Origin of the sequence: Methylobacterium terricola, assembly GCF_006151805.1 — a bacterium.
GTDB classification, from domain to species: domain Bacteria; phylum Pseudomonadota; class Alphaproteobacteria; order Rhizobiales; family Beijerinckiaceae; genus Methylobacterium; species Methylobacterium terricola.
On sequence record NZ_VDDA01000005.1, the window covers coordinates 1 to 459884 of the forward strand.

Genomic DNA, 459884 nt, shown 5'->3' on the forward strand with positions numbered 1-459884 from the left:
GGCGAGGCGGGTGCGGCGGCAGAAGCGGGGCGATCGCAGACCAGAGGTCGTCGGGAAGAAGCGGGCGAGCCATACCACCCCAACGCCCAACAGACCCGATCGTGCCGTTCTGTTAGGCGCTCTTAGTCGGCGCCCTCTCACATGCCGCATCCGACACGCGAGAGGGAATATCGCAAGGCCTACTCACTTACCCTTGAGGGCATCCTTCACGCTTCCCACGGCGTTCTGGACCTTGCCCTTTACCTGGTCAGCAATGCCCTCGTTCTTGAGCTTCTCGTCACCTGTCAGGTTGCCCGCGCCTTCTTTGACCTTGCCGCCCAAATTCGTGGCTGAGCCCTCAACGCGGTCCTTATCGACTGCCATGTTACGCTCCTGCTTGTGTCTGCTCCCCGTGCGGGGCTCATGAGGCAAACGAGGAGGCGGCCGGAAGCGTTCCGGTGGGCATACGCGCTCCCGTTCGGGACTCACTACCGCCTCGTTTGCGGCGCCTCTCAGCCGCCAAACCCGGCCGCCTGCTCGATGCGGCCTAAAGCCATCTCAGCGAGGCAGCATCGTGCGTTTCATCCGCATCTTCGGGGCGCTTCTCTCTATCGTCCTCGTTCTCACGGTCGGCGCCTTGATCAGCCTGTTGGCGGCTCCTCTCCGCGCTGTCCGGGCCCTCCGGCGGGCTTGAGGCGACCCGGCGCACTACCTCACGTCGATCCTCGGGAACTTCGCCATGGCGTCCGCCAGCGCCTTGATGCTCACCTCGCCGTAGCCCTCGCCCTCGGTCCGCGGAGCGGGAATAAGGCGGGCCGGGGTACGGGGGAAACTCTGATCCGCCCGCACGAGGGTGAGGCCTCAAGTGGGTGCCCCCCTAGCCAAAAAGCGAGTGTTGCGTGAGCCCCCTACCCTCTCACTCTCCCACGTCGGTTCGCACGGTCTGCCCCCTGCGCTTGGCCTCGCGAAGGAAGTCGATCACGACTTGAGGCAGAGGCCTAACGTCCCCTGAAGCCTGTCTTTCAAGGGCACTCACTTCCTCTCGGCGGATGGCAGCAGCCTCTAAGCTGATGCCGAAGCGGCGGCTAATTTCATCGACGGTATCCTCGCTTTTGACAAGGTAGCTTGGCGCCAGGAGCATGGGAGCGAGCCGCCGTGCTTCACTCTCCTCTCTCTTAACTTCATTCGCAAACCGCTCTGCTGCGGTCTTAACGAGAGACCTGTTCCTGATCCCCTCGTGGCCCAGTAAGAAATGGGCAATCTCGTGAGAGGTGGTCATTCTGGCGCGAGGCTCTCCGCGCTGCATCGCGCGAAATACGCTCTCTCTAAGTCGGATGACCCGCTTGCTTGAGTCCCACTGAGCCTCGGCATCAGGCAAAATCTCGTCGGGCTCCCGGGCGTACTGGAAGCCTGGATAGGCGGCTTTGAGTTTCTGGATGACCGTCATCATGTCGATCCGGTCTTGATTCTCCAAGCCGAGCTTCACGCGGGTCTCTCGGGCGAGCCGCTCAAGCTCTTCGTTGGTGCGAAACCGCGCCATCTAGGGCCTCCATAAGCCGCCATACGCTATATCTTGTGTTTATGGATGGCAATGGCGGTCAGCCGCAAACCCGCGGTGGCAGCGCTGCAATGGGCAGAGATTGCAGTGGATAACCCCGGATCCAGCGTAGAGCCCGCTGGAGAGAGATTGCTCCTACTGGCGCTGTGTGCTGGCGGTTCAGCTTGACGGTCCTACGGCCAGGTCCTACAAAGCTCCTACCTCCGGCGCCTTCAGCGCATTGATTTTGTTGCAGAATTAGCGTCGGCCGCCGTTTCCCGTAGGGCGCGCCAGGGGCTTTTTGTTTTTCAACATCAGTGAGATGGTAAATCGGCAAAACCGATTTAGCCCCCTGGTTTAGACCCTTCGAATCAACGGGCTGGCCGGGGGATCTAACATGGCCGTTTCTACAACCTGAGCGTGTTAGATCATTAAATTCTATCGCTGATTGCTCATACTGCAAGTATTCTCATACACTTTGCCCGGCTGCGACCCTCTTGGCGCGTGGGGTTGGCGCGGCAATCCTCCGCCGTTGCGCCCGCTCATGGGCGCGCATCGGAGCTCGCAAGCTAATGTAGCCGCTACGGCCGCCGGGTTGTCGCTGAGCAGAAGCGTACCACCGCCGCCCGCGATGCCGCCGAGATCGCCACCCACGAGGTCTGCGAGGCCGACGATCGTTCGGCTGTCACTAAGCCGGGGCCGCGGCGGCATGGTGCAGGGGGAATTTTTCTTCGATGGTTTCAGCCCGGTCCGAGCCGGACTACGCGTGGGCGAACACCCGGAGTCCGTTCATCGGTTGGCCGGGAGCGGTATCCGGTGCACGAACCCTGTGGGTCGTGACCCGCGCTACCCGTCAGCCTCTGACGCGGCCGACCAACTCGGGTCGCAAAGGTGAGTACCTGAAGGAGTTCAACGTCGAGGCGATCTCCACCGCGCTCAGGCGACCTGTTCAAGTGATCAAGGAGAATGCCGCCACCTTTCGGGCCCGTGCGGAAGTGATGGCCGCGCGAACTGCCAACGAGGCGCGCTGAAGGCCGCGCGGGATCTGACCTGGGAAGCTTGTTACCCCGGTGTCCGATGCAGCTGGGCAGGCCGCACCTCATGTCCGTTCGAAATAGGGCAATTCCAGCTTGCAATTCCACCGAAAGCGCCGCTGGCCCCTCTCCAGCGTCACGCTGCGACAAGCACCTCCTAGGCATTTCTCCGGCTGATACCTCCTATTGGCCAGATCTATGGATTTTCCTGGAAATATATCGGTAAATTCTTCGTTTTTGAGGAAAAATACTTGATCAATTGTTTCGAAAACAGAGTATATAATATCAAGACGAAGCCGAACTATGCATTGATTCTGCAATATAGCAAGTACTTACGTATCGAGAATCTTCCATCTGGCAGAGAGAATCTATAAAATTACTTTGCAAGAGGGCTTGACGGCAGCGGCCGACGTCGCAATCGTCCAACTTCGCGCCCGGTGGGGCGCCTGGAGACGTGACATGTCGTAAGGCCGAACGCGCATACGAAAAGGGCCACGGAGAGAGAACCACCTCTCAGCCGCAGCCCGATCCGTAGGCGAATCCAATAGGAGATGGATCCGTTCGAGGTCCCCATTCTCCTGACAGGGATGCCGAAAGTCAACCGGATCCGTGTGATCCCGGCTAGTTCGGCTGCGCGCTCGACCTCCGCATACAGGAGGCACAGATGACATTCGAAAAGTTCAATTACCGCCCGCAGGTCGCGAAGCCCCTCCAGGGGGTGAGCGATCCCTGGGGGCGATGACTTGGCTGTACGCCATCACGCTCTGGATCTTCTCGTACTTCCAGCATCTGACCGTGCCGTTCATCTCAGCACGCGAACTGAACTCTGAGGACCCGAAGCGCATCGGCCTCAACCACCTCGATGGTGGTTACGTCGGCTATAACCTTGCGTCCGAGGTCCGTGAGTACCGGCGGCGCGACGAGAAGGTCGAGCAACTGCGCCAGCAAATCCCCGACACCCCGGAGGACCGGGAGATCGTGCAGGCTATACGCCTAGCCGAGGCCGACCCGTCACCGGTGCCTAAGGATCTGTCTGGCACCGTCGACAAGCTCAAGAAGCCCTGCAAATCGCCCCTGCCGCCGCTATCGCTTCACGGTCAGGGCTGGGTGATCACGGATGCAACCGGCGAGCAGCACACCGGCCGGCGACGGATCGGCCTGACCACCCACGAGCAAGAGGCGGGGCGGCTGTGATCGACCTCCGTTCCATCGCCCGCGCCCTCGGCGGCGAATTCCGCAACGGGCAGGTCCATGCTCCCGGGCCGGGCCACTCCGCCACGGACCGGTCATTGTCGGTCCGCCTCAGCGACGACGGCACCGACATCGTGTTGCATTCGTTCGCAGGCGACGACCCCATCGCCTGCAAAGACTACGTCCGCGTGCGTGCCGGCCTGCCGCGGTGGGAGCCGCAGGCTGGTAGTGGTCCCAAGTCGCCCGCGGCCATGTCGCGTCGCGCCCGCCAAGCCGCGTCCTTGCACTCCCGTCAGACCAGAGAGGAGGCGCCGGAGACGGACAGCGCAACCGAACCCCGTGCGCTGGGTGAGGAGCCGCAAGACCTCATTGCGGCGCGAGCTGCCGACGAAGCCTCGGCGGAGATCGTGCTGCCGGTCCCGGAAGACGCGCCCGAGCCGAGCTTCCGGCATTCCAGCCTTGGCCTGCCGTCTCGAACCTGGACCTACCCTGACGCGGCGGGCCGGGTGCTTGGCTACGTCGCCCGCTTCGACCCGCCCGGCGAGCGCAAGCAGTTCGCCCCGCTCACGCTCTGGTGCGAGAACGGGGTTCAACGTTGGCGATGGAAGACTTGGCCCAGGCCCCGCCCGCTCTACGGCCTCGACTTTCTCGCGGCCCGCCCGACCGCCTCTGTAATCATCACTGAGGGCGAGAAGGCGGCCGACGAGGCCCGCCGCATCTTCCCCAACTCCGTTGTGGTCGCCAGCCCCGGCGGAGCGGAAGCGGCGGGCGCAGCCGACTGGCGGCCGCTCAAGGGCCGGCAGGTGATGATCTGGCCCGATGCCGACGACCCTGGGCACCGCTACGCCACGCAGGTCAAAGCTGAGCTGGCCGCGATCGGGGCGAGCACCGTCACACTCGTGAACGCCATGAGTGTCGCCGCGACCGCGCCCTCCGGCGAGATCCGCGAGGTGCCGAAGGGCTGGGATGCAGCGGATGCCCTCGCAGAGGGCTACCTGCCGGAGGCGATCGCAGCCCTTGTCCTCGCCAATGTCGAGCGCGCGGAGCCGCCCCCAGCCTACACCTCCTTCCACCCCTACACCATGAACTCGGACGGTCTCATCGCCGAGGAAGAGAAAGGGCCCAGCAAGGCGCGCTCCATTGAGGAGGTCTGGTGCTCGGACCCCTTTGAGGTGATCGGCCTTGCGCGAGATCCCCACGGTATAGGCTGGTCGAAGTGGCTGCGCTGGAACGACCGGGATGGGCGCCGCCACGTGTACATGGTGGCCGACGCCGCGCTCCACGGCGACGTCGGCGCGGTGGCGGCCGAACTCGCCAACCGCGGGCTGACCGTCTCCCGCAACGCGCGCGCGCATCTGTGCAACTACCTCAACCAGGTGCGGGTGAATGCCCGGGTGACGACGGTGAACCGCACCGGCTGGCACGTCGTCGGCGAGCGCCAAGTGTTCGTGCTGCCGGATCAGGTCGTGGGTCAACCCGACAACGAGACGGTGCTGTTGGTGGGTGCTGCAGCGGCCCCTTATTCCTCGCGCGGCACCCTGGACGATTGGCGTGAGGGTATCGGCCGGCTCTCCGTCGGGCACAGCCGCATCGTGCTCGCCATCGCTACCGCGCTCGCTGGCCCGCTAGTCCACCTCGTCGGCGGTGAAGGCGGCGGCCTCAACTTTTACGGCCAATCGAGTAAGGGGAAGACCACGACGCTGCGGGCGGCGGCAAGCGTGTGGGGGCGCGGCTCGGCCGATCCTGGTTTCGTCCGTTCGTGGCGGGCGACAGCCAATGCGCAGGAGGCGACGGCAGCGATCGTCACCGACACGCTGCTGTGCCTCGACGAGATCGGCGTAGCAGAGGGCCGCGACGCAGCTGCAGCGGTCTATCAGCTCGCCTCCGGCATCGGGAAAGGTAGGGCGGCGCGCGACGGCTCCATCCGCAACCCGACCACGTGGCGTGTGCTGACGCTCTCCACAGGCGAGATCCCGATGGCCGCCAAGATCGCGGAGGACCGGCAGCGTAAGGCCTATGCAGGACAATCGGTCCGCCTCCTGGATATTCCTGCCGATGCGGGCTGCGGGTTCGGTGTCTTCGATCACGCTGGCGAAGAAGGTGACCCCGCCCGCTTGGCCGATGCGATCAAGAGCGCGGCGGTCGCCTCGTTCGGCACCGCCGGCCCGGCCTTCGTGCGCGGGCTCGTGGAGCACGGGTTGGAGGAGATCACCCGCAATGTGATCCGAATCATGGGCGGATTTGTAGAGCAGCACGTCCCCGCCGACGCGGACGGGCAAGTGCGACGGGCTGCGTCCCGGCTCGGGATCGTCGCTGCGGCCGGCGAGGTGGCCATCATGTTCGGCATTGTCCCCTGGCAGCGGGGCGAGGCAGTCAGGGCTGCCGCGCGGGCGCTGGCCGACTGGATCGCGACCCGTGGTGGCTCCGAGCCGGCTGAGATCCGGGAGGCCATCGGGCAGGTACGGCGCTTCTTCGAGGCGCATGGCGAGAGCCGCTTCGAGCCTATGGAGGACTCCGACGCCAAGCCGGTCCACAACCGCACGGGCTGGCGGCGTGGCACAGGCTCCGATCGGGAGTGGCTGGTGCTACCCGAACTCTGGAAGGCCGAGGTCTGCGCCGGCCTCGACGCGGTGGCAACCGCCCGCATTCTGGCCGAGCGGGGCATGCTGAGGCGCGACCCGCAAGGCAAGCTGCAGCGCTCGGAGCGCACACCCTACAAGTCCGGTCAGCGGGTCTACGTGGTCACCGCGGACCTGTTCGAGGGAGGCGACGATGGCCGCTGACCTCCTGACCATGCTGGACGAAATCAGCACTTCCCTCTCACGGACGAAAAAAGGTGTGGCAGGTGTGGCAGGCGATGCCACCCCGGCCGCCAACACGTCGCCACACCTTTCGTTGGAGCGAAAAACCCTTCTAGATCAATGTGCCACACTTGCCACACCTTGCCACACCGGAAAATCGGCAGGTGGAGATAAGCGCCACACCTCGGAGGGGGTGGCGGAAGGTGTTGGCAGGGTGTTGCAGCGTGTGGCAGCCAGTCCGATCGAGGCTGCCGATTGGCTGGCAGCGTTCGATGAGCGCGCCGCAATCCTGGAGTTCGACGGCAGGCACGACCGCGCCGAGGCGGAGCGTTTAGCGCTGGCGGAAACGGTCGCAATGCACGGTCCGCAGCCGAAAGCACTTTAAGCGGGGCTTTGAGGTCTTGCGCACTGGCGTAGGCCCAGGGCAGCAACTCGTCGAGGCGGCGGTTGGGATGGCCCTCAGCAATGCGGGTGAGCACGTCGCTCAGGTAGGTACACGGTGTAGTGGTCGCCTGCGGAGCACACGCTCCTTTTCGCCATCGCTGAATGGCTCATGGATGCGGTGACCGTCTCGGAGGAGTTCGAGCCCGGGCGCAACGAAGCCCAACACTGGAACTCCCTGGCCCGCTTCCGGCAGCTGCTCGATCCCGGCGTCCGTGTCGCGAATTCAACGCCGGCCGCCCGCGTCTCGATGACCGATTTCCTGGCCGGGCTCGAAGTCCGGATCGCGGACCGCTTCGCCCTTTCCCCAAAAACGGCGACGATTTTGACGTCGTCCAGTTCTCCGGCTCGCTCTCGCCAAGGCGGGGTATGAGGAGGCGGCCGGCGTGCCGGAAGAGGCGAGCGAGCTTGCAGGTTCCCTCCTGCGCGGTTTTCAGGACCGGGTGCGCGCGCGGGGCGCGCTATCAGCCTACCCGCTCGAGCCCGGCAACTTCCTCGTCGTCGATCCCGCCGCTGCTCCGGCTCTGTCCGTGATGTCCCGGATGCAGCACGCCCCCGCCCAGGAGCAACAGGTTTTTCTGCGCAACCCGCGGCCGCACATCACGGCGGCGGTCGAGGCCGCCTTGCGTAGCGAGGGCCGGCTCGACGGTCTCGATCAGATCGGCGAGGAGGAGGCGATCGAAACGGCCGGCCTCCCGCTGCTCGTTGAGACGCAGGAATACGCCGACTGGGTGACGGGCATCGGCTTCTTCCGCAAGCCCGACCTGCAGATCGGCTCAGGCAGCGGCACGACCTGGCTGCCGGAAGCCTTCGCGGCGCAGCTCGTCCGCGCCCTCGAGGCCCTGGCGCCAGCAGAAGTCGATGCGCTGCATCACCGCGTCTCCGGCGCGATGGCGGCCGGCGAGGCGACCATGCCGTTCGCTGACCTCGACCTCCCAGCGCGTCCCGAGGCCCTCGCCCTCATCAAGCACTATCGCGGGAGCGACGCTGCGCCCGAGGATAGCAATGAGACCGCGCGCCGCGAGCTGTCCGACCCCCTCGTCCTTGAGACGCTCATCAATTTCGCCGAGCTCAAATGGGTGGCGCAGGTCAAGCCGCGCCTCGCGACGGGGTCCGACACGCTGCCGTCGATCGTGCGCACGCCGCTCAAGGACCACCAGCGCGAGAGCTTCGCCTGGCAGGTCGACGCCTGGAAGGTCGGCCTGCCGGGCATCTTCAACGCGGATGAGCAAGGGCTCGGCAAGACCCTGCAGACGATCGCCTTCCTGGCCTGGCTGAAGCTGCACGCAGCCGATCCGCGGGCGGCTCACCGTGGGCCGGAGCTCGTCGTCGCGCCGACCTCGCTCCTCGAGAACTGGGAGCAAGGGGTCGCGCGACATGCCGCGGAGCCGGGTCTCGGGCATCTCATCCGCCTCTACGGCTCCGGCACCGGTGCGCGAAAGCGGACCGATACGTCCGGGCGCGATATCGAGACCGGAGAGAGCAAGCTCGATCTCGCCTTCCTGCGCGAAGCCCTCGAAGAGGGAAGAGCCCACCGATACTGGATTTTCACGACCTACACGACGCTGGTCAATTACCAGCACAGCCTTCGGCAGATCCCGTTCAGCGCGATCGTCTTCGACGAGATTCAGGCGCTCAAGAACCCTGCGAGCTTGCGCGCCGCCGCGGCCCGGTCAGTCAGGGCAGATTTCCGCATCGTGTTGATGGGCACGCCGATCGAGAACGCCTCGGTCGACCCGTGGGCGATCATGGATCAGCTCGCGCCGGGATCACTCGACACCCTGCCGGAGTTCCGCGCCCGATACGGCACACCCGAAGTGACCAACACGGCAATGCTTCATCAACGGGTCTTCGCGTCCGTCGCATCTCTGCCGGCGCTGGCGCTGCGACGGGTGAAGGACGTCGTCGCGCGGGACCTGCCGGAAAAAATGCGGCGCTTGCATCGTCGGCCAGCCAAACCAGCACCTCGTCGAAATGGTCGCTGTACATGGTGCGGCTGACCCACTCGTCCGTGACCGCCAGCAGCACGGTCGTGCGGATTGAGGGCGAAGTCACACGAGCATCGGTTCGAAGCCCATGAGTTCGCGGTCGCGCGGGCTCGGCAGCCCCGCCTTCCAAGCTTTGAAGTCGTCCATCTTCTTCAGGTCACGCATCGGGACGATCTGCGTCATCATCTCCTCACGGTCGTGGTGGATGAACACGAACGGGTGCTTCTCGAACTGCTGAAGGCTGATGGCGAAGCGGTCGGCCTCGTCGTTGAGGCGGGTGACCTTGTCGAAATCACCCTCCGCACCGTCGAGCGCATACAGGGTCTCGACCAACTCGCAGGACAGGGTAAACCCCATGTCCTGCATCGCCTCGACGAAGTGATTACCCAGCATCAGCCCGCGGGTGTGCTCGGCGATCCGCTTGGCCCGCTTCAGCGATATAGCCTCGGTCGGGAGCACGACGACGTTCCTGCCCATCTGGACGACAACCGCACCCGGCGCAGTCTTGAGGCTTCTGAAGGCGGCCATTATAGTACCACCTCGTGCTGCTCGACCTTCGCCGTCTTGCCGAGTTCGTCGCTGAGCAGTTCCTCGATCTTGTCGGCGCTCATCTCGCTGTTATAATTGTCGTCGAACTCCTCGTAGCCCTCGAACTCATCCACGACCCACTCGCGCAGAACATCGGTCGCACCGTCCAGCGTAGCGTGGACTGAATTCCGGATCGTCCCGCAGCCTTCGTGGTCCTCGACGATCACAACGAAGATCTTGCGAGCCGGCTCGATCGAGGCGTGCAAACGGTACTGCCCAACGGTAGACATGTTATCATTGATTGACATCGTGATTCCTAAATCTAATTCAGAGCGCCCCGGCAAAAGCACCGGCTGGCGATGAACAACCCATACGAGGTTCGAGCCGATCCGTCTAATTAATTTTGACGCTCAACCGGCGTGCATGGTTTGATGCACTTGCCCCCGCAATGGGGACCAGCCCTTCTCGGGCTTGGATTTATTTGGAGAAGCACTTTGATTCGTAATAGCCTCACCCAGCAGGTACAGCCTGCCGGGGCCAACACCTTTGACCGGCGCCAGCAGGCAGTTGACGAACTGATTCGGTTCCTCAACCAAACCTTGATTCAGGGACCGGAGATTCCAGACGCGAACTTCATCGCCAAGGATCTCGACGGACAGGACGACCAGAAGGTGCGCGCCTGGGTCAAGCAGAACACCACCCGTCTCGGCTGGACCGTCAAGGATTACGAGAAGGCCCTGCGCTACGAACGCATCCGCAAGGATCTCGGCGCCGTGCCCCACAACGCCACCGAACTCGTCGAGGCCCTCGTCCAGCGCGACAAGATGAGCGTGCTCTACAACGGCCTCATCCTCAACGACAAGGTGCCGATGCTGGATCGCGAAGGCGTCAGCGACGGCCTGACCATGGAACTGCTGGAGGAAGAAGCGTTCTTCCAGAACCCGAAGGACGAGAACGTCGAAGAGTTCTGCCGCAACCTCCGCCTGATTGCCGACACCCACAAGCTACCGGCGCCGAGCGAACGCATCACCGACGCGGTGAACCAGTGGATCACCATCAGCCAGCGCCATCGCCTGCAAGACCTGTTCTTCATGATTCGCGGCCCAATCCTGACCAAGGACAAGGCACGCGCCGAAGCCCTGTGGCTCGACATCGCCCACAAGCTCTTCGTGACGACCCCGGAGTGCCCGGACAAGTTCATCGTCGCGGTGCTGAAGAAGTTCATGCAGCAGGTCAAGCGCAAGATCCGCGGCTTGCCCGTCAAGGACCACCTCATGCCAGTGATCGTCGGCACCCAGGGCAAAGGTAAGACCACCTTCGTCCAGGCCATGCTCGCCATGATCGAGGAGCTGGTGCTCGGCGTGGACTTCAAGATGATCGAGGACGAACGCAATATCGACATCTGGAAGAGCTACATCCTCTTTATCGACGAGATGGGCTACGCCTCAAAGGCCAACGTGGACACGGTCAAGAACGCCATCACTGCCAAGACCCTAACTCGCCGACCCATGCGCACCAACACCCAGGTGACGGTGAAGCAGAATGCCACGTTCATCGGGTGCTCAAACAAGAAGCTCGCGCAATTGATCAAGGACCCGACCGGTATCCGCCGCTTCGTGTCCCTGCTGTTCTCGAACGACCCTGATTGGACGTTCATGAACCAGATCGACTGGCCGCTGCTGTGGGCGTCCGTGGACCACGAAGGTGACGATCCGATCGCACCGTTCAAGGGCCTGCTCGCGACCGCTCAGGAGGATCAGCGCGAACGCGGCCGCGTCGAGCACTGGCTGGAGGAGTTCAAGCCCGAGACCAGCGACACATTCAAGCGCTGCCTCCACAACGGCCGCATCCAGGCCAGCCCCCTGTACGAATCGTTCGTCGAGTTCGAGGAGACGTACTACCGCGGACACATGAAGACCAACATCACCGAGTGGGGTCTGGAGATGCGCCGGCTGGAAGAGAGCGGCCGGAACGAGCGATTCTCGTGGATCGGCAAGGTCGGTGGGCGCGTGCTGTACGCCTTCAAAGGGTAATAATTGAGGGGAGGTGTCATACAGCTATCCTGGCTTGTTCTTGGCATTTCTCCTCTGTATTTGTCCTTTGATATTATAGTAATGATAGTAGGATAGATATTATTTCAGTCCTGAGAAATACCTCAGATTAAAATAATATAACAATGCAGAATGATGGCCTTGCTGTCAAAGCTGTCATTCCGTGATGTCATTCCTGTGTTATTTATTCTCCCCTCAAGAGTTACACCATGAACCAAATCAACACGTGCGACCTCGCCCGCGACACCCGTAACCGCGAATCCCGGCGCAAGCCCGTCGCACTACGGATTCGCGAGATCGAGATGCACAAGTCTCGCTTCCCGCTGCTGCTCGATCGCTACCCGGCCGACGAGATTCCCGTCACCCTCGAAGGACCGCATGGAGTGGAATGCGGCGGCTTGCCAGATGGATGCCGAGCGGCCGCATTGCGCCATTTCCCGACGCTCGGCACTAGCAGGCTGAATGGCTGCTCCTCTCCCACAAGCTGCCACTGCATCAAATGGTCAATTTTGTAAATTATAATATTTTATTTTTGCGATCCTCGCAAAACCATTTTCTTTGTGACAGGCAATAATTTTAGTTATATGATTGAGTAAGTTCATCACTAAAGTGAATATAAAATGAATAATTTGGAGTTAATTTGCTCGAATTACAATCAATAAAAAATCCTATATTGATCTAGATGGGAGATTGTATGCAATTATATGTAGTAAATAATTTTATATACAACTTCAATGAGGCTCAACAACGGTAATGTTGCCCAATTTGATTGCTTTATCAGCAGCGAGATACTAAGCAGGGCCATATAGCCGACGGTGGCGCAGCACATCCACAAGATGAGAAATGTTCCACTCAGTCAACTGTGTCTCGCCTCGGTAGATTTGGTCTGGGTTCTCAAGCCGGGCTCTTGAAGCTGTGAACCTGTCGGCGACCTCCCGGCCACTTTTGCGTTGTCCTCTGCCGCCGTGTGGAAGACGTGATGATGGAAGGCGACAAAAACCACAACGATCTCCACCGAGTCACGGAGGACGTCGGTCTCCCGGCGCCACCTGGTCCCGACCGCGTGCCACCGCCGCATCTGCCGCCCGAGCCGGACCAGAGTGATACCGGCAACGATTGTCCCGAGTCCGAGACTTCACCCGGAGCCGAGGCGTGACAGGCCGTCCGATTGCAGGGGCCCTTGCCGTGGGCGATAGCCGCGGCATGCAGGCTCGACAACCAGTTCCGCTTTCACTTGGATCGTGTGCAACTCCAGATCGTTTGCCGCCAAGCGACGCTGACCATGCTGCCAGCCCCGTAGTTGCCGGGGCCGCTTCGGCGTGAGCGAGACGTTCTCGTTTCTTCCGTCGGGCGGCGTCACGGGCGCCGAGATCCGCGCGCGCGACTGGTCCGATACCTCGCTCGGTCCGCCCAAAGCGTGGTCGCCGGCCCTGAGGAGCGCGCTCGGGCTGATGCTCGCCTGCCCCACGGCGATGTTCCTCGCCTGGGGCCCTGACCTGCTCTGCTTCTACAACGACGCCTACCGCCCGATCCTCGGCTACCGCCTGGACACGGCCCTGGGCAGGCCCTTCCGGGAGGTCTGGGCCAGTATTTGGGACGAGATCGGGCCCCTCGTCGACGCGACGCTCGCCGGCGAGAGCATGACTCTCACCGACATGCCGCTCGATCTCTCGCGCAATGGCACACCCGAACGCAGCTGGTGGTCCTTCAGCTACTCGCCGGCCGTCGATGAGGCCGGCAAGGTCGCCGGTCTGCTCTGCGTCACCGCCGAGACGACCTCCCGCGTCCTTGGCGAGGCAGCGCTCCGCGATAGCGAGGATCACTACCGGCACACGGTCGAGCTGAACCCGCAGGTACCCTGGACCTGCGACCCGCATGGCAACATCACGTCGTTCTCGAACCGCTGGCTGACGCTGACTGGCCAGGGGCCCGGCGAACCGTACGGGGCCGGCTGGATCAAGGTGCTGCACCCCGAGGACGTCCCGTCCACGTTGACGACCTTCACGGCCTGCCTCGTCTCAGGCGACCTCGTCGACGTCGATTACCGCTTCCAGATGGCCGGCACGGGCGAGTATCGCTGGATGCGCGCCCGCGCCCAGCCGCGTCGGGACGGTGCGGGAGCCATCATCGCCTGGTACGGCGTCGTGGAGGACATCCACGACCGCAAGCTCGCCGAGCGCAACCTGCGCGAGCTCAACGCGCACCTGGAGTGTCGCGTCGAGGAGGCGCTTGCCCAGCGCAAGCTCTGGGCCGACGTCTTCGAGATCACGGACGCCCTCGTCTGCGTCCTCGACCCCGACTTCCGGCTGCTTGCCCTCAATCGCGCCTACGCCGACGAGTTCGAGGCCATCTACGGGGTCCGTCCCCATGTCGGCGACGACCTGATCGGCCTCATGGCGCACGTGCCCGAGCAGCAGGACCAGGCGCGGACCGTGTGGGCCCGGGCGCTATCGGGCGAGGCGTTCACGCTGGTCGAGGAGTTCGGCGAGCCCGACCGTAGACGGCCCTACTACGAACTGGCCTTTACCCCGCTGCGCGACGCGGACGGGCGCCGGATCGGCGCCTTCCAGTACGCGACCGACGTGACCCAGCGGCTGCGCGACCTGGAGCAACTCGCCAAGGCTGAAGAGGGCCTGCGTCAGGCCCAGAAGATGGAGGCGGTCGGGCAGCTGACCGGGGGCGTTGCCCACGACTTCAACAACCTACTGACCATCATCCGCTCGTCGGTCGACCTGCTGCGCAAGCCCGACCTGCCTGAGGAGCGCCGCCGCCGCTACATGGACGCGGTGTCCGACACGGTGGATAGGGCCTCCAAGCTGACGGGCCAGCTCCTCGCCTTCGCCCGGCGCCAATCGTTGATGCCCGAGACGTTCGACGTCGGCGCGCGGATCGCGGCGGCCGTAGACATGCTGGCCTCGGTCGCAGGCGCCCGCATCCGAGTCGTCGTCGAGATGCCGGCGAGGGCTACCTGCCACGTCTTTGCAGACCCGGGCCAGTTCGAGACGGCGCTCGTCAACATGGCGGTCAACGCAAGAGATGCGATGGAGGACGAAGGCACGCTCACCCTGAGGCTCGAATGCCGAAGAGACATGCCGGACATCCGGGGACATGCCAGTTCGAGCGGACCATTAGTGGCGGTCTCGGTCGTCGACCAGGGCTCGGGCATCAGCCCGGCAGACCTCCCGCACATCTTCGAGCCGTTCTTCACCACCAAGGGCGTGGGAAGGGTTCGGGGCTGGGACTGAGCCAAGTGATCGGCTTCGCCAAGCAGTCGGGCGGAGACGTCGACGTCGCGAGCGAACCCGGTCGGGGGACGACCTTCACCCTTTATCTGCCCCAGGTCGAGGCGCTCGCGACGGAAGCCCCGGAAGGGCTGAAGCCGGTGCTCGACGCCCAGGCGCTGCGCGTCCTCGTCGTCGAGGACAACCTCGACGTCGGGCGGTTCTGCACACAGATCCTGGAGGAGCTCGGGTACGCCACCGTCTGGGCCAAGAACGGCGAAGAGGCCCTCGCCGAGGTCGAGCGGGATCCCGATCGGTTCGACGCGATGTTCTCGGACGTGGTGATGCCTGGCATGGGCGGGGTCGCGCTGGCCCGACGCCTCCGGGCGCTCGTGCCTGACCTGCCGGTTATCCTCACGTCCGGCTACAGCGACGTGCTGGCCCGCGAGGGCACGCACGGCTTCGACCTCGTGCGCAAGCCCTACTCGGCCGCCCAGGTCGCCGAGGCGTTCCAGGCCATCCCGGGGCGGCGGAAGGGTGAGGCACCGGAGACCGAGAACCGGGAGACGAAGAGCCCAGAGGCCAAGAGCTAGCCGTCCTGACCGGTTGGACGGTGGCCGAGGCTGAACAGCGGATGGGCGGCACGTCCGGATCTCGGATCGGCGCTGTCCCTCCGGTCGCTCGACCACCGATCCGGACGATCAGGACGTTTGCGCCTCTGGCCGCTCAGGCTTGCGTGGCGCAAGCCTGAGCACGAGCGCCCCGGTCGCCATGCAGAGCAGCGAGCCCGCCAGCACACCGATCTTGGTTTCGGCTTCCAGCGTGGGGTTCGCCGCGAAGGCCAAGAGACCGATGAACAGGCTCATCGTGAAGCCGACACCGCACAGCAGCGCGACGCCGTAGACCTGCAGCCAGGTCGCGTGCGCAGGCCGCTGCGCCCAGCCCACCCGGACCACCGCCAGCACGAACCCGAACACGCCGAGCTGCTTGCCGACGAAGAGACCCAGCGCGACACCGAGCGTCACCGGGTCGAGAAGCATGGCCGGCTCGAACCGGGCCAGTGACACGCCCGCATTCGCGAACCCGAAGATCGGCAGGATCAGGAACGCCGACCAGGGATGGATCGCGTGCTCCAGGATGTGCAGCGGCGAGGTCGGATCGTCCGGCTTGCCGACGCTCAGGCGCAAGGGGATCGTCAGGGCGAGCAGCACGCCGGCGATCGTCGCGTGGACGCCGGATCTCAGGACCAGCACCCATAATACTGCGCCGAGCAGCAGGTATGGCCAAAGCCGCGCCACGCCGGCCTTGTTCAGCCCGTAGAGCACGGCGAGCGTCAGCGCCGCGCCGCCGAGCATCGGGAGTGACAGGTCAGCGGTGTAGAACACCGCGATGATGACGACGGCACCGAGGTCGTCGATGATCGCGAGCGCGGTCAGGAAGACCTTGAGCGAGATCGGCACGCGTGAGCCGAGCAGCGCCAGGACGCCGAGCGCGAAGGCGATGTCGGTCGCCGCCGGGATCGCCCAGCCGCGCAGGGTTTCCGGGGAGTGCCGGTTGACGGTCGCGTAGACCAGGGCCGGCACCAGCATGCCGCCGAGCGCCGCCACGCCGGGCAGGATGCGGTCCGGCCAGGTGCGCAGGCGCCCGTCCAACATCTCGCGCTTGATCTCGAGCCCGACGAGCAGGAAGAACGCCGCCATCAGGGCGTCGTTGATCCAGTGCAGCAGGCTCAACGGCCCGAGCTTGGCCTTCAGGGCCGCGAAATAAACCTCCGCGTAAGCCGAATTGGCGACGACGAGCGCCAGGGCGGCGCTCGCCATCAGCACCAGGCCGCCGCTGGCCTCGTTTCGCAGCATGCTGCGCAGGGCAGAGAGCGGGCGTCGGATCGGCATGGGTGCCGGAAACGTCATGGTGTCACCGTGCGGGGAGGCGGGAGAGGCTGAGGGGAATCGGGCGGTCGTCGCGGATGCCGCGCTAGCGATCGGGGAGAGGGAACGGGTCGTGACGACCGGGCCGAACTCCGCGTCTTCGCCGTGCCGCCGATCGCGCCGACGAGGCCGTCGAGCCGCGCCGGGCGAACGCTCCGAGGGTGGAGGCGACTATCGCCGCCGGGACCATGGCGGACGGGCGCGTCCGCCGAGGCGCGGCGACCGGCTGCCTGGAGCGGCGATATCCGATCGGGCCAAGGAGCCGAGCACAGGACCAGGTAAGGCATGGGGCCACGGGTCATCGCCGCTGGCGGCCCGACCAGCAGTCGCGATCCTGCAAGCCCCAGGACGGGGCCGCACACCTTGGCGCCCGTATCCCATCGATGGGTGGGACGCGCAACCGGGTGCGTCGGGCACGAATGCGGTATGGGACCGTCCCAGCCGACTCGACCGGACCCATGCTCCCCTTCAAAGCCACCCTACAGGCCCTCTACGAGGGCGACACCGACCAGGCGCACCGCTTCCGCTACGCGCTGCTCGCCTTCGACATCGCGACGATCGCCTTCGTCATCGTCACCTCGTTCCTGCCGCTCTCCCCCTGGATCGTCGCGTGCGACGTGGTGCTCGGCCTCGGCGTCCTGGCCGACTTCCTCGGCCGCCTGGCGATCAGCCGCGCACCCGCCCGCGAGTTCCTGCGCCTGAGCACCTGGACGGACGTGGTCGCCATCGCCTCGTTCCTGGCGCCGATGGTCATGCAGGGCGTCGGATTCCTGCGCATCCTGCGCACGCTCCGCCTGCTGCGTACCTACCAGCTGCTCGACCGGCTGCGCCAGGACAGCGCGTTCTTCCAGCGCAACGAGGAGGCGATCCTCGCCGCCACCAACCTGGTGGTGTTCGTGTTCGTGATGACCGGCGTGGTCTATATCTCGCAGCACGGCACCAACCCGGCAATCGGCAGTCCAGTTGATGCGCTGTATTTCACCGTCACGTCGCTGACGACCACGGGCTACGGCGACATCACTCTGCCGGGGACGTCCGGACGATTGATCTCGGTGTTCGTCATGATCTGCGGCGTGACGCTGTTCTTCCGGCTCGCCCAGGTGGTGTTCCGGCCCTACAAGGTGCGCTTCTCCTGCCCGACCTGCGGGCTGCAGCGGCACGAGCCGGACGCGGTGCACTGCAAGGCCTGCGGCACCACGCTGAACATCCCCGACGAAGGGGCCGATTAGATTGTCGGCGATGACGGACGACGAGCCGTCATGGTGCTGGTTGGAGGAGCGGACGGGCCGCTTCTCCACCGGGCCTAGAAAGCTTCACGATCGCGTTGCAATCGTGAAGCTCTCTAGATCATTGTTTTTGCCGCATTTTCTTCGACGAACCGGTACCCACTTCGTCGGAAAATGCTCTAGCCCTCGCGAGTGGAGCGCTCGACCGTCCGGGGGCGGACGCTGTCAGGCCGCCGGGCCGATCGGGATTAGACCCCGCCCGATCTCGATGGGACCGGGAGGCTGCGGCGCCGGCGGGTCGCCCTCCGGCGGCTGGGGGTCCGGCGGCGGGTCGCCGATGGGCGGCAACGGGTCGTCACCGGGACGCGGCGTGTCGGACATTGTGGGTCTCTCCCGTGCATTTCCGTATGGGAACCGGCGACCAACGCGCAGGCCGTCCGAAGGTCACGGCGCGGAACGACGCGGGCGGCGTCATCCTGGGACGGCGGCCGACCGCGCCCGCAGCGCCCGGCGAAGGATGCGCGAGAGGTCCGCCACCGAGTATGGCTTCGGCAGGAGCGCGAAGCCGTCCGTACCGTCGGCGGCCAGCACGTGGCTGTAGCCGGACGTCAGCACGACCGGCAGGGCGGGACGGCGGCGCCGGATCTCCCGCGCGAGGTCGATCCCGTTCATGCCGGGCATCACCACGTCCGAGAATACGACCTCGAACGGCTCGCCGCCCGCCTCGAGGGCCGCCAGGGCTTGCATCGCATCGGCGACGCGGACGGTCTCGTATCCCAGCTTCGCCAGGGCCTGCGTCGCGAAGGCGCCGACCTCGCGGTTGTCCTCGACCACCAGGACACGAGTTCCGTGACCGTCGGCCAGCATCTCGGGCTCCGCGGCGACGGTCCGCTCCGCTTCCTCGCCCTTGGCATGCGGCAGGTAGAGGGTGAAGGTGGTCCCGGTCCCGACCACGCTCTCCACCGCGACGTCGCCGCCCGACTGCTTGACGAAGCCGTAGACCTGGCTAAGGCCGAGACCTGTCCCCTGCCCCACGCCCTTCGTCGTAAAGAAGGGTTCGAAGATGCGGTCGAGCACATCCGCCGGGATGCCCGAGCCGGTATCCGTGATCGAGACCGCGACGAAGTCGCCGTCCACGGGCTGGTGGGAGCGGAGAGCCGGGATCTTCGCGACGCGGCGCACCCTGACGGAGAGCAGCCCCTCGCCCTTCATGGCGTCCCGGGCGTTCACCGCCAGGTTGACCACCGCCGTGTCGAACTGGCTGGGATCGGCGTCGACGTGGAAGTCGAGCGGGCTTTCTTCACCGTCCGTGCCCGCCTCCAGGGTGGTCTCGACGCGGATGCGCGCACCGGTGAGCGTTCCGACCATGTCGGCGATGGCTCCGACCGCGTGGCCGGCATCGAAGACGACCGGTCGCAGGGCCTGACGGCGCGCGAATGCAAGGAGCTGGCCGGTGAGCTTGGCAGCCCGGTCCACCGTCCCGGCGATGGCGTCGACGTACCGGCTGCGCCGCTCCTCAGCCAGGTCCGGCCGCTTCAGCAGGTCGGTCGATGACTTGATGACAGTCAGCAGGTTGTTGAAGTCGTGGGCGACGCCGCCGGTCAACTGCCCGACCGCCTCCATCTTCTGGGACTGGCGTAACCGCTCCTCCAAGGCCTTGCGCTCGGTCACGTCCCTGCCGGCCGCGTGAAAGCGGTCTCCCTGCGGGATGGCGTTCCACGAGATCCAGCGGTCGCCGCCCTCCGCGGTCCGCAGGCGGAGGTCGAGGTCCGAGACGCTCCTGCCGGTCCTGAGCGTCTCGAAGGCGCGGAGGGCGGCCTCACGGTCCTCGGGATGCACGAGGGTGTCGAAGCGGGCCCCGACCAGGCCGCCGGTCGCCCAGCCCAGGACGTCAAGCCAGGCCGGGTTGACGGCTTGGTAGGCCCCGTCGAAGCCGCAGACGACGAGCAGGTCGCGGCTGGTGCGCCAGACGAGGTCCCGCTCGACCATCCTCTCGGAGACCTGCGCTTCCCGTCTTCGCTCCACCTCCTGCCGGTCGGAGGCGTCCTCGAACAGCACTGCGACGCGGTTCTGCACCGGGTCTCCGATCCGCACCGCGTGCACGTCGAAGACGCGGTTCAGCCAGGCCGCATGGCCGCGGAAGCGCACCGCTCGGCCGGTACGGGCGACTTCGCCGTAGGCGTCGAACCAGTGCTGCTCGTGTCCAGGCACGAGGTCGCGCATCCAGCGGCCCTCCGCGCCCGCGAGGCCCGATTGGTGCTCGAAGGCGGCGTTGACCTCCACGAACCGGAAATCCTCCGCGCGCCCGTCGGCGCTAAAGCGCATCTCGACGATGCAGAAGCCGGCCTCGACCTCCTCCAGCAGGCTGCGGAAGGAGGCGCCGGCCCCGCCCGCCGGTGCCTCCCGGGCCCGGAAGCGGCTGATGTCGAGCTGGCTGCCGAAGAAGTACAGCAGCTCGCCGTGCGGCCCGAAGACCGGGCTCACGTAGAGCTCGTTGATGAAGGTCGTGCCGTCGCGGCGGTAGTTCAGGAGCTCGACGACCACGTCCCGGCGCGCCGCGATGGCGTCGCGGACCTTGGCGACGCTGGCCGGGTCCGTGTCCGGTCCCTGGAGGAAGCGGCAGTTGCGCCCGACGAGGTCCGCGGCCGCGTAGCCCGAGAGTTCAAGGAAGGCGCGATTGGCGAAGATGATGGGGTTGTCGGGCAGGTTCGGGTCGGTGACGATCATCGCCATCCGGGTCTTCTCGGCGGCGGTGAACAGCAGGTCGGGGTTGGCCACGTCGGATGTGACCGCCGCCGGCCATTCCCGTCCCAGCCGGAGGCGCGCATTCTCCCGTTCCAGCTCGCGCTCGCGCCTCCGGAGCCGCTCGATCTCGGCCTGCAGTTCCGACGTTCCCATGGACTTCATCATGATTGGGGCGCGCGGCCCTGGGCCGGGTGCCCAGGCTCCTCGACGCAAAGGAAGGCAGGACCGAAAAGGCCCGTTGCACGGACTTCCGCTACGGTGTCGTCTGCCCCCTATCCGTCGACGCCCGATCGGCGGCGGATCTTCCGCAGCGGGCCGTCCTCGCAAAGCCAACATAAGTTATGCCGTGCGATAACGACCGGGCAAGGCCATCGTTGCGCCCCTCCCTCATGCGACCGACTGGAAATTGGCGAGCGGCGCCTCGATGACGCAGATCGCACCTTCACGCGGATAGTCGAGGGAGAGACGGGCACCGACCTGCGCCGTCAGCCCGCGCTCGATCAGGCGCGACCCGAACCCCTTTCGCGACGGCGCGACGACCGGCGGTCCCCCGCTCTCCGTCCACGCCAGGCGAAGGGCGGGCCCGGCCTCCGCCTCGACGAGCGACGCCGTCAGCGAGACGCGCCCTCCCGGAATCGACAGGGCCCCGTACTTGACCGCGTTGGTGGTGAGCTCGTGCAGTGTCAGCGCCAGGGACAGAGCGGCCTTCCCGCCGATATCGACCTCCGGCCCGTGGAACGAGACCCGGTCGCCGCTCGCCTCCTGGACGCCGACGCCCTCCCGCACGACCGCGGAGAGCGGCGCGCTCTCGGCAGCACCGCCCAGAAGCATGTCGTGCGCCTTGCCGAGCGCAACGAGGCGGCTGCCTAGCACCTCGCGGGCCGCGTCGATATCCGTGGCCCCGCGCAGGGTCGATGCCGCGATGGCCTGAACCATCGCCAGCAGGTTCTTCATCCGGTGGGACAGCTCGTGGTTGAGGAGTTCCTGATGCGCCTCGGCCTTCCGCCGGGCGTCGACGTCGGCGACCGCGACGACGCCCCCCGACAGCCCGCCATTCGCATCGCGCATCGGCACGCCGACGATCTCGACCCAGACCCGGGTGCCGTCGCCGCGCTGGTAATGACATTCGAGCGCGGCGTGCTCCGCGCCGTCGCGGATGATCCGGCTGAGTGGGTATTCGTGCGGTGCGACCCGCCGCCCATCCTCGTGGAAGGCGACCCACTCGCCGTAGCTGTCGGTATCCGGCGAGGGCAGGACCGGATGGCGGAAGATCTCTTCCAGCCGGCGGTTGCCGCCGATGATGCGTCCAGACGGGGCCTCGGCGAACAGGATGCCGACCGGCACAGTGTCGAGCACCGCCCGCAGCGATGCCTCGCTGGCCTGGAGCGCCTGCTGCCCGCGCTTGCGTTCGGTCAGATCGAGCATCGCGCCGATCATGCGGACCGCCCGCCCTTCGGCGTCGCGGATGACGGAACCGCGGTCCAGCACCTCGGCATAGGAGCCGTCCGCGCGCAGGAACCGGTACTCATCGCTCCAGGCGGTGCCTCTCCCATCGATGACGGCGCGGATCCTCTGCGTCACGCGCGCCCGGTCATCTGGGTGGATATGGGCGATCAACCAATCGCCGGTCGGCTCCACCCGGTCCGGCGCGTGCCAGTAGGCGTCCTGAAGCGCCTCATTCCACAGCACGTGGTCGGTGGCCAAGTCCCAATCCCAGATCGCATCCTTGGTGGCGCGCGCCGCCAGGCGGTACCGCTGCCGGCTGGCCTCCAGGCGCTGGCCGGCCTCGTGCCGTTCGGTGCGGTCGCGCAGGATCTTGAGGAAGCCGATCATCCGGCCGTCTTCCTCGCGCAGCACCATCATCTCGCCCGAGGCGAAGAAGCGCGTGCCGTCCTGGCGCAGGTGCCAGCGTTCGTCGTTGCCGCTGCCGGTCCGTAGTGCCTCTTCCATCTCCCGGGCCGGAATGCCGGCCTCCCGGTCCTCCGGGGTGAAGAACAGGTCGGCGGGTCCGCCGCGGACCTCGTCCGGGGTCCATCCGAGGATGCGGGTCGCGCCCTCGTTCCACTCCGTGATGCGCCCCTCGCGGTCCATCACCACGATGGCGTGGTCGATGGCGCTGTCGAACACCGCGGAGTAGCGCCGCTCCTCGCGCTTGACCGCGCGCAGGGCCGTCTCCTCGCCCGCCTCGGCGAGGCCGGCCGCCACGGTGCCGGCGAGGATCTCCGCGACGCGCAGGTCCTCCTCGGAGAACGCTCCGGGCCGGCTCGCCTGAAGCTTGAGGACGCCGATCGGGATGCCGCCGCGGCGCACCGGTACCATCACGCAGGAGCGCAGCCGCAGCGACTCGATGATGCCCAGCTTGGCGCGGGCGTCGCGCCGGGCGTCCGGGACGAGCAACGGGCGGTCGGCGCGCAGGCAGGCGCCCGCCAGGCTGCCGTCGAGGGGCAGACGCCGTCCGAGATGGGCGGCGAGGCCATCCGTCACCGAGCGGTAGACCAGCGAATCGCCATCGAGAATCTCGACCGCGCCGGCCTCGGCCGCCGGGACGGCACGCATGGCCCCGGCCAGCGCCGCCCGCAGGCTCGCGTCGAGGTCGCCACCGGCCGCAGCAACCTCCTCCAGCGTGCGGGCGACGACCTCGCGCTGGCGGTCGGCCCGGTTGCGCTCTGCCAGCGCCCGCCGCAGCAGCAACTGGTCCATGACCTGGCGGGCCAAGGTCCGCAGGTCGTCGGCCTGTGCAATTGTCAGTCCGCCGGGCCTGGGAGCGTGATCGATCACGCACAGGCTGCCGAGGGCATGGCCCTCGGGCGTGCGCAGCGGGGCGCCGGCGTAGAAGCGCAGGTGCGGCGCGCCGGTCACCAGTGGGTTGTCGCGGGTGCGGGGATCGCGTGTCAGGTCGGGGATCTGGAGGATGTCGGTCTCGGCGAGCACGAACTTGCAGACCGAGCGGTCGAGGTCGGTCTCGCAGGGCGGGAAGCCGGCGCGGGCCTTGAACCACTGCCGCTCCCGGTCGACTAGGCTGACCAGCGCCACCGGCGCGGCGCAGAGCCGGCGGGCGAGATGCACGATGTCGTCGAAGCCGCGCTCGGGCAGCGTGTCGAGGAGGCCGGAGGCGGCGAGCGCGTCGAGGCGGGCCTCGTTCTCGACAGCCGACGGGCGGGACAGGCCGAGGGTCACGGGGCGAGATCCCGCAGCGCGACGGCGGCGGAGGGGGCTTTCAGCTGGTCCGGCTCGGCGGCATCGACGGCGACCATCCGGCCGCCCGGCGCGTAGACCGCGCCGAGCACCTCGGCGAAGTGGCGGCGCACGGCAGCGTGGCATTCGCACGAGGCCGCCTCGGCCCGCCTGCGGTCCGGCAGCGTCAGGCGCCGGTGACCGATCTCGATCAGGCCGTCGCGCTGCATGCGCCCGAGCACCTCGGTGAGGTAGGCGCGGCGCACGCCGAGCATGTCGGCCAGGAGCTCGTGGGTCACCGGCAGGTCGGGCGTCCCGAGGCGGTCCTGGAGGGTCAGGAGCCAGCGCAGGCAGCGCCGCTCGATGGTGTGGGACGCGTTGCAGGCCACCGACTGCAGGACCTGGGCGAGCAGGCAGTCGGCATAGCGCACGAAGAGGTCGCGGACGGTCTTCGAGGCATGCTTGGCCTCGGCCAGGCGGTCGGCGTCGATGCGGATGATCGGTCCGGCGACCTGCACCACGGCTTGGCCGAAGGCCGGCAGGTAACCCTGGCTGACCACGCCGCCGATCGCCCCCTCGCGGCCGACCGTGGCGGTCTCGACCGACTTGCCGTCCCGCAGCGGCACCACCAGCGTGACGACGCAGCCCTGGGCCGGGAACGTGACGTGGCTGACGTCGTCGCCGGCCCGGAACAGGACGTCGCCGCGCCCGACTTCGCGCCGCTCGGCATGGGGGGCCAGCAGGGCACGGTCGGCGCCGTCGAGGGCTTCGAGCAGCAGGTTGCCGTCGATGGAGCGGAGGGAGGAGGCGTTCACAAGGACCGTAGGGGCGTCGGCGATCGCGTTGTCCAATAGCGGACTTCCCGGCGCAAAGATGTCCGATGTCTGACAAGTGCGGGCGATGAGCGTCCCGGAGCATCACTTTTTTGGAGCCGGGAGGCGGTGCGGAAGGCGCGTTGTACCGTCGACTGCTGCGTTTTCTCGTCGAAACGCCGCGGCAGCCTCTCACTCGGCAACCGGCGCCGGCCGGTCTCGCTTGCGCTCCGGAACAACGACGGCAGCCTTCCGTTGCGCCCCTTTCCGGTGAAGGAGCCCCGCGTGTTTCCTGCCTGGCTCGACGCACTCTCCCTCGCTGCCCTGTTGCTCGGGGCGGCCTGCGCGCTGCTCGTCTCCGTCGACGCAATCCGCCACCCGCAGCACATGACGGTCATGAACGTGGTCTGGCCGGTCACGGCGTTGTTCGGCACCGTGGCGGTCGTCTGGGCCTACTTCCGGTACGGCCGGATGGCGGCGCATCACGCGGCGCAGGCGCGGCACGGCACGCCGCCGAACAAGTCCGAGACGCCGTTCCCGGTGATGGTCGGCAAGGGCGCGCTCCATTGCGGCAGCGGCTGCATGCTGGGCGACGTCGCCGCCGAGTGGCTGGCCTTCCTGGTGCCGGCGGTGGCGGTGTGGTTCGGCTGGCAGTCGCTGTTCTCCGAGAAAATGGTCGCGGTCTGGATCCTCGACTTCCTGTTCGCCTTCGGGCTCGGCATCGTGTTCCAGTACTTCGCCATCGTGCCGATGCGCGGTCTCTCGCCGGGCAAGGGCCTGATCGCGGCGCTGAAGGCCGATACCGCCTCGCTGGTCGCCTGGCAGGTCGGCATGTACGGCTTCATGGCCTTCGCGCAGTTCATTCTCTTCGGGCACCTGCTCGGGCACCGCGCCCCGGTGAACACGGCCGAGTTCTGGTTCGCCATGCAGGGCGCCATGATCGCCGGCTTCCTCACGAGCTATCCGGTGAACTGGTGGCTGGTGCGGTCGGGCATCAAGGAGCGGATGTAGGCCGGCGTCTCGCGCGGCGGTGGTCCCGCTGCGCTCCTCCCCCTGTGATTAAAGGATGTGGCGTGCTCTCGATCTTCGACCTCGCGGCGTTGCTCCTGACCTTGTCGGCCCTGTTCGGCTGGCTCAACCGGCGCCTCGTCCGGATGCCGCACGCGATCGGCCTCCTCGTCCTCGGCCTCGTCGCCTCGCTGCTTCTCGTCCTCGTCGACGTCGCCTTCCCGGCCCAGCACCTCTACGAGGACCTCACCCGCGCGCTGCTGCAGATCGACTTCACCGGCGTGGTGATGAACGGCATGCTGGCCTTCCTGCTGTTTGCCGGGGCCATGAACCTCGACCTCGGCGCATTGCGGGACCGGGCCTGGCCGGTGGCGACCCTGGCCTTCGTCGGGACGATGATCTCCACCGGCATCGTCGGCCTGCTGTTCTGGGGCGCGGCGCAGGCCCTGGGCCATCCGATCCCGCTCGCCTGGGCCCTCGTCTTCGGGGCGCTGATCAGCCCGACCGATCCGGTGGCGGTGATCAGCACGCTCAAGAACGTGAAGGTTCCGCAATCGCTCGAGATCGAGATGCAGGGCGAGGCCCTGTTCAACGACGGCATCGGTATCGTGCTGTTCACGATCCTGCTCGGCTTCGCGGCCGGCACGGGTCATGCCGTGCACGGTGTCGGCGGGCTCGCGAAGCTCCTGCTGCAGGAGGCGGGCGGCGGCCTCCTGCTCGGCACGATCACCGGCTATGTTGCCTATCGGGCGATGCGTGCCATCGACGACTTCCCGGTCGAGGTGCTGATCACCCTGGCGCTCGTCGCCGGCACCTACGCCCTGGCGCAGAAGCTCGGTGCCAGCGGTCCGCTCGCGGTGGTGGCGGCGGGCCTCCTCATCGGCGAGCGGGCCCCGCGCTACGCCATGAGCGACCGCACCCAGGGCTACGTCTCGGCGCTGTGGACGCTGATCGACGAGGTGCTCAACTCCGTGCTGTTCTTGCTGATCGGCCTTGAGGTGCTGGTGCTGCGCTTCCAGGCGAGCGGCCTGGTGCTGGCCGCCTGCGCGGTCCCCATCGTGCTCGTGTCGCGCCTGATCGCGGTGGCGACCCCGATCCTGCTGTTTCGCCGGGTGCAGGCATTGTCGATCCGCAACGTGCCGTTCCTGACCTGGGCCGGGGTGCGCGGAGGCATCTCGGTGGCGCTGGCCCTGTCGCTGCCGGACGACCCGGCGAAGTCCGCCATCCTGGCGGCGACCTACGCGGTCGTGCTGTTCACGATCATCGTCCAGGGCTCGACGCTCGGCCTCGTCGCCCGCCGCACGCTGAAGCGCACCGTCGACGAGACGGCAGGATGACCTTGGGAGACGGTCCGCAAGGGAACCTTGGGTGGGCGGCCGGGTTGCCGCCCGCCTTGTTCGATCAAATGATGGGTTGATGTTCGCAGAAGCACTCGGTCGCCTGGACGAGCTCGCACGGTCCGCCGTCGCGATCCTGCCGGGTCTTCTCATCGCGGTCGCGATCTTCGGCCTGGGACTGCTCGTCGCGCGCGGCGTCCGCGGCGGCGTGCGCCGCGCCGCGCAGATGCGCCACGCACCGGCCGGGTCGGCCGCCGTGCTCGGTCGCATCGCCGGCGGGACCACCGTGATGGTCGCCTTCCTGGTCGCAGCCTCGGTAGCGTTCCCCTCGGTGTCGGCGGCAGACCTGTTCAACCTGCTCGGCATCGGCGGCGTCGCCATCGGCTTCGCGTTCCGCGACGTGCTCCAGAACCTGCTCGCCGGCATCCTCATCCTGCTCACGCGCCCCTTCGTGATCGGGGACCAGATCCGGGCCGGCAGCCACGAGGGCACGGTCGAGGACGTCTGGGTGCGCGCCACGGTGCTGCGCACCTACGACAACCAGCGCATCCTGATCCCCAACGCGACCCTCTTCACCGACAAGATCACCGTCATCACCGCCCATGAGCACCGCCGCCTGCAATTCCCGCTCACGATCGGCAACGGCGACGACATCCGCGAGGCCCGCCGGGTGATCACCACCGCCCTGCGGGAGACCGGGGGCGTGCTGGCCGACCCGCCGCCCGAGGCGCTAGTCACGGGGCTCGGCGCCGCCGGGGTCGACATGGTCGGACGGTTCTGGATCAACCCGCCGCGCCGGCGCGACGCCGTCGACGCCCTCGACCACGCCATCAGCAACGTCAAGGAGGCGCTCACCGCGGCCGGCATCGATCTGCCTTATCCGACCTCGCAGGTGCTGTTCCACAACCAGACTGAATCGGTGGACGGTGACAGGACCCGCCAGCGCGAGGGCTGGCCGGCCGGCGCGCACCCGCCGCCATCGCGCCGTCAGGCCGAGCGGGAACACACCGCCGAATCGTCCTCCCGCCCATCATCCGAGGAAGCGTGATGCGCGCCCGTCTCTCCGCTTGGCTCGAGCGTCTCGGCGACCAGTTCTGGCTGCGCCCGGCCCTGCTCATCCTGCTCGGGCTCGGGCTCGGGCAAACCGTGGTCTGGTGCGACGAGATCTGGGAGACCGGCGCGGAGGGGAGTGGTCTCGCCTGGAGCTATGCCGGCGGTGCGGAGGGCGCCCGCTCGCTCCTCAGCGCCATCGCCTCCTCGACGATCGGCGTCGCCGGAACGGTGTTCTCCATCACCATCGCGGCGCTCTCGCTGGCCTCGAACCAGATGGGACCGCGGCTGCTGCGCAACTTCGTGCGCGACAGCCGCAACCAGTACGCCCTCGGCATCTTCCTCGGCACGCATGCCTACGCGCTGATCGTCCTGCGCACCGTCCGCACCGTGCAGGAAACTGCGTTCGTGCCGCATCTCGCGGTCTCGGGTGCGATCCTGCTGGCGCTCGTCAGCCTCGGCACCCTGGTCTGGTTCGTCCACCACGTCGCGACCAGCATCAACGTGGAGACCGTCATCGACGCCGTTCACGGCGATCTCTGCCGTGCGATCGACAGCCAGACGCTTGCCAAGCCGGATATCGGGGCGCCGGCGCATTCGCCGGAGGGCCCGATCCTCCGCTGCGAGACCGGCGGCTACCTGCAGGCCATCGACCTCGACGGCCTCGCAGACTGGGCGCACGCGCAGGGCGTGCGCCTCCACCTGTGGGTCCGGCCCGGCGACTACGTACCGATGGCGCTGCCGGTGGCGCAGCTCTCGGCCGGCCGCGACGGCGCGCAGGAGGCCTTGCGCGCCAACCTCACCTTCGGCCGCCAGCCGGCCGCCTTGCAGAATCTGGAATACGCCATCCATCAGCTCAGCGAGATCGCCGTCCGGGCCCTCTCGCCCGGCATCAACGATCCGTTCACTGCGGCCAGCGTGCTGGCTCATTTCGGCGACGCGCTCTGCCGCATCGCCCCCCGCCACCTGATGAGCGGCGCCGTCGCGCGGGACGGCACCGTCGTGGCGACCCGTCCGGTCACGGATTACAATGGCCTGTGCGACGCGATGTTCCACGTCATCCGCCAGAACGCGGCGGATTCACCTTACGTCCTAATCAGGCTCGTCGAGGTGCTGACGGACGTCGCCCGGGTGGAACGCCGGATCGACCGGCTCGCAGAGTTGCAACGCCACGCCGATCTGGTGATGGCCTCGTGCGGCGACGGCCTGGATCCGTCGGGGCGGGAGGATCTGGCCGCGCGGCATCGGCGATTCCTGGACGTCGTCGCGGAGGGTGGTGCGCCCTGACCGCGACGGCGTCGCGGCCCCGGGCTCTTCCGGCCGGGGAAAGTCTTCGAGGGAGCACGGGATCCTGCCGCGTTCCACGATGCGGGGCAGCGCCTGCCGCTGTGACAGGCAAGTGGCTGACTTGAACCAGATCGTGAATTGATGTTCATCAGGTTCACTGAATGCCCTTCGAGGATAGTCCTGCGCCGAGCCTTGAGAGCAATCAGCCGTTTTCGATGGAACGTCACTCCACGTCATGTGTTGGTCGGTGACACACCTCGCGATCCTGGGAGGGAAATCGTGACGTACCCTAAACTGAACCTCGGCGCGGCGATGACCTGTGCCGGCCTGTTTGGCGCCGCCCTGTTGGCTGTACCGGCTTCGGCCGCGCCGCTGACGACCGCTCCGTCGTTCGGCACCGGTCTCGGCAGCAGCGTCGCGGACGGCCCGATGCTCACGACGCCCGCGCGCTACATGCAGGGCCGCAACATGGGCAACGGCAAGCATCCGTCCCGGCCGAAGGGCCAGAAACGCCGGGGGATGACCTCAGGCGGTCCGCGCTACTGAGCGGCCACCAAACCCACCGACATCCGCCTCGAACCTCGGAGATTGCCGATCATGCGTCGCATCCTGCTCGCCGCCGCCCTGACCGCCTGCGCCGTCCCGGCTCTGGCCCAGACCACCTCCACCTCGCCGGCCCCTACGACGGCCCCGAAGATGGACGCTCCGGTGTCGGGCGCCATGAAGACCGACGACAAGGGTATGACCACGGTCAACACGTCGACCATGGCGGTCCGCTTCATCACCAGCAAGCCGACCGACATGGTTACCTCGCGTCTCAAGGGTGTTAACGTCTACAACAACAAGAATGAGAACCTCGGCGAGATCGAGGATTTCGTGATCACCGACGGTAAGACGGTGAACGGTGTCATCATCAGCGTCGGTGGCTTCCTCGGTATGGGCGAGCGTTATATCGCCGTCGATCCGTCGAACCTCGTCATCCACAAGGACGGCAACACCGTCAAGGCGATGCTCAATACGAGCAAGGATGACTTGAGCAAGGCCCCGACTTTCGACTACAGCAAGACCAAGAGCTGACGTATTGTCGCGTCGCCGGGGGAGCTGCATGACCCCGGCGACGTCTACCATGACCCTCTTCGGGCTTGCCGCAAAATTGGCTGTGCTGTATGTTGATCCGCACAATCCAACCCGATTGCCAGCAAGGCTGAACTCGAATCTCGTTAGAAGGAAACATCACGGGTGCACAAAAGCTTTTTGGTCGTCTGACTTCCCGCTGGAGAGCACGATCTCGGCAGGCGACTCCATGGCGCAAGCCACGAGACGCGAGGCAATCAGCGCGTTCTCCGTCTCAGCCTGTCAAGGGTCGCGACCACCTCGATCGGCAGGGTCGGCTTCGCCAGCCAGGGGGCCTCCTGCAACTCGGGGCACAGGGAGCTGTCCCGCCGCCACGCAGAGTGGACTACGAACGGTACGTCGCGTCGGCGTAGCTCACGTGCCAGCTCGCTGCACAGACCATCCTTGAGGCGCACATCGACGACGGCGAGGTCGGGCGCGCGCAACCGCACCCGAGCAAGGGCCGCCACCAGGGTATCTACGGGTCCTGCAGCGCGATATCCTGCCCGCACGAGCGCGTCACTTAGGTCGAGCCCGACAAGGGCATCGTCCTCGACGATCAGGACGATGGCGGACGTCTGGGTGGTTCTCACCTGCGCACTCCTGATGGGGCGGGGTGCCTCCTCGCTCTTGCTCGGCTAAAGGGCGGCAAGTGTGTAAACCTTTGCTAAATTAGATGTAAATAAGCTATCTGGCTTGGTGTTAAATCGAACAATCACCGTTACATGCCTCGCTGGGGCGTACAAGATTACAACAAATGATAAATTACAAGCATAACAAATGACACACGGGGCAATTTGTCTCTCTTATCATTTAATATATACAGAGAAAGCTTGATTTTCGAGCTTCACAGCATTTATATGATTTGTGTCGTCTGCTCATATCCAGGGCGCAGACGCTTGAGAGACGGAATGCGCTCTTGCCCCAAACAAGGGGAGCGCGGTGGCGCATCTCCAGCAAGCCACAATCCGCAACCGCCTGCTCAGGGCACTCTCGCCTGGCGATTTCGCACTGCTTCAACCGCATCTGCAACGGATGACGACTCAGATCCGGGAGGAGCTGATTGCGGCTAACATGCCGGTCAAAGAACTCTACTTCCCGGAGGTCGGCATCGTCTCCGTTACGACTGCAACCGTATCGGGGGAGATCGAAGTCGGATTGATCGGACGCGAAGGCCTGGTCGGCGCCGCTCCCGTGCTGCTGCGTACCGACCAGACACCGCAGCGATCGTTCGTACAGATAGCCGGCGAGATGCTGAGCATCGGGGCGACGGAGTTGCGTGAGGCAGTGCGGGAAAGTCCGTCCTTGCATGATGTACTGCTGCGCTACATTCATACCCAGATGGTGCAAGGATCGTTGACGATCTACGCGCATGCCGCATTGAATCTGGAGGGCCGTCTTTCCCGTTGGCTGTTGATGTGCCACGACCGAGTGGATGGCGATGAACTGCTTCTGACGCACGAGTTCCTGTCGATGATGCTGGGCGTGCAGCGGGCTGGCATCTCGCTGGCGTTGCAGAACTTGGAGGGCGCCGGCCGCATCAAAAGCAGGCGTAAGCGCATCCAGATCATCGATCGATGCAAGCTGGAGCAGCTGGCGGATGGCAGCTACGGCGTTGCGGAAGCCGAATATGCGCGCCTGATCGGTGAAGCCTGACAGTGGCACGGTACTTCTTCACTCTGAGGCACCGACCCGGTCTCGACGGTGTCGCCGAGGACCTGGAGGGCGACGAAATCGCCAACGAGGCCGCGGCGCGGAGCACGCCCTGAGAGCCGCACGAGACCTGATGGCCCGCACGCGACTGGATGGCGTACGAGACTGGCTTGAGTGCTCGTTCAAGGTCGCGGATGAGCACGGCCGGATCGTCATGGCGGGGCGGTTCGCCGACACGGTGGCAAGGTGCACCGCGCGACGAGGAAGGATGACGGTCGCATCAGCGATTGGACGGCGGGCCGGGGCGTTCCCTCCGGTTGGAGACCCGACCCGCCGGCCCCGCTGAAGGGGGTCGGGACAGCGAGACGATCCTGCCTAGCAGAGAAGACCGTTCGCGCCGCAGACATAGGATAGGATCGGCGATGATCGCTGTGACGTCAGCCGGATCTCGTCCCTGCATACCGGTGAACGATCCAAGTGCGCGGAGATTGTCTCCCAAGGAGGCCCTATGACCGAGACGACGCACCGCGACCATACTCCCCCCGACGACAATTCACGGGAGCAAGAGCAGAGAAAGGCCGACCAGCGTCAGGGCGGGCCGCCGGCCCGGCCGCACATGACCGTCACCGGCAAACCGGATCCGAGCCCTCATGACGTCGAGAAGCGACGGCCATGATGGATCTGCTGGATGGGATTTAGCGGCTGCGTTCAGCCTCGAACGCGATCATCCGCATGACCCTCAGAGCGGAAGCGTCGGTGTTTTTTCCCCCTCCGAGAGACACCCAAGCGGCTGACCACATGCTGTGTCAGCTTTAATTCCTGATCGGGCGACGATAATGCTTATAAAAAGTGGTTTGTTTGCTCTGATTGGCTTCAAAATTATCGATTGAAAGCTGTATAATTCAGCATATTAACACACATCAAATAAGGCAAATTTCATCACTGGGCGCTGGAACGGGACCTTTCTGCTGTCGTTGGCCGGAACGTGCAGGGAACAGCACCATGAACGTGAGCAAAGCCAATACGCGGGACGTGTGCCTGGCACTGACCAAGCAGACGGGTCAGGACGTCGCCGCGATCCTAGCGGAAGCCGAGGTGATGAAAGGCTGGTCGGGATCGAGTCGCTCGGCGAGTTCGTGGTGATGCGGGGCGTTGACGGTACAGGCGCAGCGTTCTCGGAGGTCTCGCGGCCCGGCGGTGAGCATTCGCAGACCGGCGACTCGCGCAGCTGACACGCGGGAGAGGCCTCCGCGACGGGTGACGGAATACTGCACGGCGCGCGACGCCGTACCACGGCGCAGGTCGGCGGCCGACATAGTCGGTTTTCCCACAAGGCCGACGATCACTCGGCGACCGACCCGAAGTCCGGCCGCATCCTCACGCGACGGGGAAACAGGTCCCGCTCGGCGCGGCACGCGCCCGAGCAGCAGATAGGGGAACGTTGATGCCCAGCGAAGAGGACACCGTTCATTACGAGGGCCCGTCAGGCGGTTGGGGTTCCGTGCGGGGCATCTCCCGGATCTTCGGCAAGGAATGGGCGACCCCGCTCGCCACCGAGACGCTGTTCCGGCAGAACAAGCCCAAGGGCTTCATGTGCGTGTCCTGCTCTTGGGCGAAGCCGGCGAACTATCACCCGTTCGAGTTCTGCGAGAACGGCGCCAAAGCGACCTTGTGGGAGCTGACGACCCGGCGCTGCACGCCGGACTTCTTTGCCAAGCACACGGTCACGGAATTGCGGGACTGGACGGACTACGACCTCGAGCAGCAGGGCCGCCTGACCCACCCGATGCGTTACGACCGCGCCAGCGACCGCTATGTCCCGTGCGACTGGGATGAGGCATTCCGGGAGATCGGGTCGGAGCTGAGGCTCCTCGACCCAAAATCGGTCGTATTCTACTCGTCGGGACGTGCGAGCTTGGAAACGTCCTACCTCTACGCACTGTTCGCCCGGCTCTACGGCTGCAACAACCTGCCCGATAGTTCAAACATGTGCCACGAGACCACCTCGGTGGCGCTCAAGAAGGTGATCGGGGCGGGCGTCGGCACGGTCGTGTTCGACGATCTCCAGAACTGCGACGCCATGTTCTTCTTCGGCCAGAACACGGGGTCCAATAGCCCGCGCTTCCTGCACCCGCTTCAGGAAGCAGCCAAGCGCGGCGTCCAGATCGTGACGTTCAACCCCGTGCGCGAGCGCGGACTGGAATTCTTCACCAACCCCCAGAGCCCGGTCGAGATGCTGACGGGCAAGGAGACCCGGATCAGCACGCAATACCATCAGGTCCGGCCCGGCGGAGACATCGCGGTGCTGATGGGGATGTGCAAGCACGTCTTCACCGCCGATGACGACGCGCGTGAGCAGGGCCGGCGCGTGCTCGACATCGACTTTATCGAGCAGCACACGAGCGGGCTCGAAGCCTTCGAGGCGAAGGTCCGGGCGACGTCCTGGGAGGAGATCGAGCGCGAGTCGGGCCTGAGCCGGCAGGACATCGAGGCCGCCGCCCAGGTCTACGTCGAGGCGGATCGCGTCATCGGCATCTACGGGATGGGTCTGACCCAGCACATGCACGGGTTCGAGAACGTCGCGCTGTTCGTGAACTTGCTGCTCCTGAAGGGCAATATCGGTCGTGACGGCACCGGAATCTCGCCGGTGCGCGGACATTCCAACGTCCAGGGGCAGCGCACGGTCGGCATCACGGAGAAGCCCGAGCTGGTGCCGCTCGATCGCTACGCGGAACAGTTCGGCTTCGCGCCGCCGCGCGACACGGGCATGAACACGGTCGAGGCCTGCGAGGGCATCCTGTCCGGCAAGGTCAGGAGCTTCTTCGGCCTCGGCGGCAATTTCGTGCGCGCCATTCCCGACCGCGACCGCATGGAGAAGGCCTGGACGACGATGCGCCTCACCGTCCAGGTCGCCACGAAGCTCAACCGCTCCCACCTCGTGAACGGGGAGATCGCCTACCTGCTGCCCTGCCGCGGCCGCACCGAGGAGGACGTGCAGGCGAGCGGGCCGCAAGCCGTGAGCATGGAAGACACGTTCAGCTGCATCTACGGCTCGCTGGGCCGCCGCACGCCCGCCAGCGAGCACCTCAAGTCCGAGGTCGACATCGTGGCGGGCTTCGCCAAGGCGACGCTGGCCCCGAACCCGAAGGTCCGATGGGACGATTGGGTCGGCGACTATGGGCTGATCCGCGACCAGATCGCCGAGACCTATCCCGAGCAGTTCCACGGCTTCAACGAGAGGATGTGGACCCCGGGCGGGTTCTACCGGGGCAACTCGGCCCGCGAGCGGATCTGGAAGACGGAGAGCGGAAAGGCCGAGTTCACGACACCCGAGACGCTGTCGGCGACCGGATGGCCGGACGCACCCGGCCGGTACCGCCTGATCACGATGCGCTCGAACGACCAGTTCAACACCACGATCTACGGCTACAGCGACCGCATGCGCGGCATCGAGGGCACGCGCGACGTTCTCCTCATCAACCCGCAGGAGATGCAGCGGGCGAACCTGCAGGAGGGCCAGGTCGTCTCGCTCGTCGGCGATGCGGAGGACGGGGTCGAGCGCGCGGTGTTCGGCCTGAAGGTGGTGCCGTTCGCGCTGCCCGATGGCTGCCTCGGCGCCTACTATCCCGAGATGAATCCGCTGATGCCGCTCTCGCACCACGATGGGCCGTCGAAGACGCCAGCCGCCAAGTCGGTGCCGGTGCGGATCCGGGCATCGGACGAGCGTGGGGATGTCACGGAGAGGCTCGAGCCGCCGGGACACGCGACGCATCCGGTGTGACGGGCGCCCCCGTCAGCAGGTGGGGGACGCACACCGTCGAGCCGACGGAGACGACGAGAGGTCACCGACCGGCCACCGATCGCCGATCCCCCTCCCCGCCAGGGTGCGGGTGCCCGTCGCGGCCGATGACCGTGACCGGTCCGGATCGGCCCTGAAACGAAGACCATCGACTGACGGGAGACGGACTATGAAGCTCGGAGGCAATCGCGCCCTGATCACGGGGGCGGATTCGGGCATCGGCCAGGCGATCGCGGTGGCGTTCGCGGAGGCTGGCGCCGACGTCGCGATCGTCTACCACACCGATGCCGACGGGGCGGCCGAGACCAGGCGGCGGGTCGAGGCCGCGGGACGGCGCGCCCACGTGATGCAGGGCGATGTCGGCGATCCGGCATCGGTCGAGGCGTTCTTCGCGCAAGCCCTCGATCGTCTCGGGCCCCTCGACCTCCTCGTCAACAATGCCGGCATCGGCTCGGGCGGCGCGGAGGTCGCGGAGCTGAAGGACGAGGACCTGGAGCGGGTGCTGCGCGTCAACCTGATGGGACCGGTCTTCTGCTGCCGCGCCTTCGTGCGGCTGCGCCGCCAGCATGGCGGGCGCGGACGGATCGTCACGATCTCGTCGGTGGCGCAACACCTGCCGACGCCTTCGAGCGCCCCCTACGGCATGGCCAAGGCCGGTCTCGGCTCGCTCACCCGCAGCCTGTCGCGCGAGCTCGCGGAGGACAAGATCAACGTCAACAACATCGCGCCGGGGCTGATCCAGACTCCGATGACGCAAGGCCGCCTCGACGACCCGGACAAGCGTCGGCAGTCGATGGAGCGCATCCCCTGGCACCGGGCCGGCCAGCCGGAGGAGATCGCGCGGCTGGCGCTGTTCCTCGCCTCGGAGGCCGGCGACTACGTCACCGGGCAGACCTGGACCATCGACGGGGGTCTCAGCATGCAGTGGGGCGGCGCCTGATGCACACGACCATGCAAACCATCCTGCGCATCAACGGGCGCGAGGCACGCCTCGACCACGATCCCCGGATCACCCTGCTCGATGCCCTGCGCGAGCGGCTCGGGCTCACCGGCACCAAGAAGGGCTGCGACCAGGGCCAGTGCGGCGCCTGCACGGTGCTGATCGACGGGCGGCGCGTCCTGTCCTGCTTCAGCCTCGTCGCGGCGGTCGAGGGCGAGGTGACGACCATCGAGGGTCTCTCCGGCGAGGACGGGCCGCTGCACCCGATGCAGCAGGCCTTCCTCGACCGTGATGCCTACCAGTGCGGCTACTGCACTCCCGGTCAGATCATGAGCGCCATCGCCTGCGTGACCGAGGGCCATGCCGGCAGCCCCGACGAGATCCGGGAATACATGAGCGGCAACCTGTGCCGCTGTGCTGCCTACCCGAAGATCGTCGAGGCGGTGCAGCAAGCGGCGCCGCATATGAGAGGGGAGACGGCCTGATGCGCCCCTTCGCCTATGCCCGCGCCGGAGACACACCGACGGCACTGAGCCTGTCGGGAAGCAAGGCCGCCTACTTCGCCGGCGGCACCACGCTCCTCGACCTGATGAAGCTCGACGTGCTGCGCCCAGAGCGCCTCGTCGACATCAACGCGCTCAAGGCCGAGCACGGCAGCATCGCGGCGGATGGATCCGGCCTCGTGCTCGGCGGCCTCGCCCGGATGAGCGAGGCCGCCGAGCATCCGGCGATCGCCCGCCACTACCCGGCGATCCGCGACGCCCTGGTCCAGGCGGCGAGCGCGCAGCTGCGCAACATGGCGAGTCTCGCCGGAAACCTGCTCCAGCGCACCCGCTGCCTCTACTTCCGCGACCGCAGCTGGCACGCCTGCAACAAGCGGAACCCGGGCAGCGGCTGCGCCGCCATTCACGGCGTCAACCGCCGCCTCGCGGTGCTGGGGGTGAGCGAGCACTGCATCGCGCATTATCCGGGCGACCTCGCCGTGGCGTTGGTGGCGCTCGATGCGAGCCTCGACCTCGTCGCCCCGGACGGCAGCACCCGCACCCTGCCGCTGGAAGCCCTGCACCGCCCCTGGGGCGACACGCCTCACATCGAGACCAATCTCGCACCGGGCGAACTGATCACGGCGATCCGGGTGCCGGCCGCGCCCTGGTTCCGCCGTTCGCTCTACCGCAAGGTGCGCGACCGGGAATCCTACGACTTCGCCCTCGCTTCGGCCGCGGTCGCCCTCGACCTGGCGCCGGACGGGACCGTGCGCGAGGCGCGGGTCGGCCTCGGCGGGCTCGCCGCCCGGCCGTGGCGGGCGCGCGAGGCGGAGGACGCCTTGCGCGGGCAACGCCTCGACGAGGGGAGCGCGGCCGCCGCCGCGCAGGCCGCCTTCGCGGGCGCCGTCACCCACGGCGAGAACGCCTTCAAGCCCGAGCTCGGCCGCCGCACCCTGGTGCGCGCCCTCCTCGACGCCGCCGCGATGGAGACGTAACGATGCCGACCCTGATCGGGCAGCCGACCCCGCGCATCGACGGCCGCGCCAAGGTGACGGGCCGTGCGTCCTACGCCTCCGACGAACCGGTCGCGAACCCGGCCCACGCCTTCCTTCTCACCAGCTTCATCGCCCGCGGGCGGATCACGGGGTTCGACTTCGCTGAGGCGAAGGCCGTGCCGGGCGTCCTCGACATCCTGACCCACGAAAGCGTGGGGAGCGAGGCCAAGCCCCCGAAGCAGGCGAGCGGCGGGCCGACCACCACCACGATGGAGGACGACCAAGTCTGGCACGACGGCCAGATCATCGGCATCGTGCTCGCCGACACCTACGAGGCCGCCCGCGAGGCCGGCTTCCGGGTGCGGGTGCATTACGCCGCCGAGACGCCGGCGGCGAGCTTCGACGCGGCCGGGGCCGAGCGCGAGCGGCGCGACGACGGCGAGCACCAGGATTACGCGATCGGCGATGCCGAGGGCGCACTAGGAGCGGCCGAGGTGACGCTGCAGGCCGCCTACGCCACGCCGACCCAGCACCACAACCCGATCGAGCTGTTCACCACCACCTGCGCCTGGGAGAACGGCAACCTGACCATCTGGGAGCCGAGCCAGTTCGTCTACGGGTTGCGCGCCAACGTGGCCGGCCAGCTCGGCATCCCACCGGAGCGGGTGCGGGTGATCTCGAAATTCGTTGGCGGCGCCTTCGGCTCGAAGGGCGGGGCCACCGCCCGCACCGCCTGGATCGCGGTGGCGGCCCGCCGCCTCGGCCGGCCGGTCAAGCTGGTGGCGACCCGCGACCAGGGCTTCACCATTGCCACCTACCGGGCCGAGACGCGCCACCGCATCCGGCTCGGCGCCACGCGCGACGGGCGCCTGACCGCCCTCGTGCACGAGGGCACCGAGGTGACCTCGCGCCCGAGCCGCTACAACGTCTCGGGCAACGAAACGACGGCGCGGCTCTACGCCTGCCCGAACATCCTGACCCGGGTCGACATCGTGCATGCCGACCGCAACACCCCGGGCTTCATGCGGGCGCCGCCGGAGACGCCCTACATGTTCGCGCTGGAAAGCGCGGTCGACGAGCTCGCCGAGAAGCTCAGGCTAGACCCGATCGAGCTGAGGCGCCGCAACGACGCGAAGACCGACCCGGTGAGCGGCTTGCCCTTCGCGGGCCGGCGGCTGATGGCCTGCTTCGACGAGGGCGCGGCCCGCTTCGGCTGGGCCGATCGCAACCCGCGGGCCGGGTCGATGCGGGACGGCGAGTGGCTGGTCGGCCTCGGCTGCGCCAGCGCGGTCTACGAGACCAACATCGCCGCCTGCGCTGCCCGGGTGAGTTTACGCCCGAACGGCACCGCCCGGGTGGAGGTAGCCGGGCACGATATCGGCACCGGCGCCTACACGGTGGTGGCGATCACCGCCGCCGACCGGCTCGGCCTCGACGCCTCGGTGATCGACGTCGCCATGGGCGACACGACCCTGCCGGCGGCGCCACTGGCGGCGGGATCGAGCCACACCGCGAGCCTCGCCAACGCGGTGGCAGCGGCCTGCGAAATGGTTCGTGACCGACTCGCCCGCGCCGCGACGACCCGGAATGCCGGCCCGCTCGCCGGGCGCGACCCTGGCACCTTGCGCCTCGTCGATAGCTGCCTCACCGCCCCGGACGGCGTGGCCGAGCCCCTGAGCGACGCCGTCTCGCGGCTCTCGCCCGGTGTGGTCGAGGCCTTTGCCGAGAACATCCCGGACGGCGCGCCGCCGGATGCGATGGGCAAGCTGCATGCCGGCACCAACCCGATCCTGCGCGGCTACAAGCGGTCGGACGTGGCGGCCTACGCCTTCGGCGCGCAGTTCGTGGAAGTGCGGGTGCATGCCCGCACCCGCGAGATTCGGGTGTCGCGGATGCTCGGCGCCTTCGCGGCGGGAAACATCGTCAATCCAATCGCGGCCCACAGCCAGTACATGGGTGGGATGATCTGGGGCCTGTCGGCGGCCCTGCTGGAGAAGACCGAGCTCGACGACAGTGCTGCGCGCTACGTCAACGACAACCTCTCCGAGTACCACATCCCGGTCTGTGCCGACGTGCGCGATGTCGAGGTGATGATGCTGCCGGACGATGACGACCGCGCCAATCCCCTCGGCATCAAGGGCCTCGGCGAGATCGGCATCGTCGGCATGAACGCGGCCATCGCCAACGCGGTCCACCACGCCACGGGGCGGCGCATCCGGGAGCTGCCGATCCGGATCGAGGACCTGCTCTGACAGTCGCGGGGAGCTCATCCTCATCCGTTCGGGTCGACGCTCCCGCGTTCCCAAGGTCCAGCACGCTTCGCAACCCTTCTCCTCTCAGCGGCGGATGACGATCTGCGCCATGGACGACCTCAAGGCTGAAGCCGATCAACTGCTGCTGGAGCCTCGACCGCTCAAGGTGCTGCTTGTCGCAGGCTCGGCCCGGCGGCTCGACGGCTGCCCCGGCCTCGACGGAAAGGCACGGGCACTGATGCACCGCATGCTCGGACGCCTGCCGGCGGGCTGGCAGGTCGATCACGTCGACATCGGCAACGAGCACGGCAAGCCCAAGATCCAGGGCTGCAACGGCTGCGTCGGGTCGTCGATGGCGCTCTGCGTCTGGCCCTGCAACTGCTACGGACCGGACAGCGACCACCAGCCCGACCTGATGTGGAACGAGAAGCTCTATCAGCGCCTCGCCCGCGCGGATGCCTGGGCCATCATCGGCCCGGTCTGGTGGTACGGCCCGACCACCAACCTGAAGGCGATGTTCGACCGCCTGGTCTGCATGAGCGGCGGCAACCCCCGACCGGACCTGATCGACAAGAAGAGTACCCTGAAGGCTCAAGCTCTTGAGCGCTCCCCGCTCTGGCGCGAGCTTACGAAGAATCACCTGGAGGGTCGCACCGCCGCATTCTTCTGCTACGGCAACGAGGGCGGCAACGAACTCGACGCCGATCGCCGCCCGCGCCTCCTGCAGCATAAGGCGTGGTTCGACCCGGATTGCGAACCCTATGGCGGCGACGAGCGCAAGGCCTACCAGGGCCTGGTCTGGCAGTGTCGCTACAGCGGGATCGAGGTACCGGACGCGTTGTGGCGCCACGCAGCCATCGGGCTCGGGCGCCCCTATGCGGACGACCAAGCCGACGACATGGTGCGGGACAGCGACGCCGTGGCCTGCTTCGACGCGTGGGTCGATGCCTTCGTCAGCCATGTCACGACCAAAGGCCCGATACCCGGCACCACGGAGGCCGAACGTGGGGCACAGTCGACGACCGGATAAGCGAGACAATTCAGAGATTCGGATCACGGCCTCGCACGCGCTGACTCTCAACCTGCTCCCACCTCTGCCGACTGCCGGCATTCGTGCGGCATGTATCGGCGAACATGAAAAGCCCGAGGGCGTTAGAGCCTCGACCAACATCGGATTCGCCCGACGATGCTCCGCAGCACCCTCGCCTGGCTCGGCACGCTCGCCCTCTACCTCCTGCTCGCCGGTGCCGCCGGCACCCACGAGGTCGCGACCGGGATCGTCGTGGCGGGCCTGACGACAGCGTGGGCCGGGCGGATCCGCACCGAGGCGAAGCGGCACTTTCGCTTCTCGCGCACCCACCTCGCCCCCTGGAGCCGGGCGCTCGCGGGCTTAGGGTCCGCGACCCTGCGCACCGGTGCCGCGCTGGCGCGGGCGGTCCTGGTCGGCAGCCATCCGGGCCACGCCCATCGCCGGCCGTTCCGTCGCGGGCCGGAGGACGAGCCGGCCGAGCGGGCCCGGCGGGCCGGGGCCGTGCTCCTCGCCTCGCTCGCGCCCGACAGCTTCGTGCTGCGCGCCGATCCCGGCCGCGACGAGGCGCTGATCCACGCGCTCGGCGAGTCGCCCCCGCCGGCCGATCCGCGGTGGCTGGCATGACCGGGCCCTGGCTCGCCGCCGCGCTCGCGCTGCTGCCGCCCTTTGGGCTCGCGGTCGCGGCAGCGGCCCGCGGCAGCCTCGCCTCCCGCCTCGTGGCGGTGCAGCTCGCCACCTCGGTCGCGGTGCTGCTCCTCGTCGTGATGAGCTTCGCCCTCGACCAGCCGGCCGTGATCGACCTCGGGCTTGTCCTCGCGGTGCTGACCCTGCCCGGCACCCTGCTCTTCGCGATGTTCCAGGAGCGCTGGCTGTGAGCGTCCCCGTCGGGCTCTGCCTCGCCCTCGCGGTGCTCGCTGCCTGGATCGCCGCCCTGGCGTTCTGGCGGCTCACGACTCCCCTGGAGCGGCTGCACACCGTGACCTTCGTCAACGTCGCCGGGGGTGCAGCACTTGTCCTCGCCGCCTGGCTGACCGACGGGCTCTCGCCGCGGGCGTTGAAATGCACCGCGATCTGGCTGGCGACCCTGCTCGTCGGCGCGCTCCTCTCACACGTCACCGGCCACGCGCTGCACATCCGCGACGGGGAGCGGCGATGAGCGGCCTCGTCGCCGGCCTCCTGATCCTCGCCGCTGGCTCGGGCTTGCTCGTGGTGATCACCCGCGACCCCAGGCGGCAGGTCTACGCGCTCGCCGGCAACGGCCTCGTCCTCGGGCTGCTGTTCCTGGCCTTGGAGGCTCCCGACGTTGCCCTGTCGGAGATCGCCGTCGGCACGGCGGTGACGCCGTTCCTGTTCCTCGTCGCGCTCGCCGCCATTGCCACGGACCGGGTCGGGCGATGAGCGTGCGGATCCGCCTCGTCGTTCTCGCCCTCGCGTTCCTGGCGCTGGCGCCGGCCGTGGCCCACGTCGCCCTCGCCCTGCCGGGCTTCGGCGCGCCGATCTCGCCCTACGGGCAGGCGGTGAACGCCCTGTTGCCGGACCTGCGCCACGTCACCAACATGGTGGCGGCAGTCAATTTCGATGTGCGCGGCATCGACACGCTGGGCGAGGAGTGCATGCTGCTCTGCGCCGTGACCGGTGCGACGGTGCTCCTGCGCGGCGCCCGCGGCGAGAGCGGGGCCGAGCGGGCGGGCCACGTGCCCGGGCGTCCGGTGATCCCGCGCGCCGACGCGACGGTGCTCGCCTGCCGGATCGCCGCGACGCTCACCCTGCTGCTGGGTCTCTCCATCGCGCTCCACGGCATGACGACGCCGGGCGGCGGCTTCCAGGGCGGGGTCATCGTCGCCTCGAGCCTGCTGCTCCTCTATCTCGGCGAGGGCTACGCGGTGTGGCGGACTCTGGTGCGCGGGCCGGTGCTCGCCCTGCTCGAGGGCGGAGGCGCGCTGCTCTACGTCCTGGCAGCGGCAGTCCCGCTCGTCATCGGCCGGCCGGCCCTGGAGAACATCCTGCCCCTCGGCACCCTCAAGGACCTCTATTCCGGCGGGCTGATGATCGTGGTCAACGCCGCGGTCGCCCTGTCGGTGACCGGCAGCTTCGGGCTCCTGCTCCTCGAATTCATGGAGGAGACCCGCGCGCCCGACCGCGATTCCGTGCCCGACGAGGAAGGCCGATGAGCGCATTGCCCTGGTTCGTGGCCGCTTGGCTGTTCGGGGTCGGGCTCTACGGGCTGGCCACCTCGCGCCACGCCGTACACCTCGTCGGGTGCCTCACCGTGTGTCAGTCGGCGACCTACGTGCTGCTCCTTGGCCTCGGCTTCGTGGACGGCGCAGGACCGCCGATCTTCTACGACCATCCGCCCGGCACGCCGGCGGTCGACCCGATCGTGCAGGCCCTGGTGCTGACCGACATCGTGGTCGGCGCCGCGGTGTCGGCGCTGCTGCTCGCCATCGCCGTCCAGGTGCAGAAGCGCCGCCACACCCTCGATCCGCAGGCCCTGCGGCCCCTTCGCCCACCCGATTCCGCGCCCGAGCGGTCGTCCCGGTGAATCCCGACGCCGTCCTTCCTGTCGCGGTGCTGCTGCCTCTCGGCGTGGCGACGTTGATGCTCGGCCTCGCCCACTGGCTGCCGCCGCGCCTGCCGAAGGTACTAGCGATCCTGACCGCGCTCGCCGTCTGCGGTTTGTGCGCCTGGCTCGCCCGCCAAAGCCTCGACGGACCGGTACGACACTGGTTCGGCGGCTGGACGCCCGACGCCGCGCAGCGGCCGGACGTGGTCCTCGGCATCGGCTTCCAGGCCGATCCGGCGAGCGCTGCCCTCGCGGCCTTCTGCGGCCTGCTGTTTGCCGCCACCTTCGTCTTCGCCTGGGGCTACTTCGACGCCGAGCACGCGCATTTCCAGGTGCTGATGCTGCTCTTCCTCGCGGCGATGGTCGGCTTCTGCCTCACCCGCGACCTGTTCAACCTGTTCGTCTGGTTCGAGCTGATGAGCGTCGCGGCCTTCGCGCTCACCGCCTACCCGCTCGGCCGCAGCGCGCTCGAGGGCGCCTTCAACTTCACGGTCACCAATGCGCTCGCGAGCTTCCTGATGCTCGCGGGAACCGGGCTGCTCTACGCCCGCACCGGCACCCTCGACTTCGCCGCCATGGGCTGGATCGTCGCCGGGATCGGTGGCGACCCGGTCGTGACCGGCGGCTTCGTGCTGGTGGCCGGCGCCCTTCTCACCAAGGCGGCGATCCTGCCGTTCCACCTCTGGCTCGCCGACGCCCACGCCGTCGCACCGAGCCCGGTCTCGGTGATCTTCTCCGGCGCGATGGTCAGCCTCGGCCTGTTCGGCCTCGCCAAGCTGGTGGCGCAGGTCTTTGCCGGCGATCCTACCGTCATGGGGCTGGTGCACGGGCTGATGCTGTGGCTCGGTCTGGCCACCGCGCTCGTCGCCGGCCTCATGGCCTTCGCCCAGCGCCACCTCAAGCGGCTGCTCGCCTTCTCGACCATCGCGCATCTCGGCATCATGCTGACGGCGCTCGCCGCCGATACGGGCACGACGAGGGCGGGCCTGCTCCTCTACGTGGTCGGGCACGGCCTGGTGAAGGGCGCGCTGTTCATGGTGGCGGGCACGCTCCTCGCCCTGCGGCAATCGGCCGACGAGATCGTGCTCTACGGCCGGGGCCGGGGCCTGTGGCCGCCGGCCCTGGCGATGGGGCTCGGCGGCCTCCTCCTCGGCGGGCTGCCGCTCGGCCTGATGCACGGCGCGACCGGGCTGATGGAGCACGGGGCCGGCCCGCTCGTCACCGCAGGCACGACGCTGGCCACCGCGCTCACCGGCGGCGCGGTGCTGCGCGCCGCCGCGCGAATCTTCCTGCGCGCCAGCGGCGTGCCGGGGCCGGAACTCCTCGCTCCGACCGAGCGCGAGCGCGAGAAGCCCGACCGCCCGCTCTGGCTGATGGCCCTGCCGGCGCTCACCCTCGTCGCGCTGGCGCTCACGCCCTACGACGCCGTGGCCCCGTTCCTCGGCGCCGCGGCGGCACGCCTCGCCGATCCGGCAGCGCTTCCTCTGGTGCTGTCGCCGGCCGAACTCGGCAACCTTGCGCCGATCGGACTGACGCTCGGCGTCCTGGCCCTCGCCCTCATGCGCCGCCGTGCGGTGTCACGGGCGATGCGGCGGCTTACCGGGGTGGAACGGGCCGGCTTCGGGGGGCTGCAGGCCCTGCATAGCGGGCTGGTGGGCGATTACGTGACTTGGATGGCCGTGGGTCTGGCGCTGTTCGCGGTGGTCTGCGCGCTGACTTGAGTGCCTCGCGAGCCGCCCTTCGGGCCGTCACCGTCGCGGCGATCTGCGACAGACCAACGATCGAGCCGCAGGACGCGAACTCGGCCTCGCCGAAAGCTCAGGCTGCCGGCGCATGCCCGGCTTGCGGTTTCTGAAGGCCCATGCGCCCGGAGAACCGCGGCTCTCAGGTGGAGACGTGACTTCGAGGCCACGGCCGCGATCCCTCGCTCCGGGCAACGGAACCATAATACCTATACAGAGTATATTGCCAAGGATGCGGGGCGACCGCCGTCCGGAGATCGGGGAGCGAGACTGCAAGCGGAATGGCGCAGATCTTTCGTCCGGGCGCCGACACTCTGGCGCGCGCGGTCCTCGCAGGCATCGCCGTCGTTCCGGTCCTCGCGGTCGGGATGGCCACCACCCTGTGGCGCTCTCCCTACGCCACCGCCCAGGACGTGACCCGCGAGCAGCCGGTGCCGTTCAGCCACGAGCACCATGTCGGCGGGCTCGGGATCGACTGCCGCTATTGCCACACCTCGGTCGAGAAGGCCGCCTTCGCGGGCATTCCCCCGACGGAGACCTGCATGAGCTGCCACTCGCAGATCTGGACCAACGCGCCGATGCTGGCTCCCGTCCGCACCAGTCTCGCTGAGGGTCGGCCGCTGGTCTGGCGGCGTGTCCATGTCCTGCCGGACTACGTCTACTTCAATCACGCGGTCCACGTCGCCAAGGGTGTCGGCTGCGGGACCTGCCACGGCGCGATTCAGACCATGAAACTGGTGCGGCAGGTCGCGCCCCTCACCATGGGCTGGTGCCTCGACTGCCACCGCAATCCCGGACCGAACCTTCGTCCGCGCGAGGCGGTGTTCGACATGACTTGGACGCCGCCCGCGGGTCAGGCGGAGCAGGGCACCCGCCTTGCCGCCACCTATCACGTGAAGTCGCCGGCGCGGCTCAGCGAGTGCTCGATATGCCACCGCTAACCGGCCTTCCCCGCCGCGAGGCCCTGCAGCTGCTGGGCGCCGGCATCGCGCTCGCGGCGGGAGGATGCTCCCGGCCAGACGAAGAGATCCTGCCTTACGTGCGCCAGCCCGAGCAGCTCTTGCCCGGGGTGCCGGCGCGCTATGCCACGGCGCTTCCCCTCTCCGGCTTCGCCCGGGGCGTCCACACCATCGCGGTCGACGGCCGGCCGATCAAGATCGAGGGCAACCCGCTCCACCCCGGCAGCCGCGGCGCCACCGACGTCTTCCTCGAAGCCGCGATCCTCGATCTCTACGACCCCGACCGCTCCCGCGCACCGAGCGAGCGCGTCGCCGGCATCGCCTCCTGGGAGGCGTTCGGCAAGGCCTATGCCCGGCCGCTCTCCGAGGCGCGGGCGCGACGGGGGGCGGGCTTCCGGCTGCTGACCGGTCGGATCACCTCGCCGACGCTGCTGCGCCAGATCGTGGGCCTGCGGGAGGCGATGCCGGAGGCGGCCTGGCACGTCCACGAACCGCTCGACGAGGCTAATGCCCGGGCCGGCGCCGCGCTGGCCTTCGGGCGTCCGGTGCGGGCCCTGCCGCGGCTCGACCGGGCCGAGATCGTGGTCTGCCTGGAGGCCGATCCCCTCGGGCCGGGACCGGACCAGATCCGCCTCTCCTCCGCCCTGATGGAGCGCCGGCGCGACCCGGCCCGGTTCGGCCGCCTGTACGTGGCGGAGGGCCTGCCGACGCTCACCGGCATCAAGGCCGACGAGCGCCGCGCCCTGGCGCCGCCGGCGGTCGCCGCCCTCCTCGTCCATCTCGCCAACGGGTTCGGCGCCGGCCTGCCCGAGCCGGGCCTGGGGGATGACGAGCGCCGTTTCGCGGAAAACATCCTGGCCGATCTGCGCAGGCATCCCGGCCGCGCCGTGGTGCTCGTCGGCGAGGCGCTGGAGCCCGCCTTCCACGCCCTCGCCCACTGGCTCAACGCCCGGCTCGCAGCGCCGATCGGCTGGATCGCGCCGCCGGACGCGCTGCCGGACCATCCGCCGGGCGACCTCGCGGGGCTCTGCAAGGACATCGCCGCGGCCAAGGTCTCCTGCCTCGCCATCCTCGGCACGAACCCGGTCCAGACCGCGCCGGCCGGTCTCGGGTTTCCGGAACTGCTGCGGCGGGTCCCGTTCAGCGTCCAGGTCGGCACCCATGCCGACGAGACCGCGGGCGCGGCCCACTGGCACCTGCCGCTCGCCCACGACCTCGAATCCTGGTCCGACCTACGGGCCACCGACGGCACGGCGAGCCTGGTCCAGCCCCTGCTGCGCCCGCTTTACGGCGGCCGCTCGGTGCACGAGATCCTGAACTTGCTCACCGGCGCCGAGGCCCGGCGCGGCTACGACATCGTGCGCGAGACCTGGCAAGGCTCCTGGGAGCGGCACCGCCGCCCGGACGACCGCGAGTTCGAGGGCTGGTGGCGCCGCTGCCTGCACGACGGGACGATACCGGGCAGCGCCGCCGCACCGGCTCCGGTCCCCGCGCCCGCCCTGCCGGTCCTGCCGCCGGCGCCCGCTCCTCCCGCCCGGGCTCCTGGCGACCTCACCCTCCTGCTCACCCCCGACCCGGCCCTGTGGGACGGACGCTCGGCCAACAACGCCTGGCTGCAGGAATGCCCGCACCCGGTGACGAAACAGGTCTGGGGCAACGCTCTCCTCCTCTCGCACCGCGAGGCCGCGCGGCGCGGCGTCGAGGACGGCCAGGGCGTCAGCCTCACCGTCCGCGGCGTCTCGGTGGTCGCGCCGGTGGCGGTCGTGTCGGGGGTCGCCGACGGCGTGGCGGGGTTGAGCCTCGGCCATGGCCGGGCGCGCGCCGGGCAGATCGGCAACGGTATCGGGGTCGACGGCTATCGGCTCATCGGGTCGGGCACGGGGCGACTGGTCCGCGACGTGAGCCTCACGCCCCTCGACGAACGGCACGCGATCCTGCGCACGCAGAACTACACCCAGATCGAGGGCGAAGCCGAAAAGCTCTTCCCGCGCATCAACCTCGCGGCCCTGGCCTCCTCGGCGCCCAAGGGAAACGGTTCGGGAAACGGGTCGGATCAACCCACGCTGCTGGCCCCCTGGACCGGCGACGCCGACGGCCATGCCTGGGGCATGGTGATCGACACCATGGCGTGCATCGGCTGCAACGCCTGCGTGATCGCCTGCCAGTCCGAGAACAACGTGCCGGTGGTTGGTCCCGAGGAGATCGCCCGCGGCCGGATGATGCACTGGCTGCGCGTCGACATCTACGATTCCGGCAAGTCCGAACCAGGGAAGCCGGAGCGGATCGAGGCCGGGTTCCAGCCGGTGCCGTGCATGCATTGCGAGCATGCGCCGTGCGAGCCGGTCTGCCCGGTGGCGGCCTCGGTCCATGACGGCGAGGGGCTGAACCTCCAGGTCTACAACCGCTGCGTCGGCACCCGCTTCTGCGAGGCGAACTGCCCCTACAAGGTGCGCCGGTTCAACTTCTTCGGCTACGCCGACGGGCAGGAATACGCGAATCTCGGCGCCGCGCCGGTGCGGGCGCAGCGCAACCCCAACGTCACGGTGCGGGCCCGCGGCGTGATGGAGAAGTGCACCTATTGCGTCCAGCGCATCGCGACCGAGCGCCAGGCGGCCGAGCGCGACGGGCGCCCGATGGGCGAGGTCGCCACCGCCTGCCAATCGGCTTGCCCGACGAAGGCGATCCGCTTCGGCGACCTCGCGGCGAAGGACAGTTCGGTGGCGGCGCAGCGCTCGGATCCGCGCCACTACGCGCTCATGGAGGAGCTGAACACCCGGCCGCGCACCACCTACCTCACCGACCTGCGCAACCCCGCCCGGGAGGACCGGACGTGAGTAGCCAGCCCCACCCGTTGATCGATGCCGAGCGCCTCAGCTACGGGGCGATCTCGGAAGCGGTCGCCGACCCGATCCAGCGGACCGGCTTCGGCCGCGCCTGGGTAATCGCGCTTCTCTGCACCCTGCCCTTCGTCGTCCTGACGCTCGGCGCGATCGGGGCGGTGCTGACCGTCGGGATCGGGCTGTCGGGGGTGAACACCACCGTGGTCTGGGGCTTCTCGATCGCGAACTACGTCTGGTGGATCGGTATCGGCAATGCCGGCACGCTGATCTCCTCGATGCTGCTGCTCACGCGCCAGCGCTGGCGCGCCTCGATCAACCGCTTCGCCGAGGCGATGACCCTGTTCGCCGCCGCCATCGCGGGGCTGTTCCCGATCATCCATCTCGGCCGGCCGCTCTACGCCTACTGGCTCGCGCCCTACCCGAACACCATGGATCTCTGGCCGCAATGGCGCTCGGCCCTGGTCTGGGACTTCTGGGCGATCCTGAGCTACCTGCTGTTCTCGGCCCTGTTCTGGTACACCGGCCTGCTGCCGGACCTCGCCACCATGCGCGACCGCGCGCGGACGCGGGCCGGCCGGGTGATCTACGGCGCGCTGGCGCTCGGCTGGCGCAACTCCGCCCGGCACTGGCGCGCCTACGAGACCTTCCACCTCACCATGGCGGCGCTCGCGGTGCCCCTCGTCTGCTCGGTCCACTCGATCGTCGGGCTCGACTTCGCCGCGAGCCTGATGCCCGGCTGGCAGGAGAGCATCTTCCCGCCCTACTTCGTCGTTGGCGCGATGTTCTCGGGGTTCGCCATGGTGGTGGTGCTGGCGATCGTGATCCGCTGGGGCCTGAACCTCCAGGCGATGATCACGCCGGCGCATTTCGACGCCATGGCGAAGGTGATGCTGTTCGCCAGCATCGTCATGGCGTTCTCCTACGCCACCGAGTGGTTCACCGCCTGGTATGGCGGCGAGCACGCCGACCGCACGGTCGTCGGGTATTTCTTCACCGGCGCTTACGCGCCGCTCTACGGCCTGCTGCTGTTCTGCAACTGTCTGGCGCCCCAGGCGCTGTGGTGGCGCCGGGTGCGGCGGAACCTGTGGTGGCTCGCCGGGATCTCGGTGCTGATCAATGTCGGCATGTGGCTCGAGCGGATCCTGATCGTCTGGAACACGCTCTCGCACGGCCACGCGATCACGCTCTGGCGGACCTACCACACCAGCCTCTACGACCTCGCGATTCTCGTCGGACCGCTCGGGCTGTTCGCCTTCCTGTTCCTGGTGCTGGCGCGCCTTCTGCCGATCGTCTCGATGCACGAGGTGCGGCAGCTGGCGCGGGACGAGGGGGCGGCGCAGCCATGACCACGCCCCTGCTGGCCGAGTTCGACACCCCCGACGCCCTCGTCACCGCGTTGCGCCGCGCCCGGGCGGACGGCCACCGCGCCGTCGACGCCTTCACGCCCTTCCCCCTCGAAGAGCTCGCGGACGCCTTCGTCCCTGCCCCGCGCTGGATCCGGCCCGCCATGGCGCTCGCCGGGTTTGGCGCGGCCGCCACGATGTACGCCCTGCAATGGTGGAGCGCCGTCCACGACTACCCGCTCAATTCCGGAGGCCGGCCGCTGCACAGCTGGCAGGTCTTCGTGCTGGTGCCGTTCGAGGTCGGGGTGCTGGCCGCTGCCATCGCGGGCTTTACGGCCTTCCTCGTCACCTGCGGGCTGCCGCGGCTGCACCACCCGCTCTTCGTGATGCCGCAATTCGAGCGGGCGAGCCAGGACCGCTTCCTGCTCCTCGTGGCGCCGAAGGGCGACCCGGAACCCCTGCGCCGGCTCCTCGAGGAGGCCGGGGCCGGACTGGTGGCGGAGACGCATCCGTGACCGGCCGGCTCCTGCCCTCCGTCCTGCTTCCGTCGCTCCTGCTGCTCGGCGCCTGCGACGACCTTTCGATGGCGCGGCAGAAGCGCTACGACGTCTACCGCCGCGCCGACCTCTGGGTCGACGGGGCCGAGGCCCGTACCCCCCCGGACGGGACGGTGCAGCAGGGCGCGCTCGCCGATGAGGCGGCGCTGACCGATCCGCCCCCGGTGGACGCCGCGCTGCTGCAGCGCGGGCGCGAGCGCTACGAGGCGATCTGCACCCCCTGTCACGGACTGACCGGCCACGGCGACGGCATGATCGTCGCCCGCGGCTTTCCAAAGCCTCCCTCCTACCACGAGGAGCGGCTGCGGGCGGCGCCCGCCCGCTACCTCGTCGACGTCATCACCAACGGCTACGGCGTCATGTATCGTTACGCCAACCGCGTCGAGCCGCGGGACCGCTGGGCGATCGCCGCCTATATCCGCGCCCTCCAACTCTCGCAGGGCGCCCGCGTCGCCGAGGTGCCGGGGCTGGCGGAGAAAATTCCGGCAGGGGCGAACCTGGAGGGGCGCCCGTGACCGAGGCCCTCGCCCGCGGCTGGCTCCTTGCCTGGATCGCCTTCGGCGCCGCCCCCGCCGGCAGCCTGGTGCTGCTCCTCGTCCACCGCATCACCGGCGGGCGCTGGGGCGAGGCGCTGGCGCCGGTCCTGCGGCCGGTTGCGGCGCTCCTGCCGCTCGTCGCCCTCGGCTTTCTCGGCGTCGCGCTGGCGCTGCCGGCGCTCTATCCCTGGGCGGCGGATCCGGGCACGGTGAAGCCGGACGTCGCCGCCCTTTATCTCAACCCGCTTCTGTTCGTGGCTCGCGGCGCGGTCGCGCTTCTCGGCTGGTCGGTACTGGCCTGGCTGGTGCTGGCCGAGCGCTGCACCCGGCTCGTCGCCGGCCTAGGCCTCGCCTTCTACGGCCTGACCATCAGCCTCGTTCCGGTGGACTGGATCCTGTCGCTGGAGCCCCGCTTCACCTCCTCGGCGTTCGGCGCCGGGTTCGCCCTCAACCAGATCCTGGCCGCCTTGAGCCTCGCCGCCGTGGCGAGCCCACGCGGGCTCGACGAGAGAACCGCGCCCGACCTCGCCAACCTGCTGCTCGCGATCCTGCTCGGCGTGCTCTACGTCGGCCTGATGTCCTACGTGGTCGCCTGGTACGGCGACCTGCCACCGAAGGCGGCCTATTACCTGCGGCGCGCGGCGGAGCCCTACCCGGGGCTGATCGCGGCCTCGGTCGCGGCCGGCGGCCTCCTCCCGTTCCTGCTCCTGCTCCTTGAGGCGGTGCGGCGCAGCCCCGGGGCCCTGCGGCTCGTCGGACTTCTCGTCCTCGTCGGGCTGGTCTTGCGCGGCTGCTGGCTCGTGCTGCCGGCCTGGGGACCGGGGGCGGGCGGGGCGGCACTCGCCGCCGGGCTGTGGCTCGCCGGGCTCGTCGTCGTCGCGCGCCTGGCCTTGCGCCTCGCCGGCCGGCTCGGAGGGAGGCTCCGGCATGCCTGACACCGCCGAACCGGTGCGCGACGACGCGGTCGGCCATGCCGAGGGGCCGCCGGAGGCGCCCGACATCCGCCTGAAACCGGTGCTGCTCGCGGGCGTGTTCATCGTGGTCTTCGTCGCTGTGACCCTCGCAGGCATGCGTCTCTACCGCGACATGGTGATCACCAGCCCCAACACCGAGGAGCCCCGCACCTTCGCCGGCCCCGCCCTGCAGCGCGACCCGCAAGGAGACCTCGCCCGCCTCCTCGCCGACCAGCGCCGGCGCCTCGACACCTATGGGTGGGTCGACCAAACCCGCGGCATCGCCCGCATGCCGGCGGCGGAGGCGATGCGGCGCGTCGGCGAGCGCGGGTCGGACGCCTACGCCGCCCCGCTCCAGCCGGAGCGCGTCCCGCCTCTGGGCAGCCGCGGCGGCGCCGCGAGCCCGCTGCCGCCGCCCGGCACCGTCGCGGCCTCGCCGAAAGAGGTGCGCTGATGGTCGGCCGCCTCATGCCCGAAACCGCCTCCCTCCAGGCGCTACTGACTGACCGGATCTTCATCGGGCTCACGATCGCTTCGGCGGTGATTCTCGCCCTGGTGATCGGCCTCATCCTGGTCTTCTCGATCCGCTTCCGCCGCGGCTCGAAGGCGAACCGCCATCCGCTGCCCGAGATCGTCTCGCGCGAGTTCGAGATCGGCTGGACCGCCGCGACGATCTTCCTGTTCGTGTTCGTCTTCTGGTGGGCGGCCTCGGCAGAGATCGGAGCCTACTCGGTGCCGCCGGACGCCATCGAGATCCACGTCGTCGCCAAGCAGTGGATGTGGAAGACGCAGGCCTCGAACGGCGCCCGCGAGATCAACGAGCTGCACGTGCCGGTGAACAAACCGGTCAAGCTGATCATGACCTCGCAGGACGTGATCCACTCGTTCTTCGTCCCGGCCTTCCGGTTGAAGCGCGACGTGCTGCCCGACCAGCAGACCGAGGCCTGGTTCCAGGCGACCAAGACCGGCACCTTCCACCTGCTCTGCACCGAGTATTGCGGCACCGACCACGCCCGGATGCTCGGCCGCGTCATCGTGATGGAGCCCGAAGCCTATGCAAGCTGGCTGTCGGCGCAGCCCGAGGGCGACGACCTCGCCCACCAGGGCGAGCGCCTGTTCTCCGAGCGCGGCTGCGCCGGCTGCCACGCCCCGGGCTCGGCGGTGCACGCGCCGAACCTCGCGGGGATCTGGGAGCGCCCGGTCCACCTCGAGGGCGGCCACTTCGCCACCGCCGACGCCGCCTACATCCGCGATTCGATCCTTCAGCCGAAGCGCGATGTGGTGGCGGGCTACGCCCCCGTGATGCCGAGCTATGCCGGCCTCCTCGACGACGGCGAGATCCAGGCGATCACCGCCTATATCCGCGCGCTCGGCTCCGAGCCGGTTTCGGTGCGGGAGCCCGGGACGCCGCAGGTCCGCTCCAACGTGCCGGGCGGAGTGCGCGAGCGCAGCCCCGCGATGGTACCGGGCGCGCCGGTGCTGGACGAGAATGAAGCCGGAGGCTCCCGATGAGCACCACCGCTAGCCCCACCGGCCTCGCCGACCCGGACGAACTCGACCTGCGGCTGCCGGTGAGCTACCTCGCCGACGGGCACAGCGTCCGCTCCTGGCTCCTCACCACCGACCACAAGCGGATCGCGATCCTCTACGCGGTCACCATCACGCTGTTCTTCTTCATCGGCGGGGCGGCGGCCACGCTGGTGCGGCTCGAACTCGCGACGCCCGAGGCCGACCTGCTGCGGGCCGACACCTACAACAAGCTGTTCACGCTGCACGGCGTGGTGATGGTGTGGTTCTTCCTGATTCCCAGCATCCCCAACACGCTCGGCAACTTTCTGGTGCCGCTGATGATCGGGGCCCGGGACGTGGCGTTCCCGAAGCTGAACCTGATCAGCTGGTACCTCAACGTCGGCGGTGGTTCGCTCGCCGTCGCGGCTCTGCTGCTCGGCGGGGTCGATACCGGATGGACCTTCTACGTCCCCTATTCCACGGTCTTCTCCAACACCTGGGTCTCGCTCACCGTGCTCGGGGTGTTCACCACCGGCTTCTCGTCGATCGCGACGGGGGTGAACTTCATCGCGACGATCCATCTCCTGCGGGCACCCGGCATGACCTGGTTCCGGCTGCCGCTGTTCGTCTGGGCGATGTACACGACGAGCCTGATGTTCGTGCTGGCGACACCCGTGCTCGCCGTGACGCTGCTGCTGGTCTTCGCCGAGCGCACCTTCGGCCTGCCGATCTTCGATCCGGCCCGCGGCGGTGACCCGATCCTGTTCCAGCACCTGTTCTGGTTCTACTCGCACCCGGCGGTCTACATCATGGTGCTGCCGGCGATGGGCGTGGTCTCCGAGCTGATCACCTGCTTCGCGCGTCGAAAAGTGTTCGGCTACAGCTTCATGGTCTACGCCCTGGTGGCGATCGCGGTGATCGGCTTCTTCACCTGGGGCCACCACATGTTCACCTCCGGGATGTCGCCCTACGCGGCCCTGGTGTTCTCGTTCCTGTCCTTCGTCGTGGCGGTGCCGTCGGCCATCAAGGTGTTCAACTGGACCGGCACGCTCTATCGCGGCCAGGTCGGGTTCGAGTCGCCGATGCTTTACGCGCTCGGCTTCGTCGGATTGTTTACACTCGGCGGCCTCACCGGCCTGTTCCTCGCCTCGATCCCGGTCGACGTCCACGTTCAGGACACCTACTTCGTCGTCGCGCATTTCCACTACATCATGGTCGGCGCCTCGGTCTCGGCCTATTTCGGCGGCCTGCACTTCTGGTGGCCGAAGATCACCGGACGGACCTATCCCGAGACCTGGGCTCGGTTCGCCGCGATCCTGATGTTCTTCGGCTTCAACCTGACGTTCTTCCCGCAATTCATCGCCGGCTACCTTGGGATGCCGCGGCGCTACCACGCCTATCCGCCGGAGTTCCAGATCTGGAACGTGCTCTCGTCCGCCGGCGCCGCGGTGCTGGCGGTGGCCTACCTGATGCCGCTCGGTTATCTCACATGGTCGCTGCTGTTCGGCGAGCGGGCGACGAACAACCCGTGGGACGCGAGCGGGCTCGAATGGCGCACCACCTCGCCGCCGCCGCGGCAGAACTTCTTCGGCTCGCCCCGGATCCAGGGCGGGCCGTACAACTACCATCCGGAAGGGGTCGCCCCGGTTCACGACCAGCCGCGGCTTCCCTCGCGGGGGTCACTGACATGAGCCGCGCCGACGTCGAGGCCTGCCTGCGCGAGGGACACCCCGATATCGAGGCTCGCATGCGCGAACCCTGGAGCGACCTCGAGACCGACCATGCGACCGCCTTCGCGCGCCAGCGCGACGGCGCCGCCTTCGGGATCTGGGTCTTCCTGGCGAGCGAGGTGCTGTTCTTCGGCGCCCTGTTCCTGACCTACACTGCCGCGCGCCTGGCGAACCAGGAGGCCTTCGCGGCCGCCGGGCGCGAAACCAACATCGTCTTCGGCACCCTCAACACCGCGATCCTGCTCACCAGCAGCCTGACCATGGCGGTGGCCTCGCAAGCCGCCGACAAGGGGCTGTTTCGCCGCTTGACGCTCTGGTGCCTCGCGGCCACCGCAGTCTTCGGTCTCGCATTCCTGGTGGTCAAAGGCTTCGAATATCGCGAGGATATCGAGAAGCACCTGGTGCCGGGTGCGCATTTCGCCCTGAGCCAGGCGCCGGCCCAGATTTTCTTCGGCTTCTACTGGCTCGTCACGGTGGTACACGCGATCCACCTCAGCATCGGCATCGCCCTGGTGACACGCCTCGCGGTCATGGGCTGGCGCGACGTCGACTTCCTTAAAGAAAATCCGCAGGTCGAGGTCACGGCGCTGTACTGGCACCTCGTGGATGTGGTCTGGATCTTCCTCTACCCGATGCTCTACCTGCCGGGACGGTCCGGATGAGCGAAGAGGCCGAGTCCAAGAGCACCGAGACCCCCGGCGCCCTGTGGCGCCGCAACCTGTGGGTCTGGGCCGCCCTGATGCTCCTTCTCGCTCTGAGCACCTGGGCCGCCTACTGGCCGTACGGACGCATCGACACCGCCGTGGGGTTCGGGATCGCCGGGGCCAAGACGGCGCTCGTCGCTCTGGTGTTCATGCAGCTCAAGCACGCCAGCGGCCTCGTCCGCGTCGTTGCCGCCTGCGGCCTGTTCTGGGCCGCGATCCTGTTCGCCTTGACGCTCGCCGACGTACTGAGCCGGATGGCAAACCGGTGAGAGGCGCGGGTGGCAACGTCTCCGTGAGGTAGAATTCGCAGGTGCATCCTCGCGCCCTGTCCCTGCTCGGTCGGCGCCGAGGTCCCCGGCGCCCTGTAGCTCGCCGCCGGAATGTCCTCGGCGTGCCACGCGGGCACGAGGCTGATCCCCGCGTACCGCCCATGTAGGCCGGAAACACGCGACACGAGCCGGAAGCATCCTGACCAGGAACATCCCTGGAGTATGCTAGTTAGCCCAGCGTCTAAGGCAATGCCCAGAGGACACCGTCCCAGGAGGCACGCTGAAGAGCCGGTCGCCGCAATCACCGTAGGGCCCGTATCGGGTTTGCGATGCCGCACGGCTCCCAAGGAGCAGCCATGGCCGACACCGTTGCCGATTTCTTCTGGAAGCGTCTCGCCGAGTGGGGGGTGAAGACGATCTTCGGCTACCCGGGCGACGGAATCAACGGCCTGCTCGGCGCGCTCCAGCGCAACGACCTGCCGTTCGAGTTCATCCAGGTCCGCCACGAGGAGATGGCGGCGTTCATGGCGACCGCCTACGCCAAGTTCACCGGCGAGGTCGGCGTCTGCCTCGCGACCTCGGGCCCCGGGGCGACGCACCTTCTCACCGGCATGTACGACGCCTATTCCGACCACGTGCCGCTGCTCGCCATCGCCGGCCAGCAGGCCCGCAACGTCAACGGCGCCCACTACCAGCAGGAGCTCGACCTCACGAGCGTTTACAAGGACGTCGCGGCCTACGTGCAGCAGGCGGCCTCCCCGGCCTCGGTGCGCCACATCGTTGATCGCGCCATGCGCATCGCCAAGGCCGAGCGCAAGGTCGCGGCGATCATCCTGCCGAACGACCTCCAGGACGTCCCCTACGAGGCGCCGGTGCGCAAGCACGGCAATACCTTCTCCGGCGTCGGCTGGACCGCCCCGAGGGTCGTGCCGTTCGAGGCCGACCTGAAGCGCGCCGCCGACGTGCTGAACGCCGGCGAGAAGGTCGCGATCTTGGTCGGCGCCGGCGCGCTCCACGCCACCGACGAGGTGATCGCGGTGGCGAACCGCCTCCAGGCCGGCGTCGCCAAGGCGCTGCTCGGCAAGGCGGCGCTTCCCGACGACCTGCCCTTCGTCACCGGCACGATCGGGCTGCTCGGCTCTAAGCCCTCCTCCGACATGATGGCGGAGTGCGACACGCTCCTGATGATCGGCTCCGGTTTCCCCTGGGCCGAGTTCCTGCCGCAGGAGGGCCAGGCCCGCGGCGTGCAGATCGACCTCGCGCCCGAGATGCTGTCCCTGCGCTACCCGATGGAGGTGCCGCTCCAGGGTGAATCCGCCGAGACCCTGCGCGCGTTGCTGCCGCTCCTGGAGCAGAAGAAGGAGAGCGGCACTTGGCGCGAGGGCGTCGAGAAGGGCGTCGCCTCCTGGTGGAAGGAGGCTGAGGACCGCGCGATGGCCAAGGCCAACCCGGTCAACCCGCAGCGGGTGACCTGGGAGCTATCGCCGCGGATGCCCGACCGGGTGATCGTCACCTCGGATTCCGGCTCCTGCGCCAACTGGTACGCCCGCGACCTGAAAATGCGCCGCGGCCAGATGTGCTCGCTCTCGGGCGGCCTTGCCTCGATGGGCGCGGCGGTACCCTACGCCATCGCCGCCAAGGTGGCGCATTCGGACCGACCGGTGATCGCGCTGGTGGGGGATGGCGCCATGCAGATGAACAACATGGCCGAGCTGATCACCGTCTCGAAGTACATGCACCGTTGGTCGAACAAGACCTGGATCTGCTGCGTCTTCAACAACGAGGACCTGAACCAGGTGACTTGGGAGCAGCGGGTGATGGAGGGCAACCCGAAATTCGAGGCGAGCCAAACGATCCCGAACGTCCCCTACCACAAGTTTGCCGAGCTGATCGGCTTGCGCGGCATCTACGTCGACGATCCCGCTAGGTTGGGTGCGGCCTGGGACGAAGCGCTGGCGAGCCCGATGCCGGTGGTGCTGGAGGTCAAGACCGATCCGGAGGTGCCGCCGTTGCCGCCGTTCTTCACCTTCGAGCAGGTGAAGAACTACATGTCGATCCTCGGCAAGGGCGACCCCAAGGAGCGCCACCTCCTGGTTGACACCGCCCGCCAGGTGCTGAGCTCAGTCCTGCCCGGCGACAAGAGCTGAGATCCGGCGCGACGACAATGCGGGACGATCCGGGCGTTGCAGGCACGGGCATACACCGTTCCCACCGACGGGCCTAAGTCTGACGGGACCCGCCCATGCCTGAGACAGGACAACGATCGTCGTCACCCATATCGAGACCGAGGGCGAAACCGGCCTCGGCTACAGCTATGCAGATGCCAACGTCGCTCGTCTGAACAGAGACGATGCTGGCGCCTCGCGACAACGGCAAGGCGATCAATCGGCTTGCACTCAAATTCATGCGCTAGGATCGTTGCCGGCGTCGGGTGGAAATTCCCAAATTGCTTCAAGCTGTCGAGGCAATGGCTGCTATCAAATCACTCCTTCACAACTGCACCAGGCCTCAATTAGAAAAATGATGTGATGCTTGCAGCTCCTAAGTCCGCTGCTTCCTACTCAGCGGACATTCAGACCGTCAAGCTGGAAAATCTGCTAAGGGTCATATCCGGCTGGCTCATGAAGCACCCTCCTGGCAGAGCTGCCCCACTGAGGCGAGGCTGCCGTGCTGGGCTCAGGGTGCCCCACGACCAGCGGGGCAGCGCGAGAGCATGCGGGGCAGCAGAACGCCCCTCGAACGCGCTGTACGATGCTTCTGGCGCATCAGCGATGGGTGCCCTCCCCCAAGCGGGGCGCGGGAGCGAACCGGCCCCTGGGATGTTGCCTGTTGAGGGCACCCTCGACAGCTCCCTGCGCCCGCACTTTATCTGAGCTGAAAGCCCCCTACCCTGCTGATCGGACAGAGCTTTTTTCAAGCTGCGCTAGGAGCGCGCTAAATAGCTGTTTGGAGCGCGCAACGCAGCTGATCGCCGTGCTGCGCTGGCAACGAGACGCGCCGATCAGTTCCGTTTAACGGAACACACCCGTTTGCGATTGTGACATCATGCTCATTGAATAGGGGAAATGCAAGCGAAATTATTGTGATATGATAATTTTTGTAGCATAATATAATATAATTTGTTTATTTAAAATCATTAAGTACAGTATCTTGATCCCAATCGCAATGTGCAGGCATCGCCGAACGGTTGGCACGCACAAGATGATCGATGAATGCTCTGATTTTTCGTGGTGTGTAGCTCGATCTTTGGAATACCGCGTAGATTTGATGGTCAAAGATTGTTGGAGTGACATCAATGTCAGGAAGGATGCGCTGAAGTCGATCCGCAGAAAGATGGCCAGCAACGGTCCAGATTGGCAGCAAGACTATTCCCAGGCCTGCTAGAGCGAGATGGACCAGTAGATTAGTGTTGTTGATCTGTACTGTGCCGCGGACCCGCACCTCTTGAGTTTGGTCGTTATCTTTGAAGCGCCAGATCGCATGACCGTCTTCGAAACGACCATCAAGCGGCCAGCTAAGGCAATTGTGTGATCTGAGATCTTCTGGGCATCGAATGGGAGGACGGGCGCTGAGGTAGGCAGGCGAGGCGAAGAGGATCCGTGGGGCTCCTGATGCGATCTTGCGGACTGCAAGTTGCGGCTCGTCGAGGTTGCCGAGGCGAATGGCGACGTCGATATTGTTCTCGACTAGGTCACGCGATTCTTCGGTAAGCCACAAGTTTACCCTCACATCGGGATAAGCACTGAGAAAGCTCGGCAGTACAGGGATGACAAAGTGCTCCGCGACTGAGACGCGAGAGTGAACGTGGATCACGCCGTGAGGAGATGCCTGATGCTGGGAGACGCGGTCGGTGAGTTCGTCGAGTTGAGATAGGATGGCCGAGCCGCGCTCCCGGTAGAGCTGGCCTATCTCCGTCAACGCGAGCCTGCGGCTTGTTCGATTGATCAACCGAACCCCGAGTTCCTGCTCAAGGGCATTGATCTGACGTGACACCGAGGCAGGGGAAAGGCCGCAGGAGCGGGCAGCGGCGGAGAGACTGTCCGAATCCGCGACGCGCATGAACAGCCGCATCATATGTAGCGTTTCCATCCCCAACCTCGTCACCCCACGTGCCGATGTTAGCTCACCGTCGCTGTTCGTGAATATGGTCACGGAGACGGATCAGCGGCGCAGCCTGGGCAGCGCGGTTTGAAAACGCTTGGCATCGTTGCAGATTGCGTAAAGATCCTGCGCGAATGAAGGGCTATCATCGTCGCGCAACACGCATATCGTGCGCATGGCGATCCTGGTTCACGGGACGCCATTGGGGGCAGCCAAGCGCTGCCTCAGGGTGGAAACGAAGGCCTCCTCCGCGCGAGCCGAAGCGCTTCGCGGCAGACGAGGCCGTGCGGGAGGCTAACCGATGGCCGCGGAGCCGGATCGTCTTGCGCGCCTCAAGGAAGAGTTCATCTCCTCCCGCGGCCATTGGAGCAGCCTCTGGGGTGAGATGCTTCAGCTCGATGCCGATTTCTTCGAGAGCTACTTGCGTCTCGCTGCTATTCCCTGGCGCATCGGCACCTTAAGCTCGAAGACAAAAGAATTAATTTGCATCGCCGCCAACGCATCGACGACGCACCTCTACAGTCCGTCGATCCGGATCCATATGCGAAACGCTCTCAAATGCGGCGCGACGCAGGACGAGATTATGGAGGTCATGGAACTAGCCGCGGTGCTGGGCATCCACAGCGCGACGTCCGGCGTCCCGATCCTCATCGAGGAACTCGAGGCGGCCGGGCGCGGCGGGGAACTCGCTTCCCTCGAACTCGGTCCGCGGGAACATGAGCTCAAGGAGCGGTTCACAGCCAATCGCGGCTATTGGAGCGACGTGTGGAATCACGTGCTCCGCCTGTCCCCCGACTTCTTCGAGGCATACCTAGAATTTTCCTCCGTCCCATGGCGTTCGGGATGCCTCGAACCCAAGACCAAAGAACTCATATACATTGCGATTGATGTCTCGACAACCCACCTATACGATCCAGGGACACGCATCCACATCCGCAATGCGCTCGGCTACGGTGCGACGGCGAAGGAAATTATGGAGGTCTTCGAGCTTGTCAGCGTTCTTGGCATCCACACCCTGACCGAGGGCGTACCTATCCTCGTCGAGGAGGTCGCGAACGTTCGGGATGGCCAATAGCCGTCGAAGGGTAGTCAGTTCACCCGTCTGACAAGCGAAACGACACCGGTCATCAGCGCTGCGCGCAGTAGGGAGACTGGATCTCGGATCGATACGATTAATAAAGAACCGGCATATCCGGGAAATAATTGAGCGCTTCTTCGAAAGCGCCACAGGGAGGAAATCCATGTTGCAGCATTTCAGAACGGTCGCCGTTGCCTGCACGACATTCACCGGGGCACTAGTCGCAGGTCCGGTCGTGGCGCAGGATAACGGCCCGGTTAAAATTGGCTTCACGGGCGCTTTGACTGGTCCATACAACGAGTATGGCGAGGGATTGCGGCGCGGGATCATCCTCGCAGTGGAGGAATGGAACAAGCGCGGCGGCGTGAATGGCCGCAAGGTCGAGTTTCCCGAACCCCTCGACGACCAGCTGGTACCTGATCGTGCGGTGCAGAACACGCGGCGGATCCTCGACGACAAGAGCGTCCAGCTGATCGTCAGCCCGTCCGGCAGTGGACCGACGCTCGCCGTCGTTGACATGGTGATGGCTGACGGCCGGCCGTTCTGCAACGCGCAGGCCCAGGCACCCACCATTGTCTATCCGAACGGTCGCGACAAGCCGCCGCGCAAGAACATCTTCTCTGTCTCGATCTCAAACACCGTCGAGGCGGAGAAGCTCGGTCAGGTACTTGGTGGTAAGTTCAAGTCGATCGGCATCCTGCACGAAAGCACTGGCTATGGCGTAAGCGGCGCCGATCTCGTGAAGAAACAGATCGCCGCCGGTGGAACAGCCAAGATTGCTACCGAGTCCTACAATCAACGCGCGCAAGATATGACGGCGCAGCTCGTCCGGCTGCAGCGGTCAGGTATCGACGCGCTCCTAGTGATCGGCCTCGGCGCGGATTTTGCGGTCATCCGCAAGAACATGGTGCGGTTGAAGATCGAGGTGCCGCTCTATGGCTCGGCCGGCGCCATGACGGTTCCCTTCATTGAAGGTGCGGGCGACCTCGCGGTCGGCACCTACGGCGTCAATGCCTTGGCCCTCGGTGAACGCCCGATGGCGCCCCTCGCCAAGAGCTTCGTCGATCTCTACCGCGCGAAGTACGGCATGGACCGCTGGTACGGCGCAGATCCGGAGAATCCGCAGATCTCGCTGGCGACCTCGGTGGGGTCGGGCTTCGACTGCGCGAACGTGCTGCTCGACGGGGTCCGTCGCGCGGGCTCGACTGAGCCGGAGCGCGTGCTCAAGGCCCTCGCGGAAACCAAGGGCCTCGAAGGTGTTTCCGTGAAGTCTATCTCGTTCGACCCTAGCGATCACACCGCGCTCAAGCCGTCCGATCTCGGGGTCTACAGGCTCGCGAAGTCGGGGGAGAAGATTGTTTTTCAGCTCTCCGCAGACTGACGGACGAGGAGCGACCGGTCGCACTCCACCGCGACCGCGATCCCGCCTTCCCCATCGGTGCAGGTGTTCTCAGACTGATCGCGTGACGCATGGATTTTCTTTTCTCGCTCCTGATCGCTGGCGTGAGCGTCGGCTCAGCCTATGCGCTCGTCGCCATCGGCTTGAACATGACGTTCTGGACGACCCGCACGCTCAATTTCGGACAGGGCTCGCTGATGATGCTCTGCGCGATGCTTACGGCATTCTTCGCCTCGCAAGGCGTCTGGCTCGCGCTCGCGGCTGTCTCCGGCTTGGCGGTTGTCGGCCTACTCGGCATCTTCATCGAGCGTTTCGCCGTGAGGCCCGCCTTAAAGACCGAGGGCAGCATGGGCTGGATGGTCGCTACCCTCGGCTTCGGCACCCTCCTGCAGGGCATCGCTGCCAAATATTTCGGCTCACAGGCCGTGGCCTTTCCGGAGGTCGTGTTCAGCGCATCCGACACGGTGACGATCTTCGGGCAGCCCGCCGCCCTTCAATATCTCGTCATCTTCGTGCTCGCGGTCGGCCTCGTCGCGCTGCTGGAACTGTTCCTGGGCAAGACCATCTGGGGCCAGGTCATTCGGGCCGTCTCGTTCGACCAGGAGCTCGGCCGGGTTCAGGGAATGCCGGTCGGAGCGATCATCCTGCTCTCCTTTGTAGCCTCAAGCGTGCTCGCCGGTGTCGCCGGCATGCTGATCGCCCAGATCGGCGGTACCGTCGATCCGGCCTTCGGCTTTGATCTGGTTCTGCTCGGCTTCGTGTCGGCGGTACTCGGCGGCATGGGCAGTTCGGTCGGCGCGCTCGTAGGCGGCATCGTCGTCGGGGTGCTGAGCAAGCTCGTCGGCGGATACATCTCCACTGCAGCCGAGCACGGCATCGCGTTTGCGCTTTTGATGGTGATGCTCGCTGTCCGGCCGCAGGGCCTGTTCGCCCGCCCGGAGGCTGTGAAGGTATGAGACGCGTCCGCTCCCATCTGTCGCGCCTCGTGCGCCACCCACTCGCCCAGGCAGCCCTGGTGCTGGTCCTCGCCGCGATCTCTCCGCTCCTGAGCGATGGGTCGGTCCAGATCCTCTGCTTCGTCCTCGTCGGCATCATCTTCGCGCAAAGCATCAACATCCTGACCGGCATCGCCGGACAGATTTCGCTCGGTCACGCCGGCTTCTTCGGTATAGGCGCCTACGGGGCGGGCATCCTGGCCAAGTCGTACGGCCTCGAATTCTATCTTACTATTCCGATCGCCAGTGCCCTGTCGGCTGCAGCCGCCTACCTCCTTTCGTTCCCGGCTGGCCGCGTGCGTGAAGTCTATCTCGCAATGATGACGCTCGGCTTCGGCATGATCTTCTTCGAGGTCGTGCGGGAGTGGAACGACCTCACCGGCGGCACGATGGGCCTTCCGGGCGTGCCGTCCGCGAGCTTGCGGACATTGACGGCGCTCGGCCGGCCGGTCGGCGTCGCGACCTATTTCGTGATCCTCCTCCTCGCGACGACGTTGTTCCTCATCATCATGAACAACATCACGCGCAGCCGGATCGGCCGCGCCCTGTTCGCGATCCACCACAGCGAGATCGCGGCCGGTAGCCTCGGCATCTCCCGCAGTGGCGCAAGGCAGCTCGCCTACACCCTCAGCGGCGCTGCAGCGGGTCTGGCGGGCGGGTTCTACGCGCACCTCGTCGGCTATCTGGGTCCTGATAGCTTCAACCTGCACCGTTCCATCGAAGTTCTGGTCGTGGCGATTGTCGGCGGCCTCGGCTCGATCCCCGGGCAGATCATCAGCGCGACGATCTTCACGTTCCTTCCGGAAAAGCTGCAGGTCTTCGCCGAGTACCAGTTCATCGTGTACGGCCTCATCCTCACCTTCTCGCTTCTCGTGATGCCGCGCGGCATCGCCGGGCTGCTGCTCGATCCGCCGCGCTTCATCCGGTCGGCCCCTCGGACGAGGGCCGGCCGGGGCGACGGACCGCCCGTCCCGCTGCGGCCCGTGGCGGCACGGGCGCCGGGTGGAGTGGTGCTGTCAGCAGACGGTGTGACGATGCGGTTCGGCGGCCTCACCGCACTCGACGACGTCTCCCTCGCCCTCGCCCCGGGCAGGATCACGGCCCTTGTCGGCCCGAACGGGTCCGGCAAATCGACATTCGTCAATGTCGTAAGCGGGCTCTACCGGCCATCCGTCGGCCGCGTGACCTTCGAGGGCCGCGACATCACCGGGAAGCCCGACTTCGAGATCGCCCGTGCTGGCCTGATACGAACGTTTCAGGATCCGCGCCTCGTACCCAACTTCACGGTGCGCGAGAACCTGATGCTCGGGGCCCATCGGCTCATGCGCGGCTCCGGCCTCGCCGCTGCTCTCGCCCTCCCCTCGGCGACCGATGAGGAGGCCAACGTCCTCAAGCGGGTCGAGGCCGTTCTTCGCCTGATTGATCTTGAGGCGGTCGCCGACCAACCTCTCGAATCCCTGCCCTACGGCTACCGCCGGCTCACGGATGTCGGGCGTGTGCTCCTCGCGGAGCCTACAGCGATTCTTCTCGATGAGCCCGCGGCCGGGCTCGCCGAGCCCGAAATGGAGCGCCTCTCCAAACTGATCCGCGACATGCGCGGCATGGGGATCAGCGTCCTCCTGATCGATCACCACATGGATTTCCTCTCGGATCTCGTCGACGATGTGATCGTGCTGGATAGCGGGCGCGTGATCTATCACGGCTCCATGGCGGGGATGCGCCAGGACAAGACCGTCGTTGCCGCTTATTTGGGTGCCGAGGAGACGGTCGATGCTTGAGGTCCGCGACGTCAGCGTCGCCTATGGCGCGATCGAGGTTCTGCGCAATGTCAGCCTGTGCGCTGAGCCGGGGACTACGACGGCGGTGCTGGGTGCCAACGGCGCGGGCAAGTCATCGCTGCTGCGGGCCATCTCGGGCGTCGCGCCCGTGCGATCCGGTTCCATCCTGTTCGACGGGCAGGACGTTACGCAAATCCCGGCGCATCGGCGGGCGCGTCTCGGCCTTGCGCATGCGATGGAGGGCCGCCGCCTCTTCAAGCCGCTATCGGTGCAGAACAACCTGCGCCTGTCCTGGCAGTTCGGGGCCAGGGCGGTCCCATGGCCGACCGCATTGCGGGACGTCTACGACCGTTTCCCCATCCTCGCCGAGAAGGCACATGTGCCCTCTGGGCTCCTCAGCGGCGGGCAGCAGCAGATGGTCATCATCTCCTGCGCGACGATCAGGTCGCCGCGGTACCTGCTCCTCGACGAACCGTCGTTGGGGCTCGCACCGATCATCGTGTCCCAAATCTACGAGTTCATCACGGATTTCGCCCAGCGGTCCGGCATCGCCATCGTGCTGGCCGAACAGATGGCCACCCTGGCCCTGAAGGTCTCGGATCGCGGCTATGTTCTCAGGCGAGGACGCGTCGTACAGCATGGCGACAGCTGCACTCTCCTAGCCGATAGCGCCGCTTCGCTGACAGCAAGTTACCTCTAGGTCTCTCGTCATCAATACCTGTTAGCTGTCACCGGTTTGCGGGAACAGCTTTGGACGATTGTACCATCTTTGCGTTCTGCGCACACACGGTTGTCGCATCGCATTGATGACTGAACACCGGGAAGCAGCCTATCAACCGTGCAATGGCAGCATCGTAGCTACAAACATCTCGAGTACCATAAAAAATAGGAGTAGATCGTCATGAGATCCGACCTCTCATCGCTTGACGCTGCCCTCCCAACCACCGTTGAGGGAACCGCGGCCACGAAGGACGTCCCAGTATCTGGCGGAGCGCCTGAAACGACGGAGCAGGCCCGTCGGCGAGCCGAGACATGGCTGCACGGGTTCGAGGATGCTCTCCGCTCCGGCGACGCCACCCGCATCAGCCGTTTGTTTCACGCCGAGTGCCACTGGCGCGACGTGCTCGCCTTCACGTGGCATTTCTCGTCCGCGCAGGGCCGAGACGCGATCGCCAAAGCTCTCGTGGCGGAGCAGGACCGTGTCGATGCCCGCGCCTTCCACGTGCCGAACGCTCGCCTGCAACCGCGCACCGTGACGCGGCTCGGCGTTGACAGCGTGGAAGCGATCTTCGCGTTCGAGACAACGTTCGGCACCGGCGCCGGCCTCCTGCGTCTCTCGACATCACGCGACGACGGTGAGACGCGGGCCTGGCTCCTCTCGACGACGCTCGAAAGTCTGCGCGGACATGAGGAACGCGTCGGCGCCAACCGTCCGAGCGGGGCGGCTTACTCGCGCAACTTCGGCGGCGACAACTGGGCCGACATGCGTCGACGGGCGATAGCCTACGAAGACCGAAATCCGACGGTTTTAGTGATCGGAGGGGCGCAGGCCGGGCTCTCGATCGCCGCGCGGCTCAACCAGCTAGGCGTCGACACCCTGGTGGTGGAGCGTTGGAATCGAATTGGGGATAGCTGGAGGCGACGCTACCACTCTTTGGCACTCCATAACTCGACCCATATCAATCATTTGCCGTACATGGACTTCCCGCCGACCTGGCCGCTCTACATCCCCAAGGACATGCTGGCGAACTGGTTCGAGTTCTACGCGGATGCCATGGAGATCAATTGCTGGGTGGGCACAGAGTTCGTCGGGGGTAGCTGGGACGAAGATGAGGGCCGTTGGACTGCGCGGCTAAGGCGGGCGGACGGGAGCGAGCGCGTCGTCCGGCCTCGCCATCTGGTTTTTGCCAACGGCGTCAGCTCGTTCCCTATGGTTCCCAACCTGCCGGGCTTGGGTGAGTTTGCCGGGGAGATCATGCACGCCGAGGAATTCAATACGGGCGCGGCCTGGACCGGAAAGCGCGCACTCGTGCTTGGGACTGGTAGTAGTGGAAATGACATTGCGCTCGATCTACACAGCAACGGCGTGAGGACCGCCTTGATACAGCGAGGCTCTACCACGGTGGTTTCGATTGATCCGAGCGCCCGTCTCAACGAGTCGGTTTGGGACGAGGGCGGCGCTCTGGACGACAGTGACCTGATTGTTGCCTCCGCGCCGCCAGCTCTCGTTATCGCTGGCTACAAGGCAGTGACGAAGCGCATGGCCAAGCTCGACGAAAACTTGATCGCCGGTCTTAAGGCGATCGGATTCAAGCACGATTTCGGTGATGACGAAACCGGGCACCAGATGAAATATTTCCGGCGCGGCGGCGGCTACAACCTAGATGCCGGAAGTTCCGCCCTATTGATCAAAGGCGAACTCGGCTTGCTGCAATATGATCGCATCGAGCGCTTTGTCGCCAAGGGAGTGCGATTGAAGGACGGAACTACGGTTTCAGCCGACCTCATTGTTCTAGCTACCGGCTACTACCCCCAGGAAGAGCTGGTTCGTCGCACGTTAGGTGAAGAGATGGCTCAGCGCATAGGACCAGTGTGGGGTATCGATAAGGATGGCGAACTGGGCAACATGTACAAGCGCACGCCACAGCCGGGCGTTTGGTTCATTGCCGGCGGTTTGCCTCAGTGCCGCATCAACTCCAAGTACCTTGCGCTTCAGATCAAAGCGATGGAGATTGGAATTTTGCAGCCATTGGGAACAAACGATCACCGAGCCTGATTCAGATTTTCTAATGTTCTATCGGTGGCGGAGCCGCATGCGGGTCGACATGCAAGCCAGGTTTCCGATTTAGACGGCGCATGCATGGCAAAAGTCGTATGATGCCATTGAGGGCACGATTATCTAAGTAGGCATGAGATCCTTCGATTGGAGCAATCAAAAGGTCCAGAATACGGCCATGAACCTCTCGGCTTACGAGGCCTTGCCGGCAGTGCTGGTACACATGGACCGAAACTGTCGTGCTGGGCTTAGAATAACCCAGGACTGACGGGATCGCGCGGGGGCGTCCCGAGCAGCAGGACGCCTTTCGAATGCGCTGTACGACGCTCCCAGTGTGTCCGGGCTGACTGCCCTCCCCTACACAGGAGCACAGGTCCAAGGCTGGCGCCCGGAAAGCTGCGCGCAGTGAGAAGAGCATCATCTCCTCGTCTCGCTGCGCGCTCACCACTCAAAGCAGCAGTGAAGCCTCGAAGGCTCCGCTGCTGGCGCCCGCGAAGATCAGTGCAGCAGCTGAATGTTACCCTGGCTGGCCTGGCTCCTCAAAAACAGCGACGGCTGCATGAACTTTCACGGGCTTCACGACCGTTGAGCAGGCAGCCAACGTCAAGGCAACGACATTTTTCCGTTAAACGGAAGTGCCTCAGCTTGTTACTGGCAATGCTATTCAGTTTTAAATGCCGGCTATGCGTCAGGAGCGTGGATTGCAGGGCGCGTCCGGAAGGTCCGAGTGGGGTCGTGAGCAGCGGTTCAGTCGCCGCGAGCCTGATCCCGGCTGACGGCGCGATACTGACGCCTGCGGCCCGCCACCCGAGCAGCTACGCTTCAACGTCAGCGCCCTTCCTAAGATCAAGCTGAGTGGTTTTTAGCCCCAAGGGCATTAGCGCTCATGCCGGGGTGCGCCTGGATGATGGCTCGCATGAGCGGGTTGAACTCGTTGGCCTTCACACTCAGCATAACCCGCCCTCGGGCTAGGGAGGCGTCAGAACGGGGATTCCCGAGGCGCCGGCCATCCTGGGCCAGAACCGGTCAAACACTGACCAGCGATCAGTGACTTGCTACGGCATTAGTTCATTTGGACAGGATGTAAGGTTGCCCGGGAACTGCGCCTCTTCGCGGTTACTGACCGCGATGGGCAACAACCAGTGATCTTCGTCGATCCGTGTTTCACGATCGACGTGACCGTCACGTGTTCGATCGTTCAAAATTCTTACAAAATCAGGGAAATCGTTGGGTGATACAAACATTGTGACCCGGAACATATTCATCTGAGCGATCTTCTTCCAAGTAGATCAGCAACGTACATGTGCTGCACGATGGCTGCGTCGATCTCATGGACCTCAGCAGCAAGTTCCGGAAGAAGCCTGGCAACTTCGGCGAGACGTTCACGCACCCTCGCCACGACGCTCGGCTTCACCCTGGCATTCGCCCCGCCTCGACGATGGTAGTCACGAAGTAAATCCTCACTCATTCCGCACCAGCGAGTCGAGAAATATTTTTGAGAATCAACGATACCTAAAGCACTGATGCTTTCAAAGGTCGAAAATAACTGAAATCCGTACATGAGCATATTTAGTCCCAGCGGGAAATTTGGTGGGATAAATACATGTAGCATTGCGTTACATGCGTCTGGTCCAAGCGCGGACACAACGTCGGAGGAGCCATGAGAGCCAGCGAAATTATCAGCAGATACATTGATTCACAAAAAATTACTGTGAAATTCCGCCGTGAACTTGAGAACGATATCGCAAGAAATGGCCCGCAAGGAAGCCCTGAGTTGATACAAACGATGTATGGCGATGAGAAAGGGGACCTGGAACTTGCCCAACTTCGGGCTGATCTCATGAAAACCCAGGCAGAAGCCGATGAGGCCGCTGCGTCGGCGGTTCGGGATAGGGCTGCGGCTCAGCGGACGATTGGTTCATTAGGTCGCTAGCCGGTTCGGTAGCGCGCGTTAGGACCACCACGTTTCGTCACATAAAACTGTTGCAGGTGAAAGGCTGCGACCGACGCGGCTGTGCCGATCCAGGGCATCGAACAGGTAGCCGATGGGGATGAACGCCGCCGCTACCTACCTCGCATGCCGTCACCCTGCAGATGGCGTCATTGATACGCGCGATGCCGAGCCCATGCCCCGATCACTCCTGGTCTCCCTCACCCGCATGGATCACTGCCCGCAGCCTATGGGGTCTGACCGTAACCTTGGGAAATCGCGAGGATGACTAGAATATCACCGATCTCTCGCAGGGCCGCTGTGGTGACCAGCATCAGGATGATCCCAAGATCCTCACATCTGCAGCGCCGCCCTGGCGCCGCGTATCAGTGCAGCCGGTCTTACGTTGCCGGATTATTCTTGCAGTTCAACCCTGACAAAGCTTTTGAGGAGGAACTGTCTTGGGTTAGATTGGATTAAGTGTGCTAACAGGCAACATTAAGCCCTCACTGGAAGGCTGACGCAAAAACCAGGATACGCGCTGCGCTCACAAGTATGGCTAACCCGCTGCCACGAAACGAGGTCCGTGAGGCTGAGAGAAATGCTTTATCCCCAGCCAAACGGATATTCGGGGCCGCAACCTCTCGCGGCGGCGAGGACCAAGGCCTTGAGGCTCTTGCGGGGACGAGCACTACGGGAATCGGGTAGCCGCCAGTCACGTAGGCCCGGCAAGGGCGCGCGGCCGCTGGCGCGTCGCCGAATCCACCGGCAATCATGCATTGTTCGGTTGAAGTTTTCAGCCAGCTGTGGCATCTGATAGCCAAGCTTGCAGGCAGAGTTGTTATCGCGCCATCGCGATATAAGAGAACGATGCCGGGAGGTGATTGCTTCCTATGGCGTCTTAATGCATAAAAATGATCAGACGGTATGAGCGATCGTATCGCATAGGAGTGCCTGCAAGCCCTTTTCCCGCAAGAGCCTTTCAATGTCGATCGTTAATAAACTTAAGGGCGCGAAGACGCTCGATGAACTTGCCGACCTGCTTGGGTTCACGCCAAGTGGATTTTCTTACATTCTTTACCGACTTCCCAACGCTATCAAATACAAGTCTTTCTCGATCCCGAAACGTGGCGGTGGGGCGCGAACCATTGAGGCGCCCGACGATCGCTTAAAGCTTTTGCAGCGGCGTCTGGCAAACGTCTTGTACTTATATCTCGACGAGATCGAGAAATCGGGCAAGGAGCATACTCCTGTCGCACATGGGTTCGCGCGGTCGCTGTCGATCATCACGAATGCCGCGTGCCACAAGCGCCGACGCTACGTGCTCAACTTAGATCTCGCCGAATTCTTCCCGGCCATCAATTTCGGGCGGGTCCGGGGCGTGTTTCTAAAAGACAAGCGCTTTGAATTCGCGCCCAAGATTGCAACCCTTATCGCACAAATCGCCTGTCACAACCACGCCCTACCCCAAGGAAGCCCGTGCTCGCCGGTCATCTCTAACATCGTGGCGCGCCTGCTAGACGTCCGCCTGGTCCGGCTCGCCAAGCAGCACAAGTGCACCTACAGCCGATATGCCGACGACATCACCTTCTCGACGAACCAGAAGGAATTCCCGGTCGACTTGGCGCTACCGGATCCGTCCGGCAAGGGGCCATGGGTCGTGGGTCCTGCACTCACCGCTGAGATCACGGGGACAGGCTTCGTGATCAACGCGAGCAAGACCCGAATGCAGATCCGAGGATCACGACAGCTCGCGACTGGGCTCCTCGTGAACGAGAAGGTCAATGTCTGTCCCGAATATTATCGGACAGTCCGGTCGATGTGCGCCCGCTTGTTCTCGACAGGCGAGTATTTCGCCATGGTGCCCGCAATGATGGCGGGCGGCAAAGTTGGAGATCCCGATGTAAGGACCTCATTCAAAACGTTCCCGCTTATCGAGGGACGGCTGGGTTTCATCTACCTGGTACGTGATGGGCTTGATCGACGTGACGGCGTCGAGAAAAAGAAATCTCCCACGGCAACCCGTGTCTTGTATCACCATCTGCTGTTTTATAAACATTTCGTCGCGGGAGCGCGCCCACTAGTTATAACAGAAGGCAAAACCGATCGCGTTTATCTTAGAGCGGCCATCGAAAAGCTAACCTCCTTTCATCCGAGGCTGGGGAAGATTGAATCTGGTGCGTTCTCTTCATCTATACGTTTCATGAACTTCTCTCGTATCGTCCATGACGTGCTTCAACTCGGCGGCGGAACTGGAGATCTTAAGTTTTTCATGCTCCACTATGCAGACACTTTGCGTAAGTTCAAGCATGCGCCTCTTAAGGCGCCCATCATTGTGCTTATCGACAACGATCTAGGAACGAAGGATATTTTTGGGGTAATGCGGGAAAAAACAGTCCACAAGACGATATCAACACAGACAACTGCCCCGTTTTACCGAGTGCATGCCAACCTGTACCTCGTAAAAACCCCCGAGACTGGGAAAGATAAGGGGATGACATGCATTGAAGATCTATTTGAGCCGTGCGTTCTTGCGACGAAAATTGATGGCCTTGTCTTCGATCCTGACAAAAAGCACAAGGAGCCCGGGAAGTACGGGAAAGCCGTTTTTGCAGAGAAGGTCGTCCGGCCGAACAAGAGTGCGATCGTGTTTGATGGGTTCGATCCGCTTTTGCAGCGAATCTGTGATGTTATCGATGATTATGCCACTCACCCTGGCCATATATGATATGCGCCCTGAATGAATATGGCGTTGCTGTAAGCCGGTGCTGAGTGGAGACTTGACCTCGTTTGCTATTACTACGGCTACTTAACGACACTCCCCGGCAGCGGACCTTGCGAAGGGTCGGCTTAAAGCCACCACCTTCCGGACAGCCGTGATGTCACGGCGGGCCGCCATCACCGTTCAGGTCCGCGCCTCGAAGCCGCGGCGGCCGGCACCGCTGACCGCTTCCCAGCGCGCCTACGCTCAGCGATGATTACGCCCGAGGAAGGCGGTATAGATGCGCGACGAGCTAAAACGTATTGCGGAAGCCATTGAGGGGCGACAGCTCCCTGGTTCGTTCGCGGAACTCTTCGAGGGGAACTGGGACGAGGCCGAGCGGCGGTTTACCAGTCAGGAGACGTACGTTCTCGACTACAAAGAGGAAGTACCCGACCGGTTTTCGGACGGCTACGGCGCCGGCATCGTGCGGTTAGCACTGGCATTCCACAACTCCTACGGAGGATTAGTCGTATTCGGGGTGAAAGATCGCGCGCTGACGATTGTCGGAGCGCGGCGGCCCCTCGACGTCGAAGCCCTCAATCGGGTTCTGAGCGACTTCACGGGCATCGGGATCGAGTGCGTGATGCGCCGCTACACAGTCGCGCAACCCGACGGCGTCGCGCTCGACATCGTCGCCCTGCTTGTCCCGCGGCGCGGCCTCGCCCGGCCGGCGCGCCTCTCACGGCCGCTCGGCCCTTATCCGGCCGGCATGACGTGGGTGCGCGACCGACACGAAGTGCTAGAGGCGGGGTCCCGACACTTGCATGTCCTCTACTCGGACCGGCGGCTGTTACCCTCCGAGGATGATGACGGCGAGGCGACTTTCCCCATCCATCGGTCCTTCCCGCCGTCCCCCGCGACGGTACGCGACTTCATAGGTCGCAGGAAGCTGACGGAGGCCCTGTTCGACTGGCTACTCTTCGACGACCAGCCCAGGATGTACCTTCACGGTCCAGGCGGGTCTGGCAAGAGCACACTGGCATTCGAGATCGCGCGGCTGCTGGCCGATAACGGCCATGCAATGACGTTGCCAGGGGGCGAGCGACTCGACTACGTGGTCTATCTGTCAGGCAAGGAGACGGAATTCAACTCCGCAACGGGCCGGCAGCAGGACTTTGCGTTACGGCAGTTCGGGTCGGCCCGTGAGCTAATGGTACAGCTCCTCCACCATGCGGGCTTTGCCGCTCAGGACGAGGTTGCGGGAGCCGACGAACGCACGCTTGAGACCCGCCTGTCGGAACTGTTTGACAGCTACAACGGCCTTGTCGTGATCGACGACATCGACGCCCTCAGCCGCAGGAAGGTCGACACGGCCGAGGAGGCGCTCTTCCTGCGGGCGGTTCGGGCAAGGCGATGGACCCGGATCTTATACACGCTCCGCTACCCGCCCGCTAATGCCATCCGTTCGTCGCTGCCGGTGCCAGGCCTTGACTCCGACACGGAGGTGCCGGAGTTCCTCGAAGCGTGCTGCCGGCAGTTCGAGGTGCCCGAGCCCGCGGCCGATCAGGTGCCGGCAATCATCAGGGCGACTGACTGCCTTCCCCTGTTGATCGAGACGGTGATCGGGCTGCGTCGCTTCACAGGCAACTACCCGGAGGCAATTAGGATCTTTTCCGACCGCGGCGGCGACGAGGCCCGCCGGTACCTCTACCAGCGAGAATACGACCAGCTCGATCCTGCGGGACGTTCGAAACCCGTCTTGGCTGCACTTCTCCTTCTCGGCGAGCCCGTGACCTTTGCCACCATCGCTGGCCTCCTCTCGCACCTGACGAAGCCGCAAGTGGCCGATGCACTGAGCGAGACCGGCAGCGTGTTCCTGTCAACCTTCCAGGACGAGGACGGCGAGACGCTCTACCAGTTGGTGCCGCCGAGCGTGCCCTTCGTCCGGCTGGTCTCGGAGCGCCAACCATACTTCAACCGGCTCATCAACACGGTCGAGCACTTTAGGGCTACAGGCGTTCGTACAACGCCGCGGGAGGCCACCTTGATCGTCACCATGGAGCGCGCCCTGCGCGACCGCGCTTTTGGGCAGGTCGCGGAGATTCATGCCAGCATGTCGGCGCACGATCCCGCCCTTGGAAATCCGAAGATTAGGGCTCTCCTCGCACAAGCTTATGGCGAACTCGGCCCAGCCCATAGGACGTCGGCGCGGGAGTGGTTCCGTGCCGCGGAAGCCATGGGCTACCGCGACCCGTTCATGATGCGGAGGTGGTATCACCTAGAGATCGTCGCCGGCGATGATCCTTCTGAGGCCGAGCGGCTTTGCCGGGCCGTACTGGCCGATGAGAAGTTCGCGGCCCGGCACAGAAGCGAGTTCCTCAGCAAGCTGGGACGCAGCCTCGTGCAGCAGGCAAACGGTCTGGGAGCAGTCAACCAGGATCGGGCCAACGTCCTCGTCCGGCAGGCCTGCGTCGCCTACCTTGAAGCGCTCTGGGTGGGTAGGAACCTGTGCGGCTTCGACCTACGCGAGACCTTGCACTGGCTCGAACGCACCCTGGAACGGATGCTGCGGCTCTCCGCCGAGGACGCCGAGCAATTCTTCAACCTCCTGGAGGAGGTGGCCGCAGCTGGCCACGACCCTCACCCGGACGGAACCGACGTCCTCGTCGAATACCTCCTGAAGGTCCCGCTGCGTTCTGACCGGGCCTGGTTCACCAAGCTCATTGGCCTATGCACCCGGACGGCGGGCCGCGTCGCCCGCGTTGCCCGGCCCGCCGACGATCACCCGGGCCTTATGCGGCTGATCACCACACTCGAAGACCTCCGCGCGAACCTGGAAGCGAGGAGGCCTCCACGCGAAAGGCCGCTAGCAGCCGCGTCCCGCGGCTCCTGACACGTGACGGCGCGAGCGCGGCACGGGCGCGCGAGGACCGACGGCGGGAGAGTTGAGCCCGGCAGCCACTCCAACTGCTGCTTGCCCCAACTCAGGCCCGCGCCGATCTCACGGTGCTGATCGCGGCGGGCGAGGCGACAAGTCTGGGGCTTTTTTAATGGCCGGGTGAACCGAGCAGCGCTGCGATCGAGCGACGCCGTGATCTCCTTGAAGGATTATTCTTGAACACGTTCGATATTACCTACAGAATACGTCTCACCAGAATCAGTAACCGATCGAAACAGATCATCAGTCAAGATAATATGTTGCATATCCTCACTGAGGAGGCCGTGGTGTAGCTTCACGCGTAGATCCTGCAGCCTCTGGGCGACCTCAGCAGCTGCGGCCATGGCAGCATCCCTGGTCGGCATCTCCTTAGGGAATCGCTCCTGGGCGATCCTGCGGGCCACAGGGGCGTCTTGAGCGGTCCGCGTTCTCCGCGGCGTCCGAGTTTCACCGACTCGCTGACGAGGAGTGGGCAATGACGCACTGATTCAGTAGCCTCGTGATTCCTGACGACTACCACGCCTTCCACGCTCGCACCCGATGGAGCTTGCTGACGGGGCGGACTGGTGAAACGGGCCGCAGCTGGGCATGGGCGCCCGTGGGCGATCCGGTCAACGGCCGGCAACGTGGTAATCCCTCCGTCCGGCTAGATCGCTATTGCCGCAAGATGCCTCAAGGGGCGTGATTCATATGAATCAGTTTCATGTGATTCTTTATGTTTGAGGCCATCGCAGAATCAGTTAAATTGATGGATTAATTCCGTGTCGTTCCTGAAATTGACGTCGCAGCTTAAAAATATTTTGACGAAAATGTTGTAATCCCGTAGATCGATGTTCGCTGCCGGACGGATTGGTGCCGGTGGCGATTCATTTCATTTAGGGATTTCTGATGAAGGATGCGATTAATGACGCCGCTCGGTTGGCCGTGGCAGCGAATGATGCCGTGACCGAGACCGATCTGATCCACATCGTGCACGTCAAGGCGTGGCCGTTCGAGCGACTGGTGCGGTTCGGCCAGAGCATCGTGCGGTTCGGCGAGGCGTACCCGGACGTCGGCTTCGAATGGTGCGAGGCCGACTACGCCGAGGTCGACCGCGACACCGAGGACGAGGACGAGGATGATGCGGACGAGGTCGAGGATGAGGACGAGGACGCGCTGGTCGTCGATAACGTAACGGTTTTCCCATTCGATCCGGATTGGGCGACGTTCTTGTTCAGCTTCAAGGATCAGGCAGGCTACGACGCTTGGTCGGTGTGGCGCGGGGGCGCCCGGTGACGACCGTCTGGATTTGCCAGCTGGAAAGCAAGCACTCGTGGTTCGGCTGGACCACGGCCCACGCCACCCGCGAGTCGGCCCGGCAGTTGCTGCGCCGGGAGCAGATCAACGACCTTGTGGTGGAGAAGTATTCCCGCGACGAGATGAAGGCGTTGGACGACGAGACCCTCTACGAGCTTTGGGAAACTGAGACAGACCGGATGGCGTACTGCGAGGAAAAAGAGATTCTTGGCTCTTAAGTTGGTCTCGCGCTCTATACCAAAATGATTTGTTGGCGGCTTTGGCCGTCAACATAGGTAATTTAGTCCAATTCTCCGCCGGGCTGTTTGGTGCCGTAGGCGATTGATTTATTTTTTGGAATTGCAATGTCGCTGATGATTGTAGCGGTGGCCTGCCTTGGTGCGGCCATCATGAACGCCATGCACTACGTCCACATCTACCGTCTTCGCCGCTGCGTGCTTGTGCTCTTCGAACGCCAGGATCGCGTGGCCGGTGCGCTCGTTAAACTGAACGAGCGTTTGAGCGAGGTCGAAGCCGTGCTCCTCGATGCGATCGACGAGGCAGGCCGGGAGGGCGCGATGACCGAGCCGACCAACGATGCGGTCGGGGCTGCGATCGATGCTCTCAGCGCCCTCGTGGACCTCAAGAGCGCGCACCTTAAGCAACTCGGCGCCGTGCGGGCTCACGCGGATGCGGGCGGCTTCAAGCCGTCCAACGTCGATCGCGACGACTAGGATGGCTGTGATGACATCGCTCGAGATCGCGGACGTGCGGGACCGTGGCTGTAAGGTCGACGACATCTACTTGCGCACGATGGAGAATGCAACCGGGATAGGGGGGCTTGGTTCACCGGGCAAGGCTTAAGGTGGGCTGAGATCAGAATCGGCCGCGCATGGTGGGTGGTCTTCGACACGCCGGCACAGGCCGTCGCGTTCAAGATGTGCTGGCTGTGATGAAGCAAGGTGCGGCCGTAAAGACCTAGATTGCCAACTGGCAGAACAGGGCAGTTTTTTTGCGCAGGTCAATCGTCAGTTTGACCCCGACGCCGTGCAGATACACCTCGCCGTCGGGGTCCAACACAACGCCGTAGCGGATCGGGATTTCCTGCTCCGTGATGCTCTTACAAGAGATAGAATTATGTCCCATTATAAAATTTATTTGTCGAATTTCGATATCGAGGATCGTGCTTTCGAATATAGTTTTCGAGCGGCTGACCTCTGCAGCTTGTTGGCTGTCTCCAGCCAATGCGCATGCGACCTGAACGCTGCGATCGAGAAGATCGAATTCGAAGAGCTTGCCATCATCGCAATGCTCAAGCCATTCGAACAGCTCATCGACGAGTTGCAGCTTGGCGACTGCGATTACGATTCCGGAGACGGCGACTGCCTGGAGGTGACCTTCTCGTTCGAGGATTCGAGCCATGCCGCCATGTTCGGTGCCGCTGTCCGCTCGTGCGGGTTGGGCTAAGATTCGGTCCTAGAGACGGAGGGGGTGCTCCGAAGAACGTGTCACCGCCGGGGTCGAGGCGTCCACCGCCTCTGCATAACGGGATGGACGGACGCAGCTCGGCGTTGTCGCATGGCCGAGTATCGCTTTCCCCTGAGAGAATCGATGAGTCGACTGTCCCGGCGCCGCATCCGCCCTCGTCGCGGCCGCGGCGATCGGGCTCGGTCTCCTCATGTTGCTTCACCAACAGAAGGGGCTTGTCATCGGACGCACCGTGATCGACACGACTCCTGCGAAGATGTATCGTCCCAAGGGGAGCGAACCGGCGCCTGTCGTCGTCGTGGCGCATGGCTTCGCGGGCTCGCAGCCACTCATGGCCGCCTTCGCCATCACCTTCGACCGTAACGGCCTCGTCGCGGTCACTCTCGACTTCCTCGGGCGCGGACGCAACCCGCGGCCGCTCCCGGGCGACGCCACGCGCGAGGGCGGGACGCCTAGGGCGCTGGTCGATGAAAGGCGCGCCGGTGCGCAGAGTCCAAAGCATGCCATTGAGGATCCGACCGTGATCCCCACAGGCCGGCCAATACCCGGCTTTTACGGCAGCAGCTGCGGAGGATTTACTCCCACTGCGAGTCCGGCAGTTTAAAGTACCGCATCCGGACAAATTGGGTGCTTTCCCCGCTCTTGTGAACCCCTCGCAAAAATTCTTGAATCAAATTCGACATGACGTCGACACTTCGTCAGTCTTTTCAGGCGAGCGACGCATCGCCGGCGTCACCGTAGGCGCTCCAGCCGCCGTCGACACTCAGAACTGCGCCCGTCACGTACGAAGCCGACGGTGAGCATAGGAACCACGCCGCCTCGGCGATCTCAGCCGGATCGGCGAGGCGGCCGAGCGGAATCCGCCGTTCCAGCCGCCCGCGGTCGATGCGGCCCGCCTCGAACAGCTTGGCGACCAGCGCGGTGCCGACATAGCCCGGCGCGATGGCGTTGACGCGGATGCCCGCCCCGGCCCATTCGCAGGCCATGCTCTTCGTCATCGCGACGATGCCTGCCTTGGCCGCTCCGTAGGCGTTGCGTCGAGGCAGGCCGGTCAGTCCGGCGATGGAGCTCACGTTCAGGATGGCACCACCCTGCCCTGCCATCGCACGGGCCGCCTCCCGCGACGCCACGAAGGTTCCGTCGAGGTGGACGCGCAGGATCCTGTCGAAGGTCGCGAGGTCCTGCTCCAGGGTCGGCTTGTGGCTGTCGCCGATCCCCGCGTTGTTGACGAGGATGTCGAGCCGGCCCAGCCGCGCGACGGTCTCCTCGACCATCGCGATCGCCGAGGCCTCGTCGGCGACGTCGGCCCGCACTGCCAGGTGACGGTCTCCGAGTTCCGCGGCCCGCGCGGCGGTGCGGTCGTGGTCGAGATCGGCCAGGGCGACGCAGCAGCCGGCCGCGGCGAAGCGCCGGGCCATCGCCCAGCCGATGCCGTCCGCGGCTCCGGTGACGAGGGCGACCTGTGTCTGCATGGTCGGGATCATGAGGCGCTCCCGTGCAGGTTCCCGCCGGAGGACGAACCGGCCTCGAAGCCCGGGCGCGGGATCAGGTTCATCAGCACGCGGTTGAACCCGCCATCGACCGTGATCTCGTCGCCGGTGACGTAGGCGGCTCGGTCGCTGGCGAGGTAGAGGACCGCATCCGCGATGTCCTCAGGCGCGCCGATGCGGCCGAGGGGCACAACGGCGCTGCGGCGCTCGCGCACGCTCGGGGCGTCGTAGAAGGACCGGCTCAGCGGCGTCACCACGAGGCCGGGGCTGACCACGTTGCTGCGGATGCCGGCCGGTCCCCACTCAGTGGCGAGCTGGCACGACAGCATTACGATGCCGGCCTTGCTGACGCTGTAGGCGCCGCTGAAGCCCTGGGGGTGGCGTCCGGAGATCGACGCGACGTGGACGATCGCGCCGCCGCCCCGCTCCCGCATCAGTCCCCCGAAGACCTGCGCGGCCAGGAAGTAGCCGGTGAGGTTGACCGCCAGGAGCGCGTTCCACTCCGCGAGGGCGAGGGTCTCGAGGGGCCCGGGCCGCATCAGCGCGGCGTTGTTGACCAGCGCCGCGCAGGGCCCGAGCGCGCGGGCCCGCGCGGCGGCGGCCTCGAGGCTGCCCGGGTCGGTCACGTCGCAGGCCAGTGCCAGCACCTCGGCGCCGCATCGCTCGGCCTCGGCGGCGATTCCCACCATCGCCTCCGCCTCGCGGTCGAGGAGGACGAGGCGGGCGCCGGCCCGGGCGAAGCCGAGGGCAATCGCCTGCCCGAGCCCGCCGCCGGCGCCGGTGACCACGCAGACCCGGCCCCGCAGGTTCAGCCAGTCGGAATCCCTGTCGCTCATGATGAAATGCTCCGGGGGAGGATCGGTGCAGGGCCGTCAGCGCCCGGCGAGGGACGGCAGGACCGCCCTCCGGATCAGACGGTTCTCCTGGGCGGTGATCAGATGCGCGGAGGCCTGGAGATAGGCAGGCCAGTCCGGATCTCGGTCCCGGGCGGCGTGGCGGGCCTCGAACTGGCCCATGTCGTCGAAGCCCCAGAGGTGGATGACCTGGTTGAGGGGGCCGACCGCGCTCGTGAACATCCCGAGCGGTGCGCCAAGATATTTCAGCTGAACCGGCATCGCGAGCCGGTCGAAGACGTCGAGGAACTCGGCCATACCGCGCAGGCGGATGGTGTAGTTGCGCAGGTCGACGATCGCCGCGTCGAGAGTCATGAGAATGTCCTCGCGGGTCTTGGAGCCAGGATCAGGAGCGGACCAGCGGGCAGGCGCCATCCGCTTCGGGCCGGAAGGCGTCCTCGGCCGGCATCGTCGAGACGAGCTTGTAGACGTCGCCTGGGCCCCGGCTCTCCTCCGGCCGCTTCACCTCGAACAGGTAGGCCGGATGAATCTTGCGCCCGTCCGCCCGGATGCGGCCTGCCCCGAAGGCGTCGTCGTCGGTCGGCATCCGCTTCATCAGCTCGACCACCGCGCGCCCGTCGGCCTTGGCCTGCGCGACGCCGAGTTCCTTGACCGCCTTGAGGTAGTGGAGCACCCCCGCATAGTCGCCGGCCTGGCTCATGTTGGGTAGGATGTTGGTGGGAAGCCGCGGCTTGACGCGCTTCGTGAAGCTCTTGGTGCGCTCGTTGAGGTCCCAGTAGAAGGTCTCGGTGAGCGAAAGGCCCTTGGCTACCGGCAGCCCCATGCCGAGTACGTCGGTGACGTAGCCAACCATCGCGGCGAGCCGCACGCCGCTCCCCTCGATGCCGAATTCCTGCGCCTGCTTGAGGCAGGCGATCAACTCGCTGCCGGAATTGGCGAAGGCGATGACATTGGCGCCGCTGCTCTGGGCCTGGAGCAGGTAGGAGGAGAAGTCCGCGGTGCTGCCGAGGGGATAGCGCACCGCGCCGAGCACCTTGCCGCCGGCGGCCTTGACGAAGCGGGACGCGTCGGCCTCGGCCGCGTGGCCGAAGGCGTAGTCGGCGGTGATGAAGAACCACTTGTCGCCGCCGACCCGCACCAGGGAGGTCGCTGTCGAGTGGGCGAGGCACCAGGAATCCCACGACCAGTGCACCCAGTTCGGGCTGCAGCTCTTGCCGGTCAGGTCCGAGCTGCCGGCGGTGGTGATCAGCGCCGCCTTCTTCTTCTCCTCGATGATGCCGCGCGAGCCGAGCGCGATCGAGCTGTTGCCGACGTTCTCGATCAGGTCAACGCCGCCGCGATCGAACCACTGCCGGATGATGGTCAACCCGACATCCGGCTTGTTCTGGTGGTCGGCGGTGAGGATCTCGATCTTAATGTCGGGATTCTGCGCCGTGAACTCGTCGGCGGCCTGCTGTACGCAGGCGACCGTGGTCGGCCCCGAGACGTCGCGGTAGACCCCTGACATGTCGGTGATGACGCCTATGCGGATGGTGCTCGCGGCTTGGGCCCGGCTCAGGGACGCGGGCATCATGGCGAGCCCGGCAAGGCCGGCGCGCAAGACGGTGCGGCGGTCGAAGGTCATGGCGTTTCCTCCGTGATGGATCATCTGGTGGTGCGCGGGCGGCTCTGTCAGGCCGCTTCGTCCGCGAGGTGGCGTCCGGTGATGAAGCCGAAGGTCATGATCGGCCCGAGCGTGATCCCAGCCCCCGGATAGGCGCCGCCCATGATGCTCGCCCGGTCGTTGCCGACGGCGTAGAGGCCGGGAACCGGATGGGCGTCGGGGCGCAGCACGCGCCCGACCGTGTCGGTGCGCAGGCCGTCGAAAGTGCCGAGATCGCCCATGACCAGCTTGAGGGCGTAGAACGGCCCCTTCGCGACCGGCGCGACGTTAGGGTTGGGCCGGTGCTCGGCATCGCCGAGGAAGCGGTTGAAGGCGGTCGAGCCGCGCCCGAAGGCGGGATCCTCGCCGTGCGCGGCATCGCGGTTGTAGGTCTCCACCGTCGCGACCAGCCCGTCCGGGTCGATGCCGGCCGCCCGGGCGAGGTCGGGCAGCGTCCGCCCGGTGACGAGGTAGCCGTTGCGGATTGAGAGGCCGATCGGGACCGGGGCCGGCTTGGCGTAGCCGAGGCCGTACTTGCGGATCGTCGGATGGTCGCAGATCAGCCAGGCGGCGGTCTCGCCCTCCCCCTCGCCGTCGCGGATCATCGCGGCGCCGGTGTCGTGGTAGGAGTTCGCCTCGTTGGCGAAGCGCCGGCCATGCCGGTTCACCGCTATGATGCCGGGCTTATAGCGGTCGACGAGGTGGGGGAAGACCCCCGTGCGCCCCCCTCCGAGGGGCACGCGCGACACCGGCATCCACGCCGCCGCATGAGCCATCCGGATCTCGAACGCGCCGCCGGCCCCCTCGCCGAGGCGGATGCCGTCGCCGGTATTGCCGGACGGCGTCGGCGACAGGTGCTCGGCGCCGCGCTTGACGTGAGGATAGGCCTTGGCGATCCGCGCCCGGTCGTGCGGGAAGCCGCCGCAAGCCAGCACCACGGCGCACCGGGCCGCGATGCGGCGTTCGCCCTCCCTATCGCGCACCACCGCTCCGGTCACCCGCCCGTCGCTGACGCTCAGGCTCTCGGCCGCGGTGCCGGTCCGGATCGGGATGCCAAGGTCGAAGGCGGTCTTGGCAAGCCGCGCCGCCAATGCGTTGCCGCTGGTGATCTGGACGCCGCGGCGGTGGATCGCAAGGTCCTTGAGGTGCCGGGCGAGGCGGCGCGCCACGTAGACCGCCGAGGTCAGCGAGCGGGTCGCCCGGAAGAAATGCTTCAGGTCCTCGTTCGAGGAGTTGAACATCATCCCGATGAAGGTGATCGTCTCGAGCGGCGGGCGCAGCCGGGCGATCTCGCGCCCGAGCTTGCGCGCATCGAACGCCGCCGCCGTAACCGAGCGTCCGGCCTGGGCGCCGCCCGGCGCGTCCGGGTGGTAGTCGGGATAGCCCGAGAGCACGAACTTGACCTCGGTTTCGCGCTCGAAGAAGTCGATCATGCGCGGGCCCTCGTCGAGGAACGCCTCGACCACCGCCTCATCGTAGGCGTTGCCGGCCTCGTGGCGCAGGTAGGTCCGGACGGCCTCCCGCGTGTCGGCCAGCCCGGCGCGCACCGCGTGCGGATTGCCGGGCACCCAGAGCACGCCGCCCGAGAAGGCGGTGGTGCCGCCGAAGAAAGGCTCCTTCTCGATCACCAGCACGTCGAGGCCGCGCTTCCGCGCTGTGATCGCGGTCGCAAGCCCGCCGGCACCGGAGCCGACGACGAGCACGTCGCAAGCGAGATCGCTGGCTGCCTGGGGCGCCATGGCTTCCTCCTCTCTTGGGTATGGCGGAGCCGGTATGCGCGGGACCGTCCGGACACGTCGGCATTGGGCGCGTCGCGCCCTCGATTCTCCGCCTGTTGCCTCCCGCCTCTCGCAAGCTCTGACGTCTCGCGAGGACTATGCGCAGAGGCTACCGCACGGCCCGCACGGCACAATGGACAGATGCCGCGTTCGATTGCACTTTTCCCGCAGAGGATCGGATGTGGCCGGGAGGGAGCGGATGGTACGGACCAAGCGGGAATCCGGACAGGCCGCGCCGGTCGAGCGCTATCTCCTCTACGGGGAGCCGGTCCAGAGCGTCGAGGCGCGCTTCCTGCACGTCGAGCCGATCCGCCTGCGCAGCGGCCGGCACCACTGGACCATCGCGCCCCACGCCCATGCGGACTTGCACCAAATCCTGCTCGTCACGCAGGGCGGCGGCGTGATGCGCGCCGAGGCCGAGCACTTCCCGATCACACCGCCGGCCCTGCTGGTCGTTCCCTCGGGCGTAATTCACGCCTTCGACTTCGTGGCCGGGACCGACGGATGGGTCGTCACCGTGGCGGATTCAATGGCGGCCGACGTCTCCCGGGGCGAGGCGGCCATCGACCGCCTCCTGCGTCGGGCAGCCTGCATCGGCGGCCTCGAGGCCGGGGCGGTGACCGGGCTCTCTGGCGCCTTTACCGAGCTGTCGCGGGAATTCCTGTGGTCGGCGCCGGCCCGGATGCTCTCCATCGAGGCCGGGCTGATCCGGATCCTCGTGGCGGCGGTCCGCATGGTGGATGCGCAGGGCCGCGAGGACGCGCCGAGATCGGCCGAGGCCGCGCTGATCGCCCGCTTCCAGCACCTAGTCGAGCAGGAGTTTCGCACGGTCCAGACCGTGTCCGACTACGCGAAGAGGCTCGCCGTGACCGAGGACCGGCTGCTCGCCGCCTGCCAGCGCCGATTCGGCCAGCCGCCCAAGGTGCTGATCCAGCGCCGCGTCCTGGTCGAGGCGCAGCGCTGGCTGATCTACACCACGCTGCCGCTGGCCGAGATCAGCCACGCCCTCGGCTTCCGGGATCCGGCGTATTTCTCGCGGGTGTTCAAGAAGAAGATCAGCGAGACGCCCCAGGCGTTCCGTGCATCGCGGGCGACGGTGCGGGCATCATAGGCCATCTGCGGACGGTTACGAGGGCCGGTTCGGCGCAAACGATGCGGCCCCTGTCCGGGATCTCCCGCTGCGACCGCGTCAGGCGTCCGGGAAGGGCGTGGGAACGCGGAATCGTCCGCCCGCCGGGGAGCGGCGGAACGCTGAAGCCGCCTAATCGCCCGACCGGCGCGGGGCGCGGAAGTTCGGCTCGCGCTTCTCGCGAAACGCGGTACCACCCTCGCGCGACTCGTCGGTGTCGTAGTAGATGCTCAGCGCCTGCATCCACATTGAAGCGATGCCGCGGATGCTCTCGGTGTCCGCGTTGAAGGAGCGCTTGGCGGTGGCGAGCGCGGTCGAGCTGCGCTCCATCAGTTCGGCGCACCAGCGGGCGACCTCGGCGTCAAGCTTCTCGTGCGGCACACCAGTAACGCCACATCGGAGCAGCGAGCTGCCTCACCAGCGGGGACGCTGGAAGCCGAGTGATCAGAACCCGATCATGTCGATCCATGGCTTAAGCTTTGGCACTGGCACCTTCCCGTAGCGGTCGTGCGCTGTCACCTCGTTGTGACCGACGATCCAGAACAACTTCTGGTCCGGCACATCCTTGTAGCGCAGGCGGCTGATCGCGCGATGGCGCAGGGAGTGCACTACCAGCCGCTCGTCCCCAATCTTGAGGTCGTCCCGAAGGCGTCGCATCAGACGCTTGCCGACATTGATCGGACCAGTCTCGGGATCGGTGCCCGGAAACAGGCTGCCAATGATCTTGACTGGAAGGTGGGGCAGTAGCGCGGACGGCAGAGGAATCTCACGGCGAGAGGTGGTGCTCTTCTCGCCGATCGTGATGCAGCGCAGACCCTCGATAGTCTTCTCCTCAACAATCTGCCACGCCTCAGAGCGCCTCATTCCTGTCGTTGCTAAGATCAACCAAAGTAACCGCTCGTCGGGTTTGAACAGGTCAGTAAACAGGTGCTCGCGCACCAGCGCCATTTGCTCTTCGGTGAAATCTTCTCGCCTAATCGAATCAGCGGCGACCTTCTTCGGCATGATATTGCTGAAGGGATTCAGGGTGATTTCGTCGCGCTTGATGGCGAGGTTACACATCGCTCGCAGGTGACCAACCTTCTTAGCGATGGTGGGCAGCTTCAGACCCTCTTCGCGGTAGTAGTCCACCAGCTTGATCCCGTCCGAGCGCTTGCATTCGGGCAGAGGCTTGTGGTCGGTCAGGGCGCAGAACTGCGCGAAGGCGCCGCGGGCCTCGCGCTCAAGGTGGTGATTAATGCCGTTATCTTTGACCCACCGATCGAGGAAGGCGAGGCCGGGGTTTTCCTTCAGCTTGGACGACGCCTTCCCGTGGTGCCTCTGCTCCAGCGACGTCGCCTCTTTTAAGTCAAGGTGCCGCATCTCGGTGATCTGTTCAGGGGTGGCGTTGTTACCCATCTTCCAGTGACGAAAGCTTTGCGGCCTTGGGTAAGGGTTCGTAAGGGTCAATTCGATCTTCTCGTCCTTCACGATAAAGAGCATGTCGGCGGTTGCCACGACTGTTCGGCCAGCCACGAAGTCGTGTACCCGCCCTGGCTCGAAGACACGCTCAATCAAGCCAGTATCAGCGAACCCCCACGAGACGCGCCGCGATAGGAGCAGCTTCTTATGCTCTGTGATCAGTGGGGCCGCCTTGATCTCGGCCTCAGACCGGTCCGTCGTGCCAAGCGACTTCTTTATCGGCGGCCTCTTCAGTGCAGCCGGAAATTGTAGTCGGATGTACCAGACGTCGCTCCCGGGCTTGCGGAACAGGTAGTCGCCACGGCGTCCAACCATCGGATTCAGCCCCCTAATTGTGGCTCCCAATTTAGCCCCAAATTTAGTCCCTGGCCAGAGGCTTGTTAAATAAAGAACTTTTGCCCCGAGAATGGTTGCGGCGTCCCCTCCCGTAGGGCGCGCCATTGGCCTCTAAGGCCTTGATGCGGCTGAAATCCTCCTACAATCAGTGCTTTGCGAGCCGGCTGTCCGACAAACCGGTGCTACAAACCCGTGGCACGGATGACCTGCCGCGTTCAGAGCCGCCATGGCAGCCCCTACTTCCGGCGCATCGTCCCGAAGGCGCTGCGGCCCTTCATGTCGGCCCCGTGGACGGGCAAGTCGGCTTGGACAAAAAGTTTCGGCACGAAGGAGCAAGGCGAAGCCAAGCAGCACTTCGCCCGCCACCTGTCCGACTGTGAGGCGCACGTTGCGCTGGCTGAGAGAGCCATGCGCGGCAAGCCCATCAACGCGCCACGAAGCTCGCCTGCGCACCCCTCTGACGCCAAGATTGAGGCCGAGGTCTTGGCCGGTCTCCTCGCCGCGGACGAGCTGGAGCGGTCGGAGCTGGACCCGCGGCAGCATTCAGACCGCCGAGGAGCGGGCGCAGTAGCCCGACCTCGTGAAGCTGAAGCCCCGTGGGATGGACGAGGACGACCACTATGTGCTCGGCGGGGAGCTTGAGGTCCCCAGCACACTGCCTACTGGGAGGCGCTCGGGCGGGCCCCGAGATCGTGGATGGCGAGTGCCGGGCTTTCCTTCGCAAACACGGGCTGCTCCATCGATCCCGTTTCCGACGCCTACCACGCGCCACGCTGAGGCAGCCGGGCGGCTGGACGCGGTGCCAGGCTTCAAGACCCTTTTGGCGCGGGCATGAAGCTCATCATCAACGAGCGGGGCGAGGAAGATCGGCAGGAGTTTGGCAACCAGGATCTCAAGTCCATCTTCGGCACGAGGGTCTTCCTGAGTGGCGAGCGGCCGAAAGGCGGTGGAGCGGATTTTTAGCTTTTCGATCGACTTCCCCCGAGACCCGGGGTCGATCCCCGCGTGGGCGGGGGAGCCGCCGATCATGGCCGGTGAAACCAAGCTCATCCGGGTCGATCCCCGCGTGGGCGGGGGAGCCCCGACCGCCGTGCAGGCGGACGGCGCCATGTGGGGTCGATCCCCACGTGGGCGGGGGAGCCGCTGCCACGTAAGTAGCTGTTATTATTCACGATGTCAAAAAACGCCATCAGCGGCGGACGAGAAGCGCGCCGTCGAGGTCCGCGAGAGTTCGCGGAGGAAGACCGAGCGTGCGCAGGCCAAGGCGCCCGGGAGCGGCGTCATCCTTCCACAGGATCACGATCGAGCCACCCGGCATTTCGGCCCACCATTCCGTCAGCACCGTCCAGACCCGTTCGCGCACGCCACGAGAGAGTTCGGCAGCGACAAAGACGCCCGGGGCTGCCTCTGGCATCACCGATGATAGGAATCCACGGAAGCGGTCAGCGACGTCCCGTGTCACCACCACTGTCATCGGCATGGGGCGTACGACTTCGAGAGGGATGAGCACGGCTCGGATGGGCCCGCCACGTGCCCCGTCGCTTCTCCCATTACTTCGCCTCCTCCTCGAACAGGGTCTTGATGCGATCGATCATGGCCGGAATGACGCCATCGCGGCGCAGCCGCTCGGCGACCGTTCGGCGCGCCAGATGCTCGATCGGGTCGGTGAGGCGCTTCTCGTGCGCCTTCGCGGCCTTGAAGGCGCAGGGGACGGTGATCGTATCCCGGAAGAGGTCCGCGACGTCGAGCACGAAGCTCTGGCCCGAATCCTCGTGGATGAATCCGAGCTGCGGGATCGTCGCGGTCGCTGCGACGGCGATCGCGGCCGCCCCTTCCACTGCCGAGGCGGCATGGTTGAGCGCCTGGTTCGGGATGTCGGCCGCGTTCGGGTTCTGACGGTCGTAACGGCGGCCCTGCCAGCGGATGCCATGGCGCTCCGCGGCCTGACGGTAGATCTCCTTCACGCGCGCGCCCTCGATGCCGCGCAGCACCGCGATGTCGCGATGCGGCAGGACCTCGCCGAGCCGCAGGGCGTACATTCGGCGCGCCACCTTCATGCGATGGCCTGTGGCATCCGCCCAGGCCATCGCCTGCCGGCGTGCCAGCGCGGAGGTATCGGGCAGGAGCGGCTGGGCCGTGTAGAAGCGCACGCCGCCCTCCCCGATCGCGGCAAGGCCCGTATTGTGGCGCGCCAGGATACGCAGGGCATCGTGGCTCACCGTCGAGCCCGGCCCGAGCAGGACCATGGACAGTGCCTGATGCGGGATGCGGTAGTCGACGGCCTCGACCGTTTCGCTGCCGGCCGCGACGAAGCGCAGGCAGCCGTCCTCCACCGTGAGGGCGCCGCGGTCGAGCCAGACGAGACCGTGCCGGTCGGCGTGCGGCTGGCGTGCAGTCTCGAGCCCGAGGCGTCCCTTCAGCATGGTGCTACCCTGGCGGCTTGAGCAAAAGCATTCCGAACCCGAAGGCGCGGTGACGACCGATGCCGCGCGCGAGCAGGGCCGCGAAGGCTTCGGGGTCTCGGATGGCGAGCACCCCGGTCACGGTCGCATCCGGGTGGCCGGCGGCGCCCTTCATCGTCGCGCTCGGGGGAGGGATCTGCGTCAGGTGCCGGTCCCGGTCGCGGCGCAAGCTGCGGGTGAGGCGGAAGGTGTCGAGGCTCGCCCCCTCCAGCTCGGCGCCGCCGGCCGAGAAGTGGCGCGCCAGCCAGTCCCGGTAGACCTCGCTGCGACCGAACGGGGCCGGCTGTCCCTCGTAAGGGTCCAGGGCTGCCAGGTAGGCGTCCTGCTCACGCGTCCGGGTGCGGTCGCCGTCGCGGTCGCGGCGGACCGTCGGGCGGATGCGGGTGCGGAAGCCCAACCGCATCCCGGCCGGAAACCGGTCCGGCATGATCTTGGCCGCCAGCCCGCCGAGGCCCAGCACCTCGGCGACCTCCGGCTCCGCGAAGGCGGCGGCGTGCGCGCGCAGGTTCGCAACGTCCCCGGTGATGTAGCCGAGGAGCTGCGGGCCTGAGTCGGTCCCCGGCCGCTCGCGCCGGCGCGGGGGATCGACCAGCACGAAGGGTTTCGGGGCGTGCGCGCCGAAGGCGGCCGCGAGGATCGCGTGGAGCGCGTACCCGAGATCGTCCGGTCCGTGGGCCGCGACCAGCTTGCGGCGCTCGGCCCAGCGCAGGAGCGGACCCAGGGCGGGTCGCATCTGGAGGAGAGTCAGAGTCATGCTGCTGCCCCCGGTCGCGGCACGGCCCGCGCGATGGCCCGCACGCGCACGAGCCGGTGACCGCCATGAACGCCCGAGCGCCAGTTGCGCGCGTCGGTCACCGGGCGGACGTGATCGCCCGGCGCAGCCGGCTCGGATGCGGGCAGCATGATGCGCAGGGTCGGGTCGCTGTCCTCCGCCGGCGGCAGGAGGCCGAGCGCCGCCAGCAGGCTTTCCGCGTCGACGATGCGGCGCTCGGCCCGCTCGTCGAGGAGCGGCCGCGACGGCAGGCAGGGCTTGCGGCCGAGGAAGAGCGGTCTTTCAGGCTGGAGCAGCGCGGTCACGAGATCGTCGAGGGTCGGCGTCGCCTCGGAGGGGGTCAGCCGCAGGGCGACGGCGCAGGAGACGTCGCAATCGTAGTCGCGGCGGCGCAGATGCGGCCCGGCATAGCTGCCCGCCCCGCCGGCCCGGCCCTCCGGCCGCCCGCGGGTCGTCCAGCCGCGGTCGTCCTTGTCGAGCTGCACGGTCTGGAAGTCGGTGATGCGAGCGCCGGCGCGGTCGAGCCGGGCGGCGAAGACGAGGCGGTCCTGCAGGGCCTGGAGCCGCTCCGCTTCGCCGCGGCGGTAGCCGAGCGCGTTGGCGAGAAGCCCCGTCAGCAGCGAGGCGCCGGGAAAGTCCGCGAGCACGCCGCGGGCATCGACCACCTCGCCGCCGAAGGCGAGGAGCGGCGCTTCGAGGCGCAGGAGGAGGAAGCGCGGCATCACTCCCCCTTCCCCGCGCGCACTTGCCCCGCGGCCCAGGCGGCGAGGCCGTCGAGGGTCGTTTGCTCGCCGAAGCCCGGCGCCTCGACTTGCGGAGCGGGCGCCTCGACCACCGAGAGGTGCGCGCGCTCCTCCTTTGTCCCGTAGGCGCCGTCGAACCGGGCGAGGCAGCCGGCCATGGCGGCCACGGCCTCCGCCGCCAGGTCGCCGTCGCGCCGCAGCGGCACGGCCTTGCGGAAAGCGCCGGCCAACGTGCGCGGCTGGTGCGATCCGGCCTCGACCAGCATCAGGTCGGCGTAGGCGTAAGGGGCGGTCGAGCCCTTCTTGGCGCCGGGGGAGACGGTGGCGATCAGGTGGACGAGGTGCTCGACGACCTTGGCGGCGAGGTCGGCGTCACCCGCGAGATTGGAGACCAGCAGCGGCACGTCGACCACCACGTAGCCGTAATAGAGGCCGGAGGTGAGTTCGGTGTCGAAGATGCCGCCGGAGCCGACCTCGCCGGCCGCGACCCGCAGGTCGTCGACGACCGTGAAGTAGTCGCTCTCGCTCTCCTGGGCGTGGACCGTGAAGGCGTGCGCGACGTGGATCGCCGCGTCGGTGTTGGCGTCGGGATCGGAGGTGACCATCCGGCCGAACAGGGCGGCCTCCAGGCCGGCGGCGAGTTTTCCGGCGCTCGCCAGCATGGCGGCGAGGTTCGCCTTGCCGGTGCCCTTGGCGAGCCGCGCGTCGATCTCGGCCTCGGCCGACTTGGCGTCCTTGGCGGCAGCCGCCTCGGCCCCGATCCGGGCCAGGTAGTCGATCTCGGGCCGGCCGAGGAGGAGGGCCTGCCGGTCGGGGATCTTGGCGCTGTTCTTGCCGTAGAGGTGCTTCACCAGGGCGGCGCCGACCGCCTCGACGACCTCGGGCGCACCGGACATCTCGGGCAGGATGCATCGCTCGACGATCTCGCGCGAACGGACGCCCATCGGCGCGCCGATCCCCTTGAGCGCCCAGGCATCCTCGGCGAGGCGCCAATGCCGCTTCAGGCTCTGCGACGACACCCGCGTGCGCACCGCGCCGCCATAGGGCAGCCGCTTGGCAAGGCCGGCATCGTCCCGGTTCAGCAGCACGGCCGGGTAGGAGGCGAGGCTGTGGATCTGCAGGAAGCGGGTCACGCGGTCTCTCCGGGGGACGAGGATGAGGGGGCAGTGTCGGATTCGGCGGTGGCCTCGGCCCGGTAGTAGCCGCGGGCGATGCGGTGGCGGACGGACTGGGCCCACTCGTCCTCGGGATAGCGGGCCGAGGCGACGAGGTCGGCGACGGCGAGCACCGGCAGCCGCTTGCCCGCGGAGACGAGGAACCGGACGGTGCGGGGCAGCGCGACCCGCAGGTCGTCGGCGGTCGCGTCGAGCAGGATCGAGAAGCGGCGCTCGCTCAACCCGGCCTCGAACAGGGCGCGGCCGAGCTGGCGTTGTGCGTGGCGCGACCGCTCGGCCCAGAACCGCCCCCGCGCCTCGGCGTCCGTCTCGGGCGGCTCGTCCTCGCGGCGTGGGAAGGACAGGTGGTCGGGCGCGGCGAGCGCGAGCGCGTGGATGACGAGCGCCCAGGCCGGAAAGCCGGCCTCCCCCACCTCCGTCTCGAAAGTGTGCCGGGCCAGCAGCCGATGCAGGGTCGGCTCGGCGAGCGCCCCGCTCGGATCGAGCCGCCGCAGCTCGGCCAGAGGGCCGGCGCCGAAGCGGTCCTCGTGCGTCAGCGGGGCGGCAATCCGGGCGGCGATCTCGGCGATGCGGCGGGGCGGCGGGTCTCCTCCGGCGGGATCAGGCTGCGTCGTCACGCTTCGGCTCCGGGAAGAATTGCGGCAGGTCGGTCTTCGGGTTGCGCGCGCCAGCCCAGAATACCGCTTCGGCCCGGACCAGCGCACGCCAGCGCCGCCCCACCGCCTTCGACAGGCCGGCATCGGCTTCCTTGAGGAGGTGCCGGGCGACCTCGCGCACGAGGCGCTGCACCCAGGCCTTGCGGACGGCCTCGGGATCGGCCTCCGGCTCGAACTCGGCCCAGAGATCCTCGAAAAACGAGACGTCCACCGCGCGGTCGAACCGCGTAAGGAGGTCCCGCGCGCGGGCATTCGCGCCCTTGTCCTGGTAATCGACCGTCTCGGGCCCGTTCTGGAACAGGGCGAGCAAGGCCGGCTTCAGGACGCGGTTCTGGATCTCGGCGGCGAGGGTCACCCGCTCGGTCGCGGCGTGCCCGATGGCGTCGGCGGCGCGGTTGCGCATCGCCCGGTAGACGGTGCGGCTGATCGGGATGTCCCGCTCGTGCAGGCCCTCGGTCTTGCCCTGTCCCCGGGTCAGCGCCCGCGCCCGGATGACGAGGCCCTCCTCGGCGTCGGTGGGCACCATCTCGGCGAGGAAGGGCAGCACGTGTCCGTCCCGCCCGAAGAGCAGCCGCACCATGCGCCGGTAATGGAAGCCCCCGGCATCGACGGTGAGGATCTTGATCCCGTCCTTGTCGGAGACCATCGGCGCCCAGGGGTCGCCGGGGGCGCCGCCCGGGATCGGGACGATGCGCGGCACCTTCGAGCCCCCGGCCCGCGCGGCGATCCGGCCGCCCTCGTCCACGAGCCGGACCCGCCGGCAGATCTCGATGTAGAGCGGGTCGAGTTCAGATGGTTGCAGCGAGGTCGCGCCGTCCCACGGGTGCAGCCAGACGAGCCCGAGGCCGCCTTCGGCCGCGTAGACGGGTGGGACGTCGTCGGTCCTGCGGCGCGCGACCAGGGCCTCGACGTCGCGCCGGACTGGCGAGACCGGGCCGGTCGTTGGCACGACACTGAAGGCCGGCCGGTTGGCAAAGCCCCCATTCATCCGGGAAATCCCGTAATTGCCCGCGCCGAGGAAGCCTTCGGTGGTCTGCAAGGCCACGAGGGCGAACAACCAGTCGTCCGGCTCCACCGCCATCATCACCTCGCTCTTGAGGTCGTGGTTCTTCGAGGTGACCAGCATGTCGAGCGCGTCCGGCGTCGGGACGGCATTCTTCAGGTTCGTCAGCCCGCCTGGAATCGGCGGTTGCAGCAACGCCGGCTTGTCCGGTGGAGCGACGAGGCACCAGGGTTCGTCGTTCGGGAAGTCGGGGGTGAGCCCGCGCAGCAGGCCACACCACGTTTCCTCGTCCTCCGGCATCGCCTCGCGTCCGGCGCGGATAAGCGCGAGGGCGCCGAGTTGCACCAGGAAGGCGTGCCAGGCGTGGCGTTGGTGCGGACGAAGGGCTGGGAAGGCGGAGATGTCGTTTTGGGCGAGGCTTGTGAGAACGCCTGGTAGCGTCTTTGTTTCGCTGCCATATACAGAAGTCACCCGAATCATTTTTTTAGAAATCGCATTGACGCTTAACATCGCAAGCCCGGCCGGATATAATGTGATGTATGAGATCTTTATATTTCATTTTTACATGATGTCAAACCCCATAAATGTGGAGATTTGTGTTGACTTCATTACCTTTGATGCCAAAATCCAGCTAATCCGCATTGGAGGCAATTTAAGTTAGTCTATGAAGGTGTGAGCCTTGCGGCAGAGTGGGAGGCTTTGTCGGCTCCGTCCTCCTACACCGTATGCGTCAGCCGCTCGCTCGATCATACAAGATAACTAGCTTGCGTGATTTAGCGACAGTAAATAATGCTTGACCGTAAAGCGCGTAATGGGTATCGCTATCAGGCGTAGGACGGCAACACATGCTGAGCCCGTTTCAGAATCCTTTCGCTCCAACCCGACAAGAGCGGCGCGCCCTTCGACGTGGCGTTGTAATTTTAAAGCGGTTCCTTCAAACGCGCCACCAAATCCGGTGTAACTTGCCATTCCCGAACGTGCGCCGGATTGGCCCCGGTTTGGACACTCCGCGACCAGAGCACTGGCATTACAAGACTTTCGTTGATACATAGCACGTCTCCGCCTTGTCGGAGATGGCCCCTAGCTCGCGTGTTGTAGCGAGAGTTAGATTCCCCCGCCCACGCGGGGATCACGCGTTCCGCCTCAGTCCGAACCGGTCATACGTAAACACGCTCGGACCGAGGCGGAACGTGAAGCCGTTTCCCTGACCTAGAGTTTCTAAAAGATCTGGTTGAGCGTCAACAGGGATCTTCTCGGCCACGTGGTGCGGCAGCTTCAGCGACGGCACCGGCTGGCCGAACGGGCTTATCGGGAGCGGCTGCCCCTCCGCCCCGAACGCGACGTGCCGATCGGCGGCGCCGAGGCGCGTGGCGATGGTCTCGTCGGACTCGATTCGGAAATCCGTGAAGGGATGGTCGAATTGCAAGCGTGCGTTCTCGGCGGCGGTGAGATCGGCGAAGTGGCGGCCGGTGCGCCGGTTGAAATGCGGCCGCCAGGCCGGGTCTTCGGCGATCAGCTCCGCTTCGATGGCTGCCAGGGCGTCGGGATGGGTCGCGGCCTCGACGAGGCGGCGGTTCATCGCAGGAATTGTCCAGATCGGCTCGGCCTCGACGAGGCGCCGGGTCAGTTCGAGGATGCGCAGGTCCGTGTAGATGCCGCCGGTCCGGCCGGACCCGAGCCCGTAGGCGTGCAGGCCGGGCCGGTAAAGCTCCCGCGCCGCCGGAACGAGCACGATCGCCCGCGGTACGGCGTAGCCCTCCGGGCGGGACCGGTCGGCATGGCGATGGAGGCGGCCGATTCGCTGCAGCAGCACGTCTATCGGGCAGAGATCGGTGACGAGCAGGTCGGCATCGAGGTCGAGGGATTGCTCCAGGGTCTGCGTGCCAATGACGATGCGGCCCCCGTCCGGGCGCTCGCGCCCGATCGCGGCCTCGACAGCCGCGTCGAGGAGGCGCCGGTCGGGTTCGGCGAAGCGGGAATGGTGCAGCGTCGCGATGGACCGCCCGTCGGCGTGCGGCGCCCGGAACAGCAGCGCGCCGTCCGGTGCCGTCGCCTGCCCCTCCAGGGCCGCTTGCGTGAGGAGCGCCTGGCCGACCGTATTGCGGATGATCAGGACCTTGGCGCCGGCGCAGGCCGCCGCGAGGCTCAGCGCCGCGATCGCCGCGGGATCGTCCAGGATCGTGCGAGCCTCCAGGTGGACGGTCTTTCCCGCGCCGATCGAGCCGAGCGGCTGGCGGTGCTCGACGCCGTCCTCGCACCAGCTCAAGGCCGGGTAGTCCACCGCATCGGCCTCCGCTCGGTCCGGGACCGTCGCGGCCCCGAGCAGGCGCGCGCGGGCGCCCGCACCGAGCGTCGCCGACAGGAGCAGTGCGTGGCCGCCCGCCCCGACATGGAAGCGCAGCAGATTCGCGAGCAGGCGCTCCATGTAGGCGTCGGAGGCGTGGACCTCGTCGACCACCAGGAGCTTGTTCAGGAGCGAGACGGCGCGCAGATGCGCGTGTTTCACCCGCACCGCGCCGAGCAGCGCCTGGTCGATCGTGCCGACGGCGATCGAAGCCGCAAGGTATCGTTTCGGATGCTCGGCGGCCCAACGGACCGCACGATCGCCGTCGTCGCTCCATTGCACGTCGAAATCGGGCAGGCGGGCACCCTCCGCCTCGTCGACGCGCATCTGGCCCGGGACCGCCCGGACGACGGCCGGCCGCTGGTGCGGCGGAAAGACGTTGTCCCGGAATCGCTTGACCCGTTCGAAGATCTGCGTGGCCGCGACGCGGGTCGGCAGCGCGAAGTAGAGGCCGTCGATGGCGCCTTGGCGAAAGAGCTCGCTGAAGCGCCACAGGGCAGCCTCGGTCTTGCCAGAGCCGGTCTCAGCCTCGAGCACCAGCAGCCGCGCGCGATGCCGCGCCGTCTCGGCCTGGATCGGCCTCGCCACGAAAGGCGGCCGGCCAGGTTGCGCGAAAGCCTGCGCGAAGCTGGCTCCGACCCGGCACGCGGCGGCGCGCGCGGGCCGCGCATCGAGGCCGGTCGCGGAGAGGACGACGCTCGAACGGGCTTGCGCGAACGCCATCCGGTCCTCGGGCCGGCCCTCGTCGAAGGGAAAGAAGTCGGGTGACGGGTTCGAGCCGAGCCAGTCGGCCAGCATCAGGAGTCCCGCGAAGGCGTGCTGGAAGGCTGCTTGGTCGGGCAGCGGGCTCGCGTCGGCGAGGGCGTTCCCGAACCAGGCGTCGAGCGCCGCCCGCATCGGCGCGAGCTTGGCCACGGGGTCGTCGGGCCCGTCCCGCCACTGCGCCGAGGCATCCCTGACATCGGCTTGACGTTCCCCGCCGCCGAGGGCCCAGGGGCGCCCATCGTGAGCGAACACCGCGTGGAACAGGCCCGGATTGTCGCCTGGAAGCCATGCTGCAACCCGGTCGAGCCCGAGCCTCATGCAGAGGCGGTCGCACACGGCCTCCGCGCCGCGGCGAATGGAGAACACCCAGGCGAGTTCATCGATATGGCCGACCCGCAGCGCGTCGGCGTCCGATCGGGCCTGGAAGCCGCGATTGGCCTTGCCGATGTCATGAAGGAAGGCGAGTGCCGAGAGCTTGGCTGAGATCGCCGCAGCGTCTGCTTCGTCTACCCGACCGAGCCGCTGCAGGCGGGTACCGATCAGCGGCAGATCCAGCAGTGCTGCCAGTGCTGCGCTCACATCGGCTGAATGCCCGACCAGGGAATGCCATCGTCCCGCGGCATCGCGTTTCGCCCAAAGAACGTCCTGCGAAAAGACGCTCATGCTTCGCCCTTCAAGGTCCATGTGCAATGATGAGGCTATGGGCCTATGATTTTAACAATCGCCTGTCTTCATCGGAAATCTGCGATTGCTGATCACCGCGGCCGTCCTGTGCGTTTGAAAGGGCATTCTACGAGAATTTCCCAGGACGGCGCAACTTCGCTCCAGCCCAAGCGGGTTGTTCTTGTTCAGGCGTTGCAAATCGTTGCGAGCCACCCCCTGATGAGAGCAGAGAAAGCCTGCCACTGCCGGGAGGACCGATATAGGTGCCGTCATCAAAGCCGCTCGCCGGCGATCCAGAATTCATGGCAAATTGATTGTCGAGGGTGCAGGATATTTTTCACGGTAAGATTGTTTTAAATTATATTTTTTAGATACAAAATAAATCATATCTCGCATTTCAGGCAAGATTTATTGGATAATGTGGTATATTATCAGGTATTGATGCCGTCACTATGGCCTGTTGTCGCTTGAGCGTATTGCGGCGGTGAGGGTTTCCCCGCTCTGACGGAGGAGATGCGATGCTGACGGACGCGCAATGGGCCGAGTTGGAGCCGCTGGTCGAAGCCTGCCGGCCGAAAGGCAAGACCCCGCCTCAGGGGCTGCGCCGGACCAACTCGGCCATCCTCTGATGGCATCGGAACGGGGCCGCCTGGCGCGCCATCCCGGCCGGGCTTGGACCCTGGTGGCACACCGCCCAGATCTTCAACCGTTGGGCGCGCGCCGGCGTCTGGGAGCACCTCCTCGACCTCGCGCAGGCCTGCGGCGTCGCCCTCGGCATGGTGTTTCTCAACGGCACGAACATCCGGGCTCACCAGAAGGCGGCCACGCCGTGACCAAAAGCGGGGCGGAGCCGAGCGAGACGATCGTGAAGCTCCTGGCCGCTCGCATGGCGGCTCAGGCACCAAGGCTTGCGTGATCGCCGACGGGCGAGGCCGCCCCGTCGGCTTCCGCCTCGCGCTCGGTCAGGCGCACGAACTGGCGCACGCCCTCCCGCTGCTCGATCATCGTCCGGGCACGCCCGAACGGGTCGTGGCCGATCGCGGCTGTTCCAGCCATGGCTTCCGCGAGGCGATCTGGACTGCCGGAGCACGGCCGGTAATCCCGACCAAGAGCAACGCGACTCCCGTCGCCTGTCCAGCCTGGATCGACGACAAATGCAACATCGTCGAACGCCTGTGGGCACGCCTGAAGGAACGGCGCGCCATCGACACGCGCTACGAAAAGACCGCTGTCAGCTTCAAGGGCGTCCTCTGCCTCCCCTCCACACTGCTGTGGATCAATTGACAACAGACCCGAGTACCCCGCTCATTGAGAGGTCCGCTTCGAACGAAATGGGACCTCGCCGGGGCGGCTACGACATCACCCTCCGATGGCGTCCGCGAGTCGCAGGGCCATCCAAGACCTACGTCGGCAGGAGGCCCGAGGCGCGGTAGGTCGCGATCAGGGCATCGAACTGCGAGATGTCCGAGCGGCTCCTCGCGTAGAGCTGGGCACCGGACACCGCCGCGAAGATGGCCCGGCCCTGCGCCTCGCCGTCCTCGGGCTTCGCCGCCCTAGCCATGACCAGCACCTTGGCGAGCCAGGCGACGTTGACGTCGGCGAAGCCCTGCGCCTCCCGCTGCACGGCCTCAGGCAGGTCGGCGTATTCCGCCGACATGAAGCTGCACAGGCACAGCCTGTTCCCGTCCTCGAGCGAGCGGCGGAAGGTGCCCGGGTAGAGCCGCAGGCATTCCAGCGGGTCGCCGGTGTCGGCCAGCATCGCGTCGAGTTCGACCGCGATGTCCTCCCAGTAGCGTCGTGCCACGGCCGCGCCGAGATCCGCCTTGCTGGCGAAGTGGTGATAGATGCTCGCCGCCTTGATGCCGACCTCGGCGGCGAGGTCGCGGTAGCTCAAGCCCCCGTAGCCGTGAGCCTGCGCGGTCTTCCTGGCAGCGGCCAGGATCGCCTCCTTCGCGTTCGAACTCACTCCCGCCTCCCCGTCGGCGCAAAAGCCTAACGATCGTTAGTTAGGTATTGACAGCCAAAAAATCCATCCCTAACTTTTGCCTGCCTAACGACAGGTAGGTTAATCGCCATGACCCGGGATATCGTCTTCTCGGACGCCACCGCCCTCGCCGCGCTGGTCCGAACCAGGCAGCTCTCGCCCGTCGAGGTCGTGCGGGTCCACCTCGACCGCATCGAGGCCGTCGACCCGAAGGTCAACGCGATCGTCACCGTCGCGGAGGGGGCGTTGGCCGCTGCAAAGCAGGCCGAGGCCGCGGTGATGGCAGGCGGGGAGCTCGGGCCGCTGCATGGCGTGCCCTTCACGGTGAAGGACTCCATCGACACCGCAGGCGTCATGACCCAGCGCGGCTCGCCGATCTTCAAGGGCCGTGTCCCGGATGCCGACGCGACCAGCGTCGCCCGGCTGAAGAAGGCCGGCGGCATCCTGCTCGCCAAGACCAACCTTCCCGAGTTCTCCTACTGGATCGAGAGCGACAACCTGCTCTCCGGCCGCTCGAACAACCCGTGGGACCTCGACCGCACGCCCGGCGGTTCGAGCGGCGGCGAGTCGGCGGCCATCGCGGCCGGCATGTCGCCGCTGGGGCTCGGCACCGACCTTGCCATCTCGGTGCGCGGCCCGGCCGCCCAGACCGGCATCGTCTCGCTCAAGGCGACCCACGGGCGCGTGCCGATGACCGGCATCTGGCCGCGCGCACCGCGCCGCTTCTGGCACGTCGGCCCGATGGCGCGCTCGATCCGCGACCTCGCGCTCGCCTTCTCGCAACTCGCCGGTCCGGACGGCGAGGACTCCTTCGCGACCAGCACCGTCCCGTTCGACGCTGGCGTCACGACGGATCGCAAGCTGCGCGTCGGCTGGATGGTCGGTCCGGGCTTCGGGCCCATCGACGCGCAGGTCGCGGCGACCGTCCGGTCCGCGGCCGAGGCCCTCAAGGGCGAGGGCCATCACGTGGAGGAGGTGCGCATCCCGGCGCTGGAGCGCGACTTCGCCCTCGACGTGTTCAACAAGCTCCACGTCATGGAGATGAAGCCGGCCTTCCGCCAGGCGACCGCCGGGCACGAGGACCAGATGTACAAGATGGCGAGGACGATGCTGTCGTTGCCCGATACCGCGATGCAAGATTACCTGGCGGCCGAGCAGGCGGCGGAGCGGCTGCGGGACGGCTACGCGACCTACTTCCGGGACTACGACGTTCTCCTGACCCCCGTGCTGCCGGTCCCGGCGCACAAGCACGGCATCACGGAACTCGTCGTCAACGGCGAGACCGTCGACCTGACCTACCTCCAGGGCGCGACCGTGCCGCTCAACGTGACCGGCCTGCCCGGGCTGTCGATGCGCTTCGGGACGAGCCGCGAGGGGCTGCCGATCAACGTGCAGCTGGTGGGAAGCTGGCAGGCGGAGACCACGCTCCTGAACGCCGCGAGGGTGCTGGAACGCGTGAGCCCGGTTCGCGACCGGCATCCGAGCCTCTGAGACCCTCGCGCCTTGGCATCGACACGGCGATGCCAAGGCGTCCGGCGCATCGGCGCCGGCGCCCGTTCGGGCTTGCCTTGCGCCGTCGAACGGATCCGTTCGACGGCGCGGCGGTATGAGACGGGGGTGACCCGTCGGGGAGCGCGCCGCGGTCCCCGGCCAAGGGCAGGTCCGGGAGGAAGCCTGACCGACAAGGTTCAGGAGATGTCCCAAATGACTGGCATCCCAGCGTTTGGCCGCGGCCTGCCCCAAGACCGACCTGTCCATGCGCATCGAAGGCAGCATCGAGCCGGAATTGATGCTGGACCTTGCTGCCCGCAACGGCAGGACGCTCCGTTGGGACACGCCGGAAGCCCGGCGGGGCGCCTGCCGTTTCGAGAACCTCCACCCGTTCCTCGACTTGGTACTTCGAGGGCTGCAAGGTCGTGGCGACGGAGAGAGACGTCCACGACGTGACCCGCGCCTACCTGCGAGGACGGCGTCGTCCGCGCCGAGAAGGTCATCGGTCCGCAGAGCTTCACCGAGCGTGGGCCTCCGATCGAGGCGCCGATGTCGGGCGTGCTCCCCGCCCTGGCGGAGGCGCGCCGCGCGCACGGCATGAGCGTCGGCCTGATGATCAGCGTCCATCGCCACCGGACCGAGCCGGATGCCGTCGCCGTGCCGGACCAGGTCATGCCGTGGACGGACGACATTGTCGGTATCGGCATCGGCGGCGCCGAAGTCGGCAATCCGCCCTCCAGGTTCGCCCGCTTCCTCCAGGCCGCCCGCGAGCGCGGCGTTCGCACCACCGTCCATGCCGGCGAGGAAGGCCCGGCCGCGCGGTCGCCGCCGCGACGGGCCCCGGCTCGCCCCGCCGCGCGACGGTATGGTGACCTTAACCCTTCGGTCGGCATAGACTGCTCTGCCGGAGGTGATCCCGATGCTGCTGTTCGTGTTCGTGGCGATTGCCGGTGGTCTCGCGACAGGGGCCGTCATGGCGCCGTTCGGGCCGCTGACCGCCGCCCTCGCCGTCCCGCTGGGGGGCAGCCTCTGCGCGGCTCTGGCGGCTCTGGTCGTCTTGCGGCTGCGCGGGCCGGACTTCGTGTCCGACGCCGACCGGGACGCGCAGACCGACGCCCTGGTGGCCGGCCTGCGCGGCATCGCCGATCACGCGCGCCGCCGGGACGCCGCGCCGCCGGAGCGCGGGTCGGCCGGGCGGCACGTCGCCTGACCGGCCGGGGCGCGGCTGCGACGCACCGGAACGCGGTCTTTAGCTCGTCGGCCGGCGGATCCGGGCTCACCCGCCTGACGGCTTGACGAACTTCGCCTTGCCGCGGAGCGACCACGGCCCCTGCACCCCGTGCTCGGCGCAGAACGCGTCCACGGCACGGCCCACGCCGGGGAACTTGCCGCCGAGGCGGTCGTAATCGTCGGCGATGAACAGGCCGCCGGGGCGCAGGACCGGCCACCACGCCCGGAGATCGGCCGCCACCGAGGCCTCCTCGTGGCCGGCATCGAGATGGATCACGTCGGCGGAGACGCCGCGCAGGCGCATCAGCTCGGCGGCGTTCACCGAATCGAGCGGCAGCGGCACCACCCGGTCGGCCACGCCCTCGCGCAGCATGTTGGCCAGGAAGGTGCGGTAGAGGCTCGGAAAGCCGTTCTCGGTCCGGAGTTCGGAAAACAGCGCCGGGTCGGCCCAGTGGTCGACGGCGCCGAGCCAGGTATCGACCGCGATCACCGTGCCGGGTACCCCGTGCTCGGCCATCATTTTCGCGAGGTAGAGCGTGCTCGCGCCCTTCCAGGTGCCGATCTCGACCACCACGCCGGGGCGCCATTCGCGCACCGCTTCCTCCAGGTAGGGATGCACGCTGCGCCAGCCCTGGAGGTCGAGGGGGCGCAGATCCCCCGGCGGGTCCGCGAAGGGATCGCGGCCGTGCCACAGCGCGTCGAGGATGGTCTGGCGGGTCATGCGGAGGCTCGGGCGATCGGGGAGGGATGGAGGGCGGCGGCGCGAACCTCGGCGTAGAGGGCTTCGCAGCCGTCGAGCCAGCGCGCGCGGGTGAACAGGCGCCGCACGCGCTCGCGCGGGATCGTTCGCGGGATGGCGAGCGCCGCCGGGATCGCCGCCGCGAGGGCGCCCTCGTCCTCGGGCGGCACCAGGCGGCCGGCCTCGCCGACGACCTCCTCGGCCGCGCCCCGGGCGAAGCCCGCGACGGGGAGGCCGCAGGCCATCGCCTCGATCGCCGAAAGGCCGAACGGCTCGTCCCAGCACGGGGTGAGCAGGAACACCGAGGCGCGGGCCAGCTCGGCGGCGAGCGCCGGCCCGGGCAGGTGTCCGCCGTAGCGGATCCCTCCTCCGAGGAACGGGACGATGCGGTCCTCCCAGTAATCCGGCTCCTCGACCGGGCCGAACAGGGTCAGGGGCAGGCCGGCCCGGCGCGCCGCCGCGATGGCGAGGTGCGCCCCCTTCACCGCCGTCAGGCGCCCGCTCCAGACGGCGCTGCCGTCGCCGGTCCCGGCGAAGGGCCAGGCGTCGGGATCGATGCCGTTATGCAGGACATCCGCCTCCGGCGGCGCTCCGTCCGGCCACCAGGCCGCGAGATGCGCCGCCGAGGTCGCGGTGATGCGGTGCGTCGGGCCTGGGCTGTCGTGCACGAACCAGCGCAGCGCGTCGTAGGGCGGCGCGTGGAGCGAGGTGACGGTCGGCACCGCTCGCGTGCGCCGCCGCTCCAGCGGCAACCGGCTCAGGGAGTTGTTGTGCAGGACGTCGAAGCCGCCGGCCGCGATCCGGTCGAGGGCGGCGCTGTAGGCGGCGTCGACATGGGCCCGCAACCCGGCATCGCCCCGGTGCTCCAGGCCGGGGAAGCTCTTCTCATGGTGAACCGGGCTCACCGCGTCGAGGGTGAAGCGCGGGTCGCTGTCGCCGGAGGCGAACAGCACGACCTCGTGGCCGCGCGCCGTCAGCCCCTCGGCGAGGTGCCAGCAATAGGCCTCCAGCCCGCCCGCGAAGGGCGGCGCGATCGGGTGGCGCAGATGGGCGAGGAGTGCGATCCTCACGCGGGGACCGGCTCTTGAACCGTCTCTCGAACCTCCTCTTGCGCCTGCTCCCGCGCCTCGATGGCGCGGATGACCGACGCCGAGTTGTTGTAGGGCTGGTGGCCCTGCTGGCCGGTGAGCGCGAGGTCGCCGGCATCCGGGCGGCGCAGGATGCGGATCGGCCGGTCCGGCGTGTCGTCGATCAGCCCCATCACCCGGAAGGCGTGGAGCCAGTGGCCCATGGTGCGGTAGCCCCATTTGGCCTCGAACAATTCGGCGTTGCGCACCACGCTGTCGAGGTGGTGGACCGGCGGCATGTGGTGGGGGTGGTACTGGTGATAGGCGAGCCCGCCCTTCATCCAGGCGATCGGCAGCCCGCGCTGGTCGAGCAGCTTGCCGAAATCGGTGTCCTCGCCGCCATAGCCGGTATAGCGCTCGTCGAAGCCGCCGGTGGCCAGGAAGGTGGCGCGCCGGATCGCGAAGTTGAGCGACCAGAAGCAGCGATAGTCGTGGCAGATCTCGAGGCCGGAGGCCGGGGGGCCGCGGCGGTCGGAATGCTTCTCGGCCACCGAGGCCAGGTCGTCGTAGGTCCAGTCGCCGAGGGTGGCGCGCTCAGGCAGGTGCAGCACCTCGCCCATCAGCAGGCCGTCGAGGGTGGCGAGCCCTGCTGCGTAATCGGCGACGAGGTCGGGCGCCGGGATGCAATCGACGTCGAGGAACACGACGTCGTCGCCGGTGGCGAGCGCGACGCCGCGGTTGCGCGCGGCGGCGAGCGGCAGGGCCTCGCCCGGCACCCGGATCTGGCGCACCGGGAAGGAGGCCTGCGGCAGGTCGTAGAGGCCGTCCTGCATCACCGCGACGATGAACTCGGCCGGTTTCTGGGTCTGGCGTTCCAGGCCGCGCAGGACGTTGGCGAGGTGCGCGGGCCGGCCCTTGGCCAGGGTCACGACGGAAACGGTGGACATGCGGGCTCTCGGCTCCGGCAAGGTGGACGATACGTGGGAACGGCGAGTTCAGCTGGCCGCGACGACGCGCAGCGGCGCGGCGGCGCCCTGCCACAGCTCGTCGGTCAGCCCTTCGAGCCAGCCGGCGGCGCGGGACGCCGCGTCCGGCGCGTAGAGGTCGCGGAGGGTTCGGCCGTCGAGGGCGCGGGCGCGGGCGAGGAGGTCGCGCCAGCCCTGGAGGTCGCCGGGCCAGATCGGGGCCTGGACGGCGGCGCCGAGGCGCACCAGGGCCTCGGCCTTGCGCGTCTGCTCGCCGAAATAGCGCCATTCCGGCATCACGATCAGCCGGCCGCCGACCCGGGCGACCTCGTGTACCGTGTTGTCCCCGGCCGAGGCGACCACGATGTCGGCCGCCGCCAGGTACTCGGTGACCGAGGGCACCCAGCCGAGCTCGCGCAGGTTGGCGAAATCCGTCTCGTGGCCCTCGCGGTGGGTCGGCCCGAGGGTGAGCCACAGGGCGTCCGGGGCGGCGCGGGCCGCGACGGTGAGCGGCGCGTAGGGCGTGCCGCTGCCCCCGCCGCCGGTCACCGCCACGACGATCTCGCGGTCGGGATCGAGGCCGAGCGTGGCGCGTGCCTCGGCGCGGTCCGGCACCCGGTCGACGCTGGTGCACAGGCCGCCGCTGTAGAAGGTCTTGGCGCGCAAGTGCGCCGGGTAGTCGTCCTGCTCGAGGCGGGCGTCGAACGGCGCCAGCATCCCGACGCTGGCCTCGTAGGACCCGACATGGCCGATATCCTGGCGGTCGCCATGCATGCGGATCTGCACCGCCGGCACGCTGGCGATGCGGGACAGGAGCGCGATCTCGGCCGAGACGTCGACGACGAACAGGCCGATGTCGCGCTCGTCGAGATGGTCGAGGATCCGGCGCATCGTCCGGCGCATCTCGGGCAGGCCGAGGGGCACGCAATGCATCACCTGCGGCGTCGGCTCGGCGTAGAGCCGCGGGGTCGGCACCGTGGCGCCGATCATGTTCGGCAGCGCCACGATCTCGATGTCGCGGGAGAAGCCGTCGAACAGGTGCGGGCCGGCGGTCAGGACCGAGACCGGGCGGTCGCGGGCGAATTCCGCCGCCACCGCCATCGTGCGGTGGGCGTGGCCGCGGCCCTGGTGGTGGACGAAGAACGCGATCGGCTTCTTCATGGTCTCTCGGTCGTCAGGAGAAGGGGGGATCAGGAGAACAGCGCGTCGGGCCGCAAGGAGGCGGCGATCTCAAGATCGGTCGGGGGGCGCAGCAGGCGGATGCTCGCCGCCTCCTCGTCCCAGGCGATCAGGCCGGCGTCGCGGAACTGGCCGAGCCAGTAGGTCATGCACCAGCGCCCGTGCCGGGCCCGGAAGCGCGCCGCGTTGGCGAGGATCGGCGCGAAATGCTGCAGCGGCGGCACGTGGACCGGGTGGTGCTGGTGATAGGCGCGGGCGCCCGCGACCCAGAAGGTCGGCAGGCCGCTCGCCGCCAGACGGGCGGCGAGGTCGGTCTCCTCGCCGCCATAGCCGGCGTAAGCCTCGTCCATGCCCCCGACCGCGCGCCAGGCCCGCGCCGGCAGCGCGAAGGACAGGCCCCAGAGCTGCCCGGAATCGGGCTCGGGGCGGATCCCGGACTCCGGCACCGGGGGCCGGGCCGGATGGGCGCGGCCGAGCCGGTCGAGATCCGCCGCATCATGCGCGCCCGGCGGCAGGTACAGGACCTCGCCGAGGAACAGGCCGTCGGTCTCGGCGGCGGCCCGCGCGTAGGCCGCGACGAGGCCGGCACCCGGGATGCAGTCGACGTCGAGGAACACCAGGGTCGCACCGGCCGCCGCCGCCGCCGCCCGGTTGCGGGCGGCGGCGAGCGGCATCGGCTCGCCCGGGACGTGCAGGTGGCGGACCGGGCAGCCGGGATCGGGCAGGTCGGGCGCCGGCTCCGGCTGCATCCAGGCGATGACCATTTCGCGCGGGTGCACGGTCTGGCGGCTCAAGCCCCGCATCAGGTTGCGCAGCCGGTCGGCCCGGCCCCGCACCAGGGTGAGCACGCTCACCTCGGCAGCGTCAGCCGACATGCGCGAAGGCCCGGCGGAAATGCCCCACGCCCTCGATGATGCCGCGGGCATGCGAGGCGCGGGCGACGTAGGAATGCTGGAGCGCGGCATGGCCGGCGAGGTCGTCGGAATAGTTCGCCACGATGATCGACTGGGTGCGGGCGCGCAGCATCTCGATGTCGTTGCCCGAATCCCCGGCGACGAACACCGCCCGCTCCGGCAGGCCGTAGAGCGTCCGGACGTGGTCGACGGCACTGCCCTTCGAGGCGCGCTCCGGCAGCACGTCGAGGTAGCGGCCGTGGCTGTGGATCACGCTGGCCCGCAGCCCCGCCCGCGCCAGCCGGGCCCGGACCAGGGACGCCGCCGCGGCATCGCCGAAATAGCTGAGCTTGAATGCCCGCTGCTCCAGCGGCCCCTGGTGGCTCAGCCCGTCGAGGCCGTCGAGCGCGGCGCGCAGGGCCTCCCGCTCCCAGCCGGACGCGACCCCCTCGCGCCAGCTGACATCGGCGGTGTAGGTCGTGCCGTTGGGATCGAGGTGGTAGATCTCCGAGCCGACCGAGGTGATCATCACCTGCGGCCGCGGGCTGTCCTGCTGCTCCAGCACCGCCATGGCGCTGTGGAACGAGCGTCCGGTCGCCACCCCGAAGGCCAGGGCGGCCTGCCGGCTGCGCCAGCGGCGGAAGATGCCAAGCGCCGAGTCGCAGCCGACCAGCGTGTTGTCGATGTCGCAGATCAGGAGCTGGCGCGGCGCCCGCAACGGCGGCACCGGCGCCCGGAGCGACCGCAGCAGGGCGTGGTAGCGCGCGGCGTGCCGGTCCCAGTCGTAGGCTGCCGCCGCCCGGGCCCCGCCGGCGACGCACCGGGCGTAGAGGGCGGGGTCGTCGAGGATGCGCAAGGCGGCCTGCGCGATGGCGTCGGGCCGGCGCGGATCGACCAGGATGCCGTTGCCGCAGGTCTCGACGATGTCGTTCGGGCCGCCGCTGTCGGTCGCGACCAGCGGCAGGCCGGCGGCGGAGGCCTCCAGCAAGGTCAGGCCGAAGGGCTCGTTGAGGGCCGGGTTGACGAACAGGCCGCCCCGCGCCCGGGCATGGGCGTAGAGCGCCGGCACGTCCTCGGGCCGGTGGGTCTTCGGGTAGGCGACCCGGCCGTAGAGGTCGTAGCGGTCGATCAGCATCAGGAGGTCGCGCAGCGTGTCGGCCATCTCGCCGTCGAGCGTGTCGATGTCCTCGCGGGTCCCGGCGACGAGGACGAGGTTCGCCCGCGCCTGGAGCGCCGGGCTCTCGCCATAGGCCCGTACCAGGGCGGCGAGGTTCTTGCGCGCCACTGGACGGGCGAGCGCCAGCAGCGCCGGCTTGCCGGGATCGCGCAGGAAGCGGGCGATCGTGGCATCGACCCGCGGGTCGGGGCGGCTGTCGGCGAAGCGGGCGAGGTCGCTGCCCGGGGGCAGGACGCGGATCCGGCCGGGATCGTAGGTGGCGTAGCCCGCATACTGCACCTCCGCCTCGTCGCGCGACGAGGCGATGACGAGGCTCGCGCGGGACAGCGCCTCCTCCTCGGTGGCGATCCGGCGGGCGAGGTCGGGGCGGGGCGCGGCGCCCTCCCCCAGCATCGCCGCCTTGACCCGGCCCAGCGAATGGGCGGTGAACACGAACGGGATGCCGAGACGGCTCTCGACGAGCGCCGCCACCGCGGCGGCATCGGCGTAATGGGCGTGGATCAGGTCGGGGGTCCGGCCCTGCGCGGCGATCCAGGCGATCAGGCTCTCGGCGAAGCTCGCGACCTCGGCGTGCATCTCCTCCTTGGTGCGATAGCCCGGGGATGCGCTCGCCAATCGCACGAGCGCGACCTTGTCGCCGACGCGCTCTTCGGGCACGGCGTAATCGGGACCGGGCGGGCCCTCGAACCGGCGCGTCGCCACCACGATCCGGTCGATGCCGGGATCCTGGGCCGAGGCAGCGACGAGGTCGAGCAGGTAGCGGATATGGCCGCCGGTATCGACGGTGAGCCCGTACACGACGTCCCGGCCGCGCAGGCAACCCTGCAGGGCGACATGAAGAACGAACATCAAACCGCTACCGCAGCGGATGAGCCCGAAGCACAGGACGATCCGAGTGAGGTATACTGCGTGATCCGCGTCGCCCAAGTCGCCCCGAACATCTTTCCCATTCCTCCGGAGCATCACGGCGGCACGGAGCGGGTCATTCACGACCTCAGCACGGCGCTGCGAAGCTTGGGGGTGGAGGTAACGCTGTTCGCCCCTTCGGACAGTGCGACAGACTTACCCCGTATCGGTACCCATCCGAGCCTCGCGGCCCTGGAGCGTCGCTACGGCAGCGTCGCGCCCGGCGTCCCGGCCGCCCTCGACGCCCTGCAGCTCGAGGCTCTGCGCCGGCGCCTCGGCGACTTCGACATCGTCCATTGCCACGGCGAGTTCGCGCATGCCGCCCTGTTGGGCGAGCGCCGGCGCCACAGCCTGACGACGATCCACTGGCGGGTCGACGAGCTCGACCGGGCGCTGTTCTTCGAGGGGTTTCCGGACTTGCCGGTGGCGGCGATCTCGGCGGCGCAAGCCGCCGGCATCCCGGCCGCGAACCGGGCCGGCGTGGTGCATCACGGCCTCGCGCGTGACCGTTACGCGGTCTCGCTCGCGCCCGGCGCGCACCTCGCCTTCGTCGGGCGGATGACCGACCAGAAGCGGCCCGACACCGCGGTCCGGGTGGCGCGTGCCGCCGGCCGGCCGATCCGCCTCGGCGGCACGATCGACGTCGGCAATCCGCGCTATTTCGACCGCGAGGTCCGCCCGCTGCTCGGGGACGACGCGGTCTATCTCGGGCCCGTCGGCGATGCCGGGAAGGGCGCGCTCCTGCGCGACGCGACCGCCCTGCTGTTCCCGATCGACTGGCCGGAGCCGTTCGGCCTCGTGATGATCGAGGCGATGGCCTGCGGCACGCCGGTGATCGCCTGGAACCGCGGCTCGGTGCCGGAGATCGTCGAGGACGGGGTGACGGGCTTCGTCGTCGCCTCCGAGGACGAGGCCGTGGCGGCGCTCGCGCGGATCGGCGAGATCGACCGGGCGGGGGTGCGCCGCCGCTTCGAGGAGCGCTTCACCGCCGAGCGGATGGCGCGGGACTACCTCGCCCTCTACCAGACCCTGCTCGCCCGCTGATGCGCACCGCCCTCCTCGCCTGGGATTATCCGCCGGCCCCGAGCGGCCTCTCGACCGCGGCCCGGGAGATCGCCGAGAGCTTAGGCGAAGCCGGCGCCGACGTGACGGTGTTCACCCTCGACCGGACCGGCACGGCGCGGGTCGGCGGCGTGACCGTGACGGGGCTCGCCCTGCCGCCGGCCGGCGGCCTGGCGCGGTTGCGCCGCTGGGGCTCGATCGGTCATCTCGCGGCGCCGCTGGCCTTCCGGCGCGCCGTCCTCGCGGCCCATGCCCGGAAGCCCTTCGACGTGATCGAGGCGACGAACTGGTACGCCCCGGCGGTGCTGCTCGCCGAGCGCCGGGACCTGCCGCTGGTCACCCGCTCCTCGACCCCGGCCGCCTTCACCCGCGGATCCGCGCCGAACCTCCGCGACCGCCTCGACGGTGGCACCGCCGACGCCCTCGAACGGCGCCAAGCCCGAGGCAGTGCCGGCCTCATCGCCAACACCGCTTCGCACGGGGCTGTGATCGCGCAGGCCTACCGCCTGTCGGGCCGGCAGCCCGAGGCGGTGATCGGGCTCAGCCTGCCGCCGGAGATCGCGGCGGGGGCCCGGGGCGCAGCCTATCCAGAGGAGGACGCGCCCGTCCGCCTGCTCTTCGTCGGAAGGGCGGAGGCGCGCAAGGGCTTCGACGCGCTGATGGCCGCCACCGCGATCCTCGGCCGGGAGCAGGAGGCGGGCGCCCTGCCGCCGTTCCGGCTCGCCCTCGTCGGGGTGCCGCCCGAGGACCTGCCGCCGGACCTGCCCGCACCGGCCCGCGCCCGCCTCGATCCCCGCGGCCGGGTCGATGCCGCGGCGCTCGCCGAGGCCTACGCGGAGGCCCACGCGGTCCTGGCGCCCTCGCGCTACGAGAGTTTCGGCCTCGTCTACCAGGAGGCCCTGGCCTATGGCCGCCCGGTGGTGGCCTGCGCCGAGGATGCCAGCGCCCGCGCCTTCGTCGGCGCCCCCGGGGCCGGCCCGCTCGCGGCCGCCGCTACCGGCCCCGCCCTGGCCGACGCCCTGCGCCCGCTCCTGCGCGACCCCGCCCTGCGCCTCGCCTACCGCGCCCGGGCGCTCGCGGCGGCGGGGCGCTTCGGCCGGGAGAGTTTGGGGCGGGAGACGCTGGATCTGTACGGGCGGGCGGTGGCGCGCGGGGGGTGAGCCGTGGGGCGCGTTAGCCCGCGGCTCGCGGGCTGACGGCGCCCCATCACCCTCCCCCTTTCCCGGATCTCCTTCCACTTTGTTTCAGTCGTCCGGGAAAGAGGAGCGTGAACACAACTGACAGCTCTCACTCCTCGTAAGGCCGCAGCAGCGCCTCCTCCTCCTCGATCCGCCCCCGCCCCGGATCGAGCGCCTCGTAGGTCCGCGAGCGCGACCGGACATGGGCGCCGCTCAAACGGTGCTCGATCGCCCCGGTGAGGGCGATGAGGCTGCGGGGCCAGCCGCCGTCGAGGACGGGCCGCTCGTGGACGCGGCCGGCATAGCGGATCGAGGTCCGGTTCAGCCGGTACTGCACGTCCGGGTAGACGTCCGACAGGATCCCATCGACCCTGTTGCGCCGGGGCAGCCCGATCGAGACGACCTCCCCGTCCTGGGCAAGCGCCGCGAGCGCCGGCACCATCCGGCCGGTGGCGGGGGCGAGGGTCTCGTCGGCGTCGAGCTGGAGCATCCAGGCATGGCGCGCGAGGGCCTGGAGGGCGTTGCGCTGGGCGGCGAAGTCGCCCGCCAGGGGACGGGCCGCCACCCGCACCGCCCCGTCGGCGAAGCCGGCGACCGGCACCGCGCGGGGCGAAGACGCCGCGCCGTCGACGAGCACGACGACGTCGTCGGTCCAGGCCGCGTGGGGCGCGAGGCCGGCCAGCACGCCATCGAGATCGGCCGGGCGGCCAATCAGCCCGAGGGAGACGGGGCGCCCCCCGGCCCCCGCGAGGTCGTACAGGACGGCCTGCGCGGCGCGCGGCGCGTGCGGCGCCAGCAGGGCGGCGCGATCCTCCGCGCCGAGCGGGCGCAGTCCGCGGCCGAGCCGGGTCGCGGCGCTGCGCAGGGTGTAGATGTCGAGGCCGTAGGGGGCGTCCGGATCGGGCCGGAAGCTCGCCCCGGCGAGGCGCCCGGCGAGGTCGCGCCAGGAGCGGTCCGGATCCGCGTCCCGCTCGGTCAGTACGCCGCAGGACGCGCAGGCGATCGGAAAGCCGCGCGTGCGCCCGTCCGGATAGGTCAGGCGGCGCGCGCTCGGCGCGTGCATCGCGGCGGCGCACAGGAAGCAGCGGCGGGTGCGTCCGCGCTCGGAGGTCATCGGCGTGGGTTCCGGTCCGTCGGGGCTGGTCGGGCCGGCAGGCATGCCATACCTCCCTGCCCTCTCCCGACAGACCACTGCCTCACGTGCCCGACGACGTCGATCCCTTGCCGACCGATCCCTTCCCCGCCGATCCCTTCCCCGCCGATTCCTTGCCGGCCGATCTTTTGTCGGCAGCCTGGCCGAGCCTGTGCCCGTCCGCCACGGTCGCGCTCGTCGGCAACGCGCCGGGGACCGGCGGCGGGCCGGCGATCGACGCAGCCGAGGCGGTGGTGCGGTTCAACAACGCGCCGGGCTTCGGCGGCCGGGCCGGCGGGCGGGTCACGCATCTCGTCCTCGTCAATCGGGGTGGGCAGATGCGCGAGTGGCTGGCGGACCCGGGCTTCCTCGACCGCCCGGTCGTCCGGCAGGCGCAGGCCTTCGTGCTGCCCTTCCCGATGCTGCCAGAGGAGCACAACCGCCCCGAGCCGATCTGCTTCACCCGCGAGGCGCTGGCCATGCTGCGCCCCCTCGGCCGGCCGGTCCATATCCTGCCCGAGTCTCTGCACGGCGAGGCTTGGCGCCGCCTCGCGGCGCTTGGGAGCGCGCGGCCGAACCCGAGCACCGGCTTCCTGACGATGCTCGCACTGCGTGTCGGGCGCCCCGCCGGCGCCCCCCCGGTCGAGGCCCACGGCTTCGGCTTCGACGGCTGGCCCGGCCACCCCTGGGCGGCCGAGCGCGCCTGGTTCGCCGCCGAGGCAGCGGCCGGGCGCCTGCGCCTGCACCCCCCGACCGAGGGATGACTCCTCCCCCATGGCGACACTGATCACCGTCCTCAAGAGCGGCGGGCGCTACGATGCGACCTGGGTCGCGCGCCTGACCGCCGGCCTGCGCCGCCACGCGCCGGCCTTCCGGCGGATCCTTTGCCTCACCGACCTCGACCTTCGCGTCGCGGGCGTCGAGGCGGTGGCGCTGCGGCACGACTGGCCGGCCTGGTGGGCGAAGATGGAGGCGTTCCGCCCCGGTCTCACCGAGGGGCCGACGCTGCTCTGCGACCTCGACACCGTCCTGACCGGGCCGGCGGACGCCCTGGCCGAGCCCGGCCTTGCCGCGATGGAGGACTACTTTCACAAGGATCGCGTCTCCAGCGCCCTGCTGCGCTGGCAGGGCGACGCGCTCGCCGACCTGTACCAGGCCTTCGCTGCCGAGCCGGACCGCTGGATGGCGCCGGGATCCTGCGGCCCGGTCCCGAACGCGGTCCACGGCGACCAGGTCGTCATCGACCACCTGCTCCGCCGCCGCGGCACGCCGCCGGACTTCCTGCAGCGGCGCTATCCGGGCCTGCTCGATTTCTACGATCCGCGCCGCGACATGCATGGCCCGGTCGTGGTCTTCATCGGCGAGGCGAAGCCGGATACGGCGAAAGGCGCCGTCCACGCCGCCTGGACCGGCGGCTGACGGGGAGCGGCCAAACCCCGCCACCTGCCTTCCTCACCGGGCGGCGAGGTGCCGGACTTCCTCGCGGAGGGCGTGAACCAGGCTCGGCAGGTTGGTGCGGCCGCCGAAGAACCAGCCCGCCCGGTCGGTCCCGTGCCAGCCGATATCCGGCGTCGCGAGCCAGCGCCGGGCCATCGCGTGCAGCATGCCGCTCACGGCGTCGAGGTCGAAGGTCTCGAAGCTCGTGATGTTGTCGTGCAGCTCCCCGATGTCCTTGTTGTCGTAGGTGTTGGTCAGGACCAGCGCGCCGGCATTCGCCATCTCGAGCGGCGGATAGCTCGGATGGGGCGACAGCATGAGCGAGACGCCGAGCGCGGCCCGCGAGGCGAGGTGGCCGTATTCCTCCAGCGAGAGGCGCCCCTGGACCTCGATCCGATCCGTGCAGCGCAGGAGCCCCGGATCGAAATCCTCGCCGATCGCGACGAAGCGCCAGTCGCTCCAGAATCCGGGATCGGCGTCGATCGCCGTCCTGACGAGCATGTCGAGGAAGTGCAGGCAGTTCCGCTCGGCATGGGGCCGGGCGTAGAGCATGACGATCCTCTCCTTCTCCGTCCCCCGCGCGATGTGCCGGTCGATGCCGGCGCTGATGCCGGGATTGAGGACGTGGCCGTTGCGGATGGCGTAGCGCTCGTGGAAGAACTCGGCCAGGATGCCGGTGTTGAAGACCGGGATCATCGCGTCGGGATCGCGGTAGGTGCGCTCGGCGAGGGCGTACTTCGTCGACCAGGGATAGAAGCCGCACTCGAAGTCCTGCACGAGATACAGGAACTTTGCCGGCTTGCGGGAGAACAGGGCCTCCTGCTGCGCCCGGATGCTCATCGCGCCGCTCGCGGTCCACCACGCCGTCGCGAACAGGATGTCGGTCTCGCGGAAGAAGACCGGATGGGTGTAGCGCCGCGACGCGTCCACGACGGTGTTGCGCCCGGCGATGTCGGCCTCGAGGGCCGAGGCGACCTCGAACGACGGCGGCGGGACGAAGTGGCCACCGATGCTGACATCCGTGACGATGATCCGCGCGTCGAAATCCGGGCCGAGCGCGGCCACCAGCTCGGTGAAGACCTGGAGCGCCGTCGCGATGCCGGCATAGCCCTTGTTCCGGTCGATCAGCGGAATCAGGAGGTTGAGCCGCGGCCTCGATACCGGGCTCGGACGCACCAGGTACTCGGTGCATTCCGGGTAATAGGCGCGGGTGAGGCCGAGATCGCGGTCGGTCGGCAGGAACCGGTTCCCCGGGATCCGTCCCTCGACCTGCGGCCGGGCGGGATCCGGCTCGAGGCCGGCATCCTGCACCACCCAGTCGAGGCCGGCCATCTCGACGAACGAGAAGAAGCTGCGCTCGATCGCGTGAGCGAGCGTGCCGTCGACCTGGCCGAGCTCCGGGTCGAAGTGGCAGGTATCCAGGCCGAGGTCGAGGAGCTTGGCCATCGCCTTCGGCTTGAACCAGAACATCGACCCGCTCGGGAAGTCGAGCGTCGCGTCGGCGGCCAGCGTCTCGCCGCACAAGGCCAGCAGCGTCCTGGCGGTCTCGAAATTCCCGCCCCACTGGATCAGCGGCTTGATCGGCCCGAAATGCTCCGGCGCGACGGCGCCGACATGCGGTTCGGCCAGGGCGTGGACGATCGCCCGGACGAGATCGGGCGACCCGAGATTCGCCTCGAACAGGTAGTCGCGCCACCGGTCGAAGCCGCCGTCGTAATGCTTCGACTTCTTGGTGTGGATGTGGAGCGCGTAGTCGCAGTCCCGCAGGATGTCGCGGTAGGCGACGACCAGGGGGGCGATGTCGCGCCCCCGGTTGGGGACGACGCGGATGACGAAGGGATGGGACGACGCCTTCGTGAAGGTCTCGTTGATCAGCGCCGCATCGCGGAACGTCGTGGTCGAGATGTAGATCGTGCAGTTATACGGTATGTTGTTCGTGTGACTGACGACGTAGTCGCTCAAGTCGCTGTAGTAGATGTGGGCGAAGACGCCGATCTTGAGGGCGTTGTCGTGCCGGTCGGCGGTGCCGCGCCACCGGGCGAGGTTCACGATCGTCCGCGTCGACGGCAGGGGCTTCGCCGTGGTGTCGATCCGCCCGGGCCGGCGCGGTAGGGCCGTCGTGTCGGCGAAACGCTCGAGATAATCGACCAGCGGGTTGCGATCCCGACGGTCGGGATACTGCTCCCAGTAGAAATCGGGTTCGAACAGTGGATGCGGCTGCCGCCCCTCCCGCGCCCCGGACCGCATGTAGTGGTAGAACGGGTCGACGATCGCAGTCCGGATATTGCGGTTCGCCTCGAGATAGAATTTTCCGCTGAAGAGCGGATGCGGATCGATCGGCCCTGTCTTCGACAGGACGATGAACTGGACGAGCGGCGGAAGATCCTTCACCGCGTCGAACATCCGGTGCCGGCGCGCTGCGGCGGCGAAGAAGCCGAGGTCGAAGGCGGCGCAGGGGCTCACCTCCGACCCCTTGGTCAGGTAATGCTCGAGCGGGCTCAGCCCCTCGCACGTGGTGGCGCGGCGATAGCGATCCGAATCGAAGTACGGGTGCGGATCCCGGGTGAGATGGCCGCCGTAGATGTAGTCCACGAGGCAGTTCTCGGACCGTCCCAGGCGGTAGGTCTCCCGGTACCAGGCTGTGTCGAACAGCGGGTTGGGCCGGCACCCGGCCTCGTGGCCCTCGGTCAGGAAATGGTAGAACGGATCGATGTGATCCGCGTCCTTCAGATATTCGTCGCGGTACCACCGGCCCCAGAACAGCGGGTGCGGGTTGTGCCCGCGGCGCCAGCCCGTCTCGATGTAGTGCGTGAGCGGATGGATCGCGGTCTCCGCCCCGATGTAGCTCCACTGGTACCACTTGGCATTGAACAGAGGGTGCGGATCCAGGACGTCCTGCGCCCCGTGCAGCAGACAATGATCGAACAGGTCGATGTCGTGCGTGTCGGCGAGCTTGGCGATCGTCGCGTACCAGCCCGCATCGAAATACGGCGTCGGGCTCGATCCCCTGTGCCGCCCGATCTCGTTGTAATGGCTGAGGATCCGATCGTTGCCGAGCGAGAGGTTGTTCTGCTTCGCGTACCAGTGAAAGTCGAAATGCGCCATCTTGGCGGTCATCTGGCGATCGAAGAGCGTCATGGCGGGCTCCGCGTGATGTCGTGGGGCTGATGCCGCTGCGGCGGCGCAGCGGACGAACCGGTTCTGGCGGTCTCGGGCGGTCGAGGCGTCGCGGGCCCCGGCCGGTCGTCGGCACCCGCGACGGAGGATCCGCAGCGGGCCGTGCGGCTTGCGATCGATCGCGTTCGTGTTACGCAGGCCCGTTCAAGCGCCGAGCATGGCCTCGTCGCATTCCGCGGCGGTCAGGCCGGACAGATCCTTGAACAACGCCGCCTGGCGCAGCGCGACGGGATCGTGCGGCGCCGGCGCGTCGGCGGGGTCGGGCTCGTCGGCGCGGGTGGCGTTGCGGGCAAAGCTCGCCATGACCTGGGCGACGCCCGCTTCGCTGACCGAGCGCAGGTCGTCGAGCACGTAGCCGCCCCGGCTATGGATGCCGGTGATGATCTCGTAGGACGGGAAGTAGCCGATCGTCCCGGGGTTGCGGCGCGCCAGCATCTCCGCCGCCACCCGCAGCACCGCCTTGGAATAGGTGTTGGAGGCGAGCACGTGACGGTTCTCGGCCGTCGCCGCGAGCGCGACGGGGGACACGGTGAGGATCAGCCGGGCGGACGGGTTGATCGCGGTGATCAGCGCCAGGAACGCCTCGACGTCGGCCACGATCTCGTCGACCTCCAAATTGACGAACAGGTGCTGGGCAGGATCGAACGCCCCGGCGGCGACGCCCGGGCAGAGCGGATAGGCGGCCCCGTCGGTCGCCGACATCCAGGCCTCGGTGAGCCCGAGGGTGAAGACGAGGTAGTCGAGCCCGTCCAGCAGGGTGCGGACGCAGGCGAGATGCCGCCTCCGGTCGGTTTCCAGCTCCTCGACCGACAGGAATCCGCCGGGCTGAACCGTCGGCCGGAACGGGTCGTACCAGTGGCCGTCGGGGCCGGTCCAGGCGCGGTCGGCCGGCTCGAACAGGCCGAGCGCCCGCTGGACGAGCTGGAGCATCTGCCGCGAGGTGTAGACGTTGCCGTAGCGGGCCGAGAATTGCTCGTAGGCGAAAGGCCCTGCGACGTTGGCGACGAACGGGTGGGCGGTCTCGGTGACGTAGTGGGAGAAGCCTCGCCCCCGCAGCGCCCGCCCGACATGCTGGGCAAAGCAGCTTCCCGCCGTCGCGACCCGGTCCCGGCGGCTCAGGCGGAACGGGAAACCGATGCCCGGGTCGACGGCCTCGGTCGCCGGAGCGGCCACGGCGTGGCGCCATTTGGTGTAGGGCGGCGCCTGCTCGTAGGGGTGCTTCATCGGACGAGCCTCTCGATCTGGTCGGCGACGAGCGCGTCGTAGGCCTCGTTGGCGTGGGTCGAGCTGGTGGGATGGGCGTAGTCGGGCTTCAGGTAGGCGTCCGGGTCCATGGCTGCCGGCGGCGCCGGCACGACGGTGATCCCGAGGGCCTCGCAGGCTTCCGCGAACAGGAGCGAGTGCAGGCGCCACATCTTCAGGCGCAAGGCCGCATCCGCCACCCGCGCCTCGGGGTGGCGCGCGAGGACGTACGGGTCCATGCGGGCCCGGATCAGGGCCTCGTCGCGCAAGGGGGGCGGCGATTCGATGTGGTAGCGCAGCTCCGGCACGGCGGCGCTCGTCGCATAGAGCATCGACAGGTCGCCCTCGTGGAGGATCTGCCGGAACGAGCTCCGGACGGTCGTGTAGGGGATCGGCTCGGCCTCCGGCATGAGGGGGGCGTCCTTGCCGGGCATGCGGAAGTCGAAGGGGGGCTCCGTCGCCATCACGGCGAGCACGTTGTGGGCGTTGCCGGCGATCGTCGAGATGCACAGGGTGTCCGGCCTGATGCGGCTGCGCAGGCCGGCCTCGATCGTGGGATCGAGGCGGATGCCCGAGGGCGTGGCGACCACCGGGCTGCCGCCCGATGGCAGCCCGATCACGCCCCAGCCGACCGGCGCCGACCGGGCCTGCAGCGCGGCGACGATGCCCTGGGTCTGGTCGTGGCCGATCAGCAGGATGTCGCCGGCGGCGGCGCGGGCGGGGGCTTCGGCGAGGATTTCGGCGAGGATCATGCCGGTTCGAGCTCCCCGGTCCGGGCGGCGGCGTCCCGGAGCCGCCGTTCGGCCTCGGCGATCGCCCGCGCCTGGAAATCCATGATCTCCTGCGCCTTGATCCGGTCGCGCTCGAGATCGGCGAAGCGCAGCGCCAACTGGTCGTGATCGTACCGGGACACGAAGCCCTCGGGCAAAGGCAGCGCGATCATCGCCTCGTGCCGCACCGGCGGGAGGCCCGCATAGGCGTCCTCCGGCAGGCTCCAGCCGTCGAGGGCGTTCGCGCTCGGCGGCGGGTCGTAGCGGTCGCCGGCGACCGGCGGCAGGTCGAGGCCGGGCGGGGGCGTGAAGCCCTCCTCGCGCGGCACCGCCAGCACGTTGACCTCGCAGGTGCCGCCGAAGATGTTCTCCGTGACGCCGTTCGGGTTGCGCCGGTTGAACGGGTTGGCGACGTGCCAGCGCAGATCGTAGCCGGCCTGCACCAAGAGGGCGACGATCTCGGGAAAGTTCGCCGGGCTGGTCTGCTCGAAATAGATCACCGGCCGGTGGCGGGCGATGGTGCGGGCGGCGCCCAGCAGCACGTCGAGCTCCATGCCCTCGACGTCGATCTTCATCAGGCGGCAGGCCGCCAGGGACAGGCAATCGGCGGTGAACAGCGGCACCGGCAGCGACGGCCGCTCGGTCTCCGGCCCGCTGACGATGCCGCGGAACGACACGCTGCCGAGGTTGTTCGGGCTGCCCGGTGCCGCCCCGTCGAGGCGCATCACCCGCGTCTCGCGCCCGATCAGGCCCTCGATCCGGGTGACCTGGCTCATCCCGTTGAGGCGGATGTTGAGCGCGAGCACGTCGTTCGCCCGGCTCTGCCCCTCGATGGCCACCACCTGCCCGGCCTCGCCGACGATCCGGCCGAACGCGATCGCATGGCTGCCGACATTCGCCCCGACATCGAGCACCGTATCGCCCGGCCGCAGGAACAGGGAGCAGAGATGGATCTCCTCCTCGGCCCATTCGCCGTAGCGGCGGAGCGACTCGCCGATGACCAGGTCGTCGAGGTAATGCGCGAGAAGCCCGTGCCGGGCTTTGTAGACGCCGATCTTCATGGTGATGTCCTGGTGTGATGCCATGGTGTCTTTTGTTGTCGTGAGGCCTGCTCCGGATCGTCTTCGAGCCTCCTTCCTTTCCGGCTGCCTCAGGCGGCCAGCGCCAGCGTCCGGTCGAGGGTCAGGGCGAGCGGCAGCCCGATCCGGTCGGGCCCGCGGCCGTACTGGATCTCGGCCTCGTAGCGGCCGGGCGGCAGGGCGGCGGTGGGGACCAGCGCCTCGAAGCCGGCCCACTCCGCCTCCGGCTCCCCGAGATGGGCGACGACGTCCTCGCGCCGCGCCGCCGGCAGCACGGCCCGCAGCGAGACCTCGGCCCCGGCGAGGACGAGGGTCAGGCCGTCCGCCCGGCCCCGGCCCGGCACCCAGGCCCAGCCGCGCAGGTAGAGATGGCTGCCCGCCCCGCCCTCGGCGGCCCCGAGCCCGGTCTCGACCTCATCGAGGGACAGGCGGTGCGCGGGGGGCTCGCGCCGGGGCTGGACCTCGCGCCCCGCCGTGGGATCGAGACGGACCTCGCGGCACGGCGTCACGAGGCGCCGCGTGTCCCCGGCCTCGGCCTTGACCAGCACGGCCTCGCCGGTCTCGTGCAGCACGGTCTCGCGGCGGTCCGACTCGGCGATGATGATCCGGTGCAGGCCGGGCGCCAGGGTGGCGATGGCCATCGCCGCCCGGAAGCCCGCGAAGGCGTAGACCGGGTCGGCCTCGACCGACCCGGACGGCGCCCGGCAGCGCTCGGCGCGGAACCAGGCCGCGGTGCCGCCCGCCGGCACGAGGCCGACCGCCACCATCGGGAAGACCTGCCGCCGGGCCCGGTTCAAGGCCCAGCCCTGCACCCCGAACGCCGCGTCCTGCGAGCCCGGACCGTGCCCGGGGTCGAGCGCGGTCTCGTAGCGCGTGACCGCGGCGTCGCCCTCGACCGTCCGGGCGTCGGGGGCCGGCGCGGCCCCGCCCCGGAAGGCCTCGGCGAGGGTCTGGGCAGGGGACTGGGCCGTCGGCTGGCCCCCGGACGGCGCCGCGGCGTCCTGCCCCTGGCCGCGCCGCACCACCGCCTCGCCGGCGGCGCCGAGATCGATGACGGCGCCGTCATAGACCTGCATCAGGCGGATCGCGTAGGTGCCCTCGCGCAGGGTGTCGAGGTCGAGGTCGAAGGAGAAGCCGCTGGCCTCGGCGTCGGGCTCGTCGAGATGCGCCCGCACGTCGCCGCGCGGCACCGGCGGGCTCACCGCGTAGATTTCCTGGGCGTCCCCCTTGAGGTGGAGGATCACGTCGAGCGGTCGCCCGCGGCCCTCGGCGAAGCCCCAGCCCCACAGGCTGAGCCCTGAGCGCACGACGATCCGCGGCCAGGCGGCCGGGCGGCGGTCGGCCTGCACGCCGTCCATCCCGACGCGGACCCGCGCGGATCCCGCGGCCGGCCGGTCGAGATGGGCGAACTGCACCGGAAACGTGCGCCACAGGGTGGTGCGCGCCTGCCGGGCCGGGCGGGGCGGGTCCGCGTCCCAGCCGTTGCCGCTCTCGATCCAGGACGGGGTGTTGGTGCGGATGCCGCAGGCCCGCAGGTTCAGGATGTAGTCGCGCTCCGGGCGGATCGTCACCGCGGGCGGGTGGACCGGGCTGCGGGCGATCGTCTCGCGGTAGAGGTCCGAGATCGCCGCGACGTGCTCGGCGGGCGAGACGATGCGGCAGGCCTTGGAGGCGGCCCGCATCGTCTCGAGGCGGTCGCGGTCGCGGGCGAGGTCGCGCAGGATGTCGCAGACATGGCCGGCATCCTCCGGGGCGACCTTGAACCCGTCGAGGCCGGCCCGCACCCGCTCGGCCGGGGCGCCGAGATCCGAGATCACCGGCACGGCGCCGGCGGCCCGGGCCTCGTTGAGCGAGATCATGTAGGTCTCGGGCCAGACCGACAGGTGCAGCGACACGTCCATGCCGGCCATCAGCCTCGGCAATTCATGCGCCGCGTAGCCGCCGCGGAGCGTCACCCGCGGCAGGTCCATCGCCCGGACCTGCCGCGCCAGGTCCTGGTCGGGGATCTCACCCAGGATGTGGAACGCGATGGCCTCGTCGCGCAGGTGGGTCAGCACGCGCAGGATCGTGTCCGCCCCCTTCGGCCGGGTGAAGTTGCCCGGGATCGCGACCGTCAGGGCGATGTCGGATGCGGGCTGGCGGGCCGGTGGCAGGCGGTGGCTCGCCGGGGTGAGCATCTCGACGACGCGGATCCTCTCCGCCGGGACCTCCGGATAGATCGCCCGCAGGTACTGGGCGGTGAACGGTGAGTTGGCGATCAGGCCGTCGAACGCCTCGATCACCCGGGCGACGAAGTTGCGGCGGCGCTGCTGCGCGCCGGCCGGGATGCCGGAGGCCGAGAGGCAGATGTCGCATTCGGTCGGCGACCGGGCGGCGATGTCGCAATAGCGGCCGCGATGGTCGAGCAGGTTGAACTGGCTGCAGACGAGGTAGAAGTCGTGCAGCGTGTACAGGGACGGGACGCCGCAGGCCCGGGCGATCAGCGGCAGCGACAGTGGCATGCCGAGCAGGTGCTGGAAATGCACCAGGTCGATGTCGTTCTCGATCAGGATCTGCTCGAAGACGCGCTCGTGGCCTGCATCGTGCAGGGTCCCCGGGCCGGCCGGCTCGGGAACGCCGTAGAGGTGCTGCTCGCCGGTGCGGTGGGCGATCAGCGTGTAGGCGGCCGTGCCGTCGATCACCCGCGGATACAGCGTGAGGACGTCGAATTCGCCCGCTCCCGCGGCGAGTTCCTGCTGGTAGACCTCGACCCCGCCGCCGGGCTGGTGCCCCTGGACGTTGTGGGTGACGAGCAGGACCCGCTTGCGCGCGCGCCTCGAGCCGGTCGGGACCCGTGCGGCGACCGATGCCGGGATCTCGGCCAGCCCCGCCACGAGGGCGGCGATGCGGTGGTCGTAGAGGTGCTCGGCGAGCGCCCGGCTGCGGGCGGCCTGCGCCATGGCGATGCGCGCCTCGGGATGATCGAGCGCCCACGTGATCCGCGCGAGCAACTCGTCCTCGTTGTCGCAGAACGCGATCTCGTCCTCGCCGAAGTAGCGCATCGCCTCGGCGCGGCCGCCGAGCGCGACCTGGAACGCCCCGGCGAGCGCGTTCTCGAACAGGCGGGGCGGCGGGGTCGAGCCGCTGGCCTGGTCGGTGCGGGCCGAGGAGAACTTGCGCTCCAGGCTCAGGGTGATCCGGCTGCGATTGGCGATGCGGGCGAGTTCCGGGTTCGGTACGCGCCAGTTGGTCGCGAGCCCCGGATCGCCGAGCACCACCGGCGGCAGGTGCGGGTTGGTGGGCAGGCCAATCTTCATCCGCAGCGGCCGCTTCACGCCGTCGAGGATGCGGTTGATCGTGTCGACCCGGTTCGGCCAGGCGGTGCCGACGAAGCAGAGGTCGTAGAGGAAGAACGCGTCGTCGAGGACGGGCGGATGGTCGTGGAACAGCCGGCTGCCCGCCAGCGGCAGGTGCTGCCCGCGTGCGCCGTAGGCCGGCAGGCAGCCGAGGTCGTTGGTGAAGACGAGGTCGAACGGCGCGGCGACCCGCAGGTTCTCCTCGAGCTCGTAGGGGTCCTCGGTGGTCCACAGGACCGAGCGGACCGCCATCGCGCAGAGGCGGCCGAGCACCGCGAGGTCGGCGCCGGCGCCGCCCAGCGCCAGGACCGTGTCGCAGCCCTCGCGCCGGAACAGGTCGACGGCGTTGCCGTAATCGGCTTGGCGGACCCGCTCCACCGCCGGGTGGCGCCGCAGCGCATCCACGATCGCGAGCGCGATGTAGGAATTGTGGGTCTGCGCTGCCGTATCCAGCACGAGAATGCGGTAGGTCATGCTCTGGGTGTGCCCGGGCAAGTGTCGGTCGTGATCCGGAGGGGCGCGGGCGCGGGGATGCCGGGCGGACCGGCGCCCCTACTCCGCCGCCATCGCGAGGACCGGCCCCTCGGCCGCGACCCGGCGCGGCAGCAGGCCGAGGAAGCGCAGTTCCGACAGGGCGGTCTCGGCCCGGTGCGCGTAGGTGTGCTCGGCGAGGGCGCGCGCTTGCGCCCGGGCGGCCACGGCCAGGAGCGAGGCGGGGTCGTCGAGTGCGCGCTCCAGCCAGCGCGCGAGGTCGCGGACCCCGTCGATCAGGATGATCTCGCGGTCGCGCTCGAAGTAGTCGAGCACCTCGAGGCTCTCGGCGACGTAGGCCTGCGCCGAGCCCATCAGCGCGACCTCGAAGGTCCGCGGGCCCGGGGTCGAGGGTGCCAGGTTGAAGCGGGCATTCGCGATGCTGAGGTCGCGGCCGATATTGAGCGTCAGGCAGGACCGCGCCGCCGCGTCGGCGAAGGCGGCCGGCGACAGGCGCTCGTTATGGGCGAAGGACAGGTCCCGCGGCCACTGGTCCCCGGCGATGTAGGTCCGATAGCGGCGGAGCAGGCCCGCCCCCTCGCGCAGGAAGTCGATCCGGTTCCGATACGCGTAGCCGCAGAAGAACAGCGCCAGGTCGCGCCGGGCCGCCTCGTCGACCGGACGCAGATGGGTGTGCGGGCAGCCCGCGAGGGGCAGGTGCGCCGCCGGCACGTCGCCGTAATGCATCGCCGCCCAGCGATCGGTGTTGAACACGATGTCGGCGATGCCGCGCAGACGGAACGCGTAGTCGAACTCGTAGGGGTCATCATGCAACCAGAAGGCGAGTATCGCCCCGGCCCGGTCGGCGAAGCGGCGCAGGGCCCGCAGGTTGCTCGCATCGACCGCGACGCCGCCCACCGCCAGGACGAGGTCGGCATCGCGCATCGCCGCCGGATGGGCGAGCGCTTCGCACCCCATCTCGCGCACGATCACCCGGTGGGCGCCGAGATCGCGAAAGCCTTGCACGACGTAACGCCGGATCGCCGCATTCGTATTGATGCGGTCTTCGACGGTTCCGGTGACGACGACGGTGAGCGGTCTCTCGATCATGGCGGCAGCGTCCCAGATGACGGGTTTGATCGCAGCGTCTCGCGATAGACGAAAACTAGGCGGCCGCTCGGCTCAAGACCGTCCGAGGAAGCAGAGCGGTACGGAACACCTCGGCCCACGCCTCGTCGTCGCCGAGCACGTGCGGATTGGGGTGGTCGAGCCGGTGGAGGCGGACGGCCGGGTCCGGATCGGCCCCGGCGCCGTCCCGGTCGGTGACGAAATGAATCTCGCCGGCCAGGCCGAGCGTGTCGGTCACCGCCTGCGTCAGGGCGGCCATCGCCTCCGCGCTGAAATGGAAATCCATCGACGGCGACACCCGGGTCACCACGTCGAGATTCGCCTGCGTGTTGGAGACGAAGAACAGGCAGCGCCGGAACCGCTTCAGCTCCGCGAACCGGTCGAGCAGGTAGGCGAATTTCGCCCGCGTCGCCTCGAAGGTCTCGTCGAGCGCGATGACGTCGTCCCGCGTGAATTCATGCCAGAAATGCAGGTTGTGCGCCGGCCAGTAGAAGTTCGGATGACACACGATCTCCCGCGGGTGATCCGGGAAGCGGCCCCCCGCGCGCATCCAGCTGGCGAAGCTGCGGGGTGGCATGATCAGCCAGTCGAACGGTCCGGTCGCCCGCGTCAGCGGCTCGCCGGTCAAGCTCGACAGCAGATCGACGTGACGGTCGATTTGCCAGGCGGTCTGGCACGAGACGCCGAGGCTGATGATAGCCGTCCGTTGACCGAATGCAGACATACGAGTTCCTTCGTGAACTCTCGACGGGACCGTCGTTATTCTGGGATGTTCGGCGCGTCACGGGTGGCTCGGGCGGCCAGCACTGTGCGGTCCGAATCGTTGGCGTACCCCCACTCTGGTTGCGCCAAAAAATTTTTGCAACCCCAGATATGATTGATGAACCCTTGGCGGGCCGCCCCGGGGCCCGCCGCGACCCGGTCGCCCGTCGCGATGTGGCGTGCAAGCAACAGTCGATTTTATCGCGACGATGCAATCGAAAGATGCGCCATGCTCGCTTGACAGCTCAATCCCAGGTTGTGCAGCCTGTGCTTGTCAAAGAGACGGGGGAAAGCTGTGGCTGTAACATTCGACAACACGATCTTCGGCGCCAATCAGGCGGAGACAGGAACTATTCTTGCTGGGAGCTTCACGGGGCTCAGCCTGCTCTCGGGTGTGGCTCCCGTGACCATCAACGGCACGATCGATCAGCCGAACTCGCAGGTCACCGTCAACCTCGATGCGGCGGGCCTGACGGCGACCGGCGCGACCGGCACCTATGCCGGATTCAGCCAGATTCCCAACAGCACCGACTATCTCTACTACTTCAACGTGAATGGCGGCGGCCTGGCGCTTCCGGTCACGATCGGCGTGACCGGGGGCGCCCTCCCCGGCCTGACGGTCGGCGCCGCCGTCGACTCCTCCAACGTCACCGCCCCGGTCGGGCCCAACACGCCTTGCTTCGTGACCGGCACGTTGATCCGCACCGCCGGCGGCGAGGTCCCGGTCGAGCAGCTTTCGGTCGGCGACCTCGTGGTGACGGCGTCGGGCGCGCAGGTTCCGATCCGCTGGATCGGCCACCGCCGGGTCGCCTGCGACCGCCACCGCGATCCTCATGCCGTCTGGCCGGTGCGGATCCTGGCCGGCGCCTTCGGCGATGGCCTGCCGCTGCGGGATCTCTGGCTCTCGCCGGACCACGCGGTCTGCCTCGACGACGCGGCGCTGATCCCGGTCAAGCACCTCGTCAACGGCGCCACCGTCGCCCAGGTGCCGCAGAATGCCGTCACCTACTGGCATGTCGAGCTCGCCAGCCACGACATCCTGCTCGCCGAGGGCCTGCCGGCCGAGAGCTTCCTCGATACCGGCATCCGCGCCGGCTTCGAGAATGGCGGTGCGGTGATCGCGCTCCACCCCGACTTCGCGCCGCGGACCCACGCCGATTTCTGCCGGCCGCTGGTCCAGGGCGGGGCGTTCGTGGCGGAGATCCGCGCCCGGCTGGCCGCGCGGGCGGCCGTGCTCGGCTGGACCGTCACCCGGGATCCCGACCTGCATCTCGTCGCCGACGGTGCGGTGATCCGGCCGGTATCGACCGGGGACGGGGCCGAGTTCCGCATCCCGGCGGAGACCCGCGAGCTGCGTCTGGTGTCGCGCAGCTTCAGCCCGTACCTGCGCGACCCGGCGACCGGCGACCGCCGCCGTCTCGGCGTGCCGGTGCGCGGCCTCTCCCTGCGCGATGCGGCCGGCTTCGCCCGGACTGTCGCGGTGGAGGATGCGGCGCTCGCGACCGGCTTCAGCTTCGTGCAGGGTCAGGCGGAGGATCGCTGGCGCTGGACGGACGGCGACGCCGTGCTCCCGGCGGCGCTGTGGGCCGGGGCGCAGGGCGAAGTCTCCCTCGCGGTCGCGCTGGTCCCGGCGAGCCACTGGGCCGGAGACGGCGTCTACGCCTTCGCCGCGCCGGCGGTCGCGCGGCAGGCCCAGGCGGCGTAGGGCCCGCCTCCGGGCGCTCCGCAAAAGCGAGACGGCAGGACGCCCCGCGCGTCCTGCCGCACGCGTCCGGGCGGACCGGGCCGGCGCACGGCTCGCTGGCCCGCCTCCGGTCTCGTGTCGTCGTCGGGCGGATGCCTCATACCCTTGCGCCTTGGCATCGGCACGTCGATGCCAAGGCGTCCGGCGCATCGGCGCCGGCGCCCGTTCGGGCTTGCCTTGCGCCGTCGAACGGGGCCGTTCGACGGCGCGGCGGTATGAGTCGGCGCGCCCCCGTCGAACCGGGCACCGGGAAACGCCACATCTCTTGCCGACATCTGGCGCCGAAGCCACTCGCTGACGTCGTCTGCAAGCCTCGTCGCCCGCTTCGATCCAGGCGACCTCCGCGAGCCAGGCTCCTCCCGGTGCGGGGGGAGGCCCGGACAACGTGCAAGATCTGCGGTGACGAGGCGCGAGACGTCCGGCAATGCCGGATGACATCGCGGCGACCGGTGCGGGTCCGATCGCTCCTCTGGCCGAAGATCGTAGTCGAGCCGTCCCCGTGATCGCTCTCCTCGACCGCGCGCGCGCGCCGGTGCCGGACCTGCGGCGCAATCTCGCAGGGGTTGCATCCACTCGGTGATGGGCGCAGGACTAGAAACCGGGACGCATAGATAAACTATACCAGTACGACCGAAGGCGTTTCCGGGGGGAGCCGATGCGATCGACTGTGCCGCGAGCCGCGCCCGGCTTCGTCCTCGGGGCGCTCGCCGCCTCTCAAGTGAGCACGTGGGAGACCGACGTGGCGCTCGAGCGGACGATGACGGACGCCGCGACGGCAGCCCTGTTCGGCCTGGATCCGTCGGAGGCGGAGCAGGGATTGCCGCTGGCGCATTTCCTCGACGCCATCCATCCGGACGACCGCGAGATGGTGCGCCGGCGGATCGCCGTGATCAGCGAGCAGGGCGGGCTGTTCGTGGTCGAGTACCGGACCTGTCCGGCACCGGGGATGATCCGCTGGGTCCTGGCGCGGGGCCGCTACGAGCACGACCGCTTCACCGGCAGCATGGTGGGGCGCGGGATCGTCATCGACATCACCGAGAGCAAGCTCGACGGCCATGTCGAGGACCGCGCCTTCTTCCTGGCCGAACAGGGTCCGGTCGAGGAGATTCCGGTCGTAGACCAGGCGGCCCGAGAGGGTTCGCCCGGCGATGATGCGGCCGGCCTGGCCCGGCTCGACCGGGCCGCCGCCCACGCCATCGCGACCCGCGAGGCGATCGACGGCCTGGACGAGCGGGACAAGGGCGAGCTGCGCGGGCTCGTCGACTTGCTGCTCCTGAGTCTCGGGCGGGCCCTCGCCCGGCGGATCGGCTGACGCCCGGTCGTCCAGCCCGCGACACGCGCGCATTGTCGACGGAGCGGATCCCGGTCCGTCGCAGACGACACGGCCAGACGAAAGATGTCGAGCAGCGCCCGGCTGCAGCGGCGCGGGCCGCGAGACTTGGCCGCGAGACTTGGCCGCAAGCATTGGTCACGAGACTTGGACATGAGACTTGGCGGCTGCGATGCCGGCAGGCCGCTGCTGCGTCTCCCGCCACTATCCGTTCCCGGACCTCCTTCCTCGGTCGTGGGCAAGGGAGGAGCGGCTGACGACGAACCGTGGGTCCGACGACCCGGCTCCGGTCCAGGTCGTCCCGGCGCGCCGCCGCGCCGGTCAGCGCCGGCGTTTCCCGCCGGCGTCCTTCACCAGCTTTGCCAGCTCGTGGCCGAGCTCCATCAGCAGCATGTCGGCGAGCTTCAGCAGGAACGGCCGCCGCGCCGTCGCCAGCAGCTCCCGCAGGGCCAGGCCCTGGTCGGCTGCCCGTTCCAGCACGTGGTCATCCCGGTTCGCCGGCTCCGGGACGAGGACCGGCCGCTCGTCGCGGCGATCGGTGATGTCGAGGATGATGCCGTGGCCGCGCAGCGGCCGTCCCTCGGCATCGTGGTAGAAGCGGCCCCGCGCCAGCACCCGGCGTACGGGTCCCCCGCGCGGACGGGTGCGGTACTCGGCTTCGACGACGCCCGAGGCCTCGGCCGCATGGCGCAGGCGCTCCGAGACCCACGCCCGATCCTCGGGATGGATGCCGGCCTCGTAATGCTCGATCGGGACACCCGCCCCCGCCGCGTGGAGATCGAGCCCGAACAGGCCCGCCACCACGTCGTCGGCGTAGAGGCGGTTGCCCGCGATGTCCCAGTCCCAGCTCCCGACATGCCCGGGAAGCTTGGTCGTGTCGAGGAGCGGCAGCTCGTCGGGCAAAAGGGTATCGATGACGTGCATGCCTACCAGCCCCGGCATGGATGGCCAATCAGAGGTTGCGTTTGCCAGCATAGGAAGTTCTTACGGTCATATCAATTGATAAGGTAGCCGGGCGTTAATTCATGGGGTGTAATATAATTGACATAAATTGGAGGTGTCGTCGAGACGAGCGGTACAACCGCTGCGGACCTGCCGCGCCCGGGTTCAGGCGGCGCTCGACGGATGGGCCGCGCCCGCCGACGCGGCCCTGGGAGAGATCGCCCGGCCCTCGGCGCGGCCCGGCGACCCGCGTCACGGCCGGTCGGCGAGGCCGTCGCGGTTTTCCCGCACGACGTGGGCGAGGATCTCCGACAGGCGCTCGGCGGCCTCGGGGCGGCCGATGCGCCGGAAGCCTGCGATCAGCCGAGCGGTGTCCTCGCGCAGCATCCGGGTTGGCAGGTGGCTGGCGAGCGAGGGCGCGACCGTGGCGACGAGGCGGGCGATGCCGCGCTGCTGGCGCTCGGGCAGGGTCGGCAGGCTGAGCGCCAGGGCGCGCAGGATCAGCGCCAAGCTCTGGTGCTGGCGCGATTCCGCCGCCGCGACGATCAGGCTCTCGATCGCGTCGAGGACCTGATCCGGCAGCCGGTCGCGATAGGCGATGCGGGCGTCGGCGGCCCGCGGCGGCGGCGCCGCCCAGGCGTGCAGCAGGCGCTGCAGCGCATGCACGGCGATCGCTCCGACCGCCGGATCCGAACGGGCGGTCGAGATCGCGGTCCAGCCGATGGTGCCGATATGGTCGAGACCGACGGCCGGGTCGTGCGCGACGTCGCGCTGCTCCTCGACCGCGATCGCGTCGCCGACCGCCGCGACCAGGGCCGGATCGGCGGCGGTGCCGGCGATCACCGCGACGATTGTGCCGGGCGGCACGAAGTCGCCGACCGGGATCGGCAGGGTGAGATGCGCCTGCGGATGGGCGTCGAGGGCGCGGGCGAGCGCCGCGGCGTCGATCCGCGCCAGGTAGCCGCCGGACGACGCGACGACCGGCACGCCCTCCGGATGCGCGCCGGCGCATTCGGTGCTCGCCGCGAGCAGGGGGAGCTGGCGCGCCCGCGCCGCGAGCGCCGCCTCGCGGATCGTCGCGATGGCAGTGGCGGGCCGGGTCTGGTCGATCGTGGTGTAGATCAGCACCACCAGGGCGACGAGCGAGGCGGCGCCGAGCAGGGTCGAGCTCATCACGCCGAGCACCGGCGCGGTGGTGTGGGTGGTCTGGACCAGGGTGATGAGGACGAACAGCGACACCCCGACGAAGAACCCGAACCAGGCGCTGTTGGAGCGCCGGCGCAGGTAATGGTCGACGATCTGCGAGTTGAGGGTGGCGGCACCCTGCTGCACCGCCAGGAGCAGGATCGAGAAGGTGATCGAGGTGACGCTGATCAGGCTGCCGGCGATGGTCGACAGCATGCTGATCGCCGATTGGGTGTCGCCGACATACTGGCTGAGGAACAGCCGCAGCGGCCCCCATTCGGCCTTCGGCCCGGCGTCGTTGTCGAGCCGGTCGATCGCCCCGGCCAGCACCACGAAGCCGGTCACGATCAGCACCGGCAGGCCGAGGAATTCCGAGAACGAGCGGCGCAGGCTCGTGACCAGGCGAAAGTTCATGCGGGCATCCGCCCACGCATGCCTTGCTTCACGACCCGTCGCCCTCGCTACCCCGGCCCAAGAGGCAATCTGGGGCATGCCCCCGCGGCATCAATCCGCCGCGACGCGAGCGATGCGTCACCCGCCCAGCGGCGACGGCACCGGCGACACGCCCTGCGCCTCGGCCGCCCGCCGCTCGGCGGCGAGCGCCCGGCCGTAGGACGGCTCGTCCTGCAGGCCGGCCCAGTACCTCCTGGCGAAATCCGGCAGCTGCCCGGCGAGGCCCGCGAACTCCGCCAGCATCAGGGCGTAGCCGACGCTGATATCGGCCGCGGTGAAGCGGCCGGCGCAGACGAAGCGGCGCTCCCCCAGGACCGCGCCGAAGCCCTTGAGCCGCGACAGGAACCAGCGCGCATAATCCTCGACGAGGCCCGGGTTGCGCCGCTCCGGCGGCTCGAACCGGCCGTAGCGCAGCACCAGGGTCTGCGGGAAGGTGAGCGTCGCCTCGCCGAAATGCAGCGCGTTGAGGTAGCGGCCGTATTCCGGCTCGTCGGGCCGCACCCCGAGCCCCCCGGCGCCGTGGCGCGCCGCCAGGTACTCGCAGATCGCCGCCGATTCCGTCATCCGCGTCTCGCCATCCTCGAAGAGCGGGATCGTGCCGAGGGGATTGAGCGCGACGTAGTCTTTGGCATGGACCCGCGGCGGGAACGGCAGCATCGCCAGCGCGTAGGGCAGGCCCAGGGCCTCGAGGGCCCAAAGCGGGCGGAACGAGCGGGCACCGACGCAGTGATGCAGCTTCATCATGGGGTTCTCACCGGGTGATCGGCGGCATGCGGGCGAGACGTCCCTCCCCGCTCGCGCAAGGCCCGCCGGATGATCTTGCCGGTCGCGGTCATCGGCAGCGCCTCCACGAAGGCGATGTGGCGCGGGTATTCGTGGGCGGCGAGCCGGGTGCGCACGAAATCCTGGATCTCGCGGGCGAGCTCCGGCGTGCCCTCGGTGCCACCCTTCAGCACGATGAACGCCTTCACCGCTTCGGTCCGGACCGGGTCCGGCACGCCGACGACGCCGCAGAGCGCGACCGCCGGATGGCGCAGCAGGCAATCCTCGATCTCGCCCGGGCCGATCCGGTAGCCGGCCGAGGTGATCACGTCGTCGTCGCGGCCGACGAACCACAGGAAGCCGTCCGGGTCGCGCCGGCCAAGATCGCCGGTGATCAGCCACTCGCCGACCAACTTGCGCTCCGTCGCCTCCGGGTTGCGCCAGTAGCCGAGGAACATCACCGGATCGGGCCGGCGCACCGCGATGTGGCCGGTCGTGCCGTCCGGCACCTCCCGGCCCTCGCCGTCGACGATGCGCACGTCGTGGCCGGGCACCGGCTTGCCCATGGCGCCGGGCCGGGCCGGAAACAGGTCGGCGCAGGAGGAAACGACGAGGTTGCACTCGGTCTGGCCGTAGAACTCGTTGACCGGCACGCCGAGCACCGCCTCGCCCCAGGCCAGCATCTCCGCCCCCAGGCTCTCGCCGCCGCTGCCGACAGAGCGGAGCGAGAGGCCCGGATAGGGCGTCGCCCGGGTCTGGCGCATCAGCTTCATGGCGGTGGGCGGCAGGAAGACGTTGCGCACCCCCTGCTCGGCCATCAGCCGGAACGCTCCTTCCGGATCGAACTTCTTCGCACGGTGCGACACGACCGGGACGCCGTGGTGCAGGGCCGGCAGCAGCACGTCGAGAAGGCCGCCGATCCAGGCCCAGTCCGCCGGGGTCCAGAACCGGTCGCCGGCCTGAGGCAGGAAGCGCTGGGGCATCTCGACCCCGGGCAGGTGGCCGAGCAGGACCCGGTGGGCGTGGAGCGCCCCTTTCGGGTCGCCGGTGGTGCCCGAGGTGTAGATGATGACCGCCGGATCCTCCGCGGCGGTGTCGACCGGGCAGAACTCGTCGGAGGCGCGGGCGCACAGGGCGTGGAAGTCCTCGGCGCCCTCCCCCTCGCCGTCGATGCAGTAGATCCGCTCCAGCTCGGGCAGCGCGTCGCGGATCCCGGCCAGGAGCGCGGCGCCGGCCCGGTCGGTCACCACCGCCCTGGCGCCGCTATGGCCGAGCCGGTAGCGGAGCGCGTCGGGCCCGAACAGCACGAAGAGCGGGATGGTGATGAGCCCGGCCCGGAAGCCGGTGATGTGGGCGATGGCGGTCTCGGGCGATTGCGGCAGCAGCACGCCGAGGCGGTCGCCGCGCCTCAGCCCGTGTGCCGCCAGTACGTTGGCGAAGCGGTTCGACAGCCGGCGCAGGTCGTCGAAGCCGTAATGCTGCACGGCGCCGTCCGGGCCGAGATGGATCAGCGCGAGCGGGTTGCCCGCGGCGTGCCGGTCGCAGACGTCGGTGCCGATGTTGTAGCGGGCCGGGATGTGCCAGCGGAAGGTCGCGACGAGGTCGGCGTAGCTGTCCGCGCGCTGCAGCATCGGCATTCCCACCCATCGTTCGTCACGCGGACCGTCGGGCGGTCCTTTGATAGAAACGATCGTTCATTCGTTTTTGTGTGTCAACGGCGTGGCGGGCCTGCCGCACCGGCTCGCCAGGCGCTCACCCCCCCTTCACTGCCCCCGCCGTCAGCCCGGCGACGATCTGGCGTTGCGCGAACACTGTCAGCACCAGCACCGGCAGGGTGACGATGAGCGCGGCCGCCGCGAGCGGGCCCCAGCTCAGCTGGTCGAACGAGATCATGTTGTAGACCGCCACCGGCAGGGTGCGGGTCTCGCGCCCGGCGAGCACGATGCCGAAGACGAAATTGTTCCAGGAGAAGATCACCGCCAGGATCATCGCGACGGCGATGCCCGGCTTGGCGATCGGCAGCGCCACGTAGCGGAAGACCTGCCAGCGGCTGGCGCCGTCGATGAAGGCCGCCTCTTCCAGCTCCAGCGGCGTGGTCTCGAAGTAGCCGATCATGATCCAGATCACGATCGGCACCGTCACGACGAGGTGGATGATGATCTGCGGCCACAGCGTGCCGAGCAGCCCGAGCCACTGGAACAGCAGGAAGAGCGGGATCAGGTAGGACAGGCCCGGGGTGATGCGGGCGACGAGGATCACCACCGCGGCCTTGGCGGCCTTCATCCGGGCGATGCCGTAGCCGGCCGGCACCCCGACGAGGAGCGCCAGAGCCGTGGCGGTGCCGGTGACCAGCAGGCTGTTGAGGAAGTAGGTCGAGAACCGGTTCGATTCGAGGACGTCGAGGTAGTTCTTCCAGGCGAACCGCTCGGGGATCAGCACCGGCGGGTAGGCGGCGTTGTCGATCTCGTACTTGACCGAGAGCGACAGCATCCAGACGAAGAACAGGATCACCGGCGAGACGATGACCAGGACGGCGAGGAGCAGGGCGGCCTGCTTGAGGAGCCAGCGGAAGGTCATCCGGCCGCCCCTTGCGTGCGCTTGCGGACCGCCAGCAGGGCGGCGGCGAGCGCGATGATCAACAGGAAGAACACCACGGCGATCGCCGAGCCGTAGCCGACGTCATAGTAGGCGAAGGCGACGCTGTAGAGGTAGATGTTGATCGTCTCCGAGGCGGTGCCCGGTCCGCCTTGCGTGATCGCGAAGATGATGTCGAAGCTCTTCACCGCGTCGATCATCCGGATCATCGCGGCGACGAACAGGAACGGCGCCACCAGCGGCAGGGTGATGTGGCGGAACACCTGCCAGAGCGAGGCGCCGTCGATCTGCGCGCTCTCGTAGGGCTCGGTGGGAAGCGCCGCGAGGCCGCCGAGGACGATCAGCATCACGAGCGGCGTCCATTGCCAGGTCTCGACCAGCACCAGCGACGGGATCACGGTCGCCGGATGGAACACCCAGAGCTGCGGCGGGATGCCGACGAGGGACAAAAGATAGTTCAGCACCCCGAGCTGGGGGTGGAACATCATGGTCCAGACCAGCGCGATGGCGACTGGCGTCGCCATCATCGGCAGGATGAACACCCCGCGCAGGAAGCCCCGCAGCGGGAACCGGGCGTGGAACACGCAAGCCGCCAGCGTGCCGAGGATCAGCGGCAGCACCACCGAGAGCGCGGTGTAGACCAGGGTCTGCCACACCGCGTCGAGGAAGCGCGGATCGACCGGCAACCTCGAATAATTCGACAGGCCGACGAAGGCCGGCGCGGCGCCGACCTTCCACTCGTGCAGGCTCATCCACAGGGTGAACGCCCAGGGAAAGACGATCACCCCGACGACGACGACCAGGGCCGGGACCACGAAGGGCCAGTAGCCCGGCGGGCGCCAGCGGGGGCTGAGCGCGGCCTCGTCGGCCGGGGACAGATCGTCGGTCGTCGTCACCGTCGGCGCGAGGCCGGCCCGCGCCATCACGCCTTCTCGCTGCGCTCGAGGATCGGCCGGTACTGCTCGGCCGCCTTCTTCAGCTCGGCCGCCGGATCCGCTCCCGACAGGGTGGCGGTGACGGCGGAGCCGACGATGTCGCGGAACTCCGCCACCGGCACCACGACCGGCAGGCCGAGCTTGCTGATCTTCGCCGAGCCGATCGCCGAATCGAGCCACTCGCGCGGCATCTTCACGCCCTGCTGCACCTCGGCATCACTGAGGATCGAGTCGCGGAACGGCACGCCGCCGCCGGCCTGGAGCAGCCGCGCGCCCATCAGCTTCGAGACCGCCCACTGGCAGTAGAGGTAGCCGGCCTCCTTCTTGGTGCTGGCCGCCGCGACGCCGATGCCGTCGCCGTAGGTGGCCGCGGCATGGTCCTTCGGGCCCTTCGGCACCACCGCGTAGCCGACCTTGCCGACGACGCGCGAGGCGTTCGGGTCCTCCAGCGGCGGCGCCCAGCCGACCCCGTCGAGCCACATCGCGGCCCGCCCCTGCGTGAACGCCGCCATCGACTCCATCCAGTTGAAGCCGACGACGCCGGGGGGCGCGGTCTTGGTCAGGAGGCGCTGGTAGAGCTTGGTCGCCTCCACGGCTTCCGGGCCGTCGATCAGCAGGTTGCCCTTGTCGTCGAGGAAGCGGCCGCCATAGGCGAGGAAGAACGCGCCCCAGAGCGCCATGTTGGCGTTGCGCAGGCCCCGCCCGACGAAGCCGTAGGTGCCGGCCTTCGCATCGGTCAGGGTCTCGGCCGCCCGCATCATCTCGTCGAAGGTCGTTGGCAGGGCGACGTTCTTCTTCTGGAACAGTTCCTTGTTCCAGTAGAGGATGAAGTAGTCGACCGAGAGCGGCAGCGAGCGCATCTCGCCGTTCGGCGTCTTGGCGTATTGCAACCCAGCGGAACTGAAATCGGCCTCCTTCAGGGAGGGCTCGGTCAGGTTCGGGTCCTTCATGAAGCCCGACAGGTCGGCGAGCCAGCCGGCCTTGTCGAACTGGCGCTTCTGCACGTGATAGCTCAGATGCACGACATCGAAGCTCGGCCGGCCGGAGGTCAGCTCAATGACGATCTTCTGGCGCTGCTGCTGCTCGGGGATCACCTCGGAGGAGACCTTGATCCCGGTGAGCGCCGTGAACTCGGCGGCGCTGCGGTGGAGCAGGTCGCCGCGCGGCCCCTTGATCAGGTTGACCTCGAGGGTGGTGCCGGCGTGCCGCTTCCAGTCCACGGCCGCGAAGGCGGGACGTGAGCCGATCAGCCCGAGGCCGGCCGCGGCGGCGCCTGAGGCCAGGATGCTGCGGCGGCTCGGACCGCCGCGGGAGAACTCGCCCATCGTTTCCACCCTTGAATCTGGCCCGGATCTGGCGCCCGGGCTTGGTCGAGGCGGGGCCGGTTCTCCGGTCCCCGGGTTGCCGTTCCGCCTTGTGGCGTCGCGAAGCGGCAGCGCTGCCGCGAGCGTAGTGCAAGAGGCGCGGTCGTGGGAAGCGGCTCGCCGCGGGGACCCCGAAAAATCCGACGGTGCTTGTTACGCCGCCCCGAGATCCAGCGTCAGGGAAAAGCGCGCGCCCTTCGTCCCCTCCACCGCCAGCTCGCCGCCGAGCTGGCGCGCCAGGCCGTGGATCACCCGCATGCCGAGGCTGCGGCGGGCGGCGGCCGTGTCGAACCCCTCGGGCAGGCCGACGCCGTCGTCGGAGACGCTGAGACGCACGGTGCCGTCACTCTCCGGCACCGCCTCGACCCGGACCGGCCCGTGACCGCCCGGATAGGCGTACTTGACCGCATTGGTGACGAGCTCGTTGACGAACAGCCCGAGCGGAATCGCCAGGTCGGCCGGGATCGGCATCGCCGGGGCCGCGCAGGTGATGGCGTGGCCGGGCGCGCTCTCGCGCAGCTTCTCGCACAAGGAGCCGAGGAAGCCCGACAGCTCCACCGCCCCGAGATCGGGCTGGCGCCAGAGCTGGTCGTGCACCTGCGCCACCGCCTCGACCCGCGAGCGGGCATCGGTGAGGGCGTCGCGGGCCTGCTGGTCCTCGGTGGTGCGGGCCTGGAGCGAGAGCAGGCCCGCCACGGTGGCGAGGCTGTTCTTGACCCGGTGACTCATCTCGCGGGTCAGCAGCTCCTGGCGGTCGAGGGCGGCCTGGAGGCGGGCCTCCGCGCGCTGGCGCTCGATGGCGCCGCCGAGCAGGTTGGCGAAGCCCTGCATGAAGGCGATGTCGGCCTCGTCGAACTGGCCCTCGCGGCTGTCGTCGACCTCCAGCACGCCGAAATCGCCCTCGCGGTTGCGGATCAGCACGTTCAGCGCCCGGCGCACGCCGTGATCGGCCATCAGCTGCGGCGTGCGGAACCGATGCTCGTTCTCGAGATGGTTGGAGATCACCGGATGCCCAGTCTTGAGGGCGTAGCCCGCCGGCGAGGCGAGGTCGGCGCCGACGAGCGCGTGGCCGACGACCTTCGGGCCCCAGCCGACGCCCGCGATGACCAGCAGCGTGTCGTGGCCCGGCTTGTACTCGAGCGCCTTGCAGAACTGGGCCGCCATCCCTTCCGCGCACAGCTCGGTCGCCCGTTGCAGCAGCCGGCCGAGATCGTCGGCACGCAGGGCCTCGACGCCGAATTCCGACAGGATCTTCTGCTGCGTCAGGCGGTAGGCGAGGTCCGAACGGCTGAGCTCCGCCATCGTCTGAGTTCCTGTCCTTTCGCTGCGCACGCGGCAGGGCCTGGTCGTGAGGGCGGTTCCGGCAGCATGGCCGGGGCATCCGGAGGAAGTGGGGCCACGTCTCCGAAGACGGGTCAAGCGCACAGGAATGCGGCGCCAGGATGCCGCACCGCGTCATCCTCCGTCGCAACCCCCTCCATGCGGCGACCCCCGAACGGTGATCCTGTCGGTGCGCCGTCCGGCTCCCATATGGTGCAGTGCCGTACAGACAGGAGTGCGGATCGGTGCTGCGTCTTCTCGCTCTCGGCATCATCGCGACGGCCGCCGTGATGATCGCGGTCTCGCTCCTCCGGCCTCCCGCCCCGCGGGCGCAGCCGGTCGAGAGCGATTGCCGCCCACCGCTGAAATTCGCGGCCGGCGCCTGCGTCGCCCAATGCCCGGCCGGCTACGAGGATACCGGCCGGACCTGCGTGTTCCGGAACATGTCGCGCTGACCCCTCAGGCGGCCCGCGTCGCCTCGTCCGGCATCGCGTGGGCGTCGCCCCATGCCTTGAGCGCCCGGATCACCGGCTCGAGGCTGCGGCCGCGCGCGGTCAGGCGGTATTCCACCCGGGGCGGCACCTCGGCGTAGACCGTGCGGTGGACGAGGCCGTCGGCTTCCAGCTCGCGCAGCTGGTTGGTCAGCATGCGCTGGGTCACGTTCGGCATCCGGCGGCGGAAGGCGTTGAAGCGGAGGGCGCCGTCCGGCCCCGGCGCCTCGGCGAGCAGGTGGTAGAGGATCACGCCTTTCCACTTGCCGTCGATCAGCTGCAGCGTCGCCTCGACGGCGCAGCCCGGGCTGCAATCCAGGCTGCGGTGCCGGGTGCGGGCCATCACGGTATCCTTTTCGACACTAGGGGTGCTTCATGTGCGTTCTTGCGCATCGGGAGGGTAGCGGTCATCTCCGCTCCCGTCACCGTTGAGCCGCCCTGCCCGCGCAGGCCTGCTCGATGTCTTGTTCTTGCATCGCCGTCTTCGCCGAACCGGTGACCATTGCGGCGCATGATGCAGAAGGAGCCCGCCCATGCGCGCCGTCGGTTACCAGACCTCCCTGCCGATCGAGGACGAAGCCGCCCTCCAGGACATCACCCTGCCCCGCCCGGAGCCCACGGGCCGCGACCTGCTGGTCGAGGTCCGGGCGGTCTCGGTGAACCCCGTCGACACCAAGGTGCGCCGCCGCGCCGTGCCGGAGGCCGGCGGCTGGAAGGTGCTGGGCTGGGACGCTGCCGGCGTCGTGGTGGCGGCCGGCCCCGAGGCGACGCGGTTCCGCCCCGGCGACGCGGTGTACTACGCCGGCGCCCTGGAGCGCCCCGGCACCAACGCCGAGTTCCACCTCGTCGACGAGCGCATCGTCGGCCGCAAGCCCGCCTCGCTCTCCTTCGCCGAGGCCGCGGCCCTGCCGCTGACCGCGATCACCGCCTGGGAGACGCTGTTCGACCGGCTCGACGTGCGAAAGCCCGTGCCGGGCGCGGCGAACGCCGTGCTGATCGTCGGCGGGGCCGGCGGCGTCGGCTCGATCGCGACCCAGCTCGCGCGCCAGCTCACCGACCTCACCGTGATCACCACCGCCTCGCGGCCGGAGACGCAGGCATGGAGCCGCGAGCTAGGCGCCCACCACGTGGTCGATCACGGGGCGTCGCTGGCGCGGGAGGTTGCGGATCTCGGTCTCGGCGCCCCGGGCGTGGTCTTCTCGACCACCCACACCGACCAGCACCTCGCGGCGATCGTCGATCTGATCGCGCCGCAGGGCCGGCTGGCCCTGATCGACGACCCGGCGACGCTCGACGTGTCGCTCCTCAAGCGCAAGAGCCTGTCGCTGCACTGGGAATTGATGTTCACCCGCTCCCTGTTCGGCACCGTCGACATCGGGGCGCAGGGTGAGCTGCTGGACGAGGTGGCGCGGCTCGTCGAGGCCGGTCGCCTGCGCACGACGCTCGCCGACCATTTCGGCCCGATCACCGCCGCGAACCTGCGTCGAGCCCATGCCCTGCTCGAGAGCGGGCGGGCCAAGGGGAAGATCGTGCTGGAGGGGTTCGCCTGAGCGAGGCGTCCGGTCGGCATCCAGGGCTCGGATCCGACGCGCCGCATCCGCCTCGGACGGTCATCCCGGGGCTCGCCGCAGGCGAGAGCCCGGGATCCCGACGCTCAGGCGATACAGGATGGAGCAGAACGCTCCCGTCTCATTCCGAACCTCCTTGCGGCTCTCGATTCCGGGCTCCGCTGCGAGGGTTTGGACTTGACGTGGAGCTTGTCAGAGCCGCTGAGGATCCGCGACGCCCGATCCTCAGCGCATCACCTGCCGAGACGTGCGTTGCATCTTCGTCCTGGCGTGATCCCGATGCGTGACGCCGTGCCGGACCCGCATGCTCCGCGGCCGCGGAGCGTAGGCCGGCTCGCCATCATAGCCGGCCGGTCCGTAGCCGTAGCCGTAGCCCGGCTGCTGGTACTGGTAGGCGCGGACCGGCCGCATCGGGGCCTGGATCGCGTCATAGGGGCCGTGCCCGGTCCGGGCCCGGTAGGCCGCGCCGGCGAAGTCGCCCGGGGTCGGCGGCGTACCCGGTTGCGAGAAGCTGGTTTCGGGCCGGTAGGCCGGGCCCCAGCCGATCTCGTCGTCGCCGGCCGGATCCTTGCCCGGGAACCCGGTGACGTAGCCGACGCTCTGGGCCGCCGCCGGGAGGGCCGTGCCGAGGGTGGCGAGGCCGAGGAGACCGGCCGCGAGGAGACGTGCGCGCATGCTCAAGTCCTTCCTGGGATGTGAAATCAGTAGGCCCGGTTGCCGAGGACGTAATCGGCCATGCGGCGCGGGCGGTTGAGCGGGCCCTCGCTCACGCTGTCGCCGTAATAGCCGAAGCCGGTCGGCCCGAAGGCGCCGCCATTGGTGACCGCCGCGACCGGCACCGCGCGGATCGCTACGAGACCGGTCGGGCCGAGCGGCATCGGCCCGACGGTGAGGTCGGGGGAGACCTGCAACACGACGGGGCCGGGCGCGGCGGCGCGGTCGTAGATATCCGGCTCGACGGCGACGGGCGGGCGCACGCGCACGGGGAGAGGCGACTGCGCGAGGACCGGGCCGGAGAGGCAGGTCAGCGCAGCGAGCGGCAGGATGAGACGACGGACCACGCGGGGCATCCTCCGGTGACGGATGCCGGGTTAACGCATGGTGAGCGGCGCCCGGTTCCAGGGCGCGGCGTGGTGTCCCGGCCGGGGCTGACTGCCCCGGACATGAGATCGCCTGCAGGGGCCCGGGTGTCGGCCCCGAGGGTCAGCCCCGAGCGTCAGCCCTTGGTGCGGACCACGACCTCGCGCTCGCGCCGCACCCGCTCGCAATCGGCCCAGTAGCCGTTGAGGAGCACCGGGGTCGAGGAGCAGCGATAGGCGACGTCGGGGCCTGGGGCCGGAACCGGGTCGCGGGCGATGATCGGGTTCGGCGCGCAGGCGGCCGGCAGGGCGGCCGCGGCGGCGAGAACGACGAGCTTCAGCGTGCGACGCATCGGATACCCAGGGTGGAGCGGAACCTTGGCCGCACCCTGACGCCCCGTACCGCCCGGATCAACCCGCGCCTGCACCGGGGCAGCGACCGGGAGGTGCGATTGCGCCTCCCCTGTCGCCCCCCTGCCACAAGTGCGAGGTCAGCCGGCCTTCTGCATCGGCACGATGTTGTGCAGCGTGCGGTCGGCGTTGTCGAAGAAGCGCCGGATGTTGCGGGCCGCCTGACGGATGCGCTGCTCGTTCTCGACCAGCGCGATGCGCACGTAATCGTCGCCGTGCTCGCCGAATCCGATGCCGGGAGCCACCGCCACGTCCGCCTTCTCGACGAGCAGCTTCGAGAATTCGAGGCTGCCGAGACCGCGGAAGCGCTCCGGGATCGGCACCCAGGCGAACATCGAGGCCGACGGCACCGGGATGTCCCAGCCGGTCTTCTGGAACGCGTCGACCATCGCGTCGCGGCGGCGGCGATAGGTGGCGCGCATCTCGTGGATGCATTCCTCCGGGCCGTTCAGCGCCGCGGTGGCGGCGACCTGGATTGGCGTGAAGGCGCCGTAATCGAGGTAGGACTTGACCCGGGTGAGGGCCGCGAGCAACCGCTCGTTGCCGACCGCGAAGCCCATCCGCCAGCCGGCCATCGAGAAGGTCTTCGACAGGGAGGTGAACTCCACCGCCACGTCGATCGCGCCCGGCACCTGCAGCACGGAGGGCGGCGGGTTGGCGTCGTCGAAATAGACCTCGGCATAGGCGAGGTCGGAGAGCAGGATCAGCTCGTGCTTCTTCGCGAAGGCAACGAGGTCGCGGTAGAAGTCGAGCGAGGCGACGTAGGCCGTCGGGTTCGAGGGATAGCACACCACCATCGCCACGGGCTTGGGGATCGAGTGCTGCATCGCCCGCTCGGCCGCCGGGAAGAAGGCCGGGGTCGGCTCGGCCGGGACCGAGCGGACCACGCCGCCCGCCATCAGGAAGCCGAAGGCGTGGATCGGGTAGCTGGGATTGGGCACCAGCACCACGTCGCCCGGCGCCGTGATGGCCTGCGCCATGTTGGCGAAGCCCTCCTTGGAGCCGAGCGTCGCCACCACCTGGGTGTCGGGGTTGAGCGAGACGCCGAACCGGCGCTGGTAGTAGTTCGCCTGGGCGCGGCGCAGGCCGGCGATGCCCTTCGAGGCCGAGTAGCGATCGGTGCGCGGCTTGCCGGCGGTCTCGACCAGCTTCTCGATCACGTGGCGCGGCGCGTCGAGGTCCGGGTTGCCCATACCGAGGTCGATGATGTCGGCGCCGTTGGCGCGGGCGGCGGCCTTGATCCGGTTGACCTGCTCGAAGACGTAGGGGGGCAGTCGCTTGATGCGGTGAAAATCGGTCATGGCCGGGTCCTGGATCGGCGCCGCCGCTGCGACGCGCGTGTCACACACGCTGTCTAGAGGGGTTTTGGGGGAAGAGGAAGTTCGCGGGGCCGGTATTGGGTCACTCGGCCGGCGGGACTTTTGGCGGGGCCGGCGGCTTGACCGCGCCGCCGACCTTGGCGGCGACGCGGCCCCGGGCCTCGTTGCGCTGGCGGCTGGCGTCGAGGTCGGCCTCCAGCGCCTTCACGCCGGCGGCCGACTTGGCACGAGTCTCGCGGGGCGGGGCCGACTCGCCGACCGGCAGGAAGTCGCCGCCGCCGCGGCGGGACTGGGTCACGAAGTCGGGCGCCGCGACCTCCTTCGGGCCGAACCCGGCCGACTTCGCGGCGTCGCGCACGGACGCGCCGTCGAGGACGCAGCCGCCGGCGAGAAGGCAGGCGAGCAGGATGGCGAGGCGGGCGAGCGGCGGTGCGGAAGGACGCGGCGGGACGGGGAAGACGGGCATGACGCTGAGAAAACCTTGCGCGAGGGCACCGTGGCGGCGAGGAAACCCGGTCCGGTGATCTGGCGGAACCGGCGGTCTGAGACGATATTTTGTCGGAAAGGCGGCTCGCCACGGCGGGACGCCGACAACCAGGGAGGGATGCGCGCGTGACGACCGAGAGGAGTACGGCGCCTGCTGCGCAAGTGCCAGGGGGACAAGTGCCGGTGGCGGACGTGGAGGCCCTGTCGCGCAATGCGGGCCTGATGACCGAGCAGTTCAGCCGGGCGCTCGCCGCCTACGCCAAGCCTCTCGAGGAGGGCAAGCCGAACACGGCGCTCGCCGATTCGGTGACCGAGGTGGTGCGCACGCTCGGCACCGTGGCCGAGAAATGGTTCACCGATCCCCAGAAGGCGATGGAGGCCCAGAGCCTGATCGGCGGCCAGTTCCTGGCCCTGTGGGGCTCGACCCTGCAGCGGATGCAGGGCGAGACCGTCACGCCGGTGGCCCTGCCCGACCCGAAGGACAAGCGGTTCTCCGCGCCCGAATGGTCGGCGAACCCGGTTTTCGACTTTCTCAAGCAGGGCTACCTGATCACGACCCGCTGGGCCGAGATCCTGGTCGACGAGGCCGAGGGGCTCGACGATCACACCCGCGCCAAGGCGCAGTTCTACGTCCGGCAGATCTCGGGGGCGATGTCGCCGTCGAACTTCCTCGCCACCAACCCGGAGCTGATCCGCGAGACCCTCCGGGAGAACGGCGCCAACCTCGTGCGCGGCATGAAGATGCTGGCCGAGGACGTCGAGGCCGGCGGCGGCGAGTTGCGCGTGCGCCAGACCGATCCGGGCCAGTTCAAGGTCGGTGTCAACATGGCGAGCACGCCGGGCGAGGTGGTGTTCCGCAACGACCTGATCGAGCTGATCCAGTACGCGCCGCAGACCGACACGGTGCTCAAGCGCCCGCTGCTGATCGTGCCGCCCTGGATCAACAAGTATTACATCCTCGATCTGAACAAGGACAAGAGCTACATCGGCTGGGCGGTGAGCCAGGGCCTGACGGTGTTCGTGATCTCGTGGGTCAACCCGGATGCGCGCCACGCCTCGAAGGACTTCGAGAGCTACATGCGCGAGGGCATCTTCGCAGCCCTGGAAGCGATCGAGCGGGCGACCGGCGAGCGCCAGGTCTCGGCGGTGGGCTACTGCGTCGGCGGCACGCTGCTCGCCGTCAGCCTCGCCTACATGGCGGCGGTCGGCGACGACCGCATCGCCAGCGCGACCTTCCTGACCACCCAGGTCGACTTCACCCATGCCGGCGACCTCAAGGTCTTCGTCGACGAGGCGCAGATCCGCTCGATCGAGTCCGGCATGCAGGAGCGCGGCTATCTCGAAGGCGCCAAGATGGCCAATGCCTTCAACATGCTGCGGCCGAACGACCTGATCTGGCCCTACGTCGTCAACAACTACCTGAAGGGCAAGGCGCCGCTGCCCTTCGACCTCCTGTACTGGAACTCCGACGCGACCCGGATGCCGGCCGCCAACCACTCGTTCTACTTGCGCAACTGCTACCTCGACAACAAGCTGTCGCGCGGCGAGATGGTGATCGGCAACGTCCGCCTCGACCTCGGCAAGGTCACGGCCCCGGTCTTCAACCTCGCCACGCGGGAGGACCACATCGCCCCGGCGCTCTCGGTCTTCGAGGGCTGCCGCGCCTTCGGCGGCACGGTCGACTACGTGCTGGCGGGATCGGGCCACATCGCCGGCGTCGTCAACCCGCCGGCCAAGCCCAAATACCAGTACTGGACCGGCGGTCCCGCCCACGGCACGCTCCAGGACTGGATCGCCACCGCGACCGAGCACAAGGGCTCGTGGTGGCCGTACTGGCTCCAGTGGCTCGAGTACCAGAACGGCGAACGGGTGCCGGCGCGCCAGCCCGGTGGTGATGCCCTGCCCTCGCTCGGCCCGGCGCCGGGGACCTACGTGCTCGAGAAGGCGTGAGATGCGAGAAGCCCCCGGGGCAGTGTCCCGGGGGCTTTCCTCCGAAGCGGTGCTCAAGGCCCGACGTCAATCAGCTTAGCCGTAAAGGGCCATCGAGAGGGTAAGAAGAGGAAGAGACCATCATGCCTTGCCCTCCGCGCGAAACAGCGCTTCGAGCAGGGCGACATTATCCTCCCCATCGGCCATGGCTGTCGCGTGCTGAGATCGGCACAGGACGGTCCACATCGGGTGGCTACCCGCCTCCGCCAAATCGGGCCGGCTGAGCTTCGACTCTCGAGCAGCGCCCGATCGCGGTGCAATCGGGCGCTGCTCGAGATCGTTGATTTCGCGGCATTTTCTTCGACGAGCTGGTGTCCGCTTCGTCGGCAAATGCTCTAGCCAGGGGCTGCGCGCCGCGTCTGCCCGGCTTCGGCCTCAAGGTCCCGTCTCAGACGAGCCATCTGCCGCTCCTGGACGCGGACCGCGACGTAGGCAACGCCGACTGCGACGATGGGGACGATCGGGGCAAGGACCGCAAACTCGTTCTTGGGATGGAGCCCTGTGAGAACGCGCCGTGCGAGACACTTTAGGAGCGCGGAGCCTCCGAGCCAACAGGAGACGATCCCCGCCAGAAACCATCATGGCACTTGGTTCAGCCCGCTGACCCCGAAGAGCCAACCGGTCAGGGGCGTGGCTGCGCCGACCGTGAAGCACGCCGTCGATGCCCGGTCGAGATTGGTGGCGAACAGCTTGGCGGTTTCGTTGGCGACGAGCTTGCGGTTATCGGGGATCGGAGCCGGCGGAGGAGTCGTCATGGTTGCGAATAGGCGTCCGACGACGAGTTCGAACCGGTCATCAGTGGGAAAGAGTGTCCACCGCGTCATTCCGGGGCCGCGCAGCGGAGCCCGGAATGACGTGCGGGGTGGGGACGCTGTCGAGAGGAACAGTGAACTGCGCCCTCGACGTCACCCTTCCCTCAATACTTCCGCACCAGCGGCACCGGGATCGGCGCCGGGGCCGGCGGGTTGTCCCAGCGGTACTTCAGGCCGACCGAGACGATGTCGGCGCTGGCCTCCGAGGTGGCCAGGAAGGCGAGCGGCGCGGTGTAGAGCGGCTCGCCCGGCACGATCGCGATGCGGTTGCGGCCCCCGACCGAGAACAGGTGCTGGTAGGAGACGTCGAACTGGATCTTCTCGCTGTAGCGGTAGCTGGCGCCGACCGAGGCGAAGTAGCGGTCGCCGTCGGGCAGGCGCGTCGAGCGGTTCGAGTTGTCGATCGGCGACTGCTCGTAGGCGAAGCCGAGGCGGCCAGTCCATTGCGGGGTGAAGTCGTACTCGGCGCCGACCGAGTAGTAGAACCCGTTCTTGTAGTTCAGCGGCAGGGCGGTCGCCGGCCGGCCGAGTGCCAGCGACACGATCGCCGGCGAGCCGATCCGGGTCCAGTTGTCCCACTCGAAGCCGAAGTTGAGGCGGAAGTCCCGGGTGATCGCCTGGGTCAGGCCGACCGAGACCTTCTCGGGGGTGTTGAGCGAGGCGCGGACCTGGCCGATGCCGAAAGCCGAGCCCTCGATCTGGTGATTGATCGACGAGCGGTAGCCGATGCCGAGCGTGGTGCCCTCGGACAGGCGCGCCACCACGCCGGCGGTGAAGCCCCAGCCCCAATCGTCGCCCTTGAGGAACGCCGTGTTCGCGCCGGGCGTGATGCCGGTGGCCTGGCGCAGGGTCAGCTTGAAGTATTCCAGCACCGGCCCGGCCGCGACCGACAGCCAATCGTTGACCTTGTAGCCGATCACCGGGTTGAAGCTCAGCGAGAAGACCTTCGACGAGCGGCTGTAGGTCTGGCCAGCCCAGACCGGGTTCGGCTTGGTGATGAGGCCGAACGGTGCGGCGCCGGACAGGCCGATGAACAGCCGGTCGCTGATCTGGTAGTTCGAGTAGGTCGCCGGCAGTACGGCGGCCTGGCCGATATCGCCCGAATTGCCGAGGCCGATCAGCGGCGGGAAGGTGCCGGTGGTCGGCGTGATCGTGGCCTGGGGCACCACCAGGGTGGCGTTGAAATCCGAGTTCCAGCCCGGCTTCATCGTGACGACGGCGGGGTTCCAGAACATCGACGACAGGCCGCCGGAGCCGGCGGCCGCGCCCGCGAAGGCCTGGCCCATCGCCTGGGCGCTCTGCTCGCGCAGGCCGAACGCTCCCGCCTGCGCCGCGCCGTGGGTGCCGGCCACGAGCGCCACCGATGCGCCGGCCAGAAGGGCCGCCCTCCTCAAACCCGTCATGACGTTACCTCGATACCCGATTCGCGTGCCGCGCGGCTTCACAGCGCCCGCAGCTTGGGCGGAATGATGCGGCAGCAGGCAGTCTGTGCGCAATCCCGCCGGGCTGCATGACATTCCCGGATTCAACCGTGCCGTCGGCGCGGATGGTCTTCGGCGGTCTTGGGCCGCGAGGACGATGAAGGGACTTTTCATCCGTTGACCATGTATAGAAAACGTCTTGCGTGTATACGACCTTACGTCAGAAAAACGCCCGCCGACATGCTTTCGCCTCAGATGTGACGAAACTGCAACGGGGCAAGCGGCCGTCCGGAGGACGGTCGGCTTGCGGAGGTCCCGCGCCGGCGCCAATGTCCCGGCCCGCATGGGATCGCGGCCGCAACGTTCCGGCCGGATCCTGAGGCGTGACGTGTTCGGGAGGCGACCATGAAGCTTGTGCGCTGGGGCGAGAGCGGGGCGGAGAAACCGGGGCTCGTCGACGGGAGCGGCGCCATCCGCGACCTGTCGGGCGTGATTCGCGACATCGCCGGTCCCTTCCTGGCCGCCGATACCCTGGCGAACCTGCGGGCGATCGATCCGGCGACCCTGCCCGAGGTGCCGGCCGGCACCCGGCTCGGCCCGTGCGTCGGCCAAGTGCGCAACTTCATCGCCATCGGCCTCAACTACGCCGACCATGCCGCCGAGACCGGCTCGCCGATCCCCGCCGAGCCGATCCTGTTCAACAAGGCGCCGTCCTGCATCGTCGGCCCGAACGACGACGTGATCCTGCCCAAGGGCTCGGCCAAGACCGACTGGGAGGTCGAGCTCGCCATCGTGATCGGCAAGCGCGCGTCCTACGTCCACGCCAACGAGGCGCTGGACTACGTCGCCGGCTACTGCGTCTGCCACGACGTGTCCGAGCGCGAGTTCCAGCTTGAGCGCGGCGGCACCTGGACCAAGGGCAAGGGCTGCCCGACCTTCGGTCCCCTCGGCCCCTGGCTGGTCACCCCGGACGAGATCGCCGACGTGCAGAATCTCGGGATGTGGCTCGACGTGAACGGGGAGCGGATGCAGACCGGCTCGACCCGGACGATGATCTTCGACTGCCGCCAGATCGTCTCCTACCTGTCGCACTTCATGCTGCTCGAGCCCGGCGACGTCATCACCACCGGCACGCCGCCCGGGGTCGGCATGGGGATGAAGCCGGCCCGCTTCCTGAAGGCCGGCGAGGTCGTCACCCTGGGCATCGAGGGCCTGGGCGAGCAGCGCCAGACGATCGTCGCCTTCGACGACTGGACCGCCAAGGTCGCGGCGGGAGAGCCGACGAACTGACGCGGCGGCGCCGTTCGACGAAGCGGCGGCCGGTTCGTCGAACGACAGGCGGCACGAAGGCTTGGCGCCCCGCCCGATGGCTCCCGGACGATGCGCCAAGCCGGGCCGGCGCTGCGGCCATGGGCCCGGTTCGAGAGGAGGAATCCATGAGCGTGCTCGTCGTCGATGATCATCCGATCGTGCTGCAGGGCTGCCGCCGGGTGCTGGAGGATGCCGGCGTCGAGACCGTGCACGAGGCCACCGGCATCGCCGCCGGCTATCGCCGCTTCCGCCGCCACCGTCCCGAGATCGTCGTGGCCGACCTGACCTTCCAGGGCGCCGCCCTGAGCGGCCTCGCGCTGATCCGGCGGATCCGCTCGGTCGCGCCGGGGACCCGGATCCTGGTCTTCAGCATGCACGACGATCCGGAGATCGCGGCGCGCGCCCTCGAGAGCGGGGCGGCGGGCTACGTGCTCAAGGACACCGCCTCGTCGGAGCTCCACCTCGCCTTCGAGCGGGTGCGCGACGGCGGCACCTACGTGGCGCCGTCGCTCGCCGCCGAGGTCGCGCGGCTGCGCTGCGAGGCGCCGGCCGGGCCTCCCCTCACCCCGCGCGAGCGCCAGATCCTCGAGCGGCTCGGCGCCGGCCGCTCGCACGGCGCGATCGCCGAGGAGCTGGGCCTCAGCTACAAGACCATCGCCAATGCCTGCACGCAGCTGCGCCGCAAGCTCGGCGCCCGCACGCTCGCTGACCTGATCCGCATCGCCCTGCGGGAGGCGACGCGGGCCTCCTGACGGCAGGCCTCCCGTGCAAGGCGCGCCGCGCCGGCCGAACCTTGGCCGCAAGATGGCGCCGGGCCCGGCCGCCCCGCAATCCGGCTCGACCTGCGAAGACAGTTAACGAATGTAAACCTCGGCAATCGGCCAGACCAAGGGGCCCGAATATACGCAAGATTATCTTGTTTTTCACTGTTCCATAATGTCGCCTTCTTCGGTTTTATGTTGCGCCCCGTCAAGCAACAAAATGGGAATGCGAAATGGTTTCGATGGCAAAGCTGGCGATCATTGGTCTCGCGGTAGCAGGTTCCGTGGGAGCGACCCTACAAGCCAGCACGCCCGCCGAAGCCCAGTCCGGTGCCGCCTCGTGGTATGGCCCCGGATTTCAGGGCCGGCGCACTGCGAATGGCGAGCGCTTCAACACGCACGCCTTCACGGCGGCGCATCGCCGCCTCCCCTTCGGCACCCGGATCCGCGTGACCAACACGACGAATGGCCGCTCGGTCGTGGTGCGCATCAACGACCGCGGCCCCTATGTCGGCGGCCGGGTGATCGACCTGTCCCAGGCCTCCGCCCGGGCGATCGGCATGTCGGGCGTCGCCCGGGTGCGCCTCAGCCGGCTGTGACGTCACGTCCGGAAGATCGTACGCTGCCCCGGTTGATCGCTTCGCGACGCCGCAAGCCGCCCTGCGACGCCATCGGTCGGGTCTCGTAACGGCCTTCGGCGCGCGAGAGGGCCCTCGCCCCCGGCCGGCCCCGCGCCGCTCCTGGGGCGCCGGGTCTCGCGCCCAGCGCGACCGGTCCGGCGGCGACGCCGCCCGGACGCATCGGTGGCAGTCCAGGGACAGTCGAAGACCGGCATCCCGGTGCCGCGCCGGCCGATCGACACGGCGCGATCTCAAGAAGATCCCGAGAGACAACTTGCCCGGGGCCGTAGATATGCTAAAGCTTCGCTAAGGTCGCGCTTACACATTCCGGCCAGGATTGTCTGGCCTGTACCCCTCCCCCTCCCCCTCCCCATCCGCTTTCCCGGAGAGACGACGTGCTCCTGCGCTCCAGCCTCATCCTCATCCTCACTGCGGGGGCCGCCTGCGCCCAGCCTGCCCTGGTCGACCGCGCGACGCTCAAGCAGCACTGCACCAGCGACTATCTCACCTATTGCGGCAACCTCCCGCCGGACGGGCCCGAGGTGCAGGCCTGCTTCCGCCAGAACAAGGCCAAGCTGTCGCCGGACTGCCAGGCCGCGATCACCGGTTACGTGAAGGCGCAGCGCCGGGGCTGACGACGGTCCCGGGCAGCCGCATCACGATCGCGCGAGGCACGTCGAGGGCGGGACAGGCGGCGCATCTCTCGCCCGGTCCCGTGGGCTGCCGGCGCGCAGGTCGGCCCGGTCCGCGGCAGGACCCTCGCAAAATCATTGCGCGCCAATGAATATTTGTGTCGGCATCTTCTGCTGAAGGCGCCTTGCCGTTCCCAGGCAGTCCCGACACATCCGAAGGTCGAACAAGGGCTCTCCCGTTCCTCCCCGGCAGCTTTCCCCGCGACGAGATCGCGTTCCATCGACCCGCGACGACCGTCGCGCGCGAGATCTGTCCTTACGGAAGTGACATTCATCGCCTTGTGATCTATCATAGGTTTTATTTCCTATGTGTAGAATACGCCAGCAGCTTGGCGAGATTCGCGATCCGGTGACGGATGGGGATATTTTCGTATTCATCGTCCGATAACATTCGCGGCGCATCGTCCCGGGCACGTGATGCCAGAGACCAACGCCGTGTCCTTTCTCCTCTCGAGCCACGCCGCACTGCTCGCGGCCGTCGATCGGTCGCAAGGCCGGATCGAGTTCGACCCGTCCGGGACGATCCTGGACGCGAACGCGTCGTTCCTGGCCCTGACCGGCTACGCCCTCGACGAGCTCAAGGGCCGGCATCACAGCCTCCTGGTGCCCGAGGCCGAGCGGTCGACCCCGGATTACATCGCGTTCTGGGACGGCCTGCGGCAGGGCCGGTTCGAGACGCGCGAGTTCCGCCGCATCGCCAAGGACGGGCGGTCGATCTGGATCCAGGCGTGCTACAACCCGGTGCTCGATCGCCGCGGCCGTGTCGCCCGGGTGGTGAAGCTCGCCACCGACATCACCGCCCGCAAGGAGCGCGACGCCTACCTGGCCGGCCAGATCGCGGCCCTCGACCGCTCGCAGGCGGTGATCCACTTCACGCCCGCGGGCGTGATCACCGAGGCCAATGCCGTCTTCCTGAAGGCGCTGGGTTATACCCGCGACGAGGTCGTCGGGCGCCATCACGGCCTGTTCGTCCCCGAATCCGAGCGGACGAGCCCCGATTACGCGGTGTTCTGGCAGGGGCTGGCCGAGGGTCGCCATCAGGCCGGCGAGTTCCACCGCATCGGCAAGGCCGGCCGGGACGTGTGGATCTTCGGGGCCTACAACCCGGTGCTCGACCCCGAGGGCAAGGTCTGCGCGGTGGTCAAGTTCGCCACCGACATCACCCGGCAGGTGCTCGACCGCCAGCGCCGGAGCGCCGGCCAGAGCGCGATCGAGGCCGACATCGCGGCGATCACCGTCGCGGTCTCGGACGTCTCGGAGCAGGCCCGCGCCACCACCGGGCAGACGGTCCAGACCTCCGGCAACGTCGAGGCGGTGGCTGCCGGCACGGAGGAGTTCGCCGCCTCGATCGCCGAGCTCGGCCGCCACGCCGAGGATGCCCGCTCGGCCTCCGACGCGGCGGTGCGCAAGGCCCAGGATGCCGGCGACATCGTCGCGAGCCTGACGCAGGCCGCCCATCGGATCGGCGAGGCGGTGTCGCTGATCCGCTCCATCGCCGACCAGACCAACCTTCTGGCGCTCAACGCCACCATCGAGGCGGCCCGCGCCGGCGCCGCCGGCCGCGGCTTCGCGGTCGTCGCCGCCGAGGTCAAGGCGCTCGCCGGCCAGTCGGCCCGGGCGACTCAGGAGATCGGGACGCAGATCGACGCCGTCCAGGGCGCGACCACCGCCGCGGTGACGGCGATCGAGGCGATCGTCGCCGCCATCGGCCACGTGAGCGAGATCTCGGTCGAGGTGTCCTCCGCCATCACCCAGCAGGCGGCCGTGACCCGCGACATGTCGGCCAACATGCAGAACGCCGCCCAGAACGTCGCCGCGGTGCGCCGGAACATGGAGCGCATCACCGGCTCGGCCGGCGACGTCGACGCCTCGATCCGCAAGGTCGCGCAGGCGGCCAGAGCCCTGCTGTAGGGAGATCCTCCTTCGGGCGAGGCCCCGCTCCGGGTCGTGCTCCCGGCCTTCGATCGGGCCGGATCGTCTGCGACGGCCCCGGCGCCCGCTTCGCCGGACGATGCTCTAGGCGCTGAGCCCGAGCAGCACCACGAGGGCGATGCCGAGGGCGAGGCACGAGGCAGCGGCGAGCAGGACGGGCATCCGATGACCTCCGAGGGAGCGACGACGCAGCCCTCCTAGCCGCGGAGTGAGGCCGCTCCGTGACGATGGGGCAGAACCGCGCTGGCGACAGGACCGCTTCGGGAAGGACGGCGCGGTCTTGGTCCCCGGAAGGAGCGCGGCCGATCCAATCTCGTTGCCGCGGCCGAACGGCGTAGTCCGCCACCGCCGAAAGCGCTTCGCCTTCCCCGATTCGACAAGGTGGCCCGGCTCCCGGCCCGTGCTCTGATCGCATCCTGCGTGCAGGACCGCGAGCGACGGTGCGGCGCCCGCTCGGCCGGGAGCGGCCAACGAAGTCGGACCAGCGAGGACGGAAATGCCGAGTGTCGACGTCATCATCCCGTGCTACCGCTACGCGGATTTCCTCGCCGAGAGCGTCGGCAGCGTGCTCGCCACCGAGGAATGCGACGTCCGCGTCCTGATCCTCGACGACGCCTCGCCCGACCACACGCCGGACGTCGCCGAGGCCCTGCGCCGGGCCGACAGCCGGGTGGAATACGTCCGGCACGCGACCAATCACGGTCACATCGCCACCTACAACGAGGGCCTGGCCTGGGCGCGGGCGGAATGCCTGCTGCTGCTGTCGGCCGACGATTTCGTCACGCCCGGCGCCCTGTCGCGGGCGGCCCACCTCCTGCACGAGCGCCAGGACCTGACCATGGCCTACGGGCCGTTCCTGAGCGTCGAGGAGGGCCGGCCCCGCCCGGCGATGCCGTCGGCGGACCGCGATGCCGCCCACGTCGTCTACGACACGCGGCAGTTCTTCGCCCTCAACCGCGTCATCAACCCGATCCACACCTCGACGGCGGTGGTGCGCACCGCGGTCCAGCACCGGGTCGGCGGCTACAGGCCGGAGCTGACCCATTCCGGCGACCAGGAGATGTGGCTGCGGCTGGCGCTTCGCGGGCCGGTCGCCCGGATCGACCGGCCGCAGGGCGTGTGGCGCCAGCACGGCAGCAACATGTCGTCGTACTACTACGAGGAGATGCTGCGCGACATCGACCAGCGCCGACGGATGTTCGATAGCGTCTTCGACGATCCCGAGGCGGCCTGCATCGCCGACATGAAGGCGGAGATGCGGCTCGGTCTCGCCATGTCGGCCGTGCGGCATGCCAGCCAGCCCTTCGACCGGGGCGACGTCGCCGGCGCGCGGGCCATGATGGCGCAGGCCGCCGGCATCAGCCCGGCGGTGCGCCGCACGCGGGTCTGGTGGCTGCAGCGCGCCAAGATGGCGATGGGCCCGCGCGCCTGGCAGGCGATGCGCCCGGTGATCACCCGGCGGCTCGGCCTCTCGCTCGGCCGCTTCGTCACGCCGATCGAGAGGCCGGACGCGGTCTGACGGTCGTGCCGTCCGGCCCTCAGGCCCCGGCCTGACGGCGGCTGGCGGCCTCGTGCGCGGCCGGCGCGGCCGGGCGCTTCGGGAACGGGATGATCTGGCAGTGGCTCTCCGGCACCACGGCCTCGCGCCGGCGGGCCGAGCGTTCCACGGCGGAGGCGATCGCCAGCATCGCGCGCGGGGAATAGCCGCGACGGCGCAGCCAAGCCGGGATCGGGGAGTAGCGAGTCGTCATGGTCCGTGAGCCGATGCAGGTGGGCGACGGCGTTAGTTCAAACATGGATGCCGGGTGCGGGAAACGCCGCTGCGTCCCAATCTCTTGTCCCAGAATCCCAAGGCGGCGGATCGACCCCGGGACCCGCCTTGAAGGCCGGCGCCGCCGCCACAGGTGCCTTCGCCCCGCCCGGGTTGCGCCCCTGAGGCCGCCTTCGGTACCGGCCGCCTCCCCCCTTCGCGGTAGCGCTCCCTAAGCCCTCGGCCGGTGCCGGGGAGCACCGGAAGGCGCGGCTCTCGGTCCGGTTCGGCGCTGGTAAGCAAGGAGGCAGGCCGGCGCTTCCCCTGGCGTCCGACCCCGCCCTCGCGCCCGACCCCGGATCATCCCGCCATGGCCCCGCTCGTCTCCCCCTGCGCCTCCCTCTCCATCGTGATCCCGCTCTACCAGAAGGCGGACGTGATCGGTCACACCGTCGAGGCAGTCCTGCGCCAGACCTTCGAGCGGTTCGAGCTGATCGTCGTCGACGACGGCTCGACCGATGGCGGCGGCGACGTCGTCGCGGCCTTCGCTGATCCGCGCATCCGCCTGATCCGCCAGGCCAATGCCGGCAGCGCCGCGGCGCGCAACCGCGGCGTCGCGGCGTCGCGGCACGACTGGATCGCCTTCCTCGATGCCGACGATCTCTGGGCCGGACGGCACCTCGAGAACCTCCAGGCGGCGGCCTCCCGCGGCGACGCAGTGGCGGTGTTCGCCAACCACCTGCTGGCGAGCCGCGCCGCGCCGGTGATGAGGGCGGCCATCCCCGACCAGCGCGTCGACGACGTCTTCGCCTTCCTGCTCGCCACCTACCCCTACGCGGTGCATTCGAGCAGCGTGCTGGTGGAGCGCGCGGCCTTGCTCCGGGCCGGCCTGTTCCCGGTCGGTGCCGTGATGGGCGAGGATACCGACACCTGGTGCCGCCTCGCCCTCGAAGGGCCGTTCCGCTACGTCGCCGAGCCGACCGCGGTCTACCGCGACGGCCACCCGACCAGCATGCTCGCCCAGCAGATGCGCAAGCGCCCGCTGCCGCCGCCCTTCGACCGCACGCTCACCGCCCTCCTGCGGCACGGCGCGGTCCCGGCCCCGCTGGTGCGCTCCGCGGACCGCTACCGCAACTTCCTGATGCTCGAATACGCCCGCCAGCTCCTCGATGTCGGCGACCCCGACACCGCGCGGGACACCTTGCGCCGGCATTGCCGCCTCGCCGACGATCCCGTGCGCTATGCCAAGCGCTTCCTGCGGACGTGGTCGTTCGGCCATCGCCTCTACGCGCTGTCGCGGCAATGGGTGCCGTCGCGGTAAAAGACAGCGCGCGTCCACGCTGCCTGCCCGAGCGGGCGACACCGTCGATGCCGCTGCGCGTCGTCCCGGGGTGTCGCCTCCGGTTGGGTCCCGGGGTGACGATGGCGGGTGCGAGACCCGTCCTGCCGCATCGCCGGCGACCGGTCCCGCCGAACGTCGGGAAAATTCCCGGTAGCCCAGGCAACCTGTCCCAATTGACGGACAGCAACCTGTCTGCATAATCGGACAGGTGAGCGCCGGCGGATGACCGCGGACGGCTCATGCAAGCCACGAGCCAGGGATGGCCCCGTGACCTCCGCGATCGAGCCCCAGAAGGCGCGCCGGCTCTACCTGCTGCTGCGCGACCAGATCACCAGCGGCCGGCTGCCGAGCGGCGCCCGGCTGCCGGGCGAGCCGGTGCTCGCCGCCGAGCACGGCTTGGCGCGGGTGACCGTGCGGCGCGCCCTCGACCTCCTGGCGAGCGAGGGGCTGGTCCGCCGCCGTCCCGGCTCGGGCACCTTCGTGCAGGGGCCGGCCGGCGCCCGGCCGGTAATCGGCGATTTGCCGAACCTGCTCTCGGGGCTGATCGCCATGGGCCGGGCCACCGGCGTGCGGCTCCTGTCCTTCGAGTACGTGGCGGCGCCCGCGATCATCGCCGAGGCGCTGCTGCTGGAGCCCGGCGAGCGGGTGCAGCGCTCGGTCCGCGTCCGCCTGATCGACGGCCAGCCCTTCTCCTACCTCACCACCCACGTGCCCGAGCGGGTCGGCCTGTCCTACTCGGAGGCCGATCTCGCGGCGACGCCGCTCCTGTCGCTGATGGAGCGCTCCGGCGTCACCGCCGACCGGGCGACCCAGGCGATCGGCGCGACGCTCGCCGGACCCGAGGTGGCGCAGGCCCTCGACCTCGAGGTCGGCTCCGCGCTGATCGATCTGACGCGCGTCGTGTTCGACCGGTCCGGCCGCGGCGTCGAGCACCTGCACGCGCTCTACCGGCCCGACCGCTACGCCTTCCAGATGGACCTCGTGCGCACCGGCGATGCCGGCGAGCGCCGCTGGACGCCCGCCGTTCCCCGCCCGGTCAAGCCCGAATCCCCCCGCCGCCCCGCCGCCAGGAGACCCGCCCCGTGACCTCGATCGTCTCCCCCTCCCGCCGCGCGGTCCTGCGCACCGGCCTCGCCGCGACCTCGCTCGTGGCGATGCCGGCGATCCTGCGGGCGCAAGGGGCGCCCGTGAAGCTCGGCATCATCCAGCCGGTGACGGGGGCGCTCGCCAATGACGGCGACCTCGGCAAGCTCGGCGCCGAGTTCGCCGTGCAGGACATCAACGCGGCCGGCGGCCTCAAAAGCCTCGGCGGCGCCAAGCTCGAGATCGTCTTCGCCGACAACCGGTCGAGCCCGGAAGTCGCGGCGCAGGAGACCGAGCGCCTGAACGGCGAGGGCGTGGCGGGGATCGTCGGCGGCTTCGCCAGCGGGCTCTGCGCCACCGCGAGCCAGGCGGCGTCGCGCTACGACCTGCCCTATCTGATCGATGTCGGCGTCGCCGACCAGCTGACCCAGCGCGGCTTGAAGAACACGTTCCGGTTCTCGCCGAGCTTCGGCATGGTGACGAAGGACGCGCTTCAACGCCTCGTCGCCCTCAACGACGCGGCCGGCAAGCCGGCCCGCACGGTGGTGATCGTGCACGAGGACGGGTTGTTCGGCTCCGGCCTCGCCAAGCTTCTCCAGGCGGAGCTGCCGAAGCTCGGCTTCGAGATCCTGGAGACCGTGTCGCATCCGACCCCGGCCCGCGACATGGCGAACGTCGTCCTGCGCATCCGCTCGCTCCAGCCCGACCTCGTCATCCCGTCGAACTATTACGGCGAGTTCGTGCTGCTCGCCCGCACGATGCAGCAGCAGCGGGTCCGGCCGAAGGGCATCTACGCGATCCTCGGCGGCGGCGCCTCTTCCTTGCGCTTCGTCAAGGAGTTCCCGCAGGCGGCCGAGGGCGTGATGGATTGCAACCACTGGCCCGATCCGAAGAACCCGCTGACCGCCGAACTGCGCAAGCGCACGGAAGCCGCGGGCCGCGCCTTCGCCTACAACGTGCCGATGAACTACTCCGCCGTGCGGCTGATGGCCGAGGCGATCGAGAAGGCCGGCGCGCCCGACCGGCTCAAGATCATCGAGGCGCTCTCCACTCAGAGCTTCGCCAGCGGCGTGATGCCCTATGGCCAGTCGAAGTTCGTCAACGGCCAGAACACGTCGGCACTGCCGCTCAACACCCAGGTCCAGGGCGGCGACGTCAAGGTGATCGCACCGCCCGACTTCGCCGAGGCGAAGGCCAACTACCCCTACAAGGCGTGACGATGTACGCGCCCCAGATCCTGATCGAGGCGGCCCTCAACGGCCTGATGACGGGGGCGGTCTACGCCCTCATCGCCCTCGGGCTGACCCTGGTCTACGGGGTGCTGCACATCATCAACTTCGCGCATGGGGGCCTGCTCACCGTCGCGATGTTCGCGGTCTGGGGCGCCTTCGCGCTGTTCCACGTCGATCCCTATCTCGCGATGATCGGGATCGTGCCGCTGATGTTCGGGCTCGGCTACGGGCTGCAACGCTTCGTCATCGGCCCGGCGAGCCACGGCAGCGACAACAACGTGCTGCTCGTCACGCTGGGCCTGTCGATCGTGCTGGAGAACGCGCTGCTGGCGCTGTTCCGCTCCGACACCCGGGCGCTCGACTCCGACGCCGCGCTCCAGGTCGTCGAGCTGGGTCCCCTCCTCCTCTCGACGCCGCGGCTGATCGGCTTTGCCGCCTCGCTCAGCCTCACCGGCCTGCTCTGGCTCGTCCTCAACCGCACCGATACCGGCCGCGCGATCCGGGCGGTGGCGCGGGAGAAGCTGGGGGCGCGCCTCGTCGGCATCGAGGTCGACCACATCTACGCCGTGACCTTCGGGCTCGGCTGCGCGTGTCTGGCCGTCGCCGCCTGCCTGCTGATGCCGACCTACTACGTCAACCCGCGCTCCGGCGCCGCCTTCGTCCTCGTCGCCTTCACCATCGTGGTCTTGGGCGGCATGGGGTCGATCGCCGGCGCCCTCCTCGGCGGCCTGATCATCGGCGTGGTCGAGAGTTTTTCCGGGCTCCTCCTCGGCGACAGCCTCGGGCAGATCGGGATCTTCCTGATCTTCATCCTGGTGCTGCTGGTGCGGCCGACCGGCCTGTTCGGAGCCCGCGCATGACCGCCCGCGATCTCGCGCCCGTCCTCCTCGTCTTGGGCGCGCTCGCCGCCCTGCCCTTCCTCGGGCTATCGGGCAGCGGGCTCAACTTCCTCGTCACCACGCTGATCATCGCGCTCGCGGGCTTGGGGTGGAACGTGCTCGGCGGCTTCGGCGGCCAGTACTCGTTCGGCCACGCCGCCTTCTTCGGCACCGGCGCCTACGCCACCGCCGTCCTGCAGCTGAAATTCGGCTGGAACGCCTGGGGGGCGCTCGCCGCCGGGATCGGGCTCGGCACGCTGGTCGGCCTCGCCATCGGCTATTTGAGCTTCCGGGCCGGCCTGCGCGGCTCCTACTTCGCCCTCGTGACGCTGGCCTTCGCCGAGGTGTTCCGCATCCTGGCGAACACCGCCGACATCACCGGTGGAGCCGCCGGCCTGCTGCTGAAGCTCCAGCCCGGCCTCGCCACCCTGCAATTCGCCGACCGGCGCATCTTCGTCCTCCTGGTCCTCGCCTTCGTCGGGCTGGCGCTCGTCGCCTCGCGCTGGCTCGAGCGCTCGCGCTTCGGCGCCCACCTGATCGCGGTGCGCGAGAACGAGGAGGCGGCCCGCGCGCTCGGGGTCGATGCCCTCGCGGTGAAGCTCGGCGCCATCGCGCTGTCCGCCGCGATCACCGCCGCGGCGGGCGGGCTCTACGTGCAGTACTTCCTCTACCTCGATGCGGGCGTGGCCTACGGCACCTGGATCTCGGTCGAGGCGCTTTTGGCGCCGATCGTCGGCGGCATCGGCACCGCCTTCGGCCCGCTCGTCGGAGCGCTCGCGCTCCAGGGCCTCGGCGAGCTGACCAAGCACCTCGCCGGCGGCATCCCGGGGGTGGATCTGGTGGTGTTCGGCGCCTGCCTGATCGCCGTCATCGCCTTCGCGCCGCAGGGCCTCCTGGGCCTACGGCGCCGCAAGCGCGCCGCCACGGCGGGAGCCTGACCGATGCTCGCCGTCGATTCCCTCACCAAGCGCTTCCAGGGCCTCGTCGCGGTCGACCACGCCTCGCTCGCCGTGCCGTCGGGCTCGATCACCGGGCTCATCGGCCCGAACGGCGCCGGCAAGACCACCCTATTCGGCATGATCTCCGGCTTCCTCACCCCCAGCGAGGGTCGGGTCCTGTTCGAGGGGCAGGACGTGACGAACGAGGCGCCGCACCTGCGGGCGCGCCGCGGCATCGCCCGCACCTTCCAGATCGTCCAGCCCTTCGCCGGGCTCACCGTCGCCGAGAACATCGCGGTCGGCGCCTATCTGCGCCACCCGCGCCGGGCGGATGCCGTCGCGAAAGCCCGCGAGGTCGGGACCCGGGTGGGTCTCGCCGACCAGCTCGACAAGCCGGCCGCCGACCTCACGGTGGCCGGGCGCAAGCGCCTCGAGGTCGCCCGCGCGCTTGCCACCGAGCCGCGGCTTCTCCTCCTCGACGAGGTGCTGGCGGGCCTGAACCCCTCGGAGATCCGCGACATCCTGCCGGTGGTCCGCTCCATCCGCGACGGCGGCGTCACCATCCTGATGATCGAGCACATCATGCAGGCGGTGATGACCCTGTGCGAGGAGGTCTTCGTCCTGGCGCAAGGCAAGATGATCGCGTCCGGCCCGCCACGGCAGGTCTGCGCCGACCCGAGGGTGATCGAGGCCTATCTCGGCAAGGGCGCCGCCGCCCGGATGCAGGCTGAGGAGGCGGTCGATGCTTGAGATCGCAGGGCTTCGCGCCGGCTACGGCGCCACCGAGGTCCTGCGCGGCCTCGACCTCTCGGTGCGGGCCGGCGAGATCGTCGCGGTGCTCGGCGCCAACGGCGTCGGCAAGACGACGCTCAACAAGGTGCTGTCCGGGGTGGTCTCGGCGCGGTCCGGCACGATCCGCTTCGACGGGCAGGCGATCACCGCGGCGTCCGCCGCCTCCATCGTCGAGGCCGGGCTGATCCACGTGCCGGAAGGCCGCAAGATCTTCCCGAACCTCAGCGTGCGCGAGAACCTGGTGCTGGGCAGCTACCGCCGCGGCCGGGCGCGGCGGGGGCAGAACATCGAGCGGGTGTTCGCGACCTTTCCGCGCCTGCGCGAGCGGGCGGCCCAGGCCGCCGGCACCCTCTCGGGCGGCGAGCAGCAGATGCTCGCCATCGGCCGCGGCCTGATGGCCGAGCCGCGCCTCCTCATCCTCGACGAGCCCTCGCTCGGGCTCTCGCCGCTCCTCGTCGAGGAGATGTTCACGCTCGTCCGGACCCTCAACCGCGAAGGCCTGCCGATCATGCTGGTGGAGCAGAACGTGGTGCAGTCGCTCGATCTCGCGACCCGCGCCTACATCCTGGAGAACGGCACCGTCGCGCTCGAAGGCGACGCCGCCACCCTCGCCGCCGACCCGGCCCTGCGCCGGGCTTATCTGGGGTTGTAAGCCATGGGTATCGTCACCCCCGGTATCGTCCCGGCCACCACCCTGCTCGCCGAGCCGAGCCCCGCCTGGCTCGGCCGCTGGACGGCGTTCGCCGCCGGTCTCGCCCCCGCCGACATCGCCGAGCCGGCGCTCGACCGCGCCCGCCTCGTCCTTCTCGACAGCCTCGGCGTCATCGCCGCCGGGATGCGCGAGCCGGAATGCCGGGCGCTGGCGGAGCGCCTCGCCGCCCGCCGCAGCGGCGCCGCTCCGGCGATCGGCAGCGGCCTCTCCCTCGATCCCCGCGACGCCGCCCTCGTCAACGGGACTGCGGGCACGACGCTGGAGCTCGACGAGGGCAACCAATACGCCCGCGGCCATCCGGCGATCCACGTCGTCCCGGCGGCGCTGGCCGCCGCGCAGGCGGTCGGCGCCTCGGGTGCCGACCTGCTCGCGGCCCTCGTCCTCGGCTACGAGATCGGCGCCCGGATCGGCATCGCCTCGCGGTTGCGGGTGACGATGCACCCGCACGGCACCTGGGGCACGGTCGGGGCGGCGCTCGCCGTCGCCAAGCTTCATCGCGCCGACGCGGCCGGGATCGGCCGGGCAATCGGCCTCGCCTCGTCGCTGGGCTTGAGCACCAGCCGGCGCACGATGCTGGAGGGGGCGACGGTCCGCAACACCTATGCGGGCTTCTCCAACCAGCTCGGGCTGACCGCCTGGGACCTCGCCGAGAGCGGCTTCCTGCCGGAGCGGGACGGGATCGGCACGGTCTATGGCGGCATCCTCGCCGACGACTTCTCGCCCGAGGCGATGGTCGACGATCTGGGAACCCGCTGGGAGATCGCCCGCAACTACTTCAAGCGTCACGCCGCCTGCCGCTACACCCACGGCGCCCTCGACGCCCTGGCGCAGATCCGGGCCGAGGCCGGCCCGCTCGACCCGGACGCGGTCCGTTCGGTCGAGGTCGCCACCTACGTCTGGGCGGCGCAGCTCGACCATCCGGCGCCCGAGACGATGCTGGCGGCGAAGTTCTCCCTGCCCTTCGCCCTCGCGACGGCGCTGGTGCGGGGCGAGGCGAACACCGACGCCTTCCGCGACGCGGCGAGATCCGACCGCCGCATCCTGTCCCTCGCCCGCCGGGTGATGGTGCAGGAGGACCCGACCATGACGGCACAGCTGCCGGGTCTGCGGCCCGCCAAGGTCACGCTGACGCTCGCCGACGGCCGCAAGCTCGCGGCCAAGGCGCTCACCAACCGCGGCGATACCGAGGACCCGTACTCGGCCGACGATGTCCGGGAGAAGTTCCGGGCGCTCGCGGGGCCGGTCTGGGGGGCGGAGCGGAGCGAAGCGGTCATCCGGGCGGTGGCGGGGATCGAGACGGCGGAGGGGATCGGGGAACTGCTGGCGCTGGTGGCGTGAGCGCAAGATACGATTGGCTCAGATCCTCGCCAGTTCGCCGATTAGAATTGGCGAAAATCGTCAGACTATGTGGATTATGGCTCTCAACGAGCGCTGCGTAGGCAAAATGAGGCGCGGGATCCCCTCTCCCGTGTGGGAGAGGGGTAGGGGTGAGGGTGGAGACGGCGCCGTTAAAGGCTTCGAACGTTCCGCCGCCAGCACGATGATCTGAGATTTACTGCGGAAGCGTGCCACCCTCACCCCTGTCCCCTCTCCCACACGGGAGAGGGGGACCCGCGCCTGTCCCTTTCCCGCACAGCTGCTTGAGCGGTGAGGGAGAGCAGCATCGCGCGCCCACGAATGCGATGAAACCGAACGAGGAATGTTCCGCGTCATGTCCCTGAAGTCCCGCCTCGCCGAGGACCGCGTCCTCGTCGCTCCGGGCGTCTACGACGCCCTCACGGCCTCGCTCGCCACGGATGCGGGCTTCGAGGCCCTGTACCTCTCGGGCGCGGCCATCGCCTATACCCGCCTCGGACGGCCTGACATCGGCCTCGTCTCGATGAGCGAGGTCGCCGAGACCGTGACCCTGGTGCGCGACCGGGTGGCGACGCCCCTCGTGGTCGATGCCGACAATGGCTACGGCAACGCCCTCAACGTCGAGCGCACCGTGCGTCTGTTCGAGCGGGCCGGCGCCAGCGCGATCCAGCTCGAGGACCAGAGCTATCCGAAGCGCTGCGGCCACCTCCAGGACAAGACGCTGATCGGCCAGAGCGAGATGGTCGGCAAGATCCGGGCGGCCCTCGACGCCCGCCGCAGCGCCGAGACGCTGATCGTCGCCCGCACCGACGCGGTGGCGGTCGAGGGCTTCGAGCGCGCCATCGAGCGGGCCCAGGCCTATGCCGAGGCCGGGGCCGACGTGCTGTTCGTCGAGGCGCCGCGCTCGGCCAGCCAGCTCGCCGCGGTGACGAAGGCGCTCGGCACCACCCGCCCGCTGCTCGCCAACATGGTCGAGGGCGGCGACACGCCGCTGGCCTCGGCTGCCGATCTCGGGGCGCTCGGCTTCAAGCTGGTGATCTTCCCCGGCGGCATCGTCCGGGCGCTCGCCCGCACCGCGAAGGCCTATTACGGCTCGCTCGCCCAGGCCGGCACCAACACGCCCTTCGCCGACCGGATGTTCGATTTCGGCGAGCTCAACGCGCTGATCGGCACGCCCGAGATGCTGGCCCGCGGCCGTGCCTATGAAGGAGCGGGACAATGACCCCGATCGATCCCGTCACCCTGGCGGTGCTGAAGGGCCGCCTGGAGCAGATCGCCGACGAGATGGACGCGACGCTCTACCGCTCGGCCTTCAACCCGATCATCGCCGAGGCCCGCGACGCCTGCCACGGCCTCTACCACGCCACAACCGGCGACACCCTGGTCCAGGGCACCAAGGGCCTGCCGATCTTCGTCGGCGCCATGGCCTTCGCGGTCAAGGCCGTCATCGCCAAGGTCGAGCGCGAGGGCGGGTTGGAGCCGGGCGACACCTTCCTGTTCAACGATCCCTATAGCGGCGGCACCCACCTCAACGACTTCCGCCTCGTCCGCCCGGTCTTCCGGGACGGACGGCTCTTCTGCTGGCTCGCCTCGGTCGGCCACTGGCTCGACATCGGCGGCAACGTGCCGGGCGGCTACAACCCGAAGGCCACGGAGAGCTTCCAAGAGGGCGTGCGCTTCCCGCCCGTCAAGCTGTTCTCCGCCGGGCGCCTGAACCAGGACATCGTCGACATCCTGGCCGCCAACACCCGCGTGCCGACCTCGAACTGGGGCGACCTCAACGGCCAGCTCAACGCCCTCGATCTCGGCGAGCGCCGCTTCACCGCCCTCCTCGACGAGGCCGGCGACGCCACGGTGGACGCCGCCTTCGCGGCCTTCTCCGACCGGGCCGAGGCGCTGATGCGCGCCGCGATCCGCGCCCTGCCGGATGGCCGCTACAGCTTCGAGGACGTGCTCGACAATGACGGCATCGTCGACGAGCCCCTGACCATCGCCCTCGACCTGACGATCGCCGGCGACCGGATGGTCCTCGACTTCTCGCGCTCGTCGGCGCCGGCGCAGGGGCCGATCAACATCTCGCACGCCACCACGGTGGCGGCCTGCTACGTGGCCTTGAAGCACGTCTTCACCGAGGTGCCGGCCAATGCCGGCTGCCTGCGGCCGATCACCTTCACGGTGCCGGAGACGACACTGCTCGGCGCCGGCGCCCCGAAGCCCATGGCCGGCTACACCGAGACGATCCTGCGGCTGATCGGCGTGGTGCTGGGTGCGCTGGCCGAGGCCGATCCGGACCGGGCGACCGCCGCGCCGTTCGGCACCATCAACGCGCTGTCGCTCGCCGGCCACCGGGCCGACGGCTCGCGCTGGGTGATGTTCTCGTTCTTCGGCGGGGGCTTAGGGGGCAATCCCGAGACCGATGGCCTGAGCCACGCCAACAACCCGATCTCGACCGCGACCATCCCGCCGGTCGAGATCCTGGAGGCCGCCTATCCGGTGGTCTTCACCCGATGGGGCTTGCGGCCCGACAGCGCCGGGGCAGGCGCCCATCGCGGGGGCTTGGGCGCCACTTACGAGATCGAGACCCTGACCGATGCCGACGTGTTCCTGCTCGGCGAGCGCGGCAAGGTGGCGCCGTTCGGCGTGAAGGGCGGGCAGCCGGCGGCGCTCAACCGCTTCGCCTGGCAGACGCCTGACGGCTGGGCGAGCCCGCCGATGGTCTCGAAGGTGACCGATGTGCGGATCAGGGCCGGCGAGCGGGTGCGGCTTGAGACCCCCGGCGGCGGCGGCTTCGGCCACCCGGCCGAGCGCGACCGCGACGCGCTCAAGCGCGACCTGCGCCTCGGCTACGTGACCCGCGAGGCCGCCGTCCGCGACTACGCCCTGACGACCGGAGACGATCAATGACCCCCCGCGCCATCGTCGGCGTCGATGTCGGCGGCACCTTCACGGATCTGTTCTACTACGACGAGGCCGCCGGCCGCTTTCAGACCGGCAAGGTGCCGTCGAACCGCGGCGACGAGGCGGTGGGCTTCCTCGCCGGGCTGAAGGGCTTCGGCCCGGTCGCCGGGCTCGCCTCGATCGTCCACGGCACGACGGTCGGCACCAACGCGCTCCTGGAGCGCAAGGGCGCCCGCATCGGCCTCATCACCACCCGGGGCTTCCGCGACGTGCTGGAGATGCGCCGGCGCGACCGGCGCCATACCTGGGGCCTGTGGGGCGACTTCGTCCCCGTCGTCGACCGGGATCTCCGCCTGGAGGTGGACGAGCGCACGCTCGCCGACGGCACGATCCGCGAGGCGGTGAATCCGGATCAGGTGGCGGAAGCCGCCCGCGCGCTTCTCGCCAACGGCGCCGAGGCCCTGGCGATCTGCTTCGTCAATGCCTACGCCAACCCGGAGAACGAGCGGGTGGCGCTCGACGCCGCCGCCGCCGTGTGGCCGAACGCCCATGTCGAGCGCTCGTCGGGCATCCTGCCGGAGATCCGCGAGTTCGAGCGCACCTCGACCACGGTGCTCAACGCCTATCTCCAGCCGGTGGTCGGCAGCTACCTCGGCAAGCTCGACCGGGCACTGGATTCGGAAGGGTTCGAGGGCCGCTTCCACATCGTCCAGTCGAATGGCGGCGTGATGTCGACCGCCACCGCCCGGCGCCTGCCGGTGCGTACCGCCCTGTCGGGGCCGGCGGCCGGGGTGATCGCGGCGGCGGCCATCGCCCAGGAGGCCGGCTTCCCGAACGTGATCACGGGTGATCTCGGCGGGACCTCCTTCGACGTGTCGCTGGTGGTCGAGGGCGAGACGGCGCTGGCGGCCCAGACCACCATCGATTTCGGCCTCGTCATCCGCACGCCGATGATCGAGATCAGCACGATCGGGGCCGGCGGCGGATCGATCGCCCATGTCGATGCCGGCGGGCTGCTCCAGGTCGGCCCGGAGAGCGCCGGTTCGCGGCCGGGCCCGGTCTGCTACGGCCAGGGCAATACCCGCCCGACGCTGACCGATGCCAACGTCGTGCTCGGCCGCATCAACGCCGAGCGGCCGATCGGCGGGGCACTCGAGCGCCTCGACGTCGAGGCGGCGAAGGCGGCGATCCGCGAGCACGTCGCAGCCCCCCTCGGCCTCGACGTGATGGCGGCGGCGGAAGCGATCGTGCGGGTCGCCGACGGCAAGATGGCCGGCGCGATCCGCCTCGTCTCGATCGAGCGTGGCCACGACCCCCAGAAATTCGCCGCGGTGCCGTTCGGCGGCGGCGGGGCGCTGCATGTCGGCGCGCTGATCAAGGATGTGGGCCTGCGCGGCGCCCTGGTGCCGCGCTATCCGGGCGTCACCTCGGCCCTCGGCTGCGTCATCGCCGATATCCGCCACGACCAGGTCCAGACCCTGAACCTGTCGCTGGCCGGGCTCGATGCCGCCGCCCTCGACCGGCGCATGGTGGCGGAGGCGCAAGCCGCCCGCGCGGTCGTCGAGGCCGCCGGCCTCACCGTCTCGCGGATCGACACGGTGTTCGAGCTCGACATGCACTATGTCGGCCAGACCCACACCGTGGCGGTGGCCCTGCCGGTGACGGTCGCGGACGGCACCACGGGGATCACCACGGCCGTCATCCAGGCGGCGTTCGAGGCGGCCTACCGCACCTCGTTCAGCCGGCTGCTGCCGGGCCTCGGCACCCGGATCGTCAACCTGCGGACCGCCGCGATCGGCCGGCGGCCGCATTTCGATCTCGCCGCCCTGGCGCCGGGAGCGGATGCCTCGCTGGACGCGGCCCGCCTCGGCAGCCGGCCGGTCTGGTTCTCGGGCGCCTGGCACGAGGCCGCCATCTATGCCCGCCTGTCGCTCCCCGTCGGCGCCGAGATCCCCGGCCCGGCGATCATGGAGCAGCCCGACGCCACCACCGTGGTCGATCCCGACCTGACGGCGCGGGTCGACCGGCTCGGCAACGTCGTGGTCACCCGCACGGGAGCGCCCGCATGAGCCATGGTCCGGTTCCGATCGCGCGCACCGCGCTCCTGATCTGCGATCTGCAGAACGACTTCCTGCACCCGGACGGCGCCTATGGCCGCGCCGGCCAGTCCGCGCCCGAGATCGCCGCCGTGCCCGCCACGGTGCGGCCGCTCGCCGAGCTGATCCGGGCCAGGGGCGGGTTCATCGTCTCGACCCACTTCACCCTGGTGCCGGGCAAGGGCGGCGAGCCGATGATCTCGGCTCACCTGCAAGAGCTGCGGCCGTTCCTGGCGAAGGGCGACTTCCTGCCCGGCGCCTGGGGTCACGGGCTCGTGGACGAGCTCCAGCCCGCCGACCTGTCGGTCGAGAAGGTCGCCTACTCGGCCTTCTACATGACCCGGCTCGAATGGGTCCTGCGCAAGGCGGGAATCGAGCGGCTGATCGTGTCGGGCATCGTCACCAATGGCGGCGTCGCCTCGACGGTGCGCGACGCCCACGTGCGGGACTTCTCGGTGACGGTCCTGTCGGATGGCTGCGCGGCCTTCTCGCCGGCCGTCCATCGAACCGCGATCGACGCGCTCAAGCCGGTCTGCCGGGTCGCCGAGGTCGCCGAGGTGCTGAAGGAGCTCTCCGTATGAGGGTCGACCCCGCTGACGGGATCGTCTTCGACATCGAGGTTCCGGTCGCGGTGATCGGCGCCGGGGCCGCCGGGCTGGTGGCGGCGCTCGCCGCCCACGAGGCCGGGGCCGAGGTGCTGGTGATCGAGCGCGATCCCGTGCCACGCGGCTCGACCGCCCTGTCGGCCGGGCTGATCCCGGCCCCCGGCACCCGCTGGCAGCGCGAGGCCGGGCTCGGCGACAGCCCGGACCTGTTTGCCGCCGACATCATGGCGAAGGCGCATGACGAGCCCGATCCGGCCCTCGTCGCGCGCCTTGCGGGAGCCGTCGGCCCGGCCCTCGAATGGCTGAGCGACCGGCATGGCCTGCCCTTCTCGGTCATCACCGATTTCCGCTATCCGGGCCATTCGGCGAACCGCATGCACGGCCTGCCGAGCCGGTCGGGCGAGGAGCTGGTCGACCGCCTGGCCCGGGCGGTCGAGGCGGCCGGCATCCCGATCCTGTGCGAGGCCCGGGTCGACACGCTCTATACCGAGGCCGGCGCGATCCGGGGTTTCTCCCTGGTCCGCCCCGACGGCGCGCGCGAGCGGGTCGCCTGCGGGGCGCTGGTGCTGGCCTGCAACGGCTATGGCGGCAACAAGGCCCTGGTGGCGCAGCACGTGCCGGAGCTGGCCGGTGCGCTCTATTTCGGCCACGAGGGCAACCAGGGCGACGCGCTGCTCTGGGGCGAGGCCCTGGGTGCGGCCACCCGCCACCTCTCCGGCCACCAGGGCCACGGCTCGGTGGCGCATCCGCACGGCATCCTGATCACCTGGGCCACGGTCACCGAGGGCGGGTTCCAGGTGAACGGGGACGGGCGCCGCTTCTCCGACGAGAGCCGCGGCTATTCCGAGCAGGCGGCGGAGGTGCTGCGCCAGCCCGGCGGCACCGCCGTGACGGTGTTCGACGCGCGCATCGCTGATATCGCGCGCCAGTTCGAGGATTTTCGCAAGGCCGAGAGCGCTGGGGCGATCGTCGAGGCCGACACGATCGAGGAACTGGCGGCGCGGTTGCACCTGCCGGAGGCGGCCCTCGCCGAGACCCTGGCCGAGGTCGAGGCGCTGAAACGCGACGGCGGCCGGGACGGATTCGGCCGCACGTTCGCGGACGTGCCGGCGTTGAACCCGCCCTATCGGGCGGTGCGGGTGACGGGCGCGCTGTTCCACACCCAGGGCGGGCTCGTGGTCGACGACGACGCGCGGGTGCTGACGCAGGGCGGCGCGCCGATCCCGAACCTGTTCGCGGCGGGTGGCGCGGCCTGCGGCGTGTCGGGGACCGGGCCGGGCGGGTACCTCTCCGGCAACGGGCTGCTGGCGGCGGTGGCGCTGGGGCGGATCGCCGGGCAGGCGGCGGGCGCGATGAGGTTCGTGAGTCCGTAACGCCTCACCATCTCGCACTCACCATTTATGACACCCTCCCCTTTCCCGGACGACCGGAGCGACAGCGGAAGGAGATCCGGGAACCAGCACACGAACTCGCGAAGCGTCCATCTGTCTGCAACGGTGCAGCATACGGAGCCGCTCCGCGGCGAGTCTGATGGCTGGATCCCGGATCTCCTTCCGCTGACGCTGCAGTCGTCCGGGAAAGGGGTGAGGGTTGCAAAGATTTCGACATCAACGAACACGGCGGAGGACGCCCGATGACCCCGCAACCCCGCACCCTCCTCGACAAGGTCTGGGACGCCCACGTCATGGCGACCCGCCCGGACGGTCAGGCACTCCTCGCCATCGACCGGCACCTGCTGCACGAGGGCTCGTTCCACGCCTTCGGGATGCTGGACCATGCCGGCCGACGGATCCGCCGACCCGAGCTGACCTTCGCGGTGGCCGACCACTACGTCCCGTCCCGCGACCGCCAGGGGCCGATCCCCGACCCCGAGATCGCCAACATGGTCTCGACCCTGGCCGCCAATGCCGGCCGGCACGGCATCCGGCATTTCGGCCTCGACGACCGGGCGCAGGGCATCGTCCACGTGCTGGCGCCGGAGCAGGGCCTGACGCTGCCGGGCCTCACGGTCGTCTGCGGCGATTCCCACACCTCGACCCACGGCGCCTTCGGGGCGCTCGGCTTCGGCATCGGGGCGACGGAGGTCGCGCACGTGCTCGCCACGCAGGCCCTGTGGCAGCGCCGGCCGAAGACCCTTCGGGTCGGCATCGACGGGCAGCTCGGCCCCCACGTTACCGCCAAGGACGTGATCCTGGCGATCATCGCGGAGATCGGCGCCGGCGGCGCGGTCGGGCACGTGCTCGAATATGCCGGCAGCGCGATCCGCAGCCTGTCGATGGAGGGGCGGCTCACCATCTGCAACATGTCGATCGAGGCCGGCGCCCGGGCCGGGATGATCGCCCCGGACGACACCACCTTCGCGTTCCTGGAGGGCCGCCCCCACGCTCCGAAGGGCGCGCTGTTCGCGCAGGCGGTGGCGGCCTGGCGGCGTCTTCCGAGCGACGAGGGCGCGCGGTTCGACCGCGAGGTGACGCTCGACGCCGCCACGATCGCCCCCACCGTCACCTGGGGCACCAGCCCCGAGACGGCGCTGCCGGTCACCGCCGCGGTGCCGGATCCGGGAGCGGAGCCGGATGCCGCCAAGGCCGGGCAGATGCGGGCGATGCTCGACTATATGGGCCTCACCCCCGGCACGCCGCTCGAATCGGTCGCGATCGACCGGGTGTTCATCGGCTCCTGCACCAATTCGCGTATCGAGGACCTGCGCGCCGCGGCCGGCGTGCTGCGCGGGCAGCGGGCGCGGGTGCCGGGCCTCGTCGTGCCGGGCTCCGGCCCGGTGCGGCGCCAGGCCGAAGCGGAAGGGCTCGACCAGGTGTTTCGCGCCGCAGGTCTCGAGTGGGGCGAGCCGGGCTGCTCGATGTGCGTCGGCATCAACGGCGACCTCGTGCCGGCGGGCGAGCGCTGCGCCTCGACCACCAACCGCAACTTCCCGGGCCGCCAGGGCCCGAATGCCCGCACCCATCTGATGAGCCCGGCCATGGCCGCCGCCGCCGCCGTCACCGGCCGCCTCACCGACATCCGCCGGCTCGGGAGCCGCTGACCATGCAGCCCTTCACCACGCTCCGGGCCGTCGCGGTGCCGCTCGCGGTCGCCAACATCGACACCGACCAGATCCTGCCGGCCCGCTTCCTGAAGAAGCCCCGCAGCGCCGGCTACGGCAACTTCCTGTTCCACGACGAGCGCCGGCGCGGCGACGCCTATCCCCTCGACGCCGCGGCCTATGCGGGCGCCGGCATCCTGGTCGCCGACCGCAATTTCGGCTGCGGCTCGTCGCGCGAGGGCGCGGTCTACGCGCTCGTCGACGGCGGCATCCGCTGCGTGATCGCCCCGAGCTTCGGCGACATCTTCGCCTCGAACGCGGCCAAGAACGGGCTCCTCACCGTGACCCTGCCGGAGGACGTGGTGGCGTCCCTCCGCGCGCGGCTCGCGGCCTCGCCCGGTGCCGAGGTGACGGTCGACCTGCCGGCCCAGGCCGTGACCGACCCGGACGGCGCCGCGCTTCCCTTCGAGATCGACCCGTTCAAGAAGCGCTGCCTCGTCGAGGGCCTCGACGACGTGGCGCTGACGCTGGAGCACGCGGCGGCCATCGCGGCCTACGAGGCGAGGGTCGCGGCGGAGGAGCCGTGGCGGGTGCCGGCGGTCCATGCATGATCGCCGGATCGGCACCGACCTGACCGACGCGCCACGTCGTCCCGAGGCCCGGCGCAGCCGAGAACCCGGGATCGATCACCGCTGAGGGTGAAGGACGAGGCGGAGCGTCGGTCGCCTTTTTGCCGAAACATCCGAGGTCATGGATCCCGGGTTCCGCTGCGCAGCCCCGGGATGACGGGGAGGGTTTCGACACCGTCGAAAGCATCGGGAGCCCGCCCGCGATCGATGCGCATCGCGGCTCCGGCTCCCCGTGCCGCTGCGGACGCTCACGCGCGCCCTTGAGGAAACCGACGCTCCCGGGTTCTCGGCCCCGTTCCGCAGCCATGCACCCACGCGATGGCTCGCCGCACGATCCCCACCCCCGCCATCCCCCGGCCGATCGGCACCTTGTGATCTAAAAAGCTCTCGCTACACTCCCCGCCCGAGCCGCGACGCCACCAATCGAACAGCGGCCGAAGAGGGAACGTCATGCTGGAATGCGCATCCGTCGCCGGGCGGCGGCTCGTCCGCGCGTTGCTTGGGTCGACCATCCTGTTGGCCGCCAATGCCTCGCTCTCGACCGTTCAGGCCGCCGATCCGATCCGCATCGCGGTGATCGCCGAGGCGCAGGCGATCGCCGGCGCCTCGATCCCGCAGGCGGCGCAGCTCGCCGCCGACGAGATCAACGCCAAGGGCGGGATGGACGGGCGCAAGATCGAGATCATCCCCTACGACAACAAGAGCTCGGCGGCCGACGCGGTCCGCGCCTTCCAGCGCGCGGCGAGCGAGGACAAGGCCCACGCCGTCATCGCCAGCTACATCAGCGAGGTGGTCCTGGCGCTCCAGCCCTGGTCGGCCCGGCTGAAGCTGCCCTTCATCACCCCGGGCGCGGCCTCGAACGAGATCCCGCTCAACGTCCACAAGGACTACGCCCGCTACAAGTATTCCTTCCACGGCTACCTGACCTCGAAGGCGCAGGCGCAAGCCGTCTGCGACGCCGCCAAGGCGATCCTGGTCGAGGGGCGGCAGATGAAGACCGCCGTGATCATGAGCGAGGACGCGGCGTGGACGAAGCCGCTGGACGAGGGCTACAAGGAGTGCCTGCCGAAGGTCGGGCTCAAGGTGCTCGACCACATCCGGTTCTCGCCGAGCACCACCGACTTCAACCCGATCTTCAGCCGCGTCGAGGGCGCCAAGCCCGACGTGATCGTCACCGGCATCTCGCATGTCGGCGTGCAGCCGACGGTGCAGTGGCGCAGCCAGCAGGTGCCGATCCCGATGATCGGCATCGCCTCGCAGGCGACCAACGCCACCTTCTGGAAGGAGACGAACGGCGCGACCGAGGGCGTGCTGTTCGAGATGTTCGCCGCACCCGGCACCACCGTGACGCCGAAGACCGCGCCCTTCGCCGAAGCCTTCAAGGCGAAGTACGGCAACTATCCGGGCTATGCCGGCTACACGGCCTATGACGAGGTCTATTACATCGCCGACGCGGTGAAGCGGGCGGGTTCGACCGATCCCGACAAGCTCGTCGAGGCGCTGGAGAAGACCGACTGGGAGGGCACCCTCGGGCGCATCCAGTTCTACGGCAAGGACGACGAGTTCACCCACTCGATCAAGTACGGCCCCGGCCTCGTCTCCGGCATGATGATGCAGTGGCAGGACGGCAAGCAGCTGGCGATCTGGCCGCCGAACGTCGCCAACGGGAAGATCACCTTCCCGAGCTTCGTCAAGGCGGGCACGGCGGCGAACTGACGGCCGCCGTCGATCTCCCCTGATCCGGCAGGCGCGGGATCCCCTCTCCCCTTTGGGAGAGGGGGAGTTCGCGCGCGCCTCGCCCCCTCCTCTGCCCAAGCGAGCCCCAAGCGAGCCCCATGACCGCGCTCCAGATCCTCATCGACGGCTTCGCCATCTCGGCGCTCTACGCCCTCGGCGCCACCGGCTTCACCCTGATCTTCGGCGTCTCCGGCGTGCTCAACCTCTCGCACGGCGCGCTGATGGTCACCGCCGCGGTGGTGGCCTGGGCGGCGTCGAGCGAGTTCGGCCTCGGCCCCTACGCCGGCGCCGCCGCGGGGGTCGCCGTCTGCACCGTGCTCACGCTCGCCACCTACGGAATCGTGGTGCGCCCGATCGACCGCTCCCGGGCGATCCCGCCGGAGGAGAAGGAGATCTTCATCCTCACCGGCACGCTGCTGTGGGGCATCATGATCCAGGAGTTCATCGCCTACCTGTTCACCAGCAATGCCAAGACGGTGATGCCGATCGTCGAGGGCGTGGTGACCATCGCGGGCGTGCGCACGCCGTGGAACCAGGTCTTTACCGCCGTGGTGTGCTGGGGCGTGATCGGTCTGCTCTGGCTGCTGGTCAACCGCACCCGCACCGGCAAGGTGCTGCTCGCCGCGTCGATGAACCCGCGCGGCGTGACGCTGCTCGGCTTCGAACTGTCGAAGATCTACGTGGCGATCTGGATCATCTACGGCGTGCTCGCCGGCATCGCCGGGGTGCTGCTCGGCCAGTTCCTCGGCGTGTCGAGCTACAGCGTCGGCCCGCTCACCGCCAGCGCCTTCTCGATCGTGGTGCTGGGGGGCCTCGGCAGCGTCTCCGGCTCGCTGATCGCGGCCTACGTCGTCGGCTACCTCGAGACGCTCACCGCCTACCTCGTCTCCCCGGCCTACCGGAGCATCCCGGCGCTGCTGCTGCTCGTGGCCGTGATGTATGTCCGTCCGCAGGGCCTGCTCGGGCGTCGCTGACGCCCGGCTCCACCTCGATGTCGCTGAGAGGCCCCATGCTCGCCAAGACCTTCCGCAATCCGCTGTTCTGGCTCTGCCTGATCGGCCTCGCGCTCGCCAGCGTGCTGCCGCTCTGGGTGTCGGGCTACATCCTCGGGCTCCTCACCGTCGCGTACTATTTCGGCGTGTTCTCGATGGCCTGGGACCTGCTGTTCGGCTTCGCCGGCGAGGTCAATTTCGGGCCGACCTTCCTGATCGGATTGGGGGCCTACACCGCCGGCATCCTCAACGGCCACGGCATCGGCATCCCGCTCTGCCTGCTGGCCGGCGCGGTGGCGGCGGTGATCGGCGGCCTCGTCCTGGCGCTGCCGGCGCTCCGGGTGCGGGGCCCCTATTTCGGCCTCACCACCGTCGTGGCGGTCCTGATCCTGCAGAACCTCATCGTCGTCTTCGCCGACACCACCGGGGGCGAGATCGGGCTCACCGTGCCCGACGTGATCAGCATCGACGCGGCGACCAATTACTGGATCGCGCTCGGCTTCATGGGGGTGAGCGGGCTCATCCTCTACGCCATCGCGGTCTCGCCGGTCGGGCTGATCCTCCAGGCGAGCGGGCAGGACCCGGTCGAGGCCGGGGCGCTCGGCTTCAACGTCGCCAAGCACAAGCTCGCGGCGTTCTGCGTCAGCGCGGTGTTCTCCGGCCTCGCGGGGGCGTTGTTCGTCTTCTACATGGGCACCGCCTCGGTCGGCACGCTGATCGACGTCTCGGTCGGCGTCCAGGTCATCATCGGGGCGGTGCTCGGCGGGCGGCGCACCATCGTCGGCGGCGTCCTCGGCGCGGTGTTCCTGATCGCCGCCGGCGAGGTGCTGCGGCCGCTGGGATCCCTCTCGACCTTCGTGGTCTCGGCCGCGGCCCTCGCGGTGATCCTGTTCGTGCCGGCGGGCCTCCTCGGGATCCTGACCCGCCAGGGCCGCGGCGAGGGGCACCGCGCCTGATGACCGCCCCCGTTCCCGCCTTCCGACAAGGGTTGCGTTCATGAGTGCGGCCGTCCTCGACACGTCCACCGCCCCCCTGCTCTCCACCCCCGCGCCGGCCGCCGGTCCTCCGCTGCTCGCGGTCGAGGGGCTGACCAAGCGCTATGGCGGCCTCGTCGCCGCGAAGTCGATCGGCTTCACGGTGCGGGCCGGCGAGATCGTCGGGCTGATCGGGCCGAACGGCTCGGGCAAGTCCACGGTGATGAAGCTGATCATGGGGCTGGAGCGGCCGAATGCCGGCAGCATCCGGCTCGACGGCACCGAGATCGCCGGCTGGCCCTCGCACCGGGTGGCACGGGCCGGGATCGGGCTCGTCTTCCAGCATTCGCGCCCGCTGCACCGGCAGACCGTGCTGGAGAACATCAAGCTCGCGCTCCTGCCCGACAGCCTGATTCGGCTCTTCGCCGATCCGGGCGTCGAGACACGGGCGCGCGCCATCGCCGAGCGGGTGGGCTTAGGGGCCGTGATGGACCGGCGCCCCGGCACCCTGCCCTTCGCGGACTTGCGCCGGATGGAGCTCGCCAAGGCGATCGCCCGCGACCCCAAGGTGGTGCTGGTCGACGAGCCCTTCGCCGGCCTGACCTCCGGCGAGGTCGCCGATTTCTCCGCCCTGATCCGCGGCTTTCGCGACGAGGGCAAGGCGGTGCTCCTCGTCGACCACAACGTGAAGAGCGTGTCGGCCCTCGTCGACCGGGTCTTCGCGATGTATCTCGGCGAGCGCGTCGCCGAGGGCACGGCCGCCGAGGTGATGCGCAACGAGACCGTGCGCCGGGTCTATCTCGGCGGCAGCATCGAGACCGCCGCGCGGCCCAAGGCGAACGTCTCCGGTGCGCCGCTCCTCACGGTCGAGGGGCTCGACGTGCTCTACGGCAAGGCCCAGGCCCTGCGCCGGGTCGACCTCCACGTCCACGAGGGCGAGTTCGTCTCGGTGGTCGGCCTCAACGGCGCCGGCAAGACGACGCTGTTCAATGCGATCTCGGGCCTCGTCCCGCATTCCGGACGCATCAGCTTCGCGGGCGAATCGTTGGCGAAGCGCACGCCCGCGGGCATCGCCCGCGGCGGCATCGTCCAGGTGCCGGAGACCCGCGAGCTGTTCGGCGAGATGAGCGTGCGCGAGAACCTCGATCTCGGCGGCCAGCATCTTCCGAAGGCCGAGAGCGCACGCCAGCTCGACTGGCTGTTCGAGCTGTTTCCGATCTTGAAGAGCCGCGGCGGCCAGATCGCCCGCACCCTCTCGGGCGGCGAGCAGCAGATGCTCACCATCGCCCGCGCCCTGATGATGAAGCCGCGCCTCCTGATCCTCGACGAGCCGACGCTCGGCCTCGCCCCGGTGATCCTGGAGCAGCTCTCGAAGGCGCTGGAGCGCCTGCGGCAGACGACCCCGATCACCGTGCTGCTCGGCGAGCAGAACGTCACCTTCGCGCTGCCCCATGCCGACCGGGTCTACGTGCTGGAACACGCCCGCATCGTCTGGGAGGGCCCGCCCGACCGCTTCGCGGCGGAGGCCGGCACCGGCTACCTGTGACCGGCCTCGAAGGGAGGAATCCCGAAACGCTTGACTCGGGTTAAGGCAGCCCGAGACCAGGGGCCGTACTCGTGCAGGACAGCCAGCCCAGGAGAGCACGGAATGTCCTGCTACTACTTCCATTTCCAGGTCGGCAGCCGTCTCATTCGGGACACCCGCGGCGTCGAGCTCGAGGAGCCGCACGAGATCATCACCTGCTCGGCGCATATCGCCGGCCTTCTGAAGCGGCGCGCCTGCCGCGAGCCCGAGTGGAAGGAGGCGATCATCCACGTCGAGGACAAGGAGCGCCGCTTCAGCCTGTTCCTGCCGATCGCGCGGTTCGCGGATGCGATTCCGCGGTTGCAGGCGCAGTGACCGGCGAGCGGTCGCCTCGCGCGACGCGGTGTCCACCCTCCCCGTCATCCCGGGTTCCACTGTCGGGCCCCGGAGGTGACGTGACGGAGGTCGCCGGTATCCCCGGCCAGATCTACGCCGCCTTGATCTCCGCCACGAACCCGCCGATCTCGCGCTCCAGCGTCGCGGCCTGACGGGCGAGCGCCCGCGCGGCGTGCAGCACCTGGTCGGCGGTGCCGCCGGTATGGTCGGCGCCGCGCTGCACCTCGTCGATGTGGCCCGAGACCACCTGCGTGCTGTGGGCGGCGTGCTGGACGTTGCGGGCGATCTCGCCGGTGGCGGCGCTCTGGCGCTCCATCGCGCTGGCGACGCCGGTGGCGATGGCGTTCATGTCGCGGATGGTGCCGCCGATCGCCTCGATCGCCTGCACCGCCTGGACGGTCTGGGCCTGGATGCTGCCGACCTGGCCGGCGATCTCGTCGGTGGCCCGGGCGGTGCGGGTGGCGAGGTCCTTGACCTCGGCGGCCACCACCGCGAAGCCGCGCCCCGCCTCGCCGGCCCGCGCCGCCTCGATGGTGGCGTTGAGCGCGAGCAGGTTGGTGCGGCCGGCGATGCTGGTGATGATCTGGATCACGTCGCCGATCTGCTGCGCGCCCGCCGCCAGGGCCCGGATCGTCGCCTCGGTGCGCGCCGCCTCGGCGTCGGCGCGGCCGGCGATGACCGAGGAATGGGCGACCTGCCGCACGATCTCGTCGATGCTGGCGGAGAGCTCGTCCGTCGCGCTCGACACGCTGCCGACATTGGCCGAGGTCTGGCTCGCCGCCTCGGCGACGCCCGCCGAGAGGCTCGTGGCCTGGGCGGCCGACTGGGACATCGAGTGGGCCGCCGCCTCCATCTCGCCCGCCGCCGCGGTCAGGGTGGCGATCAGTGCCGAGACCTTGCCCTCGAAGCCCCGCGTCAGCGCCTCGAGATGGCGCGCCCGGTCGACCTTCGCGTCGGTGTCGCGGCGCTGTTCCGCGCCGCGCTGCTCGGATTCGATCAGGCCGTCGCGGAACAGCGCGACCGTGCGGGCCATCGCGCCGATCTCGTCGGCCCGCTCGGTTCCCGGGACCGCGATCGACCGGGCGCCGCTGCCGAGCGCCGCCATGGCGCCGGACAGGCGCTGCAGCGGCCCGGTGATCGAGCCGGCGAGCCGGAGGGAGATCAGGATTCCCAGGATCACGATGCCGACGGCCTTGAGGAGGAAGCTCGTCGTGCCGCGCGCGACGCTGCGGGCGAAATCCTCCTCGGCCGCGAGGCCCTCGCGGGTCGCCCCCGCCAGCAGGGATTCGGACGCCTTCATCGAGTCGTCGCGGGCGACACGGGAGAGCTTCAGGTGCTTGCTCCACTCGCCGGCCAGCACCGCCGCGCGCTCCAGCGCCGCCCGCCAGGCGGTCAGCTTGGCGGCGAGGTCGGCATTACCCTGCAGCTTCCCTTGCGCCGCCGCCGCGGACTGGCCCGCCGCGGCCAGGGTCTTGGCATCGCCCGTCGCCTTGAACGGCACGAGCTGGTCGCGGGCGGCCTGGAACGCGTCGGCGGCGCCGTTCAGCATCCGGGCCTGGTCGAGGTCGCCGGACTCGAAGGCGCGGGTGCGCCGCTGCGACAGGGCGGCGGCGATCTGGTCGCCGGCCTGGTCGATGTCGCGGCCCTGCAGCGCCAGCTCCTCGTCCTTGATCCGGGCCAGGTTGGCGTATTCGGCGCCGTAGGCACGCAAGGCCTTGCCGATCCTGTCGCTGACCGCGAGCTCGTCGGCCGAGAGCCCGATCGCGGATCCGCGCTCGATCAGGGCGAGGGACTTGTCGAGGTGGTCCCGCGCGACCTTGAGCGCCGCGGCGTCGAAGCGCTGGAGCCAGCGGCTCAGCTCGAACCGGGTCTGCATCATCGCCATGTCGACGGAGCGGACATGCTCGGTCTTGGCGCGGTTCTGCTGGTACTCGGCGAAGTCCGTGCCGACCTGGGTCACCAGCATGTAGCCCGAGACCGCCACGCCGACGGTCGTCGCCAGCACGACGCCGAAACCCGAGACGATCCTCGCCTTGATGGACAGGCGCGCCATGCGTCCGCCCTTGATCCACGCCCGCATCGATCCCGCCCGTCCGTTCAAGGCTCACTCGCCGGACAACGATGGAATGTTTCCGCTAAGGCAGGCTTAAAGACTGAGCGGTCTTTCGTCCCGGCCCACGATACGATCCAAGGACGAAGGTCCTGCTGTCGCGAAGGACCGACAAGAACGGACCGTGCGATGCTCCTTGCCTCAGCCATAGGCCGCCAGCGCCCGGGTGTGGCCGGGCTCGGCCACCGGGATGCCGGCGCCGGTATATTCGTTGAGCTTGTTGCGCAGGGTGCGGATCGAGATCCCCAGGATCTTGGCGGCGTGGGTGCGGTTGCCGAGGCAATGGTCGAGGGTGTCGAGGATCAGGTCGCGCTCGACGTCGGCGAGCGAGCGGCCGACGAAGCCGCGGGTCACCGCCTCGGCCGCCTGGACCGCCCGGGCGGCGGCGCCGGCAGCCCCCGAGGCGGCCGGCGCCGGTCCCGCCGCCAGCGCGTCGCCCTCCGGCGAGCGGATCGCGTCGGCGTCGATCTCCGGCCCGCTCGCCAGCAGCACCGCCCGGTGCAGGGTGTTCTCCAGCTCGCGCACGTTGCCGGGCCACGGGCTCTGAGTGACGAGGCGGCGCGCCTCGGCGGAGAGCGGCCGGACGGCGAGGCCGTTGGCCTCGGCGTATTTGCGGGCGAAGTGGCCGGCGAGTTCGAGGATGTCGGCCGGGCGGTCGCGCAACGGCGGCAGGCGCAGGTTCACGACGTTGAGCCGGTAGAGCAGATCCTCGCGGAACGTGCCTTTCCGCGCCTCCTCGGCGAGGTTGCGGTTCGAGGTGGCGAGCACCCGGATGTCGACCTTCACCGGCTGGGTGCCGCCGACCCGGTCGATCACCCGCTCCTGCAGCGCCCGCAGGAGCTTCGCCTGGAGCCGGACGTCCATCTCGGAGATCTCGTCGAGGAGCAGCGTGCCGCCATTGGCCTCCTCGAACCGGCCGATGCGCCGGGCCACCGCGCCGGTGAAGGCGCCCTTCTCGTGGCCGAACAGCTCGGATTCGAGCAGCGCGTCGGGGATCGCCGCGCAGTTCACGCTGACGAAGGGCTTTTGGGCGCGGTTGGACCGGGCATGGACGTGGCGCGCCAGCACCTCCTTGCCGGTGCCGCTCTCGCCGGTGATCAGCACCGAGGCGTCGGAGCGCGCCACCTGCTCGGCGAGCTTGACCACCCGTTCCATGGAGGCATCGCGCCACACGAAGGCCCGGGCATCGGCCACCACCGCCTCGAGCACCGCCGCGATCAGATCGGGGTCGGGCGGCAGCGGGATGTACTCCTTGGCGCCGGCCTGGATCGCCGCGACCGCCGCCTTGGCGTCGGTGCCGGTGCCGCAGGCGACGACGGGCGTGCGGATGCGCTCGTCGGCGAGCGCCGCCACCAGGGTGCGGATCGGCAGCGACACGTCGACCATGATGAGGTCGGCGCCCTTGATCCGCAGCACGTTGAGGCCCTGCTCGATCCCGTCGGCCTGGGTCACGGCGGCGCCGCGGCTCATCGCGATCCGGGAGGCGGTGACGAGTTCGCCGTTCAGGCGTCCGATGATCAAGAGCCGCATGGCGGGTCCTCCGGGGCGTCGGTTGCGGATGGGGCGGGGGTCAGCCGTCGGCCTTGACGATCTCGGTCATCGTCACGCCGAGGCGCTCCTCGACCAGCACCACCTCGCCGCGGGCGACGAGGCGGTTGTTGACGAAGATGTCGATCGCCTCGCCGACCTTGCGGTCGAGCTCCAGAACCGTGCCCGGCCCCAGCCGCAGCAGGTCGCCGATCGGCATCCGCGACGAGCCGAGCACCGCCGAGACCATCACCGGAACGTCGAAGACCTGCTCCAGGTCGGCCGCCGACTTGGCGGCGACCGGCGCGTCGCGCATCGCGCCCACCGAGGCGGTGTCGAAGGCGAGATCCGCCTCGCTGAGCTGGGGCAGGCCGAGATCGTTGTCGGAGGTCATCGGGGTACCTGTGGGAGCGGAGAGAAGGTCGGGCAGGAGTCGGGCGAGGACGGCGTATCAGGCGGGAGCGAGCGCGGAGAGGATGGCGGCCTCGATCGCCGCGCGCTCGCGCACCACGCCGCCATCGGCCCATTCGATGCGGGCATCCCCCGCCGCGAGGCCCGGATCGCCGAGCACGATCAGCCGGCCCTCGTAGCCGCGCTCGCGGGCGAGCCGGGTGACCTGCCGCTCGGTCTCGTCGACGAGGGCGTCGTGGACCCGGATCGCCAGATGCGGCACGCCGCGCAGGTGCTGCAGCGCGCGGCCCGCGGCCTCGGCGATCGCCGCCACCGGATGGCTGTCGAGGGCGGCGCCCGCGATCTTGCGCCCGAGGGTCACGGCGAAGTCGAGGGCCTGGGCCTCGCGCTCGGCGTCGCGGGCATCCGCGGCGCCGATCATGCCGGAGGCCGCCGCGGCGACCCGGTTGAGGGCGTCGGCGAGGCGCGCCTGGACCTGGGCCTCGGCCTGGGCGCGGCCCTCCTGCAGGCCGCGGGCGAAGGCCTCGGCCTCCATCGCGGCCCGTTCGGCCGCCTGCGCCGCCGCGGCGGCGGCCCGGGCCTGCGCCTCGGCCTCGGCGCCGCCGGCCTCCTCGCGCGGCGGCTTGCCGTCGGGGTGGCGGAAATCGGTATCGAACAGGAAACGCCGGATCTGCGCCATCAGGCGGCTCTCCCGGAACCGGGTCGAACCGGAGCGAATGCGGGGCGGGCGACGGTCGGCATCAATAGACCAGCTCTTCTTCGGCGCTGTTCTTGGCGATCATGATCTCACCCTTCTCGGCCAGGTCCTTGGCGAGGTCGGTCATCTTCGACTGGGCCTCGTCGACCTCCTTGAGGCGGATCGGCCCGAGCGAGCCCATCTCGTCCTGCATGTTCTTGGCCGCGCGGCTCGACATGTTGGCGAAGAAGAATGCCCGGACCGGGTCGGAGGCGCCCTTCAGCGCCCGGGCCAGCACGTCGCGGTCGACGCTGCGCATCAGGGTCTGGACGCTGCCGGCATCCAGCTTCATCAGGTCGTCGAAGGTGAACATCAGCTGGCGGATCTTCTTCGCCGAGCCGCGGTTCGCCTGGTCGAGGGCGGCGAGGAACCGGATCTCGGTCTGGCGGTCGAAGGCGTTGAACACGTCGGCCAGCAGCTCGTGGGCGTCGCGCCGGGTGGTCTGGGCGATGGTCGAGACGAACTCGACCCGCAGGATCTCCTCGATGTGGCGCAGGGCCTCCTTCTGCACCGTCTCCATCCGCAGCATGCGGTTGAGGACGTCGATGGCGAAGTCCTCCGGCAGGATCGTCAGCACCTTGGCGGCGTAGTCGGAGCGCACCCGCGACAGGATGACCGCGACGGTCTGCGGGTATTCGCTGCGCAGGAACGAGGCCAGGATCTCGGGATCGATCTGGGTCAGGCTGGCCCAGACCCGGCGGCCCGAGGCGCCCTTCACCTCCGCCATGATCACCGCGACCTGCTCGGGCGGGAAGATCTTCAGGAGCAGCGTCTCGGTGCGCTCGAAGCTCGAGGTGATGCCGCCGCTCGCCGAGAGCCGCGACACGAAGTCGATGATCAGGTGCTCGACCACGTCGGCCTCGAGCGACCCGAGCTGGACCATGGCATGCGAGACCTTCTTGATCTCGTCCTCTTCCAGCATGCGCCAGATCGGGGCGCCGTCCTCATCGCCGAGCAGCAGCAGCAGCGCAGCGGCGCGCTGCGTGCCGGGCATCTCGGCGTAGCCGGCGGCCCCGGCGGTGGGGCGGGCGAGCGGCATCGGGGTTGCGGCCATGACGTCAGCTCATCCTGCGAGCGTAAGGCGTTGCGATTCGAGGGGCCGTGGGCCGGGCGGCGTCAGCGGTCGTTGATCCAGGTGCGCAGCACCTCGACCGTCTCGGCCGGGTTGGTCTTCACGATGTCGACCACGCGCTCGATCGTCTGAGCCTGGACCTTGCCGTTGATCTTGGCGAACTCGACGAGGCGGCCGGCCTGGCTCTCGGGCAGGGCGATCTCGGCGCCGGACGATCCGCCCGACCCGGCCAGGCCGGCCGCCCCCCCCTCCACCGCCAGCATCAGGCCGGGCTCGCCCTTGAGGATCGAGACCGAGGCCAGGGCCGGCACGTCGGCGGTCACCACCCGGGCGACCAGCGGGCGCACCACGGTCATCAGCACCACGAGGCCGAGGAGGAAGAGCACCGTCATCTCGGCGATGCGCAGCACGTCCTCCTTGGTCGGCTGCATGAGCGAGGCGAGGAGGCCCTGCTCCTGCAGCTCCGGCACCGCCGGGGTCTCGGCGAAGCGCAGGTTCACCACCTCGACCTGGTCGCCCCGGGCCTTGTCGTAGCCGACCGCGGTGCGCACCAGCGTGGTGATCCGCTCCAGCTCCGCCGCCGGCCGCGGCGCATAGGCCGCCTTGCCGTCCGGGCCGGCCGCGTAGGTGCCGTCGATCAGCACGGCGACCGACAGGCGCTTGACCCGGCCGCCCTCGTTCACCTCGGTGCGGGTGACCCGGGAGATCTCGTAGTTCGTGGTCTCCTCGTTCTTGTTCGAGGCCTCGCGCGGGCCCTGGTTCTGCTGGCCCTGGTTGGCGCCGGGCAGCTCGTTGCCCACGGTGACGCCGCCCTCGGTGCTCTGCGACTGCTGGCTCTCGGTGCGGGTCTGGGTCGAGCGCACCACCCGGCTCTCCGGGTCGAAGGTCTCCGAGCGGCTCTCGATCCGGTTGGCGTCGAGCTCGGCGGTGACCTGGACCCGGGCCCGGCCCTGCCCGACGATGCCGGCGACGATCTCCTCGACCTGGTTGCGCAGGCGCCGCTCCAGGCCGGTCTGGCGCTCCTCGAGGCCGATGCCGGCCTGGTCCTCGGCGCCGCGGGCGCCGTCGGCGAGGAGCCGCCCGCGCTCGTCGACGATCGAGATGCGCTCGGGCTTCAGGCCCTCGACCGCCGAGGCGACGAGGTGGCGCACCGCCCGGACCTGGCCCGGATCGAGCTCCCCGGCGAGCCTCACCACGATCGCGGCGCTCGGCGACTCGCGGTCTCGGGAGAACAGCCGCTTCTCGGGCAGGACGAGATGGACGCGCGCCGCCTGCACCCGGCCGATCGCCCGGATCGAGCGGGCGAGCTCGCCCTCGAGCGCCCGCAGGTGGTTGACGTTCTGGACGAAGCTCGTCGACGAGAAGGCGTCGCCCTTGTCGAAGATCTCGTAGCCGACGCCGCCGGCGCTCGGCAGGCCCTTCGACGCGAGGTCCATCCGCAGCCGCGCGAGGTCGGCGCGGGGGGCCAGCACGGTCTGGCCGGCATCGCCCTTGGTCTCGTAGCGGATGCCCTTGGCCTCGAGGTCGCGCACCACCGCGCCGGCATCCTGCACCGACAGGTCGGTGTAGAGCACCCCCATCTCGGGGCGTGACACCCGCAGGATGACGAAGGCGAAGAACCCGATGAGCGCGAGGGTCACCGCCCCCATCGCGGCGAGCCGCGCGGGCCCGAGTTTGGCCACCAGATCGAGGACCGGCTTCACGACGTCACGCACCCGCCATCCGGAGCCCCATCGGCCCCTCGGAGGCAAAATTTGCCCAGTCGTGGTTATGACTTGGTTAACGCGAGCGAAACGGACGCGCGCAGGCCCGGGACACCCCGGCGGCCAAGACGCGCCGCGAGGATGTCCCGGACCTGCGATCCGGGGGCCGGTGGCGGCTCCGACCGAGCCGCGACCTGGCTACTGCCGATAGTGCTGGATGCGCGTCGTGCGCAGGCCGGCGAGGCCGTGCTGCTCGATCGAGTACTGCCAGCTCAGGAATTCCTCGGTGGTCAGCGTATAGCGCTGACACGCCTCCTCCAGGCTCAGAAGCCCGCCGCGCACGGCGGCGACCACCTCGGCCTTCCGCCGGATCACCCATCGGCGGGTATCGGTCGGGGGAAGGTCGGCAATGGTCAGCGGACTTCCGTCTGGCCCGATGACATACTTCGCCCTCGGGCGATGCGGTTCGGTCATGATACGCTCTACACTCGACTGACCTGTCGAGACCGAAGCTAGGCACCCGCGCTTAAGATTGCTTGAATCATTTCCCTCGCATGTGATTCGTAATCCACAGCAATCCACCGAATCAGTTGCTGACGGCTGCACCGATCGCCTCGACGCTGCTGAGGGCCACGGTGCGGTCGCCGATGGTCAGGACCGGTTCGGCGCCCGTGACGTCCACGCTGGTGATTGCCCCGCTGATCTTGGTATCGACGGCGACCGCCGCCCCGGTGGCGTCGAGGGCCTGGACCTTGAGGGTGTACTTGCCCTCCGCGGCGAGCTGGCCGGTCGAGGCGCGCCCGTCCCAGGAGAAGCTCTGGCTGCCGGCGGCGAGCGCCTTGGTCTGGGTCGCGACGACGTTGCCCTTGGCGTCGGTGATGGTCAGCACCGCCTTGGTGGCGGCCCGGGCCGGGTTGAGCGTCCAGGTCGCGCTGCCGTCGGCGAGCGAGGTCGTGGCGCCGTCCGCCGTCACGGTCTTGCCGATCAACCCGGAGGCGGTCGCCGCGGCCGAGGCCTTGCTGGCGGTGATCAGGCTGCCGAGCTGGTCGTTGGTCTTGAGCTGCTGCTCGACCGAGGCGAACTGCACCAGTTGCTGGGTGAACTGGTTGGTGTCGAGGGGGTCGAGCGGGTTCTGGTTCTGCAGCTGCGTCGTCAGCAGGGTCAGGAACTGGTTGAAGTTCCCGGCGATCGTGCTGGCGTCGCTCGAGGCCGTGCCGTTGCCGGTCTTGGCGGAGAGGCTGGTCAGGCTGCTGAGGCCGGCGGTCATCGGGACCTCGCGGGTTTCGTCGTCATCGGGAAGATCCTAAATTCTGAGGTCGAGGCCGAGGCGCTGGCCGAGATCGCGCAGGGGCGGCAGGGCGCCCGGCCCCTCCGCCTCGCCGGAGGCGATCCGCCCTGGCTCCTGTCCCGGCGCCCGGCCGGCCTGGTCGCGCTGCGGCGCGTTCCCGCCGCCATCCTGCAGCGAGAAGCTGAGCCCGGCCTCGCCGGGATTGAGCCCGGCCTGGGACAGGGCCTGCTGCAGGCTGCCGGCGTCGCGCTGGAGCAGCGCCAGGGTCTCGGGCCGCTCCACCACCAGGTGGGCCTTCACGGTGCCGTGCTGGCGGTCGATGTCGAGGCGCACGTCGATGCGCCCGAGCTCGTAGGGATCGAGGCGGATCTCGAACCGGTTCGACCCGGCGAGCGCCCGCATCCCGATGGCGATCGGCACCGCGCTCAGGCTCGCCGGCACCGAGACCGCCGGGCGGGTCTCCGCCGTGGCCGGCGCGGCGGCCGCGGCATCGCTGCCCGTCGCCCGCGTCGCCGGTGCCGATGGGGCGGGGGCCGCGACGGCATCGGCGCTGACCCCCTCCGGCGGCTCGTCCCGGCGGCCCGCGGCCTCGGCTGCCGCCTCCGGCATCGTCCGGGCCGCCACGATGGCGGCCTGCGGGTCGGCGCCGGTCCCCGCCGCCCGGACCGGACCACCGGCGGCCGGATCGGCCGTCGCCGCGCCGGGTCGCGCGGACGCGGCCGCTGCGGTCGGGACCGGGACGGCCAGGAGCGACAGGATCGAGGCCGGGGCGTCGACGGACTCCTCCGCCGCCTCGCCCTCCGTCTCGGCCTCGTCGTCGCCCTCCGCGATTCCGCCGGCGGCCGCGGCGGCGGTGCTGGCCGCTTCCGCCTGTGCCAGGGCCCCGGCAGGCGGCTTCGCGCCGGCCGCGGACGCGCACGCCTTCGCCTCGCCGGCTTCCGCCGCTCGCGCGGCATCGTCCCGGGCGGCCTCTCGCGCCGCGATCCGGCTCTCGGCAGTTCTGGTCTTGGCGATCCTGTTCTGGGCCGCCCGGTCCTCGACCGCCCCGTCGTCGCGACGGGCGGACGTCCCCGCGTCGTCGGCCGGGCGTGCCTGATCCGGGCGGGTCGTACTGTCGCGGGTCACGGCCTCCGCCGTCGCCTCGCCCGCCTTCGCCCAGCCCGCGCCGGCCCGATCCGCCCTCGCCTCGGCGGATGGCCGCTCGGGGCGGTGGCGGGCCTCCGCCCCGGATACCGGCCGGTGGGGCGCACGGGCGGTCTCGCGCTCGGCCGGGCGGAACGGCTCATGCGCGACGGGCCTCGCCGGCCGGGCCGGCTCGCGCCCCGTCAACCGTCCTCCCTCACCCGTTCCGCTGATCTGCATCGGCGACCTCCTGCTCCCGGGAGAGCAAGCCGCCTGCCACTTCGGTCACGCCGTCAAGACTTTGGTGAGACAGGATAATTTCTGGCGCCGCGGCGGCGGCCGGCCCGTGCCCGGTCGGAATCTGCCGAGCCCCCGGCAAGAACTTCCCCATCCGGGTCCTCGCCGCCCCGCGCCCACCCGCCCTGGCAGAAAGCCCGTCGGATCGCTATAGACTCCCCCGTGCGCGCCGGGGGAACGTCCCGGGAGCGCGTCGAGACACTCCCGCACGGTCATGAACTCGCTCGATCTGCCCAAGGCCCCGGAGGAGACCCGCGTCGTCGTGGCGATGTCCGGGGGCGTCGATTCCTCCGTCGTCGCCGCGCTCCTGAAGCGCGAGGGCTACGACGTGGTCGGGATCACGCTGCAGCTCTACGATCACGGCGCGGCCACCCACCGCCGCGGCGCCTGCTGCGCCGGCCAGGACATCCACGACGCCCGCCGCGCCGCCGAGACCATCGGCATCCCGCATTACGTCCTCGACTACGAGGACCGGTTCCGCGAGGCGGTGATCGACCGCTTCGCCGACAGCTACCTCCAGGGCGAGACGCCGATCCCCTGCGTCGAGTGCAACCGCTCGATCAAGTTCCGCGACCTCCTCGCCACCGCCCAGGATCTCGGCGCGGACGTTCTGGCGACCGGCCACTACGTCGCCAGCCGGTCGCTGCCGGGCGGCGGCCGGGCGCTCCACCGCGCCCTCGATCCGGCCCGGGACCAGAGCTACTTCCTCTACGCCACGACGCAGGCGCAGCTCGACATCCTGCGCTTCCCCCTCGGCGAGCGGCCGAAGGACGAGACCCGGGCGCTCGCCAAGGCCTTCGGCCTGTCCGTCGCCGACAAGCCCGACAGCCAGGACATCTGCTTCGTGCCGCAGGGGCGCTACCAGGACGTGATCGCGCGGCTGCGGCCCGACGCGGTGCGCCCGGGCGAGATCGTCCATCTCGACGGCCGGCGCCTCGGCCGCCATGACGGCATCATCGGCTTCACCGTCGGCCAGCGCCGCGGCCTCAACGTCGCGGCCGGCGAGCCGCTCTACGTCGTGCGCCTCGAGCCCGGCGAGGCCCGGGTCGTGGTCGGCCCGCGCGAGGCGCTGGCGACCTCGGTCATCCGCCTCGCCGACCCGAACTGGCTCGGCGACACCGCCCTCGACGCCGCCCGCGACCTGCCCGTGGCGGTGCGGGTGCGCTCGACCCGCGAGCCCCGCCCCGCCCTCCTGTCGTGGAACCCCGACATGGCGGCGGCCGAGATCACCCTGGCCACGCCCGAGGACGGGGTGTCGCCGGGCCAGGCCTGCGTCATCTACGCCGATGACGGGCCCCGCGCCCGGGTGCTGGGCGGCGGCACCATCCGGCGGGTCGGCGCCGAGCACCGGGTCGCGGCCTGACCCTCGGACGCTCGATGCAGTTTCAGGAAGCTTTCTTCCGGAAATCGTAGCACATCCTCGCGCATTGCCGCCCGCGAGACGACTGACCTCGGAGACGATACCGACATGCTGAGCGAGCCGCGAGAGGCGGGACCCACCACCGCCTTGATGCGCAAGGCCTATGCGCGCTGGGCGCCGGTCTACGACGTGGTGTACGACAAGCTCACCGAGCCGGCGGCGCGGGACGCGGTCGAGGCGGCGCTCGTCGGCGGGCGGCGCATCCTGGAGGCCGGCGTCGGCACCGGGCTGTCCCTGGGCTACTACCCGGAGGATGCCGAGCTCTACGGCGTCGACCTGTCCGAGGACATGCTCCGGCGCGCCAACCGCAAGGTGGCGCGGCGCGGCCTCTCCCACGTCAAGGGCCTCCAGGTGATGGATGTCTGCCGCCTCGGCTACGCCGATGCGAGCTTCGACGCGGTGGTGGCGCAGTTCCTGATCACCCTGGTGCCCGACCCCGAAGGCGCCCTCGACGAGTTCCTGCGGGTGGTGCGGCCCGGCGGCATGATCGTGCTCGCCAACCATTTCGGCCAGGATCGCGGCACCGTCGCCCGGGTCGAGGAGATCGTCGCCCCGCTCTGCGAGAAGATCGGCTGGAGCTCGGCCTTCAAGGCCGCCCGGATCGAGGCCTGGGCGAAGAGCCGGGGCGTGACCTTCCTCGGCGTGCGGCCGACCTTCCCGGGCGGGTTCTTCAAGATCCTGCGCATGCAGAAGGCCGGGTGAGCGCGCTGACCCGGCCCGACGCACCAGAGCCGGGGCGGCCTTCGCCCGGCGAGGGAACCCCGCCGCCCGAGACCGGGCCGGAGGCCGTGGCGGCCCCGGCCTGGCGCGGCTGGCTGCGGGTGCTGCCGCTCCTCGCCCTGGTGGCCCTGTCGCTCGGGCTCCTGTTCGGCGGCATCACCCGCTGGTTTTCCGTCGACCAGCTGCTCGCCTCCCGGGCCTATGCCAAGGCCTGGGTCGCGGACGGGTTCTGGCGCGCCTATGCCTGCGCCTACCTCGCCTATGTCGGCACGGTGATCGTGTCGCTGCCGGTCTCGGTGGTGATGACGACCCTGTGCGGCTTCCTGTTCGGGCCGGTCCTCGGCGCCCTGGTGTCGATCGCGTCCGCGACGACGGGCGCGGTGATCGTCTTCTCGATCGGCCGCACCGCCGCCGGCGAGGTGCTGCTGCGCCGGGCCGGCTCGCGGCTCGGCCGCCTCGCGGAAGGATTTCGCCGCGACGCGTTCTCGTACGTGATGGTGCTGCGGCTGCTGCCGGTCTTCCCGTTCTGGATGACCAACCTGGCGCCGGCGATCTTCGGCGTGCGCCTGCGGACCTTCGCGCTCGCCACCCTCATCGGCATCAGCCCCGGTGCCTTCATCTACGCCTCGGCCGGCGCCGGGGTCGAGACCGTGGTCGCGGCGCATCAGGCGGCGAAGGAGGCGTGTCTCGTGGCCGGCGGCATCGCCTGCGACGCCGCCCTGTCGCTCCGCGCCGTTATCACGCCGCAGCTCATCGCGACGCTGCTCGGCCTCGGGGTGCTGGCCCTGCTGCCGGTCGCCTGGCGGCGCTGGCGGGGCACGCCGCGCTGAATCCGGGGATCCGGCCAACTCGCTCTCGCGCGATTCCTTGGCCGGCGACTGGATTTCAGGCAATCTCGGGGTAGCTTCCGGGTGCTCGCTGCATGCGGCGCGGGCGGTCGTGTTAGAGTCCGGCGGGAAGCGTCGGGCGGGCGAGGGCGTCGAGACCGTGCAGTGGGGCGATGATGCGGCGAGCCAGGGTGGAATCCGGCGCCTCGCCGGACGCATCGGGCTGTCCGGTCGCCTGCTGCTGCTGACGGTCCTCTTCGTCCTCGTCGCCGAGGTGCTGATCTACGTTCCCAGCGTCGCGAGCTTCCGGCGCTCCTGGCTCTCCGACCGGGTCGCCGCCGCGCAGGTCGCCGCCCTGGTGCTCGACGCCGCGCCCCAGAACCGCGTCTCCGACGACCTGGCGAAGCGGCTGCTGATGGGGGTGGGCGCCCGGGCCATCGCCCTCAAGGCCGGGGGCGCGCGCCGCCTCCTCAACCTGACGCCGATGCCGCCGGAGGTGTCCGAGACCGTCGACCTGCGCGAATCCGACTGGATCGACAGCATCGGCGGTGCCTGGCGGACCCTGACCGAGACCAGCCCCCTGCCCCTCCGGGTGGTCGGCCACGGCATGGACGGGGTCGACTTCGTCGAGCTGGTCCTCGATCCCGTCCCCTTGCGGAACGCGATGATCGCCTTCTCGCGCCGGATCCTGCTGACGTCGCTCGCCATCTCCGGCATCACCGCCGGCCTCGTCTTCCTGGTGCTGCAGCTCTCGATCGTGCGGCCGGTGCGGCGGTTGGCGCGCAACATCGCGACCTTCGCGGAGGATCCGGAGGACCTGTCGCGGCGCATCGCCCCGTCCTGGCGCAGCGACGAGATCGGCGCCGCCGAGACGGCGCTCGCCCGCATGGAGACGATCCTGTCGGACGAGCTGCGCCAGAAGCGGCGGCTGGCCGATCTCGGCCTGTCGGTGAGCAAGATCAACCACGAGCTGCGGAATCTGCTCACCACGGCGCAGCTCCTCGTCGACCGGCTCGAGCACGTCGCCGATCCGGGGGTGCAGCGCGTCGCCCCGCGCCTCGTCGCGACGTTGGGCCGGGCGATCCGCTACTGCGAGGGCACGCTGGCCTATGGCCGCGCCGCCGAGCGGGCGCCCGAGCGCCGGATGATGCCGCTGCGGCCGATCCTGCGCGACGCCCTCGACCTCGCCGGGCTGGTGCCGGGCGCGGCCGTCACCATCGAGGACCGTACGCCGGAGGGCCTGAACATCGACGCCGATCCCGACCAGCTGTCGCGGGTGCTGGTCAATCTGGTGCGCAACGCCGTCCAGGCGATCGGGCTGGCGGGCGCCAGCGAGGGCGCGCCGCGGGTCGCGATCGAGGCCGAGCGGACCGGCGCGGCCGTCGTGATCCTCGTCTCCGACAACGGTCCCGGCCTGCCGGAGCGGGCCCGCGCCCACCTGTTCGAGGCGTTCCAGGGCTCCGGCCGCTCCGGCGGCACGGGACTCGGGCTCGCCATCGCGGCCGAGCTGGTGCGCCTCAACGGCGGGACCCTGAGCCTCGACGAGACCCGCAGCGGCGCGCGGTTCCGGATCGTCCTGACCGATCGGGAGGGATGAGGGCGACGGTTGCCAACCGGCGGCGCGCCGCCGCATCGTCGCGCGCATGTCCCTGCGCGTCCCCCTCTCCGCCGTGCGCTCGTTCGAGGCGGCGGCGCGCCGCCGCTCGTTCAAGGATGCGGCCGCCGAGCTGAACCTGACCGCGAGCGCCGTCAGCCATGCCATCCGCAAGATGGAGGCGGCGCTCGGCGTCACCCTGTTCGAGCGCCAGGGCCAGGGCGTGGTGCCGACCGCCGCCGGCGAGGCGCTTCTGGAGCATGTGAGCCGCGCCTTCGAGGAGCTGCATCGCGGCCTCGACCTCGTGGCGGCGAGGGGCCCGCAGCTCCTGCGCCTGCACTGCGCGCCGAGCCTCGCGGCGCAGTGGCTGACGCCTCGCCTTGCCCGTTTCCTCGCGGCGAATCCGGGTTTCGAGGTGCGGCTCGCCGCCGGCATGGACTATGCCCGCTTCGTCAGCGACGAGTTCGACGCCGACCTCGTCTACGGCCCGCCCCGGGGCGAGGGCCTGGTGACGGTGCCGCTCGGCACCGAGACGGTCACCCCGCTCTGCGACCCCGCCCGCGCCGCCCGCATCCGTCAGCCCGAAGACCTCCTCGACCAGGTGCTGATCCAGAGCGACAACAAGCAGGTGCGCTGGCCGCTCTGGTTCGCCCGCAACGGGTTGCCGGCGCCCCGGCCCCTCGGCGTCCGCTTCGACCGCAGCTTCCTTGCCATCGCGGCGGCGGCCGACGGGCTCGGGGTGGCGCTCGAATCGACGCTGCTGGCCGAGCGCGAGATCGCCAGCGGTCGCCTCGTGGCACCGTTGCGCGGGCTGGCGCAGGATGTGACTTACGTCGGCCACTACCTCGTCTACCCGGCGACCACCCGGCGGCGGGCGCCGCTGCGGGTCTTCGCGCGCTGGCTGGCGCAGGAAATGGACCTCGTGCTGCCGGAGGATCTGGCGTGAAGTCATCGCTGTTGTCGATCCCGCTCACGACACCGTCCTGAAGGTGTCGGTCCGGCGATGATGGACTGACCTCGAAGGAGGCCTCCAGATGCCTCGGCGACCTTGGGAGGCTTCCTTCGAGGTCAGCCGATTTTCAGGCGGCCGACACCTCAGGATGAGGTCGTGAGTGGGACCTGGCGACGCTGCCAGATGAATCCCATTCACCTCCCCCTGCAAATTCCGCGTTTGTCCTGACCCCCGCCCCCGGGCACTCTGCCCCCCAACGAGACGAGGGAGGGACCGTCGAGGACGGGCGGCGAGGGCGAAGGCCCCGGCCGACGCCACTCCCTCGTGCCCGACGAGCCAGGGAGGACGACATGCTGCTGACCGACAAGGTGTGCCTGATCACCGGGGCCGCTTCGCTGCGGGGCATCGGCCGCGCCACCGCCAAGCTCTTCGCCAGCCACGGCGCCAGGGTGGTGATCCTCGATCTCGATGCCGGCCAGGCCGAGGACGCCGCCCGCGCCGTCGGCGACGGGCATCTCGGCCTCGCCTGCAACGTCACCGACAAGGCCGCCTGCCAGGCCGCCGCCGACGAGGTGGTGTCGCGGCTCGGTCGCATCGACGTGCTGGTCAACAATGCCGGCATCACCCAGCCGCTGAAGTTCATGGAGATCGAACCCGGCAATTACGACGCGGTGCTCGACGTCAACCTGCGCGGCACGCTCTACATGAGCCAGGCGGTGGTGCCGCAGATGCGCCGGCAGAAGTCGGGTTCGATCGTCTGCCTGTCGTCGGTCTCGGCGCAGCGCGGCGGCGGCATCTTCGGCGGGCCGCATTACAGCGCCGCCAAGGGCGGCGTGCTCGGCTTGGGCAAGGCGATGGCCCGCGAGCTCGGCCCCGACACGGTGCGGGTCAACAGCATCACCCCGGGCCTGATCCAGACCGACATCACCGCCGGCAAGCTCACCGACGAGCTGAAGGCCGAGATCGCCAAGGGCATCCCGCTCGGCCGCCTCGGCGTCGCGGACGATGTCGCCAAGGCCTGCCTGTTCCTCGCCTCCGACCTCTCCTCCTACATCACCGGCGCCGTTCTCGACGTGAACGGCGGCATGCTGATCCACTGAGGACGACCTCCATGCCCCCCACCGAAACCGGGCGGAACAGCCCGTCGCTGGCCGAGCGCGCCTACCGCATCCGCCGCAATGCCCTGCGGATGGGCGAGGTCCAGGGCCAGGGCTACATCGCCCAGGCGCTGGGCATCGCCGACGTGCTGGCGGTGTCGTATTTCCACGCCATGCGCTACCGGCCGGACGATCCGGAATGGGAGGGGCGCGACCGCTTCCTGCTCTCGATCGGCCACTACGCCATCGCGCTCTACGCCGCCCTCCTCGAGGCCGGAATTCTGCCCGAGGACGAGCTGACGAGCTACGGGGCCGACGACAGCCGGCTGCCGATGTCCGGCATGGCCGCCTACACCCCCGGCATGGAGATCACCGGCGGCTCGCTCGGCCACGGCCTCGCGCTCGCGGTCGGCTTCTGTCTCGGGCTGAAGCGGAAGAAGTCGGACTCGTTCGTCTATTGCCTGATCTCCGACGGTGAACTCGGCGAGGGCTCGATCTGGGAGGGCGCCTGGTCGGCGAGCCACTGGAAGCTCGACAACCTGATCGCCCTCGTCGACGTCAACAACCAGCAGGCCGACGGCCCGGCCTCGCAGGTCACCGGCTTCGAGCCGGCGGCCGCCCGCTTCGAGGCCTTCGGCTGGCACGTCCAGCGGGTCGACGGCAACGACATCGACGCGCTCGTCCAGGCCTTCGACGCGGCCAGGGCCTGCGCGGAGCAAAAGCCCCGCATCATCATCTGCGACACCACGATGGCGAAGGGCATCCCGTTCCTGGAGGCGCGCGAGCGCAACCACTTCCTGCGGGTGGAACCGCAGGAATGGCAGGACGCGATCGAGATCCTGGATGCCGGGAGGCCCGCATGAAACGCTCGAAATACACCCGCCCGGCCTGGCTCACCGAGGCCAATACGGGTGAGCGCCTCACGACCTCGGCGATGATCGCCTCGCTCGCCGGCCCCGACCAGCGCACCGCGCCGGCCCCCTTCGGCCATGCGCTGGCGAAGCTCGCCGAGGAGCGGCCGGAGATCGTCGGGCTGACGGCCGATCTCGGCAAGTACACCGACCTGCACGTCTTCGCGAAGACGCACCCCGAGCGCTTCTACCAGATGGGCATGGCCGAGCAGCTCTTGATCAGCGCCGCCGCCGGCCTGGCCCGGGAAGGCTTCCAGCCCTTCGCCACCACCTACGCGGTGTTCGCGGCGCGCCGCGCCTACGACTTCATCTGCATGGCGATCGCGGAGGAGAACCTCGACGTCAAGATCGTCTGTGCGCTCCCCGGCCTCACCACCGGCTACGGCCCGAGCCACCAGGCGACGGAGGACATCGCGATCTTCCGCGGCCTGCCCAACATGACGATCCTCGACCCCTGCGACGCGCACGAGATCGCCCAGGCCGTGCCGGCCATCGCCGACCACAAGGGGCCGGTCTACATGCGGCTCCTGCGCGGCAACGTCCCCCTGGTGCTCGACGAGTACGGCTACACATTCGAGCTCGGCAAGGCCAAGACCATCCGGGACGGCCACGACGTCCTGATCGTCTCGACCGGCCTGATGACCATGCGGGCCCTCGAGGCGGCGGAGGCATTGCGCGACGACAGCGTCGACGTCGCGGTGCTGCACGTGCCGACGATCAAGCCCCTCGACGCCGAGACCATCCTGCGCGAGGCCGGCAAGGGCGGGCGCCTGGTGGTGGTGGCCGAGAACCACACCGTCGTCGGGGGCCTCGGCGAGGCGGTGGCGGGGCTGCTCCTGCGCTCCGGCACGATCCCGAAGGCCTTCCGCCAGGTCGCCCTGCCGGACGAGTTCCTGGATGCCGGCGCCCTGCCGACGCTCCACGACCGCTACGGCATCTCGACCAACGCCATGGTGAGGAGCATCCGCGAATGGCTGTGAGCCCGACCAATCCCGTCGCCTTCGTCGGCCTGGGGTCCATGGGCCTGCCGATGGCCCGCAACCTCGTGCGCCACGGGTTTCCCGTGCGCGGGTTCGACGTGCGGCCCGAGGGGCGGGCCGCCTTCGCGAGCGCCGGCGGCACACCCGCCGAGACCGTCGCGGCGGTCTCCGACGGCGCCGGGGCACTGGTGCTGATGGTGGTCAATGCCGATCAGGCGGAGACCGTGCTGTTCGGCGAGGGCGCCCTGGAGCGTCTCACGCCCGACGCCGCCGTGATCCTGATGGCGACCTGCCCGCCGGCCGCCGTCGCGGCGCTCGCCACGCGCGTGACCGCGACCGGCCGGGCCTTCGTCGATGCCCCCGTCTCCGGCGGGGTCGTCGGCGCCGAGGCCGGCACCCTCACCATCATGGCGGCGGCCCCCGCCGCGGTGATCGCTGCGGTGCGGCCGATCCTCGACGCCATGGGCGACAAGGTGTTCCAGGTCGGGCCCGAGCCCGGCCAGGGCGCCACCATGAAGGCGGTCAACCAGCTCCTCTGCGGGGTCAACCTCGCGGCGGCGGCGGAGGCCCTGTCGCTGGCGGCCAAGGTCGGCATCGACGGCGCGACGGCGCTGGAGATCGTCTCGGGCTCCTCGGCCTCGAGCTGGATGCTGCGCGACCGCGGCCCGCGGATGCTGGAGGAGGCGCCGCGGGTCACCAGCGCCGTCGACATCTTCGTCAAGGATCTCGGCATCGTGCTGGAGGCCGGCCGCAGCGAGAAGGCGGCGTTGCCGCTCGCGGCTTTGGCGCATCAGCTCTTCCTGGCGGCGTCGAGCCGGGGGGCCGGGGCGGACGACGACAGCCGGGTCATCGGATCGTACCGGGCGCTCAACGGCAAGTAAGTTGAGCATATCCCCCCTCTCCCGCGTGGGAGAGGGGTCGGGGGGCGGTGACGCGCTCCGTCTCAGGCCTGTGACCGCCGTGCTGGCAGCTCGATGCCGCTCGCCGGATCCTGACGCGCGCCACCCTCACCCCTATCCCGCTCCCACACCTTGTCGCGATACCGGGCAAGCCCGGCATCGCCTGGAGAGGGGATCCTGCGCCTCTTGCCGAACCCTGCGGCAACGCCGCCGACGACGTCGTCACGTCCAGAAGCCGGCCCGACCGGCCCCCCCATCCCCGAGGAAACGCCATGACCCGCCCCCTCTCCCGCCGCACGCTGCTCGCCGGAGCCGCTGCCCTCCCCCTCGCCACGGTCTTCACCCGCCCGGTCCGCGCCGCCGAGTTCGAGTACAAGCTCGCCACCGGCCAGGACCCGACCCATCCGGTCAACCTGCGCGCCCAGGAGGCCCTGACCCGGATCCGCGAGGCCTCGAACGGGCGCCTCGACATCAAGCTGTTCCCCGCCAACCAGCTCGGCTCCGACACCGACCTGCTGTCGCAGGTGCGCAACGGCAGCGTCGAGTTCTTCAATCTCTCGACCTCGATCCTCTCGACCTTCGTGCCCGCCGCCGCGCTGCCGAATACCGGCTTCGCGTTCAAGGACTACGACGAGGTGTGGAAGGCCATGGATGGCGGCCTCGGAACGTATGTCCGCGAGCAGATCGCCAAGACGCCGATCCAGGCCGTGTCGAAGATCTGGGACAACGGATTTCGCCAGATCACCTCCTCGACCAAGGAGATCCGCACCCCCGAAGACCTGAAGGGCTTCAAGATCCGCGTGCCGCCGTCGCCGATGCTGACCTCGCTGTTCAAGGCGTTCGAGGCCGGGGCGGCGCCGCTCAATTTCAACGAGCTGTACTCGGCGCTGCAGACCAGGATCTTCGAGGGCGAGGAGAACCCGCTCGCGATCATCGCGACGACCCGGCTCTACGAGGTGCAGAAGACCTGCAGCCTCACCGGCCACGTCTGGGATGGCTACTGGATGCTCGGCAACAAACGAGCCGTGCAGCGCCTGCCGGAGGACCTGCGCACCCTCGTGAGCCGCGAGCTCGACCGCGCGGCCGACGACGAGCGCGCCGACATCGTGAGGCTCAACGACTCCCTGGTCCGGGACCTCGGCGCCAAGGGAATCACCTTCCTCGCTGTCGACCGCCAGAAATTTCGCGATGCGCTCGGTCGCACGACATTCTACAAGGACTGGAAGAACAAGTACGGCGACGCCGCCTGGGAGCACCTCGAGGCGGTAGCCGGCAAATTGGCCTGAGGGAGGCGACCATGCATGTCGACATCGCGACGGAGACGCCGGCCCTGCCGGCGGCCTCCGCCAACCGCGCCTGGGCGCGCACGCTCGACAGAGCCCTCGGCCCGCTGATCGAGATCCCCGCCGCCCTGCTGGTGGTCGCCGAGATCGTGGTGCTGCTCGCCGGCGTCGTCAGCCGCTACGTCTTCCACGCGCCGATCGTCTGGTCCGACGAGCTGGCCTCGATCCTGTTCCTCTGGCTCGCCATGCTGGGCTCGGTGGTGGCCTATCGCCGCGCCGAGCACATGCGGATGACGGCGCTCGTCAGCCTGGCGTCGATCAGGACACAGGCCTTCCTGGAGGCGGTGGCGCTCGCCGCCGGCCTCGCCTTCGTGCTGATGCTGCTGCATCCGGCCTACGAGTTCGCGGCCGAGGAGGTCTTCGTCCAGACCCCGGCGCTCGAGATCACCAATGCCTGGCGCGCCGCCGCCCTGCCGGTCGGCTTCGCCCTGATGCTGGTGGTCGCGACCCTGCGGCTGATCGAATGCGCCGACTGGCGCCACGCGGTCGGCGCGCTGGCGCTCACCGGCCTGATCATCGCCGCGCTGATGCTGGCCGAGCCGCTGCTCCGCACGCTCGGCAACTGGAACCTCCTGATCTTCTTCGTCCTCGGCGTCGGCGCGCTCGTCTTCACCGGGGTGCCGATCGCCTTCGCGTTCGGGCTCGCCACCTTCGGCTACCTGATGCTCACGACGCGTGCCCCCGCCATGGTGGTGGTCGGGCGCATGGACGAGGGAATGAGCCACCTCATCCTGCTCGCCGTGCCGCTCTTCGTGTTCCTCGGCCTGCTCATCGAGATGACCGGCATGGCCAAGGCCATGGTGGGCTTCCTGGCGAGCCTGCTCGGCCATGTCCGCGGCGGCCTGCACTACGTGCTGGTGGGCGCGATGTACCTCGTCTCGGGCATCTCCGGCTCCAAGGCCGCCGACATGGCGGCGGTGGCCCCGGTGCTGTTTCCCGAGATGAAGAAGCGGGGCGCCAAGGAGGGCGACCTCGTCGCGCTGCTCGCCGCCACCGGCGCCCAGACCGAGACCATCCCGCCCTCGCTGGTGCTGATCACCATCGGGTCGGTGACCGGCGTGTCGATCACCGCCCTGTTCACCGGCGGCCTGCTGCCCGGCGTCGTGCTCGGCATCACGCTGTGCCTGCTGGTCTGGTGGCGCTACCGGGGCGAGAACCTGCGACACGTCCGGCGCGCCACCAAGGGCGAGATCGGCCGGGCGCTCGTCATCGCCTTCCCGGCGATCGCGCTCCCCTTCGTCATCCGCGCCGCGGTGGTGGAAGGCGTCGCGACCGCGACGGAGGTCTCGACCATCGGCATCGTCTACGCGATCCTCGCCGGCCTGCTGATCTACCGCCAGTTCGACTGGCGCCGGGTCTACCCGATGCTGGTCGCGACGGCGTCCCTGTCGGGGGCGATCCTGCTGATCATCGGGGCGGCGACGGGCATGGCCTGGGCCCTGACGCAGTCGGGCTTCTCGCAGAGCCTCGCCGTGATGATGAAGGGCTTGCCCGGCGGGGCGCTGGGCTTCCTGGTCGTCTCGGCGGTGGCCTTCGTGATCCTCGGCTCGGTGCTGGAGGGCATCCCGGCGATCGTGCTGTTCGGGCCATTGCTGTTCCCGATCGCCCGCCAGGTCGGGGTGCACGAGGTGCATTACGCGATGGTGGTGATCCTGGCGATGGGCGTCGGCCTGTTCGCGCCGCCCTTCGGGGTCGGGTATTACGCGGCCTGCGCGATCAGCCGGATCCATCCGGATGCCGGCATCCGTCCGATCGTCGGCTACATGCTGGCGCTGCTGGCCGGCCTCGTCGTGGTGATCCTGGTGCCGTGGATCTCGATCGGCTTCCTGGCGAAGTGAGGCCGGGGCGATCCAGGGACGCGATGTCCGAGGGTGATCCTTCGGACATCGCGGAGCACGGGTCTTCCAAGAAACCTCTCCGCCCTTTCCCGGATCTCCTGCCGCTGTCGCTTCAGTCGTCCGGGAAAGGGCGGAGGTTGATGGTTCGACGCCAGGGAATCGGCGCGCCCGGCCTTCGGGAGCCGAGCGCCCTCCCCCCGCCCTACTCCGCCGCCTTCGCCAGCGCCCTTCCGTAGGCGCCGCTCTTCAGGGTCTTCGTCAGCCAGTCGTCGACCGCCGTCTTCAGCGCCGGGTCGCGGCTCATCCAGAAGGCCTTCTCGTTCTTGTTGAAGGCGTCGGGGACCGCGGCCGGGCAGAGCACGCCGGCATTCACCCGCGACTGGTAATCGACCTCGGTGCCGTCGGTGACCATCACGTCGGCGCGGTTCTGCGCGATCTCCTGGAAGATGGCGCGGTTGTCGGGAAACACCCGGACCGAGGCGTGCGGGAAGTTCGCGTCGGCGAAGCGCTGGTTGGTGCCGCCCGGATTGACCACGACGCGGACCTCCGGCTTGTCGATGTCCTTGACCGTGACGAACCGGGCCTTGTCGGCGCACCGCACGATCGGGCGCTTGCCGTCGACCAGGACCGGCACCGAGAAATCCGCGACCGAGGCCCGGTCGGGCGTGATGGTGACGCCGCCCATCGCGATGTCGTAGCGGTCGGCCAGCAGGTCGTCCTTCAGGGTCTTCCAGGTCGTCGGCACGATCTCGACCTTGACCCCGAGCGCACGGGCGAGCTCTCCCGCCATGGTCACGTCGGCGCCCTTGAGGCTGCCGTCGGGCAGGCGCAGGGCATAGGGCGCGTAGTCGCCGGTCAGGCCGACCCGCAGCGTGCCGTCCTGCCGGATCGCGGACAGTGACCGCGCCGCCGCTGGCACGGCTGAGAGTATGGCAATAATCCCGACTACACCCGCGATCTTGCGCATCGTCACTGCCCTGATCCTCGCGTTGCGGCTCACTCTTCTCTCGTACGGACATCGCACGGGTCCGGTAAAGCCCGGATGACGGTTCGATCACACGCGACGTGAACGTGAGCCCATGCGAGGCGAATCCAGGCCGTGCGAAGCGCAGCCCGGCCGTGCGACGCCAAACCCGGCATTGACTCGGCGGCCCGCACCGGCTTCCTCCCCGTCATGGTCTCTCTCCCGGACAGCCTGCGGCGATCGTCGGCGACCCTGCAGCGCGCCTTCGAGCGCCAGCGACCGCGCCTGACGCAGGGCGTGCGGATGACCGCAGCGAGCCTCGCGACCTTCGTGCTGGCGGAGGCCCTCGGCCTGCCCCAGGGTTACTGGGCGGTCATCACCGCGCTCATCGTCACGCAGGCGAATGTCGGCGGCTCGCTCAAGGCGGCGCTCGACCGCTTCCTCGGCTCGGTGCTGGGCGCCTGCTACGGCGGCGCGGTCGCCTTCGCGATCCCGCATCACGGCGGCGCCTCGACCTTCGCGGCCCTGTTCGTGGCGGTGGCGCCGCTGACCTTCGCGGCGACGGTCTCGGCGGGCTTCCGGATCGCGCCGATCACCGCGATCATCGTGCTGCTCTCCACCACCGGCTCGACGCTCGGCCCCCTTGCCTTCGCCCTCGACCGGATCCTCGAGATCGGGCTCGGCTGCGTCGTCGGCCTCGGGGTCTCGCTCCTGGTGGCGCCCGCCCGGGCGGCGCGGGCGGTGACGGGGCAGGCCGCGGGCCTCGCCCGCCTCCTCGCCGGGCAGCTCGAGGCGCTCGCCCGCCTCGAGCCCGAGGAGACGCCGGAGGTGAAGGCCCTGCCGCCGGCGGTGCGCCGGAGCCTCGCCCGCCTCGAGACCCTGGCCGGCGAGGCGGCGCGCGAGCGGCGCAGCCGGCTCTCCGCCGCCCCCGACCCGGCCCCGCTGCTGCGCACCCTGATGCGCCTGCGCCACGACCTCGTGCTGCTGCGCCGCGCCATCGCGGAGGCCGACGCGGACGTCCTGCGGGTCCACCTCGCGGAGGCCTGGGGCAACGCGGCCAACGCCGCCGCCGCGCGCCTGCGCGTCCTTGCCGACGCGCTCGCGGCGGGACACCGCCCCGCCGGGGACGACGCGGCCCTGCTCGCCGCAATCGCCGGCTACCGCGAGGCCATCGACGGGATGCGCCAGCGCCAGGTGACCCGGACGCTCTCCACCGACGGCGTCGGCCGCATCTTCTGGCTCGCCTTCAGCCTGGAGCAGCTGCGGCGCAACCTCGACGACCTCGCCGCCCGGGCGAAGGATTTTTCGAAATCCGAGGCGTGAGGCCGGTCAGGGCGTGCGCTTGCGCAGCACCATGGTGCCGTGCAGCAGGAATTTCTGCGCCCGCTTGCCGGTATCGACCTCGGTGGTGAAGATCGTGCCGCGCGAGTCGATCGCGAGGTTGTGCACCCAGTGGAAGTCGCCGGCCATCCGGCCGTTGCGGCCGAAGCGGCCGAGGATCGCCCCGTCCTCCCGCCGAAGGGTGCGGACCTCGTTGTTGGCGCCGTCGGCATTCATCAGGTAGCTCTGTGCCTCGTCCGGCCACAGGGCGAGCTCCCAGACCGAGCCGTTGGCCCGGGTCTGCGGCTCGACGGTGAACTCCTTCACGAAGGTGCCGTCGCGGCGAAAAACCTGGACCCGGTTGTTGGTGCGGTCGCAGACATAGACCAGCCCGTCGCGGGCCACCTGCACGCAATGGACCGGGTTGCGGAACTGCCGGGCCGGCGCCGCCGCCGGGTCGTAGGGGCCGAGCGCCACATCGGTCGGCGGCTCGCCATAGGCGCCCCACATCCGCTTGAACGCGCCGGTCTCGGCGTCGAACACGATGACCCGGTGGTTGTAGTAGCCGTCGGCGACGTAGAGCTCGTTCGTCTCCGGGTCGACCTGCATGTTGGCCGGCTTGCCCAGCCGCGTGGTGTCGCGGCTGTCGGTCTGCGGTCCGGCCTTGCCGATCTGCATCACGAAGCGGCCGTCCTGCGTGAATTTCAGGATCTGCCCGTCCTGCTCGCCGTTGCCGGCGAGCCAGACGAAACCCTTGTGGTCGATATGGATGCCGTGCTCGTTCTGCGGCCAGTCGTAGCCGGGGCCCGGGCCGCCCCAGGACTTGATGAGGGTCCCCTCCTGGTCGAACACCAGGACCGGCGGGGCCGGGACGCAGCAGCGGGTGCGCGGCGGGGACAGGCTCGCCGCCTTCTCGTCGTCGGTGAGGGTGCGCGGCCGCTGGATCACCCAGACATGGTCCTCGGCATCGACCGCGACCCCCGCCGCCTGGCCCATGATCCAGTTGTTCGGCAGGGGCTTGGGCCAGGCCGGATCGACCCGGAAGTGCGGCGGTTCCTGGGCCCAAACCGGGGACGCGCAGACGAGGGCGACGAGGACGGCGATCCAGCGCATGGTGTTTCCTCCCGTTATGGTTGTCGCCACTGTAGGGGAGATGCGCCGGGCCGCGCCAGCGCTCAGGTCGGGGCTCCGGCCGCAATCGCGCGCCACACCGCGAGGGCTGCGCAGCCGACGAGGGCCAGGGCCAGGGCGAGGCGGGTGAGGCGCCCGGTGCCGGCGAGACGGGCCCGGCACGCCGGCCGCGCGAGGACGAAGCCGAGGAGGCCGAACCACGCCGCCGCCATGCAGAACACCGCGGCCCCCGCCACCGGCAGGGCCGAGCGACCGGGATGGGCCAGGAAGAAGCCGGTGAAGAAGGCGAGGCTGACCGGGTTGGTCACGGCCGCACCGAGGCCGAGGACGAAGGTGCCGGCGTCGCGCCCGGGCACGAGCCGGGCGGGATCGTTGGGCAGGCCGGCCCGGCCGCTCACCAGCCGGAGGGCCGATCGGAGCATCAGGAAGGCGAACAGCGCGGTGCCGATCCCGGTGACGAGCCGGCCCGCCGGCATGAGCGAGGCGCCGAGCCCGGCGAACCCCGCCGCGAGGGCGGCGCCGCAGGCGATTCCGAGAGCCGCGACGAGAGGCCCCCGCCCCGGTGCCGCGATGCTGGCGCGCAGAACCACCAGCAGGTTCGGGCCGGGAGACGCCAGGACGGGGGCATAGGCGGTGACGAGCGGCCCGAGCAGGGTGGGCCACATCTCGGTCTCTGGCATCGAGCATCCCCCCGGCGCCCCGGCGCCGTTCAGGTGCCATAAAGATGCCAAAACACCGGGCCGCGCGTCCTTCGATTGGAGGATGTGCGGTGCGGCGACGTACGGTTCCGATGGACCAGGCGACAGTCCTGCGACAGTCGATGGCGGCGAGCCGGGGGCCGGGGACAGTCGAGGGACAGTCCGGCTGTTGCACGGGACCAGTGCCCGCTTCCCGCGCCGCCGACACGGAAGCGGCGGCAGGGTCGCCCCTGCCGCCGCTTCATCCCTTACGCGATCCGGTTCAGCGCCGCTCGGTGCCCAGCGGCTGACGGGCCGGGGGCAGCTCGTCCTCGATGCCGACATGGCGCTCGCGGGTGGTGCCGGGCAGCCCGGCATCGACGGCCTGGGTGGTCGGCGGAGCGCCGGCCGCGAACGGCATGCCTCCGGTATTGAGGCCGGTGGTGGTGCTGCCGGCTGCGCCGACCGCCGACGACCCGCCGGCGACGGCGGCCGGGTTGGTCAGCGAGGGAGCGGTCTCGTCGTGACGGCCGGTCCAGCCGTCCTGGCGCCAGCCGCGGGCGCGGTCGTCCATATCGACCGAACCATGTTCCTTCAGGATCGAATAGACCCGGTCGGCATGGGTGTCGTCGGCCCGTACGGTGACCAGGGTGCCACCGCGGCGCACGCCCTCGGCGTAGGAATGGGCCTGCTCCTCGCTGAGACCCGCGCCGGTCAGCGAGCCGATCAGGCCGCCGGCCGCGGCGCCGACCCCGGCGCCGGTGAGCGTGGCGACGAGCCAGCCCGCGGCGACCACCGGGCCGACGCCCGGGATGGCGAGGAGACCGAGACCGGTGAGAAGCCCGGCGCCGCCGCCGAGCACAGTGCCGAGCGAGGCACCGGCCCCGGCACCGTTCGAGGCGTCGTGCGCGGTCTCGCCGGTGGTCGCCGTGTCGCGGCCCGGCACGTGGCCGGAATAGCGCTCGTCCTGGTTGTTGGCGACGATGCTGACATCGGCGTGCGGCACGCCGGCCGCCTCCACCTTGCGCACTGCCGCCGAGGCGTCGTCGTAGCTGTCGAACAGAGCCGTGATGGTACGGGTCGCCATGGGCGTCGTCCTTCGATGTGAGAGTTCAGGGAGGGCGGTTCGGCGCCTCAGCGGGCGGTCGAGACGTTGCCCTTGAAGTCGAGGCCGACCATCACCGTGTTGCCGGATTGCATGGCCTGGCCGCGCCAGATGCCCTGGTCGTCCTTCTTGAGGTCCTTCACGTCCTTGAAGCCGGCCTGCTCGAGGCGGCTGCGGGCCTGGGCCTCGGTGAAGCTGTTGGCGCCGGGCTCGAGCTTGACGTTGGTGGCGACGGTGCCGGTGGTGCCCGGGTTGCTCTTGTCCATCATGTCGGTGTTGGGCCGGGTCACCGCCTCCTGGCCCTGCGACTGGGTGCTGGGCTTGGCGTCGCGCGCCGGGTCGCCCGTCACCGTGGTCTGCGCCTGCGCCGCGCCGGCCCCGAACATGCCGAGAGCCGCGAGGGTGATGAGGGTCTTGCGCATGATCTCCTCGAACCTTGTCTGACCGATCGATGCCCTTCTAATCGTTGCCGGGCGGCTTGGTTCCGTTGGAGGAACGTTGAGATCAGGGCAGATCACGAATTTCAAAAGAGTTCCCAGCGAGCTTGACCATTACGAGCGATGCTTTGATCTTTCGATCGCGCTGCGGCGCACAAAAATCGAACGGTAAGATTGTTCCCGGCGAAAACAGGTCGGGTCTCGATCGTGCGCGATCCGATCGGCCGGGATCCCCGGGCGGCGACGCATCCGGCGGGACGTTAACCGATCCCTAACCATGCACCCGGCAGGAATTGCCGGGTCGACGGTGGATGGGATCTGATGAGCGAGACCGGGGCACTCGGCGCGGGCCGCATCTTCGTGCTGCCGACGCGGGCCGACCTGATGGCGCTGACGCGCCGCAGCGACATCGTGCTCGCCGTCGCGGTGCTCGGCATCCTGGTGGTGCTGATCTTCCCGCTGCCGGCCCTGCTGCTCGACCTCCTGCTCGCGGTCTCGATCATCCTGTCGGTCCTGATCCTGATGACCGGCCTGTTCATCGAGAACCCGCTCGAGTTCACGGTCTTCCCGGTGGTCCTGCTGATCGCCACGATGCTGCGGCTGGCGCTCAACCTCGCCTCGACCCGGCTGATCCTCGGTCACGGCCACGAGGGCACGGCGGCGGCCGGCCACGTCATCGAGGCCTTCGGCCATTTCGTGATGGGCGGCAACTTCCTGATCGGGATCATCGTCTTCGCGATCCTGATCATCGTGAACTTCGTCGTCATCACCAAGGGCTCGGGCCGCATCGCCGAGGTGGCGGCGCGATTCACCCTCGACGCGATGCCCGGCAAGCAGATGGCGATCGATGCCGACCTCTCGGCCGGCCTCATCGACGAGAAGGCCGCTCGGACCCGCCGGCAATCGCTCGAGGACGAATCCTCGTTCTTCGGCGCCATGGACGGCGCCTCGAAATTCGTGCGCGGCGACGCGATCGCGGCCCTGCTGATCACCGTCATCAACGTGGTGGGGGGCATCATCATCGGCACCGCCCAGCAGGGCATGGGCTTCGGCGACGCGGCCAAGACCTACACCCTGCTCACCGTCGGCGACGGCCTCGTCAGCCAGGTCCCGGCCCTGATCGTCTCGACCGCGGCGGGCCTCCTCGTCTCCAAGGCCGGCGTGCGCGGCGCCGCCGCCCGGGCGCTCGGGCGCCAGATCGCCAACTACCCGAAGGCGCTCGGCATGTCGGCCGGCGTGATGCTCCTGATCGGGCTCCTGCCCGGCATCCCGATGCTGCCCTTCCTCGCGCTCGGCCTCGGCGCCGCCTACCTCGCCCGCCGCATCGCCCTGATGCCGAAGCCGGTCGAGACCGAGGCGGCGGATGGGGCCGCGCCCAGCCCCGACGGTGCGGCGCAGAAGGAGGAGACGGCGGCCGACCTCCTCAAGCTCGACGACCTGAAGCTCGAGATGGGCTACGCCCTCCTGCCCCTCGTCAACGGGCCGGCGGGCCAGGACCGCCTCACCGACCAGATCCGGGCGCTCCGCCGCCAGCTCGCCGCCGAGCTCGGCTTCGTGATGCCCTCGGTCCGCATCCTCGACAACGTCCAGCTCGACGCCAATACCTACGTGGTGCGGGTCAAGGAGATCGAGGCCGGGACCGGCCAGGTCTTCCCGGGCCAGTTCATGGCGATGGACCCGATGGGCGGCCAGGTCCAGCTGCCCGGCCAGCACCTGCTGGAACCCACGTTCGGCCTGCCGGCGACCTGGGTCGATGCCTCCTTGCGCGACGAGGCCCAGCTCAAGGGCTACACCGTGGTCGATGCCGCCACGGTGGTCTCGACCCACCTGACCGAGGTGATCAAGGCCCATGTCGCCGACCTCCTCAACCACGTCGAGGTGCACAAGCTCCTCAAGGAGCTGCCGAAGGAGCACGGCGAGCTGTTGAAGGAGGTGGTGCCGGGCCAGATCGCCACCACGGGCATCCAGCGGGTGCTGCAATACCTGCTCGCCGAGCGGGTCTCGATCCGCGACCTCGGCACGATCGTGGAGGGCATCGCCGAGGTCGCCGGCCACATCAAGAACCCGCGCGACATCGTCGAGCACGTCCGCGCCCGGCTCGGCCGCCAGATCTGCGCCCAGTACCAGGGCCCGGGCGGCGTCCTGCCGATCATCACCCTGTCGCCGGCCTGGGAGGGCGCCTTCATGGAGGCGATCGTCGGCCAGGGCGACGAGCGCCATCTGGCGATGCAGCCCTCGAAGCTCTCGGATTTCGTCACCACGGTGCGCGACCGCTTCGAGGAGGCGGCGCGGATGGGCGAGATGCCGGTCCTCGTCACCTCGGTCCAGGCCCGGCCCTTCGTGCGCTCGATCATCGAGCGCTTCCGTCGCGAGACCCCGGTGATCAGCCAGGCGGAGATCCATCCGCGGGCCCGGCTGAAGACCGTCGGCTCGGTGTAGACCAACGCGGGACGACGGGAGCGGGACAAGGCGGGCGAGAAGACACGCGCCTGAAGACTTGCGCCCGCCCTTGTCGTGCCCCACCCTGTCATCGTCGAAGCAGACAGGGGCCGCCGAACGACTCGGCGGTGACTCGGCGACGCCGGCCGCTGCTCCGAAAGCAGTAAGTCGGAACTTAATCCTACACAGGAGTGCGGGCCGCTCCTCGGCTTTTTGCGCCCGCCCGACTTGCCGCACCTTGGTCTAGCCTTCGCGGCGCATCACGGGATCGGGGAGCGGAGCAGGTGGCGAGCATCGGCATCGTCGGCACGGGATTCGTGGCCGATTACTACATGCGCTCCCTGGCGACCCTGCCGGACGTGACGGTCGCGGGCGCCTGGGACCTCGACCTCGACCGGCTGCACGCCTTCCGCAAGTACTGGCGCGTCCCGGCCGCCGCGAGCCTCGACGACCTGATCGGCCGGCGTCCGGACCTGATCCTCAACCTGACCAATCCGGGTTCGCACTACGCCGTGAGCCTGGCCTGCCTGGAGGCGGGTCTCGCGGTCTATTCCGAGAAGCCGCTCGCCACCCGGCTCGACGACGCGCGCCACCTGCACCGGGTCGCGACCGAGCGCGGGGTCATGCTCGCCTCGGCGCCGTGCAGCCTCCTCGGCGAGAGCGCCCAGACGGTCTGGAAGGCCCTGCGCGAGCGCGCCATCGGCACGCCGCGGCTGGTCTATGCCGAGATCGACGACGGCTTCCTGATCCGCGCGCCGCATGCGAGCTGGCGCAGCGAATCCGGTGCGCCCTGGCCGCTGCAGGACGAGCTGGCGGTCGGCTGCGCGCTCCAGCATGCCGGCTACTACCTGACCTGGCTGATCGCGATGTTCGGTTCGGTGACGCGGGTCGCCTCGGCCTCCTCCGACGTGCTGGGGCTGACCCTCGCCGACGGCAGGCCGGCCGCCCCGACCTATGCCTGCGCGTCCCTGTTCTTCGATGGCGGGGTCGTGGCCCGGCTGACCTGCTCGGTGGTGGCGCCGCACGACCACAGCCTCCGCATCTTCGGCGACGACGGCATCCTGGAGGTCGCCGAGTGCTGGTCGAACGATGCCGCCGTGCGGGTGCGGCGCCGCCACGTGCTGCGCCGCCGCCTGATCGATTCCCCCGTCGCCCGGCGGCTGCGCCTCGGGGGCCGCACCCACCCGATGGTCGGGCGCAAGGGCGCGACGGCGATGAACTTCGCGCTGGGGCCGCAGGAGATGCTGGCGGCGCGGGCGGAAGGCCGCGCCAGCCGCCTCGACGCCGACTTCGCCCTCCACCTGACCGAGGTCGCCCTGGCGATCCAGAATGCCGGCGACGGCACCGGCCACCAGGTGATCGCCTCGCGGGCCGGCCGCGTGGCGCCGATGCCGTGGGCTGGCGCCTGATCCCGCGGTCGGGCTGACGGCGCCGTCCCGGCATGCGAAAGGGGATCGGAAACGAACCCCGGAGGAACGCCGATGCCGGTCTACGCCCTCGACACTGTCAGCCCTGTCCTGCCGGAGGACGGCAGCGCCTGGATCGCGCCCGACGCCCACGTGATCGGGCGGGTGCGCCTCGGCCGCGAGGTCGGGGTGTGGTTCGGGGCCGTCATCCGCGGCGACAACGAGCCGATCACGATCGGCGACCGCACCAACATCCAGGAAGGCGCGGTGCTCCACACCGATGCGGGCTTCCCGCTCACCCTCGGCGGCGGCATCACGGTCGGGCACGGCGCCATCGTGCATGGTTGCACGGTGGGCGACGACACGCTGATCGGGATGGGCGCGACGATCCTCAACGGCGCCAGGATCGGCCGCAATTGTCTCGTCGGAGCCAACGCGCTGGTCACCGAGGGCAAGGAATTCCCGGACAACAGCCTGATCGTCGGCGCGCCGGCGAAGGCGGTGCGGGTGCTCGACGAGGCGGCGGTGGCGGGGTTGCGCGCCTCGGCCGACCGCTACGTCGCCAACGCCAAGCGCTTCGCGCAGGGCCTGCGGCGGGTCGATTAGACCGATCTTCGATGAACCGGATGACGGTTCGTCGAGGAAACGTCAGTCACATCGGAAACCTGGAGCCCCGTCCGGCGGCCATGTGAGCGGATGGGGCCGCCCGCCGGCCGGACCCGAGCGGCCCGCGTCGTCCGGGCGGATCGGCCGCCTTTACGCCGCCGCTTCCCCCCTGTCGGGCGCCTCGCGGGTGTGCTCGATGAAATGCGCCATCGGTCCGGGGCGGCCGAGGAGGTAGCCTTGCGCCTCGTGGCAGTTCTCGGCCCCCAGGAAGGCCAGCTCGGCCGAGGTCTCGACGCCCTCCGCCAGGACCGGCAGCCCCAGGCCCCGGCCGAGGCCCAGCACCGCCCGCATGATCGCCGCGGTCTCGCGGTTGACGTCGACGGCGCGGATGAACGAGCGGTCGATCTTGATCTTGTCGAACGGGAAGGCGCGCAGGTTCGACAGCGACGAGTACCCGGTGCCGAAATCGTCCATCGCGATCCGCACCCCCATCGCCTTGACCCGCCGCAGGGCGGTCAGGGCCCGGACCGGGTCGCGCACCAGGGCCGTCTCGGTGATCTCGAGCTCGAGCCGGGCGGGGGCGAGGCCGGTGGTGAACAGGACCTCGTGGACCAGCTCCGCGAAGCCCGGGGCGTGGAGCTGGACCGCCGAGACGTTGACGGCGATGCGCAGGGGCTTCTCCCAGGTGGCCGCCTCGCGGCAGGTCTCGCGCAGCACCCACTCGCCGATGGGCAGGATGCTGCCGGTCTCCTCGGCGATCGGGATGAACAGGTCGGGCGGCACCGTCCCGCGCTCCGGGTGCCGCCAGCGCAGCAGCGCCTCGAAGCCGACGACGATGCCGCTGTCGACCGCCAGCTGCGGCTGGTAGACGACCTTGAACTCCCCGCGCTCGACGGCGTGGCGCAGGTCGTGCTCGACGGCGCGCCGGTCGCGGATCTGGGCGGCGAGGATCGGCTCGAAGAACCGGCGGACGCCGCGGCCGTGGTTCTTGGCGCAGTAGAGCGCGGCGTCGGCGTGGTTGAGCAGGGTCTGGCCGTCCTCCGCATCGGTCGGGCACAGCGCGATGCCGATGCTGGTCGCCAGGATCGGCCCGGTCCCGGCCCGGGCATTGCCCTCCCGGATCACCCGCAGGATCTCCGTGGCGAGCTGTCCGGCCTCCTCCGCCGTCGCGATGTCGGGCATCAGGATCGCGAACTCGTCGCCGCCGAGGCGCGCCATCACCTGGCGCGGGCCGAGCACCGGCGCGACCCAGCGCGCCAGGGCCTGCAGCAGGCCGTCGCCCATGGCGTGGCCGTAGAGGTCGTTGACGTCCTTGAACCGGTCGAGATCGAGGCAGAGCACCGCGACGAGGTGCCCGCCCGCCCGCGCCAGGACGATCTCCTCGTCGAGGCGGGCGCGGAAGCTCGCCCGGTTCGGCAGGCCGGTCAGCGTGTCGTGGTGGGCCAGGAAGCGGATGTCGCGCTCGGCCTGGCGCCGCGCCCGCAGGTCGCGCACGGCATAGGCGTGGCAGGGCTGGTTGCCGAGGGGCCGGCGGATGACGTCGACCGGCAGCGCCTCGCCGTTCGCGCCGTGGAGCTCCGCCTCGACGACCTCGCCGCTCGCCGCGGCATCGAGGCGCCGGACCAGCGCCTCCGGCAGGATCTCGCTCACCGGTTGGCCGACCAGGGAGGCCGGCGACCGGCCGATCAGCTCGGCGAGGCTGGCATTCACCGTGACGATGCGCCGGTCCCGGCAGATCGCGATGCCCTCGACCGCGGCGTCGGCGAGGTTGCGCATCAGGTCTTGCTCGGCGCGCCGGCGCCGGACGCGGCCGTCGAGGGCCAGGCCCGTGAGGGCAAGGACGAGCAGCGTCAGGCTGGCAAATCCCAGGGACGCGGCGAACTGGCCGTCGATCGCGGTGGGCGACAGGGCGCCGCCGGCCGCGACGACCCCGAGGCCGTGCGGCAGCATCGCGGCGCAGCACAGGAGCACCGTCCCGGCAGTGCGGCTGACCGGCCCCTCGCGCAGCTCCAGGAACAACAGGGCGAGGCCGCAGAGCCCGATCGCGCCGAGGGCCGCGAGGCTGAGGCCGACGAGCCACGCCGGACCGCCTGCCGCCGACAGATCCGCCGACACCGCCGCGGCGGAGGCCGTGAGGCCGAGGCCGATCAGGCCGCCGCCGAGCCAGGGCGCGATCCGGCGCGGTGCCGAGACCGCCGCCCTCAGCCCGGTGCCGGTCAGAAGCACCATCACCATCAGGCCGAGGAGCAGGGTATCGCCGTAAGTCTGCATCACGTCGGTCGGCCGGATCGCCGCCTGGGCGATGACCTGGCTCGCCCACAGCCCGAAGCCGCCTGCGACGGCGGCGGCCGAGAGCCAGATCCCTCGGCTGGTGCCGCTGGTGAGGCGGGCATGCTGGAGCAGGTCGATCGCGGTGATCGAGGCGAGCACGCCGATCAGCAGCGACAGACCGATGAGCCGACCATCGTGCAGGGCGACCAGGGTTTCGGCGGTCTGCAACATGAAGTTTCGCGTCCGGCTCCGACTGGATGTAACCTGTCCGATGTCTGGTTGCGAACCGGTAAAAGCATTGGCGCCAAATCCCCTGGTCAGGGACGAACAGTGGAGATTGACGGCCGGCTGCTGACGCAATGCTCGCCCGCCCTCCGGCGCAGCCCGGGCTGTCGCCGGACAGAGATATAATTCCCCACCTGGCGCGAAATCCATCCACCGCAGGCGCGCGGGACTCGGCAGCAACGGCAGCCGGCGTCAGCGCGCGTCGAGGCGCAGCCGGGTGATCGCGCAGCCTCGCGCCACGATGTCCGCCGGGGCGAGGTCCGGGAACAGGCTGCCGTAGCGGCGCACCAGGGCCGCCGCCAGGGTGTCCGCGTCGCGGACCGTCGGCAGCGACGCGGCGAACAGGGCCGGCGGCACCGCCGCCACCGCCACGCCCTGGCGGATCTCGGTGCACAGGCCGGTGCGGAACCGGGTCGGGTCGAGGACCGGCAGCTCCTCGGGCCCGCCGGGGCGGCGGCGCCCGGGTCGCCGGATCGGCAGCAGCGCGTAGCGCAGGCCGACGCGGTTGATCGTGCGCTCGAGGTTGAAGTGGACGAGGTCGCGGCCGACCTCGGCCAGCCCGGAAAAGTCCTCCTCGTGCAGGCGGATCAGCGCGTCGGCGCCGAGGGAGGCGGCAAGGTCGGCGATCGCCACGACGCGCTCGGACGCGCCGTCCGCCACGGCGACATGGCGGCTGTTCGAGATCGGCAGCGGCATGCGGCTACCGGAACGGCGGCTCGTCGAAGCTGCGCAGCTTGCGCGAGTGCAGCCCGTGCCGGTTGCGCCGCAGCGAGTCGAGGGTGGCGAGCCCGATCAGGAGGTGCTCGCCCACCGCCCGCTCGTAGAAGGCATTGGCGGCCCCCGGCAGCTTGATCTCGCCGTGCAGCGGCTTGTCGGAGACGCAGAGCAGCGTGCCGTAGGGCACCCGCAGGCGGTAGCCCTGCGCCGCGATGGTGCCGCTCTCCATGTCGACGCCGATCGCCCGGGACAGGTTGATGCGCCGGCGCTCCTGCGACCAGCGCAGCTCCCAGTTGCGGTCGTCGTAGGTCACGACCGTGCCGGTCCGCAGGCGCTGCTTCAGCGCCTCCGCCCGCTCGCCGGTGACGCTGGCGGCGGCCTCCTGCAACGCCACCTGGACTTCCGCGAGCGCCGGGATCGGCACGTCCGGCGGCACCAGCTCGTCGAGGATCCGGTCGCGGCGGAGATAGCCGTGGGCGAGCACGTAGTCGCCGATGGTCTGCGACTGCCGCAGGCCCCCGCAATGGCCGACCATCAGCCAGCAATGCGGGCGCAGCACCGCCAGGTGGTCGGTGATCGTCTTGGCGTTGGACGGGCCGACGCCGATATTGACGAGGCTGGTGCCTTGTCCGTCGCGGGAGACGAGGTGGTAGGCCGGCATCTGGAACTTGTGCCAGGGCGAGGCGGCGATCAGCGCGTCGGCCTGCGCGCCCGCCGCCTCCCCGGCCTCGACCGCGACGCCGCCGGGCAGGACCAGGCGGGCGTAGCGCTCCGGCTCGGCGACCAGGGCCTTGAGCCCGACCCGCACGAACTGGTCGACGTAGCGGTGATAGTTGGTGAGCAGGATCCAGGGCTGGATCTGGCGCCAATCGGCCCCGGTATAGTGCACGAGGCGGCGCAGGGAGTAATCGACCCGCGGCCCGTCGAACAGCGCGAGCGGCCGCACCTCGTCCCCGGCCTCCTGCCAGAGCCCGTCGGCGATCTCGTCGCCGACGCTCGACAGCATCGGGGTCGGGAAATGGCGCGCCAGGTCGCTCGACGTGACGCCGCGGGCCAGTTCCGCCCCGGGTTCGACGACGTAGGGGTACGGGATCTCCTGGGCGCTCAGGCCCACCTCGATCGTGGCGCCGTAATCCTGCACCAGCGGGCGCAGCTGCTCCAGCAGGTAGGCGCGGAAATGCGCCGGCTGGGTCAGCGTGGTGGCGTAGGCGCCCGGGCCCTGGAACTTCGCGGTGGCGCGGGTGATGCGCGGCAGCGGCCCGGTCGGCCGGTAGGTCAGGCGCAGCTCGGGGTAGCGGAAGGTGAGCCGCTCGGCGGCATCGGGAGCGATGCCGTGGCTCAGGAAGCGGGTCAGCGCGTCCCGCAGGCTCCCGGTGGCGGCGGCGTGGAGCGCCGCCAGGCGATCGACCGCCGTCTCGGGGTCGGCCACCGTCTCCATCGGTCTCAGCTCGTCGGCGAACACGCGATCGGTCTCCCTGCTGCCCTGTGCGCCAGCCTATACCGGGCGCTGCCGCGGGGCGACCCGGATCCCGCGGGTTTCGGCACGGAGGCGCGGCGATGAGCGAGGCATTTGGGGAATTCGGGGCCCGCCCCGGCGAGGAGACGGCCGACCTGCCGGAGGCGTTCGATGCCGGCCTCTACTTCATCGGCCAGGTGCGCACGCCCTGGACCGTGCGGTCGGACTGCCCGCGCAACTCGGGCCAGTCGGACGCGGTCTGCACGCTCGCGGTCGACCCCCGTTTCGCCCCGGCGCTGCGCAGCCTCGCCGGCACCAGCCACCTGATCGTGCTCTACTGGATGGACCGGGCGCCGCGGAACCTGGTGGTGCAGCAGCCGCGCCACGCGCCGCGAGCCCGCGGGACCTTCGCGCTGCGCTCGCCGGCGCGGCCGAACCCGATCGCGGTCTCGGTGGTGGAGCTTCTGGACATCGAGGGCGGCCGGTTGCGGGTGCGCGGGCTCGACTGCCTCGACGGCACGCCGCTCCTCGACATCAAGCCCTATTTCGCGTCCACCGATGCGAAGCCCGAGGCCCGGGTCGGCTGGCGCGAGGCGGAGGCCGCCCCCGAGGCCGAGATCAACGGCGGCGCAGCCGGGCGAGGCGCGCCTTGAGCCAGTCCTTGGCGGCGTGCTGCCGCCGCGCCCGCGCCGCGAGGCGGTCCGGCGCCGGGCCCTCCGGCGGCGAGAGCACGATCTCGGCGATCCGGGCGCGCTCGGGATAGAGGTCGTCGAGCACCGCGCTCGCCAGCGTCGCCGAATCGAGCCTGTCGGCGAAGCGGGTCTCGTGCAGCGCCCGCACGATCTCGGCCTCGAGCAGCACGCCGGGGGCGAGGGCGCGCAGATCCTCGTCATAGGCGGTCTTGAGCAGGGTGGCGGTGCCGTTGCAGACCAGCGCGAGGCTCGCGGCGACGACGCGCCCGTCGAGGCGCAGGAGGTCGGCCCGGGCGGTCACCGGCCCGTCGCCGGCGCTAAACAGGGCTCGCGCCAGGCCGGCGGTCCGCGGGTCGCAGGCGAGCGCGGTGCCGGCCCGTCCCTTCCAGCCGCTCCGCTCGAGGGCCAGGAAGGCGTCGACCGCGTGCCCCAGATCCCCGTCCGGCCCGACCGCCTCGACCGTCACGGCGCCGGCCTCGTCGAGCCGCCGCCGGCGGCGGCGCAGGTCCTTGAGCCGCCCCTTGTGCGGATGCTGCTTCAGGAACGCATCGTGGCTCGGGCGCCGGTCGAGGACCGGGCGCAGGAACCCGGCGACCTCCGCCGTGCCCCAGCCGTCATGGGTCAGCGCGGCGAGGAATTCCGGACCGGCCGCCCCGTCCATCGGCAGGAGCGGCCACCACCACGCGACGCCCAGGGTCCGCATCCCGGCAGCGAGGGCCGCCAGCGCCGGGGCGGACTCGATTCCCGCTCCCACCAGCGGCGCGGTGACCGTGAGATAGGGCGAGGCGAAGGGCCGGGCGATCCGGCCGAGCCCGAGGGGGCCGCGCCCGAGGCGGAACGGCAGCAGCGCCAGGAGGTCCGGGCCGCGCCGCACGACGAGGCAGGGCAGATCCGCCGGCACGAGGCCGTGGTCGCGATGCGCCGCCATGACCCGCCGCGAATAGTCCGGGTTCGACCCGGCGGAGCGGGCGGTCAGCGCATCCCAGGCGGCGGGCTCGCGGGCGAGGTCGGCCAGGGTGGTGACCGTGCAGGTCGGGGCCGCGGCGCGCGCGGTCGGGATCGTCGCGTGGGCGTTCATCGGGCGAAGGCCGGGGTGAGGAGGCCGAGGCGGCGGCGGGCGAGCAGCGCCAGCGCCGCCCCCCGCCCCGCGGTGACGAGGCCGGCCGCGAGCGCCGCCCCGGTGAGGCCGAGGACCGGCACCAGGGCCAGGGTGAGAATCACCGCCGCCGCCAGGAGCGCGACCGTGACGGCGGCGCAGGCGCGCTCGGCGCCGAGCATCGTCAGCAGGTCCTCGGCCGGTCCGAAGACGGCGGCGAGGCCGTGCCCGGCGACCAGGAGGGCCAGCAGCGGCAGGGCGGCGCGGAAATCCGGCCCGAACAGCCCGAGGAGCAGCGGCCCCGCCGCCACGACGGCAAGGCCGGTGGCGAGCGTGGCGGCGAGCGTCAGCCGCGACCAGCGCCGGACCAGGGCCTCGAGCCCGGCCCGGTCGCCCTGCGCCTGCGCCTCGGCGAAACGCTGCGCCGTCACCGAGGAGGCGGCGTACTGGACGAAGACCACGAATTGCAGGAGCCGCGTCGCCGCGAAATAGGCGCCGACCTCGGCCGGCGGCAGCAGGAAGCCGAGGATCAGCACGTCGACGAAGTTGAACCCGGAGCCGGCAAGGTCGATCAGCGCCATCGGCAGGGCCGCCCGCAGCCAGTCGCGCCAGGGGTAGAGCGCCCGGTCCGGGTGCCGCTCGGACCTCAGGCGCCGCAGCAGCAGGCCCGCCTGGAGCGCCAGCGACAGGGCGGTGGCGGCGAGCGTGCAGGCGACCGCGACCGCGGCCTCGGCCGGTGCCCCGAGGGCGACCGCCGCCAGCATCGCGGCCATGATGAGGCTCTGGCGCAGCAGGTAGGGAGGCGCGACGGCGAGCAGCGTCCAGTGGCGGCCGCGCGCCACGCCCTCGCAGAAATCCTGGAGGGCGAAGAGCGGCAGCACCAGTGCCGCCACGAGCAGCGGGGCGGCATAGGCCGGCCCGACGAGGCCGGGCACGAGCCAGACGAGGGCGGCACCCAGTCCCGCCAGGACGGCGCCGGCCGCGAGGGAGAAGACCGCGCCGAAGGCGAGGAATCCGCGCGCCGGCCCAGCCGCCCCTTGCGCCCGGTAGGTCGGCAGGAAGCGGCAGGCGGCCTGCGACAGGCCCCAGGTCGAGGCATGGCCGAGGAGCGCGGTCCAGACCCAGACCGTGGCGAAGATCCCGTATTCCTCGCCGCCCATCAGGCGCGCCATCAGCACCTGGGCGACGAAGGCGCAGGCCGCCGCGGCGATCCGCACGCCGAACACCGCGAGCGCGGTGCCGGCGCCGCCGGCCGCCTCCGCCTCGCCGAGGGACATCCCGGCCGCCATCCCGTCGCTCCGTTCAAGCGCCGCGCCAAAATCCTGGATAGCGGGTCGGGCTTGCGGGCGGGTTAAGTGCGACGGGAGAAATGCGCGGCGTTCCACCCGACCCCTCCCCCCCTGTGCGGCGGAGGGGGCCCTCGAAGCGCGGCGGGAGACAGGTCGAAGGTTCCGGACGCGATGGGACCGTTCTGAAAGGCGCGAGCCGGATCCACGCCGCGCTGCCCCTCTCCCGGCCTGCTCCGCCGAGAGGAGAGTCGGCCCGCGCGTCACAGATGACCCGCGCGGAACGATTACCCCGCGAAACAGGTCAATTCATAAAAATCCGCGATCCCGTCGCCAGGTCCCGGTCACGGCTCCTCGGCCGACACCGCCGCCGGCGTCTCGCTGTCCGGCCGCGGCTCCGCATTGGCGAAGGCCTTGGTCGTCAGCAGCGGCTCCAGCCGCCGGGCGAGTTCCTGGCCGAGATGGCGCGCGTAGGGGCCCGTGAAGTAGCGGCCGCCGGCGCCACGGCCGTCGAGGTGGTCGCGGGCCTTGGTCATCGCGTCGACCTCGGGCCGGCACAGGAAGCCGATGACGCCGGCGGCCTCGTACCAGCGGCCGGCCCGGGCATGGGCGAGGGCCGCCGGGTTGTTGCCGATGGTCTCCGCGAAACAATCGGTCGCGGCCTGTTCCAGGGGAACAAGCACCGCGCGCCGGTGCTCGGCACGGGACGGAGCGGCCACGGCCGGGTGGGCCGCGGCGGCCAGTTCCATTGCCGCGAGGGTGCAGATCGCGCTGTACAGCAGAGCTTTCATCATCCGGGCCTCGGCCGAATCAAACGCCTCTATCCCGGCAAGCCTCATGCCGATCAAGGGCGGATCTTGGGCGAAACCTGGAACGGGCGCGATTTTCGCGCCCTGTGTTACGGCTGCAAAGCGTCATCGGCCGATCCGGCCGCCCGGCGACGCTCGGGCCGTCCGCGACGCCTGCGTCAGCCGCGGCGCTTCCAGGTCAGCCGCGGCGCTTCCACGTCAGCCGCGGCGCTCGGCGTTCCAGCGGCCCTTGCAGGAGGTGGAGCCGGAGGTGGTCCAGGTGCCGTTGCCGCTGCCCTCGGTGCCGAGGCGGCCGACCACCTGGGCGGCGGCGTCGCCCCGGCTGATCGTCGCCCTCACGGCGCCGCTCGGCTGCACCCGCCCGGAGACGGTGAAATCGCCGCCGCCGGCGTAGCGGGCCTGGCCGTTCTGGATGATCACGCCGTAGCGATAGGCGCGGTCGCAGGAGCCGCTCTCGGTGATGACCTCGACGCTCCAGGTGCCGTCGAAGCGGTCCGGCGCCTTGGCGGCGGTCCTGGCGATGGCGGGCGCGGCGGCGCCCAGACAGATTCCCGCCGCGAGGGCGGACACGATCAGCCTCATGGTCCTCAGGTCCCGGTTTTTGTCTCGCGACAAACTCGGCAGGACGGGCTTGGTTTCCGAAGGGCCCCGTCGGGACGCGGTTTCGGGGTCTATCCGACGGCACCGGCGGGCTCGGCCGCCAGGAGCGCGGCGCGCCGCAGGTCGCCGACGAAGGCCTCGTAGGCCTCCGGCCGCGCCGCATCGGGCAGGCGCAGCAGGTAGGACGGGTGGACGGTGATGAAGCCGTCGAACGGCTTGCCCGCGAAGGCCGCCGGCCCACGGGCGCGGGTGATCGGGATCTGGCGGCCGGACAGGGCCAGGACCGCGGTGGCGCCGAGCGCCACGACGAGGCGCGGGGCCACGAAGGCGAGCTCGCGGTCGAGCCACCAGCGGTAATGCGCGACCTCGCCGGCGGTCGGCGATTGGTGCAGGCGCCGCTTGCCCCGCATCTCGAACTTGAAGTGCTTGACCGCATTGGTGAGGTAGGACCGATCGCGGTCGATCCCCGCCTCCCGCAGGGCCCGCGCCAGCAGCTGGCCCGCCGGGCCGACGAAGGGCCGCCCCTGCAGGTCCTCCTGATCGCCCGGCTGCTCGCCGACGAAGGCGATGGCGGCCCCCAGTGGCCCTTCTCCAAGTACCGCCTGCGTCGCTCCGGGCACCAGCGGCTCGGAGGCGCGGATCACCGCGTTCAGCGCCTCCAGCGAGGCGGGCTCCTGCGCCGCCATGGCGGCGAGCGCCCGGGCCGGCACCCGCTTCGCCGGTGCCTCCGGGGCACGCTCGATCATCGCGCCGACCCGTTGCCCGGCCGCGCGCACGAGCCCGGGGATCGCCGCGGTCTCGGGCATGTTGTGCCAGTACTTCTTCGGCATCTCCGCCCGCATCGCCGCGAGGTTGGTGCGGGCGGGGTTGAAGGTGCTGGAATAATAGTCGGTCCAGCCAGCCTCGAAGGCGTCCTGCTCGGGCACGTCCTCGCGCCGCCCCGGCGGGCCGAACGACAGGGCGCGCCCATCCCAATGCGCCGAGCCGTCCGGCGTCAGGATCGACCAGTCGAAGGACGGGAAGCGGGCGGAGAAGAACGGCGCCGCTTCCGCCAGGATGTGGTGCTCGGGCTCGAACCAGGCGGCGAACCGCTCGCGCCCTCCCTCCCCCGTGCCGGCCCGGCGGAAGCGCAGGAAGGCGTGCATCTTGTGCAGGTCGCGACCGATCGCCTTGCGCATCAGGTGCAGGCGATGGACCAGCGGGTCGCTGGCGACCTCGGCGATGTGGCGCTCGCCGTCCGCGACCCGCCGGACCAGCCGGTGGAGGAGGCCGTAGCGCTCGGGGTCGCGGTGCATGACGACGGCGGGGATGAGGGCGGCCACCGCCCGCGGCAGCGCGAGGGCCGGTGCCGGTCCGGCCTCCGGCCCGTCCTCGGGAAACAGCGACTGCGCCTCCCCGGCGATCCAGGTCACCGCGTCCGGCGCCACGCCGTCATGGACCAGCCGCCGGACCGCCGCGCGAAATCCGTCGAGATCGGCGCCCGGCCGCAGGCGGATGGTGCGACCCGTCATCAGAACAGGCTCAGCTGGCGCGGCGGCTCGGCGAGGCGGGCGCGCAGGTCGAGCCGGTCGGTGAGCCGCACCGGCGCGTAGTCGGCCGCGATCAGGAACGGCCGGGCGCGCTTCAGCCCCGAGGTCAGCCGCGCCACATCGTCGAGCCGCAAGGTGGCATGCCGGCGCGCCGCCACGATCTTGTCGACCGCCCGCACGCCGAGACCCGGCACCCGCAACAGCATCTCGCGGTCGGCCTTGTTGACGTCGACCGGGAACTTGTCGCGGTTGCGCAGCGCCCAGGCGAGCTTCGGGTCGACGTCGAGGGCGAGCATGCCGGATTCGGTCGCCCCCGCCACGTCGTCGGGCGAGAACTCGTAGTACCGCATCAGCCAGTCGGCCTGGTACAGCCGGTGCTCGCGCTGGAGCGGCGGGGATTTGCTCGGCAGGATCGAGGCCGCGTCGGGGATCGGGCTGAACGCCGAGTAGTAGATCCGCTTGAGGCCGTAATGGTCGTACAGGCGGGCGCTGGTCCGGATCAGCGATTCGTCGGTGCTGGCATCCGCCCCGACGATCACCTGCGTCGATTGCCCGGCGGGGGCGAAGCGGCGCTTCTCCTCCTTGGCCTGCAGGATGCGCTCGCCCATCTGGCCCATCGCGGTCTGGATCGCGGCGCCGTCCTTCTCCGGCGCCAGGCGCTCCAGGCTCGCCTCGGTCGGCAATTCGAGGTTGATCGACAGCCGGTCGGCGTAGAGCCCGGCCTGCTCGATCAGCCACGGGCTCGCCTCGGGGATGGTCTTCAGGTGGATGTAGCCGCGAAAGCCGTGGCGCTGCCGCAGGGTCTTGGCCACCCGGATCAGCTGCTCCATCGTGTGGTCGGGCGAGCGGATGATCCCGGAGGAGAGGAACAGCCCCTCGATGTAGTTGCGCTTGTAGAACTCGACCGTCAGCGTCACCACCTCGTCGACCGAGAACCGGGCCCGGCGCACGTTCGACGAGCGCCGGTTGACGCAATAGGCACAGTCGAACAAACAGTAATTGGTGAGCAGGATCTTGAGCAGCGAGACGCAGCGCCCGTCCGGCGTATAGGCGTGGCAGATGCCGGCCCCGGTGGTCGAGCCGAGCCCGCCGGCCTCGGCCTTGCGCTTCGGCGCCCCGGACGAGGCGCAGGAGGCATCGTACTTCGCCGCATCGGCGAGGATCGTCAGCTTCTTCTTCAGGGCATCGTCCATGGCCGCAACCTGGGCTCTGTTCCTGCTTCGTTCAAGGCGGAAGGCGACGCATCCCCGTGGTCGAAAGCCGCATCGGGGGCGAGGGCACCGGGCTGCGCCCGTCGGGAACCCGCCCCGTGCCCCATCGTTGTCTGCCCGATTGGAGTTCTTCTAATTCGCAAGGAGGCACGACATGGCGACCACCCCGTCCGCGAACTGCCACAGCTGCCGCTACTACGACGACCACAAGGTCAATGGTGCCGCCGCGCAGGGAGAAGAGGGCCTGTGCCGCTTCAACCCGCCGGTGAGCCAGCCGGAGCCGCAGGGCCACGGCCTGTGGCCGGTGGTCTCGGCCCAGGATTGGTGCGGGCACTTCTCGCCGGAGATGATGGCGGGCGAGTAAGCCGTCCGTCAGGGTGAGCTTCAAGGAGGGCCGGCCCATCAGGGTCGGCCTTTCAATTGTTTAAGGCTTCGGTCCACCATCCCGCCGGGCGGACCGCCTGCACCATCGGAACCCCGCCACCCCCGACACGTTGCGCAGGCTCCCTCCCTCAACCCGGATGGTCAGCCGATGCCGGACGACGTCACCGCCCTCTCGCGCCGCAGCCTGATGATGGCCGGCGGCGCCACCCTGGTGGGGATCGGCAGCGCGTCGGCGCAAGGGGTCCCCGGCCCCCAGCGCCCGGTCGATACCGGCAAGGTCGAGGACGGGCGCGTGTCGTTTCCGAACTGGCGCGGTCCGTCGGACCGTCCTTCCCCGCCCCCGCCGGCGCCGCTGCCGCCCGGTGAGCGCGTCGGCTTCGCCATCGTGGGTCTCGGCCGGCTCTCGCTCGAGGAGATCCTTCCCGCCTTCGGCGAGTGCCGCAAGGCGCGGCCCGTGGCGCTGATGTCGGGCTCGCCCGACAAGGCTAAGGCGGTGGCGGCGCAGTACGGGATCAAGCCGGAGGCGGTCCACGGCTATGACGGCTGGGATGCGCTCGCCCGCAATCCGGAGGTGAAGGCGGTCTACATCGTGACCCCGAACGCCCTGCACCGCGACCAGGTGATCGCTGCGGCGGGCGCCGGCAAGCACGTGCTGTGCGAGAAGCCGATGGCGGTCTCGTCCGGCGAGGCGCGGGCGATGATCGACGCCTGCGCGGCCGCGAAGGTCAAGCTGATGATCGCCTATCGCTGCCAGTACGAGCCCTACAACCGCGAGGTCGTGCGGCTGGCGCGGGGTGGGAAGTACGGCAAGGTCAAGCTGATCGAGGCGACCAACACCCAGACCATGAGCCTGCCCGAGCAGTGGCGCATGAAGAAGGCGCTCGCCGGCGGCGGCGCGCTGCCGGATATCGGGCTCTACTGCCTCAACGGCGTGCGGGCGCTGATGGGCGAGGAGCCGGTCTCGGTCCAGGCGCAGATCCAGTCGCCGGACGATCCGCTCTACCGCGAGGTCGAGGAGACGGTGGCCTTCACCCTGCGGTTTCCCTCCGGCGCGCTGGCCCTCTGCTCCACCAGCTACGGCGCGCACGAGACGCGCTCGCTCACCGTGCAGGCCGAGGGCGGCGCGATCCAGCTCCAGAACGCCTTCGCGTATCAGGGCCAGCGCCTGTTCCTGAGCCACCGCGAGGGCAAGGCCGAGGCGCGCGAGGAGCGCGTGCTGGGGGAGAAGAACCAGTTCGCCCTCGAGATCGATCACATGGCGACCTGCATCCTGGAGAACCGCATCCCCCGCACCCCGGGCGAGGAGGGCCTGCAGGACCAGATCCTGATGGAGGCGATCTATGAGTCCGCCCGGACCGGCCAGAGCGTGGCGCTCAAGCCGCCGGAGCGGAGCGTGGCCAAGGGCGACAAGGACCAGGGCGAGAAGGGACGGGACGGCAAGCCCCTCGATCCGACCCGCGGCCCCGAGCCGGAGGATGCGGGCTGACCGGGGCGGCGATGGTGTCTACCACCCGTTGATCCGCGGCCACACCGCCGTCACGCGGTTCTCGCCGTCGAGGACGTGGTAGCGGTCGTGCTGCGCGCCGGTGGCGCAGGCATGGTTCGGCAGGATGCGGATCTGCGCGCCGATCGCCAGGTCCGGCAGGACGGCATCCGAACCTGCCCTCACGGCGACGATGCCGTGCTCCTGGTTGGCGTCCGTCACCAGGAGGTCCGGATAGGGCCGGCCGGCAAGGTCGCAGACGAGGCCGTAGCCCTGGTCGACCGCCTGGCGCGCGGTGCCGCGGTCGCGCGACAGGGCCATCCAGCCGGCATCGACGATGATCCAGCCCTTCGCCCGCTGGTGGCCGATCACGGTCGCGAGCACCGACACGGCGATGTCCCCGACCGCGACCGAGCCGACGCCGGCCTGGAACAGGTCGCCGAGCATGTAGACACCGGCCCGGACCTCGGTGATGCCGGTGAGGTCGCGGGCGAAGCGCGCGGTCGGGGTCGAGCCGACACTGACCACCGGGCAGGGCAAACCCGCCGCCCGAAGGGCACCCGCCGCCGTCACCGCGGCGAGCCGCTCGTGCTCCGCCGCCGCCGCGAGCGCCTCGGGATCGCGCAAGCCGTAGCTGTCGCCGGCATGCAGCATCACGCCGCGCAATTCCGCGCCGCCCTCCGTGAGCGCGCGGCCGATCGCCACCAGGGTGTCGCCGTCATCGGGCGCGACGCCGGAGCGGTGGCCGTCGGCATCGACCTCGATCAGCACCGGCACCGGGTCGCCGCTCGCGCGGGCGTGGAATCCCACCGCTTCCGCCTGCTCCAGGCTGTCGAGGACGATTGCGAGGTCAGTGCCCCCGGCGCGGATCGCCGCGACCCGGGGCAGCTTCGTCGGGGCGATGCCGACGCCGTAGATCAAGTCGCGCACGCCGCCGGCGGCGAAGAACTCGGCTTCCCGCAGGGTCGAGACGGTCGCCGGCCCCGTGGGCGACGCCATGGCGATGCGGCCGACCTCCAGGGACTTCGCCGTCTTGAGATGAGGCCGCAAGGTCACGCCGAGGCCGGCGAGATGGGCGCGCATCCGCTCGGCATTGGCACGCAGGCGCGCCTCGTCGAGGAGCAGGCAGGGGGTCGGCAGGGTGTCGAGCGGCTCGACCATGATCGCGTCCATCCTCCCGTCGCGACGATTCCGGCCCGCAGGAAGCACGGGACGGGCGCGGCCCGCCATTAACGCCGTCTGCCTCCTGCATTAAGCTCGCTCTTCATGCTCGGCCCCGACGACCTCCGCTTCTTCCTCGCCATCGCCGAGGCGCCCTCCCTGGCGGCGGCGTCCCGCGCCCTCGACGTGTCGCCTCCGGCGGTGACCCAGCGCCTGCGCGCCCTCGAGGAGCGGCTCGGCGTGCATCTCGTCGACCGGACCGGGCGCCATCTCTCGCTCACCGACGAGGGCGAACTGGTTGCCGAGCGCGGCCGGGCGATCCTCGGCTCCCTCGGCGACCTCGACGAGGCGCTCGCCGCCCGGCGCGGGCAGGTGGTCGGGCATCTGCGGATCGTCGCGCCGCTCGGCTTCGGACGGGCTTATGTCGCCCCGGTCGCCGGTTCGTTCCAGGCCGCGCATCCGGAGGTCGCGATCGACCTGAGGCTGTCCGACCGGATCGGCGGCGTGCCGGAGGCGGCCTTCGACCTCGCGATCCATGTCGGCCCGATCGCTCACGCGGCACCCGGCCTGATCGCCCGCCGCCTCGCCCCGAACGACCGGCTCCTCTGCGCGAGCCCGTCCTACCTCGCCGCTCACGGCCACCCGGCGTGCCCCGGCGACCTGCGGGCGCATGCCTGCATCGCCCTGCGGGAGAACGACGAGGACGTGACCCTGTGGCGGTTCCGACAGGACGGCACCGAGGACCGGGTGCGGATCGAGCCGCGCCTGTCGAGCAACGACGGCGAGGTCGTGCGCGGCTGGGCGCTCGCCGGGCGCGGCCTCATCCTGCGCTCGGAATGGGACGTCGCCGGCGACCTGCGGGCCGGGCGCCTGGTCCGGCTCCTGCCCGGCTACGCCCTGCCGGACGCCCCCGTGACCGCGCTCCTCGGCGCCCGGCGCCAGGCCCGCGCCGCCCGCACCCGGCGCTTCCTCGACGCGCTCGCAAGCGCCCTCGACCCGCCGCCGTGGCGTCCCTCAACGCCCTGACGCCCCGCGCCTCACGCGAACGCGATGCCGACGGCCTCGCCAGCGCCGCAGAGTCCGGGTAACCCGGAAGCCATGTCCCCTCGCCGCCTCGCCCGCCTGCTCGTCGTCCTCGGATCCTGGATCCTCGGTTCCTCGCTCGGCCCCGCCGGGGCGCAGGCGCCGCGGCCGTCGAAATACGCCGATCTCGTCCGGGCCGAGCTGGTGACCGAGGAGAGCGCCGTCGCCCCGGGCGCCACGCTCACCGCCGGGGTGCGGCTGACGATGAAGCCGGGCTGGCATGTCTATTGGCGCAATCCGGGCGATTCCGGCCTGCCGCCGGAGATCGCCTGGACGCTGCCGGCGGGGTTCTCCGCCGGGGCGGTCGCGTGGCCGGCACCGGAGCGGATCCCGGTCGCCGACCTGATGAATTTCGGCTACGAGGGCGAGGTGCTGCTGGCGGTGCCGATCGCCGTGCCCGACACGCTCGGGGCAGGCCCCGTCGCCCTCAAGGCCAAGGTTTCCTATCTCGTTTGCGAGCGCGAATGCGTGCCCGGCGAGGCCCTGCTCTCGGCGAGCCTGCCGGTGGCGCCCGCCGGCACAAGCCCGCGGCCCGATCCCCGCGCGGCAGCTCTGTTCGCGCAAGCGCGCGAGCGCCTGCCGATGCCGGCGCCATGGCCGGTGCGGATGCGCCAGGACGGCGGAACCCCGGTGCTCGACATCGAGGCGCCGGGGCTGAAGGCCCGCGACGTCGCGTTCTTCCCCTACTCCGAGACCGCCCTGGAGCACGCCGCCGCGCAAACCGCGACCGGCGATGCGACCGGCCTGCACCTGCGGCTGCAACGCAGCAGCCAGGCCGCCGCCGATGCCCCCGCTCCCCGCGCCGACGGCGTCCTGACCCTCACCGAAGACACCGGGTCGGGTCCGGTGCGCCGCGCCTACGCTCTCGGCGAGGCGACGCCAGCCGCGGCACCGGCCGCGAGTGCCCCGGTCTCCGCTCCCGTCCCGCCCGCTCCCGTTCCGGAGGCCGAGGGCCTGTGGCAGGCGGCGTTGCTCGCCTTCCTGGGCGGGCTCCTGCTCAACCTGATGCCCTGCGTCTTCCCGGTCCTGTCGATCAAGGTGCTGAGCCTGGTGCGCCATTCCGGCGAGAGCCCGGGCCGGGTGCGGCTGCACGGGCTTGCCTACGCGGCCGGGGTGCTGGCGACGTTCCTGAGCCTCGCCGGTCTGTTGATCGCGCTCCGGGCCGGTGGGGCGCAGATCGGCTGGGGCTTCCAGCTGCAATCGCCCCTGGTGGTGGCGGGCCTCGCTTATGGGCTGTTCGCCATGGGCCTCAGCCTGTCGGGCGTGTGGCATCTCGGTGGCCGGGCGGCCGGCTTGGGCGACGGGCTGACCCGGCGTGCCGGGCTCGAGGGCTCGTTCTTCACCGGCGTTCTCGCCACACTCGTCGCCACGCCCTGCACCGCGCCGTTCATGGGGGCTGCCATCGGCTACGGGCTGACCCAGGGGGCTCCGGTCGCCCTCACGGTCTTTGCCGCGCTCGGCCTCGGCCTCGCCCTGCCCTTCGCCCTGCTGGCGGCCTGGCCGGCCCTGCTTCGCCGCCTGCCGCGGCCCGGCGCCTGGATGGAGACCCTGAAGGGCGTCCTCGCCTTCCCGCTCTACCTCACGGTGGCGTGGCTGGTCTGGGTGCTGAGCCAGCAGGCCGGGCCGACCGGGCTGATGGCCGGGCTCACCGGCCTGGTGCTGGTGGCGTTCTTCGCCTGGATCCTGGAGCGCGGGCGGACGGCCGGGACGCTGTTCCGGCGCGTCGGGCAGGTCGCGGCTCTTCTCGCCCTGCTGGGCCTTGCCGGACTCCTGGCGGTGCTCGACCGCGACCGCGCCGGCCCCGTCAGCGTGGCCTCCGCCGACGGAATCGAGCCGTTCAGCCAAGCCCGGCTCGACGCCCTGCTCGCCGCGCGCCGGCCGGTCTTCGTCAACATGACGGCGGCGTGGTGCATCACCTGCCAGGTCAATGACCGCGCGACCTTGCGGGCGGCTTCGGTGCGCGATGCCTTCAAGGCGCACGACGTCGCGCAGCTCACCGGCGACTGGACCAACCAGAACCCCGAGATCACCCGGGTGCTGGAGGCCAACGGCCGCTCGGGCGTGCCGCTCTACCTGCTGTATGACGGCCGCGGCGGCGTCGCGGTGCTGCCGCAGATCCTGACCGAGGCGGCGATCCGCGCTGCCCTGGCGGCCCTGCCGGCGGGCACCGGGCCGCGGGCCGCCCTGCGGTGAGGGAGCGCTTGGCCTGGACCGGCAGGGTTCGCACCCGCGCCGTCAGTCCCGGGGCCGCGCCGCTGTCGACCGTAAGCCGACCCCCCTTCCCGGCTCTCCGTCCGCCGATGCCGCACCCGTCCAAGGAAGGGCAGCGTCACGAAAATCTCCAGCTCACGGGGCGAGGCTGAACCCTTCCCGATGGATCGACCAAGCCGCCGGCAGGCCGACCAAGCCGCCGGCAGGCCGACCAAGCCGCCGGCAGGCCGACCAAGCCGCCCGCAGCCCAGCCATGCGACACCGGGGCTGAACCCGCAGCCCCCTTCCGTCTTATGCTGCAATGCAGCACTGAGGACGGCGATGCAGCACACTCTCGAACACGGCGCCGGCGCCGGCGCCGCCGCGACCGGGCGGTCCGCGTCCCTGGCGCTCCTGGCGCTGGCGGCGGCCTCCTTCGGCATCGGCACGACCGAGTTCGTCATCATGGGGCTCCTGCCCGAGATGGCGACCGATCTCAGGGTCAGCATCCCGACGGCCGGCCTGCTCGTGACCGGCTACGCGCTCAGCGTCACCTTCGGCTCGCCGGTGGTGGCGGTGCTGCTGTCGCGCCTCGACCGGCGGCGGGCGCTCCTGGTGCTGGTCGGCCTGTTCATCCTCGGCAACGCGCTCTGCGCCTTGAGCCCCGATTACCGCCTCCTGATGCTCGCCCGCATCGTCACGGCGCTTTGCCACGGCGCCTTCTTCGGCCTCGGCTCGGTGGTGGCGGCGGACCTGGTGCCCCCGCACCGCAAGGCGAGCGCCATCGCCATCATGTTCACCGGGCTCACGCTGGCCAACGTGCTTGGCGTGCCGTTCGGCACCGCGCTCGGCCACGCGCTCGGCTGGCGGGCGACGTTCTGGGCCGTGGTCGGGATCGGCTTCGTGGCGGCCGCCGCCCTCGTCGCCTGGCTGCCGCGTTACCTGCCCTCCGAATCCGGCAACCTCCTGTCGGAGATGCGGGTGCTGCGCCGGCCCCAGGTGGTGCTCGCCATGCTGCTCAGTGTGCTGGCCTCCGCGAGCCTGTTCAGCGTCTTCACCTACGTGGCGCCGCTGCTCGCGGCCACCGCCGGGGCGACGCCCTCGGCGATCACCGGCGTGCTGCTGCTGTTCGGCGTCGGGCTGACGGTCGGCAACGTGCTCGGCGGCCGCCTCGGCGACTGGCGCCAGATGCCCTCGGTGATCGGGCTGGCGCTGGCCCTCGTCGCGGTGCTGCTGGCGCTCGTGCCGGCGAGCGCCGCCCTGATGCCCGCCACCGCGCTGATCGGCCTGTGGGGCATCCTCGCCTTCGCCCTGGTGGCGCCGTTGCAGCTGCGGGTGCTCACCGCGGCCGACGGCGCCCGCAACCTCGCCTCGACGGTCAACCAGGGCGCCTTCAACCTCGGCAACGCGCTCGGCGCCTGGATCGGCGGCGTCGCCATCACGGCAGGGCTCGGCTACGGCCACCTGCCGCTGATCGGCGCGGGACTGGCCCTGGCGGTGGCCGGCGTCGGCGTGGTGGCGCACCGGATGGACCGCTGAGAGCGGAAGCGCGGCGCCCGGGGCTTGCCGGGCGCCCCCGCCCTACCAGCGATAGATGAGGCTGCCGATCACCGTCGCCGGCTGGTTGCGGTTGCAGAAGCCGAACGAGCAGGTCTGGTAGGTGCGGTCGAAGATGTTGTAGCCGTTCACCTGCGCCCGCAATCCCTTGTATTTCGGGTCGATCGCCGCGAAGTCGTAGGCGACCAGCGCGTCGTAGAGCGTCACGGTCGGGTTGCGCACCGTGTTGAGGTCGTCGGCGTAGCTCGTGCCGATGTAGCGGATGCCGCCGCCGATCTGGAGCCCGCGCAGGGGTGACGAGGGCGGGAAGGCGTAGGTGAGGAACGACGCGTAGGTGTCGGCCGGGATGCCGGAGACCCGGTTGCCGTTGATCGACTCGCCCGTCGCCGCCGTCGAATCGACGAAGCGTATGTCGGTATGCGTGTAGGCGATCGTCAGGTTGGTGCCCGGCGCGATGGTGGCGGTCGCCTCGGCCTCGAAGCCGGTCGAGCGGACGGCACCGGTGGCGGATTGGAAGCTCAACGCCGCCGGGTCGGGCCGCAGGATGCTCGATTGCCGGATGTCGAAGCCCGCGAAGGCCACCTGCACGCTGGTGCCGGGGATCAGGTATTTCACCCCCGCCTCGATCTGGTCGCCGGTGGTCGGCTTGAAGGCCTGGCCGTTGCGGTCCTGGCCGACCTGCGGCGTGAAGGTCGTGGCGTAGCTCGCATAGGGCACGAGCCCCGGCGCCAGGACGTAGCCGAGGCCGACACGGCCGGTGAAGGCGGTGTTGTCCTGGCGCGAGACCGCGCTGTCGGGCGAGGCGGCGTTGTCCTGGAAGACCCAGTCGTGCCGCCCGTTCACCGTCAGGATGAAGTCGCCGAACTTGGCCTGGTCCTGCAGGTAGATTCCGATCTGGTCCTGCGTCTGGCGCGAGGTCGATCCCAGGACCGGCGTCGGGATGAACTGTGCGCCGTAATTGCGCGTGACGAGGTTCAGGTCCGGCACGGCCTCCGGCCCCAGCGCCCCGAAGCGGGTGGTCAGGCTGTAGCGGGCGTAGTCGATGCCGGCGACGGCGGTGTGGGCGATCGGGCCGGTGGCGAAATGCGCCTCGAGCTGGTTGTCCAGCGTCTGCTGCACCAGGCCGTTGCGCTGGTAGCCGTTGTCCCGGGTCGCGATCGTCCGTTCCGGGTTGATGCCGTTGATGTCGACGTATTTCCCGCTCAGGAACAGGCCGTAATGGCGGAAGTTCTGGCGGAAGATCAGGTCCGGCGTGAACTTGTGCTCGAAGGCGTAGCCGACGCGGTACTGGGTCTGGTCGAGGCCGGCGAAGCGCGGATCGCCCATGTAGTAGCGCGTCGCCCGGAAGCCCGGGTCGTTGTAGAAGAAGGTGGTCGCCGGGGTGCTGCTGACCTGGTACTCGCTCAAGAAGGTGAAGGTGGTGTCGGCCGAGGGCTTCCAGGTGAAGGCCGGGGCGATGTTGAACTGGTCGTCGTTGGTGCCGAGCCCGATGAACGTGCCGGCCTCGCGCCGGATGCCGGTGAGGCGGTAGGCCATCGTGCCGTCGGAGCCGGCGACCGGGCCGCCGACGTCGAAGGCGCCCTGGAAGCGGTCGAAGCTGCCGGCCTGGAACTGCACCTCGCCGAAGGGCACGAAGACCGGGCGCTTGCTCGTCGCATCGAGGATGCCGCCGGGCGAGCCGAGGCCGTAGAGGCCGGAAGCCGGCCCGCGCAGGATCGTCACCGCCTCCAAACCGTAGGGCTCGGTCTTCGGGTAGGCGAAGCCGCTGCCGATGACCCGCAACCCGTCGCGGTAGATGCCCTGGTTGGTCAGCACGTCGAAGCCGCGGATGAAGACCTGGTCGAAGCGCGGGTCGAAGCCCGACCGGGCGCTGATCGCGCCCGGAACGTAGGCCACCGAATCGGCGAAGCTCTGGACGTTGCGGTCGTTGAGCTGCTCGCGGGTGACGACGGAGACCGCCTGCGGCACCTCGACCAGCGGGGTGTTGGTCTTGGTCGCCGTGGTGGCGACCCGGGCGGTGTAGCCGGTGATGCCCGAGGGCCCGCCCCCGCCGCCGCTGGTCGCCGCCGTGTCGCCGTCGCCGCCGCTGAGGTTGAGCGCCGCGGGGGCCGGCGCCTCGGACCGCACCGAGATCTCGTCGAGGGCGACGGTGCCGTCCTGCGCCTGCGCCGAGCCGGCGTGAGCGAGCGCGACGAGCGAGGCACCTGCGAGCAGCGCAGCGGAACGGGGGTGGCCGAAGGTCATATGGCACGTCCTTTTTGTTAGTTCTTGAGCGGCGCGTTCGGGCAGCCGGATGCGCTCGCCGGGAAAGGCTCCCGTCGCCGTCACGCCGTCTTTAGAACTAGAATAAACTGTTGTTTTGTAAGGGTTTTCTCGTGCTGCTGGATACGCCCGGGCAGACGTGCAGGCAACGGCCGAGCCGACTTCTGCACAAGCCGTGGTCCGGCCGTTGCCGATGAAGCACAGCCGTTAGATCATAGCCGCCGGAACGGATGCCGGGCCGGGACGTAAAACGTGGCACTTTCAAAGAGATAGACAGTATCCAGGGGCGGGCGGCCGAATGCTGCCGATGTGTAACAATTCATGTCGATTGATTGCTGAGGCGCGGAGCGGTGGCCCGGCACATCGGATCGTGGGCGAGCCGGCCAACCGAATGGACGCCTTCCGGGTCGGTCCGGGGCCGTGACGCAGAGCCCCGGACGACCCGGAGAGGGGTCGGCGGCTCAGGCCGGCTCGTTCTCGTTCGGGTCGAACGGCTTGCCGCTTTCGTCTGCCGGCGATTGCGCGTCGGGATCGAGGCGGCCGTCGATGATGCGGTCGCCGGTCCGCGGCTCCCGAGCGCCGCCGCCGGGCCGCGTCGTCTCGCCATCCGTCGTCTCGGGGCTCTTCTTGGTCTCGTCGGCCATCGTTCCCTCCCTGGTTACGCAGGAGGTCACATAGGGCGGCGTCCGACCGTGGTGCAGCGGGGGCTGCTCCAGTGCCGATCGAGCCCCGGCGCCACGACGCCGTGTCGGACGACTGGGACGCGTCAGCAGACCCAGACCTCCTCGTGCCGCAGCACGCGATCGAGGAAGCGCTCGAGCCCGGCGGCGCGCCCGGGATGGCCGGCGATCCGCAGATGCAGGCCGACGGACATCATCCGCGGCTGCCCGATGTCCCGGTTCATCGGCCGGTCACTCCGGCGGGCGCCCTCCGGCGGTGCGACGCGTCGTTCCCGGTGCACGCGGCTCGATCGTCCGCGTCTCAGGCCGTTCCCGTCCTACCCAGCATGACTCTTGCGGTACTGCTTCGGCGGAACGCCGTGCCAGCGTCGAAACGCGCGAGTGAAGGCGCTGATTTCCGAGTAACCAAGAAGATGGGAGATGTCGCTGATCGACTGATCGGTGCTGGCAAGATAATATTCCGAAATCTCCCGGCGGAGACCGTCCGCGATGTCCGCGAAGCTGGTGTTGTCCTCGGCCAAGCGCCGCTGGAGAGTCCATCGCGGAATGCCGAGGGCGTCGCTGGCGTCCTGGAGCGTCAGGTCGCGGACGCTGAGGTTGGAGCGCACATAGGCGCGGATGCGATCGCGCAGCGAGACGGTTCCCCCGGCCATGCCCATCCGCATGATCGTCGCGCACAGGAGATCGAGGAGCGGGAGGTTGGCGCCGGGCATCGCACGCAGCGCCTGGTCGTGCCGGAACACGAGGGCGTTGGTATCCTGACCGAAGCGGACCGGCGCCCCGAAGGCCTGCTCGATCTCGCGCCAATCCTCGGTGCGCGCATGTTCGAGATGAACCTCCTGCGGACACCACTCCGCCCCGGCCCCGTGCCGGAACACGTTGACGTACATCCCGAGCGTGACGACGGCATCCTGCCGCCGCTCGCTGATGCGGGGGGAGCGGATCGCGTAGGTCAGCCGGTAGGTCCCGTTCGCCTTCAGCAATTCGGTGACCGTGTCCTCCTGATGGTAGCCGAAATAGGCGGCCAGGTTCTCGGCCGCCGCGAGCAGGGTCGGTGACGACAGCGCGATGTGGCCGATCAGGCCCAGCATCTCCGGCTTGAACTGCTGGCCGTAGCGCAGGCCGAGGGTCGGATCGTGCGACCGGCGCGCCGCCAGCTCGAGAACCTCGCAATACTGGCGCAGGCCGATCTGATCCGTCGGCGAGGCGAGGCGCCCGGGGTCGAGGGCAACCTGATCGAAGAGGCTGCCGGCACAGACGTGGTTGGCGTCGAAGAACGTGCCGAGGCCAGTCGCTGCCGACGCGAAAACACGGGCTCCGGACACGGCTTGGTTGAAGCTCTCGATGCGGGCCATGACCTGAACTGCCGTATTCCGGATGAGCATTCTCGTCGAGACGACGCCCAGCAAGTTCGCTGCCAAGGCCGATTTGTTGCGAAGGGTCAAAACTCTGCGGCCTCCGGTCGATCCTGGCGGGCCGGGCGGATCTAGGATCCGGCATGGCTCTTTCGTCTCCTCACGGGGACCGGAGGGTCGAACCGGTATCGGGCACCGCGCGGTGCCGTCGGCGTGCTGGAGGGAGTGACGGACGGGTGGCCTATCGATGCGATCTCGGAGGCGAGCGCTATCGCTTCCCCGACCTGAAGGCGGTTCTCGCCGCCGCCTCCCCGCTCCGCTCCGGCGACGAGCTGGCGGGGCTCGCGGCGAGCAGCGACGCCGCCCGCGTCGCCGCCCGGACCATCCTCGCCGACCTGCCCCTGACGACGTTCCTCAACGAGGCGGTGGTGCCCTACGAGGACGACGAGGTCACGCGCCTCATCGTCGACAGCCACGATGCCGCCGCCTTCGCGCCGGTCTCGCATCTGACGGTCGGGGGATTCCGCGACTGGCTGCTCGGCCACGAGGCCGGTCCGGCGGCCCTGGCCGCCCTGGCGCCGGGCCTCACGCCCGAGATGGTCGCCGCCGTCTCGAAGCTGATGCGGCTCCAGGACTTGATCGTCGTGGCGCGCAAATGCCGGGTGACGACCGCCTTCCGCACCACCATCGGCTTATCCGGCCGGCTCGCGACCCGCCTGCAACCCAACCATCCGAGCGACGACCCGCGCGGCGTCGCCGCCTCGGTCCTCGATGGGCTGCTGTACGGCGCCGGCGACGCCGTGATCGGCATCAATCCGGCCTCCGACGACGTCGAGACCGCGATCGCCCTCACGACGATGCTGGACGAGATGCGCCGGCACTACGAGATCCCGACGCAGACCTGCGTCCTGACCCACGTCACGAACGCGATGACGATCATCGAGCGCGGCGCGCCGGTCGATCTCGTGTTCCAGTCCGTCGCCGGCACCGAGGCGGCCAACCGCGGCTTTGGCGTCGACCTCGCCCTCCTGGCCGAGGCAACCGACGCCGCCCGGAGCCTGGGGCGCGGGACGGTCGGCGACAACGCGATGTATTTCGAGACCGGCCAGGGCGCGGCGCTCTCGGCGGACGCCCATCACGGGGTCGACCAGCAGACCGTGGAGGCGCGGGCCTACGCGGTGGCCCGCGCCTTCCGGCCGCTCCTCGTCAACACGGTGGTGGGCTTCATCGGCCCGGAATACCTCTCTGACGGCAAGCAGATCACCCGCGCCGGCCTCGAGGATCATTTCTGCGGCAAGCTTCTCGGCCTGCCGATGGGGTGCGACGTCTGCTACACCAACCATGCCGAGGCCGATCAGGACGACATGGATGGGCTGATGCTGCTGCTCGGCCAGGCGGGATGCAGCTTCCTGATCACCGTCCCGGGCTCCGACGACGTCATGCTGAACTACCAGAGCCTGTCGTTCCACGACCTGCTGACCCTGCGCACGGTGCTGGGGGTGCGGGCCGCTCCGGAATTCGAGGCCTGGCTCGACCGGATGGGCATGACGACGCCGGACGGACGCGTCCGCTCCCTCGAAGCCCGGCACCCCGCGCTGACGCGCCTCCTCGATCACGCGGGCCACGCGCGATGACGCCGGCCGCCGACAGCCCCGCCGTCGTGCCCGCCGGCGCGGACCTCCCCGACGGCGATCGCTGGGCCGCCTTGCGGCGGGCGACGCCGGCGCGGATCGGCCTCGGCCGGAGCGGAGACGCCCTGCCGCTGCGGCCGATGCTGGATTTCCAGCTCGCCCATGCCCGGGCGCGCGATGCCGTCCACGCCGCCCTCGACGTCGCGGCCATCGTGTCGGCGCTGCCGCCTCACCCGGTGCTCCGCGTGCACAGCGCCGCACCGGACCGCCGGACCTACCTGCGCCGGCCCGATCTCGGCCGTCAGCTCGATGCCGATGCCGCCGCCACGCTGCGGGAGGCCGCCCCTGCGGACGGCCAGAGCTTCGACCTCGTCTTCATCGTCGCGGACGGGCTCTCGGCGAAAGCCGTCGCGAGCCATGCCGCGCCGGTGATCCAGGCCTGCCTTCGCCGCCTCGACGGCTACCGCATCGCGCCGATCGTCATGGCCGAGCAGGCCCGGGTCGCCCTCGGCGATCCGGTGGGCGAAGGCCTCGGGGCCCGCCTCAGCGTGGTGCTGATCGGCGAGCGTCCGGGCCTCAGCGTCGCCGACAGCCTGGGCATCTACCTGACCTACGCGCCCCGCCCCGGCCGGCGGGATTCCGAGCGCAACTGCATCTCGAACGTGCATGGACACGGTGGTCTGACCCCGGATCAGGCGGCCGGCAAGGTGGCGTGGTTCGTGCGCGAGGCCCTGCGCCGCGGCCTCACCGGCGTCGGCCTGAAGGACGGGATCGAGGAAGCCCTGCTGGAGGGAGGCCGGGCACCGGATTTGCCAGGGATCTGAGGTTGCGTCCGGGAGACCGGATGGCGCGCCTCGAACCGCCCCGCCGGGCAGAGGCCGTCCGGTCCCCCCGACCGCGCCGCCCGAGCGGCCCGTCTCCGCTGCGACGGGCATTCGACACTGGACCGGCCTGACGACAGTCGTCCCGCTGCCTCGATCGTGCACGGCAGGACGTGAACTCACGGAGGAACGATCGATGCAGGATGTCGGACTTCACAAAGGCCTCAATGCGTTCCACCTCTGGGGCATCGCCGTCGGGCTGGTGATCTCGGGCGAGTATTTCGGGTGGAGCTACGGCTGGGCCAGCGCCGGCACGCTCGGCTTCCTGATCACGACGGTGGTCGTGGCGGCGATGTACATCGCCTTCATCTTCAGCTTCACGGAACTCACCACGGCGATCCCGCAGGCCGGCGGCCCGTTCGCGTATAGCCGCCGCGCCTTCGGCCCCGTCGGCGGCTGCATCGCCGGCTACGCCACGCTGATCGAGTTCGTGTTCGCACCTCCCGCCATCGCGCTGGCGATCGGCGCCTATCTCAACGTCCAGTTCCCGTCGCTCGACCCCAAGCACGCCGCGCTCGGCGCCTACCTGCTGTTCATGATCCTCAACATCGTCGGGGTGCAGATCGCCGCGACGTTCGAGCTGTTCGTCACCATCCTGGCGGTGGTCGAGCTCCTGGTGTTCATGGGCGTCGTCGCGCCCGCTTTCAATTTTGCGAACTTCACCGCCCATGGCTGGGCCGGCGAGAGCACCTTCAGCCTGGCGGCCGTCGGCGGCATGTTCGCGGCGATCCCGTTCGCGATCTGGTTCTTCCTGGCGATCGAGGGGGTGGCGATGGCCGCCGAGGAGGCGAAGGACCCCCGGCGGACGATTCCGATCGCCTACATCACCGGCGTGCTGACGCTCACCGCCCTGGCCTTCGGCGTCATGCTGTTTGCCGGCGCCGTCGGCGACTGGCGGACCCTGAGCAATCTCAACGACCCGCTGCCGCAGGCGATGAAGACCGTGGTCGGGGATTCGAGCGGCTGGCTCCACATGCTGGTCTGGCTCGGCTTGTTCGGTCTCGTCGCCTCCTTCCACGGCATCATCATGGGCTATTCGCGGCAGATCTTCGCCCTGGCCCGGGCCGGATTCCTGCCCGCAGCCCTCGCCCGCATCCATCCCCGCTTCCGCACGCCCCACATCGCCACCCTGGCGGGAGGCGCCGTCGGGATCGTGGCGATCTACAGCGACAGCCTCGTCACCATCGCGGGCCAGTCGCTCACCGCCAGCATCGTCACGATGGCGGTCTTCGGCGCCCTGGTGATGTACGGCATGAGCATGGCGAGCCTCTTCCGGCTGCGGCGCCGCGAGCCGGCCCTGGCCCGGCCCTACCGGGCGCCGCTCTATCCCTATGCGCCCGCCTTCGCGCTCGTCCTCGCCGCAGTCTGCTTCCTGGCCCTGGTGGTCTACAACCCGCTGATCTTCGTCCTCTTCCTCTCCGTCATGGTGCTGGCCGTGGCCGCGAGCCTGCTCGCCCGCCAGGGCGGACGACAGTCGTTCGCGGATGGCGGCGCCTCCGTGTGACGCCCCCGGCGCCCCGTGCGGGCGGACCGCGCTGCCACCGCCGCGTCCCGTCCGGCCGATCCCCGTGCCCCGTCTTTCCCTCGTTCCACCCCGCAAGAGCGACGCCATGACCGACCTCTCCCGACAGACATCCGTGAAGCGCCGCGGCTTCCTCGGCGGCCTGATGCTGGCCGCCACCGCCACCGCCACCGCGACGACGACCGCTCGGGCCACCGAGCGGACCGACGAGGCGGTCGGCCTCGATCGGGCGAAGTGGGCGCCTCGCAACCACGCCGTCATGACGCGGCTGATCGCGGAACACGGCAACACCTCGCCGACCTACGACCCCAAGAAACGGCCCTACGCGGTGTTCGACTGGGACAACACCAGCATCATGAACGACTGCGAGGAGGCGTTGCTGATGCATCAGATCAACACGCTGTCCTTCAAGCTCACGCCGGCCGAATTCGGCGCGATCATTCGCCAGAATGTCCCGCCGGGCAAATTTTCCGACGAGTTCAAGAACGCATCCGGCTCAACCGTCGATCTCGATTCGATCTGTGCGGATCTCGATGCCGATTATGCCTGGCTGCATGGCGCCTACAAGGGGCTGTCCGGTACGCAGTCCCTCGCTGATGTCGTGAAGACATCGTATTTCGAGGACTTCCGGACCAAGCTCTATTACCTGTACGAGGCGGTCAACGATACCCACGGCGTCGATGTCGGCTATCCGTGGGTGGTCTATCTGCTCGCCAACATGACGGTTCCGGAGCTGTCGCGTCTCACCGAGGCGTCCAACGACCTCGCCCTGGGCGCCGGGCTAGTCAAGACGAAGTATACCAGCCCGGCCGACCGGGCCGGCAAGGCCGGTATCGTGAGCGTCAGTCACTTCCACGGCATCCGGCTGTGCACCGAAATCGGCGGCCTGATGGATACGTTGAGCCGCCACGGCATCGACACCTATGTCTGCACCGCCTCGCTCGAGCACGTCGTCGCGGTCTTCGCGACGCTGCCGAAATACGGCTACAATGTTCCGCGGGAGCACGTCATCGGCCTGCGCCTGGAGCAGGACGGTGAGACGCTCAAGAACGCGTACCGCAAGGGATGGCCGCTGACCTGGGGCCCGGGCAAGACCACCGCCATCAAGCAGGTGCTGGTCGCCCAAAAAGGCTACGGTCCGCTGCTCGTCGCCGGCGACAGCGACGGAGACTACGACATGCTCCGCGACTTCCCGGACACGCGGCTCGGCCTCGTCGTCAACCGGATGAAGAAGGGCAAGATCGGCGAATTGTCCAAGATCGCCGCCGATACGGTCAAGGAGAAGAGCCCCCGATACGTGCTTCAGGGCCGCCAGGAATCGACCGGGAACTGGCTGCCGCAGGAGAGCAGCATCAAGCTCGGCAAGACGGAGCCTCAGTTGCTGGCGTAACAACAAAGCAGCCCCCTCGACCGGGCGTGGTCGAGGGGGCTGGGCGAGCCCGGATGGCGCCGGTCCTGATTCGCCGGACGCCCGGAGCGTGGTCCGACGGTCTGGACGGGATTGTCCCGGCAATCGGGATTGGCCAGCTCCCGCTGGGGGCCGGCCAAACCTCAGCCTCAGCCTTCCTTGAAGCCGTATTCGGGCACGCCCTCCTCGTTGCCATAATACTTGTACGGCAGGAACTTGCCCGACAGGTTCATCTTGACCCGGTCGCCCTTGTTGTTGGGCTCGCGCTCCATGGTCATGTTGAAGTCGATCGCCGACATGATGCCGTCGCCGAACTCCTCCTGGATCAGCTCCTTCCAGGTGGTGCCGTAGACCATCACCAGCTCGTAGAAGCGGTAGATCAGCGGGTCGGTCGGGGGCATCTGCGGGATCGAGCCGCGATAGGGCGCCTCGTTGAGCATCCGCTCCTCGGCCTGGGTGAGGCCGAACAGGGCGGCGGCCTTGGCGGCCTGGGCCTTCGGCAGCTTCATCTGGCCCATGCAGGCGGCGGTGATCAGGATCGGCGAGATGCCGCCGATCTCGTCCTGGATGTACTTCCAGGTCCAGCCCTTCTCGCGCTTGATGTCGAGCAGCTTCTCGGTGAGGTCTTCGCGCTTCATGGGGTCTCTCCGTGGACTTCGTGCCGTCCCGCGGGGCGGCACGTGGCTGAGGCTCGGGATCGGACGGGGACTCGCGTCCCCCGCCCCATCCCGTTCGGCGCGGTCCCGGACGCCATCCGCCGAAGGCGGCGCGGCGTCGTGCCCGGGACCGGAAGGGGTGGCGCGGGTCAGGCCCGGCGGGAGGGCGGCTCGGCCGCGATCGCGGCGGCGTCGGCCTCGCTGAGCGACGGGCGGACGACCGGCGGGTGGCGCTGGTCGTAGCCGGCCGGCATCGCGTCGCGCAGGGTCCTGGAGCGCGACACGAGGAAGTCGATCAGGTGGTTGCGGAGCGCATAATAGCCCGGCGCGTGGTGGAGCTGGGTGCGGTCCCGGTCCTTCGGCAGGGGATTCTCGACGATCTCGGCGACCTTCGCCTCCGGCCCGTTCGTCATCAGGACGATCCGGTCGGCGAGGTAGATCGCCTCGTCGACGTCGTGGGTGATCATGAACACGGTCTGGCCGGTCTCGACGCAGATCCGCCGCACCTCGTCCTGCAGCGTGCCGCGGGTGAGCGCGTCGAGGGCCGAGAACGGCTCGTCCATCAGGAGGATCTTCGGCTCGATCGACAGGGCGCGGGCGATGCCGACGCGCTGCTTCATGCCGCCCGACAGCTCGGAGGGCCGCTTGTGCTCGGAGCCGGCGAGCCCGACCGTGGCGATCGCCTTCTTCGCCCGCGCCTCGATCTCGGCCTTCGGCGCCTTGCGCCAGCGCGACGAGACCGCGTAGGCGACGTTGCCGAGGACGGTGCGCCAGGGCAGCAGGGCGTGGCCCTGGAAGATCACCGCCCGGTCGAGGCTGGTGCCCTGGAGCGCCTGCCCGTCGACGATCACCGCGCCCTCGGACGGTGCCTCGAGCCCGGCCAGGATGTTCAGCACCGTGGTCTTGCCGCAGCCCGAATGCCCGATCATGCAGACGAACTCGCCGCGGCGCATCGGCAGCCACAGGTTCTCGAAGATCGTGGTGGTCTTAGCACCAGGCGCCGGGTAGCGCCGGGCGATCCCCTCGATCGAGATGAACTTGTCAGACGTGGACATGCGGCCGGTCCCGGCATTCTGGTCGGGGGCGGCGCCGGAGGTGCGCCGCACGAAGGGAAGGAGCTTGCTCATCGTCTCGGCCTCATTCGGGGAAGGTCACGAGGCGCTGGGCGCGGGCGAGCAACTGGTCGAGGACCATGCCCACGAGGCCGATCAGCAGGATCGAGGTGATCACGTTGGTGATCGAGAGGTTGTTCCACTCGTTCCAGACGAAGTAGCCGATGCCGGTGCCGCCGACGAGCATCTCGGCCGCGACGATGACGAGCCAGGCGATGCCGATCGAGATGCGCATGCCGGTGAGGATCGTCGGGGCGGCGGCCGGCAGGATCACCGTGAAGGCGCGCCGGATCGGCGAGACCTCGAGCGTGCGGGCGACGTTGAGCCATTCCTTGCGGGTGGTCGACACGCCGAACACCGTGTTGATCAGCATCGGCCACAATGAGCAGATGAAGATCACGAAGATCGCCGACAGCCCCGAATCCTTGATCGTGTAGAGGGCGAGCGGCATCCAGGCGAGCGGCGAGACCGGCTTGAGGATCTGGATGTACGGATCGAGCGCCCGGCTCATCAGCGGCGACATGCCGATGAGGAAGCCGACGGGAATCGCGACCAGAACCGCCAGCCCGTAGCCGAGCGCGACGCGCCCGATCGAGTAGGCGAGCTGGATGCCGAGCCCCTTGTCGTTCGGGCCCCGGTCGTAGAACGGGTCCTTCAGGTGGGTCCAGATCGTCGCCGCGACATCGAGCGGACCCGGCATCGCCGACTTGCCGGTGGTGGCGGTGGCGCCCATCAGGGCGGCGTATTCGGGGTCCATCGCCTCGGTCTTGGCCGTCCCGCTCACCGCGACCTGCCAGATCAGCAGGATCGCGGCGAGCAGCGTCAGGGCGAGGACCGCAGCGCGGACGTTGAGTGAGCGTGTCATGGTCCTAGCCAGCCCGCTTGATCGCGAAGGAATCGAGGTACTCTTTCGGCTTTGCCGGGTCGAAGGTCTTGCCCATCACCGAGAAGCTCTTGGTGGTGGTCTCGGGCGGCGTGAAGCCGTCCTGCTTCATCAGCCGGGCGGCGTCGGTCGCGAGATAGACCTGACGCGCCACCGCGGCGTAGTCGACGTCGCCCTTGAGCTGGCCCCAGCGCTTCATCTGGGTCAGGATCCACACCGCGAAGGATTGCCAGGGGAAGGCGTCGAAATCGACCCGGTCGGGCACCCGGCGCACCTGGCCCAAGCCGTCCGCGAAGGTGCCGGTGAGCACCTGCTCGACCACGGTCAGCGGCTGGTTGAGGTAGTTCGCCGGGGCGATCGCGGCGGCGATCTCCTTGCGGTTGTCCTTGTTCGAGGCATAAGCCGTTGCCTGGATGATCGCCCGCAGGAGCGCCGCGTAGGTGTTCGGTGTCTCCTTGATGAAGGCGTCCGAGGCGGCGAAGGCGCAGCACGGATGGCGATCCCAGATCTCCTTCGACAGGATGTGGATGAAGCCGACGCCGTCATAGACCGCGCGCTGGTTCACCGGATCGGGGGCGAGGAAGCCGTCGATGTTGTCGGCGCGCATGTTCGCGACCATGTCCGGCGGCGGCACGGCGCGGATTTGCACGTCGGTGTCGGGATCGATGCCCGCTTCCGCCAGGTAGTAGCGCAGCAGGTAGTTGTGCATCGAGTAGTCGAACGGGACGGCGAGCTTGAAGCCCTTCCAGTCCTTCGGGTTGCGACGCTCCTTGTGCTTCATCGCCAGAGTGATCGCCTGGCCGTTGACGTTCTCCACCGCCGGCATCGTGTAGGCCTGCGGGTTGGAGCCGAGCCCGAGCGAGATCGCGATCGGCATCGGCGCCAGCATGTGGGCGGCGTCGTATTCCTTGTTCAGGGTCTTGTCGCGGATCACCGCCCAGCCGGCGGTTTTCACCGCCTCGACGTTCAGGCCCTGCTTCTCGTAGAAGCCCATGGGCTTGGCCATGATGATCGGCGTGGCGCAGGTGATCGGGATGAAGCCGACCTTCAGGTCGGTCTTCTCCGGCTTGGCCCCTTGCGCGAAGGCCTCGGTGACGAGCTTGGTCGGAAAGAACTGGCTCACCGCCGCGAGCGCCGTGGCGGCCCCCACGCTGCGCAGGAAGGCGCGGCGCTCGGCGTCGTGGGGGAAGAGCGCGCGCATCACCGCGCCCTCCACCGCCCGCTCCATGGCCGCGTCGCCCGTCGGCGTGGCGTCGTGGTCGGCATCATGAGCCGCCTGGCTCGCATGGGCGCCGCAGGAGCAGCCGCCGCGGGCAAGGCGGCGTTTGGCATCGAAGGGATTGTCGAACAGGGCCATCGTCGCCTCGCGCGGTTCGGGACGCGAAACAATTGGCAAAGGATGTGCCAAGCCGATCGAAAAAAATAAATCTCATGAAATCAATGTCTTGGCACGAATGTGCACGATTACGAGATCTCGTGTAAAACGAGATGTCGTGTCCTTGTTGACGAGATCTCGTGATGCGCGAACCCGTTCCGGAAATGGCGGCCGATCACGGTGGCGCGACCGGTTTCGGGTCGGTCTTCGAGGCCGGCGCCGAGGCCATGCTGGTGCTGGATCCCGGCGCCGACCGGATCGTCGATGCCAACGATGCCGCCTCGCGCCTCCTCGGCCATGCGCGGGACGCCTTGCGCGGCATGGCGGCGAGCGCGCTGCATCCGGGTCAGCTCGCGGCGCTGATCGTGTTCACGCAGGGCGTCCAGGCCAAGGGCCGCTGGTGGACCCACACGCTCACGCCCCGGCACGGGGCGGGCCGGACCCTCACCCTGGAGACCGTCGGCACGGTCCTGCCGGACCGGCTCGTCCTCTTCACCCTGTTCGATCTCGACGAGCGCCGCCAGCGCCAGGTCGACCGCGAGGCCGACCGCCACATGCGCGCCGGCCTCTCGGAATGGCAGCGGATGGAGCGGATCTTCCGCGACATCGAGCACGAGAACCAGCTGATCCTGCGCGCGGCGGGCGAAGGCATCTACGGCGTCAACGCCGAGGGGGTGACGACCTTCGTCAACCCGGCCGCCGAGCGCATGCTGGGCTGGCCCGCCGCCGACCTCGTCGGCCGGGACATGCACGCCGCCGTGCACCACACCCACCCGGACGGCTGCCACTACCCGCACCGGGACTGCCCGATCTACGCCGCCTTCCGGGACGGGGCGGTGCATCAGGTCGACGACGAGGTGTTCTGGCGCCGCGACGGCACCTCGTTCCCGGTCGAGTACACCTCGACCCCGATCCGCGACCGCGGCGCCCTCGTCGGCGCCGTCATCGTGTTTCGCGACGTCAGCCAGCGCCGCGAGGCCGACGAGCGCCTGCGCCACGCGCTCGCCGAGGTCGTGTCCTTGCGCGAGCGGCTGGAGCTCGAGAACGCCTACCTGAAGGAGGAGATCCGGGCCGGCAGCCATCACCAGGGCATCATCGGGCAGAGCCCGGCCATCGAGGCGATCCGGCGCCAGATCGATCTCGTCGCCGGTACCGACGCCACGGTGCTGGTCACCGGCGAGTCCGGCACCGGCAAGGAGCTGATCGCCCGCGCGATCCACGAGGCGAGCCGCCGCCGCGGCCGCCCGCTCATCCGGGTGAACTGCGCCGCGGTGCCGCGCGAATTGTTCGAGAGCGAGTTCTTCGGCCATGCCAAGGGGGCGTTCACCGGGGCGTTGCGCGACCGCGTCGGGCGGTTCGAGCTGGCCGATGGCGGCACGCTGTTCCTCGACGAGGTCGGCGAGATCCCGCTCGACCTCCAGGGCAAGCTGCTGCGGGTGCTCCAGGAGCGCTCCTTCGAGCGCGTCGGCGAGGAGCGCACCCGCGCGGTCGACGTGCGCTTGGTGGCGGCGACGAACCGCGACCTCAAGGAGGAGGTGCGCGAGGGCCGCTTCCGCGGCGATCTCTACTTCCGCCTCAACGTCTTCCCGATCGGCGCGACCCCCCTGCGCGAGCGGCCGGAGGACATCCCCCTGATCGCCCGGCACATGCTGACCGGGGCCGCGCACCGCCTCGGCGTGCCCGAGCCCCGCCTGACGGAGGGCGATGTCCGCCACCTCATCCGCTACGACTGGCCCGGCAACGTGCGCGAGCTGGAGAACGTCATCGAGCGCGGCGTCATCCTGGCCCAGCGCGGGCGTCTGCGTCTCGACCTGTCGGAGGGAGAGGCGGAGGAGTCCGTCCCGAGCGAGGCCCCCGCCCCGCACGACCGCGCCGTCGCCCCCTCCGGACACCGCCCGCGCAGCGAGGCGGAAAGGCGCGCCCGCGACCGGGCCGAGATCGTCGAGGCGCTGGCCCTGTGCGGCGGCAAGGTGTTCGGGCCGGGCGGCGCGGCCGAGTTCCTCGGCCTGCGGCCCACGACGCTCGCGTCCCGCATCAAATCCCACGGCATCAAGCGGCCCTGATCGTCACGGCCGCGGCTCCCGCCTGGCCGATCGTCGCGCTCGGCCTGCGGACCGTCCGCCGCACGGGGCCCGTGCCTGGCGAGGCGGCTTGACCATGGGCATCCCGCGCCCTTGACGCTCAGGCACGTTCGTCCCGGAGGGCACGCACCACCAGCGCCGAGGCCGAGGTGCGGTTCTCGACGCCGAGCTTGGCGTAGATCTGCTCCAGGTGCTTGGTGACGGTGCGGGGGCTGAGCGACAGGATCTCGCCGATGTCGCGGCTGGCCTTGCCGCGGGAGACCCAGAGCAGGACCTCGGCCTCCCTCTGGGTCAGGCCGAGCAGCCGGCGCAGGCGCTCGATCTCGTCGCCGCCTTCGACGTGGAGGCGCAGCAGCACCTCGTCGCGGCCGATGCGGCCGATGCGGCTGAGCTGGAGGCGTCGGCCGTCGCCGCCCGGCAGGACGAGGGGCAGGGTGAGAGGATCTGCGGCCTCGCGGCCCAGCCGCGCCGACGCCGCGGGCGGCAGCAGGGTTTCGCCGCCGGCCGGATCGAGGCTGCCAGGATCGACGTTGCGCAGCAATCTCGCCGCCTGGGGCGTGCACCAGCGGATCGCCCCGGCGGCGTCGACCGCCAGCAGGAAGCGCCCGGCGCTGTCGAGGGCGAGGCGGGCGCTCTGGGAGGCCCGCGCATTCGCGAGATGGACGCGGATCCGCGCCAGGATCTCGCCGGCCGAGATCGGCTTGGTGACGTAGTCGACGCCGCCGGCCCCCAGGCCGCGCACGACGTGCTCGGTCTCCGACAGGCCGGTCATGAAGATCACCGGCACATGGGCGAGCGCTGCATCGGCCTTGAGGCGGCGGCAGGTCTCGAACCCGTCGAGGCCCGGCATCACCGCGTCGAGCAGGATGATGTCCGGCGTGATCTCGCGCACCACCGCCAGCGCGGCCGCGCCCGAGATCGCGACCAGCACGGTGGCGCCCGTCGCCTCGATGGCCGCGGTGAGGAAGCTCAGCGTCTCGGGCGAGTCGTCGACGACGAGAACGATGTCGCGGCCCGGCTCAGGCATCGCCGCGCCTCCGTTCGATCGCCGCCGCGTCGAGGGCCGCCGCTTCGAGGACGGCCATGTAGCGGGGCAGGTCGTAGGCCTGGACGAGGCCGCGCAGCTCGGCCACGAAGGGCTCGGGCCTCTCGGCCTCGATCTCCGCGAGCTTCGCCTCGATGCCGCGGACATGCCCGATGCGCCCGAGCCGGATGAGTTCCGCGACCTCGTCGGGACGCGCCCGACGCGGCCCGGATCCCGGGCCGGACTCGGCGGCCGGCGCCGCCGCGCCGGTCCATTCGAGGCCGAGCAGCCCCTGGATGCGCGCGAGGAGGTCGCGCAGGTCGAACGGCTTGGCGATCATCGCGTCGTGCGGCGCGTCCTCGCCCCGCACCGGGCTGATCTCGTGGGCGTTGGCCGACAGCATGGCGATGCGGGCGGGGCCGTGGCCGGCGGCGCGCAAGCGCCGGGCGAGCTCCCAGCCGGTCATGCCCGGCATGGCGATGTCGAGGAGGAAGAGGTCCGGCCGGCACTCCGCCGCGAGATCGAGGCAGGTCTGGCCGTCGGCGGCCGAGAGCAGGGTGAAGCCCAGGGGGCCTAGGATCTCGCGCATCAGGTCGCGGTGGGCCGGGTCGTCGTCGACGACGAAGATCGTGCGCCGGCGCCCGGCATAGCCGGTGGCCGGCGCCTCGGCCGGGGCGGCGCGGGCGGGCTCGCCGAGGGCGGACAGCATCAGCCGCAGGCGGAAGGTGCTGCCGCGCCCGACCTCGCTCGCCACGGTGATCTCCCCGCCCATCACCTGGGCGAGCAGGTGCGCGATGGTGAGGCCGAGGCCGGTGCCCGGCGTGGCGGCGGCGGCGGGCAGCGAGCCGCGCACGAACGGCTCGAAGATCCGCGCGCGGTCGGCCTCCGGGATGCCGGTGCCGGTATCGGTCACGGCGAACTCGGCGATCTGGCTGCGATAGGTCAGGGTCAACCGCACCTCGCCCCGGGCCGTGAACTTGATCGCGTTCGAGATCAGGTTGAGCAGGATCTGACGCAGGCGCTTCTCGTCGGTCGCGACGAGGGCCGGCAGGACCTTCGGGCGCTCGAACCGGAAGGCGAGGCCCACCGCTTCGGCCTGGGGCCGGCACATGTCGACGATCTGGTCGAGGAAATCGGGCAGCCGCACTTCGTTGCGGTGGAGCTGGAGCCGGCCCGCCTCCATGCGCGAGATGTCGAGGAGCCCGTCGATGAGCCCCGACAGGTGCTCGGCGCTGCGGCGGATCACCCGCAGGCCCGCCTGGCGCTGGGGCGGGATGGCGGGGTCGGTTTCCAGGAGTTGGGCGTAGCCGAGCACGGCGTTGAGCGGCGTGCGCAGCTCGTGGCTCAGGCCGGTCACGTAGCGGCTCTTGGCGAGGTTGGCGGCCTCGGCCGCCTCCTTGGCCTTCTGCAGCTTGGCGTCGGTGACCTTGTGGGCGGCGATCTCGGCCCGGTGGAGCGCGGTCTGGCGCACGCTCTCCTCTTGGGCGACGCGGCGGCTCTCCTGCGCCAGGACGAACAGCCAGGCCACCACCCCGAAGATCACCGCCATGACGAAGAACACCGCCTGGAGCGACTGGGACAGCACGGCGCGATGCTCCGCGGGGCGGTGCGCGGCCTCGGCGTAGATGAGGCCTAGGATCAGCCCGGCGGCGCCGCAGAGGACCAGCATCACCCCGGCATAGCGCCCGAGCCGGGACTCGACGAGCGCGGCGACACGGGCCGGCAGCAGGCGCCCGGCGACGCGGCGAACCTGCGATCCGAGCCGCGCATGCGGCTTGCACAGGTCGCCGCAGCGGGCATCGAGGGAGCAGCAGAGCGAGCAGATCGGCACCCCGTAGGCGGGGCAATGGGCCATGTCCTCGTGCTCGAAGCCGTGCTCGCACACCCCGCAGGTGATCTCGGGCCGGAGCCGCCAGTGCCGCCGCGGCCGGCGCGCCAGGTAGTAGCGCCCGCCCGTCGCCCAGGCGATGAGCGGGGCCGCCGCGAAGGCGGTGGCGAGCGCCACGAAGGCCGCGAAGGCTTGGAGCCCCGCGCCGACAAGACCCGCATGGGCGAGGCCGGCGACGAGGCAGGCGAGCGCCATCGCGCCGGTGCCGACCGGGTTGACGTCGTAGAGGTGGGCGCGCTTGAACTCGATGCCCGGCGGCGACAGGCCGAGCGGCTTGTTGACCACGAGATCCGCGACCAGCGCCCCGATCCAGGCCGCCGCCACCAGGGCATAGATGCCGAGCGTCCGCTCCAGGGTCTTGTAGACGCCGAGCTCCATCAGCAGCAGCGCGATGGCGACGTTGAAGACCAGCCAGACCACCCGCCCCGGATGGCTGTGGGTCAGGCGCGAGAAGAAGTTCGACCACGCGATCGAGCCCGCATAGGCATTGGTCACGTTGATCTTGAGCTGCGAGAGCACGACGAACAGCGTGGTGAGCGCGATCGCGACGCCGGGCGCCGGCACGGCGTAGCCGAAGGCGACCGCGTACATCTGCGTCGGCTCGCTGGCGCGCTCGAGCGGGACGCCGTGGGCGAGCGCCAGGACGGCGAGGAACGAGCCGAGCAGAATCTTGAGGGCGCCCGGGACGATCCAGCCCGCCCCCGCCCCCAGCACGGCGCCCCACCAGCGCCAGCGCCGGCCGGGCTCCTCCGGCGGCACGAAGCGCAGGAAGTCCGCCTGCTCGCCGATCTGCGCGATCAGCGCGAACAGAATCCCGCAGGCCGCGCCGAAGAGGAGCAGGTCGAAGCCCTCGCCGCGCGCGCCGGCAAGCCCGGCATGGGCGATCCAGGCGTCGAGCGGCGCGTCCGCGTAGGCCGCGATGCAGGCGATCGGCAGAAGGTTGAGGGCGAGCCAGACCGGCTGCGTCACGAGCTGGAACCGGCTGATCAGCGCGATGCCGTAGGTGACCAGCGGGATCACCGCCAGCGCGCTGACGAGGTAGCCGATCGCGAGCGGCAGCCCGAAGCCGAGCTCGAGGGCGAGCGCCAGGATGGCGGCCTCGATGGCGAAGAACAGGTAGGTGAAGCTCGCATAGATGAGCGAAGTGATCGTCGAGCCGATATAGCCGAAGCCCGCGCCCCGGGTGAGCAGGTCGACGTCGAGCCCGTGGCGGGCGGCGTAGGCGCTGACCGGCACGCCGGTGAGAAAGATCACCAGCCCGACGGTGAGCACGGCCCACAGCGTGTTGGTGAAGCCGCTCGACAGGATCAGGGTGCCGCCGATCGCCTCCAGCGCCAGGAAGGCGACCGAGCCGAGGGCGGTCTGGGCGACCCGCCAGCCCGACCAGCGCCGGGCGCGCTTCGCCGTGAAGCGCAGCGCGAAGTCCTCCAGGGTCTCGTTCGCAACCCACTGGTTGTAGTCGCGGCGGACCGGGATGATGCGCTGTCGTCCGGGCATGAGCCTCCGTGGCGCGCCAGCTATGGCGCAGTATCCGGCACCGATTCCGGCGCCGCGACCCGAAAATACCGTCCTGCCGAACCACTGCCTCGCGCTCGCCCGGTGCGACGCACGGGAGCGCATGATCCTGTCCTGCTTCCGCCCGGCCGGGAATACGCAAAAACGCGTATATGCTGCGGCGCAAAACGCCACCTAGCCTGAGATCGGAACGCGGCGGGACCGACCCGGAGAGGGCGCCCGGGCGGGGACGACAGGAGAGGACGATGGCGGAGAACGAGGGCGGCCTTGAATCGGCGTTGCGGCGCCGGCTGCTGATGGGTCTCGCGGCGGTGCCGGCGGCATCGCTCCTGCCGCGCCTCGCGCAGGCCGCGGGACCGCCGACCGCGTCCGTCAACACCACGGGCCTTGCGGTGACCGACACCGAGGTGACGGTCGGCATCCTGCACTCCGTCACCGGCACGATGGCGATCTCCGAGACCGGCGCGCAGCAAGCGGAGAAGCTCGCGATCGAGGAGATCAACGCCGCCGGCGGCGTGCTCGGCCGCAAGATCAAGGTGATCCAGGAGGACAGCGCCTCCGACTGGCCGACCTTCGCCGAGAAGGCGAAGAAGCTCTTGGTCAACGACAAGTGCGCGGCGGTGATGGGCTGCTGGACCTCGGCCTCGCGAAAGGCGGTGCTGCCGGTCTTCGAGCAATACAACGGCATGCTGTACTACCCGACCTTCTACGAAGGCTTGGAGGAATCGAAGAACGTCATCTATACCGGCCAGGAGGCGACGCAGCAGATCCTCGCCAGCCTCGACTGGGTGGCGAAGGAGAAGGACGCCAAGACCTTCTTCTTCATCGGCTCCGATTACATCTGGCCGCGTACCTCGAACAAGATCGCCCGCAAGCATGTCGAGAACGTGCTCAAGGGCAAGGTCGTCGGCGAGGAGTACTTCCCGCTCGGCCACACCCAGTTCAACTCCGTCATCAACAAGATCAAGCTGACGAAGCCGAACGTGATCTTCACCGACGTGGTCGGCGGCTCCAACGTGGCATTCTACAAGCAGCTGAAGGCGGCCGGCATCGATCTGTCGAAGCAGGTGCTGATGACGATCTCGGTCACCGAGGATGAGATCGACGGCATCGGCGGCGAGAACATCGCCGGCGCCTATGCCTGCATGAAGTACTTCCAGTCGCTCAAGAACCCCAACAACGAGAAGTTCGTCGCCGCCTTCAAGAAGATGTGGGGCGACAAGACGGTGATCGGCGACGTGACGCAGGCGGCCTATCTCGGGCCCTACCTGTGGAAGCTGACCGTCGAGAAGGCCGGCTCGTTCGACGTCGACAAGGTCGCGGCGGCCTCGGGCGGGATCGAGTTCAAGGGGGCGCCGGAAGGCTACGTGCGCATCCATCCCAACCACCATCTCTGGTCGAAGACGCGGGTCGGCCGGGCGCTGCCGAACGGCCAGTTCGAGGTCGTCTACGAGAGCGCCGACCTGATCGAGCCGAACCCGTTCCCGAAGGGCTACCAGTAGCGTTCCGGCCTGCCCCCTCCCCCCTCTCTGGGGGAGGGGGCAGACGCGCCCCCGAGACACCTCGAAGAACTTCAGCCGGAGCCCACCCATGTTCGGTGAATACTCGCTCGGCGACCTCGGCGCGATCTTCGCCATGCAGGGCTTCGCCGGCCTGATCCTGTTCTCGGTCTACGTGCTGATGGCGCTCGGCCTCGCGATCATCTTCGGCCAGATGGGCGTCATCAACATGGCGCATGGCGAGTTCATGATCCTCGGCGCCTACATGACCTACCTGTGCTCGGGCTTTTTCCAGGCTCACCTTCCTGCCCTGTTTCCGGCCTACTTCTTCGTCGCGATGGCGCTGGCCTTCGTGGCCGCCGGCGCCTTGGGCATGCTGGTCGAGTGGGGCCTGATCCGCCACCTCTACAAGCGGCCCCTCGACACTCTGCTCGCCACCTGGGGCCTGTCGCTGATCCTCCAGCAGGCCTACCGGTCGATCTTCGGCGCCCGCGAGGTCGGCGTCGAGCTGCCGTCCTGGATGATGGGCTCGGTGCAGGCCACGGACGCGATCGAGATCCCGATCAACGGCCTGTTCGTGATGGCGGTCACCGTGCTGATCACCCTCGTGGTCGCGGGTCTGCTGTTCGCGTCACGCTACGGCAAGCAGGTCCGGGCGGTGATGCAGAACCGGGTGATGGCCGGCGCCGTCGGCATCGACACCGGACGGGTCGACTGCCTCACCTTCGGGCTCGGCTGCGGCATCGCCGGAATCGCCGGCTCGGCCTTCACGATGATCGGCTCGACCGGGCCGACCTCGGGCCAGCTCTACATCGTCGACACCTTCCTGATCGTGGTCTTCGGCGGCGCCGCCAGCCTCATGGGCACCATCGCATCGGCCTTCTCGATCTCGCAGACCCAGTCGACCCTCGAATTCTTCCTGTCCGGCTCGACCGCGAAGGTGATCACCCTGCTCGCCGTCGTGGGAATCCTGATGCTGCGGCCGCAGGGCCTCTTCACCCTCAAGGTCCGGCGCTGAGGAGTCCGGCCGATGAAACCCAAGGCGCTCAACGACAACCCGTTCATGAAGCCGGTGGAATGGGCGTCGCTCGCCCTCCTCTGCGTCCTGATCTTCGGTCTCCTGCCGCTCGCCCTCGACGGGTTCCGGCTCAACCTGGTCGGCAAGTACCTCACCTACGCCTTCGTGGCGCTCGGCCTCGTGATCTGCTGGGGCACGTGCGGGATCCTGTCGCTCGGCCAGGGCGTGTTCTTCGGGCTTGGCGGCTACTGCATGGCGATGTACCTCAAGCTCGAGGCGTCGTCGGTCGAGAACACCAAGATCCAGTCGACGCCGGGCATCCCGGACTTCATGGACTGGAACCAGATCACCGCGCTGCCGTGGTTCTGGAAGCCGTTCCACAGCCTGCCGCTGACGCTGATCGCGGTCGTGCTGGTGCCGACGCTGTTCGCCTTCATCGTCGGGGCGGCGATGTTCAAGCGCCGGGTCGGCGGGACCTACTTCGCGATCATCACCCAGGCGATCGCCGCGATCCTGACCATCCTGATCGTCGGGCAGCAGGGCTATACCGGCGGCATCAACGGCATCACGGATCTCCGCACGCTCCACGGCTGGGACATCCGCACCGACACGGCGAAGACCATCCTGTACTTCGTCAATGGCGGCCTCCTCGTCGCCTGCGTGCTGGTGGCGCAGTTCGTCAAGCGCTCGAAGCTCGGCCGCATCCTGGTGGCGATGCGCGACAAGGAGGACCGGGTCCGCTTCTCCGGCTACGGCGTCGCGAGCTTCAAGATCTTCGCCTTCTGCCTCGCCGCGGCCTTCGCGGCGATCGGCGGGGCGATGTTCACCCTCCAGGTCGGCTTCATGTCGCCGTCCTTCGTCGGCATCGTGCCGTCGATCGAGATGGTGATCTACGCCGCGGTCGGCGGACGGCTGTCGCTGTTCGGCGCGATCTACGGCACGCTCTTGGTCAACTGGGCGAAGACCACCTTCTCCGAATCCTTCCCCGAATTGTGGCTGTTCGGCCTCGGCGCGCTGTTCATCGCGGTCGTGCTCGCCTTTCCCGACGGGCTCGCCGGCATCTGGCGCCAGCACGTCGAGCCGCGTCTGACCCGCCGCGCGAAAGCCGCCCCCGCCGCCTTGCCCCAGGGCGCCCCCGCCGAGTGAAGAACCCCCGATGAACGCCGCCATCCTCCCCGGCGCGACCGCCGGCGACAAGGATTTCCTCCTCGCGGTCGAGGCCCTGACCGTCTCGTTCGACGGCTTCAAGGCGGTCAGCGACGTGTCGTTCTACGTCGACCCGGACGAGATCCGGGTCATCATCGGCCCCAACGGCGCCGGCAAGACCACGGTGCTCGACCTGATCTGCGGCCGGACCCGGGCGACCTCGGGCTCGATCAAGTACAAGGGCACCGAACTGACGAAGCTCTCGGAGAGCGCGATCGTCCAGGCGGGGGTCGGGCGCAAGTTCCAGACCCCGTCGATCTACGACGACCTCACGGTGTTCGAGAACCTCGAGATCTCGTTCCCGCGCGGCCGCAGCGTGCTCGGCGCCCTGATGTTCAAGCGCGACGCCGCGGTGCGCGACCGCATCGACGAGATCGCCGAGATGATCTTCCTCAAGGATCAGCTCGACAAGCGGGCGGAGTTCCTCAGCCACGGCCAGAAGCAGTGGCTCGAGATCGGCATGCTGCTGATCCAGGACCCGGAGCTGCTGATGCTCGACGAGCCGGTGGCCGGGATGAGCGTCGCCGAGCGCAAGAAGACCGCCGAGTTGCTGCACCAGATCATCAAGGGCCGCTCGGTGCTGGTGATCGAGCACGACATGAAGTTCGTCGAGGACATCGCCCACCGGGTCACGGTGCTGCACCAGGGCAAGGTGCTCTCGGAAGGCTCGATGGAGCGGGTCAAGAACGACCCGAAGGTGATCGAAGTCTATCTCGGGCATTGAGGGGAGGCACCGCCATGCTCCAGACCGTTCCCGCCTCGGCCGTCGTCGCGGCGCCCGGCGCCACCCCGATGCTCGCCGTCACCGGCCTCCACGCGGCTTACGGCCAGAGCGAGGTGCTGCACGGCATCGACCTCTGCGTCGCGCCCGGCGAGATCGTCGCCGTGATGGGCCGCAACGGCATGGGCAAATCGACCCTGATGCGGACCCTGATGGGCATCCTGCCGGCAAAGAGCGGCACGATCCGGGTCGACGGCCAAGACGTGACGGCGCTCAAGAGCCACCAGCGCGTCGCCAAGGGCCTCGCCTACGTGCCGCAGGGCCGGATGATCTTCTCCACCATGACGGTACAGGAGAACATCGAGACCGGGCTGACCGTCACCGGCCAGTCGAAGGTGCCGGGCGACCTCTATGCGATGTTCCCGGTGCTGCTGGAGATGAAGGGCCGTCGCGGCGGCAACCTGTCGGGCGGGCAGCAGCAGCAGCTCGCCATCGCCCGGGCGCTCGCCAGCCGGCCGAAGGTGCTGCTCCTCGACGAGCCGACCGAGGGCATCCAGCCCTCGATCATCCGCGAGATGGGCCGGACGCTGAAGAAGATCCGGGACGAGCGCGGATTGTCGATCGTCGTCTCCGAGCAGGTGCTGAGCTTCGCCCTCGATGTCGCCGACCGGGTGCTGGTGATCGAGAATGGCGCGATCGTCCACGAGGAGGCGCGTGCCGACATCGATGAGGCGACGGTCGCCCGCTACCTGTCGGTCTGAGGAGGGCACCGATGGTCGATTACGAGATCTTCGAACTCGGCGACTTCGTGCTCCAGTGCAAGAAGACGCTCCGCAACGCCAAGCTGGCCTACAAGACCTATGGCACGCTCAACGCCGACAAGAGCAACGCGATCGTCTACCCGACATGGTACTCGGGCCAGCACTACGAGAACGAGTGGCTGATCGGGCCAGGCAAGGCGCTCGATCCCGATAAGTATTTCATCATCATCCCGAACATGTTCGGCAATGGGTTGTCGTCGTCGCCGAGCAACACTCCGGCGCCGTGGAACGGGCCGCGTTTCCCGACCGTGACCGCCTACGACAACGTGCGGGCCCAGCACCGGCTCGTCACCGAGCTGTTCGGCATCGAGACGCTCGTCCTGGTCACCGGATGGTCGATGGGTGCGCTCCAGACCTATCACTGGGCGGCGATGTACCCGGACATGGTGCCGCGCATCCTGCCGTTCCAGGGCTCGGCCAAGTGCTCGCGGCACAACTTCGTGTTCCTGGAGGGCGCCAAGGCGGCGCTCCAAGCCGACGCCGCCTTCGCGGACGGCTGGTACACCAGCCCGCCGACCAGGGGCCTGCGGGCCTTCGGGCGGGTCTATGCCGGCTGGGGCCTGTCGCAGACCTTCTACCGCATCGAGGCCGACCTGACCCATATGGGCTACGCCTCGCTGGAAGATTTCTTGATCGGGTTCTGGGAGGGGCTGTTCTACACCCGCGACGCCAACAACCTGCTGGCGATGTTGTGGACCTGGCAGAACGGCGACATCAGCGCCAACGAGATCTTCAACGGCGACTTCAAGGCGGCGCTCGCGGCGATCAAGGCCGACGCGATCCTGATGCCGGCCTCGACCGACCTGTACTTCCCGCCCGAGGACAACGCGATCGAGGCCGCTGCGATGCCGAAGGCGGACCTTCGGGTCATCGACACGTGGTGGGGCCACTTCGCCGGCGGCCCGGGCACCAGCCCGGACGACATCGCGGTCCTCGACGCCGCGCTCAAGGAATTGCTGGCGCGCTGACGCCGCCCGCTCCGCATCCGGCGGCGAGATCCGCCGGCCTCGGCGGTCCTGGCCGCCGACTCAGCACCCGCTCCAGGGGGAAAGGGAAACGCATGCCCGAGACGTTGATCAAGGTCGACCTGACGCAGTCGGCCTACGAGAACGACAGCGTGCACAATCGCTGGCACCCGGACATCCCGATGGTCGCCTACGTGAAGCCCGGCCAGGATTTCATCGTCGAGACCTACGACTGGACCGGCGGGTTCATCAAGAACGACGACTCGGCCGACGACGTCCGCGACATCGACCTGTCGATCGTGCATTTCCTCTCCGGCCCGATCGGCGTCGAGGGCGCCGAGCCCGGCGACCTGCTGGTCGTCGACCTCCTCGACATCGGCGCCAAGCCGGACTCGCAATGGGGCTTCAACGGCTTCTTCTCGAAGCAGAACGGCGGCGGCTTCCTCACCGACCATTTCCCCCTGGCCCAGAAGTCGATCTGGGACTTCGAGGGGCTGTTCACCAAGTCGCGCCACGTCCCGGGCGTGCGCTTCCCCGGCCTGATCCATCCCGGCCTGATCGGCTGCCTGCCCGACCCGAAGCTGCTGGCGACCTGGAACGAGCGCGAGACGGCGCTGATCGCCACCAACCCGACCCGGGTGCCGGGGCTGGCCAACCCGCCCTTCGGCCCGACCGCCCATATGGGCCGGCTCACCGGCGAGGCGAAGGACAAGGCGGCGGCGGAAGGCGCCCGCACCGTCCCGCCGCGCGAGCACGGCGGCAATTGCGACATCAAGGATCTGTCGCGCGGCTCGAAGATCTACTTCCCGGTCTACGTCCCGAGTGCCGGCCTCTCGATGGGCGACCTGCATTTCAGCCAGGGCGACGGCGAGATCACCTTCTGCGGCGCGATCGAGATGGCCGGCTGGGTCCACCTCAAGGTCGAGGTCATCAAGGACGGGATGGCGAAATACGGGATCAGGAACCCGATCTTCAAGCCGTCGCCGATCGTCCCGCGCTTCGACGACCATCTCATCTTCGAGGGCATCTCGGTCGACGAGAGCGGCGGCCAGCACTACCTCGACGTGACGGTCGCCTACCGCCAGGCCTGCCTCAACGCGATCGAATACCTGAAGAAGTTCGGCTATTCCGGCGCCCAGGCCTATTCGATCCTCGGCACCGCGCCGGTGCAGGGGCATATCTCGGGCGTCGTCGACGTGCCGAATGCCTGCGCGACCCTGTGGCTGCCGACCGGCATCTTCGATTTCGACATCAACCCGAGCGCCGCCGGGCCGACGCAGTACCTCGACGGCTCGGTCCAGATGCCGATCTCGCCGGACAAGTAGCCATGCCGGTCTACGATTATTCCTGCGAAACCTGTGGCCCGTTCACGGTTCTGCGCCCGATGGCGCAGTTCCGCGATCCGCATGACTGCCCCGATTGCGGAGGGGCATGCGAGCGCGCCTTCCTCACCGCACCGCGCCTGTCGGGCATGGATGCGGGGCTGAAGGCGGCCCACGCCACCAACGAGCGCAGCCGCCACGCGCCCAGGCGCAGCCACGGCGCCGGCTGCGGCTGCTGCGCGCCGAAGAAGACCACGGCGGCCCCGGCGGCGGCCAAGGGCTTCCCGGCGGCAAGGCCGTGGATGATCAGCCATTGAGGGCGGCGGCGGGGCTCCCCTCCCCGCCCCGTCCCGCAGGATCGTTCACCGACGAAAGACACGGCCCCCATCCTCGCCAGGGAGATCCGGCATGCATCACGGCGATATTTCCAGCAGCCACGACAGCGTCGGCGTCGCGGTCGTCAACTACAAGATGCCTCGCCTGCACACCAAGGCCGAGGTCATCGCCAACTGCCACAAGATCGCCGACATGGTGGTCGGCATGAAGACCGGCCTGCCGGGCATGGATCTCGTGATCTTCCCCGAATACTCGACGCACGGCATCATGTACGATGCGGCCGAGATGTACGAGACCGCCTCGACCATCCCCGGCGAGGAGACCGCAATCTTCGCCGATGCGTGCCGCAGGGCGAAGGTGTGGGGCGTGTTCTCGCTCACCGGCGAGCGGCACGAGGAGCATCCGCACAAGGCGCCCTACAACACCCTGATCCTGATGAACGACCAGGGCGAGATCGTGCAGAAGTACCGCAAGATCATGCCGTGGGTGCCGATCGAGGGCTGGTACCCGGGCGACTGCACCTACGTCTCCGACGGGCCGAAGGGCCTCAAGGTCAGCCTGATCATCTGCGACGACGGCAATTACCCGGAGATCTGGCGCGACTGCGCGATGCGCGGCGCCGAGCTCGTCATCCGCTGCCAGGGCTACATGTACCCGGCCAAGGAGCAGCAGATCCTGATGTCGAAGGCGATGGCCTTCGCCAACAACGTCTACGTGGCGGTGGCGAACGCCGCGGGTTTCGACGGGGTCTACACCTATTTCGGCCACTCGGCGCTGATCGGCTTCGACGGACGCACCCTCGGCGAGTGCGGCGAGGAGGAGATGGGCATCCAGTACGCCGCCCTGTCGAAGTTCTTGATCCGCGACGCGCGCCAGCACTGGCAGTCGGAGAATCATCTCTTCAAGCTGCTCCACCGCGGCTATACGGGAATGATCAACTCCCGCGAGAACCGGCACGGCTTGTCGGCCTGCCCCTACGACTTCTACCGCCGCTGGATCGAGGATCCGGACGGGACCCGCGACGCGGTGCGCGGCATCACCCGCGCGAGCGTCGGCACGCCCGAATGCCCCATCGAGGGCATCCCGATCGCCGGTGAGGGCGCGGCGCCGCAGCGTTGACGGTACGACGCGGGGGGGATGCCGGTTCGTCGTGGACGACGATGCGGCAGCGTCTAGGAGCCCGATGGATGCGACGTCCGGACGGGAGCGTCGGGACGTCGTCGCGACGATTGGCACCCCGCGAGGCCCGGGACGGCTCGATGGACCGGTGTGATCGGCCGGGACGCGCCGCGCAAGCGCGCCCGGGCTGAAAAAGGATCCACCGAGAAGGAATCTTCTGCCTGACCACGACAACTCGAACGCCCATTCCAACAAAGCGAGATATAAAACAATCCCGTTTTGTTGACGATCATTGTTAGCAACGACACACTGACCGCCTCACGACATATCAGGCGCGGATGGTAACGGCGCGCTGTTCGCATGAGGTCGGCATGACGTCGCTCAACGAATACTTGGTGGAGAAGCGCGCCGCCGTGGCGGCGCGGGAGAGGCGGATCGAGGCCGGAAGCCTGGGGGTGGTGCCGCTTTCCGCGCAGGTCAGCGTCGAGGGCCGCAGCGGCGTGCGCCGGATCCGGATTCGCGACCACCAGGTCGTCACCGATTCTCCGCCGGACTTCGCCGGCTACGACCTCGGCCCGGGCTCGCCCGAGTTGCAGCTCGGCATCCTCGGCAGCTGCCTTGCTCATTCCTACCTGATCCAGGCCGCACGCCTGGGCGTCCCCCTCGACGCCGTGGACGTCACGGTGAGCGGGCAGCTCGACGTCCGGGCCGGCCGGCCCGGCTTCGAGGGCGTGCCGGTGAACCCGCACGACCTGGCCTACACCGTCAGGATCGTCTCGCCGGCCCCCCACGAGGCGGTGGCCCGGCTCGAGGCCGAGGTCGACCGCGCCTGCCCGATCCTCAACCTCCTGCGCTCGCCGCAAGTCCTGCGCGGCACGCTCGATCACCGGGCGCCCGACGCGCCCGCCCAGGCCGCCTGACGCCCTCGCCTCGAAGACCCCGGACGATGACGCTCCCCACCCTCCCCCATACCCGCCGCCGCTTCCTCGCCCGCGCCGGTGCCCTCGGGCTCGCGGCGCCGCTCGGCCTCGTCGGCTCGCCCTCCTCCGCCGGCCTCCTGCCGGTGCCGGACCTCGCCGGTGCGCCGATCTGCCGGGTCGCGGCCGCGGGCCCGGCCGCCAGCGGCGCCCTCCGCCCGATCAGGCTCGCCTGGAACGCCTCGGCGATCTGCACCGCCGCCGCCCCCGTCGCCAAGGAGAGCGGGGTTTTCGCCCGACACGGGCTCGACGTCGAGTTCGTCAATTTCGGCGGCTCGACCGAACAGCTGCTGGAGGCGATCGCCACCGGCAAGGCGGATGCCGGCATCGGCATGGCCTTGCGCTGGCTGAAGCCCCTGGAGCAGGGCTTCGACGTCAAGGTCACGGCTGGCATCCACGGCGGCTGCATGCGGCTGCTCGGCGCCACGTCGGCCGGAGCGACCAGCCTGGAGGCGCTGAAGGGCAAGGTGATCGCGGTGAGCGACCAGGCGTCGCCGGCCAAGAACTTCTTCAGCCTGCTGCTCGCCAAGCGCGGCATCGATCCCGAGCGCGAGGTCGAGTGGCGGGTCTATCCGATGGATCTCCTCAACCTCGCGGTCGAGAAGGGCGAGGCGCAGGCGCTCGCCGACGGCGATCCGCGCACCTTCCTGTGGGCCAAGGACGCCCGACTCTCCGAGATCGCCAACAATCTCTCGGCCGAGTACCACGACCGGACCTGCTGCATCCTGGCCCTGCGCGGCTCCCTGGTGCGCGACGAGCGTCCGGTGGCGGCCGCCCTCACCCGGGCGCTGCTCGAGGCCGGGACCCGGGTCGCGCACGATCCCGGTTACGCCGCCACGGTCTATGCCGGCTATGGCGGCAAGGGCTCGGTGGACGATCTCGCCGCCATGCTGCGCAGCCACACCCACCATCACCACCCCCTCGGGGCCGAGCTCAAGCAGCAGATCGCCGCCTATATCGACGAGCTGAAGACCGTGAAGGTGATCCGCGCCCGCACCGACGCAAAGCAATTCGCCGAGCGCGTCTATGCCGACGTCCTGAGCTGAGGTGCCCCGTGAGCGACATCGCGCTTCCCCGCACGGACGGCGCCGTCCGGCGCCCCGCCTTCCTGCCCGCCCCGGCCTCGGTCGCGGCGGCCGCCGCCTGGATCGGGCTCTCCGCCCTCGTGGCTTTGCCGCCCGACCTGGGTGATTTCGGCCTCACCCGCGAGCTTGCCATCGGGCTTGCCGCGTTCGGGGCCGTGATCCTGGCGGCCGGCTTCCTGCGCCCGGGCGAGACCGGGCCCGCCCGACGGGTCCAGGGCTGGTCGCCCTGGCTGATCGTGCTCGCCGCCCTCCTCGGCCTGTGGGAGGTGGCGACCGCCAAGCGCGCCTGGCTGCCGATGCCGTTCTTCCCGCCGCCGCAGGCGATCCTGGAGGTGTTCGTCGAGGATTACGCGCGGCTCGCCGACAGCGTCTGGCATTCCCTGCGGCTGCTCGCCGGCGGCTACGCCCTCGGGGCGCTCGCCGGATTCACCCTCGGGGTCGCGGTCGGCTGGTCGCGGACCGTCGGCTACTGGGTGCACCCGGTCCTGCGCTTCGTCGGCCCGCTGCCGGCCACCGCCTGGCTGCCGCTCGCCTTCTTCGTCTTCCCGTCGAGCGGGGCCGCCTCGACCTTCCTCGTCGCCCTCGCCACCGGCTTTCCCGTCACGGTGCTGACCTGGTCGGGCATCGCCGGGGTCAACCGGGCCTATTACGACGTCGCCCGGACGCTCGGCGCCCGCGAGGGCTTCCTGATCCTCCGCGTGGCGATCCCGGCGGCCCTGCCGCACGTCTTCGTCGGGCTGTTCATGGGGCTCGGCAGTTCCTTCGCGGTGCTGGTCGTGGCCGAGATGCTGGGCGTGAAGGCCGGCCTCGGCTGGTACCTGCAATGGGCGCAAGGCTGGGCGGCCTACGCCAACATGTACGCGGCGCTGGCCGTGATGGCGCTCGCCTGCTCGGGCCTGATCACCCTGCTGTTCCGGGTGCGCGACCGTCTCCTGTCCTGGCAGAAGGGCCTCGTCCAATGGTAGCCGGCCTCCTCGCGCAGCCCGCAGCGCCCGGTCGTTCCCCGCTGGTCGCTCCCGCACCGGCCCGCGGCGCCGCCCTCTCCGTTCGCGACGTGCATCACGCCTTCGCCCTGAGGAAGACGCCGCTCCCGGTCCTCGACGGCGTCTCGTTCGACGTCGAGCCCGGCGCCTTCGTCGCCCTGCTCGGGCCGTCGGGCTGCGGGAAGTCGACGCTGCTGCGGCTCGTCGCCGGACTCGATCCGCCGAACGAGGGCCGGATCAGCGTCGACGGCGCCCCCTTGCGCGGGCCCCACCCCTCCCGCGGCCTCGTGTTCCAAGACCCGACGCTCTATCCCTGGCGCAGCGTCCTCGGCAACGTCGCGACCGGGCCGGAGGCCCGCGGGCGCGCCCGGGCGGAACGCGGCCGGATCGACGAGGCCCTGGCCCTCGTCGGGCTGTCGGGCTTCGCCGACGCCTTCCCGCACCAGCTCTCGGGCGGCATGGCGCAACGGGTGGCGCTCGCCCGCGCCCTCGTCAACGCGCCGCCGCTGCTGCTGCTCGACGAGCCGCTCGGCAAGCTCGATTCGCTGACCCGCCTGGCGATGCAGGCCGAGCTGGTGCGGCTGTGGCAGGACAAGGGCTTCACCGCCCTGCTGGTGACCCACGACGTCGAGGAGGCGCTGATGCTGGCCCAGCGCATCCTGGTGTTCTCCGACCGGCCGGCCCGGATCCGGGCCGACATCTCGTGCGACCGGCCCTATCCGCGCCACAGGGAGGACCCGGGCGTCGTCGCCGATCGCCGGGCCATCCTGGATCTCCTCGGTACCGTCTGAGGCGAGGCCGTCTCCCGGGGGCCGGTCCCTCGAGCCCCCGGACCGGTCAGCGAACAGGCGGCGTCCAGATCCCCAGGGCGGCGGTATCGACGGGACGCGGCAGGAGCCCCTCGGCCCGGAACGCGTCGGCGATCGTCTGCTGCTCGGACAGGCCGTCCCGTGTGACGGGCTCGACCCGGTAGCTGCGATGGGCGTTCGCCGCCAGGACGATCTCGGGATCGAGCTTCCAGAGCGCGGCGAGCCGCGTGGCGGCCTCGGCCGGGTTCACCTTCACCCAGGTCCCGGTCTGCGCGAGCTTGGCGAAGAGAACGCCGAGCACCGGCCCGTTCGCCGCCGCGTAGGACTCCGCGGCGAGGTAGTAGCGCTTGTAGCGCGACAGCCCGCTCCCGTCGCGCAGGACCCGCGCCCCCGCCTGCTTCTGCGCCGCGGTGAGGAACGGGTCCCAGGCCGCCCAGGCCTCGACGCCGCCGCTTTCCAGGGCGGCCCGGCCGTCCGCCGGGCTCAAATAGGCCGGCACGATGCCGCGGAAGGACAGGCCGGCTTCCTTGAGGGCGGCGAGGACCAGGAAGTGGTTGCCCGCGCCCTTGGTGACCGCGATCCGCTTGGCCTTGAGATCGGCCACGGAGCGGACGGTCGACTCCTTCGGCACCAGGATCGCCTGCGCCTCGGGCGAGGCCGCCTCCTGGGCGACGTAGGTGATGCGTGCGCTGGCCGCCTGCGCGAAGACCGGCACCGTGTCGGCCACGTCGGCCGAGACGTCGATCGATCCGGCGTTCAGCGCTTCCATGATCGGCAGGCCGCTGGTGAATTCGTGCCAGGACACGCCGATGCCCTGCGCCGACAGCGCCTGTTCCAGGCTTCCATCCTGGCGCAGCAGCGCGATCAGCGTCGAGGAGCGCTGGTAGCCGATGCGGAGCGGCGCGGCGGCGCGAGCGGGGCGGCCGAGGACGGCCGAGGCGGCGAGGCCCGCGAGCACGGTTCGACGGGGGGTCGGCATCGGATCGAATCCTCGGGCGGGTGAGCCGGCGCGCGGAAGAGTTCGCGCCGCATCGGTGTGGTCTTGGCGCCTATAGATCATAGCCGGTCGGGTGGGCCAAGGGTATGCGGGCAGAAATCCCCCGCCATGCCGGACGTTGCTGCGACCTCGACGGGATTCGGTCCGACGAAGACGTTCGGTTTCCTGCCGCTCGACGGAGTAGAATTGATTTCTCCGCAATATACGATTTCGGGAATGTTTTCGCTGATGGGAGTGGCTGGGGGACGGCACCGCTCGGCGGTCCGTCCCAGGACGGGTGACGCGTTCGGCTTCCGACGACGGTCGTCCCGCACGCGGTCCCGGCCCGGGGCTCCGGTCGCTCGGGGTCCCCCGGCAGCACCGGCTTTGGGCGGCTCGAACCAGCGGATGAACCCTGCCGGGGCGCGACGGCGCAACCCTGCACGAAGCTGGCACCATCGATCTCTGCGGCTCCGGCTCACCGGGCGGAGCGCGGCCGAGACCAACGGGGTCGTTCGGTCTACCGGCTTCTCGACGGCTCTTGCCGCCGCGGCGGCCTCGGGTCGTCGTCGTGGCGCGGCGGGACGGGCTACCGGGACGGCCGCGGGCGGCGCAGGGCCGCGTGCGCCGCCATCCCGACGAGCATCGCGGCGACGAACACGACGACCGGCAGCGCCCCGCCGGAGAGCGCCGCCACCGCCGGCCCGGGGCAGAAGCCCGACAGGCCCCAGCCGATGCCGAACAGGACGGCGCCGAGGACGAGGTCCCGGTCGATCCGGGTCCGGGTCGGCCAGTCGAACGCGTCCGCCAGCACCGGACGGCGCAGGCGGCGCGCCAGCGCGGTGCCGAGGCCGGAGGCCGCGACGGCACCGGCGAGCACGACGGCGAGGGTCGGGTCCCAGGCGCCGGCCACGTCGAGGAAGCCGCGCACCCGGGCGGGATCGAGCATGCCGGACATGGCGAGCCCGACCCCGAACAGCAGGCCGGCGAGGGCCGCCGCGGCGAGGCGGAGCATCGGCATCATGCCAGCACCCGCCCGAGGGCGACCGTCAGCATCCCGCTCGCCAGGAACGTGACGACCGCCACGGCCGAACGCGGCGAGAACCGGGCGAGGCCGCAGACCCCGTGGCCCGACGTGCAGCCCGAGCCGAGCCGCGTGCCGAAGCCGACGAGGAGCCCCGCGAGCGCCAGCACCGGCAGGCTCGCCTCGATCCGCATCGCCGGCCAGCCGCCGGCCACGAACGCGAAGGCCGGCGGCCCGAGGACCAGGCCGGCGAGGAAGGCGAAGCCGGTGCGCCATGCCGGCTCGCAAGGGCGGGCGAGCCCGGCGACGAGGCCGCTGATCCCGGCGATGCGGCCGTCGAGGAGGAGGAACAGGGCGGCCGACAGGCCGATCAGGAGCCCGCTGGCGAAGGCGGAGGCGAAGGTGCTCATCGGGGATCCGGTGTCGAGGCGGTACCGCGGGATCGTCGGCGGCGTGCCCCTGCCGTAGCGGAGGGAAAAGCGCGGAACAAGACTTGCGGCCCGCGGTTGTTCGGTCGATCATCAAGTGAAATCAATGGCTTGGCGAAGCAAATGCTCCTGTCGGCACCGTTCGCGATCATCGCCTTCTCCGGCCTGACCGGAATCGAGGGAGGTTCTTCCCGCGCGGCGATCCACGGCGCGGGGCAGGCATCTTCGCGTGCCGCATCAGGGGATCACGCCATGGCTTCAGCGACGGTGACGCGCGGCGACGAGGTGGTGTTCGACCGGCTCGACCTCGCGGATGCGCTGGGGATCTGGCGCAACGCCAAGGGCCGGGTGGTCGGCATCCACGGCCAGGACGGCCGCACGCCGACCATCGACGTCGCGTTCGACGGCCACGAGGTCCTGCAGCGCTACCTGCCGGACCTGTTCCGGCGCGTGCAGTAATCCCCCAGCACGGAGATCGTCCCGGCATGGATTCGGCCCTGCCGCCCGCCCTGCGGGCGAGCGCGTCCGCGTTGCGCCAGCCTCCCTTGCGCGCGACGAGCCACAGCATGGCGGAGGCCGATGTCTGGGCCGGGTTGCGCGCCGAGGCGGAGGCGGCCCTGGTCGAGGAGCCGCTCTATGCCGGGATCATCCAGGCGACGATCCTCGACCAGCGCGGACTGGCCCAGGCGCTGGCCTACCGCCTCGCCCACCGGCTCGGCGACGGCGACCTCGCACGGCTGTCGATGCGCGACCTCTGCCTCGCCGCCTTCGAGGCCGACCCGCAGGCCGGCGCCCACGCGGTGCGCGACCTGATCGCCATCCGCGAGCGCGACCCGACGTGCCGCCGCTATCTCGATCCGTTCCTGTTCTACAAGGGGTTCGCCGCCCTCGAGGGCTATCGCGTCGCGCATTGGCTCTGGCATCAGGGCCGGATGACGCTGGCCCTCCACGTCCAGAGCCGGATCTCGGAGGTGTTCGGCTGCGATATCCACCCGGCGGCGCGGATCGGCTCCGGCGTGTTCATCGACCATGCCACCGGCGTCGTCATCGGCGAGACCACGGTGATCGCCGACGACGTCTCGATCCTGCAGTCGGTGACGCTCGGCGGTAACGGCAAGGAGAGCGGCGACCGTCACCCCAAGATCGAGCGCGGCGTGCTGCTCAGCGTCGGCGCCAAGGTGCTCGGCAATATCCGGGTCGGCGAGGGCGCCAGGGTCGCGGCGGCCGCGGTGGTGCTGCACGACGTGCCGCCCCACACCACGGTGGCGGGCGTGCCGGCCCGGATGGTCTCGCGCATCCCGCGCAGCGAGGAGCCGGCCCTGACCATGGACCAGTTCTTCGGCGACGGAATCTGACTGCGCCGGGAAAGCCGGTGCGGAGCGGGGCGATCGCGGCCGCAGAGACATCAATTTTAAAGCGATCCCCAACTTCGAGACCGTTCTCGTTCTTTGATCGGCACAACAAAATGATTGATATTTCCATCCTGCAATAAACGAAAAAACATTCTATTGACCCCCGTGCCTGACACCCGCTATCGCTGACGCAGAGAGACCGCAGGCCGATCCAGCATTGCGCAGGAGCAACCGCCCTATAAACTTTGGAGATGCTGCGGCTGGCAAGATCGCATTCGCGCAATCTCTTGCTGCGACTTGCCGTCCGGTGCGGAAGGTGGCGATTGCCGGTGTCTCTCTCACGCGGAATGCCTGGCCGTGATCGGCCCCTACGGCAAAACGGAGACGAACCTCGATGAGCGGACCGGGTTTGAGCGTCAGCGCCTCAGCCGCACGCAATCTCGCCACCGCGACCGTCACCTCGGTCCAGAACGCGGCCAACACGCCGCGCTTCCTGCTGCGGCTGCTGCCCTTCGTCGACGTCCCGGGCGGCGTCTACCGGGTCAACCGCCGCGCCGTCGTGCTGGCGAAGGCCGGCCGCATCGATCTCGCGACCGAGGGCGAGACCCGCACGGTCAAGGCCGGGTCGTTGCGCGCCGTGCCGCTGTTCAGCCGCCTCGGCGATGCCGAGCTGGCGGCGCTGGCGGGCAAGTTCACCCAGAGCCGGTACCAGGCCAGCGACGTCATCGCCGAGGAGGGCTCGACCGGCCGCAGCGTCGTGGTGGTGGCCGACGGCACCGTCGAGCTGACCCTGTCGGGCCCCTACAAGGGCCGCCTGCGCCAGAGGCTGGCCACCCGCGGCGACCATTTCGGCGACGGCGACCTCGTCGGCGAGCCAGGCCCCGCCCCGGCCGTCAAGGCGCTCTCGGCGGTGACCCTGCTCACCCTCGACCGCGCCGCGATCGAGGACGAGGCCATCGCCGCGCGCATCGCCCAGCACCGCGAGGAGCGCGACCGGCTGAAAGGTCACACCAATTCCTATGGCGAGCAGGGCATCGAATTGCTGGCGGTCCATGCCGGCGAGCCGCGCCTGCCGACCACCTTCGTCGATTACGAGATCGATCCACGCGAGTACCATCTCTCGACGATCCAGACGATCCTCAACACCCATACCCGCGTCACCGACCTCTACTCCAACGAGATCGACCAGCTGCGCGAGCAGATCCGCCTCACGGTCGACGCCGTGAAGGAGCGCGAGGAATGGGAGCTCTTGAACAACTCGCAGTTCGGCCTGCTCCACGAGGTGGCGCCGCGCCAGCGCATCCCGACCCGCGGCGGTCCGCCGACCCCGGACGACCTCGACGAGCTGCTGACCCTGGTGTGGAAGAAGCCCGCCTTCTTCGTCGCGCATCCGCGCGCCATCGCGGCCTTCGGCCGGGAGGCGACCCGGCGCGGCGTGCCGCCGGTGGTGGTGCACCTGTTCGGCGCGCCCTTCATCACCTGGCGCGGCGTGCCGCTCGTCCCCAGCGACAAGCTGCCGATCGACATCGACCCGGCGACCGGCGCCCAGACCACCTCGATCCTGCTCCTGCGGGTTGGCGAGGGCGAGCAGGGCGTAGTCGGCCTGCACAAGTCGGGCGTGACCGGCGAGATCGAGCCCGGCCTGTCGGTGCGCTACATGGGGACCAACGACCACTCGATCGCCTCGCACCTCGTGACCCGCTACTTCTCGGCCGCGGTGCTGGTCGAGGACGCGATCGCCCGTCTCGATAACGTGCTGCTCGGCAACTACCATGACTATGCTTGAGGTCGGCCTCCCCTCCGGGACGCCGGCCGAGCTCGCCCATGCGGATCTCGTCGGGCGCCTCGCCCGCGAGATCGACGGGCAGGGCCAGGCCGCCAGCGCCCCTGTCGCGCCGACGCTGCCGGCGGGACCCCGGGTTCCGCAGGCGCTCGACGCGCCTCCCTCGTCCCCGGCTCAGGCCGGGGCCGCCCCCTCGGGGGCCGAGCCCGGCCTCCCGGCCCTCGGCGCCCGCTCCTTCGGGGCGCCGCCTGTCGGCCTGCCGGGCGTGAGCGGCCTCTCGGCCGCCAAGCCCCTCGGTGCCAATCCGGTGCCGGCGAGCGCGAACGTCCTCGATCTCGGCGCCATCGCCCCTGTGCATCCGCTGAGCGACCCGCTGCGGCCCAAAAGCCTGCCGGAATACGCCGTGCCGAGCCTCGCCGAGGTCGCGGCCGGATTGCCCGGCGGCACCGATCTCTCCCGGCAGATCGCCGCCGACCACCCGCGCGCCTACGCCTTCGCGCAGGCGATCGCGCCGGCCTTCGTCCCGGCGGGTCCGTCGCCGGCTCATGCGGAGGGGGGACCGTCCGTCTCCCCGGCGGTGTCAGACTACTACTTCCTGAACCCGTCGCCCGCCCCGGCGCGCCGCGGCAACCCCGCGGCCCGGCCGCGGGTCGAGCCGGCGCGTCACGGCGGCCCGGCCCCGCGGGCGCTCGCCCTCGGATCGCGCCCGGTCGCAGCGCCGTTCGACGTCGAGCGCGTGCGCCGGGACTTCCCGGCCCTGCACCAGGGCGTCAACGGGCACCGGCTGGTCTGGCTCGACAACGCCGCCACCACCCACAAGCCGCAGAGCGTCATCGACGCGACAGCGGAGTTCTACGGCCGCCACAACTCGAACATCCACCGGGCGGCCCACACGCTCGCGGCCCGCGCCACCGACCTGTTCGAGGGCGGCCGCGAGAAGACCCGCCGCTTCCTCAACGCGCCGTCGAAGGACGACATCGTCTTCCTGCGCGGCACCACCGAGGGCATCAACCTCGTCGCCAACTCCTACGGCCGGGCGCATATCGGCCCGGGCGACGAGATCGTCGTCTCGACGATCGAGCACCACGCCAACATCGTGCCCTGGCAGCTGCTGGCGCAGGCCACCGGGGCGACGATCCGGGTGATCCCGGTCAACGACCGCGGCGAGATCATCTTCGAGCAATACGCCGCCCTGCTCTCGGGCCGCACCAGGATCGTCGCGGTGACCCACGTCGCCAACGCGCTCGGCACGGTCAACCCAATCGCCGAGATCATCGCGCTCGCCCACGCCTACGGCGTGCCGGTGCTGGTCGATGCCGCGCAATCGACGCCGCACATCCCCATCGACGTGCAGGCGCTCGACGCCGACTTCCTGGTCTTCTCCGGCCACAAGCTGTTCGGCCCGACCGGCATCGGCGCGCTCTACGGCAAGAGCCACCTGCTGGCAGCGATGCCGCCCTGGCAGGGCGGCGGCCACATGATCGAGGACGTCACCTTCACCCGGACGGTCTACAAGGGCGCGCCGGAGAAGTTCGAGGCCGGCACGCCGGATATCGCCGGCGCGGTGGGGTTGGGCGCCGCCCTCGACTACCTGGAGGGCGTCGGGCTGCCCGGCATCGCGGCCTACGAGCACGACCTGCTCGACTATGCCCAGGCGGGGCTATCCGAGGTGAAGGGCCTGCGCCTGATCGGGACGGCGCGGGAGAAGGCGAGCGTGATGTCGTTCGTGATCGACGGCACCGAGAACGAGACGGTCGCCCACCATCTCGACCGGCACGGCATCGCGGTGCGCTCGGGCCACCATTGCGCCCTGCCGGCCCTGCGCCGCTTCGGCGTCGACCAGTCGATCCGCGCCTCGCTCGCCTTCTACAACACCCGCGAGGACGTCGACCTGTTCCTCGAGGCGCTGCACGCCCTGCCGCGGCGCTGATCCTCGCGCGATTGCCCGGCGTCCCGTCGCGCCGGGCGATCGGTGCCGAGGACCGCCACGGCGAGACCGCACGTCACTCCCGGGCGAGGCCGGGCAGCGTCGCAAGCGAGGCGGCGAGCGCGTCCGCCCTGGCACGCCGCGCAGCGAGAGGGGCACGGGCCCGGGCGTGAAATCCGGCAGGATCTGCTCGACCGTTCCGGCCGCCAGCCGATCGCCGCTGAGCCAGAGATGCGCCGCCGCGATCCAGCGCTCCTCGGCCAGCGGGCTCGAAACCTCGGCGACGGCATCCGGCTCACGATCCGGCCGCCGCGACGAGCCAGGCGCAGAATGCGCGCACGGCCGGATCCGCGGCGCGCGTCTCGGGCACGAAGGTGTGGTAGCTGCGCGCCGGCAGCGACGGGCCCGCGAAGGGGCACGTCAGCCGGCCGGCCGCCACGTCGTCGGCGATCAGCCGCTCCGGGCCCATCGCCACGCCGAGGCCGTCCAGAGCCGCCTGGAGCGTCAGGTAGAAATGCTCGAGCGTCACCGAGGCCTGCGGCTGCAGGTCGGGCACGCCGGCGGCGCGCAACCATTGTGGCCAGACCTGCGGCAGCGTCGCGGAATGCAGGAGGGTATGGTGAGACAGGTCCGCGGGCTGGCTCAAGGGCAGGCGCCGCAGCAGGGCCGGGCTGCAGACCGGGATGCGGGTCTCAGCCAAGAAGAGCCGCCCGACATGGCCCGGCCGGGCGTCCGGGCCACCCCGGATCGCGACGTCGAACGGCTCGGCGATCTGCGCGAGCGGAACGTTCGAGGTGGTCAGCCGGACTTCGATCATCGGGTTGGCGATCTGGAAGCCGGACAGGCGCGGGATCAGCCAGCGCAGGGTGAAGGTCGCGAGCGCGTTCACCCGCAGCAGGCGGGGCCGGCCGCTCTCCACCTCGCGCGCGGTCGCGACGGCGATGCGGTCGAGGGCGGCGCCGGTCTCCGCCAGGTAGCGGCGCCCGACCTCGGTGAGGACCACGCGCCGGTTGTGCCGCTCGAACAGGGGCAGCTGCAGCCAGGCTTCGAGGGCCTGCACGTGCCGGCTCACCGCGCCGTGGCTGACGCCGAGCTCGGCGGCGGCGAGGGTGAAGCTCGCATGGCGGCCCGCGGCCTCGAAGGCGCGCAGGGCGTTCAGGGGCGGCAGGCGCCGGTGCATTCGGGTCAGCTTTCCTCACGCGAGCGTCAGGATAAGACGTTTGTCAGGGCGGCGCGAGACCGCGATCCTGTGAGGGAAACGACAGCAAAGCAGCCCGATGTCCCTTGCCCCCGATCTCGCCTCGCCCCTGCCGACCGTGCCGGACCGCGATCCGCGGCGGACCTTGGCGGCGGCCGGCCTCAACCACGCCCTGCATGACGGCTACACCGACCTGATCTACGTGCTGCTGCCGGTCTGGCAGGCGGAGTTCGGCCTCGGTTTCGCCGCCCTGGCGCTCCTGCGCACGCTCTGCACCGGCACGCTCGCGGCCTTGCAGATTCCCGCCAGCCACCTCGCGCGGGGCTGGGGCGCGCGCCGGGTGCTGGTGCTCGGCACGCTCATGAGCGCCGGCGGCTACGCGCTGGCCGGCCTGTCGGGCGGCCTTGCCGGGCTCTGCATCGCCCTCCTGCTCGTCGGGGCCGGGTGCAGCACGCAGCATCCGCTGGCCTCGGCGGTGATCGCCCGGGCCTATGGCCGGTCGGCCCGCGGGCCGCTCGGCACCTACAACTTCGCCGGCGACCTCGGGAAAGCCGCGGTGCCGCCCGTGGTGAGCCTGCTGATGACGCTGGCGGACTGGCGCGCGGCGCTCTGGGGGGTGGCGGGAGCGGGCGCCGCCGTCGCGCTGGCGGTCGGCCTGCTGCTGCCTCGCGATCCCGTCGCGCGGGAGGTGGAGCCGGGTGCGACGCCGCGGGCGGTCCACGGACCTGGCGCCGCGACCGGCCGGACCGGCTTCCGGCTCCTCGTCGCCATCGGCATGCTCGACAACGCCGCGCGCCCCGCCTTCCTGCTCTACCTGCCGTTCCTGCTCGGGGAGAAGGGAGCGGCGTTGCCCCTCGTCGGGCTCGCGCTCTCGCTGGTGTTCATCGGCGGCGCGCTCGGCAAGGCGATCTGCGGGCGCCTCGGCGAACGCCTCGGCGTCACCCGGACCGTGATCCTCACCGAGGCCGGAACGGCGGCGGCGATCTTGGGCGTCATCGCGCTGCCGCTCGGACCGGCCCTCGTCGTGCTGCCGCTGCTGGGCCTGCTGCTCAACGGCACCTCCTCGGTCCTGTACGGCACGGTGCCGGAGCTCGCGCCGGGGGGCCGGGTCGAGCAGGCCTTCGCGGTGTTCTACACCTTCACCCTCGGGGGCAGCGCGCTGGCAGCGCCCCTCGTCTACGGGCGCCTCGGCGACCTCGCCGGCCCGCGTTGGGCGGCGGTCGCGTCGGCGGCGACGGCGCTTTCCGTCGTGCCGCTCATGCTCGCCCTCTCGCGCCATCTCGGCGGAGCCGCACCGCGCCGGGCCTGACCCCGCCCGCGAGGGCGCGCTCACGCCCCTGTCGGATCCTCGTCCGCCACCGCCAGCAAGCGCGCGAGGTCGTGGATCAGGGCCGCCAGCTCCGGCTCCTGGACGAGCGCGGCCGCCGCCTCGCCGCTGACCCATTGCAGGTCCCGCTGCCCCTTCTCGCGCCACTCATCCAGGGTCCCGGTGACGGCGAGCACGTAGACCGCCACCCGGCACGGGACCACGCCGCCATCCGGCCGGCGCTTGCCGTAGGTGTAGTGGCCGGCCGGCTCCTTGCCGATCCGCCCGATGACGCCGGCCTCCTCCCGCGCCTCGATGGCGGCGGCGCGGTGGGGCTTGCGGCCCTTCATCGGCCAGCCCTTGGGCGCGATCCAGCGCCGGCTCTCGCGCGAGGTCACGAGCAGCACCTCGACGCCGCCTTCCGAATCGCGGCGAACCGGCAGGGCCGCAACCTGACGCAGGGGTTTCGCCGGCCCGCGCGTGGCCTTCTTGCGCGCCTTCTTCGGAGTGGATCGGGCCTTTCGCGGCTTCGGCATGGCGTCGCTCAGGCGACCGCGATGGCGCGTGCCGTGCCCCGGCGCACCGCCGGGACGCGCCGCGCCCGCCCCGATGATCGTCCCGGCGGGAGCCGAGCGGAGCCCCCGTCGGTCGGCAGGCCCTCACCCCCGTCGAGCGGGGGCTGCGGCCCCTCGGCCCGTGGGCCGGGCGTGCGGGCATGCCACGCGAACGGGTCGACGGCACCGTCCTCCCTGGGTCTCGTCGCCCGGATCCACCCCAGCATGCCCCGACGGTCCCTCCGCCTCACCGTATGCGATGATCTGGAAGCCGGCTAAGTTCCTGCAAGGGGGTTGCGCTGGCGCTCCCCTCCGAAGGGAGGGCCGGTGCCGCCGCTCCGGAGGCGTGGACATGCTCAGCAACATCGAGATCATCGCCCGGCTCGCCCTCGCCGCCCTGCTCGGCAGCGTGGTCGGGCTGGAGCGCGAGCGGCTGCTCTGGGCCGCGGGCCTGCGCACCCACATGCTGGTCTGCGTCGGCGCCTGCCTGATCATGATCGTGTCGGCGTTCGGCTTCTCCGACGCGATGGGGGCGACGGGCGTCGTGCTCGACCCGTCCCGCCTCGCGGCCCAGGTCGTATCCGGCATCGGCTTCCTCGGCGCGGGCACCATCCTGCTGCGCGGCGAGGTGGTGCGGGGCCTGACCACCGCGGCGAGCCTGTGGGCGGTGGCGGCGGTCGGGCTCGCGGTCGGCGGCGGCCTCTACGTCGCGGCACTCGCCACGACGGTGATCGTGATCGTGATCCTGGCCGGCGTGAAGCCGATCGAGGAGCATTACCGGGAGCGGATCCGGGTGCGGCCGCTGCGGCTGTTGGCGCGCAGCGGCGAGATGTCGATCGACGTGCTGCAGCAGGTCTCGGGCGAGCGCTCGTCGCGGATCAGGCAGTTTGTCGTGCGCCCCTCGACCTCCGAGGGACTGGACGAGGTGACGGTGACCTTCGTGCGGCTGTCGCAGCGCAGCGTCGAGGCGATCGCCGCGCGCCTGCGCGCTCATCCGGGGATCGTCAGCGTCGAGACCGACATCGGCTGACGGAGCGCCGTGGCGGGGCTGCGCCCCGGCAGGCCGCATTCGGTCGACCCCTCCCCCGAGCAGCCCGGCCGCGTCCACGGGCTTCGTGGCGCCGCCACCGCCGCGGCGATCCCGTCTCCGCTTCGTCGGAGCATGCCCGAGCGGGCCCGACCGTGCCGGGACCGAGCCGGTCGGACCCGAGATGCGGCCGACCGGGCGTCGCCGCTACTGGATCTCGTCCGGCTTGACGACGACCCAGTTCCTGTCCGCCGTGACCGGCAGGCCGTTGCCGGCCTGATCCGCGGCCGCCTTCTTCTGCATCGTCTCGATATCGGTGCGGTACTTGGCTTTCCGGTCGACCCATACCCGCAGGCCGCCCTTCGCGGTATCGACCCCGTGAAGCAGCATGGTGCCGTCGCTCTTCGGGGTATCGCCGGCGATCAGCACGGCCTGCTTCCAGGGAGCGATGTAGGTCAGAATCGCCGCGTACTTGCCGGCGAACCAGGTCGCCGGCGTCCACAGATACGGCGTGATCTCGAGCGGCAGGTTGGCCGCCTCGTCGTAGCGGCCCTCGGCGATCTCCTTGCGCGACGTCGTCAGGGCGCCGGTGGCGCGGTTCTTGAGGAGCGTCGTCACGCCGATCACGTTCTCCGGCTTGACGTTGTAGCCGTAGCGCGGATCGGACGCGACCATGCGCACCAACTCCTCCTGCGCCGCCGTCATGATGTAGACTTCGATGCCGTTCTCCATCAGCTTGGCATACAGCTCCTGCATGCCGCGAAAGATCTGAGGCGTCTTGACGTCGATCGTCTTGACGATGTCGCCATCGTAATAGGTCGTCGGGATCGGCTTGCCCGCGCTCATCATGTCGTCGAGATGGCCCTTGAGCTGCGCCAGGGTGAGCCCGGAGAACGACTGGGCGATCCAGGGATAGCAGACCAGGTCGTCGATCTCGCACAGCCGGTTGTAGTAGCTGTACAGGCTCTCCTTCTGCCCGTCCTTGTCCTTGAACGGGACCAGCTTGAGCGAGGGATCGAGGGTCTCGCGGGTCAGCACGCCCTTCATCTCGAGATACGGCAGCAGCGCCTCGGTCAGGTCGTTGCGGTAGCTCGTGTTGTCCATGTCGAAGACCGCGTAGGCGCCTGTGTTGGCGTTCGCGGCGATCATCGCGTCGAGCTGGCCGGCGGCCTCCTTGGGCCAGTGCGTCAGCTCGGCCGCGTTCGCCCGACCGATCAGGCCGAGGATGGCGAGGCCGAGGAGCCAGCGGGGCGAGCGCATCATGGGAAGACCTCCGGTCGGTGGCTGCGAAGTGCCCCCCGCTGCGGGACGATGCGGGCCGGGCATCCTGGTGAGAAATCAAAACAATCACGCGGCGGGATGGACGATGATACGTGCCGGTCGGTCGTTGCCGCTGGTGGAGAATCGTTCGGTTGGGGGCGTTACGCTGTCACGACAGGCGCGGTCCTGACAAAATCGTCTTCACGGACCGTCGCGAGCGGCGTCGGCCGGTCTCAGGCCGCCCGGGCCGGGCGGCGGCGGACCGGGACATCGCCCGCCACATGGTAGGGCGCGTCGCTGCGCGGCAGGCTCGCCCGGCCCCGGATTCGGTCGGCGATCTTCTCGGCGATCATGATCGTCGGGGCGTTGAGGTTGCCGGTGACGATCAGCGGCATGATCGAGGCGTCCACCACCCGCAGGCCCTCCAGGCCGTGCACCCGCCCTTCGGCGTCCACCACCGCCATGGCGTCCATCCCCATCCGGCACGAGCATGAGGGGTGATAGGCGGTCTCGCCGTGGGCGCGCACGAAGGCGTCGATCGCGGGCTCGCTGCGCAGATCCGATCCCGGGCTGATCTCGCGGCCGCGATAGGGATCGAGCGCCGGCTGCGCCATGATCTCGCGAGTGATGCGGATCGCGTCCCGGAACTCGCGCCAATCCTGCTCCGTCGACATGTAGTTGAACAGGATGCTGGGATGCGCGGCGGGATCGCGGGAGGTGAGCCGCACCCGCCCGCGGCTCGGCGAGCGCATCGAGCCGACATGCGCCTGGAAGCCGTGCGTCTCGACCGCGTTGCTGCCGTTGTAATTGATGGCGAGCGGCAGGAAGTGAAATTGCAGGTTCGGCCAGCCGAAATCCTCGCTCGACCGGATGAAGCCCCCCGCCTCGAACTGGTTGCTGGCCCCGATGCCGGTACCCGCCAGCAGCCATTGCGCGCCGATCAGCGGCTGGTTGTAGAGCTTGAGGGCCGGCGCCAGCGAGACCGGCTTCAGGCACTCGTACTGGATGTAGATCTCCAGATGGTCCTGGAGGTTCTCGCCGACTCCCGGAAGATCCTGCACGATCGGGATGTCGAGGCCGCGCAGCAGATCGGCCGGGCCGATGCCGGAGCGCTGCAGGATCTGCGGCGAGGCGATCGCCCCGGAGCAGACCAGCACCTCGCGCCGCGCCCGCGCCGTCACAGGCCTGCCCCCCCGGTGCCGGTAGGCGACCGCGACCGCCCGTCGCCCCTCACACACGACCCGGTCGGTCAGGGCATGGGTCACGATGGTGAGGTTCGGCCGCCCCCTCGCCTGGTCGAGATAGCCGCGGGCGGTGCTGGAGCGCCGCCCCGCCGGGGTCACGCTCCGGTCCATCGGGCCGAAGCCCTCCTGCCGGTAGCCGTTCAGGTCGGGGGTGCGGGGATAGCCCGCCTGCACCCCGGCCTCGATCATCGCCTCGAACAGGACGTTGCGGCCGGGCTTCGCCGTGGTGACGCTCAAGGGGCCGTCGCCGCCGTGATACGGATCCGGGCCGGCGTCGCGGCTCTCGGCCTTGCGGAAATAGGGCAGGCAATCGCGGTAGGACCACTCGGCGAGGCCCGGCCCTTGCGCCCAGCCGTCGTAATCGAGGGCGTTGCCGCGGATGTAGCACATGCCGTTGATGAGCGAGGAGCCGCCGAGCCCCTTGCCGCGCCCGCATTCCATCCGGCGCCCGTTCATGTACGGCTCGGGATCGGTCAGGTAGCCCCAGTTGTAGCGCCGCCCCTGGAGCGGATAGGCGAGCGCCGCCGGCATCTGGGTGCGGAAGTCGAGCCGGTAATCGGGCCCGCCGGCCTCCAGCAGCAGCACGCGCGTGTCGGGATCCTCGGTGAGACGGGTCGCGAGCACGTTGCCGGCCGATCCCGCTCCCACGATGATGAAGTCGTACTCGCTGACGCGCGTCTCGGGCATGATGTCCGTGTCCGTCCTCGTCTCGGTCTCGTCTCGGCCGTGCGTCAGAACAGCGGGGCGAACTCGCCCAGCTCGACCTGGATCGACTTGGTGCGGGTGTAGCGGTCGAGGGCCTCGACGCCGTTCTCCCGGCCGATCCCCGATTGCTTGAACCCGCCCACCGGCATCTCGGGGGGCGATTCGCCCCAGGTGTTGATCCAGCAGATGCCGGCCTGGAGGCCGTGCACGATGCGGTGGGCGCGGACGAGGTCGCGGGTGACCACCCCGGCGGCGAGGCCGTAGGGGGTCGCGTTGGCCCGGGCGAGGGCTTCGGCCTCGTCGTCGTAGGCGAGCAGCGTCATCACCGGGCCGAAGATCTCCTCGCGGACGATCGTCATGTCGTCGCGGCACCCGGCGAAGATCGTGGGAGCGACGTAGGCCCCCGCCGCGAAGCGGCCGCCGACCGCCTCGCCGCCGGTGAGGAGCCGGGCGCCCTGCGCGATCCCGGAGCGGATGAAGGCCAGGACCTTGTCCCGGTGCGCGTGGCTCGCCAGAGGGCCGAAATTGGTGGCCTCGTCGAGCGGGTCGCCGAGCCGGATGCGCGCGACGCGCGACAGGACCAGGGTCTCGAACGCCGCCATCAGGGAGCCCGGGACGAAGACCCGCGTGCCGTTGGTGCAGACCTGCCCCGAGCTGAAGAAGTTCGCCGCCACCGCGATGTCGGCGGCCCGCTCGAGGTCGGCGTCGTCGAGGACGAGGAGCGGCGACTTGCCGCCGAGCTCCATCGTCACCTCCTTGAGGGTCGATCCGGCGGCCCCGGCCATCACCTTCGCCCCCGTCTCGGTGCCGCCGGTGAACGAGACCTTCGCCACCGCCGGATGCCCGGCGAGCCAGGCCCCGATCTCGCGACCGAGGCCCGGCAGGACGCTGAACACGCCGTCGGGCAAACCGGCCTCGGTGTAGATCTCGGCCAGCACGAGCGCGCTGAGCGGCGTCACCTCGCTCGGCTTGAACAGCATGGCATTGCCGGCCGCGAGGGCCGGAGCGGATTTCCAGAGGGCGATCTGGATCGGGTAGTTCCAGGCGCCGATGCCGGCGACGATCCCCAGCGGCTCCCGCCGCGTATAGGCGAAGGCGGTCTCCCGCAGCGGGATCTGGCGTCCCTCGATCGCGGCGGCGAGGCCCGCATAATATTCGAGCACGTCGGCGCCGGTGGCGATGTCGACCGTCCGGGTCTCGGCGATCGGCTTGCCGGTATCGAGGCTCTCGAGGCGGGCGAGCGCGTCGTTGCGCGCACGCAGGAGCGCGGCGGCGCGCAGCATCACCCGGCCGCGCTCACGCCCCGGCATCGCGGCCCAGATCGCCTGGCCCCGCGCGGCGGCGGCGACCGCCGCCTCGAGGTCGTCGCGGGTGGAATGCTCGATCTCGGCCAGGACCGCCCCGTTCGCCGGGTTGATCGACCGGAAGGTGCGGCGCCCGGCCTCGGCGGCGGGACGGCCGTCGATGAAGGGGCGGCGGATCTCGGGCGGGATCTCGGGCAGGATCTTGGGCAGGATCTCGGGCAGGATCTCGGGCATCAGGATGTCCGGTGTCGGGTCAGATGCAGCGGAGGACGGAACGATGACTCTCGGCGCGGTGGGGGACGCCGCCGGAACGGGGCTCGCTGCCGCAAGGGACGTGACGGCGACGAGGCTCACCGGCCCGTCCTCATCGTGCGGCGCCCCGGTCGCGCGGCGCGGGCCGCTTGCACACGCGGTCGAGGATGATCGCCAGCACCACGATGGCGAGGCCCGCCTCGAAGCCCATGGCGATGTTGACGGTGTTGAGCGCCCGCACGACCGGCTTGCCGAGGCCGTCGGCGCCGACCAGCGCGGCGATGACCACCATCGACAGGCTCAGCATGATGCACTGGGTGATTCCGGCCAGGATGGTCGGCAGCGCATTCGGCAACTCGATCTTGACCAGCATCTGCCAGCGCGTCGCCCCGTAGGCGAGACCGGCCTCGCGCAGGCTCGGCGGAACCGAGGCGATGCCGAGCTGCGTCAGGCGGATCGGCGCCGGCAGGGCGAAGATCACCGTGGAGATGATGCCGGGCACGGTCCCGAGCCCGAACAGCACCAGGGTCGGGATCAGGTAGACGAAGGTCGGGATCGTCTGCATCAGGTCGAGGAACGGCCGGATCGCCGCGTAGAACATCGGCCGGTGCGCCGCCAGGATCCCCACCGGCACGCCGATCGCCACGCAGGTCGCCGTCGACCAGATTACCAGCGCCAGCGTCTCCATCGTGGCCTCCCAGTAGCCGAGGTTCGCCACGAGCAGCAGGGAGGCGACGATGAACAGCGACAGGCCGACCGAGCGGTGAAGCAGGTAGGCGGCGCCCGCGAAGACCCCGATCAGCGCGAGCGGCGGCACCGCCAGGAGCCCGTCGGTCAGGCCCTGCACCATCGCGCCGAGCACGATCGCGATCAGGTCGAAGACCGATTGGGCGTGAGTATTCAGGAAGTCGACGACGTATTTGAGCCAGATCCCGAGAGAGAGCTTGTGGGACACGATCCAGTCGTACATGCTCACATCTCCGCCGAGAGACGTTATGGAAACGCCGCCGGTCGCCGGCAGCAGGCAGGGTTCACTTCACGCCGAGGGTTTCGCGCAACGCCGGCAGGCCGGGCTTGCCGTCGAGGGTCTCGATGCCGGCGAGCCACGGTGCCCACGTCTCGGGGTTGGCCTTCAGCCATTGCTCGGCGGCCTTGCCGGGTTCGAGCCCATCGGACAGGATCGACCCCATCACGATGTTCTCCGTCTTGAGGTCGAAGGTCAGGTTCTTGAAGAACCGGCCGAGATTCGGACACTCGGCGCCGTAGCCGGCGCGCAGGTTGGTGAAGATCTCGGCCCCGCCGTAATTCGGCCCGAACGTGGCGTCGCCGCCGGCGAGATAGCGGATCGGGAAGCGGGTGTTCATCGGGTGGGGCTCCCAGCCGAGGAACAGGATCGGCTCCTTGCGCCGGATCGCCCTGTCCACCTGGGCGAGCATGCCCTGCTCGCTCGATTCGACGAGGTCGAAGTCGCCGAGGCCGTAGGCGTTGTCCTTGATGATCGCCAGGATCGTCCGGTTGCCGTCGTTGCCGGGCTCGATTCCGTAGATCTTCGCCTTGAGCTGGCGGCGGAACCTGGCGATGTCGGAGAAGCTCTTGAGGCCGGCGTCGTAGAGGTAGTCCGGCACCGCGAACGTGTACTTCGCCCCGGTCAGGTTCGGGCCGACGACCTCGATGGCCTGCGCCTCGAGATAGGGGTTCCGGTCGGCCGCCATGGTGGGCATCCAGTTGCCGAGGAAGACGTCGATGGTCTTCGCCTTGAGCGAGGCGTAGGTCACCGGGACCGACAGGATCTGCGTCTTCGGGGCATAGCCGAGCCCGGCGAGGAGGCGGGAGGCGAGCGCCGTCGTGGCGGTGATGTCGGTCCAGCCCACATCGGCGAAGCGCACGACCTTGCAGGAGGCGGGATCCGCCCGGGCCGTGCCCGCACCGCACGAGACTCCCAACGCTGCACCGAGAAGGGCTCCGGTCGCCAAGCCGCGCATGACACCCCCTGCTGCCGAGACACGGCCTCGCCGCGCGTGGTCCGTTGAACAGTCATTCAATACACCGTCATCCCGGATGTCACGCCCTTTTTTTCACCGATTATGCTGCCTTGCGCGCGTTTGTGCATCGTGCGTGAGCGCCGCGGCGCCAGAATGCTCTGGCTGCCCCAGGGTTTCAAACCGGCGGCCCGACGATCGGCGGCCCTGGCGGCATGGCGGGTCCCGGACCGTTGAACGCCTGTTTAACGGTGCAATCCTGGCCCGGCCGGGTGAACGCACCGGCATTCCGGCGTAAGGACGGCGATGACCCAGGCGAACCTCCTGCAGGCCCCCGCGATGCAGACCTTCGAGGCGGCCCGCCGCCGCCACCTCGTCGAGGCGACGATCGAGACCCTCGCGGAGGTCGGCTTCAAGGCCGCCTCGCTCAGCGAGATCGCCCGTCGGGCGAACGTCTCGACCGGCCTGTTCGCCCATTATTTCGGCGACAAGGACGGGCTCCTCGAGGCCACCCTGCGGTTCATGGCGGCGCGCCTCGCCGCGGCGACCGCCGGTCGGCTCGCGGCGTCCCGGAACGGGCGCGAGCGGCTCTACGCCGTGTGCGACGCCGCCCTGGCGGACGAGGAGTTCGACCGGCGCACGAGCGCGGTGTGGCTCGCCTTCTGGGGCCAGATGGCCCATTCGCAGCGCTACCAGCGCGTCCAGGCGATCTACCAGCGGCGGATGATCAGCAACCTGCGCCACGGGTTGCGGGGCCTGGTGCCCGAGGCGCGCGTCGCGCGCGACGCGACGATGATCGCCGCGATGATCGACGGCCTCTGGCTGCGCTCCCATGTTGCGCAGGCCACCAAGGCCTGCTCCCATGCCGCGACCGCGGCGCCGGGCGAGGCAGGGGCCGACGGGGCGGCCTTGCGCGCGGTCGTGCACGCCTTCATCGACGACCTGCTCGCCGGGCCGAGCCGGGCCGCCGCGCCCGCCCCGGGTGACCGGGACGCGGCCGCGCCCGAGGCCGTCCGGCATCGCAGCCCGGTCACCGGCGCGGAGATCGCCCGCTTCCTCCCCGCCCGGGAGGCCGAGATCCGCGGGGCCGTCGCCGGCGCCCGGGCCGGCCTCCGGTCGTGGCGGGCGGCCGGCGGGCCGGGCCGCGCGCCGATCCTGTCGCGCTGCGCCCAGCTCCTGCGGGCCGAAGGAGCGGACCTCGCGCGCCTGGAGGCCGGCGAGACGGGTCGTCCGGTCCGGCAGATCGCGGGCATCGACCTGCCGCAGGCGATCCGCCTGCTCGACCACGCCGCCGCGCTCGCCGAGGCGAATGCGGCGGTGCATGTCGAGCTCGGGCTGGGGCGGCTCGGCCGCCGGAGCCGGGAGGCTCTCGGCCTCGTCGCCGCGTCGGGGCACTGGAGCGCGGCCCTTCTCGGCCTCTGCGATCAGGCGGCCGCCCTGGCCTGCGGCAACGCCGTGCTCTACGCCGCCGATCCCGGCGCCACCCGGACGAGCGCGGCCGTCGCCGACCTGTTCGCCCGGGCGGGCCTGCCGGACGGGGCGCTCACCGTGCTGCGCGGCGACCGCGAGACCGCCCGCCTGCTGCGCGCCCATCCCGGCCTCGTGCCCGCGCCGTGCGAGGCCTGGGACGCCCTCGATCTCGGCGCCGGCCTCGGGGTGGACAAAACCGCCACGATCGTGCTGCCGGGCGCCGACGTCGATCGCGCCGCCGCGGCGGTCCTGCACGGGCACGGGACCTGGCTGCGCTCGACCTTTCCGAGCCAGACCCGCCTCCACGTCCATGCCGGGATGCGGGACGCCCTGCGCGACGCCCTTCGGGTGGCCGCCGCCGCGCTGCGCGTCGGCGACCCGCTGGATCCGGGCACCCAGATCGGACCGGCGCATTCCGCCGCCCAGGCCGCCGGGCTGGCGACCGCCCTGCGCGCCGACCTCGCGGCCGGGGCGGATCTGGTCGTCGGGGAAGCGGGGGCGGCTTCGTCCGCCGGGGCGCCCCCCCTCGTCCTCGATCTCTGCCGGGACGACATGGCCCTCGTGCGCGGGCACGGCTTCGCCCCGGTGGTGACCCTCGAGCCGTTCGAGGACGAGGCCGCCCTCGCCGCGCGGATCGGAGGCCCCGCGCTCCGGGCCGGGATCCTGGCGGGGGATCCCGAACGGGCCTGGAGGCTGGCGCTCGCCCTCGACGGCGCCTTCTGTGCCATCAATCCCCCCGGCATGTCCCGCGACGGCGCGGGGCCGCCGGGGACGTCCTCGGCCTTCGCCGACTGGTCGGTCGCCGTCCGGCCGGATCATGTCCCGTCGCGGATCGCACGGATCGTCGGTCCCGGGCGCTCGCCCGCGGCGTGATCCCCCGGCGCTGCCGCCCTTCCCCGGGCGTCCGGCCCGAGGAGAATCCCGCTACGCTGCGCCGTCGGTGACGGCACGCCAGATCGGCCCCATCTTCCGGCGCCGGTCGCGCTTGCGGCGGCAGAGCCGGATCTCGACCGTGATGTCGTCGTCCGGCGCCTCGACGCGCACCAGCCGTCCGCCGGCCAGCTCGCCCGTCACGAGGGCGGCCGGCAGCCACGCGATGCCGTGTCCCTGCAGGGCGCCGTCCAGCAGGGTCTCGGCCATGTCCGCCTCGAAGGCCGCATCGAGCTGCTGGGAGAGGCCGCGCTGCGTCAGGGCCCGGGCGACGACCCGGCCGAGCGCCATGGTCTCGCTGTACTTGAGGAAGGGCGAGCGGGTGCCGGCCTCCAGCCCGAAGGCCGGCCCGCACGATCCGCGCACGGCGATCAGCGTCTCGGCGCCGACGACCCGGCTCTCGAACAGGGTGTGATCGATCTCGACCGCCGGTCCCGCGTAGCACAGCACCAGATCCGCGGTCTCGTCGGCGAGCATGATCATCGCATCGTGCACGGAGCCCGTGACCAGCCGCAGCGGAACGGCAGGGCGCAGCGGCGCGATCGCGGCGCGGACGTTCGAGAAGAAGGTGCGTGCCAGCGTACGCCCGGTCGCGATCGTGAGGATGTCGTCGTCGCGCGTATGACGGCGGCGCAGCTCCGCCCGGATCGCCGCAAGGTCGGAACAGACCGTTCGGGCGACATCGAGCAGGTCCTCCCCCGCCGGCGTCAGCGCGGCCGGAAAGGAGCCGCGGTCGATCAGGGGCACGCCCACCCACCCTTCCAGGGCCCTGATGCGCCGGCCGAAGGCCGGGTGGGTGACGTTGCGCATCTCGGCGGCCTTAGTGAAGCTGCGCGTCGCCGCGTAGGCGACGAAATCCTCCAACCATTTCAGCTGCATGTGCCGCCCCATCGGTCCTGCCGGCCCGATCCGTGCCGAATCGGCACCGACTTTTGCCGAGTTGGCGCACGCGGGCCAGCGCGATGAGCGTGTAGCCTCCACGATGGTCTCCCGCCCGCGCCGCGACGGATCCAGGGCGATCTCCGACCACACGAACGACCGGACATCCGCATCATGACGCCCCTGCCAGCCGGTGCCGATCGCCCCCTGTGCTCCGCCCTGGCCGAATGGAGCGTGGGCTTGCGCGCGGACGCCCTGACGCCCGTCGCGCGCGCGCGGGCCCGGGACGCGATCATCGACGTGCTCGGCTGCATCCATGCCGGCGCCCGGACCGGGACCGTGCGGACGGTGGCGGTTTCGCAGGCCGGCGCAGGCCGCGGCCCGGCGCGCGCCATCGGTCTCGACCTCGGCTATCCGGCGGCGAGCGCCGCGCTGATCAACGGGACGGCGGCCCACGTCCTCGATTACGACGACAACTTCTTTCCGGCCATCACCCATGCCAGCGCCGTTCTGGTCCCGGCCCTGCTGGCCCTCGGCGACGAGCGCGGAAGCCCGATGGAGGCGGTGCTCCTGGCCTACGTCGCCGGCCTCGAGATCCAGGCGCGCCTCGGATTGCGCGCCAATCCCGGCCACTACGAGGCCGGCTGGCACGCGACGTCCACCCTCGGGACCATCGGGGCGGCCGGCGCCTGCGCGAAGCTCCTCGGCCTCGACGTCGGCGAGACCGCCAACGCCCTGAGCCTCGCCGCGAGCCTCGCCGGCGGGAGCAAGCTCCAGTTCGGCACCTCGGCGAAGCCGGCCCATGCGGGCTTCGCCGCCATGCACGGGGTCCTCGCCGCGACCCTCGCCGCCGCGGGGCTGGACGGGTGCCACGGCATCTTCGAGGGCCCGTGGGGCTTCCTGGCCCACCATGCCGGCGACGGCCCCGGGCCGGCGGAGGACCCGTCCGCGGACGGGCTGGCGATCGAGCGCTACGGGCTCGTGGCGAAGCTGTACCCGTCGTGCATGTCGAGCCATCTCGGCATCGACGGGATCCTGGCGCTGCACGGCGAGGCCGCCATCGACCCCGCCGACGTCGCGGGGATCCACATCGAGATGCCCGACTTCATGATCCGGAACCTGCGCTTCACGGAGCCCGCCGACGGCACCGAGGCGAAGTTCAGCATGAACCACTGCGCCGCGATCGCGGTGATCGAGGGCGCGCCACGCATCGCCCACTTCACGGATGCCTGTGCTCACCGGGCGGACCTGCGCGCCATCGGCCGCACCGTCACGATGGCGCCCCGCCGGCCCGACCGCAGCCTGCCCTGGGGCGGCGATGCCCGCGTGGCGATCAGGACCCGTTCGGGATCGCGCCGCGAGGTCGTCGTCCGGCATCCCAAGGGCTCGATCGGAAACCCCCTGTCGGACGCGGAGGCGCTCGCCAAGTTCCGCGATTGCTGCGCCATGAACCTCGATCCGGACGCCGTCGCCGCGGTGGAAGAGCAGGTGTTCGGCGACTGGAGCCGCCTGGATGTCGCGCAGGTCACGCGCGGCTTCCTCCACGCGGGAGGCGGGTCCGGCCCCGGGGAGCAAGCACTGACACCTGCGCGACCGTCCGTCGATGTCGATCTTGGCGCGGAGCTTGCTCCCGGCGCTGGCATGGTAGCTCCCGATCGCCCCCGAGAGATCTGACCTGAGACGAACCCTGCGGGAGCGCCGGCTCCTCAGCGGCGTGAAGACGGCTCGCGACTGACAGACCAACGGTAAGGACACGCGTCATGGATCGCAGGACATTTCTGAAAGGCTCGGCCGCCCTCGGCGCGGCCGGCATGGCGCCCGGTCTCGCCGCCCCGGCTCTCGCGCAGCCGGCCAAGGTGCTGCGCTTCGTGCCGCAGGCCAACCTCGCGAATTTCGACCCGATCTGGGGGACGCAATACGTCGTCCGCAACGCCGCCGCCATGGTCTGGGACCTGCTCTACGGCGTCGACGAGCAGCTGAAGCCCCAGCGCCAGATGGTCGAATCGGAGGAGGTCACCGCCGACGGCCTGACCTGGACCTTCCGCCTGCGGCCCGGCCTCAAGTTCCATGACGGCGAGCCGGTGCTGTCGAAGGACGTGGTGGCGAGCCTCACCCGCTGGATGGCCCGCGACCCGTTGGGCCTGATGATCCGGGCGGTGCAGACCGAGCTGGTGCCGGTCGACGACCGCACCTTCCGCTGGCAGCTCAAGAAGCCGTTCCCCAAGCTCCTGCTGGCGCTCGGCAAGACGAACGCGCCGTGCGCCTTCATCATGCCGGAGCGGATCGCCAAGACCGACCCGTTCACCCAGATCACCGAGTATGTCGGCTCGGGCCCGATGAAGTTCGCCCGCGCCGAATGGGTGCCGGGCGCCCGCGCGGTCTTCGAGAAGTTCGCCGATTACAAGCCCCGCGACGAGCCGTCCTCCTGGCTCGCCGGCGGCAAGCGGATGCTGGTCGACCGGATCGAGTGGGTGATCATGCCCGATCCGGCCACCGCCTCGGCGGCGCTCCAGAACGGCGAGGTCGATTGGTGGGAGAACCCGATTCCGGACCTCATCCCGCTCCTGCGCAAGAACGCCAACATCAACGTCGACATCGCCGATCCCCTCGGCAATATCGGCTCCTTCCGGATGAACCACCTGCATCCGCCCTTCGACAACCCGAAGATCCGCCAGGCCGTGCTCGTGGGCATGAGCCAGGAAGACTACATGCGGGCGCTGATCGGCGACGACGACAAGCTGTGGAAGCCGCTGCCCGGCTTCTTCACCCCGGGCACCCCGCTCTACAGCGAGGCGGGCGGCCAGCATATCGGCAAGGGCAACATCGCGGCGGCCAAGAAGCTGCTGGCGGAGGCCGGCTACAAGGGCGAGAAGGTGGTCTGCGTGGTGGCGCAGGACCAGCCGATCACCAAGAACATGGGCGACGTGACCGCCGACCTGCTCAAGCAGATGGGCATGAACGTCGATTTCGTCGCCACCGACTGGGGCACGGTCGGCACCCGCCGCGCCTCGAAGGCGCCGCCGTCGCAGGGCGGCTGGAGCATGTTCCACACCTGGCACGCGGGCGCCGACTGCATCAACCCGGCGGGCTATCCGGGGATTCGGGCCAACGGCGACAAGGCCTGGTTCGGCTGGCCCGACGTGCCGCCGGTCGAGGCGGCCATCACCGAGTGGTTCGACGCGGCCGATCTGGCGGCCGAGAAGGCGGCGATCGACAAGGTGAACGCCGCGGCGGTCGCGGGCGGCGTCTACGTGCCGACCGGCTACTTCCTCGGCTACCAGGCCTGGCGCAAGAACGTGACCGGCGTGACCAAGGGGCCGCTGACCTTCGCCTGGGGCGTGTCCAAGGCCTGAGGATCGTTCGGTGTTCGGCTTCCTCGTCAAGCGTATCCTCGCCGTCATCCCCGTGATGGCGGTGGTCGGGCTGTTCGTGTTCAGCCTGCTCTCGCTGGCCCCCGGCGACCCGGCGGCCCTCATCGCCGGCGACCAGGCCTCGCCGGCCGATATCGAGCGCATCCGCGCCTCGCTCGGCCTCGACCGGCCGTTCCTGATCCGCTTCGGCGAGTGGGGCTGGCGCATCCTGCACGGGGATCTCGGCACCTCGCTCTTCACCAACATGCCGGTCACCACCATGATCGGGCAGCGGGTGCAGCCGACCGTGTCGCTGATGCTGGTCACGCTGATCCTTGCGGTCCTCGTCGCGGTGCCGCTCGGCGTCGTCGCGGCCTGGAAGGCGGGGCGGCTCCTCGATCGGCTGGTGATGGGGGCGGCGGTGCTCGGCTTCTCGGTGCCGGTCTTCGTCATCGGCTACCTGCTCGCCTACGTCTTCGCCCTCGAGCTCGGCTGGCTGCCGGCCCAAGGGTACACGCCGATCGAGCAGGGCGTCGGATCCTGGTTCGCCAGCCTCGTCCTGCCGTCGCTGACGCTCGGCCTCGTCTACATCGCGCTGATCGCCCGGGTGACCCGGGCGACGATGCTCGACGTGCTGAGCCAAGATTACGTGCGCACCGCCCGGGCCAAGGGCGTGGCGCAGGGTGGGGTGCTGTTCGTGCACGCCCTCAAGAACGCCGCGGTACCGATCGTCACGGTGATCGGCATCGGCATCGCGCTGCTCATCGGCGGCGCCGTCGTCACCGAGACGGTGTTCGCGATCCCCGGCCTCGGCCGCCTCACCGTCGATGCGATCCTGCGGCGCGACTACCCGGTGATCCAGGGCGTCGTGCTGCTGTTCAGCTTCACCTACGTGCTGGTCAATCTCGCGATCGACCTCCTCTACACCCTCATCGACCCGAGGATCCGCTATTGAGCGCCGCCCATCCCCTGGCGGGTGAATCCCTGGGAGGCGAGGCGCCCCCGGGCCTCGCCGTCGCCCGGCCGCTGCCCGACCTCTACCCGCCGCGCAAGGCCTATGGCCGGATCCGCCGCACCTGGCGGCGCCACCCGACCATCGTGATCGGCGGCATCATCCTGCTGATCGTCGCCCTGATGGCGATCCTCGCGCCCTATCTCGGCACCGTCGACCCGACGGCGATCGCGCCCTCCCGCCGCACGCGGGTGCCGTCGGCGCAGTACTGGTTCGGCACCGACATGCTCGGCCGCGACCTCTATTCCCGCGTCGTCTACGGCGCCCGGGTCTCGCTCCTCGTCGGCTTCGCGGTGGCCTTCTTCGCCTCGATCGCCGGGCTCGTCGTCGGCCTCGTCTCCGGCATGGTACGCTGGGCCGACAGCATCATCATGCGGATCGTCGACGGCCTGATGTCGATCCCGCCGATCCTGCTCGCCATCGCCCTGATGGCGCTGACAAGAGGCTCGATCGAGAACGTGATCCTGGCGATCACCGTGGCGGAGATCCCCCGCGTCGCCCGGCTGGTGCGCGGCGTCGTCCTGTCGCTGCGCGAGCAGCCCTATGTCGAGGCGGCGGTGACCACCGGCACCCGCATGCCGACGATCATCTGGCGCCACATCCTGCCCAACACCCTCGCGCCGATGACCGTGCAGGCGACCTATATCTGCGCCTCGGCGATGATCGCGGAATCGATCCTGTCGTTCATCGGGGCCGGCGTGCCGCCCTCGACCCCGTCCTGGGGCAACATCATGGCCGAGGGCCGGGCGCTCTGGCAGGTGAAGTTCTACATCATCCTGTTCCCGGCGATCTTCCTGTCGCTCACCGTGCTCGCCGTGAACCTCGTCGGCGACGGGTTGCGCGATGCCCTCGACCCGCGGATGGCGAAAGATGCCTGATCCCAAGGACCCCGATCTCAAGGATACGCCCCTCCTCTCCGTCGAGAACCTCCAGGTCCATTTCCGCACGCCCGACGGGGTCAACCGCGCGGTCGACGGCGTCTCCTTCGCGATCCGGGCCGGCGAGACCCTGGCGATCGTCGGCGAATCCGGCTGCGGCAAGTCGGTGACCTCGATGTCGATCCTGCGGCTCCTGCCCGAGCCGCCGGCGCGGCTCGCCGGCGCGATCCGGTTCGAGGGGCAGGACCTCCTCGGCCTCTCCGAGCGCGAGATGCGCCGCATCCGCGGCAACGCCATCAGCGTGATCTTCCAGGAGCCGATGACCTCGCTGAACCCGGTGCTGACCGTGGGCCGCCAGATCGGCGAGACCCTGCGCCTGCACCAGGGCCTGTCGCGCAAGGAGGCGGAGGCGCGGGCGGTGGAGATGCTGACGCTCGTCGGCATCCCTGAGCCGAAACGCCGGGTGCGGGAATATCCGCACCAGCTCTCCGGCGGCATGCGCCAGCGGGTGATGATCGCCATCGCGCTCGCCTGCTCGCCGAAGCTCCTCATCGCCGACGAGCCGACGACGGCGCTCGACGTCACGATCCAGGCCCAGATCCTCGACCTGATGCGCGACCTCAAGAGCCGGGTCGGCGCCGCCATCATGCTGATCACCCACGATCTCGGCGTGGTGGCGGAGGTCGCCGACCGGGTGGTGGTGATGTATGCCGGCCGCAAGGTCGAGGAGGCGACGGTCCGCGACCTGTTCCGCTCGCCCCGCCACCCCTACACGCGGGGCCTGATGGGCGCGGTGCCGCGCCTCGGCGCCGCCGAGCTGCCGGGCGCGCCGCAGCGCCTCGCCGAGATCCCCGGCATGGTGCCGAGCCTGAAGACCCGCATCGACGGCTGCGTCTTCGCCGGCCGCTGCCCCTCCGTCACCGATCTCTGCCGTAGCCACGCCCCGGCCCTGGAGCCCAAGGCGCCGGGCCACCTCGCCGCCTGCCACTACGCGCCCAAGGACGCGCTCGCCGCGTGACCACACCGCTCCTTGCCGTCAACGACCTGCGCAAGCACTTCCGCCTCGGCGGCGGCCTGATGGGCCGCGGCACCCGCAGCCTGAAAGCCGTGGACGGCGTCTCGTTCACCCTGGAGAAGGGCGAGACCCTGTCCCTCGTCGGCGAATCCGGCTGCGGCAAGTCCACGGTCGCCCGCAGCCTGATGCGGCTGTTCCCGCCGACCTCCGGCCAGGTGGTGCTCGGGGACACCCGCATCGACGACCTGTCGGCCGGCGCGCTCCGTCCGTTGCGCCGGCGGATCCAGATGGTGTTCCAGGACCCGTTCTCCTCGCTCAACCCACGGATGCGGGTGCGCGACATCCTGGCCGAGCCGATCCGCAACTTCGGCCTGGCGAAGAACCGCGCCGATCTCGAGTCGCGCCTCGCCGCCCTGATGGAGCGGGTCGGCCTGCCGCGGGAGGCGCTGTCGCGGTTTCCGCACGAATTCTCCGGCGGCCAGCGCCAGCGCATCGGCATCGCCCGGGCGCTCGCCGCCGAGCCGGACCTGATCATCTGCGACGAGGCGGTCTCGGCCCTCGACGTCTCGGTCAAGGCGCAGATCGTCAACCTGCTCCAGGATCTCCAGAAGGAACTGGACCTGGCGCTGCTGTTCATCTCGCACGACCTCGCCATCGTCGAGCACATGACGCACCGGGTGGCGGTGATGTATCTCGGCAAGATCGTCGAGATCGGCCCGCGCCGGCAGATCTTCCTGGCGCCCCGGCACCCCTACACCCAGGCGCTGCTCTCCGCCGTGCCGGTGCCGGAGCCCGGCGCCGGGCGCACCCGCATCGTCCTGCGCGGCGACGTCCCGAGCCCGATCAACCCGCCGAGCGGCTGCCGTTTCCACACCCGCTGCCCGCATGCCTTCGACCGCTGCCGCATCGAGGAGCCGCTCCTCGATCCGGTCGGCGGCGGCCATTTCGCGGCCTGCCACCTCGACGGCGCCGCCCTTCCGGCGCAGGCCGCGTGACCGGCCTCTCGTGATCATCAGGGGAAGAGTAGTGCAGCACGAACTGATCCTGCGGGGCGCCCGCGTCATCGATCCATCGCAGAACCACGATGCCATCGCCGACGTCGCCTTCGCCAACGGTCTCGTCTCGGGCTTCGGCCGCGACCTGCGGGCGGGCACGGGGACGGTGGTCCGGGAGATGAACGGGGCGATCGTCACCCCGGGCCTCATCGACCTGCACACCCATGTCTATTGGGGCGGCACCTCGCTCGGCATCGACGCCGACGAGTTCTGCCGGCTCTCCGGCGTCACCACCTCGGTCGATACCGGCAGCGCCGGGCCCGGCAACTTTCCGGGCTTCCGCAAGCACGTGATCGAGCGCTCCGAGGCCCGGATCCTCGCCTATCTCCACGTCTCGTTCGCGGGCATCTACGGCTTCTCGAAGACCGTGATGGTCGGCGAGAGCCAGGACATGCGCCTGATGGCCCCCCGCGAGGCGGTCGCGGTGGCCGAGGCCAACCGTGACGTGATCGTCGGCATCAAGGTCCGGGTCGGCGCCCACGCCTCGGGTACGCAGGGCACGGCGCCCCTCGAGATCGCGCTCCAGGTCGCCGAGGAGACCGGCCTGCCGCTGATGGCCCATATCGACGAGCCGCCGCCGAGCTACGAGGCGGTGCTGGACATGCTGCGCCCCGGCGACGTGCTCACCCACTGCTTCCGGCCGTTCCCGAACTCGCCCGTCACCGCGCAAGGCGCCGTGAAGCCGGCGGTGCGGAAGGCGCGCGAGCGCGGCATCATATTCGACATCGGTCACGGCAAGGGCTCCTTCGCCTTCAAGACCGCCCGCGCCATGCTGGCCGGCGGCTTCCTGCCGGACACGATCTCGTCGGACGTGCACGCGCTCTGCATCGACGGCCCGGCCTTCGACCAGGTCACCACGATGTCGAAGATGCTGTGCCTCGGCATGAGCCTGACCGAGGTCGTCGCCGCCTCGACGGTCAATGCCGCCGTCGCGCTCAAGCGCATGGAATACGGCTCGCTGAAGGTGGGGGCGCTCGGCGACGCGACGGTGCTGGCCGTGCACGACGGCGCGTTCGACTACGTCGACGTGCTCGGCGAGCACATGACCGGCGACCGGCGGATCACCGCGGAGGGGGTGGTGCTGCGCGGGCGGTGGTGGCATCCGGTGTAGAGCGAGCCCCGGCGCGGTGAATGCCGGCTCTTCGAGGACAAGCGGCCCCATCGGAGGCAGAGAGCATCGCCCGATCGCCAAGATGGCCGGACGATGCTCGGGCCGCTCAAGCCCGTTCTGGAGAGCCTGCTTGCTCGCCGCTCCGGTGGTCTGGCGCTGATGGCGGCGTCTCTCGACATCATCCTGGGCCTCGACGAGGCCGAGAGCCCAGGATTGAACACCGACGACGGTGCCGCACCGGGCGGATCGGTGCAAGCGGGCACCAGATGTGGGTTTTGATGGCGGCCGAAGCACATGCAGGGGACCGATGTCAGCGGCACCGTCAGAAACCGACATCATCCGCGTGCCCGCCTCCTCAACCCTTGGCAAGGCTGCTCTGAAGCTTCGGCACGAGGTCTTCGTCGTTGAGCAGGGCGTGCCCGTCGAAGTGGAGATCGATGCAGACGATCCGACCGCAACCCATTTCGTCGCCCTCGTAGAGGGGGAGATAGCTGGAACGCTGCGGGTCGTCTTCAAGCCGGAGCACGCCAAGATCGGCCGCGTCGTCGTCCATCGCGACCGACGTGGGTCAGGCATCGCCCGAAAGATGATGATCTGCGCGATGGACTACTGCCGCGGGATCGGCGTCGGTCGCTTCTACCTCACGGCTCAGACCGACAAGCTTGGCTTCTATGAGAAGCTTGGGTTCGCCGCCTTCGGCGCGGAGTTCATGGATGCAGGTATCCCTCATCTGGCGATGAAAACCTACTGATCCGCGTCCGCACTCCACCCTCGGCAGCCCTTCATGCGGTCGAGCTGATTGGGTTTCGACCCCAGAGATCCGGGGTTCCCCCCGGCTCCGCGACGACGATGGAGAGTTCGTCCCCGGCCGGTCCACGCAGACAGGCTCTCACCTCGCCTGCGCCCCACGCGGTCGTCCCGCATGTCAGGTGCAACGGCCTGACGATACGTGTGTGCCGGCCGATGCCTCGCATTCCGCTCGGTGGTGATCCACGGGCCGGCGTGGCATGATCCTCTTCGGTGGGACGATGTCGCTCTCGATTGCTTGCGGCACGTGCGCGATCCGCCGCGATCACAACACCGCCTGAACGATCAACTCCGCCGCGAGATCGTCACCGATGGCGCCGTCCCCCGACTGGCTCGTCGGCGGGGCCACGCTTGGAGGACAGAATCACGACGTCCTCCTGGCAGAACGCGACAACATCGATCGCGCATCTCTCGAAACGTCACCGCCGGACATGTGTTGGGCTTATTTTCCGGGTGACTCTCTTGGTCTTGCTGAGAATTAAGAAAAAACTAGTGATCTCCGCGGAACTGCCGTCGCATTTAAGCGGCGGTAAGCGGCGGCCGTGGGACGCTGAAGGTGGAGGGTGGTCATCTTGTCGCTGTTGAGCCGTCATATCACTGCACGAGGCCCGTCCTGGACGCGGTCGCTGCTGGGCAGGATTACGATCTTCGTGCTGGCCTCCGTCATGTTGGCTTACGCGCTGGGTTCGGGCACGGCGCTGCTCATCATGGTCCGGGGTCAATCCCACCAATGGGAACACGATGCCGGCCTTTACGCTCGGGTGGCCAGCACCGCCTTGCGCGGGATCTACACCTTCGTGTCCGTCCACAGTGATCGCGACGGGCGGGTGAACTGGATCGAGACGGGCCGCCCGGTGGGCGATGACCAGTCGATCGTGACCACCGGTTTCATGCCGGCCGACGTGCTGGCCCTCGCGTCGGCGCAGACCGGGCAGGACGTGTGGCTGGTGACGGCCGACGAGACCGGCAGGCTCACGAGCCTCGACGACAGCCAGGGCCAGGGCTCCGGCCTGCGCGTCTCCTTTCCCGACAGCGACGACCAGGCACCCCGGCGCCTGTTCACCGGTTGGATCGAGGTCGGATCCTCCACCCATTTCGCGGGATTCATGCCGATCCTGTCCAAGGACGGACGGCTCATCGGGGGGCTGGTGGCCAGCATCGGTTCGGCCGACGCGCTGCTGGCGGCCCGCAACCAAGCGCTCTGGACACTGACGCTCCTGATGATGGTGACCCTGGCGGTGTCGGCCCTGATGGGGGCGATCGCCCTGCGCCGCGCGTTCCGGCCGATCCCGGCCCTGACCGGTGTCCTCACCGCGTTGGCCGACAACGAGACGGGCGTACCGATTCCGTTCCAGGAGAGGACCGACGAGCTGGGGCAGCTCGCCATCGCCATCGAGAAGCTGCGCTGCGCGGTGGTGGAGCGGGGGCTGCTGCGCCGGATCGGTGAGCATGCGGCGGTGATGGAGCATCGTGCCCATCACGACAGCCTGACCGGGCTCCCCAACCGGGCCCGCTTCACGGCCCTGCTGGACGCGGCGCTGGAACGGATGGCGGCCGGTACCGCCGCCTACAACCTGATGCTGCTGGACCTCGACCGCTTCAAGGAGGTGAACGACACCTTGGGTCATGCGGCGGGCGATGCGGTGCTGGTGGATGTGGGCCGGCGCATGGCGGCGCTGCTCGCGCCCGACGACGTGGTCGCCCGGCTCGGCGGGGACGAATTCGCGCTGCTGCAGCGCGTGGACGGCAATGACGGCGTCCAGCGGGCCCACCGCCTCGCCCATGCGATCGTGGCGGCCGTGGCGCGTCCCTTCGCCTATGGCGGCACACCGGTGAGCATCGGCGTCAGCATCGGGATCGCCGGCGTACCGGAGGACGGCGCGGAGCGCAGCGTTCTCCTCAAGCGGGCCGATCTCGCACTGTACGTCGCCAAGAAGGAGGGGCGCGGCCGCGTCGCGCTGCACCGGCCGGGCATGACGATGCGGGCCGAGAGCGACGGCCTGGCGCAGAGCGCCTGAGGCCGGCGGGGCGGGAGCACGTGAGGGGCTGCGACGACGATGGAGAACCAGGCGATGCGACGCGGGCGAGGACGGCTCCTGCGCGGGCTGCGGTCCTTGATGGCGATGATCCCGGCGACGGTGGCAGCCTCCTGCTGGGCCGGACCGTCGATGGCTCAGACCGGGCCTTCCGTGCTGCAGAAGATCGCCGCCGCCAAGCGGATCACGATCGGCTATCGGGCCGGCTACCCGCCATACTCGGACGTGATGGACGGCAAGCCTGCGGGCTACGTGATCGATCTCTGCCAGCAGGTCGTGGACGGCCTCCGGCGCCAGCTCGGCATCGATCGGCTCGATATCGAGTTCGTGACCATTCCGCTGGCGGCCCGTTTCGTGATGATGCGCGAGGGGCGCATGGACATGGAATGCGCCGCAACCACCATCACGGCGGAACGGCAGCGACAGGTGAACTTCAGCATCCCCATCTTCTTCACCGCCACCCGCTTCGTGGCGCTGCGGCGGAACGGTTACAAGACCTTCGCGGACCTCGCCGGGCGCACGGTCGCGTCGCTGGCCGGCACCAGCGAGACCGGGGAGTTGAGCGCGGCCAACAGGCAGCGCAAACTCAACATCGCCATCCTGCTCTGCCGGGAAGATGTCGAGGCTTTCGCAGCCGTGAAGTCCGAGCGCGCTGCCGCTTACGTCATGGACGACGTGCTGCTCGCCGGCGTGATGGCGAGCTGGGGCAGGTCGGATGACCTCGCCATGTCCGAGGACGCGCTCGGCGCCACGGAAGCCTACGGCATCATGCTGCCGCTGGGCGACGACGCTTTCACCCAGGCCGTGAACGCGGCGCTGAAGGCCAGCGCCGCGAACGGCCGGTGGAAGGAGATCTACAACGCCTGGTTCCTGACCCCCAACCCCGCCACGGGCCGCAGTCCGAACCTTCCCCTCTCGCCGGATCTGGAGGCCAGCCTTGCCCGCCTGGGCGGATGATGGCGGGGCACCTGCGCGCAAGGCGGTGCGCGCCGCGATCGGTGACGGAGAGGTGCGGATCGATCTTGCGGCGTCCGAAGCGGTCGCGGAGGCGGCAGCTCTGGCCCGCCGCTCGTGGCATCATCTCAGGCCGCTTCTCGGGCAGCGGCGAGCATCTCGCCGATCTTAACGAATTTCTCCCGCGGCTTGCCGGCAGCCTGGCCGCGGCTCCGCTCGGCCGCGTCGATCCGGCGCCAGGCGGCGTAGTCGAGGGGCTGCCCCCTCGTCAGCGCGAGGCGGTTCAGCAAGGCCTCGGCATCCCCGGACGGCGCCGGCAGGGTCGCGAGATCGGCGAGGACGGCCGCCGCGGTTTCGACGCCGCAGGCCCGGTTCGTCCCGATCGTGCCGCGCGGGCCGCGCTTGCTCCAGCCGCAGGCATAGAGCCTCGGCACCGGCCTGCCCTCCGACTGGACGCGGCCCCCGACATTCGCGTGAACCCCCGCTTCGGCGTCGTAGGGAACCTCAGCCATCGGCGAGGTCCGCCGTCCGATACTCGCGACGACGAACCCGCAATCGAGCGCGACTGTCTCCTCCCGTCCCGAGTCTTGGCCGGACCGGCGCAGATGGATGCGCTCCACCCTGCCCTCCCCCGCGAGCGAAGCCGGCTCCAGGCCGAAGCGGAACATGCAGCGCCGCCGCTTGCGGCCGCCTGCTCGACACCTCGAACGGCCTGGGCTGGTCGCATCTCCACGCCGAACGCTGGAGCCACATGCCCGGCGAACTCCCCGCCCTCACCCCCCGGGACACCGAGATCGCCATCCTCCTGCGCGGCCGCTCCTTCGTCGACCGCATCGGCAGCGGACAGCGCCAGCGGACCCACGGGCGCCGCGGCACGGTCTGGGTCTGCCCGGCCGGCATCGAGGAGGAATACATCAACATCTCCGACCCGATGGTCGACTGCCTCCACATCTTCCTGCCGGCGCGTCCCTTCGAGGAGACGATGCTGCGCGATCTCGACGTCGATCCCGCCCGGTTGGAGTTACGTTACGACGTCATCGCGCAGGACCCCTTCATCGACCACGTCGCGGGCCGGGTCCTGCAGGAGATGGAGAACCCGAGCGCGGCCGGGCGGCTCCTGGTGGAAACGCTCGGCGTCGCGCTCGCGGCCCACCTCGTCCACCGCTATGCCGCGGGGACGATCCGGCCCCACGACAGTGCCGACAAGCCGCTCGACCGCCGCCGCCTCGAACGGGTCGAAGAGTTCATCGCGGCGCACCTGTCCGATGATTTCGCGGTCTCCGATCTGGCGGCCGTCGCCTGCATGAGCGTCGCCCATTTCACCCGCAGCTTCCGCGCCGCAACGGGGCGAACGCCCTACGACTACGTGAGCGGATGCCGCCTCGACCAGGCCAGGCGCCGCTTGCTGACCGAGGATACGCAGATCGCCGAGATCGCCGCCGCGGCCGGATTCTCGTCCCAGGCGAACTTCACCCGCGCCTTCCGCAAGGCGCTGGGGGTGACCCCGGCCCAGCTGCGGGCCTCTGTCAGGACCAGGACGCCGGCAGGACCGTAGCCGCCCCGGCCGACGTTCGGCCCGCCCTTCGCATGCAAACGTCCGCACCGGTCCGCCGCGGCGGGCCGAAGAAGGCCGGCGCCTGCGCCGCGGAGCGGCAGGGCGGCGGAAGACCGCGCCCACGCGGAACAAAAGAGCGCGGTCGGCATTCCTCCTGCCTGCCAGCTTGGCTGTTAGGACTGCTGCCCATGACCCTCCTGATCGTCCTCATCCTGCTCATCCTGCTCTTCGGTGGCGGCGGCAGCTTCTATGGTGGCGGACGCTACCGCAGCGGCGGTCTCGGCATCGGCGGCATCCTGCTCATCATCCTGGTGGTGCTCCTGCTGACCGGCCGGATCACGATCTGACCTGATCGTCACCCGCCGTCCTCAGCCCCTCGGCGGGTGACGTCGGTCCGGCTGCCCTTCCGGAGGACGCCGCGAGAGCGTCCGGCGGGCAGAGGCCCTGCGCCGATGCCGGGAGCGGGGCGAGCCGGTCCCTGACACGACGAGCCCCGCCGGCCTGGTGGCGCGGCGGGGCGGGGGCCGGTACGCAACGAGGCCCATGCGCAGGATGACGGGTCGTGGTTAACACGGCCCTCAAGGCGGGCGCGGACGGGGCGTCCGCGATGGCGACAGCCGCCGACATTCTTGCCGGGCCGGACGCCGCTCTCCCCCTGCGGGATATGCGCGATGCCCCCGCACACCGCGGCCGCACGAGGCCGCCGCCCCCCCTTACGGCGTACCCGGTTCCAGAGGCGGCGCGTGACGCGTCGCGCCGCACGGCGTCCGCGAGAAGCGGACGGGCGGCCGCGTTCCGATCAGCGGTCCCTCCGTCGGATGGTCGACCGCCTCGAAGAAGCCGGTCGCGACGAGGTGGGGATCGTCCAGCAGGTCCTCGATGCGGTTGACCCGCGAACAGGGCACGTCGAGGGGCGCCAGACGCGCGAGCCACCCCTCCGTCGTGTCCTGTGCGAGGCAGGCGGCGAGACGCTCGTAGAGGGTGTCGATCATCGCGGCGCGGGCGACGTCGGACCCGAGGGCCTCGTCCTGCGCCCACGCGTCCCGGCCGGCGACCCGGAAGACGTCGCGCCAATGGTTCGCGTTGTAGGGCAGGACCGCGATGTAGCCGTCGCGGGTGCGGTAGGGCCGGCGATGCCGCGAGAGGAGCCGGGCATAGCCGGACGGACCGAGGGGCGGCCGGAAGGTGAGGCCGGCCAGGTGCTCGACGGCGAGGAACGAGACCATGGACTCGAACATCGGCACCTCGATCGCCTGCCCCTCCCCCGTACAGGCGCGATGGAACAGGGCGGCGGCGATCGCGGTGGTGACGTAGAGCGACGTCGTCTTGTCGGCCGCGATGGTCGGTGCGTAGCGGGGCTCGCCCGAGGCCCGCCGTTCGAGATCGGCCCAGCCGCAGGCCGCCTGGATGATGTCGTCGTAGGCCGGGCGGTCCCGGTAGGGCCCGTCCTGCCCGAAGCCGACGATGGCGCAGGTGATGAGGCCCGGATTGAGCGTGCGCATCCGTGCGTCATCGAGCCCGAGCCGGCCGGCCGCCTTCATGCGCATGTTGTGGACCAGGATGTCGGCGTCCCGGACGAGCTCGTCGAGCCGGGCGCGGTCCGCCGGCTGCTTGAGGTCGAGGACGAGGCCTCGCTTGCCGCGGTTGCAATTGAGGAACGCCGCGCCCATCCCGGGCGAGCGGGCCGGCCCGGGCGCACGCAGGATGTCGCCGGCCGGTCCCTCGACCTTGAGGACATCGGCGCCCATCTCGGCGAGAACCTGCGTCGCGAAGGGCCCGGCGACGACCGTGCTCACATCGACGACCCTGATGCCTGCGAGCGGACCCGGCATGGCGCACCTCCCCCCTTCACCCTCTCCGTGGCCCGGTCCTCAGCGCGCCGTGAAGCCGCCGTCGACGGGCAGGGCCACCCCCGTCACGTAGGACGCGTCGTCCGACGCCAGCCACAGCACCGCGTGGGCGGCCTCCTCCGGCCGGCACAGGCGGCCCATCGGCACGGCGGCGACCATCCGGGCCTCGGCGGCGGCGGCCTCGGCCGGAGCACCCGAGCGCCCGGTGAACCCGAGCTTCATCGGGGTCTCGGCGAGGCCGGGACAGACGACGTTCACCCGCACGTTGTCGGGCGCGAAGGTCTGGGCGAGCGACTTCGTCAGCCCGACCACCGCGAACTTGGCGGCGGAGTAGATCGGGCTCCACATCGAGCCGACGAGGCCCGAGACCGAGGCGGTGAACACGATCGACCCGCCACCGCGCCGGCGCATGTGGCCGATCACCTCGCCGGCGGCGAGCGCCGCCGCGGTCACGTTGAGGTCGATGGCGAGCTGGTAGGCCGGGAGGTCGAGGTTCTCGATGCCGCCGGGCCCGGGGATGCCGGCATGGGCCCAGAGCACGTCGATGCCGCCGAGGGCCGCCGCTGCCTCGTGGATCGAGCCGCGCATCGCCGCCGGCTGCGAGAGGTCGGCCTGCACCGTCGCGACGGCGTAGCCCCGCGCCGTCATGTCGGCGGAAAGCTGCGCGAGCCCGGCCGCGTTGACGTCGATCGCGGCGACCCGCGCGCCCTCCCGCAGGAAGAGCTCCACGCCGGCGCGCCCCATTCCCGAGGCCGCCGCCGTCACCACCACGAGCTTGTCTGCCAGACGCATGTCCGTCGATCCCTGCCGTGTCGTCGCCGCGCGTCGGAAACGGGGCGCGCGACATCCCCGCCGATGAGGCCCGACCGGCTACCGGACGAACGGGCAGCCGCCGTCCTTCAGGGGCCGGAAGGCCTCCGGCCCCGGGATGGTGGCGAGCACCTTGTAGTAATCGTAGGGCTTCTTCGACTCGTCCGGCGTCTTCACCTCGACGAGCATCATGTCGTGCAGCACGCGGCCGTCCTCGCGCAGGCGCGTCTTGCCGAAGAGCGGGTCGTCGAAGGTCCCCGCCTCGCGCATCGCCCTCACCACGGCCGCGCCGTCCTTGGCCGACCCGACCTTCGCGACGGCCCTGAGGAAGGCCAGGGTGGCGGAATAGGCGCCGGCCTGGTTCATGGTGGGGTAGCGGCCGTTGTTGCGCGCGGCGAAGCGCGCGCCGAAGGCCCGGGTCGCCGGGTTGAGGTCCCAGTAGAACCCGGTCGTCAGGCGCAGGCCCTGCGCGGTCCGCAGGCCCAGCGAATGGATGTCCGACAGGAACAGGAGCATGCCGGCGAGCTGCTGTCCGCTCTGGACGATGCCGAACTCCGCCGCCTGCTTGATGGCGTTGATCGTGTCGCCGCCGGCATTGGTCAGGCCGATCACCTGCGCCTGCGAGGCCTGGGCCTGGAGCAGGAAGGACGAGAAGTCCTTGGCGTCGGTCGGGTGGCGCACGGTCCCGGCCACCCGGCCGCCCTCGGCCTTCACCACGGCGCTGGCGTCGCGCTCGAGCGCGTGGCCGAGGGCGAAATCGGCGGTGATGAAGTACCAGGATTGGCCGCCGGCCTTCGTGATCGCCTCGGCGGTCCCGTGGGCGAGCGCCCAGGTGTCGTAGGTCCAGTGCACGGAGTTCGGCGTGCACGACCGCCCGGTCAGGTCCGAGGAGCCGGACGCGGTGAACAGCGCGACCTTGTTCTTCTCCCGAACGAGCGGCGCGAGCGCGAGCGAGATCGCGCTCGTCGGCATGTCGACGACGGCGTCCACGCCGTCCGAGTCGAACCACTTGCGCGCGATGGTGCTCGAGACGTCGGGCTTGTTCTGCGCATCGGCCGCGACGACCTCGATCGTCAGGCCCTTCGCCTCCGGCAGCCTGGCGAAATCCTCGACGGCCATCCGGGTCGCCTCGGCGGCCCCGGCGCCGCCGATATCCGAGAAGATCCCGGACATGTCGGCGAGGACCCCGATCTTGACCGGGACCTGCGCCTGGGCGGCCGGAGACAGCATCGTCGCGGCGAGCACAGTCGCGGCGACGAGGGTGAGCGTCCCGAGGGTACGGCGAAGCGGCATGCATTCCTCCCTGCGGAAAGCCGGCCCATCGCGGCGCTCCGCTCGCGGCGCCGATCATCGCGGCCCTCTGAATTCTTATGCAGGAATTTTTCATTCCTGATTATGAATATGTCAAGCGCCGTGCGAGGAAGGGAGAGGTGATGCGTGTGGTGCCTCGAAGCGCCGGCCGTTAGGTTGCGCAGCCATAACCAGGGCGGCGGCCGAGCCCCGCCCCGGCACGGGGCGACGGGACAGATGCAGGTCAAGCAGGCGGCCAACGTTCTCGAACTGATGGAGTATTTCGCCGAGCGGCGGCGTCCGGCCACCCTCGCCGAGATCTCGGACGATCTCGGCTGGCCGCGCTCGAGCACGTTCAACCTCGTCGGGACGATCGTCGAGAAGGGGTACCTCTACGAGCCGCGCCCGCGGGCGGGATATTATCCCACCCCGCGCTGGCTTACGCTCGCCCTGTCCGTGGCGGAGGCCGAGCCGCTGCCGCCCGTCGTCGACGACCTCGTGGCCGAGGTGGCAGCCGCCACCGGCGAGACCACGGCGGTCGGCACCCTGACCGGCATCCACGCCCTGTTCCTCGCCGTGGCGGAATCCCGGCATCAGGTGCGCTACCACGCCCGGGTCGGCGACCGGGTGCCGGTCCATGCCAGCTCCGCCGGGCGGGCGATCCTCGCCCAGTATCCCGCGGCCTCCCGCGAGGCGATCTACCGCCGGATCGCGTTCGAGCGCTTCTCCGACACGACGCCGATGGCCGTCGAGATCGTGGAGCGCGCGCTGCGGGACGCGGAGGCGCGCGGCTACCACCAGAGCGACTCCGAGTACATCGCCGACCTCGCCGGCGTCGCCATCCCGCTTCCCCTCGGCGACCGCCGGCTCTCGATCGTCGTCGCGGGGCCGACCTCGCGCTGCCTGGCGCGGCGGCCCGGGACCGCCGCCCTCCTGCGGGAGGCCTTGTCGCGCCACGCCCTCGCGCAGCCCGCCGCTCAGGTCCAGTCGAGGTAGGCCCGCGGGCAGGTACCGAGCACCCGCTTGAACATCGCCGTGAAGGCGCTCGGGCTGTCGTAGCCGACGTCGAGGGCGACGCTGGTGACGGAGGCGCCGCCGCCCAGGCGCGCGAGCGCCTCCATCAGCCGGACCCGCTGCTGCCAGGCCGCGAAGCTCATCCCGGTCTCGCGGCGGAACAGGCGCGTAATCGTCCGGCGGCTCAGGCCGGTGAGGGCCGCCCACTCGTCCAGGGTCCGGGTCTCGCCGGCACGGGACAGGACGCTCTCGCAGATCCGGCCGAGACGGTCGTCGCGCGGGACCACGACGTGCAGCGAGGAGGCGGGCATCCGGCCGATCTCCGCGAGCAGCAGGTCGACGAGCCGGCCCTCCCGTCCGTGCTCGTCGTAGAGGACCGGCATCGCCAGCACCTCGGCGAGCAGCGCCCGCAGGAGCGGCGTCGTGCGCATCGGACGGCAGGCGCCGTGGCCGTCCGGCATCGCGTCGGCCTCGACATAGAGCGTCTGGACCTCGACGTCGGCCCAGGAGCGAGACTGGTGGGTCACGCCCGGCGGGATCCACAGCCCGTGATCCGGGGGGACGACGAAGCAGCCCTCGTCGGTCAGCATCGCGGTGACGCCGGCGATGCCGAGAATGAACTGCCCCCGCGCATGGGCGTGCCGGGTGCTGGTGCTGGTATCGGGGTAGAACGCCCCCATCCCGCTCACCCGGCGCGGCACGGCCTGCAGGGTGGCCGAGAGCGCGCGGGCCGCCCGCGGGTCGGCGGCCCTGCGGCCCTGCGGGGTCGTCTCGCGCCGCTCGGCCTCGAGCGGGAACGGCTTCCTCATCCTGCGCTCCTTGGACGGGCGATCGATCGGGACGGGCGACCGACCGGGCCGGAGGGAGGCAACCTGCATACCATGCCCGACCGCCCCGAGAGCCCATCGGCTGGCCCGATCGCGATACTCGGCGGCCCGGACGCGACGGCGGGCCGCGTCCGGCTCGGCTAGCCTCTCACGGTCGCTCACGGATCGGGAGAGGTCGGGATGGATCGCCGCCAGTTCACCGGGGGATTGCTCGCCGGCGCCGCGTCCCTGCCGCTCGGCGCGGGACGGGCGGCGGCGCAGGCCCGCGGCGGCACGCTCAACGTCATCATCCAGCCCGAGCCGCCGGTCCTCGTCACCGCCCTGAACCAGCAGCAGCCGACGCTGACCCTCGGCGGCAAGATCTACGAGAGCCTGCTCAAGTATGCCCCCGACCTGACGCCGCTGCCCGGCATGGCGCAGTCCTGGGAGATCGCGCCGGACGGGCTCACCTACACCTTCCGGCTGTTTCCCGGCATCACCTTCCACGATGGCACGCCGATGACGGCGCAGGACGTGGTCTTCTCCTGCATGACCCTGCTGATGGAGACCCATCCGCGGGCCCGCAACACCTTCCGCCGGGTGGCAAAGGCCGAGGCGCCCGATCCCCTGACCGTGGTCTTCACGCTGAAGGAGCCCTTCGCCCCGTTCCTCGGCTCCTTCGACTGCACCACGGCGCCGATCGTCCCGAAGCACGTCTACGAGGGGACGGACTTCCGCAAGAACCCGCTGAACGACAGGGCCATCGGGACCGGCCCGTTCAAGCTCAAGGAATGGGTGCGCGGCTCACACGTCCACCTCGTGCGCCATGACGGCTACTATCGGAAGGACGAGCCGCATCTCGACGAGATCATCTACCGGGTCATCCCCGATGCGGCCTCGCGCACCCTCGCCCTCGAGAACGGCACGGTGCAGCTCGCGCAATGGTCCGACGTCGAGTTCTACGACATCGCCCGTCTCAAGGCCCGGCCGAACCTCGCCGTCACCACGACGGGCTACGAGTACTTCGCGCCGCTGCAATGGATCGAGATGAACAACCGCGTCGCGCCCATGAACGACCGGCGCTTCCGGCAGGCGGTGATGCACGCCCTCGACCGCGAGGCCCTGGCGAAGCGCGTCTATTTCGGGCAGGCGAAGGTCGCGACCGGGCCGGTCGCCTCGAGGACGAAGTTCTACGACGCGAACGTGCGCAAGTACGAGTACAGCCTCGACAAGGCCAAGGCGCTCCTCGACGAGATGGGCCTCAAGCCCGGCGCCGGCGGCAAGCGGGTCGAGATCAAGTTCCTGGTGCCGCCCTACGGCGAATCCTACCAGCGCTCGGCGGAATTCTACCGCCAGTCCTTCGCCCGCGTCGGCATCGACCTCGTGCTCGAAGCGACCGACATGGCCGGATGGGCGTCCCGGGTCGGGAACTGGGACTACCAGATGACGATGAACCTGCTCTACCAGCTCGGCGATCCGGCGCTCGGGGTCTCGCGCACCTACGTGACCTCGAACATCGTCAAGGGCATCCTGTTCTCGAACACGCAAGGATACTCGAACCCCGAGGTGGACCGGCTGTTCGACGCCGCGGCGAGCGCCATCGACGAGAAGAAGCGTCAGGAGCTCTACACCAAGGTCCAGCAGATCCTGGTCGAGGACGTGCCTGTCGCCTGGACGCTGGAAATCGAATTCCCGATCATCTACGACAAGGCGTTCAAGAACGTCGTGACGACGGCGATCGGGTCGCACGAGACCTTCGGCGCGGTGACGAAGTCGTGACCGGGATGAGGCGCGCCGCCGGGATCGGGCTCGCCGCCGGTGCCTGGATCGTCCGGCTCGTGGCCGTGGTCCTGGTGATCGCGACCTTCAACTTCGCGCTCGTGCGGGCGGCCCCCGGCGACCCGGCGCAGGTCATGGCCGGGCAGTCGGGCGGCGCGGACGCCAAGCTGCTGGCCGACCTGCGCGCCGAGTACGGCCTCGACCAACCCTACGCGGTGCAGCTCGCGCGCCATCTCGGCCGGGTGATGACCCTCGATCTCGGCACCTCGACGCAGCAGCGCCGGCCGGTCCTCGACCTGATCCGCGAGCGCCTGCCCGCCACCCTGCTCCTCACGGTCACGGCCTTCGCCCTCGCGCTCCTCCTCGGCTCGACCCTCGGCGTGATGGCCGGCCTCGCGGCGGGCAGCGCCGCCGACACCGCCTTCACGGTCGTGTCGCTCGTGCTCTACGCCATGCCGGTGTTCTGGCTCGGGCTGATGCTGGTCCTGGTCTTCTCGGTCTGGCTCGATTGGCTGCCGCCCTTCGGCTACGGCACGATCAACGCCCGGCTCGGCCCCTGGCGCCAGGCCCTCGACCTCCTGACCTACCTCGCGATGCCGGCCGCGTCCCTCGGGGCGATCTACCTCGCGATCTACGCCCGGCTGATGCGCGCCGCGATCATCGAGGTGGCACAGCAGGACTTCGTGAAGACCGCCCGCGCCAAGGGCCTCACGGCCACCCAGATCGTCGTCGGGCACATGCTGCGCAACGCCCTCGTGCCGGTGGTCACGGTGGCGGGCATGCAGGCCGGCGCCCTCGTCGGCGGCGCGGTCGTGGTCGAGACGGTGTTCGCCTGGCCGGGGCTCGGCCGGCTCACCTTCGACGCGCTGCTCCAGCGCGACTATCCGGTGATGCTCGGCGTCTTCCTCATCCTGTCGGTCATCGTCATCCTGTTCAACCTCGCGACGGATCTGGCCTACCGGCTCATCGATCCGCGCATGCGGGCACGGAGCGCCTGAGATGGACGCGCTCAAGGCTTTCCTGCGCCACCCGAGCGGCATGGCCGGGCTCGTGCTCATCCTGGCGGTGCTGGCCGTTGCGGCCTGCGCCCCCCTCCTCTACCCCGAATCCCCCTGGGAGATGGTGGCGATGCCCTTCGCCCCGCCCGGCGAGGACGGGATGTGGCTCGGGGCCGACACTCTCGGGCGCGACGTCGCGGCGGGCATCGCCCACGGGGCCCGGGTCTCGCTCCTCATCGGGGTCGCCTCGGCCCTGGCGGCGCTCGTCATCGGGGTCACGGTCGGGGCGCTGGCGGGCTATGCCGGCGGCGGTCTCGACGCAGCGCTGATGCGCATGACCGAGCTGTTCCAGACGATCCCCGCCTTCGTGCTGGCGATCCTGCTCGTGGCGACCTTCACGCCCTCGCTCGCCACCATCGTCGCCACCATCGGGGCGGTGTCCTGGCCGCCGCTGGCGCGGCTCACCCGGGCCGAGTTCCTGCGCCTGCGCCGCCGGGAATTCGTCGAGGCCGCGATCTGCCAGGGGGAGCGCACGGCGCGGGTGGTGTTCGGGCACGTGCTGCCGAACGCGGTCTCGCCGATCCTGGTCACGGCCTCGCTCACCGTGGCGAGCGCGATCCTCATCGAGAGCGCCCTGTCCTTCCTCGGCCTCGGCGATCCCAACATGATGTCCTGGGGCTTCATGGTCGGCTCGGCCCGCAGCTCGATCCGCCAGGCGTGGTGGGCGAGCGTGTTTCCGGGCCTGGCGATCCTCCTCACCGTGCTCGCCATCAACCTGTTCGGCGAAGGCCTGAGCGACGTGCTCAACCCGCGCATCGCGCGGCGCCGGGGATGACGACCATGACCGACGCCAAGCCCCGCGGAAACGAGCCCCGCGGAAACGAGCCCCGCGGAAACGAGCCCCGCGGAAACGAGCCCCCCGGAAACGAGCTCCCCGGAACCAGGACACCCGGAACCAGGACATCCGGGCCGACGACGCCCGGGCCCGACGCTCCCGTGCTCGCCGTCGACGGGCTCACCATCGCGCTGCCGCGGGGCGGCGACCGCCCGCACGCGGTGGAGGACGTGTCCTTCGCGATCCACCGCAACGAGGTGGTCTGCCTCGTCGGCGAGTCGGGGTCCGGCAAGTCGATGATCGCGCACGCGATCCTCTCCCTGCTGCCGTCCGGGGTGCGCGTCGCCGGCGGCGCGGTCGCGGTCAACGGGCGCGATGTCGCGCGGCTCCGCGGCGCGGACCTGCGGGCCTTTCGCGGCGGCGAGGCCGGGATGATCTTCCAGGAGCCGCTGTCCTCGCTCAACCCGCTGAAGCGTGTCGGCGCCCAGGTCGCCGAGACGATCCGCACCCACCAGGGCGGCCTGCCGCGCGACGCGATGCGGCGCCATGTCGAGGGCCTGCTCGCCCAGGTCGGCCTGCCGACGCCGGAGCTTCTCGCCCGCAGCTACCCGTTCGAGCTCTCCGGCGGCCAGCGCCAGCGGGTGATGATCGCCATGGCGATGGCGAACCGCCCCGCCCTCCTCGTCGCCGACGAGCCGACGACGGCCCTCGACGTGACGACCCAGGCGCAGATCCTGCGGCTGATCGACGATCTCAGGCGCGAGCGCGGCATGGGCGTGCTCCTCATCACCCACGATTTCGGCGTCGTCGCCGACGTGGCCGACCGGGTCGTGGTGCTGCGGGGCGGGCGCGTGGTCGAGACCGGGAGTGCGGAGGCGGTCCTGCGCCGGCCCCGCGATCCCTACACCCGCGCCCTGATCGACGCGGTGCCCCGCGCACGGCTGCGCCCGCCGGCTCCGCGGCCGGAGGGAGCGCCGGTCCTCGCCGTCGAGGACCTGCGCAAGACCTTCACGGTGCGCCAGGGCTGGTTCCAGCCGCCGCGCCACGTGGTCGCCGCGGACGGCCTCTCCCTCAGCCTGCACCAGGGCGAGACCCTCGCGGTCGTCGGCGAGTCCGGATCGGGCAAGTCGACCCTCGGGCGGATGATCATGCGTCTGACCGAGCCCGACGGCGGCGCGATCCGCCTCGGGGGCGAGGACCTGCGCTCGCTGCGCGGCGAGGCCCTGCGCCAGGCCCGGCGCGGGCTCCAGATCGTGTTTCAGGATCCCTTCGCCAGCCTCGACCCGCGCCAGAAGGTCGGCGATGCGGTCGCCCGCGGGCCGATGGCCTTCGGCACCCCGCGCCGCGAGGCGAAGGCCGCCGCCCGCGCGCTCCTGGAGCGCGTCGGCCTGTCGGCGGCGGCGGCGGAGCGCTATCCGCACGAGTTCTCCGGCGGGCAGCGCCAGCGCATCTGCATCGCCCGGGCGCTGGCGCTGCGGCCGGCGGTGCTGATCGCCGACGAGGCGGTGTCGGCGCTCGACGTCTCGGTCCAGGCCCAGGTGCTGGCGCTGCTGGCCGAGCTGCGCCGCGAGATGCGTCTGGCGATGATCTTCATCACCCACGACCTGCGCATCGCCGCCGAGATCGCCGACCGGGTGATCGTGCTGCAGAAGGGCCGGATCGTCGAGGAGGGGGCGACGCGCGAGGTCTTCTCGGCGCCGCGCCAGGCCTATACCCGCGCCCTCCTCGACGCGATCCCGGGGCGGCGCTTCTTCGAGGATCCTGGTTTCACGCGCGAGCCCGTCGCGCCGGAGGTGGCATGACAGACGAGACGCCTATCCGCACGACGCTGACCGAGGCCGAGCGCGATGCGCTCTTTTCGGCGGTGGATGCCGGCTTCGCGCGCCAGATCGCCGACACCATCGCCTTCTCGGCGATCCCCTCGACCCGCGGCCAGGAGGGCCCGTGCCAGGACATGATGGCCGACCTCCTGCGGGCGCGGGGCTACGCCGTCGACGACTGGCGCATCGACCAGGACGAGCTGCGCCACCTGCCCGGCTTCGGCCCGGTCGAGACCGACTTCTCCCGTGCCCGCACGGTGGTCGGGACCTACCGGCCGGAGAGGGCGCACGGCCGCTCCCTCATCCTCCAGGGCCATTGCGACGTCGTCCCCGCCGGTCCGCTCGACATGTGGACGCGTCCGCCGTTCCAGCCCGTCGAGGAGGATGGCTGGCTCTACGGCCGCGGCGTCGGGGACATGAAGTCCGGCACCATCGCGGCCCTGTACGCCCTCGACGCGCTCAAGGCCGCCGGCCTCGCGCCGCAGGGCCGCATCCATGTCCAGTCGGTGATCGAGGAGGAGAGCACCGGGCTCGGCGCGCTCTCGACGCTCCAGCGCGGCTACCGGGCGGAGGCCTGCCTCATCGTCGAGCCGACGAGCGGGCGCCTGATGCGGGCGCAGACCGGGGTGATCTGGTTTCGCCTCAAGGTCCGGGGCGAGCCCGCCCACGCAGCCCATGCGGCCGTCGGCTTCAACGCCATCAAGGCGGCCTATCACCTGATCCAGGCGCTGGAAGGCCTCGAGGCGGAGTGGAACGAGCGGGCCAAGGGGCACCGCCATTTCGGCGCGGTGGCGCACCCGCTCAACCTCAATGTCGGCATCATCCGCGGCGGCGAATGGGCCTCGAGCGTGCCGGCCTGGTGCGACGTCGATTGCCGCATCGGCCTCCTGCCCGGCTGGAGCGTGGCCGAGTGCCAGCGCGAGATCGCGGCCTGCGTGGCGCGGGCCGCGGCGGACCACCCTTTCCTGGCCCAGAGCCCGCCGGAGGTGGTGTGGTCCGGCTTCCTCTCGCCGGGCTACGAGGTCACGGGGGCCGAGGCGGCGGAGGCCGTCCTCGCCGAGGCGCACGGCGCCGGCTGGGGCGGTCCGCTCGAGGAGTCGCTGTTCACCGGGCTCACCGATGCCCGCTTCTACGGCCTCGATTACGGCATCCCGGCCTTCTGCTACGGCGCGACGATCGAGAACGCCCACGCCTTCAACGAGCGCGCGAACGTCGAGTCGCTGCGCAAGCTCACCCGCACCGTCGCGCTGTTCGTCGCCGGCTGGTGCGGCGTGGCGCCGATCACCGGAGGGACGCGATGACCGAGACATCCGGGCCGATGCCCCCGATCCGGACGCAGGACGAGCTGCGGGCAGAGTACGGGCCGATCAACCCGCTGGCGGAAAAGAAGGTCCTCGGCGTTCTCGACGCCTTCTGCCGGGACTTCATCGCGCTCTCGCCCTTCCTGGTGCTCGCCTCGAGCGACGGCGAGGGGCGGTCCGATGCGAGCCCGCGCGGGGATGCGCCGGGCTTCGTGACGGTGCTCGATGCGCACACGCTCCTGATCCCGGACCGGCTCGGCAACAAGCGGGTCGACTCCTTCGCCAACATCCTGCGCTATCCCGCCGTCGGGCTGATCTTCATGGTGCCGGGAATCAACGAGACCCTGCGGGTCAACGGCCGCGCCAGCCTTACCCGCGACGCGGACCTGCTCGCGCCGCTCGCCGCCCAGGGCAAGGTCCCGCCGGTCGGCCTCCTCGTCGACGTGGAGGAGACCTTTTTCCATTGCGGCAAGGCGCTGATGCGATCGAAGCTCTGGGACCCCTCGCTCCATGTCGAGCGCAGCACCTTCCCGACGCTCGGCCGCATCATCGCCGAGCAGACCGCCTCCGTGACGGTCGAGGCGGCCGAACGGACGATGGAGGAAGGCTACCGCACGAGGCTCTACTGATGGCGCAGGACGATTGGCGGGCGCGGGCCGGCACGCGTTTCGCGTGCGAGAAGACCCCGGTCACGGCCCGGCGCGGCATGGCGGTGACGAACCACCCCCTCGCCTCCGCCGCGGCGTTGGAGATGCTGGCCGGCGGCGGCAACGCGGTCGATGCCGCGGTCTCGGCGCTCTTCGCCCTCACCGTGGTCGAGCCGATGATGGTCGGCATCTTCGGCGGCGGCGTCGCGGTGATCCGCCTCGCCGACGGGACGACCACGACGATCGACGGCCTCGCGACCGCACCGGCCGCCGCCCGGCCCGACGCCTACGAGCCGGTCTCGGATGCCTGGCCGGACTACATGGAGACGCGGGGGCGGCGCAACTTCATGGGCGCCTCCGCGGTGGCGGTCCCGGGCACCCTGAAGGGCTGGTGCGAGGCGCTTGCCCGCTTCGGCCGCCTGCCGCTCGCCGACGTGATGGAGCCGGCGATCCGGCATGCGCGGCGCGGCTTCACGGTCACGCCCTACCTTGCCGCCTGTACGGCGGAGAACGCGCCGCTCCTGGCGCGCGACCCCGCGATCGCGACGGTCTTCCTGCCCGGCGGCGATCCGCTCGCGGCCGGGACCCGCCTCGTGCAAGGCGACTACGCCCAGACCCTGTCCACCCTCGCCCGCGAGGGGCCGGACGCGCTCTATGGCGGCAGCCTCGGCACCGAGATCGGCGCGGCGCTCCGGGCCGCCGGCTCGTTCCTGGCTCCCGGCGACCTCGCCTCCTACCGTACGGTCGAGCGCGCGCCGGTGCGGGGGACCTATCGCGGCGTCGAGATCATCGGCCCGGCACCGCCGGCGTCGGGCGGGGTCCACATCGTGCAGATGCTGAACCTGCTCGAGGCCTACGACCTTGCCGCCCTGGGCTTCGGCACGCCGGACACGCTCCACCTCCTGCTGGAGGTCCTGAAGATCGCCGCCGTCGACCGGCGCGCCGCCACCGCCGATCCGGCCTTCATCGACGTGCCGGTGGCCCGGCTGACCGCCAAGGACTACGCCGCCCTGCGCCGCCCGGAGATCGACCCGGCACGGGCCGGCCGCTACGCGCCGGGCGTCGGCACGAACGAATCCGCCAACACCACCCACGTCACCGTGGCGGATGCAGACGGCGCCATCGTCACCTCGACCCAGACGATCAACAGCCTGTTCGGCGCCAAGATCATGATTCCCGGGACCGGGATCGTGCCGAACAACTACATGTACCTGTTCGATCCGCATCCCGGCCACGCCCTGTCGCTGGCACCCGGCAAGCGGATCACCAGCGGCATCTCGGCCCTCATCGGCTGCCGCGCCGGCCGGCCGGTCTTCGCCCTCGGGCTGCCCGGCGCGCACAGGATCCCCGCCGGCGCCCTCCAGGCGGTCCTCAACCTCGTCGATCACGGCATGTCCCTGCAGGAGGCGGTCGAGGCGCCGCGCGTCTTCACCTGGGGCGAGGAGGCGGAGATCGAGGCCGGCATTCCGGCTCCCGTCCGCGAAGCCCTCGCCGCCCGCGGCCACCCGGTGCGGCCGGTGGCGCATGTCGGCGGCGGCATGTGCGCGGTCGGCTTCGAGGAGGATGGCACGATGACGGGGGCGGCCTGCTGGCGGGCCGATGGAGCGCCCGCGGGGCTCGGCGGTGGCCTTGCCCGCGCCGGGACCTCGTTCTGGCCCGACCCCCGCCGGCAATCCTCGCCGGCCTGACCCGTCCGCGCCCGCCGGGCGGCGGATCACGTCCCGAGGGCGCGCCCGGTCGGAGGATCGCGCCCGATCGGATCGGCCTGGTGGTGATGGCGGATGAAGGCCTTCACCGCCGGCGCCGGCTCGTTGCGGCGGTAGGCCACCGCGAGATCCGACGTCGTCGTCGACCCGGTGACCGGGCGGTAGACGAGGCCGGGTAGCTGCAGGCAGGTCAGGGATCGCGGCACGAGCGCGACCCCGAGCCCGACCGCGACCATGCTGGCGATGGTGGTGAAGTCCCGCCCCGTGGCGCTGATCGTCGGCTCGAACCCGCTCTCGCGGCAGGCCGTGACGGCGTTGTGGTGGAAGCCGACATCGGCGGCCTGGCGCGGCGCGATGAAGGTCTCCTCGCCGAGGGCCGCCAGCGGTATCGTGTCGTGATCGGCGAGCGCGTGCGTCGCACCGATCGCGACGACGAGGGGCTCGCGCAGCACGCAGGTCGTCGCCACCCCGTCGGGGACCGTCACCGGAGGGCGGATATAGCCGAAATCGAGGGCGCCGCCGGCGATCGCCGCGAGCTGCAGGCCCATCTCCATCTCGGTGAGCTGGAGCTCCACTTCCGGGTGCGTCGTCCGGAACGCGGCGAGCGACGTCGTGAGCACGCCCGCATAGGCCGCCGAGGCCACGTAGCCGATCGAGATGCGGCCGGTCTCGCCGCGCCCGGCCCGGCGCACCGCGGCCAGCGCCGTGTCGGCCTGCGCCAGCGTCTTGCGGGCCTCCTGCAGGAAGACCTGGCCGGGCAGCGTGAGCTGCACCGCGCGCCGGCTGCGGTCGAGAAGGGCCGTGCCCACCAGCGCCTCCAGGTTGAGGATCTGCTGGCTCAAGCCCGGCTGCGCGATGCCGAGCCGCTCCGCCGCACGGCTGAAGTTCCGCTCCTCGGCCAGGGTCACGAAGTAGCGCAGGTGCCGCAGCTCGAACGCTCCCGCCGCCTTGTTGACGCTCATGATCCCCCTTGCGCATCCCGGATGGCATAGGCCCGGGCGAGCAAGACGGGCCTAAAACTTTAATAATTACAAACAATGCCGCTCATCCGATCATAAGCGGTACTTCTGGAAATTGCACCGGGCAGTTATTGGACCCTCGGCGCCCGGCTCGGCTAAGCCCGTTCCCGGATGGATGTTCTGCGCCGCGTCAGTGCGCCGGCAACCCGTCGGAACCGGAACATGTCGCTGCGTCCCTCGACCCCGCATCTTGTCCGTCGTGCCGCCCCCGCGCCCTCCTCCGCTCCGAAGGAGGCGCCGCGCACGCTTCGGGTCCTGGCGACGCGGGCGGTGACGCCGCGCCTGCGCCGGATCACCCTCGCCTGCGGCGACGCCGCGCCTTTCGCGGGCCCTGCGATGCATGCCCGCCTTCTCGTCCCCTGCCCCCGCGGTCCCTTGCGCGGCGCGGACGGGGCGCCGGCGGCGTCGCGCTACTACACCATACGGTTCGTCCGGCCGGAGGCGGGCGAGATCGACATCGACGTCGTGCTGCATGCGCCCGCCGGTCCCGGCGCCTGCTGGGGCGCCGAGGCCCGTCCCGGCGACCGCGTGGGACTGATCGGGCCGCTCGGCCGCCCGGTTCCGCCGGTGGGCCGCCTCGTCCTCGTCGGCGACGAGACCGCGCTGCCGGTGATCGGCCGCCTGATCGAGGAGGCCGCGCCCGGCCGGCGCATCGACGCGCTCGTCGAGGTGGCGGACCGGGACGAGGAGCAGGACGTCGCCTGCGGTCCTGGCCAGCGGCTCGCCTTCCTCCACCGCCGCTCCGGCCGGGGCTCGCGGCTGGCCCAGGCCGCCGCCGACCTCGCCCGGGGCCCTGATCGCGATCTCTTCCTCTATGCGGGCGTCGAGGCCGGCACGGCCCGCGACCTCACCAGCCTCGCACGGGAGCGCCTCGCCCTCGGCAGCGCGCAGGCGCGGATCGTCACCTACTGGCGCCGGCAGGACGACGATGCGCCGGTGCGCTGACGGGAGCCCGGCCGCCCTGTTCGACCTCGCCGGGATCCGCGTCGAGGCCGGCGGGCGGACCCTGCTCGACGGGATCACCCACCGTTTCGCGCCGGGCCGGATCTGCGGGCTGATCGGGCCGAACGGGTCAGGCAAGAGCACGCTGATGCGCCTCCTCGCCCGGCAGGCCCGTCCCGAGGCGGGCCGGATCCTGTTTCGCGGCGAGGACCTCGCGCGCCCGAGCCCGCGCGACTTCGCCCGGCAGGTCGCCTACCTGCCCCAGTTCGCCCCGCCGACCGACGGGCTGCGGGTCGAGGACCTCGTCGCCCTCGGCCGCTTCCCCTGGCACGGGCTCCTCGGCCGTTTCGCGGCGCAGGACCACGCCAAGGTCGACGAGGCGCTCCGCCGGACCGGCACCGGGAGCTTCCGCGGGCGGGCGGTCGACTCCCTCTCCGGCGGCGAGCGCCAGCGCGTCTGGCTGGCGATGCTGCTCGCCCAGGACGCCGGCTGCCTGCTCCTCGACGAGCCGACCTCGGCCCTCGACATCGCCCACCAGATCGACGTGCTGTCCCTGGTCCGGGCGCTGGGGCGGGAGAGCGGCCTCAGCGTGATCGTGATCCTGCACGACATCAACATGGCGGCGCGGTTCTGCGACGACCTCGTGGCGCTGGGCCATGGCCGCATCGTCGCGCAAGGCACGCCGGAGGCCGTGATGCGGGAGGACGTGCTGGCCCGGATCTACGGCCTGCGCATGGGCATCCATCGCCTGCCCGGGACGGGCGACATCGTCGGATATCCGCTGTGAGCCCGCGCCGTCCCACTCGGCGGGCGATGCTGGCCGCGGCGGCCGGCGCCGTGCTGTCCCGGGCCCCGGCCCACGGCGCCGGGGCCGCACGCCCCCGCGTCGCGGCGATCGACTGGGCGATGCTCGAGACCGCGCTGGCCCTCGGGGCGGAGGTCGTGGCGGGCGCCGAGCTGGTCCTCTACCGCAGGCTCGTGGTCGAGCCGCCGGTCCCCGACCGCGTCGCCGATCTCGGCCTGCGCGGCAGCCTGAACGTCGAGGCCCTGCTGCGGGCCGCGCCCGACCTGATCCTGTCGGCGCCCTGGTACGGCCGCATCGAGGGCCAGCTCGCCCGCATCGCTCCGGTCCTGTCGCTGCGCATCGATCAGCGCGGGCGCCCGCCCTACGCGGCGGCGGTCGAGGCGACCCGCATCATCGCCGCGCGGGCCGGGCGCGACGGCGAGGCCGAACGCGTCATCGCCGAGACCGAGGCCGCGCTCGCCGCGGCGGCAGGGCGGCTGGCGCCCCGGCGCGGCGAGCGGATCTTCGTGATCAGCGTCGGCGATCCGCGCCACTTCCGGGCCTTCGGCCCCGACAGCATGCACGGCGCCGTGCTCGACCGGCTCGGCCTGACGAGCGCCTGGACCGGCAACACCCGCTATGTCGCGCAGGCCCCGGTCGACATCCTGGCGCTGGCCCAGGATCCGCAGGCCGGCATCGTCGTCATCGGCCCGCTGCCGCCCGATGCGGCCCGGGCCCTGCCGCGGAGCGCCCTGTGGAATGCGCTGCCGGCCGTCCGCGAGAACCGCGTCCGGGTGCTCGATCCGGTCAACCCTTTCGGCGCCCTGCCCACCGCCGCCCGGTTCGCCCGCCTGCTCGCGGAGGCGCTGGCATGACCGCCGGCCTCAGGTCGCGCCGGGACGCCGCCCCCGCCCCCGCCGGGCCGGTCCCGCAGGCCCGGGACCGGGCGCTCGCACGGCGGTTCGCAGGCCTCTGCGCCGGGCTCGCGGGGCTTGGCGCCCTGCTGCACGGCCTCGGCATCCGGGCGGTGCTCGACGATGCGGGCCAGCCCCTGCGCGACCTCGTCGTACGTCACAGCCTGCTGCCGCGGGCCATCGTCGCGCTCGCGGCCGGGGCGGCCTTGGGCCTCGCCGGCCTGCTGCTCCAGCGGGTGCTGCGCAACCCGCTCGCCGATGCCTCGACGCTCGGCGTCGCGGCGGGCGCGCACCTCGCGATCGTCGCCGCGACGGCGTTCGCACCGGATCTGGGCGGCCTCAGCCGCGAGGCGGTCGCCTTCGCGGGCGCGCTCGCCGCGGCGGCCCTGGTGCTCGGCCTCACCGCGCGGCAGGCCTTCGCGCCGACGAGCGTGGTGGTCGCCGGCATGCTGGTCGGCCTCGTCTGCGCCTCGGCGAGCGCGGCGCTCGTCCTGTATGGCGGGCAATACCTCACCGCCCTGTTCCTCTGGGGCGGCGGCTCGCTGGCGCAGCAGGATTGGGGTCCGGCGCAGGCCCTCGGGATCCGGCTGGCCCTGGCCTGGCTGCTCGCAGCCCTGCTCCTGCGCCCCCTCGCCCTCCTCGCCCTCGACGATGCCGGCGCCGGCGGCCTCGGCCTGCCCGTCGCCCGGATCCGGACCGCCCTGCTGCTGCTTGCGGTCACCCTGGCGGGATCGGTGGTGGCGCAGGTCGGGGTCATCGGCTTCGTCGGCCTCGCCGCGCCGAACCTCGTGCGGATGCTGGGCCTGCGCACGCCCCGCGCCCTCCTCGTCGCCGCCCCTCTCCTCGGCGGGCTGATCCTGCTCCTGACCGACGGGATCGTGCAGGCGATCGACCGCGGCAGCCGCCTCGCCCTGCCGACCGGCGCCGTCACGGCCCTGCTCGCCGGCCCGTTCCTCCTGCTGCTGCTGCCGCGCCTCGCGGGCGCCCGTCCGGTGGCCCTCGGCGCGGACCTCGCCCCGCGCCGCCCCGCCCGGCTTGGTCGCAGGCTGGGCCTCCTCGTGGGCGCCCTCGTCCTCCTGGTCCTCGCCGGCCTGATCCTCGGGCGCGATCGCACCGGCCTCGTGCTCGCGGGGCCTTCGGACCTCGCTCTGTTCCTGCCCTGGCGGCTGCCCCGCCTCGCCGCCGTGATGGCGGGGGGCGCGATGCTCGCCGGAGCCGGCTGCGTCCTGCAGCGCATGACCGCGAACCCGCTGGCGAGCCCGGAGGGTCTCGGCGTCAGCGGCGCGGCCAGCCTCGGCCTCGCCATCTGCATTCTCGCCGCACCGGCCGCAGGCCTCGCGGCGCAGGTCGGCAGCGCCGGCCTCGGGGCCGGGATCGGTCTCGCCGCGCTCCTGGCCGTGGCGCGGCGCGCGGCGCTCCAGGGCGGCCGCATGCTGCTCGGCGGCATCGCGCTCGGTGCCCTGGCGGGGGCCGGCCTTACCGTGATCATGACCCGCGGCGGCATCGAGGCCGCCATGATCCTGGCCTGGATCACCGGCGCCTCGACGCAGGTCGATCCGGCCCTCGCCCTGCTCGCGGTCGCAGGCGCCCTGGCGAGCGTCGCGGCTCTGTTCCTCCTCGCGCGCTGGCTCGACGTGCTGCCGCTCGGCGATTCCGCCGCCCTCGCCCTCGGCCTGCCGCTCGCGCGCGCCAAGCTCGTCCTGCTCGCGCTCGCCGCGCTCGCGACGGGCTTGAGCGCCCTGACGGTCGGGCCGGTGAGCTTCGTCGGGCTGATGGCGCCGCACCTGGCCCGCTCGGGGGGCTTCGCCGGGGCGCGGGCGCACCTTGCCGGCTCGGTCGCGATCGGCTGCGGCCTCATGGCCGGGGCCGACCTGCTCTCGCGGCTCGTCTTCTACCCCTACCAGATGCCCGTCGGCCTCTTCGCCTCGCTGATCGGCGGTCCTTACCTGATCAGGGCGGTCCTGCGCGCCGAAAGCCCGCGATGCTAGGCGCCGCATCCGACCCGCGGGAAGGACCGCCGGCAACGGCTGGATCCAGCCGAATGACCTCGGCCGGGCTCCGGAGCCCGGCCGACCGGCACGTCTCAACCGAACACGGCGGACGAGCGCAGCCGACGGCGCGCGCCATGCACGAGAGGTGACATCATGAAGGACGACCCGATGCCGTCGCGCATCCTGCGCGGCCTCGCGCGGACCGGCGTTTCGCTGATGGCGCTCGCGGCGCCGGTCGGCGCCGCACGGGCGCAGGCGGCATCGTCCGAGCCGGTCGTGGCGCTGGAGGAGATCACCGTGGCCGGCTCGGGCCCGGCGGGTCTTGCCCGGTCCGGCGGCCCGGCCGCGGAGGATCCGCGCGGACCGGTGGACGGCGTCGTGGCGACCCGCTCCGCCACCGCGACGAAGACCGACACGCCCCTGATCGAGACGCCGCAATCGATCAGCGTCATCGGCCGCCAGCAGCTCGACGCCCAGCGCGACCTCACCGTGGCGGAGGCGCTCCGCTACGTGCCCGGCGTCTATGGCGGGACCTACGGGCCCGGCACCCGCCAGGACTTCTTCCTGATCCGCGGCTTCACCGCCAACGATACCGGTCTCTACCTCAATTCGCTGCAACTCCTGAATTACGGCTTCGCCGGATTCCAGGTCGACCCGTTCGGGCTCGAGCGCATCGAGATCCTGCGCGGCCCGGCCGCCGTGCTGTTCGGGCAGGGCGGGCCCGGCGGCCTCGTCAACCTGATCAGCAAGCGCCCGACGCGCGAGCCGCTCAGATATATCGAGGCCGGCGGCGGCTCCTACGGGCAGAAATACCTCGGGATCGACATCGGCGGTCCCGCCGATGCGGACGGCCACTGGTTCTACCGCCTGACCGGCATCGGTCACCACGGCGGGACGCAGCTCGACGGCACGGACGACAACCGCGGCACGATCGCCCCGGCCTTCACCTACCGGCCCGACGGTGCGACGACGTTGACGGTGCTGACGAGCTACCAGCACGACGAGAGCGGGCGCATCGGCGGCTTCCTGCCGTATGTCGGCACGGTCCGGCCGCAGGCGCTCGGGCTGCGCATCCCGCTCAACCTCAACGTCAACGACCCGGAGGCCAACCGCTACCGCCGCACCCAGGCCTATGCCGGCTACGAGTTCGAGCACCGTTTCGACGACGTGTTCACGGTCCGGCAGAACCTGCGCTACGCGTTCACCGAGGCCTACGACAACACGCTGATCTTCAGCAGCTACGCCGCCGGCACGAACCAGACCGTGCTCAACCGCTACCGGTCGCAGAGTTCGGGCCGTGCCGGGGTGTTCAACGTCGACAACCAAGTCGAGGCCCGCTTCGACACCGGCCCGTTCCGCCACACCCTGCTGATGGGCCTCGACTACAAGCAGGCCGAGCTCGACGGCACGAATGCGCGCAGCGCGACCACCGCGAACCTGCCCGGCCTCCGGTTCAACATCCTGTCGCCGGTCTACGGCGTCCCGACCCCGCTCGCGGTCCCGTATTCCGTGACGCGCAGCGTCTTCACCCAGCTCGGCGTCTACGCGCAGGACCAGATCAAGCTGACGCCGGAACTCACCCTCGTCGCCAGCGGCCGCGGCGACTTCACCGAGAACGACGTCTTCAACAAGCTGACCCGGGGCGCGACCGAGCAGCACGCTGCCGCCGGGACGCAGCGCTACGGCCTGATCTACAACTTCGATTTCGGTCTGGCGCCGTACCTGAGCTACGCGACCTTCTTCAACCCGGTGGTCGGCGTCAATTTCTACAGCCAGCCGTTCAAGCCGGAGACCGGCGACCAGTACGAGGCCGGGATCAAGTACCAGCCGCCGGGCCTGCCGCTCCTGGCCACCGCCGCGGTGTTCGACCTCATCCGCACCAACGTCTCCACGACCGACCCGTCGAACGTCAACAACACCATCCAGATCGGCGCGGTGCGCTCGCGCGGCATCGAGCTGGGGCTGCAGGCCGCCATCACGCCCGACTTCGCCATCACGGCGTCGTTCACGAACTACGAGCTGAAGACCGTTGCCGACGGTTCGGCCGCCCGCATCGGCCGCACGCCGGTCGGCGTCCCGCAGACCTTCGCGTCGCTGTTTGCCGACTATACCATCCCGACCGGGCCGCTGGCCGGGTTCGGCTTCGGCGGCGGCGTGCGCTATGTCGGACGATCCTACGCCACGGTCGACAATGCCCTGACCGTGCCGGACGTCGTCCTGTTCGACGCGCAGGTCCACTACGTGCGCGACGGCTGGCGCTTCGCGATCAACGCGACCAACGTCGCCGATCGCCACTACGCCAGTGCCTGCATCTCCACGAATGCCTGCTATTACGGCGACGCGCGCCGCGTGGTCGCCAGCGCGAGCTACCGCTGGTGACGCGCCGGAACGGCGCCCGGCCCCGAGGCCGAGGCCGACGATCACGGCTATCGACCGTCCCGGCCCTCGGTTAGGCTCACACGCGCGGCATCGGACGCCCGGGCAAGATCGGCCCGTGAGCCGGTCGCTACCGCGAACTCCAGTCATCCCGACCTGCCGCCGGATCCGCTGGCCGGGGGCAGAGCGACACCGACCATGAGGCGATGTCCGTCCCGATCAACGCCATCCTGATGCCGAAGAACTTCAGCTCGCTGCTCGATGGCGCGCTCGTCATCTCGACCGGTGAGAACGAGTTCGTCGAAGAGCGGCGCGTGATCGAACCCTTCAAGAGAGGTTTGACCGTCGCCGTGACCCTCGACGGGCGCATGTCGTGCCGGATCGACGATCGTCCCGCGATCTGGGTCGAGGCGCCGTCCGTCAGCCTCGTCCTCAGCACCGCCGCGCATCGCCGCGAGCAGGTCTTCCCGCCGAAGCAGACCTTCCGGTACGCCCTCGTCCATCTGTCGGTCGCGGCCGCCCAGTCCCATACCGGGATCCCTTTCGACGTGCTGCTCGCGCGCGCGACGCGCCAAGGCGGTGGCCACGCGCCTGCCTTCCTGACCACGGCCGCCGATGCCGTCACCCGCTCGATCGCCGCGCAGATCATGGTGTGCCCGATCCAGGGCATGGCCCGCGACCTGTTCCTCCTCGGCAAGGGCCTGGAACTCGTGGCCTGCGCGATCGAGAGCTGCCTGGCCGCCGACGGCCCGTCGCAGTCCGGGAGCGGCTTGTCCGCGGGCGAGGTCGAGCGCGCGACCGCGGCACGGGACATCCTGGTGCAGCGCTACGCCGAGCCCCTCGTCGTGTCGCGGCTCGCCGCGATGGTGGGCCTGAACGCGAAAGCCCTCGGATTCGCGTTCCGGCGCCTGTTCGGCACCGGCATCCCCGAATTCCTCCAGGAATACCGGCTGCAGCTCGCCTACACCCTGCTGGCGACCGGCGAGGCCGGCGTCGCCGAGACGGCCTATCGGGTCGGTTACACGCCGGCCTACTTCTCGACGGCGTTTCGTCGTCGTTTCGGCGTCTCGCCGCGCGATGTGCGTTGAGGTCAGATCGGAATTGTTCCGATTCGGAGCGAAAGGGAAAATCCGGATCCCGAAAGTCGCGGCAATTGTCGGCAGCGGCTCGCGTTTTCTATGAGCGGTCCTGCGCCCTGCGGGAGTCCGACGAGGCTCGAACCCGCGAGGCCCCCCAATCCGGGAACGACGACCGTGCCGCATATCTCACATCCGCGCCGCGAGGCGTGGCCGACGCTGCTCCTGCTCGGTGGCGCGCTCGCCTCGCTGCCTGGCCCGGTTGCCCGGGCCGAGCCTGCATCGCCGGCTGGCGAGATCGCCCTCGACGCGATCGCGGTCGACGGCGCGGGCGGGATCCTCCCGGGGGATTATGCCCCGGCCGTCACCGCGACGGGCACGAAGACCGCGACGCCGATCGGGCGCACGCCGCAATCGATCACGGTGGTGCCCCGCGCGCAGATCGAGGCGCAGGCCTCGCTGACCGTCAGCCAGTCCCTGCGCTACGAGCCCGGCCTCGCGGCCGAGACCCGCAGCGGCAACCGCTCGGACAGCGTCTTCATCCGCGGCTTCGGCGGCTTCGGCGGCAATGCCAGCTACGTGCAGTTCCTCGACAACCTGCGCCTGCCCAAGGGCGTGAACTACGCGATCCCGTCGGTCGAGCCGTACCTGCTGGAGCGCATCGACGTGCTGCACGGGCCGGCCTCGGTGCTGTACGGCCAGTTCAATCCCGGCGGCCTCGTCAACCTGGTGGGCAAGCGCCCGCTTCCGGTGCCCTACAACGAGGTGATCACGAGGATCGGCAATTTCGGGCATGTCGAGGGCGGCTTCGACCTGAGCGGCCCGGTCGACCCGGAGGGGCGCCTGCTCTACCGGCTGATCGGCCTTGGACGCGACACCGGCAACGCGGTCGAGGACAGCACCGACCAGCGCGTGATGATCGCCCCGATGCTGACCTGGCGCCCCGATGCCGGCACGACCCTGTCGGTGCAGGGCCTCTCCCAGCGCGATCCCAACAGCTTCCAGTCGAACTGGATGCCGGCCCTCGGCACGCTGCTGCGCAACCCCAACGGCCAGATCCCCTATACCTTCCAGAGCGGCAACCCGCTCTACAACAGCTTCCGGCGCGAGCAATCGGCGTTCAGCTACCAGTTCGAGCACATCTTCGACGATACGTTCACGGTGCGCCAGAACTTCCGCTATTTCCACCTCGATACCGACTTCAAGGCGTTCTCGGTGCCGGCGGGCGGCAGCGCCTTCGCGGCCGCCTCCCTCTGCGGCGGCCGGAGCAACCTCTGCCTCGTCCGCACGCCGCAGGCCTATGTCGAGAGCCTCGACGCCGTCGCCCTCGACAACGAGGCGGAGGCCCATCTCTGGACCGGGCCGCTGAAGCACACGGTGCTGACCGGGCTCGGCTATCTCTGGACCGGCCCGACGGCCCGCTACGGCACCGGGACGACGAGCACCGTCAATTACCTGACGGCTGCCTACGGCGCCTTCGCGGTGCCGACGATCGCCACCGCGCAGCGCCAGGACAACAGCCAGCTCGGCCTCTACGGCGAGGACCAGATCCAGTGGGGCAACTGGAACCTGCAGGTCGGCCTGCGCCACGACTGGGCGCGCAACCGCGCCCAGACCACGACCCTCTCCACCGGCCGCGCGACGCTCGCCAAAACCGACAGCGAGGCGACGACCTGGCGCGTCGGCCTGCTCTATCAGTTCGAGAACGGCCTTGCGCCGTTCGCGGATTACGCGACATCGTTCGAGCCGCAGGCGGGGACGGGCTTCGGCGGGGTGGCGTTCCGGCCGACGACCGGGGAGCAGGTCGAAGCCGGCCTCAAGTACCAGCCGCCCGGGGTCGATGCCCTGGTGCAGATCGCGGCCTTCGACCTGACGCAGGCCAATGTCCTGACCACCGACACCGCGCATCCCGCCACCAACACGGCGGTGACCGGATGCAGCGCGACGGTCTGCCAGGTCCAGACCGGCGCGATCACCTCGCGCGGCGTCGAGTTCAGCGCCAAGGCCTCCCCGCTGCCCGGCCTCGCGCTGATCGCCGCCTACGGCTATGCCGACGTCACCGTCACCCGCAGTTCGGTGGTGACGGACGGGGTCGCCGTGCGCGGCAAGCGCCCGGTCGGCGTACCGGACCAGACGATCAGCGGCTGGGGCGACTACACCATCCAGAGCGGTCCGTGGCGCGGCTTCGGCTTCGGCGGCGGCCTGCGCTACCTCGGTTCCTCGTTCGGCGACGCGATCAACTCGGCCGCCTACAAGGTGCCGGGCATCCTGCTCGCCGACGCGCAGATCCATTACGATTTCGGCGCCGTGAATCCCGCGCTGACCGGGCTCACCGCCGCCGTCAACGCCACCAACCTGTTCGACAAGCATTACGTCTCGGCCTGCGCCTCCGCCAACCAGTGCTTCTACGGGACCAGCCGGACGATTCTCGCCACCGTCTCCTATCGCTGGTGAGCCATGCCGACGCGCCTCGAGCCGGTACAGGCGGCCCCGATCCGCCTGCCGAACACCGAGCAATGGGACATCCGCTCGCGGTCGGGCCGGTCCTACCGCATCTTCCTCGCCTGGCCCGACACGGCGATGCCGGAGGACGGCTGGGACGCCGTCTACCTCCTCGACGGGAACGCCTGGTTCGGCACGCTCAATGACGGCCTGCGCATGCGCGCGCGCCGGCCGGAGGTCACCGGCGTGCGCCCGGCGGTTGCCGTCGGCATCGGCTATCCCATCGACGAGGCCGTCGATGTCGTGAGGCGTCGCTACGACCTCACGCCCCCGCGCTCGGGTCCTGCCGTCGAGGAGCGGGAAACCGGGGGAGCGGAGCTGTTCCTCGACTTCCTCACCGATGAGCTCGCCCCGATGGTCGAGGCCCGCTTCGGTCTCGCCGGCCAGCGCCGCGTGCTGTTCGGGCACTCGCTCGGCGGCCTCTTCGTCCTGCACGCCGTCCTGACGCGGCCGTCGTCCTTCGCGGCTTTTGCCGCCGCCAGCCCGTCGCTGTGGTTCGACGACGGGGCCCTGCTGCGGGCCTGCGGCGCGGCGCGGCTTCCGCAGGCCGTCCGGCTGATGATCGCGGTGGGGGCCCTCGAGCAGCCGGCGGCCCAGGCGGCCTCGCCCGTTACCGAGGAAGGCCCGGGCGACCGCGCGATGATCGCCAATGCCCGGGCCGTCGCCGAATGCCTGCGGGCGCGGTCGGGCGCCGGGCCCGGCATCCGCTTCCACGTCTTCGAGGACGAGAACCACGCCTCGGTGGTCCCCGTCGCGCTCGGCCGCGCCCTGCCCTTCCTCCTCGCCCGGCCCGGCGCATCCGGCGCGCCGCGGGTCGTCGCCCGCCGGCCCTCGCCATCCTCGATTCCGCGGTGATCGACCGCCCCGTCGCGATCGGCCGCGATCGTCGTCGGCTTCCCGACCCGGTGACGGAGTGCCGAAGGCGGCGGAGAATGTCAGCGTGCTGCCGATCTGCGCTCGGCCGCGCCGGTTGCGGGGACAGCGCTATGGCGTCAGCCCAGGGCATGAACGGAAGCGGTCGCCGCCGTTTCCGGTCAGTCTTGTATAGCGGTCCGGCCCGTCGACGCGGATCGTGGCGCGTTCAATAGCCCGTTCGGGCCGCGGACCACCGTAGTCCCGGCAATCGGCGGCCTTCGCGCTTCCGAGACCCCGGCCGTCATAGGTGCGCAACGCGGCATTCGGTGGGTTCCCGCAATCGATGCCGACGCCGACATAGGCGCCGTGGCGCAGCGGCAGGGGGTCGGCCACGGCGTGTCCCGTGCCGAGGAGAAGGAGGCAGGCCGCCATCGAACGAGCGTTCATCGGTCACTCCGTCGCCGTCGAGAGGAGCGGTTCGCCGTCGGCGTCGGCTCCGGCGCCGACCGGCCCGAACAGCCGGGTGAGGAAGCGATAATAGACCGGCTGCTTCTGACGCAGTTCGTCCCGGGTGAAGGGCTCGCGGGCCAGCGTGCCATGCAGGTAGACGCTCGCGGTCATTGCGAAGAATTCGGCCCGGTTCTTCAGGACATAGGCACCCGCCGGGTAGAAGCCGCCATTCCTTGCGCGCTCGTAGAAGGTCATGATGTCCGGGTTGTTCCGGCCGCCGGGCATTTTCCGGAAGTGGAAGACGTGCATGTATTCGTGCAGGAGAATCGGACGTCGGTCGTTCGGGTCGTCGACCGCGAGGGTGACGCTCTCGCCGCCATTGTAGTGACTGCCCGCGCCGGATCCCGACCTGACGACGACCGGGAAGCGCCTGAGGAAGGCTTTCACGCCATCGTCGAGGCTCGTCCTCTCGATGATGTCGACCTGATGCTCGGCTGCCCGGCGAAGCGGCCCGATCTCCGCGTTCGGGACGTCCTGCGCCATCTCGAGGCGATACCCGCGATAGGTCTCGGATCCATCGCCGGGCTGCCGCGACCCGGCGGAGGCCTGACGCGGCGCCGCTTGCACCGGGCCGACCTGCAAGGCCATTCCCCCGGCGACGGCGAGAACCGTTGCGACGTGCCGAACCGGCGATGCGAGGTGGGATCCCGCCATGGGCCTCGTGCCTTTCTCCGTCGCGGCCCCCGGGGGGCGGCTGCGATGCGGCGAACGCTCGCGTGCTTCCCGATCCCGGATGTGACGGGAGACCTGCGGCACGTAACGTTTTGTGACGGAGACGTTTTACGCGTTGCCGCACGGTCGCGCCGGCCTATCCTGCCGCCATGACCGACGGCATCATCATCGCCATCGTCGAGGACGACGACGACATCCGCAGCCAACTCGCCGCCTACCTGGAGGATGAAGGTTTTCGCGTCGTCTCCCTCGACGGGGGCGCGAGCCTCGACCGTCTCCTCGCAGCCGGACCGAGGCCGAGCCTCGTCGTCCTCGACTGGATGCTGCCGGGCGAGGACGGCCTGTCGATCTGCCGCCGCCTGCGCGAGGCGGGCGGGCCGCCGGTCGTCATGCTGACCGCCAAGGACGAGGACATCGACCGGGTGCTGGGCCTGGAGATGGGGGCCGACGATTACGTCTCGAAGCCGTTCAGCCCGCGCGTGCTGCTCGCCCGCATCCGCGCCGTCCTGCGTCGAGCCGGCGGAGGCAACGCCGCCGCCGGGACGGCGCCCGAGCGGCTGAGCGTCGCCGATCTCGTCGTCGACCTCGCCGCCCGCACGGTGACCACCGGCGCGCCCGGCACCGAGATCCCGCTCACCAGCGCCGAGTACGACTTGCTGCACTGCTTCGTCACCCGGCCGCAGCGGGTGCTCTCGCGCGACCAGCTCCTCGACTGGACCCGCGGCCGGACCGCCGATGCCTACGACCGCACCATCGACGTCCAGGTGAGCCGGCTGCGGCACAAGCTCGACGCGGCCGGGAGCCAGGCCGCGGGCCAGATCAAGACGGTGCGCAACGCCGGCTACATCCTGGCGGCGCCCGTGAGGTCCGGTGCGCCGTGATGGCGCGCATCGGGCTCCTCGGCCGGATCATGCTGGTCCTGCTGGGGGCGCTCTCCCTCCTGGTCGTCGCCACGTTCGGCATCGACCGGTGGCAGCGCAGCCAGGAGCACTGGCCGTACGCCTCCCGCTTCCCCCGCCTGGACCAGGCGGCGGGCATCATGGACCTCCTGAGGAATGCCGATCCGGCGCAGAGGCCAGCCATCCTGCGCGCCGTCAACGGCGAGGCGCTCAGGGCCGAGATCGTCGATGCGCCACCGGACCTCGCCGCCCTGATCCGCGAGCCGGTCCTCGAAGCGCGCCTGCACCGCCTGACCGGCGAGGCTGCCGACGGCATCCGCGCCTTCACCGACACCGACATGCTTTACCGGGGTACTGGTCCGGCCGATATGGAGACCGGCCACCGGCGCAGGCCCATCGGCAGCCTTGCCCTGGCCACCTCCCGGCTCTCCGACGGGCGGACGCTGGTCGTGTCCGCGATCAGGGGACACCGCTCGTTCATGCCGTGGCTGCTCGGCCAGCCCCTGAGCCTATGGGTGGCGATCCTCGGCGTGGCGGTGGCCGGCCTCGTCACGGTCGGCGCACGGCACGAGCTCGTCCCGCTGCGGCGCCTGACCGGGGCGGTCTCCCGGTTCGACGGCCGTACCGCGGAGCCGGCGCTCGTCCCCCAGGGGGCCCCGGAGATCCGGCGCCTCACCCAGGCGGTCCAGGCGATGCAAGACCGCATCGTCGGGCTGATGGGCGAGCGGTCGCTGCTGATCGGGGCGATCTCGCACGACCTCAAGACCTACCTGACGCGCATGCGCCTGCGGGCGGAGGGGATCGCGGAGCGGGAGCGCCGGGAGCGGCTCGTCGCGGACCTCGATGCGATGACCGCGCTCATCGAGACCTCGCTCGGCTTCGCCCGCGGGACCGCCGCCGAGGTCGGGCGCTCTCCCGTGGACCTGGCCGACATCGTGGCGGTCGAGGTCGCCGAGCACGCGGCGCAAGGCGCGCGCATCACCTTGTCGGGCGAGGAGGTGCGGGACGCGACCGTGGCCGGAGATGCCGTCGCCCTGCGTCGGGTGATGGCGAACCTGATCGGCAATGCCGTCAAGTTCGGACGCTCCTCCGTCGCGGTCGCCGTCCGGCGGACGGGAGCGGCTTGCCAGGTCGTGGTCGAGGATGACGGACCAGGCATCCCGGAAGCGGAGCGCACGGCCGTCTTCAGCCCGTATTACCGGATCGAACGGTCGCGGAACCGGCGGACCGGCGGGACCGGGCTCGGACTCGCCATCGCGCGCCAGATCGTCGAGGCCCATGGCGGTACCGTCGCCGCCGAGGCGGGCTCCCGGGGGGGCGCACGCCTCGTCGTGACCCTGCCGGCCCTCGCCTGACGGGTCGTCACCGAACGCGCGCGATTGTCACACAACGTTACGGATCGGTTCGAACCCGTCACATCCGCGCACAGCGCGGGGACAAACCTTCCTGCATCCCGACGCGGCGGAAGCGCCGCCGGGACATGGGCCGAGGCGGCGTCATGCCGGTCTCGCCCCTTCGAGCAGAAGGAAACCCGTCGATGCTGAGGATCCTCGTCCCTGCCGTGCTGCTGGCCGTCCTCGCGGTTCCCGCCTCGGCCCTCCCGCTGGTTCACGGTGCGGTCTCCACCTTGGCCGACGATGCGCGGATCATCCAAGTCTACGGCGGCTGCGGTCCCTACGGTCACCGAGGGCCCTATGGCGGCTGCCGCACAGGCGGGCAGTGGGGTGGCTACGTCCGCGGCGCCTCCTGCCCGGCCGGCTTCCACATCGGCCCCTACGGCCGCCGCTGCTGGCCGAACTGAACCGTCCATTCCGACAACCCGACGCGTCCGGCGGCCCGCCGGACGCCCAAGGAGCACGCCATGATCCGCAAGCTCGTCATGTCCCTCGCCCTTGCTTCGGGCGTCTTGCTGACCGCTCCTGCGGCAGAGGCCCGGGACGGTTGCGGTCCCGGCTTCCACCGCGGCTTCTATGGCTGGTGCCGCCCGAACTGGCGGCCCCCTGTCTACCGTCCTTACGTCTACCGCCCCTACGTCTACGGCCCAGCCTATCGCCGGTGGGGCGGCTACCGCTGGCATTACAGCTATCACGACCGCTGGCATCGCCGGTTCGCGTGGCATGGTGGCGGACATCGCTGGGGCGGGTTCCGGCACTCGGGTTGGCGCCACTGAACCGCCCCGTATTCCCTGGAGGCTCCGGCTGCGGCGGGCCTGCGCGACTCCGCTGGTCCGTACCCGTGGTGCCGATCGACCTGCCGCTCCACGCAGCGGCGCCCGGCCCGCCCGCCGCCTGCATGTCGTGGCCATCGGCCGCCGTCACCCCCGCGACCAGGACAAGGCCGCGCGAGCACGTCAGAACGTGGCTCTTGATGCCCCTCGCCGAGCTGCCGGCAGTGCCGCCGATCCCCGCCGGCGGACCCGGCACGTCACTCTGCGAGCCGAGGATGCCGGTCGACGGCTCGGCTCGAGAACCGGAGCGCGGCGGTTGGACGGGCGGTCGCGACCGGGCGGCCCCAGACGCCGGGCGTGCGTCGGCGGGCTCCCAACCCGCGGGCCTGCCCGACCGCGCCGCGGCCAGGCAGGCCCGATGCGTCGGATCATCCCGCGATCCCGGCCAGCCGGCACCGGCGGTATCGGACGATGCCCTATCGCCGAGACGAGCCGGCGTAGAACGGGTCGCGCGGCGCCTCGGGCAGGTAATCGGCGTAGAACGCCTTCACGTGCGGGAAGACCGCCCGGCCGAGCTCGCGCCGTGCCACTTCCTCGGGCGAGCGCGGCCGTCCGAGTATGTCGGCGATCTCGGCGAGAACGGCGTCCCGGTCGACCTTGGTGAAGCGCCCCTCGGCATAGACCAGCTCGCCGTCGATGTAGACGGCATCGACGCACTCGGTCTTGGCGCGCTGGACCAGGGCGTCGAGCACCGGGATGTCGGGGTCCTGGAACGGGTAGGTGGCGCGCCGCCAGTCGATCAGCGAGGCGTCGAAGAAGCGGCCGGGATCGAGCCGCCCGATCTCGGCGCCGAAGGCCGTGGTCATGGCGCCGGATTCGGTCGCCATCTTCACCACCTGGGACGGGGTCGGCACATCGTCGTCGTCCATGCCCGGCACCCGGTGGACCCGCAGCGCCAGCCGCAATTCCTGGAGCATGTCGCGGTCGTCGTTGATCCCCGCCTCGTCGAGCCCCATCCCGACCGTGATGCCCTTCTTCTCCCAGGCATTCAGCGGCGCGAGCCCCGAGCGCAGCCGGAAGTTCGACGAGCAATTGTGGCAGATGCAGGTGCCGGTCTGCGCGACGATGTCGATGTCCTCCTCATTGAGCCAGACGCCGTGGCCGAGGGTCATGTGCGGCCCGAGCACGCCGAGGTCGTGGAGGTGGCGGAGCGCGGTCTTGCCGGTGCGGCGGCGGGCATATTCCTTCTGATAGGCGGTCTCCAGCAGGTGCATGTGCATCGGCACCCCGGCGGCGCGGGATTTCTCGTGGAGCGCGACCAGCCCCTCGTCGGTGCACCAGTGGAGGTTGGCCGGAGCCAGCTGGATCCGGGTCAGGCGATGGCCCTCGTTCTCCTGCGTGAGCTGGTCGAACAGGCGCAGGAAGTCGGGAAACGGCATCGCCTGCGCCTTGAGGTGCGCGGCGAGCTGCGCCCCGAGATCGGCCGGCAGGCGGGCGCAGAACGCCTCGTCCGCCTCGTAGACGAGCCGGTTCTGCTCGCGCACGGCGTAGCAATAGGAGGCGCGCATCCCGAGGCTTCGGTAGCCGTTCAGGGTCTTGGTCGCGGAGGCATGGATGGCGTCGTAGCCGCCGGCCATCCAGCCCTGGATGTGCTGGACCGTGGTGATGCCCGAGGCCACCATCTCGAAGGCGGAGTAGAGCGTGTCGAGGGTCAGGTCGAGGCGCCGGGCCGGCAGGCGGCTCGCGAACCACAATTCCAGGGCATGGTCGGGCGAGCCGAGCTGGAGCGGGGTGAGCCCGACATGATGGTGGCTGTTGACGAAGCCCGGCAGCATGACGTGGCCGGGATAGCGGCGCAGCTCCGCGCCGGGCGCCGTCCGCTGCATCTCCTCGACCGGGCCGACCGCCACGATCACCCCATCGCGCGAGAGGACGGCGCCGTTCTCGACGATGACCGGCGTGTTGCGATCCTTGATCCCGGTGACGACCCAGCCGGCCTGGACGATGAGTTCTGCCATGGGTTTGGTGTTCCGTTACGCTGCGGGAAGGGAGGGTCGGTCGGAATCCGGCAGGGAGCCGGTGACGGGGCCGATGACCGGGCTTGGCGCGTCGGGTCGCCACGCCGCGAGGACGCGGCCGTCCGGCCCGACGACGAGGCTGTCGCCGTCGTGCCGCACCGGCCGGCCGAGGCCGTGCTCGATGCCGTGGCGCGAGGCCGCGACCGCCGCGACGCGGCAGCGCCGGGCGTGACCGGCGAGCTCGCCGGTGAAGAAGCCGGGCGGATCCTGCGGCGCCGGCCCGGCGACCAGGACCGCGACGAGGTCGGCCCCGGCCGACGCCGCGTCCCAGGCCTCGGGAAAGCGCCGGTCGTAGCAGACGAGGGCCGCGATCCTCAGGGAACCGCCCGGACATTTGACCCGCACCGCCGGCGCGTCCAGCGGGCCGGCCCGGAAATGGTCGGCCTCGCCGAAGCGTTCGCCGGGCAGCGGAGGCGGCAGCCGCCGCTTGGCCGCGATCCGAACCAGGCTGCCGTCTGCTTCAGCAAGGAGCGCCGCATTGAGCGGCAGCGCCTCGCCGTGCTCGGACAGCGCCAGGCCGAACACCAGGCCGATCCCGTGGCGGCGCGCGAGCGCCCCCATGCGACGGGCGGTGAGCCCGTCCTGCGGCTCGGCGAGGTGGCGCCAGTGCGCCGGATCCTCGCCGGCGACGTAGGGCAGCACTGTCAGTTCCGGCAGGATGGCGAGACCGGCACCCGCGGCGGCGGCCTCGGCGACCCCCGCCTCGACCTCCCGCCAGAGCCCGTCCGGATCGTGCCCGGCCGGGCCGACCGGGATCGCGGCGACGCGCATGGGAGCACTCATCGCGCCGCGGCGGCCTCCTGCTCGGCGAAGGCGCGGTCGACCTCGGCGCCGAGCAGTTCGGTGAACAGGTCGCGATAGGCGTGGTAACGGGGATCCCGCGACGGCCGCGGCCGCGGCAGGTCGATCGGCACGATCGTCTTCACCCGCCCCGGTCGGGCGGTGAACACCACCACCCGGTCGGCGAGCGAGATCGCCTCGTCGATCGAATGGGTGACGAGAAGGACCGAGGCGCCGCTGTCGCGCCAGATCTGCAGCAGGAAATCCTGCATGCGCGAGCGGGTCTGGACGTCGAGGGCCGCGAAGGGCTCGTCCATCATCAGCACCTTCGGCCGCATGGCGAGCGCCCGGGCACAGGCCGCGCGCTGGCGCATGCCGCCGGACAATTCGTCCGGCTTCTTGTCGAGCATGTCGCCGAGCCCGACCCGGCGCAGCATCTCGACCGCCATCTCGCGCCGCTTGACCGGCGGCACGTGCCGGACGGCGAGGCCGAAGGCGACGTTGTCGGCGATGGTGAGCCAGGGAAACAGCGAGGCCTCCTGGAAGATCAAGCCGCGCTCGGCGCTCGGACCGGTGACGGGATCGCCGTCGGCCAGGATCTCGCCGCCGGTCACCTCCTCGAGCCCGGCGATCATGTAGAGGAGCGTGGACTTGCCGCAGCCGGAGGGCCCGAGCAGCACCACGAACTCGCCCGGGGCGACCTCGAAATCGAGATCGGCGAGGGCCTGGACCGGGGCGCGGCCCTCCGGCATCCAGCGCTTCGAGACGGTGCGGATCGTGACGGCGGGGCGGGTCATCGGGCGCCTCCCGGGCCGACCCACCACAGCATCTTCCGCTGCACCTGGCGCAGGGCGAAATCGGACAGGAAGCCGAGCACGCCGATGATCGCCATGGTGAAGAAGACGAGCTTGGCGTTGAAGGTCGAGCGGGCCATCGAGGTGATCTGCCCGAGCCCGCTCCCGACCCCAACCGTCTCGGCGATCAGCACCACCATCCAGGCGGCGAACAGGTTGAGCCGCAGCGTCATGAACAGGCTCGGCAGGATCGCCGGCAGGACCACCCGCCAGAAGGTCTGCCGCCCGGAAGCGCCCATGATGCGGGCGACGTGGATGTAGTTCTTCGGCACGCTCTCGATCTGCGCCCCCGTCGAGAGCACGATGGTGAAGAACAGCGTGATGAAGACGAGGAAGATCGCCGGCTTGTCGCCGATGCCGAAGACGAAGATGGCGACCGGCAGCCACGCCACCGGGGAGATCGGGGCGAGCAGCAGGACCGTCGGCAGCAGGAGGTTGCGCAAGAGCCGGACGTAATGGACCAGCGCGCCGACGAGCACGCCGCCGACGAAGCCCAGGCCCAGCCCGACGAAGACCCGCATCGTCGTCCAGCCCATGGTGATCAGGAGTGCCGCAAACCCGCCGCCGCCGCCTAGGCTGCCGATCCGGTTGGAGCGGTCGAAGTAGCGGAGCGTCCCGGGAATGTCGGACAGGAACAGGTGGGGCGGCGGCAGCAGCAGCGGGTTGACGAGGTCGAGCGCCCATAGGCCCTCCCACAGGCCCGCGAACAGGCCGAGGGAGACGATGGCCCAGCCCAAGGCAGCGAGGCGCCGGCGCCAGGCGGGCGGGAGCCCGGGCAGCGCGGCGCGCACCGGCGCGGGGACCGGGCCGATCCGTGCGTGTGTGGTCACGAGGCGAGTGTCCGTGCGGGAGGAAGGGCGGCCGGGCCCTGCGCCCGGCCGTTGAATGGCGCGTCAGGCGGCCTTCAGCTTCAGGCCGGCATAGAGGCTCTTGTTCTCGGCGATCACCGCCTCGAGCAGGCTCCAGTCGAAGGCACCCTCGTCCGGGGCCTTCTTGACGTAGCCGAGGTCCTGCATCGAGGCGCCGCGCGCGATGATGAATCGGGTCTGGTCGCGCTGATCGACCACGATCGGCTGCTTGGCGGAGGCGTCGATCGCTGCCTCCATGCTGGTCTTGTAGTACTTGCCAACCGTGTCCTTGAGAGCGGCGGTCTTGTCCGCCTCGGCCTGGGACTGGGCGACGAACAGGGCCTTGATCACCGCTTTCACGGCCGCCGGGTTGCTCTTGATGAGCGGCGCGCGCACGGCAAGCACGCAATCCGAATAGCCCTTGCCGTAGACGTCGGTGCCGTTCGACAGGACCTTGGCGCCTTTCCGGCCCATCACGCATTGCGAGGCGTAGGGCTCGATGTGGCAGATCGCGTCGAGGGCTCCGGCCATGAACGCCTGGGCGAGCTCCGGCGAGGTGTCGAGGTACTTCACCTCGACATCGCGAAAGCTCATCCCGGCCTTCTTCAGGTAGTCGTAGGGCAGCACCTCGAGGGTGTCGGCCTGGAAGGTGCCGAAGGTCTTGCCCTTGAGGTCGGCCGCCGAGTTGATGCCCTCGCGGGCCACGATGATGCAGCCCTCGACCCCGCCGCCGGCGACGATCCGCACGGGCGCGCCGGCGTCGTACAGGGTCATGAAGTTCGAGTAGGGAATCATCGACATGTCGACGAGACCGGCCCCGAACATCGTGGTGATCTCGGTGTTCGAGGGCGTCACCACGAAGTCGAGATCGACGCCGTCCGCCTTGGTCAGACCCCGCTCCTTGGCGAGGAACATGCCCATGTTGCAGAACCCGGAGCCGTGGGTGGCCTTCAGCGTGGTGCCCGCTGCGGCAGGGCTCGGCGCCAGCAGAGCCGCGAGATGCGCCGGCAAGGCGACCGCGGCCGCGGCACCGGCGCCCCGGCCCAGGAAGCCCCGCCGGGAAAGGTTACGATAGAACGACCCGTCACGATCGCACATGGCTCGGTCCCGTCTCGAAGACGTGGACATCCGGTGAACGGCACTCTCACCGCGGACTCGGCGAGACCGCTCGACCATGCGCGCATGGCCGGGCGGACCCTCAGCGGACACCCGACGATGGGCACGCCAACCCGAAAAGAGCCTTTGCGGCTCTGCGCTGCGGCTGATGCCAAGCAAGTCACGTGCCAGCGGTCGACCTCTCGCCTCGCATGAGCGCCCTCTGGCGGGCGTCCGTTGCCGTCGTGAATGCCGCGACCCGCCGCGATGCTCCTGACGGCGATGCCGTCTTGCCCGTGATCAGGTGTGGAACAAGGCCCGCGCTTCCGGAGTGATCGGCGTCCGAACGGGCCTCCCAGGATACGTCGTCCAGGTTGCCGCCCGCGCTCTCAACGGGAGGCTTGCGGAGGCTGGTCGTGCGTGCCGATCCGCGTGTGGGCCGGGCGCTGGTCTTCGACGCCCACGACCGGGCATTCGCCGTCTTCCGTGGCAACTGCCGGTGCGGCCTCTCGGGCCGCGACTCAATCGGCATCGGAACGCGGGGACACTGGCCCAGCACGAGAGCGGACGCGAAGTTTCGGGCGAGCGTGTCGAAGCGGGTGGCGCTGCGGCGGAAGTCCTTCAGGCGGCAAAACCCCTCGACCCGCCAGCGGCCGCGATGGCGCCCGTTGTCGGGGCGGGTCTCGCGCGTGCGGGCGCGGGTGCCGGGAATGACCACGCTGATGCCCGGCCGGCGCAATTCCTGGCGCCGCCAGTCGGCATCGTCGCCCGTGTCAGCGATCGGCCGGCGCACGCGGCCCGGCGCCTCGGCGCCTCACCGAACGGCACGATCGGGGTGATCGGGCGTTGGGCCGGTGCGGCCGGCCCGCTTCCGCCGCCACACCCGCCTCGCCCCCGGGGCGGCCATCCTCGGCTGGAGGACGGCGCCCCTCGCGTGCCCGTCCGCTACGCGCGGAGCGCCGGCATCGACGGTTTCTTCCCGCTTCTCCAGGCCAGCCTCATCACCCGCAACCGGAGACAGCGGTTCTGTCAGGCACCCTTAATCGACCTTGCGCGTATCGAGCAGCGCCCAAGTGCCGTCCTTCACCTCGACGACGTAGATCGGCTTGATCGCATCGCGGTCCTCGCCGAACGAGATGCTGCCCTCCAACGCATCGAAATCCTTCAGCGATGCCAGGGCGTCGCGGACGGCCGTCCGCTCGGCAGCGAGCTTGCTCGACTCGGCCGTCACCTTGGCGCGCGAGGCCGCCTCGGCGAGCAGGTAGACGATGTCGTAGGCGGCGGCGTCCTGCTGGTTCGGCTCGTGGCGGGCGATGCCGGCGGCCTTCGTCCGCTCGCCGAACGCCTTGGCGAAGGCCTGCGTCCGGGCATTCAGCACGGGAAAGAACGTCGTCCCGATGGTCAGGGCCTCGCCCGCGCCCTCCATCCGCCGCGGCAGTTCCGGGTCGGCGATGGTGGTGCCGCCGACGAGGCGGCCCTTCACGCCCTGGCGCTTCATCTCCTTGGCGAGGTTCACCGCCGCCTCGGGCGGAGCGCCGAGCCCGATGACGTCGGCCTGCATCTGCGCGAGGCGCGAGACCTGCGGCGACAGATCGAAGGCGTTGTACTGGAAGTCGACGCTGCCCTTCACCGGGATCTCGTACTTCGCCATCAGGCCCGGCAGCACCGCCGTGCCGATCGACTTCGATACCACGTCGTCGGTGGCGTACGCGATGGCGCCGCTGGCGCTCGGCAGCTTCTTGTCCTTGAGCGTCGCCAGGACTTGGTCGATGACCTTGCCCTCGTCGCGGGTGTTGCGGAAGGCGTAGGAGAAGCCCTTGGTCAGGTTGGGGGCCGACGACGACATCGACATCTGCACGATGCCGAGGCGCTCGCCGGCCGGGAACGCGACCCGGACCTCGCTGGAGCTGAACGGGCCGATGACCGCCATCGCCTTGTCGTCCTCGGCGAAGCGGCGGACCGCGAGGGCGGCCTGCTTCGGGTCGCCGCCGGTGTCGAACTTGACCAGCCGCAGGGTGTGCCCGCCGACGCCGCCCTTGGCGTTGATCTCGGCGACCGCCATGTCGACCGCCACCTCGTTGGTGTTGGCGAGGCTCACATAGGGGCCGGTCTTCGCCATCGAGAAGCCGAGGACGATCTCGGCGGCCCGGGCGCCCGGCGCCGCGAGCAGACATGCCGCCATGACCGCCCCACCGACCGCCCCACCGGCCGTCTTGCCCGTCGCTGTCATCACCCTGTCCCCTTATGGTTGGTTGACGTGTGGTCGGCCGACCCTGCGGCGGTGCCTCAGTGCAGGGCGGCGGGCTCGCCGGCGGCGCGGCCGAGATAGGCTTCCGCGAGGCGTGGGTCGCCGGCGAGCTGGGCCGGATCGCCCGCCATCACGATCCGCCCCAGTTCCAGCACCGCGGCTTTGTGGGCCACGGCGAGGGCCTGGGCGGTATTCTGCTCGACGAGCAGGATCGTGATCCCGTCGCGATTGAGTTCGCGGATCAGCGCGAACAGGTGCCCGATGAACAGCGGCGACAGGCCCAGCGACGGCTCGTCGAGCATCAGCAGCCGCGGTCGGGCGATCATCGCCCGACCAACCGCGAGCATCTGCTGCTCGCCGCCCGAGAGGCAGGACGCCGCCATGTGGCGGCGCCGGCCGAGATTGGGGAACCGGTCGTAGATCGCCGCGATGTCGCGCTGTACGCCGTCGGGATCGCGCCGGAGATGGGCCCCGACCAGAAGGTTCTCCTCGATGGTCAGCGAGACCAGGATCCGGCGCCCCTCCGGCACCAGCACGAGGCCGCCGGCCAGCCGGGCCGGAACGCCGGCGCCGGTGATGTCGCGGCCGTCGAAGACCACCCGCCCGCCGCGCGGGCGCACCACCCCGGCGACAGCCTTGAGCAGGCTGCTCTTGCCGGCCCCGTTGGCCCCCAGCAGGGCGACGATCCCGCCCTCGGGCACGGCGAGCGACAGCTCATGCAGGGCGGTGACGTGGCCGTAGGCGACCGAGAGCCCGGCGATGTCGAGGAGAGTGCGCATCAGGCCGCCTGCCCCAGATAGGCCGCGCGCACCCGCTCGTCGCGCTGCACCTGCGCCAGCGTGCCCTCGGCGAGCTTCTGGCCGAAATCGAGGACCACGACGTGCTCGCAGACCTCCCCGACGAACTGCATGTCGTGCTCGACGACGAGCAGCGTGACGCCGCGGCCGCGCAACAGGGCGAGGTGGTCGCGCAGGGCGTTGGTCTCGGTCGGGTTGAGGCCGGCGGCGGGCTCGTCGAGCATCAGCAGCGACGCCCCCGAAAGCGTGGCGCGCACGAGGTCGACCCGCTTGCGGATGCCGTAGGGCAGCCCCCCGACTCCGGCATCGGCATAGGCGGCGAGCCCCGCTTCGGCGAGGGCGTCGATCGCCTCGCGCCGCCAGCGGTGATTCGGGACGAGGCGGAACGGCACCAGCAGGTCGCGCAGGCCGCGGGTGGTGGCGTGCTGGCCGACGAGCAGGTTCTCCACCACCGACAGATGGTCCATCAGCCGGACGTTCTGGAAGCTGCGCGCGATGCCGTGCCGGATGCGCTGGCGGGACGGCAGCGCGGTGATGTCCCGCCCGGCGAGCAGGATGCGCCCGCCGGTCGGGCTGTAGACGCCGCTCACAAGGTTGAACACGGTGGTCTTGCCGGCACCGTTGGGGCCGATCAGCGCCGTCGCCCGTCCCTTGGGCACGGTGAAGCTGAGATCCTGCACTACCTGGAGGCCGCCGAAGGCGATCGAGAGATGCTCGATGGCGAGGAGCGCGGTCATGATCCGGATACCTCCGTGCTCAGGCGCGTCTCGGGGCCCGGGTGCCCGGAGGTGCGAGACGGGGCGCGGGAGGCGGCGCGGCGGCGCGGGCGCCAGTGGGCGCCGGCGGTCACCAGCCCCTGCGGACGCAGGGCCATGACGCCGATGATGAGGAGGGCGAACAGCACGTAGCGCCAGCCGCCGCCGGCCCGTAGCACCTCGGGCAGCAGGGTGAAGAAGGCGCCCCCGACGAGCGGCCCCCACACCGTCTGGACCCCGCCGAGCAGGACGTACAGCACCGTGAAGATGCTCAGAGCGACGTTGAAGTGCTGCGCCTCGACGAAGCTGAAATGGTGGCCGTAGAGCCCGCCGCCGAGCCCGCCGATCACGGCCCCGAGGGTGAGCGCGCCGACCTGGACCGCCCGGACGTTGACGCCCATCAGGTCGGTCACGACCGGGTCGCTCTTGATCGCCGTGAGGTAGAGGGCGAAGCGGGTGCGCGAGAGCAGCAGCATGGCGGCGAGGATCGCGGCGGTCGCGGCGAACACGGCCCCGGGCCCGGCATAGGCCGAGACAGGGTAGCCGGCGGCGCCGCCGACGACGTCGAGGTTGAGGAAGATCGCCGCGATCACCTGCCCGAGGGCGAAGGTCGCGAGCGCGAGATAGATGCCCTGGGTGCGCAGGATCGGCACCGCCACGAGGAGCGCGAGTAGGCCGGCGCAGGCGCCGCCCGCGGGAACCGCCGCGCCGATCGACCAGCCGGCCTCGTTGGTGAGGTAGGCGGCCGCGTAGGCCCCCGTCGCCATGAAGCCGGCCACGCCGAGGTTGAGCTGGCCGGCGGCCATCGGCAGGTAGACCGCGTAGGCCGCGATGACGTTGAAGCAGAGGATGACCAGAAGGCCGGATTGGTAGCCGGTCATTACAGCTTCTCCCGAGCCGGAGGACGGCCGAACAGGCCCTGCGGGCGCAGCACCATCACGGCGAGCAGAAGGCCGTAGACGGTGACGTTGACGACGTCGGCGCCGAGATAGGTGATCGACAGAACCTCGGTCAGCCCGATCAGCAGGCCACCGGCGACGGCGCCCCAGATGCTGCCCATGCCGCCGAGGATCATCGCGGCGACGCCCTTGAAGCCGACGCCCTCGCCCATGAACGGCGACACCTGGAGGTAGTTGAGGGCGAACAGCACGCCCCCGAGGGCCGTGAAGACCGCGCTCAGGATGAAGATCCCCGGCACCAGCCGCCCGACATCGATGCCGAGGATCACCGCGGTCTCGCGGCTCTCGGCGATGCTGCGGACCTGCCGGCCGAGGCTTGTGCGCGACAGCACCACGGAGATCGCCACGACCAGGGTCAGGGCGACCGCAAGGCTGACGAGCTGGGCGCCGCCGACGACGAGGCCGCCGATGCGCAGGTTGAAGTCCGGCACCAGCGCCGGGAAGGCCTGCTGGTCGGACCCGGCGCCGACCAGGGCGAGGTTCTCCAGGAGGACCAGGAAGCCGAGCGAACTGACGAGGGGCACCTCCGGCTCGCGCGCCTGGCTGCGGCGGTAGGACAGCCGCTCGACAGCGAGCGCCACCAGCCCCGCCGCCGCCACCGCGCCCAGGATCGCCAGGCCCCAATGCAGGCCCTTGCCGATCAGGATCCAGGTCACCATCCCGCCGACCATGAACAGGCCCGGGATCGAGAAGTTGAGGAAGTTCAGGATGCCGATCGACAGCGTGAACGAGACCGCCACCAGGACGTAGATCGCACCGAGCATCAGGCCGTTGACGAGTTGCTGGGCGATCATGCGGGTCGGACCTTCGGTTCGGGACCGGCGGGGGACGGAGTGGCGGTCATCGTCGGGCGGCTCAGACCGGATCGAAGTAATGAAGCTCGAACAGGATGCAGCCGCCCTCGGACTTGAACGGGCCGTGGAAGGCGCCCGGGGGCCGGCAGGCATAGGTGAAGGGCTTGAATGCCTCGCCGCCGTTGCCCTGCTCGTCGTTGCCGACCGTCAGGTCGCCGGAGACGAGGAAGACTTCCTCCCAGTATTCGTGGACGAACGGCGCGGTGGTGAACACGCCGGGCTCGAAGCGCAGAAGCCGGCTGCGGCTGCCGCGCTTGGCCGCCTCATCGAGGGCCCCCGACAGGATCTTCTGCTGGATGCCCGCCGGATAGCCCGGCGGCACGGCCCAGCCCTCCGTCATGTCGACGGCACGGAACTCGTCATGCACCTTGTTGATGGCCACGGCTCATCTCCTTGAGGAACGATGTGGAAGGACGGATCGCGTCGGGCGGTCGCTATCGCCACGCGAAGGCCGGCGTCGCTCAACGGGCGGCGCGGGCGGGTCAGGCGGAAACCCGGACGCGCTCGTCCGGGACCCGTCTCAGGCGGCGCGGGCGGCCTTCGACTCGCGGTCGAGGTCGTAGCTGCCCAGCATGCCGCTCACGAGGGCGCCCGCCGCCGCCCAGTCGTAGGTGCGGAACGAGTGCCCCTTGGTGACGAAGGTCGCCCCGGCGTAGAACATCTCGTATTGCTGATGGCGGGAGGCGAATTCCGAGCCGACCGCGTCCCAGGCGAGCTTGTAGAACTTGACCCGGTCTTCGGCGTTCGCCGCCGGCGATTGCTGCGTCTTCTCGATCAGGGCGGCGATGTCGGGGTTGGCGAAGTCCGCGGCCGAAGAGGGCAACATGATGAGGCCGCCGCCGGCCAGCTCGCGCAAGGTGTTGAGGATCTTCGGGTAGAGTTGCTGGGTAAGGGTCTGCGCCGCGTAGAGGGTGTGGCGGTCGGGGACGAAGTAGCGGCCCCTCTGCGTGCCCTTGGCCTCCATCGCGGCCACGAGGGCGTCGATCATGCCGCCCTCGGCGGCGAGCTGGCCCAGGGTCTCGCGGACCTGCGGGAAGGTAATGATGCCGTTCATCTCGGCGGTGCGATGGGCGAGCCCGATGAGGAAGCGCACCTTCACCGCCAAGCGGATCATCGCCTGGTAGTTCTGGTAAACGTGGGCCGGCGTCGCGTGGAACTGCTTCTGACACATCGCGATGTTCTTGTACACGAACACCCGGTCCCAGGGCACCTTGACGTCGTCGAAGTACAGGACTGCGTCATTCTCGTCGAAGCGGCTCGACAGCGGGTTGTCGAAGACGTGGGCTGCGGCCGCCTCGTAGGACTTGCGCGACAGGATCTTCAGCCCGGGCGTGTCCATCGGGATGGCGAAGGACAAGGCGTAGGGCTCGTCTCCGGGCTGAAGCGGCTGGATGCAGGTGACCAGCACCTCGTTGGCCATGATGCCGCCGGTGGCGAGCATCTTGGCGCCGCGCACCGTGATGCCGGCGGCATCCTCATCGACCACGCCCGCGGTCAGGAAGGCGTCCTTCTGCTGCGCGGCGCTCTTCGAGCGGTCGGCCTGCGGGTTGATGATGACGTAGGTGAGGTAAAGGTCGTTGTCGCGGGCATAGCGGTAATAGTCGGCCAGCGCCCCGGCTCGGTCGCGGTCGTATTCCTCGAACACCTCAAGCCCCATGAACATCCCGGCGATGCAGGAGGCGACGTGGTCCGGGGCGCGGCCGAGGAAGCCGGCATGCAGGCCGGTCCAGGCCTCGAGGCCCTGCCGGCGGGCGACGAGGTCGCCGTAGCTCTCCGGCAATTGCCAGATGCGGTTGGCGCGCCCGCCCTCCGGCGTGACGAAGCTCATCAAGTCGGCCCGCACGGGATCGCTGGCGAAGTCGAACATTCGGCCGACTGACGCGATGGTGCGGGCGAAGGCCGGGTGACGGGTGGCGTCCTCCACCCGCTGGCCGTCGATGTAGAGGGCCCGCCGGTCCTTCAGCGAGGCGATGTGCTGGCTTCCGGTCTTCATGATGGTTTCCTTCCCGGAACGGTGAGCCGGAGCGTTGCCGCTTCGGTGGCAGACTTGGCGAGGAAAGACTTGGCGAAGAAAGACCTGGTGAAGAAGGACTTGGTAAAGAAGGGCTTGGCGTCCGAGACGGGGCCGGGCTGCCGGCCCGATCAGTAATGGATCGGCAGGGGCCACTCGGGCGCACGGTCGTTGCCCGTACAGACGCCATGATAGCGGCCGCGGAAGAACACGAGCGGCAGGTCGTCGCCGCAGGCCGTGAAGCGCACGACGCGGCCGAGGAAGATCTCATGGTCGCCACCGTCGTGGCGGGCGAAGGGCTCGCACTCGAAATGCGCCAGCGCCCCGGTGAGAAGCGGCGCCTCGGCATGGCCGATCGTGTGCTCGACCGCGCTCCACTTGTCGCTCAACGAGCGGGCGAACTGGTTCGACAGTGTTTCCTGTGTCCGGCTGAGGATATTGACGGCGTAGCCCGCCGCCTCCCGCATCGACGGCAGGCTGCGCGCCCGGCGATCGACGCTGAACAGGATCAGCGGCGGATCGAGCGAGACCGAGTTGAACGAACTCATGGTGAGCCCGATCGCCTCGCCGCCGCCACCGCGCGCCGTGATGACGGCGACGCCGGTGGCGAATTGCGACAAGGCCGATCGGAATGCGCGCTGATCGAAGGCCATCGCCCGTCTCCACGAGATAGCTTTGATACAAAGCTATATCCGGAAGTCAGGCAAGCCCGTTCTTTCGGCTGATGCCGCCCAAGGATTGGGCGCGGCGTCCATGGGCCGGTGCATCGACCCACGCGGGCGGTCGCCGCTATTCGGTGGTCGGGCCCGCGGTCATGCCTTGGTCGGCCAGCGCCTCCAGAAGCGCGGTGGCGTTGTCCCCGCACGAGACCAGACGACCCATCAGGCCGGCGAGGATCCGGAACTCCTCGGCGCTCAGGCAGCCGAACAGGGCATCGTTGACGGGGGCCAGGACCGGGCGCAGACCGGCGAGGCGGCGGCGCCCCTCGTCGGCAACACTGAGCAGCACCCGGCGCCGGTCGCGCTCATGCCGTCGCTTCGCCACCAGCCCCTCGGTGACGAGCTTGTTGACCTCGATGGTGACGAAGGCGCCCGACAGGTGCAGGTGCTCGGCGAGCTGGCTGACCCCGACCCCCTCATCCCCTTCCAGATGGGCGATCGAGATCAGCGTCGTGTAGGCGATGCCGGACAGGCCGATCTGCGATCCGAACCCGGCTCGGCACTGCGCCACGCGGGCGCTGAAGGCGAGGAAGTTCTGGATGAACGCTCGAAACTCGATGTCGTTCTGGCCCGGCATCAATTCGGGCTTGGAGACGGTGTATGCGGACACGAAGGCTCCTCGGCGTAGCGTCGCCGGGCTTGAGGTCGTGCCAACCTCCAGGCCTGTCAATCACCGCGGGGTCGGGGCGGGCATCGCCGCAGCGCAACGGCCCTGCGCCGCGTCCATGGCATTGGCCAGTCTCCGCGCACGGGTTTAGAGACGAGTGCTCCGTCCGCATGAACCGATGGCACCCGGGTGCCATCATCCGCTCGTGTGCCGGGATCCGTCCCGCGACCGGCCTCGGCCAGGGCGCACCGTCATGGAGGCTCGCCGATGCCGCGACCGATTGCAGCCCGCAGGACTTGGATCTTTGCTGGGGGCGCCGACGAAGCCGCCCTGCACCGTGCGGCTGAAGCCCGCCCGGACGTTCTGATCCAGGACCTCGAGGACTTCACGCCGCCGCAGCTCAAGCTCCAGGCCCGCCTGCTGTGCCGCCCGACAGCCGACCTGTGCCGCAGGAGCGGCGTGATCCCGGCGGTGCGCATCAATCCGCTCGAACATGTCGGGCACGAGGACCTCGCGGCCGCGCTGCAGGCCGGAACAGGGGTGATCCTGCTGGCCAAGACGGCCGGTCCCGAGCAGGTCGCGGCCCTCGACCGGGCGATCACCCGGCACGAGCGCGACCTCGGGCTCGCCGTCGGCTCGACCGAGATCGTGCCGAACGTCGAGACCGCGGCGGCTTTGGTGCGCATCACCGCTCTCGCCGAGGCCAGCGCGCGGGTCACCGCGATGCTGATGGCGAGCGAGGACATGGCCGCCGATCTCGGTGTCGGCCGGACCTCGGGATCCGAGGAGCTGGCCTATGCCCGGTCGAGGTTTCTGTTCGAATGCGTCGCCGCCGGGGTTCTGGCGATCGACTGCCCCTACACCTTCTCCCGCCACGACGACATCGACCGCGACCTCGACTTCGCGATTGCCCGCGGGTTCAAGGCGAAGGCGTTGGTCGATCCCGCTCAGGTCGCCCACGTCAACGCCCGGCTGACCCCCTCCGATGAGCAGATCAAGGCCGCCCGGCGCTTGATCTCGGTGTTCGAGCAGGCTCGAGCCGAGGGCCGCACTCCAGCGGAGCTCGACGGCCATCGCATCGAGGTGCCGTCCTACAAGGCGGCCCTCCGGCTGCTCGAGAGGGCCGCTGTGCTGGGCGTGGGGGTACCCGCTTCCGGGTCATAGCGGCTTGCCCCGCCCCCTGCTGCGAGCCGCGCGGGCCTCATGCGGCCCGTGCCTCATGGCTTTGGTGTGTAATTTCACAGCGATTCTGCTGAAAAGAGATCGGATCCTAGTGCATTAACAATATTTATATAATAATATTTACTGCCTATATTATATAATATTTTATCGGTACGGTATGATATGAATATATTGCAAGACCTACTCGGTCGCAGGCATTGTCATTGCGTGGACAGGTGTAGGGTGCAGCAAGATTGGTGACGCCGAAAAGTCCGCCGTCTCGTGGTCAGCAGACATCGAAGCTACGTGACGGCGGAATTTTAGAGCTGGCGCATAGCGGAATTCAAGCAACGGCAGACGGTCGTAGCGACCATTCGAGGATACGACCGAACTTCCGTTTCATGAAAACTGGCCGCTGCGTTCACGTGGTGCGCGCGATTCGCCGGCCGGTGCGCCTGTCGAGCGCTGGGGCAAACCGGATCTCACCGGTTTCGCCGCCCATATCGAGCGACCGGGTCACGGCGTCGAGCCGCCAAGCCGCTGAGGTCCCGAAGCGGGGCGAAGCCATCCGCCCCGGGATACCGCCGCCGCGGCGGGCCAGGCCCAAGACGCGCGCACGACTTGGTCCTTGGTCCGCATCCGGGCCTCCAGGACTCGTCAACCCTGCGACCGGTGCCGGCTGACGACCCGCCGCGGCGGGGCCACGAAGCCCTCCCGGCATCACGTCGCCCGCTCCGGCCAGGCGTCTGATCGTTGCCACGGCGCAGGGCCATACCGGGCTGTCTCCGGGCGTCCCGCCCGGTGATCGCGCTATTAGTTTACAAAATCGATCGAATAAAATACCAAGCCGGCACGACGGGGCTGTACCCGGCGCGCCGCGGTCGCATCGGTCGCCGGACGCCGCGTATGCGAGGCGAGCATTCATGGCGGTCGAACTCTCCACCAAGGTGCCCCAGGCAGTGTCGGGCGCACTGCACGAGGCACCGCGCAAGGCGGACCGAAGGCGCTGGAGCGAGCGCGAGCTGATCGTCCTGTCCTGGCTCGCCCCGCTCCTGTTCGCGCTGGCCTGGGAGGCCCTATGCCGGTTCGGCGGCGTGAACCCGCAGGTCATGCCGGCCCCGAGCGCGGTGCTCGCCACCGCCTGGACGCTCGTCGCCGACGGCTCGCTGTTCGTGCATCTCGGCTACAGCCTGCTGCGCGCCGCGACCGGCTTCCTCATCGGCGGCGGCATCGGCTTCGGGCTCGGCCTGATCGTCGGCTTCTCGCGCCTCGCCGAGGCGCTGCTCGACCGCTCGATCCAGATGATCCGGGCGATCCCGTTTCTCGCGCTCCTGCCGCTCGTCATCGTGTGGTTCGGCGTCGACGAGGCCGGCAAGATCTTCCTCGTCTCGCTCGGCGTACTGTTCCCGATCTACATCAACACCGTGCTCGGCATCCGCCAGGTCGATCCGAAGCTCCTCGAGGTCGCGAAGGTCACAGGGCTCAGCCTGCGCGGGCGCATCGCCAAGATCATCCTGCCCGGCGCGATGCCGTCGATCCTGACCGGGGTGCGCTACGCGCTCGCCGTCGCCTGGCTGGCGCTCGTCATCGCCGAGACCATCGCCACCACGAAGGGCATCGGCTTCCTGGCGATGGACGCGCGCGAGTTCCTGCAGACCAACGTCATCGTGCTGACCATCGTCATCTACGCGGCGATCGGCGTGATCGCCGACGGGATCGCCCGCGCCCTGGAGCGCCGGCTGCTCGCCTGGCACCCGAACTACGCCAAGGAGGAAGGCCGATGAGCGCCGCCGTCACCGTCCGGGCCTTGCGCCGCCGCTACGGCGAGCGGGTCGTGATCGACGGCCTGGACCTGCGGATCGAGACCGGCGAGTTCGTCGCCATGCTGGGCGAGAGCGGCTGCGGCAAGACCACCCTCCTGCGGGCGCTCGCCGGTCTCGACCCGGTCGATGGGGGGCGGATCGACGGCCCGGCCCAGCCGTCGGTGGTGTTCCAGGAGCACCGGCTGCTACCCTGGGCCCCGCTCTGGCAGAACGTCGCCCTCGGGATCGAGACGCCGGAGGCGAAGCTCCAGGCGGTCGCGGCCCTGCGCGAGGTGGGGCTGGCCGGACGCGAGGGCGACTGGCCGCGCAACCTCTCGGGCGGGCAGTCCCAGCGGGTGGCGCTCGCCCGCGCCCTGGTGCGCGAGCCGCGGCTCCTGCTCCTCGACGAGCCCTTCGCCGCCCTCGACGCGCTCACCCGCATCAAGATGCACGGGCTGATCAAGGACCTGGTGGCCCGCCACCGTCCCGGCGTCCTCCTCGTCACCCACGACGTCGACGAGGCCATCGCCATCGCCGACCGCATCCTGGTGATGCGCGCCGGCCGGATCGCCGCCTCCTACGACGTCGCGGCCGAAACGGAAGCGGGACCGGCGCCCTTGCGCGGCAAGCTCCTCGGCGAGCTCGGCGTCACGCTCCATCACCGCGCCGCCTGATCCCCGAACCCACAGGACTTCTCGTCATGACCCGCTCGGACGTTCCCGCTCTCGACCGGCGCCGCCTCATCCAGGGTGCCGGCTTGGCGCTCGGCGCCGCCGCCACCGGGCTTGCCGCCTCCCCGGGCCGGGCGCAGAGCGCCGGCACCACGGGAACCCGCAACACCGACACCGTCCGCCTCGGCTGGGGGCGCGGGGGCCTGCCGCTGATCGCCCGCGAGCGCGGGGAGTTCGAGAAGGGCCTTGCCGACCAGGGCATCACGGTGAAGTGGGTCGGGCCGTTCCCCAACCACGCGCCCTCGCTGCAGGCCGTGGTCGGCGGCAGCGCCGATTTCGGATTCTGGGGCAGCACCACCCCGGCGCTCGCCGCCATCATCGCCGGCTCGCCCCTCGTCTTCACAAACTACAACGTCTACTCGCCGCGCTCGACCGCGATCATCGTCAAGAAAAATTCCGGCATCGACTCGGTCAAGGATCTCGCCGGCAAGAAGGTCGCGGTGAACCGCTCGGGGCTCGGCGAGTTCCTGCTGGTCGCGGCGCTGGAGAAGCACGGTGTCGACCGCAAGACGGTCGAGTTCGTGTACCTCAACCCGCCGGACGCCTCGCCGGCCTTCGGCCAGGGCCGGGTCGATGCCTGGTCGATGTGGACGCCCGCAGTCGACATCGCCCGCGACCTCTACGACGCCAAGGACATCTTCTTCGAGGGCACCGACCTCGATTTCCTGATCGACTACTCGTCCCTGGTCACCTTGCGCGACTTCACCACCAAGAATTCCGCCCTCGTGCGCGCGGTGATCGACGCCTATGCCCGCGAGGGACGATGGATCAGCGACCACCCGGTCGAGGCCGAGACCATCGCCCAGAAGGAGGGCAAGTACGGCGACGCCGTGCGCGACCACCTCGCCGGGCTCAAGCGCCAGAACCGCTTCTACGAGGCCGACGACGCCGCCTTCCTCGCCGGCTTCCAGAAGGCGGCCGACTGGCTCGCCGACCGGGCGATCCTGCCGAAGCGGGTCAAGGTCGCCGACCATTCCGTGCGGGTCTGACGTACCCCTTTCCTCTCCCCGCCCGGAGCACGCCCATGCCCACTCCAAAACCCGTCCGCCTCGGCGTCAACGTCCTCGCCTCCGGGCGCCACGACGCCGCCTGGAAGACCTTCTCGGACCCGGCCTCGCTGTCCACCGACATCGACGCCTTCCTGCGCATCGCCAGGGTGGCGGAGAAGGGCAAGATCGACGCGCTCTTCCTCGCCGACGGACCCGGCGGCCTCGTCGACGAGGCCTTGCACCGGCCCTGGCGCGCCCTCGACCCGGTGACGCTGCTCGCCGCCCTGTCGCAGGCCACCAGCCATATCGGCCTCGTCGCCACCACCTCGACGATCTTCGGCCACCCTTACGCGGTCGCCCGCCAGATCGCCTCCCTCGACCACATCAGCAGGGGCCGGGCGGCCTGGAACATCATCACCAGCCAGACCCCGGTGGCGCTCGCCGCCTACGGGCTGCCGCACGGCTTCGACCAGGACGAGCGCTACCGGCGCGCCACCGAGTTCGTCGAGATCGTCACCGGCCTGTGGGATTCCCTGCCCCGGGAGGCGATCGTCGCCGACCGCGACCGTCATGTCTTCGTCGATGCGACCAAAGTCCGACCCATCGCCGTCGAGGGCTGCCACTTCAGCGCGAGCGGCGCGTTGTCGGCCCCGGTCGGGCCGCAGGGGCGGCCGGTGATCTTCCAGGCCGGCCAGTCGGAGGACAGCAAGGCGTTCGGGGCGCGGTATGCCGACGCCCTGTTCACCGGTCAGCGCCTGATCGAGCCGGCGAGAAAATTCTACGCCGACGTGAAGGCGCTCGCCCGCAGCCATGGCCGCGACCCCGACCAGCTCCTCGTCATGCCGGGCCTGTTTCCGATCGTCGGCAGCACGGAAGAGGAGGCCCTGCGGCGCAAGGCCGACCTCGATGCCGGCCTCGACATCGACTTCCTGCGCGGGGAGCTCGCCCGGCACTTCGCGCTCGATCCCGACGACCTGCCCCTCGACGCCCCCCTGCCCTACGACCGGATCGACGCCGCCGAGCCGCGCGTGCCGATCGCCTCGCGCTGGCCGCGCAAGCAGATCCTCGCCGAGGCGGTCGAGCATGGCTGGACGGTGCGCCAGGCCGCGCTCAGCAACATCGTCGGCGGCCACCGGATGATCGTCGGCCCGCCGGAGGCGGTCGCCGCCGACATCCTGCACTGGCTCGATACGGGCGCGGCCGACGGCTTCAACCTCAACATCGACGTCCAGACGAGCGGGCTCGAGGACATCGTCGATGCCGTTCTGCCGCTCTTGCGCAAGGCCGGGCGGTTCCGCGACGCGTATACCGGCCAGACCCTCCGCCACCATCTCGGCCTCAATCCCTACCTCGACCCGCGCGACGCCGAACCGCTGCGCCGCACCGGCACCGGCCGATAGGAGTTGGCGATGATCCAGGGACAGACCCTCGATCCGGGCGCCGCCACCCGGCCGGACTGGAGCCCCGTTACCCGCCGCCTCGGCCTCGACGCGCTGTTCTCGGATTTCGCCGAAGGAGCGGCCGCCCGCGACGTCGCCCGCCGCCCGATCTTCGCCGAGACGGCGGCACTGAAGGCGCGCGGCTTCGGCGCGGTGCGGCTCTCCCGCGAGGCGGGGGGCGCCGGCGTGAGCGTTCCTGAGCTGTTCGCGCTGACCCGCGACCTCGCCAGCGCCGATCCGAACATCGCCCACGTCTTCCGCAACCACTTCTTCGCCGTCGAGCAGCATCGACAGACGCCCGACGCACCCGTCTCGGCCCGCATCCTGGCGCTGGCGGGCGAGGGGCGGATGTTCGGCAACGCCGTCTCGGAGGCCGGCGGAGGACCGGCCGGCAGCCTGGGCCAGGTGCCGGGCGCACGGCTCTTGCGCGACGGCGCGGGCTACAGGGTCTCCGGCCGCAAGATCTACTCGACCGGCAACATGTATGCCGATCACCTCGTCGCCTCGGCTTTGGACGAGACGAGCGGGCGGACCGTGCAGGTCCTGGTCTCGACCCAGGCGCCGGGCGTGACCCTCGACGACGACTGGACCGGCTTCGGCCAGAGGCTCACCGGCTCAGGGACCACGGTGTTCGAGGACGTGGCGGTGGCCCCCGAGGATCTGTTCGCGCTGCCGGAGCGGGCCGAGGGCGAGCCGCATCTCTACGGCTTCACCTTCCACCAGGTCTACCTGACGGTGGTGATCTCCGGCATCGTCACCCGGATCCTCCAGGACGCCCTGGCGCTGGTCCGGGGCCGGTCGCGCAACTACTACCACGCGCTCGCCGAGCATCCGTCCGGCGAACCGGAGATCCAGGCGGTGATCGGCCGGATCGCCGCCCACCGGGCCGCGATCCTCGCGGTGACCGACCGGGCGGTCGCCGCCCTCGACCGTGCCTGGGCACGGGCGGCGGAGCCCGACGCGGAGGCGCTGTCGATCGCCGCCAGCATCGCGGCGGCCGAGGCCAAGATCGTGACCGACGAGGTCGCGGCGACGCTGGCAAGCCTGCTCCTCGACGTCGGCAGTGGCAGCGCCGTCGCGACCGAGCGGGCCCTCGACCGCCATTGGCGCAACCTGAAGGTCATCGCCGCGCACAACCCGCGGATCTACAAGGAGCGGGTGGTCGGCGACCACTACCTCAACGGTGCACTGCCCCCGACCGGGGCGTTCTTCTGAGCCGGGCCCACTGCGCGCGCCTCACATCCAAGGGATCCGGATGACCAGGACCATCACTGCGCGAGAGTTGCGCGCCCACTGGGCCGAGGGCCGCGAGATCGCCCTCCTCGACGTGCGCGAGGAGGGCCCGTTCGCCGAGGCGCATCCGCTCTTCGCCCTCAGCGTGCCGGTGAGCGAGATCGAGACGAGCCTGCCGGCCCTGGTGCCGCGCCTCTCGGCACCGATCGTGGTCTACGATTCCGGCGAGGGCTATGCCGCACGGGCGGCCAGGCGCCTCACGGCCCTGGGCTACCGCGACGTCGCGATCCTGGAAGGCGGGCTTCAGGCCTATGCCCGCGTCGGCGAGGTCTATCGCGACGTCAACGTGCCGTCGAAGGCCTTCGGCGAACTGGTCGAGGCGATCCGGCACACCCCGTCCCTGCCGGCGGCCGAAATCCGGCGCATCCTCGACGAGGAGACGGACGTGGTGGTGGTCGATGCCCGCCGCTTCGAGGAATTCTCGACCATGAGCATCCCGGGCGGGCGCAGCCTGCCGGGGGGCGAGCTGGTCTACCGCATCCGCGAGGCCGCGCCCTCCCCCGACACCCTGGTGGTCGTCAACTGCGCCGGGCGCACCCGCAGCATCATCGGCACCCAGAGCCTGGTGAATGCCGGCCTGCCGAACCGCGTCGTGGCGTTGCGCAACGGCACGATCGGCTGGACGCTGGAAGGATTGTCCCTCGCGACACGCCGCACCGAGCAGGTGGCCCAGCCGTCCGAGGCGACGCGGGCCTGGGCCCGCGAGCGCGCGGCTTCGTGGGCCCTGCATGTCGGGGTTCCGGTGATCGGGGCGGAGGATCTGGCCCGGTTCCGCGCCGAGGCCGGGACGCGCACGCTCTACACCCTCGACGTGCGCGACCCCGCCGAGCACGCCCTCGGCCACCCGGCGGGCTTCGCCTCGGCGCCGGGCGGGCAGCTCGTTCAGGCGACCGACGAATGGCTCGGCGTCCGCGGCGCCCGCGTCGTGCTCACCGACGACGATGGCGTACGCGCCCGGATGGCGGCGTCCTGGCTCGTCCAGATGGGGTGGGACGCCAGCGTCCTGGCGGAGGGCGTGGCCCTCCCCGACGCCGTTCCGGTGCCGGAACGGGCCCGGGTGATCCTTCCGGCGGAGCCGGCGCTGACGCCGGACGACCTCGCAGGCCTGCCCGACGCGACGGTCGTCGATCTCGCCCGGAGCCCGGCCTATCGCAGGGGCCACGTCCCGGGCGCCTGGCACGCCTCCGGGCCGGCTTTGGCGCGCGACCTCGCCGCCCTGCCGGGCGAGGGTCCGGTCGTCCTGACCTCGCCGGACGGGCGGGTCGCGGCGGCCAATCTCGCCGAGGCGCGGAGGGCGACGGCGCGCCCGGTGCTGCTCCTCGCCGGCGGGACGCAGGCCTGGACGGATGCCGGCCGGCCGCTCCAGACCGAAGGCCGCTTCGTGTCCGAGCCGATCGACGTCTACAAGCGGCCCTATGAGGGCACCGACAACGCCCGGGCCGCGATGCAGGGCTACATCGACTGGGAGTTGCAGCTCGTGGCGCAACTGGCCAATGACGGGATTGCACGGTTCCGCGTCGCCCGCTCCCCCTGAGGGCGAAGCCGTGCCGGCGGAGCAACCGGCCCGCCTTCAGGCGACGGCCGTGACCTCGACCGTGATCGGACCGCCGCGCCGGATGGTGTTGTAGACCGGGCAGTGGTCGCGAAAGTGCGTCGTCAGCCGCTCGGCGGTCGGCTGGTCGACGCCCTCGACCGCGAGCGTGACCAGGATGCTGCTGAACCGGCTTTCGTCGGCCTCGTCCCGAACCGCCGTGACCTCGGCTGAGGCGGCCCGGACCACGATTCCGAAGTCGCGCGCGTCGCTCTCGACGCTGGCGAGCGCGCAGGAGGCCAGCGCCGAGACCAGGAACTCGATCGGGTTGGGCGCGACCGAGGGCACGCGCCGGATCATCGCCGAGTCGGACAGGAACACCTTACCCTTGCCTTCGAGCACGTAGCGGCCCGCGTCCCCGGTGGTGCGGGCCGTGATGGCCTGAATCTCGCTCATGGTCGCTCATCCCCTGGTCGCTCGTCCTGTTCCCGGCCCGGCTGCCTGCGAGGCTCGGCCGTTGAAATAACAGACAACCTTCGTAGACTACCACGTCAACCATGGAAGCCCGCCCCGCATGCGTCCTCTGTACTCCCTCGGCCTCGCCGCGCTGGTCACGCTCGGCGCCAGCGGCGCCTTCGCGCAGACGCTCACGATCGGCGTCCGGGCCGGGCCGGAATCGATCGACCCGCACTACACCTCGACCGGCACCCACGCCGAGACGCTGAAGCACGTCTTCGACACCCTGGTCTGGGCGGGCGACAACCTGGAACTCCAGCCGCGCCTGGCCGAGAGCTGGCGGCTCGTCGACGACACCACCTGGGAGTTCAAGCTGCGGCCGGGCGTCAAGTTTCACGACGGGTCGGACCTCACCGCCGATGACGTGAAGTTCTCGATCGAGCGCTCGCGCAAGATCAGCGGGCCGAACCCGACCTCGGTCTATGTCCGGCGCGTCAAGGAGGTGACGATCGTCGATCCGCTCACGGTGCGGATCACGACGAACGGCCCGGCCCCGACCCTGCCGAACGACTTCGTGCGCGTCTTCGTCGTGTCCGAGAAGGCGGCGAAGGACTACTCGACCCAGGAGACCGCCAATCCGGGCTTCAACTCCGGCAAGGCGGCGATCGGCACCGGACCGTACCGGTTCGTGTCCTGGGTGCCGAAGGACCAGCTCGTGCTCGAGCGGTTCGACGGCTTCTGGGGCGGGCGCGAGCCGTGGCAGCGGGTGGTCCGCAAGGAGCTGAGCAACGACGCCGCCCGGGTGGCGCAGCTCAAGGCCGGCCAGGTCGACGTGATCGCCCGCACGCCCTCCTCCGACGTCGCGACGCTCGCGCGCGACCCGAAGCTCGCGGTCGTCTCGACCGGCACGATCTACGTCTTCAACCTCGAATTCGACTTCCGGGAGAAGCCGCCGCAGGTCACCGCCAAGGACGGCTCGCCGCTGGCCAGGAACCCGTTCCTCGATCCCCGGGTGCGGGAGGCCTTCGACCTCGCGATCGACCGCGAGGCCCTGGCCGAGTTCGCCACCGAGGGGCAGGCGAAGCCCGCCTCCCAGCTCGTGACGCCGAACATCTTCGGCTACAACCCGGGCCTCGCGGCGACGAAGCCCGACGTGAAGCGGGCCAAGCAGCTCCTCGCCGAGGCCGGCTACCCGGACGGGTTCAAGGTGACGCTCAGCTTCACCAGCGACCGCCTGCCCGGCGACCGCGAGGTCGGCACGACCCTCGCCCAGATGCTGGCGCAGATCGGCATCGCGGTCGCGGCGAACGCCCAGCCGACCGCCCTGTTCTTCCCGGCGCGCCAGCGCGGCGAGTACTCGCTGGCGATGTGGGGCTGGGCGACCTCGACCGGCGAGGCGCATTACACGCTGTCCTCGCTCACCCACACCTTCGACGCCGCGAAAGGCGCCGGCAACTACAACGTCGTCGGCTACAGCAACCCCGCCCTCGACGGCCTGATCGACGGGGCGGCGGTCGCCCTCGACGAGGGCAAGCGGCGCGGCCTGTTGCAGGAGGCGCTCGCCCTCACGGCCCGGGACCGTCCGCGCCTGCCTCTCGTCGTCATCGGCACCGCCTGGGCGGCCCAGAAGGCGAAGGTCACGGTGACGCCGCGGGTCGACGAGGACACGCTCGCGATGAACATCAAGCCGGTCGGGGGGCGCTAAAGTCCCTCGACCTCCTCGGCCCGGTGGCAGGCGACCTCCACCGGGCCGAGGGCGCGCAGGCGCGGCGGCTCGGTGCGGCAGCGCGGGACGGCGAGCGGGCAGCGGGTCCGGTAGGGGCAGCCCTCCGGACGGTCGAGGGGCGAGGGCAGCTCGCCCCGGATCGGCTCCAGGACGGGGGCGTCGCCCTCCTCCGTCACCAACCGGGGCACGCTGGCGAGGAGCGCCCTCGTATAGGGATGGCGCGCCGCCGTCGCGATTTCCGCCGCCGGGCCGATCTCGACGATCCGGCCGAGATACATGATGGCGATCCGGTCGCAGAGGTGGCGCACCACCCCGAGGTCGTGGCTGATGAACACCATCGTCAGCCCGAGCTCGCGCCGCAGGTCCAGGAACAGGTTGACGATCTGGGCCTGGATCGAGACGTCGAGGGAGGCGACCGGCTCGTCGCAGACCAGGAGGTCGGGCCGCATCGCGAGCGCCCGGGCGATCGCGACGCGCTGGCGCTGGCCGCCCGAGAACTGGTGCGGGAAGCGGTCGGCCGCGGCCGGGTCGAGCCCGACCCGGGTCAGCCAGTCGGCGATGGTGGCGCGGGCCTCGCTGGCCCGCGTCAGCCCGTGGGCGAGCGGGCCCTCGGCCAGGGTCTCGCCGACCCGCATGCGCGGGTCGAGGGAGGCGTAAGGGTCCTGGAACACCATCTGCACGCGCGTCGTGCGCTTGCGCCCGGCCACCCGCACCGGCTCGCCGTCGAGGAGGACCGCGCCGCGGGTCGGCGTCGCGATGCCGGCGGCGATGCGGCCGAGGGTGGACTTGCCGCAGCCCGATTCGCCGACGAGGCCGAGCGCCTCCCCGCGGGCGACCGCGAGATCCACCGCCTCGACGGCGTGGACCGCGCGGTCGGGGACGGGCCGACCGAGCGCCGCGCCGAGCCGGGCGAGGAGCGGCGCCGGGACGGGGAAGCGCTTCGTGACCCCCTGGAGCGCGAGGAGCGGCGGGGTCATGCCGCCTCCAGCGGGTGGTGACAGCGAAAGCCGTGCCCGTCCGATTCGCGCCGCTCCGGATCGAGGGTCCGGCACAGCTCGGTCGCGCGGGCGCAGCGAGGATGGAAGGCGCAGCCCTCGGGCCGGGCGAGGAGCGAGGGCGTCGTCCCGGGGATCGGGGCCAGCGGCTCGCCAGGTCTCGCCCGCGCCGGCAGGCTGTCGAGGAGGCCGCGCGTGTAGGGATGGCGGGGCGCGCGCAGCACCGTCCGCACCGGGCCGTCCTCGACGATCCGCCCGGCATACATGACCGCGACCCGCTGGGCGATCGACGACACGACCGCGAGGTCGTGGCTGATCCACACCATGGCAACGCCGGTCTCGCGCACGAGGCCGATCATCTCGCGCAGGATCTGAGCCTGGATCGAGACGTCGAGCGCGGTGGTGGGCTCGTCGGCGATCACGACCGAGGGCCGGTTGAGCAGGGCGACCGCGATGGCGACGCGCTGGCGCAGGCCGCCGGAGAGCTCGTGCGGGTAGGCGGCAAGACGGCTCTCCGGGGCGGGGATGCCGAGGCGGGTCATCAGGTCGAGGCAGCGCGCCCGCCGCTCGGGGCCCCGGACCCGCCCGTGGGCCGCGAGCACGAGGTCCATCTGGCGCCCGACCGTGAGCATCGGGTTGAGCGTCGCCATCGGGTCCTGGAACACCATGGCGACCTCGCGCCCGCGCAACGTGCGCAGGTCGCGGGGGGCGAGGCCCACCAGCTCGCGGCCCTGGTAGCGCACCGAGCCGCCGACGATCCGCCCCGGCGGGTCGACGAGGCCGAGGATCGAGAAGCCGGTGATGCTCTTGCCCGAGCCCGATTCGCCGACGAGGCCCAGCACCTCGCCGCGCCCCAGGGTGAAGGAGACGCCGTCGACCGCCCGCACCAGCCCGGCCCGGGTGGAAAAATGCGTGCGCAGGTCGGCGACCGCGAGGGTGGGCTCGTCCGTCACCGGCGCAGCCTCGGGTTCAGCTGGTCGCGGATCTGGTCGCCGACGATGTTGACCGCCGTGACGAGCACCACGAGGGCGAGGCCGGGGAAGACCGAGATCCAGTAGCGGCCCGACAGCATGTACTGGAACCCGTTGGCGATCAGCGTGCCCAGCGACGGCTCGGTCGGCGGCAGGCCGACGCCGAGGAAGGACAGGGTCGCCTCGAGCGAGATGGCGCTCGCGACCTGCACGCTCGCCACCACGATCACCGGCGGCAGGGCATTGGGCAGGATGTGGCGCCACAGCACCCGGGCGCCGGAGAGCGGCGTCGACAGGGCCGCGGCGACGTAGTCCTTGTGCCGCTCGGCCGCCGCCGCGCCGTGGGCGGTGCGCGCCACGTAAGCGTATTGCGCCGCCACCAGGGCCGCGACGAGCTGGAGCTTGCCCTGCCCGAGCACGGCCGAGAGCACGAAGGCCAGCAGGATCGCCGGGAAGGAGAGCTGCAGGTCGACGAGGCGCATCATCGCCCCGCCGATCCGGCCGCCCAAAGCCGCGGCGGTGACGCCGGCGGCGGTGCCGATGGCGAGCGCCAGCCCCCCGGCGAGAAGCCCCATCTCGAGGGAGATGCGCAGGCCGTAGAGCATCGCCGAGACGAGGTCGCGCCCCTGGGCGTCGGTGCCGAGCCAGTGGGTGTAGCCGCCCGAGCCGACGAAGCCCGGCGGGCGCCGCGCGTCGCGCAGCGACAGGGCGGCGAGGTCGTAGGGGTCCTGCGGCGCCACGAGCGGCGCGAGGACCGCCAGCAGCACGATTCCCGCCACCACCGCGAGGGCGGCGAGCGCGACCCGGTTCTCCCGGAACTCGCCGGCGAAGCGGCGAAGCGGCGTCTCGTGGGTGGTCACTTGCGGTACCGCTTCGGGCGTCACGCGGCGCTCCTCGCGCGGCGCAGCCGCGGGTCGAGGGCGGCGTAGGCGAGGTCGACCAGGAGGTTGATCAGCGTGAACAGGAGCGAGATCAGCACGAGGTAGGCCACCATCACCGGCCGGTCGAGGGAGGTGATCGAGTCGATGATCAGCTTGCCGAGGCCGGGCCAGGAAAAGATCGTCTCGGTCACGACCGCGAAGGCGACCGTCGAGGCGAATTCGAGCCCGAGCACCGTCACCAGCGGGATCGCGATCAGGCGCAGGACGTGGTGGCGCAGGACCGCCCATTCCGACAGGCCCGCCGCGCGGGCGAACTTCACCGTGTCGCCGAGCATGATCTCCAGCGTCCCGGCCCGGGCGAGGCGGATCATCAGCGCGAGCTTGAACAGCGCGAGGTTGAGCGCCGGCAGCACCAGGTGGGCGAGGCCGTCCAGGGTGAGGAAGCTCCATTCGGTGCCGAGCACCCGCACGGTCTCGCCGCGCCCGCCCGCCGGCAGCCAGCCGAGCCAGACCGCGAAGACGAGGATCAGGATCAGGCCGATCCAGAATGTCGGCACCGAGACGCCGACCACCGAAGCCGCCATCACGGCCCGCGCCGCGGGGCTGCCGGGCCGGTAGCCGGCATACATGCCGAGCGGCACGCCGACCGTCACGGCGATCAGGATCGCCGACAGCGTCAGTTCCAGCGTCGCCGGGAGCCGGACCAGGATGAGGTCGAGGACCGGGACGCCGTAGACGAAGGAGCGCCCGAAATCGCCGTGGAGGAGCCGGTCGAGGAAGCCGAGATATTGCCGCCAGAGCGGCAGATCGAGGCCGTAGCGGGCGATCACCTCGGCCCGCACCGCCTGGCTGGCATCCGGTCCGATCAGGACGTCGATCGGGTTGCCGATCGCGTAGACGCCGGCGAAGACCAGCATCGACATCGCCAGCATGACGGTGGCGGCCTGGATGAGGCGCCGGAACAGGAGCTCGACCATGGCCTCGGGGTGAGTGGGACGGGCGATCGGGGCCGGCACCCGGCGCGGCGGGCCCGACCGCCTGACGCGGGAAGCCCGGCCATCATCGCCAGCCGTCGTGCGCCTGCAAGCGCGGCGCGGCGGTTTTCGCCGCACTGGTGCGCGGCGACATCAGGGGCGGGCCGCTCACGCCTCGCCGACGCGGTACTGCCGCGGCGGGGCCGCACCGTTGACGGCGAAGTCGCCGACGGTGCGGTCGCGGTAGATGCGGGGGTTGTGCGTCGCGATGGTGCGGGCGTTGCGCCAGTGCCGGTCGAGGGCGAGGCCGCGCCGGGTCGAGGAGGCGCCGAGCGCGTCGAAGAGCTGCGTCGTGGCGTCGAGCACCAGCCCGGTCACCACCGTCACCGCCTGGTTGACCTCGACATCGGCCACCGTCGCGGCGACGGCCGCCCCCTCCGGGTCCCCGGACCGGTCGGCCTCCCACACGCGCCCGACCGCCTCCGCCGCCTTGAGCACGATCGCGCCGGCCGCGTAGGCCGCACCGCGCACCCGGCCGACCACCTGGAGCACCTGCGGGTCGTCGGCGGTACGGGCCGTATTGCCGTGGCTGTAGACCCGGGTGCGCTCGGCGACGAGGCGGGCGACGTCGCCGGCCGCCGCCCGGCCGATTCCGGCGAGCGTCGCGAGGTGGACGAGCTGGTAGAACGCCACGGCGTAGCGGAACCGGCCGGGATCGGGGTTCACCCAGGCCGCCTCCACGGCGACGCCCGTGAACCTGGCCGTCCCGCTCGCGGTCAGCGCCTGGCCGAAGCCGTCCCAGTCGTCCAGCACCTCGACCCCGGCGGCGCGCCGCGGCACCGCGGCGCCGACCGGCTGGCCGGCCTCGTCCACCGCGGCGAGGTGGATCCAGTCGGAAAAGAGCGAGCCGGTGGTGTAGAACTTGGTGCCGTCGAGCACGTAGGCGTCGCCGCGCCGCTTGAGCACGGTGTCGAAGCTGCCGACCTTGGCGGTGCCGGTCTCCGAGACGCCGCTGCCGACCGTCTCGCGTGCGGCGATCCGTGGCAGCCACTGGCGGCGCCAGTCCGGATGGGGCGAGTTCAGCACGTCCTCGGTGAAGCCGAAATGCGCGCGCAGCGCGTTCGTGACGTTGGGATCGCCCTCGGACAGCTCGACCAGGAGCCCGAACAGCTCCGGCAGGCTCGCGCCGTGCCCGCCCTCGTCGGGCGGCAGCCGCAGGGTGGTGAAACCGGCCTCCTTCAGCGCCGCGAGCTCGGCGTGGGGCAGGCGTCGGTCGTGGTCGCGCGCGGGCGCACCCGCGCGGATGTCGCGAAAAACCGGCCGGAAACGCTCGGCCAGATTTTCGTAGCGGGCGCTCGGGCCCGCCCCCCAGCCGGCCTGGATCTGCGTCATCTCGATCGTCCCATCCTGTCGGCCGGCGCTTCCCGCTCGGGATCCCGTCAGGCCGAACCTTGCGCCGGCCCCCACGCACGCGTTCTTTTAAGAGAACGAACGGGAGGCAATCGGCTCTGCAATAGGGATCTTTTCGCCGGAGGCAGCGTGCCAGGCAAGCATTGATGATCGGGGACACAGCTGTTTTAACGCTTTCGGAATATTCATGCTGTGCCGGAGCGGCTGTAAAGAAGCACTCTTTCGATCCTGTCGTTCTACAAAAAGAACATTCTCGTTGACAGGGGCCGGGGCGCGGCCGAGCCTGTCGCCTCTCCCCTCACCGGAACTCACGATGATCGCCGATCCGCCCTTTGATCGTCCGCGCGGCCGTCCCCTTGTCGCCACCCTGCTCGGGCTGGTCGCCCTGCTCGCGACCGCCGCCGCTCCGGCCCTCGCCCAATCGGGCACCCCCATCACGGCGTCGATCGAGACACGCGACCTGCGGGTCGGCTTCACGCCGGGGCCCTACGAGGATGCGTTCAAGGCCGGCGCCGCGCCTGTCCTCGGCGCGCAGGGCTACCGCATCGCCTACGCCCATTTCAGCACCGGGCTCGAGGTCAACAAGGCGGTGGCCTTCGACGAGATCGACGCCAACGTGATGCAGCACAGCGTCTACCTGAAGGCCTACAACGAGCGGAACGGCACCGACCTCGTCGGCATCGTGCAGGTGCCGACGCCGCCGATGGGGCTCTACTCGCGCAAGCACAGGACGCTCTCGGCCGTGCGCCCGGGCGCGACCGTCGCGGTGCCGAACGATCCGGTGAACCTGGAGCGGGCGCTCAAGATCCTGCGCGACGCCGGCTGGATCGGGCTCAAAGCCAATGCCAACCCGGTCGACGTCACCGAGCTCGACGTGACCGCGAATCCGAGCGGCATCCGCATCGTGCCGCTGGAGGCCGCCCAGGCGCCGCGCGCCCTCGACGACGTCGACTTCGCGGCGATCCAGGGCAACTTCGCGATCTTCAGCGGCCTCAAGCTCACCGAGGCCCTGGCGCTCGAGACGATGACTGCTCCTTACATCAACGTGGTGGCGGTGCGCCGCGTCCACGCGGAAACGCCGTGGGCGAAGGCGATCGTGGCGGCCTACCGCTCGGACGCGTTCCAGGCGGCGATCCGGGCCGACCGCTTCTACGACGGCTTCACCCTGCCGGACTATTTCCGCTGATTCCGCGCCCGTGATCCCGCACCTGGAGGCCTCCTCATGACGAAGCCGATCCGCGTCAACGGGTTCGCGATCCACAGCCCGGTCCATCTCTCGCCCGGCCTGTGGACCCACCCGCGCGACCGCTCGCTGGAGTTCAACACGCTGGGCTACTGGACCGACGTGGCCCGGCTCCTCGAACGCGGCCTGTTCGAGACCCTGTTCATCGCCGACGGCATCGGCATCCACGACGTCTATGGCGGCACGGCCGCGGCGGCCCTGCGCCGCGCCGCCCAGGTGCCGAAATACGATCCGATGCTGCTCGTCTCCGCCATGGCGGCGGTGACGGAGCATCTCGGCTTCGGCATCACCGCCTCGGTCTCCTACGAGCCGCCCTTCACCCTGGCGCGGCGCTTCTCGACCCTCGACCATCTCACGGAGGGGCGCATCGCCTGGAACGTCGTCACCGGCTACTCGGCGGCGGCCTCGCGGGCGGTAGGCCGCCCCGGAATCACCGCCCACGACACTCGCTACGACATCGCCGACGAGTTCCTCGACGTGGTCTACCGCCTCTGGGAGGAGAGCTGGGAGGACGGCGCGGTGTTGCGCGACCGGGAGCGCGGCCTGTTCGCCGATCCCTCAAAGATCCACCGCATCGAGCACACGGGCGAGCATTTCCGGATGGAGGGCATCCACCTCGTCGATCCCTCGCCGCAGCGCACGCCGTTCCTGTTCCAGGCCGGCGCCTCGAACCGCGGCCGCGACTTCGCCGCCGCGCATGCCGAGGCGGTGTTCCTGAGCGACCCATCGAAGGCCGCCATCAAAGCGACCGTGGCCGACACCCGCCGCCGTGCCGCCGCCCGGGGGCGCGATCCCGCCGGGATCCTGTTCTTCGCCCTGATGACGGTGATCGTCGGGCGCACCGAGGCGGAGGCGCACGACAAGCACCGCGACTACCTCGCCCACGTCGATCCGGAAGGCGCGCTCGCCCTGTTCTCGGGCTGGACCGGCATCGACCTCGCGCCCTACGACCTCGACGATCCGTTCCCGGTGATCCGGAAGGACAACGCGGTCGCCTCGCTGGTCGAGTCCTTCGCCCGCGCGGAGAAGGCCTGGACGATCCGCGAGATCGTCACCCACAACGCCATCGGCGGGCGCGGCCCGGTCCTGGTCGGCTCGGCCGCGCAGGTGGCCGACGCCCTGGAGGCCTGGATGGACGAGACCGACATCGACGGCTTCAACCTGAGCTACGCGGTGACGCCCGAGGGCTACGGCGACTTCATCGACCTCGTCGTGCCGGAGTTGCAAAGCCGCGGCCGCTACAAGACCGCTTACGCGCCGGGCCCTCTCCGGGAGAAGGTGTTCGGGTCTGGCCGCCGGCTGCTGCCTGGGAGCCATCCGGCGGCACGGTTCCGGCGGGGGGTGGAACAGGGGATCGAGGCGTAGGGCGTCGAAGACCCCAGAGGGAAGGACAGCGTCACGGCCCAAGCCGTGACGCTGTCTCGTGCCGTCGGCGTCCCGCCGCTCCAGGCACCCTTCAAGGCCTCTGCACGTCCGGCCGGGCATCCGGCACGAAGCCGGCCCGGTTCGGCATCGCGACGGCAGGCAGGCTCCTCGCGTCGAGGACGGCATCCGCCGGCACGATCCCGTTGAGGTGCAGGAGGTAGGCCGAGACCGCGTAGACCTCGGCATCGGACAGGGATTGCGGCGCGTCGAACGGCATCGCCCGGCGGACGTAATCGAACAACGTCGTGGCGGTGGGCCAGAAGCTGCCGACCGTGCGCACGGGCTTGGCTGTCGCAAGCGTGCCCTGCCCGCCGACCAGCCGGTCGGCCGCCCCGCCCTGGCCGGTCTCGCCGTGGCAGGCGGCGCAGCGGGCGGCGAAGACCGCGCGGCCCTCCGCGACGCTGCCATGGCCGGGCGGCAGCCCGGCGCCGTCGGGGCGCACGTCGATGTTCCAGGCGGCAATCGCGTCCGGCGTCGCGGGCCGGCCGAGGCGGTGAGGGCCAAGGGGATCGGCCGAGGCCGCGCCTGTGAGGATCAAGCAAGCCGCGCCGACGGCGGCTCCCGAGACAATCTCACGCCACATGCCGCACGCTCCCGCCGGCCGCGACCTGCCAGCCATAGATGCCGTTGAAGTGGTAGATCGAGTTCGTGCCGCGGGCGGCGACCAGCGCCTCGCGGGTCGGCTGGCGATAGCCGGTCTCGTCGGTGGCACGGCTCTGGATCAGGGCCGGACCGCCGTCCCAGCGCCAGGGCAGGCGGAAACGGGTGAGGCAGCGCGACAGCACCGGCTCCTGCAAGGCGGCCGGGCGCCAGGAGACGCCGCCATCGACCGAGACCTCGACCCCGGTGATGCGTCCCCGGCCCGACCAGGCGAGGCCCGAGATCTCGTAGGCCCCCGGCTCCTTGAGCTGGTGCCCGCCGGACGGCGTGGTGACGACGGACTTCGCCTCCATGGTGAAGGTGAACTGGCGTGCCGTGCCGTCGGGCATCAGGTCGGTGTATTTCGAGGTCTCCTCGCGGGTCTGGAACGGCCGGTCGCCGAGCTTGATCCGGCGCAGCCACTTGATGCTGAGGTTGCCTTCGAGGCCGGGCAAGAACAGCCGCAAGGGGTATCCCTGCTCCGGTCGCAGAGCCTCGCCGTTCTGGGCGTAGGCCAGGATCGCGCCGTCGAGGGCCGAGAGCGGCAGGCTGCGGGTCATCGCGGCGGCATCCGCCCCTTCCGCCAGCAGCCAGGTGGCGTCCGGCCTGACACCGACCTCGTCGAGGAGCGTGGCGAGCTCGACGCCGGTCCACTCGGCGCAGCTGAGGAGCCCGTGGGTGTCCTGAACCGTCCAGGCCGGGTTGGTTGTCTGCCAGGCCGGGGTGTTGCCCGAGCATTCGAGAAAGTGCAGCCGCGACACGCTGGGGAAGCGGGCGAGGTCGTCCATGGTGAGGATCAGGGGCCGCGCGACGAGGCCGTGCACCACCAGGCGGTGCTGCTCGGGATCGATCGCCGGCACGCCGCCGTGGTGGCGCTCGAAATGCAGCCCGTTCGGGGTGATCGTGCCGTGGAGGTGCTGGAGCGGCGTGCCGGTCGAGGCGGCGCCCGGGAAGGCCGGGGCCGTGCGCGGCTTGCGGGCCAGACGCTCGAAGGACGAGGGCACGCCGTAGCCGGGGCTGGCGACGCCCCTGCCCGGCTCGCGGGTCCAGATTGGAACCTGGAGTGCCGGGACCTGCAGCGGCCCCTCGGCGGCGAGCGCGCTGCCGCTGACGCCAAGCGCCCCGGCGAGGAAGCTCCGGCGCCCGAAGAGCGGGACGGAGGATGGTGGCATGGGAAACACTCCTTCATACCCTCGCGCCTTGGCATCGACGCGTCGATGCCAAGGCGTCCGGCGCATCAGCGCCGGCGCCCGTTCGGGCTTGCCTTGCGCAGCCGAACGGATCCGTTCGACGGCGCGGCGGTGTCGGACGGCGTGCCAGCGGAGGAGCCGGCCGCGAGCGAGGCGGCGGTGACAGTGAGCAGGACGCCGCGCATCTCCAGATCGGACGCCCGTCATGGCGCACTGCGCCGTCATGGGCGGGATCGAGCCCGGCGACGATACGCAGGAGCGTCGACGTCCCGCAGCCGCTCGCCCCCACGATGGTGACGAACTCGCCCGGAGCAACGCTGAGGTCGATGCCGTCGCGGGCCCGCAGGGGCCGGCCGTCGACGGTGAAGTCCGTCGCCCCGCGGGCGATCGCGCTCCGGCTGTCCGGCGTGAGGCGCGCTCCGCGTGTCACTCGGCTGCCTCGCGGCCGGTGGTCCGGGCGCGGATGCGGTGGGGCGGGCGGCGCACCCTGAGATGCTCGCGCAGGGTCCGGCCGGCATACTCGGTCCGGAACAGGCCGCGGCGCTGCAATTCGGGGATGAGCAAAGTCGCCACGTCGTCGAGCCCGGTCGGCAGGATCGGCGGCATGATGTTGAAGCCGTCGGCGCCGTAGGCCTCGAAGCGCTCCTGGAGCGCGTCGGCGACGTCGGAGGCGGTGCCGACGAGCGTCCAGTGCCCGCGGGCTCCGGCGATCCGTAGATAGAGGTCGCGGATCGACAGGGTCTCGCGCCGCGCCAGCGCCACCAGCAGCGCCTGCCGGCTCTTGCCCCCGTTCGTCTCCGGCACGTCCGGCACCGGCCCGTCCTCCGGGTAGCCCGCGAGGTCGATGCCGAGCATCCGCTCGAGGAGCGAGCGGCCGACCACCGGATGAACCAGGGCCTGCACGGCGTCGTACTTGTCCTGCGCCTCCGCCCGCGTGCGGCCGAGGAACGGCATCGCGCCCGGCATGATCTTGAGGTCGTCCGGCGCCCGGCCGTGGCCGGCCAGCCGCCCCTTCACGTCGGCATAGAACGCGACCGCGTCCTCCAGCGTGCCTTGCGCCGTGAAGATCACCTCGGCGGTGCGCGCGGCGAGCGCCTTGCCGGCCTCGGAGGAGCCGGCCTGCACCACCACCGGGTGCCCCTGCGGCGGACGCGGCACGTTGAGGGGGCCGCGGACGGAAAAGTGCTCGCCCCGGTGGCCGAGCACGTGGAGCTTGGCGGGATCGAAGAACAGGCCCTCGTCCTTGTCGCGGACGAAGGCGTCGTCCTCGTAGGTGTCCCAGAGCCCGGTGACGACGTCGACGAACTCCTCCGCTCGGTCGTAGCGGCGGGCATGGGCGAGGTGGGCGTCGCGGCCGAAATTCCACGCCTCGCGCTCGTCGGCCGAGGTGACGAGGTTCCAGCCGGCCCGGCCGCCGCTCAGGTGGTCGAGCGAGGCGAACTTGCGCGCGACGTGGAACGGCTCGTTGTAGGTGGTCGAGGCGGTGGCCACGAGGCCGATGCGCTCGGTCACCGCCGAGAGATGCGAGAGCAGGGTCAGCGGCTCGAACTGGCCGACGTAGCGGGTCGCCGTGCGGCTGAGCGCGTCGATGTCGTCGCCCCGGATGCTGACGCCGTCGGCGAGGAAGATCAGGTCGAACTTCGCGGCTTCCGCGACCTGCGCGAGGCGCCGGTAATGGCCTGGGTCGATGCCGGCATCGGCCTTGGCGTCCGGATGGCGCCAGGCGGCGACGTGGTGGCCGCCCGGATACAGGAAGGCGCCGAGATGCAGGGTGTCGTCGCGACGCGCCATGTCGTCAGCCTCGTAAGCCGTCTGCCTCGCTCGTAGAACCGCGGATCGCACCCACCGGTCGCAGCGGTCTCGCGGTTTCAATCTATTTAGTCAATAATTTTCATGTACTATAGAGAGAGGCGAAGGCCGCTGGCACCCTGCGGCCTCCCGCACCGCCATCTCCCTGGGAGGAAGTCTACCCAGCCAGTCGACAAATCCCCATCTCTCCGGCACCGCTTGCCGGCCCGCCTCTTCCGCAGACCCCCGTCACACGCAGGACGACGATGCTGACCAACAAGGGCAAGTACGGGCTCAAGGCGATGGTCCATCTCGCAGGCCTGCCCCCGGGCACCCGCATCGGAGTCGCCGAGATCGCCGAGGCGCACCGCATCCCGAAGAAATTCCTCGACGCGATCCTGGGCGACCTGCGCAATGCCGGCTTCGTGCACAGCAAGAAGGGACCGGGCGGCGGCTACGCTCTGGCGCGACCGGCCGAGGAGATCCGCATCGGCCACGTCGTGCGCGCCCTCGACGGCCCGCTCGCGCCGCTGCCCTGCGCCAGCCGCACCGCCTACCGCCCGTGCGAGGATTGCGCCGACGAGGCGGGGTGCGCGGTGCGCCTCGCCATGCTGGCGGTGCGCAACAGCATCGCGGGCATCCTCGACAACCTCACGCTCGAGCAGATGCGGTCGCTGCCGCAGGCGGAGGCCGAGGCGAGCCTCACCTACCACATCTGAGCACAACGTCCTCGCGTCCCGGACTCGCCTGCGCCTGCGCCGACGCGACGGCCCCCTCCGCGACGCGCCCGGCGAGCCAGGCGCAGGCAGCGTCGAGGTCGAGGAGGCGGGGTGCTGCGTAGGGCATCAGGTCCGCCGGATGACCGGCGAAGAGCCGGTCGGCCGCCCCCGGCGCGACGGACAGGCCGCTGGCGCGGGGCAGCAGCAGCCCGCGCACGACGAGGTCGCGCAGGAGGGCGCTCGGCCTCAAGCCGTCGCGGCGCGTGACCGGGCCGTCCGTCCCGCCGCCGAGGATCCGGTCCCACGCCCGTCGGCCGTGGCGCAGGAGGCGCTCGCGCGCCTCGTCGGGCAGGTCATGCCAGAGGGCGGGGGCGCTCAACCGCAGGCCCGCCACCGCCACGTCGAGGCCGACCCCGCGGCCTTCGGCCTCCCGCACCAGCGCCCGTAAGGACCGCACCAGGGCGGCGGCACCGGTCCCCAGGGGCAGGTCGGCCGGGTCGAGACGGAGCGCACGGATCGCGGCGTTCCGCTCCCGCGGCGGCGCGCCTGAGGCCGGCGGTTGCAGGGCGAAGGCCAGCACCGCGGCGCGCCCGAGATAGGTGGTCCCGTCGGCCGTCCGCGCCGCCACGCCTTGCGGCGTGGATGCGACCGACAGGCAGGTCGTCTCGGCGACGTGGAGACGCCCCGCATGCTGCCGCAGCGCCTCGACGAGGTGCAGCGGGGCCAGAGGCAGCGGGCCCGTCTCCTCGGCCAGCAGGGTCGCGAACTCAGCCCGGCGCAGGCGGCGACAGCGGGAGCCCGACGCCTCGATCACGGTGACCTGCACCCGCGCCTCGCGGCGCAGCAGGTGGGAGGCTAGCCCCAAGCCGCTCGCGCTCGCTCCGATCACCAGGACGTGGCGGCCGCGGGCGGCTGGGGAAGGCCCGGCATCGAGACGGCGGGGTCCCGTGGGCTGCGTCTCCGGCATCGATCGATCCTCAGGCACGGTTGGGCAGGCTTTGACGGGTGACAATCTCTGCGCTTCCCACCGGGCGGTCAACGAGAATGTTCTCTTTATAGAACGGACCTCGAAGGAATTATCTACTGTCTAAGGCATTTTCCAGAGAAGACAGGCGGTAATATCATTGGGCACCGCCTGCTCAGCGCTGCATATCGCTCGCGCACCAAGCAGTCCGGCTCTCGTCCGCCGAAGTTCGTTCGTTTAAAAGAACGAATTCCCGATATCTCCTCATCTTGGAGCGCCTGCGTCATGGCCTTCACGCGCCGCCATGCGACCCGCCTGCTCCTGAGTGCCGCAGCGGGCACCGCCCTGTTGGCCATCCCGTCCGGCTCCCCGCTCCGCGCGGCCCCGGCCGGGACGCCGGTCCGCGGCGGCACGCTCCACTGGGTGTTCTTTCCCGAGCCGCAGGCGATCATCGCCATCTACACCACGTCGGGCACCGGCCAGACCATCGGCAGCAAGATCAACGAGGGGCTGCTGCGCTACGCCACCGACATGACCCCGTTGCCCCACCTCGCGACGGAATGGGCGATCAGCCCGGACGGCCTGCGCTACCGCTTCGCCTTGCGGCGCGGGGTGACCTGGCACGACGGCCGGCCGTTCACCGCCGCCGACGTGGCGTTCTCGCTCCTGCGCCTGCGCGAGGCGCATCCGCGCGGGCGCATCACCTTCGCCAACGTCGCCGAGGTGCGCACGCCCGACCCCCACAGCGTCGAGATCGTGCTGTCGCGGCCGGCCCCGTTCCTGATCAGCGCCTTCGCGGGGGCGGAATCCCCCATCGTGCCGCGCCACATCTACGGGGCGATCCGGCCGGAGGCGAGCGCGAGCCTCGCCCGGACCATCGGCACCGGGCCGTTCCTGCTCAAGGAATGGGTGCCGGGCAGCCACCTCCTGTTCGAGCGGAACCCGAATGACTGGGACGAGGGCAAGCCCCATCTCGACCGGATCGTGATGCGGATCATCACCGATCCGGGCGCCCGGGCGGCGGCATTCGAGGCCGGCGAGGTCGATCTCGGCGGCAACCCGGTCCCGCTCGCCGACCTCGCCCGCCTGCGGGCGCTACCGAAGCTCGTGGTCGACACCACGACCTACGCCTATTCCGGGCCGCAGACCCAACTCTTCTTCAACCTCGATTCCGGGGTGCCGCAAGACGTGAGGGTGCGCCGGGCGGTGGCGCACGCCATCGACCTCAAGGCGCTGCTGGCGGCGGTGTATTTCGGGCACGGTGCGGTCTCGCCGACCCCGGTCAGCGTCGTGCATCCGAAATTTCACGACGCGAGCCTCGGGCCGGTGCCGTTCGACGTGAAGCGGGCCGAGGCTTTGCTCGACGAGGCCGGCCACCGCCGCGGTCCGGGCGGCACCCGCTTCCCGCTCCGGCTCACCCTCAACCCGTTCCTGGAGGGGCGCTACGGCGACTTCATCCGCCAGGCGCTGACGCGGATCGGCATCGCGGTCGACTTCCAGCGCCTGGATCTCGCGACCTACCTCACCCGAGTCTACCGCGACCGCGCCTTCGACGTGACGATCGAGTCCCTGTCGAACACCTTTGACCCGACGATCGGGGTGCAACGCGCCTACTGGTCGAAGACCGTCAAGCTCGGCCTGCCGTTCTCGAACGCCGCGCACTACGCCGACCCGGAGGTCGACCGCCTGCTCGAAGCCGCCGCGGTCGAGCCCGACGAGGCGCGCCGCCGCGACCTGTTCGTCGCCTTTCAGCGCCGCATCCGCGCCGACCTGCCGTCGGTCGACCTGATCGCCCCCTCCGGCATCATCGTGGCGCACCGCAGGGTGAAGAACTTCGCCCCCGGCGTCGAGGGGATCACCGGCAATTTTGCGGATTTGTACGTTGACCCGCGGGAGGCGTGAGGAGCGCCGGCAGGCCCTCCCCTGCTTCCAGGCTCACAAACGGGAGTCCGGGCGTCCCGGCCCCGCCCCTACCACGCCGGCTCGAGGAACCCGCCGTAGCGGTCGAGCAGGAACTGCTTCACCTCCGGCGAGCGATAGGTGGCGATGAAGGCGGCGAGCCGCGGGTCGTCGCGGTTGTTCGGACGGGCCACGAAGCTCAGCGTGTAATGCCGGTCGCCGGCCCCGTCGGTGATGAGAGCGGTCTTCGGGTCGCCGCCGGAGGCGATCAGGTAGGTGAAGCTGATCTGGGTCAGGGCCACGTCGGCGAGCACACGGGGAAGCTGCGCGGCGTCGAGTTCGAGGATGCGCAAGCTCTTCGGATTCTGCACGACGTCGGCCACGGTGACCGCGTCACCGAGGCCCGGCTTGAGGGAGACGAGGCCGGCCTTCTCGAGCAGGTGCAGGCCGCGGGCGGCGTTGACCGGGTCGTTGGCGATCGCGACCGAAGCGCCCTTCGGCACGTCCTCCAGGCGCTTGACCGATGTCGAGAACAGGCCGACCGGCAGGATGATGGCCGGTGCCACCGGCACCAGGGCGTAGCCCCGCGCCTTGATGGCGCTGGTGAGGAAGGGCACGTGCTGGAACAGGTCCGCGTCGAGGCTGCCGGTCGCCACCGCCTCGTTCGGGGTGACCCAGTCGGTGAACTCGACGATCTCGACGCTCTGCCCCTGCGCCTTGGCGAGCTTGGCGGCGACGTCGAGGGTCTGGGCGACCGGGCCGGCGGTGGTGCCGATGCGCAAGGGCGACGCGGCCCGGGCGGGACCGACGCGAATGCCTCCGACGGCCGCGGCGGCGAGGGCGGTGCCGAGGATCGCCCGGCGGGTCAGGACGCGGGTCATCAGGCAGCCACCGGAACCGCGGCGCGGGGCGTGCGGTGCGCCAGGGCCTCGACGAGCTGGCCGGCGGCCTGACCGATCCGGGCTTCCAGGGCGGCCTCGGCGGGGCGGCCGTCGCTGAACTCGGACTCGCTGGCATAGAGCGAGGTCGCCACCGTTTGGGCGCCGAAGAACCCGAAGAGCGGCCGCAGCTGGTGCTCGACGACGAGGGCGTGGCGGTGCCCGCCGCCGGTCGCCGCGACGATCACCGGCCGGTCGGCCAGCGCCGCCGGGTCGATCAGGTCGAAGACGTGCTTGAACAGGCCGGCATAGGAGCCCTTGTAGACCGGGCTCGCCACGATCAGGGCATCGGCCTCTGCGATCGCCCGGATCAGGGCGGCGCCGCGGGCGCTCAGGTCGTTCGGGGTGTAGGCGGCGCCGAGTTCAGTCCCTCCGTCGAGGAGGTCGAGGAGCTGGACGTCGACGGGCCGGCGCGCGGCGACGGCCTCGGCGATGGCGCCGACGAGGGCCCGTGACTTCGACGGTCGATGGGTGTTGCCGCTGAAGCCGACGATGCGGAAGCGGGTGGTCTGGCGCAGGGTCATGGACGTGTCCTTGTGTTGGAGAGAGGCGTCAGGCGTGGTGGCAGGCGACGGCGTGGGCCTCCGCGACCGGGCGCAGGGCCGGGTCGGCGTGGCGGCAGAGGTCGGTCGCCAGCGGGCAGCGGGGGTGGAAGCGGCAGCCGGCCGGCAGGTCGGCCGGGCTCGGGAGGTCGCCGCCGAGCGGCGGCGCCTGGCGCTTTCGCGAGGGGTCCGGCACCGCCGCGATGAGGGCGCGGGTATAGGGGTGGCGCGGGGCGGCCCACAGGGCCGCGGTCGGAGCGCTCTCGACGATGCGGCCGAGATACATCACCAGCACCCGGTCGGCGACGTGCTCGACCACCGACAGGTCGTGCGAGACGAACAGATAGGCGAGACCGAGCTCGCGGCGCATCGCGGCGAGCAGGTTGAGGATCTGGGCCTGGACCGAGAGATCGAGGGCCGAGACCGGCTCGTCGCAGACGACGAGATGCGGCTCGACCACCAGGGCGCGGGCGATGCCGATGCGCTGGCGCTGGCCGCCGGAGAACTCGTGCGGATAGCGCGTCGCCGCTGTCTCCGGCAGGCCGACCTGGTCGAGGGCCCGAGCGACCCGGGCGCGGCGCTCGCCCCGGCCGCCGAGACCGTGAACCTTGAGCGGCGTCTCGAGGATGCCGCCGATGATGTGGCGCGGGTTGAGCGAGGCGAAGGGGTCCTGGAACACCATCGCGATCTCGCGCCCGCGGATCTCGCGGAACCGGCGCTCGCTCAAGGTCCCGAAGTCGCGGCCGTCGAACCGGATCGTGCCGGCCTCGATCCGGCCACGCGGCGGCAGGAGGCGCATCAGGGCGAGCGCCGTGAGCGACTTGCCGGAGCCCGACTCGCCGACGAGGGCCACCGTCTCTCCCGGACCAACGGTGAAGCTCAAATCCTGCACCGGCCGGGCCCGCGGGAAGGCGATGCCGAGGCCCTGGACGTCGAGAAGCGCCATCTCACGCCTCCCCGGCGAGACGCGGATTGAGGGCGTCGTTGAGCCCGTCGCCGACGAGGTTGAGGGCGAGCACGGCGAGCACGATCGCGACCCCGGGAATCGCGGTCAGGTACCAGGCGCTGCGCAGGACCTCCCGGCCCGAGCCGATCATGCTGCCCCAGCTCACGACGTTCGGGTCGCCCAGCCCCCTGAAGGACAGGGCCGATTCCATCAGGATGCCGGAGGCGACCATCACCGAGGCTGTGACGACGATCGGCGGCAGGGCGTTGGGCAGGATCTCGGCGAACACGATCCGCACGGGCCCGTAGCCGAGGCCGCGGGCGGCGGTGACGAAGTCCTTCTCGCGCAAGGAGCGGAACTCGGCCCGGGTGAGGCGGGCCACAATCGGCCAGGAGGTCGCGCCGATGGCGAGCGTGATCGCCGGGATCGAGGGCTGCGCGATCGCCACCAGCACCACCAGCAGGATGAAGGCCGGGCTGGTCTGGAACAGGGCGATCACGCGGCCGAGCGCGCGGTCGATCCGCCCGCCGGCATAGCCGGCGGTGGCGCCGACCAGCACGCCGACGGCAAGCCCGGTGGCGGCGGCCGCAAAGCCGACGAGGAGCGAGACCCGCGCGCCGTGGGCGATCCCGGCGGCGACGTCGCGGCCGAGGGAATCGGTGCCCAGCGGATAGGCCGGATCCTGGCCCGGCCACAGGAACGGCTGCGCCACCATGCCGAGTGGATCGTCGGGATAGGCGAAGGGCGCAGCCAATGCCGCCGCGGCGACCAGACCGAGGATCGCGAGGCCGGACAGGGCCGTCGGGTTGCGCAGGAAGGCCCGCGAGGCCCGGCGCGGCGCGGGCGCCGGCAGCGCGGCGGCTCGGTCGGTGGCCGAAGGGCTGTCTGCGAACCGCAGGGTCATCGGCGACGAGGTCATGAGCGCACGGCGATGCGAGGGTCGAGGATCGCCTGGATGAGGTCGACCGCCACGTTGGCGACGACGACCAGGAGCGAGGAGAGCAGGAGCACGCCGAGCAGCACGCTGAAGTCGCGCGCCATCACCGCCTCGAAGGCGAGGCGCCCGAGGCCGGGCCAGGAATAGACCGTCTCGACCACGACGGCGCCGCCCAGAAGCCCGCCGACATGCATGCCGGCCACCGTGGTGACCGGCAGGAGCGCGTTGCGCAGGACGTGGCGCAGGGTGATCGCCAGCGGCGACAGGCCCTTGGCGGCGGCGGTGCGCACGAAGTCCTGGGCCCGCACCTCCAGCATCGCGGCGTGCACGAGGCGGGCATAGATCGCGATGGTGAACAGGGCGAGCGACAGGCCGGGCAGCACCATGTAGCGGAGCTGGTCGATGAGCGCCGCGACGCCGGTGAGCCCCTGCCCGATGGTGCGCGCGCCACCGCTCGGCAGCCAGCCGAGTTTCACCGAGAACAGCACGATCAGCATCAGGCCGATCCAGAAGCCCGGCACCGAGTAGAACAGCAGCACCGCCACCGACAGGACCCGGTCGAGGATGCCGCCCGGCGCCCGGGCCATCAGCGCGCCGAGCGCCAGGCCGGCGAGCAGCGCGAGGGCGAGCGCCAGACCCATCAGCATCAGCGTGCCGGGCAGGCGCTGCCCGATCAGATCGGCGACCGGCATGTTGTAGCGCGGCGAAAAGCCGAGGCTCAGATGGGCGAGGTTGTTCAGGTAGGCCAGGAACTGGTCGAGCACCGGCAGGTCGAGGCCGAAGCGGCTGCGCAGCGCCGCGAGCGTCTCCTCGGTCGCCGCCCCCGCCTCGCCCGCCATCACCTCGGCGGCGTCGCCGGGGGCAAGGCGCAGCAGGAAGAAGTTCACCACCAGGATCAGGAGAGCCGTCGGCACCGCGTCCGTGAGCGCCCGTCCCAGCACGGGGAGCAGGCGGCGTGTTCGGTCCATCGCGGGTCACTCCGGCTCGACGCCACCAGATCGCGGCGACGGCGTTAAATTCATATTGTCTATCTATTTTGTCAACTATAGGATATCCTCATTGAACGGGCCATGGCCCGCGACCTCCCGGACGAGCCTCGTCATGACCCTCCTCCATCCTCCGGGCGCTCTCGTCGGCCGATCAGGCTTCGCGAGCCCGACGGATTTCCCGGACTCTCCGCTGTCGCGGGCGCTGAGCGAGCCGCTGCTGCTCGGCCTGTTCCTGCCGATCCAGGCCGGCGGCTGGACCGCCTCGACCCTGCCGCGCACCACCGACTGGAGCTTCGACTACAACCGCGACCTCGTTCTGGAGGCCGAGCGGCTAGGCTTCGACCTCGTCTTCGCCCTGTCGCAATGGTTGCCGAAGGGCGGCTACGGCGGCGTGCTCGACGGGCAGGCCCTCGATTCCTTCACCAGCATCGCGGCCCTGTCGGCGCTGACCCGCCGCATCCTGCTGGTGGCGACCGTGCACGTGCTCTACGGGCCGTGGCACCCGCTGCACCTCGCCAAATTCGGCGCCACCCTCGATCACATTTCCGGCGGCCGTTTCGGCTTCAACGTCGTCACCGGCCACCGGGCGGTGGAGCACGAGATGTTCGGCCGGCCGCGCATCGAGCACGACCGGCGCTACGCGCTCGCGGCCGAGTTCGTCGAGGTGGTGCAGCGCCTGTGGCAGGACGACGAGCCGTTCTCGTTTTCGGGCGAATCCTCGTGGCGCCTCGGCGACGGCTTCGTGACCCCGAAGCCCCGCTACGGCCGCCCGGTCCTCGTCAACGCCACGGGCTCGGAGGCGGGGATCGCCTTCGCGGGGCGCTATTCCGACATCGTGTTCGTGACGAGCCCGGCGGGCGCCGACATCGACAGCGCGCTCGAGGCGCTGCCCGACCACACCGCCCGGGTGAAGGCGGCGGCGCGCGGGCTCGGGCGCGAGGTCCGCACGCTCATCAACCCGCTGGTGATCTGCCGCGAGACGGACGCCGAGGCCTGGGCCTATGCCGACGCCATCGTGGCGCATGCCGGTCCACGCAGCCCGAAGGGATTTCGCACGCTCGATTCCGACGCCCATGCCTGGAAGGGCCGCGAGGGCCGGGCCGACCCTTATGCCGCGATCGGCGGCAACATCCAGGTGATCGGCTCGCCCGAGCAGGTGGTGGCGCAGTTCGCGGCCCTGAAGCGGGCCGGCATCGATGGGCTGCAGCTCAGCTTCTACGACTTCAAGCCCGACCTCGCCTTCTTCGGTGCGCGGGTACTGCCGCTGATGCGCCAGGCGGGCCTGCGGGCTGCACCCGTCTCCCTCGCGGCCTGACGACTTCGCCCCATCGCCGGAGGCCGAATGAGGCCCCGGCAACCTGACGATCCTCGACCGCCACGTCGCCAGCCACCCGGCCACGATCGGCGGCCCCGTCGCCGACATCTGGATCGAGGCGCGAGCCCCGCGACAGGAGACCCCGCATGAGCTTCCCCGCCGGTCTCGGCTTCGCGCCCGACCTTTCCGACCCCTATCTCGCCAAGGCGGCAGCCCTGCGGGACATCTTCGCCCGCGACGCGGTCGCGCGCGACAAGGAAGGTGGGCGGCCGTCCGAGCAGATCCGCCTCCACAAGGAGAGCGGCCTCCTCACGCTCCTCATCCCGCGCGAGCATGGCGGTCACGGCGAGCCGTGGTCGACGGCGCTCCGGATCGTGCGCGAGTTCGCGAAGGTCGACGGGTCCCTCGGCCACCTCTACGGCTACCATTTCGGCTCGGTCCACGCCGCCCACCTCCTCGGCGATCCGGACCAGGCCGCCGCCCTCTACCGGCGCTCGGCCGAGGGCAACTGGTTCTGGGGCAACGCCCGCAACAGCTTGTCGAAGACCCTGTTCGGCCGCCGCGACGGCGAGTGGGTCACCGTGAACGGCGTCAAGCCCTTCACCTCGGGCTCGCACGTTGCCGACGCGCTGATGATCGCCTGGCTCGACGAAGAATCCCATGAATGGACCTTCGCGGCCGTGCCGGCCGACCGGCCGGGCATCATCGTCGAGAACGACTGGGACGCCATCGGCCAGCGCCGTACCTCCTCGCGGCGCTCGCCGGGGCCGAATCGCCGATGTTGCCGCGCCATCTCTACGAGGGGAAGGGCGACCCGCTGGCCAATCCGGCGAACCGCGCGCCGGTCGGCACCGGCCCATTCGTCTTCCGCGAATGGGTGCCGGGCAGCCACGTGGCTTACGTCCGCAACCCGAACTACTGGGATCCGGGCAAGCCCTACCTCGACGAGCTGGTGGTGCGGATCATCCCGGACGGGGCCGCGCGGGCGACGCCGGTGGCCCCGCCCGACGTCGCGCGCTTCGCCGCCCTGCCGCATCTCGGCCTCGAGAGCCACGGCAACGAGTATGGCCCGACGATCTACGGGATCGAGTTCAACCTCGACAACCCGTACCTGCGCCACCGCGCCGTACGCCAGGCGATCGCTCACGCCATCGACCGTCCGGCCCTGCTCAAGGTGGCGTGGTACGGGCTCGGCGATCCCTCCGACAGCGTGGTGAGCCCGACGCTCAGGGAATTCTACAACCCGGATGTGCCGCGTTACGCCTTCGATCCGGGCCGCGCCGAACGCCTCCTCGACGAGGCCGGCTTCCCGCGCAAGGGCCGGACCCGTTTCACCCTGACCCACGATTACCAGCCCTTCGGCGAGGGTTTCAAACGCACCGGCGAGGTCATCCGCTCCTCGCTCGCCCGGGTCGGCATCGACGTCACCGTCCGCGGGCAGGATTTCCCGTCCTACCTTCGGCGGGTCTATACCGACCGGGACTTCGACTTCACCAATCACCCGTTCACCAACAAGTTCGATCCCACGGTCGGGCTGCAGCGCTTCTTCACCAGCGACAACGTCCGCAAGGGCGTCGCCTTCACCAATGCCAGCCGCTACGCCAATCCGGAGATCGACCGCCTGTTCGCCGCCATCGCGGTCGAGGGCGACAGGGCCCGGCGCAAGGCGGCGATCGACGCGATCCAGGCGATCCTGCTCGCCGACCTGCCGGTGCTGCCGCTGTTCCTCGGCCGGTCGATCACCGTGTTCAACCGTCGGGTCGTGAACCACACGATCGGCGCCACCGGTGTCTCGGCGAACTTTTCGGAATTGTGGTTGCGCGGCTGATGCCCGGCCGACGCCGGCATCGCCGTCAAGGTCTCCGGTCGTCACCCTTCGCGTTCGTTCGGGATACCGAACGATAGACCACCGGCCGGGCGGGCCAACCGTCAGCCTCGCCGTCGCGTCCCGGCGCCACTCCCGTCTGCCCTCCATCGCATCGGGTTCGAGGCGGACAATCTTCTCGGTCGGCCGCCCGTAGCGGGCAGATCGTCTCCTCAATATCGTTCTTTAAAAAGAACAATCTCGTTGACTTGGCGAACGCCTCCGGACACCTTTGGACCGTCGGATGCGGCCCCCGGATGCGGGCTCGTCCGGTCTCCCTTCACGAACCAGGAGGCTCCCCCGATGGCCTTTCGGCCCCTGCATGACCGCGTGCTGCTGCGCCGCCTCGACGGCGACGCGACCACCAAGGGCGGCATCATCATCCCCGACACCGCCAAGGAGAAGCCGCAGGAGGGCGAGGTCGTCGCCGTCGGCCCGGGCAACCGGGACGACCACGGCACGCAAACGCCCCTCGATGTGAAGGCGGGCGACCGGGTGCTGTTCGGCAAGTGGTCCGGCACCGAGGTCAAGATCGACGGCGAGGATCTCTTGATCCTTAAGGAAGCCGACATCCTCGGCGTGATCGCGGCCTGACTTTTCAACAATCGAGAAGGACGAACCCCATGGCTGCCAAGGACGTGAAGTTCTCCGCCGACGCCCGCGAGCGCCTGCTGCGCGGCGTCGACATCCTGGCCGACGCGGTCAAGGTCACGCTCGGCCCGAAAGGCCGCAACGTCGTGATCGAGAAGAGCTTCGGCGCGCCCCGGATCACCAAGGACGGCGTCACCGTCGCCAAGGAGATCGAGCTGGAGGACCGGTTCGAGAATCTCGGCGCCCAGCTCTTGCGCGAGGTCGCCTCGAAGACCAACGATCTCGCCGGCGACGGCACCACCACCGCGACGGTGCTGGCCCAGGCCATCGTCAAGGAGGGCGCGAAGGCGGTCGCCGCCAACTTCAACCCCCTCGACCTCAAGCGCGGCATCGATCTCGCGGTCGGCGCGGCGGTGCAGGACCTGGCCGGCCGCGCCCGCAAGGTGACGGCGTCGGACGCCATCGCGCAGGTCGGCACCATCTCGGCCAACGGCGACGTCGAGATCGGCCGGCTGATCGCCCAGGCGGTCGAGAAGGTCGGCAAGGAGGGCGTGATCACGGTCGAGGAGGCCCGCACCGCCGAGACCGAGCTCGACGTGGTCGAGGGCCTGCAATTCGACCGCGGCTATCTCTCGCCGTACTTCGTGACCAATGCCGAGAAGCTGACCGTCGAACTCGACGAGCCCTACATCCTGATCCACGAGAAGAAGCTTTCGTCGCTCCAGCCGCTGCTGCCGGTGCTGGAGGCCGTGGTCCAGTCGGGCCGGCCGCTCCTCATCATCGCCGAGGACATCGAGGGCGAGGCGCTGGCCACCCTCGTCGTCAACAAGCTGCGCGGCGGCCTGAAGGTCGCGGCCGTGAAGGCGCCGGGCTTCGGCGACCGCCGCAAGGCGATCCTCGAGGACATCGCGATCCTCACCAAGGGCCAGACGATCTCGGAAGAGCTCGGCATCAAGCTCGAGAGCGTGACGCTCGCCGAGCTCGGCCGCGCCAAGAGGGTGCGGATCGACAAGGAGAACACCACGATCGTCGACGGCGCCGGCGAGGCGTCCGAGATCGCGTCCCGCGTCGCGCAGATCAAAGGGCAGATCGAGGAGACGACGTCCGACTACGACCGCGAGAAGCTGCAGGAGCGCCTGGCGAAGCTCGCCGGCGGCGTCGCGGTGCTGCGGGTCGGCGGTGCCACCGAGGTCGAGGTCAAGGAGCGCAAGGACCGGGTCGACGACGCGCTCAACGCCACGAGGGCGGCGATCGAGGAGGGCATCGTCCCGGGCGGCGGCACCGCGCTGTTGCGCGCCCGCGGCGCGGTCGCGGCGCTCCAGGGCGGCAACCCGGACGTGACGGCCGGCATCAAGATCGTCCTGAGGGCGCTCGAAGCGCCGATCCGCCAGATCGCCGCCAATGCCGGGGTCGAGGGCTCGATCGTGGTCGCGAAGGTGGGCGAGAGCGATTCCGACACCTACGGCTTCGACGCGCAAGGAGAGACCTATCTCGACCTGATCGAGGCCGGCATCGTCGACCCGGTGAAGGTGGTGCGCACCGCGCTCCAGGATGCAGCCTCGGTGGCGGGCCTGCTCGTCACGACGGAAGCCCTCGTCGCCGACCGGCCGAAGGACAAGGCCGCCTCGCTGGCCCCGGCCGCGCCGGACTTCTGACCCCTCGTCCGCGCCCCGGACCTGCGCCGGGGCGCACCATCCCCCTCGTCGCGCGAGGACAACCATGCCGCAAATTCCCGATCCGGCCGTGCCGTTCCACCCCTCCGAGCCGAGCCCCGGCCTCGTCGTCGTCGCGCTCTGGGCCGTGCTGATCCTGGCCGCCTTCGCGTTCCTGCTGCGCGCCGCCTGACGGATCGTTTCGATGAATCCGGTCATCGCGGTTGTCGGCGCCGGCTTCAGCGGCAGCATGGCGGCGCTCCATCTCCTGGCCGCCCTGCCCCGCTCCTGGTCGGTGCTGCTGTGCGAGAAGGCCGGCAGCTTCGGGCGGGGGCTCGCCTACGGCACCGAGGCCCCCGCCCACCTGCTCAACCTGCGCAGCCCCAACGTGAGCGCCTATCCCGACCGGCCGGACCACTTCGCGACCTGGCTCGGCGGCTTGCCGGAGGACGAGCGGGCAGGCGTCGCGGTGACGCCGGCCGGCACCTTCGCGCCCCGCGCGCTCTACGGCCGCTATCTCGGCGAGCTGCTCACGGAGGCGGTGGTGGCCGAGGGCACGCCGCGGCTCCACCTCGTCCACGATGCGATCGCCGATCTCGTCCCGGTCGCGGGCGGATACGCCGTGCGCACCGAGGGCGGGGCCTCCTACCCAGTGGCCGGCGCGGTGCTCGCCATGGGCAACCTCACCGGTCCGGGGGCGCCGCCGAGCCGCCACCGGCTCGATCCGTGGCGGCCGGAGGAGTTCGGGCGGCTGCACCCGGATCGGCCGGTCCTCGTCGTCGGCACCGGCCTCACCATGGTCGACGCGGTCGCCTCCCTGCGCGGCCGGGGTTTTTCCGGCCGGATCGTCGCCCTGTCGCGCCGCGGCCTGGTGCCGAACGTCCACGCCCCGACCAAGCCCTGGCCGGTCCCCGACCTCACCGCCGCCGATCTCGCGTCCCTGACCCGGCTGACCCGGCGGATCCGGGCCGAGATCGCCGCGGCGGCCCGCGCCGGGCGCGACTGGCGCGACGTGATCGACGCGCTTCGCCCGGTCATCGGCTATCTGTGGCGCAGCCTTCCGGGACTTGAACGGTCCCGCTTCCTGCGCCACCTGCGGCCGTTCTGGGACGTGCATCGCCACCGCGCCGCCCCGCCGGCCGCTACGGCGATCGCCAGGGAGATCGCCGCCGGCACCCTGGACGTGCGGGCGGGGCGCATCCTCGCCATCGCGGACGGCCCCGGCGAGGCCGTGGTGACGATCCGGCCGCGGGGCGGCACCACGGACGAGACCCTGACGGTGCAGGGTATCGTCGACGCCACCGGGATCGGGCGCATCGACGAGACCGGGGACCCGCTGCTGCGCCGCCTCGTCGTGCGGGGCCTCGCACGGCCGGACGCATTCGGGCTCGGCCTCGCGGCCGGCGACGATTATCGCCTGCGCGCCGAACGGCCGGGCCGGCTCTGGACGATGGGACCGCTCCTGCGCGGCACGCTGTGGGAATGCGTTGCGGTGCCGGACATCCGCAGCCAGGCCGCCGAGGTCGCCGCCCTGATCGCCGCGGAGGTCGAATGCCTGCCGGCGGGCCGGGGTCACCCCCCGTCGGAGTGATCCGCCCTGAAGCATGGCTGTGAGCCGACGTGGTCCTGACCCACCAAACTGGTCCGCGCTGAGCGCAATCCTTTCGGGCATCCTGAACCCTGACGGAGGGTGGCTGCCATGCCTCGCGAACGCGTCACGAACGAACAGATCGCCTTCGCCCTCCGACAGGCGGAGAACGGCAGCACCGTGGACGAGGTCGGTCGGAAGATGGGCGTGTCCGAGCCGACCTTCTCCCGGTGGAAGTCGCAGTTCGTCGGCATAGGTGTGCCGGAGACCCAGCGGTTGAAGCCGCTGGCGGAGGAGAACAGCAAGCTCATGCGGCTGGTCGCCGACCTCACGCTGGATCGCTCGATGTTGCAGGACGTGCTCAAGCGAAAGTGGTCAGGACCGCCGTTCGCCGAGAGGTCGCCGGTCACCTGCAGGTCGCCTACGGCACCATCGAACGACGGGCCTGTCAGGCCATCGGCTTCGGCCGCTCATCCCAGCGCGACCGTACGCGCTCCGATCTGCAGGTGGCGCTGCGCATGCGGCTGAAGAGACTCGCCGCCGCTCGGGGCCGGTATCCTTGTCGTTCGTTGCCATTGCGCGCGCATTTGGGTCGGTCGACGAGATCTGCCGGTCGGGCGCAGCCTCGACGAGCATCTCGACGGCCTGCAAGGTGCGCAGACGATCCCGCAGCGCGGCCAACCTCTCGGTTTCCTGGCGGTCAGTAGTGTCGAGGGGTGTGAGGTCGCGTCCAATGCTCGTCTCGACCTGCTCGATGCGCCGACGGACTGCTGCCCGGGTGAAGTTGCAGTCTCGCGTATTCACGGCCTTGAACCGGCTACCGTCGATGGCCACGACGCCTCCGGTCAGGAGACCGACTTGGCGGCAGAGGATCACGAAACGTCGGCACGTGGCACGCAGCACCTCACCGGTCTCGCGTCGGAAGTCGGCGTTTGTCTCGAAGTCGAGTGAGAGGCGGCCGATCAGCCCCATCAGCTCAACATTGCGCCCGGCCTCCCGCTCCACGCACCGGCTCGACGGGATCTTATTGAGATGGCCGTACAGGTAGATCTTGAGCAGCATCGCAGGATGATAACCTGGTCGGCCGGTGATGGCGGGCGTCACGCCAGCAACGCCGAGGGCGGTGAGATCGCGTTCGTCGACGAACACATCGATGACGCGAGCCGGGTTGTCCGGGACGATGTCATCGTCCAGATAAGCAGGAAGCAAGGCAATCTGACGACAGCCTGCACGTTGGATAGAGCATGTCATCCTTCACCTCCCGTATCGGAGTCAGGACAAACATGTTGAACCAATAACATTAATTGGTAGATTAAATATATGCATATTTCAAATATACGGAACCAATAAAGATGCGCGTAGTCTCGATCTCCGTCATACTCTGTCGTCGGTCGGAGCGCAGCTTTCGGATGCTCGTGGGCGGCGAGTCGTATCGGAGGAGTATACAACGCGCCATTCGAGGCGACCGGCGATTAGACAAGACGTCTCCAAGAGCTTGCGGCCTCCGGCAGGCGGATCAAGAGATATCAGCTGCGAGAACTGGCCTACGGAATTCGGCAGGTCATCTGCGGCGAGTTTCAGGTTTCCGCCGAAGCAGGCACTACGGTGTCCGTATTCGTCGTGCGCGCCATCGATGGCAGCTTCTACGAAGTTGCCACCTGCGGCCCTCGTGTCCTGCAAAACGTCAAAGCAGCCTTCCGCCATAGTGGGCAAGCCTGATCACCAGCCGCTCTTTTCAAACGGCCTGCACCCCATCCAGACCTCCGGCGACAGCGCCTCCGAATGTCGGCTACGGGTCAGGTGTTTTTCCGCGCGCGGCGCGGCGAGGGTCCCGGCATCGATGGTTCGAGACCGGAGCGTCACGCCCAGATTCGGCCCCGTCCGCCCGCGGTGGCGCTCCGGAGGCGGGACAGGAGTTCGTCGAGCGGCATCGGCATCCCGAGCAGGTGGCCTTGCGCGTAGCGACAGCCGTGGCGGCGCGCCGCCGCCAGCTGCTCGCCTGTCTCGACGCCCTCGGCGATGCAATCGAGCCCAAGGTTCTGGCACAGGTCGAGGATCGTCACCACCACGCTGCGGCCGAGATCGGACTGGATGTCCGCCATGAAGCTGCGGTCGATCTTGATCTTGTCGAGCGGCAGGCGATGGACGTAGCCGAGGCTGGAATACCCGGTCCCGAAATCGTCCAGCGCGATCTGGATGCCGAGCGCCCTCAGGGTGGCGATGGCGTCCCTGGCGCGCTCGAAGTCGCGCATCAGCGCCGTCTCGGTCAGTTCGAGCGTGAGCCGCCGCGGATCGAGGCCGCTCTCGCGCACCGCCGCCAGGATCGCGCAGACCGTCTCGGACGATGCGAGATTATGCGACGACAGGTTGAAGGACAGGCCGACCTCCGGCGGCAGACGGGTGGCGTCGGCCAGCGCCTTGCGCAGGAGCAGGGTCGTCACCGTGTGGATGATCCCGCTGCGCTCCGCCGCCGCGATGAAGCGGTCGGGCGGGACGCGGCCGAGAACCGGGCTGGTCCAGCGCGCCAGACCCTCGACGAGGGCGACCGCGTCCGTGGCCGTGTCGAGGATCGGCTGGTAGTACACCTCCATCTCGGCGGCGAGGTCGGCGCTCAGAAGGGCGGTCTCGACCGCCAGCTCGGCGCGGATCGCATCCTCGTGCTCGCGCGAGAACAGGGTCGCGGCACCGCGCAGGTGCTCCTTGGCGTGGTAGAGCGCGTAGTCCGCGCGGTCGAACAGCACGTCGGCGCTGCGCCCGGCACTCGGATACAGGGCGAGGCCGCAGGAGCAGTCCGCGACGACCTGCGTCTCACCGACCCGGATCGGCGCACGCAGCGCCTCGCAGATGCGGTTGCAGACGGCGATCACCTCGTCCTCCGGCCCGGACGGACGGATGAGGAGGCCGAACTCGTCGCCCCCGAGCCGCGCGGCCGTGATGTCCGGGCCGGCGAAGGCGGACAGGCGCCGTGCGATCTCGGTGAGAACGCGGTCGCCGGCGGTATGGCCGTAGGTGTCGTTGATCGGCTTGAAGCGGTCGAGGTCGAGGATCGCGAGGCCGAACGGCGCGTCGGTCCCGGCCGCCTCCTCCAGCAGGCCGTCGAGACGCTGGAAGAAGAAGCGCCGGTTGGGAAGCCCGGTCAGGCCGTCGGTATGGGCGACCCGCGCGTTCTCGTCCGCCAGCCGTTCGGCGCGCGCCTGCGCCTCGACGAGCCGGATGAAGGTCAGGAAGTTGTCGGCGAGGATGCGCACCATGACGGCCGTCACGAAAGCGGTGTTCAGCGCGATGGCGACGAAGACGTGGTTGCCGCTGGTCAGGTGGTGGACCAGGAAGACGCCCATGACGATGACGGTCACCAGGAAGGCGGCGACCGGAAGGTGGGTCAGGCAGAAGATGCAGGCCACGACCGTGACGGCGACGAAAATTGCCACGTGCCCCTGCTCGAACGGACCGCCGTAGCGACCGAGCCCGATCGCCCAGGTCACGAAGGCGGCCGAGAGCACGGCCGTCAGGAGGCTGGTGGCCCGGAGCTGGCGCACGGCGTCCTTCGGCGCGAGATCGTGGGGCTGCAGGCGCCACCAGTGGACGGCCCGCAGCGCGCAGATCGCCACGAGGAGTCCGGGCATGCCGAGGGTCATCCAGGCCGGAGCCACGGCGTAATGCGTGAACGACAGCGCGCACGTATTGACGCATAGCAGCGTATACAGGGACGATATGTACTTCTTAAGCTCCGTCACCTGCCGTGTCTCGATGCCGGAACGAAGCGGGTTGCCGGATACGCCAGTGAGGAATTCTTTCCAGTGCTTCATGGCGGCGGGCAATCCTGCGAACGTCCGGCAGACTAGCCGGCCCCATTTAAGAATTGTTTCAATTTTAGGTTGTATATATCGATAAGCGCCCGCCAAGGATGTGAGCCCGCGGCCAGCGGGCCGACGGCCGATCCAGTGCGCTCGGGAGCCTTCAGAAGCCGCTTTCGCGGATGAGCACCGCGGTCGCCGCGCGCCACCAGCGGCGGGCGAGGCTGCGCGGCTCGGTCGCGATGGCGACCTCGCCCCGGATCGTGCGGCGCCAGCGGTCAGGGGGCGTCTCCGCCCGGAGGCGGACGCGGTAGAGCGCCGTCAGCGGCTCATAGCGCCCATCCTTCTGGCGCGTGGGCAGCGGTCCGCCGAGGGGCTCGGCGAGGACGGCATCCGGCAGCGTGTGCCGGTCGCTCCGCTCGACCTCTTCCACGACGGCGTCGAGCGTCGGAACGTCCGCCTGGGCGGCATGGAACCGCGCCGCCGCGCCCTCGCGCAGCGCCGCGACGTCGCTCTCCGCGACGTAAGCCTGGAGGATCCACGTCTCAGGGGCGACGATCAGGCCGATGCCGTCGCTCTCCGAGAGCCAGCGGCCGGGCGTCAGGTGGTCGGCGAGTTGCCGGATCTCGCCCGCCATTCCGGCCCGGATCACGAGCCGCGCCTTGAGGTCCTGCTGCAGGGCGAGCTCGCGGCGGCTTGCCGCCAGGGTCTCGGTCAGGGCGCCGAGGCGGTCGGCGCTCGCCTGCTCGGTCGCACTCAGCGCGATCTCGCGCTGCGTCTCGGCGATCCGGGCCTGCGCGATGGCGATCTGGTCGTCGACCTCCGGCGCCTCAAGGGTGACCAGTGGATCGCCCTCGGCGACCCGGGCGCCCTCGGCCACGTGCAGCATCGCGATCCGGCCCGGGGCGGCCGGGAAGACGCGTAAGAAAGCCCCGGCGCGCAGGACCGCTGGCGCATCGACCCGCCCGTGCCACGGCAGGGCGATCGCGGCGAGCCCGGCCCCCAGAGCCGCGAGGGCGAGGAGACCCGGCCGGGTGAGGCGGGCGCGGCGGCGCAGGCGCCACCAGGTCCGGAGTTCCCGCATGACGGGGCGCACCACGAACCAGCCGATCTCGACGAGGAACAGGCCGATCCCGACGAGCTTGATGAAGAAGTGATAGACGACGAGGGCGATGGTCGTGAACAGGACGAGCCGGTAGAGCCAGACCGCCCAGGCATAGGCGGTCATCCAGGCGCGGACCCGGCCCGGCAGCGGCTCGGCGGCGGGATCCTCCATTCCGAACAGCGCCCGCCTCAAGCCCTGCACGGCCGCCGCGAAGGCCCGCGGCTGGAGGTTCGGCATGCCGACGGCGTCGGCCAGCAGGTAGTATCCGTCGAATCGCATGAAGGGGTTCAGGTTCACCGCAAGCGTCGAGGCCCAGCTCACCGTGGCGATCATCAGGGCCGCGTCGCGCACAGGACCGTCGGGCATGAGGCTCCACAGCAGCAGCGCCGCGACCGCGAGGACGAGTTCCGCCGCGATGCCGGCCGCGTCGATGGCGAGGAGCTGGCGCCGGTCGGTCAGGCGCCAGGCGTCGGTGGTCTCGGTGTAGAGGCGCGGCCAGAACACCACGAAGGCGACGCCCGCATTCGGCACGCGGATCCCGAGGTGCTTGGCCACCACCGCGTGGCCGAGCTCGTGCACGCATTTCGCCAGGACGATCGCCGCCATCAGCCAGGACAGGCTCTCGGGCGAGGCCATCGCGGCGACGCGGCCGGCGAGCACGTCCCATTGCCGCCCGGCGAGGTAGAGGCCGAGGCAGAAGGCGAGGAGCACGATGCCCGCGAAGGTCCGGGTGAACAGGGGCCGCGCCAGCGGAGCGAGCCGGGTCAGGGCCGCGTCGGGCCGCAGGAGCGGCAGCTTGAAGAACAGGTAGTGGTGCAGCAGCCAGGACCACGGCCCCGCGCGTCGCCGGGCGCGCTCGGCCGCGTAGAGCCGCCAGGCGCCGGGTGCCGCGGCCGAGACCAGGTGGTTTCCGTGCAGCGCGCGGGCCAGGGCCTCGACGTCGCCGGCCTCGACGTCGAGGCGCGTCTCCGCCCGCACCCGGTCGGCCAGCTCCTCGGCGGTGACGGCGTCCCAGCGGGCCAGGATCTCGAATTCGACCCAGCCGAGCCGGAAGTAGGTGTTGCGGACGGGATCGTGCAGCGTCCAGGTCGGCGCGCCGCTGCGCGCGCGCGGGCCCTCGACGACGTCGAGCTCCTGGCGCAGGCCGGGCAGGCGCGCCGGCGGGGCGCCCCCCGGCAGGCCCGCCCCGAGGTGAAGCGGGAGGGCGGTCACAGGCCGAGGATCCGGCGCATCGCGGCGAGCGGCCGCCGGAACACGAAGTAGAACAGCGAGACCCGCTCCCCGTAGAGCTTGGCCGTGCCCTTGAGCCCGAGGCGCGGCGGGTCCTGCGCGTCCGCGAGGTCGGCGCGGGCCCGATAGGACAGCACGTTGAGCGGCGACATCTCGGCGTCGTAGCCCGCCTGGACGAGGCGGGCCTCGACCGGCCGCAGCGGATCGACGTTCATGAACAGGCGGACCGGCGCCCCGGGCTCCAGGTCGACGGCGTCGTCGACCGGGATCCAGATCTGCAGGCGCGCCCTAGCCGGCGAGGCGACGGTCATCACCTTCTCGCCGACCTTGACCGGGCGGCCGCGCCACTCCTCCGGGTCGCCCATGATGGCGATGCCGTCGCGGGGCGCCCTGACCTCGGCGCGCCCCAGAAGCTCGCGGTAATAGTCGGTCTCGGCCTGCCGCAGGTCGACGCGCCGCTCCAGCACCGCCGCCTCGGTGCGGCTCTTGTCGGCCCCGAAGGCCTTCTGGCGGGCGCCGAGCAGCTCCGCCCGGGCGACCTCGAGCTGGCGGAGCGCGACCTCGTGCTTGCCGCGCAGCTCGGTATCGTCGAGGCGGAACAGCAGGTCGCCGGCGCGGATCTCGGCGCTCGGGGCCACCAGGATGCCGGCGACCACGCCGGTCGCCGGTGCGGCGACGACCGCGGCGTCCCGCGGCACGATCTCGGCCGGCGCCAGCACCGACTGGCGCACCGGCAGGAGCGAGAGGAGGCCGAGGGCGACGGTCGCCGCGAGGGTCGCCCGCAGGGTCGCGAGGTCGCGCCAGGACCGACCGGCCCGGCGGAAGACCGAGGCGGCGTGGGCGAGCGCCCCGGCGAGGTGCTCGGCCGCCGCGCGCTCCGTCTCCCCGAAGGACGCCTGCCGGAACAGGATCAGGCCGCCAAGGAGGCGGCCGTCCCGCCGCAGCGGCAGGATCAGCGCCTGATGCGGCAGGCCCGGCGGCCAGGCTTCCTCCGGCACGCTCAGCACCCCGTCGGGCCTTGGCCCCTGCCCCATCGGGACCGCGACCAGAGACGTCGCGTCGGTCTGCGACCGGTTCCTTGCCGGCACCTGTCCGGCGAGCCGCGCCAGCGCCCGCGCGAAGGGCGAGGCCTCGTCGATCTCCGCGACGGCCGAGACCGCCGCGAGGACCGGGCGGCGGCCGGCATAGAACAGGGCGGCGGTGTCGTAGGCCACCACGCGCTGGGTCTCGTTGACGGCCGCGAAGGCGAGGTCCTGCGCATTCCGCGCCGCCCGGAACGTCGCCTCGAGCTGGAGGGCGGCGGCGAGCCGCTGGGCGCGCCGGTCGCTCGTGAAGCTGTGGGGCGGCGGATGGCTGGTCATTGCGAGGCCGGCATGGTCGGAAAGGCGGCGGTGCCGCTCATCCCCGGCAGCAGGTCGCGGGCGTCCTCGATCCGCCCGAGCACCTCGATCGACTGGCTCGCCGGATCGACGCGGCCGGAGAGAGCCGCGACCGAGGCCCGGTAGCTGCGCCCGGTCTCGTCGACCCGGACCGTGAAGGCGTCGCCGACCTTGAGCCAGCGCAGCCAGGGCGACGGGACGATGGCGGTGAGGCGCAACGGACCGTCGCTGACGATCGACAGGATCGGCCGGTCGGCGGCCACCACCTCGTGGGCGTTGGCGTGCCGCTTGGCGACCCGCCCGGCGAAGGGCGCGCGCAGGACGCAGTGGCTCGCGGCGGTGCGGGCCTCGGCCAGCTCCCCCTCGGCCTTCTGGGCTTCCGCCCCGGCGAGCTCGACATCGAGGCCGCCGATCGCGCCGAGCTTGACGAGGCGCTGCTTCGAGGCGAGGCGGGCGAGCGCGCCCTTGTGGACCCCCATCGCCGCGCCGACCCGGGCCTCGCGCAGCGCGCAGTCGAACCGGGCCAGGATCTGGCCGGCCTCGAAGCGGTCGCCGAGATCGACCGCGATCCGCTCGAGGAGCAGCGGCCCGTCCGAGGTGAGCGTGGCCTCGCGGTCCGCCGCCAGCAGGGCCCGCACCTCCTGGGCACGGGCCGCCTGGACGGGGGTGCCGACGGCGCCGAGGAGCGCGAGCAGGAGCCACGGGGCGCGGGACAGGGCGCGGCGGCTCATTCGACCCTCGCGGCGTTGGCGCTGGCCTCGCGGCGGACATCGTCCCCCGCGGAGGGGACGGACGCGGCGCTGGCCTGCGGTGCGGTCTCGGACCCCGGCTCCGGCATGGTTTCGAGACGCGCCTCCGGCACGGGGCCGGCGCCCTTCGACGTTATGGAGCCCGTGGTGGCGACGCGGCGCGCCTCGCGCGCCTCCGTGATGTGCCGGGCGAGCGCGGCGGAGAGGCCGCGCTCGACGAACTCGCGCAGCGAGGCGGTCAGGGCCGGCAGGTCGCTGTCCTGGGCGCCCGGGAACACGTCGACCCCGAGGGAGGTCAGGACCGTGGCGTAGGCCTCCTGCAGCTCGGCGAAGGTGTAGTAGTAGTCGAGGGCCGCAAGCGCGTGGCCGGCCCGCGCCTCGATCAGGGAGGCCTCGCCGGCGGTCGTCGCCTCCTTGTTGGCGCGCACGTTCGTCAGCGCGTGGGTCTCGTTCTGGAGGATGCGCCGGGCGAGCTCGAAGTCGCGCAGCTTGGTGCCGTAGGCGCGCATCGCGAGGTGGACCTGCGTGACGACGGACAGCGTCATCGCCCGGCGCTGCGCCTCGATCAGCACCTGCTTGGTCTCGTTCTGCTGCAGGCGGGCCGGCAGGCTGATGAACTGGGTCAGCTGCAGCGACAGCCGCGCCCCGAGGTCGAACCAGTTGTTGTTGTAGAGGTAGCGGTTCGAATCGTAGGCGTGGCCCGAATCGATGCGCAGGCCCGGCAGGGTCGACAGGATCTCGATCTGGCGCTCGAGCCGGGCGATGCGCAGCTTGTAGTCGTGCTCGTAGAGCTCGGGCCGGGTCATCAGTGCGACGGTGCGCAGGGCCGCGAGGTCGCCCGGCAGCTGGGGCGGCCGCAGGCTCTCGCGGCCGCTCAGGTGCAGCGGCTGGGCCGGATCGACGCTGATCAGCGCCGCGAGCTCGGCGCGCGAGAGCGCCATCAGCTCCTGGCGCCGCTCGATCTCGCGCAGGGTGCGCAGCATCCGGCGCTCGAAGTCGAGGGCCGCCTCCGGCGTGAGATCGCCCCGCGCCTGGGCCTGGCGGGCGTTGCGGATCGCCGCGTTGGCCGCGTCGGCGATCGCCGGGAGCTGGGCGCCGATGCGCTCGGCCGCATAGGCGCGCCAGTAGGCCCGGCGGGTGTCGGCGAGGATCCGGGAGGTGGTCTTGCGCTCGACCTCCCGGGCGAGCCAGACGGCGTTGCCGTCCTGCTGCATCTTCACGTAGCTGACGCCGAAATCGAGCGTGCTCCACAGGACGCGCCCGTCGGCGACGCCGCGGTTGCGCTCGAGCGAGGTCGAGGGCTCGAGGGACTGGCGGCCGGTGAGCAGCGACTGGCTCGACGACCCGGCCTGGTTGCTGCGGCCGAGATAGCCGCCGCCGATGCTCGCATCGGGCAGGAGCTTGTATTTCGCGAGGTCGAACTCGCCCGAGGCGTAGAACTGCTCGACGAGGCGGATGCGCCGGTCGAGGTTGTATTTCAACGCCCGCGCCATCGCGTTGTAGAGATCGATCCGCCCCTCGACCGGGGCCTGGCTGGCGGTGATCGCGTCGAGGTCCCGGATCGCGACGTCGAGGCGCTCGCCCTCGGTCACCGGCTCCGGCATCACGCAGGCGCCGAGCGCGGTGAGGACGAGGGCCGTCGCGGCCGCGCGGACCGGCCTCGTCGGCCAGGCGCGTCCGCGACGGACAGGATTCCATCGGAGTGGGCGGCGGATCATGCGGGAGGAGCCTCGGGGATCGGGTTCGGGGAGGTGGCGGAGATCAGCGGCGTCCGGCCGCCTCGGAGGGTGACGGCGGCGGCTCGGCGAAGGCGGCGTGAAGCCGCTCCTGGCCGTGTTCGAACCGGTTCGCGAAGCCGCGCAACTTGTGGGCGAGGCCCGGCCCCGGCGCCTCGGCCGGGCCCGGCCCGGACGGCGCCGGGTCGTCGCGGAACATCCAGTCGGAGGGCGCCGCCTCGCCCTTGCGGATCAGGATCGGCTCCGAATCGGGCGTCGACGGCGGCCCGGAGGGCGCCGGCCGGGCGGGCGCCGGAGCGACCGGCTCGGGCAGGCGCTGCAGGTGGTGGACCGAGGGCAAGTCACGGACCGACGGCCAATCGACGACCGGGAGCGGTCCGGCCTCCAGGCGCCAGGCCCGGAGCGGGTCCACCATCTCCGGGGTGATCCGCAGGGTCGTGCAGAAGGGCCGGCCCTCGTGCAGGACGTCGCGCACTCCGGGCGGCGCATGGCGCGGCAGGGCATCCGCCAAGCGGAAGCCGGTGCCGTAATGGACCCGGGCGTGCTCGACGACGTAGGGCAGGATCCGCAACGTCCCGATCTCGGGGCACGGCCCGGCCGCGAGCAGGGGCACGTCCTCGACGATCCAGCCGGCGCCGAACAGCAGCCGCTCGCGGCTCGCCTCGCCGCGGTCGCGGGTGATGTTGTCGCCGACTCGGTCGCCGACTTGGACCGGGGCGATGGTGCCGCGCACCGCCGCGGTCGCGCTGCCCCCCTGCCCGTCCGACACGGTGTAGGTGAACGCCGTCGCGCCGGCGAAGCCCGGATTCGGCACGAAGAGCAGCGTGCTGTCGGCGTTGAGCGTCACCTGTCCGCCGACGACCGCGACGCTGCCCCCGGGGGCGAGGGGCCGGCCGTCGATCGCCGTGACGGTGAGCGGGCCGCCATCGGGGTCGCGGTCATTGGCCAGCACCGGGATCACCGAGGGCGCGCCGATGCTCACGAAAGCGTCGTCGGCCGCGACCGGGGCGTCTGCGACGGGGGTGATCGTGCCGAGCACCGTGCCGGTCGCAGTGCCGCCGCGTCCGTCGCTCACCGTGTAGGCGAAGCGGACGGCGCCGGTGACGTCCGGATCCGGGACGAAGACCAGCGTGCCGTCGGCGGCGAGGCGCACGAGGCCGCCGGCGACGGCGACCGCCTCCCCGGGCGCGATCGGCTGCCCGTCGATCGCCGTGAGGCTGAGCGCGTCGCCCTCGACATCGCGGTCGTTGGCCAGCACCGCGATCGTCACAGCACCGTCCTCGGCGACGACGAAGGCGTCGGTGCCAGGCACCGGGGAGTCGTTGACCGGCGCGACGCTGCCCCCGACCGCGACCGTGGCGTTGCCGCCCCTTCCGTCCGACACCGTGTAGCCGAAGGCGACCGATCCGGCGAAGTCGGCGGCCGGCGCGAAGGTGAGGGTACCGTCGGCCTCGAGCGTCACCGTGCCGCCTGCCACCGCGACCGAGCCGCCCGCGGCGATCGGCTGACCGTCGATCGCGGCGACCGTCAGCGGATCGCCGTCGGGATCGGCGTCGTTGGCGAGCACCGGCACGCGGACCGGCGTGTCCTCGATCGCCAGGAAGCCGTCGGCAGCCGGCGCCGGCGCGTCGTTCTCGGGTGAGACGCTCCCGCCGACGGTCGCGGTGGCGCTGCCTCCCTGCCCGTCCGAGACGGTATAGGTGAAGGAGACCGGTCCATCGAAGTCGGCGGCCGGCGCGAAGGTGAGCGTGCCGTCCGGGTTCAGCGTCACGCGACCACCCGCGACCGCGACCGTGCCGCCGGGAGCCACGGCCTGCCCGTCGATCGCCGTGACCGCCAGCGGATCGCCGTCCGCGTCGCGGTCGTTGGCGAGCACCGCCAGGGTCGCGGACGTGTCCTCGATCGCCGCGAGCGTGTCGGCGCCCGGCACCGGCGCATCGTTCACCGGCGTGACGAGACCGCTCACGGTCGCGGTCTCGCTGCCGCCCCGCCCGTCCGAGACGGTGTAGGCGAACGAGACCGGGCCGTTGACATCGGCGGCCGGCGCGAAGGTGAGCGTGCCGTCGGCGTTGAGCGTGACCGTCCCGCCCGCCACCGCGACCGCGGCACCCGCCGCGATCGGCTGACCGTCGATGGCGATGACCGCCAGCGGGTCCCCGTCGACATCGGCGTCGTTCGGCAGCACCGCGATGAGGATTGGGGTGTCCTCGGCCGTCGCGAAGCGGTCGGCGGTGGGGATCGGCGCGTCGTTGACCGGCGCGACCGTGCCGGTGACCGTGGCCGTGGCGCTGCCGCCCCGGCCGTCCGATACCGTATAGGTGAAGGCGACCGCGCCGTTGGCGTTCGGGGCCGGCGCGAAGGTCAGCGTGCCATCCGGGTTGAGGGTCACCGTGCCGTTCACCACCGCGACCGTGAGGCCTGGCGCGATGCCGACGCCGTCGATCGCCGTGATCGTCAGCGGGTCGCCGTCCGCGTCGCCGTCGTCGGCGAGCACGGTGATCCGCACGGGGGTCTCCTCGGTCGTCTCGAACCGGTCGGCCCCGGGGGTGGGCGCATCGTTCACCGGCGTGATGGTGCCGACGATCGTCGCCGTGGCAAAGCCGCCCCGCCCGTCGGAGACGGTGGCGCTGAAGCCGACCGGTCCGGTGACGTCCGCCGCCGGGACGAAGGTCAGGGTGCCGTCCGGATTCAGCGTCACCGTGCCGCCCGGGACCGCGACCGAGGCACCCGCGGCGATCGCCTGCCCGTCGATCGCCGTGACCGTCAGCGGGTCGCCGTCGGCGTCGCTGTCATTGGCGCGCAGGTCGAAGGTGACGGCGCCGTCCTCGGGCACGGAGAACGCGTCGTCGCCGAGCACCGGTGCGTCGTTCCGCGGCGTGATGGTGCCGGCCACGGCCGCCGTGACGCTGCCGCCCTGCCCGTCCGACACCGTGTAGGTGAAGGAGGCGGTGCCGTTGGCGTTCGGAGTGGGCACGAAGGTGAGCGTGCCGTCCGGGTTGAGGGTCACGGCACCGCTCGCCACCGCGACCGTGCCGCCGGGAGCCACCGCCTGACCGTCGATCGCCGTGATCGCCAGCGGGTCGCCGTCCGCGTCGCGGTCGTTGGCGAGAACCGCGATGGTCGCGGGCGTGTCCTCCGCCGTCGTGAACGCGTCGGCGATCGCGACGGGCGCGTCGTTGATGGGGGCGAGGAGGCCGGTGACCGCGGTGCTTGCCGTGCCGCCCTGCCCGTCCGACACGGTGTAGGTGAACGAGACCGGACCGTTGACGTCGGCGGCCGGCGCGAAGGTGAGGGTGCCGTCGGCGTTGAGCGTGACCGCGCCGCCCGCCACCCTGACCGATCCGCCCGCGGTGATCGCCTGACCGTCGATCGCCGTGACCGTCAGCAGGTCGCCGTCGGGATCGGCGTCGTTGGCGAGCACCGGCACGCGGACCGGCGTGTCCTCGGTGGTGACGAAACCGTCCGCGGCCGGCGCAGGGGCGTCGTTGACGGAGGCGATAGTGCCGGTGACGGTGGCCGTGGCGCTGCCGCCCTGCCCGTCGGACACCGTGTAGGTGAAGGAAGCGGTGCCGTTGGCGTTCGGAGTGGGCACGAAGGTGAGCGTGCCGTCCGGGTTGAGGGTCACGGCACCGCTCGCCACCGCGACCGTGCCGCCGGGAGCCACCGCCTGCCCGTCGATCGCCGTGATCGCCAGCGGATCGCCGTCCTCGTCGCGGTCGTTGCCGAGAACCGTGACGGTCGTGGGCCTGTCCTCGGTTCCGGCGAAGCTATCGGCGAGGGCGAAGGGTGCGTCCTGGACCGGCGTGACGAGGCCGCTCACCGTCGCGGTGGCGCTGCCGCCCTTCCCGTCGGAGGCGGTGTAGGCGAACGAGACCGGGCCGTTGAAATCGGCCGCCGGGGCGAAGACGAGCGCGCCGTCGGCATCGAGCGTCACCGTGCCGCCCGCCACGGCTACCGTGAGACCCGCCGCGATGGCCTGACCGTCGATGGCGATGACCGTCAGCAGGTCGCCGTCGGAATCGGCATCGTTGGCGAGCACCGGCACGCGGACCGGTGTGTCCTCGGCCGTCGTGAAGCCGTCGGCAACCAGCGCAGGGGCGTCGTTGACGGAGGCGATAGTGCCGGTGACGGTGGCCGTGGCGCTGCCGCCCTGCCCGTCCGACACCGTGTAGGTGAAGGAGGCCGCGCCGTTGGCGTTCGGAGTGGGCACGAAGGTGAGCGTGCCGTCCGGGTTGAGGGTCACGGCACCGTTCGCCACCGCGACCGTGCCGCCGGGAGCCACGGCCTGTCCGTCGATCGCCGTGATCGCCAGCGGGTCGCCGTCGACGTCGCGGTCGTTGGCGAGAACCGCGATGGTCGCCGGCGTGTCCTCCGCCGTCGTGAACGCATCGGCGATCGCGACGGGCGCGTCGTTGATGGGGGCGAGGAGGCCGGTGACCGCGGCGCTCGCCGTGCCGCCCTGCCCGTCCGACACGGTGTAGGTGAACGAGACCGGACCGTTGACGTCGGCGGCCGGCGCGAAGGTGAGGGTGCCGTCGGCGTTGAGCGTGACCGCGCCGCCCGCCACCGCGACCGACCCGCCCGCGGTGATCGCCTGACCGTCGATCGCCGTGACCGTCAGCGGGTCGCCGTCGGGATCGGCGTCGTTGGCGAGCACCGGCACGCGGACCGGTGTGTCCTCGGCCGTCGTGAAGCCGTCGGCAACCAGCGCAGGGGCGTCGTTGACGGAGGCGATAGTGCCGGTGACGGTGGCCGTGGCGCTGCCGCCCTGCCCATCCAACACCGTGTAGGTGAAGGAGGCGGTGCCGTTGGCGTTCGGAATGGGCACGAAGGTGAGCGTGCCGTCCGGGTTGAGGGTCACGGCACCGTTTGCCACCGCGACCGTGCCGCTGGGAGCCACCGCCTGCCCGTCGATCGCCGTGATCGCCAGCGGGTCGCCGTCGACGTCGCGGTCGTTGGCGAGCACCACGACGGTCGCGGGCGTATCCTCCGCCGTCGTGAAGGCGTCGGCGATCGCGACAGGGACGTCGTTCACCGGATCGACCGTCACGGTCACCGTGTAGGTGCTCGCCGCCGCCCCGTCCGACACCGCGTAGGTGAAGCTGTCCGTCCCGCTGAAATCCGGGTTCGGCACGTAGGTGAAGCGGCCGTCGGCGGTGACCGTGGCGCGGCCGTTGGCCGGGCCGGCGGCAAGCGCGTAGGCGACCGCGTCGCCCTCGGCGTCGAAGGCCGGCGGCAGGGTTCCGGAGACCGGCGCGTCCTCCCGCGTCGCCACGGTGAGCGGGGCGGCGACGGGGGCGTCGTTGACCGGCTGCACGGTGACGGTGACGGTCGCGAGGGCGGTACCGCCCTGGCCGTCGTCGACGCGGACCTGGAAGGTCTCGACGCCGCTGGCATCCGGGTTCGGCTTGTAGACGAAGGTGCCGTCCGGATCGAGGCGGACGGTGCCGCCCGCCGGCTGTGCCACCAGGGTGAAGGTCAGGGCGTCGCCGTCGAGGTCGGCCACATCGATCGCGCCGGCCACCGGCCGCTCCTCGATCGTCGTCAGGGCGAGGTCCCCTGCCGTCGGGGCGTCATTCGCCGGCACGATCAGGATCGTGGCACCGTCGACGTCCGCGAGCGGCCCGCCGGCGCCGCCGGCGCCGTCGTCCACCGTCCGCATCGTCAGCCGCACCGGATCGGTGGCGTTCGCGGGCGGGGTGAAGACCGGGGCCGAGGCCGCCAGGAAGGCGTTGAGGGCGTCGCGCGTGCCCGAGAGCGTCAGCGCGCCGGTGCCGCTGCCGGCGACCGTGACGCCGCCCGCCGGAACCGCCGTGAGCTGGCCGATCTCGACGGTCAGGGTCACCGTGAGGGTGCCGGCGCCGGCATCGACATCGGCGACCGACAGGCCGAGCAGCGGGAGCGGCGCGTCCTCCTGCCCGGTGAAGGCGGGCGGCAGCCCGTTCGCCGGCGCATCGTTCACGGGCGCCACGGTCCCGGTCACCTGCCCGACCGAGGCGACGGTGCCGTCGGAGAGGGTGTAGGCGAACTGCACCGGGCCGGCGAAGTCCGGCGCCGCCGCGAAGGCCAGCGTGCCGTCGGGGTTGAGGGTGACGGTGCCGCCCGCGACCGCGACCGCGCCGCCGGGCGCGACCGCCCGGCCGTCGATGGCGGTGACCGCGAGCGGGTCGCCGTCGACGTCGCCGTCGTTGGCGAGGACCGGGATCGCGGCGGTGCCGTCCTCCGCGACCGCGAAGGCGTCGGCGAGCGCCACCGGCGCGTCGTTGACCGGCGCCACCGTGATGGTGACGGCGGCGAGGCTGGTGCCGCCGTTCCCGTCCGAGACCCGGTAGGTGAAGCCGTCGGGACCGGCGAAGTCGGGATTCGGCGTATAGGTGAAGCGGCCGTCCGTGAGGAGCACGACGGTGCCGTGGGCCGGCGCGGTGACGAGCCCGTAAGTGAGGGGGTCGCCGTCGGGATCGGCGTCCGGCCCGGCGCCGTTATCCGCCGCGAGGCTGCCGGTGAGAACCTGGTCCTCGGCGACCGCGAAGGCGTCGTCGGCGGCGACCGGAGCCGGGTTGACGATCGTCCAGTCGACGCTGCGGATCGCGGCGGCGCCGGACGGGTCGGTGGCGGTGATCGTCACCCGGTAGGTCGCGCTGCCGCCGGCCCCCGAGGCGCCGGGCGCGACCGTGCCGGAGATCGCCCCCGTCACGGGGTCGATCGCGAGCCCCGGCGGCAGGCCCGCCGCCGCGAAGGTGAGCGCGTCGCCGTCGGCGTCGCGGAAGGCCGCGCCCGCCGCGAGGGCGACCGTCTCCCCGTCGGCGTTCCGGCGCGGCGCGAAGGCGTCGGCGTCCGGCGCGTCGTTCGCCCCGTCCACCCGCACGGTGAGCAAAGCCGTCGCGCGGCCGCCGGCGCCGTCCGAGACGGTGTAGCCGACGCTCGTCGCCCGCGACGCGCCCGCCGGGAGGTCGGCGAAGTCCGCGCCCGGATCGAAGGTGAAGCCGCCATCCGCCCCGATGGTGAAGGTGCCGCCGGCCGAGCCCGCGACGGCGGCGCCGACGCCACCCGCGGGCGCGCCCACGCCCACCACCGTCAGGACGTCGCCGTCGACGTCGGTGTCGCGGCCCGCCGGCCCTGAGATCCCCGTTCCCAGGATGACGTTGCCGGTGACGACGGCATCCTGGCCCGTCGCCGCGGTGTCGTCGGCCGCGAGGGGGGCGTCGTTGACCGGGGTCACCGTGCCGGTGACGAGCGCGGTCGCCGTGCCGCCGTTCCCGTCCGTCAGCGTGTAGGTGAAGGAGACCGGGCCGTCGACATCGGGGGCCGGGGTGAACAGCAGGGTGCCGTCCGCCTGCAGCGCGACCGAGCCGGTGCCGATGTCGACGCTGCCGCCGGGGAGGATCGCGACGCCGCCGATCTGGGTCACCGCAAGGGGATCGCCGTCGGCATCGGTGTCGTTGGCGAGCACCCGGATCGTGACAGACCCATCCTCGGGCGTGACGAAGGCGTCGGCCGCGGCGGCCGGTGCGTCGTTGACCGCCGCGACCGCGACGGTGACCGTGTAGGTCACGGCCGTGGTGCCGTCGCTGACCGTGTAGGTGAAGCTGTCGGGCCCGGCATAGTCCGGCGCCGGGGTGTAGGTGAAGGTGCCGGTCGGGTCGATCGCGACCGTGCCGTTCGCCGGTCCCGTCGCGAGGGCGTAGGTCAGGGCATCGCCGTCGATGTCGGTGGCAATCGGCAGGCGGCCGCTCGCCGGATTGTCCTCGACCGCCGCGAGGGCCGCGTTTCCTCCGACGGGCGCGTCGTTGGCGCCCGTGACCGTGACGGTGAGGACCGCGGTCGCGGTGCCGCCCTGGCCGTCCGAGACCGTGTAGTCGATGCTCGAGCTGCGGGTGATCCCGGCCGGCAGGTCGTCGAACTCGGCGCCGGGCACGAAGTCGAACGTGCCGTCGGCGCGGATCGTGAACAGGCCGCCGGCCGAGCCGGCGCGCGGGGCGCCGATTCCGGCACCGGCGCCGTCGACCGCGACGACGCTCAAGGCGTCGCCGTCCGGGTCGCGGTCGGGGCCGGCGCCGTTGTCCGCGAGGACCGAGCCGGCGACCGGCGCGCCCTGGACCGTCGCGACGGCGTCGGCCTCGGCCACCGGGGCCGGGTTGGCGATCCGCAGGACGACGGTCCGGGTCGCCGTGGCGCCGGAGGGGTCTCGCGCCGTCACCGCGACGGCGTAGACACCGCCGTTGATCTGCGAGGCGGAGGCATCGACGGTGCCGGCGATCACCCCGGTGGCGGGATCGATCGCGAGCCCGGCCGGCAGGCCGGCGGCGGCGAAGAGCAGGGCGTCGCCGTCGATGTCGGCAAAGAAGCCTGCGACGTCGAGGCGGACGGGCTCGCCGTCCGCGAAGGCCCGGTCGGGGATCGGCGCGGCGACCGGCGCGTCGTTGACCGGCGCCACGGTGACCGTCACCGCGTAGGTCACGGTGCTGCGGCCGTCGCTCACCGTGTAGGTGAAGCGGTCGGTGCCGGTGAAGTCGGGGTCCGGCGTGTAGGTGAAGGTGCCTCCGGCGCTGACCGCGACGGTGCCGTTCGCGGGCTGATCGCCCTCGGCGTAGACGAGAGCGTCGCCGTCGGCGTCGGTCGCACCCGGCAGGGCTCCGGCCAGGGTCCCGTCCTCCGCGGTCGCGACCGCGAGGTCGGCGGCGGCCGGCGCGTCGTTGGCGCCCGCGACCGTGACGGTGAGCGTCGCCGTCGCGGTGGCCCCGGACGGATCGGCGGCCGTGTAGGTGACGCGGGTCGCGCGGGTCTCGCCCTGCTGCAGGTCCTGGAAGGCCGCGCCGGGATCGAAGTCGTAGGTGCCGTCCGGCCGGATCGTGAAGGTGCCGCCGGCCGAGCCCGCCACGGCGGTCCCGACACCGGACGGCAATCCTGCGACCGCCACGACCGTGAGCGCATCGCCCTCGGGATCGCGGTCGTTGGCCAGCACCGAGGCGCCGCCGAGGATCGGCGCGTCCTCCCCCGTCGCCGCCGCGTCGTCGGCCGCCACCGGCGCGGTGTTGACCGGCACCACCGCGACCGTCGCGACGGCCGCCTGCGAAACGTTGCCGGCGGTATCGGCCACGCTGAAGGTCAGGGTGCGCGCCCCGGGCGTCGGCGCCTCGCTCAGATTCTCGTAGCGGATCGCCGCCACGAGCGAGCGCAGGGTGCCGGCGGGCAAAGGCGTGCCGGCGCCGGCGGCGTTGAGGAGCGTGAGGGTGCCGTTGCCGTCATAAGCATAGGCCAGCAGGCTGGCGCCGAAGGCGATCGTGCCGCTCGCGGCCGCGTCGCGCCGGATGTCGACGGCGCCGTTGAGGTGCAGGATCTCGCTCGCCGCGTCGGCCGCCTCGCCGCCGAGCACGATCCGCACCCCGGAGGCATCGTCCTCGGCATCCGCCAGGCTCACGCCCGGCGCCACCGCGACGGGGCCGCCGCCCTCGACGAAGACGGCGACGGCGCCGAGGCCCGGCGTCGCCGGGTCGAGGTCGATCACCGGGGCGTCGTCGACCGCGACGACCGTGAGGCTCACGGCGGCATCCGCCATGGCGCCGTCGGCATCGACGATGCCGTAGGTGATGACGGTCGTGCCGTTGAAGTTCGCGGCCGGCGCGAAGGTGAGGGTGCCGTCGGCGTTGAGCGTCACCGTGCCGTCGGCGACGGCCACCGTCCCGCCCGGCGCGATCGGCCGGCCCTCGACCATGGCGATGCGGAGCGCGTCGCCGTCGGGATCGGCATCGGCGCCCGCAGGACCGCTCGTCGTGCCGAGGCCGGAGACCGGATCGAAGGTGACCGGGACGTCCTCGGTCGTCGTGACGGTGTCGTTGACCGCGACGGGGGCCGGGTTGGTTACGGTGAAGACGAAGCTCGCCTGGGCCGGCGCGGCGCGGCCGTCGGACGCCGTGACCGTGACCGTGTAGGCGCCGCCCCGCGACGCGGACGCGTCGAGGGTGCCGGAGATGACGCCTGCCGGGCTGATGGTCAGGCCGGGGGGCAGGCCGGCCGCCGTGAAGGCGAGGGCGTCGCCGTCGGCGTCGGTGAAGAAGTCCGAGACGTCGAACGCCACGGGCTGGCCGTCCGCCCGGACGCGGTCGGGAATCGTGCCCGCGACCGGCGCGTCGTTGACCGGGGCGACCACGATCGCCACCGTCGCGGTGTCGGTGCCGCCGTTGCCGTCGTCGATCGTGTAGGTGAAGGATTCGGTGCCGTTGAAGTCCGGGTTCGGCGTGAAACGCAGGACCGGGCGCCCGGCGGTCCCGGCGACGAGCTGCACGGTGCCGTTGCTCGTCGCGACAGCGGGACCGCCGACGACCAGCGCGACGTTCTCGACGCGGATCACCACGTTGGTGTCGCCGTCCGGATCGACGTCGTTGGACAGGACATCGACGAGGACCGGGACGTCCTCGACCGCATTGATCACGGTGTCGTTCTGGGCCTGCGGCGTCAGGTTGTTCACCGTGTAGGTGAACTGGCTCGACGCCCGGGCGCCCTGGGAATCCTCGGCCGTGACGGTGATCAGGTAGTCGCGGGTGCCCGTCGGTCCCGAGGCGTCGGGGGCGATCGTGCCCGAGATGACGCCGCCCGCCGTGATGGCGAGCCCCGGCGGCAGGCCGGTCGCGAAGAAGGTGAGCCGCTCGCCCTCGGGATCGCGGAAATCGCCCGAGACGTCGATCGTGAGCGTGTCGCCGTCGTTGCGCACGGCGTCGGCGATCGGCGCCGTCGCGATCGGCGCGTCGTTCACCGCGGCGACCGAGACGTTGACGATCGCGGTCGAGAGGCCGCCCTGGCCGTCGCTGACCCGGTACACCACCGTGTCGACGCCGCTGTAATCGACGTTCGGCGTGTAGCGCAGGGTGCCGTTCGGGTTGATCGCGACCGTGCCGTTAGCCGCCACCGGGGCGAAGGCGGGATCGACGAACAGGGCGTCGCCGTCCGGGTCGACGTCGTTGCCGACGACGTCGATGTCGATGCTCGTATCCTCCGGGATCGTGACGGCGTCGTTGACGCCGACCGGCGCCGGGTTGGTGACCGTGACGACGAAGCTCGTCGCGGTGGTCGAGGCGCCGTCCGACGCGGTGACGGTGACGGTGTAGACGCCGTCGCCGGCGGGCCCGCCCTGGCTGGCGTCGCGGGCGATCGTGCCGATGATCGCACCGGTCGCCGGATCGATGGCGAGGCCCGGCGGCAGGCCGGCGGCGGCGAAGGCGAGCGTGTCGCCCTCGGCATCGGCGAAGAACGGCGCGAGGACGAGGGCTTGCGGACCCAGCGCATCGCCGTCGGCGCGGATGAAGGCCGGGATCGCCGCGGCGGCGGGCGCGTCGTTCGCGCCCGTGACCACCACCGTCAGGGTCGCCGTGTCGGCGCCGCCGTCGGTGTCCTGGAGCGCGTAGACGACGCTGGTCGCGCGCGTCTCCCCGGCCCGGAGGTCGGCGAAGTCCGGCCCTGCGGTGAAGGTGAAGCGGCCATTGGCCGCGACCGTGAAGAGGCCGCCCGCCGAGCCCCGCACGGTCGCGGGCGCGTCGGGCGCGACCGCCACCCCGTCGACGCCGGTGACCGTCAGCGGGTCGCCGTCATTATCCTCGTCGTTCTCGAGCACGTCGCCCGACGCCGCCCCCGCGCGCTCCAGCACCGTGTCGGAGAAGCCCTTGGGCGGGATGTTGGCGATGAACCAGGTGAAAGACCGGCTCGTGCTCAGGTTCCCGTCGGAGGCGGTGACCGTGACGCGATAGACGCCGCCATTCTGGCTCGAGGCGTTCCCGTCGATCTCGCCCGACACGATGCCGGTGAGAGGATCGATGGTGAGGCCCTGCGGCAGGCCGGTCGCCGCGAAGCTGAGGCGATCGCCCTCCCGGTCCGAGAAGTAGACCGAGAAGTCCTGAACTTCGTCGAGCGCGAGCACCTGGCCGTCGGTGTCGATCCGATCGGCGATCGGGGCCGCGACCGGGGCGTCGTTCACCGGGGCGACCGTGACCCTGACGCTCGCGCTGGCAAAGCCGCCGTTGCCGTCGGCGATCGTGTAGACGATCGTGTCGGTGCCGTTGAAGTCCGGGGCTGGCGTGTAGACGAGCGCGCCGCCGTCGATCGCGACGGTGCCGGCGCCCGCGGAGGCCGCCACGATGGCCAACGGGTCGGCGTCCGCATCGATGTCGTTGGCCAGCACCGCGATGCGGACCGGTACGTCCTCGGGGGTGGTCGCGGCGTCGTCGACGGCGACCGGCGCCGGGTTGGTCACCGTCAGGGTGAAGGCCTGGCTCTGGGACTGGCCGCCCGGATCGGTCGCCGTCACGGTGACCGCGTAGATTCCGCCGCCGACCTGGCTCGCGCCGCTCGCGATGGTGCCGGAGAGGAAGCCCGTCGCCGGGTCGAGGCTGAGCCCCTGCGGCAGGCCGGTCGCCGCGAAGGTGAGCGGGTCGCCGTCGGGGTCGCGGAAGAAGTCGGCGAGGTCGTAGGTGAAGGTCTGGCCGTCGGCCCGCACGCGGTCGGGGACCGGGGTGACGATCCGGGGCGCGTCGTTCACCGGCGTGACCGTCACCAGCGCCGTCGCAGTGTCTCGGCCGCCGTTGTTGTCGATGATGGTGTAGGTGAAGGATTCCTGGCCGGTGAAGTCCGGGTTGGGCGTGAAGCGCAGCACCTCGGTCTCGGCACCGTCGAGGATGAGCTGCACGCTGCCGTTGGCGGTGGCCACCGCCGGGCCGTTGAGCACCAGCACGACGTTGTTGACCGCGATCACCCGCTCGGAATCGCCGTCCGGGTCGGTGTCGTTGCTCAGGATCGGGATGATGACGGGCGTGTCCTCGGCCGTCGTCGCCACGTCGTCGCGCGCCAGCGGCGGCAGGTTGAGCACCGTATAGGCAAAGCTCACGCTGCTCGCCGCGCCGCTCGCGTCCCGGGCCGACACGGTCACCGGGTAGGTCAGGGTCCCGGTCGGGCCCGAGGCGTCGGCCGACAGCCGGCCGGTGATGCGTCCGGTCGCCGGGTCGAGGCTGAGCCCCGGCGGCAGCCCCGTCGCCGCGAAGGTGAGCACCTCGCCCTCCGGGTCGCTGAAGAACGCGCCCGTGTCGATCGCGTCGACGTCGCCGTCATTGCGGATGCGGTCGGCGATCGGGGCCGTGCCGGGCGCGTCGTTGACCGCCGCCACCGTCACGCTCACCGTGGCGCTCGCGGTGCCGCCGTTGCCGTCCGAGATCGTGTAGACGATCGTGTCGACCCCGTTGAAGTTCGGGTTCGGCGCGTAGGTGAGCGCCCCGTCCTGGCCCAGCGTCACCGTGCCGTGGCCGGCGCTGGCGGCGATCACCCGCAGCGGGTCGCCGTCCGGATCGGAATCCGGCGCGCCGCCGCCGGCGCTGCCGTCGAGCACGTTGAGGGTGACGGGCGTGTCCTCGAGGGTGCCGGCGGCGTCGTTGCGCGCGACCGGGGCCGGGTTGGTCACCACCACTGCGTAGCTGTCGGTCGCGATCCCGCCCTGCCCGTCCGCGGCGGTGACGACCACCGTGTAGGTGCCGTTGCCGTTCGGACCGCGCTGGCTGGCGTCGCGGTCGATGATGCCCGCGACGAGGCCGTCCGGCGAGATCGTCAGGCCCGGCGGCAGGCCGGTCGCCGTGAAGGTCAGGCGGTCGCCGTCGATATCGGCGAAATACGCGGCGGCGTCGAAGCTGACCGCCTGCCCGTCGGTGCGCATCCGGTCCGGCAGGGGCGTCGTCGCCACCGGGGCGTCGTTGGCCGGCGTCACGGCGACGACGACGTCGTACTCGGCGAGCCCCCCGCGGCCGTCGTCGACGACGTAGCTGAAGCGGTCGGTGCCGTTGAAATCGGGCGCCGGCCGGTAGGTGAAGGTGCCGTCCGGGGCGATCGTCACGGTGCCGCTCGCCGGGCTCGTGCTGCCGGGCGCGTAGGTGACCGTGTCGCCGTCGGCGTCGAAGGCGGCCGGCAGCGTGCCCGTCAGCGCCGTGTCCTCGCCGGTGGCGGAGGTGGCATCCGCGGCGACCGGCGGGTCGTTGACCGGGGCGATGAGGCCGGTGACCGCGGCGCTCGCCGTGCCGCCCTGCCCGTCCGATACCGTGTAGGAGAACGAGACCGGGCCGTTCGCGTCGGCTCCCGGCACGAAGGTCAGGGTGCCGTCGGGGTTGAGCGTGACGCGGCCGCCCGCGACCGCGACTGTGCCGCCGGGGACGATGCCGGTGCCGTCGATCGCCGTGATCGTCAGCTGGTCGCCGTCGCGGTCGCCGTCATTCGCCAGCACCGCGATCGTGACGGGGGTGTCCTCGGTGCCGGCGAAGCTGTCGGCGAGCGCCGTCGGGGTGTCCTCGACCGGCGTCACCAGGCCGGTGATGGTGGCGCTGTCGCTGCCGCCGTTGCCGTCCGAGAGCGAGTAGGTGAACGAGACCGGGCCGTTGAAATCGGCCTGCGGCACGAAGGTGAGGGTGCCGTCGGCGTTCAGCGTCACCGCGCCGCCGGCGACCACGATGGTGCCGCCCGGCGCGATGAAGGCGCCGTTGATCTGGATCAGGCCGAGGGCGTCGCCGTCGACGTCGCTGTCGTTGGCCCGCACGTCGAAGGTGACGGCGCCGTCCTCCGTCACGGTGATGCTGTCGTCGCCGAGCACCGGCGCGTCGTTGACCGGGGCGAGGGCGCCGGTGACGGTCGCCGTCGCGGTGCCGCCGCGCCCGTCCGCAACGGTGTAGGTGAACGAGACCGGGCCGTTGAAGTTCAAGGCCGGCACGAAGGCCAGGGTCCCGTCGGGGTTCAGGGTCACGGCGCCGCCCGTCACCGCGACCGTGCCGCCCGGCGCGATGCCGGTGCCGTCGATGGCCGCGATGGTCAGCGGGTCGCCGTCGGCGTCGCGGTCGTTCGCCAGCACCGCGATCAGCGCGGGCGTGTCCTCGGTGCCGGCGAAGCTGTCGGCGAGCGCCACCGGCGCGTCCTGGACCGGCGTCACCACCCCGCTCACCGTCGCGCTGGCGCTGCCGCCCTGCCCGTCCGAGACCGTGTAGGTGAACGAGACCGGGCCGTTGAAGTCGGGCCGAGGCACGAAGCCGAGCGTGCCGTCGGGGTTGAGCGTGACCGCGCCCCCCGCCACCGCGACCGTCGTGCCGGCGGTGATCGCCTGACCATCGATGGCGGTGATCGTCAGCGGGTCGGCGTCGACGTCCGCATCGTTCGCCAGCACGGCGAGGGCCGCCGGCGTGTCCTCCGCAGTGACGAAGGCGTCGGCGGCCGGCACCGGGGCGTCGTTGACCGGCGTGACGGTGCCGGTGACCGTGGCCGTGGCGATGCCGCCCTGCCCGTCCGAGACGGTGTAGGTGAACGACACCGCGCCGTTGGCGTCCGGGGCTGGCGTGAAGGTCAGCGTGCCGTCGCCGTTCAGGGTCACGGCGCCGTTCGCCACCGCGACTGTGACGCCCGGCGCGATGGCCTGCCCGTCGATCGCCGTGACCGTCAGCGGAGACCCCTCGGCATCGGTGTCGTTGAGGCGCGGATCGACGGTGACCGGCTGGTCCTCGCGGGTCGCGATCCCGTCGCCCCGCGCGACCGGCGCGTCGTTGGTGCCGGTCACGATCACGGTCGCGGTCCCGGTGGCGGTGCCGCCCTGGCCGTCGGAGAGCGTGTAGGTCGCCCGCGTCGCCCGGGTCTCACCCGCCGCGAGGTCGAGGAAGTCGGTGCCGGGCGCGAAGCCGAAGCGGCCATCCTGGGCGATCGTGAAGCGGCCGCCCGCCGAGCCCGCGACCGGCACGCCGACGAGGCCGGCGGCGCCATTGACGGCCGCGACCGCCAGGGCGTCGCCGTCCGGGTCGAGATCCGGGCCGGCGCCGTTATCCGCCAGCACGGAGCCGCCGACCGGCGTGTTCTGGTCGGTCGCGAAGGAATCGTCCCGGGCGACCGGCGCCGGGTTCGCCACCGCGAGGGCGAAGGTGCGGCTGGTGGCGAGCCCGAGGCGGTCGGTGGCGGTGACCGTGACCGCGTAGGGGCTGCCGGCGCTGGCGCCGGCCGAGAGGGTGCCGCTGACGAGGCCCGTCGCGGGATCGATGGTCAGGCCCGCCGGCAGGCCGGTTGCGGTGAAGCGCAACGCGTCGCCGGAATCGGGATCGGCGAAGCTGCCGGCGAGGGCCAGCGCGAAGGCGGCGCCGTCCTGGGCGGCCTGGTCCGGAATCGGTGCCGAGACCGGCGCGTCGTTGCGGCCGGTGACCGTGACGGTGAAGCTCGCATCCGACACCGCCCCCGAGGGGTCGGCGATCCGGTAGGTGACGGAGGTGGCGCGGGTCTGACCCTCGGCGAGGTCGGCGAAGGCGCCGGCCGGGTCGAAGGTCGCGCTGCCGTCGGCGGCGACGACGAAGCGGCCGCCGGCCGATCCCGCCACGAGGGCACCGACCTGCCCGGCCGCCCCGTTCACCGCGACGATTCCGAGCCGGTCGCCGTCCGCGTCGGCATCGTTGGCGAGCAGGCTCGCGGCGACCGGGGTGTTCGCGTCGGTGGCGGCGGCATCGGGCGCGGCGACCGGCGGGTCGTTGACCGGCGCGACCGACACCGTGACCGTGTACTCGCGGGTGACCGTGCCGTCGTCGACCGTGTAGGTGAAGCTGTCGAGGCCGCTGGCATTCGCCTCCGGCACGTACTGGAAGGTGCCGTCCGGACGGATATCGACCCGGCCGTTCGCCGGCTGGCGGCTGCCCGGCCCATAGGTCACGGCGTCACCATCGACGTCGCTCGCAGCCGGCAGCCGGCCCTGGAGCGGCGTGTCCTCCGCCGTCGCGACGGCGGCATCCGCCGCCACCGGGGCGTCGTTGACCGGCGTCACCGTGATGGTGCGGGTGTCCGTGTCGGTGAGCGCGCCGCCCGCGCCGGTATTGCCGCGGTCGTCCGTCACCATCGTCAGGGTGACGGGGCCGTTGAAATCGGGTGTCGGCGCGAAGAACGGGGCGGACGGACCCGCCAGGAAGGCGTCGATCGCCGCGACGGTGCCGGTGAGGACGAGGCGGCCGCTGCCCGAACCCGCGACCGCGACCTCGGCGGTTCCGGTCGCCGCCAGGGTGCCGCGGTCGACCAAGAGCGTGACGCTGACGGCGCCCTGTCCGGCATCGACGTCGGCGATCGCCAGGCCGGTGAGTTGCGCGGGCGCGTCCTCGGCCGTGCCGAAGGCCGCCGGCAGGGTGTTGACCGGCGCGTCGTTCACCGGGGTGACGGTGAGCGTCAGCGTGTTCGGGGTCGGGTCGGTGTCCTGGCCGCCATTGGCGACCCCGCCATTGTCGCGCACCCGGACGGTGAAGGCCGTGACGCCGCTCACATCCGCGACCGGCGTGAAGGTGAGGAGTCCGAGATTGGCGGCGGTGATCACTTGGCCCGCCGCGACCGCGACGCCGCCGAGCGCCAGGGTGCCGCCCGCCGGCAGCGTGTCGACGATCACCGCCTCGAGGGCGTTGGCCGGGTCGTCGGCGGGATCGGTGAGGCCGAAATCGGCGGCCGAGAAGGTGTAGGTCGTGTCTTCGGCCAGCGTCACGCTGCGGTCGGCGCCCGCGGGCGCGTCGTTCACCGGCGTGATCAGGATCGTCGCGGTGTCGATGTCGGTCAGCGCCATGCCGCCGGTATTGCCGTTGTCGCTGGTCGCCATCGTCAGCGTGACGCTGGCGGTGGCGTTGGCGGCGGGGATGAAGACCGGGGCCGAGGGCCCGGAGAGATAGGCGTTGAGGCCTGCGATCGTCCCGTCGAGGGTGAGCGTGCCGGTGCCCGCGCCCGCGACCGCGACGCCCGCCGTTGGGGCGGCGGTGAGCGTGCCCGAATCCACGCTCAGGCTGATGCGGACGATCCCGGTGCCGGCATCGGAATCGGCGACCGCGAGGCCGGCGAGGACGAGGCCGGTATCCTCGCGTGTCGCGAACGCGGTCGGCAGGGTGTTGACCGGCGGGGTGTTGATCTCCGCGACCGCGACCCGGACCGTCCCGGTCTCGGTGACGCCGCCCGCGCTCACCGTGTAGGTGAAGGTCGACATCCCGTTGAAGTCGGTCGCCGGGCCGAAGACCAGCACGCCCTGCGGTGTCAGCGTGACGGTGCCGTTCTCGACCGCGACGGCCGGGCCGCCTGCGGCGATGGCGGTGCCGTTCACCGCCGTGACGGTGCGGCCGACATCCTCGAAGGTGTCGTTGGCGAAGACCGGGATCGCGACCGGCGCATCCTCGTCGGTCACCGCCGTATCGTCGGCGATGTCGGCGACCGGCGCCACGGTGAGCGCCACCGCGCCGCTCGCGGCGAGTGCCCCGTCGGAGACCTGGAGCGTGAGCTGGGCCGGGCCGTTAGTGTCCGGGTTCGGCGCGTAGGACGCACCGTCGAGAGCCGCGTTGATCGCCGCCGCCGTGCCGCTGAAGGTCGCTGCGGCATCCGCCGTGCCGTCGCCGGCGGCGAAGGTCAGGCCCGTCGTCCCAGAGAGCGAGAACGTGCCGCCGGTGACCGCGATCGAGACGGTGAGGGTGCCGCTGTCGACGTCGGCCACCGTGAGGGCGTTGCCGCCGGCGGTCGAGAAGACCCGCGCGGTGTCCTCCGCCGTGACTTGTGCCCCCGGGACGGTGACGACCGGGGCGTCGTTCACCGGCGTGACGGTCACCGTCACGGTCGCGGTCTCGGTCACCCCGCCCGCGCTCACCGTGTAGGTGAAGCTCGTGACGCCGGTGAAGTCCGGCGGCGGCGCATAGACGATCGTGCCGTCGGCCGAGGCGGCGACGCTGCCCTGGCCGGCGGGCGGCTGGGTCACGGCGGTCAAGGTCCGGTTCGGATCGGAGAATCCGTCGGCGGTGGCGCCGTTCGTGCCGAGGATCAGGTTCGCGCCGAGTGCCGTGTCCTCGCGCGTCGTCAGGGTGTCGGCCGTGATGTCGGCGACCGGCGTCACCTGGATGGCGATCGTGTCGGTGTCGGTCGCGATGCCGTCGCTCGTCGCGAGGGTGAGCCCGGCGGCGCCGTTGAAGTCGGGCGTGTCCCGATAGGTCAGGCCGGCGAGCGCCGCGTTGATCTGCGCCGCGCTGCCCGAGATGACAATGCTCGCGCCGCCGTTGCCGGTGATCGTCGCCCCACCGCCCGCCGCGACCGTCGCCGTCCCGCCCGTGACGGTGAGCGTGGTGGTGAGCGCGTCGCCGTCGACATCCGCCACGCGGACTGAGCTGCCGTTGACGAAGGCGAGCGACGCGTCCTCGGCCACGACCTGGGCGCCCGGTACGGTGTTGACCGGTGCGTCGTTGACCGGGGTGACGGTGACGGCGACCGTGGCGGTCTCGGTCACGCCACCGGAGGTCACCGTGTAGGTGAAGCTCGTCGCGCCGGTGAAGTCGGCTGCCGGCGCGTAGGTCAGCGTGCCGTCGGCGTTGAGCCGCACCGTGCCGGTGCCCACCGCGACCGCCGTCCCCCCGGGGCTGATGGCGGTACCGTTGACGGCGGTGATGGTGCGGGCGGGGTTCTCGAAGCTGTCGTTGGCCAGCACCGCCAGGGTGGCCGGCGTGTCCTCGGGCGTGCTCGCCGAGTCGCCCGAGATGTCGGCCACCGGCGCGATGACGATGGTGCTGGTGTCGGTGTCGGTGAGCGGACCGCCGGTGCCGGTATTGCCGCCGTCGTTCGTCGTCATCGTCAGCGTGACGGCGCCGTTGGCGTCGGCGACCGGGGTGAAGACGGGAGCGGCGGCGGAGGCGAGATAGGCGTTGAGCGCCGCCTGCGTGCCGGTGAGCGTCAGGCTGGCGCTGCCTGAGCCGGCGACGGCGACGCCGGCTCCGGCCGTGGCCGCGAGCGTGCCGCTGGTCACGCCGAGGGTGACGCTGAGCGCGCCGGTCCCGGCATCGACGTCGGACACGCTCAGGCCGGTGAGCGCCAGGGGTGAGTCCTCGCTCGCCGCGAACGAGGCCGGCAGCCCGTTCACCGGCGCGTCGTTGACCGCCACCACGTTCACGCTCGCCTGCGCCGCCGCCGAGCTCAGGAGCCCGTCATTGACGCTCACCGCCACGATCCGCGGCAGCGTCGGCGGGTTCTCCGAGGTCGAGGCGAACCGCACCGCCGCCAGGGCCGCCTGATAGCTCGCCAGGCTCGCCTGGCCCGACAAGGTCAGCGTGAAGCTGCCCGCGTCGTAGCTCGCGCTCACCCCCGCCGGCAGGCCTGCCGCCGTGAGCAGGTCGCCGGCCTGGCCGTTGGTGATCGTCACGGTGGCCGAGGCCAGGGTGGGGCTGTCGACGTCCTGGATCAGCACGTCGGTATCGGCGATCGGCACCCCGGCGCCGTTCTCGGTGTAGGTGGCGGAGAAGCCGGTGCCGGGACCGGAGGCGTCGAGGTCGAGGACCGGGGCGTCGTCGACGGGCAGGACCGTGATCGTGCTGGTGTCGGTGTCGGCGAGTGCGCCGCCCGCGCCGGTATTGCCGGCATCGGAGGTGGTCAGCGTCAGCGCGACGGTGCCGTTCAGGTTGGCGGCCGGGGTGAAGACGGGAGCGGCGGCCGACGCCAGATAGGCGTTGAGCGCCGCCTGCGTGCCGGTGAGCGTGAGGGACGCCGTGCCCGAGCCGGTCACGGCGACGCCGCCGGAGGCGGCCGCGCTGAGGCTGCCGGCGCCCGCGCCGACACTGAGAGTGAGGCTGAGCGCGCCGGTCCCGGCATCGACGTCGGACACGGCGAGGCCGGTCAGCGCCAGCGGGGTGTCCTCGTTGGTGGTGAAGCTCGCCGGCAGGGTGTTGACCGGCGCGTCGTTGACCGGCGCCAGGGTGATGAGGGTGGTGTCGGTGTCGGTCAGCGCACCGCCGGCGCCGGTATTGCCGTTGTCGGAGGTGGCGAGCGTCAGGGCGACGGTGCCGTTGAGGTTGGCGGCCGGGCTGAAGACGGGAGCGGCAGCCGAGGCCAGGTAGGCGTTGAGCGCCGGCAGCGCGCCGGTCAGCGTCAGGCTGGTGGTCCCTGAGCCCGCGACGGTGACGCCGCCGGAGGCGGTGGCGCTGAGGCTGCCGGTGCCCGCGCCGACGCTGAGGGTGAGGCTGAGCGGGCCGGTCCCGGCATCGACGTCGGACACGGCGAGGCCGGTGAGCGCCAGCGGCGTATCCTCGGTGCCGGTGTAGCCGGCCGGCAGGGTGTTGACGGGTGCGTCGTTGACCGGGGTGACGGTGACGGCGACCGTGGCGGTCTCGGTCACGCCACCGGAGGTCACCGTGTAGGTGAAGCTCGTCGCGCCGGTGAAGTCGGGTGCCGGCGCGTAGGTCAGCGTGCCGTCGGCGTTGAGCCGCACCGTGCCGTTGCCCACCGCGACCGCCGTCCCCCCGGGGCTGATGGCGGTACCGTTGACGGCCGTGATGGTGCGGGCGGGGTTCTCGAAGCTGTCGTTGGCCAGCACCGCCAGGGTGATCGGCGTGTCCTCGGGCGTGCTCGCCGCATCGTCGGCGATGTCGGCCACCGGCGCGATGACGATGGTGCTGGTGTCGGTGTCGGTGAGCGGACCGCCGGTGCCGGTATTGCCGCCGTCGTTCGTCGTCATCGTCAGCGTGACGGCGCCGTTGAAGTCGGCCGGGCTCTGGGTGAACACGGGAGCGGCGGCGGAGGCGAGATAGGCGTTGAGCGCCGCCTGCGTGCCGGTGAGCGTGAGCGAGGCCGTGCCCGAGCCGGCGACGGCGACGCCGGCTCCGGCCGTGGCCGCGAGCGTGCCGCTGGTGACGCCCAGGGTGACGCTGAGCGCGCCGGTCCCGGCATCGACGTCGGACACGCTCAAGCCGGTGAGCGCCAGGGCCGTGTCCTCGCTCGCCGCGAACGAGGCCGGCAGCCCGTTCACCGGCGCGTCGTCGACCGGGACGACGGTGATCGTCGTGGTGGCGGTGTTGGAATTCAGGCCGCCGTCGTTGACGGTCACCGCGACGTTGCGCGCCGTCGCCAAGGGGGTGTCGGAGGTCGACGAGAACTGGATCTGCCGCAGGGCGGTGGCGTAGGCCGCCGGCGACGCGGCGCCGCTGAGCGTGATCGTGACCTGGCCCGCGACGCTCGTATCCGAGACTGCGGTGATCCCCGCCGGGGGGGCGCCGACGAAGGCCAGGACGTCGCCGGCCTGGGCGTTGGTCAGGACGACCGTCGCCGCCCGCAGCAGAGTGCTGTCGGGATCGGCGATCGACGCCGCGGCGGCGGCGATCGCCACGCCGGGGGCGTTCTCGGTGTAGCTCGTCGCGTAGTTCCGGGCGCCCGCCGCGAAGGTGTTGACCCGCACGGTATCGACGAAGATGTCGTCGCCGGAGGTGCCGGCATTGTACGAGAACGTGAGCGCGCCGCTGTCGGCGACGCTCGTCGGCAGGTTGACGGTGATGTCGGTGGCCGTCCACGCCTGGTAGGTCGAGGCGGCGACGGTGGCCGGACCGCCGCTCGCCCCGTTGAGGTAGGCGATGGTCGCCGTGGTGGCGGCGCCGCTGGAGATGCCCGTGGTGATCCGGGCGTAGACGACACCGCCGACCGAGACGTCGAGCACCGCCGGCGCGGCGGTATCGGGCGTCGAGTTGTTCCAGCCGAAGCCGAAGACGAGCTGCGCGGTGCCGTTCGAGGACGGACCGTTGCGCAGGCCGGTGAGCCCGGTCTGCGTCAGCGTGCCCGCGCTCCGGTCGGCATCCCAGTACACGCCGCCGCCGCCGACGGTGGCGGTGTAGCTGGTGCTGCCGGAGGTCGTCCACGGCGCGAGGCTGCCGGTGAAGGTGCCGTTCTGGACGATGTTGGCCGCCGCGTCCGCGGCGACCGCCGAGTTGAGGTCGACCACCGGCGGGCGCGCCGCGTAGCCGAAATCGATGCCCTGGTCGCTGGCGCCGATGGCGGTGAGCGTGACGCTGCGGGTGGCGCCACCGGTGGTCGAGGCGGCGGTGCCGAGGATGCCGTTCGTATCGGTGACCCGCACGATGTAGCGGCCGGGCAGCACGCCGCCGAACTGGTAGGTGCCCTCGGAATCGGTGGTGTCCGTCGCCAGGATGCGCTCGCCCGCATCGACCACGCCGTCGCCGTCGACGTCGTCGACGAGCTGCACGGTGACGTTGGCAAAGCCGGTATCGCCCGCCGTCACGCTGCCGCTGGCGTCGCGGTCGGCGAAGACCCGGTCGCCGATCGCCCCGGTCGCCGGGACCCAGGTCGCCGCGTCGGCGACGCCGCCGAGCGCCGTGGTGCCGTCCGTGGTGATGGGGATCGCCGCGCCGATCGCCGCGCCGGTGACCGGGTTGATCTGCTGGACGACCGTGCCGACGACGTAGGTGTTGCCCAGGATGTCGCCGCCGCCCTGGATGGCATTGGCGCTCGCCGGGTTCGTGACGGTGTTGATGACGAGGCCGTCGGCGAGGTTGTACCGGGTGATCGTCGTGCCGCTCAGGCTCAGCAGGACGCCGGTGCCGCCGTTGCCGGTCGGGTCGGCGGCAAAGTCGCCCCAGTCGTTCGTCACGGTGATCGGGACGCCGAAGGTCGCGGCGGTCGCGACGGTCCGTCCGTTATTGGCGAAGGTGATCCGGTAGATCTGGTCCGAGGCGCCGGTGACGTTCTCGACGCCGAGATAGAGAGCATTGTTGACGAAGGCCGCAGCCCCGCTGCCGACGCCGGTCGTGGTGCCGACCACGATGCTCGCCCCGGCCCCGTTGTTGGTCAGGTCCGAGTCGATGACGATGTGCTGGTTGTTGACGTAGTCGTAGGCGAACAGCGCGCGGTTCGTGGCCGCCGACGCGCTGTCGGCATAGTAGATCAGGCCGTTGCCCTGGTCGATCGCGACAGAGTTCGCGGTTCCGCCGAAGGCGATGCCGCCGATCGTCGCCGGGATCGTGGTGACCAGGGTCGCCCGGCCGGTCGTCACGTCGATGCTGTAGAGGCCGGCGCCGACGGCCGCGACGATCGCGCCGCGCCCGGTCGTGACCGTCGTGGCGAGGAGGCCCGCATAGGCGTCGCGCCCCGCCTCGGTGACGGCGAGCGCCGTCTCGACCGAGCCGGTGCGGTACTCGAGGTCCCAGTCGCCGCCGAGCGCAGCGGCGCCGGTCGGGTCGGTCGAGGCGGCGACGTCGGCCCCGGTCGCCTCGGCGAGGAGCGCCGCCACGCGGGCGCCGTCCGCGCCGCCCGCGAAGTCGCAGCCGTAGATCAGCAGGTCGGCGCCGTCGGCGAGCGCGCCGCGCATCACCGCCAGGTCATCGGCATAGCGCCCGGCGATCGAGTCCCCGTCGAGCGTCGCGGTGCCGATCCGCAGGGAGGCGGTGTCTCCGTGCGACAGGATGTGGACCGCCGTGATGTTGCTGCGCCCGCGCAGGGCTTCGGCGATCTGGTCGAGGCCGTCGCGCTCGCCGTCGATCACCACGACCTCGACGTCCGGCGCCAGGGTCCGCAGCAGGGTATCGCGGTCCGCGACCCGGCCGTCGACGAACACGACCTCGCCCCCGTCCGCGGGGCTCCCGGCGACGTCGACGATCTCGGCTCCCGTCAACCGCGCAAGCCAGCCGGCGCCGGACGCGCCCGCCGGCCCGGCGGCGAAGCCCTCGGCATCCACGGCGATGCGCGCGTCGTCGGCCAGCGTCGCGCCGACGCGCATCAGGTCGCCCTTCTGGGAGTCGCTCAGCCCGTTGAGGTCGATCGCGCCGGAGCCGAGGACGAGGCGTCCCTCCTGGCCTTCCGACACGATGGTGAGGGAGGCGACGTCCGTCCGGCCGCGCAGGTAGGCGGCGATCTGCGCGAGTCCGTCCTCGCCCTGGAAAAGCCTCAGCACCTCGGTGCCCGGCTCCCTTCCCTTCCCGCTCTCCGGCGCACCGTCCCGCGACGGATCGATCACGACGAGATGGATGCCGGACGCTGCCGGTTCGGCTACCGGAACCGGATGCGCGGCGCCCCCGCCCGCGTCGGGCTCGGCGGCCGGACCGTCATGCCCTGCGAGGTCTCCCGCCGCCTGCCCGTCGTCAGCCTGCTGCGCGACGGCCGCCGCCGCCGCGGCACCGGCCGCGTCGAACAGCACGCGATCCTCGAGCCGCAGCAGACCCGTCGCACCACTTCCACGCTGCCCTGATCGATGAGACACGCATGGCCCCCCTGCGTCTTGACGCGCCGGCGTGCGATCTCTCCAATCAACTTCAGATTGAGGTCACGCGCAATTCACCCACAACCTACAGAGGCACGCCCGAGCTGGAAAGGGGCTTGGGAGGGTAGAGATTATGCAATTTTGCAACATATTTGATATATAAATATTATCAAATGATATAATAAGTTGATATCACCAATCAATGACAATGCAACATGATCAATAAAAATCTGATAAAACACTATTGCTATTTTTGATATCGAAATTTTTTACATGATATACGATTATTTTTCGTTGAACTTCCCATGTCTGCGCAGCTTGTGGGCAGAATGGTCGTTCAATGGCAAGCATCAGGTTTCCGAGTGTGCCTGGCTCCAATTGGAAAAACACAACCTGTGGTTTTCGCTGCGGAATGGGACGCTGCCGCCTCGACGAGTGTCGGTGGGATACGGGTCGTCACAGGGACATCGACCAACGATACGGCACGAAATAAGCCGAATGGACTAGGCCGATCGATCGGCGCCCCTTGAGTCGACAATCGAACATTTCATCTGTGCCGCTCGCGACCACGGTCGTGCTCAGGCACCGAGCAGGTGCGACGGTTGTCCGGGTCATGCGTCCGCCCGGAGCCCCGTAGCCGGGCGGCGGCGTCGCCAGGGAGCCATGCTGGCGAATACGCCGTCCCGGCGGATCAGGGCGTGGAGCAGCGCCGCCCCGAGATGGGCGAGGACGAGGCAGAACAGCGCGTAGGCCAGCACGCCGTGGAGCGCGCGCAGCCAGGCGTAGGCGAGCGGGCTGTGGGGCAGGATCGGCGGCAGCACGAACGACCCGCCGAGGGCCACCGGATCGCGTGCCGCCGACAGCATCGCCCAGCCGATGATGGGCATGGCCAGCATGAGGCCGTAGAGGGCGACGTGCGAGGCATGCGCGGCCCGCCGCTGCCACCCGGGCAGATCCGCCGGCAGGGTCGGCGGCGGATGGCGCCAGCGGTTCGCCAGCCGCACGACGACGAGGAGCAGGATCAGGAGGCCGAGCGGACGGTGCACCCCGACCAGCACGTGATAGTCGGCCAGCGAGGCCACCATCGCCACGCCGATCAGCAGCATGGCCAGGATCGCCGCCGCCATGCTCCAGTGGAGCAGGCGCGCGAGGAGGTTGAAGCGGGGCAGGTCGCTCACAGGCCGGCTCCTCGGGCAGGCGCCGCCGCAACGGCGCTCGGGCTCTTCTCCTCGCCGGCCCGGCGGGTGAAGGAGCGGGCATAGGCGGCGGAGCGGGCGCTCAGCAGCGGATCGTCGGACGGCGCGATGCCGTCCGGCAGGACGAGCGGGTCGAAATTGACGTCCTGGCAATGGCCTGCCGTCTCGGGCTCCGCGCCCGTGAGGGTGAGCGTGCCGAGATCGACGGTCTCGCGATCCGAGGGCCAGGGCAGCGTCGCGTCCGCGACGGCATCGTCCGGCCGGCCGAGCGTCGCGACGAGGTGCCAGCTTAGCGGCCCCTGGCGGAGCTGCGCGGCGAGGTCGTCGAACAGGAAGTTCTTATCGGCCCGCGCGGCCTGCGCGGCATTCTCCGGCGCAGACGCCCGCTCCGGCACGGCGGCCCAGCGCACCGGCGTCGCACTTCCGTCGGCGGCCATGAACCGGAAGGCGTTCAGGCCCCAGTAGGTGCTGTCGGCAAAGCCCGAGGTGATCGTGCGCGCCTTGATCAGGGCGGCGGCCTTCGCGCTCTCCGGATGCGCGGCGAAGAAGGCCTTCAGGCGCTCCGGATCGGGTTTGCCGGTCGCCGGATCGGGCTTGGCGGCGAGCAGCTGGTCGTAGAACGCCTCGGGGGTGCGCACCGGGAAGACCGGGATGGTGTTCATGCCGGTGCGCCACTCCTCGCCGTCCGGCAGCCGGAAGCGCAGGGCGAGGCTGCGCACCGTGGTCTCGGCATCCGCCGCGTAGGGCTGCCCGCCCGCCAGCGCCACCCGTCCCTCGACGGGCGTCACCTGCCCGGCCGCGAACAGGCTCGCCGTCGAGAGCCTGGCGCCGGCGCCGCCAGCGGCGAAGCGGCCCGACACGCACAGGCCCTTGGCGTGGTTGCGCCGGAAGCCGGGATGCCGACCGTTCACCTCCTCGAGGCGGTCGACGATGCGGGCGGGCGTCAGCGCGCCCGGCGACAGCCAGCCGCCCGCATAGGCGAAGGTGCCCGCCCCTGCCGCCAGCACCACACCGATGGCGGAGAGCCGCAGCAGCAGGGAGCGTGTGGTCATTCCCGGGGGGGCGCCGGTCAGGTCGTGCAACAGGGTCATGGCAGCCTCAGGTGTTCGCCGCGGTCGTGCGGCGGATCTCGTTGGCGAGGGGGTGCAGGCCGGCCATGCCGGCCGGGCCCACGAGGCTGTAGCCGAGCCCGCCCCTGGCCCAGGCGTAGCCGGTGGCCGACCCGGATTGGTGCTCGCGCATCGGCGCATCGCCCGGCTCACCCATTCGGCGCATCAGCATGACGAGGCGCGTGCCACGGGAATCGTCGTACATCAGCAGGCCCGCAGGCCCGTGAGGCGTCGCGACGAGGCGCCCACCCATCAGGCGATAGCCGGCCGCGCTCAGGTCCGGCACGCCGACCGGGCGCGCGAGCCGGGCGGAGAACCAGCGGGCGATCTCGTCGCGGTCGCCGGCGAGCTCGACCGGCCGGGCCCGGTCCGGCGCATAGACTGCGAAGCTCGCGCTCGCCTCCTGCGCCAGGGCATCGACGCCGGCCGGGACCGGCGCGAGCACGCCGTGCAGAGTCCAGCCGCCGAGACCGCCGAGGGTCAGGAACAACGCTGCGGCCGCGGCCTGCCGGATCGCAAGCCGCGGGCGCCGCCGTGCCTCGGCGATATGCGCGAGGTCGAGCCGGGCCGGGACCGGCTCGTCCAGCAGGGGCGCGAAGGCGGCGCGCAGGTCCCGGGCGAGGATCCGCAGGCGCTCGACGCGCGCGCGCGCATCGGGGCTGCCGGCGAGATAGGCCTCGACCTCGACCCGGCGGGCGGGGTCGAGCCGGTCGTCGACGAGGGCCTGGAGATCGTCCTCGTTGATCGGGCGCGCGGTCACTTCACCCTCCTGAGCAGCGGGCGCTTGAGCGGGGGACGTTTGGCGGAACCGGCGCCGGAGCCGTCCATGAGCTGGACCATCCGGTCGCGGGCGCGCGACAGGCGCGACATCACGGTGCCGGTCGGGATGGCGAGCACCCGCGCGGCCTCGGCGTAGGACAGCCCCTCCACGGTGACGAGCAGCAGCACGCTGCGCTGCTCCTCGGGCAGGGCGTCGAGCGCCGCCATCAGGTCGCGGTGGCGCAAGGCCTCGTCCTGGCTCGGGGTGACCGACAGGCTCGCCTCCGGCGCGTCCTCGACGGGCACATGCGCACCGCGCCGGGCGCGCCGGCGCATCTGGCTGACCGCGAGGTTGTGCAGGATCGCGTAGAGCCAGGTGCGGGCGTCGCCGTCGGACCGACGCTGGTGCCAGCGGCTCACCGCGCGCTCCAGGCAGTCCTGGACGAGGTCGTCGGCATCGGCAGGGTCGCGCAGGAGGGCCCGGGCGTAGCGGCGCAGGGACGGGATCAGCGGCTCGATGCGCCGCATCATGTCGCTCACGGCCAGCCTCCCGGCATGCGCACCTCTCCTGTCGTCACGGGCGCTCTGCGCGAGGGCGAGGCGGCCCGACCCGAACAAGGACGCCGCCTCGCCCGCGTTATTCCGCCGGCCGCCGAATTTTTTTCGCGACGCGGCCGAGGCGGCATCGGCGGGAGCGGATCGGCGGCCCGGGCAGGCGTGAGGGAGCGCATGCGCCGGTCACTCCGTTTCGATCGGACGCGCCCCGGTCCGCCCGGTCTCCAGCCGGAGGGCGAAGAGGCGCCGGATGGTCCGGGCTCCCCGCACCGGCTGAACCGCCGCGACCCGCGCCTCCCCGCACGCGGCGGCCCGCATCACCGCCTCCGACACGAGGCAGTCGCAGGCGAGCGTGCGGGTCATCTGCTCGAGGCGGCGGGCCACGTTGACGGTGTCGCCCACCGCGGTGAACTCGACGCGCCGCACCCCGATGGCGCCGACGAAGACCGGGCCACGGTGCAGGCCGATCCCGATCCGGACCGGCGGCAGGCCGGCCCGTTCGCGCTCGCGGCTCCAGTCCTGCATCGCCGCCGCGAGGGCATGCGCCGCCGCGACGGCGCGGTCGGCATCCCCGGATGCAGGCTCCGCCACCCCGAACACCGCCATCACCTCGTCGCCGACGAACTTGTCGACGAGGCCGCCCGCCGCCTCGACGGCCCGCGCGGCGCGGACCCGGAACTCGGCGAGGAACGCGGCGACGCCGGCGGGGGCCAGGCCCTCGCAGAGGCGGGTGAAGCCTCGGATATCGGCGAAGAGCACCGTCGCCTCCTGCTCCCACCCGGTGTGCGGGGCAGCGGGATCGGAGTCGGCGACCAGCCGGGCGATCTCCGGTGCGGTCAGGCGCGCGAGGTTGCTGCGCTGGCGGACCGCCTCCTCCTCGGCACCGCGCAGGCGCCGGACCCGCAGCGAGAGCCAGGCCAGGGCGAGCCCGGCGAGGCCGAGGGTGACGGGCTCGGGCGCGGTCGCGGCCGCGAGGCCGAGGAGAAGCGGCATCGGCGCTGCCGCGAGGAGCGCGCCGTGCCCGGCGGCCGAGGCGGCAAGGGAACGGGCAAGGGAACGGGCAAGGGAACGGGCAAGGGAACGGGCAAGGGAGCGGGCAACGGCAAGGGAGCGGCGCAGGGAGCGGCGGGCGGGCCGAACCGCTCGCGCCCACCGAAGCCCGGGGCGGGCGCCTGCCATCTCGGCGCAGGCCTGCGGAAGCGATATCGCCGACATCAGCAGCCCGTGCAGACGCGGGCGATGATGCGCTGCGCCTTGACGTGCTCGCGCTCGACGGCAGGAGGCCGGAACTCCCGACCCGCCGGGGACGGCAGGGCGGGCGGGATCGCATTCCCGGGCTGCGCCACGCGCGGGTCCGGCTGCGATCGCGCCGTCGTCGGCGCCGCCAGGCACAGGAGAAGGGCTCCGGTCGCGGCGACAGCCGCACGTCTCGTCCGGGAAGCGATCATGATCTGGTGCTCCTGATGATGAAACCCCAGAACTAGATGTCCGATCTTTCGTCGAGATGTCATGGCGACGATACTCGACTACATCGGCAATCAGAATATGATTTCTTTCGACGCCCGAAAACAGCATTCTTTGTCGAATGAGAACGCCGACGGCACCCGGTCCAGCAGGCCGGGTGCCGTCATCTCGGCGGACGGGGCGGGTGCCGGCTGCGCGGCGCTCCACGGCCATCTCCGGCATCGCCGCAGCGCTGCCCGTCAGGCGGCGCTGCGGCTGCGGCTGCCGCCGTACCGGGCCAGAACGTGCAGGATCTCGGTCTTCGCATCGTACCCCGCCAGTTCGGCGGCAAGGCGCCGCGCCGTCCGGCGATGGCCGGGCTCGTCGAGCACGGTCCGCACCGCCCGCCGGATCGCCTCCGGGGTCGGGGCGTTCGTGGCGAGGTCGATCCCGGCCCCCGACCACGCGATGCGGGCGTTCACCTCGGCCTTGTCCTCGGTGAGGCCGGCGCCGACGAGCGGGATCCCGACGCCCAGGGCCTGGTTGACGCTGCCGTAGCCGCCATTGGTCACCATGGCGTCGATCCGGGGCAGCAGCCACTCGAAGGGCAGGTAGGACGCGAGCCGCGCATTGGCCGGGACCGCACCCGCAACCGCGTCGCGGATCGCGTCGAGCCCCCGCCCTCCCCCGGTCACGACGGTCAGGACGTCGGGCTCACCGGCGAGGCCTGCGAGGGCCGGGCCGACGAGCAGCCCGAAATCGTGGTTCGCGACCGTTCCCTGCGTGACGAGCACGACGTTCCGGCTGCCGTCGAGGTCGCCCGCCCAGGGCGGGAGCAGCGCCTGGCCCGGGACGATCGGCAGGGCCCCGACGAAGCGGACGGTCGAGGGATAGGCGAAAGGGTACTCGAAGCCCGGGGCGGTGAGCTGCAGGTAGGTGTCGGCGAGCCGCACCACCGCGTCGAAGAGCGGCCAGGGCGGGGACCTGTAGCCGAACTCGGCCAGCACGGCGGCGAGCCTCCGCCCGACTGGCCGGTCGACCGCCGCGTCGTAGGCCTCGGCCATCCGCGCGTAGACCGCCTCCTGCTCCGACGATGCCGCCGGCGGCAGGCCCAGGAAGGCCGGGGCCCCGTCGGGGCGGGTGCAATGGAGGATCGAGGTGCCGCACAGGACGATGGCGGGCCGCTCCGCCCGCGGCCCGAGCAGGGACGGCAGGACGCCGAAGAACATGTCGTCGGCGATCACCACGGAGGCCGGAAAGGCCCGCAGATTTTCGCGCAGGCCCCGGTGCTGGTCGGAAATCCGCTCGATGAAGATCCTTTCCAGGGCGACGCGCAGCCAGTCCGGGCCGGGCGGGATCCGGGCCAGCTCGGGCACCACGCCCCGGAGGTCGCGCCCGTCGAAATCCGCGCTGCCCGGCAGGGCCGCGAAGCGGGCGCCCGCCGCCACGATGCGGTCGCGAAAGGCCGAGCCGGACAGGACCATGACCTCGTGGCCGTCCTCGGCCAGCATGCGGGCGATGGCGAGCAGGGGGTTGAGATGGCCCGTGGCGGGCGTCGAGCAGAGGAGGACCTTCATCGCGCGTCCTTGTCGGCAGGGGGGATGGTGGGGGCCGCGCGATCCGCCGCGCGCCCGGGAGCCAGGCTGGGGGCGGCCTGTTGCGGCGCGGCTGCGGATCGCGGCCGAAACGGTGACGGCCGCAACGGGCCGGCGTTGGCGCTAGGCGGCGACCCGCAGCGCATCGATGCGGCGGATGCCGCTATGGCCCCGGAGCACCGGCATCGCGCCTGCCAGGCGCAGGCACGGAGCGAGGCGCACCAGGGCGCGTAACGCCTCCTCCAGCTCGACCCGCGCCAGGGGCTCGCCGATGCACCGATGTGCGCCGCCGCCGAAGACCGGATGCAGGCGCGGCAGGTCGGCGCGCCGGATGTCGAACGTGTCGGGCCGGGCGTAGACCGTCTCGTCGCGGGACGCCGACATCGTCGAGAGCAGGACCAGTCTTCCCGCCGGCACGACGTACCCCTCGAGAGGGATGTCGTCCCGGGCGGCCCGCGCGGCGGAACCGACGCTCGGCTCGTAGCGCAGGGATTCCGCCACCGCGGCCGGAATCAGATCCGGGTCGCGGGCGACCGCCGCCCATTGCTCCGGGTGGCGCAGCAGCAGAGCCGCCTGCATCGCCCCGGCGACCCGGGTCGTGTCGGTGCCGCCGACGATCATCTGCACGATCTGGACGACCACCTCCTGCGGCGTGAGCTCGCCCGTCGCCTCGGCCTCCGCGAGAAACCGCGACAGGAGGTCGTCCCGCGGCGCCGATCGCCGCGCCGCGAGGAGCGCTTCGACATAGTCCTTGAGCGCCACCGCCGCCGCCTCGAGATCCGGGATGTCCTCCGGTCCGAAGCTGAAGCTCAGCACCCGGGAGACGTCGTAGGCGAGCCGCGTGAAGCGCGGGACGTCCTCGCGCGGCAGGCCGAGGATGTCGGCGATCGTCCGGGCCGGGATCAGGGCGGTGTAGCGCGCGACGAGGTCGATCTCGCCCTCAGGCATCCATTCCCGGACGAGGCCCTCCGCGGCGGCGCGGATCCGCGGCCGCACGCCCTCGATCATCCGCGCCGCGAAGGTGCGGGTGAAGGGCGAACGGCGCCGGCGATGGGCCGCCCCGTTGGCGGTGAGCATGCCGTGCGCGAACAGGTCGAACAGCGCGCCCTCGCGGATCCCGCGCGTCTCCGGGTACAGCGTCTCCGTCGCCTGGAGGCGGGGGTCGCGCATCAGCCGGTCGACATCGGCGGCGCGCAGGACGAGGGCGCCCGCGACCTCGTGGCCGACGAAGGGCAGCCGGGGCCGCCAGGCACGGAACACCCCGTGCGGATCGGCCTCCAGCTCCGCCACCGTCAGCGTCGGAACGCCCTCCGCAGGCCGGATCGGGCCGGCAGGCAGAATCGGGTCTTCGGGTCCATCCATCGGTCGGTCCTCGCTGCCTTGCTGGCGCGAGAATGTTTCGGGACCCCAAGCTACCGGATGATGTCGGATGCCCGATCGATGATGACGGCTGCAACATTCGGCGCACCGCACAGCTCGACAGCGAGAACGGGCCGATCGGAAGCTTCTGTCAGCCCCGAACTGTGCGCCGGAACACGTCCCCTGCGGGACGTTTCATGCGTCATATCACCCGACATCATGCGGTAACCCGGCTCATCGAGACATCGCTCCGCTTGGTGGAAGGAGACGACCTCATGGTTGCAGGACGTGGACAGACCGACGACGCCTTCGAAACGCAGCTGAGGCACGCGATCACGACATTCGTGCTCGGCGGCATGCCTCACGGACCTGCGGACGGTCGTGACCTCGTCGCGCGCCTGAGGCACTACGAGCAGCAGCCACGGCTGAGTTCCCAGACACGCCAGGTCATCGCCTCGGCGCGCCGTCTTCTCGGCGACGAAGCCGGGGGTGGGGCGCGAGCCGTGACGAAGGATCGCCACGGGGGCGGCGATCGCGGAACGTCGTCCGACGATCGGAAGCCCGTCCGCGACCAGAGATCGGTCCGACCGTAAGGGCCCTGCCGAACGATCCTCGGTTCGAGGAGAGCACGTCACGACCGCGCTGCAATCGCGACGTGCTCTAGGTCTCTGGTTTTACAGGAATTTCTGCGATGAACCGGTATCGACTTCGTTGGACGATGCTCTCACGGCGCCTCGCCCGGCTCAGATCGCGCAGACAGTCGAGGGAGCTCGAATGCGTATGGTGAATGCAGCCGCCATGGGCAAAGCCGACCACCAGCGCGTCGAGCAGCCATCGCTTGAAGCCGCCATGCCCCGGGCCTCGGGCGGGCTCCGCGAAGCCGGCGATCCCCCGGCGCTCGGGCCCGGTCTCACGGGGATGGCGGCGGCGACGGGAACGAGAACCGTCTCGCCCGGAATCGATCGTCATCGCCTCCGTGATGCGGGCGGGCGATCGTGGTCCGCGACGAGTTACGGCGCGGTTTCGGGTGATGCCGGGCTTCGTTACGACGGTCACGGCGACGGCTTTGACTGGCAGACAGGACCATCTCCGGCGCGCATGCTCGCCCTGTGCTGTCGCGCACAGGATGAAGGGCCCAACATTGCAAACGGCGTGGTATCAACCCAGCCGTGCAAGACCCGACGTCCGTCAATTTCAGGACGAGACACCGGAACGGCCCGACCGTCTTTCGGCGATCGTCCGGCCGGCCGTCCCGGTCTTCGAGCCGGCGCGTCGGGATCGTGCCGTCGCGGCGTCCCGTCGCGAAGCGGAGTTCGCCATGATCGAACCCAGTCTGGACCGGGGCCAGGGTCGCAGCACGCGACCGGGCCCGACGCGGATCCTCCTCGTCGAGGACGATGCGGGAATGCAGCGCATCGTCTCGGAGCACTTCGCCGACCACGACGTCGACGTCACCCCGGCCGCCAACCGGGCGGAGGCGGAGCGGCGGCTTGCGGAAGGCGGCTTCGACCTCGTGGTGCTCGACCTGCGGCTCGGCTCCGAGAACGGCCTCGACCTGCTGCGCGACCTGCGCGCCAGGAGCGACCTGCCGGTGATCATCACCACCGGCCATCGCCGCGACGAGATCGACCGGGTGATCGGCCTCGAGCTCGGCGCGGACGATTACCTCGTCAAGCCCTACGGCCTGCGCGAGCTGCTCGCGCGGGTGCGGGTCGTCCTGCGGCGGGCCGAGGTCGCGCCCGCCGCGGCGCGGGGGCAGGAATCCGGCAAGGATGCCCCTCAGGACTCGCACCGTAGCCGCTTCGACGGCTGGGTGCTCGACCGGCGCCGCCGGCGCCTCACCAACCCCGCCGGGGCGGACGTCGCCCTCAGCAAGGGCGAGTATGCGCTGCTGGTGGCCTTTCTCGATGCTCCCCAGCGCCCCTTGAGCCGCGAGCATCTCCTGCAGGCCACGCGGGTCCACGAGGACGTGTTCGACCGCAGCATCGATGTCCAGATCCTGCGGCTGCGCCGCAAGCTGGAGGTCGATCCGAGCGCGCCGCGCCTGATCGTCACCGAGCGCGGCGTCGGCTACGTCCTCGCCACCACCGTCGAGAGGCTCTAGCCGTGGCCGCGTTCCGCCCCGCCCGGATCCTCGCGGTCACCCTCGCGGCTGTCCTCGCCGGGAGCGCGGTCGCCGTCCTGGCTCCCCTCGCCCGGGAGCGGCCGGCCGAGGGGCCGACGACAAAGGGGCCGGCGACGGATCCGCTGCCCGCGGAGGCCGTGGCGGCGCTCGCCGTCATCACCCCGGTTCCGGGCAGCCTCGGGGCGGATCCCGCGAGAGCAGCCCTCGGCCGGACCCTGTTCTCCGACGCGCGGCTGTCCCGCGGGGGCGACCGCGCCTGCATCACCTGTCACGACATCCGCACCAACGGCGCGAGCGCGGTGGCGCGGGACCTGACGGCCGACCGCAGGCCGCTCGCGCGCAACACGCCGTCGGTCTTCAACGCAGCCTTGAGCTTCCGCCTCGGGTGGGCCGGCGAGATCCCGACTTTGCAGGATCAGGCCGAGGCCGATCTGACGCGCCCGGAATTCCTGGGCGGGTCCTGGCCCGCCATCCTGGCGGTGATCCGCGCCGATCCGGTGCTCGCCGGCCGGTTCCGGTCGGCCTTCGGTCGGGACGCCGACCGGGCGGCGGTGATCGATGCGGTCGTCAGCTTCGAGCGCAGCCTGCTCACCCCGGACAGCCGCTTCGACCGATGGATGCGCGGCGAGAGCGGCGCCGTCACCGAGGCGGAGCGGGCGGGCTACGCTTTATTCCGGGGCATCGGCTGCGCGGCCTGCCACCAGGGCGTCAATGTCGGGGCCAACCTGTTCGAGAAGGTCGGGATCTTCGTCGCGATCCCCGACAAGGCCGCCGAGGTGCTGCGGGTGCCGAGCCTGCGCAACGTCGCGGTCACGGCGCCCTACTTCGACGACGGCAGCGTCGCCACGCTCGCCGAGGCGGTCAGGCTGATGGCCCGGGTCCAGCTCGGCCGGGAGCTGACCGCCGCGCAGGCCGACGCGATCGTGGCGTTCCTCGGCACCCTGACCGGCTCCTACGAGGGACGCCCCCTGACGGCGCCGCGGGCACCCGGCATCGCGGTGCCGCCGCCGCAGCCGAGAGGCTGACCCCCATGAGGCGCGCATGAGGCTCACCGTTCAGGCGACTGTGCTCGGCGCGCTCCTGGCCGCCCTGCTCACCTGGCTGATGATCAACGGCAAGGGCGAGCTGGACGCCGATCACCTGCGGACGCAGCGCAGTGTCGACGCCCTCGCGCTCGCCGAATCCCGGCTGCAGCACGACGTGCTCCGGGCGCGGACGGGCCTCCTGCGCAACTACGACCCGATCGTGGCGCATGTTCGGGAGATGGAGGAGGCGCTGGCCGGGCTGCGCGCGGCGAGCGGCCAGGATGACCCCGCGATGCGCGCCCTGACGGAGGCGATCGCCAGGGAGGCGCAGATGGCCGAGCGCTTCAAGACCGGAAACGCCCTCGTTCAGAACTCGATCGCGTATTTCGATTCCCTGAGCGACCGCCTCTCCGACACGGATGTCGACGTGCGGCTCGCCCAGGCGGTCGCGGCCATTCAGGTTCGGGTCTCGGAACTCGCCCGGGACGCGACGCGTGAGCGGATCGAGGACATCCGCGTCCGGCTCGATGCCCTCGCGTCCGGCGACTTGGCGTCCGGCGACTTGGCGTCCACCGGCTCGGCGTCCACCGGCTCGGCGTCGGGCGGCTCGGCGTCCGGCGCTCCCGCGGCGGACCGGGCGGCGGACATCGCCGCCATCGTCCTGCACGGACGCCAGCTCCTCGACCTGCTGCCGCAGGTCGACGCCGCCACCCGCTCGCTGCCGGCCTCGTCGAGCGAGGCGGCGCGGCGCGCCCTCCTCGATGCCCGCCGCGCCCTGAAGGACCGGCGTCAGGCCCGCGCCGACGGCTTCCGCCTCGCGCTCTACGCGGCCGCCCTCGCCCTGGTGGCCCTGGTGATCCGCGTCGGCCTGCTGATGCGGGCGGGGACCGTCTGCTTGCGCCGGACGATCGCCTTCCAGCTCGTGGTCGCCCAGGCCGCGAACCGCTTCCTGGCGAGCCAGCCCGACGAGATCTCCGCCTGCATCGGCGAGGTTCTCGCGATGATCGGCGAGGGCCTGGGCGTGGATCACGGCTACGTGCTCATGCTCGACGGGAGCGACGCGGTCCACCTCTGGGGCCGGGCCGGCCGCCCGCTTCCCCTCGGCTGGCCGCGGGCGCAGCGCGACCTGATCCCCGACATCCTCGCCGTGCCCGACGACCACCTCTTCGTCGAGGCCGCCGCGGGCACCGGCCCGCCGGCCCTGGTGCGGGCGCTCGCCATGCGCGGCGTCGTCTCGTGGACCGGCGCGCGGCTGCGCCGCGGGGATCGGATCGTCGGCGTGATGTGCTTCGAGCGCGGCAGCCCGCAACCGGCCTGGCTGCGGCACTCGCGCGGCCTTCTGCAGATCGGGGCCGACAGCTTCGGGGCGGCCCTGGAGCGCCAGCACGTCTGGGCCGAGCGCCGCGAGATCGAGGCCACCTTGCGGCGCGCGCAGAGGCTGGAGGCGATCGGCATCTTCGCCAGCGGCGTGGCCCACAACATCAACAACGTGCTCAACGTCATGCTCGGCCACGCCGAGATCGCCGCCGACGCCCTGCCGGCCGACCCGCGCCGGGCCGCCCGGCAGATCGATCTCCTGGTCCGGGCGGGCGGCCGGGCGCGCGAGATCGCCGGACAGATCCTCGATTACGGCCGGCGGGGCTCCGCTTCGCGGGCGACGAGCGTCGTCGAGGCGGTCGTGGCCGAGACGGTGGCCCAGATCCGCACCTCGACGACCGACCCGGCGGCGATCCGCCTCGCCGGGACCGCGGACGGCGCGGTCGTCGAGGGCGAGCCGGCGCAGTTGCAGCAGGTGGTCCACAACCTGATCCGCAATGCCCTCCAGGCCTCCGATCCGGGCGGGGCGGTCGACGTGCAACTCGAACGCGTCCCCTTGCGCGAGCGGCGGATTCTCTCGCACGGCGAGCTGGGCCCCGGCGAGTACGTCTGCATCCGCGTCGCCGATCAAGGCCGCGGCATGGATACGGCCACGCTCGCGCGGATCTTCGAGCCGTTCTTCACCACCCGCCCGGCCGGGACCGGGCTCGGCCTCGCCACCGCGTTCGAGTTCGTCCAGGAGCAGGACGGTGCCTTCCACGTGCGCAGCGCTCCGGCAGCGGGCAGCGCGTTCGAGGTCTGGTTGCCGGTCTGCCCGCAGGCCGGGCCGGCGGTCGCTGCCGTCGGCGGCACCGTGATGATCGTCGGAAGCGCCCGCTCCGCGATCCAGGAGGACGAGGAGACCCTCGCGGCGCTGGGCTACGAGCCCGTCGGCTACGCCGATCCGGACGCGGCGCTGGCGGCGCTCCGCGCGGAGCCGGGACGCTTCGACCTGCTGATCGTCGAGAACCAGCCATCCGGACGTTTGGGGCTCACGTTCGCCCGCCGCGCCGCCCGGATCATCCATCGCCCCATCGTGCTCTCCCTGTCGGCCGCGGATACGGTGAGGCCGGAGGTGCTCTCGGCGATCCCCATCGTCGACGTCGCGCACCGGCCGTGGCGCTCGCATGCCCTCGCGCTCATGCTGCGGCGGCACCTGGGTTCGGACCTGCGAGGTTCCGCCCGGCACGGGAGAGCCGGGACTCGGGCGGCAACGCCGTCGCGGAGCCTCCACTGAACGGTCGGGACCGGTCGCGGCGGCATCTCGGAGCCTCGTCGGAGGAGGGATCCGCCCTGGACCGCGTACGAGGCAGGCGCGCCGCAGCAGTCGGTTTTCGGGCGACACACCGGCCCCGATGCGGGGCCGCGCGGCCTGGTGTGGCCCGCGCCTCCATGTCTTCGGGTCACGGGCTGTTGTGAGACAAAGGGTCGGCGAAAGCGGCTGCCGGTATCAGCCCTCGTCCTGCCACCGCCGCAGATCCGTCTGATCATGATAGGCCATGCGGTCGGGCGTCGTGATGAACTCGATCGTCGTACCCCAGGGCATCCGGCCGTAGCAGACCCGGTTTCCCGGACCCTTTTCGGTCGCGTAGGGAATGGCGCGCGGCGTGGTCAGGGGCGTGCCGCCCGCCTGCGCGAAGCGCGCGACCGACGCCTCGATGTCGTCGGTGTAGAGCGCGAAATGCGTGATGCCGAAGTCGCTGGCCCGGATCGGCTGGGCCTGGTCGGGGCCGTGCATCTCGAACAGCTCGATGTCGGCCCCGGTACCGATCTTGACCATCACCTGGCCGCGAACGACCGTTCCGGGAAACGCGCCGACCGCCCGCTCGAAGTCGGACCCCTGCCGCGGCGGATCCTGCGGTCCGAAGGACTGGTAGATCACCTGGCCGCCGAAGGCGTTCACCAGGAACGATGTCGCCGCCTCGATGTCCGGCACCGTGATGCCGATGTGATTGACGCCGCGAATGACGGGTGCGGACATGACACTCTCCTTCTTTGACGGGGATCGATCGCGACCCCTTGGTCGACCCCTCGACCAAGCTTTGCCCGCAGGGTCGCGGCCGGTTTGGCCCGCCCTGCCGCACGGGCTTTGGTTGTCACTCGGCCTCGAGGAACGCGATCAGGGCCGCCGCGACCTCGTGCGGCCGCTCGTCGGCGACGTAGTGGCCGCACCGGGCGATCGCGCCGCCCGTCACGGTGCCGGCGAACTCCTGCAGCATCGGCACCATCCGGGGGCCGAACCGCTGGTCTCCCCCTAAGCCGAGCACCGGTATCTCGAGCGGCCGCTTCTTGTACGCGAGGGCGGCCGCATGATCGGCGGCGAGGGTGCGATACCATTCCATGCCGCCGCGCGTGCGGCCGGGGCGCGCCATCGCCTGCGCGTAGATCTCGACGTCCGCCGGATCGAAGGTCCCGTGATCGTGGAACCGCTCGGCCATGAAGGTCGAGAGATAGTCGTATTCCCGGCCGTGGATCAGGCGCTCGGGCAGATCCCGGTGGCTGTGGAATCCGAAGTGCCAGAGCCTCGCGGTCGTCGCCTCCCATTCGGTCCAGCCGGGAAGCGGCACGTCGAGCACGGCGAGATGCGTGACCGCCTCCCGGTAGAGCGCCGCCTGCGGCAGCGCCACCATGCCGCCGATGTCGTGTCCGCACACCGCGTAGCGCTCGTGCCCGAGGGCGACCATGACCTCGTGCGCATCGCGCGCCATCGTCGCCTTGTCGTAGCCGTCGAGCGGACAGTCGGAGAAGCCCGCGCCGCGCAGATCGAGCGCCACCACGCTGAAGCGTTCGGCCAGCACCGGCATCACGTGGTGCCATTCCCACCAGGTCTCGGGCCAGCCGTGAAGGAGGAGTATCGGCGGGCCGGCGCCCCCGGTGACGGCGTTGAGCCTGATGCCGTTCGCCGGCACCAGTTGCTGGCTAAATCCCTGCAAAGTCGCGATCATGATCGCACCCCGGTCGGATGGTGGCGTGGAAACGGTGCGGCAGGCCGGCGCTCAGGGCCGATCGAAATCCGTCGCGATCGAGATCTCGCGCCAGGCCTCGAGATCGCGGCGAAATGCCGTCAGCTTCCGCTCGGCGATCGCGTGCGCGACCGGGCCGAGCGGCAGGTGAAGCGGAGCGTCGTCGGCATCGACCGCCCGCAGGATCACGGCCACGGCCTTGTCGGGATCGCCGGCCTGGTTGCCGTCGTTGGTCTCGCGATAATGCCGGCGCGAGCTCGCCGCATAGTCCGGCATCTCCCGTGCCGCCATGGTGATCGAGCGACCGAGGAAATCGGTGCGAAACGGCCCGGGCTCGACGATCAGCACGCGGATCCCGAAGGGTTCCAGTTCGCTCGCGAGCGCCTCGGACACGCCCTCCACGGCGAACTTGGCGGCATTGTAGTAGCCCCCTCCCCCGGCGCCCGCGATGCCGGCACCCGAGGACATGGTGACGATCGTGCCGCCCTTACGCCGCAGGGTGGGCAGGGCGGCCCGGGTGGTCTCGATGAGGCCGAAGACGTTCACCTCGAACATCGGTCGGTATTCCTCGGGCGTGCCCTCCTCGATCGCGCCGTACAATCCGTAGCCGGCATTGTTCACCAGCACGTCGAACCCGCCGAATGTCTCGACGGCCTTCGCCACCGCCGACCTCGCGGCCGCCGCATCCGTCACGTCGAGCGGCAGCGCGATCATGCGGCCGGCGAAGGGCGCCGCCATCTCGTCGATGGATGTGACGTCGCGAGCGGTCGCGACGACCCGATCGCCGCGCCGTGCCGCGGCGAGGGCCAGGCGCCGGCCAAAGCCGCTCGAGCAGCCGGTGATGAACCACGTCTTCATCGCTGGGTCTCCTCGTTTCAGGCGGATGCCGCCGCGCTGTCGCCGCCGCGAACCGTCATGTCGGCCATGATCGACCAGTCCTTCTCCCCGAGGCCCGCCGAGACGGCCTTGCCGAGGCCCTCGCGAACCGCGTCGAGCATCGGGAGCGTGCGTCCGATCTCGCGGCCGGCCTCGGTCGCCAGGCGCATGTCCTTGAGGGCGAGGCTGGCCTTGAAGCCCGGCTCGAACGCTCGTTCGGTGATCTGCGCGCTGTAGCTCTCGTAGGCTCGGCCCGAGAACAGGGTGCCCAGGATGAGTTCGAAGAACTCCGCGCGGTCGAGGCCGACGCTCTCGGTCAGCACGACACCCTCGGCCATCGCCTCGATCGCCATGGCGATCATCATGTTGCAGGCGAGCTTTGCCGCATTCGCCCGGGCGGGGTTCTCGCCCAACGTCCAGACCTTCTTGCCGAGGGGGGCGAGCAGCGGATGAACCGCGGCGACAGCATCGGCCTTCCCGGCCGCCAGGATGTTGAGCTGGCTGCTCGCCGCAACGCTCGGGCGGCCGAGGACCGGGGCGGACACGTAGCCGAGGCCGGCCTCGGCGTGCAGGCGCTCCAGTTCGCGCGCGAAGGCGACCGAGATCGTCGACGTGATGACATGGACCAGCCCCGGTCGCGCGCTCGCCAGCAGGCCGGCCTCGAGGATCACCTCCCGAATGGCCGCGTCGTCGGACAGCATCGTGAAGACGGCGTCAGCCTCGAAGGCCTCCGCCGCGTGGTCGACCAGCGTCACCCCGGGAACGCGCTCCCGAGCGACCGTGCTCCGGTTCCAGGCCCGCACGTCGTGGCCGGCCCTCGCCAGGTTGAGCGCCATGGCCGAGCCCATGCTGCCGAGACCGATGAATCCAATCTGCATGATCCGTCTCCTGTCGTTCGGATCAGAGCCGAGAACGGGCCGCCCGGGGGAATCGTCGGGCCGCAGCCCGCGCCCGCGAGCCGGCCCGTGGCGATGGCCGGAATTTAAATGGTCAGATTTGTTCGTTAACTGACAGAGTTGCACTCCCGGCGTTCAGTTTCGTACAGGTGGTCGCGATGGAATGGAGCGACGTCAGAATCTTCCTCGCTGTCGCGCGATCCGGCACGCTCGGCGGCGCCGCGCGTGCGCTTCACACCAGCCATCCGACCGTCGGCAGGCGGCTCCGCGCCCTTGAGCAGGCGGTCGGTCACACGCTGTTCCAGCGCACGGCGGACGGTCTCGTTCTGACCGATGAGGGTCACGGGATCATCGCGCTGGCCGAGCAGATGGAGGAAGGCGCGCTCGCCATGGAGCGCCGGCTCGCGGGGCAGGAGCAGAACCTCACAGGCAGCCTCCGCATCTCGTCGGCGGACTGGTTCGGGGCCTACGTCCTCCCGCCCATCCTGGCGGATTTCGCGGAGGCCTGCCCCCATGTCGACGTCGAGATCCTGACCGGCACGCGCCTGTTCAACCTCGCCCAGCGGGAGGCCGACGTCGCCTTTCGCATCGTTCCGTTCGACACCGCCGACGTCGTTCAGCGGCGGCTGTTCAGGCTCGACTACGGCGTCTACATCGCCGAGGAGGCGGCGGATCCCCCATACGGCGACGGGACCGGCTTCCGGCTGATCACGCACGACACCTCCACCGGCCATTTCCCCGACATCGCGTGGCTCGTCGAGAGCTTCCCCAACGCGCGACCGGCGCTCAGATCGAACAACCGCAACGTCCAGGGACGCATGTGCCGGCACGGCGTCGGCATCGCCGTCCTGCCCCGCGTGGTCGGCGATCAGATCCCGGGCATCCGCAGGCTGGACATGCCGACGCCGCCACCCGCGCGAGACATCTGGATGGGGTATCACCGCGACCTGCGGCGTCTTCAGCGTCTTCGCGCGTTCATCGCGACCGTGTCGAAGCATCTCGTGAACGCGACCGCGTGATGCCGACGCGAGACGATCCAGGTTCGAGCGTTCCGCCAGCGCCGTGCAGGATCAGGCGGTCCGTTCCGCGGCGTCTTTCCGCGCCTGCACAACGGTCAGCCACACGGCCGAGACCAGGAAGTAGAAGGCGCCGAAGGCGGCGTAGGGGGCGATGTCCGTGATCCCGGGTGTCGCGGCACCCTTCGCCTTGACGATGAAGTGGGCGCCCGCGAGGGCCGACTGGGCTCCGCTCAGCGCCATCGCCCATTGGGCCCCGGCCTGCCAGCGCCGCAGGCCGGTCGCGAGTTGCAGCAGGCCGGAGAGGACGGCCCAGGCCCCGAACACCGCCAGCACCGCGTGCGGGCCCCATCCGAGCGCGACCGCCACCGCGACGGCGACGACGGTGCTGGCCGCCGCGTTGAGGGCCTGGCTGGGATTGGCGGCCAAGCCGCCGCTGCGCCGCGCATCGACGACGTTGGCGAGTGCGTCCCAGGCGGGATAGGCGACCAGAAGCGCCGCCGCGGCCGGCGGCACGGCCGGCCCGACGGTGAGGGCGGCCGCGACCCAAGCCACTGACACCCCGGCACGGAGACCGTAATAGGAGCGCAGCCAGCGCGACGTGTCGCGGCCCGTTTGTTCGATGGTCGTCATCGGTGGTCCTTTCGGGGGTGCGGCGCGGCGGAGGAGTCGGAGTCCGGGCAGGCCCGTGTTCCGTGGGGATCGGGGCGACGGGCCATCACGCGGCGGACCCGGCGAGGCGAAGGCCGGGCGTCGTGAAAGCGGCGTCCTGTCAGTGAGATGCGCGTCGCTTCGGAAGGACTGTTTACGATCGGACGCCGATGGCACCCATGACCGGATCACTGGAAAACTTGACCGTTCATCCGGACGGCGGGCCGGACCCGGCCTCCGGCGACCTGCTCTCGCACGTGCTGGCGCAGATCCGGCTCACCGGGGACCATGTCCGGTCGCATGTCGTCGCGCCGTCGAAGGGCCTGGACCTCGAAGCCGGCGCCGCCAATGTCCTGGTGGTCGCCGACGGCTCGCTCGACGTCGTGGACGAGGCTGGGGAGCGCGTCGCGATCGACACCGGCGATCTCGTGCTTCTGCCCCGCGGGCTCGGAGGATCGAGGCTGGTGGCCGCCGCCTCGCACGCCTCGGTGATCGTGTGCCGGTTCTGGTTCGATCCCCACTCTCTTCGCGGCATGATCTCGGCGCTGCCCGGGCGCATCCACATCCGGCACGCCGAAGGAGCCGGATGGCTCGACGGCATCGTCCCCTTCCTGATGCTCGAGGTGACCGACGACGAGCCCGGCGCGGCCCTGATGATCTCGCGGATCATCGACGTCATCGTCATCCGCACCCTGCGGACCTGGGTGCAGCGCGGGCACACCACCGGATGGCTCGGAGGGCTGTCCGATGCCCGCATCGCCCGGGCGCTGAAGGTCATCCACGAGCGACCGCTGCCGCGTTGGAGCGTCGAGGCCCTGGCCGAGGTCAGCGGCATGTCCCGGTCGAGCTTCTGCGAACGATTCGCCGCGCTCGTCGGACGCTCGCCCCTGCGCTACCAGAACGAGTGGCGGCTCACGCTCGCCCGGGACATGCTGGTCGCCCGCGAGGCCCGTGTCGGCGAGGTCGCGCTGCGCGTCGGCTACGAGTCCGAGGCGGCGTTCAGCCGTGCTTACAAGGCGATGTTCGGCCATCCCCCGAGGGACGAGCCTGCCCCGCCGAGCGGGCCATGATCGCAGATGGCACCGATAGCCGCCGGGGTGGGAGGCGGCAGGCAGAGTCGGCGACCGATGAGAACGAACTCCACGACGTCCCTACTTCTCCACCAGTTCTACCCGGCGGTTCCTGGCGCGGCCGGCCTCGGTCGCATTGCCGGCGACCGGGGCATAGGGACCGACGCCGCGGGCATGAAGCCGGCCGGCTTCGATGCCGAACCGGCTCGTCAGGGCCTTCGCCACGGCGGCGGCCCGCGCCTGGGACAGGGTGACGTTGTGCTCGAGCGACCCCGACGTGTCGGTATGGCCGACGATGTAGACCTGCCGGGCGGCATCCCGCTTGAGCAAGGCGGCCATCTGGGCGAGCGTCGCGTCGGATTCAGCCTTCAGGGTGGCGCTGTCGGTCTCGAACTGGATCCCGTCGAGCGCCACGTGGCCGAACGACGCGAGGCCGTCGCCTATGGCCTTGGCATCGACGACGACCTGGCCACTCTTCATCGCGCGGGCCTCGACGATCTGGAGCAGCACGCCAGGCTGCAGGGCGCCGTCCTGGCTCACGAGCAGGGAGACGTCGACTTGTCCCTCCGGGCGGGTCAGCCGGGCGGTCAGGGACCGCACGTTGCCGTTGGTGGCGTCGAGGAGGTCGATCCGCAGGTTGAACAGGTCGCTTCCCATGGCCCGGTTGACCGGGTCGGCGAGGGCGGCGGCGAAATCGAAGCCACCGCACTCCTCGGTCTCGCAGCGAAACGCCACCTGGAAACCGGCTGAGGTCAGGGTGCGCTCGTAGGTGCGGAAGACCTCCAGGGCCGATTTTCCCTTAGGAGTAGCGTAGGCGATGCTCGTCACCTGCCCCTCGGAGGTCATGCTCCGGGCGAACCGGCTCTTCTGGTTCGTATCGTAGGGGCCGAGCGGCAGGGTCAGCGCGGCGAAATCCTGCTGCCGGTAGCCGACGATCACCGCCCCGGCGAAGCGCGAGACGATCGGGCTGTCCTTGCTGCCCTTCACGTCCGTCGTCGGCACCTCGACGGCGAAGGCCGGCATCGCGACGACGGCGGAGAGACAGACGAACGCGAGTCTCTCGAAACGTGAGGACATGGCCGCACTCCTTTCACGGCGGGAGACACGAGGGAACCCGGGCGGCGCCGGCCGCATGCCCGCGTCAGGGCGCAAGCGAGCCGCCCCGCCCCGCCGTGCCTTTGGCCAGCATGCTCTTCGCAACGACGACGGAACGCAGCTCGGCCGGGCGGACGGGCTTCGACAGGATCGGCATGTCCGGCGCACCCAGTTCCTCGCGCACCCGCGCCTCGTCGTGGCCGCTGATGACCACCACGGGGACCTCGTGCCCCGCCAGGCGCCGCACCGCCGCGATGCATTCGGCCCCGGTCACGCCGTTGCCGAGATCGAAATCCGTGACGAGGAGGTCCACGGCGGCGATGGAGGCGGGAATGCCCGGCTCGGCCTGGACCTCGCAGCCCCATCGGCGTAGCAGGCTGGCGGTCGCGGACAGCACCGCCTCGTCGTCCTCGATCAGCAGCACCCGCAGGCCGCGGACCGCGGCGGGCGGGTCGAGACGGCGCCACTCGCCGTCGAGGACCGGCCCCCGCACGGCCGGGAGGTTGCCGAGGGTCACGCAGGTGCCCAGCCCCGGGACCGAGCGGAGCGCGACCTCGACGTCCAGGATCTCGCCGAGGCGGCGCACGATCGGCAGGCCGAGGCCGACCCCTTCGAGGTCGCGGTCGCCGCGCTGGCGGACCTGGTAGAACTCGTCGAAGATCCGGGCCTGGTGCTCGGGCGGAATGCCGGGGCCGCGATCGTAGACCTGCACGGCGAGCCGGCCGTCCCGCTGGCGCCGGCAGCCGATCAGGATCGGCCGGCCGGGCGCGTACTTGATGGCGTTGTTGACGATGTTCTGGAGCATCGTGGTGAACAAGGCTCGGTCGGTATGCACGGCGGCGCGGCAGGGCCGGCAGCGCAGGGTGGTACCGGCGAGCTGGGCGGCCTCAGAATTCTGCCGCCGCACGTCCTCGACGATGTCGCCGATCGCCACCGGCTCGAAGCGGGGGCGGACCTTGCCGCTGTCGAGGGTCGAGATGTCGAGGAGCGACTTGAACAGCCGCGACACGCTCTGGAGCGAGCGGTCGATGTTGTCCACCATCCGCACTTCGTCCGGCCCGAGCCGGCCGTCGCGCAGGCAGGCGGTGAACAGGCTGATGGCGTGGATAGGCTGGCGCAGGTCGTGGCTCGCCTAGGCGAGGAAGCGCGACTTAGACAGGCTCGCCTCCTGCTCGCGCGCATAGGCCCCGCGCAAGCGCTCGAGCAGGCCGTAGATGTAGGTCGGCACGAGGAGCGTGGTCAGGACCAGCGTCGCGACCATGAACGGGTTGTCGCGCCAGTAGGTCGAAAAGCCCGTCGTGACGGCGATCGACGACAGGGCGGCGAGGGTCGAGAGCTTGAGCGAGGCCGCGCCGTAGCGCAGCCCGTTGCCGACGATCATCCGCAGGACGATGGCGTAGAGCGGCAGGAACGGCGCCCCGCCGATCGACATCGTGTAGGTGATGCCCACGATGTCGAGGACGAAGGCGAAGGCGCGCCGCCGCCGGTTGTCGCTCGGATGCCGGGAGATCCAGGCATAAATCGCCGCCGTGACGAGCCAATGCGCCGTCACCAGGCCGGCGACGATGCGCAGCTCCGGCGGGCCGATCCCGGCGAGCGCCTGGGGCACGACGTAGAGGCTCACGCATCCGATGGCGACGAGGCGGATGAGGGTTTGCGCCTTCTCGTTGTCGGCCTTCTCGCCCGGCCCGTGTCCCAACCCCGTCATCGCCCGGTCGCCGCTCTCCCGCCTGGCCGAGTTTCATCCGACTTCGTCATGGCTCCGGATCCGCCCACCCCGCACCGACTGCCACAGGCCTCGCCGGAGCGACATTAGGGCAGGTGTACAGGGCAGGCGTGCGATCCGCTCGCGGGGCCGCGCCATGCACCGTCGCGCATGCTGACGTCTCACACGTTCAGGAGACCACTCAGCCCGGCATTGGCCGCCTTCGCGGCGGCAGCGGCGCGGGAGGTGACGTCGAGGGCGCGCAGGAGCGCGGAGACGTGGATGCGGACGGTGAAGGGCGAGATGTCCAGCTCGCGGGCGATCTCCTTGTTGGTCCGCCCCTGCGCGACGAGGCGCAGGACGTCGCGCTGGCGCTGGGTCAGGGGCGGCAGGCCGGTCGGGGCCAGGGACAGTTCCGACCGGGGATTGCGCCGGATGACGAACTCGCCCTCGCGCACTGCCGCGATCGCCCGGGCGATCTCCGACGCGGGCAGCGACTTGGCGATGAAGCCGTCGGCGCCCTCGGCCATGACGGTGCGGATCAGGGCTTCGTCCTCGATCATAGACACGACGATGATCGAGGTCTTCTGGAATTCCTCGCGCAAGCCGCCGATCGACCGCTGCGGGTCGAGGCCGGGAAACAGCAGGTCGAGGAAGACCGCCTGCGGCGGCGGGCCGGACCGGGCGAGAGCCAGGACCTCCTCCATCGTCTCGGCCTCCCATACCGGCGCGCGCGGGTAGAGCCGCTCGGCGATGTGCCGCATGCCCTCGCGAAACAGCGGATGGTCGTCCGCGACGATGACGGCCTCGCTCGCTCGGACGGTCATTCCAGTGCCGATCGCTTCATCGCAAGCGCCCTTCCCGCGGTCGCGCCGGGAGGGCCGTGATGCACACGGAACCCAGATACGCATACCGCAAGGACGCGTCCTCGAGCCCCATAGGACATCCGTACTGGTATGCCGGTTCCTAGCGTCTGTCCAGCAACCTCTCACAGGGTCATGACAGGTGAGAGACCCGTACTTTCGAACAATTTGAATCTCATTCTCGTCCCCTGGTCGGCGCAGAACGTCGAGGCGGCCTGGAGATAATGATCGTGGGGCTCGGGAATGCGGCGAGTGCCGGATCGCGAGCACGCAATTCTTGAGCGCCAAACTCAGGCGTGCACATTCATCTTCGGGAGGACGGACCCGCGGCGGTCTCGCAGCGTCCCGACCGGAGGTCCTGTGGGCCGGCATCTGGAAGGCAAAGGCGCCGGCCGAGAGAACGGTCCGTCTCCGTGCCGGGAGGGTGATGGCGCATGCCGGACAGGAGCGGGGCGCCGATGCGCGCGACGCGGCCTCGTCGACCATCGGGACGACGGACAATGACGCTCGTGCCGCGCCATCCGGTCTCGCTGACGAGCGCAGAGAAATGCCGAGGACGGCAAAGGACAAGCTTATCGGGGAGCCGATCATCCTCGCGGTGAGGACGTCGAGGATCCCCACCATGGATCGAGGGGGCTTTCCGCCCCCTCGCGCTCGCATGGATTTCCGCGAGCGTCGTTCGTGCCCCTTGGTAATCTCAGGGGCCCACCTGAGTGATCAGGGACCGACTCGGCAAGGACCTACTTGGCCCAATAGCTCCCGCTGCCGAACGGCGTGCTCCAGAAGTTGTAGCTGGCACCACCCGCGACAGGAAGCTCGCCGACCGAGAAACTTCCGACCTGGAATTCGAAGCCGACGACCTTCCCCCCGTTCCAGTAGAGCTTTCCGCCGCTGACGTCGTCGAGCTCGTGCGGCTCCAGCTCGCGAACGGGGGCCCGGTCTTCCGTAGCGCAGTGTGGCGCGTTCGACATGATCCAACTCCTGGTCCGATCGAATGAGAAAAAGTCTGCCGTGCCTGTTTTGACAACCGACGCCTGCAGACCGTGTTCGACCTAAGCAAAGCGCCAATCCCTCTGCAATAACACACCTGTGCTAGTCGAACGTCTCGCGCGTCTGCCTTACGAAGGCTCGTCGGATAGGTCGGTACTAATGCGCAGAGAATGAGTGTGTTTCCGTTCGATCGAAGAGAGGTCTTTTTTCCGGGCGGGGGCCGGGACGGACGAGGAACCGTCCCGAGGCGGTGCGGAGCATGAGGCCTCGGGCATGACGCATCCCCCCGGCGCGGGATCGCTCTTCCGGCCTGAATCCGTCGAGAGCCGGCGGGATTCCTGGCTCGGGCATCCGCGCGTCATCCGCTTGATGCCGGTCACGGGCTTCGCCCTCGCCTCGCTCGTCTTCGCCATCGCTATCCTGGCGTTTCTCGTGCTCGGCCAGTACACGCGGCGCGTGCCCGTCACCGGCCTCGTGCTGCCGCCCGACGGCCTGACCCGGCTCGCAGCCCCTCAAGCCGGCTGGATCTCGGAGATCACGGTCACGGAGGGGCAGCATGTCCGGCGCGGGGACGTGCTCTATGCCCTGCGCGTCGACAGCACGACCTCGCTCGGCGACACGCAAGGGGCGGTGGCCTCCGTGCTGCGCGCCAAGCGCGACGAGCTGCAGGGCGCGCTGGAACGGCGGGAAAAGCTCGATCTCGCCGAGAAGCGGGGTCTGACGGAGCAGGCCGACCATCTCGACCGCGAACTCGCCGAGATGGACGCGCAGGTCGGGATCCTGGATCGCTTCGCCGGCGAGTTGGAGATCATGGCCCAGAGGCAGCAGAAATGGCTCGATCGCGGCCTGAGCCGGTCGGCCGACTATGAGAGCCGGCTCCAGGCCTACAACGCGCAGAAGGCTCAGGTCCTGGCGCTGCGGCGCGAGCGCCTGCAGACCGAGGGGCGCCTGAACGAAATCAGGACGCGGCTCGCCAGCTTCGATCTCCAGAGCCTGGCCAGGCGGAGCGAGATCCGCCAGCAGATCCTCGATCTCGACGGCCAGATCTCCGAGAGCGAGGCGCGGCGCGAATTGCGCATCGAGGCGCCGCGCGATGGGTTGGTGACCGGCATCAGCGCCTCGGCGGGCCAGGCCGTGGCGGCGGGCGCCCCGCTCCTGACGATCGTGCCCGCCGGCAAGCCGCTCGTCGCGCAGCTCCTGGTGCCGAGCAGCGTCATCGGCTTCCCGCGGGACGGCGCGCGCGTCCTCCTGCGCTACCGGGCCTTTCCCTACCAGAAGTTCGGCCAGTATCCCGGCCACATCGTCTCGGTGTCCCGCGCCAACCTGCGGCCCGAGGAGGTCGCCCAGATCGCGGGCGGTACCGGCAGCGCCGCCGGCCCGACCCTTTATCGGGTGACGGTGGCGCCCGACCAGCCTTTCGTCCGCGCCTATGGCCACACCGAAGCGCTCCAGCCGGGCATGCAGGTGGACGCGCATCTCCTGGGCGAGACGCGACCGCTCTACCAGTGGATCCTGGAGCCCCTCTACGGCCTGCGCGCGACGATTACCACCTCGCCCGGACCCGCCTCATGACGTCGTTCGACCAACGCCTGCGCACCGCCCTCCATCTCGGGCGGTCGACACCCGTGATCCTGCAGGCGGAATCGGCCGAGTGCGGCCTGGCCTGCATCGCCATGGTGGCGGGCTTCCATGGTCATCGCCTGGACCTCGCGGCGGTCCGGAGCCGCTACGCGATCTCCATGAAGGGCGCGACGTTGCGCGATCTCATGCGGGTCGGCACCGAGCTCCGCCTGAGCACCCGCGCCCTGAAGCTCGACATCCCCGATCTGCCCACCCTGCGCCTGCCTTGCATCCTGCACTGGCAGCACAGTCATTTCGTCGTCCTGACCCGGGTCGGACCCCGCTCGGCGGTGATCCACGATCCCGCCTTCGGGCGCCGAACGGTGCCGCTCGCCGAACTCTCGGCCAAGTTCACCGGGATCGCCCTCGAACTCTGGCCGACGGAGCGGTTCGAGCGGAAGCAGGAGCGTGCGAGCATCTCGGTGGTGGATCTCGTCCGCCGCACGTCGGGCCTCGGGCGCGCGGCGCTCCAGATCCTGGCCATCTCCGTTCTGCTCGAAATCACCGTCCTGGCGATGCCGATCGGCTTCCAGCTCGTGCTGGACGAGGTCGTGGTGGCGGCCGATCCGAATCTCCTGACGCTGATCTGCATCGCGCTCGTGCTCCTCCTGGTGCTCCAGGTCGCGGCGGGCTTCGCGCGCACATGGGCGACGATGCTGATCGGCACCAACCTGATGATGCAGTGGAAGGCGGCCCTGTTCGACCGGCTGGTGCGCCAGCCTCTCGGCTTCTTCGAGAAGCGCCATGTCGGCGACATCGTCTCGCGCTTCGGCTCGCTCGACGCCATGCACCGCACGCTGACGACGCGGGCCGTGCAGGCCTTGCTCGATGGGGTCATGAGCCTGACCCTCGTCGTGATGATGGGGCTCTATGGCGGCTGGCTGCTCGCGCTGGCGCTCGTCAGCGTTGGTCTCTACGTGCTGCTGCGGGTCCTCGCCTACGCGCCCTACCGGGAGATCTCGGAGGCCGCCATCGCCCATGGGGCGATGGAGAGTTCCCATCTGATGGAGACGGTGCGCGGCATCGCCAGCGTGAAGACCCTCAACCTGGAATTCTGGCGCCGCGACACCTGGATCAACCACATGGCGGAGCGGCTGAACGCCGAGCTGCGCGTCCAGCGGTTCGACGCCTGGTTCCAGGCCGCCAACACCGCGTTGTTCGGGCTCGACCGCATCGCGATGATCTATGTCGGCATCCTGGCCGTTCTGGGGGATCGCCTGTCGGTCGGCATGTTCGTGGCGTTTCTCGCCTACAAGGACCAGTTCGCCACCCGCGTCGCGACCTTCGTCGAGACGATGCTGCAGTTCCGGATGCTGTCGCTCCATGGCGAGCGGCTCGCCGACATCGCCCTCAGCGAGCCGGAGGCGCGACAGGACGGCGTGCCGATCCTCGCGGGCGCGCAGGCGCGCGCGGCGAGCCGGCTGGAGGTGCGCGACATCCATTTCCGCTATGCCGATGGCGAGCCCGACATCCTGTCCGGTCTCAGCTTTTCGGTCGAGCCGGGCGAGTGCCTCGGCATCGCCGGCCCCTCCGGATGCGGGAAATCCACGCTTCTGAAGATCCTGGCAGGCCTCTCGGCGCCGAATTCCGGTCAGATCCTCCTCGATGGTCTCGCCCTGTCCTCGATCGGGCTTTCCGCCCATCGCGAGCGCGTCGGCTGCGTCCTGCAGGACGACAGGCTGTTCGCGGGGTCGATCTTCGAGAACATCGCGGGTTTCGACCCCGAGGCAGATCCGCAATGGGTCATCGCCTGCGCGCGCTTCGCCGCCATTCACGACCAGATCGTGCAGATGCCGATGGGCTACGAGACGCTGGTCGGGGATATGGGCAGCGTCCTGTCGGGGGGGCAGACGCAGCGGATCGTGCTCGCGCGCGCGATCCATCGCCGCCCCGGCCTCCTCCTCCTCGACGAGGCGACCAGCCACCTGGACCCGGCCAGCGAGCGGGCGATCAACGACGCCGTACGCAAGCTGCCCATGACCCGTATCATCATCGCCCATCGGGAAACGACGCTGGCCATGTGCGACAAAGTCCTGAACTTCGGCCGGGCGCGTGCGATCGTAGGCCGCAAGAGCGAGAATGCGGGTGCCTGAACGGGGTTTCCCCTATAAGTGATGGCTGGCACCGGCACGTCAGCCTGGTGATGCTGGTCTTCGCGGTGCTGGCGCGGGTGCGCCAGCGGGCCGACGGCCCGCCCCAAGAACCGGGCGAAGGGCCAAGCTCGCCCATGCCCTGGTCGCTGCAGGAGATCCGACCGGTTGCGACCCGGCTCGCGCAACGGTGCATCGAACCGCCTCTCGTCGTCGCCTGGTCATCGTGGCTGCGCGCTCACCGCGCCGCGACCCGCCAAGCTTACCTCAGGAGGCGGAGACAACTGTAATGCTAGGACCGATTCCGGCGGCCGTACCCAGCCCAGGTGCCTCCAGCCGATCAGGCAACAATCGTTGGGAGAGGGTCTTTGAACTTGTCGACTGCATTCGCACGCGGTGTTTCGTTGATCGGCGGAGCCGCGTCCAGGCTGCGGCGATTGCGCGACGGCCGCTACGAACCTGCCTGGGGCAGTGCGCCCGTCATTCCGACCGCGAAGCCGCAGGGCCGGATCATGACGCTGAAGATGCCCTCGGCACGCGGATGGTCACCGGGGCAGCTTCCGGTCGCGGCTCCCGGCCTGAAGGTCAATGCCTTCGCCACCGGGTTGGACCACCCACGCTGGCTTCATGTGCTCCCGAACGGGGATGTGCTGGTCGCCGAATCGTCCGGCGAGCCGCGCAAGGTCATGCGGCACCTGTTCGACCACGCCATGACCGCAACCATGAAGCGCGCCCGCGCCGCGGGGGTGAGTGCAAACCGCATCACGCTGCTGCGCGACACGGATGGTGACGGCGTGGCGGAGACGTGCGAGCCGTTCCTCACGGGCCTCAGCCAGCCCTTCGGCATGGCTCTCGTGGAGGACAAGTTCTACGTCGGCAACACCGACGGCATCGTCGTGTTTCCCTACGCCGAGGGCACCACCAGGATCGCCGGGCCCGGCCGCAAGCTGGTGGATTTCAAGCCGGGCGGCCATTGGACACGCAGCCTGCTGGTCAGCGCGGACGGGACGAAGCTGTATGCCGGCGTCGGCTCGCTGAGCAACATCGCCGACGATGGCATGGCGGTCGAGGAGGGCCGCGCGGCCGTCTACGAACTCGACCTCGCCAGCGGCACGAGCCGCATCTTCGCCTCGGGACTGCGCAATCCTGTCGGCCTCGCCTGGGTACCGAGCACGAACGTGCTGTGGACGGTGGTCAACGAGCGCGACGGGTTGGGCGACGAAACGCCACCGGATTATCTCACGTCCGTACAGGATAGTGGATTCTATGGCTGGCCGTACTCGTATTGGGGGCAGACAGTCGACGACCGCGTGCCGCAGGACGCCGCCGCCGTCGCCCGCGCGATCACGCCGGACTATGCGCTGGGCGGCCACACTGCATCCCTGGGTCTTTGCTGGATGCCGGCGGGAACGCTGCCCGGCTTCCCGGATGGCATGGCGATCGGGCAGCACGGCTCCTGGAACCGCAGTACCTTGAGCGGCTACAAGTTGGTCTTCGTGCCGTTCGAGAACGGACGCCCTTGCGGCCCGGCTCGCGACATCCTGTCCGGCTTCCTGGCGCCGGACGAGAGTGTCTCTTATGGCAGGCCGGTTGGCGTCACGCTCGGTCCCGATCAGTCGCTGCTGATGGCCGACGACGTCGGCAACGTGGTCTGGCGTGTGACCGGGGCCTGACTCCGGCCCCAAGGCTGCAAGGCCTTGGCCCTGGCCCGGTCGCTTGGCGCCGGGATGCCGGCGTCTTCGACGCTCCGAACGAGGTCTACGCCGCCTCTCCGGGTCTTCCTTACCATCGCATAAGGGAGGCTTATCGCTCCAGGAGCGCCGGATCCGCTACGAACAGCCGTTGAAACTACAGCGGTTGAACGTCCGTTGCTGGCGTTTCCCGACCTGTGGGCACCCATTGGGTCTCTCTAACCCCACTTAGCCGCGCGAAGTCGACGAAGGCCTTGAACGCGGCAGTCGGGTTGCGTCTGCTCGGATAATAGAGGCTCAAGGGTGCGAGAATCGGCGTCCAATCCTCGAGCACGCGCACAAGGAGGCCTGCCTCGATGTCGTCTCGAACATCTGCCTCCATCGCCAAAGCCAGTCCTACGGAGGCGAGGACGGCGGTGCGTGCGAGGCTTGCCTCGTCGAGGGTCATTGGGCCCTGGACATCGATATAGATCGACTCTCCGTCCTTCTCGAACGGCCAGCGGTGGATCGCGCCGTTGGGGAGACGGACACGGAGACAGGAATGCGCGGTGAGATCCTGCGGGACTACGGGCGTTCCCCGCGCTTCCAAGTATTCTGGCGTGGCGACCACAACATTGCGCCGCATGACTCCTAATGGAATTGCGATCATGTCGGCCGGCACAAGGTCGGAGCTGCGTATGCCGAGGTCGTATCCACCCGCGACGATATCCACCAGACGGCCCTCTGTGACGATATCGACGTGAACGTCAGGGTATGCGCGCAAGAATGGCAGGACAAGAGAAGAAATAATTTCCCTTGCTGCAGTCGGGAATGTGTTGATGCGCAATGTGCCCGAAGGCTCTCTCTGCTGAGAGCGTGCAGCATCCATGGCCTCGCGAATGCTGTCCAAGGCGGGTGCGACGTGCGCGACGAAATGCTGGCCGGCCTCAGTCAGAGAGACGCTTCGCGTTGTCCGGTTGAAGAGCCGCACGCCGAGCGTGCGCTCCAGTTTCCCGATCGCATTGCTCAGCGCAGTGGTCGAGACGCCGAGCTCCAGCGCTGAGGCCCGGAATTTCCCCAAGCGGGCGACGACGAGAACGGCTTCCAATTCCGTCAGGCTGCTCTGCACCATTGTCCCGGAATTCGTGATGGAACGTTCCGGATTGTCCTGCTTATCGCACCACCTGTCCACCTCTACCTTGGCTGTCACCCGCATTCGCTGCCGCTAAGGCCCGAGACCGTAGTCAAGAGGCAAGACCATGTCGCTCGATCTTCCTCCCCCCATTGCCGCGTATGTGGCTGCGAACGCCCGCTTGGACGTCGACGCCATGCTCGAACCTTTTGCTGCGGGCGCCGTCCTTCGCGATAACGGCACCGTTTATCAAGGGCATGCCGGACTTAGAACTTTGTTTGAAGAAGGGGTCGTCGCTGTCAGGGCGATTTTCACGCCGGACGCCGTTCGATACGAGAATGGTCAGGTCGTCGTCGAAGGTCCCGCCCATGGCGACTTCAAGGGCAGCCCGGTCCGCTTCATCTATCGCTTCACGCTCGAAAATCACGCCATCAAAGCCCTGGAGGTCACGGCATGACCATCAAAGCTGATTCGACCGAGTTCGCGGGCAAGCGCGTGCTTGTCAGCGGCGGCACCAAGGGTCTTGGCCGCGCTACCGTAGAACGTTTCCTGGCTGGCGGCGCTCGTGTCATCACCGCAGCCCGAGGAGCCGCCGAACCCATCGAGGGCGTCGAGTTCATCCAGGCGGATCTGACCACGGCCGAGGGTGGGGAACGCTTGGCCCACGCAGCCCTCGATCGCTTTGGCGGGATCGATATTCTGGCCCACAATCTCGGGGGATCGGCCATGCCGCCCGGCGGCTTTGTGGCATTGACAGACGACCTCTGGCTCTCGGAAATCAATTTGAACCTTCTCGCGACGGTTCGTCTTGACCGTCTCCTGATCCCGCAGATGGTCGAGCGCGGCAATGGCGCGGTGGTGCACGTCACCTCGACCCAGGCGGTGCTGCCCCTGCCCGAGTCCACCACCGCCTATGCCGCTGCAAAGGCGGCGCTGAGGACCTACAGCAAATCCATTTCCAAGGAGCTGGGTCCAAAGGGTGTCCGGGTCAACATCGTCTGTCCCGGCTGGATCATGACCGAGGGCGCTGTCGACCTGGTGAAGAACATGCAGGCTGCCAAGGGCGGCACGTTCGAGGAAGCACGGCAAGCTGTCATGGCCTGGATCGGCGGAATACCGATCGGACGCGGGGCCGAGCCATATGAGGTCGCCGACGTTATCGCCTACCTGGCCTCCGGTCGCGCCGCCGCCATCCACGGCGCGGAGATTGTGATCGACGGCGGTACAGTCCCAACCGTCTGATCACAGGCCCGTCCAGGCGTCGTCAGGTTTGCCCTCCTGTTCAGGGCAGGGAACGCTTACATGACGCTTATGCGAGGGGCGCAGCCATGAGCGCCGGAGGCGTTCGGATCAACCGCTTGAGCCATCACGACACGGCCCTGTCGATCCTGCCCGGCTCCGCAGAAGGACCCGTTGTCGCCCTCTCCGAGGCCTTGAGCTTTTGGGGCGGCGTGGACCCTCAGACAGGACGGATCATCGACGCGCACCATCCACAGCACGGCACCGAACTCGCCGGCGCCATCGTGATGATGCCGGCGAGCCGCGGATCATGCTCGGGCTCGGGTGTCGTCCTCGAATTGGCGCTGGCCGGTCGCGCCCCGGCAGCTCTCGTCTTCTCCGAACATGAAGACGTGGCGACGCTGGGTGCGCTCGTGGCAGTGGAGATGTTCGGCCACTCGCTGCCCGTCCTGCGGTTGCCGCGCGCCGCGTTCCTGGCCCTCGCCGGGAGCGTGTCGGCGCGGATCACCCCGGAGGCGATCCTCGCGGACGGCATGGCGATCCCGGTCGCTCCCGCATCCGAGGCGTCGATCGACCTTTCGGACGAAGACCGATCCATGCTGGCTGGCCGGAGGGGTGCGGCTGTCGCCCAGGCCATGCGCATCCTTGTCGCGATGGGCCGCCAGCAGGGCGCGACCCGGCTGACCGATGTCACGCGTGCTCATATCGACGGCTGCATCTATGCAGGCCCCGCCAACCTCGTCTTCGCCGAAGCCATGGCGTCCTTGGGGGGCCGCGTCCGCGTTCCCACGACGATGAATGCCATCTCGGTTGACCGCGGTCGTTGGGAACAGCAGGGCGTGCCGCCGGCTTTCGGCGTTCCGGCCGCGGCGCTCGCCGACGCTTACGTCGGGATGGGGTGCCGCCCGACCTTCACCTGCGCGCCCTACCTCCTCGACGATGCGCCGGCCAGGGGCGAAGCGATCGGATGGTCGGAGTCCAACGCGGTCATCTATGCCAACAGCGTCCTCGGCGCCCGAACCGCCAAGCATCCCGATTTCCTCGACCTGTGCATCGCCATCACCGGACGTGCGCCCCTTGCCGGGCCATTCCTCGATGCGGACCGTCGGGCTGGCCTCGTGATCGATGTCCACTGGCCGGACGGCGCGGACGCGGCGCTCTGGCCGCTGATCGGCTACCTCGCCGGCCATGTCGCCCGAGATCGGGTTCCGCTCTTGCGAGGGCTGTCCGAGGGCCATCCCGGCCGCGACGACTTGAAGGCGCTCTGCGCGGCCTTCGGCACGACGGCGGCGGCGGCGATGCTCCATATCGCCGGCGTGACGCCGGAAGCCGAGGGTGCAGCCTTGCCCGATGCGCCCCGCGCCGTCATCACCCGCGCCGATCTCGCCGCGGGATGGCGGCGTCTGAACGCAGGCCCCGAAGAGGTCGACCTCGTGGCGATCGGCAGTCCCCATGCCTCGCTCGACGAGTGCCGAGCGTTCGTCGAGGCGCTCCGTGGCCGACGCCGCGATCCCCGCGTCTGCGGGATCGTCACGGCGGGGCGGCAGGTCCTCGCAGCCGCCGAGGCCGACGGCACGCGGTCACGCCTTGCGGCCTCGGGCGTCGAGATGATCCCCGACCTCTGCTGGTGCTCGATCTCCCGACCCGTATTCCCGGCCCATGCCAGGACGGTCATCACGACCTCGGGCAAATATGCCCATTACGGTCCCGGCCTTTCGGGCTGCCTGGTGCGACTTGGTACGCTGACCGACTGTGCCAATGCGCTCGTCTCGGGCCGGGCACCGGTCTATGTGCCGGAGTGGCTGGCCTGATGCGGGCGCCCGGCCAAATCGCCCGGGCGCATCGTGCTGTGAACCGCTCGTAACCATTCCACGCGGTGTTGCGGTGGTGGCGGATGGAAGGTCCGCGTGGGGTCACATCCGGCTGGGGTTTGAGCCCCCGACACAAGGAGTGTGATCTCATACCTTCGCCCCGGGCCCAACGCGCCTTGGAAGCCCGGGCGGCGTCGAGAGCCGCCTCGGGGGCCAGGCAGGCGGAGGCGTTCACCTGCGGGTTGAACCGCTCGATGCGGGCGAGCGAGGCCTGCGCGGCCTCCACCGGCGAGGCCCGGCCCGCCGCGGAAAGGGTCGCGAGCTCGACGGCGTCCATGACGCCACGATCGGTCTTGTCGGCCGTGCGGATCCCCACGACCGCACTCACTCCGCGATCGCGTCGAGGGCGCGGCCGACGGCGTCGAACATCGCGTTCACCTGATCCGCGGTGATGATCAGCGGCGGGCAGAAGCAGAGGGAATCGCCGATCGCGCGGGCGATCACGCCCTCGGCCTGGGCCGCAGCCTGGAGGGCTGCGCCGGCGGCGCCTGCCCTGGCCCAGGGCTTCAACTCGACGGCGCCGATGAGGCCGACGCCCCGCCACGCCTTCGCGTGGCGATGCTCGGCGAGCCCGGCTAGGCGCTCGAGGAAGAGCGGGCTCAGGCGCCGGCAATTGCCGACGAGGTCGCGCTCCTCGATGATGCGGATGTTCTCCAGCCCGACGGCGGTGGCGACCGGGTGGCCCGAGGCCGTGTAGCCGTGCCCGAACACGCCGCGGCGCTCGGACTCGTCGGCGATCGGCTCGTAGAAGCGCTCGTTCATGAGGATCGCCGAGAGCGGCATGTAGGACGAGGAGATCTGCTTGGAGAGCACCATCACGTCCGGCTCGATGCCGAAGGTCTCGCAGCCGAACATCGCACCCGTGCGTCCGAAGCCGCAGATCACCTCGTCGGCGATGAGGAGCACGTCGTGGCGGCGCAGGACCGCCTGGATCTCGCGCCAGTACGTCTCCGGCGGAACGTAGACGCCGCCAGAGGCCATCACCGGCTCGCCGAAGAAGGCCGCCACCGTGTCCGGCCCCTCGGCCTGGATCAGCGCCTCAAGCTCGGCCGCCATGCGGCGCGAGAACTCGGCCTCGCTCTCGCCCGGCAGCGCCGACCCGGCATAGTCGGGGCAGGACACGTGCCGCATGCGGTCGAGGGGCAGGTCGAAGCTCTCGTGGTTGCGCGGCAGACCGGTGATCGATCCGGCCGCGATGGTGACGCCGTGATAGCCCTTCACCCGGCCGATGATCTTCTTCTTGGCGGGTTTGCCCAGGGCGTTCGAGCGGTACCACGTCATCTTGACGACGAGGTCGTTCGCTTCGGAGCCGGACGAGGTGAAGTGCACCTTCGACATCGGCACCGGGGCCATCTGGATCAGTTTCTCGGCCAGATCGACCGAGGGTCCGTGCGTCTTGTGCGCGAAGATGTGGTAGTAGGCGAGCTGATCCATCTGCCGCTTGGCGACGTCGGACAGGCGGGTCTCGCCGAATCCCACGGCCACGGACCACAGCCCCGCCAGCCCCTCGATGTAGCGGTTGCCGGCGTTGTCGTAGACGTAGACGCCCTCGCCCCGCTCGATCACGAGGGCGCCGGTCTTGCCGTAGTTGCGCAGGTCGACCAGCGGGTGAAGCTGGTAGGCGATATCGCGTGCCTCGGTGGAATTGGGCATGACTGTCATGGATCGGGTACCTCGGTCGGTGGAGAAGGGGTGAGGGTCAGGCGACGGCGTCGACCGGCGGAGCGGTCAGCCTCGTGCGGCCGGGAACCGCCTCGACGAGGCTGCGGGTGCAGGGCTCGTGGGGGGCGTCGAAGATCTGTGCGCCCGGTCCGATCTCCACGATGGCGCCCTTCTGCATCACCATCACCGGGTCGCCGAGCGCCATGTGGATGAGCGTGAGGTTGAGAATGATGATCGCGACGGGGATGATCGCCATCATTCCGAGTCTCGTGAGAGGATGAAGCGGGGCATGGCTTGATCGGTTCTCCGCGCATGAGCAGGGTTTCGGCGGCACCCGGGGACCTGATGTCGGAGCGGATCCCCTCTCGTGAGAGCAGACGCAGAGGGTAAAGGGGGGCCTATTCGGTTAGTTCTTCCGTCTCATTCACCCCTCTCGCCGCAGAGCGACGACGTTAACGGATTGGATTCGTCCCAATTTTCGCGGTCGGGATTGAGTGGGTTGCATCCCTGTCTCCGAAGGGCTCAGACATCGGAATCGAAATCAAAACCCAGCGTGAATCAAATTCGTATGGGCCGTAGATTCGGGACTGGGGGTGATGCGTCCCGCTTCCATCAGGGAATTTTTTGGGACTTAGCGCTTGATCCAGGCATCGCGCAGCGAGACGTTGAGCCCGTGGGCTGTCGTGATCAGATCCTGGAGGTTGCACCGGTAGATCACCGGAAAACGCAAATCGAGGAGCCACGCCACTGGCACGTCCTCCTGAACGATTGCTTGGGCCTCGTCGTAGAGTTCCTGTCGCTTCGCGGCGGGGGTGGCCACGGCGGCCTTGGCGAACAGTGCGTCGACCTTCGGGTTGGAATAGCCCTCGACGTTGTTCCAGGGATTGCCCTTGGAGATCTGCGAGGTGATGTAGTTCCGCTCGACTCCGAGGGCCGGATCGCCGTTCTGGAAGATGTAGGTGAAGGCCATGTCGTAGTCCCACTGGGAGACACGCTGGTTCCAGCCTCCGACGTCGGTCGCCTGGATCTCCACCGGAATGCCGGCCTCGCCGAGATTCTGCTTCACCGCCTCGGCCCAGCGCTGCCACGTTTCGCCGTAAGGCAGGGGCAGAAGTTTGACCGGCTTGCCATCGTAGCGCATCTCGGCGAGCAGCGCTTTGGCCTTCTTCAGGTTGCGCTCGTATTGCGGAGCGACCGTGTTGTGGAACGGCGTGGTGCCGGCGATCGGGCCGGTGGCGACTTTGCCGATGCCGTTCCAGAGCACGTCGAGGGCGAAAGTCCGGTCCATGGCGTACATGACCGCCTGGCGGAAGCGTCGGTCGTCCATCGGCGGCTTGCGGTTGTTGAGCCAGAGGAAGGACAGGGGCGAATCGAATTCCTGCCCCTTCTGCGAGACGCAGCTGTTCTTCAGTGCGCCCAGCCGGGACACGTCGAAATTCTCGACCGAGCCGCCGGGCAAGACGTCCACCTTTCCGGTCTCGTAGGCGACCGCCCGGGAGGCGCCATCGGGAATGATATGAAAATAGATATCCTGAAGATAAGGTTTATCCAGGAGGTAGTATCTCTCGTTCTTGACGAGATGGATGGAGCTGCCCTTGCGCCAGCTCTCGAACTTGAACGGCCCGGTGCCGATCGGCTTGTCGTTCGCCGGATTGGTCCCGTAATCGGTTCCCTCGTAGATGTGCTTAGGGAGCATTGGCATCACCGCGAAGGTGAAGCTCCGGATGAAGGGCTCGAACGGCTCCTTGAGGGTGAAGACCACCGTATGATCATCGGGAGCGCTGATATCGGCGACGCGGGTCATCGTGTTGCGATGGCGCGGCTGGGTCTTCATCAAAAAATCTTTGGCCGTGAACAGCACGTCGGCTGCCGTGAACGGCCTTCCGTCGTGCCACGTCACACCTTCATGGAGATGAAATGTGTAGCGTAGGCCATCCGGCGAAATGTCCCAGCTCTTGGCGAGCGAAGGCAACGGCTTCAGCTTCTCGTCGTAGCGTAGCAGGCCTTCGTAGATCTTGCCGGAGACGAGCTGGGTCGGCGCGTTGGTGACCAATCCCAGCATCAGGCTTGGAGGCTCGGGCTGGACGATCAGGTTGGCGCGTCCCCCAGCTACGGGCTGCGCGTGTGGCATGGCCGGTATGGCGAGAGCAGAGAGCAGGAAAAGGCCCAGAAACCGTTTCAACATTGCGCCCTCTTAATCTTCCAAAGGCTGGATGCGCGGCAATTCACGGATAGCCGCGATACGTCGGGGATGTACTGACCGTCATCGATCGCCGAGTGACATGGTGCAGCACGGAGCGGGATATCATCCCGGCCTTGGCGAATGACGTCGAACTGGCGGTATAAGGATATACCGCCATGATTTCAGTACGTTGTCAATTTTGTGCTGTGCATTTCGCGGTCATGTCATGCGCCATTTCTGCGCAGGCGCGCTCAATTCCTGTACTGGCGGGGCTGCCTCGCCATGCGCCGACACGACCAAGAAGACGATGCCGTGGTCGGCGGCCGCCTTCGCCGCGCGCTCGCCCGTGTCGCCCTGATCGACAGAGGCGAGGTCCACGCTGTCGCCGGTGGCCTCCTGCACGGCGTCAGACAGCGCGGCGACGGCAGATCGGTCATCGGCATGGGCAGGCGTGACGTGCAGCGCCAGCACCTGGCCGAGCGTGTCGACCGCCGCGTGCAGCTTCGAGCCGCGCGTGCGTTTGTGTCCGTCCCAGGCCGCGCGAGCGCCACCCTCGGGCGTCGAGCGCAAGGTGCGGCTGTCGAGCATGACGGCCGAGGGTTCCTCGGCTCGGTCCGAGGCCAGGCGCAGCACAGCGCGCAGATCGTGAACCAGGCTCTCAAAGCAGCCGGCTCGCAGCCAGCGTTGGGCCTCATCGTACACGGATGCCAGGGCGGTAGGTCGTGGGGCATGGCGCGCCACGCCACGCCGTAACGCGCCACGTAGCGCAGCCCGTTGAACAGCTCCCGCACGCTGTGCTCGCGCTGAGCGGCGGTCTCGGGCAGCTGCGTCAGGTCGGGCGCGACCAGCGCCCATTCTTCATCACGATAGTCATCGCGCCGCCGCTCCCAAGAGGCACGAAACACTGCGCTCGATTGCAGTTTGGGCAACTCGTCAGCGAGTTGCGGAAATTCGCGCGGGCCTTGGATCGGGCTCGTGACCGGATTGTCGGGCCCGAACTGCGAGTAGGCGACGCGCGCATCTGCAAGAAGCAGTGCGGCGTAGGATCCACCCGAGAAGCCGACGATGCAGGCCCGGTCCTCGACTGCGATCCTGAGGTCATCTCGCCAGAACAGATCCTTGAGCAGAGCACTGACGTCACGTGCCCGCTCCCAGAGGCAGTGAAATCCCTCCCACCGAAAGGCCTGGGTGCTCGTGGTGATCGATGCCGATGGCGACGGAGCCGCGCTCTGCCAGTCGATGACCAAGCCAATCCATCGCGAGGGCGATTGCACCGCTGCTGGAGCGCGATGGGTCCAGACATCGACCTGACCGAAACCCGACCGTCAGGAGCAGGCCCTCAGCATGCGACCGGATGCGATCCTACGACTTTGGAGCCGAGATGGCCGGAAGCAGACGGTCCGAAAACCACCCCGCCCGGACTTTGAGCCGCATCATCGTGTATGCCCGCTGGGGTCAAATCCGGTTGCAGCGAGAAGGGGCGCTACCAGCATAGTTGCTCCTGACGAGCTGAAGCTATCGTGCTGGGCTCAAGATACCCCAGGATCGACGAGATGACGTAGCAGCAGCCGTGCAGCTGGTGACCCCTCGACCGCGCTGTACGACGCTCCGGGTGCGTCAAGGCTGACTGCCCTGCCCTGCTCCGGTGAACAGGGGCGAACTGGCCCCTGGGATGCTGCTTGCTGCGGGCGCCCTCGACATCTTAGAGCGCCCGTCACTCGTGGCAGCAGCGAAACCCCGGAAAGCTTCGCGGCTGACACCCGCGAGGATCAGCGCAGTCGCTGAAGGATGCCCTAGCTGGCCTGGCTCGCCAGGGACATTGC

At 70.2% G+C, this 459884-nt stretch carries 377 protein-coding genes and 10 pseudogenes; 209 read left to right on the top strand and 178 right to left on the bottom strand.

Features of this window, described 5'->3' with window-relative positions; genetic code table 11:
- Positions 1–183 precede the first annotated feature (183 nt).
- The gene (locus FF100_RS13410; RefSeq protein WP_109961784.1) at positions 184–363 is read right to left on the bottom strand and encodes a CsbD family protein; all 180 of its coding nucleotides are present in this window, start codon (positions 361–363) and stop codon (positions 184–186) included.
- Positions 364–895: 532 nt separating this feature from the next.
- Positions 896–1519 (bottom strand): ImmA/IrrE family metallo-endopeptidase, encoded by a 624-nt coding sequence (locus FF100_RS13415; RefSeq protein ID WP_139036212.1) that lies wholly within the window; start codon positions 1517–1519, stop codon positions 896–898.
- Positions 1520–2352: 833 nt separating this feature from the next.
- On the opposite strand from FF100_RS13415, the gene FF100_RS13420 reads away from it, so the two are divergent.
- The 4 genes from FF100_RS13420 to FF100_RS13435 all read left to right on the top strand — a co-directional run bounded on the left by FF100_RS13420 (position 2353) and on the right by FF100_RS13435 (position 6927).
- Positions 2353–2547: a hypothetical protein gene (locus FF100_RS13420; RefSeq protein ID WP_139036213.1), complete on the top strand. Its 195-nt coding sequence runs from the start codon at positions 2353–2355 to the stop codon at positions 2545–2547.
- A gap of 741 nt (positions 2548–3288) precedes the next feature.
- The gene (locus FF100_RS13425; protein WP_139036214.1) at positions 3289–3744 is read left to right on the top strand and encodes a hypothetical protein; all 456 of its coding nucleotides are present in this window, start codon (positions 3289–3291) and stop codon (positions 3742–3744) included.
- Positions 3741–6524 carry a DUF927 domain-containing protein gene (locus tag FF100_RS13430; RefSeq protein WP_139036215.1) on the top strand — a complete coding sequence of 928 codons (2784 nt, stop codon included), beginning with the start codon at positions 3741–3743 and terminating at the stop codon, positions 6522–6524. The genes FF100_RS13425 and FF100_RS13430 overlap by 4 nt, the downstream gene beginning before the upstream one ends.
- Positions 6514–6927, top strand: a complete 414-nt coding sequence (locus tag FF100_RS13435; RefSeq protein WP_139036216.1) for a hypothetical protein — start codon at positions 6514–6516, stop codon at positions 6925–6927. The genes FF100_RS13430 and FF100_RS13435 overlap by 11 nt, the downstream gene beginning before the upstream one ends.
- Before the next feature lie 46 nt (positions 6928–6973).
- Here FF100_RS13435 and FF100_RS38615 read toward each other — a convergent pair.
- Positions 6974–7090: pseudogene (locus FF100_RS38615) on the bottom strand (transposase domain-containing protein); the annotation flags it as partial.
- A 5-nt stretch (positions 7091–7095) separates the two neighbouring features.
- Here FF100_RS38615 and FF100_RS13445 point away from each other — a divergent pair.
- Together FF100_RS13445 and FF100_RS13450 are read left to right on the top strand one after the other, a co-directional pair.
- On the top strand, positions 7096–7356 hold the full coding sequence (locus FF100_RS13445; RefSeq protein ID WP_139036217.1) for a hypothetical protein: 261 nt from the start codon (positions 7096–7098) through the stop codon (positions 7354–7356).
- Positions 7357–7369: 13 nt separating this feature from the next.
- Complete coding sequence (locus tag FF100_RS13450) at positions 7370–8983, top strand: SNF2-related protein (protein ID WP_139036218.1); 1614 nt, start codon at positions 7370–7372, stop codon at positions 8981–8983.
- Positions 8984–9034: 51 nt separating this feature from the next.
- Here FF100_RS13450 and FF100_RS13455 read toward each other — a convergent pair whose 3' ends face one another.
- Both FF100_RS13455 and FF100_RS13460 read right to left on the bottom strand, forming a co-directional pair.
- Positions 9035–9499: a hypothetical protein gene (locus FF100_RS13455; RefSeq protein ID WP_139036219.1), complete on the bottom strand. Its 465-nt coding sequence runs from the start codon at positions 9497–9499 to the stop codon at positions 9035–9037.
- Complete coding sequence (locus FF100_RS13460; protein ID WP_139036220.1) at positions 9499–9807, bottom strand: hypothetical protein; 309 nt, start codon at positions 9805–9807, stop codon at positions 9499–9501. Before FF100_RS13460 ends, FF100_RS13455 begins: the two co-directional genes overlap by 1 nt.
- A 186-nt stretch (positions 9808–9993) precedes the next feature.
- On the opposite strand from FF100_RS13460, the gene FF100_RS13465 reads away from it, so the two are divergent.
- From FF100_RS13465 to FF100_RS13475, 3 genes and pseudogenes are all read left to right on the top strand, one after another.
- Complete coding sequence (locus tag FF100_RS13465) at positions 9994–11532, top strand: VapE domain-containing protein (protein WP_171070153.1); 1539 nt, start codon at positions 9994–9996, stop codon at positions 11530–11532.
- Positions 11533–11759: 227 nt separating this feature from the next.
- The gene (locus FF100_RS13470; RefSeq protein ID WP_139036222.1) at positions 11760–12065 is read left to right on the top strand and encodes a hypothetical protein; all 306 of its coding nucleotides are present in this window, start codon (positions 11760–11762) and stop codon (positions 12063–12065) included.
- 957 nt (positions 12066–13022) lie between these two features.
- Positions 13023–15364, top strand: a pseudogene (locus FF100_RS13475) (PAS domain-containing protein).
- A gap of 108 nt (positions 15365–15472) precedes the next feature.
- Here the strand turns inward: FF100_RS13475 and nhaA are convergent.
- Positions 15473–16663 (bottom strand): Na+/H+ antiporter NhaA, encoded by a 1191-nt coding sequence (gene nhaA, locus FF100_RS13480; RefSeq protein ID WP_246102068.1) that lies wholly within the window; start codon positions 16661–16663, stop codon positions 15473–15475.
- 494 nt (positions 16664–17157) lie between these two features.
- On the opposite strand from nhaA, the gene FF100_RS13485 reads away from it, so the two are divergent.
- Positions 17158–17928, top strand: a complete 771-nt coding sequence (locus FF100_RS13485; protein WP_139036224.1) for a potassium channel family protein — start codon at positions 17158–17160, stop codon at positions 17926–17928.
- 468 nt (positions 17929–18396) lie between these two features.
- Here FF100_RS13485 and FF100_RS13490 read toward each other — a convergent pair whose 3' ends face one another.
- From FF100_RS13490 to FF100_RS13500, 3 genes are all read right to left on the bottom strand, one after another.
- On the bottom strand, positions 18397–20823 hold the full coding sequence (locus FF100_RS13490) for a PAS domain S-box protein (RefSeq protein WP_171070154.1): 2427 nt from the start codon (positions 20821–20823) through the stop codon (positions 18397–18399).
- A gap of 234 nt (positions 20824–21057) precedes the next feature.
- Complete coding sequence (locus tag FF100_RS13495; protein ID WP_246102069.1) at positions 21058–23847, bottom strand: PAS domain S-box protein; 2790 nt, start codon at positions 23845–23847, stop codon at positions 21058–21060.
- The gene (locus FF100_RS13500) at positions 23844–24659 is read right to left on the bottom strand and encodes a Crp/Fnr family transcriptional regulator (protein ID WP_139036585.1); all 816 of its coding nucleotides are present in this window, start codon (positions 24657–24659) and stop codon (positions 23844–23846) included. The genes FF100_RS13495 and FF100_RS13500 overlap by 4 nt, the downstream gene beginning before the upstream one ends.
- 282 nt (positions 24660–24941) lie before the next feature.
- Here FF100_RS13500 and FF100_RS13505 point away from each other — a divergent pair, with 282 nt between their 5' ends.
- The 6 genes from FF100_RS13505 to FF100_RS13530 all read left to right on the top strand — a co-directional run bounded on the left by FF100_RS13505 (position 24942) and on the right by FF100_RS13530 (position 30415).
- Complete coding sequence (locus FF100_RS13505; protein ID WP_139036225.1) at positions 24942–25667, top strand: DUF4396 domain-containing protein; 726 nt, start codon at positions 24942–24944, stop codon at positions 25665–25667.
- Between the two features lie 62 nt (positions 25668–25729).
- Complete coding sequence (locus FF100_RS13510) at positions 25730–27001, top strand: cation:proton antiporter (protein WP_139036226.1); 1272 nt, start codon at positions 25730–25732, stop codon at positions 26999–27001.
- A 79-nt stretch (positions 27002–27080) separates the two neighbouring features.
- Positions 27081–28049 (top strand): mechanosensitive ion channel family protein, encoded by a 969-nt coding sequence (locus FF100_RS13515; protein WP_205824884.1) that lies wholly within the window; start codon positions 27081–27083, stop codon positions 28047–28049.
- Positions 28049–29338, top strand: coding sequence for a DUF2254 domain-containing protein (locus FF100_RS13520; protein ID WP_139036227.1), 1290 nt, complete (start codon positions 28049–28051; stop codon positions 29336–29338). Before FF100_RS13515 ends, FF100_RS13520 begins: the two co-directional genes overlap by 1 nt.
- A 279-nt stretch (positions 29339–29617) precedes the next feature.
- Positions 29618–29884, top strand: a complete 267-nt coding sequence (locus FF100_RS13525) for a hypothetical protein (RefSeq protein ID WP_139036228.1) — start codon at positions 29618–29620, stop codon at positions 29882–29884.
- A 51-nt stretch (positions 29885–29935) separates the two neighbouring features.
- On the top strand, positions 29936–30415 hold the full coding sequence (locus FF100_RS13530) for a PRC-barrel domain-containing protein (protein ID WP_139036229.1): 480 nt from the start codon (positions 29936–29938) through the stop codon (positions 30413–30415).
- 254 nt (positions 30416–30669) lie between these two features.
- On the opposite strand, the gene FF100_RS13535 is transcribed toward FF100_RS13530, so the two are convergent.
- Positions 30670–31044: a response regulator gene (locus FF100_RS13535; protein ID WP_171070155.1), complete on the bottom strand. Its 375-nt coding sequence runs from the start codon at positions 31042–31044 to the stop codon at positions 30670–30672.
- A 349-nt stretch (positions 31045–31393) separates the two neighbouring features.
- Here FF100_RS13535 and FF100_RS13540 point away from each other — a divergent pair, with 349 nt between their 5' ends.
- The 29 genes from FF100_RS13540 to FF100_RS13670 all read left to right on the top strand — a co-directional run bounded on the left by FF100_RS13540 (position 31394) and on the right by FF100_RS13670 (position 59457).
- Positions 31394–32107 (top strand): Crp/Fnr family transcriptional regulator, encoded by a 714-nt coding sequence (locus tag FF100_RS13540; protein ID WP_139036231.1) that lies wholly within the window; start codon positions 31394–31396, stop codon positions 32105–32107.
- Positions 32097–32450 carry a DUF6894 family protein gene (locus FF100_RS38620; RefSeq protein WP_425463307.1) on the top strand — a complete coding sequence of 118 codons (354 nt, stop codon included), beginning with the start codon at positions 32097–32099 and terminating at the stop codon, positions 32448–32450. The genes FF100_RS13540 and FF100_RS38620 overlap by 11 nt, the downstream gene beginning before the upstream one ends.
- Positions 32451–32612: 162 nt before the next feature.
- Complete coding sequence (locus FF100_RS37585; RefSeq protein WP_205824886.1) at positions 32613–32780, top strand: hypothetical protein; 168 nt, start codon at positions 32613–32615, stop codon at positions 32778–32780.
- Between the two features lie 326 nt (positions 32781–33106).
- A complete protein-coding gene (locus tag FF100_RS37040) occupies positions 33107–33247 on the top strand; it encodes a hypothetical protein (protein WP_171070156.1) in 141 nt (46 codons plus the stop codon).
- A gap of 301 nt (positions 33248–33548) precedes the next feature.
- Positions 33549–35885, top strand: a complete 2337-nt coding sequence (locus FF100_RS13550) for an FdhF/YdeP family oxidoreductase (protein ID WP_139036232.1) — start codon at positions 33549–33551, stop codon at positions 35883–35885.
- A gap of 187 nt (positions 35886–36072) precedes the next feature.
- Positions 36073–36843, top strand: a complete 771-nt coding sequence (locus tag FF100_RS13555) for an SDR family NAD(P)-dependent oxidoreductase (RefSeq protein WP_139036233.1) — start codon at positions 36073–36075, stop codon at positions 36841–36843.
- Entirely contained in the window at positions 36843–37328 is a 486-nt protein-coding gene (locus tag FF100_RS13560; protein ID WP_246102070.1) for a (2Fe-2S)-binding protein, read from the top strand. Before FF100_RS13555 ends, FF100_RS13560 begins: the two co-directional genes overlap by 1 nt.
- Positions 37328–38323 carry an FAD binding domain-containing protein gene (locus FF100_RS13565; RefSeq protein WP_139036234.1) on the top strand — a complete coding sequence of 332 codons (996 nt, stop codon included), beginning with the start codon at positions 37328–37330 and terminating at the stop codon, positions 38321–38323. The genes FF100_RS13560 and FF100_RS13565 overlap by 1 nt, the downstream gene beginning before the upstream one ends.
- A 2-nt stretch (positions 38324–38325) precedes the next feature.
- The gene (locus FF100_RS13570; protein ID WP_139036235.1) at positions 38326–40575 is read left to right on the top strand and encodes a xanthine dehydrogenase family protein molybdopterin-binding subunit; all 2250 of its coding nucleotides are present in this window, start codon (positions 38326–38328) and stop codon (positions 40573–40575) included.
- Between the two features lie 109 nt (positions 40576–40684).
- Complete coding sequence (locus FF100_RS13575; RefSeq protein WP_139036236.1) at positions 40685–41605, top strand: NAD(P)H-dependent oxidoreductase; 921 nt, start codon at positions 40685–40687, stop codon at positions 41603–41605.
- A 156-nt stretch (positions 41606–41761) separates the two neighbouring features.
- Entirely contained in the window at positions 41762–42229 is a 468-nt protein-coding gene (locus FF100_RS13580) for a hypothetical protein (protein ID WP_139036237.1), read from the top strand.
- Positions 42226–42480, top strand: a complete 255-nt coding sequence (locus tag FF100_RS13585) for a monovalent cation/H+ antiporter complex subunit F (protein ID WP_139036238.1) — start codon at positions 42226–42228, stop codon at positions 42478–42480. The genes FF100_RS13580 and FF100_RS13585 overlap by 4 nt, the downstream gene beginning before the upstream one ends.
- Complete coding sequence (locus tag FF100_RS13590; protein WP_139036239.1) at positions 42477–42761, top strand: monovalent cation/H(+) antiporter subunit G; 285 nt, start codon at positions 42477–42479, stop codon at positions 42759–42761. Before FF100_RS13585 ends, FF100_RS13590 begins: the two co-directional genes overlap by 4 nt.
- A complete protein-coding gene (locus tag FF100_RS13595; protein WP_099900744.1) occupies positions 42758–43003 on the top strand; it encodes a hydrogenase subunit MbhD domain-containing protein in 246 nt (81 codons plus the stop codon). The genes FF100_RS13590 and FF100_RS13595 overlap by 4 nt, the downstream gene beginning before the upstream one ends.
- Positions 43000–43776 (top strand): MnhB domain-containing protein, encoded by a 777-nt coding sequence (locus FF100_RS13600; RefSeq protein WP_139036240.1) that lies wholly within the window; start codon positions 43000–43002, stop codon positions 43774–43776. The genes FF100_RS13595 and FF100_RS13600 overlap by 4 nt, the downstream gene beginning before the upstream one ends.
- A complete protein-coding gene (locus FF100_RS13605; protein ID WP_139036241.1) occupies positions 43773–44147 on the top strand; it encodes a sodium:proton antiporter in 375 nt (124 codons plus the stop codon). The genes FF100_RS13600 and FF100_RS13605 overlap by 4 nt, the downstream gene beginning before the upstream one ends.
- A complete protein-coding gene (locus FF100_RS13610) occupies positions 44144–45889 on the top strand; it encodes a complex I subunit 5 family protein (protein ID WP_246102071.1) in 1746 nt (581 codons plus the stop codon). Before FF100_RS13605 ends, FF100_RS13610 begins: the two co-directional genes overlap by 4 nt.
- A gap of 302 nt (positions 45890–46191) precedes the next feature.
- Positions 46192–46851, top strand: a complete 660-nt coding sequence (locus FF100_RS13615; protein ID WP_139036242.1) for a cytochrome c3 family protein — start codon at positions 46192–46194, stop codon at positions 46849–46851.
- Entirely contained in the window at positions 46839–49703 is a 2865-nt protein-coding gene (locus FF100_RS13620) for a 4Fe-4S dicluster domain-containing protein (RefSeq protein WP_139036243.1), read from the top strand. Before FF100_RS13615 ends, FF100_RS13620 begins: the two co-directional genes overlap by 13 nt.
- Positions 49700–51055 carry an NrfD/PsrC family molybdoenzyme membrane anchor subunit gene (gene nrfD, locus FF100_RS13625; RefSeq protein WP_139036244.1) on the top strand — a complete coding sequence of 452 codons (1356 nt, stop codon included), beginning with the start codon at positions 49700–49702 and terminating at the stop codon, positions 51053–51055. Before FF100_RS13620 ends, nrfD begins: the two co-directional genes overlap by 4 nt.
- Positions 51052–51567, top strand: a complete 516-nt coding sequence (locus tag FF100_RS13630; RefSeq protein WP_139036245.1) for a DUF3341 domain-containing protein — start codon at positions 51052–51054, stop codon at positions 51565–51567. The genes nrfD and FF100_RS13630 overlap by 4 nt, the downstream gene beginning before the upstream one ends.
- Positions 51564–52124 carry a c-type cytochrome gene (locus tag FF100_RS13635; RefSeq protein ID WP_246102072.1) on the top strand — a complete coding sequence of 187 codons (561 nt, stop codon included), beginning with the start codon at positions 51564–51566 and terminating at the stop codon, positions 52122–52124. Before FF100_RS13630 ends, FF100_RS13635 begins: the two co-directional genes overlap by 4 nt.
- Positions 52121–53080 (top strand): hypothetical protein, encoded by a 960-nt coding sequence (locus tag FF100_RS13640; RefSeq protein ID WP_139036246.1) that lies wholly within the window; start codon positions 52121–52123, stop codon positions 53078–53080. Before FF100_RS13635 ends, FF100_RS13640 begins: the two co-directional genes overlap by 4 nt.
- Complete coding sequence (locus tag FF100_RS13645; RefSeq protein WP_139036247.1) at positions 53073–53552, top strand: hypothetical protein; 480 nt, start codon at positions 53073–53075, stop codon at positions 53550–53552. Before FF100_RS13640 ends, FF100_RS13645 begins: the two co-directional genes overlap by 8 nt.
- Positions 53552–54610 carry a cytochrome c oxidase subunit II gene (gene coxB / locus FF100_RS13650; protein ID WP_139036248.1) on the top strand — a complete coding sequence of 353 codons (1059 nt, stop codon included), beginning with the start codon at positions 53552–53554 and terminating at the stop codon, positions 54608–54610. The genes FF100_RS13645 and coxB overlap by 1 nt, the downstream gene beginning before the upstream one ends.
- Positions 54607–56298 carry a cytochrome c oxidase subunit I gene (ctaD, locus tag FF100_RS13655; RefSeq protein ID WP_139036249.1) on the top strand — a complete coding sequence of 564 codons (1692 nt, stop codon included), beginning with the start codon at positions 54607–54609 and terminating at the stop codon, positions 56296–56298. The genes coxB and ctaD overlap by 4 nt, the downstream gene beginning before the upstream one ends.
- Entirely contained in the window at positions 56295–56999 is a 705-nt protein-coding gene (locus FF100_RS13660; RefSeq protein ID WP_139036250.1) for a cytochrome c oxidase subunit 3, read from the top strand. The genes ctaD and FF100_RS13660 overlap by 4 nt, the downstream gene beginning before the upstream one ends.
- Positions 56996–57310: a cytochrome C oxidase subunit IV family protein gene (locus FF100_RS13665; protein WP_139036251.1), complete on the top strand. Its 315-nt coding sequence runs from the start codon at positions 56996–56998 to the stop codon at positions 57308–57310. Before FF100_RS13660 ends, FF100_RS13665 begins: the two co-directional genes overlap by 4 nt.
- A gap of 356 nt (positions 57311–57666) precedes the next feature.
- On the top strand, positions 57667–59457 hold the full coding sequence (locus FF100_RS13670; RefSeq protein ID WP_139036252.1) for a thiamine pyrophosphate-requiring protein: 1791 nt from the start codon (positions 57667–57669) through the stop codon (positions 59455–59457).
- 976 nt (positions 59458–60433) lie between these two features.
- On the opposite strand, the gene FF100_RS13675 is transcribed toward FF100_RS13670, so the two are convergent.
- The gene (locus FF100_RS13675; RefSeq protein WP_171070157.1) at positions 60434–61384 is read right to left on the bottom strand and encodes a LysR family transcriptional regulator; all 951 of its coding nucleotides are present in this window, start codon (positions 61382–61384) and stop codon (positions 60434–60436) included.
- 328 nt (positions 61385–61712) lie between these two features.
- Here FF100_RS13675 and FF100_RS13680 point away from each other — a divergent pair, with 328 nt between their 5' ends.
- The 6 genes from FF100_RS13680 to FF100_RS13705 all read left to right on the top strand — a co-directional run bounded on the left by FF100_RS13680 (position 61713) and on the right by FF100_RS13705 (position 69437).
- A complete protein-coding gene (locus tag FF100_RS13680) occupies positions 61713–62486 on the top strand; it encodes a carboxymuconolactone decarboxylase family protein (protein ID WP_139036254.1) in 774 nt (257 codons plus the stop codon).
- 166 nt (positions 62487–62652) lie between these two features.
- A complete protein-coding gene (locus FF100_RS13685; RefSeq protein ID WP_139036255.1) occupies positions 62653–63870 on the top strand; it encodes an ABC transporter substrate-binding protein in 1218 nt (405 codons plus the stop codon).
- An 89-nt stretch (positions 63871–63959) separates the two neighbouring features.
- The gene (locus FF100_RS13690; RefSeq protein ID WP_139036256.1) at positions 63960–64844 is read left to right on the top strand and encodes a branched-chain amino acid ABC transporter permease; all 885 of its coding nucleotides are present in this window, start codon (positions 63960–63962) and stop codon (positions 64842–64844) included.
- Positions 64841–66661, top strand: a complete 1821-nt coding sequence (locus FF100_RS13695) for a branched-chain amino acid ABC transporter ATP-binding protein/permease (protein ID WP_139036257.1) — start codon at positions 64841–64843, stop codon at positions 66659–66661. Before FF100_RS13690 ends, FF100_RS13695 begins: the two co-directional genes overlap by 4 nt.
- Positions 66654–67361, top strand: a complete 708-nt coding sequence (locus tag FF100_RS13700) for an ABC transporter ATP-binding protein (RefSeq protein WP_139036258.1) — start codon at positions 66654–66656, stop codon at positions 67359–67361. Before FF100_RS13695 ends, FF100_RS13700 begins: the two co-directional genes overlap by 8 nt.
- A 201-nt stretch (positions 67362–67562) precedes the next feature.
- The gene (locus FF100_RS13705) at positions 67563–69437 is read left to right on the top strand and encodes a flavin-containing monooxygenase (protein WP_139036259.1); all 1875 of its coding nucleotides are present in this window, start codon (positions 67563–67565) and stop codon (positions 69435–69437) included.
- Positions 69438–70698: 1261 nt separating this feature from the next.
- Here the strand turns inward: FF100_RS13705 and FF100_RS13710 are convergent.
- A complete protein-coding gene (locus tag FF100_RS13710) occupies positions 70699–70998 on the bottom strand; it encodes a hypothetical protein (RefSeq protein ID WP_139036260.1) in 300 nt (99 codons plus the stop codon).
- A 99-nt stretch (positions 70999–71097) separates the two neighbouring features.
- Between FF100_RS13710 and FF100_RS13715 the strand changes: the two genes are divergently transcribed.
- The 6 genes from FF100_RS13715 (at position 71098) to FF100_RS13740 (ending at position 79018) form a co-directional block, all read left to right on the top strand.
- Complete coding sequence (locus tag FF100_RS13715; RefSeq protein ID WP_139036261.1) at positions 71098–71370, top strand: hypothetical protein; 273 nt, start codon at positions 71098–71100, stop codon at positions 71368–71370.
- Between the two features lie 982 nt (positions 71371–72352).
- Entirely contained in the window at positions 72353–74095 is a 1743-nt protein-coding gene (locus FF100_RS13720) for a retron Ec67 family RNA-directed DNA polymerase/endonuclease (protein ID WP_139036262.1), read from the top strand.
- A gap of 274 nt (positions 74096–74369) precedes the next feature.
- Positions 74370–76964, top strand: coding sequence for an AAA family ATPase (locus tag FF100_RS13725; RefSeq protein ID WP_139036263.1), 2595 nt, complete (start codon positions 74370–74372; stop codon positions 76962–76964).
- Between the two features lie 933 nt (positions 76965–77897).
- The gene (locus tag FF100_RS37045; RefSeq protein ID WP_171070158.1) at positions 77898–78284 is read left to right on the top strand and encodes a hypothetical protein; all 387 of its coding nucleotides are present in this window, start codon (positions 77898–77900) and stop codon (positions 78282–78284) included.
- Positions 78281–78523, top strand: coding sequence for a hypothetical protein (locus FF100_RS13735; RefSeq protein ID WP_139036264.1), 243 nt, complete (start codon positions 78281–78283; stop codon positions 78521–78523). The genes FF100_RS37045 and FF100_RS13735 overlap by 4 nt, the downstream gene beginning before the upstream one ends.
- Before the next feature lie 126 nt (positions 78524–78649).
- Complete coding sequence (locus tag FF100_RS13740; RefSeq protein ID WP_139036265.1) at positions 78650–79018, top strand: hypothetical protein; 369 nt, start codon at positions 78650–78652, stop codon at positions 79016–79018.
- Between the two features lie 244 nt (positions 79019–79262).
- Here FF100_RS13740 and FF100_RS13745 read toward each other — a convergent pair whose 3' ends face one another.
- The 6 genes from FF100_RS13745 to FF100_RS13775 all read right to left on the bottom strand — a co-directional run bounded on the left by FF100_RS13745 (position 79263) and on the right by FF100_RS13775 (position 85497).
- Positions 79263–79706, bottom strand: a complete 444-nt coding sequence (locus FF100_RS13745; protein WP_139036266.1) for a hypothetical protein — start codon at positions 79704–79706, stop codon at positions 79263–79265.
- 773 nt (positions 79707–80479) lie between these two features.
- Entirely contained in the window at positions 80480–81256 is a 777-nt protein-coding gene (locus FF100_RS13755; protein WP_246102073.1) for an SDR family NAD(P)-dependent oxidoreductase, read from the bottom strand.
- Positions 81253–82098 (bottom strand): SDR family NAD(P)-dependent oxidoreductase, encoded by an 846-nt coding sequence (locus FF100_RS13760; protein ID WP_139036267.1) that lies wholly within the window; start codon positions 82096–82098, stop codon positions 81253–81255. Before FF100_RS13760 ends, FF100_RS13755 begins: the two co-directional genes overlap by 4 nt.
- A gap of 36 nt (positions 82099–82134) precedes the next feature.
- Positions 82135–82470 (bottom strand): NIPSNAP family protein, encoded by a 336-nt coding sequence (locus FF100_RS13765; protein WP_139036268.1) that lies wholly within the window; start codon positions 82468–82470, stop codon positions 82135–82137.
- A 31-nt stretch (positions 82471–82501) separates the two neighbouring features.
- Complete coding sequence (locus FF100_RS13770; protein WP_139036269.1) at positions 82502–83740, bottom strand: ABC transporter substrate-binding protein; 1239 nt, start codon at positions 83738–83740, stop codon at positions 82502–82504.
- Positions 83741–83787: 47 nt separating this feature from the next.
- Positions 83788–85497: an FAD-dependent oxidoreductase gene (locus tag FF100_RS13775; RefSeq protein WP_139036270.1), complete on the bottom strand. Its 1710-nt coding sequence runs from the start codon at positions 85495–85497 to the stop codon at positions 83788–83790.
- Positions 85498–85735: 238 nt separating this feature from the next.
- Between FF100_RS13775 and FF100_RS13780 the strand changes: the two genes are divergently transcribed.
- A complete protein-coding gene (locus FF100_RS13780) occupies positions 85736–86647 on the top strand; it encodes a helix-turn-helix domain-containing protein (protein ID WP_139036271.1) in 912 nt (303 codons plus the stop codon).
- A 150-nt stretch (positions 86648–86797) separates the two neighbouring features.
- Here FF100_RS13780 and FF100_RS13785 read toward each other — a convergent pair.
- Positions 86798–87046 (bottom strand): annotated as a pseudogene (locus tag FF100_RS13785) (enoyl-CoA hydratase-related protein); the annotation flags it as partial.
- A 63-nt stretch (positions 87047–87109) separates the two neighbouring features.
- Positions 87110–88441 carry a DUF6538 domain-containing protein gene (locus tag FF100_RS13790; RefSeq protein ID WP_171070159.1) on the bottom strand — a complete coding sequence of 444 codons (1332 nt, stop codon included), beginning with the start codon at positions 88439–88441 and terminating at the stop codon, positions 87110–87112.
- An 852-nt stretch (positions 88442–89293) separates the two neighbouring features.
- Here FF100_RS13790 and FF100_RS38345 point away from each other — a divergent pair.
- Positions 89294–89425, top strand: coding sequence for a hypothetical protein (locus FF100_RS38345; RefSeq protein WP_281287282.1), 132 nt, complete (start codon positions 89294–89296; stop codon positions 89423–89425).
- A gap of 226 nt (positions 89426–89651) precedes the next feature.
- On the opposite strand, the gene cas2e is transcribed toward FF100_RS38345, so the two are convergent.
- The 8 genes from cas2e to cas3 all read right to left on the bottom strand — a co-directional run bounded on the left by cas2e (position 89652) and on the right by cas3 (position 99066).
- The gene (cas2e, locus tag FF100_RS13795; protein ID WP_139036274.1) at positions 89652–89942 is read right to left on the bottom strand and encodes a type I-E CRISPR-associated endoribonuclease Cas2e; all 291 of its coding nucleotides are present in this window, start codon (positions 89940–89942) and stop codon (positions 89652–89654) included.
- A gap of 70 nt (positions 89943–90012) precedes the next feature.
- Entirely contained in the window at positions 90013–90885 is an 873-nt protein-coding gene (gene cas1e / locus FF100_RS13800; protein WP_139036275.1) for a type I-E CRISPR-associated endonuclease Cas1e, read from the bottom strand.
- 4 nt (positions 90886–90889) lie between these two features.
- The gene (locus tag FF100_RS13805; RefSeq protein ID WP_139036276.1) at positions 90890–91678 is read right to left on the bottom strand and encodes a type I-E CRISPR-associated protein Cas6/Cse3/CasE; all 789 of its coding nucleotides are present in this window, start codon (positions 91676–91678) and stop codon (positions 90890–90892) included.
- Positions 91675–92418: a type I-E CRISPR-associated protein Cas5/CasD gene (gene cas5e, locus FF100_RS13810; RefSeq protein ID WP_139036277.1), complete on the bottom strand. Its 744-nt coding sequence runs from the start codon at positions 92416–92418 to the stop codon at positions 91675–91677. The genes FF100_RS13805 and cas5e overlap by 4 nt, the downstream gene beginning before the upstream one ends.
- Positions 92418–93572 carry a type I-E CRISPR-associated protein Cas7/Cse4/CasC gene (cas7e, locus tag FF100_RS13815; RefSeq protein ID WP_139036278.1) on the bottom strand — a complete coding sequence of 385 codons (1155 nt, stop codon included), beginning with the start codon at positions 93570–93572 and terminating at the stop codon, positions 92418–92420. The genes cas5e and cas7e overlap by 1 nt, the downstream gene beginning before the upstream one ends.
- Positions 93569–94231 (bottom strand): type I-E CRISPR-associated protein Cse2/CasB, encoded by a 663-nt coding sequence (locus FF100_RS13820; RefSeq protein ID WP_171070160.1) that lies wholly within the window; start codon positions 94229–94231, stop codon positions 93569–93571. The genes cas7e and FF100_RS13820 overlap by 4 nt, the downstream gene beginning before the upstream one ends.
- A complete protein-coding gene (casA, locus tag FF100_RS13825) occupies positions 94215–95783 on the bottom strand; it encodes a type I-E CRISPR-associated protein Cse1/CasA (protein WP_139036280.1) in 1569 nt (522 codons plus the stop codon). Before casA ends, FF100_RS13820 begins: the two co-directional genes overlap by 17 nt.
- A 619-nt stretch (positions 95784–96402) precedes the next feature.
- Complete coding sequence (gene cas3, locus FF100_RS13830) at positions 96403–99066, bottom strand: CRISPR-associated helicase Cas3' (RefSeq protein WP_139036281.1); 2664 nt, start codon at positions 99064–99066, stop codon at positions 96403–96405.
- Positions 99067–99563: 497 nt separating this feature from the next.
- On the opposite strand from cas3, the pseudogene FF100_RS13835 reads away from it, so the two are divergent.
- Positions 99564–100329 (top strand): annotated as a pseudogene (locus FF100_RS13835) (IS5 family transposase).
- A gap of 118 nt (positions 100330–100447) precedes the next feature.
- Here FF100_RS13835 and FF100_RS13840 read toward each other — a convergent pair.
- The gene (locus FF100_RS13840) at positions 100448–101011 is read right to left on the bottom strand and encodes a TetR/AcrR family transcriptional regulator (RefSeq protein WP_139036282.1); all 564 of its coding nucleotides are present in this window, start codon (positions 101009–101011) and stop codon (positions 100448–100450) included.
- A gap of 108 nt (positions 101012–101119) precedes the next feature.
- Here FF100_RS13840 and FF100_RS13845 point away from each other — a divergent pair, with 108 nt between their 5' ends.
- The 3 genes and pseudogenes from FF100_RS13845 (at position 101120) to FF100_RS37820 (ending at position 103730) form a co-directional block, all read left to right on the top strand.
- Positions 101120–102520, top strand: a complete 1401-nt coding sequence (locus tag FF100_RS13845; RefSeq protein WP_139036283.1) for an amidase — start codon at positions 101120–101122, stop codon at positions 102518–102520.
- A gap of 501 nt (positions 102521–103021) precedes the next feature.
- A pseudogene (locus FF100_RS37815) lies at positions 103022–103279 on the top strand (adenosine deaminase); the annotation flags it as partial.
- Positions 103280–103439: 160 nt separating this feature from the next.
- Positions 103440–103730 carry a hypothetical protein gene (locus FF100_RS37820; RefSeq protein ID WP_246102076.1) on the top strand — a complete coding sequence of 97 codons (291 nt, stop codon included), beginning with the start codon at positions 103440–103442 and terminating at the stop codon, positions 103728–103730.
- Positions 103731–103796: 66 nt separating this feature from the next.
- Here FF100_RS37820 and FF100_RS13855 read toward each other — a convergent pair whose 3' ends face one another.
- Genes FF100_RS13855 through FF100_RS13880 form a run of 6 tightly spaced genes read right to left on the bottom strand, consistent with a single transcriptional unit; the run spans position 103797 to position 110619 of the window.
- Positions 103797–104471 (bottom strand): class I SAM-dependent methyltransferase, encoded by a 675-nt coding sequence (locus tag FF100_RS13855; protein ID WP_139036284.1) that lies wholly within the window; start codon positions 104469–104471, stop codon positions 103797–103799.
- On the bottom strand, positions 104468–105559 hold the full coding sequence (locus tag FF100_RS13860) for a glycosyltransferase (RefSeq protein ID WP_139036285.1): 1092 nt from the start codon (positions 105557–105559) through the stop codon (positions 104468–104470). The genes FF100_RS13855 and FF100_RS13860 overlap by 4 nt, the downstream gene beginning before the upstream one ends.
- Positions 105556–106503 carry a galactosyltransferase-related protein gene (locus FF100_RS13865; protein ID WP_139036286.1) on the bottom strand — a complete coding sequence of 316 codons (948 nt, stop codon included), beginning with the start codon at positions 106501–106503 and terminating at the stop codon, positions 105556–105558. Before FF100_RS13865 ends, FF100_RS13860 begins: the two co-directional genes overlap by 4 nt.
- A 48-nt stretch (positions 106504–106551) precedes the next feature.
- Entirely contained in the window at positions 106552–107682 is a 1131-nt protein-coding gene (locus FF100_RS13870) for a glycosyltransferase (RefSeq protein WP_139036287.1), read from the bottom strand.
- 29 nt (positions 107683–107711) lie between these two features.
- Complete coding sequence (locus tag FF100_RS13875) at positions 107712–108575, bottom strand: glycosyltransferase family 2 protein (RefSeq protein ID WP_171070163.1); 864 nt, start codon at positions 108573–108575, stop codon at positions 107712–107714.
- A complete protein-coding gene (locus FF100_RS13880; protein WP_139036288.1) occupies positions 108565–110619 on the bottom strand; it encodes an HAD-IIB family hydrolase in 2055 nt (684 codons plus the stop codon). The genes FF100_RS13875 and FF100_RS13880 overlap by 11 nt, the downstream gene beginning before the upstream one ends.
- Positions 110620–110679: 60 nt before the next feature.
- Between FF100_RS13880 and FF100_RS13885 the strand changes: the two genes are divergently transcribed.
- Both FF100_RS13885 and FF100_RS13890 read left to right on the top strand, forming a co-directional pair.
- Positions 110680–111720 (top strand): glycosyltransferase family 4 protein, encoded by a 1041-nt coding sequence (locus tag FF100_RS13885; RefSeq protein ID WP_139036289.1) that lies wholly within the window; start codon positions 110680–110682, stop codon positions 111718–111720.
- Positions 111720–112898, top strand: a complete 1179-nt coding sequence (locus tag FF100_RS13890) for a glycosyltransferase family 4 protein (protein ID WP_139036290.1) — start codon at positions 111720–111722, stop codon at positions 112896–112898. The genes FF100_RS13885 and FF100_RS13890 overlap by 1 nt, the downstream gene beginning before the upstream one ends.
- Before the next feature lie 127 nt (positions 112899–113025).
- Here the strand turns inward: FF100_RS13890 and FF100_RS13895 are convergent, their stop codons facing one another.
- Positions 113026–114030 (bottom strand): glycosyltransferase family protein, encoded by a 1005-nt coding sequence (locus FF100_RS13895; RefSeq protein WP_139036291.1) that lies wholly within the window; start codon positions 114028–114030, stop codon positions 113026–113028.
- A 152-nt stretch (positions 114031–114182) separates the two neighbouring features.
- On the opposite strand from FF100_RS13895, the gene FF100_RS13900 reads away from it, so the two are divergent.
- Entirely contained in the window at positions 114183–114812 is a 630-nt protein-coding gene (locus FF100_RS13900) for a glycosyltransferase family 29 protein (RefSeq protein ID WP_139036592.1), read from the top strand.
- A gap of 10 nt (positions 114813–114822) precedes the next feature.
- Entirely contained in the window at positions 114823–115467 is a 645-nt protein-coding gene (locus tag FF100_RS13905; protein ID WP_139036292.1) for a hypothetical protein, read from the top strand.
- A gap of 33 nt (positions 115468–115500) precedes the next feature.
- Here FF100_RS13905 and FF100_RS13910 read toward each other — a convergent pair whose 3' ends face one another.
- From FF100_RS13910 to FF100_RS13940, 7 genes are all read right to left on the bottom strand, one after another.
- Positions 115501–118623: a rhamnosyltransferase WsaF family glycosyltransferase gene (locus tag FF100_RS13910; protein WP_139036293.1), complete on the bottom strand. Its 3123-nt coding sequence runs from the start codon at positions 118621–118623 to the stop codon at positions 115501–115503.
- Positions 118624–118806: 183 nt separating this feature from the next.
- The gene (locus FF100_RS13915) at positions 118807–119886 is read right to left on the bottom strand and encodes a GSCFA domain-containing protein (RefSeq protein ID WP_139036294.1); all 1080 of its coding nucleotides are present in this window, start codon (positions 119884–119886) and stop codon (positions 118807–118809) included.
- Positions 119883–120656: a hypothetical protein gene (locus FF100_RS13920; RefSeq protein ID WP_139036295.1), complete on the bottom strand. Its 774-nt coding sequence runs from the start codon at positions 120654–120656 to the stop codon at positions 119883–119885. The genes FF100_RS13915 and FF100_RS13920 overlap by 4 nt, the downstream gene beginning before the upstream one ends.
- Entirely contained in the window at positions 120653–121759 is a 1107-nt protein-coding gene (locus tag FF100_RS13925; RefSeq protein ID WP_139036296.1) for an FkbM family methyltransferase, read from the bottom strand. The genes FF100_RS13920 and FF100_RS13925 overlap by 4 nt, the downstream gene beginning before the upstream one ends.
- 65 nt (positions 121760–121824) lie before the next feature.
- Positions 121825–125562, bottom strand: coding sequence for a glycosyltransferase family protein (locus FF100_RS13930; RefSeq protein ID WP_139036297.1), 3738 nt, complete (start codon positions 125560–125562; stop codon positions 121825–121827).
- A gap of 78 nt (positions 125563–125640) precedes the next feature.
- Positions 125641–126669, bottom strand: coding sequence for a glycosyltransferase family protein (locus FF100_RS13935; RefSeq protein ID WP_139036298.1), 1029 nt, complete (start codon positions 126667–126669; stop codon positions 125641–125643).
- 55 nt (positions 126670–126724) lie between these two features.
- Positions 126725–127411, bottom strand: a complete 687-nt coding sequence (locus tag FF100_RS13940) for a hypothetical protein (protein WP_139036299.1) — start codon at positions 127409–127411, stop codon at positions 126725–126727.
- A gap of 333 nt (positions 127412–127744) precedes the next feature.
- Between FF100_RS13940 and FF100_RS13945 the strand changes: the two genes are divergently transcribed.
- Together FF100_RS13945 and FF100_RS13950 are read left to right on the top strand one after the other, a co-directional pair.
- A complete protein-coding gene (locus FF100_RS13945; protein ID WP_171070164.1) occupies positions 127745–129154 on the top strand; it encodes a Hint domain-containing protein in 1410 nt (469 codons plus the stop codon).
- 694 nt (positions 129155–129848) lie between these two features.
- Positions 129849–130505 carry a PAS domain-containing protein gene (locus FF100_RS13950; protein WP_139036301.1) on the top strand — a complete coding sequence of 219 codons (657 nt, stop codon included), beginning with the start codon at positions 129849–129851 and terminating at the stop codon, positions 130503–130505.
- A 339-nt stretch (positions 130506–130844) separates the two neighbouring features.
- On the opposite strand, the gene FF100_RS13955 is transcribed toward FF100_RS13950, so the two are convergent.
- The 8 genes from FF100_RS13955 to FF100_RS13990 all read right to left on the bottom strand — a co-directional run bounded on the left by FF100_RS13955 (position 130845) and on the right by FF100_RS13990 (position 140061).
- A complete protein-coding gene (locus FF100_RS13955; protein WP_171070165.1) occupies positions 130845–131447 on the bottom strand; it encodes a PAS domain-containing protein in 603 nt (200 codons plus the stop codon).
- 270 nt (positions 131448–131717) lie between these two features.
- A complete protein-coding gene (locus tag FF100_RS13960) occupies positions 131718–133064 on the bottom strand; it encodes a DUF2254 family protein (protein ID WP_171070166.1) in 1347 nt (448 codons plus the stop codon).
- 117 nt (positions 133065–133181) lie between these two features.
- The gene (locus tag FF100_RS13965) at positions 133182–133847 is read right to left on the bottom strand and encodes a glutathione S-transferase family protein (RefSeq protein ID WP_139036304.1); all 666 of its coding nucleotides are present in this window, start codon (positions 133845–133847) and stop codon (positions 133182–133184) included.
- Positions 133844–135496 carry an acyl-CoA synthetase gene (locus FF100_RS13970; RefSeq protein ID WP_139036305.1) on the bottom strand — a complete coding sequence of 551 codons (1653 nt, stop codon included), beginning with the start codon at positions 135494–135496 and terminating at the stop codon, positions 133844–133846. Before FF100_RS13970 ends, FF100_RS13965 begins: the two co-directional genes overlap by 4 nt.
- A gap of 121 nt (positions 135497–135617) precedes the next feature.
- Complete coding sequence (locus tag FF100_RS13975) at positions 135618–136442, bottom strand: carbohydrate ABC transporter permease (protein ID WP_139036306.1); 825 nt, start codon at positions 136440–136442, stop codon at positions 135618–135620.
- Positions 136439–137383 (bottom strand): carbohydrate ABC transporter permease, encoded by a 945-nt coding sequence (locus FF100_RS13980; protein ID WP_139036307.1) that lies wholly within the window; start codon positions 137381–137383, stop codon positions 136439–136441. Before FF100_RS13980 ends, FF100_RS13975 begins: the two co-directional genes overlap by 4 nt.
- Positions 137383–138720, bottom strand: coding sequence for an ABC transporter substrate-binding protein (locus FF100_RS13985; protein ID WP_139036308.1), 1338 nt, complete (start codon positions 138718–138720; stop codon positions 137383–137385). The genes FF100_RS13980 and FF100_RS13985 overlap by 1 nt, the downstream gene beginning before the upstream one ends.
- Positions 138721–138912: 192 nt before the next feature.
- Positions 138913–140061 carry a sensor histidine kinase gene (locus tag FF100_RS13990; protein WP_139036309.1) on the bottom strand — a complete coding sequence of 383 codons (1149 nt, stop codon included), beginning with the start codon at positions 140059–140061 and terminating at the stop codon, positions 138913–138915.
- A gap of 263 nt (positions 140062–140324) precedes the next feature.
- On the opposite strand from FF100_RS13990, the gene FF100_RS13995 reads away from it, so the two are divergent.
- Positions 140325–140534, top strand: a complete 210-nt coding sequence (locus FF100_RS13995; RefSeq protein ID WP_246102077.1) for a hypothetical protein — start codon at positions 140325–140327, stop codon at positions 140532–140534.
- A 4-nt stretch (positions 140535–140538) separates the two neighbouring features.
- On the opposite strand, the gene FF100_RS14000 is transcribed toward FF100_RS13995, so the two are convergent.
- Positions 140539–140913, bottom strand: coding sequence for a winged helix-turn-helix transcriptional regulator (locus FF100_RS14000; protein ID WP_139036311.1), 375 nt, complete (start codon positions 140911–140913; stop codon positions 140539–140541).
- 190 nt (positions 140914–141103) lie between these two features.
- Between FF100_RS14000 and FF100_RS14005 the strand changes: the two genes are divergently transcribed.
- On the top strand, positions 141104–142120 hold the full coding sequence (locus tag FF100_RS14005; protein WP_139036312.1) for a zinc-binding alcohol dehydrogenase family protein: 1017 nt from the start codon (positions 141104–141106) through the stop codon (positions 142118–142120).
- 243 nt (positions 142121–142363) lie between these two features.
- On the opposite strand, the gene FF100_RS14010 is transcribed toward FF100_RS14005, so the two are convergent.
- From FF100_RS14010 to FF100_RS14030, 5 genes are all read right to left on the bottom strand, one after another.
- Entirely contained in the window at positions 142364–142813 is a 450-nt protein-coding gene (locus FF100_RS14010; protein ID WP_139036313.1) for a hypothetical protein, read from the bottom strand.
- 26 nt (positions 142814–142839) lie between these two features.
- Positions 142840–143199, bottom strand: coding sequence for a hypothetical protein (locus tag FF100_RS14015; protein ID WP_139036314.1), 360 nt, complete (start codon positions 143197–143199; stop codon positions 142840–142842).
- Between the two features lie 155 nt (positions 143200–143354).
- On the bottom strand, positions 143355–143570 hold the full coding sequence (locus FF100_RS14020) for a hypothetical protein (RefSeq protein WP_139036315.1): 216 nt from the start codon (positions 143568–143570) through the stop codon (positions 143355–143357).
- A 138-nt stretch (positions 143571–143708) separates the two neighbouring features.
- A complete protein-coding gene (locus FF100_RS14025; protein WP_139036316.1) occupies positions 143709–144929 on the bottom strand; it encodes an LL-diaminopimelate aminotransferase in 1221 nt (406 codons plus the stop codon).
- Between the two features lie 100 nt (positions 144930–145029).
- Positions 145030–145413 (bottom strand): hypothetical protein, encoded by a 384-nt coding sequence (locus tag FF100_RS14030; RefSeq protein ID WP_246102078.1) that lies wholly within the window; start codon positions 145411–145413, stop codon positions 145030–145032.
- 146 nt (positions 145414–145559) lie between these two features.
- Here FF100_RS14030 and phaC point away from each other — a divergent pair, with 146 nt between their 5' ends.
- Positions 145560–147383: a class I poly(R)-hydroxyalkanoic acid synthase gene (gene phaC, locus FF100_RS14035; RefSeq protein ID WP_425463308.1), complete on the top strand. Its 1824-nt coding sequence runs from the start codon at positions 145560–145562 to the stop codon at positions 147381–147383.
- 617 nt (positions 147384–148000) lie between these two features.
- Here phaC and FF100_RS37050 read toward each other — a convergent pair.
- Both FF100_RS37050 and FF100_RS14040 read right to left on the bottom strand, forming a co-directional pair.
- A complete protein-coding gene (locus FF100_RS37050; protein ID WP_171070152.1) occupies positions 148001–148177 on the bottom strand; it encodes a hypothetical protein in 177 nt (58 codons plus the stop codon).
- A 161-nt stretch (positions 148178–148338) separates the two neighbouring features.
- Complete coding sequence (locus FF100_RS14040) at positions 148339–149637, bottom strand: OmpP1/FadL family transporter (protein WP_139036317.1); 1299 nt, start codon at positions 149635–149637, stop codon at positions 148339–148341.
- 423 nt (positions 149638–150060) lie between these two features.
- Between FF100_RS14040 and FF100_RS14045 the strand changes: the two genes are divergently transcribed.
- From FF100_RS14045 to FF100_RS14070, 6 genes are all read left to right on the top strand, one after another.
- Positions 150061–150945 carry a fumarylacetoacetate hydrolase family protein gene (locus FF100_RS14045; protein ID WP_139036318.1) on the top strand — a complete coding sequence of 295 codons (885 nt, stop codon included), beginning with the start codon at positions 150061–150063 and terminating at the stop codon, positions 150943–150945.
- A 146-nt stretch (positions 150946–151091) separates the two neighbouring features.
- Positions 151092–151718 (top strand): response regulator transcription factor, encoded by a 627-nt coding sequence (locus tag FF100_RS14050; protein WP_139036319.1) that lies wholly within the window; start codon positions 151092–151094, stop codon positions 151716–151718.
- Positions 151719–151960: 242 nt separating this feature from the next.
- The gene (locus tag FF100_RS14055) at positions 151961–152326 is read left to right on the top strand and encodes a septal ring lytic transglycosylase RlpA family protein (protein WP_139036320.1); all 366 of its coding nucleotides are present in this window, start codon (positions 151961–151963) and stop codon (positions 152324–152326) included.
- A 416-nt stretch (positions 152327–152742) separates the two neighbouring features.
- The gene (locus FF100_RS14060) at positions 152743–152982 is read left to right on the top strand and encodes a hypothetical protein (RefSeq protein ID WP_139036321.1); all 240 of its coding nucleotides are present in this window, start codon (positions 152743–152745) and stop codon (positions 152980–152982) included.
- Between the two features lie 492 nt (positions 152983–153474).
- On the top strand, positions 153475–154950 hold the full coding sequence (locus tag FF100_RS14065; RefSeq protein WP_246102079.1) for a methyl-accepting chemotaxis protein: 1476 nt from the start codon (positions 153475–153477) through the stop codon (positions 154948–154950).
- Positions 154951–155467: 517 nt separating this feature from the next.
- Positions 155468–156490, top strand: a complete 1023-nt coding sequence (locus FF100_RS14070; RefSeq protein ID WP_139036323.1) for a glycosyltransferase family 2 protein — start codon at positions 155468–155470, stop codon at positions 156488–156490.
- A gap of 19 nt (positions 156491–156509) precedes the next feature.
- Here FF100_RS14070 and FF100_RS14075 read toward each other — a convergent pair whose 3' ends face one another.
- Positions 156510–156722, bottom strand: coding sequence for a hypothetical protein (locus FF100_RS14075; RefSeq protein ID WP_139036324.1), 213 nt, complete (start codon positions 156720–156722; stop codon positions 156510–156512).
- Between the two features lie 369 nt (positions 156723–157091).
- Between FF100_RS14075 and FF100_RS14080 the strand changes: the two genes are divergently transcribed.
- The 20 genes from FF100_RS14080 to FF100_RS14175 all read left to right on the top strand — a co-directional run bounded on the left by FF100_RS14080 (position 157092) and on the right by FF100_RS14175 (position 179925).
- On the top strand, positions 157092–158042 hold the full coding sequence (locus FF100_RS14080) for a glycosyltransferase family 2 protein (RefSeq protein WP_139036325.1): 951 nt from the start codon (positions 157092–157094) through the stop codon (positions 158040–158042).
- 288 nt (positions 158043–158330) lie between these two features.
- Complete coding sequence (locus FF100_RS14085; protein WP_139036326.1) at positions 158331–159149, top strand: GntR family transcriptional regulator; 819 nt, start codon at positions 158331–158333, stop codon at positions 159147–159149.
- Positions 159146–160363: an ABC transporter substrate-binding protein gene (locus FF100_RS14090; protein WP_425463309.1), complete on the top strand. Its 1218-nt coding sequence runs from the start codon at positions 159146–159148 to the stop codon at positions 160361–160363. The genes FF100_RS14085 and FF100_RS14090 overlap by 4 nt, the downstream gene beginning before the upstream one ends.
- Before the next feature lie 2 nt (positions 160364–160365).
- A complete protein-coding gene (locus tag FF100_RS14095) occupies positions 160366–161238 on the top strand; it encodes a branched-chain amino acid ABC transporter permease (protein ID WP_139036327.1) in 873 nt (290 codons plus the stop codon).
- On the top strand, positions 161235–162194 hold the full coding sequence (locus FF100_RS14100) for a branched-chain amino acid ABC transporter permease (RefSeq protein WP_139036328.1): 960 nt from the start codon (positions 161235–161237) through the stop codon (positions 162192–162194). The genes FF100_RS14095 and FF100_RS14100 overlap by 4 nt, the downstream gene beginning before the upstream one ends.
- A 3-nt stretch (positions 162195–162197) precedes the next feature.
- Positions 162198–162944, top strand: coding sequence for an ABC transporter ATP-binding protein (locus FF100_RS14105; RefSeq protein WP_139036329.1), 747 nt, complete (start codon positions 162198–162200; stop codon positions 162942–162944).
- A complete protein-coding gene (locus FF100_RS14110; RefSeq protein WP_139036330.1) occupies positions 162937–163638 on the top strand; it encodes an ABC transporter ATP-binding protein in 702 nt (233 codons plus the stop codon). The genes FF100_RS14105 and FF100_RS14110 overlap by 8 nt, the downstream gene beginning before the upstream one ends.
- 3 nt (positions 163639–163641) lie before the next feature.
- Positions 163642–165036 (top strand): MmgE/PrpD family protein, encoded by a 1395-nt coding sequence (locus FF100_RS14115; RefSeq protein WP_139036331.1) that lies wholly within the window; start codon positions 163642–163644, stop codon positions 165034–165036.
- A 373-nt stretch (positions 165037–165409) separates the two neighbouring features.
- A complete protein-coding gene (locus tag FF100_RS14120; RefSeq protein ID WP_139036332.1) occupies positions 165410–166276 on the top strand; it encodes an isocitrate lyase/PEP mutase family protein in 867 nt (288 codons plus the stop codon).
- The gene (locus FF100_RS14125; protein ID WP_139036333.1) at positions 166273–167958 is read left to right on the top strand and encodes a hydantoinase B/oxoprolinase family protein; all 1686 of its coding nucleotides are present in this window, start codon (positions 166273–166275) and stop codon (positions 167956–167958) included. Before FF100_RS14120 ends, FF100_RS14125 begins: the two co-directional genes overlap by 4 nt.
- Positions 167955–170021 (top strand): hydantoinase/oxoprolinase family protein, encoded by a 2067-nt coding sequence (locus FF100_RS14130; protein ID WP_139036334.1) that lies wholly within the window; start codon positions 167955–167957, stop codon positions 170019–170021. The genes FF100_RS14125 and FF100_RS14130 overlap by 4 nt, the downstream gene beginning before the upstream one ends.
- Positions 170018–170629, top strand: coding sequence for a cysteine hydrolase family protein (locus FF100_RS14135; protein WP_139036335.1), 612 nt, complete (start codon positions 170018–170020; stop codon positions 170627–170629). The genes FF100_RS14130 and FF100_RS14135 overlap by 4 nt, the downstream gene beginning before the upstream one ends.
- On the top strand, positions 170626–172026 hold the full coding sequence (locus tag FF100_RS14140; RefSeq protein WP_139036336.1) for an FAD-dependent oxidoreductase: 1401 nt from the start codon (positions 170626–170628) through the stop codon (positions 172024–172026). The genes FF100_RS14135 and FF100_RS14140 overlap by 4 nt, the downstream gene beginning before the upstream one ends.
- A gap of 260 nt (positions 172027–172286) precedes the next feature.
- Positions 172287–173693: a 3-isopropylmalate dehydratase large subunit gene (gene leuC / locus FF100_RS14145; protein WP_139036337.1), complete on the top strand. Its 1407-nt coding sequence runs from the start codon at positions 172287–172289 to the stop codon at positions 173691–173693.
- A 2-nt stretch (positions 173694–173695) separates the two neighbouring features.
- Positions 173696–174304, top strand: coding sequence for a 3-isopropylmalate dehydratase small subunit (gene leuD / locus FF100_RS14150; protein WP_139036338.1), 609 nt, complete (start codon positions 173696–173698; stop codon positions 174302–174304).
- A gap of 468 nt (positions 174305–174772) precedes the next feature.
- Positions 174773–176038, top strand: a complete 1266-nt coding sequence (locus FF100_RS14155; protein WP_139036339.1) for an ABC transporter substrate-binding protein — start codon at positions 174773–174775, stop codon at positions 176036–176038.
- 119 nt (positions 176039–176157) lie between these two features.
- On the top strand, positions 176158–177033 hold the full coding sequence (locus FF100_RS14160) for a branched-chain amino acid ABC transporter permease (protein ID WP_139036340.1): 876 nt from the start codon (positions 176158–176160) through the stop codon (positions 177031–177033).
- Positions 177034–177068: 35 nt separating this feature from the next.
- Positions 177069–178007, top strand: coding sequence for a branched-chain amino acid ABC transporter permease (locus tag FF100_RS14165; protein ID WP_139036341.1), 939 nt, complete (start codon positions 177069–177071; stop codon positions 178005–178007).
- Positions 178008–178047: 40 nt separating this feature from the next.
- On the top strand, positions 178048–179571 hold the full coding sequence (locus FF100_RS14170) for an ATP-binding cassette domain-containing protein (RefSeq protein WP_246102080.1): 1524 nt from the start codon (positions 178048–178050) through the stop codon (positions 179569–179571).
- A gap of 102 nt (positions 179572–179673) precedes the next feature.
- Positions 179674–179925, top strand: a complete 252-nt coding sequence (locus FF100_RS14175) for a DUF6894 family protein (RefSeq protein ID WP_139036342.1) — start codon at positions 179674–179676, stop codon at positions 179923–179925.
- A gap of 112 nt (positions 179926–180037) precedes the next feature.
- Here the strand turns inward: FF100_RS14175 and FF100_RS14180 are convergent, their stop codons facing one another.
- The 9 genes from FF100_RS14180 to FF100_RS14220 all read right to left on the bottom strand — a co-directional run bounded on the left by FF100_RS14180 (position 180038) and on the right by FF100_RS14220 (position 190155).
- Positions 180038–181999 carry a methyl-accepting chemotaxis protein gene (locus FF100_RS14180; RefSeq protein ID WP_171070167.1) on the bottom strand — a complete coding sequence of 654 codons (1962 nt, stop codon included), beginning with the start codon at positions 181997–181999 and terminating at the stop codon, positions 180038–180040.
- A 198-nt stretch (positions 182000–182197) separates the two neighbouring features.
- Positions 182198–183586 carry a sigma-54-dependent transcriptional regulator FlbD gene (flbD, locus tag FF100_RS14185; RefSeq protein ID WP_139036344.1) on the bottom strand — a complete coding sequence of 463 codons (1389 nt, stop codon included), beginning with the start codon at positions 183584–183586 and terminating at the stop codon, positions 182198–182200.
- A 40-nt stretch (positions 183587–183626) separates the two neighbouring features.
- Positions 183627–183977: a flagellar motor switch protein FliN gene (fliN, locus tag FF100_RS14190; RefSeq protein WP_139036345.1), complete on the bottom strand. Its 351-nt coding sequence runs from the start codon at positions 183975–183977 to the stop codon at positions 183627–183629.
- Between the two features lie 57 nt (positions 183978–184034).
- Positions 184035–184673, bottom strand: a complete 639-nt coding sequence (locus FF100_RS14195; protein WP_139036346.1) for a FliH/SctL family protein — start codon at positions 184671–184673, stop codon at positions 184035–184037.
- A 61-nt stretch (positions 184674–184734) separates the two neighbouring features.
- Complete coding sequence (locus tag FF100_RS14200) at positions 184735–185784, bottom strand: flagellar motor switch protein FliG (protein WP_139036347.1); 1050 nt, start codon at positions 185782–185784, stop codon at positions 184735–184737.
- Between the two features lie 62 nt (positions 185785–185846).
- Positions 185847–187505, bottom strand: a complete 1659-nt coding sequence (fliF, locus tag FF100_RS14205) for a flagellar basal-body MS-ring/collar protein FliF (RefSeq protein ID WP_139036597.1) — start codon at positions 187503–187505, stop codon at positions 185847–185849.
- Between the two features lie 198 nt (positions 187506–187703).
- Positions 187704–187979: a CtrA inhibitor SciP gene (gene sciP / locus FF100_RS14210; RefSeq protein ID WP_048436039.1), complete on the bottom strand. Its 276-nt coding sequence runs from the start codon at positions 187977–187979 to the stop codon at positions 187704–187706.
- Between the two features lie 112 nt (positions 187980–188091).
- Entirely contained in the window at positions 188092–188772 is a 681-nt protein-coding gene (locus FF100_RS14215) for a flagellar hook assembly protein FlgD (protein WP_139036348.1), read from the bottom strand.
- 36 nt (positions 188773–188808) lie between these two features.
- Positions 188809–190155: a flagellar hook-length control protein FliK gene (locus FF100_RS14220; protein ID WP_139036349.1), complete on the bottom strand. Its 1347-nt coding sequence runs from the start codon at positions 190153–190155 to the stop codon at positions 188809–188811.
- 271 nt (positions 190156–190426) lie between these two features.
- Between FF100_RS14220 and mnmA the strand changes: the two genes are divergently transcribed.
- The 11 genes from mnmA (at position 190427) to FF100_RS14275 (ending at position 202793) form a co-directional block, all read left to right on the top strand.
- Positions 190427–191575 carry a tRNA 2-thiouridine(34) synthase MnmA gene (mnmA, locus tag FF100_RS14225; protein WP_139036350.1) on the top strand — a complete coding sequence of 383 codons (1149 nt, stop codon included), beginning with the start codon at positions 190427–190429 and terminating at the stop codon, positions 191573–191575.
- Positions 191576–191680: 105 nt separating this feature from the next.
- Positions 191681–192334 carry a class I SAM-dependent methyltransferase gene (locus tag FF100_RS14230; protein ID WP_139036351.1) on the top strand — a complete coding sequence of 218 codons (654 nt, stop codon included), beginning with the start codon at positions 191681–191683 and terminating at the stop codon, positions 192332–192334.
- Positions 192331–193182, top strand: a complete 852-nt coding sequence (locus tag FF100_RS14235) for a TVP38/TMEM64 family protein (RefSeq protein ID WP_139036352.1) — start codon at positions 192331–192333, stop codon at positions 193180–193182. The genes FF100_RS14230 and FF100_RS14235 overlap by 4 nt, the downstream gene beginning before the upstream one ends.
- Before the next feature lie 157 nt (positions 193183–193339).
- Entirely contained in the window at positions 193340–194776 is a 1437-nt protein-coding gene (locus tag FF100_RS14240) for a sensor histidine kinase (RefSeq protein WP_139036353.1), read from the top strand.
- Positions 194777–194822: 46 nt separating this feature from the next.
- Positions 194823–195719: a LysR substrate-binding domain-containing protein gene (locus tag FF100_RS14245; RefSeq protein WP_139036354.1), complete on the top strand. Its 897-nt coding sequence runs from the start codon at positions 194823–194825 to the stop codon at positions 195717–195719.
- A 356-nt stretch (positions 195720–196075) separates the two neighbouring features.
- Positions 196076–196825, top strand: a complete 750-nt coding sequence (locus FF100_RS14250; RefSeq protein ID WP_139036355.1) for an SDR family NAD(P)-dependent oxidoreductase — start codon at positions 196076–196078, stop codon at positions 196823–196825.
- A gap of 11 nt (positions 196826–196836) precedes the next feature.
- Entirely contained in the window at positions 196837–197685 is an 849-nt protein-coding gene (locus tag FF100_RS14255; RefSeq protein ID WP_139036356.1) for a transketolase, read from the top strand.
- Entirely contained in the window at positions 197682–198713 is a 1032-nt protein-coding gene (locus FF100_RS14260; RefSeq protein ID WP_139036357.1) for a transketolase family protein, read from the top strand. Before FF100_RS14255 ends, FF100_RS14260 begins: the two co-directional genes overlap by 4 nt.
- Positions 198710–199594, top strand: coding sequence for an NAD(P)-dependent oxidoreductase (locus tag FF100_RS14265; protein WP_425463312.1), 885 nt, complete (start codon positions 198710–198712; stop codon positions 199592–199594). Before FF100_RS14260 ends, FF100_RS14265 begins: the two co-directional genes overlap by 4 nt.
- A gap of 290 nt (positions 199595–199884) precedes the next feature.
- A complete protein-coding gene (locus tag FF100_RS14270; RefSeq protein WP_139036359.1) occupies positions 199885–200898 on the top strand; it encodes a TRAP transporter substrate-binding protein in 1014 nt (337 codons plus the stop codon).
- An 11-nt stretch (positions 200899–200909) separates the two neighbouring features.
- Positions 200910–202793, top strand: a complete 1884-nt coding sequence (locus FF100_RS14275; protein WP_139036360.1) for a TRAP transporter large permease — start codon at positions 200910–200912, stop codon at positions 202791–202793.
- A 202-nt stretch (positions 202794–202995) separates the two neighbouring features.
- Here FF100_RS14275 and FF100_RS14280 read toward each other — a convergent pair whose 3' ends face one another.
- Positions 202996–203760: a transporter substrate-binding domain-containing protein gene (locus FF100_RS14280; RefSeq protein ID WP_139036598.1), complete on the bottom strand. Its 765-nt coding sequence runs from the start codon at positions 203758–203760 to the stop codon at positions 202996–202998.
- A 207-nt stretch (positions 203761–203967) separates the two neighbouring features.
- Between FF100_RS14280 and FF100_RS14285 the strand changes: the two genes are divergently transcribed.
- Positions 203968–205080, top strand: a complete 1113-nt coding sequence (locus FF100_RS14285) for an FUSC family protein (protein ID WP_139036361.1) — start codon at positions 203968–203970, stop codon at positions 205078–205080.
- Between the two features lie 6 nt (positions 205081–205086).
- On the opposite strand, the gene FF100_RS14290 is transcribed toward FF100_RS14285, so the two are convergent.
- The 4 genes from FF100_RS14290 to FF100_RS14305 form a co-directional block, all read right to left on the bottom strand.
- Complete coding sequence (locus FF100_RS14290; protein WP_139036362.1) at positions 205087–206190, bottom strand: NHL repeat-containing protein; 1104 nt, start codon at positions 206188–206190, stop codon at positions 205087–205089.
- 62 nt (positions 206191–206252) lie between these two features.
- Positions 206253–206888 (bottom strand): LysE family transporter, encoded by a 636-nt coding sequence (locus tag FF100_RS14295; RefSeq protein ID WP_139036363.1) that lies wholly within the window; start codon positions 206886–206888, stop codon positions 206253–206255.
- Positions 206889–207168: 280 nt separating this feature from the next.
- Positions 207169–207972, bottom strand: coding sequence for a hypothetical protein (locus tag FF100_RS14300; protein ID WP_139036364.1), 804 nt, complete (start codon positions 207970–207972; stop codon positions 207169–207171).
- A 47-nt stretch (positions 207973–208019) separates the two neighbouring features.
- On the bottom strand, positions 208020–208412 hold the full coding sequence (locus FF100_RS14305; RefSeq protein WP_139036365.1) for a PepSY domain-containing protein: 393 nt from the start codon (positions 208410–208412) through the stop codon (positions 208020–208022).
- A gap of 336 nt (positions 208413–208748) precedes the next feature.
- Here FF100_RS14305 and flhA point away from each other — a divergent pair, with 336 nt between their 5' ends.
- From flhA to FF100_RS14320, 3 genes are all read left to right on the top strand, one after another.
- Positions 208749–210866 (top strand): flagellar biosynthesis protein FlhA, encoded by a 2118-nt coding sequence (gene flhA / locus FF100_RS14310; protein WP_139036366.1) that lies wholly within the window; start codon positions 208749–208751, stop codon positions 210864–210866.
- A 284-nt stretch (positions 210867–211150) separates the two neighbouring features.
- Complete coding sequence (locus tag FF100_RS14315) at positions 211151–212275, top strand: Gfo/Idh/MocA family protein (protein WP_171070168.1); 1125 nt, start codon at positions 211151–211153, stop codon at positions 212273–212275.
- A 72-nt stretch (positions 212276–212347) separates the two neighbouring features.
- Positions 212348–212878 carry a gamma carbonic anhydrase family protein gene (locus FF100_RS14320; protein WP_139036367.1) on the top strand — a complete coding sequence of 177 codons (531 nt, stop codon included), beginning with the start codon at positions 212348–212350 and terminating at the stop codon, positions 212876–212878.
- A gap of 150 nt (positions 212879–213028) precedes the next feature.
- Here FF100_RS14320 and FF100_RS14325 read toward each other — a convergent pair whose 3' ends face one another.
- From FF100_RS14325 to FF100_RS14335, 3 genes are all read right to left on the bottom strand, one after another.
- Positions 213029–215380, bottom strand: coding sequence for a putative bifunctional diguanylate cyclase/phosphodiesterase (locus FF100_RS14325; RefSeq protein WP_139036368.1), 2352 nt, complete (start codon positions 215378–215380; stop codon positions 213029–213031).
- 246 nt (positions 215381–215626) lie between these two features.
- Positions 215627–216130, bottom strand: coding sequence for a hypothetical protein (locus FF100_RS14330; protein ID WP_139036369.1), 504 nt, complete (start codon positions 216128–216130; stop codon positions 215627–215629).
- 4 nt (positions 216131–216134) lie between these two features.
- Positions 216135–217613, bottom strand: coding sequence for an AMP nucleosidase (locus tag FF100_RS14335; RefSeq protein WP_139036370.1), 1479 nt, complete (start codon positions 217611–217613; stop codon positions 216135–216137).
- Positions 217614–217708: 95 nt separating this feature from the next.
- Between FF100_RS14335 and tsaA the strand changes: the two genes are divergently transcribed.
- Positions 217709–218260, top strand: coding sequence for a tRNA (N6-threonylcarbamoyladenosine(37)-N6)-methyltransferase TrmO (gene tsaA, locus FF100_RS14340; RefSeq protein ID WP_139036371.1), 552 nt, complete (start codon positions 217709–217711; stop codon positions 218258–218260).
- On the opposite strand, the gene FF100_RS14345 is transcribed toward tsaA, so the two are convergent.
- From FF100_RS14345 to FF100_RS14370, 6 genes are all read right to left on the bottom strand, one after another.
- Positions 218226–219377, bottom strand: coding sequence for a GNAT family N-acetyltransferase (locus FF100_RS14345; protein WP_139036372.1), 1152 nt, complete (start codon positions 219375–219377; stop codon positions 218226–218228). The genes tsaA and FF100_RS14345 overlap by 35 nt on opposite strands.
- Complete coding sequence (locus FF100_RS14350; protein WP_139036373.1) at positions 219374–220684, bottom strand: lipopolysaccharide biosynthesis protein; 1311 nt, start codon at positions 220682–220684, stop codon at positions 219374–219376. Before FF100_RS14350 ends, FF100_RS14345 begins: the two co-directional genes overlap by 4 nt.
- Before the next feature lie 341 nt (positions 220685–221025).
- Complete coding sequence (locus FF100_RS14355) at positions 221026–221472, bottom strand: hypothetical protein (RefSeq protein ID WP_425463313.1); 447 nt, start codon at positions 221470–221472, stop codon at positions 221026–221028.
- Positions 221473–221688: 216 nt separating this feature from the next.
- The gene (locus tag FF100_RS14360; protein ID WP_171070169.1) at positions 221689–222072 is read right to left on the bottom strand and encodes a hypothetical protein; all 384 of its coding nucleotides are present in this window, start codon (positions 222070–222072) and stop codon (positions 221689–221691) included.
- An 89-nt stretch (positions 222073–222161) separates the two neighbouring features.
- Positions 222162–223601: a UdgX family uracil-DNA binding protein gene (locus FF100_RS14365; RefSeq protein ID WP_139036375.1), complete on the bottom strand. Its 1440-nt coding sequence runs from the start codon at positions 223599–223601 to the stop codon at positions 222162–222164.
- The gene (locus FF100_RS14370) at positions 223601–224812 is read right to left on the bottom strand and encodes a putative DNA modification/repair radical SAM protein (protein ID WP_139036376.1); all 1212 of its coding nucleotides are present in this window, start codon (positions 224810–224812) and stop codon (positions 223601–223603) included. The genes FF100_RS14365 and FF100_RS14370 overlap by 1 nt, the downstream gene beginning before the upstream one ends.
- Positions 224813–224984: 172 nt before the next feature.
- Between FF100_RS14370 and FF100_RS14375 the strand changes: the two genes are divergently transcribed.
- A complete protein-coding gene (locus FF100_RS14375; RefSeq protein ID WP_139036377.1) occupies positions 224985–225194 on the top strand; it encodes a hypothetical protein in 210 nt (69 codons plus the stop codon).
- A 168-nt stretch (positions 225195–225362) separates the two neighbouring features.
- On the top strand, positions 225363–226700 hold the full coding sequence (locus tag FF100_RS14380) for a Gfo/Idh/MocA family protein (protein ID WP_139036378.1): 1338 nt from the start codon (positions 225363–225365) through the stop codon (positions 226698–226700).
- 18 nt (positions 226701–226718) lie between these two features.
- Here FF100_RS14380 and FF100_RS14385 read toward each other — a convergent pair whose 3' ends face one another.
- A complete protein-coding gene (locus tag FF100_RS14385) occupies positions 226719–227870 on the bottom strand; it encodes a DSD1 family PLP-dependent enzyme (protein WP_171070170.1) in 1152 nt (383 codons plus the stop codon).
- A gap of 93 nt (positions 227871–227963) precedes the next feature.
- On the opposite strand from FF100_RS14385, the gene FF100_RS14390 reads away from it, so the two are divergent.
- The 3 genes from FF100_RS14390 to FF100_RS14400 all read left to right on the top strand — a co-directional run bounded on the left by FF100_RS14390 (position 227964) and on the right by FF100_RS14400 (position 232670).
- Positions 227964–228884, top strand: coding sequence for a LysR family transcriptional regulator (locus FF100_RS14390; RefSeq protein ID WP_139036379.1), 921 nt, complete (start codon positions 227964–227966; stop codon positions 228882–228884).
- Positions 228885–228956: 72 nt separating this feature from the next.
- Positions 228957–231134, top strand: a complete 2178-nt coding sequence (locus tag FF100_RS14395; RefSeq protein WP_139036380.1) for a protein-disulfide reductase DsbD family protein — start codon at positions 228957–228959, stop codon at positions 231132–231134.
- A 339-nt stretch (positions 231135–231473) separates the two neighbouring features.
- Entirely contained in the window at positions 231474–232670 is a 1197-nt protein-coding gene (locus FF100_RS14400) for an MFS transporter (RefSeq protein ID WP_139036381.1), read from the top strand.
- A 42-nt stretch (positions 232671–232712) separates the two neighbouring features.
- On the opposite strand, the gene FF100_RS14405 is transcribed toward FF100_RS14400, so the two are convergent.
- From FF100_RS14405 to qhpR, 4 genes are all read right to left on the bottom strand, one after another.
- Entirely contained in the window at positions 232713–234932 is a 2220-nt protein-coding gene (locus tag FF100_RS14405; protein ID WP_139036382.1) for a TonB-dependent siderophore receptor, read from the bottom strand.
- 479 nt (positions 234933–235411) lie between these two features.
- On the bottom strand, positions 235412–235594 hold the full coding sequence (locus FF100_RS14410; protein WP_139036383.1) for a hypothetical protein: 183 nt from the start codon (positions 235592–235594) through the stop codon (positions 235412–235414).
- A gap of 122 nt (positions 235595–235716) precedes the next feature.
- Complete coding sequence (locus tag FF100_RS14415) at positions 235717–235854, bottom strand: hypothetical protein (protein WP_246102081.1); 138 nt, start codon at positions 235852–235854, stop codon at positions 235717–235719.
- 93 nt (positions 235855–235947) lie between these two features.
- Complete coding sequence (qhpR, locus tag FF100_RS14420) at positions 235948–237075, bottom strand: AraC-like transcriptional regulator QhpR (RefSeq protein WP_139036384.1); 1128 nt, start codon at positions 237073–237075, stop codon at positions 235948–235950.
- 146 nt (positions 237076–237221) lie between these two features.
- Here qhpR and FF100_RS14425 point away from each other — a divergent pair, with 146 nt between their 5' ends.
- The 4 genes from FF100_RS14425 to FF100_RS14440 all read left to right on the top strand — a co-directional run bounded on the left by FF100_RS14425 (position 237222) and on the right by FF100_RS14440 (position 242409).
- The gene (locus FF100_RS14425) at positions 237222–238619 is read left to right on the top strand and encodes an ethanolamine ammonia-lyase subunit EutB (RefSeq protein ID WP_139036385.1); all 1398 of its coding nucleotides are present in this window, start codon (positions 237222–237224) and stop codon (positions 238617–238619) included.
- Positions 238616–239440, top strand: a complete 825-nt coding sequence (gene eutC / locus FF100_RS14430) for an ethanolamine ammonia-lyase subunit EutC (protein WP_139036386.1) — start codon at positions 238616–238618, stop codon at positions 239438–239440. Before FF100_RS14425 ends, eutC begins: the two co-directional genes overlap by 4 nt.
- Positions 239441–239633: 193 nt before the next feature.
- Positions 239634–241001, top strand: a complete 1368-nt coding sequence (gene eat / locus FF100_RS14435) for an ethanolamine permease (RefSeq protein ID WP_139036387.1) — start codon at positions 239634–239636, stop codon at positions 240999–241001.
- A gap of 106 nt (positions 241002–241107) precedes the next feature.
- The gene (locus FF100_RS14440) at positions 241108–242409 is read left to right on the top strand and encodes a haloacid dehalogenase-like hydrolase (protein WP_139036388.1); all 1302 of its coding nucleotides are present in this window, start codon (positions 241108–241110) and stop codon (positions 242407–242409) included.
- A 167-nt stretch (positions 242410–242576) separates the two neighbouring features.
- Here FF100_RS14440 and cynS read toward each other — a convergent pair whose 3' ends face one another.
- The 4 genes from cynS to FF100_RS14460 form a co-directional block, all read right to left on the bottom strand.
- The gene (gene cynS / locus FF100_RS14445) at positions 242577–243065 is read right to left on the bottom strand and encodes a cyanase (protein WP_139036389.1); all 489 of its coding nucleotides are present in this window, start codon (positions 243063–243065) and stop codon (positions 242577–242579) included.
- Positions 243066–243232: 167 nt separating this feature from the next.
- On the bottom strand, positions 243233–244210 hold the full coding sequence (locus tag FF100_RS14450; protein ID WP_139036390.1) for an ABC transporter ATP-binding protein: 978 nt from the start codon (positions 244208–244210) through the stop codon (positions 243233–243235).
- 10 nt (positions 244211–244220) lie between these two features.
- A complete protein-coding gene (gene ntrB / locus FF100_RS14455; protein WP_139036391.1) occupies positions 244221–245060 on the bottom strand; it encodes a nitrate ABC transporter permease in 840 nt (279 codons plus the stop codon).
- 4 nt (positions 245061–245064) lie between these two features.
- Entirely contained in the window at positions 245065–246435 is a 1371-nt protein-coding gene (locus FF100_RS14460) for a CmpA/NrtA family ABC transporter substrate-binding protein (protein ID WP_139036392.1), read from the bottom strand.
- Between the two features lie 245 nt (positions 246436–246680).
- Here FF100_RS14460 and FF100_RS14465 point away from each other — a divergent pair, with 245 nt between their 5' ends.
- Entirely contained in the window at positions 246681–248516 is a 1836-nt protein-coding gene (locus tag FF100_RS14465; protein ID WP_246102100.1) for a sigma-54 interaction domain-containing protein, read from the top strand.
- 118 nt (positions 248517–248634) lie between these two features.
- Here the strand turns inward: FF100_RS14465 and FF100_RS14470 are convergent, their stop codons facing one another.
- Positions 248635–249561: a response regulator transcription factor gene (locus tag FF100_RS14470; RefSeq protein WP_139036393.1), complete on the bottom strand. Its 927-nt coding sequence runs from the start codon at positions 249559–249561 to the stop codon at positions 248635–248637.
- Entirely contained in the window at positions 249554–252943 is a 3390-nt protein-coding gene (locus tag FF100_RS14475; RefSeq protein WP_139036394.1) for a hybrid sensor histidine kinase/response regulator, read from the bottom strand. The genes FF100_RS14470 and FF100_RS14475 overlap by 8 nt, the downstream gene beginning before the upstream one ends.
- A 263-nt stretch (positions 252944–253206) precedes the next feature.
- On the opposite strand from FF100_RS14475, the gene urtA reads away from it, so the two are divergent.
- The 13 genes from urtA to FF100_RS14540 all read left to right on the top strand — a co-directional run bounded on the left by urtA (position 253207) and on the right by FF100_RS14540 (position 265804).
- Positions 253207–254463 carry an urea ABC transporter substrate-binding protein gene (gene urtA / locus FF100_RS14480; RefSeq protein ID WP_139036395.1) on the top strand — a complete coding sequence of 419 codons (1257 nt, stop codon included), beginning with the start codon at positions 253207–253209 and terminating at the stop codon, positions 254461–254463.
- 88 nt (positions 254464–254551) lie between these two features.
- Entirely contained in the window at positions 254552–255478 is a 927-nt protein-coding gene (gene urtB, locus FF100_RS14485) for an urea ABC transporter permease subunit UrtB (RefSeq protein ID WP_139036396.1), read from the top strand.
- A 12-nt stretch (positions 255479–255490) separates the two neighbouring features.
- Positions 255491–256624 (top strand): urea ABC transporter permease subunit UrtC, encoded by a 1134-nt coding sequence (gene urtC, locus FF100_RS14490; protein ID WP_139036397.1) that lies wholly within the window; start codon positions 255491–255493, stop codon positions 256622–256624.
- Positions 256625–256634: 10 nt separating this feature from the next.
- The gene (urtD, locus tag FF100_RS14495) at positions 256635–257408 is read left to right on the top strand and encodes an urea ABC transporter ATP-binding protein UrtD (protein WP_139036398.1); all 774 of its coding nucleotides are present in this window, start codon (positions 256635–256637) and stop codon (positions 257406–257408) included.
- A gap of 14 nt (positions 257409–257422) precedes the next feature.
- Positions 257423–258166, top strand: coding sequence for an urea ABC transporter ATP-binding subunit UrtE (gene urtE / locus FF100_RS14500; RefSeq protein ID WP_139036399.1), 744 nt, complete (start codon positions 257423–257425; stop codon positions 258164–258166).
- Between the two features lie 11 nt (positions 258167–258177).
- Complete coding sequence (locus FF100_RS14505) at positions 258178–259194, top strand: alpha/beta fold hydrolase (RefSeq protein ID WP_139036400.1); 1017 nt, start codon at positions 258178–258180, stop codon at positions 259192–259194.
- Between the two features lie 92 nt (positions 259195–259286).
- Positions 259287–260516 carry a formamidase gene (fmdA, locus tag FF100_RS14510; protein ID WP_139036401.1) on the top strand — a complete coding sequence of 410 codons (1230 nt, stop codon included), beginning with the start codon at positions 259287–259289 and terminating at the stop codon, positions 260514–260516.
- 2 nt (positions 260517–260518) lie between these two features.
- Positions 260519–260830: an FmdB family zinc ribbon protein gene (locus FF100_RS14515; RefSeq protein ID WP_139036402.1), complete on the top strand. Its 312-nt coding sequence runs from the start codon at positions 260519–260521 to the stop codon at positions 260828–260830.
- A gap of 91 nt (positions 260831–260921) precedes the next feature.
- Complete coding sequence (locus tag FF100_RS14520) at positions 260922–261968, top strand: aliphatic amidase (RefSeq protein ID WP_139036403.1); 1047 nt, start codon at positions 260922–260924, stop codon at positions 261966–261968.
- A 371-nt stretch (positions 261969–262339) separates the two neighbouring features.
- Entirely contained in the window at positions 262340–262888 is a 549-nt protein-coding gene (locus FF100_RS14525; protein ID WP_139036404.1) for an OsmC family protein, read from the top strand.
- Positions 262885–263991 (top strand): ABC transporter substrate-binding protein, encoded by a 1107-nt coding sequence (locus FF100_RS14530; protein ID WP_425463314.1) that lies wholly within the window; start codon positions 262885–262887, stop codon positions 263989–263991. The genes FF100_RS14525 and FF100_RS14530 overlap by 4 nt, the downstream gene beginning before the upstream one ends.
- Positions 263992–263999: 8 nt before the next feature.
- Entirely contained in the window at positions 264000–264995 is a 996-nt protein-coding gene (locus FF100_RS14535) for an ABC transporter permease (RefSeq protein WP_171070172.1), read from the top strand.
- Positions 264989–265804: an ABC transporter ATP-binding protein gene (locus tag FF100_RS14540; RefSeq protein ID WP_139036406.1), complete on the top strand. Its 816-nt coding sequence runs from the start codon at positions 264989–264991 to the stop codon at positions 265802–265804. Before FF100_RS14535 ends, FF100_RS14540 begins: the two co-directional genes overlap by 7 nt.
- A 46-nt stretch (positions 265805–265850) precedes the next feature.
- Here the strand turns inward: FF100_RS14540 and FF100_RS14545 are convergent, their stop codons facing one another.
- The 3 genes from FF100_RS14545 to FF100_RS14555 form a co-directional block, all read right to left on the bottom strand.
- Positions 265851–266801, bottom strand: a complete 951-nt coding sequence (locus FF100_RS14545) for an aliphatic sulfonate ABC transporter substrate-binding protein (RefSeq protein ID WP_139036407.1) — start codon at positions 266799–266801, stop codon at positions 265851–265853.
- A gap of 586 nt (positions 266802–267387) precedes the next feature.
- A complete protein-coding gene (locus FF100_RS14550) occupies positions 267388–267819 on the bottom strand; it encodes a DUF6691 family protein (protein ID WP_425463315.1) in 432 nt (143 codons plus the stop codon).
- The gene (locus FF100_RS14555; protein WP_139036409.1) at positions 267819–268232 is read right to left on the bottom strand and encodes a YeeE/YedE family protein; all 414 of its coding nucleotides are present in this window, start codon (positions 268230–268232) and stop codon (positions 267819–267821) included. The genes FF100_RS14550 and FF100_RS14555 overlap by 1 nt, the downstream gene beginning before the upstream one ends.
- 270 nt (positions 268233–268502) lie before the next feature.
- Here FF100_RS14555 and FF100_RS14560 point away from each other — a divergent pair, with 270 nt between their 5' ends.
- The 4 genes from FF100_RS14560 (at position 268503) to FF100_RS37835 (ending at position 273315) form a co-directional block, all read left to right on the top strand.
- A complete protein-coding gene (locus tag FF100_RS14560) occupies positions 268503–268709 on the top strand; it encodes a hypothetical protein (RefSeq protein WP_139036410.1) in 207 nt (68 codons plus the stop codon).
- A gap of 26 nt (positions 268710–268735) precedes the next feature.
- The gene (cysE, locus tag FF100_RS14565; RefSeq protein ID WP_139036411.1) at positions 268736–269605 is read left to right on the top strand and encodes a serine O-acetyltransferase; all 870 of its coding nucleotides are present in this window, start codon (positions 268736–268738) and stop codon (positions 269603–269605) included.
- Between the two features lie 391 nt (positions 269606–269996).
- The gene (locus FF100_RS38350; RefSeq protein WP_139036412.1) at positions 269997–271388 is read left to right on the top strand and encodes a family 2B encapsulin nanocompartment shell protein; all 1392 of its coding nucleotides are present in this window, start codon (positions 269997–269999) and stop codon (positions 271386–271388) included.
- A complete protein-coding gene (locus tag FF100_RS37835) occupies positions 271375–273315 on the top strand; it encodes a SufS family cysteine desulfurase (protein WP_139036413.1) in 1941 nt (646 codons plus the stop codon). Before FF100_RS38350 ends, FF100_RS37835 begins: the two co-directional genes overlap by 14 nt.
- A 292-nt stretch (positions 273316–273607) precedes the next feature.
- On the opposite strand, the gene gcvA is transcribed toward FF100_RS37835, so the two are convergent.
- The gene (gcvA, locus tag FF100_RS14580; RefSeq protein ID WP_139036414.1) at positions 273608–274492 is read right to left on the bottom strand and encodes a transcriptional regulator GcvA; all 885 of its coding nucleotides are present in this window, start codon (positions 274490–274492) and stop codon (positions 273608–273610) included.
- Between the two features lie 97 nt (positions 274493–274589).
- Between gcvA and FF100_RS14585 the strand changes: the two genes are divergently transcribed.
- Complete coding sequence (locus FF100_RS14585; protein WP_139036415.1) at positions 274590–275819, top strand: MFS transporter; 1230 nt, start codon at positions 274590–274592, stop codon at positions 275817–275819.
- A gap of 20 nt (positions 275820–275839) precedes the next feature.
- Here the strand turns inward: FF100_RS14585 and FF100_RS14590 are convergent, their stop codons facing one another.
- A complete protein-coding gene (locus FF100_RS14590; RefSeq protein ID WP_139036416.1) occupies positions 275840–276352 on the bottom strand; it encodes an NUDIX hydrolase in 513 nt (170 codons plus the stop codon).
- Between the two features lie 370 nt (positions 276353–276722).
- Here FF100_RS14590 and FF100_RS14595 point away from each other — a divergent pair, with 370 nt between their 5' ends.
- A complete protein-coding gene (locus FF100_RS14595; RefSeq protein ID WP_139036417.1) occupies positions 276723–277400 on the top strand; it encodes an MgtC/SapB family protein in 678 nt (225 codons plus the stop codon).
- A gap of 204 nt (positions 277401–277604) precedes the next feature.
- Here FF100_RS14595 and FF100_RS14600 read toward each other — a convergent pair whose 3' ends face one another.
- The 5 genes from FF100_RS14600 to FF100_RS14620 all read right to left on the bottom strand — a co-directional run bounded on the left by FF100_RS14600 (position 277605) and on the right by FF100_RS14620 (position 284144).
- Positions 277605–278660, bottom strand: coding sequence for an HAD family hydrolase (locus FF100_RS14600; RefSeq protein WP_139036418.1), 1056 nt, complete (start codon positions 278658–278660; stop codon positions 277605–277607).
- A gap of 230 nt (positions 278661–278890) precedes the next feature.
- Positions 278891–280588, bottom strand: coding sequence for a choline dehydrogenase (betA, locus tag FF100_RS14605; RefSeq protein WP_139036419.1), 1698 nt, complete (start codon positions 280586–280588; stop codon positions 278891–278893).
- A gap of 44 nt (positions 280589–280632) precedes the next feature.
- On the bottom strand, positions 280633–282144 hold the full coding sequence (gene betB, locus FF100_RS14610) for a betaine-aldehyde dehydrogenase (protein WP_139036420.1): 1512 nt from the start codon (positions 282142–282144) through the stop codon (positions 280633–280635).
- A gap of 130 nt (positions 282145–282274) precedes the next feature.
- Positions 282275–283132 (bottom strand): choline ABC transporter permease subunit, encoded by an 858-nt coding sequence (choW, locus tag FF100_RS14615; protein WP_139036421.1) that lies wholly within the window; start codon positions 283130–283132, stop codon positions 282275–282277.
- A 61-nt stretch (positions 283133–283193) separates the two neighbouring features.
- Positions 283194–284144, bottom strand: coding sequence for a choline ABC transporter substrate-binding protein (locus FF100_RS14620; protein ID WP_139036422.1), 951 nt, complete (start codon positions 284142–284144; stop codon positions 283194–283196).
- A gap of 303 nt (positions 284145–284447) precedes the next feature.
- On the opposite strand from FF100_RS14620, the gene betI reads away from it, so the two are divergent.
- Positions 284448–286484, top strand: a complete 2037-nt coding sequence (gene betI, locus FF100_RS14625) for a transcriptional regulator BetI (RefSeq protein ID WP_139036423.1) — start codon at positions 284448–284450, stop codon at positions 286482–286484.
- 51 nt (positions 286485–286535) lie between these two features.
- On the opposite strand, the gene FF100_RS14630 is transcribed toward betI, so the two are convergent.
- Complete coding sequence (locus tag FF100_RS14630; RefSeq protein WP_171070173.1) at positions 286536–287420, bottom strand: LysR family transcriptional regulator; 885 nt, start codon at positions 287418–287420, stop codon at positions 286536–286538.
- Between the two features lie 174 nt (positions 287421–287594).
- Between FF100_RS14630 and FF100_RS14635 the strand changes: the two genes are divergently transcribed.
- From FF100_RS14635 to FF100_RS14685, 11 genes are all read left to right on the top strand, one after another.
- The gene (locus FF100_RS14635) at positions 287595–289094 is read left to right on the top strand and encodes an MmgE/PrpD family protein (RefSeq protein ID WP_139036425.1); all 1500 of its coding nucleotides are present in this window, start codon (positions 287595–287597) and stop codon (positions 289092–289094) included.
- An 86-nt stretch (positions 289095–289180) separates the two neighbouring features.
- Positions 289181–290773, top strand: coding sequence for an ABC transporter substrate-binding protein (locus FF100_RS14640; RefSeq protein WP_139036426.1), 1593 nt, complete (start codon positions 289181–289183; stop codon positions 290771–290773).
- 10 nt (positions 290774–290783) lie between these two features.
- Positions 290784–291725 carry an ABC transporter permease gene (locus FF100_RS14645; RefSeq protein ID WP_139036427.1) on the top strand — a complete coding sequence of 314 codons (942 nt, stop codon included), beginning with the start codon at positions 290784–290786 and terminating at the stop codon, positions 291723–291725.
- The gene (locus FF100_RS14650) at positions 291722–292660 is read left to right on the top strand and encodes an ABC transporter permease (protein WP_425463310.1); all 939 of its coding nucleotides are present in this window, start codon (positions 291722–291724) and stop codon (positions 292658–292660) included. Before FF100_RS14645 ends, FF100_RS14650 begins: the two co-directional genes overlap by 4 nt.
- Complete coding sequence (locus FF100_RS14655) at positions 292653–293678, top strand: ABC transporter ATP-binding protein (protein WP_139036428.1); 1026 nt, start codon at positions 292653–292655, stop codon at positions 293676–293678. The genes FF100_RS14650 and FF100_RS14655 overlap by 8 nt, the downstream gene beginning before the upstream one ends.
- A complete protein-coding gene (locus FF100_RS14660; protein WP_139036429.1) occupies positions 293675–294670 on the top strand; it encodes an ABC transporter ATP-binding protein in 996 nt (331 codons plus the stop codon). Before FF100_RS14655 ends, FF100_RS14660 begins: the two co-directional genes overlap by 4 nt.
- 31 nt (positions 294671–294701) lie before the next feature.
- Complete coding sequence (locus FF100_RS14665) at positions 294702–295841, top strand: amidohydrolase/deacetylase family metallohydrolase (RefSeq protein ID WP_139036430.1); 1140 nt, start codon at positions 294702–294704, stop codon at positions 295839–295841.
- Positions 295842–295934: 93 nt separating this feature from the next.
- Entirely contained in the window at positions 295935–296120 is a 186-nt protein-coding gene (locus FF100_RS14670; protein ID WP_139036431.1) for a hypothetical protein, read from the top strand.
- Between the two features lie 28 nt (positions 296121–296148).
- Entirely contained in the window at positions 296149–296592 is a 444-nt protein-coding gene (locus FF100_RS14675; RefSeq protein ID WP_139036432.1) for a GNAT family N-acetyltransferase, read from the top strand.
- Between the two features lie 628 nt (positions 296593–297220).
- The gene (locus FF100_RS14680) at positions 297221–298666 is read left to right on the top strand and encodes a diguanylate cyclase domain-containing protein (RefSeq protein ID WP_139036433.1); all 1446 of its coding nucleotides are present in this window, start codon (positions 297221–297223) and stop codon (positions 298664–298666) included.
- 39 nt (positions 298667–298705) lie between these two features.
- Complete coding sequence (locus tag FF100_RS14685) at positions 298706–299641, top strand: amino acid ABC transporter substrate-binding protein (protein ID WP_139036434.1); 936 nt, start codon at positions 298706–298708, stop codon at positions 299639–299641.
- A gap of 125 nt (positions 299642–299766) precedes the next feature.
- On the opposite strand, the gene FF100_RS14690 is transcribed toward FF100_RS14685, so the two are convergent.
- Positions 299767–300150 (bottom strand): ferredoxin--NADP reductase domain-containing protein, encoded by a 384-nt coding sequence (locus tag FF100_RS14690; protein ID WP_139036435.1) that lies wholly within the window; start codon positions 300148–300150, stop codon positions 299767–299769.
- 239 nt (positions 300151–300389) lie between these two features.
- Between FF100_RS14690 and FF100_RS14695 the strand changes: the two genes are divergently transcribed.
- Positions 300390–301193, top strand: coding sequence for a helix-turn-helix domain-containing protein (locus tag FF100_RS14695; RefSeq protein ID WP_139036436.1), 804 nt, complete (start codon positions 300390–300392; stop codon positions 301191–301193).
- A gap of 188 nt (positions 301194–301381) precedes the next feature.
- Entirely contained in the window at positions 301382–301540 is a 159-nt protein-coding gene (locus FF100_RS14700) for a DUF3309 family protein (protein ID WP_139036437.1), read from the top strand.
- A gap of 366 nt (positions 301541–301906) precedes the next feature.
- On the opposite strand, the gene FF100_RS14705 is transcribed toward FF100_RS14700, so the two are convergent.
- The 3 genes from FF100_RS14705 to FF100_RS14715 form a co-directional block, all read right to left on the bottom strand.
- Positions 301907–303025, bottom strand: a complete 1119-nt coding sequence (locus FF100_RS14705; protein WP_139036438.1) for a CaiB/BaiF CoA transferase family protein — start codon at positions 303023–303025, stop codon at positions 301907–301909.
- Between the two features lie 39 nt (positions 303026–303064).
- Positions 303065–303835 (bottom strand): SDR family NAD(P)-dependent oxidoreductase, encoded by a 771-nt coding sequence (locus FF100_RS14710; RefSeq protein ID WP_139036439.1) that lies wholly within the window; start codon positions 303833–303835, stop codon positions 303065–303067.
- 78 nt (positions 303836–303913) lie between these two features.
- Positions 303914–305146, bottom strand: a complete 1233-nt coding sequence (locus tag FF100_RS14715; protein WP_139036440.1) for an ABC transporter substrate-binding protein — start codon at positions 305144–305146, stop codon at positions 303914–303916.
- 234 nt (positions 305147–305380) lie between these two features.
- On the opposite strand from FF100_RS14715, the gene FF100_RS14720 reads away from it, so the two are divergent.
- Positions 305381–306139 carry an IclR family transcriptional regulator gene (locus tag FF100_RS14720; protein ID WP_139036441.1) on the top strand — a complete coding sequence of 253 codons (759 nt, stop codon included), beginning with the start codon at positions 305381–305383 and terminating at the stop codon, positions 306137–306139.
- On the opposite strand, the gene FF100_RS14725 is transcribed toward FF100_RS14720, so the two are convergent.
- A complete protein-coding gene (locus tag FF100_RS14725) occupies positions 306121–306966 on the bottom strand; it encodes an AraC family transcriptional regulator (RefSeq protein ID WP_139036442.1) in 846 nt (281 codons plus the stop codon). The two genes, FF100_RS14720 and FF100_RS14725, sit on opposite strands and share 19 nt — an antisense overlap.
- A gap of 198 nt (positions 306967–307164) precedes the next feature.
- On the opposite strand from FF100_RS14725, the gene FF100_RS14730 reads away from it, so the two are divergent.
- Genes FF100_RS14730 through FF100_RS14740 form a run of 3 tightly spaced genes read left to right on the top strand, consistent with a single transcriptional unit; the run spans position 307165 to position 310575 of the window.
- Positions 307165–308742, top strand: coding sequence for an ABC transporter substrate-binding protein (locus FF100_RS14730; protein WP_139036443.1), 1578 nt, complete (start codon positions 307165–307167; stop codon positions 308740–308742).
- Positions 308743–308747: 5 nt separating this feature from the next.
- Entirely contained in the window at positions 308748–309740 is a 993-nt protein-coding gene (locus FF100_RS14735) for an ABC transporter permease (RefSeq protein WP_171070186.1), read from the top strand.
- 1 nt (position 309741) lies between these two features.
- Positions 309742–310575, top strand: coding sequence for an ABC transporter permease (locus FF100_RS14740; RefSeq protein WP_139036445.1), 834 nt, complete (start codon positions 309742–309744; stop codon positions 310573–310575).
- 60 nt (positions 310576–310635) lie between these two features.
- Here the strand turns inward: FF100_RS14740 and FF100_RS38625 are convergent.
- A pseudogene (locus FF100_RS38625) lies at positions 310636–310704 on the bottom strand (hypothetical protein); the annotation flags it as partial.
- A gap of 32 nt (positions 310705–310736) precedes the next feature.
- Between FF100_RS38625 and FF100_RS14745 the strand changes: the two are divergent.
- From FF100_RS14745 to ggt, 4 genes are read left to right on the top strand one after another with little or no spacing between them, the layout of a single operon-like run.
- A complete protein-coding gene (locus FF100_RS14745) occupies positions 310737–312377 on the top strand; it encodes a dipeptide ABC transporter ATP-binding protein (RefSeq protein WP_246102082.1) in 1641 nt (546 codons plus the stop codon).
- Positions 312374–313696 carry an ArgE/DapE family deacylase gene (locus tag FF100_RS14750; protein WP_139036447.1) on the top strand — a complete coding sequence of 441 codons (1323 nt, stop codon included), beginning with the start codon at positions 312374–312376 and terminating at the stop codon, positions 313694–313696. The genes FF100_RS14745 and FF100_RS14750 overlap by 4 nt, the downstream gene beginning before the upstream one ends.
- The gene (locus tag FF100_RS14755; RefSeq protein WP_205824888.1) at positions 313693–314325 is read left to right on the top strand and encodes a pyridoxamine 5'-phosphate oxidase family protein; all 633 of its coding nucleotides are present in this window, start codon (positions 313693–313695) and stop codon (positions 314323–314325) included. The genes FF100_RS14750 and FF100_RS14755 overlap by 4 nt, the downstream gene beginning before the upstream one ends.
- Positions 314325–316031 (top strand): gamma-glutamyltransferase, encoded by a 1707-nt coding sequence (gene ggt, locus FF100_RS14760; RefSeq protein WP_246102083.1) that lies wholly within the window; start codon positions 314325–314327, stop codon positions 316029–316031. Before FF100_RS14755 ends, ggt begins: the two co-directional genes overlap by 1 nt.
- 26 nt (positions 316032–316057) lie before the next feature.
- Here ggt and FF100_RS14765 read toward each other — a convergent pair whose 3' ends face one another.
- On the bottom strand, positions 316058–317011 hold the full coding sequence (locus FF100_RS14765; protein ID WP_139036448.1) for a LysR substrate-binding domain-containing protein: 954 nt from the start codon (positions 317009–317011) through the stop codon (positions 316058–316060).
- Between the two features lie 219 nt (positions 317012–317230).
- Between FF100_RS14765 and FF100_RS14770 the strand changes: the two genes are divergently transcribed.
- The 8 genes from FF100_RS14770 to FF100_RS14805 all read left to right on the top strand — a co-directional run bounded on the left by FF100_RS14770 (position 317231) and on the right by FF100_RS14805 (position 328508).
- On the top strand, positions 317231–318013 hold the full coding sequence (locus tag FF100_RS14770) for a siderophore-interacting protein (RefSeq protein ID WP_171070174.1): 783 nt from the start codon (positions 317231–317233) through the stop codon (positions 318011–318013).
- The gene (locus FF100_RS14775; RefSeq protein WP_139036450.1) at positions 317997–318797 is read left to right on the top strand and encodes an ABC transporter ATP-binding protein; all 801 of its coding nucleotides are present in this window, start codon (positions 317997–317999) and stop codon (positions 318795–318797) included. Before FF100_RS14770 ends, FF100_RS14775 begins: the two co-directional genes overlap by 17 nt.
- 26 nt (positions 318798–318823) lie before the next feature.
- Positions 318824–319669 (top strand): ABC transporter substrate-binding protein, encoded by an 846-nt coding sequence (locus FF100_RS14780; RefSeq protein WP_139036607.1) that lies wholly within the window; start codon positions 318824–318826, stop codon positions 319667–319669.
- Entirely contained in the window at positions 319666–321696 is a 2031-nt protein-coding gene (fhuB, locus tag FF100_RS14785; protein ID WP_139036451.1) for a Fe(3+)-hydroxamate ABC transporter permease FhuB, read from the top strand. The genes FF100_RS14780 and fhuB overlap by 4 nt, the downstream gene beginning before the upstream one ends.
- A 156-nt stretch (positions 321697–321852) precedes the next feature.
- Positions 321853–324078, top strand: a complete 2226-nt coding sequence (locus tag FF100_RS14790) for a TonB-dependent siderophore receptor (protein ID WP_139036452.1) — start codon at positions 321853–321855, stop codon at positions 324076–324078.
- Positions 324079–324281: 203 nt separating this feature from the next.
- On the top strand, positions 324282–325163 hold the full coding sequence (locus tag FF100_RS14795; RefSeq protein ID WP_139036453.1) for a helix-turn-helix domain-containing protein: 882 nt from the start codon (positions 324282–324284) through the stop codon (positions 325161–325163).
- Positions 325164–325328: 165 nt separating this feature from the next.
- Entirely contained in the window at positions 325329–327605 is a 2277-nt protein-coding gene (locus FF100_RS14800) for a TonB-dependent siderophore receptor (RefSeq protein ID WP_171070175.1), read from the top strand.
- Positions 327606–327608: 3 nt separating this feature from the next.
- Complete coding sequence (locus tag FF100_RS14805) at positions 327609–328508, top strand: alpha/beta hydrolase (RefSeq protein WP_139036455.1); 900 nt, start codon at positions 327609–327611, stop codon at positions 328506–328508.
- Between the two features lie 129 nt (positions 328509–328637).
- Here FF100_RS14805 and FF100_RS14810 read toward each other — a convergent pair whose 3' ends face one another.
- Both FF100_RS14810 and FF100_RS14815 read right to left on the bottom strand, forming a co-directional pair.
- Positions 328638–328955, bottom strand: a complete 318-nt coding sequence (locus FF100_RS14810; protein ID WP_139036456.1) for a hypothetical protein — start codon at positions 328953–328955, stop codon at positions 328638–328640.
- A 3-nt stretch (positions 328956–328958) separates the two neighbouring features.
- The gene (locus tag FF100_RS14815) at positions 328959–329774 is read right to left on the bottom strand and encodes a hypothetical protein (RefSeq protein ID WP_139036457.1); all 816 of its coding nucleotides are present in this window, start codon (positions 329772–329774) and stop codon (positions 328959–328961) included.
- Between the two features lie 65 nt (positions 329775–329839).
- On the opposite strand from FF100_RS14815, the gene FF100_RS14820 reads away from it, so the two are divergent.
- From FF100_RS14820 to FF100_RS14835, 4 genes are all read left to right on the top strand, one after another.
- A complete protein-coding gene (locus FF100_RS14820) occupies positions 329840–330571 on the top strand; it encodes a response regulator (protein ID WP_139036458.1) in 732 nt (243 codons plus the stop codon).
- Positions 330571–331944, top strand: a complete 1374-nt coding sequence (locus FF100_RS14825) for a sensor histidine kinase (protein ID WP_139036459.1) — start codon at positions 330571–330573, stop codon at positions 331942–331944. The genes FF100_RS14820 and FF100_RS14825 overlap by 1 nt, the downstream gene beginning before the upstream one ends.
- Positions 331945–332126: 182 nt before the next feature.
- Positions 332127–332390, top strand: a complete 264-nt coding sequence (locus FF100_RS14830) for a GCG_CRPN prefix-to-repeats domain-containing protein (RefSeq protein WP_139036460.1) — start codon at positions 332127–332129, stop codon at positions 332388–332390.
- 60 nt (positions 332391–332450) lie between these two features.
- Positions 332451–332759: a GCG_CRPN prefix-to-repeats domain-containing protein gene (locus FF100_RS14835; RefSeq protein ID WP_139036461.1), complete on the top strand. Its 309-nt coding sequence runs from the start codon at positions 332451–332453 to the stop codon at positions 332757–332759.
- A gap of 473 nt (positions 332760–333232) precedes the next feature.
- Here the strand turns inward: FF100_RS14835 and FF100_RS14840 are convergent, their stop codons facing one another.
- From FF100_RS14840 to FF100_RS14910, 15 genes are all read right to left on the bottom strand, one after another.
- Entirely contained in the window at positions 333233–334774 is a 1542-nt protein-coding gene (locus tag FF100_RS14840; RefSeq protein WP_139036462.1) for an amidohydrolase family protein, read from the bottom strand.
- Between the two features lie 15 nt (positions 334775–334789).
- Positions 334790–335617, bottom strand: a complete 828-nt coding sequence (locus tag FF100_RS14845) for a carbon-nitrogen hydrolase family protein (RefSeq protein ID WP_139036463.1) — start codon at positions 335615–335617, stop codon at positions 334790–334792.
- A complete protein-coding gene (locus FF100_RS14850; RefSeq protein WP_139036464.1) occupies positions 335614–336411 on the bottom strand; it encodes an ABC transporter ATP-binding protein in 798 nt (265 codons plus the stop codon). Before FF100_RS14850 ends, FF100_RS14845 begins: the two co-directional genes overlap by 4 nt.
- On the bottom strand, positions 336408–337298 hold the full coding sequence (locus FF100_RS14855; protein ID WP_139036465.1) for an ABC transporter permease: 891 nt from the start codon (positions 337296–337298) through the stop codon (positions 336408–336410). Before FF100_RS14855 ends, FF100_RS14850 begins: the two co-directional genes overlap by 4 nt.
- Positions 337299–337361: 63 nt before the next feature.
- On the bottom strand, positions 337362–338414 hold the full coding sequence (locus FF100_RS14860) for an ABC transporter substrate-binding protein (protein ID WP_139036466.1): 1053 nt from the start codon (positions 338412–338414) through the stop codon (positions 337362–337364).
- A gap of 178 nt (positions 338415–338592) precedes the next feature.
- Positions 338593–339204: a transposase gene (locus tag FF100_RS38630; protein WP_139036467.1), complete on the bottom strand. Its 612-nt coding sequence runs from the start codon at positions 339202–339204 to the stop codon at positions 338593–338595.
- Positions 339205–339450: 246 nt separating this feature from the next.
- A complete protein-coding gene (locus FF100_RS14870) occupies positions 339451–340641 on the bottom strand; it encodes an ABC transporter substrate-binding protein (RefSeq protein ID WP_139036468.1) in 1191 nt (396 codons plus the stop codon).
- Positions 340642–340697: 56 nt separating this feature from the next.
- Complete coding sequence (locus tag FF100_RS14875; RefSeq protein WP_139036469.1) at positions 340698–341438, bottom strand: ABC transporter ATP-binding protein; 741 nt, start codon at positions 341436–341438, stop codon at positions 340698–340700.
- Positions 341438–342193, bottom strand: coding sequence for an ABC transporter ATP-binding protein (locus tag FF100_RS14880; RefSeq protein ID WP_139036470.1), 756 nt, complete (start codon positions 342191–342193; stop codon positions 341438–341440). Before FF100_RS14880 ends, FF100_RS14875 begins: the two co-directional genes overlap by 1 nt.
- Positions 342190–343092 (bottom strand): branched-chain amino acid ABC transporter permease, encoded by a 903-nt coding sequence (locus FF100_RS14885; RefSeq protein ID WP_139036471.1) that lies wholly within the window; start codon positions 343090–343092, stop codon positions 342190–342192. The genes FF100_RS14880 and FF100_RS14885 overlap by 4 nt, the downstream gene beginning before the upstream one ends.
- A complete protein-coding gene (locus FF100_RS14890) occupies positions 343092–343964 on the bottom strand; it encodes a branched-chain amino acid ABC transporter permease (RefSeq protein ID WP_139036472.1) in 873 nt (290 codons plus the stop codon). The genes FF100_RS14885 and FF100_RS14890 overlap by 1 nt, the downstream gene beginning before the upstream one ends.
- A 61-nt stretch (positions 343965–344025) precedes the next feature.
- Positions 344026–344406, bottom strand: coding sequence for a cupin domain-containing protein (locus tag FF100_RS14895; protein ID WP_139036473.1), 381 nt, complete (start codon positions 344404–344406; stop codon positions 344026–344028).
- Between the two features lie 138 nt (positions 344407–344544).
- The gene (locus FF100_RS14900; protein ID WP_246102085.1) at positions 344545–346017 is read right to left on the bottom strand and encodes a 4-hydroxyphenylacetate 3-hydroxylase family protein; all 1473 of its coding nucleotides are present in this window, start codon (positions 346015–346017) and stop codon (positions 344545–344547) included.
- A gap of 149 nt (positions 346018–346166) precedes the next feature.
- Complete coding sequence (locus tag FF100_RS14905) at positions 346167–346688, bottom strand: flavin reductase family protein (protein ID WP_139036474.1); 522 nt, start codon at positions 346686–346688, stop codon at positions 346167–346169.
- Positions 346689–346824: 136 nt separating this feature from the next.
- The gene (locus FF100_RS14910; RefSeq protein ID WP_139036475.1) at positions 346825–347364 is read right to left on the bottom strand and encodes a MarR family winged helix-turn-helix transcriptional regulator; all 540 of its coding nucleotides are present in this window, start codon (positions 347362–347364) and stop codon (positions 346825–346827) included.
- Positions 347365–347628: 264 nt separating this feature from the next.
- Here FF100_RS14910 and FF100_RS14915 point away from each other — a divergent pair, with 264 nt between their 5' ends.
- From FF100_RS14915 to FF100_RS14945, 7 genes are all read left to right on the top strand, one after another.
- Positions 347629–348525: an HpcH/HpaI aldolase/citrate lyase family protein gene (locus tag FF100_RS14915; RefSeq protein WP_139036476.1), complete on the top strand. Its 897-nt coding sequence runs from the start codon at positions 347629–347631 to the stop codon at positions 348523–348525.
- Between the two features lie 920 nt (positions 348526–349445).
- The gene (locus tag FF100_RS14920) at positions 349446–350306 is read left to right on the top strand and encodes an ABC transporter permease subunit (protein ID WP_139036477.1); all 861 of its coding nucleotides are present in this window, start codon (positions 349446–349448) and stop codon (positions 350304–350306) included.
- Positions 350303–350998 (top strand): ABC transporter ATP-binding protein, encoded by a 696-nt coding sequence (locus FF100_RS14925; protein WP_139036478.1) that lies wholly within the window; start codon positions 350303–350305, stop codon positions 350996–350998. The genes FF100_RS14920 and FF100_RS14925 overlap by 4 nt, the downstream gene beginning before the upstream one ends.
- A 26-nt stretch (positions 350999–351024) precedes the next feature.
- Complete coding sequence (locus FF100_RS14930) at positions 351025–352044, top strand: NrtA/SsuA/CpmA family ABC transporter substrate-binding protein (RefSeq protein WP_139036479.1); 1020 nt, start codon at positions 351025–351027, stop codon at positions 352042–352044.
- Positions 352045–352079: 35 nt separating this feature from the next.
- Positions 352080–353444, top strand: a complete 1365-nt coding sequence (locus tag FF100_RS14935) for an NtaA/DmoA family FMN-dependent monooxygenase (protein ID WP_139036480.1) — start codon at positions 352080–352082, stop codon at positions 353442–353444.
- Between the two features lie 9 nt (positions 353445–353453).
- Positions 353454–354698 carry an acyl-CoA dehydrogenase family protein gene (locus FF100_RS14940; RefSeq protein ID WP_139036481.1) on the top strand — a complete coding sequence of 415 codons (1245 nt, stop codon included), beginning with the start codon at positions 353454–353456 and terminating at the stop codon, positions 354696–354698.
- Between the two features lie 40 nt (positions 354699–354738).
- The gene (locus tag FF100_RS14945; protein WP_139036482.1) at positions 354739–356310 is read left to right on the top strand and encodes a rhodanese-like domain-containing protein; all 1572 of its coding nucleotides are present in this window, start codon (positions 354739–354741) and stop codon (positions 356308–356310) included.
- A 36-nt stretch (positions 356311–356346) separates the two neighbouring features.
- Here the strand turns inward: FF100_RS14945 and FF100_RS14950 are convergent, their stop codons facing one another.
- Positions 356347–356763: an OsmC family protein gene (locus tag FF100_RS14950; RefSeq protein WP_139036483.1), complete on the bottom strand. Its 417-nt coding sequence runs from the start codon at positions 356761–356763 to the stop codon at positions 356347–356349.
- A gap of 118 nt (positions 356764–356881) precedes the next feature.
- Here FF100_RS14950 and FF100_RS14955 point away from each other — a divergent pair, with 118 nt between their 5' ends.
- Positions 356882–358468: an ABC transporter substrate-binding protein gene (locus FF100_RS14955; RefSeq protein ID WP_139036484.1), complete on the top strand. Its 1587-nt coding sequence runs from the start codon at positions 356882–356884 to the stop codon at positions 358466–358468.
- On the opposite strand, the gene FF100_RS14960 is transcribed toward FF100_RS14955, so the two are convergent.
- The 5 genes from FF100_RS14960 to FF100_RS14975 form a co-directional block, all read right to left on the bottom strand.
- Positions 358465–359466 (bottom strand): ABC transporter ATP-binding protein, encoded by a 1002-nt coding sequence (locus FF100_RS14960; RefSeq protein WP_139036485.1) that lies wholly within the window; start codon positions 359464–359466, stop codon positions 358465–358467. The two genes, FF100_RS14955 and FF100_RS14960, sit on opposite strands and share 4 nt — an antisense overlap.
- Positions 359463–360437 carry an ABC transporter ATP-binding protein gene (locus FF100_RS14965; RefSeq protein ID WP_139036486.1) on the bottom strand — a complete coding sequence of 325 codons (975 nt, stop codon included), beginning with the start codon at positions 360435–360437 and terminating at the stop codon, positions 359463–359465. Before FF100_RS14965 ends, FF100_RS14960 begins: the two co-directional genes overlap by 4 nt.
- Positions 360434–361339: an ABC transporter permease gene (locus tag FF100_RS14970; RefSeq protein ID WP_425463311.1), complete on the bottom strand. Its 906-nt coding sequence runs from the start codon at positions 361337–361339 to the stop codon at positions 360434–360436. The genes FF100_RS14965 and FF100_RS14970 overlap by 4 nt, the downstream gene beginning before the upstream one ends.
- A complete protein-coding gene (locus tag FF100_RS37590; RefSeq protein ID WP_205824890.1) occupies positions 361336–362313 on the bottom strand; it encodes an ABC transporter permease in 978 nt (325 codons plus the stop codon). The genes FF100_RS14970 and FF100_RS37590 overlap by 4 nt, the downstream gene beginning before the upstream one ends.
- A gap of 165 nt (positions 362314–362478) precedes the next feature.
- Positions 362479–363702 carry an acyl-CoA dehydrogenase family protein gene (locus FF100_RS14975; RefSeq protein WP_139036488.1) on the bottom strand — a complete coding sequence of 408 codons (1224 nt, stop codon included), beginning with the start codon at positions 363700–363702 and terminating at the stop codon, positions 362479–362481.
- Between the two features lie 331 nt (positions 363703–364033).
- On the opposite strand from FF100_RS14975, the gene FF100_RS14980 reads away from it, so the two are divergent.
- Together FF100_RS14980 and FF100_RS14985 are read left to right on the top strand one after the other, a co-directional pair.
- The gene (locus FF100_RS14980; RefSeq protein ID WP_139036489.1) at positions 364034–364906 is read left to right on the top strand and encodes a MetQ/NlpA family ABC transporter substrate-binding protein; all 873 of its coding nucleotides are present in this window, start codon (positions 364034–364036) and stop codon (positions 364904–364906) included.
- Between the two features lie 36 nt (positions 364907–364942).
- A complete protein-coding gene (locus tag FF100_RS14985; RefSeq protein ID WP_139036490.1) occupies positions 364943–366328 on the top strand; it encodes an LLM class flavin-dependent oxidoreductase in 1386 nt (461 codons plus the stop codon).
- A gap of 91 nt (positions 366329–366419) precedes the next feature.
- Here the strand turns inward: FF100_RS14985 and FF100_RS14990 are convergent, their stop codons facing one another.
- Genes FF100_RS14990 through FF100_RS15005 form a run of 4 tightly spaced genes read right to left on the bottom strand, consistent with a single transcriptional unit; the run spans position 366420 to position 370008 of the window.
- Positions 366420–366971, bottom strand: coding sequence for a c-type cytochrome (locus FF100_RS14990; protein WP_139036491.1), 552 nt, complete (start codon positions 366969–366971; stop codon positions 366420–366422).
- Positions 366961–368199: a sulfite dehydrogenase gene (gene soxC / locus FF100_RS14995; RefSeq protein ID WP_139036492.1), complete on the bottom strand. Its 1239-nt coding sequence runs from the start codon at positions 368197–368199 to the stop codon at positions 366961–366963. The genes FF100_RS14990 and soxC overlap by 11 nt, the downstream gene beginning before the upstream one ends.
- A 13-nt stretch (positions 368200–368212) precedes the next feature.
- A complete protein-coding gene (locus FF100_RS38355) occupies positions 368213–368647 on the bottom strand; it encodes an ATP-binding cassette domain-containing protein (protein ID WP_281287286.1) in 435 nt (144 codons plus the stop codon).
- Entirely contained in the window at positions 368644–370008 is a 1365-nt protein-coding gene (locus FF100_RS15005; protein ID WP_139036493.1) for an LLM class flavin-dependent oxidoreductase, read from the bottom strand. Before FF100_RS15005 ends, FF100_RS38355 begins: the two co-directional genes overlap by 4 nt.
- A 263-nt stretch (positions 370009–370271) precedes the next feature.
- On the opposite strand from FF100_RS15005, the gene FF100_RS15010 reads away from it, so the two are divergent.
- Positions 370272–370724 (top strand): RrF2 family transcriptional regulator, encoded by a 453-nt coding sequence (locus FF100_RS15010; RefSeq protein ID WP_139036494.1) that lies wholly within the window; start codon positions 370272–370274, stop codon positions 370722–370724.
- Here FF100_RS15010 and FF100_RS15015 read toward each other — a convergent pair.
- Positions 370708–371691 carry an FAD/NAD(P)-binding protein gene (locus tag FF100_RS15015; protein WP_171070176.1) on the bottom strand — a complete coding sequence of 328 codons (984 nt, stop codon included), beginning with the start codon at positions 371689–371691 and terminating at the stop codon, positions 370708–370710. The two genes, FF100_RS15010 and FF100_RS15015, sit on opposite strands and share 17 nt — an antisense overlap.
- Before the next feature lie 282 nt (positions 371692–371973).
- On the opposite strand from FF100_RS15015, the gene FF100_RS15020 reads away from it, so the two are divergent.
- Positions 371974–373590: an ABC transporter substrate-binding protein gene (locus FF100_RS15020; protein WP_139036495.1), complete on the top strand. Its 1617-nt coding sequence runs from the start codon at positions 371974–371976 to the stop codon at positions 373588–373590.
- Positions 373591–373658: 68 nt separating this feature from the next.
- On the opposite strand, the gene FF100_RS15025 is transcribed toward FF100_RS15020, so the two are convergent.
- Genes FF100_RS15025 through FF100_RS15045 form a run of 5 tightly spaced genes read right to left on the bottom strand, consistent with a single transcriptional unit; the run spans position 373659 to position 377918 of the window.
- Complete coding sequence (locus tag FF100_RS15025) at positions 373659–374468, bottom strand: MetQ/NlpA family ABC transporter substrate-binding protein (protein ID WP_139036496.1); 810 nt, start codon at positions 374466–374468, stop codon at positions 373659–373661.
- On the bottom strand, positions 374468–375049 hold the full coding sequence (gene msuE / locus FF100_RS15030) for an FMN reductase (protein ID WP_139036497.1): 582 nt from the start codon (positions 375047–375049) through the stop codon (positions 374468–374470). The genes FF100_RS15025 and msuE overlap by 1 nt, the downstream gene beginning before the upstream one ends.
- Positions 375050–375077: 28 nt before the next feature.
- A complete protein-coding gene (locus FF100_RS15035) occupies positions 375078–376013 on the bottom strand; it encodes an ABC transporter ATP-binding protein (RefSeq protein ID WP_139036498.1) in 936 nt (311 codons plus the stop codon).
- A 1-nt stretch (position 376014) separates the two neighbouring features.
- The gene (locus tag FF100_RS15040) at positions 376015–376917 is read right to left on the bottom strand and encodes an ABC transporter permease (protein ID WP_246102086.1); all 903 of its coding nucleotides are present in this window, start codon (positions 376915–376917) and stop codon (positions 376015–376017) included.
- Between the two features lie 11 nt (positions 376918–376928).
- Positions 376929–377918, bottom strand: coding sequence for an ABC transporter permease (locus FF100_RS15045; RefSeq protein ID WP_139036500.1), 990 nt, complete (start codon positions 377916–377918; stop codon positions 376929–376931).
- A 133-nt stretch (positions 377919–378051) separates the two neighbouring features.
- Here FF100_RS15045 and FF100_RS15050 point away from each other — a divergent pair, with 133 nt between their 5' ends.
- Both FF100_RS15050 and FF100_RS37855 read left to right on the top strand, forming a co-directional pair.
- Complete coding sequence (locus tag FF100_RS15050; protein ID WP_139036501.1) at positions 378052–379254, top strand: LLM class flavin-dependent oxidoreductase; 1203 nt, start codon at positions 378052–378054, stop codon at positions 379252–379254.
- A gap of 146 nt (positions 379255–379400) precedes the next feature.
- A pseudogene (locus FF100_RS37855) lies at positions 379401–379700 on the top strand (acyl-CoA dehydrogenase family protein); the annotation flags it as partial.
- Between the two features lie 38 nt (positions 379701–379738).
- Here the strand turns inward: FF100_RS37855 and FF100_RS37860 are convergent.
- Entirely contained in the window at positions 379739–379984 is a 246-nt protein-coding gene (locus FF100_RS37860; protein ID WP_246102107.1) for a hypothetical protein, read from the bottom strand.
- Positions 379985–380032: 48 nt separating this feature from the next.
- On the opposite strand from FF100_RS37860, the gene FF100_RS15060 reads away from it, so the two are divergent.
- The 6 genes and pseudogenes from FF100_RS15060 to FF100_RS15080 all read left to right on the top strand — a co-directional run.
- Complete coding sequence (locus FF100_RS15060; RefSeq protein ID WP_246102104.1) at positions 380033–381082, top strand: ABC transporter substrate-binding protein; 1050 nt, start codon at positions 380033–380035, stop codon at positions 381080–381082.
- A gap of 339 nt (positions 381083–381421) precedes the next feature.
- Positions 381422–381712, top strand: a complete 291-nt coding sequence (locus FF100_RS15065; RefSeq protein WP_139036503.1) for a co-chaperone GroES — start codon at positions 381422–381424, stop codon at positions 381710–381712.
- A 29-nt stretch (positions 381713–381741) separates the two neighbouring features.
- Positions 381742–383364, top strand: a complete 1623-nt coding sequence (gene groL / locus FF100_RS15070) for a chaperonin GroEL (RefSeq protein ID WP_139036504.1) — start codon at positions 381742–381744, stop codon at positions 383362–383364.
- Positions 383365–383428: 64 nt separating this feature from the next.
- Positions 383429–383554, top strand: coding sequence for a hypothetical protein (locus FF100_RS38360; protein WP_281287287.1), 126 nt, complete (start codon positions 383429–383431; stop codon positions 383552–383554).
- Positions 383555–383566: 12 nt separating this feature from the next.
- Positions 383567–384952 (top strand): FAD/NAD(P)-binding protein, encoded by a 1386-nt coding sequence (locus FF100_RS15075; RefSeq protein WP_139036505.1) that lies wholly within the window; start codon positions 383567–383569, stop codon positions 384950–384952.
- Between the two features lie 108 nt (positions 384953–385060).
- A pseudogene (locus FF100_RS15080) lies at positions 385061–385521 on the top strand (transposase); the annotation flags it as partial.
- Here the strand turns inward: FF100_RS15080 and FF100_RS15085 are convergent.
- The 7 genes and pseudogenes from FF100_RS15085 to FF100_RS37060 all read right to left on the bottom strand — a co-directional run.
- Positions 385499–386200 (bottom strand): annotated as a pseudogene (locus FF100_RS15085) (transposase); the annotation flags it as partial. The pseudogenes FF100_RS15080 and FF100_RS15085 sit on opposite strands and share 23 nt — an antisense overlap.
- Before the next feature lie 608 nt (positions 386201–386808).
- Positions 386809–388755 carry a putative bifunctional diguanylate cyclase/phosphodiesterase gene (locus FF100_RS15090; protein WP_139036506.1) on the bottom strand — a complete coding sequence of 649 codons (1947 nt, stop codon included), beginning with the start codon at positions 388753–388755 and terminating at the stop codon, positions 386809–386811.
- Between the two features lie 151 nt (positions 388756–388906).
- Positions 388907–391060: a site-2 protease family protein gene (locus FF100_RS15095; RefSeq protein ID WP_139036507.1), complete on the bottom strand. Its 2154-nt coding sequence runs from the start codon at positions 391058–391060 to the stop codon at positions 388907–388909.
- A complete protein-coding gene (locus FF100_RS15100; RefSeq protein ID WP_139036508.1) occupies positions 391057–392439 on the bottom strand; it encodes an efflux RND transporter periplasmic adaptor subunit in 1383 nt (460 codons plus the stop codon). Before FF100_RS15100 ends, FF100_RS15095 begins: the two co-directional genes overlap by 4 nt.
- Positions 392436–393188: an efflux RND transporter periplasmic adaptor subunit gene (locus tag FF100_RS15105; protein ID WP_139036509.1), complete on the bottom strand. Its 753-nt coding sequence runs from the start codon at positions 393186–393188 to the stop codon at positions 392436–392438. The genes FF100_RS15100 and FF100_RS15105 overlap by 4 nt, the downstream gene beginning before the upstream one ends.
- Positions 393185–394924, bottom strand: a complete 1740-nt coding sequence (locus tag FF100_RS15110) for a TolC family protein (RefSeq protein ID WP_139036510.1) — start codon at positions 394922–394924, stop codon at positions 393185–393187. The genes FF100_RS15105 and FF100_RS15110 overlap by 4 nt, the downstream gene beginning before the upstream one ends.
- 43 nt (positions 394925–394967) lie before the next feature.
- A complete protein-coding gene (locus tag FF100_RS37060) occupies positions 394968–419705 on the bottom strand; it encodes an Ig-like domain-containing protein (protein WP_246102105.1) in 24738 nt (8245 codons plus the stop codon).
- Positions 419706–419711: 6 nt separating this feature from the next.
- Here FF100_RS37060 and FF100_RS37865 point away from each other — a divergent pair, with 6 nt between their 5' ends.
- Complete coding sequence (locus FF100_RS37865; protein WP_246102108.1) at positions 419712–419936, top strand: hypothetical protein; 225 nt, start codon at positions 419712–419714, stop codon at positions 419934–419936.
- A gap of 623 nt (positions 419937–420559) precedes the next feature.
- Here FF100_RS37865 and FF100_RS15250 read toward each other — a convergent pair.
- From FF100_RS15250 to FF100_RS15295, 10 genes are all read right to left on the bottom strand, one after another.
- Positions 420560–421126, bottom strand: a complete 567-nt coding sequence (locus tag FF100_RS15250; protein ID WP_139036512.1) for a cytochrome b — start codon at positions 421124–421126, stop codon at positions 420560–420562.
- Entirely contained in the window at positions 421123–422235 is a 1113-nt protein-coding gene (locus FF100_RS15255) for a catalase family peroxidase (protein WP_139036513.1), read from the bottom strand. Before FF100_RS15255 ends, FF100_RS15250 begins: the two co-directional genes overlap by 4 nt.
- A gap of 7 nt (positions 422236–422242) precedes the next feature.
- On the bottom strand, positions 422243–423013 hold the full coding sequence (locus FF100_RS15260) for an anti-sigma factor family protein (RefSeq protein WP_139036514.1): 771 nt from the start codon (positions 423011–423013) through the stop codon (positions 422243–422245).
- Positions 423010–423552, bottom strand: a complete 543-nt coding sequence (locus tag FF100_RS15265; RefSeq protein ID WP_139036515.1) for a sigma-70 family RNA polymerase sigma factor — start codon at positions 423550–423552, stop codon at positions 423010–423012. Before FF100_RS15265 ends, FF100_RS15260 begins: the two co-directional genes overlap by 4 nt.
- A gap of 198 nt (positions 423553–423750) precedes the next feature.
- Positions 423751–424560: an adenylate/guanylate cyclase domain-containing protein gene (locus tag FF100_RS15270; protein ID WP_246102087.1), complete on the bottom strand. Its 810-nt coding sequence runs from the start codon at positions 424558–424560 to the stop codon at positions 423751–423753.
- Positions 424561–424781: 221 nt separating this feature from the next.
- The gene (locus FF100_RS38365; protein WP_281287288.1) at positions 424782–424913 is read right to left on the bottom strand and encodes a hypothetical protein; all 132 of its coding nucleotides are present in this window, start codon (positions 424911–424913) and stop codon (positions 424782–424784) included.
- Positions 424914–425270: 357 nt separating this feature from the next.
- The gene (locus FF100_RS15280) at positions 425271–426587 is read right to left on the bottom strand and encodes a glycosyltransferase (protein ID WP_139036519.1); all 1317 of its coding nucleotides are present in this window, start codon (positions 426585–426587) and stop codon (positions 425271–425273) included.
- 141 nt (positions 426588–426728) lie between these two features.
- Entirely contained in the window at positions 426729–427967 is a 1239-nt protein-coding gene (locus FF100_RS15285; RefSeq protein WP_139036521.1) for a cytochrome P450, read from the bottom strand.
- Positions 427968–428017: 50 nt separating this feature from the next.
- Positions 428018–428485, bottom strand: coding sequence for a hypothetical protein (locus tag FF100_RS37065; RefSeq protein WP_171070178.1), 468 nt, complete (start codon positions 428483–428485; stop codon positions 428018–428020).
- A 139-nt stretch (positions 428486–428624) separates the two neighbouring features.
- The gene (locus tag FF100_RS15295) at positions 428625–428933 is read right to left on the bottom strand and encodes a hypothetical protein (protein ID WP_139036522.1); all 309 of its coding nucleotides are present in this window, start codon (positions 428931–428933) and stop codon (positions 428625–428627) included.
- A 349-nt stretch (positions 428934–429282) separates the two neighbouring features.
- On the opposite strand from FF100_RS15295, the gene FF100_RS15300 reads away from it, so the two are divergent.
- The 3 genes from FF100_RS15300 to FF100_RS15310 are packed head-to-tail and all read left to right on the top strand — an operon-like array spanning position 429283 to position 433707.
- Positions 429283–430068, top strand: a complete 786-nt coding sequence (locus FF100_RS15300) for a response regulator (RefSeq protein ID WP_139036524.1) — start codon at positions 429283–429285, stop codon at positions 430066–430068.
- A 2-nt stretch (positions 430069–430070) separates the two neighbouring features.
- The gene (locus FF100_RS15305; protein ID WP_139036526.1) at positions 430071–431114 is read left to right on the top strand and encodes a cytochrome-c peroxidase; all 1044 of its coding nucleotides are present in this window, start codon (positions 430071–430073) and stop codon (positions 431112–431114) included.
- 16 nt (positions 431115–431130) lie between these two features.
- Complete coding sequence (locus tag FF100_RS15310) at positions 431131–433707, top strand: DAHL domain-containing protein (RefSeq protein ID WP_139036527.1); 2577 nt, start codon at positions 431131–431133, stop codon at positions 433705–433707.
- A gap of 213 nt (positions 433708–433920) precedes the next feature.
- On the opposite strand, the gene FF100_RS15315 is transcribed toward FF100_RS15310, so the two are convergent.
- The 4 genes from FF100_RS15315 to FF100_RS15330 all read right to left on the bottom strand — a co-directional run bounded on the left by FF100_RS15315 (position 433921) and on the right by FF100_RS15330 (position 437187).
- Entirely contained in the window at positions 433921–434451 is a 531-nt protein-coding gene (locus tag FF100_RS15315; protein ID WP_139036530.1) for a VOC family protein, read from the bottom strand.
- A 115-nt stretch (positions 434452–434566) separates the two neighbouring features.
- The gene (locus FF100_RS15320; protein ID WP_139036532.1) at positions 434567–435415 is read right to left on the bottom strand and encodes an alpha/beta fold hydrolase; all 849 of its coding nucleotides are present in this window, start codon (positions 435413–435415) and stop codon (positions 434567–434569) included.
- Positions 435416–435466: 51 nt separating this feature from the next.
- Complete coding sequence (locus FF100_RS15325; protein WP_139036534.1) at positions 435467–436291, bottom strand: oxidoreductase; 825 nt, start codon at positions 436289–436291, stop codon at positions 435467–435469.
- A 17-nt stretch (positions 436292–436308) separates the two neighbouring features.
- Positions 436309–437187, bottom strand: a complete 879-nt coding sequence (locus FF100_RS15330; RefSeq protein WP_139036536.1) for an NAD(P)-dependent oxidoreductase — start codon at positions 437185–437187, stop codon at positions 436309–436311.
- A gap of 176 nt (positions 437188–437363) precedes the next feature.
- Between FF100_RS15330 and FF100_RS15335 the strand changes: the two genes are divergently transcribed.
- Entirely contained in the window at positions 437364–438224 is an 861-nt protein-coding gene (locus FF100_RS15335; protein ID WP_139036538.1) for a LysR family transcriptional regulator, read from the top strand.
- Between the two features lie 51 nt (positions 438225–438275).
- Here FF100_RS15335 and FF100_RS15340 read toward each other — a convergent pair whose 3' ends face one another.
- Entirely contained in the window at positions 438276–438854 is a 579-nt protein-coding gene (locus tag FF100_RS15340) for a DUF308 domain-containing protein (RefSeq protein WP_139036540.1), read from the bottom strand.
- Positions 438855–439051: 197 nt separating this feature from the next.
- Between FF100_RS15340 and FF100_RS15345 the strand changes: the two genes are divergently transcribed.
- On the top strand, positions 439052–439942 hold the full coding sequence (locus FF100_RS15345) for an AraC family transcriptional regulator (RefSeq protein ID WP_139036542.1): 891 nt from the start codon (positions 439052–439054) through the stop codon (positions 439940–439942).
- 81 nt (positions 439943–440023) lie between these two features.
- Here the strand turns inward: FF100_RS15345 and FF100_RS15350 are convergent, their stop codons facing one another.
- The 5 genes from FF100_RS15350 to FF100_RS15365 form a co-directional block, all read right to left on the bottom strand.
- Positions 440024–441019: an OmpA family protein gene (locus tag FF100_RS15350; protein ID WP_139036544.1), complete on the bottom strand. Its 996-nt coding sequence runs from the start codon at positions 441017–441019 to the stop codon at positions 440024–440026.
- A gap of 64 nt (positions 441020–441083) precedes the next feature.
- Complete coding sequence (locus FF100_RS37870; protein WP_281287290.1) at positions 441084–442157, bottom strand: hybrid sensor histidine kinase/response regulator; 1074 nt, start codon at positions 442155–442157, stop codon at positions 441084–441086.
- A gap of 12 nt (positions 442158–442169) precedes the next feature.
- A complete protein-coding gene (locus FF100_RS37875; RefSeq protein ID WP_246102088.1) occupies positions 442170–442745 on the bottom strand; it encodes a hypothetical protein in 576 nt (191 codons plus the stop codon).
- A gap of 179 nt (positions 442746–442924) precedes the next feature.
- Positions 442925–443569: a LuxR C-terminal-related transcriptional regulator gene (locus FF100_RS15360; protein WP_139036546.1), complete on the bottom strand. Its 645-nt coding sequence runs from the start codon at positions 443567–443569 to the stop codon at positions 442925–442927.
- A 776-nt stretch (positions 443570–444345) separates the two neighbouring features.
- Positions 444346–444576, bottom strand: a complete 231-nt coding sequence (locus FF100_RS15365) for a hypothetical protein (protein ID WP_139036548.1) — start codon at positions 444574–444576, stop codon at positions 444346–444348.
- Positions 444577–444868: 292 nt separating this feature from the next.
- Here FF100_RS15365 and FF100_RS15370 point away from each other — a divergent pair, with 292 nt between their 5' ends.
- From FF100_RS15370 to FF100_RS15385, 3 genes are all read left to right on the top strand, one after another.
- Positions 444869–446167: an HlyD family secretion protein gene (locus FF100_RS15370; protein ID WP_139036549.1), complete on the top strand. Its 1299-nt coding sequence runs from the start codon at positions 444869–444871 to the stop codon at positions 446165–446167.
- Complete coding sequence (locus tag FF100_RS15375) at positions 446164–448308, top strand: peptidase domain-containing ABC transporter (RefSeq protein WP_139036551.1); 2145 nt, start codon at positions 446164–446166, stop codon at positions 448306–448308. Before FF100_RS15370 ends, FF100_RS15375 begins: the two co-directional genes overlap by 4 nt.
- A gap of 365 nt (positions 448309–448673) precedes the next feature.
- Positions 448674–449978 carry a PQQ-dependent sugar dehydrogenase gene (locus FF100_RS15385; protein WP_139036555.1) on the top strand — a complete coding sequence of 435 codons (1305 nt, stop codon included), beginning with the start codon at positions 448674–448676 and terminating at the stop codon, positions 449976–449978.
- 175 nt (positions 449979–450153) lie between these two features.
- Here FF100_RS15385 and FF100_RS15390 read toward each other — a convergent pair whose 3' ends face one another.
- Positions 450154–451107, bottom strand: coding sequence for a LysR family transcriptional regulator (locus FF100_RS15390; protein WP_139036557.1), 954 nt, complete (start codon positions 451105–451107; stop codon positions 450154–450156).
- A 127-nt stretch (positions 451108–451234) separates the two neighbouring features.
- Here FF100_RS15390 and FF100_RS15395 point away from each other — a divergent pair, with 127 nt between their 5' ends.
- From FF100_RS15395 to lhpI, 3 genes are all read left to right on the top strand, one after another.
- Positions 451235–451564, top strand: coding sequence for a nuclear transport factor 2 family protein (locus FF100_RS15395; RefSeq protein WP_139036559.1), 330 nt, complete (start codon positions 451235–451237; stop codon positions 451562–451564).
- Positions 451561–452349 (top strand): SDR family oxidoreductase, encoded by a 789-nt coding sequence (locus tag FF100_RS15400; protein WP_139036560.1) that lies wholly within the window; start codon positions 451561–451563, stop codon positions 452347–452349. Before FF100_RS15395 ends, FF100_RS15400 begins: the two co-directional genes overlap by 4 nt.
- 116 nt (positions 452350–452465) lie before the next feature.
- Complete coding sequence (lhpI, locus tag FF100_RS15405; protein ID WP_139036561.1) at positions 452466–454157, top strand: cis-3-hydroxy-L-proline dehydratase; 1692 nt, start codon at positions 452466–452468, stop codon at positions 454155–454157.
- A 384-nt stretch (positions 454158–454541) separates the two neighbouring features.
- On the opposite strand, the gene FF100_RS15415 is transcribed toward lhpI, so the two are convergent.
- From FF100_RS15415 to FF100_RS37880, 4 genes and pseudogenes are all read right to left on the bottom strand, one after another.
- Positions 454542–455879: an aspartate aminotransferase family protein gene (locus FF100_RS15415; protein ID WP_139036562.1), complete on the bottom strand. Its 1338-nt coding sequence runs from the start codon at positions 455877–455879 to the stop codon at positions 454542–454544.
- Between the two features lie 37 nt (positions 455880–455916).
- A complete protein-coding gene (locus FF100_RS15420; RefSeq protein WP_139036563.1) occupies positions 455917–456138 on the bottom strand; it encodes a hypothetical protein in 222 nt (73 codons plus the stop codon).
- Between the two features lie 372 nt (positions 456139–456510).
- Positions 456511–458064: an ABC transporter substrate-binding protein gene (locus tag FF100_RS15425; protein ID WP_139036564.1), complete on the bottom strand. Its 1554-nt coding sequence runs from the start codon at positions 458062–458064 to the stop codon at positions 456511–456513.
- 282 nt (positions 458065–458346) lie between these two features.
- Positions 458347–458966 (bottom strand): annotated as a pseudogene (locus FF100_RS37880) (IS5 family transposase); the annotation flags it as partial.
- Positions 458967–459884 lie beyond the last annotated feature (918 nt).

What these genes read in the sequence shown, in the direction of transcription:
- FF100_RS13410 (WP_109961784.1), bottom strand. Translation starts at nt 363, where the DNA reads ATGGCAGTCGATAAGGACCGCGTTGAGGGCTCAGCCACGAATTTGGGC.
- FF100_RS13415 (WP_139036212.1), bottom strand. Translation starts at nt 1,519, where the DNA reads ATGGCGCGGTTTCGCACCAACGAAGAGCTTGAGCGGCTCGCCCGAGAG.
- FF100_RS13425 (WP_139036214.1), top strand. Translation starts at nt 3,289, where the DNA reads ATGACTTGGCTGTACGCCATCACGCTCTGGATCTTCTCGTACTTCCAG.
- FF100_RS13435 (WP_139036216.1), top strand. Translation starts at nt 6,514, where the DNA reads ATGGCCGCTGACCTCCTGACCATGCTGGACGAAATCAGCACTTCCCTC.
- FF100_RS13445 (WP_139036217.1), top strand. Translation starts at nt 7,096, where the DNA reads ATGGATGCGGTGACCGTCTCGGAGGAGTTCGAGCCCGGGCGCAACGAA.
- FF100_RS13455 (WP_139036219.1), bottom strand. Translation starts at nt 9,499, where the DNA reads ATGGCCGCCTTCAGAAGCCTCAAGACTGCGCCGGGTGCGGTTGTCGTC.
- FF100_RS13460 (WP_139036220.1), bottom strand. Translation starts at nt 9,807, where the DNA reads ATGTCAATCAATGATAACATGTCTACCGTTGGGCAGTACCGTTTGCAC.
- FF100_RS13470 (WP_139036222.1), top strand. Translation starts at nt 11,760, where the DNA reads ATGAACCAAATCAACACGTGCGACCTCGCCCGCGACACCCGTAACCGC.
- nhaA (WP_246102068.1), bottom strand. Translation starts at nt 16,663, where the DNA reads ATGCCGATCCGACGCCCGCTCTCTGCCCTGCGCAGCATGCTGCGAAAC.
- FF100_RS13485 (WP_139036224.1), top strand. Translation starts at nt 17,158, where the DNA reads ATGCTCCCCTTCAAAGCCACCCTACAGGCCCTCTACGAGGGCGACACC.
- FF100_RS13490 (WP_171070154.1), bottom strand. Translation starts at nt 20,823, where the DNA reads ATGGGAACGTCGGAACTGCAGGCCGAGATCGAGCGGCTCCGGAGGCGC.
- FF100_RS13515 (WP_205824884.1), top strand. Translation starts at nt 27,081, where the DNA reads ATGTTCGCAGAAGCACTCGGTCGCCTGGACGAGCTCGCACGGTCCGCC.
- FF100_RS13520 (WP_139036227.1), top strand. Translation starts at nt 28,049, where the DNA reads ATGCGCGCCCGTCTCTCCGCTTGGCTCGAGCGTCTCGGCGACCAGTTC.
- FF100_RS13530 (WP_139036229.1), top strand. Translation starts at nt 29,936, where the DNA reads ATGCGTCGCATCCTGCTCGCCGCCGCCCTGACCGCCTGCGCCGTCCCG.
- FF100_RS37585 (WP_205824886.1), top strand. Translation starts at nt 32,613, where the DNA reads ATGACCGAGACGACGCACCGCGACCATACTCCCCCCGACGACAATTCA.
- FF100_RS37040 (WP_171070156.1), top strand. Translation starts at nt 33,107, where the DNA reads ATGAACGTGAGCAAAGCCAATACGCGGGACGTGTGCCTGGCACTGACC.
- FF100_RS13550 (WP_139036232.1), top strand. Translation starts at nt 33,549, where the DNA reads ATGCCCAGCGAAGAGGACACCGTTCATTACGAGGGCCCGTCAGGCGGT.
- FF100_RS13555 (WP_139036233.1), top strand. Translation starts at nt 36,073, where the DNA reads ATGAAGCTCGGAGGCAATCGCGCCCTGATCACGGGGGCGGATTCGGGC.
- FF100_RS13560 (WP_246102070.1), top strand. Translation starts at nt 36,843, where the DNA reads ATGCACACGACCATGCAAACCATCCTGCGCATCAACGGGCGCGAGGCA.
- FF100_RS13565 (WP_139036234.1), top strand. Translation starts at nt 37,328, where the DNA reads ATGCGCCCCTTCGCCTATGCCCGCGCCGGAGACACACCGACGGCACTG.
- FF100_RS13570 (WP_139036235.1), top strand. Translation starts at nt 38,326, where the DNA reads ATGCCGACCCTGATCGGGCAGCCGACCCCGCGCATCGACGGCCGCGCC.
- FF100_RS13575 (WP_139036236.1), top strand. Translation starts at nt 40,685, where the DNA reads ATGGACGACCTCAAGGCTGAAGCCGATCAACTGCTGCTGGAGCCTCGA.
- FF100_RS13580 (WP_139036237.1), top strand. Translation starts at nt 41,762, where the DNA reads ATGCTCCGCAGCACCCTCGCCTGGCTCGGCACGCTCGCCCTCTACCTC.
- FF100_RS13585 (WP_139036238.1), top strand. Translation starts at nt 42,226, where the DNA reads ATGACCGGGCCCTGGCTCGCCGCCGCGCTCGCGCTGCTGCCGCCCTTT.
- FF100_RS13595 (WP_099900744.1), top strand. Translation starts at nt 42,758, where the DNA reads ATGAGCGGCCTCGTCGCCGGCCTCCTGATCCTCGCCGCTGGCTCGGGC.
- FF100_RS13600 (WP_139036240.1), top strand. Translation starts at nt 43,000, where the DNA reads ATGAGCGTGCGGATCCGCCTCGTCGTTCTCGCCCTCGCGTTCCTGGCG.
- FF100_RS13605 (WP_139036241.1), top strand. Translation starts at nt 43,773, where the DNA reads ATGAGCGCATTGCCCTGGTTCGTGGCCGCTTGGCTGTTCGGGGTCGGG.
- FF100_RS13615 (WP_139036242.1), top strand. Translation starts at nt 46,192, where the DNA reads ATGGCGCAGATCTTTCGTCCGGGCGCCGACACTCTGGCGCGCGCGGTC.
- FF100_RS13620 (WP_139036243.1), top strand. Translation starts at nt 46,839, where the DNA reads ATGCCACCGCTAACCGGCCTTCCCCGCCGCGAGGCCCTGCAGCTGCTG.
- FF100_RS13630 (WP_139036245.1), top strand. Translation starts at nt 51,052, where the DNA reads ATGACCACGCCCCTGCTGGCCGAGTTCGACACCCCCGACGCCCTCGTC.
- FF100_RS13645 (WP_139036247.1), top strand. Translation starts at nt 53,073, where the DNA reads ATGCCTGACACCGCCGAACCGGTGCGCGACGACGCGGTCGGCCATGCC.
- coxB (WP_139036248.1), top strand. Translation starts at nt 53,552, where the DNA reads ATGGTCGGCCGCCTCATGCCCGAAACCGCCTCCCTCCAGGCGCTACTG.
- ctaD (WP_139036249.1), top strand. Translation starts at nt 54,607, where the DNA reads ATGAGCACCACCGCTAGCCCCACCGGCCTCGCCGACCCGGACGAACTC.
- FF100_RS13660 (WP_139036250.1), top strand. Translation starts at nt 56,295, where the DNA reads ATGAGCCGCGCCGACGTCGAGGCCTGCCTGCGCGAGGGACACCCCGAT.
- FF100_RS13665 (WP_139036251.1), top strand. Translation starts at nt 56,996, where the DNA reads ATGAGCGAAGAGGCCGAGTCCAAGAGCACCGAGACCCCCGGCGCCCTG.
- FF100_RS13670 (WP_139036252.1), top strand. Translation starts at nt 57,667, where the DNA reads ATGGCCGACACCGTTGCCGATTTCTTCTGGAAGCGTCTCGCCGAGTGG.
- FF100_RS13675 (WP_171070157.1), bottom strand. Translation starts at nt 61,384, where the DNA reads ATGATGCGGCTGTTCATGCGCGTCGCGGATTCGGACAGTCTCTCCGCC.
- FF100_RS13680 (WP_139036254.1), top strand. Translation starts at nt 61,713, where the DNA reads ATGGCCGCGGAGCCGGATCGTCTTGCGCGCCTCAAGGAAGAGTTCATC.
- FF100_RS13685 (WP_139036255.1), top strand. Translation starts at nt 62,653, where the DNA reads ATGTTGCAGCATTTCAGAACGGTCGCCGTTGCCTGCACGACATTCACC.
- FF100_RS13690 (WP_139036256.1), top strand. Translation starts at nt 63,960, where the DNA reads ATGGATTTTCTTTTCTCGCTCCTGATCGCTGGCGTGAGCGTCGGCTCA.
- FF100_RS13695 (WP_139036257.1), top strand. Translation starts at nt 64,841, where the DNA reads ATGAGACGCGTCCGCTCCCATCTGTCGCGCCTCGTGCGCCACCCACTC.
- FF100_RS13700 (WP_139036258.1), top strand. Translation starts at nt 66,654, where the DNA reads ATGCTTGAGGTCCGCGACGTCAGCGTCGCCTATGGCGCGATCGAGGTT.
- FF100_RS13705 (WP_139036259.1), top strand. Translation starts at nt 67,563, where the DNA reads ATGAGATCCGACCTCTCATCGCTTGACGCTGCCCTCCCAACCACCGTT.
- FF100_RS13710 (WP_139036260.1), bottom strand. Translation starts at nt 70,998, where the DNA reads ATGTACGGATTTCAGTTATTTTCGACCTTTGAAAGCATCAGTGCTTTA.
- FF100_RS13715 (WP_139036261.1), top strand. Translation starts at nt 71,098, where the DNA reads ATGAGAGCCAGCGAAATTATCAGCAGATACATTGATTCACAAAAAATT.
- FF100_RS13720 (WP_139036262.1), top strand. Translation starts at nt 72,353, where the DNA reads ATGTCGATCGTTAATAAACTTAAGGGCGCGAAGACGCTCGATGAACTT.
- FF100_RS13725 (WP_139036263.1), top strand. Translation starts at nt 74,370, where the DNA reads ATGCGCGACGAGCTAAAACGTATTGCGGAAGCCATTGAGGGGCGACAG.
- FF100_RS37045 (WP_171070158.1), top strand. Translation starts at nt 77,898, where the DNA reads ATGAAGGATGCGATTAATGACGCCGCTCGGTTGGCCGTGGCAGCGAAT.
- FF100_RS13740 (WP_139036265.1), top strand. Translation starts at nt 78,650, where the DNA reads ATGTCGCTGATGATTGTAGCGGTGGCCTGCCTTGGTGCGGCCATCATG.
- FF100_RS13745 (WP_139036266.1), bottom strand. Translation starts at nt 79,706, where the DNA reads ATGGCTCGAATCCTCGAACGAGAAGGTCACCTCCAGGCAGTCGCCGTC.
- FF100_RS13755 (WP_246102073.1), bottom strand. Translation starts at nt 81,256, where the DNA reads ATGATCCCGACCATGCAGACACAGGTCGCCCTCGTCACCGGAGCCGCG.
- FF100_RS13760 (WP_139036267.1), bottom strand. Translation starts at nt 82,098, where the DNA reads ATGAGCGACAGGGATTCCGACTGGCTGAACCTGCGGGGCCGGGTCTGC.
- FF100_RS13765 (WP_139036268.1), bottom strand. Translation starts at nt 82,470, where the DNA reads ATGACTCTCGACGCGGCGATCGTCGACCTGCGCAACTACACCATCCGC.
- FF100_RS13770 (WP_139036269.1), bottom strand. Translation starts at nt 83,740, where the DNA reads ATGACCTTCGACCGCCGCACCGTCTTGCGCGCCGGCCTTGCCGGGCTC.
- FF100_RS13775 (WP_139036270.1), bottom strand. Translation starts at nt 85,497, where the DNA reads ATGGCGCCCCAGGCAGCCAGCGATCTCGCTTGCGACGTGCTCGTCGTC.
- FF100_RS13780 (WP_139036271.1), top strand. Translation starts at nt 85,736, where the DNA reads ATGGTACGGACCAAGCGGGAATCCGGACAGGCCGCGCCGGTCGAGCGC.
- FF100_RS13790 (WP_171070159.1), bottom strand. Translation starts at nt 88,441, where the DNA reads ATGGTTGGACGCCGTGGCGACTACCTGTTCCGCAAGCCCGGGAGCGAC.
- FF100_RS38345 (WP_281287282.1), top strand. Translation starts at nt 89,294, where the DNA reads ATGAAGCTCATCATCAACGAGCGGGGCGAGGAAGATCGGCAGGAGTTT.
- cas2e (WP_139036274.1), bottom strand. Translation starts at nt 89,942, where the DNA reads ATGCCGATGACAGTGGTGGTGACACGGGACGTCGCTGACCGCTTCCGT.
- cas1e (WP_139036275.1), bottom strand. Translation starts at nt 90,885, where the DNA reads ATGCTGAAGGGACGCCTCGGGCTCGAGACTGCACGCCAGCCGCACGCC.
- FF100_RS13805 (WP_139036276.1), bottom strand. Translation starts at nt 91,678, where the DNA reads ATGACTCTGACTCTCCTCCAGATGCGACCCGCCCTGGGTCCGCTCCTG.
- cas5e (WP_139036277.1), bottom strand. Translation starts at nt 92,418, where the DNA reads ATGCCGCGCTTCCTCCTCCTGCGCCTCGAAGCGCCGCTCCTCGCCTTC.
- casA (WP_139036280.1), bottom strand. Translation starts at nt 95,783, where the DNA reads ATGTTAAGCGTCAATGCGATTTCTAAAAAAATGATTCGGGTGACTTCT.
- cas3 (WP_139036281.1), bottom strand. Translation starts at nt 99,066, where the DNA reads ATGGACCTTGAAGGGCGAAGCATGAGCGTCTTTTCGCAGGACGTTCTT.
- FF100_RS13845 (WP_139036283.1), top strand. Translation starts at nt 101,120, where the DNA reads ATGACCCGGGATATCGTCTTCTCGGACGCCACCGCCCTCGCCGCGCTG.
- FF100_RS37820 (WP_246102076.1), top strand. Translation starts at nt 103,440, where the DNA reads ATGCTGCTGTTCGTGTTCGTGGCGATTGCCGGTGGTCTCGCGACAGGG.
- FF100_RS13855 (WP_139036284.1), bottom strand. Translation starts at nt 104,471, where the DNA reads ATGACCCGCCAGACCATCCTCGACGCGCTGTGGCACGGCCGCGATCCC.
- FF100_RS13865 (WP_139036286.1), bottom strand. Translation starts at nt 106,503, where the DNA reads ATGTCCACCGTTTCCGTCGTGACCCTGGCCAAGGGCCGGCCCGCGCAC.
- FF100_RS13870 (WP_139036287.1), bottom strand. Translation starts at nt 107,682, where the DNA reads ATGAAGAAGCCGATCGCGTTCTTCGTCCACCACCAGGGCCGCGGCCAC.
- FF100_RS13875 (WP_171070163.1), bottom strand. Translation starts at nt 108,575, where the DNA reads ATGTCGGCTGACGCTGCCGAGGTGAGCGTGCTCACCCTGGTGCGGGGC.
- FF100_RS13880 (WP_139036288.1), bottom strand. Translation starts at nt 110,619, where the DNA reads ATGTTCGTTCTTCATGTCGCCCTGCAGGGTTGCCTGCGCGGCCGGGAC.
- FF100_RS13890 (WP_139036290.1), top strand. Translation starts at nt 111,720, where the DNA reads ATGCGCACCGCCCTCCTCGCCTGGGATTATCCGCCGGCCCCGAGCGGC.
- FF100_RS13895 (WP_139036291.1), bottom strand. Translation starts at nt 114,030, where the DNA reads ATGACCTCCGAGCGCGGACGCACCCGCCGCTGCTTCCTGTGCGCCGCC.
- FF100_RS13905 (WP_139036292.1), top strand. Translation starts at nt 114,823, where the DNA reads ATGGCGACACTGATCACCGTCCTCAAGAGCGGCGGGCGCTACGATGCG.
- FF100_RS13910 (WP_139036293.1), bottom strand. Translation starts at nt 118,623, where the DNA reads ATGACGCTCTTCGATCGCCAGATGACCGCCAAGATGGCGCATTTCGAC.
- FF100_RS13915 (WP_139036294.1), bottom strand. Translation starts at nt 119,886, where the DNA reads ATGAAGCACCCCTACGAGCAGGCGCCGCCCTACACCAAATGGCGCCAC.
- FF100_RS13920 (WP_139036295.1), bottom strand. Translation starts at nt 120,656, where the DNA reads ATGATCCTCGCCGAAATCCTCGCCGAAGCCCCCGCCCGCGCCGCCGCC.
- FF100_RS13925 (WP_139036296.1), bottom strand. Translation starts at nt 121,759, where the DNA reads ATGGCATCACACCAGGACATCACCATGAAGATCGGCGTCTACAAAGCC.
- FF100_RS13930 (WP_139036297.1), bottom strand. Translation starts at nt 125,562, where the DNA reads ATGACCTACCGCATTCTCGTGCTGGATACGGCAGCGCAGACCCACAAT.
- FF100_RS13935 (WP_139036298.1), bottom strand. Translation starts at nt 126,669, where the DNA reads ATGATCGAGAGACCGCTCACCGTCGTCGTCACCGGAACCGTCGAAGAC.
- FF100_RS13940 (WP_139036299.1), bottom strand. Translation starts at nt 127,411, where the DNA reads ATGTCTGCATTCGGTCAACGGACGGCTATCATCAGCCTCGGCGTCTCG.
- FF100_RS13950 (WP_139036301.1), top strand. Translation starts at nt 129,849, where the DNA reads ATGCGATCGACTGTGCCGCGAGCCGCGCCCGGCTTCGTCCTCGGGGCG.
- FF100_RS13955 (WP_171070165.1), bottom strand. Translation starts at nt 131,447, where the DNA reads ATGCACGTCATCGATACCCTTTTGCCCGACGAGCTGCCGCTCCTCGAC.
- FF100_RS13960 (WP_171070166.1), bottom strand. Translation starts at nt 133,064, where the DNA reads ATGAACTTTCGCCTGGTCACGAGCCTGCGCCGCTCGTTCTCGGAATTC.
- FF100_RS13965 (WP_139036304.1), bottom strand. Translation starts at nt 133,847, where the DNA reads ATGATGAAGCTGCATCACTGCGTCGGTGCCCGCTCGTTCCGCCCGCTT.
- FF100_RS13970 (WP_139036305.1), bottom strand. Translation starts at nt 135,496, where the DNA reads ATGCTGCAGCGCGCGGACAGCTACGCCGACCTCGTCGCGACCTTCCGC.
- FF100_RS13975 (WP_139036306.1), bottom strand. Translation starts at nt 136,442, where the DNA reads ATGACCTTCCGCTGGCTCCTCAAGCAGGCCGCCCTGCTCCTCGCCGTC.
- FF100_RS13980 (WP_139036307.1), bottom strand. Translation starts at nt 137,383, where the DNA reads ATGGCGCGGGCCGGCCTCGCGCCGACGGTGACGACGACCGACGATCTG.
- FF100_RS13985 (WP_139036308.1), bottom strand. Translation starts at nt 138,720, where the DNA reads ATGGGCGAGTTCTCCCGCGGCGGTCCGAGCCGCCGCAGCATCCTGGCC.
- FF100_RS13990 (WP_139036309.1), bottom strand. Translation starts at nt 140,061, where the DNA reads ATGGCGGAGCTCAGCCGTTCGGACCTCGCCTACCGCCTGACGCAGCAG.
- FF100_RS14000 (WP_139036311.1), bottom strand. Translation starts at nt 140,913, where the DNA reads ATGGCCCGCACCCGGCACCGCAGCCTGGATTGCAGCCCGGGCTGCGCC.
- FF100_RS14005 (WP_139036312.1), top strand. Translation starts at nt 141,104, where the DNA reads ATGCGCGCCGTCGGTTACCAGACCTCCCTGCCGATCGAGGACGAAGCC.
- FF100_RS14010 (WP_139036313.1), bottom strand. Translation starts at nt 142,813, where the DNA reads ATGCGCGCACGTCTCCTCGCGGCCGGTCTCCTCGGCCTCGCCACCCTC.
- FF100_RS14020 (WP_139036315.1), bottom strand. Translation starts at nt 143,570, where the DNA reads ATGCGTCGCACGCTGAAGCTCGTCGTTCTCGCCGCCGCGGCCGCCCTG.
- FF100_RS14025 (WP_139036316.1), bottom strand. Translation starts at nt 144,929, where the DNA reads ATGACCGATTTTCACCGCATCAAGCGACTGCCCCCCTACGTCTTCGAG.
- FF100_RS14030 (WP_246102078.1), bottom strand. Translation starts at nt 145,413, where the DNA reads ATGCCCGTCTTCCCCGTCCCGCCGCGTCCTTCCGCACCGCCGCTCGCC.
- FF100_RS37050 (WP_171070152.1), bottom strand. Translation starts at nt 148,177, where the DNA reads ATGACGACTCCTCCGCCGGCTCCGATCCCCGATAACCGCAAGCTCGTC.
- FF100_RS14040 (WP_139036317.1), bottom strand. Translation starts at nt 149,637, where the DNA reads ATGACGGGTTTGAGGAGGGCGGCCCTTCTGGCCGGCGCATCGGTGGCG.
- FF100_RS14045 (WP_139036318.1), top strand. Translation starts at nt 150,061, where the DNA reads ATGAAGCTTGTGCGCTGGGGCGAGAGCGGGGCGGAGAAACCGGGGCTC.
- FF100_RS14050 (WP_139036319.1), top strand. Translation starts at nt 151,092, where the DNA reads ATGAGCGTGCTCGTCGTCGATGATCATCCGATCGTGCTGCAGGGCTGC.
- FF100_RS14055 (WP_139036320.1), top strand. Translation starts at nt 151,961, where the DNA reads ATGGTTTCGATGGCAAAGCTGGCGATCATTGGTCTCGCGGTAGCAGGT.
- FF100_RS14070 (WP_139036323.1), top strand. Translation starts at nt 155,468, where the DNA reads ATGCCGAGTGTCGACGTCATCATCCCGTGCTACCGCTACGCGGATTTC.
- FF100_RS14075 (WP_139036324.1), bottom strand. Translation starts at nt 156,722, where the DNA reads ATGACGACTCGCTACTCCCCGATCCCGGCTTGGCTGCGCCGTCGCGGC.
- FF100_RS14080 (WP_139036325.1), top strand. Translation starts at nt 157,092, where the DNA reads ATGGCCCCGCTCGTCTCCCCCTGCGCCTCCCTCTCCATCGTGATCCCG.
- FF100_RS14095 (WP_139036327.1), top strand. Translation starts at nt 160,366, where the DNA reads ATGTACGCGCCCCAGATCCTGATCGAGGCGGCCCTCAACGGCCTGATG.
- FF100_RS14100 (WP_139036328.1), top strand. Translation starts at nt 161,235, where the DNA reads ATGACCGCCCGCGATCTCGCGCCCGTCCTCCTCGTCTTGGGCGCGCTC.
- FF100_RS14105 (WP_139036329.1), top strand. Translation starts at nt 162,198, where the DNA reads ATGCTCGCCGTCGATTCCCTCACCAAGCGCTTCCAGGGCCTCGTCGCG.
- FF100_RS14110 (WP_139036330.1), top strand. Translation starts at nt 162,937, where the DNA reads ATGCTTGAGATCGCAGGGCTTCGCGCCGGCTACGGCGCCACCGAGGTC.
- FF100_RS14115 (WP_139036331.1), top strand. Translation starts at nt 163,642, where the DNA reads ATGGGTATCGTCACCCCCGGTATCGTCCCGGCCACCACCCTGCTCGCC.
- FF100_RS14120 (WP_139036332.1), top strand. Translation starts at nt 165,410, where the DNA reads ATGTCCCTGAAGTCCCGCCTCGCCGAGGACCGCGTCCTCGTCGCTCCG.
- FF100_RS14125 (WP_139036333.1), top strand. Translation starts at nt 166,273, where the DNA reads ATGACCCCGATCGATCCCGTCACCCTGGCGGTGCTGAAGGGCCGCCTG.
- FF100_RS14130 (WP_139036334.1), top strand. Translation starts at nt 167,955, where the DNA reads ATGACCCCCCGCGCCATCGTCGGCGTCGATGTCGGCGGCACCTTCACG.
- FF100_RS14135 (WP_139036335.1), top strand. Translation starts at nt 170,018, where the DNA reads ATGAGCCATGGTCCGGTTCCGATCGCGCGCACCGCGCTCCTGATCTGC.
- FF100_RS14140 (WP_139036336.1), top strand. Translation starts at nt 170,626, where the DNA reads ATGAGGGTCGACCCCGCTGACGGGATCGTCTTCGACATCGAGGTTCCG.
- leuC (WP_139036337.1), top strand. Translation starts at nt 172,287, where the DNA reads ATGACCCCGCAACCCCGCACCCTCCTCGACAAGGTCTGGGACGCCCAC.
- leuD (WP_139036338.1), top strand. Translation starts at nt 173,696, where the DNA reads ATGCAGCCCTTCACCACGCTCCGGGCCGTCGCGGTGCCGCTCGCGGTC.
- FF100_RS14155 (WP_139036339.1), top strand. Translation starts at nt 174,773, where the DNA reads ATGCTGGAATGCGCATCCGTCGCCGGGCGGCGGCTCGTCCGCGCGTTG.
- FF100_RS14160 (WP_139036340.1), top strand. Translation starts at nt 176,158, where the DNA reads ATGACCGCGCTCCAGATCCTCATCGACGGCTTCGCCATCTCGGCGCTC.
- FF100_RS14165 (WP_139036341.1), top strand. Translation starts at nt 177,069, where the DNA reads ATGCTCGCCAAGACCTTCCGCAATCCGCTGTTCTGGCTCTGCCTGATC.
- FF100_RS14170 (WP_246102080.1), top strand. Translation starts at nt 178,048, where the DNA reads ATGAGTGCGGCCGTCCTCGACACGTCCACCGCCCCCCTGCTCTCCACC.
- FF100_RS14175 (WP_139036342.1), top strand. Translation starts at nt 179,674, where the DNA reads ATGTCCTGCTACTACTTCCATTTCCAGGTCGGCAGCCGTCTCATTCGG.
- FF100_RS14180 (WP_171070167.1), bottom strand. Translation starts at nt 181,999, where the DNA reads ATGGCGCGCCTGTCCATCAAGGCGAGGATCGTCTCGGGTTTCGGCGTC.
- flbD (WP_139036344.1), bottom strand. Translation starts at nt 183,586, where the DNA reads ATGCGGCTCTTGATCATCGGACGCCTGAACGGCGAACTCGTCACCGCC.
- fliN (WP_139036345.1), bottom strand. Translation starts at nt 183,977, where the DNA reads ATGACCTCCGACAACGATCTCGGCCTGCCCCAGCTCAGCGAGGCGGAT.
- FF100_RS14195 (WP_139036346.1), bottom strand. Translation starts at nt 184,673, where the DNA reads ATGGCGCAGATCCGGCGTTTCCTGTTCGATACCGATTTCCGCCACCCC.
- FF100_RS14200 (WP_139036347.1), bottom strand. Translation starts at nt 185,784, where the DNA reads ATGGCCGCAACCCCGATGCCGCTCGCCCGCCCCACCGCCGGGGCCGCC.
- sciP (WP_048436039.1), bottom strand. Translation starts at nt 187,979, where the DNA reads ATGACCGAACCGCATCGCCCGAGGGCGAAGTATGTCATCGGGCCAGAC.
- FF100_RS14215 (WP_139036348.1), bottom strand. Translation starts at nt 188,772, where the DNA reads ATGACCGCCGGCCTCAGCAGCCTGACCAGCCTCTCCGCCAAGACCGGC.
- FF100_RS14220 (WP_139036349.1), bottom strand. Translation starts at nt 190,155, where the DNA reads ATGCAGATCAGCGGAACGGGTGAGGGAGGACGGTTGACGGGGCGCGAG.
- mnmA (WP_139036350.1), top strand. Translation starts at nt 190,427, where the DNA reads ATGAACTCGCTCGATCTGCCCAAGGCCCCGGAGGAGACCCGCGTCGTC.
- FF100_RS14230 (WP_139036351.1), top strand. Translation starts at nt 191,681, where the DNA reads ATGCTGAGCGAGCCGCGAGAGGCGGGACCCACCACCGCCTTGATGCGC.
- FF100_RS14245 (WP_139036354.1), top strand. Translation starts at nt 194,823, where the DNA reads ATGTCCCTGCGCGTCCCCCTCTCCGCCGTGCGCTCGTTCGAGGCGGCG.
- FF100_RS14250 (WP_139036355.1), top strand. Translation starts at nt 196,076, where the DNA reads ATGCTGCTGACCGACAAGGTGTGCCTGATCACCGGGGCCGCTTCGCTG.
- FF100_RS14255 (WP_139036356.1), top strand. Translation starts at nt 196,837, where the DNA reads ATGCCCCCCACCGAAACCGGGCGGAACAGCCCGTCGCTGGCCGAGCGC.
- FF100_RS14260 (WP_139036357.1), top strand. Translation starts at nt 197,682, where the DNA reads ATGAAACGCTCGAAATACACCCGCCCGGCCTGGCTCACCGAGGCCAAT.
- FF100_RS14270 (WP_139036359.1), top strand. Translation starts at nt 199,885, where the DNA reads ATGACCCGCCCCCTCTCCCGCCGCACGCTGCTCGCCGGAGCCGCTGCC.
- FF100_RS14275 (WP_139036360.1), top strand. Translation starts at nt 200,910, where the DNA reads ATGCATGTCGACATCGCGACGGAGACGCCGGCCCTGCCGGCGGCCTCC.
- FF100_RS14280 (WP_139036598.1), bottom strand. Translation starts at nt 203,760, where the DNA reads ATGCGCAAGATCGCGGGTGTAGTCGGGATTATTGCCATACTCTCAGCC.
- FF100_RS14285 (WP_139036361.1), top strand. Translation starts at nt 203,968, where the DNA reads ATGGTCTCTCTCCCGGACAGCCTGCGGCGATCGTCGGCGACCCTGCAG.
- FF100_RS14290 (WP_139036362.1), bottom strand. Translation starts at nt 206,190, where the DNA reads ATGCGCTGGATCGCCGTCCTCGTCGCCCTCGTCTGCGCGTCCCCGGTT.
- FF100_RS14295 (WP_139036363.1), bottom strand. Translation starts at nt 206,888, where the DNA reads ATGCCAGAGACCGAGATGTGGCCCACCCTGCTCGGGCCGCTCGTCACC.
- FF100_RS14300 (WP_139036364.1), bottom strand. Translation starts at nt 207,972, where the DNA reads ATGGCGACCCGTACCATCACGGCTCTGTTCGACAGCTACGACGACGCC.
- FF100_RS14305 (WP_139036365.1), bottom strand. Translation starts at nt 208,412, where the DNA reads ATGCGCAAGACCCTCATCACCCTCGCGGCTCTCGGCATGTTCGGGGCC.
- flhA (WP_139036366.1), top strand. Translation starts at nt 208,749, where the DNA reads ATGAGCGAGACCGGGGCACTCGGCGCGGGCCGCATCTTCGTGCTGCCG.
- FF100_RS14320 (WP_139036367.1), top strand. Translation starts at nt 212,348, where the DNA reads ATGCCGGTCTACGCCCTCGACACTGTCAGCCCTGTCCTGCCGGAGGAC.
- FF100_RS14325 (WP_139036368.1), bottom strand. Translation starts at nt 215,380, where the DNA reads ATGTTGCAGACCGCCGAAACCCTGGTCGCCCTGCACGATGGTCGGCTC.
- FF100_RS14330 (WP_139036369.1), bottom strand. Translation starts at nt 216,130, where the DNA reads ATGCCGCTGCCGATCTCGAACAGCCGCCATGTCGCCGTGGCGGACGGC.
- tsaA (WP_139036371.1), top strand. Translation starts at nt 217,709, where the DNA reads ATGAGCGAGGCATTTGGGGAATTCGGGGCCCGCCCCGGCGAGGAGACG.
- FF100_RS14345 (WP_139036372.1), bottom strand. Translation starts at nt 219,377, where the DNA reads ATGAACGCCCACGCGACGATCCCGACCGCGCGCGCCGCGGCCCCGACC.
- FF100_RS14350 (WP_139036373.1), bottom strand. Translation starts at nt 220,684, where the DNA reads ATGGCGGCCGGGATGTCCCTCGGCGAGGCGGAGGCGGCCGGCGGCGCC.
- FF100_RS14355 (WP_425463313.1), bottom strand. Translation starts at nt 221,472, where the DNA reads ATGAAAGCTCTGCTGTACAGCGCGATCTGCACCCTCGCGGCAATGGAA.
- FF100_RS14360 (WP_171070169.1), bottom strand. Translation starts at nt 222,072, where the DNA reads ATGAGGCTGATCGTGTCCGCCCTCGCGGCGGGAATCTGTCTGGGCGCC.
- FF100_RS14365 (WP_139036375.1), bottom strand. Translation starts at nt 223,601, where the DNA reads ATGACGGGTCGCACCATCCGCCTGCGGCCGGGCGCCGATCTCGACGGA.
- FF100_RS14370 (WP_139036376.1), bottom strand. Translation starts at nt 224,812, where the DNA reads ATGGACGATGCCCTGAAGAAGAAGCTGACGATCCTCGCCGATGCGGCG.
- FF100_RS14375 (WP_139036377.1), top strand. Translation starts at nt 224,985, where the DNA reads ATGGCGACCACCCCGTCCGCGAACTGCCACAGCTGCCGCTACTACGAC.
- FF100_RS14380 (WP_139036378.1), top strand. Translation starts at nt 225,363, where the DNA reads ATGCCGGACGACGTCACCGCCCTCTCGCGCCGCAGCCTGATGATGGCC.
- FF100_RS14385 (WP_171070170.1), bottom strand. Translation starts at nt 227,870, where the DNA reads ATGGACGCGATCATGGTCGAGCCGCTCGACACCCTGCCGACCCCCTGC.
- FF100_RS14390 (WP_139036379.1), top strand. Translation starts at nt 227,964, where the DNA reads ATGCTCGGCCCCGACGACCTCCGCTTCTTCCTCGCCATCGCCGAGGCG.
- FF100_RS14395 (WP_139036380.1), top strand. Translation starts at nt 228,957, where the DNA reads ATGTCCCCTCGCCGCCTCGCCCGCCTGCTCGTCGTCCTCGGATCCTGG.
- FF100_RS14400 (WP_139036381.1), top strand. Translation starts at nt 231,474, where the DNA reads ATGCAGCACACTCTCGAACACGGCGCCGGCGCCGGCGCCGCCGCGACC.
- FF100_RS14405 (WP_139036382.1), bottom strand. Translation starts at nt 234,932, where the DNA reads ATGACCTTCGGCCACCCCCGTTCCGCTGCGCTGCTCGCAGGTGCCTCG.
- FF100_RS14410 (WP_139036383.1), bottom strand. Translation starts at nt 235,594, where the DNA reads ATGGCCGACGAGACCAAGAAGAGCCCCGAGACGACGGATGGCGAGACG.
- FF100_RS14415 (WP_246102081.1), bottom strand. Translation starts at nt 235,854, where the DNA reads ATGAACCGGGACATCGGGCAGCCGCGGATGATGTCCGTCGGCCTGCAT.
- eutC (WP_139036386.1), top strand. Translation starts at nt 238,616, where the DNA reads ATGACGCCGGCCGCCGACAGCCCCGCCGTCGTGCCCGCCGGCGCGGAC.
- eat (WP_139036387.1), top strand. Translation starts at nt 239,634, where the DNA reads ATGCAGGATGTCGGACTTCACAAAGGCCTCAATGCGTTCCACCTCTGG.
- FF100_RS14440 (WP_139036388.1), top strand. Translation starts at nt 241,108, where the DNA reads ATGACCGACCTCTCCCGACAGACATCCGTGAAGCGCCGCGGCTTCCTC.
- cynS (WP_139036389.1), bottom strand. Translation starts at nt 243,065, where the DNA reads ATGAAGCGCGAAGACCTCACCGAGAAGCTGCTCGACATCAAGCGCGAG.
- FF100_RS14450 (WP_139036390.1), bottom strand. Translation starts at nt 244,210, where the DNA reads ATGAGCAAGCTCCTTCCCTTCGTGCGGCGCACCTCCGGCGCCGCCCCC.
- ntrB (WP_139036391.1), bottom strand. Translation starts at nt 245,060, where the DNA reads ATGACACGCTCACTCAACGTCCGCGCTGCGGTCCTCGCCCTGACGCTG.
- FF100_RS14460 (WP_139036392.1), bottom strand. Translation starts at nt 246,435, where the DNA reads ATGGCCCTGTTCGACAATCCCTTCGATGCCAAACGCCGCCTTGCCCGC.
- FF100_RS14465 (WP_246102100.1), top strand. Translation starts at nt 246,681, where the DNA reads ATGCTGGTGCTGGATCCCGGCGCCGACCGGATCGTCGATGCCAACGAT.
- FF100_RS14470 (WP_139036393.1), bottom strand. Translation starts at nt 249,561, where the DNA reads ATGCCTGAGCCGGGCCGCGACATCGTTCTCGTCGTCGACGACTCGCCC.
- FF100_RS14475 (WP_139036394.1), bottom strand. Translation starts at nt 252,943, where the DNA reads ATGCCCGGACGACAGCGCATCATCCCGGTCCGCCGCGACTACAACCAG.
- urtA (WP_139036395.1), top strand. Translation starts at nt 253,207, where the DNA reads ATGGCGGAGAACGAGGGCGGCCTTGAATCGGCGTTGCGGCGCCGGCTG.
- urtB (WP_139036396.1), top strand. Translation starts at nt 254,552, where the DNA reads ATGTTCGGTGAATACTCGCTCGGCGACCTCGGCGCGATCTTCGCCATG.
- urtC (WP_139036397.1), top strand. Translation starts at nt 255,491, where the DNA reads ATGAAACCCAAGGCGCTCAACGACAACCCGTTCATGAAGCCGGTGGAA.
- urtD (WP_139036398.1), top strand. Translation starts at nt 256,635, where the DNA reads ATGAACGCCGCCATCCTCCCCGGCGCGACCGCCGGCGACAAGGATTTC.
- urtE (WP_139036399.1), top strand. Translation starts at nt 257,423, where the DNA reads ATGCTCCAGACCGTTCCCGCCTCGGCCGTCGTCGCGGCGCCCGGCGCC.
- FF100_RS14505 (WP_139036400.1), top strand. Translation starts at nt 258,178, where the DNA reads ATGGTCGATTACGAGATCTTCGAACTCGGCGACTTCGTGCTCCAGTGC.
- fmdA (WP_139036401.1), top strand. Translation starts at nt 259,287, where the DNA reads ATGCCCGAGACGTTGATCAAGGTCGACCTGACGCAGTCGGCCTACGAG.
- FF100_RS14515 (WP_139036402.1), top strand. Translation starts at nt 260,519, where the DNA reads ATGCCGGTCTACGATTATTCCTGCGAAACCTGTGGCCCGTTCACGGTT.
- FF100_RS14520 (WP_139036403.1), top strand. Translation starts at nt 260,922, where the DNA reads ATGCATCACGGCGATATTTCCAGCAGCCACGACAGCGTCGGCGTCGCG.
- FF100_RS14525 (WP_139036404.1), top strand. Translation starts at nt 262,340, where the DNA reads ATGACGTCGCTCAACGAATACTTGGTGGAGAAGCGCGCCGCCGTGGCG.
- FF100_RS14540 (WP_139036406.1), top strand. Translation starts at nt 264,989, where the DNA reads ATGGTAGCCGGCCTCCTCGCGCAGCCCGCAGCGCCCGGTCGTTCCCCG.
- FF100_RS14545 (WP_139036407.1), bottom strand. Translation starts at nt 266,801, where the DNA reads ATGCCGACCCCCCGTCGAACCGTGCTCGCGGGCCTCGCCGCCTCGGCC.
- FF100_RS14550 (WP_425463315.1), bottom strand. Translation starts at nt 267,819, where the DNA reads ATGCCGATGCTCCGCCTCGCCGCGGCGGCCCTCGCCGGCCTGCTGTTC.
- FF100_RS14555 (WP_139036409.1), bottom strand. Translation starts at nt 268,232, where the DNA reads ATGAGCACCTTCGCCTCCGCCTTCGCCAGCGGGCTCCTGATCGGCCTG.
- FF100_RS14560 (WP_139036410.1), top strand. Translation starts at nt 268,503, where the DNA reads ATGGCTTCAGCGACGGTGACGCGCGGCGACGAGGTGGTGTTCGACCGG.
- cysE (WP_139036411.1), top strand. Translation starts at nt 268,736, where the DNA reads ATGGATTCGGCCCTGCCGCCCGCCCTGCGGGCGAGCGCGTCCGCGTTG.
- FF100_RS38350 (WP_139036412.1), top strand. Translation starts at nt 269,997, where the DNA reads ATGAGCGGACCGGGTTTGAGCGTCAGCGCCTCAGCCGCACGCAATCTC.
- FF100_RS37835 (WP_139036413.1), top strand. Translation starts at nt 271,375, where the DNA reads ATGACTATGCTTGAGGTCGGCCTCCCCTCCGGGACGCCGGCCGAGCTC.
- gcvA (WP_139036414.1), bottom strand. Translation starts at nt 274,492, where the DNA reads ATGCACCGGCGCCTGCCGCCCCTGAACGCCCTGCGCGCCTTCGAGGCC.
- FF100_RS14585 (WP_139036415.1), top strand. Translation starts at nt 274,590, where the DNA reads ATGTCCCTTGCCCCCGATCTCGCCTCGCCCCTGCCGACCGTGCCGGAC.
- FF100_RS14590 (WP_139036416.1), bottom strand. Translation starts at nt 276,352, where the DNA reads ATGCCGAAGCCGCGAAAGGCCCGATCCACTCCGAAGAAGGCGCGCAAG.
- FF100_RS14595 (WP_139036417.1), top strand. Translation starts at nt 276,723, where the DNA reads ATGCTCAGCAACATCGAGATCATCGCCCGGCTCGCCCTCGCCGCCCTG.
- FF100_RS14600 (WP_139036418.1), bottom strand. Translation starts at nt 278,660, where the DNA reads ATGATGCGCTCGCCCCGCTGGCTCCTCGGCCTCGCCATCCTCGGCCTG.
- betA (WP_139036419.1), bottom strand. Translation starts at nt 280,588, where the DNA reads ATGCCCGAGACGCGCGTCAGCGAGTACGACTTCATCATCGTGGGAGCG.
- betB (WP_139036420.1), bottom strand. Translation starts at nt 282,144, where the DNA reads ATGCCCGAGATCCTGCCCGAGATCCTGCCCAAGATCCTGCCCGAGATC.
- choW (WP_139036421.1), bottom strand. Translation starts at nt 283,132, where the DNA reads ATGTACGACTGGATCGTGTCCCACAAGCTCTCTCTCGGGATCTGGCTC.
- FF100_RS14620 (WP_139036422.1), bottom strand. Translation starts at nt 284,144, where the DNA reads ATGCGCGGCTTGGCGACCGGAGCCCTTCTCGGTGCAGCGTTGGGAGTC.
- betI (WP_139036423.1), top strand. Translation starts at nt 284,448, where the DNA reads ATGACCCAGGCGAACCTCCTGCAGGCCCCCGCGATGCAGACCTTCGAG.
- FF100_RS14630 (WP_171070173.1), bottom strand. Translation starts at nt 287,420, where the DNA reads ATGCAGCTGAAATGGTTGGAGGATTTCGTCGCCTACGCGGCGACGCGC.
- FF100_RS14635 (WP_139036425.1), top strand. Translation starts at nt 287,595, where the DNA reads ATGACGCCCCTGCCAGCCGGTGCCGATCGCCCCCTGTGCTCCGCCCTG.
- FF100_RS14640 (WP_139036426.1), top strand. Translation starts at nt 289,181, where the DNA reads ATGGATCGCAGGACATTTCTGAAAGGCTCGGCCGCCCTCGGCGCGGCC.
- FF100_RS14655 (WP_139036428.1), top strand. Translation starts at nt 292,653, where the DNA reads ATGCCTGATCCCAAGGACCCCGATCTCAAGGATACGCCCCTCCTCTCC.
- FF100_RS14670 (WP_139036431.1), top strand. Translation starts at nt 295,935, where the DNA reads ATGCTCGGGCCGCTCAAGCCCGTTCTGGAGAGCCTGCTTGCTCGCCGC.
- FF100_RS14675 (WP_139036432.1), top strand. Translation starts at nt 296,149, where the DNA reads ATGTCAGCGGCACCGTCAGAAACCGACATCATCCGCGTGCCCGCCTCC.
- FF100_RS14685 (WP_139036434.1), top strand. Translation starts at nt 298,706, where the DNA reads ATGGAGAACCAGGCGATGCGACGCGGGCGAGGACGGCTCCTGCGCGGG.
- FF100_RS14690 (WP_139036435.1), bottom strand. Translation starts at nt 300,150, where the DNA reads ATGGCTGAGGTTCCCTACGACGCCGAAGCGGGGGTTCACGCGAATGTC.
- FF100_RS14695 (WP_139036436.1), top strand. Translation starts at nt 300,390, where the DNA reads ATGCCCGGCGAACTCCCCGCCCTCACCCCCCGGGACACCGAGATCGCC.
- FF100_RS14700 (WP_139036437.1), top strand. Translation starts at nt 301,382, where the DNA reads ATGACCCTCCTGATCGTCCTCATCCTGCTCATCCTGCTCTTCGGTGGC.
- FF100_RS14705 (WP_139036438.1), bottom strand. Translation starts at nt 303,025, where the DNA reads ATGCCGGGTCCGCTCGCAGGCATCAGGGTCGTCGATGTGAGCACGGTC.
- FF100_RS14710 (WP_139036439.1), bottom strand. Translation starts at nt 303,835, where the DNA reads ATGCGTCTGGCAGACAAGCTCGTGGTGGTGACGGCGGCGGCCTCGGGA.
- FF100_RS14715 (WP_139036440.1), bottom strand. Translation starts at nt 305,146, where the DNA reads ATGCCGCTTCGCCGTACCCTCGGGACGCTCACCCTCGTCGCCGCGACT.
- FF100_RS14720 (WP_139036441.1), top strand. Translation starts at nt 305,381, where the DNA reads ATGCAGGTCAAGCAGGCGGCCAACGTTCTCGAACTGATGGAGTATTTC.
- FF100_RS14725 (WP_139036442.1), bottom strand. Translation starts at nt 306,966, where the DNA reads ATGAGGAAGCCGTTCCCGCTCGAGGCCGAGCGGCGCGAGACGACCCCG.
- FF100_RS14730 (WP_139036443.1), top strand. Translation starts at nt 307,165, where the DNA reads ATGGATCGCCGCCAGTTCACCGGGGGATTGCTCGCCGGCGCCGCGTCC.
- FF100_RS14735 (WP_171070186.1), top strand. Translation starts at nt 308,748, where the DNA reads ATGAGGCGCGCCGCCGGGATCGGGCTCGCCGCCGGTGCCTGGATCGTC.
- FF100_RS14740 (WP_139036445.1), top strand. Translation starts at nt 309,742, where the DNA reads ATGGACGCGCTCAAGGCTTTCCTGCGCCACCCGAGCGGCATGGCCGGG.
- FF100_RS14750 (WP_139036447.1), top strand. Translation starts at nt 312,374, where the DNA reads ATGACAGACGAGACGCCTATCCGCACGACGCTGACCGAGGCCGAGCGC.
- FF100_RS14755 (WP_205824888.1), top strand. Translation starts at nt 313,693, where the DNA reads ATGACCGAGACATCCGGGCCGATGCCCCCGATCCGGACGCAGGACGAG.
- ggt (WP_246102083.1), top strand. Translation starts at nt 314,325, where the DNA reads ATGGCGCAGGACGATTGGCGGGCGCGGGCCGGCACGCGTTTCGCGTGC.
- FF100_RS14765 (WP_139036448.1), bottom strand. Translation starts at nt 317,011, where the DNA reads ATGAGCGTCAACAAGGCGGCGGGAGCGTTCGAGCTGCGGCACCTGCGC.
- FF100_RS14770 (WP_171070174.1), top strand. Translation starts at nt 317,231, where the DNA reads ATGTCGCTGCGTCCCTCGACCCCGCATCTTGTCCGTCGTGCCGCCCCC.
- FF100_RS14775 (WP_139036450.1), top strand. Translation starts at nt 317,997, where the DNA reads ATGCGCCGGTGCGCTGACGGGAGCCCGGCCGCCCTGTTCGACCTCGCC.
- FF100_RS14780 (WP_139036607.1), top strand. Translation starts at nt 318,824, where the DNA reads ATGCTGGCCGCGGCGGCCGGCGCCGTGCTGTCCCGGGCCCCGGCCCAC.
- fhuB (WP_139036451.1), top strand. Translation starts at nt 319,666, where the DNA reads ATGACCGCCGGCCTCAGGTCGCGCCGGGACGCCGCCCCCGCCCCCGCC.
- FF100_RS14790 (WP_139036452.1), top strand. Translation starts at nt 321,853, where the DNA reads ATGAAGGACGACCCGATGCCGTCGCGCATCCTGCGCGGCCTCGCGCGG.
- FF100_RS14795 (WP_139036453.1), top strand. Translation starts at nt 324,282, where the DNA reads ATGTCCGTCCCGATCAACGCCATCCTGATGCCGAAGAACTTCAGCTCG.
- FF100_RS14805 (WP_139036455.1), top strand. Translation starts at nt 327,609, where the DNA reads ATGCCGACGCGCCTCGAGCCGGTACAGGCGGCCCCGATCCGCCTGCCG.
- FF100_RS14810 (WP_139036456.1), bottom strand. Translation starts at nt 328,955, where the DNA reads ATGAACGCTCGTTCGATGGCGGCCTGCCTCCTTCTCCTCGGCACGGGA.
- FF100_RS14820 (WP_139036458.1), top strand. Translation starts at nt 329,840, where the DNA reads ATGACCGACGGCATCATCATCGCCATCGTCGAGGACGACGACGACATC.
- FF100_RS14825 (WP_139036459.1), top strand. Translation starts at nt 330,571, where the DNA reads ATGGCGCGCATCGGGCTCCTCGGCCGGATCATGCTGGTCCTGCTGGGG.
- FF100_RS14830 (WP_139036460.1), top strand. Translation starts at nt 332,127, where the DNA reads ATGCTGAGGATCCTCGTCCCTGCCGTGCTGCTGGCCGTCCTCGCGGTT.
- FF100_RS14835 (WP_139036461.1), top strand. Translation starts at nt 332,451, where the DNA reads ATGATCCGCAAGCTCGTCATGTCCCTCGCCCTTGCTTCGGGCGTCTTG.
- FF100_RS14840 (WP_139036462.1), bottom strand. Translation starts at nt 334,774, where the DNA reads ATGGCAGAACTCATCGTCCAGGCCGGCTGGGTCGTCACCGGGATCAAG.
- FF100_RS14845 (WP_139036463.1), bottom strand. Translation starts at nt 335,617, where the DNA reads ATGAGTGCTCCCATGCGCGTCGCCGCGATCCCGGTCGGCCCGGCCGGG.
- FF100_RS14850 (WP_139036464.1), bottom strand. Translation starts at nt 336,411, where the DNA reads ATGACCCGCCCCGCCGTCACGATCCGCACCGTCTCGAAGCGCTGGATG.
- FF100_RS14860 (WP_139036466.1), bottom strand. Translation starts at nt 338,414, where the DNA reads ATGTGCGATCGTGACGGGTCGTTCTATCGTAACCTTTCCCGGCGGGGC.
- FF100_RS14870 (WP_139036468.1), bottom strand. Translation starts at nt 340,641, where the DNA reads ATGACAGCGACGGGCAAGACGGCCGGTGGGGCGGTCGGTGGGGCGGTC.
- FF100_RS14875 (WP_139036469.1), bottom strand. Translation starts at nt 341,438, where the DNA reads ATGCGCACTCTCCTCGACATCGCCGGGCTCTCGGTCGCCTACGGCCAC.
- FF100_RS14880 (WP_139036470.1), bottom strand. Translation starts at nt 342,193, where the DNA reads ATGACCGCGCTCCTCGCCATCGAGCATCTCTCGATCGCCTTCGGCGGC.
- FF100_RS14885 (WP_139036471.1), bottom strand. Translation starts at nt 343,092, where the DNA reads ATGACCGGCTACCAATCCGGCCTTCTGGTCATCCTCTGCTTCAACGTC.
- FF100_RS14890 (WP_139036472.1), bottom strand. Translation starts at nt 343,964, where the DNA reads ATGATCGCCCAGCAACTCGTCAACGGCCTGATGCTCGGTGCGATCTAC.
- FF100_RS14900 (WP_246102085.1), bottom strand. Translation starts at nt 346,017, where the DNA reads ATGAAGACCGGAAGCCAGCACATCGCCTCGCTGAAGGACCGGCGGGCC.
- FF100_RS14905 (WP_139036474.1), bottom strand. Translation starts at nt 346,688, where the DNA reads ATGGCCTTCGATCAGCGCGCATTCCGATCGGCCTTGTCGCAATTCGCC.
- FF100_RS14915 (WP_139036476.1), top strand. Translation starts at nt 347,629, where the DNA reads ATGCCGCGACCGATTGCAGCCCGCAGGACTTGGATCTTTGCTGGGGGC.
- FF100_RS14920 (WP_139036477.1), top strand. Translation starts at nt 349,446, where the DNA reads ATGGCGGTCGAACTCTCCACCAAGGTGCCCCAGGCAGTGTCGGGCGCA.
- FF100_RS14925 (WP_139036478.1), top strand. Translation starts at nt 350,303, where the DNA reads ATGAGCGCCGCCGTCACCGTCCGGGCCTTGCGCCGCCGCTACGGCGAG.
- FF100_RS14930 (WP_139036479.1), top strand. Translation starts at nt 351,025, where the DNA reads ATGACCCGCTCGGACGTTCCCGCTCTCGACCGGCGCCGCCTCATCCAG.
- FF100_RS14935 (WP_139036480.1), top strand. Translation starts at nt 352,080, where the DNA reads ATGCCCACTCCAAAACCCGTCCGCCTCGGCGTCAACGTCCTCGCCTCC.
- FF100_RS14940 (WP_139036481.1), top strand. Translation starts at nt 353,454, where the DNA reads ATGATCCAGGGACAGACCCTCGATCCGGGCGCCGCCACCCGGCCGGAC.
- FF100_RS14945 (WP_139036482.1), top strand. Translation starts at nt 354,739, where the DNA reads ATGACCAGGACCATCACTGCGCGAGAGTTGCGCGCCCACTGGGCCGAG.
- FF100_RS14950 (WP_139036483.1), bottom strand. Translation starts at nt 356,763, where the DNA reads ATGAGCGAGATTCAGGCCATCACGGCCCGCACCACCGGGGACGCGGGC.
- FF100_RS14955 (WP_139036484.1), top strand. Translation starts at nt 356,882, where the DNA reads ATGCGTCCTCTGTACTCCCTCGGCCTCGCCGCGCTGGTCACGCTCGGC.
- FF100_RS14960 (WP_139036485.1), bottom strand. Translation starts at nt 359,466, where the DNA reads ATGACCCCGCCGCTCCTCGCGCTCCAGGGGGTCACGAAGCGCTTCCCC.
- FF100_RS37590 (WP_205824890.1), bottom strand. Translation starts at nt 362,313, where the DNA reads ATGGTCGAGCTCCTGTTCCGGCGCCTCATCCAGGCCGCCACCGTCATG.
- FF100_RS14975 (WP_139036488.1), bottom strand. Translation starts at nt 363,702, where the DNA reads ATGACGCAGATCCAGGCCGGCTGGGGGGCGGGCCCGAGCGCCCGCTAC.
- FF100_RS14980 (WP_139036489.1), top strand. Translation starts at nt 364,034, where the DNA reads ATGATCGCCGATCCGCCCTTTGATCGTCCGCGCGGCCGTCCCCTTGTC.
- FF100_RS14985 (WP_139036490.1), top strand. Translation starts at nt 364,943, where the DNA reads ATGACGAAGCCGATCCGCGTCAACGGGTTCGCGATCCACAGCCCGGTC.
- FF100_RS14990 (WP_139036491.1), bottom strand. Translation starts at nt 366,971, where the DNA reads ATGTGGCGTGAGATTGTCTCGGGAGCCGCCGTCGGCGCGGCTTGCTTG.
- soxC (WP_139036492.1), bottom strand. Translation starts at nt 368,199, where the DNA reads ATGCCACCATCCTCCGTCCCGCTCTTCGGGCGCCGGAGCTTCCTCGCC.
- FF100_RS15005 (WP_139036493.1), bottom strand. Translation starts at nt 370,008, where the DNA reads ATGGCGCGTCGCGACGACACCCTGCATCTCGGCGCCTTCCTGTATCCG.
- FF100_RS15010 (WP_139036494.1), top strand. Translation starts at nt 370,272, where the DNA reads ATGCTGACCAACAAGGGCAAGTACGGGCTCAAGGCGATGGTCCATCTC.
- FF100_RS15015 (WP_171070176.1), bottom strand. Translation starts at nt 371,691, where the DNA reads ATGCCGGAGACGCAGCCCACGGGACCCCGCCGTCTCGATGCCGGGCCT.
- FF100_RS15020 (WP_139036495.1), top strand. Translation starts at nt 371,974, where the DNA reads ATGGCCTTCACGCGCCGCCATGCGACCCGCCTGCTCCTGAGTGCCGCA.
- FF100_RS15025 (WP_139036496.1), bottom strand. Translation starts at nt 374,468, where the DNA reads ATGACCCGCGTCCTGACCCGCCGGGCGATCCTCGGCACCGCCCTCGCC.
- msuE (WP_139036497.1), bottom strand. Translation starts at nt 375,049, where the DNA reads ATGACCCTGCGCCAGACCACCCGCTTCCGCATCGTCGGCTTCAGCGGC.
- FF100_RS15035 (WP_139036498.1), bottom strand. Translation starts at nt 376,013, where the DNA reads ATGGCGCTTCTCGACGTCCAGGGCCTCGGCATCGCCTTCCCGCGGGCC.
- FF100_RS15040 (WP_246102086.1), bottom strand. Translation starts at nt 376,917, where the DNA reads ATGACCCTGCGGTTCGCAGACAGCCCTTCGGCCACCGACCGAGCCGCC.
- FF100_RS15045 (WP_139036500.1), bottom strand. Translation starts at nt 377,918, where the DNA reads ATGGACCGAACACGCCGCCTGCTCCCCGTGCTGGGACGGGCGCTCACG.
- FF100_RS15050 (WP_139036501.1), top strand. Translation starts at nt 378,052, where the DNA reads ATGACCCTCCTCCATCCTCCGGGCGCTCTCGTCGGCCGATCAGGCTTC.
- FF100_RS37860 (WP_246102107.1), bottom strand. Translation starts at nt 379,984, where the DNA reads ATGGCGTCCCAGTCGTTCTCGACGATGATGCCCGGCCGGTCGGCCGGC.
- FF100_RS15060 (WP_246102104.1), top strand. Translation starts at nt 380,033, where the DNA reads ATGTTGCCGCGCCATCTCTACGAGGGGAAGGGCGACCCGCTGGCCAAT.
- FF100_RS15065 (WP_139036503.1), top strand. Translation starts at nt 381,422, where the DNA reads ATGGCCTTTCGGCCCCTGCATGACCGCGTGCTGCTGCGCCGCCTCGAC.
- groL (WP_139036504.1), top strand. Translation starts at nt 381,742, where the DNA reads ATGGCTGCCAAGGACGTGAAGTTCTCCGCCGACGCCCGCGAGCGCCTG.
- FF100_RS38360 (WP_281287287.1), top strand. Translation starts at nt 383,429, where the DNA reads ATGCCGCAAATTCCCGATCCGGCCGTGCCGTTCCACCCCTCCGAGCCG.
- FF100_RS15075 (WP_139036505.1), top strand. Translation starts at nt 383,567, where the DNA reads ATGAATCCGGTCATCGCGGTTGTCGGCGCCGGCTTCAGCGGCAGCATG.
- FF100_RS15090 (WP_139036506.1), bottom strand. Translation starts at nt 388,755, where the DNA reads ATGAAGCACTGGAAAGAATTCCTCACTGGCGTATCCGGCAACCCGCTT.
- FF100_RS15100 (WP_139036508.1), bottom strand. Translation starts at nt 392,439, where the DNA reads ATGACCAGCCATCCGCCGCCCCACAGCTTCACGAGCGACCGGCGCGCC.
- FF100_RS15105 (WP_139036509.1), bottom strand. Translation starts at nt 393,188, where the DNA reads ATGAGCCGCCGCGCCCTGTCCCGCGCCCCGTGGCTCCTGCTCGCGCTC.
- FF100_RS15110 (WP_139036510.1), bottom strand. Translation starts at nt 394,924, where the DNA reads ATGATCCGCCGCCCACTCCGATGGAATCCTGTCCGTCGCGGACGCGCC.
- FF100_RS37865 (WP_246102108.1), top strand. Translation starts at nt 419,712, where the DNA reads ATGGATGCCGGACGCTGCCGGTTCGGCTACCGGAACCGGATGCGCGGC.
- FF100_RS15255 (WP_139036513.1), bottom strand. Translation starts at nt 422,235, where the DNA reads ATGACCCTGTTGCACGACCTGACCGGCGCCCCCCCGGGAATGACCACA.
- FF100_RS15270 (WP_246102087.1), bottom strand. Translation starts at nt 424,560, where the DNA reads ATGCCGCTTCTCCTCGGCCTCGCGGCCGCGACCGCGCCCGAGCCCGTC.
- FF100_RS15280 (WP_139036519.1), bottom strand. Translation starts at nt 426,587, where the DNA reads ATGAAGGTCCTCCTCTGCTCGACGCCCGCCACGGGCCATCTCAACCCC.
- FF100_RS15285 (WP_139036521.1), bottom strand. Translation starts at nt 427,967, where the DNA reads ATGGATGGACCCGAAGACCCGATTCTGCCTGCCGGCCCGATCCGGCCT.
- FF100_RS15295 (WP_139036522.1), bottom strand. Translation starts at nt 428,933, where the DNA reads ATGACGATCGATTCCGGGCGAGACGGTTCTCGTTCCCGTCGCCGCCGC.
- FF100_RS15300 (WP_139036524.1), top strand. Translation starts at nt 429,283, where the DNA reads ATGATCGAACCCAGTCTGGACCGGGGCCAGGGTCGCAGCACGCGACCG.
- FF100_RS15310 (WP_139036527.1), top strand. Translation starts at nt 431,131, where the DNA reads ATGAGGCTCACCGTTCAGGCGACTGTGCTCGGCGCGCTCCTGGCCGCC.
- FF100_RS15315 (WP_139036530.1), bottom strand. Translation starts at nt 434,451, where the DNA reads ATGTCCGCACCCGTCATTCGCGGCGTCAATCACATCGGCATCACGGTG.
- FF100_RS15320 (WP_139036532.1), bottom strand. Translation starts at nt 435,415, where the DNA reads ATGATCGCGACTTTGCAGGGATTTAGCCAGCAACTGGTGCCGGCGAAC.
- FF100_RS15325 (WP_139036534.1), bottom strand. Translation starts at nt 436,291, where the DNA reads ATGAAGACGTGGTTCATCACCGGCTGCTCGAGCGGCTTTGGCCGGCGC.
- FF100_RS15330 (WP_139036536.1), bottom strand. Translation starts at nt 437,187, where the DNA reads ATGCAGATTGGATTCATCGGTCTCGGCAGCATGGGCTCGGCCATGGCG.
- FF100_RS15335 (WP_139036538.1), top strand. Translation starts at nt 437,364, where the DNA reads ATGGAATGGAGCGACGTCAGAATCTTCCTCGCTGTCGCGCGATCCGGC.
- FF100_RS15340 (WP_139036540.1), bottom strand. Translation starts at nt 438,854, where the DNA reads ATGACGACCATCGAACAAACGGGCCGCGACACGTCGCGCTGGCTGCGC.
- FF100_RS15345 (WP_139036542.1), top strand. Translation starts at nt 439,052, where the DNA reads ATGACCGGATCACTGGAAAACTTGACCGTTCATCCGGACGGCGGGCCG.
- FF100_RS15350 (WP_139036544.1), bottom strand. Translation starts at nt 441,019, where the DNA reads ATGTCCTCACGTTTCGAGAGACTCGCGTTCGTCTGTCTCTCCGCCGTC.
- FF100_RS37875 (WP_246102088.1), bottom strand. Translation starts at nt 442,745, where the DNA reads ATGACGGGGTTGGGACACGGGCCGGGCGAGAAGGCCGACAACGAGAAG.
- FF100_RS15360 (WP_139036546.1), bottom strand. Translation starts at nt 443,569, where the DNA reads ATGACCGTCCGAGCGAGCGAGGCCGTCATCGTCGCGGACGACCATCCG.
- FF100_RS15365 (WP_139036548.1), bottom strand. Translation starts at nt 444,576, where the DNA reads ATGTCGAACGCGCCACACTGCGCTACGGAAGACCGGGCCCCCGTTCGC.
- FF100_RS15370 (WP_139036549.1), top strand. Translation starts at nt 444,869, where the DNA reads ATGACGCATCCCCCCGGCGCGGGATCGCTCTTCCGGCCTGAATCCGTC.
- FF100_RS15375 (WP_139036551.1), top strand. Translation starts at nt 446,164, where the DNA reads ATGACGTCGTTCGACCAACGCCTGCGCACCGCCCTCCATCTCGGGCGG.
- FF100_RS15390 (WP_139036557.1), bottom strand. Translation starts at nt 451,107, where the DNA reads ATGGTGCAGAGCAGCCTGACGGAATTGGAAGCCGTTCTCGTCGTCGCC.
- FF100_RS15395 (WP_139036559.1), top strand. Translation starts at nt 451,235, where the DNA reads ATGTCGCTCGATCTTCCTCCCCCCATTGCCGCGTATGTGGCTGCGAAC.
- FF100_RS15400 (WP_139036560.1), top strand. Translation starts at nt 451,561, where the DNA reads ATGACCATCAAAGCTGATTCGACCGAGTTCGCGGGCAAGCGCGTGCTT.
- FF100_RS15415 (WP_139036562.1), bottom strand. Translation starts at nt 455,879, where the DNA reads ATGACAGTCATGCCCAATTCCACCGAGGCACGCGATATCGCCTACCAG.
- FF100_RS15420 (WP_139036563.1), bottom strand. Translation starts at nt 456,138, where the DNA reads ATGATGGCGATCATCCCCGTCGCGATCATCATTCTCAACCTCACGCTC.
- FF100_RS15425 (WP_139036564.1), bottom strand. Translation starts at nt 458,064, where the DNA reads ATGTTGAAACGGTTTCTGGGCCTTTTCCTGCTCTCTGCTCTCGCCATA.